At 56.7% G+C, this 452,500-nt stretch carries 425 protein-coding genes, 2 tRNA genes, 1 other RNA gene, 3 pseudogenes and 3 riboswitches (2 of these 434 cut by a window edge); of the genes and pseudogenes, 276 read left to right on the top strand and 155 right to left on the bottom strand.

The genetic code is table 11. The annotated features are described in order from the left end of the window. The 6 genes in view from ACR0CZ_RS01795 to ACR0CZ_RS01820 are tightly spaced (at most 4 nt apart) and all read left to right on the top strand, a layout consistent with a single transcriptional unit that may run on beyond the window. A protein-coding gene (locus ACR0CZ_RS01795) for an FAD-dependent oxidoreductase (protein ID WP_170394127.1) crosses the window boundary here: on the top strand, positions 1 to 459 show its 3' portion. The gene continues 783 nt to the left of window position 1, outside the view; only the last 459 of its 1,242 coding nucleotides appear in the window; its start codon lies off the left edge, out of view; the stop codon is at positions 457 to 459. A gap of 1 nt (position 460) precedes the next feature. Further along, positions 461 to 724: a sarcosine oxidase subunit delta gene (locus ACR0CZ_RS01800; RefSeq protein ID WP_170394125.1), complete on the top strand. Its 264-nt coding sequence runs from the start codon at positions 461 to 463 to the stop codon at positions 722 to 724. Next, a complete protein-coding gene (locus ACR0CZ_RS01805; RefSeq protein ID WP_170394123.1) occupies positions 724 to 3,561 on the top strand; it encodes a 2Fe-2S iron-sulfur cluster-binding protein in 2,838 nt (945 codons plus the stop codon). The genes ACR0CZ_RS01800 and ACR0CZ_RS01805 overlap by 1 nt, the downstream gene beginning before the upstream one ends. Before the next feature lie 2 nt (positions 3,562 to 3,563). Further along, complete coding sequence (locus ACR0CZ_RS01810; protein WP_170394120.1) at positions 3,564 to 4,112, top strand: aminomethyltransferase family protein; 549 nt, start codon at positions 3,564 to 3,566, stop codon at positions 4,110 to 4,112. Next, on the top strand, positions 4,109 to 5,074 hold the full coding sequence (locus ACR0CZ_RS01815) for a D-2-hydroxyacid dehydrogenase (protein ID WP_170394118.1): 966 nt from the start codon (positions 4,109 to 4,111) through the stop codon (positions 5,072 to 5,074). Before ACR0CZ_RS01810 ends, ACR0CZ_RS01815 begins: the two co-directional genes overlap by 4 nt. Positions 5,075 to 5,078: 4 nt before the next feature. After that, positions 5,079 to 6,617 (top strand): trimethylamine methyltransferase family protein, encoded by a 1,539-nt coding sequence (locus ACR0CZ_RS01820; protein ID WP_170465676.1) that lies wholly within the window; start codon positions 5,079 to 5,081, stop codon positions 6,615 to 6,617. A gap of 43 nt (positions 6,618 to 6,660) precedes the next feature. Here ACR0CZ_RS01820 and ACR0CZ_RS01825 read toward each other — a convergent pair whose 3' ends face one another. The 6 genes from ACR0CZ_RS01825 to ACR0CZ_RS01850 all read right to left on the bottom strand — a co-directional run bounded on the left by ACR0CZ_RS01825 (position 6,661) and on the right by ACR0CZ_RS01850 (position 13,662). Continuing rightward, entirely contained in the window at positions 6,661 to 7,401 is a 741-nt protein-coding gene (locus ACR0CZ_RS01825; RefSeq protein WP_170394113.1) for an aspartate racemase/maleate isomerase family protein, read from the bottom strand. Further along, complete coding sequence (locus ACR0CZ_RS01830) at positions 7,398 to 8,465, bottom strand: aminotransferase class I/II-fold pyridoxal phosphate-dependent enzyme (protein ID WP_170394111.1); 1,068 nt, start codon at positions 8,463 to 8,465, stop codon at positions 7,398 to 7,400. The genes ACR0CZ_RS01825 and ACR0CZ_RS01830 overlap by 4 nt, the downstream gene beginning before the upstream one ends. Further along, on the bottom strand, positions 8,462 to 10,114 hold the full coding sequence (locus tag ACR0CZ_RS01835; protein ID WP_480502968.1) for a hydantoinase B/oxoprolinase family protein: 1,653 nt from the start codon (positions 10,112 to 10,114) through the stop codon (positions 8,462 to 8,464). The genes ACR0CZ_RS01830 and ACR0CZ_RS01835 overlap by 4 nt, the downstream gene beginning before the upstream one ends. Beyond that, complete coding sequence (locus ACR0CZ_RS01840; protein WP_480537116.1) at positions 10,114 to 12,210, bottom strand: hydantoinase/oxoprolinase family protein; 2,097 nt, start codon at positions 12,208 to 12,210, stop codon at positions 10,114 to 10,116. The genes ACR0CZ_RS01835 and ACR0CZ_RS01840 overlap by 1 nt, the downstream gene beginning before the upstream one ends. Positions 12,211 to 12,467: 257 nt before the next feature. Next, on the bottom strand, positions 12,468 to 12,920 hold the full coding sequence (locus tag ACR0CZ_RS01845; RefSeq protein ID WP_480537115.1) for a hypothetical protein: 453 nt from the start codon (positions 12,918 to 12,920) through the stop codon (positions 12,468 to 12,470). After that, entirely contained in the window at positions 12,901 to 13,662 is a 762-nt protein-coding gene (locus ACR0CZ_RS01850) for an HpcH/HpaI aldolase family protein (RefSeq protein WP_480537114.1), read from the bottom strand. Before ACR0CZ_RS01850 ends, ACR0CZ_RS01845 begins: the two co-directional genes overlap by 20 nt. Positions 13,663 to 13,862: 200 nt before the next feature. Between ACR0CZ_RS01850 and ACR0CZ_RS01855 the strand changes: the two genes are divergently transcribed. Then, positions 13,863 to 14,753 carry an SMP-30/gluconolactonase/LRE family protein gene (locus ACR0CZ_RS01855; RefSeq protein ID WP_480537113.1) on the top strand — a complete coding sequence of 297 codons (891 nt, stop codon included), beginning with the start codon at positions 13,863 to 13,865 and terminating at the stop codon, positions 14,751 to 14,753. On the opposite strand, the gene ACR0CZ_RS01860 is transcribed toward ACR0CZ_RS01855, so the two are convergent. Next, complete coding sequence (locus ACR0CZ_RS01860) at positions 14,750 to 15,748, bottom strand: ester cyclase (RefSeq protein ID WP_480537155.1); 999 nt, start codon at positions 15,746 to 15,748, stop codon at positions 14,750 to 14,752. The genes ACR0CZ_RS01855 and ACR0CZ_RS01860 overlap by 4 nt on opposite strands. 157 nt (positions 15,749 to 15,905) lie before the next feature. Between ACR0CZ_RS01860 and ACR0CZ_RS01865 the strand changes: the two genes are divergently transcribed. From ACR0CZ_RS01865 to ACR0CZ_RS01935, 15 genes are all read left to right on the top strand, one after another. Further along, positions 15,906 to 16,955, top strand: coding sequence for an ABC transporter ATP-binding protein (locus ACR0CZ_RS01865; RefSeq protein WP_170394099.1), 1,050 nt, complete (start codon positions 15,906 to 15,908; stop codon positions 16,953 to 16,955). An 85-nt stretch (positions 16,956 to 17,040) separates the two neighbouring features. After that, positions 17,041 to 18,267 (top strand): extracellular solute-binding protein, encoded by a 1,227-nt coding sequence (locus ACR0CZ_RS01870; RefSeq protein WP_170394097.1) that lies wholly within the window; start codon positions 17,041 to 17,043, stop codon positions 18,265 to 18,267. 63 nt (positions 18,268 to 18,330) lie between these two features. Further along, positions 18,331 to 19,359: a carbohydrate ABC transporter permease gene (locus ACR0CZ_RS01875; protein ID WP_170394095.1), complete on the top strand. Its 1,029-nt coding sequence runs from the start codon at positions 18,331 to 18,333 to the stop codon at positions 19,357 to 19,359. A 1-nt stretch (position 19,360) separates the two neighbouring features. After that, positions 19,361 to 20,242, top strand: coding sequence for a carbohydrate ABC transporter permease (locus ACR0CZ_RS01880; protein WP_170394093.1), 882 nt, complete (start codon positions 19,361 to 19,363; stop codon positions 20,240 to 20,242). A gap of 178 nt (positions 20,243 to 20,420) precedes the next feature. After that, the gene (locus ACR0CZ_RS01885; RefSeq protein ID WP_170394091.1) at positions 20,421 to 21,410 is read left to right on the top strand and encodes a nuclear transport factor 2 family protein; all 990 of its coding nucleotides are present in this window, start codon (positions 20,421 to 20,423) and stop codon (positions 21,408 to 21,410) included. A 132-nt stretch (positions 21,411 to 21,542) separates the two neighbouring features. Next, entirely contained in the window at positions 21,543 to 22,079 is a 537-nt protein-coding gene (locus ACR0CZ_RS01890) for an ester cyclase (protein WP_170394089.1), read from the top strand. Positions 22,080 to 22,083: 4 nt separating this feature from the next. After that, positions 22,084 to 23,415, top strand: a complete 1,332-nt coding sequence (hisD, locus tag ACR0CZ_RS01895; RefSeq protein ID WP_170394087.1) for a histidinol dehydrogenase — start codon at positions 22,084 to 22,086, stop codon at positions 23,413 to 23,415. After that, entirely contained in the window at positions 23,412 to 24,464 is a 1,053-nt protein-coding gene (locus ACR0CZ_RS01900) for an ester cyclase (protein WP_170394085.1), read from the top strand. Before hisD ends, ACR0CZ_RS01900 begins: the two co-directional genes overlap by 4 nt. Position 24,465: 1 nt before the next feature. Next, a complete protein-coding gene (locus ACR0CZ_RS01905; RefSeq protein WP_170394083.1) occupies positions 24,466 to 25,233 on the top strand; it encodes an SDR family oxidoreductase in 768 nt (255 codons plus the stop codon). After that, positions 25,233 to 26,252, top strand: coding sequence for a LacI family DNA-binding transcriptional regulator (locus ACR0CZ_RS01910; RefSeq protein ID WP_170465610.1), 1,020 nt, complete (start codon positions 25,233 to 25,235; stop codon positions 26,250 to 26,252). The genes ACR0CZ_RS01905 and ACR0CZ_RS01910 overlap by 1 nt, the downstream gene beginning before the upstream one ends. Continuing rightward, the gene (locus ACR0CZ_RS01915; protein WP_170394079.1) at positions 26,249 to 27,238 is read left to right on the top strand and encodes a nuclear transport factor 2 family protein; all 990 of its coding nucleotides are present in this window, start codon (positions 26,249 to 26,251) and stop codon (positions 27,236 to 27,238) included. The genes ACR0CZ_RS01910 and ACR0CZ_RS01915 overlap by 4 nt, the downstream gene beginning before the upstream one ends. A 152-nt stretch (positions 27,239 to 27,390) precedes the next feature. After that, the gene (locus ACR0CZ_RS01920) at positions 27,391 to 28,353 is read left to right on the top strand and encodes a cupin domain-containing protein (protein WP_170394077.1); all 963 of its coding nucleotides are present in this window, start codon (positions 27,391 to 27,393) and stop codon (positions 28,351 to 28,353) included. 102 nt (positions 28,354 to 28,455) lie between these two features. Next, positions 28,456 to 29,580, top strand: coding sequence for a cobalamin-independent methionine synthase II family protein (locus ACR0CZ_RS01925; protein WP_170394075.1), 1,125 nt, complete (start codon positions 28,456 to 28,458; stop codon positions 29,578 to 29,580). Continuing rightward, entirely contained in the window at positions 29,577 to 30,281 is a 705-nt protein-coding gene (locus tag ACR0CZ_RS01930; RefSeq protein ID WP_480537112.1) for an alpha/beta fold hydrolase, read from the top strand. Before ACR0CZ_RS01925 ends, ACR0CZ_RS01930 begins: the two co-directional genes overlap by 4 nt. Positions 30,282 to 30,744: 463 nt before the next feature. Beyond that, the gene (locus ACR0CZ_RS01935; protein WP_170394071.1) at positions 30,745 to 31,467 is read left to right on the top strand and encodes a response regulator; all 723 of its coding nucleotides are present in this window, start codon (positions 30,745 to 30,747) and stop codon (positions 31,465 to 31,467) included. Here ACR0CZ_RS01935 and ACR0CZ_RS01940 read toward each other — a convergent pair. After that, positions 31,446 to 32,858, bottom strand: coding sequence for a sensor histidine kinase (locus ACR0CZ_RS01940; RefSeq protein WP_480502955.1), 1,413 nt, complete (start codon positions 32,856 to 32,858; stop codon positions 31,446 to 31,448). The two genes, ACR0CZ_RS01935 and ACR0CZ_RS01940, sit on opposite strands and share 22 nt — an antisense overlap. Positions 32,859 to 33,122: 264 nt before the next feature. On the opposite strand from ACR0CZ_RS01940, the gene ACR0CZ_RS01945 reads away from it, so the two are divergent. The 6 genes from ACR0CZ_RS01945 (at position 33,123) to ACR0CZ_RS01970 (ending at position 45,754) form a co-directional block, all read left to right on the top strand. Further along, a complete protein-coding gene (locus ACR0CZ_RS01945) occupies positions 33,123 to 34,898 on the top strand; it encodes a type I secretion system permease/ATPase (protein ID WP_170394067.1) in 1,776 nt (591 codons plus the stop codon). Positions 34,899 to 34,937: 39 nt separating this feature from the next. Beyond that, entirely contained in the window at positions 34,938 to 36,269 is a 1,332-nt protein-coding gene (locus tag ACR0CZ_RS01950) for an HlyD family type I secretion periplasmic adaptor subunit (protein WP_170394065.1), read from the top strand. A 323-nt stretch (positions 36,270 to 36,592) separates the two neighbouring features. Beyond that, on the top strand, positions 36,593 to 37,255 hold the full coding sequence (locus tag ACR0CZ_RS01955) for a hypothetical protein (RefSeq protein WP_170394063.1): 663 nt from the start codon (positions 36,593 to 36,595) through the stop codon (positions 37,253 to 37,255). 308 nt (positions 37,256 to 37,563) lie between these two features. Beyond that, positions 37,564 to 40,458, top strand: coding sequence for a hypothetical protein (locus tag ACR0CZ_RS01960; RefSeq protein ID WP_170394061.1), 2,895 nt, complete (start codon positions 37,564 to 37,566; stop codon positions 40,456 to 40,458). A gap of 355 nt (positions 40,459 to 40,813) precedes the next feature. Continuing rightward, complete coding sequence (locus ACR0CZ_RS01965) at positions 40,814 to 43,408, top strand: hypothetical protein (protein ID WP_170394059.1); 2,595 nt, start codon at positions 40,814 to 40,816, stop codon at positions 43,406 to 43,408. A 432-nt stretch (positions 43,409 to 43,840) separates the two neighbouring features. Beyond that, complete coding sequence (locus tag ACR0CZ_RS01970; RefSeq protein WP_480537111.1) at positions 43,841 to 45,754, top strand: heparinase II/III domain-containing protein; 1,914 nt, start codon at positions 43,841 to 43,843, stop codon at positions 45,752 to 45,754. A 204-nt stretch (positions 45,755 to 45,958) separates the two neighbouring features. On the opposite strand, the gene ACR0CZ_RS01975 is transcribed toward ACR0CZ_RS01970, so the two are convergent. From ACR0CZ_RS01975 to ACR0CZ_RS02000, 6 genes are all read right to left on the bottom strand, one after another. After that, positions 45,959 to 46,876, bottom strand: a complete 918-nt coding sequence (locus tag ACR0CZ_RS01975) for a lysylphosphatidylglycerol synthase domain-containing protein (RefSeq protein WP_170394055.1) — start codon at positions 46,874 to 46,876, stop codon at positions 45,959 to 45,961. A 4-nt stretch (positions 46,877 to 46,880) separates the two neighbouring features. Continuing rightward, entirely contained in the window at positions 46,881 to 47,714 is an 834-nt protein-coding gene (locus tag ACR0CZ_RS01980; protein ID WP_170394053.1) for a class I SAM-dependent methyltransferase, read from the bottom strand. A gap of 13 nt (positions 47,715 to 47,727) precedes the next feature. Further along, the gene (locus ACR0CZ_RS01985) at positions 47,728 to 48,900 is read right to left on the bottom strand and encodes a glycosyltransferase (RefSeq protein WP_480562735.1); all 1,173 of its coding nucleotides are present in this window, start codon (positions 48,898 to 48,900) and stop codon (positions 47,728 to 47,730) included. 8 nt (positions 48,901 to 48,908) lie between these two features. Beyond that, complete coding sequence (locus tag ACR0CZ_RS01990) at positions 48,909 to 50,585, bottom strand: glycosyltransferase family protein (protein WP_170394049.1); 1,677 nt, start codon at positions 50,583 to 50,585, stop codon at positions 48,909 to 48,911. After that, complete coding sequence (locus ACR0CZ_RS01995) at positions 50,578 to 51,564, bottom strand: glycosyltransferase family 2 protein (protein WP_480444193.1); 987 nt, start codon at positions 51,562 to 51,564, stop codon at positions 50,578 to 50,580. The genes ACR0CZ_RS01990 and ACR0CZ_RS01995 overlap by 8 nt, the downstream gene beginning before the upstream one ends. Before the next feature lie 277 nt (positions 51,565 to 51,841). Next, on the bottom strand, positions 51,842 to 52,783 hold the full coding sequence (locus ACR0CZ_RS02000) for a LysR family transcriptional regulator (RefSeq protein ID WP_480502950.1): 942 nt from the start codon (positions 52,781 to 52,783) through the stop codon (positions 51,842 to 51,844). A 148-nt stretch (positions 52,784 to 52,931) separates the two neighbouring features. Here ACR0CZ_RS02000 and ACR0CZ_RS02005 point away from each other — a divergent pair, with 148 nt between their 5' ends. The 7 genes from ACR0CZ_RS02005 to ACR0CZ_RS02035 all read left to right on the top strand — a co-directional run bounded on the left by ACR0CZ_RS02005 (position 52,932) and on the right by ACR0CZ_RS02035 (position 60,573). Then, the gene (locus ACR0CZ_RS02005) at positions 52,932 to 53,939 is read left to right on the top strand and encodes a TAXI family TRAP transporter solute-binding subunit (RefSeq protein WP_170394045.1); all 1,008 of its coding nucleotides are present in this window, start codon (positions 52,932 to 52,934) and stop codon (positions 53,937 to 53,939) included. A gap of 80 nt (positions 53,940 to 54,019) precedes the next feature. Then, positions 54,020 to 56,233, top strand: a complete 2,214-nt coding sequence (locus ACR0CZ_RS02010; protein WP_480537110.1) for a TRAP transporter permease — start codon at positions 54,020 to 54,022, stop codon at positions 56,231 to 56,233. Between the two features lie 4 nt (positions 56,234 to 56,237). After that, on the top strand, positions 56,238 to 57,476 hold the full coding sequence (locus ACR0CZ_RS02015) for an FAD-dependent oxidoreductase (protein WP_170394041.1): 1,239 nt from the start codon (positions 56,238 to 56,240) through the stop codon (positions 57,474 to 57,476). A gap of 24 nt (positions 57,477 to 57,500) precedes the next feature. Then, positions 57,501 to 58,250: an aspartate/glutamate racemase family protein gene (locus ACR0CZ_RS02020; protein WP_480438944.1), complete on the top strand. Its 750-nt coding sequence runs from the start codon at positions 57,501 to 57,503 to the stop codon at positions 58,248 to 58,250. A 76-nt stretch (positions 58,251 to 58,326) separates the two neighbouring features. After that, the gene (locus ACR0CZ_RS02025; protein ID WP_170465604.1) at positions 58,327 to 59,079 is read left to right on the top strand and encodes a TSUP family transporter; all 753 of its coding nucleotides are present in this window, start codon (positions 58,327 to 58,329) and stop codon (positions 59,077 to 59,079) included. A gap of 16 nt (positions 59,080 to 59,095) precedes the next feature. Continuing rightward, a complete protein-coding gene (locus ACR0CZ_RS02030) occupies positions 59,096 to 60,112 on the top strand; it encodes a D-cysteine desulfhydrase family protein (protein ID WP_170394037.1) in 1,017 nt (338 codons plus the stop codon). Positions 60,113 to 60,228: 116 nt separating this feature from the next. Next, entirely contained in the window at positions 60,229 to 60,573 is a 345-nt protein-coding gene (locus tag ACR0CZ_RS02035) for a RidA family protein (protein WP_170394035.1), read from the top strand. 444 nt (positions 60,574 to 61,017) lie between these two features. Here the strand turns inward: ACR0CZ_RS02035 and ACR0CZ_RS02040 are convergent, their stop codons facing one another. From ACR0CZ_RS02040 to ACR0CZ_RS02090, 11 genes are all read right to left on the bottom strand, one after another. Beyond that, positions 61,018 to 62,106, bottom strand: a complete 1,089-nt coding sequence (locus ACR0CZ_RS02040) for a ferritin-like domain-containing protein (RefSeq protein ID WP_170394033.1) — start codon at positions 62,104 to 62,106, stop codon at positions 61,018 to 61,020. Continuing rightward, a complete protein-coding gene (locus tag ACR0CZ_RS02045) occupies positions 62,103 to 64,007 on the bottom strand; it encodes a GMC family oxidoreductase (protein WP_170394031.1) in 1,905 nt (634 codons plus the stop codon). Before ACR0CZ_RS02045 ends, ACR0CZ_RS02040 begins: the two co-directional genes overlap by 4 nt. Beyond that, positions 64,004 to 64,480, bottom strand: a complete 477-nt coding sequence (locus ACR0CZ_RS02050; protein ID WP_170394029.1) for a hypothetical protein — start codon at positions 64,478 to 64,480, stop codon at positions 64,004 to 64,006. Before ACR0CZ_RS02050 ends, ACR0CZ_RS02045 begins: the two co-directional genes overlap by 4 nt. Then, the gene (locus ACR0CZ_RS02055) at positions 64,467 to 65,408 is read right to left on the bottom strand and encodes a hypothetical protein (protein WP_170394027.1); all 942 of its coding nucleotides are present in this window, start codon (positions 65,406 to 65,408) and stop codon (positions 64,467 to 64,469) included. The genes ACR0CZ_RS02050 and ACR0CZ_RS02055 overlap by 14 nt, the downstream gene beginning before the upstream one ends. 43 nt (positions 65,409 to 65,451) lie before the next feature. Beyond that, a complete protein-coding gene (locus ACR0CZ_RS02060; protein ID WP_170394025.1) occupies positions 65,452 to 68,811 on the bottom strand; it encodes an adenylate/guanylate cyclase domain-containing protein in 3,360 nt (1,119 codons plus the stop codon). A gap of 208 nt (positions 68,812 to 69,019) precedes the next feature. Beyond that, the gene (locus tag ACR0CZ_RS02065; RefSeq protein WP_170394022.1) at positions 69,020 to 69,388 is read right to left on the bottom strand and encodes an antibiotic biosynthesis monooxygenase; all 369 of its coding nucleotides are present in this window, start codon (positions 69,386 to 69,388) and stop codon (positions 69,020 to 69,022) included. A gap of 331 nt (positions 69,389 to 69,719) precedes the next feature. Continuing rightward, positions 69,720 to 70,952 carry a Tm-1-like ATP-binding domain-containing protein gene (locus ACR0CZ_RS02070; RefSeq protein ID WP_170394020.1) on the bottom strand — a complete coding sequence of 411 codons (1,233 nt, stop codon included), beginning with the start codon at positions 70,950 to 70,952 and terminating at the stop codon, positions 69,720 to 69,722. 73 nt (positions 70,953 to 71,025) lie between these two features. Then, positions 71,026 to 72,510 (bottom strand): aldehyde dehydrogenase, encoded by a 1,485-nt coding sequence (locus ACR0CZ_RS02075; protein WP_170394018.1) that lies wholly within the window; start codon positions 72,508 to 72,510, stop codon positions 71,026 to 71,028. 5 nt (positions 72,511 to 72,515) lie between these two features. Further along, positions 72,516 to 74,048 (bottom strand): tripartite tricarboxylate transporter permease, encoded by a 1,533-nt coding sequence (locus ACR0CZ_RS02080; protein ID WP_170394016.1) that lies wholly within the window; start codon positions 74,046 to 74,048, stop codon positions 72,516 to 72,518. A 10-nt stretch (positions 74,049 to 74,058) separates the two neighbouring features. Further along, on the bottom strand, positions 74,059 to 74,595 hold the full coding sequence (locus ACR0CZ_RS02085; RefSeq protein WP_170394014.1) for a tripartite tricarboxylate transporter TctB family protein: 537 nt from the start codon (positions 74,593 to 74,595) through the stop codon (positions 74,059 to 74,061). Between the two features lie 62 nt (positions 74,596 to 74,657). Further along, on the bottom strand, positions 74,658 to 75,587 hold the full coding sequence (locus ACR0CZ_RS02090; protein WP_170394012.1) for a tripartite tricarboxylate transporter substrate binding protein: 930 nt from the start codon (positions 75,585 to 75,587) through the stop codon (positions 74,658 to 74,660). A gap of 109 nt (positions 75,588 to 75,696) precedes the next feature. Here ACR0CZ_RS02090 and ACR0CZ_RS02095 point away from each other — a divergent pair, with 109 nt between their 5' ends. Together ACR0CZ_RS02095 and ACR0CZ_RS02100 are read left to right on the top strand one after the other, a co-directional pair. Then, a complete protein-coding gene (locus tag ACR0CZ_RS02095) occupies positions 75,697 to 76,476 on the top strand; it encodes an IclR family transcriptional regulator (RefSeq protein ID WP_170394010.1) in 780 nt (259 codons plus the stop codon). Between the two features lie 31 nt (positions 76,477 to 76,507). After that, a complete protein-coding gene (locus tag ACR0CZ_RS02100) occupies positions 76,508 to 77,860 on the top strand; it encodes an aminotransferase class III-fold pyridoxal phosphate-dependent enzyme (RefSeq protein WP_170394008.1) in 1,353 nt (450 codons plus the stop codon). A 34-nt stretch (positions 77,861 to 77,894) separates the two neighbouring features. Here the strand turns inward: ACR0CZ_RS02100 and hpaR are convergent, their stop codons facing one another. Continuing rightward, positions 77,895 to 78,335 carry a homoprotocatechuate degradation operon regulator HpaR gene (hpaR, locus tag ACR0CZ_RS02105; RefSeq protein WP_170394006.1) on the bottom strand — a complete coding sequence of 147 codons (441 nt, stop codon included), beginning with the start codon at positions 78,333 to 78,335 and terminating at the stop codon, positions 77,895 to 77,897. A 105-nt stretch (positions 78,336 to 78,440) separates the two neighbouring features. On the opposite strand from hpaR, the gene ACR0CZ_RS02110 reads away from it, so the two are divergent. From ACR0CZ_RS02110 to ACR0CZ_RS02140, 7 genes are all read left to right on the top strand, one after another. Further along, positions 78,441 to 78,824 (top strand): 5-carboxymethyl-2-hydroxymuconate Delta-isomerase, encoded by a 384-nt coding sequence (locus ACR0CZ_RS02110; protein WP_170394004.1) that lies wholly within the window; start codon positions 78,441 to 78,443, stop codon positions 78,822 to 78,824. A gap of 2 nt (positions 78,825 to 78,826) precedes the next feature. After that, the gene (gene hpaE, locus ACR0CZ_RS02115; RefSeq protein ID WP_170394002.1) at positions 78,827 to 80,338 is read left to right on the top strand and encodes a 5-carboxymethyl-2-hydroxymuconate semialdehyde dehydrogenase; all 1,512 of its coding nucleotides are present in this window, start codon (positions 78,827 to 78,829) and stop codon (positions 80,336 to 80,338) included. Positions 80,339 to 80,389: 51 nt separating this feature from the next. After that, a complete protein-coding gene (gene hpaD, locus ACR0CZ_RS02120) occupies positions 80,390 to 81,241 on the top strand; it encodes a 3,4-dihydroxyphenylacetate 2,3-dioxygenase (protein ID WP_170394000.1) in 852 nt (283 codons plus the stop codon). 12 nt (positions 81,242 to 81,253) lie between these two features. After that, positions 81,254 to 82,237: a 3,4-dihydroxyphenylacetate 2,3-dioxygenase gene (hpaD, locus tag ACR0CZ_RS02125; RefSeq protein WP_170393998.1), complete on the top strand. Its 984-nt coding sequence runs from the start codon at positions 81,254 to 81,256 to the stop codon at positions 82,235 to 82,237. Between the two features lie 63 nt (positions 82,238 to 82,300). Further along, positions 82,301 to 83,155 (top strand): fumarylacetoacetate hydrolase family protein, encoded by an 855-nt coding sequence (locus tag ACR0CZ_RS02130; RefSeq protein ID WP_170393996.1) that lies wholly within the window; start codon positions 82,301 to 82,303, stop codon positions 83,153 to 83,155. Beyond that, positions 83,152 to 83,952, top strand: a complete 801-nt coding sequence (gene hpaH / locus ACR0CZ_RS02135; protein ID WP_170393994.1) for a 2-oxo-hept-4-ene-1,7-dioate hydratase — start codon at positions 83,152 to 83,154, stop codon at positions 83,950 to 83,952. Before ACR0CZ_RS02130 ends, hpaH begins: the two co-directional genes overlap by 4 nt. 12 nt (positions 83,953 to 83,964) lie before the next feature. Further along, positions 83,965 to 85,023: an aldolase/citrate lyase family protein gene (locus ACR0CZ_RS02140; protein ID WP_170393991.1), complete on the top strand. Its 1,059-nt coding sequence runs from the start codon at positions 83,965 to 83,967 to the stop codon at positions 85,021 to 85,023. Between the two features lie 60 nt (positions 85,024 to 85,083). On the opposite strand, the gene ACR0CZ_RS02145 is transcribed toward ACR0CZ_RS02140, so the two are convergent. Further along, positions 85,084 to 85,160, bottom strand: a tRNA-Pro gene (locus ACR0CZ_RS02145). A gap of 126 nt (positions 85,161 to 85,286) precedes the next feature. Continuing rightward, entirely contained in the window at positions 85,287 to 86,402 is a 1,116-nt protein-coding gene (locus tag ACR0CZ_RS02150; protein ID WP_170393989.1) for a THUMP domain-containing protein, read from the bottom strand. A gap of 299 nt (positions 86,403 to 86,701) precedes the next feature. On the opposite strand from ACR0CZ_RS02150, the gene ACR0CZ_RS02155 reads away from it, so the two are divergent. The 7 genes from ACR0CZ_RS02155 (at position 86,702) to ACR0CZ_RS02185 (ending at position 93,476) form a co-directional block, all read left to right on the top strand. Continuing rightward, complete coding sequence (locus tag ACR0CZ_RS02155; protein ID WP_170393987.1) at positions 86,702 to 88,045, top strand: Na(+)-translocating NADH-quinone reductase subunit A; 1,344 nt, start codon at positions 86,702 to 86,704, stop codon at positions 88,043 to 88,045. A 5-nt stretch (positions 88,046 to 88,050) separates the two neighbouring features. Continuing rightward, positions 88,051 to 89,259, top strand: coding sequence for an NADH:ubiquinone reductase (Na(+)-transporting) subunit B (locus tag ACR0CZ_RS02160; protein ID WP_170393985.1), 1,209 nt, complete (start codon positions 88,051 to 88,053; stop codon positions 89,257 to 89,259). Continuing rightward, positions 89,252 to 90,067, top strand: a complete 816-nt coding sequence (locus ACR0CZ_RS02165) for a Na(+)-translocating NADH-quinone reductase subunit C (RefSeq protein ID WP_170393983.1) — start codon at positions 89,252 to 89,254, stop codon at positions 90,065 to 90,067. Before ACR0CZ_RS02160 ends, ACR0CZ_RS02165 begins: the two co-directional genes overlap by 8 nt. Continuing rightward, positions 90,067 to 90,720 carry an NADH:ubiquinone reductase (Na(+)-transporting) subunit D gene (locus ACR0CZ_RS02170; protein ID WP_152460184.1) on the top strand — a complete coding sequence of 218 codons (654 nt, stop codon included), beginning with the start codon at positions 90,067 to 90,069 and terminating at the stop codon, positions 90,718 to 90,720. The genes ACR0CZ_RS02165 and ACR0CZ_RS02170 overlap by 1 nt, the downstream gene beginning before the upstream one ends. Next, positions 90,720 to 91,328, top strand: coding sequence for an NADH:ubiquinone reductase (Na(+)-transporting) subunit E (gene nqrE / locus ACR0CZ_RS02175; protein ID WP_050603817.1), 609 nt, complete (start codon positions 90,720 to 90,722; stop codon positions 91,326 to 91,328). The genes ACR0CZ_RS02170 and nqrE overlap by 1 nt, the downstream gene beginning before the upstream one ends. A 10-nt stretch (positions 91,329 to 91,338) precedes the next feature. After that, on the top strand, positions 91,339 to 92,562 hold the full coding sequence (gene nqrF / locus ACR0CZ_RS02180) for an NADH:ubiquinone reductase (Na(+)-transporting) subunit F (protein ID WP_170393981.1): 1,224 nt from the start codon (positions 91,339 to 91,341) through the stop codon (positions 92,560 to 92,562). A 134-nt stretch (positions 92,563 to 92,696) separates the two neighbouring features. Continuing rightward, entirely contained in the window at positions 92,697 to 93,476 is a 780-nt protein-coding gene (locus ACR0CZ_RS02185) for a metallophosphoesterase (protein WP_170393977.1), read from the top strand. A gap of 4 nt (positions 93,477 to 93,480) precedes the next feature. Here the strand turns inward: ACR0CZ_RS02185 and ACR0CZ_RS02190 are convergent, their stop codons facing one another. Continuing rightward, complete coding sequence (locus ACR0CZ_RS02190) at positions 93,481 to 94,005, bottom strand: CBS domain-containing protein (RefSeq protein WP_170393976.1); 525 nt, start codon at positions 94,003 to 94,005, stop codon at positions 93,481 to 93,483. A gap of 120 nt (positions 94,006 to 94,125) precedes the next feature. Here ACR0CZ_RS02190 and ACR0CZ_RS02195 point away from each other — a divergent pair, with 120 nt between their 5' ends. From ACR0CZ_RS02195 to ACR0CZ_RS02225, 7 genes are all read left to right on the top strand, one after another. Next, complete coding sequence (locus ACR0CZ_RS02195) at positions 94,126 to 94,311, top strand: hypothetical protein (protein ID WP_170393974.1); 186 nt, start codon at positions 94,126 to 94,128, stop codon at positions 94,309 to 94,311. A gap of 67 nt (positions 94,312 to 94,378) precedes the next feature. After that, positions 94,379 to 95,404, top strand: a complete 1,026-nt coding sequence (locus ACR0CZ_RS02200; RefSeq protein WP_170393972.1) for an FAD:protein FMN transferase — start codon at positions 94,379 to 94,381, stop codon at positions 95,402 to 95,404. 15 nt (positions 95,405 to 95,419) lie between these two features. Beyond that, complete coding sequence (gene nqrM / locus ACR0CZ_RS02205; protein WP_170393970.1) at positions 95,420 to 95,650, top strand: (Na+)-NQR maturation NqrM; 231 nt, start codon at positions 95,420 to 95,422, stop codon at positions 95,648 to 95,650. A gap of 15 nt (positions 95,651 to 95,665) precedes the next feature. After that, positions 95,666 to 97,336 carry a sulfatase-like hydrolase/transferase gene (locus ACR0CZ_RS02210; protein ID WP_170393968.1) on the top strand — a complete coding sequence of 557 codons (1,671 nt, stop codon included), beginning with the start codon at positions 95,666 to 95,668 and terminating at the stop codon, positions 97,334 to 97,336. 86 nt (positions 97,337 to 97,422) lie between these two features. Beyond that, positions 97,423 to 98,940: a 2,3-bisphosphoglycerate-independent phosphoglycerate mutase gene (gene gpmI / locus ACR0CZ_RS02215; RefSeq protein ID WP_170393966.1), complete on the top strand. Its 1,518-nt coding sequence runs from the start codon at positions 97,423 to 97,425 to the stop codon at positions 98,938 to 98,940. Next, positions 98,937 to 100,070 (top strand): peptidase M23, encoded by a 1,134-nt coding sequence (locus ACR0CZ_RS02220; protein WP_170465596.1) that lies wholly within the window; start codon positions 98,937 to 98,939, stop codon positions 100,068 to 100,070. Before gpmI ends, ACR0CZ_RS02220 begins: the two co-directional genes overlap by 4 nt. A 6-nt stretch (positions 100,071 to 100,076) precedes the next feature. Then, positions 100,077 to 101,420, top strand: a complete 1,344-nt coding sequence (locus ACR0CZ_RS02225) for a S41 family peptidase (protein ID WP_480537107.1) — start codon at positions 100,077 to 100,079, stop codon at positions 101,418 to 101,420. Positions 101,421 to 101,468: 48 nt separating this feature from the next. Here the strand turns inward: ACR0CZ_RS02225 and ACR0CZ_RS02230 are convergent, their stop codons facing one another. The 3 genes from ACR0CZ_RS02230 to ACR0CZ_RS02240 all read right to left on the bottom strand — a co-directional run bounded on the left by ACR0CZ_RS02230 (position 101,469) and on the right by ACR0CZ_RS02240 (position 104,196). Next, complete coding sequence (locus ACR0CZ_RS02230) at positions 101,469 to 102,995, bottom strand: MFS transporter (protein WP_170393961.1); 1,527 nt, start codon at positions 102,993 to 102,995, stop codon at positions 101,469 to 101,471. A gap of 63 nt (positions 102,996 to 103,058) precedes the next feature. Continuing rightward, positions 103,059 to 103,424 carry a hypothetical protein gene (locus tag ACR0CZ_RS02235; RefSeq protein ID WP_480537106.1) on the bottom strand — a complete coding sequence of 122 codons (366 nt, stop codon included), beginning with the start codon at positions 103,422 to 103,424 and terminating at the stop codon, positions 103,059 to 103,061. 10 nt (positions 103,425 to 103,434) lie between these two features. Further along, the gene (locus ACR0CZ_RS02240; RefSeq protein ID WP_480537105.1) at positions 103,435 to 104,196 is read right to left on the bottom strand and encodes a DUF6478 family protein; all 762 of its coding nucleotides are present in this window, start codon (positions 104,194 to 104,196) and stop codon (positions 103,435 to 103,437) included. Positions 104,197 to 104,429: 233 nt separating this feature from the next. Between ACR0CZ_RS02240 and ACR0CZ_RS02245 the strand changes: the two genes are divergently transcribed. From ACR0CZ_RS02245 to ACR0CZ_RS02260, 4 genes are read left to right on the top strand one after another with little or no spacing between them, the layout of a single operon-like run. Continuing rightward, positions 104,430 to 107,525, top strand: coding sequence for an ABC transporter transmembrane domain-containing protein (locus tag ACR0CZ_RS02245; protein WP_480537104.1), 3,096 nt, complete (start codon positions 104,430 to 104,432; stop codon positions 107,523 to 107,525). After that, positions 107,515 to 108,414, top strand: coding sequence for a type II CAAX endopeptidase family protein (locus tag ACR0CZ_RS02250; RefSeq protein ID WP_170393953.1), 900 nt, complete (start codon positions 107,515 to 107,517; stop codon positions 108,412 to 108,414). The genes ACR0CZ_RS02245 and ACR0CZ_RS02250 overlap by 11 nt, the downstream gene beginning before the upstream one ends. A 59-nt stretch (positions 108,415 to 108,473) precedes the next feature. After that, complete coding sequence (gene accD, locus ACR0CZ_RS02255; protein WP_170393952.1) at positions 108,474 to 109,406, top strand: acetyl-CoA carboxylase, carboxyltransferase subunit beta; 933 nt, start codon at positions 108,474 to 108,476, stop codon at positions 109,404 to 109,406. Further along, positions 109,403 to 110,677 carry a bifunctional folylpolyglutamate synthase/dihydrofolate synthase gene (locus ACR0CZ_RS02260; protein ID WP_170393950.1) on the top strand — a complete coding sequence of 425 codons (1,275 nt, stop codon included), beginning with the start codon at positions 109,403 to 109,405 and terminating at the stop codon, positions 110,675 to 110,677. The genes accD and ACR0CZ_RS02260 overlap by 4 nt, the downstream gene beginning before the upstream one ends. 43 nt (positions 110,678 to 110,720) lie before the next feature. Here the strand turns inward: ACR0CZ_RS02260 and zapE are convergent, their stop codons facing one another. Continuing rightward, complete coding sequence (gene zapE / locus ACR0CZ_RS02265; protein ID WP_170465594.1) at positions 110,721 to 111,779, bottom strand: cell division protein ZapE; 1,059 nt, start codon at positions 111,777 to 111,779, stop codon at positions 110,721 to 110,723. Between the two features lie 148 nt (positions 111,780 to 111,927). Here zapE and ACR0CZ_RS02270 point away from each other — a divergent pair, with 148 nt between their 5' ends. Next, complete coding sequence (locus ACR0CZ_RS02270) at positions 111,928 to 113,169, top strand: MFS transporter (protein ID WP_170393946.1); 1,242 nt, start codon at positions 111,928 to 111,930, stop codon at positions 113,167 to 113,169. A gap of 1 nt (position 113,170) precedes the next feature. Here ACR0CZ_RS02270 and ACR0CZ_RS02275 read toward each other — a convergent pair whose 3' ends face one another. The 5 genes from ACR0CZ_RS02275 to ACR0CZ_RS02295 form a co-directional block, all read right to left on the bottom strand. Continuing rightward, positions 113,171 to 113,791, bottom strand: coding sequence for an HAD family hydrolase (locus tag ACR0CZ_RS02275; protein ID WP_170393944.1), 621 nt, complete (start codon positions 113,789 to 113,791; stop codon positions 113,171 to 113,173). 141 nt (positions 113,792 to 113,932) lie between these two features. Next, positions 113,933 to 114,388: a YaiI/YqxD family protein gene (locus ACR0CZ_RS02280; RefSeq protein WP_170393941.1), complete on the bottom strand. Its 456-nt coding sequence runs from the start codon at positions 114,386 to 114,388 to the stop codon at positions 113,933 to 113,935. Then, positions 114,385 to 115,845: a Si-specific NAD(P)(+) transhydrogenase gene (sthA, locus tag ACR0CZ_RS02285; protein ID WP_170393939.1), complete on the bottom strand. Its 1,461-nt coding sequence runs from the start codon at positions 115,843 to 115,845 to the stop codon at positions 114,385 to 114,387. Before sthA ends, ACR0CZ_RS02280 begins: the two co-directional genes overlap by 4 nt. Before the next feature lie 3 nt (positions 115,846 to 115,848). Further along, complete coding sequence (fghA, locus tag ACR0CZ_RS02290) at positions 115,849 to 116,682, bottom strand: S-formylglutathione hydrolase (RefSeq protein WP_170393937.1); 834 nt, start codon at positions 116,680 to 116,682, stop codon at positions 115,849 to 115,851. A 102-nt stretch (positions 116,683 to 116,784) separates the two neighbouring features. After that, positions 116,785 to 117,714, bottom strand: a complete 930-nt coding sequence (locus ACR0CZ_RS02295; RefSeq protein WP_170393935.1) for an AEC family transporter — start codon at positions 117,712 to 117,714, stop codon at positions 116,785 to 116,787. Between the two features lie 161 nt (positions 117,715 to 117,875). On the opposite strand from ACR0CZ_RS02295, the gene ACR0CZ_RS02300 reads away from it, so the two are divergent. Next, on the top strand, positions 117,876 to 118,493 hold the full coding sequence (locus tag ACR0CZ_RS02300) for a TetR/AcrR family transcriptional regulator (RefSeq protein ID WP_170393933.1): 618 nt from the start codon (positions 117,876 to 117,878) through the stop codon (positions 118,491 to 118,493). Positions 118,494 to 118,543: 50 nt separating this feature from the next. Here the strand turns inward: ACR0CZ_RS02300 and ACR0CZ_RS02305 are convergent. Continuing rightward, positions 118,544 to 118,628, bottom strand: a tRNA-Leu gene (locus ACR0CZ_RS02305). A 768-nt stretch (positions 118,629 to 119,396) separates the two neighbouring features. Between ACR0CZ_RS02305 and ACR0CZ_RS02310 the strand changes: the two genes are divergently transcribed. The 12 genes from ACR0CZ_RS02310 (at position 119,397) to ACR0CZ_RS02365 (ending at position 135,108) form a co-directional block, all read left to right on the top strand. After that, on the top strand, positions 119,397 to 119,810 hold the full coding sequence (locus tag ACR0CZ_RS02310) for a hypothetical protein (RefSeq protein ID WP_170393931.1): 414 nt from the start codon (positions 119,397 to 119,399) through the stop codon (positions 119,808 to 119,810). Positions 119,811 to 119,812: 2 nt separating this feature from the next. Next, complete coding sequence (locus ACR0CZ_RS02315) at positions 119,813 to 121,813, top strand: dynamin family protein (RefSeq protein WP_170393929.1); 2,001 nt, start codon at positions 119,813 to 119,815, stop codon at positions 121,811 to 121,813. Between the two features lie 8 nt (positions 121,814 to 121,821). After that, complete coding sequence (locus ACR0CZ_RS02320) at positions 121,822 to 123,471, top strand: dynamin family protein (RefSeq protein ID WP_170393927.1); 1,650 nt, start codon at positions 121,822 to 121,824, stop codon at positions 123,469 to 123,471. 25 nt (positions 123,472 to 123,496) lie between these two features. Beyond that, entirely contained in the window at positions 123,497 to 123,898 is a 402-nt protein-coding gene (locus ACR0CZ_RS02325; protein WP_170393925.1) for a hypothetical protein, read from the top strand. 22 nt (positions 123,899 to 123,920) lie between these two features. Continuing rightward, entirely contained in the window at positions 123,921 to 124,784 is an 864-nt protein-coding gene (locus tag ACR0CZ_RS02330; RefSeq protein WP_170393923.1) for a hypothetical protein, read from the top strand. 68 nt (positions 124,785 to 124,852) lie between these two features. Continuing rightward, the gene (locus tag ACR0CZ_RS02335) at positions 124,853 to 126,895 is read left to right on the top strand and encodes a dynamin family protein (RefSeq protein ID WP_480537103.1); all 2,043 of its coding nucleotides are present in this window, start codon (positions 124,853 to 124,855) and stop codon (positions 126,893 to 126,895) included. Beyond that, a complete protein-coding gene (locus ACR0CZ_RS02340; RefSeq protein WP_170393919.1) occupies positions 126,892 to 128,181 on the top strand; it encodes a dynamin family protein in 1,290 nt (429 codons plus the stop codon). The genes ACR0CZ_RS02335 and ACR0CZ_RS02340 overlap by 4 nt, the downstream gene beginning before the upstream one ends. A 340-nt stretch (positions 128,182 to 128,521) precedes the next feature. Then, positions 128,522 to 130,705, top strand: a complete 2,184-nt coding sequence (locus ACR0CZ_RS02345; RefSeq protein ID WP_170393917.1) for a serine/threonine protein kinase — start codon at positions 128,522 to 128,524, stop codon at positions 130,703 to 130,705. 199 nt (positions 130,706 to 130,904) lie between these two features. Next, positions 130,905 to 131,894, top strand: coding sequence for an FHA domain-containing protein (locus ACR0CZ_RS02350; protein ID WP_480537102.1), 990 nt, complete (start codon positions 130,905 to 130,907; stop codon positions 131,892 to 131,894). Continuing rightward, complete coding sequence (locus ACR0CZ_RS02355) at positions 131,894 to 132,673, top strand: PP2C family protein-serine/threonine phosphatase (RefSeq protein ID WP_170393913.1); 780 nt, start codon at positions 131,894 to 131,896, stop codon at positions 132,671 to 132,673. Before ACR0CZ_RS02350 ends, ACR0CZ_RS02355 begins: the two co-directional genes overlap by 1 nt. Before the next feature lie 22 nt (positions 132,674 to 132,695). Then, positions 132,696 to 133,958: a transporter substrate-binding domain-containing protein gene (locus ACR0CZ_RS02360; RefSeq protein WP_170465587.1), complete on the top strand. Its 1,263-nt coding sequence runs from the start codon at positions 132,696 to 132,698 to the stop codon at positions 133,956 to 133,958. A gap of 43 nt (positions 133,959 to 134,001) precedes the next feature. Further along, a complete protein-coding gene (locus tag ACR0CZ_RS02365; protein WP_170393909.1) occupies positions 134,002 to 135,108 on the top strand; it encodes a transporter substrate-binding domain-containing protein in 1,107 nt (368 codons plus the stop codon). Between the two features lie 385 nt (positions 135,109 to 135,493). Here ACR0CZ_RS02365 and ACR0CZ_RS02370 read toward each other — a convergent pair whose 3' ends face one another. From ACR0CZ_RS02370 to ACR0CZ_RS02390, 5 genes are all read right to left on the bottom strand, one after another. Further along, positions 135,494 to 137,707 (bottom strand): NADP-dependent isocitrate dehydrogenase, encoded by a 2,214-nt coding sequence (locus tag ACR0CZ_RS02370; RefSeq protein WP_170393907.1) that lies wholly within the window; start codon positions 137,705 to 137,707, stop codon positions 135,494 to 135,496. Between the two features lie 210 nt (positions 137,708 to 137,917). Continuing rightward, positions 137,918 to 138,883, bottom strand: a complete 966-nt coding sequence (locus ACR0CZ_RS02375; RefSeq protein ID WP_170393905.1) for a sensor histidine kinase — start codon at positions 138,881 to 138,883, stop codon at positions 137,918 to 137,920. Then, entirely contained in the window at positions 138,871 to 139,065 is a 195-nt protein-coding gene (locus ACR0CZ_RS02380) for a winged helix-turn-helix domain-containing protein (protein WP_480537101.1), read from the bottom strand. The genes ACR0CZ_RS02375 and ACR0CZ_RS02380 overlap by 13 nt, the downstream gene beginning before the upstream one ends. 9 nt (positions 139,066 to 139,074) lie before the next feature. Then, positions 139,075 to 139,548 carry a response regulator transcription factor gene (locus ACR0CZ_RS02385; RefSeq protein ID WP_480537100.1) on the bottom strand — a complete coding sequence of 158 codons (474 nt, stop codon included), beginning with the start codon at positions 139,546 to 139,548 and terminating at the stop codon, positions 139,075 to 139,077. Beyond that, complete coding sequence (locus tag ACR0CZ_RS02390; protein ID WP_170393901.1) at positions 139,526 to 140,992, bottom strand: DUF4153 domain-containing protein; 1,467 nt, start codon at positions 140,990 to 140,992, stop codon at positions 139,526 to 139,528. The genes ACR0CZ_RS02385 and ACR0CZ_RS02390 overlap by 23 nt, the downstream gene beginning before the upstream one ends. A gap of 166 nt (positions 140,993 to 141,158) precedes the next feature. Between ACR0CZ_RS02390 and ACR0CZ_RS02395 the strand changes: the two genes are divergently transcribed. From ACR0CZ_RS02395 to ACR0CZ_RS02420, 6 genes are all read left to right on the top strand, one after another. Further along, positions 141,159 to 143,465 (top strand): Tex family protein, encoded by a 2,307-nt coding sequence (locus tag ACR0CZ_RS02395; RefSeq protein ID WP_480537099.1) that lies wholly within the window; start codon positions 141,159 to 141,161, stop codon positions 143,463 to 143,465. A 209-nt stretch (positions 143,466 to 143,674) separates the two neighbouring features. Then, a complete protein-coding gene (locus tag ACR0CZ_RS02400) occupies positions 143,675 to 145,255 on the top strand; it encodes an ABC transporter substrate-binding protein (RefSeq protein WP_170393897.1) in 1,581 nt (526 codons plus the stop codon). 149 nt (positions 145,256 to 145,404) lie between these two features. After that, positions 145,405 to 146,970, top strand: coding sequence for an ABC transporter substrate-binding protein (locus ACR0CZ_RS02405; RefSeq protein ID WP_170393895.1), 1,566 nt, complete (start codon positions 145,405 to 145,407; stop codon positions 146,968 to 146,970). An 88-nt stretch (positions 146,971 to 147,058) separates the two neighbouring features. Then, positions 147,059 to 148,036 (top strand): ABC transporter permease, encoded by a 978-nt coding sequence (locus tag ACR0CZ_RS02410; protein ID WP_170393893.1) that lies wholly within the window; start codon positions 147,059 to 147,061, stop codon positions 148,034 to 148,036. Continuing rightward, the gene (locus tag ACR0CZ_RS02415) at positions 148,033 to 148,983 is read left to right on the top strand and encodes an ABC transporter permease (RefSeq protein WP_170393891.1); all 951 of its coding nucleotides are present in this window, start codon (positions 148,033 to 148,035) and stop codon (positions 148,981 to 148,983) included. Before ACR0CZ_RS02410 ends, ACR0CZ_RS02415 begins: the two co-directional genes overlap by 4 nt. A 4-nt stretch (positions 148,984 to 148,987) precedes the next feature. Beyond that, the gene (locus tag ACR0CZ_RS02420; protein ID WP_170393890.1) at positions 148,988 to 150,700 is read left to right on the top strand and encodes an ABC transporter ATP-binding protein; all 1,713 of its coding nucleotides are present in this window, start codon (positions 148,988 to 148,990) and stop codon (positions 150,698 to 150,700) included. Positions 150,701 to 150,731: 31 nt separating this feature from the next. Here the strand turns inward: ACR0CZ_RS02420 and ACR0CZ_RS02425 are convergent, their stop codons facing one another. Both ACR0CZ_RS02425 and ACR0CZ_RS02430 read right to left on the bottom strand, forming a co-directional pair. Beyond that, positions 150,732 to 151,454, bottom strand: coding sequence for a creatininase family protein (locus ACR0CZ_RS02425; RefSeq protein WP_480852046.1), 723 nt, complete (start codon positions 151,452 to 151,454; stop codon positions 150,732 to 150,734). 60 nt (positions 151,455 to 151,514) lie between these two features. Beyond that, positions 151,515 to 152,285: a transporter substrate-binding domain-containing protein gene (locus ACR0CZ_RS02430; protein WP_170393886.1), complete on the bottom strand. Its 771-nt coding sequence runs from the start codon at positions 152,283 to 152,285 to the stop codon at positions 151,515 to 151,517. 121 nt (positions 152,286 to 152,406) lie between these two features. Here ACR0CZ_RS02430 and ACR0CZ_RS02435 point away from each other — a divergent pair, with 121 nt between their 5' ends. The 5 genes from ACR0CZ_RS02435 to ACR0CZ_RS02455 all read left to right on the top strand — a co-directional run bounded on the left by ACR0CZ_RS02435 (position 152,407) and on the right by ACR0CZ_RS02455 (position 156,910). Further along, positions 152,407 to 153,147: an amino acid ABC transporter ATP-binding protein gene (locus tag ACR0CZ_RS02435; protein ID WP_170407352.1), complete on the top strand. Its 741-nt coding sequence runs from the start codon at positions 152,407 to 152,409 to the stop codon at positions 153,145 to 153,147. A gap of 10 nt (positions 153,148 to 153,157) precedes the next feature. After that, positions 153,158 to 153,919 (top strand): amino acid ABC transporter permease, encoded by a 762-nt coding sequence (locus ACR0CZ_RS02440; RefSeq protein WP_170407354.1) that lies wholly within the window; start codon positions 153,158 to 153,160, stop codon positions 153,917 to 153,919. Between the two features lie 11 nt (positions 153,920 to 153,930). After that, positions 153,931 to 154,266 (top strand): carboxymuconolactone decarboxylase family protein, encoded by a 336-nt coding sequence (locus ACR0CZ_RS02445; RefSeq protein WP_170422754.1) that lies wholly within the window; start codon positions 153,931 to 153,933, stop codon positions 154,264 to 154,266. A 41-nt stretch (positions 154,267 to 154,307) separates the two neighbouring features. Beyond that, positions 154,308 to 155,756: a phosphonoacetaldehyde dehydrogenase gene (gene phnY, locus ACR0CZ_RS02450; protein WP_170393878.1), complete on the top strand. Its 1,449-nt coding sequence runs from the start codon at positions 154,308 to 154,310 to the stop codon at positions 155,754 to 155,756. 140 nt (positions 155,757 to 155,896) lie between these two features. After that, on the top strand, positions 155,897 to 156,910 hold the full coding sequence (locus tag ACR0CZ_RS02455; protein ID WP_170393875.1) for an NAD-dependent epimerase/dehydratase family protein: 1,014 nt from the start codon (positions 155,897 to 155,899) through the stop codon (positions 156,908 to 156,910). Between the two features lie 63 nt (positions 156,911 to 156,973). Here ACR0CZ_RS02455 and ACR0CZ_RS02460 read toward each other — a convergent pair whose 3' ends face one another. Next, on the bottom strand, positions 156,974 to 158,056 hold the full coding sequence (locus ACR0CZ_RS02460; RefSeq protein WP_170393873.1) for a DegT/DnrJ/EryC1/StrS family aminotransferase: 1,083 nt from the start codon (positions 158,054 to 158,056) through the stop codon (positions 156,974 to 156,976). Between the two features lie 232 nt (positions 158,057 to 158,288). Continuing rightward, positions 158,289 to 159,242: a Gfo/Idh/MocA family protein gene (locus ACR0CZ_RS02465; RefSeq protein ID WP_170393871.1), complete on the bottom strand. Its 954-nt coding sequence runs from the start codon at positions 159,240 to 159,242 to the stop codon at positions 158,289 to 158,291. A gap of 163 nt (positions 159,243 to 159,405) precedes the next feature. Between ACR0CZ_RS02465 and ACR0CZ_RS02470 the strand changes: the two genes are divergently transcribed. Next, on the top strand, positions 159,406 to 160,908 hold the full coding sequence (locus ACR0CZ_RS02470; RefSeq protein WP_170393869.1) for a glycosyltransferase: 1,503 nt from the start codon (positions 159,406 to 159,408) through the stop codon (positions 160,906 to 160,908). A gap of 8 nt (positions 160,909 to 160,916) precedes the next feature. Here the strand turns inward: ACR0CZ_RS02470 and ACR0CZ_RS02475 are convergent. Continuing rightward, a pseudogene (locus ACR0CZ_RS02475) lies at positions 160,917 to 161,474 on the bottom strand (UDP-N-acetylglucosamine 2-epimerase). Between ACR0CZ_RS02475 and ACR0CZ_RS02480 the strand changes: the two are divergent. Next, positions 161,450 to 161,759: pseudogene (locus ACR0CZ_RS02480) on the top strand (transposase); the annotation flags it as partial. The pseudogenes ACR0CZ_RS02475 and ACR0CZ_RS02480 overlap by 25 nt on opposite strands. A gap of 74 nt (positions 161,760 to 161,833) precedes the next feature. Here the strand turns inward: ACR0CZ_RS02480 and ACR0CZ_RS02485 are convergent. The 5 genes from ACR0CZ_RS02485 to ACR0CZ_RS02505 all read right to left on the bottom strand — a co-directional run bounded on the left by ACR0CZ_RS02485 (position 161,834) and on the right by ACR0CZ_RS02505 (position 169,787). Next, positions 161,834 to 164,626 carry a bifunctional aconitate hydratase 2/2-methylisocitrate dehydratase gene (locus tag ACR0CZ_RS02485; RefSeq protein WP_480537097.1) on the bottom strand — a complete coding sequence of 931 codons (2,793 nt, stop codon included), beginning with the start codon at positions 164,624 to 164,626 and terminating at the stop codon, positions 161,834 to 161,836. Between the two features lie 291 nt (positions 164,627 to 164,917). Beyond that, complete coding sequence (locus tag ACR0CZ_RS02490) at positions 164,918 to 165,406, bottom strand: aminomethyltransferase family protein (protein WP_170393861.1); 489 nt, start codon at positions 165,404 to 165,406, stop codon at positions 164,918 to 164,920. Position 165,407: 1 nt separating this feature from the next. Further along, positions 165,408 to 168,278, bottom strand: coding sequence for a 2Fe-2S iron-sulfur cluster-binding protein (locus tag ACR0CZ_RS02495; RefSeq protein ID WP_480537096.1), 2,871 nt, complete (start codon positions 168,276 to 168,278; stop codon positions 165,408 to 165,410). Then, the gene (locus ACR0CZ_RS02500) at positions 168,265 to 168,522 is read right to left on the bottom strand and encodes a sarcosine oxidase subunit delta (protein WP_170393857.1); all 258 of its coding nucleotides are present in this window, start codon (positions 168,520 to 168,522) and stop codon (positions 168,265 to 168,267) included. Before ACR0CZ_RS02500 ends, ACR0CZ_RS02495 begins: the two co-directional genes overlap by 14 nt. A gap of 14 nt (positions 168,523 to 168,536) precedes the next feature. Beyond that, positions 168,537 to 169,787, bottom strand: coding sequence for an FAD-dependent oxidoreductase (locus ACR0CZ_RS02505; RefSeq protein WP_170465573.1), 1,251 nt, complete (start codon positions 169,785 to 169,787; stop codon positions 168,537 to 168,539). A gap of 273 nt (positions 169,788 to 170,060) precedes the next feature. Here ACR0CZ_RS02505 and ACR0CZ_RS02510 point away from each other — a divergent pair, with 273 nt between their 5' ends. Then, the gene (locus ACR0CZ_RS02510) at positions 170,061 to 170,864 is read left to right on the top strand and encodes a phytanoyl-CoA dioxygenase family protein (RefSeq protein WP_255612253.1); all 804 of its coding nucleotides are present in this window, start codon (positions 170,061 to 170,063) and stop codon (positions 170,862 to 170,864) included. Between the two features lie 34 nt (positions 170,865 to 170,898). Here the strand turns inward: ACR0CZ_RS02510 and ACR0CZ_RS02515 are convergent, their stop codons facing one another. Together ACR0CZ_RS02515 and ACR0CZ_RS02520 are read right to left on the bottom strand one after the other, a co-directional pair. Continuing rightward, positions 170,899 to 171,948 (bottom strand): aromatic ring-hydroxylating oxygenase subunit alpha, encoded by a 1,050-nt coding sequence (locus ACR0CZ_RS02515; protein WP_170393853.1) that lies wholly within the window; start codon positions 171,946 to 171,948, stop codon positions 170,899 to 170,901. A 96-nt stretch (positions 171,949 to 172,044) separates the two neighbouring features. After that, entirely contained in the window at positions 172,045 to 172,974 is a 930-nt protein-coding gene (locus ACR0CZ_RS02520; protein WP_170407021.1) for a LysR substrate-binding domain-containing protein, read from the bottom strand. Between the two features lie 95 nt (positions 172,975 to 173,069). Between ACR0CZ_RS02520 and ACR0CZ_RS02525 the strand changes: the two genes are divergently transcribed. The 3 genes from ACR0CZ_RS02525 to ACR0CZ_RS02535 all read left to right on the top strand — a co-directional run bounded on the left by ACR0CZ_RS02525 (position 173,070) and on the right by ACR0CZ_RS02535 (position 175,575). Next, positions 173,070 to 174,155 carry a hypothetical protein gene (locus tag ACR0CZ_RS02525; RefSeq protein WP_480544570.1) on the top strand — a complete coding sequence of 362 codons (1,086 nt, stop codon included), beginning with the start codon at positions 173,070 to 173,072 and terminating at the stop codon, positions 174,153 to 174,155. Between the two features lie 154 nt (positions 174,156 to 174,309). Next, complete coding sequence (locus tag ACR0CZ_RS02530) at positions 174,310 to 175,254, top strand: fatty acid desaturase family protein (RefSeq protein WP_170465571.1); 945 nt, start codon at positions 174,310 to 174,312, stop codon at positions 175,252 to 175,254. Between the two features lie 3 nt (positions 175,255 to 175,257). Further along, on the top strand, positions 175,258 to 175,575 hold the full coding sequence (locus ACR0CZ_RS02535; RefSeq protein ID WP_170393847.1) for a non-heme iron oxygenase ferredoxin subunit: 318 nt from the start codon (positions 175,258 to 175,260) through the stop codon (positions 175,573 to 175,575). Positions 175,576 to 175,582: 7 nt separating this feature from the next. Here ACR0CZ_RS02535 and ACR0CZ_RS02540 read toward each other — a convergent pair whose 3' ends face one another. The 4 genes from ACR0CZ_RS02540 to ACR0CZ_RS02555 are packed head-to-tail and all read right to left on the bottom strand — an operon-like array spanning position 175,583 to position 178,978. Next, positions 175,583 to 176,464 (bottom strand): amino acid ABC transporter permease, encoded by an 882-nt coding sequence (locus ACR0CZ_RS02540; RefSeq protein WP_170393845.1) that lies wholly within the window; start codon positions 176,462 to 176,464, stop codon positions 175,583 to 175,585. Between the two features lie 53 nt (positions 176,465 to 176,517). After that, positions 176,518 to 177,351, bottom strand: coding sequence for a transporter substrate-binding domain-containing protein (locus ACR0CZ_RS02545; protein ID WP_170393843.1), 834 nt, complete (start codon positions 177,349 to 177,351; stop codon positions 176,518 to 176,520). Between the two features lie 36 nt (positions 177,352 to 177,387). Further along, positions 177,388 to 178,230: an amino acid ABC transporter permease gene (locus tag ACR0CZ_RS02550; RefSeq protein WP_170393841.1), complete on the bottom strand. Its 843-nt coding sequence runs from the start codon at positions 178,228 to 178,230 to the stop codon at positions 177,388 to 177,390. A 1-nt stretch (position 178,231) separates the two neighbouring features. Beyond that, positions 178,232 to 178,978, bottom strand: a complete 747-nt coding sequence (locus ACR0CZ_RS02555) for an amino acid ABC transporter ATP-binding protein (RefSeq protein WP_480459463.1) — start codon at positions 178,976 to 178,978, stop codon at positions 178,232 to 178,234. A 269-nt stretch (positions 178,979 to 179,247) separates the two neighbouring features. On the opposite strand from ACR0CZ_RS02555, the gene ACR0CZ_RS02560 reads away from it, so the two are divergent. The 3 genes from ACR0CZ_RS02560 to ACR0CZ_RS02570 are packed head-to-tail and all read left to right on the top strand — an operon-like array spanning position 179,248 to position 181,826. After that, the gene (locus tag ACR0CZ_RS02560) at positions 179,248 to 179,826 is read left to right on the top strand and encodes a carboxymuconolactone decarboxylase family protein (protein ID WP_170393839.1); all 579 of its coding nucleotides are present in this window, start codon (positions 179,248 to 179,250) and stop codon (positions 179,824 to 179,826) included. A gap of 11 nt (positions 179,827 to 179,837) precedes the next feature. Further along, positions 179,838 to 180,425 carry a helix-turn-helix transcriptional regulator gene (locus tag ACR0CZ_RS02565; RefSeq protein ID WP_170393837.1) on the top strand — a complete coding sequence of 196 codons (588 nt, stop codon included), beginning with the start codon at positions 179,838 to 179,840 and terminating at the stop codon, positions 180,423 to 180,425. Positions 180,426 to 180,437: 12 nt separating this feature from the next. Further along, complete coding sequence (locus ACR0CZ_RS02570; protein ID WP_170393835.1) at positions 180,438 to 181,826, top strand: MATE family efflux transporter; 1,389 nt, start codon at positions 180,438 to 180,440, stop codon at positions 181,824 to 181,826. On the opposite strand, the gene ACR0CZ_RS02575 is transcribed toward ACR0CZ_RS02570, so the two are convergent. Genes ACR0CZ_RS02575 through ACR0CZ_RS02590 form a run of 4 tightly spaced genes read right to left on the bottom strand, consistent with a single transcriptional unit; the run spans position 181,801 to position 188,120 of the window. Beyond that, positions 181,801 to 183,045: an NAD(P)/FAD-dependent oxidoreductase gene (locus tag ACR0CZ_RS02575; protein ID WP_480537094.1), complete on the bottom strand. Its 1,245-nt coding sequence runs from the start codon at positions 183,043 to 183,045 to the stop codon at positions 181,801 to 181,803. The genes ACR0CZ_RS02570 and ACR0CZ_RS02575 overlap by 26 nt on opposite strands. Positions 183,046 to 183,056: 11 nt before the next feature. Next, positions 183,057 to 184,070, bottom strand: coding sequence for an Ldh family oxidoreductase (locus tag ACR0CZ_RS02580; RefSeq protein WP_170393829.1), 1,014 nt, complete (start codon positions 184,068 to 184,070; stop codon positions 183,057 to 183,059). A 60-nt stretch (positions 184,071 to 184,130) separates the two neighbouring features. Next, positions 184,131 to 185,651 (bottom strand): trimethylamine methyltransferase family protein, encoded by a 1,521-nt coding sequence (locus ACR0CZ_RS02585; protein WP_170393827.1) that lies wholly within the window; start codon positions 185,649 to 185,651, stop codon positions 184,131 to 184,133. Between the two features lie 15 nt (positions 185,652 to 185,666). Continuing rightward, positions 185,667 to 188,120 carry a GcvT family protein gene (locus ACR0CZ_RS02590; RefSeq protein WP_170393825.1) on the bottom strand — a complete coding sequence of 818 codons (2,454 nt, stop codon included), beginning with the start codon at positions 188,118 to 188,120 and terminating at the stop codon, positions 185,667 to 185,669. 255 nt (positions 188,121 to 188,375) lie between these two features. Here ACR0CZ_RS02590 and ACR0CZ_RS02595 point away from each other — a divergent pair, with 255 nt between their 5' ends. Continuing rightward, the gene (locus ACR0CZ_RS02595; protein ID WP_170393823.1) at positions 188,376 to 189,269 is read left to right on the top strand and encodes a LysR substrate-binding domain-containing protein; all 894 of its coding nucleotides are present in this window, start codon (positions 188,376 to 188,378) and stop codon (positions 189,267 to 189,269) included. A 54-nt stretch (positions 189,270 to 189,323) separates the two neighbouring features. Here ACR0CZ_RS02595 and ACR0CZ_RS02600 read toward each other — a convergent pair whose 3' ends face one another. Genes ACR0CZ_RS02600 through ACR0CZ_RS02615 form a run of 4 tightly spaced genes read right to left on the bottom strand, consistent with a single transcriptional unit; the run spans position 189,324 to position 192,443 of the window. Next, the gene (locus tag ACR0CZ_RS02600) at positions 189,324 to 190,337 is read right to left on the bottom strand and encodes an iron ABC transporter permease (protein WP_170393822.1); all 1,014 of its coding nucleotides are present in this window, start codon (positions 190,335 to 190,337) and stop codon (positions 189,324 to 189,326) included. A 1-nt stretch (position 190,338) separates the two neighbouring features. Beyond that, the gene (locus tag ACR0CZ_RS02605) at positions 190,339 to 191,286 is read right to left on the bottom strand and encodes an ABC transporter substrate-binding protein (RefSeq protein WP_170393820.1); all 948 of its coding nucleotides are present in this window, start codon (positions 191,284 to 191,286) and stop codon (positions 190,339 to 190,341) included. Positions 191,287 to 191,304: 18 nt separating this feature from the next. Then, positions 191,305 to 192,090 (bottom strand): ABC transporter ATP-binding protein, encoded by a 786-nt coding sequence (locus ACR0CZ_RS02610; RefSeq protein WP_170393818.1) that lies wholly within the window; start codon positions 192,088 to 192,090, stop codon positions 191,305 to 191,307. Beyond that, positions 192,087 to 192,443: a DUF1636 family protein gene (locus ACR0CZ_RS02615; protein ID WP_170393816.1), complete on the bottom strand. Its 357-nt coding sequence runs from the start codon at positions 192,441 to 192,443 to the stop codon at positions 192,087 to 192,089. The genes ACR0CZ_RS02610 and ACR0CZ_RS02615 overlap by 4 nt, the downstream gene beginning before the upstream one ends. A gap of 102 nt (positions 192,444 to 192,545) precedes the next feature. Further along, a riboswitch (cobalamin riboswitch) is annotated at positions 192,546 to 192,753 on the bottom strand. Between the two features lie 258 nt (positions 192,754 to 193,011). On the opposite strand from ACR0CZ_RS02615, the gene ACR0CZ_RS02620 reads away from it, so the two are divergent. Further along, positions 193,012 to 194,079, top strand: a complete 1,068-nt coding sequence (locus ACR0CZ_RS02620; RefSeq protein WP_170393814.1) for a catalase family protein — start codon at positions 193,012 to 193,014, stop codon at positions 194,077 to 194,079. A gap of 18 nt (positions 194,080 to 194,097) precedes the next feature. After that, on the top strand, positions 194,098 to 195,759 hold the full coding sequence (locus ACR0CZ_RS02625) for a peroxidase family protein (protein ID WP_170393812.1): 1,662 nt from the start codon (positions 194,098 to 194,100) through the stop codon (positions 195,757 to 195,759). On the opposite strand, the gene ACR0CZ_RS02630 is transcribed toward ACR0CZ_RS02625, so the two are convergent. Continuing rightward, positions 195,756 to 198,758 carry an adenylate/guanylate cyclase domain-containing protein gene (locus tag ACR0CZ_RS02630; RefSeq protein WP_170393810.1) on the bottom strand — a complete coding sequence of 1,001 codons (3,003 nt, stop codon included), beginning with the start codon at positions 198,756 to 198,758 and terminating at the stop codon, positions 195,756 to 195,758. The two genes, ACR0CZ_RS02625 and ACR0CZ_RS02630, sit on opposite strands and share 4 nt — an antisense overlap. 581 nt (positions 198,759 to 199,339) lie before the next feature. On the opposite strand from ACR0CZ_RS02630, the gene ACR0CZ_RS02635 reads away from it, so the two are divergent. Next, on the top strand, positions 199,340 to 200,656 hold the full coding sequence (locus ACR0CZ_RS02635) for a UDP-glucose dehydrogenase family protein (RefSeq protein WP_170393807.1): 1,317 nt from the start codon (positions 199,340 to 199,342) through the stop codon (positions 200,654 to 200,656). Positions 200,657 to 200,686: 30 nt separating this feature from the next. Here ACR0CZ_RS02635 and ACR0CZ_RS02640 read toward each other — a convergent pair whose 3' ends face one another. The 6 genes from ACR0CZ_RS02640 to ACR0CZ_RS02665 all read right to left on the bottom strand — a co-directional run bounded on the left by ACR0CZ_RS02640 (position 200,687) and on the right by ACR0CZ_RS02665 (position 206,955). After that, positions 200,687 to 201,499, bottom strand: coding sequence for a hypothetical protein (locus ACR0CZ_RS02640; protein WP_480537093.1), 813 nt, complete (start codon positions 201,497 to 201,499; stop codon positions 200,687 to 200,689). Positions 201,500 to 201,625: 126 nt separating this feature from the next. After that, positions 201,626 to 202,939 carry a TRAP transporter large permease subunit gene (locus ACR0CZ_RS02645; protein WP_170393803.1) on the bottom strand — a complete coding sequence of 438 codons (1,314 nt, stop codon included), beginning with the start codon at positions 202,937 to 202,939 and terminating at the stop codon, positions 201,626 to 201,628. A 4-nt stretch (positions 202,940 to 202,943) separates the two neighbouring features. Continuing rightward, complete coding sequence (locus ACR0CZ_RS02650) at positions 202,944 to 203,477, bottom strand: TRAP transporter small permease subunit (protein ID WP_170393801.1); 534 nt, start codon at positions 203,475 to 203,477, stop codon at positions 202,944 to 202,946. A 70-nt stretch (positions 203,478 to 203,547) separates the two neighbouring features. Beyond that, complete coding sequence (locus ACR0CZ_RS02655; RefSeq protein ID WP_170393799.1) at positions 203,548 to 204,522, bottom strand: TRAP transporter substrate-binding protein; 975 nt, start codon at positions 204,520 to 204,522, stop codon at positions 203,548 to 203,550. Positions 204,523 to 204,574: 52 nt separating this feature from the next. After that, a complete protein-coding gene (locus tag ACR0CZ_RS02660; protein WP_170393797.1) occupies positions 204,575 to 205,825 on the bottom strand; it encodes an NAD(P)/FAD-dependent oxidoreductase in 1,251 nt (416 codons plus the stop codon). After that, positions 205,822 to 206,955 carry an enolase C-terminal domain-like protein gene (locus ACR0CZ_RS02665; RefSeq protein WP_170393795.1) on the bottom strand — a complete coding sequence of 378 codons (1,134 nt, stop codon included), beginning with the start codon at positions 206,953 to 206,955 and terminating at the stop codon, positions 205,822 to 205,824. Before ACR0CZ_RS02665 ends, ACR0CZ_RS02660 begins: the two co-directional genes overlap by 4 nt. Positions 206,956 to 207,051: 96 nt before the next feature. On the opposite strand from ACR0CZ_RS02665, the gene ACR0CZ_RS02670 reads away from it, so the two are divergent. Next, positions 207,052 to 207,972, top strand: coding sequence for a LysR family transcriptional regulator (locus ACR0CZ_RS02670; protein ID WP_170393793.1), 921 nt, complete (start codon positions 207,052 to 207,054; stop codon positions 207,970 to 207,972). On the opposite strand, the gene ACR0CZ_RS02675 is transcribed toward ACR0CZ_RS02670, so the two are convergent. Next, a complete protein-coding gene (locus tag ACR0CZ_RS02675; protein ID WP_480537092.1) occupies positions 207,933 to 209,627 on the bottom strand; it encodes a thiamine pyrophosphate-binding protein in 1,695 nt (564 codons plus the stop codon). The genes ACR0CZ_RS02670 and ACR0CZ_RS02675 overlap by 40 nt on opposite strands. Before the next feature lie 111 nt (positions 209,628 to 209,738). Here ACR0CZ_RS02675 and ACR0CZ_RS02680 point away from each other — a divergent pair, with 111 nt between their 5' ends. The 7 genes from ACR0CZ_RS02680 (at position 209,739) to ACR0CZ_RS02710 (ending at position 216,563) form a co-directional block, all read left to right on the top strand. Beyond that, the gene (locus tag ACR0CZ_RS02680) at positions 209,739 to 210,443 is read left to right on the top strand and encodes a GntR family transcriptional regulator (RefSeq protein ID WP_170393789.1); all 705 of its coding nucleotides are present in this window, start codon (positions 209,739 to 209,741) and stop codon (positions 210,441 to 210,443) included. Continuing rightward, a complete protein-coding gene (locus tag ACR0CZ_RS02685; protein ID WP_170393787.1) occupies positions 210,440 to 211,150 on the top strand; it encodes an aspartate/glutamate racemase family protein in 711 nt (236 codons plus the stop codon). Before ACR0CZ_RS02680 ends, ACR0CZ_RS02685 begins: the two co-directional genes overlap by 4 nt. A gap of 194 nt (positions 211,151 to 211,344) precedes the next feature. Beyond that, positions 211,345 to 212,352, top strand: coding sequence for a phosphate acetyltransferase (pta, locus tag ACR0CZ_RS02690; RefSeq protein ID WP_170393785.1), 1,008 nt, complete (start codon positions 211,345 to 211,347; stop codon positions 212,350 to 212,352). A 69-nt stretch (positions 212,353 to 212,421) separates the two neighbouring features. Further along, on the top strand, positions 212,422 to 213,453 hold the full coding sequence (locus tag ACR0CZ_RS02695; protein ID WP_170393782.1) for a putative sulfate exporter family transporter: 1,032 nt from the start codon (positions 212,422 to 212,424) through the stop codon (positions 213,451 to 213,453). Between the two features lie 170 nt (positions 213,454 to 213,623). Then, a complete protein-coding gene (locus ACR0CZ_RS02700; RefSeq protein WP_170393780.1) occupies positions 213,624 to 214,853 on the top strand; it encodes an AGE family epimerase/isomerase in 1,230 nt (409 codons plus the stop codon). 146 nt (positions 214,854 to 214,999) lie between these two features. After that, complete coding sequence (locus ACR0CZ_RS02705) at positions 215,000 to 215,242, top strand: hypothetical protein (RefSeq protein ID WP_170393778.1); 243 nt, start codon at positions 215,000 to 215,002, stop codon at positions 215,240 to 215,242. A gap of 46 nt (positions 215,243 to 215,288) precedes the next feature. After that, the gene (locus ACR0CZ_RS02710) at positions 215,289 to 216,563 is read left to right on the top strand and encodes a hypothetical protein (RefSeq protein ID WP_170393776.1); all 1,275 of its coding nucleotides are present in this window, start codon (positions 215,289 to 215,291) and stop codon (positions 216,561 to 216,563) included. 310 nt (positions 216,564 to 216,873) lie between these two features. Here the strand turns inward: ACR0CZ_RS02710 and ACR0CZ_RS02715 are convergent, their stop codons facing one another. Further along, the gene (locus ACR0CZ_RS02715) at positions 216,874 to 218,355 is read right to left on the bottom strand and encodes an aminotransferase-like domain-containing protein (RefSeq protein WP_170393774.1); all 1,482 of its coding nucleotides are present in this window, start codon (positions 218,353 to 218,355) and stop codon (positions 216,874 to 216,876) included. Between the two features lie 616 nt (positions 218,356 to 218,971). Between ACR0CZ_RS02715 and ACR0CZ_RS02720 the strand changes: the two genes are divergently transcribed. The 4 genes from ACR0CZ_RS02720 to ACR0CZ_RS02735 all read left to right on the top strand — a co-directional run bounded on the left by ACR0CZ_RS02720 (position 218,972) and on the right by ACR0CZ_RS02735 (position 222,482). Further along, a complete protein-coding gene (locus tag ACR0CZ_RS02720) occupies positions 218,972 to 219,472 on the top strand; it encodes a TRAP transporter small permease subunit (protein WP_170393772.1) in 501 nt (166 codons plus the stop codon). A 119-nt stretch (positions 219,473 to 219,591) separates the two neighbouring features. Then, positions 219,592 to 220,590, top strand: a complete 999-nt coding sequence (locus tag ACR0CZ_RS02725) for a TRAP transporter substrate-binding protein DctP (RefSeq protein ID WP_170625728.1) — start codon at positions 219,592 to 219,594, stop codon at positions 220,588 to 220,590. Positions 220,591 to 220,750: 160 nt separating this feature from the next. After that, positions 220,751 to 222,058 carry a TRAP transporter large permease gene (locus ACR0CZ_RS02730; protein WP_170393768.1) on the top strand — a complete coding sequence of 436 codons (1,308 nt, stop codon included), beginning with the start codon at positions 220,751 to 220,753 and terminating at the stop codon, positions 222,056 to 222,058. A gap of 13 nt (positions 222,059 to 222,071) precedes the next feature. Further along, positions 222,072 to 222,482 carry a universal stress protein gene (locus ACR0CZ_RS02735; protein ID WP_170393765.1) on the top strand — a complete coding sequence of 137 codons (411 nt, stop codon included), beginning with the start codon at positions 222,072 to 222,074 and terminating at the stop codon, positions 222,480 to 222,482. Positions 222,483 to 222,552: 70 nt separating this feature from the next. On the opposite strand, the gene ACR0CZ_RS02740 is transcribed toward ACR0CZ_RS02735, so the two are convergent. Beyond that, the gene (locus ACR0CZ_RS02740; protein WP_170393763.1) at positions 222,553 to 222,852 is read right to left on the bottom strand and encodes a CcdB family protein; all 300 of its coding nucleotides are present in this window, start codon (positions 222,850 to 222,852) and stop codon (positions 222,553 to 222,555) included. After that, complete coding sequence (locus ACR0CZ_RS02745) at positions 222,852 to 223,082, bottom strand: type II toxin-antitoxin system CcdA family antitoxin (RefSeq protein ID WP_170393761.1); 231 nt, start codon at positions 223,080 to 223,082, stop codon at positions 222,852 to 222,854. The genes ACR0CZ_RS02740 and ACR0CZ_RS02745 overlap by 1 nt, the downstream gene beginning before the upstream one ends. Before the next feature lie 179 nt (positions 223,083 to 223,261). Then, positions 223,262 to 223,367, top strand: a riboswitch (TPP riboswitch). Between the two features lie 32 nt (positions 223,368 to 223,399). On the opposite strand from ACR0CZ_RS02745, the gene thiB reads away from it, so the two are divergent. Genes thiB through ACR0CZ_RS02760 form a run of 3 tightly spaced genes read left to right on the top strand, consistent with a single transcriptional unit; the run spans position 223,400 to position 226,582 of the window. Further along, positions 223,400 to 224,380, top strand: coding sequence for a thiamine ABC transporter substrate binding subunit (gene thiB / locus ACR0CZ_RS02750; protein WP_170393759.1), 981 nt, complete (start codon positions 223,400 to 223,402; stop codon positions 224,378 to 224,380). Then, positions 224,356 to 225,903 (top strand): thiamine/thiamine pyrophosphate ABC transporter permease ThiP, encoded by a 1,548-nt coding sequence (locus ACR0CZ_RS02755; protein WP_170393757.1) that lies wholly within the window; start codon positions 224,356 to 224,358, stop codon positions 225,901 to 225,903. The genes thiB and ACR0CZ_RS02755 overlap by 25 nt, the downstream gene beginning before the upstream one ends. Continuing rightward, complete coding sequence (locus ACR0CZ_RS02760) at positions 225,890 to 226,582, top strand: thiamine ABC transporter ATP-binding protein (protein ID WP_170393755.1); 693 nt, start codon at positions 225,890 to 225,892, stop codon at positions 226,580 to 226,582. The genes ACR0CZ_RS02755 and ACR0CZ_RS02760 overlap by 14 nt, the downstream gene beginning before the upstream one ends. Here ACR0CZ_RS02760 and ACR0CZ_RS02765 read toward each other — a convergent pair. The 4 genes from ACR0CZ_RS02765 to ACR0CZ_RS02780 all read right to left on the bottom strand — a co-directional run bounded on the left by ACR0CZ_RS02765 (position 226,570) and on the right by ACR0CZ_RS02780 (position 229,632). Further along, a complete protein-coding gene (locus ACR0CZ_RS02765) occupies positions 226,570 to 227,088 on the bottom strand; it encodes a putative molybdenum carrier protein (RefSeq protein ID WP_170393753.1) in 519 nt (172 codons plus the stop codon). The genes ACR0CZ_RS02760 and ACR0CZ_RS02765 overlap by 13 nt on opposite strands. Next, positions 227,085 to 228,017, bottom strand: coding sequence for a 4-hydroxyproline epimerase (locus ACR0CZ_RS02770; RefSeq protein ID WP_170393751.1), 933 nt, complete (start codon positions 228,015 to 228,017; stop codon positions 227,085 to 227,087). The genes ACR0CZ_RS02765 and ACR0CZ_RS02770 overlap by 4 nt, the downstream gene beginning before the upstream one ends. Next, complete coding sequence (locus tag ACR0CZ_RS02775; RefSeq protein ID WP_170393749.1) at positions 228,008 to 228,967, bottom strand: dihydrodipicolinate synthase family protein; 960 nt, start codon at positions 228,965 to 228,967, stop codon at positions 228,008 to 228,010. Before ACR0CZ_RS02775 ends, ACR0CZ_RS02770 begins: the two co-directional genes overlap by 10 nt. Positions 228,968 to 229,029: 62 nt before the next feature. Further along, complete coding sequence (locus ACR0CZ_RS02780; protein WP_170393747.1) at positions 229,030 to 229,632, bottom strand: helix-turn-helix domain-containing protein; 603 nt, start codon at positions 229,630 to 229,632, stop codon at positions 229,030 to 229,032. 147 nt (positions 229,633 to 229,779) lie between these two features. On the opposite strand from ACR0CZ_RS02780, the gene glyA reads away from it, so the two are divergent. From glyA to ACR0CZ_RS02835, 11 genes are all read left to right on the top strand, one after another. Beyond that, positions 229,780 to 231,033, top strand: a complete 1,254-nt coding sequence (gene glyA / locus ACR0CZ_RS02785) for a serine hydroxymethyltransferase (RefSeq protein ID WP_170465569.1) — start codon at positions 229,780 to 229,782, stop codon at positions 231,031 to 231,033. An 11-nt stretch (positions 231,034 to 231,044) separates the two neighbouring features. After that, entirely contained in the window at positions 231,045 to 232,424 is a 1,380-nt protein-coding gene (gene lpdA, locus ACR0CZ_RS02790) for a dihydrolipoyl dehydrogenase (RefSeq protein WP_170465567.1), read from the top strand. A gap of 14 nt (positions 232,425 to 232,438) precedes the next feature. Beyond that, positions 232,439 to 233,383: a lipoyl synthase gene (lipA, locus tag ACR0CZ_RS02795; protein WP_170465565.1), complete on the top strand. Its 945-nt coding sequence runs from the start codon at positions 232,439 to 232,441 to the stop codon at positions 233,381 to 233,383. A 25-nt stretch (positions 233,384 to 233,408) separates the two neighbouring features. Then, positions 233,409 to 234,782 carry an alanine/glycine:cation symporter family protein gene (locus ACR0CZ_RS02800; RefSeq protein ID WP_170393738.1) on the top strand — a complete coding sequence of 458 codons (1,374 nt, stop codon included), beginning with the start codon at positions 233,409 to 233,411 and terminating at the stop codon, positions 234,780 to 234,782. Between the two features lie 75 nt (positions 234,783 to 234,857). Continuing rightward, positions 234,858 to 235,280, top strand: a complete 423-nt coding sequence (locus ACR0CZ_RS02805; RefSeq protein WP_170393736.1) for a universal stress protein — start codon at positions 234,858 to 234,860, stop codon at positions 235,278 to 235,280. 16 nt (positions 235,281 to 235,296) lie between these two features. Beyond that, a complete protein-coding gene (gcvT, locus tag ACR0CZ_RS02810; protein WP_170393734.1) occupies positions 235,297 to 236,391 on the top strand; it encodes a glycine cleavage system aminomethyltransferase GcvT in 1,095 nt (364 codons plus the stop codon). A 17-nt stretch (positions 236,392 to 236,408) separates the two neighbouring features. Then, entirely contained in the window at positions 236,409 to 236,774 is a 366-nt protein-coding gene (gene gcvH, locus ACR0CZ_RS02815; protein WP_170393732.1) for a glycine cleavage system protein GcvH, read from the top strand. A gap of 111 nt (positions 236,775 to 236,885) precedes the next feature. Then, a complete protein-coding gene (gene gcvP, locus ACR0CZ_RS02820) occupies positions 236,886 to 239,741 on the top strand; it encodes an aminomethyl-transferring glycine dehydrogenase (RefSeq protein WP_170393730.1) in 2,856 nt (951 codons plus the stop codon). Between the two features lie 198 nt (positions 239,742 to 239,939). Continuing rightward, entirely contained in the window at positions 239,940 to 241,094 is a 1,155-nt protein-coding gene (locus tag ACR0CZ_RS02825; RefSeq protein WP_170406887.1) for a phosphoserine transaminase, read from the top strand. Between the two features lie 58 nt (positions 241,095 to 241,152). Next, a complete protein-coding gene (gene serA, locus ACR0CZ_RS02830; protein ID WP_170399107.1) occupies positions 241,153 to 242,748 on the top strand; it encodes a phosphoglycerate dehydrogenase in 1,596 nt (531 codons plus the stop codon). A 124-nt stretch (positions 242,749 to 242,872) separates the two neighbouring features. Further along, entirely contained in the window at positions 242,873 to 243,601 is a 729-nt protein-coding gene (locus tag ACR0CZ_RS02835) for a metallophosphoesterase family protein (RefSeq protein WP_170465563.1), read from the top strand. Positions 243,602 to 243,604: 3 nt separating this feature from the next. Here ACR0CZ_RS02835 and ACR0CZ_RS02840 read toward each other — a convergent pair whose 3' ends face one another. The 3 genes from ACR0CZ_RS02840 to ACR0CZ_RS02850 form a co-directional block, all read right to left on the bottom strand. After that, complete coding sequence (locus tag ACR0CZ_RS02840; protein WP_170465560.1) at positions 243,605 to 245,122, bottom strand: malonate--CoA ligase; 1,518 nt, start codon at positions 245,120 to 245,122, stop codon at positions 243,605 to 243,607. Positions 245,123 to 245,200: 78 nt separating this feature from the next. After that, positions 245,201 to 245,905: a GntR family transcriptional regulator gene (locus ACR0CZ_RS02845; protein ID WP_170399103.1), complete on the bottom strand. Its 705-nt coding sequence runs from the start codon at positions 245,903 to 245,905 to the stop codon at positions 245,201 to 245,203. A 6-nt stretch (positions 245,906 to 245,911) separates the two neighbouring features. Then, entirely contained in the window at positions 245,912 to 247,267 is a 1,356-nt protein-coding gene (locus tag ACR0CZ_RS02850; protein ID WP_170465558.1) for a formimidoylglutamate deiminase, read from the bottom strand. A gap of 81 nt (positions 247,268 to 247,348) precedes the next feature. Between ACR0CZ_RS02850 and hutI the strand changes: the two genes are divergently transcribed. The 8 genes from hutI to ACR0CZ_RS02890 all read left to right on the top strand — a co-directional run bounded on the left by hutI (position 247,349) and on the right by ACR0CZ_RS02890 (position 254,636). Continuing rightward, complete coding sequence (gene hutI / locus ACR0CZ_RS02855) at positions 247,349 to 248,554, top strand: imidazolonepropionase (protein WP_170399099.1); 1,206 nt, start codon at positions 247,349 to 247,351, stop codon at positions 248,552 to 248,554. Beyond that, entirely contained in the window at positions 248,551 to 250,086 is a 1,536-nt protein-coding gene (gene hutH, locus ACR0CZ_RS02860) for a histidine ammonia-lyase (RefSeq protein WP_170399097.1), read from the top strand. Before hutI ends, hutH begins: the two co-directional genes overlap by 4 nt. Beyond that, positions 250,086 to 250,877 carry an N-formylglutamate deformylase gene (hutG, locus tag ACR0CZ_RS02865; protein WP_170399094.1) on the top strand — a complete coding sequence of 264 codons (792 nt, stop codon included), beginning with the start codon at positions 250,086 to 250,088 and terminating at the stop codon, positions 250,875 to 250,877. The genes hutH and hutG overlap by 1 nt, the downstream gene beginning before the upstream one ends. A 1-nt stretch (position 250,878) precedes the next feature. Beyond that, a complete protein-coding gene (hutU, locus tag ACR0CZ_RS02870; protein ID WP_170399092.1) occupies positions 250,879 to 252,561 on the top strand; it encodes a urocanate hydratase in 1,683 nt (560 codons plus the stop codon). 68 nt (positions 252,562 to 252,629) lie between these two features. Continuing rightward, positions 252,630 to 253,508: a phosphoserine phosphatase SerB gene (gene serB, locus ACR0CZ_RS02875; RefSeq protein WP_170399090.1), complete on the top strand. Its 879-nt coding sequence runs from the start codon at positions 252,630 to 252,632 to the stop codon at positions 253,506 to 253,508. Between the two features lie 39 nt (positions 253,509 to 253,547). Beyond that, complete coding sequence (locus ACR0CZ_RS02880; RefSeq protein ID WP_170399088.1) at positions 253,548 to 253,877, top strand: metalloregulator ArsR/SmtB family transcription factor; 330 nt, start codon at positions 253,548 to 253,550, stop codon at positions 253,875 to 253,877. After that, a complete protein-coding gene (locus tag ACR0CZ_RS02885) occupies positions 253,865 to 254,293 on the top strand; it encodes an SRPBCC family protein (protein WP_170399086.1) in 429 nt (142 codons plus the stop codon). Before ACR0CZ_RS02880 ends, ACR0CZ_RS02885 begins: the two co-directional genes overlap by 13 nt. Positions 254,294 to 254,315: 22 nt before the next feature. Next, a complete protein-coding gene (locus tag ACR0CZ_RS02890) occupies positions 254,316 to 254,636 on the top strand; it encodes a YciI family protein (protein ID WP_170399083.1) in 321 nt (106 codons plus the stop codon). Between the two features lie 3 nt (positions 254,637 to 254,639). Here ACR0CZ_RS02890 and ACR0CZ_RS02895 read toward each other — a convergent pair whose 3' ends face one another. Continuing rightward, on the bottom strand, positions 254,640 to 255,638 hold the full coding sequence (locus ACR0CZ_RS02895; protein ID WP_170399080.1) for an asparaginase: 999 nt from the start codon (positions 255,636 to 255,638) through the stop codon (positions 254,640 to 254,642). Between the two features lie 179 nt (positions 255,639 to 255,817). Here ACR0CZ_RS02895 and ACR0CZ_RS02900 point away from each other — a divergent pair, with 179 nt between their 5' ends. The 5 genes from ACR0CZ_RS02900 (at position 255,818) to ACR0CZ_RS02920 (ending at position 259,290) form a co-directional block, all read left to right on the top strand. Then, entirely contained in the window at positions 255,818 to 256,351 is a 534-nt protein-coding gene (locus ACR0CZ_RS02900; RefSeq protein ID WP_170399079.1) for an invasion associated locus B family protein, read from the top strand. A 176-nt stretch (positions 256,352 to 256,527) separates the two neighbouring features. Further along, a complete protein-coding gene (locus ACR0CZ_RS02905; RefSeq protein ID WP_170399076.1) occupies positions 256,528 to 256,698 on the top strand; it encodes a hypothetical protein in 171 nt (56 codons plus the stop codon). Positions 256,699 to 256,855: 157 nt separating this feature from the next. Then, positions 256,856 to 257,176 (top strand): lysozyme inhibitor LprI family protein, encoded by a 321-nt coding sequence (locus tag ACR0CZ_RS02910; protein ID WP_480438911.1) that lies wholly within the window; start codon positions 256,856 to 256,858, stop codon positions 257,174 to 257,176. A gap of 77 nt (positions 257,177 to 257,253) precedes the next feature. Then, the gene (gene rlmN / locus ACR0CZ_RS02915) at positions 257,254 to 258,441 is read left to right on the top strand and encodes a dual-specificity RNA methyltransferase RlmN (RefSeq protein WP_170399071.1); all 1,188 of its coding nucleotides are present in this window, start codon (positions 257,254 to 257,256) and stop codon (positions 258,439 to 258,441) included. A gap of 225 nt (positions 258,442 to 258,666) precedes the next feature. Next, positions 258,667 to 259,290, top strand: coding sequence for a cytochrome P460 family protein (locus ACR0CZ_RS02920; RefSeq protein ID WP_170399068.1), 624 nt, complete (start codon positions 258,667 to 258,669; stop codon positions 259,288 to 259,290). A 3-nt stretch (positions 259,291 to 259,293) separates the two neighbouring features. Here the strand turns inward: ACR0CZ_RS02920 and ACR0CZ_RS02925 are convergent, their stop codons facing one another. From ACR0CZ_RS02925 to ACR0CZ_RS02935, 3 genes are all read right to left on the bottom strand, one after another. Continuing rightward, entirely contained in the window at positions 259,294 to 260,952 is a 1,659-nt protein-coding gene (locus ACR0CZ_RS02925; protein WP_170399065.1) for a U32 family peptidase, read from the bottom strand. Positions 260,953 to 261,015: 63 nt separating this feature from the next. Next, a complete protein-coding gene (locus ACR0CZ_RS02930; protein WP_170399062.1) occupies positions 261,016 to 261,360 on the bottom strand; it encodes a hypothetical protein in 345 nt (114 codons plus the stop codon). Next, positions 261,357 to 262,274, bottom strand: coding sequence for a DnaJ C-terminal domain-containing protein (locus tag ACR0CZ_RS02935; RefSeq protein WP_170399059.1), 918 nt, complete (start codon positions 262,272 to 262,274; stop codon positions 261,357 to 261,359). Before ACR0CZ_RS02935 ends, ACR0CZ_RS02930 begins: the two co-directional genes overlap by 4 nt. Before the next feature lie 157 nt (positions 262,275 to 262,431). Here ACR0CZ_RS02935 and ACR0CZ_RS02940 point away from each other — a divergent pair, with 157 nt between their 5' ends. Next, positions 262,432 to 262,815, top strand: coding sequence for a hypothetical protein (locus ACR0CZ_RS02940; protein WP_170399056.1), 384 nt, complete (start codon positions 262,432 to 262,434; stop codon positions 262,813 to 262,815). Here the strand turns inward: ACR0CZ_RS02940 and ACR0CZ_RS02945 are convergent, their stop codons facing one another. Together ACR0CZ_RS02945 and ACR0CZ_RS02950 are read right to left on the bottom strand one after the other, a co-directional pair. Next, complete coding sequence (locus tag ACR0CZ_RS02945; protein WP_170399053.1) at positions 262,816 to 263,913, bottom strand: cystathionine gamma-lyase; 1,098 nt, start codon at positions 263,911 to 263,913, stop codon at positions 262,816 to 262,818. A 3-nt stretch (positions 263,914 to 263,916) separates the two neighbouring features. Continuing rightward, entirely contained in the window at positions 263,917 to 264,759 is an 843-nt protein-coding gene (locus ACR0CZ_RS02950) for an LOG family protein (RefSeq protein WP_170399048.1), read from the bottom strand. A 78-nt stretch (positions 264,760 to 264,837) separates the two neighbouring features. Between ACR0CZ_RS02950 and ACR0CZ_RS02955 the strand changes: the two genes are divergently transcribed. From ACR0CZ_RS02955 to dapD, 5 genes are all read left to right on the top strand, one after another. Next, positions 264,838 to 265,749 (top strand): threonine/serine dehydratase, encoded by a 912-nt coding sequence (locus ACR0CZ_RS02955; protein ID WP_170399045.1) that lies wholly within the window; start codon positions 264,838 to 264,840, stop codon positions 265,747 to 265,749. Positions 265,750 to 265,793: 44 nt separating this feature from the next. Then, positions 265,794 to 266,393, top strand: a complete 600-nt coding sequence (locus ACR0CZ_RS02960) for a GntR family transcriptional regulator (protein WP_170399042.1) — start codon at positions 265,794 to 265,796, stop codon at positions 266,391 to 266,393. Positions 266,394 to 266,514: 121 nt separating this feature from the next. Continuing rightward, positions 266,515 to 267,102 carry a biotin transporter BioY gene (locus ACR0CZ_RS02965; protein WP_170399039.1) on the top strand — a complete coding sequence of 196 codons (588 nt, stop codon included), beginning with the start codon at positions 266,515 to 266,517 and terminating at the stop codon, positions 267,100 to 267,102. After that, complete coding sequence (gene bioB / locus ACR0CZ_RS02970) at positions 267,095 to 268,060, top strand: biotin synthase BioB (RefSeq protein WP_170399036.1); 966 nt, start codon at positions 267,095 to 267,097, stop codon at positions 268,058 to 268,060. The genes ACR0CZ_RS02965 and bioB overlap by 8 nt, the downstream gene beginning before the upstream one ends. A 92-nt stretch (positions 268,061 to 268,152) precedes the next feature. After that, entirely contained in the window at positions 268,153 to 268,980 is an 828-nt protein-coding gene (gene dapD, locus ACR0CZ_RS02975) for a 2,3,4,5-tetrahydropyridine-2,6-dicarboxylate N-succinyltransferase (RefSeq protein WP_170399035.1), read from the top strand. Positions 268,981 to 269,032: 52 nt separating this feature from the next. Here dapD and ACR0CZ_RS02980 read toward each other — a convergent pair whose 3' ends face one another. Beyond that, positions 269,033 to 270,214 carry an aromatic ring-hydroxylating oxygenase subunit alpha gene (locus ACR0CZ_RS02980; protein WP_480537091.1) on the bottom strand — a complete coding sequence of 394 codons (1,182 nt, stop codon included), beginning with the start codon at positions 270,212 to 270,214 and terminating at the stop codon, positions 269,033 to 269,035. A gap of 142 nt (positions 270,215 to 270,356) precedes the next feature. Between ACR0CZ_RS02980 and ACR0CZ_RS02985 the strand changes: the two genes are divergently transcribed. From ACR0CZ_RS02985 to ACR0CZ_RS02995, 3 genes are read left to right on the top strand one after another with little or no spacing between them, the layout of a single operon-like run. Continuing rightward, positions 270,357 to 270,599, top strand: coding sequence for a hypothetical protein (locus ACR0CZ_RS02985; RefSeq protein WP_255611946.1), 243 nt, complete (start codon positions 270,357 to 270,359; stop codon positions 270,597 to 270,599). A gap of 14 nt (positions 270,600 to 270,613) precedes the next feature. Then, a complete protein-coding gene (locus tag ACR0CZ_RS02990; RefSeq protein ID WP_480554100.1) occupies positions 270,614 to 271,192 on the top strand; it encodes a TetR/AcrR family transcriptional regulator in 579 nt (192 codons plus the stop codon). 37 nt (positions 271,193 to 271,229) lie between these two features. Then, the gene (locus ACR0CZ_RS02995; RefSeq protein ID WP_170399025.1) at positions 271,230 to 271,574 is read left to right on the top strand and encodes a hypothetical protein; all 345 of its coding nucleotides are present in this window, start codon (positions 271,230 to 271,232) and stop codon (positions 271,572 to 271,574) included. On the opposite strand, the gene ACR0CZ_RS03000 is transcribed toward ACR0CZ_RS02995, so the two are convergent. After that, positions 271,571 to 272,629 carry a transporter substrate-binding domain-containing protein gene (locus ACR0CZ_RS03000; RefSeq protein ID WP_170399022.1) on the bottom strand — a complete coding sequence of 353 codons (1,059 nt, stop codon included), beginning with the start codon at positions 272,627 to 272,629 and terminating at the stop codon, positions 271,571 to 271,573. The two genes, ACR0CZ_RS02995 and ACR0CZ_RS03000, sit on opposite strands and share 4 nt — an antisense overlap. A 207-nt stretch (positions 272,630 to 272,836) precedes the next feature. Between ACR0CZ_RS03000 and dapE the strand changes: the two genes are divergently transcribed. The 3 genes from dapE to rnr are packed head-to-tail and all read left to right on the top strand — an operon-like array spanning position 272,837 to position 276,871. Next, positions 272,837 to 273,976 (top strand): succinyl-diaminopimelate desuccinylase, encoded by a 1,140-nt coding sequence (gene dapE / locus ACR0CZ_RS03005; RefSeq protein WP_170465556.1) that lies wholly within the window; start codon positions 272,837 to 272,839, stop codon positions 273,974 to 273,976. A 3-nt stretch (positions 273,977 to 273,979) separates the two neighbouring features. After that, positions 273,980 to 274,555 carry a TIGR04282 family arsenosugar biosynthesis glycosyltransferase gene (locus ACR0CZ_RS03010; RefSeq protein WP_480537090.1) on the top strand — a complete coding sequence of 192 codons (576 nt, stop codon included), beginning with the start codon at positions 273,980 to 273,982 and terminating at the stop codon, positions 274,553 to 274,555. Positions 274,556 to 274,612: 57 nt separating this feature from the next. Further along, positions 274,613 to 276,871: a ribonuclease R gene (gene rnr, locus ACR0CZ_RS03015; RefSeq protein ID WP_170465552.1), complete on the top strand. Its 2,259-nt coding sequence runs from the start codon at positions 274,613 to 274,615 to the stop codon at positions 276,869 to 276,871. On the opposite strand, the gene ACR0CZ_RS03020 is transcribed toward rnr, so the two are convergent. Both ACR0CZ_RS03020 and ACR0CZ_RS03025 read right to left on the bottom strand, forming a co-directional pair. Continuing rightward, complete coding sequence (locus ACR0CZ_RS03020; protein WP_170406797.1) at positions 276,862 to 277,248, bottom strand: DUF1801 domain-containing protein; 387 nt, start codon at positions 277,246 to 277,248, stop codon at positions 276,862 to 276,864. The two genes, rnr and ACR0CZ_RS03020, sit on opposite strands and share 10 nt — an antisense overlap. Beyond that, the gene (locus tag ACR0CZ_RS03025; RefSeq protein ID WP_480502903.1) at positions 277,245 to 277,943 is read right to left on the bottom strand and encodes a glutathione S-transferase family protein; all 699 of its coding nucleotides are present in this window, start codon (positions 277,941 to 277,943) and stop codon (positions 277,245 to 277,247) included. Before ACR0CZ_RS03025 ends, ACR0CZ_RS03020 begins: the two co-directional genes overlap by 4 nt. A gap of 82 nt (positions 277,944 to 278,025) precedes the next feature. Between ACR0CZ_RS03025 and ACR0CZ_RS03030 the strand changes: the two genes are divergently transcribed. Together ACR0CZ_RS03030 and ACR0CZ_RS03035 are read left to right on the top strand one after the other, a co-directional pair. Further along, positions 278,026 to 278,733 (top strand): helix-turn-helix transcriptional regulator, encoded by a 708-nt coding sequence (locus tag ACR0CZ_RS03030; protein WP_170399003.1) that lies wholly within the window; start codon positions 278,026 to 278,028, stop codon positions 278,731 to 278,733. A gap of 70 nt (positions 278,734 to 278,803) precedes the next feature. After that, entirely contained in the window at positions 278,804 to 280,120 is a 1,317-nt protein-coding gene (locus tag ACR0CZ_RS03035; protein ID WP_170399000.1) for a lytic murein transglycosylase, read from the top strand. 40 nt (positions 280,121 to 280,160) lie between these two features. On the opposite strand, the gene ACR0CZ_RS03040 is transcribed toward ACR0CZ_RS03035, so the two are convergent. Both ACR0CZ_RS03040 and ACR0CZ_RS03045 read right to left on the bottom strand, forming a co-directional pair. Then, complete coding sequence (locus tag ACR0CZ_RS03040) at positions 280,161 to 281,558, bottom strand: aspartate aminotransferase family protein (RefSeq protein WP_170425910.1); 1,398 nt, start codon at positions 281,556 to 281,558, stop codon at positions 280,161 to 280,163. 75 nt (positions 281,559 to 281,633) lie between these two features. Then, complete coding sequence (locus ACR0CZ_RS03045) at positions 281,634 to 282,317, bottom strand: GntR family transcriptional regulator (protein WP_170398994.1); 684 nt, start codon at positions 282,315 to 282,317, stop codon at positions 281,634 to 281,636. Between the two features lie 140 nt (positions 282,318 to 282,457). Here ACR0CZ_RS03045 and ACR0CZ_RS03050 point away from each other — a divergent pair, with 140 nt between their 5' ends. The 5 genes from ACR0CZ_RS03050 (at position 282,458) to ACR0CZ_RS03070 (ending at position 287,744) form a co-directional block, all read left to right on the top strand. Continuing rightward, positions 282,458 to 283,543: a polyamine ABC transporter substrate-binding protein gene (locus ACR0CZ_RS03050; protein WP_170398992.1), complete on the top strand. Its 1,086-nt coding sequence runs from the start codon at positions 282,458 to 282,460 to the stop codon at positions 283,541 to 283,543. 70 nt (positions 283,544 to 283,613) lie between these two features. Beyond that, a complete protein-coding gene (locus ACR0CZ_RS03055) occupies positions 283,614 to 284,741 on the top strand; it encodes an ABC transporter ATP-binding protein (protein ID WP_170398990.1) in 1,128 nt (375 codons plus the stop codon). After that, on the top strand, positions 284,741 to 285,631 hold the full coding sequence (locus ACR0CZ_RS03060) for an ABC transporter permease subunit (protein ID WP_170398987.1): 891 nt from the start codon (positions 284,741 to 284,743) through the stop codon (positions 285,629 to 285,631). The genes ACR0CZ_RS03055 and ACR0CZ_RS03060 overlap by 1 nt, the downstream gene beginning before the upstream one ends. Beyond that, on the top strand, positions 285,628 to 286,446 hold the full coding sequence (locus ACR0CZ_RS03065; protein WP_170398984.1) for an ABC transporter permease: 819 nt from the start codon (positions 285,628 to 285,630) through the stop codon (positions 286,444 to 286,446). Before ACR0CZ_RS03060 ends, ACR0CZ_RS03065 begins: the two co-directional genes overlap by 4 nt. After that, positions 286,443 to 287,744 (top strand): NAD(P)/FAD-dependent oxidoreductase, encoded by a 1,302-nt coding sequence (locus tag ACR0CZ_RS03070; RefSeq protein ID WP_170465550.1) that lies wholly within the window; start codon positions 286,443 to 286,445, stop codon positions 287,742 to 287,744. Before ACR0CZ_RS03065 ends, ACR0CZ_RS03070 begins: the two co-directional genes overlap by 4 nt. Here the strand turns inward: ACR0CZ_RS03070 and ACR0CZ_RS03075 are convergent. Genes ACR0CZ_RS03075 through ACR0CZ_RS03085 form a run of 3 tightly spaced genes read right to left on the bottom strand, consistent with a single transcriptional unit; the run spans position 287,739 to position 290,559 of the window. Further along, positions 287,739 to 288,710, bottom strand: a complete 972-nt coding sequence (locus ACR0CZ_RS03075; RefSeq protein ID WP_480502901.1) for a phosphotransferase family protein — start codon at positions 288,708 to 288,710, stop codon at positions 287,739 to 287,741. The two genes, ACR0CZ_RS03070 and ACR0CZ_RS03075, sit on opposite strands and share 6 nt — an antisense overlap. Then, positions 288,661 to 289,326, bottom strand: a complete 666-nt coding sequence (locus tag ACR0CZ_RS03080) for a flagellar hook capping FlgD N-terminal domain-containing protein (RefSeq protein ID WP_170398978.1) — start codon at positions 289,324 to 289,326, stop codon at positions 288,661 to 288,663. Before ACR0CZ_RS03080 ends, ACR0CZ_RS03075 begins: the two co-directional genes overlap by 50 nt. Before the next feature lie 3 nt (positions 289,327 to 289,329). Then, positions 289,330 to 290,559: a flagellar hook-length control protein FliK gene (locus ACR0CZ_RS03085; RefSeq protein ID WP_170465548.1), complete on the bottom strand. Its 1,230-nt coding sequence runs from the start codon at positions 290,557 to 290,559 to the stop codon at positions 289,330 to 289,332. A gap of 115 nt (positions 290,560 to 290,674) precedes the next feature. Between ACR0CZ_RS03085 and ACR0CZ_RS03090 the strand changes: the two genes are divergently transcribed. From ACR0CZ_RS03090 to ACR0CZ_RS03115, 6 genes are all read left to right on the top strand, one after another. Continuing rightward, positions 290,675 to 290,947: a rod-binding protein gene (locus ACR0CZ_RS03090; protein ID WP_170398972.1), complete on the top strand. Its 273-nt coding sequence runs from the start codon at positions 290,675 to 290,677 to the stop codon at positions 290,945 to 290,947. Further along, complete coding sequence (locus ACR0CZ_RS03095; RefSeq protein WP_170398969.1) at positions 290,940 to 291,287, top strand: flagellar export chaperone FlgN; 348 nt, start codon at positions 290,940 to 290,942, stop codon at positions 291,285 to 291,287. The genes ACR0CZ_RS03090 and ACR0CZ_RS03095 overlap by 8 nt, the downstream gene beginning before the upstream one ends. A 210-nt stretch (positions 291,288 to 291,497) precedes the next feature. Next, complete coding sequence (locus tag ACR0CZ_RS03100) at positions 291,498 to 292,715, top strand: flagellin N-terminal helical domain-containing protein (RefSeq protein WP_170406757.1); 1,218 nt, start codon at positions 291,498 to 291,500, stop codon at positions 292,713 to 292,715. Positions 292,716 to 292,792: 77 nt separating this feature from the next. Beyond that, positions 292,793 to 293,167 carry a flagellar biosynthesis regulator FlaF gene (flaF, locus tag ACR0CZ_RS03105; RefSeq protein WP_170398962.1) on the top strand — a complete coding sequence of 125 codons (375 nt, stop codon included), beginning with the start codon at positions 292,793 to 292,795 and terminating at the stop codon, positions 293,165 to 293,167. After that, the gene (gene flbT, locus ACR0CZ_RS03110) at positions 293,167 to 293,568 is read left to right on the top strand and encodes a flagellar biosynthesis repressor FlbT (protein ID WP_170398959.1); all 402 of its coding nucleotides are present in this window, start codon (positions 293,167 to 293,169) and stop codon (positions 293,566 to 293,568) included. The genes flaF and flbT overlap by 1 nt, the downstream gene beginning before the upstream one ends. Next, positions 293,565 to 294,362, top strand: coding sequence for a DUF1217 domain-containing protein (locus tag ACR0CZ_RS03115; protein WP_170398956.1), 798 nt, complete (start codon positions 293,565 to 293,567; stop codon positions 294,360 to 294,362). The genes flbT and ACR0CZ_RS03115 overlap by 4 nt, the downstream gene beginning before the upstream one ends. A 119-nt stretch (positions 294,363 to 294,481) precedes the next feature. Here ACR0CZ_RS03115 and ACR0CZ_RS03120 read toward each other — a convergent pair whose 3' ends face one another. The 3 genes from ACR0CZ_RS03120 to ACR0CZ_RS03130 all read right to left on the bottom strand — a co-directional run bounded on the left by ACR0CZ_RS03120 (position 294,482) and on the right by ACR0CZ_RS03130 (position 297,092). After that, positions 294,482 to 296,041: a DUF427 domain-containing protein gene (locus tag ACR0CZ_RS03120; RefSeq protein ID WP_170398954.1), complete on the bottom strand. Its 1,560-nt coding sequence runs from the start codon at positions 296,039 to 296,041 to the stop codon at positions 294,482 to 294,484. Positions 296,042 to 296,131: 90 nt separating this feature from the next. Then, positions 296,132 to 296,833 (bottom strand): winged helix-turn-helix domain-containing protein, encoded by a 702-nt coding sequence (locus ACR0CZ_RS03125; protein ID WP_170398951.1) that lies wholly within the window; start codon positions 296,831 to 296,833, stop codon positions 296,132 to 296,134. Next, positions 296,805 to 297,092, bottom strand: a complete 288-nt coding sequence (locus ACR0CZ_RS03130; protein WP_170398948.1) for a hypothetical protein — start codon at positions 297,090 to 297,092, stop codon at positions 296,805 to 296,807. Before ACR0CZ_RS03130 ends, ACR0CZ_RS03125 begins: the two co-directional genes overlap by 29 nt. Positions 297,093 to 297,267: 175 nt before the next feature. On the opposite strand from ACR0CZ_RS03130, the gene ACR0CZ_RS03135 reads away from it, so the two are divergent. The 4 genes from ACR0CZ_RS03135 to ACR0CZ_RS03150 all read left to right on the top strand — a co-directional run bounded on the left by ACR0CZ_RS03135 (position 297,268) and on the right by ACR0CZ_RS03150 (position 301,198). Then, the gene (locus tag ACR0CZ_RS03135) at positions 297,268 to 297,747 is read left to right on the top strand and encodes a hypothetical protein (RefSeq protein WP_170398945.1); all 480 of its coding nucleotides are present in this window, start codon (positions 297,268 to 297,270) and stop codon (positions 297,745 to 297,747) included. Positions 297,748 to 297,856: 109 nt separating this feature from the next. Further along, positions 297,857 to 298,474 carry a ribonuclease HII gene (locus tag ACR0CZ_RS03140; RefSeq protein ID WP_170465546.1) on the top strand — a complete coding sequence of 206 codons (618 nt, stop codon included), beginning with the start codon at positions 297,857 to 297,859 and terminating at the stop codon, positions 298,472 to 298,474. Between the two features lie 105 nt (positions 298,475 to 298,579). Then, the gene (locus ACR0CZ_RS03145) at positions 298,580 to 299,683 is read left to right on the top strand and encodes a site-specific DNA-methyltransferase (protein ID WP_170398940.1); all 1,104 of its coding nucleotides are present in this window, start codon (positions 298,580 to 298,582) and stop codon (positions 299,681 to 299,683) included. 132 nt (positions 299,684 to 299,815) lie between these two features. After that, positions 299,816 to 301,198 carry an adenylate/guanylate cyclase domain-containing protein gene (locus ACR0CZ_RS03150; protein WP_170398937.1) on the top strand — a complete coding sequence of 461 codons (1,383 nt, stop codon included), beginning with the start codon at positions 299,816 to 299,818 and terminating at the stop codon, positions 301,196 to 301,198. Positions 301,199 to 301,282: 84 nt separating this feature from the next. On the opposite strand, the gene ACR0CZ_RS03155 is transcribed toward ACR0CZ_RS03150, so the two are convergent. Together ACR0CZ_RS03155 and mutY are read right to left on the bottom strand one after the other, a co-directional pair. Then, positions 301,283 to 302,419, bottom strand: a complete 1,137-nt coding sequence (locus ACR0CZ_RS03155) for an alkane 1-monooxygenase (RefSeq protein ID WP_170398934.1) — start codon at positions 302,417 to 302,419, stop codon at positions 301,283 to 301,285. A gap of 59 nt (positions 302,420 to 302,478) precedes the next feature. After that, entirely contained in the window at positions 302,479 to 303,534 is a 1,056-nt protein-coding gene (gene mutY / locus ACR0CZ_RS03160; RefSeq protein ID WP_480502899.1) for an A/G-specific adenine glycosylase, read from the bottom strand. Positions 303,535 to 303,615: 81 nt separating this feature from the next. Here mutY and ACR0CZ_RS03165 point away from each other — a divergent pair, with 81 nt between their 5' ends. Together ACR0CZ_RS03165 and ACR0CZ_RS03170 are read left to right on the top strand one after the other, a co-directional pair. Then, a complete protein-coding gene (locus ACR0CZ_RS03165) occupies positions 303,616 to 304,122 on the top strand; it encodes a DUF721 domain-containing protein (RefSeq protein ID WP_170398930.1) in 507 nt (168 codons plus the stop codon). 14 nt (positions 304,123 to 304,136) lie between these two features. Continuing rightward, positions 304,137 to 304,802: a DsbA family protein gene (locus tag ACR0CZ_RS03170; protein WP_170398926.1), complete on the top strand. Its 666-nt coding sequence runs from the start codon at positions 304,137 to 304,139 to the stop codon at positions 304,800 to 304,802. Positions 304,803 to 304,840: 38 nt separating this feature from the next. Here the strand turns inward: ACR0CZ_RS03170 and lpxK are convergent, their stop codons facing one another. The 5 genes from lpxK to ACR0CZ_RS03195 all read right to left on the bottom strand — a co-directional run bounded on the left by lpxK (position 304,841) and on the right by ACR0CZ_RS03195 (position 310,840). Then, a complete protein-coding gene (lpxK, locus tag ACR0CZ_RS03175) occupies positions 304,841 to 305,839 on the bottom strand; it encodes a tetraacyldisaccharide 4'-kinase (protein ID WP_170398923.1) in 999 nt (332 codons plus the stop codon). After that, positions 305,826 to 307,061, bottom strand: a complete 1,236-nt coding sequence (locus ACR0CZ_RS03180) for a 3-deoxy-D-manno-octulosonic acid transferase (protein WP_480537088.1) — start codon at positions 307,059 to 307,061, stop codon at positions 305,826 to 305,828. The genes lpxK and ACR0CZ_RS03180 overlap by 14 nt, the downstream gene beginning before the upstream one ends. Then, positions 307,058 to 307,858 carry a 3'(2'),5'-bisphosphate nucleotidase CysQ gene (locus ACR0CZ_RS03185; RefSeq protein WP_170398916.1) on the bottom strand — a complete coding sequence of 267 codons (801 nt, stop codon included), beginning with the start codon at positions 307,856 to 307,858 and terminating at the stop codon, positions 307,058 to 307,060. Before ACR0CZ_RS03185 ends, ACR0CZ_RS03180 begins: the two co-directional genes overlap by 4 nt. Further along, positions 307,845 to 309,191, bottom strand: coding sequence for a TldD/PmbA family protein (locus tag ACR0CZ_RS03190; protein WP_170398913.1), 1,347 nt, complete (start codon positions 309,189 to 309,191; stop codon positions 307,845 to 307,847). Before ACR0CZ_RS03190 ends, ACR0CZ_RS03185 begins: the two co-directional genes overlap by 14 nt. A 125-nt stretch (positions 309,192 to 309,316) precedes the next feature. Further along, entirely contained in the window at positions 309,317 to 310,840 is a 1,524-nt protein-coding gene (locus ACR0CZ_RS03195) for a DUF2125 domain-containing protein (protein ID WP_170465544.1), read from the bottom strand. A 132-nt stretch (positions 310,841 to 310,972) separates the two neighbouring features. Here ACR0CZ_RS03195 and ACR0CZ_RS03200 point away from each other — a divergent pair, with 132 nt between their 5' ends. The 3 genes from ACR0CZ_RS03200 to ACR0CZ_RS03210 are packed head-to-tail and all read left to right on the top strand — an operon-like array spanning position 310,973 to position 313,061. Then, positions 310,973 to 311,722 (top strand): SDR family oxidoreductase, encoded by a 750-nt coding sequence (locus tag ACR0CZ_RS03200; RefSeq protein WP_170398908.1) that lies wholly within the window; start codon positions 310,973 to 310,975, stop codon positions 311,720 to 311,722. After that, on the top strand, positions 311,719 to 312,327 hold the full coding sequence (locus ACR0CZ_RS03205) for an enoyl-CoA hydratase/isomerase family protein (protein ID WP_170398905.1): 609 nt from the start codon (positions 311,719 to 311,721) through the stop codon (positions 312,325 to 312,327). The genes ACR0CZ_RS03200 and ACR0CZ_RS03205 overlap by 4 nt, the downstream gene beginning before the upstream one ends. Then, positions 312,324 to 313,061 (top strand): VOC family protein, encoded by a 738-nt coding sequence (locus ACR0CZ_RS03210; protein ID WP_170398902.1) that lies wholly within the window; start codon positions 312,324 to 312,326, stop codon positions 313,059 to 313,061. The genes ACR0CZ_RS03205 and ACR0CZ_RS03210 overlap by 4 nt, the downstream gene beginning before the upstream one ends. Here ACR0CZ_RS03210 and ACR0CZ_RS03215 read toward each other — a convergent pair whose 3' ends face one another. Next, positions 313,062 to 313,358, bottom strand: a complete 297-nt coding sequence (locus ACR0CZ_RS03215) for an HNH endonuclease (protein ID WP_170398899.1) — start codon at positions 313,356 to 313,358, stop codon at positions 313,062 to 313,064. A gap of 44 nt (positions 313,359 to 313,402) precedes the next feature. On the opposite strand from ACR0CZ_RS03215, the gene ACR0CZ_RS03220 reads away from it, so the two are divergent. Continuing rightward, on the top strand, positions 313,403 to 314,581 hold the full coding sequence (locus tag ACR0CZ_RS03220) for a TIGR03862 family flavoprotein (protein WP_170398896.1): 1,179 nt from the start codon (positions 313,403 to 313,405) through the stop codon (positions 314,579 to 314,581). 3 nt (positions 314,582 to 314,584) lie between these two features. Here ACR0CZ_RS03220 and holA read toward each other — a convergent pair whose 3' ends face one another. From holA to ACR0CZ_RS03240, 4 genes are all read right to left on the bottom strand, one after another. Beyond that, positions 314,585 to 315,613, bottom strand: a complete 1,029-nt coding sequence (holA, locus tag ACR0CZ_RS03225) for a DNA polymerase III subunit delta (protein WP_170398893.1) — start codon at positions 315,611 to 315,613, stop codon at positions 314,585 to 314,587. Then, positions 315,610 to 316,101 (bottom strand): LPS assembly lipoprotein LptE, encoded by a 492-nt coding sequence (gene lptE / locus ACR0CZ_RS03230; RefSeq protein ID WP_480537087.1) that lies wholly within the window; start codon positions 316,099 to 316,101, stop codon positions 315,610 to 315,612. Before lptE ends, holA begins: the two co-directional genes overlap by 4 nt. Continuing rightward, positions 316,088 to 318,640 carry a leucine--tRNA ligase gene (leuS, locus tag ACR0CZ_RS03235; RefSeq protein ID WP_480537086.1) on the bottom strand — a complete coding sequence of 851 codons (2,553 nt, stop codon included), beginning with the start codon at positions 318,638 to 318,640 and terminating at the stop codon, positions 316,088 to 316,090. The genes lptE and leuS overlap by 14 nt, the downstream gene beginning before the upstream one ends. 72 nt (positions 318,641 to 318,712) lie before the next feature. Continuing rightward, positions 318,713 to 319,195 (bottom strand): DUF3576 domain-containing protein, encoded by a 483-nt coding sequence (locus ACR0CZ_RS03240; protein ID WP_170398884.1) that lies wholly within the window; start codon positions 319,193 to 319,195, stop codon positions 318,713 to 318,715. Between the two features lie 278 nt (positions 319,196 to 319,473). On the opposite strand from ACR0CZ_RS03240, the gene ACR0CZ_RS03245 reads away from it, so the two are divergent. Continuing rightward, complete coding sequence (locus ACR0CZ_RS03245; RefSeq protein WP_170398881.1) at positions 319,474 to 320,481, top strand: porin; 1,008 nt, start codon at positions 319,474 to 319,476, stop codon at positions 320,479 to 320,481. A gap of 101 nt (positions 320,482 to 320,582) precedes the next feature. Next, positions 320,583 to 321,242 (top strand): YggS family pyridoxal phosphate-dependent enzyme, encoded by a 660-nt coding sequence (locus ACR0CZ_RS03250; RefSeq protein WP_170398878.1) that lies wholly within the window; start codon positions 320,583 to 320,585, stop codon positions 321,240 to 321,242. Here ACR0CZ_RS03250 and ACR0CZ_RS03255 read toward each other — a convergent pair. Further along, the gene (locus ACR0CZ_RS03255) at positions 321,226 to 321,726 is read right to left on the bottom strand and encodes a L,D-transpeptidase family protein (protein ID WP_170398875.1); all 501 of its coding nucleotides are present in this window, start codon (positions 321,724 to 321,726) and stop codon (positions 321,226 to 321,228) included. The two genes, ACR0CZ_RS03250 and ACR0CZ_RS03255, sit on opposite strands and share 17 nt — an antisense overlap. Then, positions 321,723 to 322,817 carry a GTP cyclohydrolase II gene (gene ribA, locus ACR0CZ_RS03260; RefSeq protein ID WP_170398872.1) on the bottom strand — a complete coding sequence of 365 codons (1,095 nt, stop codon included), beginning with the start codon at positions 322,815 to 322,817 and terminating at the stop codon, positions 321,723 to 321,725. Before ribA ends, ACR0CZ_RS03255 begins: the two co-directional genes overlap by 4 nt. Positions 322,818 to 322,978: 161 nt before the next feature. Here ribA and ACR0CZ_RS03265 point away from each other — a divergent pair, with 161 nt between their 5' ends. From ACR0CZ_RS03265 to ACR0CZ_RS03285, 5 genes are all read left to right on the top strand, one after another. Next, positions 322,979 to 323,665 carry a response regulator transcription factor gene (locus ACR0CZ_RS03265; protein ID WP_170398869.1) on the top strand — a complete coding sequence of 229 codons (687 nt, stop codon included), beginning with the start codon at positions 322,979 to 322,981 and terminating at the stop codon, positions 323,663 to 323,665. Between the two features lie 318 nt (positions 323,666 to 323,983). Continuing rightward, positions 323,984 to 324,772, top strand: a complete 789-nt coding sequence (locus ACR0CZ_RS03270; protein WP_170398866.1) for an exodeoxyribonuclease III — start codon at positions 323,984 to 323,986, stop codon at positions 324,770 to 324,772. A gap of 87 nt (positions 324,773 to 324,859) precedes the next feature. Continuing rightward, entirely contained in the window at positions 324,860 to 325,777 is a 918-nt protein-coding gene (locus ACR0CZ_RS03275) for a thioredoxin family protein (protein WP_170398864.1), read from the top strand. A gap of 27 nt (positions 325,778 to 325,804) precedes the next feature. Continuing rightward, positions 325,805 to 326,446 carry an LON peptidase substrate-binding domain-containing protein gene (locus ACR0CZ_RS03280; protein ID WP_170398861.1) on the top strand — a complete coding sequence of 214 codons (642 nt, stop codon included), beginning with the start codon at positions 325,805 to 325,807 and terminating at the stop codon, positions 326,444 to 326,446. Then, on the top strand, positions 326,443 to 326,628 hold the full coding sequence (locus tag ACR0CZ_RS03285; protein WP_170398842.1) for a Trm112 family protein: 186 nt from the start codon (positions 326,443 to 326,445) through the stop codon (positions 326,626 to 326,628). Before ACR0CZ_RS03280 ends, ACR0CZ_RS03285 begins: the two co-directional genes overlap by 4 nt. Here ACR0CZ_RS03285 and ACR0CZ_RS03290 read toward each other — a convergent pair. After that, complete coding sequence (locus ACR0CZ_RS03290; protein ID WP_170398839.1) at positions 326,625 to 327,851, bottom strand: FAD-dependent monooxygenase; 1,227 nt, start codon at positions 327,849 to 327,851, stop codon at positions 326,625 to 326,627. The two genes, ACR0CZ_RS03285 and ACR0CZ_RS03290, sit on opposite strands and share 4 nt — an antisense overlap. A gap of 88 nt (positions 327,852 to 327,939) precedes the next feature. Between ACR0CZ_RS03290 and ACR0CZ_RS03295 the strand changes: the two genes are divergently transcribed. From ACR0CZ_RS03295 to ACR0CZ_RS03310, 4 genes are all read left to right on the top strand, one after another. Next, on the top strand, positions 327,940 to 329,268 hold the full coding sequence (locus tag ACR0CZ_RS03295; RefSeq protein ID WP_170398837.1) for an amidase family protein: 1,329 nt from the start codon (positions 327,940 to 327,942) through the stop codon (positions 329,266 to 329,268). A gap of 108 nt (positions 329,269 to 329,376) precedes the next feature. Further along, complete coding sequence (locus ACR0CZ_RS03300; RefSeq protein ID WP_170398833.1) at positions 329,377 to 330,558, top strand: aminotransferase class I/II-fold pyridoxal phosphate-dependent enzyme; 1,182 nt, start codon at positions 329,377 to 329,379, stop codon at positions 330,556 to 330,558. 14 nt (positions 330,559 to 330,572) lie between these two features. After that, complete coding sequence (locus tag ACR0CZ_RS03305) at positions 330,573 to 333,491, top strand: DNA translocase FtsK (protein ID WP_170398831.1); 2,919 nt, start codon at positions 330,573 to 330,575, stop codon at positions 333,489 to 333,491. A gap of 39 nt (positions 333,492 to 333,530) precedes the next feature. After that, a complete protein-coding gene (locus tag ACR0CZ_RS03310; RefSeq protein ID WP_170398828.1) occupies positions 333,531 to 334,127 on the top strand; it encodes a LolA family protein in 597 nt (198 codons plus the stop codon). Between the two features lie 15 nt (positions 334,128 to 334,142). On the opposite strand, the gene ACR0CZ_RS03315 is transcribed toward ACR0CZ_RS03310, so the two are convergent. Then, complete coding sequence (locus ACR0CZ_RS03315) at positions 334,143 to 334,724, bottom strand: transglycosylase SLT domain-containing protein (protein WP_170398825.1); 582 nt, start codon at positions 334,722 to 334,724, stop codon at positions 334,143 to 334,145. A 59-nt stretch (positions 334,725 to 334,783) separates the two neighbouring features. Then, positions 334,784 to 335,665 (bottom strand): AEC family transporter, encoded by an 882-nt coding sequence (locus tag ACR0CZ_RS03320; RefSeq protein ID WP_170398822.1) that lies wholly within the window; start codon positions 335,663 to 335,665, stop codon positions 334,784 to 334,786. A gap of 80 nt (positions 335,666 to 335,745) precedes the next feature. Between ACR0CZ_RS03320 and hspQ the strand changes: the two genes are divergently transcribed. Further along, positions 335,746 to 336,072 (top strand): heat shock protein HspQ, encoded by a 327-nt coding sequence (gene hspQ / locus ACR0CZ_RS03325; RefSeq protein WP_170398818.1) that lies wholly within the window; start codon positions 335,746 to 335,748, stop codon positions 336,070 to 336,072. Between the two features lie 24 nt (positions 336,073 to 336,096). Here hspQ and ggt read toward each other — a convergent pair whose 3' ends face one another. The 3 genes from ggt to ACR0CZ_RS03340 all read right to left on the bottom strand — a co-directional run bounded on the left by ggt (position 336,097) and on the right by ACR0CZ_RS03340 (position 338,697). Continuing rightward, positions 336,097 to 337,674 carry a gamma-glutamyltransferase gene (gene ggt, locus ACR0CZ_RS03330; protein ID WP_170398815.1) on the bottom strand — a complete coding sequence of 526 codons (1,578 nt, stop codon included), beginning with the start codon at positions 337,672 to 337,674 and terminating at the stop codon, positions 336,097 to 336,099. Positions 337,675 to 337,886: 212 nt separating this feature from the next. After that, positions 337,887 to 338,303 (bottom strand): ATP-binding protein, encoded by a 417-nt coding sequence (locus tag ACR0CZ_RS03335; protein WP_370644320.1) that lies wholly within the window; start codon positions 338,301 to 338,303, stop codon positions 337,887 to 337,889. A gap of 55 nt (positions 338,304 to 338,358) precedes the next feature. Beyond that, entirely contained in the window at positions 338,359 to 338,697 is a 339-nt protein-coding gene (locus tag ACR0CZ_RS03340; RefSeq protein ID WP_170398809.1) for an STAS domain-containing protein, read from the bottom strand. 101 nt (positions 338,698 to 338,798) lie between these two features. Here ACR0CZ_RS03340 and ACR0CZ_RS03345 point away from each other — a divergent pair, with 101 nt between their 5' ends. Together ACR0CZ_RS03345 and ACR0CZ_RS03350 are read left to right on the top strand one after the other, a co-directional pair. Next, complete coding sequence (locus tag ACR0CZ_RS03345; protein WP_480537085.1) at positions 338,799 to 339,971, top strand: thiolase family protein; 1,173 nt, start codon at positions 338,799 to 338,801, stop codon at positions 339,969 to 339,971. Between the two features lie 74 nt (positions 339,972 to 340,045). Then, positions 340,046 to 340,498, top strand: coding sequence for a GAF domain-containing protein (locus ACR0CZ_RS03350; RefSeq protein WP_170398803.1), 453 nt, complete (start codon positions 340,046 to 340,048; stop codon positions 340,496 to 340,498). Positions 340,499 to 340,509: 11 nt separating this feature from the next. On the opposite strand, the gene ACR0CZ_RS03355 is transcribed toward ACR0CZ_RS03350, so the two are convergent. After that, positions 340,510 to 340,794, bottom strand: coding sequence for a DUF1294 domain-containing protein (locus ACR0CZ_RS03355; protein ID WP_170398800.1), 285 nt, complete (start codon positions 340,792 to 340,794; stop codon positions 340,510 to 340,512). Positions 340,795 to 340,911: 117 nt separating this feature from the next. Here ACR0CZ_RS03355 and ACR0CZ_RS03360 point away from each other — a divergent pair, with 117 nt between their 5' ends. The 9 genes from ACR0CZ_RS03360 (at position 340,912) to rarD (ending at position 351,628) form a co-directional block, all read left to right on the top strand. Further along, complete coding sequence (locus ACR0CZ_RS03360) at positions 340,912 to 341,481, top strand: XRE family transcriptional regulator (RefSeq protein WP_170398796.1); 570 nt, start codon at positions 340,912 to 340,914, stop codon at positions 341,479 to 341,481. Further along, positions 341,481 to 342,104, top strand: coding sequence for a LysE family transporter (locus ACR0CZ_RS03365; protein ID WP_170398791.1), 624 nt, complete (start codon positions 341,481 to 341,483; stop codon positions 342,102 to 342,104). The genes ACR0CZ_RS03360 and ACR0CZ_RS03365 overlap by 1 nt, the downstream gene beginning before the upstream one ends. 4 nt (positions 342,105 to 342,108) lie before the next feature. Then, positions 342,109 to 342,489: a GFA family protein gene (locus ACR0CZ_RS03370; RefSeq protein WP_170398788.1), complete on the top strand. Its 381-nt coding sequence runs from the start codon at positions 342,109 to 342,111 to the stop codon at positions 342,487 to 342,489. 15 nt (positions 342,490 to 342,504) lie between these two features. Then, positions 342,505 to 344,955: a GcvT family protein gene (locus ACR0CZ_RS03375; RefSeq protein WP_170398785.1), complete on the top strand. Its 2,451-nt coding sequence runs from the start codon at positions 342,505 to 342,507 to the stop codon at positions 344,953 to 344,955. Positions 344,956 to 344,979: 24 nt separating this feature from the next. Beyond that, a complete protein-coding gene (locus ACR0CZ_RS03380; RefSeq protein ID WP_480537084.1) occupies positions 344,980 to 346,026 on the top strand; it encodes an alcohol dehydrogenase family protein in 1,047 nt (348 codons plus the stop codon). Positions 346,027 to 346,037: 11 nt separating this feature from the next. Next, on the top strand, positions 346,038 to 346,931 hold the full coding sequence (locus ACR0CZ_RS03385; protein WP_170514791.1) for a homocysteine S-methyltransferase family protein: 894 nt from the start codon (positions 346,038 to 346,040) through the stop codon (positions 346,929 to 346,931). Positions 346,932 to 346,940: 9 nt separating this feature from the next. Beyond that, positions 346,941 to 347,921, top strand: coding sequence for a GlxA family transcriptional regulator (locus ACR0CZ_RS03390; protein ID WP_170406633.1), 981 nt, complete (start codon positions 346,941 to 346,943; stop codon positions 347,919 to 347,921). 89 nt (positions 347,922 to 348,010) lie between these two features. Then, a complete protein-coding gene (locus ACR0CZ_RS03395; RefSeq protein ID WP_170398773.1) occupies positions 348,011 to 350,464 on the top strand; it encodes a GcvT family protein in 2,454 nt (817 codons plus the stop codon). Positions 350,465 to 350,722: 258 nt separating this feature from the next. Continuing rightward, positions 350,723 to 351,628 (top strand): EamA family transporter RarD, encoded by a 906-nt coding sequence (gene rarD / locus ACR0CZ_RS03400; protein ID WP_170398771.1) that lies wholly within the window; start codon positions 350,723 to 350,725, stop codon positions 351,626 to 351,628. Here the strand turns inward: rarD and ACR0CZ_RS03405 are convergent. Together ACR0CZ_RS03405 and ACR0CZ_RS03410 are read right to left on the bottom strand one after the other, a co-directional pair. After that, positions 351,625 to 352,284, bottom strand: coding sequence for an SGNH/GDSL hydrolase family protein (locus ACR0CZ_RS03405; protein ID WP_170398769.1), 660 nt, complete (start codon positions 352,282 to 352,284; stop codon positions 351,625 to 351,627). The genes rarD and ACR0CZ_RS03405 overlap by 4 nt on opposite strands. Before the next feature lie 47 nt (positions 352,285 to 352,331). Beyond that, a complete protein-coding gene (locus tag ACR0CZ_RS03410) occupies positions 352,332 to 352,742 on the bottom strand; it encodes a nuclear transport factor 2 family protein (RefSeq protein ID WP_170398766.1) in 411 nt (136 codons plus the stop codon). 97 nt (positions 352,743 to 352,839) lie between these two features. Between ACR0CZ_RS03410 and ACR0CZ_RS03415 the strand changes: the two genes are divergently transcribed. After that, positions 352,840 to 353,487 (top strand): RluA family pseudouridine synthase, encoded by a 648-nt coding sequence (locus ACR0CZ_RS03415; protein ID WP_170398764.1) that lies wholly within the window; start codon positions 352,840 to 352,842, stop codon positions 353,485 to 353,487. 2 nt (positions 353,488 to 353,489) lie between these two features. Here the strand turns inward: ACR0CZ_RS03415 and ACR0CZ_RS03420 are convergent, their stop codons facing one another. Beyond that, on the bottom strand, positions 353,490 to 353,681 hold the full coding sequence (locus ACR0CZ_RS03420) for a hypothetical protein (RefSeq protein WP_170398761.1): 192 nt from the start codon (positions 353,679 to 353,681) through the stop codon (positions 353,490 to 353,492). Between the two features lie 104 nt (positions 353,682 to 353,785). On the opposite strand from ACR0CZ_RS03420, the gene ACR0CZ_RS03425 reads away from it, so the two are divergent. The 4 genes from ACR0CZ_RS03425 (at position 353,786) to ACR0CZ_RS03440 (ending at position 356,765) form a co-directional block, all read left to right on the top strand. Beyond that, entirely contained in the window at positions 353,786 to 354,478 is a 693-nt protein-coding gene (locus ACR0CZ_RS03425) for a helix-turn-helix transcriptional regulator (RefSeq protein ID WP_170398758.1), read from the top strand. A 118-nt stretch (positions 354,479 to 354,596) separates the two neighbouring features. Next, the gene (locus tag ACR0CZ_RS03430) at positions 354,597 to 355,268 is read left to right on the top strand and encodes a YiaD family glycine zipper/OmpA-like lipoprotein (RefSeq protein WP_170398755.1); all 672 of its coding nucleotides are present in this window, start codon (positions 354,597 to 354,599) and stop codon (positions 355,266 to 355,268) included. Between the two features lie 96 nt (positions 355,269 to 355,364). After that, positions 355,365 to 355,907 (top strand): NAD(P)H-dependent oxidoreductase, encoded by a 543-nt coding sequence (locus ACR0CZ_RS03435; RefSeq protein ID WP_170398752.1) that lies wholly within the window; start codon positions 355,365 to 355,367, stop codon positions 355,905 to 355,907. A gap of 45 nt (positions 355,908 to 355,952) precedes the next feature. Continuing rightward, positions 355,953 to 356,765, top strand: a complete 813-nt coding sequence (locus tag ACR0CZ_RS03440; protein WP_170398749.1) for an HTD2 family dehydratase — start codon at positions 355,953 to 355,955, stop codon at positions 356,763 to 356,765. On the opposite strand, the gene ACR0CZ_RS03445 is transcribed toward ACR0CZ_RS03440, so the two are convergent. Next, on the bottom strand, positions 356,757 to 357,791 hold the full coding sequence (locus tag ACR0CZ_RS03445) for an NAD(P)/FAD-dependent oxidoreductase (protein ID WP_480537083.1): 1,035 nt from the start codon (positions 357,789 to 357,791) through the stop codon (positions 356,757 to 356,759). The genes ACR0CZ_RS03440 and ACR0CZ_RS03445 overlap by 9 nt on opposite strands. Positions 357,792 to 357,846: 55 nt before the next feature. Between ACR0CZ_RS03445 and mnmC2 the strand changes: the two genes are divergently transcribed. Together mnmC2 and ACR0CZ_RS03455 are read left to right on the top strand one after the other, a co-directional pair. Next, a complete protein-coding gene (mnmC2, locus tag ACR0CZ_RS03450) occupies positions 357,847 to 358,512 on the top strand; it encodes a tRNA (5-methylaminomethyl-2-thiouridine)(34)-methyltransferase MnmC2 (RefSeq protein ID WP_170398743.1) in 666 nt (221 codons plus the stop codon). Continuing rightward, positions 358,509 to 359,378, top strand: a complete 870-nt coding sequence (locus tag ACR0CZ_RS03455) for a DMT family transporter (protein ID WP_170398740.1) — start codon at positions 358,509 to 358,511, stop codon at positions 359,376 to 359,378. The genes mnmC2 and ACR0CZ_RS03455 overlap by 4 nt, the downstream gene beginning before the upstream one ends. Here the strand turns inward: ACR0CZ_RS03455 and ACR0CZ_RS03460 are convergent. Beyond that, positions 359,352 to 361,325 (bottom strand): lytic transglycosylase domain-containing protein, encoded by a 1,974-nt coding sequence (locus tag ACR0CZ_RS03460; RefSeq protein ID WP_170398737.1) that lies wholly within the window; start codon positions 361,323 to 361,325, stop codon positions 359,352 to 359,354. The genes ACR0CZ_RS03455 and ACR0CZ_RS03460 overlap by 27 nt on opposite strands. A gap of 123 nt (positions 361,326 to 361,448) precedes the next feature. Here ACR0CZ_RS03460 and dapA point away from each other — a divergent pair, with 123 nt between their 5' ends. Beyond that, complete coding sequence (dapA, locus tag ACR0CZ_RS03465) at positions 361,449 to 362,321, top strand: 4-hydroxy-tetrahydrodipicolinate synthase (protein WP_170398734.1); 873 nt, start codon at positions 361,449 to 361,451, stop codon at positions 362,319 to 362,321. Positions 362,322 to 362,454: 133 nt separating this feature from the next. On the opposite strand, the gene ACR0CZ_RS03470 is transcribed toward dapA, so the two are convergent. The 5 genes from ACR0CZ_RS03470 to pdxR all read right to left on the bottom strand — a co-directional run bounded on the left by ACR0CZ_RS03470 (position 362,455) and on the right by pdxR (position 370,530). Then, the gene (locus ACR0CZ_RS03470; RefSeq protein WP_170398731.1) at positions 362,455 to 363,342 is read right to left on the bottom strand and encodes a DmsC/YnfH family molybdoenzyme membrane anchor subunit; all 888 of its coding nucleotides are present in this window, start codon (positions 363,340 to 363,342) and stop codon (positions 362,455 to 362,457) included. Beyond that, positions 363,342 to 364,091 carry a 4Fe-4S dicluster domain-containing protein gene (locus ACR0CZ_RS03475; protein WP_170398728.1) on the bottom strand — a complete coding sequence of 250 codons (750 nt, stop codon included), beginning with the start codon at positions 364,089 to 364,091 and terminating at the stop codon, positions 363,342 to 363,344. The genes ACR0CZ_RS03470 and ACR0CZ_RS03475 overlap by 1 nt, the downstream gene beginning before the upstream one ends. Before the next feature lie 91 nt (positions 364,092 to 364,182). Then, the gene (locus ACR0CZ_RS03480; protein WP_170398725.1) at positions 364,183 to 366,999 is read right to left on the bottom strand and encodes a molybdopterin oxidoreductase family protein; all 2,817 of its coding nucleotides are present in this window, start codon (positions 366,997 to 366,999) and stop codon (positions 364,183 to 364,185) included. A gap of 170 nt (positions 367,000 to 367,169) precedes the next feature. Continuing rightward, positions 367,170 to 368,945 carry a sulfoacetaldehyde acetyltransferase gene (gene xsc, locus ACR0CZ_RS03485; RefSeq protein ID WP_170398722.1) on the bottom strand — a complete coding sequence of 592 codons (1,776 nt, stop codon included), beginning with the start codon at positions 368,943 to 368,945 and terminating at the stop codon, positions 367,170 to 367,172. A gap of 124 nt (positions 368,946 to 369,069) precedes the next feature. Next, entirely contained in the window at positions 369,070 to 370,530 is a 1,461-nt protein-coding gene (pdxR, locus tag ACR0CZ_RS03490) for a MocR-like pyridoxine biosynthesis transcription factor PdxR (RefSeq protein WP_170398719.1), read from the bottom strand. A 146-nt stretch (positions 370,531 to 370,676) separates the two neighbouring features. On the opposite strand from pdxR, the gene ACR0CZ_RS03495 reads away from it, so the two are divergent. Together ACR0CZ_RS03495 and ACR0CZ_RS03500 are read left to right on the top strand one after the other, a co-directional pair. After that, a complete protein-coding gene (locus tag ACR0CZ_RS03495; RefSeq protein ID WP_170398716.1) occupies positions 370,677 to 370,985 on the top strand; it encodes an ArsR/SmtB family transcription factor in 309 nt (102 codons plus the stop codon). Further along, positions 370,978 to 372,009 (top strand): permease, encoded by a 1,032-nt coding sequence (locus ACR0CZ_RS03500; RefSeq protein WP_170398713.1) that lies wholly within the window; start codon positions 370,978 to 370,980, stop codon positions 372,007 to 372,009. The genes ACR0CZ_RS03495 and ACR0CZ_RS03500 overlap by 8 nt, the downstream gene beginning before the upstream one ends. A 42-nt stretch (positions 372,010 to 372,051) precedes the next feature. On the opposite strand, the gene ACR0CZ_RS03505 is transcribed toward ACR0CZ_RS03500, so the two are convergent. Next, on the bottom strand, positions 372,052 to 372,441 hold the full coding sequence (locus ACR0CZ_RS03505) for a hypothetical protein (protein ID WP_170398710.1): 390 nt from the start codon (positions 372,439 to 372,441) through the stop codon (positions 372,052 to 372,054). Positions 372,442 to 372,495: 54 nt separating this feature from the next. Continuing rightward, positions 372,496 to 373,257, bottom strand: coding sequence for a DUF1013 domain-containing protein (locus ACR0CZ_RS03510; RefSeq protein ID WP_170398707.1), 762 nt, complete (start codon positions 373,255 to 373,257; stop codon positions 372,496 to 372,498). 130 nt (positions 373,258 to 373,387) lie between these two features. Between ACR0CZ_RS03510 and ACR0CZ_RS03515 the strand changes: the two genes are divergently transcribed. Continuing rightward, the gene (locus ACR0CZ_RS03515; protein ID WP_170398704.1) at positions 373,388 to 374,017 is read left to right on the top strand and encodes a ribonuclease T2; all 630 of its coding nucleotides are present in this window, start codon (positions 373,388 to 373,390) and stop codon (positions 374,015 to 374,017) included. Here ACR0CZ_RS03515 and ACR0CZ_RS03520 read toward each other — a convergent pair. The 5 genes from ACR0CZ_RS03520 to ACR0CZ_RS03540 all read right to left on the bottom strand — a co-directional run bounded on the left by ACR0CZ_RS03520 (position 374,014) and on the right by ACR0CZ_RS03540 (position 378,256). After that, positions 374,014 to 374,502 carry a hypothetical protein gene (locus ACR0CZ_RS03520; protein ID WP_170465536.1) on the bottom strand — a complete coding sequence of 163 codons (489 nt, stop codon included), beginning with the start codon at positions 374,500 to 374,502 and terminating at the stop codon, positions 374,014 to 374,016. The genes ACR0CZ_RS03515 and ACR0CZ_RS03520 overlap by 4 nt on opposite strands. Before the next feature lie 104 nt (positions 374,503 to 374,606). Continuing rightward, positions 374,607 to 375,188, bottom strand: coding sequence for a histidine phosphatase family protein (locus tag ACR0CZ_RS03525; RefSeq protein WP_170398699.1), 582 nt, complete (start codon positions 375,186 to 375,188; stop codon positions 374,607 to 374,609). A gap of 69 nt (positions 375,189 to 375,257) precedes the next feature. Next, on the bottom strand, positions 375,258 to 375,851 hold the full coding sequence (gene recR / locus ACR0CZ_RS03530) for a recombination mediator RecR (RefSeq protein WP_170398696.1): 594 nt from the start codon (positions 375,849 to 375,851) through the stop codon (positions 375,258 to 375,260). A gap of 64 nt (positions 375,852 to 375,915) precedes the next feature. Then, a complete protein-coding gene (locus tag ACR0CZ_RS03535; RefSeq protein WP_170398693.1) occupies positions 375,916 to 376,260 on the bottom strand; it encodes a YbaB/EbfC family nucleoid-associated protein in 345 nt (114 codons plus the stop codon). 235 nt (positions 376,261 to 376,495) lie between these two features. Continuing rightward, positions 376,496 to 378,256 (bottom strand): DNA polymerase III subunit gamma/tau, encoded by a 1,761-nt coding sequence (locus tag ACR0CZ_RS03540; protein ID WP_170406564.1) that lies wholly within the window; start codon positions 378,254 to 378,256, stop codon positions 376,496 to 376,498. Positions 378,257 to 378,428: 172 nt separating this feature from the next. Here ACR0CZ_RS03540 and ACR0CZ_RS03545 point away from each other — a divergent pair, with 172 nt between their 5' ends. Continuing rightward, the gene (locus ACR0CZ_RS03545; protein WP_170398687.1) at positions 378,429 to 378,929 is read left to right on the top strand and encodes a phosphatase domain-containing protein; all 501 of its coding nucleotides are present in this window, start codon (positions 378,429 to 378,431) and stop codon (positions 378,927 to 378,929) included. Between the two features lie 4 nt (positions 378,930 to 378,933). On the opposite strand, the gene ACR0CZ_RS03550 is transcribed toward ACR0CZ_RS03545, so the two are convergent. Next, positions 378,934 to 379,341: a hypothetical protein gene (locus tag ACR0CZ_RS03550; protein WP_170398684.1), complete on the bottom strand. Its 408-nt coding sequence runs from the start codon at positions 379,339 to 379,341 to the stop codon at positions 378,934 to 378,936. Between the two features lie 91 nt (positions 379,342 to 379,432). After that, positions 379,433 to 379,653, bottom strand: a riboswitch (cobalamin riboswitch). 121 nt (positions 379,654 to 379,774) lie between these two features. Between ACR0CZ_RS03550 and ACR0CZ_RS03555 the strand changes: the two genes are divergently transcribed. Then, on the top strand, positions 379,775 to 380,632 hold the full coding sequence (locus ACR0CZ_RS03555) for a serine aminopeptidase domain-containing protein (RefSeq protein WP_170398681.1): 858 nt from the start codon (positions 379,775 to 379,777) through the stop codon (positions 380,630 to 380,632). A gap of 36 nt (positions 380,633 to 380,668) precedes the next feature. Here the strand turns inward: ACR0CZ_RS03555 and rsgA are convergent, their stop codons facing one another. From rsgA to ACR0CZ_RS03570, 3 genes are all read right to left on the bottom strand, one after another. Beyond that, positions 380,669 to 381,697, bottom strand: a complete 1,029-nt coding sequence (gene rsgA, locus ACR0CZ_RS03560; protein ID WP_170398678.1) for a ribosome small subunit-dependent GTPase A — start codon at positions 381,695 to 381,697, stop codon at positions 380,669 to 380,671. Between the two features lie 159 nt (positions 381,698 to 381,856). Next, an RNA gene (ffs, locus tag ACR0CZ_RS03565) (signal recognition particle sRNA small type) lies at positions 381,857 to 381,955 on the bottom strand. A gap of 38 nt (positions 381,956 to 381,993) precedes the next feature. Further along, positions 381,994 to 383,856, bottom strand: coding sequence for a bifunctional 2',3'-cyclic-nucleotide 2'-phosphodiesterase/3'-nucleotidase (locus ACR0CZ_RS03570; protein ID WP_170465534.1), 1,863 nt, complete (start codon positions 383,854 to 383,856; stop codon positions 381,994 to 381,996). Between the two features lie 196 nt (positions 383,857 to 384,052). Here ACR0CZ_RS03570 and nudC point away from each other — a divergent pair, with 196 nt between their 5' ends. From nudC to ACR0CZ_RS03585, 3 genes are read left to right on the top strand one after another with little or no spacing between them, the layout of a single operon-like run. Further along, a complete protein-coding gene (nudC, locus tag ACR0CZ_RS03575; protein WP_170398672.1) occupies positions 384,053 to 385,036 on the top strand; it encodes an NAD(+) diphosphatase in 984 nt (327 codons plus the stop codon). Positions 385,037 to 385,075: 39 nt separating this feature from the next. Beyond that, positions 385,076 to 385,543 carry an SRPBCC family protein gene (locus ACR0CZ_RS03580; protein WP_170398669.1) on the top strand — a complete coding sequence of 156 codons (468 nt, stop codon included), beginning with the start codon at positions 385,076 to 385,078 and terminating at the stop codon, positions 385,541 to 385,543. Positions 385,544 to 385,557: 14 nt separating this feature from the next. Beyond that, positions 385,558 to 386,055, top strand: coding sequence for a GNAT family N-acetyltransferase (locus ACR0CZ_RS03585; protein ID WP_170398666.1), 498 nt, complete (start codon positions 385,558 to 385,560; stop codon positions 386,053 to 386,055). A 116-nt stretch (positions 386,056 to 386,171) separates the two neighbouring features. Here the strand turns inward: ACR0CZ_RS03585 and ACR0CZ_RS03590 are convergent, their stop codons facing one another. Next, positions 386,172 to 387,005, bottom strand: a complete 834-nt coding sequence (locus ACR0CZ_RS03590; protein ID WP_480537076.1) for a prephenate dehydratase — start codon at positions 387,003 to 387,005, stop codon at positions 386,172 to 386,174. Positions 387,006 to 387,126: 121 nt separating this feature from the next. Between ACR0CZ_RS03590 and ACR0CZ_RS03595 the strand changes: the two genes are divergently transcribed. The 5 genes from ACR0CZ_RS03595 (at position 387,127) to ACR0CZ_RS03615 (ending at position 393,498) form a co-directional block, all read left to right on the top strand. Then, positions 387,127 to 387,636 carry a c-type cytochrome gene (locus tag ACR0CZ_RS03595; protein WP_170398660.1) on the top strand — a complete coding sequence of 170 codons (510 nt, stop codon included), beginning with the start codon at positions 387,127 to 387,129 and terminating at the stop codon, positions 387,634 to 387,636. A 174-nt stretch (positions 387,637 to 387,810) separates the two neighbouring features. After that, entirely contained in the window at positions 387,811 to 389,721 is a 1,911-nt protein-coding gene (locus tag ACR0CZ_RS03600) for an extracellular solute-binding protein (RefSeq protein ID WP_170398657.1), read from the top strand. Position 389,722: 1 nt separating this feature from the next. Continuing rightward, complete coding sequence (locus tag ACR0CZ_RS03605; protein ID WP_170398655.1) at positions 389,723 to 390,817, top strand: microcin C ABC transporter permease YejB; 1,095 nt, start codon at positions 389,723 to 389,725, stop codon at positions 390,815 to 390,817. After that, positions 390,818 to 391,924: an ABC transporter permease gene (locus tag ACR0CZ_RS03610; RefSeq protein WP_170398652.1), complete on the top strand. Its 1,107-nt coding sequence runs from the start codon at positions 390,818 to 390,820 to the stop codon at positions 391,922 to 391,924. Next, the gene (locus ACR0CZ_RS03615; RefSeq protein WP_170398649.1) at positions 391,921 to 393,498 is read left to right on the top strand and encodes an ABC transporter ATP-binding protein; all 1,578 of its coding nucleotides are present in this window, start codon (positions 391,921 to 391,923) and stop codon (positions 393,496 to 393,498) included. Before ACR0CZ_RS03610 ends, ACR0CZ_RS03615 begins: the two co-directional genes overlap by 4 nt. A 22-nt stretch (positions 393,499 to 393,520) precedes the next feature. Here the strand turns inward: ACR0CZ_RS03615 and ACR0CZ_RS03620 are convergent, their stop codons facing one another. After that, positions 393,521 to 395,446, bottom strand: coding sequence for an elongation factor G (locus tag ACR0CZ_RS03620; RefSeq protein ID WP_170398646.1), 1,926 nt, complete (start codon positions 395,444 to 395,446; stop codon positions 393,521 to 393,523). Positions 395,447 to 395,659: 213 nt separating this feature from the next. After that, a complete protein-coding gene (hemN, locus tag ACR0CZ_RS03625) occupies positions 395,660 to 397,015 on the bottom strand; it encodes an oxygen-independent coproporphyrinogen III oxidase (protein WP_170398643.1) in 1,356 nt (451 codons plus the stop codon). A gap of 61 nt (positions 397,016 to 397,076) precedes the next feature. Here hemN and fnrL point away from each other — a divergent pair, with 61 nt between their 5' ends. Together fnrL and ACR0CZ_RS03635 are read left to right on the top strand one after the other, a co-directional pair. After that, a complete protein-coding gene (fnrL, locus tag ACR0CZ_RS03630) occupies positions 397,077 to 397,820 on the top strand; it encodes a transcriptional regulator FnrL (protein WP_170398639.1) in 744 nt (247 codons plus the stop codon). A gap of 39 nt (positions 397,821 to 397,859) precedes the next feature. Further along, complete coding sequence (locus tag ACR0CZ_RS03635; RefSeq protein ID WP_170398637.1) at positions 397,860 to 398,114, top strand: GlsB/YeaQ/YmgE family stress response membrane protein; 255 nt, start codon at positions 397,860 to 397,862, stop codon at positions 398,112 to 398,114. A gap of 42 nt (positions 398,115 to 398,156) precedes the next feature. Here the strand turns inward: ACR0CZ_RS03635 and ACR0CZ_RS03640 are convergent, their stop codons facing one another. Further along, positions 398,157 to 398,996, bottom strand: coding sequence for a universal stress protein (locus ACR0CZ_RS03640; RefSeq protein ID WP_170398633.1), 840 nt, complete (start codon positions 398,994 to 398,996; stop codon positions 398,157 to 398,159). Positions 398,997 to 399,188: 192 nt separating this feature from the next. Here ACR0CZ_RS03640 and ccoN point away from each other — a divergent pair, with 192 nt between their 5' ends. The 4 genes from ccoN to ccoP are packed head-to-tail and all read left to right on the top strand — an operon-like array spanning position 399,189 to position 402,623. Then, positions 399,189 to 400,796, top strand: coding sequence for a cytochrome-c oxidase, cbb3-type subunit I (gene ccoN / locus ACR0CZ_RS03645; protein WP_170398630.1), 1,608 nt, complete (start codon positions 399,189 to 399,191; stop codon positions 400,794 to 400,796). A gap of 14 nt (positions 400,797 to 400,810) precedes the next feature. Continuing rightward, positions 400,811 to 401,539, top strand: coding sequence for a cytochrome-c oxidase, cbb3-type subunit II (gene ccoO / locus ACR0CZ_RS03650; RefSeq protein WP_170398627.1), 729 nt, complete (start codon positions 400,811 to 400,813; stop codon positions 401,537 to 401,539). An 11-nt stretch (positions 401,540 to 401,550) separates the two neighbouring features. Continuing rightward, the gene (locus ACR0CZ_RS03655; protein ID WP_170398624.1) at positions 401,551 to 401,763 is read left to right on the top strand and encodes a cbb3-type cytochrome c oxidase subunit 3; all 213 of its coding nucleotides are present in this window, start codon (positions 401,551 to 401,553) and stop codon (positions 401,761 to 401,763) included. Continuing rightward, positions 401,760 to 402,623, top strand: a complete 864-nt coding sequence (ccoP, locus tag ACR0CZ_RS03660) for a cytochrome-c oxidase, cbb3-type subunit III (RefSeq protein ID WP_170398621.1) — start codon at positions 401,760 to 401,762, stop codon at positions 402,621 to 402,623. The genes ACR0CZ_RS03655 and ccoP overlap by 4 nt, the downstream gene beginning before the upstream one ends. A 151-nt stretch (positions 402,624 to 402,774) precedes the next feature. On the opposite strand, the gene ACR0CZ_RS03665 is transcribed toward ccoP, so the two are convergent. Next, on the bottom strand, positions 402,775 to 402,933 hold the full coding sequence (locus ACR0CZ_RS03665; protein WP_170398617.1) for a hypothetical protein: 159 nt from the start codon (positions 402,931 to 402,933) through the stop codon (positions 402,775 to 402,777). A gap of 101 nt (positions 402,934 to 403,034) precedes the next feature. Between ACR0CZ_RS03665 and ACR0CZ_RS03670 the strand changes: the two genes are divergently transcribed. The 7 genes from ACR0CZ_RS03670 (at position 403,035) to nusG (ending at position 409,261) form a co-directional block, all read left to right on the top strand. Beyond that, on the top strand, positions 403,035 to 403,913 hold the full coding sequence (locus ACR0CZ_RS03670) for a LysR family transcriptional regulator (RefSeq protein ID WP_170398614.1): 879 nt from the start codon (positions 403,035 to 403,037) through the stop codon (positions 403,911 to 403,913). Between the two features lie 111 nt (positions 403,914 to 404,024). After that, positions 404,025 to 405,452 (top strand): cytochrome c oxidase accessory protein CcoG, encoded by a 1,428-nt coding sequence (gene ccoG, locus ACR0CZ_RS03675; RefSeq protein ID WP_170398610.1) that lies wholly within the window; start codon positions 404,025 to 404,027, stop codon positions 405,450 to 405,452. Positions 405,453 to 405,454: 2 nt separating this feature from the next. Beyond that, entirely contained in the window at positions 405,455 to 405,913 is a 459-nt protein-coding gene (locus ACR0CZ_RS03680; RefSeq protein ID WP_170398607.1) for a FixH family protein, read from the top strand. A gap of 2 nt (positions 405,914 to 405,915) precedes the next feature. After that, positions 405,916 to 408,093 (top strand): heavy metal translocating P-type ATPase, encoded by a 2,178-nt coding sequence (locus tag ACR0CZ_RS03685; protein WP_170398603.1) that lies wholly within the window; start codon positions 405,916 to 405,918, stop codon positions 408,091 to 408,093. A 5-nt stretch (positions 408,094 to 408,098) separates the two neighbouring features. Continuing rightward, a complete protein-coding gene (gene ccoS / locus ACR0CZ_RS03690; protein WP_074737762.1) occupies positions 408,099 to 408,257 on the top strand; it encodes a cbb3-type cytochrome oxidase assembly protein CcoS in 159 nt (52 codons plus the stop codon). An 80-nt stretch (positions 408,258 to 408,337) separates the two neighbouring features. Next, complete coding sequence (gene secE, locus ACR0CZ_RS03695) at positions 408,338 to 408,535, top strand: preprotein translocase subunit SecE (RefSeq protein ID WP_170398600.1); 198 nt, start codon at positions 408,338 to 408,340, stop codon at positions 408,533 to 408,535. Between the two features lie 192 nt (positions 408,536 to 408,727). After that, on the top strand, positions 408,728 to 409,261 hold the full coding sequence (gene nusG / locus ACR0CZ_RS03700; RefSeq protein ID WP_152459924.1) for a transcription termination/antitermination protein NusG: 534 nt from the start codon (positions 408,728 to 408,730) through the stop codon (positions 409,259 to 409,261). 47 nt (positions 409,262 to 409,308) lie between these two features. Here nusG and ACR0CZ_RS03705 read toward each other — a convergent pair whose 3' ends face one another. Then, complete coding sequence (locus tag ACR0CZ_RS03705) at positions 409,309 to 410,496, bottom strand: adenylate/guanylate cyclase domain-containing protein (protein ID WP_170398596.1); 1,188 nt, start codon at positions 410,494 to 410,496, stop codon at positions 409,309 to 409,311. A 95-nt stretch (positions 410,497 to 410,591) separates the two neighbouring features. Beyond that, positions 410,592 to 411,833: a peptidoglycan-binding domain-containing protein gene (locus ACR0CZ_RS03710; RefSeq protein WP_170398593.1), complete on the bottom strand. Its 1,242-nt coding sequence runs from the start codon at positions 411,831 to 411,833 to the stop codon at positions 410,592 to 410,594. 381 nt (positions 411,834 to 412,214) lie between these two features. On the opposite strand from ACR0CZ_RS03710, the gene rplK reads away from it, so the two are divergent. The 10 genes from rplK (at position 412,215) to ACR0CZ_RS03760 (ending at position 427,621) form a co-directional block, all read left to right on the top strand. Next, entirely contained in the window at positions 412,215 to 412,664 is a 450-nt protein-coding gene (gene rplK, locus ACR0CZ_RS03715) for a 50S ribosomal protein L11 (protein ID WP_010440985.1), read from the top strand. Between the two features lies 1 nt (position 412,665). Next, entirely contained in the window at positions 412,666 to 413,364 is a 699-nt protein-coding gene (gene rplA, locus ACR0CZ_RS03720; RefSeq protein ID WP_010440987.1) for a 50S ribosomal protein L1, read from the top strand. Between the two features lie 337 nt (positions 413,365 to 413,701). Next, positions 413,702 to 414,370 carry a class I SAM-dependent methyltransferase gene (locus ACR0CZ_RS03725; RefSeq protein WP_170398577.1) on the top strand — a complete coding sequence of 223 codons (669 nt, stop codon included), beginning with the start codon at positions 413,702 to 413,704 and terminating at the stop codon, positions 414,368 to 414,370. Beyond that, positions 414,367 to 415,287: a LicD family protein gene (locus tag ACR0CZ_RS03730; protein ID WP_170398574.1), complete on the top strand. Its 921-nt coding sequence runs from the start codon at positions 414,367 to 414,369 to the stop codon at positions 415,285 to 415,287. Before ACR0CZ_RS03725 ends, ACR0CZ_RS03730 begins: the two co-directional genes overlap by 4 nt. A 436-nt stretch (positions 415,288 to 415,723) precedes the next feature. Further along, complete coding sequence (gene rplJ / locus ACR0CZ_RS03735) at positions 415,724 to 416,242, top strand: 50S ribosomal protein L10 (protein ID WP_010441181.1); 519 nt, start codon at positions 415,724 to 415,726, stop codon at positions 416,240 to 416,242. A gap of 80 nt (positions 416,243 to 416,322) precedes the next feature. Then, positions 416,323 to 416,697, top strand: coding sequence for a 50S ribosomal protein L7/L12 (rplL, locus tag ACR0CZ_RS03740; protein WP_010441182.1), 375 nt, complete (start codon positions 416,323 to 416,325; stop codon positions 416,695 to 416,697). 250 nt (positions 416,698 to 416,947) lie between these two features. Then, complete coding sequence (gene rpoB / locus ACR0CZ_RS03745; protein WP_170398571.1) at positions 416,948 to 421,084, top strand: DNA-directed RNA polymerase subunit beta; 4,137 nt, start codon at positions 416,948 to 416,950, stop codon at positions 421,082 to 421,084. An 81-nt stretch (positions 421,085 to 421,165) separates the two neighbouring features. Continuing rightward, positions 421,166 to 425,407 carry a DNA-directed RNA polymerase subunit beta' gene (gene rpoC / locus ACR0CZ_RS03750; protein WP_170398568.1) on the top strand — a complete coding sequence of 1,414 codons (4,242 nt, stop codon included), beginning with the start codon at positions 421,166 to 421,168 and terminating at the stop codon, positions 425,405 to 425,407. Positions 425,408 to 425,548: 141 nt separating this feature from the next. Further along, positions 425,549 to 426,622: a pyridoxal-phosphate dependent enzyme gene (locus tag ACR0CZ_RS03755; protein ID WP_170398565.1), complete on the top strand. Its 1,074-nt coding sequence runs from the start codon at positions 425,549 to 425,551 to the stop codon at positions 426,620 to 426,622. Between the two features lie 129 nt (positions 426,623 to 426,751). Continuing rightward, on the top strand, positions 426,752 to 427,621 hold the full coding sequence (locus ACR0CZ_RS03760) for a DMT family transporter (protein WP_170398562.1): 870 nt from the start codon (positions 426,752 to 426,754) through the stop codon (positions 427,619 to 427,621). Here the strand turns inward: ACR0CZ_RS03760 and ACR0CZ_RS03765 are convergent. Continuing rightward, positions 427,606 to 428,421, bottom strand: coding sequence for a glycosyltransferase (locus ACR0CZ_RS03765; RefSeq protein ID WP_170398559.1), 816 nt, complete (start codon positions 428,419 to 428,421; stop codon positions 427,606 to 427,608). The genes ACR0CZ_RS03760 and ACR0CZ_RS03765 overlap by 16 nt on opposite strands. A gap of 398 nt (positions 428,422 to 428,819) precedes the next feature. Between ACR0CZ_RS03765 and rpsL the strand changes: the two genes are divergently transcribed. The 32 genes and pseudogenes from rpsL (at position 428,820) to rpmD (ending at position 449,849) form a co-directional block, all read left to right on the top strand. Continuing rightward, on the top strand, positions 428,820 to 429,191 hold the full coding sequence (gene rpsL / locus ACR0CZ_RS03770; protein ID WP_005621086.1) for a 30S ribosomal protein S12: 372 nt from the start codon (positions 428,820 to 428,822) through the stop codon (positions 429,189 to 429,191). Between the two features lie 15 nt (positions 429,192 to 429,206). Then, positions 429,207 to 429,677 carry a 30S ribosomal protein S7 gene (rpsG, locus tag ACR0CZ_RS03775; protein ID WP_010441203.1) on the top strand — a complete coding sequence of 157 codons (471 nt, stop codon included), beginning with the start codon at positions 429,207 to 429,209 and terminating at the stop codon, positions 429,675 to 429,677. A gap of 18 nt (positions 429,678 to 429,695) precedes the next feature. Then, complete coding sequence (gene fusA, locus ACR0CZ_RS03780; RefSeq protein ID WP_170328783.1) at positions 429,696 to 431,813, top strand: elongation factor G; 2,118 nt, start codon at positions 429,696 to 429,698, stop codon at positions 431,811 to 431,813. A gap of 60 nt (positions 431,814 to 431,873) precedes the next feature. After that, complete coding sequence (gene tuf, locus ACR0CZ_RS03785; protein WP_010441214.1) at positions 431,874 to 433,049, top strand: elongation factor Tu; 1,176 nt, start codon at positions 431,874 to 431,876, stop codon at positions 433,047 to 433,049. A gap of 238 nt (positions 433,050 to 433,287) precedes the next feature. Then, a complete protein-coding gene (locus tag ACR0CZ_RS03790; protein WP_480503737.1) occupies positions 433,288 to 435,000 on the top strand; it encodes an amidohydrolase in 1,713 nt (570 codons plus the stop codon). Positions 435,001 to 435,027: 27 nt separating this feature from the next. After that, a pseudogene (locus tag ACR0CZ_RS03795) lies at positions 435,028 to 435,171 on the top strand (EF-Tu C-terminal domain-related protein); the annotation flags it as partial. Positions 435,172 to 435,337: 166 nt separating this feature from the next. Continuing rightward, the gene (locus tag ACR0CZ_RS03800) at positions 435,338 to 435,994 is read left to right on the top strand and encodes a hypothetical protein (RefSeq protein WP_170392904.1); all 657 of its coding nucleotides are present in this window, start codon (positions 435,338 to 435,340) and stop codon (positions 435,992 to 435,994) included. A gap of 256 nt (positions 435,995 to 436,250) precedes the next feature. Continuing rightward, positions 436,251 to 436,565: a 30S ribosomal protein S10 gene (gene rpsJ, locus ACR0CZ_RS03805; RefSeq protein ID WP_008756422.1), complete on the top strand. Its 315-nt coding sequence runs from the start codon at positions 436,251 to 436,253 to the stop codon at positions 436,563 to 436,565. 18 nt (positions 436,566 to 436,583) lie between these two features. Beyond that, positions 436,584 to 437,309 (top strand): 50S ribosomal protein L3, encoded by a 726-nt coding sequence (gene rplC / locus ACR0CZ_RS03810; protein WP_008758167.1) that lies wholly within the window; start codon positions 436,584 to 436,586, stop codon positions 437,307 to 437,309. Beyond that, a complete protein-coding gene (gene rplD, locus ACR0CZ_RS03815; RefSeq protein WP_010437039.1) occupies positions 437,306 to 437,923 on the top strand; it encodes a 50S ribosomal protein L4 in 618 nt (205 codons plus the stop codon). Before rplC ends, rplD begins: the two co-directional genes overlap by 4 nt. Beyond that, positions 437,920 to 438,216: a 50S ribosomal protein L23 gene (locus ACR0CZ_RS03820; RefSeq protein ID WP_008757532.1), complete on the top strand. Its 297-nt coding sequence runs from the start codon at positions 437,920 to 437,922 to the stop codon at positions 438,214 to 438,216. The genes rplD and ACR0CZ_RS03820 overlap by 4 nt, the downstream gene beginning before the upstream one ends. After that, positions 438,213 to 438,845 carry a hypothetical protein gene (locus ACR0CZ_RS03825; RefSeq protein ID WP_170392903.1) on the top strand — a complete coding sequence of 211 codons (633 nt, stop codon included), beginning with the start codon at positions 438,213 to 438,215 and terminating at the stop codon, positions 438,843 to 438,845. The genes ACR0CZ_RS03820 and ACR0CZ_RS03825 overlap by 4 nt, the downstream gene beginning before the upstream one ends. A 251-nt stretch (positions 438,846 to 439,096) precedes the next feature. Next, a complete protein-coding gene (locus tag ACR0CZ_RS03830; RefSeq protein WP_170392902.1) occupies positions 439,097 to 440,131 on the top strand; it encodes a fatty acid desaturase in 1,035 nt (344 codons plus the stop codon). Positions 440,132 to 440,438: 307 nt separating this feature from the next. Further along, positions 440,439 to 441,281, top strand: a complete 843-nt coding sequence (rplB, locus tag ACR0CZ_RS03835; protein WP_008757664.1) for a 50S ribosomal protein L2 — start codon at positions 440,439 to 440,441, stop codon at positions 441,279 to 441,281. A 3-nt stretch (positions 441,282 to 441,284) separates the two neighbouring features. Further along, positions 441,285 to 441,563 carry a 30S ribosomal protein S19 gene (gene rpsS / locus ACR0CZ_RS03840; RefSeq protein WP_010437056.1) on the top strand — a complete coding sequence of 93 codons (279 nt, stop codon included), beginning with the start codon at positions 441,285 to 441,287 and terminating at the stop codon, positions 441,561 to 441,563. A 3-nt stretch (positions 441,564 to 441,566) separates the two neighbouring features. Next, positions 441,567 to 441,947 (top strand): 50S ribosomal protein L22, encoded by a 381-nt coding sequence (rplV, locus tag ACR0CZ_RS03845; protein ID WP_039538267.1) that lies wholly within the window; start codon positions 441,567 to 441,569, stop codon positions 441,945 to 441,947. Then, entirely contained in the window at positions 441,947 to 442,657 is a 711-nt protein-coding gene (rpsC, locus tag ACR0CZ_RS03850) for a 30S ribosomal protein S3 (RefSeq protein WP_170392901.1), read from the top strand. Before rplV ends, rpsC begins: the two co-directional genes overlap by 1 nt. Positions 442,658 to 442,669: 12 nt before the next feature. Further along, entirely contained in the window at positions 442,670 to 443,083 is a 414-nt protein-coding gene (gene rplP / locus ACR0CZ_RS03855; protein WP_039538270.1) for a 50S ribosomal protein L16, read from the top strand. A gap of 161 nt (positions 443,084 to 443,244) precedes the next feature. Next, positions 443,245 to 443,793, top strand: a complete 549-nt coding sequence (locus ACR0CZ_RS03860; protein ID WP_170465257.1) for an amino acid synthesis family protein — start codon at positions 443,245 to 443,247, stop codon at positions 443,791 to 443,793. 40 nt (positions 443,794 to 443,833) lie between these two features. Next, positions 443,834 to 444,454, top strand: coding sequence for a 2OG-Fe(II) oxygenase family protein (locus tag ACR0CZ_RS03865; RefSeq protein ID WP_170392899.1), 621 nt, complete (start codon positions 443,834 to 443,836; stop codon positions 444,452 to 444,454). Between the two features lie 54 nt (positions 444,455 to 444,508). After that, a complete protein-coding gene (locus tag ACR0CZ_RS03870; RefSeq protein WP_170392898.1) occupies positions 444,509 to 445,291 on the top strand; it encodes an SDR family NAD(P)-dependent oxidoreductase in 783 nt (260 codons plus the stop codon). A gap of 271 nt (positions 445,292 to 445,562) precedes the next feature. Then, on the top strand, positions 445,563 to 445,769 hold the full coding sequence (gene rpmC, locus ACR0CZ_RS03875) for a 50S ribosomal protein L29 (protein ID WP_010437082.1): 207 nt from the start codon (positions 445,563 to 445,565) through the stop codon (positions 445,767 to 445,769). Between the two features lie 4 nt (positions 445,770 to 445,773). Continuing rightward, a complete protein-coding gene (gene rpsQ / locus ACR0CZ_RS03880; protein WP_068340771.1) occupies positions 445,774 to 446,004 on the top strand; it encodes a 30S ribosomal protein S17 in 231 nt (76 codons plus the stop codon). Between the two features lie 75 nt (positions 446,005 to 446,079). Then, complete coding sequence (rplN, locus tag ACR0CZ_RS03885) at positions 446,080 to 446,448, top strand: 50S ribosomal protein L14 (RefSeq protein ID WP_008757934.1); 369 nt, start codon at positions 446,080 to 446,082, stop codon at positions 446,446 to 446,448. Between the two features lie 2 nt (positions 446,449 to 446,450). After that, complete coding sequence (rplX, locus tag ACR0CZ_RS03890; protein WP_010437096.1) at positions 446,451 to 446,762, top strand: 50S ribosomal protein L24; 312 nt, start codon at positions 446,451 to 446,453, stop codon at positions 446,760 to 446,762. Beyond that, the gene (rplE, locus tag ACR0CZ_RS03895; protein WP_170392897.1) at positions 446,755 to 447,315 is read left to right on the top strand and encodes a 50S ribosomal protein L5; all 561 of its coding nucleotides are present in this window, start codon (positions 446,755 to 446,757) and stop codon (positions 447,313 to 447,315) included. Before rplX ends, rplE begins: the two co-directional genes overlap by 8 nt. Before the next feature lie 19 nt (positions 447,316 to 447,334). Continuing rightward, positions 447,335 to 447,640, top strand: a complete 306-nt coding sequence (gene rpsN / locus ACR0CZ_RS03900) for a 30S ribosomal protein S14 (RefSeq protein ID WP_010437098.1) — start codon at positions 447,335 to 447,337, stop codon at positions 447,638 to 447,640. Between the two features lie 13 nt (positions 447,641 to 447,653). Beyond that, the gene (gene rpsH / locus ACR0CZ_RS03905; protein WP_010437099.1) at positions 447,654 to 448,046 is read left to right on the top strand and encodes a 30S ribosomal protein S8; all 393 of its coding nucleotides are present in this window, start codon (positions 447,654 to 447,656) and stop codon (positions 448,044 to 448,046) included. A gap of 11 nt (positions 448,047 to 448,057) precedes the next feature. After that, positions 448,058 to 448,591 (top strand): 50S ribosomal protein L6, encoded by a 534-nt coding sequence (gene rplF / locus ACR0CZ_RS03910; RefSeq protein ID WP_170392896.1) that lies wholly within the window; start codon positions 448,058 to 448,060, stop codon positions 448,589 to 448,591. 11 nt (positions 448,592 to 448,602) lie between these two features. Continuing rightward, a complete protein-coding gene (rplR, locus tag ACR0CZ_RS03915) occupies positions 448,603 to 448,962 on the top strand; it encodes a 50S ribosomal protein L18 (RefSeq protein WP_170392895.1) in 360 nt (119 codons plus the stop codon). Between the two features lie 116 nt (positions 448,963 to 449,078). After that, a complete protein-coding gene (rpsE, locus tag ACR0CZ_RS03920) occupies positions 449,079 to 449,648 on the top strand; it encodes a 30S ribosomal protein S5 (protein ID WP_155148691.1) in 570 nt (189 codons plus the stop codon). A 12-nt stretch (positions 449,649 to 449,660) separates the two neighbouring features. Continuing rightward, on the top strand, positions 449,661 to 449,849 hold the full coding sequence (rpmD, locus tag ACR0CZ_RS03925) for a 50S ribosomal protein L30 (protein ID WP_170392894.1): 189 nt from the start codon (positions 449,661 to 449,663) through the stop codon (positions 449,847 to 449,849). Positions 449,850 to 449,905: 56 nt separating this feature from the next. Here rpmD and petA read toward each other — a convergent pair whose 3' ends face one another. Next, positions 449,906 to 450,505: a ubiquinol-cytochrome c reductase iron-sulfur subunit gene (gene petA, locus ACR0CZ_RS03930; RefSeq protein WP_170392893.1), complete on the bottom strand. Its 600-nt coding sequence runs from the start codon at positions 450,503 to 450,505 to the stop codon at positions 449,906 to 449,908. A gap of 213 nt (positions 450,506 to 450,718) precedes the next feature. Between petA and ACR0CZ_RS03935 the strand changes: the two genes are divergently transcribed. From ACR0CZ_RS03935 to secY, 3 genes are all read left to right on the top strand, one after another. Then, positions 450,719 to 450,934, top strand: a complete 216-nt coding sequence (locus ACR0CZ_RS03935) for a DUF1127 domain-containing protein (protein ID WP_170392892.1) — start codon at positions 450,719 to 450,721, stop codon at positions 450,932 to 450,934. Between the two features lie 200 nt (positions 450,935 to 451,134). Next, the gene (gene rplO / locus ACR0CZ_RS03940; RefSeq protein ID WP_170392891.1) at positions 451,135 to 451,608 is read left to right on the top strand and encodes a 50S ribosomal protein L15; all 474 of its coding nucleotides are present in this window, start codon (positions 451,135 to 451,137) and stop codon (positions 451,606 to 451,608) included. Positions 451,609 to 451,717: 109 nt separating this feature from the next. Next, positions 451,718 to 452,500, top strand: the 5' portion of a protein-coding gene (secY, locus tag ACR0CZ_RS03945; protein ID WP_170392890.1) for a preprotein translocase subunit SecY. The gene runs 582 nt beyond the window's last position; only the first 783 of its 1,365 coding nucleotides appear in the window; its start codon is at positions 451,718 to 451,720; its stop codon lies off the right edge, out of view.

Raw genomic sequence — 452,500 nt, forward strand, 5'->3', positions numbered from 1 at the left:
CAGCCGCTGAAACCGTGGCTGCACACGCTGGTCAGCTCGGTCAGCCTGCACACCTATCTGGTGCAGTCTTCGCGAGGCGAGATCGTGATCGGCGGTGGCTCGGACCCTTATCAGCTGTATTCCACCCGCTCGACACTGGACATGAAAGAACATCTGGCCGAAGGCGCGGTACATTTGTTCCCGTTCCTGCACGGGGTGCGTCTGCTGCGACAATGGGCCGGGATTACCGACATGACGCCCGATTACTCACCCATCATGGGTGCCAGCCCATTGTCCAACCTATGGCTAGATTGCGGTTGGGGCACTTGGGGGTTCAAAGCCACTCCGGTGGCGGGCAAGTACATGGCGCAGTCCATCGCCAACCAGAAGGTCGCGCCGATACTCGAACCCTTCACAATGGAGCGTTTCGCCACCTTTGATCTGCTCAATGAAATGGGCGCAACTGCCGCGAGCCACTGACATGAAGATCCTGATCTGCCCGATGAACGGGCCCCGCAATATTAGTGAATTCCAGAGCTTCGGCCCTCTGCGCGCCAACCCCGACCCGGATGCAACCAGCGATCAGGACTGGGCACGTCACCTGTTCCGCGCCGACAATTCACGCGGAACGCTGGTGGAATGGTGGCGGCACGTGCCCTCGAACTATTTCTTTCTGGCCGAGCGCAACGCCACCATGAACGAGGTGATCCGCACTTTTGACCCCTCAGAGCTGGAGCAAAGGTGATGGCCCGACTTCCCGCACCCTGGGGCAACAGGATCAACCGAGATGCGCCGGTATCGTTCAGCTTTGAAGGGCAGGCGTTTCAGGGATACGAAGGTGATGTGATCGCCTCGGCTTTGGCCGGGCAGGGAAAGTGGATACTGTCGCGCTCGTTCAAATACCACCGACCGCGCGGTGCGATGTCGATGGCGGGCACCGAGGCCGATACGCTGGTGCAACTGCCCTCGGACCCGAACGTGCAGGCCGACCGGCATCCGATTTCGGCAGGGCTGCAAGTTACGGCGCAGAACGTCAACGGATCACTGGCGCGAGACCGCGACGCATTCATGGACAAGCTGGGGCGATTTATGCCGGTGGGGTTCTATTATCGCACCTTCATGGGTCCGACGCGCAATAGCTGGCTGAAACTGTGGGAGCCGCTGATCCGCAAGAAGGCTGGGCTGGGCGTTCTGGATATCAACGCCCCGCATGAAGACTACGAAAAGGCCAACCTGTTTTGTGACCTGCTGGTCGTCGGCGCGGGGCTGGCCGGGTTGACCGCCGCCATCGAAGCCGCCGAAGCCGGGGCTGACGTCATCCTGGCCGAGCAGGAGCCGGTATTGGGCGGCGCGCTGACCTATGGCCGCGATGTCGACAGGCTGTCCGACCTACTGGCGAAAGTGCAAAGTCTGCCGAACCTTCGCATCATGACCGATACAGTGGTGAACGGCTGGTTCGAGGACAACTGGCTGCCGCTGATCCGGGGCAACAAGCTGTTCAAGACGCGCGCGCGCGAGGTTCTGCTGGCCACCGGCTGCATCGAACAGCCCGCGATCTTCCGAAACAATGACCTGCCGGGCATCTTGCTGGGCACTGGCGCGCAACGGCTTATGCGGCACTATGGTGTGAAACCGGGCAAGCGCGCGGTGGTACTGGCCGCCAATCTCGACGGTTATCGGGTGGCGCTGGATCTGTTGGACGCAGGCGTAGAACTGGCGGCTGTGGTTGATCCGCGCCCCGGCGGCAGCGGCAGTGAGCTTGGCCAGAAACTGGCAACAAGGGGAACGCGTGTCATTCACGGCGCCGTGGGCGAGGCGCGTGGCAAGACCCATGTTACCGGCGTAAAGGTCGGAGGCGACTGGCTAGATTGCGATCTGTTGGTAATTTCGGTCGGCTATGCGCCAATGTGGCAACTGCCCTGTCATGCTGGCGCGAACCTTGGGTACAATGAAACGGCGGCGCGGTTTTCCCTGTCTCTGCCAGACGCTCCGCTGGGCATTGCCGGGGGTGTTGCCGGGGTCTTTGCGCCTGATGCGGTGGTGGCCGATGCGCAACGCGCGGCACAGACGGCGTTGACTCGTCTGGGGCTGCCAACCCGCGACATCGCGCAGGTCGAAGATGTCGAAGCTGCGTTGACGAATTTCGAACCGGCAATCGCCGGGCATCCCAAGGGCAAGGATTTTGTCGACCGGGACGAGGATATTCAAATCAAGGACCTGCAAAACGCGGTTAAGGAAGGCTATCGCGAGTTGGAGCTGATCAAGCGCTTTACCACAGTTGGTATGGGGCCGTCACAAGGGCGGCACTCGGCGCTGGCCACCGCCCGGGTGGTGGCCAAGGCGACCGACCGCACCATCGGGCAGATCGGCGTGACTACGGCCCGTCCGCCCTTTGGCCCCGAAACGCTGGGCGTGCTGTCCGGTCATCATCACCCGGCAGACAGGCGCACAGCGCTGCATCACGAACATATCCGGTTGGGGGCGGACATGCGCCCGGTCGGAGCGTGGTGGCGGCCTTATTTCTACGGCCCGAAACAAGACGCCAAGCGCCTCATCGAAGAAGAGGTGCATGCGGTGCGCAATGGGGTCGGCGTGCTGGATGTTTCAACTCTGGGCGGGCTCGAGGTGCGTGGCCCGGATGCGGGCGAATTCCTCAACCGCATTTACACCATGGCCTACAAAAAGCAGCCTGTGGGCCGCTGCCGGTACTGCCTGATGACAAACGAAATGGGCACGGTGATCGACGATGGCGTGGCGTATCGGCTGGCCGAGGATCTGTTCTATGTCACCGCCACCACCGGGGCCGTGGCGCGGGTTTATTCGGATATGTTGTTCTGGAATGCGCAGTGGCGGTTGGATGTGGATGTGCTGAACGTCACCTCGGCCTTCTCGGCCTTCAACATTACCGGTCCCAAGGCGCGCTCCGTGGTCGAAGCGCTGGACAGCGACATCGATTTCTCGCGCGATGGATTTGCCTATCTCGACGGGCGTAGCGGCATGGTGGCCGGGGTGCCGGTGCGCGCCATGCGGATTGGGTTCACCGGCGAGTTGAGCTACGAGCTGCACTGCCCCACCAGCTATGCCCACACCCTGTGGGATGCGGTGATGGCGGCGGGTCACGCGCACGAGTTGCGCCCTTACGGGCTGGAAGCCAGCCGGATTCTGCGGTTGGAGAAAGGCCATATCCTGATTGGTCAGGACACCGACGCGCTGACCTCGCCGGAAGAGCTGGGGTTCGAATGGGCGATCTCGAAGACCAAGCCGTTTTTCGTGGGCAAGCGCTCAACCGAGATGCGCCGAAACAAAGGCCTGCCGCGCAAGCTGGTCGGGCTGACATTCGACGGGCCAGATGTACCGGGGGAAAGCTGTCTGGTACTGAGGAATGATGTACCGGTGGGGCATGTGACCTCGGTCCTGTGGTCGCCGACGCTGAACACCCATATCGCGCTGGCATATGTGCATGGCGATGACGCTACGCAAGGATCGCAGGTCACGGTGAAGTGCCGCAATGGCAAGCGCGTCGTAACAACTGTGCGCGGCCACACCTTTTTTGATCCTGAAAACAAACGGCAGGAGGTGTGATGATGCGAACCTATCCGCTTGATCCAAAGGGCGCTGCTGAGGGCACACTATTGGTTTCCGGGCAGATTATCGTGCAGGACCTGACCCATACGCCGCGTTTTGGCCTCAAGGGCCGAGGCACCGTGGCGTTTTTGCAATCGCAGGGCCTGAAGGTGCCAGACGTCAACGAAACCGCCGATGGCCTTCTGCGTCTGGGTCAGGAAGAGGTGGTGGTACTGGATGCGCCTGCCGACCTGTATGCCCGGTGGCAGGTCGCCGCCACGCCAAAGGGCTATTATTCCTGGCGCGAGGAAACCTGGGCCATGATGCACCTGACCGGCCCGCGCCTGTTCGATCTGCTGGCCAAGATTTGCCCGGTCGACCTGTCGTCCGGTGCCTTTCCAGTGGGAAAGATCGCCCAGACCCGCGTGGGCTATGTCGAGGCAATCACATGGCGCAACGACCGCAAAGGTGCGGGGTTCGATGTCCTTTTCGACATCGCCGCCACTGCTTTTTTCGCCAACGCGGTAGCCATTGCAAGCGCCGAGTTCCAACCGGAGGTACCCGCATGAAATCCCCCACCGTGATCTTGCACACCGATAACCCCGACGCTGCCCGTGAGGTTCTTGCTGAAGGTCATCCCGATCTGCCGATCCACACCTGCGACAGCTACGAGGCGCTCACGGGTTTGATCGAGGATACAGGGGCCGAAGTTGTCTATTCCGTTCGCTTTGCGGGCACCCCCGGCTTTCCACGCGCAGCACTGGTCGAGAACCCGCAAATCAAATGGGCTTCGGTCGGCGGCTCGGGCACCGATCACCTGAACCCTTGGAACCCTGATGAGGTGACGGTGACAAATGCCGCCGGGGTCGCCGCCGATATGATGGCACAATATGCGCTGGGGGCGATGCTGCATTTCACGCTGGATTTCCCGGGCTTTCGTGCCGCGCAGGCGCGGCGGGACTGGATCGGCGGCAAAGTCGAGCCTATCGACAGCAAGACGGTGCTGATCATCGGCCTTGGCAAAACCGGAGAGGCTGTTGCGGCACGGTCCAAAGCTATGGGGCTGAACACAATCGGTGTACGGGCCCGCCCGAAACCGACCCCCAACGTGGACGAGGTACACGGGATGGAGGCTTTGCCTGATCTCTGGCCACGCGCTGACTTTATCGTCGTTTGCGTACCACTGCTGGACAGCACGCGCGGTCTGGTCGGGGCGGAGGCCTTCGCCGCCATGAAACCGACGACGGTGATAATCGACGTCTCACGAGGTGGGGTAATTGACGAAGCACCTCTACTGGCCGCGCTGGAACAGAACCGGATCAGAGGCGCGGCGCTGGACGTGTTCGTTACCGAACCGCTGCCTCAGGGGCACAGGTTCTGGGAACTGGACAACGTGATCGTCACACCGCACTGCAGCTCGGTCTATGACGGCTGGGATCTGAAATCGGTCCGCATGTTTTCCGAGAACCTGATGCGCTATCGCAAGGGCGAGGTGCTGAACAACATCGTAAATCCACAACGGGGATACTAGGTCAATGGCACGAGACAGACGCAGCGGCGGGCGACGCGGCAAATCCGGGCGCGCGGCGGTGAGGATCGAACAGCTGCCCTGGCAACAGGTGCGCAACAGCTATCCGCCATTCGAGCTGTTAAACCCTGAACAGATGGATCAGCTGCATACAACCTCAATGCGCATTCTGTCCGAGGCCGGTATCCGGGTGATGGGCGACAATGTTATGGACATTTTCGAATGCGCGGGGGCCATCGTAGACCGCGACACCAAGACCATCCGTATGGACGAAACCATTGTCGCCGAAGCGTTGAAAACGGTGCCCTCGGAATTCACGCTGACCTCTCGCAACCGCGCGAAACAGATTACGCTGGGCGGCGATCATGTGAATTTTGGTTTGGTTGCCGGGCCGCCGAACGTACATGACTGTATAAATGGCCGCCGTCAGGGTAATTACGATGACTATTGCAACTTCATCCGGTTGGCGCATCACTTCAACGCTATCCATCTGATCGGCAATCAGGTGATGGCCCCGATCGAAATGCCCGCCAACAACCGCCATCTGGACACCTACAACGCCAACCTGAGCTATAGCGACCTGAGCTTTCACTGCACCGCTATCGGGCGCGGGCGGGCGATGGATGGCATCAACATGATGGCGATTTCGCGCGGTCAGAAACCTGAGGACATGCGCGGCGATCCGGGGGTGATCACAATCATTTCGGTGAACTCTCCACGCCTGTTCGACGATGCCATGGGTGACGGCCTGATCGCGATGGCCGAGTATGGTCAACCTGTGACGGTCACGCCATTCACTCTGATGGGGGCAATGACACCGGTCACGCTTCCTGCCGCGCTGGCGCAACAGAACGCCGAGGCGCTGTTCGGTGTGGTGCTGACGCAGTTGGTCAGCCCGGGAGCGCCTGTCATGTATGGCTCGTTCACCTCGAATGTGGACATGAAATCCGGGGCTCCGGCCTTTGGCACACCGGAAAATGCCAAGGCGAATATTCTCGGCGGGCAGCTGGCGCGGCGCTATGGCATTCCGTACCGGACATCGAACGCAAATGCATCCAACGTGGTGGATTTGCAGGCGGCATACGAAACGATGATGGCCACATGGGGCGCGGTTCTGGGAGGGGCCAATATCGTCTATCATGCCGCCGGCTGGCTTGAGGGCGGCCTGACCGCATCTTATGAGAAATTCGTCATGGATATCGAGATCATCCAGAACATGATGGAATTCCTCAAGCCGATGAAATTTGACACGGATGAACTGGGCCTGGACACCATCAAATCGGTGCCTACTGGCGGCCATTTCTTTGGCGTCGATCACACGATGGAACGCTATGAGACCGCGTTCTACAAACCGATGCTGTCCGACTGGCAGAACTATGAGAACTGGGAGGCGGCCGGAGCCAAGGACGCCCTGCAACGCGCCACCGAGGTTTGGCAGCAGGCGCTACGCGAGTATCAGATGCCCGAGATGGACCCCTCTGTGCGTGAGGAGCTGGATGCCTATATCGCCAAACGCAAGGAAGAGATCGGCAGCGGCGAACCCTGATGGAAAATCGGGGCAGGGGGGGGCGACCGTTGCCCCGGTTCGGTTACAGCAGATCGAACAACCGGCCCGGTAGCGCCTCGTGGCGTGGCAGGTCCAGCGCCCGCATCAGGCAGAACATCATCGCCTGATTTGAGGTCACGACCGGCTTGTCCAGCGTGTCCTCGATCCGCGCGACCGCCTCGACCGCGCGCATGTCAGTACAGCTGAGCACGATGGCCTGCGCGTCCGGATGGTCGGCCTGACAGGCGAGGTCATAAACTTCGTCCGGGGTCAGCTCTCCCTGCCCGTAATTGCCCAGTTCGCGGCCCACATCAGCGCAACGCACGGTTTCGATACCGTTTGCGGCCATGAAATCCATCGCCTGCGTGTTGATCTCGCCCAGATAGGGCGAGGAAAAGCCCACTTTCGTTGCCCCAAGCGCCTGAATGGCGACGATCAGCGATCCGGCGGCGGTCAGCGATTGCGCCCCCGATCCGGCCTTGATCTGTTGCGCCAGATCGGCGTCGAAAGACGGCCCATGGGTCAGTGTGGCCGAGGTGCAACCATACAGCACCACATCCGGCCGCACGCCCGAGATCATCCGCAGATCGTGACTGATGTCCGAGGCCCCAAGCCCCGCCATCTGGTCAGAACCGGGGATTTCATCCACGTCATAACCACCCATGCGCTGGAAATGCACGGTGGTGTCCGGGCAGCGCATCAAGGCCATGTCGGCCTCAAGGTTGGTGTTGGTGAAGGGCACCAGCACGCCGATCTTGGCCCGGGTACGCGTTTCGTGGCTCATGACGTTACCTTTCTCAGAACGGCCAGACAGCGATCCATCACCGGCGTGTCGCAGATCGTGGCGCGCAGGCAGTCGGACAGACCATAGCCGCCCATACCGCGCATCAGCAGTTTCTCGGCCCGTAGCGCGGCGTCGGCCTGTTGCGCCTGCTCGGTCGAGGCAAAGTGGATCAGCACGAAATTGGTGTGGCTATCCGGCACGATCAGCCCCAGATCGCGGCAGTCCTGCGCGAACCGATCGCGAATGGTTGCCGTTTTCGCGACCACGTCCCGCATATGCGCCTGATCGCGCATCGCTGCCGCTGCCGCAGCCTGCGAGGCAATCGAGATGTTGTTGGGGTTCAACAGCTTGCGCAGCTCTCTGGCGATGTCGGTGGGGAAATAGCCCCACCCGGCGCGTGCCCCGGCCAGCCCGTAAGCCTTGGAGAAGGTGCGCGTGATAACGGTATCTCCCCGGTCCGCCAGCCCGAAAACCTCAGTCGGATCGTTGGCGGCATCGGCGAACTCGGCATAGGCCTGATCGACCACCAGCAGCACGTCGCCGGGTAGCGCGTTGCGCAGGCGCAGGATCTCGGAATTCGGGATCAGGGTGCCGGTGGGATTGCCCGGATTACAGACGAACACGATACGGGTCGCCGGGGTGACGGCGGCCAGAACCGCATCGACCGAGACGGTCAGATCGACCTCGGGCGCGGCCACGTATTCGGCCTGCGCCTGTGCCGTGGCCGAGGCCACGAAGGCATAACCATATTGCGTGCCCAGCACGTGATCGCCGGGCCCGGCAAAGGCGCGGATCAGGCAGCCGATCAGCTCCATCGAGCCCGCGCCACACAGCACCCGCGCCGGGTCGACCCCGTGTACCCCGGCAATGGCCGCGCGCATATCGGGCCATTCGGGATCGGGGTAGAGCGTCAGATCAGCCAGCGCTGCCTGCCCGGCCGCCACGGCGGACGGACTGGCCGGAAAGGCGCTTTCGTTCTGCGCCAGCGAGATGGTGCCTTCACCACCCAGATCGGCCAGCGCATAGGCGCCCATGGCGCCGACATGAGAAACCGGACGGATCATGCGTCACCTCCGTAGGCTTTGGCGCCCTCGGCGCTGACCAGACCGCATTTGAGGTCCAGTGCCAGCGCGTCGGGGTCGCGGTCTGCCGGGTCGCCGAAACCGCCGCCGCCCGGGGTGTCGAAGATCAGGTAATCGCCACCTTCGACCCGCAGCTCTCCCTTGCCGGGAATGTCGCTGTCGCCATCACGGAACCGGATGCGCCCCGGCGCGCCGGGCTGACCGCCCATGCGGCCCAGGGCGGGGAATTTCAGCCGCTCGACCGACAGGAACACGATGAAGGGCGCGCCGTTGGCCGATGTCATCTCGATCCGCTGCCCAAGCCCGCCGCGATACTTGCCCGCGCCACCGGAATCCGCGCGCAGCTCGCGTCGCCAGATGGTCACCGGCGCGACGCTTTCGGTGATCTCCACCTGCGAACCGAACACGCCCGAGGGGTAGGCGGTGGCTGACAGACCATCCGCATGCGGCCGTGCACCGGTGCCGCCATTATGTACCGGTTCCACTGCGAATTCGCGCCCACCGTCGCGGGCCACCTCGGGGGCGTGGCGCATGGGCAGGTCGAACATGCAGCTTGCGCCCTCGGCGGGCACTGCATCAGGCAGTGCCTGATGCAGACAGCCCAGCACCAGATCGGGTGTCACCTGACCCAGCGTGTGCCGCATCGCGACCGGCACTGGGCGCTGTGCGTTAAGGATGCAGCCCTTGGGGCCGTCGACGGTGAACGGCTCCAGCGATCCGGCATTGTTGGGGATGTCCGAGCCGACGATGCAGCGCAGCGCGAACACCGTATAGGCGGTGGCATAGTTCAGCGGCACGTTGATGCCCTTGCGCGAACAGCCCGAGGTGCCGGTGAAATCCACATGCATCCCCGATTTACTGACGGTCAGCGCGGCGTGCAGTTCCAGCTCATTCTCATAGCCGTCCATTTTCAGGACGTTTTTGTAGATACCTTCGGGCACCTCGGCGATGGCCTCAAGCGTGCCACGGCGCGAAGTGTCGATGATATAGGACCCCAGCGCATCCAGATCGGTCAGGCCGAACTCTTCCATCATCGAAACCAGCCGGTTCACCCCGGCCTCGCAACAGGCGATCAGGGCATAGATGTCACCCTCGTTGGCGATGGGCTCGCGGCTGTTGGCGCGGATGATGTCCAGCAGCAGCGCGTTTGGGGTGCCTTCCTCGACCAGTTTGCAGGGCGGAATCAGCAGCCCCTCGTCATAGATGTCGGAGCCTTCGGGGCCCATGCCCAGACCACCCAGATCAACTAGATGCGAGGTGCACGAGGTAAAGCCCACCACCTTGCCATCCTTGAACGCGGGCATCATCAACAGGAAGTCGTTCAGATGCCCCGAGGCCAGCCACGGATCGTTGGTCATGTAGATATCGCCCGGTTTCATGGTCTGAACCGGGAAGGCGGCGCGCAGATGCTGCACCGCTTCGGCCATGGTGTTAATATGGCCCGGCGTGCCGGTTACCGCCTGTGCCAGCATCCGACCATTGACGTCGAAAATCCCGGCTGAGATATCGCCGCACTCACGCACGATGGGGGAGAAGGCGGCGCGTATCAGGGTCTGGCCTTGTTCTTCGACCACCGCCAGCAGACGGTTCCACATCACTTGCAGGCGGGCGGGGGAAAGATCGGTCGTCATCATGCGCCTCCTTTCTGGTCCTGAACCAGGACGAGGTTTCCTATGGCATCCACATGGGCCGAGAAATCGGCCGAGACCAACGTTGTGGTCTGCGGTTCGTGGATCAGAGCGGGGCCGTGTACGTGATCGCCGGGGTTCAGGTCAGCCCGCGCCACGAATGCGGCCTGTTTCAGCGCCCCGTCCACATCGCAGGTGATCGGGCAAGTGTCGGGTGCGGTGATGGTCGTCAATGCAGGTGTTGCGGGCACTGGTGGCACGGCGCTGTCAAGGGTCGCGGCGCGCACCGCCCAGTTGAGAATCTCAATCTGCATCCCCGGCACCGGGCGTGAGAACTGCTTGCGATATTCTTCCTCAAAGGCGGTGGTCAGCGGTGCAATATCGTCTGCCGTCAGATGCCGGTCGGGCAGGGTGATCTCGATCTCGTGACCCTGACCGTTGTAGCGCATGAAGGCGGTGCGCTGGGTTTCGGTCGGGGCATCGCCCGCGCCCTGGGCAACCACGCCTTTGGCTTCGAAAATCATTGCGTCGAACAGAGCGTTGATCTCATCCATGTCCATGCTGTCCAACAGCGAATAGCGCGAGCGGACGATTTCGAACGACACGGGTGCGAACAGGAAGCCCACGGCAGACCCCACGCCCGGATTGGGCGGGATTACAATGCGGCTGACCCCGGCGGATCGTGCCACCCGGCTGGCATGTAACGGCCCGTTGCCGCCAAAGGCAATCATCGTGCGCGGTCCAAGATCCTTGCCCGATTCCACCGCGTGCATCCGGCCCGCGCTGGCCATGCTTTCGTCGACGATGCGGCTGACGCCGTCGGCTGAGCCAACGGCATCGAGATCTAGTTTCGACCCGATCACCCGGCTCAGCGACTGTTTGGAGCCTTCGGGGTCCAGCTCGATATGCCCCTCGGCAAATGTGTCGGGCACGATGTAGCCCAGCGTAATGTCGCTGTCTGTCACCGTGGGCTCGGTGCCGCCGCGCATGAAGGCCACGGGTCCGGGTTCAGACCCCGCCGATTTCGGACCCACGGTCAGGCGTCCCAACCGATCCACCCCGGCGATGGAGCCACCGCCCGCGCCGATCTCGATCATCTCGATCACCGGGATGCGCACTGGCATGCCCGAGCCCTTTATGAACCGCGCGGCGCGGGCGATCTCGAACTGGCGCGAGGTCTGCGGGCGGGCCTTGTCGATCAGGCACAGCTTAGCGGTGGTGCCGCCAACGTCAAAGGACAGCACCTGATCCAGCCCGGTGCGGGCGGCGATGCGGGCGGCCAGAATGGCCCCTCCGGCGGGGCCGGATTCCACCAGCCGGATCGGAAAACGCGCGGCGGTGCGCACGGTGCACATGCCGCCGCCCGCCGTCATCATCAGGATCGGACAGGTCACGCCCTCGGCCTCGAACCGGTCGACGAAACGGGCCAGATAGGTCTGCATCAGCGGCTGGATATAAGCATTGGCGACAGTGGTGCACAGCCGGTCGAACTCGCGCGCCTCGGGGCTGACCTCGGACGAGATCGAGACGGTCAGATCGGGCCGCTTCTCAGCCAGCACATCGCGTAGGCGGCGTTCATGGGCGGGGTTGGCATAAGCGTGCATCAGGCAGATCGCTATGGCCTCTGCGCCGCTCGCGTCGATATCGGCCAGCAGTGCGTCGATGGCCGAGTCTTCGAGCTCGATCAATACCTGACCACCCGCCGACATGCGTTCGCGCACGGTCAGAGCACGCTCGCGCGGCACCAGCAGGTCAGGCTTCTCGAGGTTGATATCGTATTGCGAATAACGCCGCTCATACGCGATTTCCAGGATGTCGCGAAAGCCTTCGGTGGTCACCGTCGCCACCACCGCGCCGCGACGTTCGATCAGCGCATTGGTCGCCAGGGTGGTGCCGTGGATAAAGCCGGTCACCTGATCCAGCGTCCGGCCCGATTGCTGCATTACTCGCGCGGCCCCTTCCATGGCGCCGTCGGCAGGGTTCTGATGGGTGGTCAGGGTCTTGGTGGAGGCCAGGATTGTCTCTTCGCCAGAGACAAGGACCGTATCGGTGAAGGTGCCGCCAATATCGATGGCCAGGCGCAGCGTTTGAGTTGTCATGAGGTCTTCCGAAATTTCTGTAATCGCAGCGTAAAGCAAAAGGCCCGAGGCCCTGCTTTATGCAAGGATCACAAGATCACAGCCGGTTGCGCGGCGGTCCGTAGGATTCGGAATGTCAGTCTGTGTCATGGGCGAAATGTGCAGTTTCTAGATAGCGGCAGCAAGCTGGATTACGACAGAAAGGCCTGCAAGCGACATCTATCGTCTCTGCAGGCCAGAAATCTGCCGACACGGGCCACCAGACGGAGAGCGCGCGATCAGGCAAGCCACCAGCGTTCAGGGGCTTTGGCACCATCCATTTCCCAATTCGCGGCGATCTCGCCCTGGGCGACGGTTTTGGCAACACCCATGATATGATTGGCGAACATCGGAACGATAGCACCGCCATCATCATGAACCAAAGTCTGCGCCTCGGCATACAGCGTGCGGCGTTTGGCGTCGTCCAGCTCTGTACGGGCCTCGACCACGATGGCGTTGAAGCGATCGGCGGCTTCGCCTGTGCGCCAGGCGGTCTCGTTCAATTTGGTGTCGTTGGTATAGGCCGAAGCAAACATCCAGTCCTCAGTCGGGCGGCCCGACCAGTACGAGAATGACCAGGGTTTCTTGTTCCAGACATTCGACCAGTAGCCATCCGAGGGTTCGCGAACCACTTCGATCCCAAGACCCTTTCCACTAAAAACCCTGTGCGTTTCACGTCCTCGCGGCGCCATGGAAGTTCTCCGCTTCCGTGTTTGCAGCGCGAAGCATGAAGGCGTGTTCTGAAGCCACGAAGATCATGGTCACCCCATAGTCGCGCAGCTTGAGTCCGGCTTCTGCGCTGGCTGCAAAGGTCATCAGCGTCTTGCCATGTGCTTTGGCTGCATCGCCCGAGCGTCGCATTGCATCAAGAACCTGTGGGTCGGACTGATCAGTCACGCCGTAGCACACCGCAAGATCCGCAGGCCCTACAAAAATCCCGTCGATGCCCTCGGTCGCGGCGATATCATCGACTTCTGCGACGCCTTCTGGTTCTTCGATTTGGGCAATGATAATTGTCTCTTCTTCGCTTTGCTTGAGGACATCAGCCATAGATCGCGTCGCAAACCCTGCCCACCGGGTTGATCCGGCATAGCCGCGGCCACCATGGCCAAAACGACCCTCGCGCGCAATGCGACGGGCCTTTTCGGCGCTGTCGACATGCGGCACAACAATACCTGTCGCGCCACTGTCGAGCGCCTTGAGAATCTCGTCCGCCGACCCAGTCGGCACCCTCACCAACGTCGGCAACCCCAGTGCGCGCGCGACGGCGAGGCAGATATCCAACCGACCCCGGTCAAAGGGTGCGTGTTCCGCATCCAGGCACAGGAAGTCCAGTTTCGACTTGGCAATTATCTCGACCAGTTCATGGGCTGGTGTCTTGAGAAACGTTCCGACGAGAGGTTCGCCAGAAAGCATGCGTTGTTTGAAATTCATGGGAAAGTCCTGACGGTTTTGTTTGGGCGGCACATGGCAATTGGCAGCCAAGCGGTTTGGAAACATCGGCCATAGCGTAGAGCATTGACGTTGGCAGGGCCAGACTATCGAACAGTCGTTATTGCGTTTTCACCCGAAACGCTGTTCTTGTCGAGGCTTGCCGGTAGTGTTGGCAGGCGCAACTCTGAAAAGGTGTTCACATGGTATTCGATATCCGTTCCAAATGCTTCACAGATCTGGTGCACTCTGACGCTCAACTGGAAGAAATCGCTAGCGGTCTGGGGTTTACCGAAGGGCCAATATGGCACCCCGAAGAGCATTGGCTGGTATTTTCGGACATTCAGGAGAGCCATCAATACAAGTGGAGCGAGGGTGAGGGAGTTCGCGTTTTTCGCACCCCATCCAACCAAGCAAACGGAAATTGCTTCGACAAAAGCGGGGCAGTGATCTCTTGCGAGCACGCCAGTTCGCATTTGGTACGCCATGATCACGGCGGCAAGCGGGTTACTTCGATCGCCACGCATTTTGATGGCAAAGAACTAAACAGCCCCAACGATGTTATCTGCGACTCGCACGGTCGGATTTGGTTCACTGATCCCAGTTTTGGTCGTATCCGAGAGGATCTTGGCATTCTGAGAGAGCAGGAACTGCCGGTGCAAGGCGTGTTCCGGCTGGATCCCGACGGCACGTTACACCTTGTCGCGGATGATTTTCAGCAACCCAACGGGTTGTGTTTATCAGCTGACGAAACAAGGCTGTTTGTCAATGACAGTTGGGGTGGCCATATCCGCGTCTTTGATGTCGCCGCTGATGGCTCGCTGACCGGTGGGGTGGTCTGGGCCGATGTTGTTGGCGATGGGGAAGGGGTACCGGACGGTATGAAGTGCACCCGCGACGGCCAGATTTTGTGCAATGGTCCCGGCGGTGTACATCTGTTTGATGCCCAAGCGCACTGCCTTGGTGTCATTCTGACGCCGCAGAAATCTACCAACTTCTGCTTTGGTGGAGCCGAGTTCAGCATGCTGTACATCACTGCCAGCACGTCCGTTTACCGTATTCCGACCAAAATGATCGGCCTGCCTATGATCTAAGAACCACCGTGGGTCATGCGGTCCAGAATATCGACACCCTGTTGCTTCCAGAAATGAAGCAGATCGATGAAAATCCAGTTCTCGGCCAGTTTATCACCTTTGCGACGATAAATGTCTATCACCCGGAACTCACCGGCTTTGTCAGTGGCAGGCATCCCCATGAACCCGCCGGTTGGTCGGGCGGTAAAGTTCGGCCAGCCAAAAAAGCCGCCATAGTGACCCTCAGCCATGCGGCAGATATGGTTGGTTTTTGACCGGTCGGCAAACCCAGCACGGAACGGGCCAGCGTGTTGTTTGGCGTAACGTTCGATTGTGTAGGTCGCACCGATACCGGATGGCCCCCACCAGATCATGTCTTCGCACCATGTGCGGCGCAACTCATCTTCAAGGCTGAGCCCGCTGTCCCACCGCCCAAGATCGGAGATCATCGCGTTGATAGCGGCCAATGTCTTTTGGCCGTCTTCGGCGGGTTGAGGCGTGAACATCAGGCCGTCATGGGTCATGGGCCCGGGCTGGACAAGTTGTGCGGCGGTCTGCGGCGGGAAGGGCTGCAACCCGGCCTGAATCATGAAATGCGGGATGTCGAAATACATCGCGGTTTCGACAATCTTACCGTGCTCAATCCTGTTGAACTCGCAATAGCGCAGCAAGGCCATTTTTCCGGTTGGCGCAATGCCCAGCCAGTCCTTGTCGAACAGCCCCATGAGATGGCCCATCGAAACAACCCAGACTGAATTGAACCCGTCGATTTCATTTTGACCAGCCATGAACACGTCCATCCGACGCTGCAAGTTAGTTAGGCTGTGATTCAGCGGCTGCCAGAATTTTTGCGCCACGTTGCTAGCGCCACGCAGCTCGTTGAACGGGTGAAAGCCGCGCCACAGGAGGTCCTCGGCGCAATACTCAGCGATCACATCAGAGTGGGCTGATTCCTCTGCATCGCTCAGAGCTTTGTAGAAGTTCAGGACAATTTCTTTCTCAGCTTCGTAAGACATATCTTTTACTTTCAATGCTTTGCCCGGAGGGAAGCGTCAGTCTTTAGCAAGATTGCGGGCGCTTTTGCATTCGCTTGCAAAAAATACTTGCCAGATGTTCCTTTGGATGTCTATGCTTTTGCAAACGTATGCACTCAGGTGCAACTGGGAGGACAGTATGGCCGAGATTCAACTGCGCAATGTTGGAAAACGTTGGGGTTCGTTTGTTGGAGTGGACAATTTCGACCTGACAATATCCGACAAGGAATTTCTGGTGCTTCTCGGCCCGTCGGGTTGTGGCAAGACCACGACGATGCGCATGATCGCAGGTTTGGAAGACGCAAGCGAGGGTGATATTCTGATCGACGGTACCCGCGTCAACGATATGGAGCCAAAAGACCGCGACGTCGCGATGGTGTTCCAGTCTTACGCATTGTATCCGAACATGAACGTCTACGAGAACATTCGTTTCCCGCTGAGGGTACGTGGCATCGACGCTTCCACCCATGACGAAAAAGTGCGCCGTGCGTCGGCGATGGTAGAGTTGGACGACTTTCTGCATCGTAAGCCGGCAGAGCTGTCAGGTGGGCAACGTCAACGGGTGGCTCTGGCGCGTGCGATTGTACGCGAGCCCAACGTGTTCCTGATGGATGAGCCGTTGTCCAACCTTGACGCAAAACTGCGTGTTTCGACACGCGCGCAGATCAAGAACCTCAGCCATGAACTAGCCGTGACTACGATTTATGTGACACATGACCAGATCGAGGCGATGACACTGGCCGATCGCGTGGTGATCATGAAGCAGGGTGTTGTCCAACAGGTTGGCTCTCCGACGGCGATCTACGACGAGCCTGCGAACACGTTTGTCGCCAGCTTTATCGGCAACCCGGCGATGAACCTGGTTGATGGCGATGTTCAGGGCGGTGTGTTCCGCGCGCAGAATACCGAAGTGCATGGTCTGAATGCTCCGGATGGCCCAATAACTTTGGGTTTCCGCGCCGAGGACGCCAATGTCGTAGAAAGCGGGGGCGAGATTAACGCGCCCATCTATACGCAGGAATTGCTGGGCGACAGCACCATGGTCTCGGTTCGGATCGGCGGAGCGCTGGTCTCGGTCAAGGCCGACAAAACCTATCGTGCAGAAATCGACGATCAGGTGTCGATTCATATCCATACCGATCACTGCCACCTATTCGATGCGCAAACCGGCGCGCGCCTTGAGATCTGAGAGACGAAAACCAATCCCGCAATGACGGGACAATCTCGGGTGCAGGCTTCGAAGATGCACCCAATCACCTAGGGAGGAATCAAAAATGTTTCTAAAGAAAATCGCATTGGCCGGGTCACTGACCGCCTTTGCTGCGAGCGCGGGTTATGCCTGCGAGATCACGGATCGGGTCAACATCGTCGGCAACGAATTTGCCGCCATTCAGGCTGTGGCCGCTGCCGCAAAGGAATGCACGGGCGCATCTGTTGAATCCAACCTGACATCCGAACACCAAACCATCAACGTGGCCGGTCTGTCGGGCAATCCGTCGGAATACACCTCAGCCATCATCGCCAACAGCTCGATTGTGGCGTTGATGAATGAAGACGTTATCCGACCGCTCAATGACCTGGTCGAAAAACATGGTCAGAACCTGCAGCCGGGACAGTTAATCAAGATCGGCGATGACATCATGGCCATCGCCTTCATGGCCAACGCTCAGCACCTGATGTACCGCAAGGACGTTCTGGAACAGGCAGGCGTCGAAGTGCCGACCACGTATGAAGAACTGCTCGAAGCGGCCGAAGCCATTCGCGCGCAGGGCATAATGCAAAACCCGGTTGGCGGTGCTTATGCTGCGGGATGGAATCTGGCGCAGGAATTCAACAACATGTTCCTTGGCTATGGAGGTACTCATTTCAAGCCCGGCAGCGCAGAGCCCAACGTCAATACCGAGGCCGGTGTCAAAGCGCTGAACATGATGAAGGCTTTGTCCGAGTATATGAACCCCGACTTTCTGACCCATGATTCCAATGCCACCAACGCGGAATACCGCGCGGGCAATGTGGCGATCATGAATATGTGGGGGTCACGGGCGTCACAGCAGACCACAACCGAAGGTGTCTTGCAGGAAGTAATCGATGGCCATGCCATTGCAGCGCCGCTGACCGTGGGTGGCGGCACGACTCCGGCCTCGACCCTTTGGTGGGATGGATGGACCGTCGGCAAGAACATCTCAGATGAAGAGGCTGAGGCGACTTTTGTCGCGATGACGCATGGCGTCCGCCCCGAAATGTTGAACGATGAAACCACGCCGCTGGCAGTCTGGTTGATCGAAGGGTACGAACCTGCAGACGACGCGCAGGGTGTATTTGACGCTGCCAAAATGGGCACGACTCCTTATCCGATGCTGCCCTACATGGGTTTGATGCACAGTGCACTCGGCAATGAACTTGCCGATTTCATGCAGGGCAAGGAAAGCGCTGAACAGGCGCTGGCCGATGTCGAGGCCGCCTATCGCGCCGCGGCAATCGAACAGGGCTTCCTACAGTAAAACGCCCCTCGCGGGTGCCCAATTTGGGCACCCGCCCAATCAAGCCGACACGGGAATTGCGACATGCGCCATAAGACATTCCTTTGGTTTTTCCTGCCCACAGGACTTGCAATGCTGCTGTTCATTGCAATGCCCATCGTCTCGGTGGTGATCCAATCCATTTATGCCCCACACCCGGCGGTTCTGGTGGAAGTCGAAAACTGTACTCCGCTTGTCGGGTGCACAACCGAGACCACCATCGATCAGGAAGCCACCGCAGCGCTTCGTGCCGAACAACCATTGGGCAGATTTGTCGGGCTGGATATCTACTTTGATCGCGGCCACCTGGCGATACAGGAGGTTGGCGAAATCTGGGCGGCGAGTGACACGTGGGGTGACCTTTTCTCAGAGGTCGGAAACTTGCCCTTCTATCGGGCCATGGCCTTTACGCTGACCTTCACATTCATTGTGACACCCCTCACGATCATTCTGGGGCTGGTGATTGCGCTGGCGGTCAACTCACTGCACCGGCACCTCAAGGGTTTGATGATCTTCTTCTCGCTCTTGCCCATGATTGTGACACCGCTGATCGGCTCGCTCATTCTGTTTTGGATGATTGACAGTCGTGGCGTCATCGGCAACGCCCTTGTAAACTTGGCCGGAGATCCGGATTTCAGTCTAAAGGCTTCGACCGGGCTGATGTGGGTGGCGCTGATGGTTTATGGCGTCTGGAGTTCGGCCCCCTTTGCCTTCGTGGTATTCTATGCCGGTTTGCAAACTTTGCCCAAAGATCAGATCGAGGCGGCCCAGATCGATGGGGCAACCCGCTGGCAACAGGTCAAATTCGTGGTTGTTCCCCATCTCATGCCACTGGTTACGTTTGTTGCGCTGATCCAGTTGATGGATAATTTCAAGGTGTTCGAACCGATTATCGGCTTCAGCGCCGGTGCCCATGCGCAATCGCTCAGCACTTTCATCTTCAACGACCTCGGCGGTGAAACGCGACAGCTGTCCTCTGCGGCCGCTACGTCTGTGATCACGATTATCGGGGTCGCCATTCTGTTGTCGCCCGTGCTTGTCCGCACCTGGCGTGACTTCAAAGGAGCAAGATAACATGGCCAGCCGTGCGCAAAGAATGCCCAAAAGCCTTCGGATTGCTTCGTCGCTTTTTGTGATCCTTTGGTTCATCCTGGCCGCTTTCCCGTTCCTCTGGACGGTTTGGGGGTCGTTCAAGGTAGAGCTGGATTTCTTCTCGATCGCCGATTGGACCAACGCCTTAACCGGCGCGCGGACCGAGGCAGTTTATGGCTCACCCTTTACCACCACCGGTTACGAAGGGGCTTGGATTCAGGAAGAATTTTGGCGGAATGTTCTGAACACGGGGATCGTTTGCGTCTTTGTGGTCGCCATCTCGCTGACCATCGGAACGCTGGGGGGCTATGCGCTTTCGCGGTCGAGCTATAACTACACATTCTGGCTTTTGATCACGGCGCTGATCTTCCGCGCGATGCCGCCGATCACGTTGGTTTCGGGTTATCTGTTGCCCTTCTTTGAATGGAATATCTGGGGGATACTGCCGACGACAATTATCGTACTTGTCGCGATCAACCAGCCGTTCACCCTGTGGATGCTACACGCCTTCTTCAAGAACATCCCCAGCGAGCTTGACGAAAGCGCAAAGGTCGACGGCTGCAACCAGTTTCAGGCCTTCCGCCGCGTGATCATTCCGGTGATGTGGCCGGGTGTGATCACCACGGGGCTGTTCTCGTTTCTTCTGGCCTATAACGACTTTGCCGTTGGGGCGATGCTGTTGTCAGAAAGCAACCGCACGATGGTTCCAGCCATCGCTGCGTTCCTTGGTACAACGCAAACCGAGGGCAACGTAATGTTTGCCGTTGCGGCCGTGGTTTCTGCGACGGTTCCGCTGTTCATCTTGGTGATGTTCTTCCAGCGTCAGATTGTGGGCGGTTTGACCGCCGGGGCTGTGAAAGGCTGACGCTGATGGGACGCACGCATCCTCAGTCCGTATTTGCCCATGCGCACGCAGCCAGCCTGAATATGGCTGCGTGCCGGGCAAGGCGGCCAGGGCGAGTTCCTTTTGCTTTGATGCGCGCAGGGCCATGCGGGGCGTTTCTCCGCAGACGCCTTGAACAGATCCTACAGAGACAAAGTTAATGGAACGCCTCGACCGTAAACCCTTTCTGAATTTCACCGCCGCGCAACGCCATCCAGGCAATTTCCGGCCAGCCTATGAGGGGTTCTTCGCCCCCGGTGCACATGTCAACGTGGTGCATCCTTTCAACGAGGTCGCGGGTGGCCTCGGGCTGCACGATCACGTCATCGCCCCGCTCGCAGCCTCCTTCGATGGGCTTTTTCGGCGCGATGATATCGTCATGGCCGGTGTATTTGAAGGACAGGGCTGGATCAGCGCCACCGGCTATTTCGTCGGTCGGTTCTCGCGCGACTGGCTTGGTATCCGCGCCACAGGTGAGCTTGCCTATCTGCGCTTCGGCGAGTTCCACCGTATGCAGGATGGCAAGGCGGTGGAGAGCTATGTCTTCTTCGATATCCCAGAACTGATGCTGGCTGCAGGGCAATGGCCGATCACCGATAGCCCGGGCAAGACCCGTGGCTTCACCGGGATGATTCAGGGTCCAGCAAGCCATGATGGCATCTTGACCACGCCGCAAGACCCAGTCGAGGGGGCCAAGAGCTATCGTATGGTCACAGAAATGCTGGCCAAGCTTGCCACCAAGAACGAGGCCTGGCGCCCGTTCTGGCATGACAACATGGTCTGGTACGGCCCCGGCGCCTTCGGTTCTTTCGTCGGGCTCGAGAGTTTTGCAAGCTTCCAGGTGCCTTTCGAGGCCACCTTCGAAGGTTGGTCCGGAGGTAGTGCGGGAAATGGCATGACTGCGCATTTCACCCGCTTCGGCGAAGGCAATTACGTATGCTCGGGCGGCTGGCCTTCCTTGACCGGTGTCCAGGTGAAACCCTTCCTCGACCAGCCCGCAAGCGGAAAACGCGTCTTCATGCGGGTCTGCGACTGGTGGCGTCGAGAGGACGATCTGTTGGTCGAAAACTGGGTTTTCGTCGACATCCCGCATGTGTTGTTGCAGCTGGGATATGACCTTTTTGCCGACATCGCCGAGCAAGCCGCATGAGCAGCTCTGCAAGACATAACGCCGTTGGCCGCCACCCGGCGCTCAACCGGATGCCGAGGGATTTTCTGTCAGCTGATTGAGCTACCCGATGAAGACAGAATTTCTATTGGCACCAATACAAGGATGAGAAAGATGAAGGGTTCCCGCCCGGAACAGGCCGTGCTGACACGTGATACGGACCTCGACAAAACAGAAGACACCCGCCGTGTGATTGAAACCATGGTGGATGGTCTGAACGATCACCGCATAGATGACATCGGCGAATTCTTCTCGGAAGGCTTCCGCTGGATGGGCAATGAGGGCTGTGGCACAAAAACTGGCCTGAAAGAGTTTCAGGACAATTGGCAACGCCCGTTTCAGGCGGCTTTTTCGGACAAGACCTGCATCGACGAAGCGCGCCTTTACATGGGCGAATGGGCGGCTGCGTTTGGTCGACAGGAAGCAACCCATTCGGGTGAGTTCCTGGGGATCGCCCCCACCGGAAAGCGGGTCGAGATCCGATATATGGATTTCTGGAAAGTGGTCGACGGCAAGATCGTCGACAATTGGGTGAATGTCGATTTCGCGCATGTAGCGGCACAGCTGGGTGTCGATCTGTTTAACGGCGAAGGCTGGGAAGCATTTGACCGGGGTGAGAAGTCTCCGCCCCGGCCTGAAACTAAGGATTAGGACAATGACAATCGAGTATCTGAAACGTGGTAAGTCCGATGCTGACCGAGCCGAGGATGACGCCAAAACACGCGCTGTCGTCGAAGCGACACTGAAAGACATCGAAACACGTGGCGATGCTGCGGTACGCGAGCTAAGCGAGAAGTTCGATAACTATTCGCCAGCATCGTTTCGGTTGTCTCAAGACCAGATCGACGACCTGATCAATCAGCTGACGGATCGAGAGCTGGCGGACATCAAATTCGCGCAGGAACAAGTGCGCAACTTTGCACAAGCTCAGCGCGACTCGATGCTGGATATCGAAGTTGAGACTTTGCCGGGCGTCATTTTGGGCCACAAGAACATCCCCGTACAATCGGTGGGCTGTTATGTGCCCGGTGGCAAATTCCCGATGGTGGCCTCGGCGCATATGTCGGTGGCGACCGCCTCGGTGGCGGGCGTACCACGCATCATCGCCTGCACCCCTCCGTTTCAGGGCAAACCCAATGCAGCGGTGATCGCCGCCATGTATTTGGGTGGGGCGCATGAGATTTACGTGATGGGCGGCATTCAGGCTATCGGCGCCATGGCGTTGGGAACCGAGACGATTGATCCAGTCCACATGCTTGTCGGTCCGGGTAACGCCTTTGTCGCAGAAGCTAAACGTCAGCTATTTGGCCGCGTCGGTATCGACCTATTCGCCGGCCCGACCGAGACCATGGTGATTGCTGATGAGACCGCCGCAGACGCAGAGCTTTGCGCGACCGATCTTCTGGGTCAGGCCGAACATGGGTATAACAGCCCCTGCGTATTGCTGACCAATTCTCGCAAACTGGCCGAGGACACGATGGCCGAAGTGGACCGGCTGCTGGGCATTCTACCGACAGCGGGCACCGCAAAAGTATCGTGGGAGGAATATGGCGAAGTGATCGTCTGCGACACCTATGATGAGATGCTGCAGGTTGCTGATGACATTGCATCTGAACATGTGCAGGTCATGACCGATCGCGACGACTGGTTCCTTGAGAACATGACTTGTTATGGCGCACTGTTCCTTGGCCCGCGTACCAATGTCTCGAACGGTGATAAGGTAATTGGCACCAATCACACGCTACCTACCAAAAAAGCTGGCCGCTATACTGGTGGTCTATGGGTGGGTAAATATCTGAAAACACATAGCTATCAAAAGGTTCTGACTGATGAGGCAGCAACCTTGATCGGCGAATATGGCTCGCGCCTATGTATGCTCGAAGGTTTTGTGGGGCACGCCGAGCAATGTAACGTCCGCGTACGGCGTTACGGCGGCATCAATGTCCCCTACGGTGCGCCTGCACCTTATAGGGACGCCGCAGAATGAGTGACAGGCATACTGAGCACAAGACCCTGATCGCACAGGTCAGGGCTGCGATGTATGACTTTACCGAAGCCGGTGTCCGGCAGGCGTTGGATCAGATTTGTTCTCCCGACGCTGTGTTCCATCTGAGCTATCCGTTTGGCGACACCAATGGGAGTAATGCTTACTACGATTGTTGCTATCGCGATCTTCTGACCGCATGGCCCGATCTTGAGCGTCGCGATTATATCGTCATGGCTGGCCCTGATGAATTCGGGGCTGATTGGGTTGGATGCGGCGGGTACTATACCGGCACTTTCGCGGGGCCATGGCTGGAGATTCCGCCGACAGGCCATCAGGTCACCATGCGGTTTCACGAGTTTTTCCGGATCGAAAATGGCAAAATCGCCGAGGTGCAGGCGCTTTGGGATATCCCCGAAGTGATGATGCAAGCGCAGGCCTGGCCCATGGCACCCGGTTTGGGGCGGGAATGGCATGTTCCGGGACCCGCGACGCAGGACGGGCTGGTGCCCGGCCCGTATGACAAGGCCAAGGGCAAAGAGACCTGCCAGCACATTGTCGACATGCTGGATCATCTGACCAAACATCCCGTAGAAGGTGGTCCGGAGGTGATGGAGATGGAGCGGTTCTGGCATCCTCGGATGAACTGGTACGGCCCCTCGGGGATCGGCACAGGGCGGGGTATTGCGGGGTTCCGTAATTGGCATCAGATTCCATTCCTCAACGCAATGCCGGATCGCGGGCAGGATGTAGATGACATCACCTGTCATTTCTTTGGCGACGGTGACTATGCGGCTGTTACGGGTTGGCCCAACATGATCCAGACTGTCACCAATGATGGCTGGATGGGGATCGCACCGTCGGGCAAGAAGATCACGCTGCGCAGCCTCGATTTCTGGCGGCTTGAAAATGGCAAGATTCGCGAGAACTGGGTTCTGGTTGATCTGCTGGATACCTATCGCCAGCTGGGTGTTGACGTCTTTGCCCGTTTGCGAGAGTTCAACAAGGCGCGCGTTCCGGGCCGCATTCCGTTTCCGGTTGGCGAGGTCTGATATGTCCCAATTTCCCAGCACCCCAAGTTTCAATCTTAACGGCAAACGCGCATTGGTCGCGGGTGCGTCGTCCGGTATCGGCATGGCCTGTGCCGTAGCACTGGCAGAGCATGGCGCCGAAGTGACACTGGCGGCGCGGCGCAAGGATGCGTTGCAGGATCTGGCAACAGAGATGAACGCTCGGGGATGGTTGGCGAATATACTTGAACTGGATGTTTCTGACGTTGCAGGCACTGCTGATGCGGTGGCGCAAAACGGGCCATTTGATGTCCTGCTGAACTCAGCCGGTCTGGCCCGACACAGCAGGGCCGTGGACACACGGCCCGAGGATTTTGATGCGGTAATGGATGTCAATGTCCGGGGGGCCTATTTTCTGACCCAAGCGGTGGCAAAAGGATTGTTAGAAGCTGGGCGCCCCGGATCGCTGATGAACATCTCCAGCCAGATGGGCCATGTAGGCGGGCGGGAAAGGGCAGTCTATTGCGCGTCAAAATTCGCAGTCGAAGGCTTTTCCAAGGCGATGGCGCTGGAGTTCGGTCCTGCAAAAATTCGGGTCAACACGATCTGCCCAACTTTTATTCTGACCGATTTGACCAAGTCGACTTTTGATGACCCGGACAAGCGCGCATGGATATTGGACAAGATCAAGTTGGGCCGCCCGGGCGAGATCGAAGACATCATGGGGGCAGTGGTTTATCTTGCAGCGGATGCATCGGCTTTGGTGACGGGCACCGCGTTGATGATAGACGGAGGTTGGACAGCAGACTGATGGCGGCGCAAAAAGTTACATCCATGGAGGTCGCCCGCCTCGCCGGGGTCAGCCAGTCTGCCGTTAGCCGTGTGTTCACTCCGGGGGCGTCAGCCTCGAAGAAGACGATTGAAAAGGTGCGTCAGGCCGCCAAGCAACTGGGCTATCGGCCGAACGTCCTTGCGCGTGCCGTAGTGTCCGGCAAAAGCCGGATCATTGGGCTTGTTGTGGCGTATCTGAATAATCAGTTTTATCCTGAAGCACTGGAAAGGTTGACGAATACGCTGCAGGAGCGCGGCTACCATGTGATGATATTCATGGCGTCGAACCAGGCCGAAAACGTCGATAGCGTGGTTGAGGAATTGCTCGACTTTCAAGTCGACGGCATAATCGCGGCATCGGTGGCCCTGTCGTCGACCTTGTATGAACGTTGTCGGACCGTGGGTGTACCGATGGTGTTGTTCAATCGGGCACAGGATGATCTCACTATGTCATCGGTTACATCCGACAATGTCGCCGGTGGCCGAAAGGCAGCCGAGTTTCTGCTGGCTGGCGGTCATGAGAAGATCGGATATATCGCCGGGTGGGAGGGCGCTTCGACCCAGCGCGATCGTGAAGCGGGATTCGTAGCGGCCCTGCAAGAGGCGGGTGTCAAACTGCACGCCCGTGGAGCCGGAAACTTCATCGCAGAACAGGCGCGTGAGGCAACGCTACGCATGTTCGCGTCCGATCCACCGGACGCTGTGTTCGTGGCCAATGATCACATGGCGATCTCTGTGATGGACACGCTGCGGTTCGAGTTGGGCCTGCAAATTCCGGCCGATGTCTCGGTTCTGGGATATGACGATGTCGCCGTTGCCTCTTGGCCAGCCTACAATCTGACAACTATTCGTCAGCCTGCCAATCGGATGGTTGCCGAAACCGTCGATATTCTACTTAGCAAGATCGAAAATCCCGCTGCCGCGCCGCGCCGCACCGAGATTGACGGACCTTTGATCGTTCGCGGCTCCGCCCGCATACCTGAAGGATGGAAGACATGAAGGGATTTGATCCCAAATTCAAAGATTTCCCGGATTATATCATCGGCATCACCAAAGAGATTTGGGAAGACCGTGGCATTGCGACTCTGCATCAATATTACAGCCCAGACATCGTCGTCCGCTCGCCCGGTTCGGTTGTGTTGGGTAACCAGAATGTCATTGGTGCAACAATGGCCACGTTGGCCGAGTTCCCCGACCGTCAGCTGCTGGGCGAGGATGTGATCTGGTCGGGCACCCCGGAAGAAGGCATGCTGAGCTCGCATCGTATCCTGTCGACCGCCACGCATCGGGGCAATGGTGTCTATGGCAAAGCCACCGGAACACGCTTGCGATACCGAATTCTGGCCGACTGCCACGCCATCGACAACATGATCGATGACGAATGGCTTATCCGAGATCAGGGTGCGATTGTCCGGCAAATGGGCTGGGATCCCAAGGAATATGCCGCCGATCTGATAACGCGTGAAGGTGGGGCCGAGGCCAGTGTGAAGCCTCTGTCACCTAAGAACGACATCGAAGGTCCCTACAAGGGGCACGGCAATGACAATGAATGGGGACGCCGCCACGCGGATCTGCTGACACGGATAATGAATGCAGATATGGGCGCGATTGAACGAGAGTATGACCGAGGCGTGCAGACCGAATATCCCGGCGGTGTCACGGGCTATGGCTGGGATTCGGCTGATCGGTTCTGGATGTCTTTGCGTGCAGCCATGCCAAGCGCAACGTTCACCATCCATCATCAAATCGGGCGCGATGATCCGAATATGCCGCCCCGCTCGGCCCTGCGCTGGAGCTTGCATGGCAAGCATGACGGTTGGGGCGTGTTCGGCAAGCCAACAGGTGCTGAGTTGTATGTGCTGGGGATCAGCCATGCCGAATGGGGCGAGTTGGTTGGAGGCGACATCAGGCTGCGACGCGAATGGACCTTGTTCGATGAAACCGCGGTCTGGAAACAGCTTCTGTTGGAAACCGGGGATCTCTGATGCCTCAAACGCGCGTCGCATTGGATGCCAGTGAAGGAACCCGGCGGTACCACGGCCACCGGGCGTCCTTGCGGGCGCGGCGGCTGAATAATCGCCCTCCGGGTGCATGAGGATCGAGACCTCTTGTACCAATTCAATGAACGGAGACCATTATGAGTACGATCCAACAACGCATTGTCCGCTACGGCGAACTGCAGCCCTGTAAAACTGCATTTATTGACGCGCACACGCCCGGTTCGGACCAGAAGGAAAACTTTACAATCGTCGGCGGTGGCGTATCCGAAAGCCCCGATCAGCATGTCCACATCACCGACAAAATCGGTTTCAATATTGGCGCGGCGGGGCAACCTCCGAAATGCCGGAATTCGCTGCACAGCCACACCACGGCCGAGGTGTTCTTTGTCGCCAAAGGACGTTGGCGGTTCTTCTGGGGTCGCTATGGCACTGCGGGTGAGTTTATTGCCGAGGAAGGTGACATATTTAACATTCCAACTGGCATCTTTCGCGGTTTCGAAAATGTCGGGCAGGATTATGGGATGATCATGTCGATCCTGGGCGGCGATGATGCGGGTGGCGGTGTCACCTGGGCACCACAGGTGATCGAAGACGCGCAGGCGCATGGGCTGATGCTGGGCGACAATGGCGTGCTGTATGACAGCAAGAAGGGTCAGGAACTGCCCCACAACGTGCGCCCCATGCCGCTGCTGACCGAAGAAGAGCTTAAGAGCTATCCGGAAGTTCCGGTCGAAGATGTTATCGGCAAATATGTGGCACGCTATTGGGATCTGATGGCGCTTTCCGCTAACAAGCCAGCCAAAGTTATTGGCGAAGATGCCCTGATCAAGGATAAGCCGGGGTTTGAGGTCGATTTCCTCGGGCGCGGCTCTTGTTTGAACGAACCCGTCGCGGCGCATATGCCCGTCGTCCTCATGCCTGCGAGTGGTCATTGGCGGATTACAGTCGATGGCTATGAAACAACTTTGTCCGCAGGCGACACAGCGCTGATTCTGTCAGGTGAAAGCTACAGTATCGTGCCCTCAATGACCGGAGAGGCCGGTCTGTATCGTATCACGGCAACGGACGATCCTGCCGGTGCTACCTGGACCGGTGCTTAAAGGCAAAGTTGCGCGCTCCGATCTCCTTCGGGGCGCGCAGTATGTGACCCGTTCTTCGCTTTGGACTCGGCACAGGGAAGTAATTGAATTGGAGATGACATGATGACCCGAATTTCAACCACCCACGTGGGGAGTCTGCCGCGTAGTCAGGAAGTCGTCGATTTCATCTTCGCGCGTGAGCGGGAGGAACCGTTCGATCAGACAGATTTTGATGCCTGCATGACGAACGCGGTGTCCGAGACCGTAGGCAAACAGGCTGCAGCGGGGATCGATATTGTATCAGATGGCGAGACTTCGAAAATCTCTTACGCGACCTACGTCAAGGACCGCTACACCGGGTTTGCAGGCGACAGCCCGCGCAACGCTCCGGCTGATCTGAAGATGTTTCCGGGCTTTCTTCAACGTTTGGCGAATGATGGCGGAACTCCGCAATACGCGCGGCCCATGTGCGTAGGCGACGTGCGCTCGAAAGGGCAGGGCGAGTTGCAGAAGGATATCGACAACCTCAAAAGAGCCATGGCTGAGCACGGGATTGAGCGCGGATTTATGAATGCTGCCAGCCCGGGTGTGATCTCTCTTTTTCTGCAGAACGACTATTACCCGACGCGCGAGGCGTATTTGGCCGCGCTGGCCGATGCGATGAAATCCGAATATGAAACCATCGTCGCGGCGGGCCTGGATCTTCAATTGGATTGTCCCGATCTTGCCCTGTCGCGCCATATGCTGTTCACCGATCTTTCTGACGAGGAATTTGTCAGTATTGCCGAAATGCATGTCGAAGCGCTGAACCATGCATTGCAGGATGTGCCCGCCGACAAGGTTCGGGTTCACATCTGCTGGGGCAATTACGAAGGTCCGCATTGCTGCGATATCGGAATGGACAAGGTGTTCTCGACTTTGATGTCAACCAAGTCGCGCTATGTGCTGTTTGAAACCTCGAACCCGCGCCATGCACATGAATGGACGGTGTTCCGCGACCGCAAGTCCGAGATACCCGATGACAAGGTACTTGTGCCGGGCGTGGTCGATACCACCACGAACTTTGTCGAACACCCTGAATTGGTCCTGCAACGTCTTGAGCGGTTCGTGAACATCGTGGGAGCGGAGCGGGTGATTGGCGGATCGGATTGCGGTTTTGGCACTTTTGCGGGGTTTGGCGCTGTCGATCCTGATATCGCCTATGCCAAACTGAGTGCGCTGGCCGAAGGGGCTGCTCTGGTCAAATGACACCACTTGTCCTTTTGCCGGGCATGATGTGCGATGCTCGGCTATTCTCGCCGCAAATTGGTGCATTGTCTGGCAGATATCCGATACTTGTCGCCCCCATTGGTGCGCATGATACGATGCAGGCTCTGGCCGCCGAGGTTTTAAAACACGCGCCCGACCGGTTCGCATTGGCCGGTCTTTCCATGGGAGGCATTGTTGCGATGGAAATGCTGCGGCAAGCACCGGGGCGTGTAGCGGGGATGGCGTTGATGGACACCAACCCGCTGGCAGAGGTGGATCAGGTCAAGGCGAGGCGTGAGCCCCAGATAGAGGCGGTTAAAAACGGTCGGCTAAGCGATGTGATGGCCGAGGAAATGAAGCCCAACTATCTGACCGATGGCCCTGATCGACAGGCAATTCTGGACCTATGCATGGATATGGCTATGGCCTTGGGGCCGGAGATTTTTGTTAACCAATCCAAGGCCCTACGAGATCGCCCGGATCAAAGTCACACATTGCGCGCTTTCAAGGGATCTGCGCTGGTCCTTTGCGGCCGTCATGATGCGTTATGCCCAGTCGAACGCCACGAATTGATGCATGACCTGTTGCCGCAAAGCCGGTTGGAAGTCGTCGAACACGCGGGCCATTTGCCAACTCTGGAACAACCGCAGCAAACCACGGTGGCGCTGCTGCGCTGGCTGGAGACAATCGAAGCAATCTAAGCCGGATTTCCGCAAGGCCGTAGATAGCTCTGGCGGAAACTGACTACGATATTACTCTGTCGGACTTGGAGCCCCTATCGTAGCGTGGATGCAGCAGTAACGTTTAAGGGTTTCAGAAGCACCCAAATCTGGTTCAGAGCCTGCTGTCGCGATCAAAACTGCACTTAAGTCGGGGCACACGCGATACACCAAATAAAAAGCCTGCTACCAAGTCTCTGACGAAGATTGCTTTGTTGCACGCAGCCACCTGCGGAAGGTGGCGGAAGTTGGAGGAATTTGCTGTTTGGAGTGACAAATTATTCAATCGTCCGGAATGCCCCGGTGGATGATTGTCTGGTTTAGCCATGAGTGGCGATTGCGGTCGCCGCGTACCAGACAGTTTGATCGTTCTCTGCAACATTGACAGCTTCGAATAGCAAATGTTGTTATCGTAACGACAGGCATCGTCCCGAGGAGAAGAGCTATGCAAGACGTCGCGGATCAATCCGCTGGCTATGATGAGCACATTCTGATTTGTGACGATGACATCGAGTTTGCTCAGGGTGTTTGTGCATTTCTGACTGACAAAGGGTACAAAATCGAACACGCGCAAGATGTACCCGCTGCGCGGTTGATGATGGCTGATGAAACCTACAGCTTGTTTCTGCTGGACCTCGTGATGCCAGGAACTAGTGGTAAGGTGTTATGTCACGAGATCGCTTCGCGCATAGATGCCGGGATCATCATGATCAGTTCGATTGATGACGACGCCGAGCGGATTTCCCTGCTGGAACTGGGCGCGGATGATTACATCATTAAACCATTCAACGAGTTGGAACTCCTCGCGCGCGTGCGTGCTGTGCTGCGCAGGCGTGCTGGTGGAACGCAGGGAAAATCCCGGGTTACCCGGTTCGGAGAATGGGAGCTTGTTGAAAACGAGCGACATCTCAAAAGTGAAGATGGTCGTCTCATCACACTCACCTCAAGCGAAGTGCGGGTTATGCGCTTCTTTGCTGAAAACCCGGACGTGTTGTGTACCCGAGAAGACCTTCTTGCCGTTGCCCGGACCCGACAGCATGGCGGTGCAGGAGACAGAAGCGTTGATGCTCTGATCAAACGGTTGCGATCGAAGATTGAGAGCGACCCTTCAAATCCGGAATATATTCGAACGGTCTGGGGGCAGGGTTACATCTTTCGTCCCGGCTGAACTCCGGTATCAAGCGGCAACAGCACATTTGCCCTAAGGCCTCCGCTCAGGCGGTTCTCAAGCGTTACAGTGCCCCCCTGATCGACAACAATCGCCCGGACAATAGCAAGGCCGAGGCCTGTGCCGGGCTCGGTGGCGCCTAGTCTCTGGAAAGGCTCAAACGCTGTTTCAAGTTGTTCGGCTGGGATACCTGGTCCTTCATCGTCTATGTGAATTGCGGCCATATCGTTCGACGCAGTCAAAGAGACATTTGTTCGACCCCCGTATTTGACCGCATTCTCCAACAAGTTTCTAAGAACCCGGGTAAGCGCGTTGTGTCTTCCTTTGACCACCGCAGATTGTTCGATTGTGCAGGTCACATCGCGACCCGCCTCAACCTGTTCATCTACAAGCGCCTCAACCAGTGAGCGCAAATCCAGGCGTGCAAGCTCTCCATCGTGATGCGTTTCGCGGTTGAGGTTGGTGACGGAGTTTACAATATCGCTGATGGTTTCCAACCGCTTGAGCAGTTGCTCTTTGGGTGCTGTTGGTTCCAATTTCTGGATCGCATCGTGCATCCGTGCAATCGGTCCCTTCAGGTCATGCCCGAGGCTACGAAGCAAGGTTGTCTTGTACTCAAGCGCCAGAACAATCCGGGCTTCCATGCGATTGAACGCAATAATTGTGTGGCGGATATCAATGGCACCCGCCTCGACGAGTGGGCCGACTTCTTCACCCCGGCCGATCAACTCGGCATTGACGGCCATCGCGCTCAGCGGTCGCATCACTTTCTGAATAAGAAACGCAAGTGCGCAAAGCAGGGTAAGCGCGACCAGACTGTCGATTGAGCCAACGATGACCAAAGGTACAATGTTCTTGTTTTTCATGAGCAAATAGCAGTTCAGCCATTCGTCATCATCCTTGAGCCGGACCGAAAAAACGCTCACCAGAAACGCGTCAACGCTTTCTGCATCGATAGGTTCGCCCGAGTGGCTCTTGAACAGTTGCAACAGCGCGCTTTGGTCGTGTTTGGCGTCAACGACCGTGTCTGCCACGGACAGTTCCGCGACGGCGATCCCACGGTGTTCCAGCCGCGCCGTCAGCCAGTTAGCCAGATTCGGGCGGTCGCGGCCATTGGCCAAAGTGGTTGCTGCATCCTGCGTGCCGACCCTGACACTCCATTCTGCAGGAAAGAAACCAAGCGCTGCTTCGGAGCGGCTGTCAGGGGGCACGCGGGCCAGGGTTGAAACCACCTGCGCAAGAAAGGCATCGCCCCTGTTTCGGATCTCTTCAGCGCGAGAGTTTCGGATCTGGACAACGTCGGTGACTACCGAGAACACGCCGACAATCGTCCAGCTGATAAGCACGATGCTCATAACTTGTGTTCGAAGTGTCAGATCATTCCAGCGCATTGCGCGTAAGCTCCCTGTCCCATCCCCCTCACTTGGGACGCTAGTTCAAATACCGCCGCATTCCCAAGCGGAAATTGCATCCACCATGCCGCTGATGACGCAAAGGGGTTTCACCCACCGGCACCGCATTTCGGGGCACTCGGTTTCGCCAGCTCGGCAAACAACCGGCCAAATTCGTCAATTGAATCAAAGTGTGACAAGCCCTTGGGGCATCGGCGGCTGGTCTCCAAGTATCACCCACAGAGTTTTTATTGGGAGCCAGCTATGTCAAAGCATTCATCCGTTCATCCACAACTTGCCAGCGCCCGGCGCGCGCTGAGGGGCAATCTGATTGCCACCGGCGTTTTCAGCGGTGTTGTGAACCTATTGATGCTGACAGGGCCGATTTTCATGCTTCAGATCTATGATCGCGTGATGTCTAGCCAAAGCGTGAATACGCTTGTCGCGCTCAGCACACTTGTCGCCGGTCTGTACTTGTTCATGGCCTTGATTGACGGCGCGCGGACCCGTGTGCTGGTTGCCATGGGGCATCGCTTTGAACAAAGGCTCGCCCGCACAGCGTTTGATTGCACTTTGTCCGAGCCGTCGCGCAACCGTCCGGGTGGCAACCCTGCGGCGGCAATTCAAGATGTCGAAAAAATTCGCGGTTTCCTGTCGGGTCAGGGTGCCGGAGCTTTGTTCGATCTGCCGTGGATCCCGGTCTATCTGGGATTGGTTTTTGCCATGCACATGTGGCTGGGTATGGTCGGTGTAATTGGCGCGCTGGCATTGGTTGCCATTGCCATCGTTACGGATATCAAGGTCCGCGCTGCCGCGTGCGTTCAGTCTGAGCATTCAGCCAAGCGCAATCGTCTGGCAGAAGCCGGCCGCCGGAATGCCGAAATGGTTCGCGCGATGGGGATGCAGTCCAATCTTGGCAAGATCTGGCAGGATGTGAACGATCTCCACCTTGGTGCGAGTGCTAAGGCGGCCACTACTGTCGGAGTGTCTGGTAGCTTTACCAAAGTGTTCCGCCTGGCACTTCAGTCCGCCGTTCTTGCGGTCGCCGCTTATCTTGCCATCCATGGACATATATCGGCTGGCTCAATCGTTGCGGCATCGGTCATCATGTCCCGTGGCTTGCAGCCTATCGAGACTCTGGTCGGTAGTTGGCGCAATCTGGTTGCTTCCCGGCAAGCATGGGCTCAGCTGAAGCAAACTCTTTCTGGTGACGAAGCTGACCATCGTATTTCTATGCCCAAGGCACAGAAGTCGCTGACCGTTGACGGCCTGATCGCTGCCCCTCCGATGGCCACTGCCGCTGTTCTCAAAGGTGTTGGTTTCGATATGAAAGCAGGCGAGGCACTGGCTGTGATTGGGACGACCGGCAGCGGAAAATCAACCTTGGCGCGCACACTTGTTGGTGCATGGTCGGCGGCCAAAGGCAGCATCAGCCTCGACGGTGTGCCGATCGACCAGTACCTGCCTGAGGAGCTTGGCCCCCAGATCGGTTTTCTGCCGCAGGATGTTGAGCTCTTTGACGGAACGATCGCCCAGAACATCGCGCGTTTTGATCCCGAGGCGACGGACGAGATGGTGATTGCCGCCGCCAAGGCAGCGGGTGTTCACGAACTGATCGCTAGCTTCAAAGACGGCTATGCCACCTCGGTTGGCGAGCGTGGCGCGGCCTTGTCCGGTGGTCAGCGACAGCGTGTTGCCCTTGCACGAGCGCTTTATGGTGATCCATTTCTGGTGGTTCTGGACGAGCCCAACTCGAATCTGGATGCCGTGGGTGAGGCCGCACTGAACCATGCCATTCTCGCCGCCAAGGCACGCGGGGCGATTGTGATCGTCATCGCGCACCGGGCGAGCGTGCTGGGTTCAGTCGACAAGATTCTGATCATGGAAGACGGTCGCGCCGGAGATTTTGGTCCTCGAACAGAAGTGATGGAGCGGTTGCGTCAACGCAATCAGGCCGCCGCCGTAGCTGCACAGCCTGCCGCTGAACAGAAGACCGTCGAACAACCCCAACAAACAGAAATCGTTGCCGCCACGGGCTGACCCAGTCCCGCGCTGTAAACAGAATGAATGGAGGAAGTCATGAATACCAACAAGAATTCCAGCACGAACACCAAAGGGTTTAGGGATTGTTCTGCCCAATCCATCGGCTTTGGTCTGGTCGCAATTGCTGTGCTCGCCATAGGTTTCGGTGGTTGGGCGATGAAAGCCCCGATGTCCGGGGCGGTCGTGACGGCTGGTAGTGTGGTGGTCTCGTCCGACCTCAGAGCTGTGCAACATCCCGACGGAGGTATTGTCGGCGCCATTCACGTCAAAAACGGAGATAGGGTTGAGGCTGGCGATGTTGTTCTGACACTTGATGATCAGCTGTTGTCAGGCAGCCAAGCCTTGGTCGATGACAGGCTCGTGGCGCTTGAAGCGCAGTTAGTTCGTCTGACGGCCGAGCGCGATGGTCTGGACGATCTCGTACTGTCCGAGGAGCTTGCGGCCCGAAAAGACGAAGACAAAGTTGACCGCGCACTCGCAACGCAGCGCGCGGTGATGGAAGCACGTCGTCTGTCGCAGGATGGTGAGGTCGCGGCCTTGGAAGAGAAAATTGAACAGGCAGAGCAGGAAATTGTGGGCCTGGAGGCGCAGCGCGAAGCTTCCGAAGAAGAGATCAAACTGATCGACAGCGAATTGGAGGGTCTGACGCAGCTCTTTGAAAAGGGTTTAGTACCTGGTACCCGGGTGACGACTTTGCAGCGTCAAAGAAGCAGTCTTGTCGGTAATAGTGGCGGCCTGACCTCTCGGATCGCAGTCGCCCGTGGTCGTATCAGCGAGACGCGTATCCATATCCTGCAACTGGAAAAGACCTTCCGCGAGCAGGTGATGAACGAGATCTCCTCGCTGGAGGTCGAACTGGATGGCTTGAAAGAACGTCGGAGCGCGGCCGCGTTGCAGTTGGCGCGGGTTGACCTTCGGGCTCCGGCGGATGGCATCGTGCATGAATTGGGTGTACATACAATCGGCGGCGTGGTGTCTCCGGGCGAAACGCTGATGCAGATCGTGCCCGAGGATGACGGGTTGGTGGTGACAGCTAGTGTCATGCCACAGGACATCAACAATGTCGCCTTGGGCCAGGCTGCGAGCGTGATGATCGGGGCGTTCGATCAACATGTTGCCCCTCGGTTGGATGGGCACGTTGAGTTTGTCTCGGCTGATTTGAAAACAGATCAGATGACTGGCTTACCCTACTACGAGGCGCGGGTTGCTCTAAGCGAGGAGGCTGTCGGACTTTTGTCTGACCGCCAGTTGAGCCTGCTGCCGGGTATGCCGGCTGACGTCTTCATCGAAACCGGCGAACGGACCCTGTTACAGTACCTTCTTGATCCTCTCAGTAAGCAAATCCGGACCACGTTCCGGGAGGTCTGATCGACCGCATGATGTGAGCTGCCCAATAGGAAGAAACAGCTAAAACCAGCGCCAGAAATGGCGCTGGTTTTTTCGATCCTGAAGGCGAGGAGGGGCGCAGGTGGTACCTGAGCGGGTGCTGGTCCACATCTTGGAAGCGCGTCCTGTCTGAAAAGAGATGATGCCCGGCTTAAGAGCCTATTTTTGTCATACTTTGTAACAATTTAGCCCCCTTTTTCGCGTTGTAATGAAGGGGCCGGATAACCACCTTTTTGTTATACCCGAGGAGGAAGTTTCTAAGATTTTTTGGGTGCTAAACAAAGTGTGTAACAAGGAGAAATACAATGAAACATGTAACCACTACGAGCTTCGAGAAAGCCAACGACGATGTCATCGCCGTGCCCCCGATTCAGCCTTTTCTAAAGTGCGGAACCGAGGTGCCAAATGATGGTGAAGACCTGGTGGCTGTAAATCCGTTGCCGATTGATCCGCTGGTTGCCGATCCCATCGAAGATCTGGTTGCCGTGAACCCGCTGCCTTTTGGTGCGGTTCCTGCCGGTGAAGGTGACGACGTCACCGCAGTTTCCCCGATCATGCCTGACCCCCGGTGTGGTACCGAGGTTCCGCAGGATGGTGAAGACCTGATCGCAGTAGCCCCGCTGCCTTATGGAGCGGTTCCTGCTGGTGAAGGTGACGATGTGACCGCAGTTTCGCCGATCATGCCTGATCCCCGTTGCGGCACCGAAGTGCCTCAGGACGGTGAAGATCTGATTGCAGTGAACCCGCTGCCCTTTGATCCGATCGTTCTGGATCAGGGTGATGACGTCATCGCTGTACCCCCGATCCTGCCGCTGCCCAAATGCGGCACCGAAGTACCGGAGGATGAGTATGACCTGACGGAAATGGCGCCTCCGCCGCTGTGCGAAATCGTACCGACTGCAGGCGGCGAAGACATCTGCGGAACCCCCGTTCCGACCGACAGCTTCTTTGTCGATATGGTCGCCTAAGTGGGGCGAAAACTCAGCGATCATCTATCGCTGCACAACCAAAATCCGGGCGTCTTAGTTCCTGTTGAAACGGACGCCCGGGCAAACAAAGGGAAAACCAAACTCACCGGCTGGGGCCTGAAACAGGCGCCAGCCGGATCGCTGGTTTTCTCAGGCCGTGAATTCCATTTTTGTCATACTTTATAACAACTTAACTGACTTTCGCCTGTTGAGATCAACAGCCTGAAAAACCACATCTTTCCTATGATCTGTGATGCGTATGGGCCCGAACCTCGGGTGTCGACCATCCAGGAAACAGGAGGAAAGACATGAAACATGTTAGCAAATCAAAATTCCAGCCCAACTCGGCGAGCACGCTCAACATATCGGTTGGTCTTGGTGAAACGGATGACGATCCTATCGTGATCCCGCCGGTTAGTCTGCTGTCGGAAGAAAGCAGCGAATTGCAGGACTACGTCTGGGAAGATTCAGCCTCGGACGACGAGACTGTGGCCAGCAACAAACCTGATATTCCCGTCTGGACCGGTGGTAAATCACCTGGCGATGGCCACAGCGGTTGGTGGGATAAATATGGGACCCATCTGCATGACACCAGCGGCACCTATGTCGGCCGCGATGTCAAAGCCCGTGGTGAATACAAAATGGCAGACGGTGAGGTGAGCTTTGAAAACCTGATGCACCGTCTCTCAAGTGGGCAAAGCAAGGGGACATATCTTTACACCCGTATCGAAGGGAATGACGGGGATAACGTCATCCACGGTTGGAACCCCGAAAACTGGGATAACTATGATGGCGGCACCTCGATCAAGAATTACTATTCCAACTATCATCATCGGGACAATATCTCGGGCGGTGACGGAGATGACATCATCATCGCCTACCTTGGGAACGACCAGTTGTTCGGTGATGGCGGTAATGATGTCATCTATGGTGGCGGTGGCCACGACTACATCGATGGAGGTGAAGGTGATGATCAGCTGTTCGGCGAATCCGGCAACGACAAGATCATTGGCGGCGGAGGCAAGAACATCCTTGTTGGCGGCGAAGGCGATGACATCCTGATTGCCGGGAATGAAGGCGACAAACTGTACGGTGGTACTGGTAACGACCTTCTTGTTGGCGGTGACGGTGATGATGTCCTGTTTACCGGGCATATCGACGAAACCTCTGCCGACACGCTTTACGGTGGAAAAGGGGCCGACACCTTCGTTATTGGCTCTGTGCCTGAACCAACAACTCATGATCCCAACCATAACCAATCGAATGGTCTGGGCGAAGAGTGGCTGGAAGAGGCAGGTAATCTGGCACTCGCCAAGATGCTGCCAGGCGCGAAGCTGTTCATCAACCTTGCCAGAGGCCTGATCGACGGGATCAAGAACATGTTCAAGACAGAGGAGCAGGTTGTCGAAACCGTCAACCCGCCGAAGGTGTCTCTGGTCGAGATCCTCGACTTCAACCCGCTTGAAGACAAGATCATTGTACCAGTCAACGTGGAGGGGCCAGTAACGCTGGACCTGCAGGCATCGATCGTTGATGGCGCGGCATTCGATCTGGTTGCGCTTGATCCGGCCGACAACAAGTTCAAGGTGATTACAACCTTCTATTGGGATGAGGCGTCGAACATCTTTCCGGGCGCAACAAGTATCTCGCAGCAGAACACAGATGCCTTCATTCAACGGTTGAAAGAAACTGCTCTGATCACGGGGCCGGATGGTGCGCATTATGGCTTGGGCCAAAAGATCGACCTTGGCCTGAGTAGTGAAGACCTTGCAGGTCTTGGAACCAGCAAGTTCGTCACATTCGGGGCGTTCGGCGGTGTTTCGATGGTCGGCTTTCACGACGAGGATCGTCAGTTGGGAACAAACCACAACGACGTTCTGCAAGCCTATACGTCCGAGCGCGATACCCACGGCGGAAACGAGGCCGAAATCCGTAATGACGGCAATGATGTTCTCTACGGCTTTGGCGGTGACGATATCATGGCTGGCGGTGGCGGCTTTAATAAGCTGTATGGTGGAGAAGGCAATGACACGGCCTGGTATGGTGACAGCCTGAGCGGCATCTATGTCGACATGAACAACAAGGCGGAAGATGCCAGCGGTGAGTATTACTGGGCCTGGCATGGCAACAGCGCCAATCCGTTCGATCTCAATGACGAGATTCGCGACAAGGAAGGCTATGATCTGCTCTGGAGCGTCGAGAACATCTATGGCAGCGACCATGATGATGTGATCATCGGCGACGACGGCGATAACGTCTTCACCTCGGGTGATGGTAAAGACGTGCTGACCGGTAACGGAGGAGCTGACACCTTCATTCTGAACGGCGGCGGGAACACGATCACCGATTTCGATGCCAATGAAGGCGACCGTATCGAGATTGACCTCGACGCCTACGGGATGACCGGCTGGTTCGATCTGGATCACCGCATTGAAAACGGCCAGATCGTGCTGTTCAACAAGCTGACAGACGAGATCATCGTGCGCTATGACGATGACGGGAACGGATTTGACCCGTCATACATCGACCTGCGCAGCTTGGTTGGCAACGATGAAGAAGGCTATCAGGTTGTCTACGAACCGCCCTTTGGTGCAAACACGCTGGAGTGGTTCGAGAAGTATGGCAACCGGATTGATGCCGAGGTCGGCGAAGAGCTCGTTACCGTAGATGGCACCGATAGTTGGGACTACATGATCGGTGACACCGGCAGTGGTGGATTGACCCTGAATGGTGGTGCTGGTGATGACTACATTGTTGGCGGTGCGCTCAATCAGTTCGCTACTCTGAACGGCGGCGACGGCAATGACACCATCTTGATCCGCAAAGGCGCGATGATCACCAATGCAAATGGTGGAGACGGCGACGACGTCATCATCCTTGATGCAGACCAGTCTTCAGAAGCCGGGTTTGCCAATATGTTCGGTGGCGAAGGCAGCGATACTTTTGTCATCACCGGCCCGGGCAGCCAGTATGGTGGTCAGGTGATCCGGGATTTTGAGGCTGACGACTCGATTGTTATCGATCTGGAAGGGTTCGGGATCTCGTCTCTGGATCAACTTCAGATCGAATGGCGTTCCAGCACTCACTGGGTCACGGCAAATGGCCAAAAGGTGATCAGCGTACAGGGTGTTGATGAGCATTTCGATGTCATGCAGCACATCAGCGAGCTGACGGCTCAGCAATCACAGGATTGGGGTCTCTGATCATCGCCTGATAACAAAAAAAACGCCTCAGCCGGTCTGGATCGGCTGAGGCTTTCTTAACAGTTCGATCTGGCAATGATGCAAAGTTAATTATTGCGACATTCCAAATTTGGCGAAGACTCGCGCAACTGCACCTATCTTTTGCTCAAACCCCGCTATAACCCACTGACGTACAGCGTTTTTTAGCGCATCAAAAGGTTGGCCTAGGCCCGCATCCGCTCAGATTAATTCGTTAATGAACTCTTAACGTGTCCTGAACTTCTGACTTGTTACGCAAGTTGGGCCTGAATTCATCGGGCTAATAAAGCCGAAACACTTGGGCTGAAACAACGACAAGATGGGAGTCTGTTTCAAGATGAGTAATGGAACATATGAAGAATTTCGCGACGCTTTGCGTGCATTTGAATCTGGTTGGGATCGAGATCGATACGACGCAGGAATCATTCAGGATTGGCAGCTGAACCAATGGGCCGGTGGGGCCGTTGCTGACTTCTATCCAAGCTATTCCAGCTGGTCTGATCTAAGCAGTGATGAATGGGACGCGATGTCCTATCGCTCGATGAACTCGCTTGGTTTTGTTGGATATCAGTTCGGCGAGGCGCTGTTAATTGACCTCGGGTATTACACCGATGATGTCTATTATGGGAATGGCGCGGCTTCGAACACCTGGGATGGCACATGGACCGGTAAGAACGGGGTGAATTCGCTGGCAGAGTTCACAACCGCCGAAGCGCAGGAGCGCGCGATTCAAGAAGCGTTTGGCTACAATCTTCAAGTCATCGAAACCGGGCTGGGCTATCAGGGAGAGAGCCTGTCCGACTATCTCGGCACGACACGCACTTATCTGGAAAATGGCCAGGCCGTCTCTGTCACGCTCAGTCTTACTGGCATAATGGCCGCCGCGCACCTGCGGGGGGCATGGGGTACGTTGGCTCTGCTTCAGGGTGGAAGTGTATCCACCGATGAATACGGTACTTCGATCCTGCGGTATGTCTCGCAATTCGGCGGTTATGACGCGCCGAGTATCGAAGACGCTATCAAGGTATACACCGACGGTGTCTTGCCCACGGATACAAATGGCGGCACCGATAACGGGAATACGTCGCCGCCCGTTGTCCCACCGGTTATACATCCGGAACCCACGGAACCGACCGGCAACGGGACTGCTGACACCACAGAAGATACTGCGGATGTGGTGATTAACTGGGCTTGGGGCACGAATGCAACGATCCCGGATTTCGACCCTACGACAGATACGATCTTCATCGCATGGGTCGGTGCCGACGCGTTGGAGGTTGCCGAGGTTGATGGCGCGGTTGTGTTCTCGATCCCGTCCAATAACCAGGCCACGACCCTCAGCGGTGTGACACTTGCTGAGCTGAGCCCGGCAAACTTCGCTATTCTGGACAATACCGCCGCAGCTGAAGTGCTTGGGCTGATAGGCACTGATGGTTCAATGCCGACCAGCGGTGGCGATGGTGGCGGAGATGGTGGTGGCGGTGGCCATAGCCACCAACATATGCACGTCATGTTGGGCCTTGCCAGCGAGGCACAGACGGTCGAAGGCTTCCTGCCCGCGATGGGAGATGTCATTGAAATCGGACCGGACATTGGGACTGATAACTTCTCGATTTTCGAAGAGAGTGGGGACGCTCTGGGGCAGACCGTTAGAATTGAGCTGACCTCGGGCAATGTAACCAAGCAGATCGTATTCACTGGCTTTGGCCTGTCCGATCTTTCGCTCAGCAATTTCTCTATCACGGATCAGACGGTGTTGAACGAAGTGTCCACAGCTTTGGGGCAAGTTATCGTCTCGCCGGGAGACGGAGAGGGCTATGACCTCAGTTATGATGCAGACGGGTCAAACCCGCCCGCGATCACCGGCAATACAGACACGGGCGGGGTGAAATACCGGGCCGATAGCAACGCTGACGACATAACCGGATTCCGCCCCGGTGTGGACGAGTTGGACTTTGGCGGTACGTCGGTTCACGGCATGATCGTCACCAAATCCAAGGCCGGCGAGATTGTTATCGACAGCCCATGGTCGGACGCGGCGCAAATCGTGCAAGGTTTCACCTTCCAGGACGTGACCATCGACAGCTTTGGTGTGGTCGGCAACGAACACCTCCGTCAGGATATGGGCGGCGTTCTTAGTTGGGAGCAGGGCGTAGGACCTCGCGATGCTGACACAGTCTATGTTCGCAGCCACGAATATGGCGTGCACGAAGTTATTGACGGCTTTGATCCTTCAACGATGAAGATCAGCTTCCTGTATTTCGGAACCCGCGAGCGGCTTAGCGTCGAGGACAGTAGCGATGGTCTGGTGATCTCATCCTTGCCGACCGGACAAAGCATCACGCTGACCGGCGTGACCAAGGCTGACCTGATCCCGGGTCTGGTCGAATTCCATTTTGATCAGGTGATGGAAGACAATCTCGAGGTACCATTTGGCTTTGACCAGAACGATGTGACGTTGGTTGATCGCACCATACTGCTGACCCCACAGGCTCCTGTCGGGGCGACGACAGACGGTTATCAGACACGGGTCGGAGATCTGATAGGGGGATCGACCCAACCAGATATCGGTAGTGGAACCAACGAACCCGGAAACAGCCAAACACCAGGAGTTGTGACCTTCGGCGCTGAAGCGGATGTGGCAGAGCTTTCCTGGAACTGGGGGGTAAAGACCCAGATTATCGGTTTTAATGCCGATGAAGATATCATCGATTTCAACGCTTTGAGCGAAAGCGATGTGTCGGTCACCGAAATTGATGGCGATCTTATCTTTGAAGTTGTCGGAAATGGCGGCCATACCGTTACACTTCAGGATGTTCAGGCCGAGGATCTGGATCTTGGCAACCTGACGGCTGATGACTGGAACAGGGTCGCCGAAGCAGAAAGCGTCCTGACAGACCAACTTGAAGCGCTCGGAATGTCCATCGCCTGAAGCACTCCAACTAGTGGTTCCCGGTCTGCGCTAGGCCGGGAACGAAAACAAACACATAAAAATCGATGGGCACTGGCCTCGTTTCCGGTTCGGTTCCGTGATCAAGCCATGCGACCATAATATTAATGCTCGGATCGCTTGCGCTAGGTTCTCGTGGCTGGCTTTTTTATCGTTTGTCCTTTCGGCTCTACTTAAACATTACTCCAATAGGCTGCCGGGCGGGGCGTTTAGCATATCAATTTGCTAAGCTAAACTAATCGGATGTCTTTGACAGAATTTGGCCACCGCTGCAGAGTCGGGTTGCAGGCGTTTCCAGTGCGGAAGAAACCCATGATCGCAACCGTTAGAAGTGTGAATCCGATTAAAGCCTTCTTTTTGTTCGTTTTGTCCTTCGCTTGTTTTTGCGCTACAAGCGCTTTGTCCCAAAACTCAGTGCCGCAAGTCGTTTTAACGGATGAGATCGTGCAGCGGATAGAAACACAGCGCGCAGCCGATCAGGTATTCGCGGCTGACTATCAGGCATTGATTGACAGTGCAGAAGCGCATTTGCAGTCGCCTACTATTGTTGAGGCAGTTCGGAATGGAGATGGTCAGCTTCACGAAGCTTTTCGTGGATTTGGACAACGTCCGGTCGAACGCCTCACCACACTGGCTTTGGCTTGGCGATTGACCGGTGACAGTCGCTATGCCGATCGCGCCAGAACCGAACTCTTGCAATTTTCGGAACTGGAAACATGGCAGCCCGCACACTTTCTGGGATTAAGCCGTGTCACATTGGCGGTGTCGCTCGGATACAGTTGGATTAGTGACAATCTGGACGAAGAGGATCATCAGACTATTCGATCGGCACTTGTTGAGAAGGGGCTGAAAGAAGCCGCAAAAATCTACGATCTGGATACGCTCTATTATGATAAGGGTTGGATCGCCCCCCAACGCTGGGTGAACCCAGTGTCTGTTCCCGCGTCGCTTCCTGATGGGACGGCTACCGCAGATATCGCCTGGCCCGTTGCTTCCTTCAACTGGAACATCGTTTGCAATGCAGGAATGATCGTCGCTGCTCTGGTTGTGTCAGAAACAGAACCGGAACTGGCTGATCATATTATTGAGCAGGCTCAGGTTTCACTTAGAAATGGGTTGGCAATGTTTGCTCCGGATGGTGCATGGCCAGAAGGACCGATGTACGGGGCTTTGTCCGCCCGGGACGCGGCAGTATCGTTTGATGCGCTTGTTTCCGTCCTCGGGCACGATTTTGATCTTTCGCGAATGGTAGGTTTGGAGGAATTCGGGGAGTTTCTGATCCATGCGTCTGGACCAACTGGCATGCTGTTTAACTTTGGAGACAGCGATACAAGCACTGACCTTGTTGTGTTGACCTGGTTGGCGTCGCGGTTCAATCGCCCGGGCTACGACATTAAAATGAATAGCAAAATGCGGTCTTCCCATCCAGCATTCGAGCTGATCTGGCAGCAGCGACGCAATAGTGAACCAATCACTGCCCGATCAACATCCTATTGGTCTGGAGGGCTTGGGATCGTAACCATGCGGTCTGGTTGGAATGACCCTAAGGCCAGCTATATCGGCCTCAAGGCTGGGCCGCTTAGCAGCCATCACAATGACCTTGATGCGGGCACCTTTGTGCTTGAAGCTGACGGTGTACGTTGGGGGGTGGATCTTGGGTTCGGAAATTACCAATTGCCCGGCTACTTTACTGACAAACGTTTTGACTATTATCGAACCGCCACGATCGGGCAGAATACGCTGACCTTTGACATGGCAAATCAAATCGAAACGGGGCGGGCCTATGTTGAGGAGTTGGCGCAGTTTCCGGGTTTCGATTTTGCAATCGCCGATCTTTCAGACGCCTATGGAAAGCCAAAGGGAACGGTCAGACGAGGCATAGCTCTTGTCGATGGAACGACAGTGTTGGTTCAGGATGAAATTAGCCCTGATCAACGGGGGCGGGTGGCGTGGGCAATGCATACCGAAGCGCAGGTAACAGTTGATGGCTCCAAGGCCACATTGCGTCAGGATGGGAAAGAACTAACCGCGCGCATACTGTCGCCGCCAAACGCCACCTTCTCTCAACTTTCAGCCAATCCTTGCGAAACGGCATTCAATTCTGAATGTGCGATGCAGAATCCGAATTCAAACGTTACACGGCTCATGATCCAACTTGATCTTGATGAAAGCGACAAGCGTGAAATCATTGCCGTTACTTTTGAACCTGACGCACAGGCCGCAAACAAGCCGGTCATCCCGTTAGGTGAGTGGCGATTGAACGCGACCCTCTCGAACGATGTTGAAAAAAAGCACATTGATCGGTTGCCTGCTGAAAACTCACGATAGGTTTGGGTCAAACTTGAACGACCTCAACCCTGGCTTTGGGCGATGCTGGGTGCGCTCAAGGAATGTAGTACGCACCAGAAGTCGCACTATGTTTGGAAACGAATAGAAGACGGCACCCTAGCGCCTGAAGCAGCGCATGGCGACCTTCAGATACGATAGACTCCGTTTCAAGTTGTCTGGCTGACCCGATCCAAATTATTAAGCCTATACAGCTTCGTGCTCACCACTGCTTAGATATCGGCGCAGGGTTACGCCAAGCCCAAACACAGCTACATCCCCCAGAACCGAGAGCGCGCGATGCGCGATCGCAGCGCTTAGACCGACTCCCTGATCAGTGAAAAGGCCAAGTCCGAGAGCAATAATTCCGTCTCGAATACCGATACCACCGGGTGCGCCCGGCATCAGAAAACCGATGACCCAGGCTGTCGAAAAGATTGCGATGCATTGCAATATACCGGCACCACCCTGAGGGTAGATCGCCCGTGCGACACACCAAAGTGACAAACCCAGCATCAAAAAGTTGAAGCTATGCAGAAACAACAGGATCAGGCATTTTGAAATTGTGAGCTTCGGTTTTCCCGCTTTGCGCCAGATTACAATCTGGCCAATCATGATGCAGGCCAGAATTCCGAAGAAGATGATTGTCATCTGTCCATCGAGCCAGGATCCTGGAAGGTCTGCAATTACTGCGGCGACAAGATCGGGCATGGTCAGGAGCACAATTCCGACGACCAGAGCACCGCTGGCGAGCAGAAAACCGATCTCGAGCAAAAGAGATGACGCAATAATTGCGGATGGCACTCCATCATTCCGTGCGAGGGCGAAACGTCCCAAAAGGTGGGCAACATTGCCGGGGATGTATTTCCCGATCTGCGATACCATTAACTGACTTTCAGCGCGTGTGCGCGGTAGGGCAACGTCATAGATGTTTAGCGTCACCCCCCAAGCCACAGCACCTACGAGCTGCGACAGCACATAAAGGGTAAACCCACCTAGCAGTGCATAACGGGCGCGGCCTGACCCGAGGTCGAGCACTGCAATGTCTCCTGCGTGTCGAACCAGAATGATTCCGATGAAGATCAGGGCAGCAGCGGTGCCGATATAGCGCAGGGCGGTAGCCATGTGTTTACGTTTTGCGCGCCACTACAAGAAAACCATTTCCAAATTCGGTGTTAAGGAACGGGCGTTGTAGCTGGAAAAAAAGCCGCATGACCGTGACTGCGGGTATGGAAGAAAACACAGGCCAGAAGCGCCGCTCAATGGAACGATCGCTACCGCTCTCGTTGGTAAGGTCGTTCGCTGTTTTACCAGATTTGGCGTTGGTTTCCAATATCTGCCCATAGGCCCGAGCACGCCAATACTCCATAATATTGGCCAAAGGAAAACCGTAGCACTCAATAGTTTCGACGGTGAAGCCGGCGTCCTGAACCGAGTGTATTATAAGTTCTCTACTGTAGCGCCGAACATGCCCGGCCCAAACGTCGGCCGCATTCCAGCGGGATGGGTGCGCAGGCGTCGACAAGATCATTGTTCCACCTGGTTTCAGATAAGTTTGCCATTCTCTCATGGCCTCAATATCTTGCTCCAAGTGCTCAATCACTTCAAATGACATGATCAGGTCGAAGGAGTTTTTCCAATCCGGGTCAAGCTCGGCCAAGAGTGTCATAGGGCTGGCTTGAGTGTTGAGTTTATCTGCCAGTTCAAGGGCTTGCTGCGAACGATCTACGCCATAAGCTTCAAAACCCTGTTCTGCCAGTTCTGACAATAGCGCAGCCGGTCCGCACCCGATGTCAAGCACTCTGCAAGGCATCAGATTTTTGAGATGCCGCATAACCCGATCACGCCTTAGAAGATACCGCGGCGCGGGCACCCAATTGGATTGCGGCAGGGCCGGGCCAAAGTGCCTGTGATAGATGGCAGAAGCACTATGCTCTGCGGAATTAATGGCGGTATCAGTCATGTCGACCACAGTTTTATCCGGCTTGAGGTGCACAATGAAACAAGTATCCGCAAAGAGTCCGCGCGATCTCATGCGGCTGGGCCATTTTCAGTTTGTCTTCAGGCATTACCGGATAGCCCTCGTGCCTCAATTCAGCGATGGCATCCAGCAGCGCTTCGGGATTTGAATGAGGGATAAGCTTCACTCCGAGAGCTTCGGTGCCGAAAGTTTCGATCATGGCAGGTGAGCTTCGGGTGATCACTGAACGCCCTGACAACAGCGCCTGATAAACCTTGTTCGGCACCACTGACGCAGCCTTGCCAGAGGCGCCAAAAATGCCGAGGCAAATGTCGGCATTTGAAATTGCCTCGTTCAGTTCCTCATAGGGAACCCATTTCTGCCAGGAGATATGATTATGCCCCGCATCCACCAGAGCTGTCTCGAGCAATAGGCGCTCTTGCCCGGTGCCAATCAGGTGCCAATTGATATCGCGACCTCGATCCGAGGTAGCTGCCGTCAATATCGTTTTAAGCCCATGCAGCGGGATGAGCTGTCCGTAAAACAACACTCTAGTGGGACCGTCGTGGCGCGCAGGAGGAGGCAGACGCTGGAAGGATCCCGGCTCAGCTCCCACCGGCACTGCTCCAATCCTGGATTCAGGCAAATTGAAGATCCGTGCAATATGCTCGGCATGCGCCTTCGTATCGAGCAAGACATGATGCGCTGCCCGGCAAGCCAGCCATTCAGTGACCCAAAGCATCCGGCCCGGCAGTGACTTGGCCCCAACCATACTTCGATCGTTAACGACAGTGTCGTAAAGCGAAAGGAACATGTCCCAGGTGATCTGCCGCCGACGTAGCAGGGCAAAGGGCCACAACACCAATGTATCGAGCGCGCCAAGATAGGGAACCATCACTGCATCATGACGAGGCGCACGCAAATAATGCAGGATCAGAAGCGGATAGGCCAAGAGCGCGCTGAACAACACACGGATCATCACAGCCATGTTCAATTGGCTTTTATCCGCGTGTTTGGGCCAAATCTCTGCGTGGATTTCAATTACTTCTACGCCGAGCTCTTGCAATCCAGTTCGGAGAATTCGAGTACGCGGCTTGCTGAGATCATATGTTCCCCAAAAAATCACCCGCTTGTTGCCGGGCTCAGATGGTATCGGAGTGGTGCTGACCACCGGAGGGGAAAGAGGCATATCGGCATTCATGGCGAAAGCATCCGGAAGCCGGTATAAACCTCTCGATCCAAGCTTTCTGGCGCAACCGGAGCCACACCAGTATCCCAGATCAGCCTGACAGCAACACGTTTCGGTCCGTTGATTGTTACTGCCTCGGCCCCAATGCTGAGAATGTCTCCAGATGCGACGGCACTTGTATCAATCTGTACTGGCTGGCTGGTTTCGACCCGATACCGCCCGGGGAACGGAAGTGCCAATTCAACCGGTTCGCCGGTCAGCGTCACTGATCCTCCGGCAAGCCAGATCGATCCCGAATAGTGCACATATGACTCGCGTAATATCTTGTGGTCCTCAGGCAGCAGCACAGGCTCGGCTCCATTGGCCGAACTTGGGTCCATCGTCAGCGTCAGAGCAGTTTTGTTGGCGATAAGTAGAGGTGGCTGCTGTTCTGCGATGATTCTGGCAAATACGGGCTGGCCCGCCGCCTGATAGCGTGCAACGCCCCAGCCTGACATGAAGAAACCAGGATTCGGGAAACTTGCGATCATGTGGCTGTCATCAATATAGGCGACCTGATCTGGGAACAGGCGATGAATTTCCGCAATAGTGGCGCGTTGGTTTCCTGCACGATCTTGCAGTGCTAGGGCTGCCTGGACAAAAAGCCCCGCAAGCATCACTATCACCAGTTGTGCCGAGCGTCGTGATGATCCAAGCCTCTGTGCTCCGATCGCGACGGCTACCATCAGGAGTGGGGTAGCGAAGGGGTAAAAATAGACAAAGGCATTGCGATAGATCACCACCGAGAGGAGCGGTGCAGCAAAGAGCGCAATCAACAGAACCCGCCGAGCATTCCGACCGGCACACAGTCCGATCCCCACAAGAATGATCTGTGGGAGACTGAGCATAGCCCAACTCATGAATTCAGTTGATCGTGGGAATATGCCGCTTTTCAACAGCGTCGTATTCAGCGCGTCCTTTGCATTGTTTGCCGTCTCGTTGCCTTCGGCGACGCGGAGGCCAGACGCATGCCAGAGGTAGAATGACACGCAAATGCCAGCCGCCAATATACCCGTGATAATGATGCGCCGTACCGCTATTCGATCTTCGATCCTCCATATCAGCACGGCCAGAAATGCGGGCAGATAGAGTGCCGATTTGATCGTAACCAGTACGGCTAGAGCGCTCAGAAGCGCTGCCGCCAGTGTTTGCCAGACAGACAGGCGCGTGGTCAGCAAGATTGCAATCGAAGAAGTCAGTAATGCCGCAGCAATGGGATCGGCACGGAAACTGGCGCCATAGGCCAAAACGTAGCCCGAAGTCAGGAAACCCAGAGCAGCGATATCGGCAAATCGCTGTTCGGTAAAATACAGGGCGATACGGTGCACAGAAATTGTGGTCAGCCCGACGCATGCAACCATCACAAGCCGGGCTGCAAATATCTGTTCCATCTCATGACCCGGCAGCGCATCGAGCCATGTGAAACCATGCACGAAGAAGGTCTGCATTGGACGGTCCAATCGACCGTCGAGGAAGGCATGGACATGTGACAGGAAATAGAATTCGTCCCAATTCACATTATGAGTATACGCCAGCACCAGCATAAACACGAAGACAACGACAATGCTCGCACGTACCACTCGATCAAGAGTGATAGCCCCTACCAATCCGGCGTTTCGCTGATCGCCTAGCGCCGGATTATCCATTCTCTACCGCCCTGACCGGGTCGAGGGAAATTACTTCAGTAGGTCTAATCGGCGCGCGCAGCAACTCTCGGGCCCGGATGTCTTCCAGCAGACTACGGTTGGTGGCGATAAGATCGGCCAGGATACCAACGGCGAACAGTATCGTGGCCATTGCCAGCAGCACACCGGACAGAACCAGCGACTGAACATGCCCAGCCCCCCCGTCTGTCGCGTAATAATAGAGAAATCGCCCAACCCCGATTAAGCCAGGCAAGGCGAATACTGCCGAAAGCGTCAGGAAGAACTTCAATGGTGCATAGATCACAAAAACGCGCAGAATAGTTCTTGCGGAGCGGGTGACATACTCTCCGATACCTCTGAACAGACGAGACGGGCGTGTTACCTTGTTGACCCGAACAGGCACCGAGGTCATCGGGATATGTTTGCGTCCGGCCTGAATGATGGTTTCCAGAGTGTAGGTATAAGTGTTGACAACACAGAGTCGGGCAGCGGCATCTCGGGAATAGGCGCGAAATCCGCTGGGCGCATCAGGGATTTCTGACTTGCTAGCCAGTCGCACGACCCAACTGCCCAGCCGTTGAAGGGTTTTCTTCAACGGCGAGAAGCCCTCGATCTCTCTGATCGGGCGAGCGCCGACCACGATTTGTGCCTTACGCTTCAGTATCGGATCAATCAGGGCCGGAATGTCGTCAGCGCAATACTGATTGTCTGCATCGGTGTTGACGATCACATCCGCGCCCAATGAAAGTGCATACTCGATGCCGGCACTGAACGCACGGGCGAGGCCGACATGGCTGCTCATTTCCAGAACGTGATCAGCTTTGGCGTTCCAGGCGACTTCAACGGTCCGATCGGTGGAGCCGTCGTCGATGACCAGTACTTCAACTTTACTGACGCCAGGAATCGATCGGGGAATTGCCGCGATCGCTTCGGCAAGGGTTTCCTCCTCGTTAAGCGCCGGTATTTGGACGACAAGCATCATGATCATGCCACATTGATAACTATTGAGTGCAATTACATTTTATTTTGGGACAAAATTGTGTCCAAAAGGGGTAATTGTTGAGCCATCTGAAACGGTTGAAACGCTACTTTGAAACAATTCGTATGAATACTCGATGGTTGGTGCGTTATCGGTGTCGACCGAAAACTGCGTTACTCTAAATCCGTGAATTGCGACCAGCCGTCTTTCTTCTCAAATCAACTTGACGCTGTAAATCGCTTCGAGCGATCAAGAGATCAACTCATTGGGGCCGGTTTTACTCACGCCCGGCCTGGAAAATCCATTCTGTGTGAGGATTCGCCTTCACGTCTTCCAACATTTTTAAGACCTCGGCTTTCCATCCAGCTTTGATCTTTAAAGCCAGTTGAGACGGCGGCCGGTGGTTGGGTTCAAGGATCGCGTATTCATATCTGAGCGGTTTCTTGAATGGCAAAAAAGCGACCTTTCCGTCGGACAGGTTCAATTCTTGCTCGGTCACGACGGTCAGCGGATCAACGATGCTGCAACATTGCCCGGAGCTGACGAAGGGGATGAGCGGCTGAAAATACTGGCAGGTCACTGTCGGATTGTACTCAGCACCGACCTCCTCGAATTCCTGCCGGATTTTGCGCTGGAATGGGTGTGACGCATGCAAGCCGCCCATGGGCGTATCGTTCAGATCAGACAGTGTCAGGCTCTTACGCGAAGCAAGTGGGTGGGTGCGGTCAATGGCACAGAAGCAATCTGCTTTGATTAGTTCGGCAGAGTACTGCGGTTCTTTGCCCGCTGAATGTTCGAAATCAGCAAATCCGAAGTCGATGTTCTGGGTCCCTGCAAGCTCCATAATCTGAGGTGAACTGCGGGTGGAAAGAGTGATGCGAATATCGGGGTTTTCTCCGACCGACTGGCTGATGAAACGCGGGAACAAAAAGGCGGACGGGCCGGGCATCGTTGCGATGTTCAGGCTGCCTGCATGCCCTTTGATCAACCCTTCCATTGTGCTGGAGATGGTGGCGAGACGGTCCAGAATGCCTGTGGTTTCGGCCAGAAGGTAGTGCGCTTCAGGAACCGGAACCAGGCGTCTTCCCTTGCGTTCAAACAGGGTCAGTCCCAGCGTTTTTTCCAAGTTTTTCAACGCAAGGCTAATCGCCGGCTGAGTGCGATTCAGTTTCTTGGCAGTTTGCGAGATAGAGCCGGTCTCCATCACTTCGCGAAACACTGTGAGCTGTATAAGGTTCATGGTTAATGTATAAATAAAACCTTAGTTTTGTGAAGTATAAAAAATTTGCATTTATGCGAATCGTCTCTACGCTGAGAAGATCGAATTCGGGAAAACCGAATCCAGCGATCCAACAACGGAGATGATTATGAAATTCGTGAAATGTTTGACCGGACTGGCCTTGGCAGGCGCGCTTGCCGCCCCTGCGCTGGCGCAGGATCCAACATTCTTCCGCATCGGGACCGGTGGCGCAGGCGGAACCTACTTCCCCATCGGCGGCACCATCGCCAACGGAATTTCCGCCCCTCCGGGATCGCGTCCATGTGAAGAAGGCGGCCAATGTGGCGTTCCGGGCCTGATCGCGATTGCGCAATCCACAACAGCGTCTGTATTCAACAACGCCGCCGTGCAGAATGGTGAGCTTGAGGCCGGTCTGGCCGCGGCTGATGTGACCCGATCGATGTATCTGGGTGAAGGCAAGTTCGAGGGTAAACCTCATCCCAACCTCCGCATCGTTGCAAATCTGTTCCCCGAGGATCTGCATCTCGTACTGCCCGCCGGTCAGACGATCAACGACCTGGGCGATCTGGAAGGCAAACGCGTCGGTATCGCACAGGCCGGATCGGGTACGCAGGTTGCAGTTTTGCAGATGCTCGACGCCTGGGGCGTGAATCGCGACAATATGGATGAAGCCGAACTGAACAACAGTCAAAGCGCCGAGCGTTTGGCCGACGGTCAGTTAGACGCCTATTTCTACGCTGCGGGCTGGCCAGTTGCCGCGATGGTACAACTGTCGTCGACCAAAGGCATGAACCTGCATTCGTTCAGCGATGAAGATCTGGCTAAGATCAACGAGATCATTCCGGCCTATATCCCTTCGGCCATTCCGGGTGGTGTCTATGAAGGCATAGACGCGGAAACCAAGACCCCTGCGGTCAGTGCTATGCTGGTTGTGTCCTCGGATCTGTCGGAAGATCTGGTCTATCAGCTGACCAAAGCGCTGTGGAACGACAACACCCGCAAGCTATTGGACAATGGCCATGCCAAGGGTAAGCAGATCACGCCCGATACCGCGCTGGATGGTGTAGAGGCGCTGGGTGTTCCACTGCATCCGGGTGCCGAGAAGTTCTACAAAGAAGCCGGACTTCTTCAGTAAACGTAACAGACTGAACTGTATCGTCGGTGCCCCTATGTGGGGCACCGCACACCGGAACTATGCGAAATCGGGAGGCCATCATGTCCGAGACCCAGAAACTTGATGACCACGAACTGACAGCCGAGGAACTAGCGGCCATCGAAGAACAGTTCGATGAAGGGGCCGCGGTCCGGCAGGTGACGCCCACCACAGGAAAAGTTCTCCGTATTGTGGCCCTGATTTTAGCATTTTACGAATTCTTCACGGCCGGATTCGGCCTGCCCGCAGACCACTGGCACATGGGCATCTACCTCGCCCTGCTGTTCATTCTGGTCTATGCCACAATCCCGATTGTCGGGGCCAAAAGCCTTTATGCCCTTAAGGTCAGCCGGTTCCGCATCGGTAACATCCCATTATATGACCTGGTTTTCATGGCGCTTGGCATCGTTGCCGCGCTCTATGTTGGCGTAGCCTGGCGCGGCATTCCGTTCCTTGGGATCGAGGAACAAACGTTCCGGATGGGCAACCCCAACAACTATGATGTATTTCTGGGCGTCGTCATCATCCTTTTGGTGCTGGACATTGCGCGGCGCACGCTGGGCTGGGTGCTGCCCCTTATCATCTGTGTTTTCATCTCATACGCCCTGCTGGGGCCGTACTTCCCCGGACTGCTGCAGCATCCCGGCGTGAATTTCAAAACCTTCGTATCGTCGATGTATTTTCCGCAGGAAGGTATCTACGGCGTCACGCTCTGGGTAGTTTCGACTATCGTCTTTCACTTTGTTTTGTTCGGCGTCATAGCGCAACGCACCGGTCTGGGGCAGCTGTTCATCGACAACGCGACTATACTTGCGGGCCGCTATACTGGCGGTCCGGCAAAGGTATCAGTGGTGTCCTCGGCTTTCTTTGGCACGATCTCGGGCTCATCGGTGGCCAACACCGTATCGACCGGAGCATTGACTATCCCCAATATGAAGCGCCTCGGATACCCTGGCCATTTTGCGGGCGGGGTTGAGGCTGCGTCTTCTGCTGGTGGCCAAATCACTCCGCCGATCATGGGCGCTGCAGCCTTCATCATGGCCGAGTTCCTTGAGGTCCCCTACACCACCATTGTGATCGCGGCGATCTTCCCAGCAATACTGCACTATGTCGGCGTCTTCGCTGTGGTGCACCTGATGGCCCGCAAGCTGAACCTGAAAGGTCTGGCGAAAGAGCAGCTGCCGCAACTCAAAGCCGTTTGGGCGGAAGGCTGGGCCAATATCGTGCCGCTAATCGGTCTGCTGGTGGTGCTGTTTACGGGCTACACGCCGTTCATGTCCGCTTTCTGCGGTATTTCGCTGGCGGTCATCGCGGGCATGTCGCGGATCAAACAGCCACCAACGCTGATCTATGCCGCGGCTTTCCTGGCTTTTGTGTTTTGGAAATACTCAGATGGCGGGTTCGACCTGACGATGACCGCAATCCTCTGTGGCCTGTCGTTTATCGCCACGCTTAATCCACAGAAACGGATTGAAGTGCCCGAGATGCTGCAGGCGGTCGAGCTGGGCGTGAAATACTCGCTGGCCGTTGGTGCGGCAGCGGCTGCGGTCGGCATCGTGGTCGGTGTGATCAACACAACTGGCATCGGCTTTCGCATCGGCTTCATGGTGACACAGGGCGCAGGCAATCTGGCGTCTGACCTCTACAACATGATCTCGTTTGGCAGCTTCCAGCTGTTTGCCATGGAAGACCTGCAGCTGTTCATCTCGCTGGTCTTCATCGCCATCGTCTGCATCCTGATGGGCGCGGGCATTCCGACCACGGCGCTGTACATCATGCTGGTATCGGTCGCACAGCCTGCTTTGGCGCAGCTCGGCGTTCCTCCCATCGCCAGCCACCTGTTCGTGCTCTATTACGGCGTGGTGTCAGAAATCACACCCCCGGTCTGTACGTCGGCCTACGCGGCTGCTGCAATTGCCAACTCGAATCCGTTCCGCACTGGCCTGTCGGCATTCACTCTTGGATTGGGCAAGGTGATTGCGCCGATGGCTTTCGTATATGCGCCAGTTCTGCTGTTCGTATCCTCAACCGGCTTCAATTTCTGGGAGTTCACTTACACCGCCGCCAGCTGTATCGCCGGGGTCATCGCCCTGTCGGCTGCGGTTGTGGGCTACTGGCTGAAACCGATGAATGTTGCGGCGCGGATTCTGATGGCCCTTGCGGGGATTATCTTTGTCGCGCCCAGCCTGACGGCAGACCTGATCGCGCTGGCCGTTGCCTCGCCTGTCATCGTCACCCAATTGATCGCGCGCAACCGCAGTCAATCTCCGGCCTGAACTGATGACAGAACAAGTGACCATCATCGGCGCAGGAATCGTCGGCATCTGTTGCGCTTTGTCGCTGCAGGAACGGGGCATTCAGGTTCGGCTGATCGATCGAGGTGAGCCGGGTCAGGAAACCTCGTTCGGGAATGCTGGTGTGGTTTCGCCTTGGTCGATCATTCCGCAAGCAATGCCCGGTATCTGGAAAATGCTGCCCAAAATGCTGCTTGACCCAAAGAGCGCGCTGTCAGTCAGGCCCAGCTTCTGGCCCAAAATGATTCCTTGGGGGTTGCGATTTCTCGGAAACTCAGGAGAAAAAACTGTTCGCGAAGTCTCGGACGCGATGGAGGTTCTTTGTCGCCCCTCCGTCGATCTGTACCGGCGTCATTTACATGGTACCGGGCACGAGAACCTGATCACCGATAGCTATTACATCCACGCCTTTCGCCGACCAGAACAGGCTGATCTGGACGGGCTTGGATATCTTATCCGCCGAGAAAAAGGTGGCGATCTGGAACGCGTCGACGGTGACGAACTGCGCCGATTGGAGCCCGCTATGTCCGAAGCGTTCAAAGGTGCGATCGTGATCAAAGGGCAAGCGCGTGTAACCGCTCCGGGACGTGTGGGAGCGGTTTTGGCCGAAAAGGCGCAAGTGCAAGGTGCTGAGATTGTGCAAACCGAAGTCACCAAGCTTACCCCCGCAGAAGAGGGTGGTTGGCAGATTGCAACTGCGCAGGATACGCTAACCGCCAGCCATGTTGTTCTTGCGGCAGGCGTATGGTCTGCCGACCTGTTGAAACCATTGAGATTGCCTATGCCTCTCGTGGCCGAAAGGGGCTATCATGTCGAATTCCCAACCCCTGCGGTCGAACTGAACAACTCGGTCATGGATGTGGATGCAAAGGTGGTCGCAAGTTCGATGCTTGGGGGGCTTAGGGTCGCCGGTACAGCCGAATTCGGCAGCGCCGATGCACCCGCTGATCCACGGAAGAAGCAAATCCTGTCCCAACAGGCCAAGGCCATGATGCCCGAGCTTGATACAGGTGAGGCGCGGTTTTGGATGGGTCGACGCCCGTCGTTCCCGGACAGCTTGCCCGCAATCGGGCAAGTAAAAGACCAAGAGGGACTCTATGCAGCGTTCGGGCATTCTCATTACGGGCTGATGATGGCCCCGAAAACCGGCGAGCTAGTTGCGGATATCGTCTCGGATCGCATCCCGAATATCGATCTAGCACCGTATACACCAACCCGGTTTTGAACTTTCAAATCAAAAAAGGACCTGATGACAATGCCAATTTATCAAGGCGGCCAGAATATCTGCGGGGCCTCAATCGGTGTGCTTTGCCTTGAAAGCTATTTCCCAAAGCCACCGGGCCATATCAAGAACCCGTCCAGCCTGCCATTTCCGGTTCTGTATGAAATGATCGACGGGGTGACTGTCCCGACACTTCTGAACAACCCTACGCCGGAATTGCTTGAACCCTTCATCGAAGGTGCCAAACGGCTTGAGGCCGAAGGCGTGCGCGCCATTACCGGCAGCTGTGGCTTTCTTGCGCTGTTTCAAAAAGAACTGGCTGCAGCGGTTTCAGTTCCGGTGTTTGCTTCCAGCCTGATCCAGGTGCCGCTGGCTTATCACATGACCGGCGCGAACGCTCCGGTGGGTGTTTTGACTGCAGACGCGTCTGCTTTGACCGCCCGGCATTTTGAAGGCGTCGGTGCCGCCGGTGTTCCGGTGGCGGTGAAGGGACTGGAGGACACTAGTGAATTTGCAGAAGTGATCTTGCGGAATACCCGCACCCGTATGGACACAGACCTGATCGAGGCTGAGGTCCTGAACGCAGCCCGTAGCCTGATGCTTGAGGCCCCTGATATCCGCTCACTGGTTTTGGAGTGTACAGACCTGCCGCCCTACGCATCGCGCCTTCAGGAAGAACTGCGCCTTCCCGTGTATGATCTGACGACACTTGCGCAAATGGCACATTCCGTAGCGGCCCGCGAGCTATACTCTGGATTGATGCCCTGGCAGCGTTAGTGCGTGCCAATCAATTCGAATGAAGGAATGACATAGACCATGGCCGTAACCTCAGGATATCTGAGGTCTTGCAAAAATGCCAAAGCTGCAGGAGTGCTATGTGACCATTGATCTGTCTATTTTGATGGCCGCCATTTGCCTCGGGGCAATGCTGCAGGTTGGCGTGGGCATCGGTTTCAGTATCATCGCGGGTCCCCCGATGATGATACTGCTCGGCACCTCGACGGCAGTTCCCATATTGCTGTTGCTGAATACCCTTGTGTCAGTAGTCGCGACGGACCGTCATGTACTAAAGAACAACAAGCCACTCATTCTTAATGCGATCATCGCATGTTGTGTCGGTGTAGTTGCCGGTCTTACTGTTTATCCGTTGTTGAACGAGGCGTTTGTTCTGGCCTTGACGGCCTGCTTGTTGTTGATCGGCTTAATCACCACCCTGCTTCCCTTGCGCGGCACAATCGGGCGTTTTGGGTTTTCAGCCATTACAGGACTGTCCGGGCTTGCAACCGTCTGGGCGGCAACACCGGGCCCGCTTATGGTGTTTGGTTTGATCGCAAAGGGCCGTTCAGCCAAAGAGGTGGCCAAGCTGGTGCAGCCCATCGCGCTGGTGGCTTATGGCATTGCATTCCTGTTGCACAGCCTGTCCGAAACGCAGGCGATCACATACGGGCCGCAACTGCTCGGCTTTGTCATAATCACGCTGGTAGGCAGCCTGCTTGGACGGGCAGGAGGCCCTTACTTGCCGCAGTCGGTCGTCATAGCCGCGATCCGCGTGGTTTCTTTCATCGCTTGCTGTGTCCTGTTCCAGCGCGCCTACATGATTGCATAATCCCGGAGGGTACACGATGCAACGAAACGACAATCTGGAGAGATTTCCTCGCGCCCGGCTTATGTCGGGCCCGACACCTCTGGAACGGTTAGACAGGTTGTCGGCGGAATTGGGGATCGATCTCTGGCTCAAGCGCGATGATCTGACGGAGCTTGTGTTTGGCGGCAATAAAACACGGCAGCTCGAATTCTACCTCGGCGATGCTCAGCAACAAGGTGCCGATACCATTCTAATCACCGGTGCTGTTCAGTCCAATTTTGTCCGATCTGCAGCCGCGGCGGCCGCTAAGCTGGGCATGCAATCCGTGCTTCAGTTAGAAGAGCGTGTCCCAGATATGGACGAAGAGTATTACAGGTCCGGGAACGTATTTTTGGCACAGATTCTGGGTGCCGAGCATATCAGCTATCCCGAGGGCGAAGACGAAGCTGGGGCCGACGCGGCATTGCACGCGCGTGCTGACGAATTGAAGGCCCAAGGCCGCACGCCATATGTCATTCATCTGGGCTTGAATCATCCACCTCTGGGGGCGTTGGGCTATGTCGTTGGCGGACAGGAATTGTGCGCCCAGATGCCCAATTTCGATGCGGTGGTTGTGCCGTCAGGCAGTGGTGCTACGCATGGCGGTTTGCTAACCGGTCTAGCACTGGAAGGCAGTACAGCCCCGGTATTTGGAATATGCGTGCGCAGAGATCGCGAGAAGCAACACGCCCGCATGATGATCGTTCTACAGAAACTTGCAAACTTGCTGGATGTTGATGCCGCTCTATTGCAGGCGCGGATCGATGTCTATGACGATGCATTGCCGCCAGGTTACGGCAAAGTGAACGCAAGAACGCGTGCCGCACTGGAAAAAATGGCACGGACCGAAGGGGTTTTCCTCGACCCGGTTTATTCCGCCAAGACATTCGCCGGTTTGATGCATCTGGTTGAAAGCCAGAAGATTAAACCGGGTCAGAAGGTCATTCTGCTGCACACCGGCGGGCTGCCGGCCCTTTTTGGATATCAAAATGAACTGGCGGACAATCTGACTTGAATGAACCTCGGCCTCGTAATGCCGGCTTCTGATCTATGGCTCCCATTGGCATTTCAACGCTTGTGCCGTGGGCAGCTCAAATCACTGCTAAATTCAACAATGAGAAAGTACAAGTTATGACAATCACCCGCATCGAAACCGGTCAGCGCATGAGCCGGATCGTCAAACACAACGGCGTTGCCTACCTGTGCGGTCAGACTTCGGACGCGCCGACCGTGGCAGATCAGACGCAGGACATTCTAGCCAAGGTTGAGGATCTTTTGCAAAAGGCAGGCAGCGACAAGACCCGCATCCTAAAATGCGAAATCTGGTTGGCGGATATGGCAGACTTTGCCGAGATGAATGCCGTTTGGGACGCTTGGGTGCCCGAAGGCCACGCGCCCGCCCGCGCCTGCGGAGAATCCAAGCTCGCCCGTGATGTATTGAAGGTCGAAATGATCGTGACGGCAGCTTACGACTGAGCGGCGGCTGATTGCGGTTAATAGGGTAGGTTTTCTGGACCTTTGCAAGTCCAATCCCTCGGAGATTGAGCTATTCACGGTCCAGAAAACACCCTAGGTCTTCGCGTCTGCGTTCGCGTGCCCACATTTGCGTCTCTGAAAGCGATTGCTGACGGGAGATGACGGCGATGCGTTAGTTTCGCAGTTTCACCACCAACTGGCATGTGATGCGCGCCCAGTGGGTTCATATCGATTGACCGAAGTCATCGTCGTGGATTCAAATCCTCACGCATCCTGGGTGAGTCAAGAAACAACGCACGATAAATCGCGCTATTCGAGTGCTATCTCAGATCATTTTGGCCGATTCAGGACTGCGCTATGCCGCTGCTAATACAGCAAATTATTGCTTTCCGAATTTGACCAAATAGCTGCCGCGTATTAATCGACTTGCAACGAAACGAGCGATCAACTCTTTCTCTTTGCAAGATACGTCCAGGTTGGTCCGGCAGTTTCCCCTGATCCATCCGGCAAAGGAATACGCATCAATTTCTGCGCCAGAGACTTGATGTCATACATTGCTGGGACCAATGACCTTAGCGCAGTCTTGTCCGTGTTGAACGCGATGTGCAGACCATCAAGCAGGCCGGACCAGGCCGCGTTAAATTCAGCAGATATTTCTGCGATCTCTGGCGCGTTTTTGAAGTCCTTTTCGGACGGATCATCCCGCATCGGGGATACCGCGCTCCAATCGACGATGAGGTCGCCACCGGTGGGCGGGCCGTCTATGCTATCATCTGGCTTATAATACCGGCTGTGCAGGATTTCGTTGAATTTGAAATAGTGCGCAACATCCTCGCGGTGGTCAGGGCCAGGGATGATGTCATTGTCGCCAGCTCTGTGACCAAGGTCTGCGCCTTCCCCTTCATCCATGATTTTCTTTATCGCCTTCAGCGCGGCCTTACGGCGCTGCGACGGGGTGCCAATCACCTCGATCACCTCACCTCCAGCACCGAAATAGTCGGCGTCGGTGATTTGTCGTGCCTCATTACCAGTAAAAATCGCGGCATCCCCATAAGTATCACAGGCTTTGCGCAACCTTTCCCGGATGTAGATGTAAAAACCTCCGATCGTATGATAATCACCGCTTTTCGCAGCTCTTTCATCTTTTGGTGCCGTTTCAACCGCACGAAAGCTCTTGATTTGGTCTGGCGTAAACCTGCGCAGATAAACAGTTGGACCGCGCCCGTTTAGCAGTGGCTGGGGGTATTTGGGTAGCAGCTTAGGATTGTTCAGCTCCGGAGTTCCGCCTATCGAATTCATGACATTCGCCGCAAGAACCATGTGCAGCATTTCTTCGACCATAACCTGCCGGATCACTTCGATGGGTTCGGCGTTTACGATTGTTGGCTCAGACCGGTCATACTGGCCTTGTTCGAGGATCGAATAACACGCAGTCGCATAGGGAGGAATGGTAGTGAGTTCAAGAATAAGCGCGTCCTGAAACAGTTTACACAGTGTCGCGCGCTCTTTCTCCAGTTTGTCTTTCGAGGTCATTTTGCACCCCCTTTCCGAACAGCATCCGATATTGCTCTGGAGGCTCGGTAAGCCATTGCCGACATCGTGAGTGTCGGGTTCGATGTTGCGATTGTTGGCATCGATCCGGCGCCTACCATCCACAAATTGTCGTGATCCCAGGTTCGCATTACGTCATTAGTCACCGAATTGCGCGGGTGCGTTCCGATCCGATGGGTTCCGACAAGATGACCTGCGCCAAAGAACGTGTATCCCCGGCCGTCATAGGTGAAATATCCGGCGTCAGATGGGTTGTAGGCCGTGTGGTTTCGAATACCCAGGCGCTGAAAAATCTGGGTGCAAGTGTCATAGGCAGTTGCCAAACCGGCCCGCGAATAGTCATCCAGATCATAGCTGATCACAGGGCGATATTCACCCATCGGAGTGCGATAGGCGGGATCAATCGTGACTCGGTTGGTAGAGCGGGGCAGTTGTTCGACCATCGTACCGATGCGAACCTGTCTTTGAACATCGTGATATAATTTGTCACGAAGCGCTTTGCCAAAGAGGTTCTCCTGTTCAACAAAGCGCGCCACATCCGTGTTTGGGGCCCCGGTGGCAAAGTTCCAGCCCCAGTTTCCGATCTCGAGCCTATGTGCGGCAGTTCTGTCACGAAAGGTCCCGTCCCGGAAATTGGCGTAGCTTGACGTCGATCCCGGCCCACGAAACGGACCAACCGGCTCGGGCGCGGAACCCCAAGTCATCATGTAGGGATGATCCATCAGGTTGCGGCCCAGTTCGCCGCTGGTCCGACAAATCTCGGAAGCCAGCGCAAGAGTTACGTTTTCCACCGCTCCACCGGCAAGGACGTATTGTTTGCCTTTGGCACGGCGCAGTTCGTATTGCGCGACGCCGGGGAAAGGGTACTTCTTGTAAACGATACCCGAAACCCGACCGCTTTCGGCAAGTTCGACCTTGGACGCCACGGCTTGCGTGATTGTCTTCATGTGATGTTTGCGGAGATGCCTGGCATCATCCAGCGTTTTCATCGCATTGTATTTTGCCTGGATTGGGCAGATCGGGATGCAGCTTGAGTTGCCCTCGCAGCGTTGGCCCATATAAGCAAATGGACCGGTCGATCCTCGCGGGCGAAACTGATGCCGCATCTTGCGGCCCACGGGTATGCCATTGGCATTCTTTGGCTTACGCGGGGTTGAGTTGCGGCCTTGTGGCGTGCGTGAGACTTTCAGTTTGACCGTGTCTTTAGGGTCTTCGCCAATTTCAATGGGCATGCCGTCTGCCCGGGCAAAGAACCCGTCGATATAAGACGAGGGTATCGAGTGCATGGGGAAGTCATATCCTTTGGCAAAGTACCCACGGTTATCATGCTTGCCCGAGGTCTTTATTCCCAGCGCTCTGGGTGTCTGTTCCTCGGCGTCTGCTGAGACGCCGATTTCCCACTCGGCTCTTTCATAGTCGGATCGAATATCCTTGTAGCCAAATGGCCAATCGACCCCCTGGCCGAACCTGCTCTGCATTTCGAAATCTGCGGGCATCATCCGAAGGCTGGTGCCCAGCCAATGCAAGGAGGTTCCGCCATAGGCACGCAGATAGTTGCTGCCGAAGGGCAACGGGCCACGTTGAACAAAGTACCCGTTCGTGTCCGGTTCGGTGCCGCGAACCGCCGTAATGTCCAGCACCGAAGGTGACGGCAAAGTCGGCAGATCCGGATAGGGTGAGTTTGGTGTTTTCGCCAACGAGAGGTAGTACTGATCCAGATAGGATCGGTAGGTCTCCCACGTTTTACCGTGATCTGCACCGGCCTCGAGGATCAGAACTGTATGCCCTGCTGACACAAGCTCTTTCGCCAGAATGGCACCAGAAAATCCGGCCCCGACAATGACCACATCATAGGTTCTGTCGTCGTCTGTAATCGCGTTCATTGGCCCGCCTCCCGTTTCCGAGGAGGTTCAAGCGCCCAAGCACCAAAACCCTGCTGCTTTGCCCCCATGGGATGGGCACCGATGGCGTCCCAGACCAACCCTTCCTTGTACGAGCGTGTCGAGATGATCCTGACCACATCAAAGCGAGAAGCGCCGTAGCTTTCGCGCCATTCTTGCGAAAGCGGGACCCACTGACCCGTGTACCAAAGCTGAATCAGCGAACGTGCAATCGGGCCAAGGCACCTGTCCGACAGGTATGTTTGGCGGATAATCTGATCATCGTCCCCTTGCCCGAGGGATTGAGCGTGAGACAGAAACCGGCTCAAAATCTCTTCTGGTAGAACCTGTCGGAATTGATGCCAGTATTCCCCGGTGCACCCGGTCCCTTGCAACTCGGCACTATTGTAACCCGTCAATGCCGCGCTGACCGTCAGGAAGGCCTGATGGGCGGGACTGTTGTCATGCTGTGACATGGCGGTCTCCATCAATGGCATCCACGTAGAACCCGCGCGGCTCGAAGCAGGCGGGGGGGCTTTCAAAAACCTGTACGGCGACAGGGGTGAAGTCGGTGAACAACCGATGCATGTCCCGTGTCATCGGGAAATCGTTGTTGCCGAGTTTCAGTTTGAATGTCTTGGCGATGCGCTTGCCGTCCTTGTTGTCCAGCATTGCAGTTTCGAAGAGGCCCGAGATTGTCCAGCGGGTCCAAACAGTACGGCCAAGGCCGGTCGCGAATTCCGGGATCGGAGTGCAATTTGTTGTCGTCCACTGATTGCCGCTCAGCTTTCCCAAGTCCGCTTTCAAATCGTAGACGATGGTCTGCGGGTCGTCCGGGTTGACCAGCTGAATCCACCAGGATTTCGGAGAGATTGGCGGATGGCCTTTCATCTTGGCGTTCAGCGACGGCACCTTGTAATTGAACTGCCCCAGAAACTTGGGCTCGCCAAAGGCCTGACGCCCAGCCTTGACAGCAACCGCATTGTCTGCGGCTACGTGTATTCGCAGATGCCCGATGGTCTTGGTCTGATCGCGGCCGTGCAGATACTCGGTCAGGGACATCTTCGGAACGCCGGGCACCCGGTTCGAAGGGTAAGCCAGAAGGTTAAATTCAACCTCGTTCACAAAGCCCAAGGAATTGTCATAGTGGGCGGTGTAGCGTTGAAAATTCAATAGAATGACAGCTTTGTTCTTTCCATTTTCATCGGGGAACTCCGCCACGCACAATCCTGTACCCTTGACGAAGGGTTTGGCGGCTTCGACCGAGGTATACCAATACATCCATTGGCATTGCAGAGAGGCATAATAGAAGGGAAACGTATCAAACTGCTTGGGCAGTTTTGGCATGACACCGGTGACATTCGTCTGATGGCAGCGGTCACCTTTTGATTTCTTCTTAGTCATAATGGCTATGTCCTCCCGACTGGCTTTGACTATCTCGTATGTTTCAAATGTCCTGTGATGAGCTCTCCGTTTTTGCAGTTCCAAGTTTTCTCAGAATAGCGCGTGTCTCGGCCAAATCCGGACCATCGAACCCGGCGACTTCTTCAACCGCTTTTTTGATCCGGTTCAGGCAATCGGGGGTTGGATCAAGCTTTGCCAGCTCTTTGATCGTACGCAGCAGCGGACCAAAATGCCCGCGGTCCAGCGCCAAACTGACAGCCTGCTCGAAATGATCGATACACGCTTCTTCATGACCTTGGGCAAGCGACAGACGTCCTCTTAGCCGGGTCAAACCGACAATCCAGAATTGTTCCCCCCCACCCAACGTGATCTGCTCGGCTTCGTCCAAAAGCTCTTTTGCGAGTTCGAGATGTCCGTGCAGGATGGCCGCGTCTGCATAAAGATACAGAAAGAAACTCAACCCCAGCCGGCAGCCGGTATCCCGCCATTCCTGAAGACCAAGTTCGATTTCCTTCAGCGCGCCGTCGCCCAACTCGTTCCGGCGTGCCCATCCGTTCATGATCCGCGCCCATCCACGCCAGAACTGAAACGAGTACTCCTCTGAAAGCGCAATCAGATTGGCCGAGCTTTCCAGTACAAGGTCTTCATCGCCGCGGAACTGCGAGATCCAACCCAGAAATGCATTTGCAAAGGATTGACTGAAGGGATGCGCTGTTTCTTCCGCGTGAAGCACGGCCTTTTCGATCGCTTCCAAAGCGCTCTTCGTGTCGCCTGACAACCAGCAAGACAGCGCACGATATCCCTGAAGCGCGACGGATAGATCAACGACGTCAAAATCCAGCCCCATGAACCGGTGCTCAAGCGACAGATTGACATCAATCCCTGCCTGCAGATGCGTTAGGGCGTCCTGCGGCTGGCCAAGATATGTCTGTAGCGAGCCAAGTGATCTTTCGGCGGAGACAATGGCAAGAGGGCTTTTCAGATCCTGACATAGCGACACCAGACGATCCGCATTCTGTTTCGAGACCGCATATTCGCCCCCCAGCATTGTCGATCGGAACTGGCCGTAGACAACTTTGAACAACCGCTCTGTTTCGCCGTATTCACGGCACAAGGTTTGCGCCCGGGCATAAGCGGAGAGGACCGAACTATGTGCGTATCCGCGTACAAAGGCCAACGGAACCGCGATAGTGATTTGCAGATCAATCTCGCGCCTGTCGCGGTCTTGCGACGCGGGCAGTTCCTGCAGGCAATCCAAGGCGTGCTGTAGATGGGTGATGGCCTCAACATTTGCAGAATGATCCAATGCCTGGCGCGCGGCCCGCATAAGGTTGAGCTCGGCCGCCAAATAATCACCGGCCCGCCAATAGTGATGGCCCAGAATCTCTGGCTCGTGTTTAACAATTTCCTTGTAGTTCTCTTCAAGAACCGCCGCGATTTGACCGTGCCATCTGGACGCTGTCGAACGCAGCATGGATTGATACGCCGCATCCTGTACCAAGGCGTGACGGAACCGGTATGTGTCTTCCACGCCTCTCAGCCCGGCGGGAACAATCAACTCTGTTTCAAGTAGCTGCTCCAGCGCTCTGGTGATTTCCTGGTCGCTCCATTTCAAAACGTGGCTAAGCAGGTTTCTTTCAAAGTTGCGCCCGATTGCAGCAGCGACCTGCACGATCTCGCGGCTGGCGGATAATCGGTCCAGCCGGGCCATCAAGGAATCCTGCAGAGACTCCGGAATCGCCATGGACAACTCGGCTTTACTTTGCCCCCGGCTTGCCAGCAGACCGGACTCCATTGCCATTTTGGTCAGTTCTTCGACAAACAGCGGCACGCCATCGGTTCGGTCTGCCAACTGGGTCAGAACCTCATCCGAAGGCCGGATCCCTGAAATGCTTTCAACCAGTTTGAAGATATCGCGCCGGACCAGACGGTTCAGCTCCAAGGTGGTGACATGTGACTGGTTTCGCCAGGGTGACTGGAATTCACTGCGGGCGGTCATCAAGACCAGGCAGCGTCTACTTGATAGTTGTTCAACCCATCCGTCGACAAACTCAAGCGTGGAAGCATCGAACCAATGTACGTCGTCCAGCAACAACATCAGCGGTGAAGATTGTTCTAATCCTGCGCAAAGCCGCAGCAACGCTTCGATCAACGCACCCTTTTCCCGTTCAGGCGCCATTGGTTCAGCCGGGATTGAAGTGTCTTCCAGCGCCACTAGGCGCAGAATGGGCATAACACAGTCAGGATCATCGAGACCGAGTTCAGACAAAAACCCGATGATCTTAGCCCGGTTCTGTTCTGGGGTCTCATCCGGGGACATTCCAGTCAACGCCGTGAGCGCGTTTTTAACCGGGTAAAAGGCACTGCTTTGATGAAGTGGCGAGCCGAACAGAATAAACCGGGACGCATCTTCTTCGGCCAGATCATCGCTCAATCCAAAGGCGATCTTAGATTTTCCGACACCCGCATCGCCGGTCAGCAACAGCACTTGCCCTTCACCTTCCAGCGCACCCTCCCACCGAGAGCGGACCAAGGCGATTTCCGCGGTCCGACCGATGGTTGGTGTTTTATCGTGTGAAAAGTCTTTGCGCGCGGTTTCGAACCCCAAAACCTTCTGCCGGGCCTCAAACAGCTCTAGTGGAGCGCTAATCCCTGCCAATTGCGGCGCGCCCAAAGACACAAAGTCAAGCCGTTCACCAATCAGGCGTCGCGTCACCTCGGAGATCACGACTTGCCCGACCTCGGCAACGGACTGAATACGGGCCGCCACGTTTGGTGTGTCTCCGAACAGCCACATCTTTTCGTCCAATGACGAGCTGTTGGCGGTGCCAACAACAACGGGTCCAGTGTGCATTCCGATACGAACGTTGGTCGCAACCGGCTGGCTGGAAAATCCAACTTCAATACCCTCTGCCATCTGGGTAATTTCAAGCGCGCACAGCGCGGCCGAGTAGTGACTCGCCTCTTGCGCGACGGGGTAACCAAAGACAGCCACAACACCATCACCCGCATAGTTTGCGATCTCACCGCCGAATTTCGCAACCGTGCTACCGACCAGATCGCGATATTGGGTGATAAGCTCACGATAGTCTTCGGGATCAAATTTTTCGGACAACGCGGTAGAACCAACCAGATCGCAGAACATGACGGTCAGTTGCCGCCGTTCCGCAACATTTTCAGGTGCGGGCGTTAGTGGCGGTGAATTGTCTTGCTCTGACTTTTTGACCGGCGCTGATCCGACCACAGACGCACCGCAGGCCGTGCAGAACTTTGCCTTTTGCAAAGCTGGGGCTCCGCACGCTGTACACGTAAGGGACAGGGCGTTTCCACAGCTTTGGCAATATTTCGATCCGGCAGGATTGGCCGAACCACAATTTGGGCAATTAACGTCAGGACTTACCAAAATGGTCGCCTTCGTAAGTTTAGATAGATCAGGTCAAAATTAGAAACGATAGAACTAAATCACGGCTTCTTATAACATAATATCAACAATGCGTCGCCCAACAATTCCTGATGGATGAACCAGGCTGCAACTTTACCCGGCGCAAAGCCCCGTGGATCAACAAAATTACAGGGTTTCCTTGGGGCGGCCGGGATCGCCCGACCTACCTTTAGCCGTTGCTCGACCCAGCTTCGGGGCGCACGAATCCCTGAATGCGATCCACGTTCATGACCTGAAAGAATGGGCTCTTGCTCCCTGGGGCAGAAAGAAAAAGGTGACCACTTTTTTTCAGGAACTTCGAAAAATCCGATCCTTTGCTCAGGTGTTTTTTGAATGCCTTTTCGTTTTTGTAGATTTCCACGAACACAATCTTATCGTCATCGCATGGCGGGACCGAGTCCGCGCCACCTGAGTGCACAAGGTAACCCCAGGTATCAGGTTCGTTTTTCTTGACGTCCCTAGCAAGCTGCCGGAGTGCAGCAATACCTTCGGTCCGGGTTTCTGGGTTCAGATACCAAATCGCAATCGTGGTTAGCATTTCCTCGCTCCTTTCATGGGTTGGACCGATCGTCTAAATGCGGGTCCAACGGTTTGGTTGCCGCTCAATATTGGCAACGTCACCGGCGGAACGGGTCGCTAATCCTGGGCATTTGTTGAGTTCAATTCTTCACTTACTGCGCAGGTCTTTGGCCACCTTGAACCGGTGACACGGTTCCGCCGAAAAATAGTCTTTAATAAGTATCCAAGCGGTGAAGGTTATGCATCCAGCTGCAAGTCGGCCGCACGTGGAAGAATGCGCCCGACCTCACCGCCACCGAGGCTGTGTTTGACCTGCGTGTATATCATAAAGACGGGCGTAAATCCTGAATTTATGTTGCGACCACGCCTTCTGCGACCCATTCGTCGAACTGGGCCAATACATGATCGCAAAACGCGGCATCGTTGATATGTGCGTCTATTTCGGTCATAGGAACGCGCCCGGGCATGACTTTACGGGCCTCATCCATCATCTCCGCCAGGGCTTCGGGATCATACGCCTCTTCACCCTCCTTGTCCCAGGCTTCGACCCCGTGAACGGGCAGAAAAAAGTGAACCGGGCCAGTTGCGGCCTCCAATCGGTTGGCAAGCTCCCGCACCCAGGCACGGCGTTCATCGCCATTGAAGACCGAGCTTTTTATCAGGCGGTTGTGTTCATGAAATGGACGGTCGGCATACTGGTCAGGGATGTCCTGCCATCCGGCAAAGTCCAAAAGGTCCAGCGCGCCTGGCGCAACCAGCTGTGGTGTGCCCAGACGCCCGGCATTTGTCACGCGATCCTCACCGCTGGAGACCACGGAACCCGCCATCAGGTTCCCGAATTCCTGCATGCAGAAGTCCATGACGCAGGCAAACGCCCCTTCACCCGCCAGTTTTTCGAAAGCCATGCCGCCCATTCCGGTGGAATGAAAAACGGCAACCTCGAACCCGCGCTCTTCCAGCGCTGGTTTGAGCGTTTTCATGTAGCGCAAACACGAGGATCCAAGACTGGTCATCCCAATCAGCGGTTTGCTACGATCCGGTATCGTGGCAGCCTTTGCGGCACCAACTACAGCGCCAGCAGCTTGCGCAAGCGATGATTGGCAGATCGAATTCATACCGTAGAGCCCCCCGGCCCACAGGATCATCTGAATGTCCGGAGCCAGTCGGTGCGGCGGGATCAGCGGAGAAAAACTGACGGTCGACACGATGTATTTAGGCACCCCCATGGGCAAGACCTGTGCACAGTCCAGGGCCAGATCGGTGCCCATAGTGCCCCCGGTCGCCAGCATCCCGTCAAATCGCCCATCCGCATAGGCTTGGGTAACGGCCTTTGAGGCACCGTCTGACATCACGCGAAAGGCTTTGTTCTCGTCCCCTTGTGCGATGACATCTTCGATGGTCATTCCAGCCGCTTGTGCGACTTCGTGCTTGGAGATGTCGGTTGGCTCCAAAGGGTCGCCCAATACCGAGACATCCATCGTCAACACATCCGCGCCCTGCGCCTTGATCGCCTGCTCGATGAACCGCATCTCGGGTTCTTTCGTGTCGTAGGTCCCAATCAGCAGGATTGTCTTTGTGGTCATTGGTTCCTCCTATTCATGCGACCTACGGGCCCCAGACAAAGCGGTGAAGACATGTCGTACAGGCACCCCGCAGTCAGAGCTTTATCCAGGCGGTTTTCAATTCAAAGTACTTCTCAAGCGCGTGCAAAGATTTGTCGTGCCCGTTCCCGGATTGACCCACGCCCCCAAGCGGAACGGTCAGGTCCGAGCCGCCATAGGTGTTCACATGCATGACCCCGGTCCGCACTTCGGCCACCATGCGATGCGCGCGACTGAGGTTCGAGGTCCAGACTGCGCCTGCAAGCCCATAGACTGTGGCATTGGCAAGCCGGATCGCCTCGGCTTCGTCATTGAACGGGGTCACGGCCAAGACTGGGCCGAAGACTTCGTTCTGAAACAGATGATCCGTTTCTTTGACACCTGCCATAACTGTGGGGGACATATAGTAGCCCCCGGTTTCGGTCAGAATGCGGTTTCCGCCCGTACGACGTTCGGCACCTTCAGCTTCGGCCTTGGTAACGAATTCCAAATTGGCCTCTAACTCGGGCAGGCTGTGCACGGCACCAATCTGGCTGTTCAGGTTCAACGGATCACCAACGCGAAAGGCTGCGGCGTAGCGCGTGATCTCGGCGACAAAATCCTCGTAGATGTCCTGCTGCACCAGCAGGCGCGAGCCCGCGATACAGACCTGTCCGGAGTTGCGGAAAATCCCGGCGGCCGAGACCTTGGCGGCCTCGGTCAGATCCGGGGCATCCGCAAAGACGATGTTCGGAGACTTGCCCCCCAATTCCAGATAGCAGCGTTTCAAATTGGACCGCGCCGAGTATTCCAGCAGTCGTCGACCTGTCGCGCCCGATCCCGTGAAGACCATGATGTCCACATCCATCGACAAGGCCAAAGCTTCGCCCACGACCGAACCGCGCCCGGTCACCACGTTGAAGACGCCATCTGGAACTCCGGCTTCGGCAGCCAGTTCAGCGATTTTCAACAGGCTGAGCGATGCGCTTTCTGCCGGTTTCAAGACGATGGAATTGCCCGCCGCAAGGGCAGGGGCGATTTTCCAGCTGCCGATCATCAGCGGGAAGTTCCAGGGCACAATCGCCCCGACAACACCGACAGGCGCATGATGCACGAGGCCCAGAACGTCATGGCTGGTCGGGGCAACCTGACCGTAAACCTTGTCGATGGCTTCGGCATAGTAGCGGAAGGTGGCGGCGGCTGAGAGCGCCTCGGCCTTATAGGCCATATTGATCTCGGTTCCGTTGTCGCGTACGCCCAGCACCGCGATCTCAAGCGTACGGGATTCGATCAGATCCGCCAGTTTCAGCAGAACCTTCTTGCGTCCTGCAGGGGCCATGCGCGACCACCGGCCATCCTCAAACGCGGTCCGCGCGGCGCGCACCGCTGCATTCACATCCGCCGGGCTGCCCTCGGCGATTTGAGCGAGAGGCTGGCCGTCGATGGGCGACAGCACCTCATGCAGGGCGCCAGTTTCACCGGCACGGAAATCGCCATTGATAAAATGTCCGCGTGGGGCAATCTCCTGCACGCGCAAGGCATCGATGGAAGACTGATCCATGAAGGCTATCCTTGTTGGTTCGGGTGGTCGGAATCCACGGCTGGGACATGGGGTTCGGGGCGCAGCTTGTTTTTGAACTCGTAGTACAGCGTGCGGAAATGCAGGATCAGGATCAGCACAATCAGGCCGAACAGAATGGCTGCGATGGGCCGGTCGATGAAGTCCAGCGGCGTCTTGACCCGAGCCATTGCGCTGCGAAGCTTGGTTTCCATGATTCCACCCAATACCATGCCCAGGATGATCGGGACGATCGGCAGATCAAGCCGTTTGAGGATCAGACCAAAGACGCCAAACCCCGCAGCGATCGCGCAATCGGTGATCGAATTGCGCAGGCTGTATACTCCGACAAAAGCAAGGATCAGGATCATCACGCCGAGGAAGCGTGTGGGGATTTGAATGATCTTTAACAGCAGGTTTGTCGAAAACAGCAGAAAGACCAGAACGATCACATTCAGCAGGATCAGCGCCATATATAGGGCCATGACGAAATCCATCTGGTTCTCAAACAGTTGCGGGCCGGGGATCACGTTGTGAACATAGAAGACCGACAGCATCATCGCCGTAAGCGCTTCGCCGGGTATACCGAGGGCGAGTAGGGGGATCATCGCTGCCCCCGGCACGGCGTTGTTCGCGGCTTCGGATGCCACCAACCCTTCGGGCGAGCCATCGCCGAATTTGTCGGGATTTTTCGAGCTTTTCTGAGCATAGGTGTAGGACAGAAACTGCGAAGTGAACTCACCCGTTCCCGGCACCATGCCCATGAATACCCCGATGCTTGAAGAAACGGTAGCGATCCGTTTCAGGCCCAACAGTTCCTTCAAACCTGCAAAGATATTCCCGCTGACATGGGTGTTCTCTGGAGCGTGGTTCTTTTCCAACAGCAAAAGAAAAGCCTGGCTGAGCGCAAACAGGCCCAGCACAACCACGATCAGGTCAACGCCTGACGCCAGCCAACTTTGATCGAATGTATAGCGGCGCGTATATTTGACGGGTTCCAGTCCGACCGTGTTCAAAAAGACGCCAAATGCAGCAAGCATACCTGCTGCAAAGATCTGTCCTCGATGGGCTAAAACGACCAGAACAATACCTAGCAACGCGGCCAAAAAAATCTCGCGGCTGCCAAAATGCGGGGCGATCATGGCCAACACGGGCGAGAGGACCATCAGGCAGATGATGGCAAAGACCCCCCCGAAGAATGAAGCTGAATAAGCCAGCGATAACGCCCTGTGGCCTTGGCCGCGCTTGGTCATTGGATAGCCATCATAGGTCGTCAGCGCATTGACCGCCGTGCCGGGCGTGTTGATCAGGATGGCCGGGATCGCGCCGCCATACATGGATGATCCGTAAATCCCCAACAACAAGGTCAGACCGACGATGGGCTCAAAGGCAAAGGTTGCGGGCAACAGGATGGCGATGGCAACGGCAGCGCCCACACCGGGCAGCGCGCCGATGATGACACCACCGATCGAGCCGATGAACAAGGCCACGATGACCTGCCATTGCAGCAGGATTGAAACACCGGACAGAAGGGTATCCATACGTGCCTCCCTACAAATATGTCAGCGCAAAGGCGCGGATCGAGTCGGGAAGGTATTCATAGACAGCCCCTGCCGGGATTTTGACTTGCAGAAACGCTCGGAACACGATGGTGACGACGAAGCCGAACAGGGCTGCGATGCCGATCGCGCCCGAGCCTCGAAACCCTGAGCGCAGCGTCAGAAACACCGCGAACAACATGGTGGACGGCAGATAGCCAAGCTGTGGCACCAGTAGGACATAAATCAGGAAATAAGCCACATATTCCAGAGACCGGACCCAAAACCCGACCTCGGCCCAACGACCATCGATCCGATCGGATAAGGCAGAGCTGAGCCAATGTAAAAAGCTGAACAAGACCATGCACCACACGGCAACGGTGGGCCACAGACCGGGTTGAGCAAACCATTTGGTCCGCTTGACGACCTGCGTCTGCTCCCCAAGCTGAGACAGCAGAAACACCGAGAAAGCCAGGAACAATACGGCAAAGACAATATCACCCGGACGGCGATACCGTTTGAACATGTCCTGAAGCGTTCTTGCGATCATTTCATCCTCCCAGCCCTATGAAGAAGGCGCGGAAATCACTGCCCGCGCCTCGATCCGGGGTGTTACTCGCCTAGAATCTCTTCTATTTTGGCGAATGACGCTTTATCTTGCTCGATCTGGGCATTCGAAGCATCGGGATCCTGCCAATAGATCAGCGCACCGGTTTCTTCGGCAAGCTTTTTAGCCTTGTCCGATTGCAGTGCTTTTTGGGCTGCGGCGGTGATTTTTTCGCGAGCCTCGGGCGGCGTGTCTTTGTGAACAAACAATCCGTTCCACAGCGCCAATGGCAGGTCTGGGTTAAGCTCAACCACTGTCGGCGTATCCGGTACCAGAGCGATCCGGTCGCCGCCGATGCTGGCCAGCACGTTCACTTCATCCAGACAGGGCAGAATAAGCTGGAGCGTGGTGTTGATGACATCAACGTCACCGGACGCCAAGGTGTTGCAGTCCAGCGCATCGAACGCGGCTTCGCTGGCAAAGTCGAAACCGCTGCTGACAGCGGCGGCAAAAGTAACCTGCGTGGGTGGCAGAACCGAGCCAAAGTGGCCGAGTGCCACGTCGTTTGACTTGCCGTGTTCCACCAACTCATCCCAGCTTTGGAACGGGGCGTCTTTGCTCGACGCGATTACGAACGGGTAGGTCAGGAAGATGCCGATCGGTTCAAACGGGTTCGGGTTCAATTCAGGAATACCAATCTCGGGCCCGATGACCGGAACACCAATCACAAACGACCCGATCGTATAGCCATCCGCCGGTGCTGTGGCGACTTCGACTGCGCCGGGGAAAGGACCACCACCGCCGCCGGGCTTGTTCACAACAGCTGCCGGTACCCCGTACATCGCCTGAAATTCATCTGCGATCATTCTGGTCAGGACGTCTTCAAGATCACCCGGAGGCCAAGGAACCACAAAGGATACGGGCTTTTCGGGGTATTCTGCCAAAGCGGCCGTTGCAGAGGCGGCCATCACGGCTGCCGCAATAAACTTTTTCATTTACACCTCCCAGTGTATGGTTCATTATTTGAACCGTGTTAACAATAATAATCTTGCTTTGTTAAGTTAATTCTGTCAAGGATAACATCAACGGAAGGAGGCAAAACACATGGGTGCCGCACTTAATGCGCTAAAAATGCTGGACTTATTCTCAAACACGATGGCCGAAATCGGCCTGAGTCAGGCCGCGCGCCTGTCAGGATTGAACAAGGCTACAGCCCTGCGTCACCTACGAGCGCTTGAAGAATTCGGGTTGATCGAACAAAACCCGCAGTCAAAGACCTATACCATCGGACCGGCTGCGCTGCGGCTTGCGGCACTGCGCGAGATTGCCAAACCCGGTCTTGAAGGCGCGCGCCAGAAAATGCACTTGGCCATGCAAGAGGTTGGCGAAAGCCTGCACCTAACGCTGCTGGAACAGGGCAGCCTGCAAACCGCCATCGTGGTTGAGACGACCAAGCACAGCGTTCGCGTCAGCCTTGATCCAAGCGAGATCATCCCGGTCAACGCGACTGCGGCGGGTCTATGTATGCTCAGCTTTGGCCCACCTTTCCTGCTGGATCGTCTGGATCAGGAAGCGCAGGTACGTTTCACCGAATCCACCCTGACAGACCCGGATCTGATCAAGGAAAAAGTTGCTCTGATCCAGCGGGCTGGCTGGGCCAACAGCAATGGCAGCTATGAAGAGGGCGTTTTCGGATTTGCGACCCCAATCTTTGGCATCGACCAAGTCGCCCTTGGGACCATTTCGATCGCGGTCCCAGAAATCAGAGCTACCCGTGAACGCCTGCCCGTGATTCTGAAATCCCTTCAATCCCTCTCGCGCGATCTGACCGCAAATTTCGGCGGCCAGATGCCCGAGGCCTTTCCAACCGAGTTCCACCCATGAGCGAAAGTGGACAACCCCGGAGAACCGCAACATGAAAGACTCCAACTTTCTTAAGGAGAACAACGCCCGCCATTTCTGGCATCCGATGGCGCACCCGGCTGACAGCCGGAACAACCCTCCGACCATACTGACCGGCGGGGAAGGAGTTAGCATCATCGATGTGGACGGGCACAAGGCCATCGACGCCGTGGGTGGCCTTTGGAACGTCAATCTGGGCTATTCCTGCGATCCGGTGAAACAGGCGATCACTGATCAACTAAATGCGCTGCCGTATTATTCGACCTTCCGGGGTACGAGCAACGACAAGGCGATCGAGCTGTCTTACGAGTTGGCACAGTTCTTTGCTCCTGATGGGCTGACACGCGCCTTTTTCACCTCGGGCGGATCGGATTCGGTGGAAATCGCACTTAAGCTGGCGCGCCAGTATCACAAAGTTCGGGGTGAGGCCGGTCGCACCAAGTTCATCAGTCTCAAACAGGGATACCACGGCACCCATTTCGCTGCCGCTTCGGTTAATGGCAATCAGAAGTTCCGCGCCGTGTATGAACCCATGATGCCAGGCTGTTTTCATGTGCCTGCGCCTTGGACCTATCGCAACCCGTTTGACGAAACCGACCCTGAACGCCTGGCTCAGCTTTGCGTCAAAGCGCTTGAAGCCGAGATTGCGTTCCAGGGGTCCAACACGGTTGCCGCCTTCATCATGGAGCCGATTTTGGGCGCAGGCGGCGTAATTCCGCCGCACAAAAGCTTTATGCCCATGGTGCGTGAGGTTTGTTCGAAGAACGGTATTCTGCTGATTTCAGACGAAATCATCACGGCGTTTGGTCGAACCGGTAGTGAAAGCGGAGCGAGACATTGGGGCGTCCAGCCTGACATTATGACGACGGCCAAGGCGATCACCAATGGCTATTTCCCGTTTGGCGCCGCGATGATCTCGGGGGCAGTTGCCGAGGTATTTGAAAATGACACAACCGGCTTGGCATCCGTTGATCAGGGATACACCTATTCTGGTCACCCCGTCGGCGCGGCGGCGGCACTGGCAGCTCTTTCGGAAATCAATCGTCTGCGGATTTGGGAAAACGCTGCAGCACGCGGGGATGAGCTGTTCGAGGGCTTGAAGAAACTGGCTGAAAAGCACGAGGTGATCGGTGACGTCCGAGGGGGCGAGGGCCTTATGTGCGCGCTGGAACTGGTCTCGGACCGCGCAACCAAAGCACCGATTGCCAAACAACTGCCAATACAGGTGCAAAAGGCAGCTTATGAGGATGGTGTGATGGTGCGCGTATCTGGCAACAACATCATCATTTCCCCACCTCTGATTGTCACATCCGACGATGTTGCCAAGATCCTGTCAGCGCTGGATACAGGATTGTCGAGTTTGTAGTCGTCGCGCAGACCCCGCTTGCCAACTGGCGGGGTCAAACCTTAACAGCTTGCAGCTCTTCAAGTAGGTCCAGTAGCTCATCAAGCTTCTCTCGCCCCATCTGCGCCTCAATACTATTTGAAATGGCCAATGACGCTTGAAGGTTGTCTTTCAAAATCTGCCGACCCGCATCTGTAATCATCACCATCGTCCGCCTTTTATCCTGGCTGTCCTGACGACGTGTGACCTGCCCATCGGCTTCCATGCTGCGCAATATTCGCGTCAGGCTGGGCAGCAACAGACAAGCTTCTTTGGCGATAGCGCTTTGCTCGACCTCGCCAAGCTCATCCAATACGCGCAGGACGCGCCACTTTTGCTCGGATATCTGTATATCCTGCAGCATGTCCCTGATGGGGGCCATGATCGTTTCGCGGGCGCGCAATAATGCAATGGGAAGCGACCTTGAGGTGCTCTTGGTATGGCTTTGAGTGTTCATGCCGCCTTCTAGTGTGCTGCCCCAGGAAATGCAAAGATTAACAACGCAACTTCTTGACGACATAATCTCATAATGCTAAACATGTTAATTAATAACGGAGGAATCATGCCGCATTTTCACGTCGAATATTCCTGGAATCTGGAAGACAGGATCGACATGGGCGGTCTGTGCGATTGCATCCGTGCAACGGCCGCTGAGATTGACACCTTTCCGCTAGCAGGCATTCGCGTCCGAGCGATCCGTGTTGATCACTATGCCATCGCAGACGGAAATCCAAAGCATGGGTTCATCGATATCTCGATCCGGCTGCGGGCCGGTCGTTCGCAGGCTGACAAGAAGGACGCAACGCAGCGCATCTTCGAGGCGGCCCGAACCTATCTGGAGCCCGCCATGAGCCAGCATTCCATCGCGCTGTCGCTTGAGATGCGCGACATCGATCCCGACCTCTCCCCCAAAACCGGCACGATCCGCGACCATCTGGAGGCCTGACCATGAGTGACCTGCACAAGAATATTGAACGGCTTGATGGTTTCCTTGCCCGTTTCAAGAGGACTGGGATAAAGAACCGGATCGCAGGAGAAGATCAAGATGGGTCAGCAGGGGTGTTTCAGTCGATCTCTCCGGTGGATAAATCGGTGATCTGCGACGTTGCCCATGGCACGGCGGAAGATATCGATACGGCGGCACAGGCCGCGCATAATGCCTTTGCAGACTGGCGCGACATGCCCGCTACGGAGCGCCGCCGGATATTGCTTAAAGTTGCAGATGGCATTGAGGCAAGAGCCGAAGAGATCGCGCTGTGCGAATGCTGGGATACCGGCCAGACCCTGCGCTTCATGTCCAAAGCCGCCCTGCGAGGGGCTGAGAATTTCCGCTATTTCGCCGATCAGGTGGTTCAGGCGCGGGATGGTCAACACCTGAAATCACCGACACTGATGAACATAACCACCCGCGTCCCAATCGGGCCCGTTGGTGTCATCACGCCGTGGAACACCCCGTTCATGCTGTCGACATGGAAGATCGCTCCGGCACTGGCCGCTGGCTGTACGGTCGTCCACAAACCGGCTGAAGATTCACCGCTGTCTGCGCGGCTATTGGTCGAAATCGCGGAAGAAGCCGGTCTGCCCAAGGGTGTGCTGAACACTGTCAACGGTTTTGGTCCAGACGCCGGTAAGCGGCTGACCGAACATCCATTGATCAAAGCCATTGCCTTTGTCGGTGAAAGCCGTACGGGCAGCATCATTACCAAGCAAGGCGCAGACACGCTGAAACGGATGCATCTGGAGTTGGGCGGTAAGAACCCGGTCATCGTCTTTGACGACGCCGACATGGATCGCGCGCTGGATGCGGTGATCTTCATGATCTATTCGATCAACGGCGAACGTTGCACGTCTTCTTCGCGGTTGCTGGTACAAGATACAATCAAGGAAGAGTTCGAAGCCAAGCTGATCGAGCGCGTGAACAATATCAAAGTCGGCCACCCGTTGGACCCTGCAACCGAGATTGGCCCTCTTGTAACGGAAGAGCATTACAACAAGGTCACTTCATACTTCGACATCGCCAAGGAAGACGGCGCGACCGTCGCGGCCGGTGGCGTCAAGGTGGGCGAAGAGGGGTACTTCGTACGGCCCACCCTGTTTACTAACGCTAACAATCAAATGCGCATCGCACGCGAGGAAATCTTTGGCCCTGTCCTGACCGTGATCCCGTTCTCGACTGAGGAGGAGGCGCTGCAGATCGCAAATGACACGCAATATGGTCTGACCGGCTATGTCTGGACCAACGATCTGACCCGCGCGTTACGTTTCACGGACAAGCTTGAGGCCGGAATGATCTGGGTGAACTCGGAAAACGTGCGCCATCTGCCCACACCGTTTGGCGGGGTCAAAGCATCCGGCATCGGGCGCGACGGCGGCGACTGGAGCTTTGAGTTCTACATGGAACAAAAGCATGTCGGCTTTGCCACAGGCCAACACAACATCATGCAGTTGGGTAAGCTATAGCGGCCCCTCAGACGACAATCGCGCGAAAAACCTTAACTCTAGGAGGAGACCATGGGAGAAATCGTTCTTGCCGCCAAAATGACCCATGTGCCGACTCTGCTCATGTCTGAGCAGGAAGGCCCGGTTAAAGGCAAACGCCAGCCTGCCATTGATGGTCACCGCAAAATCGCGCGCCGTGCAAAAGCGCTGGGGGCGACCACGGTGATCATCTGCGACACGCATTGGGTGATCAATGCCGGGTTCCACATCAACGCCAATGAAAAATTCGAAGGTCTGTTCACGTCGAACGAGTTCCCGCAGTTCATCCAGGACCTGCCCTATTCCTATGAGGGCAATCCTGAAATGGGTGATGCCATCGCAAAGATCGCGGCGGACAAAGGCGTCTACACTTTAGCGCATCACTTGGACAGTCTCGAACTGGAATACGGTACGCTGGTCCCGATGCGCTTCATGAGCCGCGAGCATGATATGAAAGTCGTCTCAGTCGCGGCCTGGGCCACGGTGCATAGCCATGACGAAAGCCGGGTCATTGGTGAGGCCATCCGTGAAGCGGTTGAGGCCAGCAATGAAAAGGTGCTGCTGGTCGCGTCAGGCTCGTTGTCGCACAAGATCTGGGCGAACAAGGATTATGCCGCCAATAACGGCACTTTCACCATCAGCTCGGAATTCAACCGTCAGATGGACTTGCATGTGCTCGAGATGTGGAAGAACGGCGACCACGCCACGTTCCTGAAAATGCTGGGCGACTATGCCAATTTCTGCTGCGGCGAAGGCTCGATGCATGACACGTCGATGCTCTACGGAGCGTTGGGTTGGGACGCCTATGACAAAAAATGCGAGGTTGTGACCGAGTATTTCCCAAGCTCCGGCACTGGTCAGACCAACGTCATCTTCCCCGTTTAACAGGAGGTTTCAATGCCCGTTCCAGCCCCCAACCTGTACCCCGACTTCAACACGATCCGGCTGAGCCATGTTTGCCTGAACGTCAGCGATCTTGTTGCTTCGCGCAAATTCTACTCGGAGGTTCTGGGTTTGCAGGTCTCGGACGAAAGCGACACACATGTCTACCTGCGCGCTATGGAGGAACGTGGACATCATTGTGTGATCCTGCAGAAATCCGATCAGCCGGCGACTGTCGAGGTCATGGGCTTCAAAACATTCGACGAGGATGATTTGGATCGGGCCGAGGCGTATTTTATATCCAAAGGCCGACCGACCTCATGGGTTGATCGCCCCTATCAGGGCCGGACTCTGTTAACCTCGGACAATATGGGCATACCGCTGGAGTTCTATCACAAGATGGATCGCCTGGAGCCGATCCATCAGAAATACGCACTCTATCGTGGTGTGAAACCGCTGCGGATCGATCACTTCAACTGCTTCTCGACCAATGTCGATGACAGTGTCGCGTTTTATAGTGATTTCGGGTTCCGCGTGACCGAGTATACGGAAGACGAAGACAGCAAGAAACTGTGGGCCGCGTGGATGCACCGCAAGGGTGGGGTGCATGATATGGCCTTCACCAATGGCAAAGGCCCACGGATGCACCACGTGGCCTTCTGGGTGCCAACACCGCTGAACATCATCGATTTGCTCGATCTAATGGCCACCACCGGCTATGTGGACAACATCGAACGCGGCCCGGGGCGACATGGTATTTCGAATGCTTTCTTCCTGTATATTCTCGATCCCGACGGACACCGGATTGAGATTTATTGCTCGGATTATCAGACCGTTGACCCCGATCTGGAGCCGATCAAATGGGACCTGAAGGACCCGCAGCGTCAGACGCTCTGGGGCGCTCCGGCACCGCGCAGTTGGTTTGAACACGGCACATCCTTTGTCGGTGTGGATGTAAACGAGCCAGACCTGTCTGCGTCTCCCATCATCGCACCGTAAGCAAAGTATGCTTGATCTAAAACATCTTAGTATGGGCGGGTTCTATAACGCCGAGGAGGCCTGATGCGCATTGCAACCTACACTGCCAACGGTGAAACATTTTTTGGTGCGATCACTGATGAAGGCGCGGTCGCACTAAACAGCGAATTTGCCGAGTTCAAAAGCCTCTACGAGGTTGTCGCCGCTGGTGCGTTTGGCCAATTGGCCGAGGCTGCCGAAGGAAAGCCCGTAACCCACACGGATTTCACCTTTGAGATGGTGATGCCGGATGTCCGCCGTATTCTGTGCGTTGGCGTGAACTTTCCAGATCGCAACGCGGAATACAAAGATGGCAGTGCCCAGCCGAAATACATGTCGCTGTTTCCGCGCTTCGCCAGTGGATTTACCGGCCATAATCGCCCTCTGATCCGCCCGCCCGAAAATCACACGCTGGATTACGAGGGTGAAGTGGCCATCGTGATCGGCAAAGCAGGCCGCCGGATTTCGCAGGACGATGCTTATGGCCATATTGCAGCCTTGACCCTGTGCAACGAAGGGACAATCCGCGATTGGGTTCGGCACGCCAAGTTCAACGTCACGCAAGGCAAGAACTGGGACAATTCGGGTGCCATCGGCCCTTGGCTGGTCCCTTTCACTGGCGCTGCCCAGTTGGATGACGCCCGCATTCAGACTCATGTGAATGGTGAATTGCGTCAGGACGATACGTTGAACCGAATGATGTTCCCGATCCGGCGCGAGATCGAATACATCTCGACCTTTATGACGCTTCATCCGGGCGATATCATCGTCACCGGCACCCCAACTGGTGCAGGTGCACGATTTGATCCGCCAAAATACCTGGCTCCCGGCGATGTGGTTGAGGTATCCGTCGATGGGATAGGCACCCTGTGCAACACCATCGAGGACGAGCAGATATGACCCCCGAAGACCATGCGCGCGCTGCCGCCGATCTGCTGAACGCGGAAAGGACGCGACAGCAGATCGGTCTACTGACATTGCGGTATCCCGAAATGGCGATGGATGACGCTTATGAAGTGCAGAATGCCATCTATCGTGCCAAATTGGCGGAAGGGCGCAAGGTCATCGGCTGGAAGATCGGGCTGACCTCGAAAGCGATGCAATATGCGTTGAATATCGACATTCCTGATAGTGGTATCCTGTTTGACAACATGGCCTTTGAAAATGGCGGGACCGTTCCCGCAGGTCGTTTCATCCAACCCCGGATCGAAGCCGAGATCGCCTTTGTCATGAAGGAGGACATTGGTGGCGCGGATGTGAATCGCGATCAGGTTTTGCAAGCGACCGACTATGTTACTCCGTCCATTGAAATCCTCGACACTCGTATAAAGCGGGCAGACCCTGGGACTGGAAAGTCACGCACTGTATTCGACACGATCAGCGACAATGCCGCAAATGCCGGCATTGTACTAGGGGCGGAACGCCACCCAGCGGATGCGTTTGACCTGCGATGGGTAGGGGCCCTAACCTTCCGCAACGGTGAAATCGAGGAAACCGGCCTGGGTGCGGGCGTATTGAATGATCCGGTCGAAAGTGTGGTCTGGTTGGCCCGTCGCATGGCGCAATACGGCCAGAGCATTGAACCCGGCCACGTAATCCTGTCCGGCAGCTTCATTCGCCCGATCGAATGCCCATCGGGTGCGGAAATCCACGCCGATTTCGGATCGTTCGGATCCGTCGACATCAATTTTGCCTAAAGGAGCAGCGACATGCCCGCACCAAAGAACACCTTTAAGGCCGCATTAAAGGCTGGAAAGCCTCAGGTCGGGTGCTGGATCGGAATGGCCGACGCATATGCAGCAGAAATTTCCGCGACCGCAGGGTTCGATTGGTTGTTGGTCGATGGCGAACACGCACCAAACGACCTGCGCTCGACCCTTGAACAGGTGCGAGTGATCGAAAGTTCGGGCAGCGCGCCAGTCGCACGCCTACCGATTGGTGAGACATGGATGATCAAGCAATATCTCGACGCGGGTGTTCAGAGTATTCTGGTGCCGATGGTCGAAAGCGCTGATCAGGCGCGCGAACTGGTGCGAGCGGTGCAATACCCCCCACGCGGCGTCCGAGGTGTGGGATCATCCCTTGCGCGGGCTTCGCAATTTGCCAAAATCCCGGACTACCTCGATACGGCGGATGAGCAGATTTGTCTGCTGGTACAGGTAGAGAACAACGCGGGCATGGCCGCTCTGGACGACATTCTGACGGTTGATGGAGTAGACGGAGTTTTTATCGGACCTGCAGATCTGGCCGCCGACATGGGTCATATCGGCAACGCCGGGCATCCAGATGTTGTGGAGGCCATTGAAGACGCGCTGACCCGCATCGTCGCGGTAGGTAAAGCCGCGGGTATCCTAACACTGGACCCAGCAATGCAGCGTAGGTGTCTTGAGATCGGCGTGACCTTTCTGGCCACTGAAATTGACGTCACCCTTTTCGCAAAAAGCATGCGCGCAAAAGCGCAAAACGGCCTCGCGCTTTTGCCGCGACAAAACGCTATCGGATCGGCGACAACAGAAAATGCTAGCAAGTACTTACAGCAATTGTGCAAACATTGGTCACATAAGGGACAGGTCGAGTTCGATGCAAATACTGGAACCGTTTTTTTTGACAGTGGCAATGCCGTCGAACTAAAGGCGACGCCAGTAGCACTGGAAGTTCGCGCCTCGGCGCAGCCACGCGATGACCTGGACAGTTGGAAGACAGTGATTTCCGATCACCTAAAACGGTTTGCCTTTCGCGAAGAGTTTGAACTGAACTGGGATGACTAGCGACTTTTGCTAAGCTGGATATCGCAGAAAAACAAAGAGGCCCATTAGGAACTTTGTTTTTGGTCGGAGTGAGAGGATTCGAACCTCCGACCCCTGCCTCCCGAAGACAGTGCTCTACCAGGCTGAGCTACACTCCGACCGTGGCGTGTGACCTATACCTCGTCATATCGATGTGCAAGAGGGATTTTGGGCGTACACACATATGTCGTCGCTGGATTCGAGGGGTGGTTTTAACCCTTCGCCTGATCCGCGAATTCGCTGAGTCACTGCAACGGATCGGTTCGATACAGTCGGATTTTTGTTCCGCCGTGATCAACGATTGGGCCGGGGGGAAGCATTGGCAATCGCGTTGCGCGGGCAAGTCCGGGTGTGGTGGTGATGATGCCCACACGCCATCGCTGGAAACGACTGGATAATACCTTGCCTAAACTGCCATAGAGCGACCGCAGGCGCTTTTCATCACCGATGCGTGCCCCATAGGGCGGATTGACGATGACCAGCCCAGCTGGGCCTTCTGGCGGCTTGATATCACTGACCGAACAGTGCTGAAATCGGGTGGCATGATCCACTTGTGCCTGTCGGGCATTAGAGCGTGAAGCCTCGACTGCGCCTGTATTGCGATCTGAGCCAAAGAATCTCAGCTCTGTTTCGGGTTGACCGGTACGAGTGCGCATTTTTTGCCAGACATCTGGATCGAAGCTTGCCAAATCTTCGAATGCGAACTGACGTGAGCGGCCTGGGGGCAGACCAAGTGCAATTTCAGCCGCTTCGATAACGAATGTTCCAGAGCCACACATCGGGTCCAGAACCGGTTCAGACCCGTCAAACCCACACTCACGCAGGAACATCGAAGCCATTGTTTCCCGCATCGGGGCCTTGGCGACTGCAGGCTTATGACCGCGCTTGTGCAAGGGCTCGCCGGATGTGTCGACGGAGATCGTGCATATGTCTTTTTCGATTCTTAGCAACACGCGGACTTTGCCATCGGGTGAGACTGAGGTGCCGAGCCCCTCGGATATGGCTTGTTCGATGCGCTGTCGCGCCGCTCCTGCATGATAGATACGAGATTTGCGGCAGGTTGCTTCGACCTTCACGGGAATGTCTGGACTGAGATAACTCGCCCACGGGAATTTTCGGGCGCGCTTGTCCAATTGCGCCAAATGCACGGCGGGGAAACTGCCCAGTCGTACCAGAACCTTGTTGGCACCACGCAATTCCAGATTAGCGCGCCAGACTTCCGGCCAATCGCCACGGCACACGACACCACCTGGAACGATCCTGGCGCCCGAGAATCCGCGCTCGATGGCCTCGGCACACAAAGGCGTTTCGAGCCCTGGAGTGGCAATCAGAAAAATCTCGAATTTATCATTGTTGTCCATTGTGGTTGCTTACACCGGTTGATCAGCCTGTGCGACACGCAAATTAAATGGGCAAATTGTTCTGAACGACCGTAAGCTCAAAAGAATGTGACATTCCTTTTCGATTTTGGGCGGTAACAGGTTTGCGTTTGCACTCATCCCCGCGTAAAGGAGCCGTGATCGGAAATACGCCTGCGGATTCTGGTCGGATAATGGCGCTTTCGCGACCGGACAGACGGGAAATTTCGTGTTATTTCCTGGCATCATTGTAAGATGGCGCGCAGCAGGCGCAGGACAAAGGCTTGGAAGAACGTAGCAACATGCAAACTTTCAAACTAAAAAAAGGGTTGGATTTGCCGGTTGAAGGCGCGCCCGAACAGAAAATCCAGCCGGGGCCTGAATTCTCGTCGGTTGCCGTTCTGGGCAGTGATTATATCGGATTAAAGCCCAAGATGCTGGTGCAAGAGGGCGACGCGGTCCAGCGAGGAACGCCGTTGTTCTGCCACAAGGATGCGCCCGACGCGATGATGGTCGCGCCGCTGACCGGCAAGGTCGTGGCAATTAATCGCGGGGCGCGACGCGTATTGCAAAGCGTGGTGATAGAGGTCTCGGATGCCAATGACGCCGGCATAGACTTCTCGGGCATCGGCGATGCCGAGACTGCCGAAGGTGTTACGGCCAAGCTATGCGCGGCCGGGCTGTGGACTTCTTTCCGGACACGTCCTTATTCAAAGATGCCCGTACCAGGCTCCAAGCCTACAGCAATCTTCGTGACAGCCATGGACAGCGATCCACTGGCAGGTGATGCGGCATTGGTTATTGCGGATGCGGGCGAGGCATTTGCGGCTGGTCTCGCAGCTGTCTCAAACCTGACCGATGGCAAGACTTATCTGTGCCAGCAAGAGGGGGCATCCATCCCCGGTTCCGATCTGCCAGGTATAGAAGCGGCTGCGTTTTCCGGCCCACACCCCTCGGGCCTTGCTGGAACTCATATTCACTTCCTTGAGCCGCTGGGAGGGGACAAGCAGGTTTGGACCATTGGCTACCAGGACGTGATCGCGATCGGTCGTCTGATGCAGACCGGTCATCTGGATACAAACATCGTGATTGCTCTGTCTGGACCGGGCGCGCGCCAACCGCGCCTGATCCGCACCGTGATAGGCGCGTCGACGGATGACCTGACCCGGGATGAAGTGAACGTCGACGGGATCGCGCGGATCATCTCGGGGTCGATCTTGTCGGGGCAGCATGCCGATGGTCCGACCGCCTATCTGGGCCGTTTTGCGCGCCAGATCAGCATTATTCGCGAAGATCATGATCAGCACACACTGGGCTGGATTCTTCCTATGCCTTCGAAATATGCGGTACAGCCTGTTTTGGGATCGGCTTTTGCCAAGAAGCTCTATTCATTCACGTCTAACCTGAATGGTGGTCGCCGCGCGATGGTGCCGACGGGTGTATTCGAAGAGCTTATGCCCCAGGATTATCTGCCGACGCAATTGCTGCGGGCGCTATTGGTGATGGACACCGACACCGCGCAGGCGCTGGGTGCACTGGAACTGGACGAAGAAGATCTGGGCCTTGTGGGCTTTGCCTGCCCTGCGAAATATGAATATGGGCTGGCGCTGCGCGACTGCCTCACCAAGATTGAAAAGGAGGGCTGATCCACATGGGTTTGCGCAGCTTCTTCGATCGGATCGAGCCGAACTTTACCAAGGGCGGCAAGTACGAAAAATATTTCCCCATCTACGAAATGGTGGAAAGTTTTATCTACACTCCGAAAACCGTCACGACCGTCGCGCCGCATGCGCGCTCTTACGTGGATATGAAGCGGATCATGACCTATGTCGTGATTGCTACGATCCCCGCAATCCTCTGGGGGATGTATAACACTGGCTATCAGGCAAACTCGGCCATCGCCACGCTAGGACCGGATTCGGCAACAGGCTGGCGGATTGCGATCCTGCAGGTGTTCGGCATCTCGCTGAACCCTGACAGCATTTTCGCCAATGTGATGCATGGATTGATGTATTTCCTTCCGATCTACATCACCACACTGGTTGCGGGCGGTATTTTTGAGGTCATCTTCGCCACTGTGCGCGGCCATGAGGTCAACGAGGGTTTTCTAGTAACCTCGATGCTTTACACACTGATTATGCCTGCGACAGCGCCATTGTGGCAGGTCGCGTTAGGCATCATTTTCGGTGTCGTGATCGGTAAGGAAGTATTTGGCGGCACGGGCAAGAACTTCCTCAACCCGGCGCTGGTCGGGCGTGCTTTCCTATATTTCGCCTATCCCGCGCAAATGTCGGGGGATTCAGTCTGGACCCCGGTGGACGGATTTTCCGGTGCGACTGCATTGGGCATCTCCGCTGCTGAAGGCGTTCAGGCACTGGCGGCCGACGGGATCACCTGGGCCAATGCGTTCTTCGGGCAAATTCAGGGTAGCTTTGGAGAGACATCGACGCTGGCTTGCATGATCGGCCTGGCCTTCCTGCTGACGACCAAGATTGCCAATTATCGCCTGATTGTGGGCTGTCTTGCGGGCACCATAGGCTTCACGCTTCTGCTGAATCTGATCGGATCAGACACAAATCCGATGTTCGCGATGCCTTGGTACTGGCATATCGTTCTTGGGGGCTACGCCTTTGGTCTGGCGTTCATGGTAACCGAGCCCGTTTCGGCCAGTCACACCAATATGGGCCGCTACATCTATGGCGCGCTGATTGGTATCATGGTTGTGATGATCCGCGTCATTAACCCCGCTTTCCCAGAAGGTATGATGCTGGCAATCTTGTTCGGAAACGTTTTTGCGCCGCTGATCGACTATTTCGTCGTCCAGGCAAACATCAAACGGAGGGCGCGTCGCCATGTCTGATACGCAATCCAATGAACCCAAGGGAGCGATTGCCAAGTTTCTGGCTGCTTCGCCAGATTCGGTTGGCAAGACTATCTTTGTTGCCGTTGCCGTCTGCCTTGTAGCCTCGATGGTCGTGTCTGCTGCTGCGGTCAGCCTGCGCCCGGTGCAGGAAATCAACCGTTTGAAGGATAAGCAAGTCAACGTTCTGCAAGTTGCCGGCATCTACGAACCAGGCATTGATGTGACCGAGGCATTCGCTGCCTTTGAGCCGCATGTACTGGAATTGTCTACAGGTGAATTCGTTGACGATCAGTTCGACGCGACCACCTTCGATGATATCGCTGCTGCCAGCGATCCAGAACTGAGCGTCGCTTTGGACGATGACCCGGCTGGGATCGGGCGCAAGTCCAAGTACCGCGTGATCTATCTGCTGCGTGATGATGCCGGGGCGCTCGACAAGGTAATCCTGCCGCTTCACGGCTATGGCCTCTGGTCCACGCTCTATGGTTTCATCGCGCTGGAAAACAACGGCAACGATATCTACGGCCTGCAGTTCTATCAGCACGGTGAGACACCGGGCCTTGGCGCCGAGGTGGACAATCCTCGCTGGAAGGCGCTGTGGAATGGCAAAAAGCTGCGCGATGATGCAGGCGATCTGCAAATCACCGTTGCCAAGTCGCAACCCGCAGCAGGCCCTGATTTCTATGTCGATGCGCTGGCAGGCGCGACGCTGACTTCGGTTGGTGTCGACAACCTGGTGAAATTCTGGATGGGTGACGCGGGCTACGCTCCGTTCCTGGCCAAACTGCAGGCAGGAGAGCTTTGATGTCTCAGACCAAGAAAGAGATGCTGGTCGACCCGCTTGTCGACAACAACCCGATCACGCTGCAGGTGCTGGGCATCTGTTCGGCGCTGGCGGTGACCTCGTCACTGCAGGTGTCGATGGTGATGGCGCTGGCGGTGATCTTCGTGACCTCGTTCTCGTCCTTCTTTATCTCGTGCCTGCGAAACCAAATCCCGGGTTCGATCCGGATCATCGTACAGATGGTTATCATTGCCTCACTGGTGATCCTGGTGGACCAGATCCTCAAGGCTTATGCGTTTGAGATTTCAAAAACACTGTCGGTCTTTGTCGGCTTGATCATCACCAACTGTATCGTGATGGGCCGGGCCGAAGCGTTTGCCATGAAGAACCCCCCGGTCGCGTCTTTCATCGACGGTATGGGCAACGGAATGGGCTATGGACTGATCCTGCTGCTGGTAGGTTTCATTCGTGAGCTGTTTGGCGCCGGGTCACTGTTCGGCGTCACTATTCTGGAAACCGTCAACAACGGCGGCTGGTATGTGCCCAACGGCATGCTGCTGCTGCCGCCGTCGGCTTTCTTCATCATCGGTCTGATCATCTGGGCCTTCCGCACATGGAAGCCGAACCAGGTGGAAGAGCGTGAATACAAAATCCAGCAGGTAGAGGCCCACTGATGGAAGGTCTGATTTCACTGGCCGTAAAGGCCATCTTTGTCGAAAACCTTGCGCTCAGCTTCTTTCTGGGGATGTGTACCTTCATCGCTGTTTCGAAGAAGATTTCAACTGCGCTGGGTCTGGGCATCTCGGTCATGGTGGTGCAGGCCATCACCGTGCCGGCGAATAATCTGCTGCTGAACTATCTGCTGAAACCAGGTGCTCTGGCTTGGGCAGGTTTCCCGGATGTGGACCTGACGTTCCTTGGACTGATCTCGTATATCGGCGTGATCGCAGCGATGGTTCAGATCCTAGAGATGGTGCTGGATAAGTATTTCCCCCCACTCTACAACGCGCTGGGGATTTTCCTGCCGCTGATCACAGTGAACTGCGCCATTTTGGGTGGTTCACTGTTCATGGTGGAACGTGACTACAATTTTGCCGAAGCGGCGACTTACGGTCTGTCCTCTGGCTTTGGCTGGGCTCTGGCGATTACCGCGATGGCGGGTGTTCGGGAAAAGCTGAAGTATTCGGACATTCCCGATGGTCTGCAAGGCCTGGGCATCACTTTCATCACCGCTGGACTGATGGCGATGGCCTTCATGTCCTTCTCGGGCGTGAAACTGTAAGGAGGGCGGAATGGAAACCTTTGGCTTAGGTGTAGCCCTTTTCACCGTTATCGTTCTTGGTTTGGTTGCCATCATCATGGCGGCGCGGTCCAAGCTGGTTTCAACCGGTAACGTGAACATCACCATCAATGGTGAGAAAACAATCTCGGTTCCGGCGGGTGGCAAGCTGCTGCAGACGCTTGCGGCAGAGAAGCTATTCGTACCCTCCGCTTGTGGTGGTGGTGGCACCTGCGCGCAATGTCGCGTGCGCGTGCATTCCGGCGGTGGCTCGATCCTGCCGACCGAGGAAAGCCATATCACCAAGCGCGAGGCGTCTTGTGGTGACCGGCTATCCTGTCAGGTTGCAGTCAAGCAGGATATGGACATCGAAGTTCCCGAAGAGGTCTTCGGCGTCAAGAAATGGGAATGCACAGTTCGCTCGAACGAGAATGTGGCGACCTTCATCAAGGCTCTGACATTGGACCTCCCGGAAGGTGAGGACGTGAACTTCCGCGCTGGTGGTTACATCCAAATCGAAGCGCCTGCACACCAGCTCGCCTATACGGATTTCGACGTAGAAGAAGAATACCGCGAGGATTGGGATCGCTTCAATCTATGGCAGTACAAATCCGTCGTCGCCGAACCGATCGAACGCGCCTATTCCATGGCAAACTATCCGGATGAAAAAGGCATGATCATGCTGAACGTCCGCGTGGCTTCGCCCCCTCCTGGGTCCGAAGGTATCCCTCCGGGTCAGATGTCGTCGTATATTTTCAACCTGAAACCGGGCGACAAGGTCACAATCTCAGGTCCCTTTGGCGAGTTTTTTGCTCGCGAGACAGAAAAAGAGATGGTCTTCATCGGTGGTGGTGCTGGTATGGCCCCAATGCGCAGCCATATCTTTGACCAGCTCAAACGCCTTGAAAACCGCAACCGCAAGATCAGCTTCTGGTACGGCGCGCGGTCGAAGAAAGAGATGTTCTTTGTCGAAGACTTCGACACGCTGGCCAAGGAATTCGACAATTTCGAATGGCACGTTGCGTTGTCGGACGCCCAGCCCGAGGATGACTGGAAAGGCTACACTGGCTTTATCCACAACGTTTTGTTCGAGGAATATCTGAAGAACCACCCCGCACCCGAGGATTGCGAATACTACATGTGTGGTCCGCCAATCATGAACCAGTCGGTCATCAACATGCTGCTGGATCTGGGCGTGGACCGCGAAGACATCATGCTCGATGATTTCGGCGGATAAACAGCATCGGTCGGTTCCAACCCTTGGGACCGACCATTTTCATTTTTAGGTCTGATGTTGGGCAGGCTGCCAATATCAACGTCTGCATTTGGCGAATGCTGCTCCATATTTTTCCGCATTAGGCAGCAGGTCTTATGTTAACCGGATGGATCAAAAGGCTTATCGCATCTCAAACACCGTCTGATCAGCCGGTGAATCTGTATTCATTGGCGCCTACAGAAAAATTCTACGCAATCGGAGACATACATGGGAGGTTGGATCTTTTACAACGGCTCCTACCTGCGCTGGATAACGACTGTCCGGTGGTGTTTGTAGGCGACTATGTTGACCGGGGCGGATACAGCGCGCAGGTGTTGCGTCAGCTACACCACCTCGACACGAACCCTGAAACCCGGGCGATCTGCCTGAAAGGCAATCACGAAGATATGCTGCTTGGGTTTTTGTCTGATCCAACACGGATGGAGCGTGTCTGGCTGTATAATGGCGGTGCTCAGACTTTGGCTTCGTTTGGGCTTGCTGATATTGACCAGTCCAACCCGCAAGCCGTTGCCGAACAACTGCAGCAAGCGATGGGACAACCGCTTTTGGACTGGCTGCATGATCGGCCGCTGACCTGGACGAGCGGGAATGTAACGGTTGTTCATGCCGCGCTTGATCCTTCGCAGCCGGTCGATCGGCAACAGGACAGAACTTGCCTTTGGGGGCATCCTCAGTTCCGCAAGAAACGCCGGAAAGACGAGCAATGGGTGGTGCATGGCCATACCATCGTCGACGAAGCTCGGGTCGAGCATGATGTCATTTCGATTGATACAGGTGCGTTCATCACCGATCAGTTGACGGCTGCGGAAATCTCGCCTGGTTCTGTCCGATTTATCTCGACCGCGCACACCGGAATCGCGCGCGTATCAGCGTAAGTCGCTAGCCGACGATCATTTGCTTCATTCTAAGTGCTTCGTATTCCAGTTCTTTCAAGCGGAAATGAACCACATCGCCAATGGTGATCACCCCGCGCAGATTTCCATCACTCAGCACGGGCATATGCCTGAACCGGCCTTCGGTCATGGTTTTCAGCACGTCGTTCAGATAATCTTCGGGGCTGCAGGTTTTTACCTCAGTCGTCATAAGATCAGCCACGGATTGGGGTAGGGTCTGGCCGGGCGTTTCCGCCATGCGGCGCACGATATCACGTTCGGAAAGGATACCCTGCAGGGCACCATTCTGATCTGTCACAACAACAGCCCCGATGCGTTTTTCGCGCAAGATATCCACGACCGAGTGAATCGTGTCGTTGGGCCGCACCGAAAAAACGGCATCCCCTTTACCTTCCATCAGTTTCGCAACCGTTGTCTGGGTATGCGACAGATTGGTCTCAACTGATTGACTGCGGGTTGTCGCCGCGGCCTTGTCGCCGCGTGTCGGAGGCTGGTAAGAGCTTGGGGCCATGGGCGGTCTCCTCTTTCACCGGTATTGTCCTTACAACCTACCTTACCGCAGGGACCGGCCCTGTATAGGGTGCAATTTCGAAAACCGGCGTAACTTGGCCACTTCAAAAGGAAATTGCTTGTGAGCAACCTGTATCTGACGCCACCAGTTGCCGCGCTGATATTCTTTATCGTGGTGGTCTGCGGCCATAATTTTCGCATGGCTTGGAAACAGCAACCGGAAGGTTGGCAAAAGCGCGCTTGGCTGTTTGGCGTCCCGGCAGCAATCGGGCTTTTTACATTGGCGTTTTTGCCGCTCAAGATTTGAGGCCGGTTTGACTCTGAACAGGCTCACTGGCATATGCCGGGCAAGAACACTCCCGGGAGATTGCACCATGCGCCCACTGATCGCACTGGCCTTACTTTTGACTGTTTCGGCCTGCTTGTTTGGCAAAGAGTCTGACGTGGTACGCCTGTCCGGCGAGACGATGGGCACCACGTTCAACATCACCGCAATCGGCGATGATTTGGACGAAGCGGCGCTGAGACAAGCGGTTCAGGAGACCCTGGCGCAGGTCAATGCCAAGATGTCCAACTGGGACCCGAATTCCGAGGTCTCGACCTTCTCGGCCTCAGGCAGCACGGACCCCATGCAAGTGTCAGACGAATTTGCCTTCGTCATTGAGGCCGCAAATGAGGTTCACGAGAAATCCGGTGGTACGTTTGATGTTACCCTTGGTCCGCTGATCGAATTGTGGGGGTTTGGGCCGCGAAAACCTGAAGACCCAATTCCGGCAGATGACGAGATCGCGACAGCGCTAGGGCAAGTGGGGCAAGCGCGGCTGTTAGACTTGGATCGCGGAGCGGGCACTTTGGCCAAGTCAGAGGCCGGAGTCGGGATCAACCTGTCTGCGATCGCCAAAGGCTATGGCATCGATGCGGTTGCCGCACAGCTGCGCGAGGCCGGGATCGAGAACTATATGGTCGAGATCGGTGGTGATCTGGTGACGATGGGCGCGAATGACAAAGGCGAAAGCTGGCGGATCGGGATCGAAAAACCCGAGACTGGCGCGCAATCAATCCAGTTGATCGTGCCGCTCGACAATCTGGGAATGGCGACCTCGGGTGATTACAAGAACTTCTTCGAACAGGACGGGGTGCGCTATTCGCATATCATTGACCCGACGACGGGCCGCCCGATTACTCATCGCACCACTTCGGTTACTGTTATAGCAGACAACGCCATGATGGCGGATGCGTGGGCAACGGCGATGCTGGCATTGGGTCTGGAAAAGGGTCTGGAACTGGCCGAAGAGCATAAACTTGCCGTGTTCTTCATCTCGCGGGATGTGACAAGCGGAGAAGAAGCCTATATCACCGTACAAAGCAGCGCCTTCAAGGATGCGCTGGGGACCAACTGACCGGTAGGAACCGCTATGAGCACCTTTATTCTGGCCTTTTTCCTGTTGCTGATCGTCATGGTTGGCATGGCGCTGGGTGTGATGTTGATGGGCAAAACCATCAAAGGCAGCTGCGGTGGCCTGAACGCGATCTCGGGTGCCGATAAATGTGTGGTCTGCCAAAAGGATATCGATCCCGACAGCCCTCTGCGCGACCAGTTGCAGTGCAAGCGTGCGAAAAAGATGCTGCAACAGATGGAAGGCTAGGATAACCCTCTTGGCATGAACAAAGCCAAGAACGTCCTCTTCATCATGTTCGACCAATTGCGCTGGGACTATCTCAGCTGCTACGGGCATCCACATCTGCATACGCCAAATATTGACCGTCTCGCCTCGATGGGTGTGCGGTTCACGCGGGCCTACATCCAGTCTCCGATCTGCGGCAGTTCCCGTATGTCGACCTATACCGGCCGCTATGTGCATTCGCACGGCGCGTCATGGAACGGAATCCCGCTGAAAGTTGGTGAGGTCACCATGGGCGATCACTTGCGCAAGGCAGGGATGGATTGCTGGTTGGTTGGCAAGACTCATATGCGCGCAGACGCCGAGGGCATGGCTCGTTTGGGGCTTGAGCCCGACAGCCTGATCGGGGCACGCGTCGCTGAATGCGGGTTTGATGTCTTTGAGCGCGATGATGGGATGCGCCCCGAAGGGCCGGATGGGTTTTATGACCCGGATGGCGCCAAAAGGTATAACGAGTATCTGAAAGACAAAGGCTATGAGAGTGACAACCCCTGGCACGACTTCGCCAATTCGGGGCTGGATGAAGAGGGCAATGTACTTTCAGGTTGGTTCCTGAAGAATTCGTCAGAGGCCGCGAATATCGCCGAGGAAGACAGCGAAACGCCTTATCTCACCTCTCGCGGCATGGAGTTCATGGAAAACCATGAGGGGCCGTGGTGCTGCCACCTCAGCTACATCAAACCGCATTGGCCCTATATTGTGCCAGAACCCTACGCCTCGATGTATGGTCCCGAACACATTCTGCCTGTCATTCGGTCCGAAGCTGAACGGCAGAACGCTCATCCGGTGCTGAAAGCGTTCATGGAAACGAAAATCGGCCAGACCTTCTCGCGTCAGGATGTACGCGAGGCCGTGATCCCAGCCTATATGGGCCTGATCAAGCAGGCTGACGACCAAATGGGGCGGCTGTTTGACTGGATGGATCAGACCGGACGAATGCAGGACACGATGATCGTGCTGACCTCGGATCACGGGGATTTTCTGGGCGATCACTGGATGGGAGAGAAGACCTTCTTCCATGACGCCTCGACCAAAATGCCGCTGATCATCTTTGATCCATCGCCCGAGGCTGATGCCACACGCGGCACCACATGCGATGCATTGGTCGAATCCATCGATCTAGCGCCCACGTTTCTGGAGGTTGCAGGCGGTGAACCCGCAGGGCACCTTCTGGAAGGGCATTCATTGCTGCCCATCCTGCACGGTCAGGCCGAAAGCACTCCGCGCGATGTGGTGATTTGTGAGTACGACTACTCCGCATCCCCCATTGCGCAGACACTGAACGCCTCGGTTCGGGATGCGGTCATGTTCATGGTCGCAAACGAGAAATGGAAGCTGATCCATTGTGAAGGGGGCTATCGCCCGCTTTTGTTTGATCTAGAGAATGATCCGAGCGAGCTGACGGACCTGGGCGAAAGCGATGAACATGCAGACATCATCGCCGAGATGTATGATCACCTGTTCACCTGGACGCGGCGCCAGTCGCAGCGCACGACCCGGTCGGAAGAACAACTGCTAAACATGCGTGGATCAAGCCGAGGAACAGGCGTGGTGATCGGTATTTACGACGAAAACGAGATGCCGCTTGAGCTGACCGTTAAATACCGCAACCGCAAAGCGCGACCCTTTGGGGACTACAAGACAGATTAATTCTTCATTCGCGGCCCTAATGACGGTTCAACCTTGAGCGGGCAGGGGGTAGAAGACAGCAACGCCGCCTCAATCGGAGAGCTTTCATGACCGCCCCAAAGCCCGTTGTCCTTTGTATCCTTGATGGTTGGGGCCTATCCGACGACACCAAGGCCAATGCGCCTTATCTGGCAAATACGCCAACCTTTGATGCTCTCATGGCTGAAGGTCCTCATGCGCAACTGATAACGCACGGGCCGGATGTGGGTCTACCTAGTGGTCAGATGGGTAATTCCGAGGTTGGTCACACCAATATCGGGGCTGGGCGCGTGGTTGCGATGGATCTGGGGCAGATTGACCTAGCCATAGAAGACGGTTCTTTCTTTCACAATGAGGCGCTGCAGAGCTTCATCGCTAAGGTGAAAGCTGCAGGCGGGACAGCGCATCTGATGGGGCTGGTATCGGATGGGGGCGTGCACGGGCACCTGGATCACATCGTAGCTGCCGCCAAAGCGGCTACCGATGCGGGTGTGCCTGTGGCGCTACATGCGATCACCGACGGGCGCGATGTGGCCCCGAAATCGGCCTTTACCTACATCGCCGAACTCGAAGACCGGTTGCCCGATGGCGCAAAGGTCGTCACCGTCTGTGGGCGCTACTTTGCCATGGACCGCGATAATCGCTGGGAACGCGTCTCCGAGGCCTATGACGCAATAGTCAAAGGTCAGGGGCGCACTGTGGCCTCGGCCCATGAGGCCGTCGACCATGCCTACGCCCAATCCGAAACCGACGAGTTTATCGCGCCCACGGTTCTTGCTGGTTATTCCGGTATTAAGGACGGTGACGGGTTCTTTTGCCTGAACTTCCGCGCCGACCGTGCCCGAGAAATCCTGCGGGCAATTGGGGAGCCCGGTTTTGCCGAGTTCGACTCCGGTCCGCGCCCGCAGTTGTCGGCGTTACTGGGCATGGTTGAGTATTCCGATGGCCATAACGATTATATGACGACCGTATTTCCCAAGCGGGATATCGTGAACACGCTGGGCGAATGGGTTGCTAAGCAAGGCCTGCGCCAGTTCCGGCTGGCCGAGACCGAGAAGTACCCTCATGTCACTTTCTTCCTGAACGGTGGCAAAGAGCAGCCTGAGGGTGGCGAGGATCGCTTCATGCCCAAATCGCCCAAAGTGGCGACATATGATTTGCAGCCCGAGATGTCCTCGGCCGAAGTGACAGAAAAGTTCGTCGAGGCGATCCACGGCGGATATGATCTGATCGTCACCAACTACGCCAATCCCGATATGGTTGGCCATACCGGTGATCTGAAAGCTGCGATCAAGGCCTGTGAGGCTGTTGATCAAGGTCTGGGGCAGGTGGTTGCAGCGCTGAAGCAGGTCGGGGGTGCGATGATCGTGACCGCAGATCATGGTAACTGCGAAATGATGGTCGATCCGGAGACGGGCGGTCCACATACGGCCCATACGCTGAACCCCGTGCCTGTTGTTCTGGTCGGCGGCCCCGAAGGTTCAAGCCTGCGCGATGGGCGCTTGGCCGATCTTGCTCCAACTTTGTTGCAGCTTATGGAATTGCCGAAACCCGTTGAAATGACAGGGGAAAGCTTGCTGACATGAGATTGAGCCCGATCGTTGCTGCAGCGCTGATTTGGGCCACCCCTGTCGTCGCCCAAACCAGCCCGTCAAAGGCGGCACTAGAAGCGGCCGAGATGCTGGAGCAAGCCTCGATCGCGTTGACTGAGGCTGAATCTGCCCGCGACCGGGTCAAAGCTCTGACCGAAACCATAAAAGCCTACGAGGCTGGTCTGAGCGCCATGCGCGACGGCCTGCGCCGCGCGGCCTTGCGCGAGGCGCAATTGACTGCAGAATTGCAGGTTCAAGAGCAGGAGGTGGCGCAGCTGTTAGGTGTTCTGCAGACGATCGAAACCACCGCGCCTCCAGTACTTATGCTGCACCCGTCCGGCCCACTTGGGGCCGCGCGCACTGGTATGATGTTGTCCGAAGTCACGCCTGGGTTGAACGCGCAGGCTCAGGCGCTTGCAAACGAATTGCAAGAGGTACAGACACTGCGACAGCTTCAACAAAACGCTGCCAATACGCTGACCGAAGGGTTGGAGGGTGTTCAGGATGCCCGCACGCAGCTTAGTGAGGCGATAGCGGACCGGACCGATCTGCCGCGCCGTTTCGTAGAAGATCCTGTGCGTACAGCGATCCTGATATCCTCGACCGAAACGCTGGATGGGTTTGCCAGTGGGTTATCCGAGATCACCGATGGTGAGATTGAAGATACAAATGCAGATGTCTCGGGCCGGAAAGGTCAAATCGCCTTGCCCGCACAAGGGGTCATGCTGCACCGGGCGGGCGAAACGGACGCAGCGGGGGTAACGCGCCCCGGGCTGGTGCTGGGCACGCGACCCCGCGCATTGGTCACCGCGCCAACGGCTGCCACGATCCGTTACCGCGGGCCCTTGCTGGATCTCGGGAATCTTGTGATCCTTGAACCCCAGCCCGGATTGCTATTCGTGTTCTCAGGTCTGCAAGAGGTATATGGTCTGACAGGGGAAGTGATACCCGAGGGTACTCCGGTAGGTTTGATGCCGGGTGAAACTCCGGAAATCGGCGCTATTATGTCAACAAGCGGTGATGGCACTGGAACTGACTGGTCAGAAACGCTCTATATAGAAGTAAGACAGGATAACAGCCCAGTGGACCCGGAATCATGGTTCCGGACGGACAAGGATGGATAAACGAGTATGAAGAAATTTGTGATGGCCGGACTGGCCGGCACCGTGGCAGGGATAGTCGCAACAACACAGATCGCAGGCCCTTTGCTTGCGCAAGAGGCCGAGAACAAGGCAAGCGTTTACGAACAACTTGATCTGTTCGGTGACATTTTCGAACGTATTCGCGCCCAGTATGTCGAAGAGGTAGAAACCGACGAGCTGATCGAGGCTGCGATTGACGGGATGCTGACCTCGCTAGACCCACATTCCAGCTACCTGTCGCCTGATGATGCCGAGCAGATGCGCGTGCAGACACGTGGCGAGTTTGGCGGGCTCGGTATCGAAGTTACGCAGGAAGAAGGCTTTGTCAAAGTTGTATCGCCCATCGATGACACCCCAGCGGATGCTGCTGGTATCGAAGCGGGCGATTTCATCACTCATGTGGATGGCGAGAGCATTTTGGGGCTGACGCTGGATAAAGCCGTGGACCTGATGCGCGGCCCGGTGGGATCGGAAATCGTGATCACAGTCGTGCGTGAAGGCGAGCAGGAGCCATTCGACGTAACGATCGTTCGCGACACGATCAAGCTGACCGCAGTTCGTGCACGTACCGAAGGTACAAGTGTCGTGTTGCGTGTCACGACCTTCAATGACCAAACCTATCCGAACCTTAAGGAAGGACTGGAAGAACAGATTGAAGAGGCCGGGGGCATCGAAAACGTCAATGGGATCGTTCTGGATCTGCGTAACAATCCGGGCGGGCTATTGACACAGGCCATCAAGGTCTCTGACGCGTTCCTGGATGAGGGCGAAATCGTCTCGACCCGGGGTCGCAATCTCGAAGATGGTGAGCGATTCAACGCAACACCCGGCGATCTGACCGGGGGCAAGCCCATCGTTGTGCTGATCAACGGTGGTTCGGCCTCGGCGTCGGAAATTGTCGCGGGCGCCTTGCAGGATCACAATCGCGCCATCGTGGTTGGCACTAAGAGCTTCGGCAAGGGATCGGTGCAGACGGTCATGCCGCTTCGGGGTGACGGGGCTATGCGTCTGACAACCTCTCGCTACTACACGCCCTCGGGTCGTTCGATTCAGGCGCTTGGCGTCAGCCCGGACATCATCGTTGAACAACCACGCAACAACCCGGTTGACGAGGAAGAGGAAGATACAAACACCCGCACCCGGTCCGAGGCCGATCTGCGTGGCAGCCTGAACAATGACAGCCTCAGCGAGGACGAGATTCGCCAGATCGAAGAAGATCGCGCCAAGGCCGAAGCCACCGCGGAGCTGCGGGAAGAGGATTATCAACTGGCCTATGCCATCGATATTCTCAAGGGCCTGTCCGCATTCGATCCGACTGGACCGTCACAATAAAGGGGAGGGGGGCCGCCACCAGCGGCCCCATACTTACACCTGTACGGGTTACCCTTCGACCTTGTGCAGCTTTTTCTCATCCAGCATCAGCGCTAGGACGATTCCAGCAGCGACTGAGATCGTGGCGAATACAAAAGCCATATTCATTCCGGTATCAAAGGCCGCCGCAATGGCGGCCTGAACCTTTTCAGTTTCACCTGAATTCAACTTTTCAAGCACTGCTTTTGCCGAGTCTGTGTTCAGCGTTCCACCATTGATCGCTTTCTGATCAGCCTCGGACATGTTGATGCCTGACGCAGTCAATCGGGTTTTCAGGCTGGACAGGCTTGTCACATACATGACCGCCGTCGCACAGGCGACCGCGATTGCCCCATAGACCAGATGGGTCATGAAACTCAGGCCGCCAACCAGTCCGGCGCGTTCCGGCTTGACCGCGCATACAGCGGCTGTTCCCGAAGGCCCGACCGTCAGCGTTGCGCCCAAACCAATCAGCGCCATTCCGGGAAGAATCTGAAAATATCCGGTCCCGGAGGGCATGATGACAACGCTTGCCGCCCCGACTGTGGCGCAAATATATCCCCAAAACAGCAGTCGCTTGGGCCCAAAATCGTTATACAGCGTACCCGAGACGATCGATCCGACCGCTAGCAACACCGTCAGCGGTGCCAAACCCAGCGCCGATTGGAACACAGACCATCCCAAGACTTTTTGCATATACTGCGGAAAATAAAGCAGCCCGACAAAAGCTGCCGAGACGTTGAACATATTCAGACCTAAGGTAATCAAAAACTCTCGGTTCTGCATCAACTGAGGCATTAGCAAGGGTTCCTTGACCCTCTTTTCGACTTTCGGAAACAGGAAGAACAAAACGGCGCTGACAAAAAACAGCAGCAAAAGCGGCAGCGAAGTCCAGCCCCAATCGGCACCAACGTCCAAACCGTAAAGCAAGAGCAAAACTGCAAAAGACAGGATACCCATCCCGGCAAAGTCGATGTGTTCACCTTTCTTATGCTCGGCCTCACGCTCCATCAGCAGGATCGCAGTCGTCATCGAAATGCTGGAAAACACCACATTGGCGAGGAAAAACAACCGCCAATCACCCAGATTGACCACCGCGCCGCTAATCATCGGTCCAAAGACATTACCCGTGGTGACACCCGCCAGTATCAGCCCCATGACCAATGCGCGGTGTTCTTCTTTCGACACTTTGGTGGCTCCAAATGCAAGCGTGCAGGGCCACACGCATCCCGCCCCGATCCCCTGCAAGGCGCGTGCGCCGATCAGGTAGTCCAAACCGGGTGAGACAAAGCATAAAACCGACGCAAACAGAAAGATCGAAAGACCGATGATCATCATCTTGCGATGACCATACATGTCACCCAGGCGACCTCCGGCCACCATCGTCATTGCAAAGAACAGAGCGTAAATATTCAGAACCCACTGGGTGCTGGTGATGTCGGCGTCAAAGCTGTTTTCGATTGCCGGGACCAGCATCAGGGCACCGGTAAAATCGATCCCGATCCCGAAACCCGTCACCATCAGCGCGATGACCTTTATGATGCTGTTGCGATCCATAGGCCAATCCAATGATGCACGTATGGACCTGAAAAGATAGGGACAATCCTATCGGTACTGTGGTCAGGTTTCGCTTTGAGATGCCTGAGAGCGGCGGAACGCGCGCTTTAACATGTCCAACTCGGCGCGCAACAAAGCGACTTCGGCCCTCAGATCATCTGCGGCGGGTGAACCGGCGATGATGGTGAAATCCCCCAGCTTATGGCCTGTTGTTCCATCGTGAATCACGACAGTATGGACACCTTCCGACAGGGCGGCGGGCGGCACTGGGATGCGCAAGGCCCAGCCATCTTTTGCTGGTTCCAACTCCACATCAGTCAAAGGCTCACCAAGAAACAGCACCTTGATCTGAGGGGGGCTTTCGCTGGTCAAATGGCCTTCCCACAGGCCGTTTTCGAAGCGGATTGGTGTCAGGGTGGTATGAGACATTGAGTACCCTTTACAGATCGGCCCGGTGGTAACGGCAGAATGTCAGGTCACGAAACACCACACGGTTCATCGCGGGTTGATCAATGATCAGATCCAGCCAGAGTTTTTCAATTCGACGCTCATTCACGTTCAGATGGGCCAGATCAAAATCTACAGTCGCCGCAGGTATTGAAAGATCAAGTTCGCGCAGAACCTGCTCAGTATTAGGGCCATGCTGAATGTTCAGGCGGGCGAAGACAACAGTAGAACGCTCGCACTCAACCAGAGTGTCGACCCGCATCAGATGCTGGCGGGACAGATTTATGGCGGCATCCGTGGGCAGATCAATGGAAAGCGACAGGAAAGATCCCTGAAAATCAAATACCTCAACGGCCAGACTGAAAGGCGCCAAATCCTTGTCTCGCCGATTTCGGATTTGCTGCAGCCCGATCTCGACCTGGCTGCAATCGTGAAACAGGATGACCTGCCCATCCATCCGCGCCTTGCGCGGGGCCGAGGCTATACCTTTGCGGATCAGTGGCGTCCGCCACAGGTCCGGTCGCCACGACCAATCCGTTCCCAGGGGTTTTGGAAACTGCGTCGCCCCAATCAAGGGTTGGATCAGGCGAGCATCAGCTTTTTGAATTGCTTGTTCAAGTTTGCCGCGCAACCGCCGGGCGTCATCACGTTGCCGGCGAAGCTCAGGCAATGCGAGGTGGTCAGACTGCTGCGCGGCACGCTGCCATCGCCCCAGAGCCTTTAGTTGAATATATCGATCCAGTAATCTGCCCATCGCCCCATCTTTCAAGACAGCCCCTCTTTAGTCAAAGTCGGGGCAGGGGACAAACCAGTCTTACTTGATTAGCGGATAAATCTTCCCGATTCATAAATGTGATCTCCTATCCAGCTGGTTTCTGCGTCGCAAAGAGCCGCCATTCTTGCAATAGCTCGGGCCGAGGCTTACCGTCGGCGCTCGGGCAATCGGCATTTGTCCCGGATCATACAGGCTCATCATGAGGCAGGGGAATGGAACCCACCCTATTTTCATTCATATGGAAGCATTCGAAAAAGCAGCAATTGGTCCTGCTGTTGCTGACCGTTCTGTCATTTCCGTTCCTTTACGCTTCGTTGGAGCTTCCTAAGCAGATCATCAACGACGCGATTGGTGCGCCCGCAGACACCGTGACAGTACTCGGTATCACCGTGACACAGGTGCAGTACCTGCTGATTCTGTGCTTTGCCTTTTTGGCAACTGTCATCGCCAGTGGCGTGATGAAAATGCGCATCAATACCATGAAAGGCATTCTCGCCGAGCGGATGTTGCGTCGCCTGCGCTTTACATTGATCAGCCGCTCGATGCGCTTTCCCAAATCCTATTTCGCCACCACCAGCCAAGGTGAACTGGTATCGATGATCACGTCCGAGGCCGAACCCATGGGCGGGTTGATGGGAGATGCCATCGCGCAGCCCGTTTTTCAGTTCGGCCAGATGATGACGATCGTCACGTTTCTTTTCATGCAAAGCGTGTGGTTTGGTCTGGCCAGTATTGCATTGATCCCTTTGCAGGCTTGGCTGATTCCCAAATTGCAGCGTCAGATCAACCTTCTGAACAAGGATCGCATTCAGGAGGTCCGGCGGCTGAGCTCTGAGATTGGCGAAAGTGCTGCTGGTATCAGCGATCTGCGCACCAATGGCGGCTGGCGCTATCGTCTGGCGCAATTCAGCCATCGGCTAGGAACCTTGTTCGAGATCCGCTTTAAGATCTACAACAAGAAGTTCTTCATGAAGTTCCTCAACAATCTGATCACTCAGATGACACCCTTCCTATTCTATTCAGTAGGCGGCTATCTGGCGATCACGGGCGAGGTGACAGTGGGCGCATTGGTCGCCGCGTTGGGTGCATATAAAGACCTCAGCGGCCCTTGGAAGGATCTTCTGACCTACTACAACCAAGTACAGGACATGTCACTGCGCTGGGAAATTGTGACCGAACGGTTTGCCCCATCGAATATGATACCCGAACAGTTGTTTGAGGGCGTCCCCGAGGCAATCCCGCACCTGACCGGCGATATCGAGCTGCGCAACGTGACCGTTCGTGATGATGACGGCAAGACCATCCTTGAGGATGTTGATCTTACCATTCCCCAAGGCGCCCGGGTTGCGATTCAGTCGAAACACGCTTCGGAACGCAGTGCGCTTGCGCAGTTGCTGACGCGCGAAGTGCTCCCGGTTCAAGGCGAGGTTCTGATGGCTGGCCACAACCTCAACAGCCTGCATCAGGCGGTGATTGCGGCGCGGATCGGCTATGCCTATTCACGCCCTTACCTGTTCGACGGAACATTGGGTGATAACCTGCTAATGCCGCTGCGCACGCATCCTCAACACGAAAGTGGTGCATTGCAGGCCCCCTCACGCCGCCAGATCGAAGCCGTGCGCGCCGGGAACCCACCCGATTCACTGTCCGATGAATGGATCGATCCAAGCCTCGCGGGTCTTGATGACATCGAGGATATTCGCGATTGGTGGTTCCAGCTTGTCGAAGCGATGGGCATTGATGAATTTATGTTCAGGCGCACTTTGCGCTCTCAGTTCGACCCGGAAGTACACCCGGTGCTGGCGAAAGAAATAGTCGATCTGCGAGATACCGTTGCCACACGCCTGCAAGAGCGCGGGTTGGACAAGTATGTCTATCGGTTCGATCCTGACCAGTTCAATCCCGCCGTGCCCTTGGGCGGGAACCTGCTGTTCGCTTCACCGACGCATGATATCGCACCGGACATTCTGGCGGGGGACCACCGGTTTCTGTCGTTGCTTACGGGCAATGGCCTTGATGATGACGCGCTCAGCATCGCTCAGGCCGTTCTGGAAACCCTAAACCAGACTTTCGGGCGAGATGGGGCCGATCACCCGTTGTTCTTGCGGCTTGGCATGTCAAAAGACATGTACCACCGTCTGCTCGATATCGAAGAGCGCCGCAAAACCAAGGGCGAGGAAGCCATCGGCGATCAGGAACGTGCGCTGCTGTTGACCGTCCCATTTATGCTGACCGCTGAACAAATCGGCCCAAGTTTCCCTGAGGAGTACAAGGACAAAATCCTTTCCATTCGTCACAGTCAGGCCGAACGGCTGCGGGGCGCTATGGGTGCGATGTTCGTGCCGGTGTCACCGGATGTCTACGTTCCCCGCCTGACAGCAATGGAAAACGCTCTGTATGGTCGGGTATCCATCATGGCTGGTGCTCATGCAGAGGAGATCGAAGATCTGGTCGCGGAGGTTCTGAACGAGGCCGGGCTGCGCCGAAGGGCCGCCGCGATCATCTACGACCTGCCGTCCGGGTTAGGTGGGAACAACCTTCCGACAGTATTTCAGGAGCGTGCTGCCTTTTCTCGTGCCGGGATCAAACGCCCCGATATCCTGATACTCGACAAGGCACTGGCCAGCCACGACTCTGAAAGCCGCCTGCGGACCCGTCTGAAGCTGCGCGAGTTATTACCCGACTCGATTATGATCTTTATGGAGGATCATTTTGCCCATCCGGAAGCCTATGATTTGTTTGTTGAAATAAAGGACGGTCGCATCGATGGTGTCTCACGCGTGTCCACCGATGCCGAAGACACCGGGGCGGACGACCTGAGCCGGAAACTCAAGATCATTTCTTCGACCGAGTTGTTTTCACGAGTCGATGGGCGCAACCAGCGTCTTCTGGCGTTTTCGGCCCAATGGTACGAGGTCGCGGCAGGTCAAACCATTTTCGCACGTGGCCAGGCTCCCGATGCGGCGTATTTGTGTATTTCGGGTTCGGCGAGCCTGAATTGGCTGAATGAACACGGTGAAATGCGTTCGCTCTCGATAGTAGAACCCGGGCGCCTTATCGGCGATCTTGCGATTATCACCAATGAGCCGCGACAATTGGATTTGGTAGCCCTCACGGATTGCTCGTTCCTGCGGATCGGCGCGGAGGAATTGCGTGCTGTGATAGAAAGTGACGCGGGCGTTGCGATGAGGTTGCTTGAAACCGTGGCCGGATATTTGTCCACGGTGTCCGAGCGGTTGCGTGACCCCAACACTCCAATTGGGGATGACCTGCCTTCTGTAAGTGCTGAGCAATCCGATGAGCACTAACGAAAGGCGGGGTACCTATTCAAGTCATCAGCAATTGCTAGGTGCCGCCCGCAGATATCCCGAGATATGGCGCTTGTTGGCTGGTCTTGCGCTGGTCTCAGTGGTTGTGGTCACGCTCAATGCAATCTTGTTCGCAATCGTTGCCAGTCTTGGCTCATCAGGGTCGGCGGTCACATTCTTGAATGGATCGTCGCCAACAGCGCTCCTTATTGTGCTCTCCAGCTTTATTTTTGTCACTATTGGCGTGGCGTTGGGGGCACGATTATTTCAGCACCGGTCACTTGCCTCGGTCCTGGGCGAACAATCCATCGCAATCTGGCAGTTTTGGCGCGTTGTTCGCGCATTGCTTCTGCTGGGTGCAGTCATATTCATACTCCCCCCCTATGACCTTGGTGCACCATTGGTGGCGAATCTCGCGTTAACCAAATGGCTTTTGCTGCTTCCCTTATCCGCTGTTGCGGTGCTGATTCAGACTAGCGCCGAGGAAATCCTGTTCCGAGGCTATATGCAACAGGGCCTCGCCGCGCGGTTTCGGTCTCCGCTGATCTGGATGGGTCTGCCATCAATCTTGTTCGCAGCTGGCCACTACAGCCCCGCGACGGTCGGAGACAATGCGGTCTTGATTGCCATCTGGGCGCTGACATTTGGGCTTTTGACCGCCGATCTGACCGCGCGAGCGGGTACGCTGGGCCCCGCCATTGCGCTGCATTTTTTCAATAACATCGCGGCTCTGCTTGTCATTTCGCTTCCCGACAACCTTGGTGGCCTGGCCTTGTTCCATCTTCCTTATGAGGCATCGGACGCCGAAGCGTTGCGACCTTGGTTGCTAGTCGACTTTGCGCTGATGATCGTGGGGTGGCTCACCGCAAGATTGGTCCTCAGGCGCTGATTGCATTTCCCGGCATTGCGTCTTATTTGACGTCAACGCCGCATTATCAAGGTTCCGACATGAACTGGATCACAAACTACGTCCGCCCCCGGATCAATTCGATCTTCTCGCGCCGCGAAGTGCCCGAAAACCTTTGGCACAAGTGTGATGAGTGTGGAACCATGCTGTTCCACCGCGAATTGGCGGAAAACCAGAATGTCTGCACCCAGTGCGACCATCACATGGCAATCACGCCGCGCGATCGGTTCCAACATCTGTTTGATGGCGGTATTTTTTCCGAGGTTGATGTCCCGGCACCGAAAGACGATCCCCTGCAGTTTCGGGATCAGAAAAAATACCCTGACCGCATGAAGGCGGCCCAGAAAAAGACCGGCGAGAAAGAAGCGATGCTGGTCGCCGTTGGCGAAATCGGCCGTACCCCGATCGTGGCTGCCGCGCAGGATTTTTCGTTCATGGGCGGATCGATGGGCATGTATGTAGGCAATGCCATCATTGCTGCAGCACAGGAGGCTGTTAGGCTACAGCGGCCCCTGATCCTGTTTTCGGCAGCCGGCGGCGCGCGGATGCAGGAAGGCATTCTGAGCCTGATGCAAATGCCGCGTACGACGGTCGCAGTGGAGATGCTCAAAGAAGCAAACCTGCCCTATATTGTTGTCCTGACCCACCCGACAACAGGCGGCGTTACAGCCTCGTACGCGATGCTGGGTGACGTTCATATTTCGGAACCCAATGCCCTGATCTGTTTCGCCGGACCCCGTGTGATCGAACAGACCATTCGTGAGAAACTGCCCGAAGGATTCCAGCGCGCTGAATATCTGCTGGATCACGGGATGCTCGACCGAGTGACCAAACGCACCGAGATGCGGGATGAGCTGATCACCATCACCCGAATGCTGATGAAGCAGCCCCCTGCGGTCAAAGGCGACCTTCCTGCGCCCGAGCCGGAAGAAGCCCCAACCGAGGCACCCACCGAGGACGCGGTCGAAAAATGACCTCCCCATCTTCGGATGCCATCCTAGACCGGATGATGGCGCTGCACCCCAAGATCATCGACCTGACCTTGGACAGGGTATGGCGTTTGCTGGCGGCACTAGACAATCCTCAGGTTAAGCTGCCTCCGGTCATTCATATCGCTGGAACCAATGGCAAGGGCTCGACCCAGGCCATGATCCGGGCGGGGCTTGAAGGGGCAGGGCATGCGGTCCATGCCTATACCTCACCTCATCTGGCCCGGTTTCACGAGCGAATCCGACTGGCAGGTGAGCTGATTTCCGAGCCCGACCTGACCGCCGTGCTGGATGAGTGTTACGCCGCAAATGGCGGTGAGAACATCACCTATTTTGAAATCACCACCTGCGCCGCGCTGCTGGCATTTTCCCGCACCAAAGCTGACTATACGCTGCTCGAAGTCGGGCTGGGCGGGCGGCTGGACGCCACCAACGTGATCGAACGGCCCGAGTTGACGGTCATCACCCCCGTCTCGATCGACCATGAGCAGTTCCTGGGCGACACTTTGGGCAAGATCGCCGCTGAAAAAGCCGGAATCATCAAGCCGGGCGTTCCCTGCATCGTCGGCCCGCAGCAAGATGAGGCGCTGGAAGTCATCGAATATACTGCAGCCCGTCTGGGCGCTCCGCTAATGGTCCACGGGCAGCACTGGCATGTTCATACTGAGAACGGTCGCCTTATTTATCAGGACGAAACCGGTTTGCGCGATCTGCCTATGCCAAACCTACTGGGTGCTCATCAGATCGAAAATGCAGGCGCGGCTCTGGCTGCGTTGCGCCACCTGCAAATGGGTGATGATGCCTACGAGGCCGCTGTGGCCAAGGCCGAATGGCCCGCGCGCATGCAGCGGCTAAAAATCGGTCCTCTGGTTGAGCAGGCCCCTCAAGCTGAGTTGTGGTTGGATGGCGGTCACAACGCGGCTGCAGGCACTGCTTTGGCCGAGGTTTTAGCGTCACTACCAGAACGTCCCACGCATATGATTTGTGGTATGCTGAATACCAAAGATGTCACCGGTTATCTCGCGCCATTGGCCCAAAGGGCAGACAGCTTGACGGCCGTATCGATCCCGGGTGAGCAGAATACACTGAGCTCGGACGAAACCGCCGCCGCTGCTGCTAAGGTGAATCTGACCGCCACAACAGCAGACAGCGTCACAGACGCGCTCGCCGCAATCACCGCTCAAACCCCTGATGCACGCATTCTGATCTGCGGGTCGCTTTATCTTGCGGGAAACATCCTTAGAGAAAACGCCTGATCCTCCGCCTGATGAAAAAGATCCTGCGCCAGGGCAGCACCCCCTATCTGCCCCAATCCTTGTCTTGCATCTCCCGCAGGCGCGAGGCCGTACGCTCAAACTCAAAGGTTCCTTCTCCTTCGACATAGAGCATCTCGGGCTCGGCAGCGGCGGAACAAATCAGCCGAACTTTCGCCTCATAAAGCGCATCGATCAGGGTGACGAAGCGCTTTGCCTCATTGAAGTTATTGCGTGACAAACGCGGGATGTCTTCAAGAACCAATACCTTCAGCGCTTCTGCGATAGCCAGGTAATCTCCTGGACCCAACATTCGTCCGCAGAGGTCATAAAACGAGGCCCGTGCAACGCCGTTGCGAAAGGCGGGCAGGACAACTTCGCGACCCTTCACCTGAAGGGCCAGCTCTTCTGCCGGTCCACCCGACAGATCATTCCACACCTCACGAATCTTTTCCCGCGCTTCGGGCCCGATGGGGGTGAAGTAAACCGGCGAGCCTTCAAGTCGGTTCTGCCGGTAATCCGTGGGTGAAACCAACTCCCACACTTCCAGTTGCTCTTTGATATGCTGAATGAAAGGCAGAAAAAGTTGCCGGTTCAACCCATCCTTATATAGATCATCCGGATGTCTGTTCGAAGTCGTAACGATAACGACACCACCCTTGTAGAGCAGATCAAACAACCGCCCCACGATCATCGCGTCGGTGATATCGACGATCTGCATCTCATCAAAGGCCAGCACCCGCGCCGATTTGATGACTGCATCGGCCACAGGGACCAGAGCGTCCTCAACGCCGTCTTCACGCGCCTTGTGCAGACCGGAATGGATTTCCTGCATGAACGCATGAAAATGCACCCGTCGAACTGGGATTTCACCCAATGTCTCGACAAACATGTCCATCAACATCGACTTGCCGCGCCCAACACCTCCCCAAAGATACAAACCCTTGGGTGGCGGCGGCGCTTTGCGGAAAAATCCACGCTTAACCGGTTCGGCCAAGGCTGCCCGAATGCGCTCAAACCGGGGCAGCACAGCCTCTTGCGCGTCGTCCCGGGTCAGTGTCCCATCAGCAATAAGATCTTCATAGTGTGAAATTAGATCCGTCATGAGTTGAGCCATACCGATCGCTTCGTGTGTTGAAAAGAAACCTTTTTTCCAGACACATCAATTTTGCTGAACTGGCGTCACAAAACTCCTGAATTGACGCGCCGAGTTGTACCGCTAACGTCTGCTGGAACCAATCTTCGGAGCCCTAATGTCGCAATCCACCCGTTTGCTGAACCCGATCCTGATCGTCGGCTGCATCGTAATTACAGTCAGTTTTGCCGTACGCGCCTCTTTTGGTGTGTTCCAGATACCGATTGCGGATGAGTTCGGCTGGCTACGCAGCGATTTTTCGATGGCGATCGCCATACAAAACCTGGCTTGGGGGATCGGCCAGCCGATCTTTGGCGCCATTGCGGAAAAGATTGGGGATCGGCGCGCCATCATTCTGGGCGCTCTGACCTATACGGCGGGAATGGTCCTGACGGCATGGTCCGTTACCCCGTTTGAACATCAGATGTATGCCTGGCTCGTGGGTTTCGGGATCGCTGGGACGGGGTTTGGCGTGGTCCTTGCGGTCGTAGGTCGTGCCTCATCGGATGCGAACCGCTCGATGTCATTGGCGATTGTCACCGCAGCGGGCAGTTTCGGGCAAGTCATTGGCGCACCCACAGCGGAGTGGTTGCTGACTTTCTTACCCTGGCAGCAAGTGTTTCTGATCTTTGCGGTGGCTATCCTTGCATTGATCCTGACATTGCCATTCATGCGCGCGCCTCAGCCCATCAGCAGGACGGAGCTAGAGGAGAGTATGGGGCAGATCCTATCCAAGGCATTCCGCGACCCGTCTTATTCGCTGATTGCGATCGGCTTTTTCAGTTGCGGCTATCAACTGGGCTTTGTCACAGCCCATTTCCCTGCCTTCGTCACCGAGATGTGCGGCCCGATCCAACCCGGAGGCCTCTTACATTCGATGGGGATCACCACAACTTCAGCCTTGGGGGCGATTGCGATTTCGTTGATTGGGTTGGCCAATATCGGCGGAACCCTTTTGGCCGGATGGGCTGGAAATCACTTTCCGAAGAAGTACCTGCTCGCGGCGGTTTACACCGGCCGAACGCTTGCCGCAGGTGCCTTCATCGTGTTCCCAATCACGCCCTTGTCCGTGATCGCATTCTCGCTTGTGATGGGGTCGCTCTGGTTGGCGACCGTACCGCTAACATCTGGCCTTGTCGCACATCTCTATGGCCTGCGGTACATGGGCACGCTCTACGGGATCGTATTCCTGAGCCATCAGATCGGCAGTTTTCTGGGCATCTGGTTAGGCGGGCGCATGTACGACCAATTCGGTGATTACACCATGGTTTGGTGGATCGGCGTCGCTATCGGAGCGTTCAGCGCCATCATTCACCTGCCCATCCGCGAAAATCGCTCACCAACCGGCGTGACAGCCTGAGCTATGCGGCCTCTTCAGCGGTCAGCAGCCCCTCAGAAACCAATCGATCCGCCCAACCCTGCGGATCGATGAAGTGATGCGTTTGCCATCCGCGCGCCCTTGCTGTTTCGATATTCTCGATCCTGTCATCTGCAAACAAAAGCGCCGAGGGAGGGATGCCGCAATCGGCCTCAACCATTTCGTAAATTGGCATATGAGGTTTGACCGTCTTCATCCGACCCGAGACGTATTGACGATCAAACTCATTCAGAAACGGATAAACAGTAGTGGCATAGTCAAAATTCTGAACCCCAAAATTCGTCAGGGCAAAAACCGGGATCTTCTTGGTCCGCAACGCGCGCAGCAGTCGCGCTGAATGTGGGATCTCGGGCGCGGCCAGTTCGATCCAGTTGTCATGCCACATTCGGATTTCATCGTGCCATTCCGGGTACTTGTCCGCCCAATTGTAAATTGTATCCGTGAAATGATGGCCCTGATCTACCAGATCATTCATCCCATGCAGATCGACCTCGTCAAACATGGCGCGACGACGATCCTCGCCGATTACCCGATCATAATAGCGCTCGGGCTGCCACTCGATCAGCACATTTCCGATGTCAAAGATGACGGCTTCAATGGCCATGACTTAATCCCATACCAGTTCAATCACAACGACTGAACCAAGCGCAGGTCAGAGATGCAAGCGCCAACCGCAGCGCCGCACGCGCTGCCCAACCCAACGGAAGGATATGCATCTTTGATGCGTCTCTGACCGGCGGGAGCACTACCTGCGAAGGGCAGCGCGTATCTCGCGCTCAAGCGCATCTAGAAAACGCGACCGGTCGGCTTTGCCAAATGGTTTTCCTCCGCCACCTGTCCCCAGCGGGTTTGCCGCGCGAAGGTCCGCCATCAGATCGCGCATTGCCAATTGCTGACCGATATTGGCCGCGGTGAAAGCCTCGCCACTGGGCCGAAGCACACGTGCTTCGGCTTCAATACACTTGGCGGCCAGCGGTATATCAGAGGTAACGACAATATCGCCGGTGCCGCAGCGTTCGGCAATCCACTTATCCGCCTCATCTGCTCCCGAGGCGACGATCACTACCTGCACCAACGGGTTGGCAGAGGGGCGTAGCCCTCCGTTTGAGACCAGAACCATCGGCACCTTGTGCCGGGTTGCCACCCGTTCAGCCTCGGCCTTGACCGGGCAGGCATCCCCGTCGATGTAAAGCGTCGTCACGCCTCTTTGACCTTTGGCGCTGACTTTGCCTTTGGCGTCGATTTGCGCACCTTGAATTCGTCCGGAATGGGCATCCGGTTAAAGGCATCCAGCCCCGCGATTTTGTAAGCTTCGGCAAGGGTCGGATAGTTGAACGTGTTCTGCACGAAGTAATCCACCGTGCCTTTCAGGTTCAGCACCGCCTGCGCGATATGGATCAGCTCGGTTGCGCCTTCGCCGACAATCTGAACCCCTAAGACCCGGCGGGTCTTGAGCGAGAACAGCATCTTCAGCATGCCATGCTCCAACCCCATGATGTGCCCGCGCGAGGTTTCGCGGAACCGGGCCACACCCACTTCGTAGGGAATACCACGCTCCTGCAGTTCTTCCTCGGACATCCCGCAGGTTGAGATTTCGGGGACCGAGTAGATCCCATACGGATACCAGGGGCTTTCCGGCAGGGTTGGAGTCTCCAGCGCATGACAGGCCGCGACCCGTCCCTGTTGCAACGAAGTTGAGGCCAACGACGGATGCCCGATGACGTCTCCGGTGGCATAGATATGCGGCACCGAGGTCTGATAGGTCTTGCGGTCCACACTGATACGATTGCGATGATCCGTTTCAATGCCAACCGCGTCCAAGTTCAGCGCCGAGGTCGCCCCCATCCGCCCGGCTGCAAACAGAAGCATCTCGGCCCGGACGTGTCGCCCATTGTCCAGCGTGATCTCAACATGGCTACCGGCGTCTTCAATTTTCTCGACGGCTGCCCCCAACCGCAGATCGACGCCATTTTCACGGATCTGATGCGTGAAATCGTGGATCAGTGTCTTGTCGATGAAATCCAGAAACGTCTCGCGCGGTTCGATCAATGTCACCCGGACATCAAGCGCCGAGAACATGGTTGCATATTCAACGCCGATCACACCCGCACCGATCACGCAGAGCGAACGCGGGATTTCCTCCATCTCAAGGAAGTCATCCCCATCGACAACAGTCTTGCCGTTGAAAGGCACGTAATCTGGCCGGTAGGTCTTGGTGCCGGTGGCGATCAGGAATTTGGCTGCTGTCAGACGCGTGGATTCGCCTGCATCCGTAGCCACCTCGATCTCGTGTGGCCCCGTGAACGTCGCCAACCCGTTCAGCGTTTCAACATGGTTGCGGTTGAACTGATGCTCCAGCACATCGACCTCGTGATCGAGTGTCATGTGCAGCCGTGCTTTCAGATCCTCTGCGCTGATCTGATCCTTGACCCGGTAAGAACGCCCGTAAAAACTGCGCTCGCGCCAGCCTGACAGGTTCAGCACCGTCTCTCGCAAGGTTTTCGATGGGATCGTGCCGGTATGTACCGAAACGCCACCAAAACGGTCTTTGCGGTCAATCACCAGCACCCGGCGTTGCAATTTGCCTGCCTGAATCGCCGCTGCCCGGCCTGAAGGGCCCGAGCCGATGATGATCAGGTCATAGTCATATTTGCTCATGCCTCAGTCCCCATACAGCGCTTCGGCGTGGAAGGTGATGTGATCCTCCATAAAGGTGGACACGAAATAGTAGGAATGGTCATAGCCGGGCTGCAGTCGGTAAGTGGCCTGCTGGCGACGCTCGGCAATTGCCTGCGCCAGTGCCTCCGGGCGCAACAGATCCATAAACTGATCGTTTGCACCGGTGTCGATCAGGACCGGTCCGTCAAAGCCTGTGCTTTTCATCATCGCCGACGCGTCATGCTTGGCCCATGCGGTCTCATCATCGCCCAGATACGCGCTGAGTTGCTTGCGGCCCCAATCCGCCCCCATGGGATTCGAGATCGGCGAGAAGGCCGAAACAGAGCGGTAACGCCCGGGCAGGTTCATCGCCAGCGTCAATGCGCCATGCCCACCCATCGAATGTCCTGTGATGGCCTGACGATCAGGATCAATCGCAAAGTTCTCGGCCAGAAGGGCCGGCAACTCTTCGGCAACATAATCCCACATGTTGAAGTGAGGCGTCCAAGGGCCTTGCGTGGCATTGACATAGAATCCTGCGCCTTGGCCAAGGTCATAGTCTTCGTGATCTGCCACGCCTTCGCCGCGTGGTGAAGTGTCGGGGAACACAAGCGCAATGCCCTGTTCGGCCGCCCAGCCCTGTGCACCCGACTTCGTCATGGCATTTTCATGGGTGCAAGTCAGGCCCGACAGATACCACAGAACAGGAACGGGGCCGTCCTTGGCTTCGGCTGGAAGAAACAGGCCAAATGTCATGTCACATTTGCAGGCCGAAGAGGCATGACGATAAACGCCCTGCACACCACCAAAACAGGCATTTTCCGAAAGGGTTTCCATCAAGCTGATCCTTACGTTGTGTCCGGGTCATGGCTACCGCTCTGCAGCGTCGGCGTAAAGTGCAGCCACCTCTGGAAAGCTCATTTTTCGAAAAGGTGAAGATCAGAATCCGCTGACCCATCCTATCGCCAGCGGGACGGTCAGAATGCTGGCGATGGTAGATAACAGGATGGCAGCAGATGCCCGTTGCGGGGCCACACCGTAGTGCGCGGCAAGCATGTAAACATTGCCTGCAACTGGTAATGACGCCGCCGCAATTGCGACCATCGCAGGGAATGAGGCAACCGGGATCAGCCAAATCACCATAAGTGCCACGAAAAACGGATGCAGCACCAGTTTGCAGAAACTCAACCAGCCCGCGATCTGGATGCGCTCGGCCGATTTGTCTGCCAGTGACGCCCCGATGGCAAACAACGCCCCCGGCGTAGCCGCACCGCCCAGAATTGTCAGAAAATCATTAAGCGGGGCTGGTACAGGCACCTCTAACGCAGACCAGATCAATCCGGCGGAGATTGACAAGATCATGGGGTTTCTCAGCAGGCCAATCCCGATCAGGCGCATCGTCCCCAGGCTGAGTCGACCATCGCGGCCACCGTTGATCAGGATCACGATCAATGAGGAAAACACAACCAGATCAACCGTCAGCACCAACATCACTGGACCTATGGCAGCTTCGGAGAATAAAAGCGCAAGCATGGGCAGGCCCAGAAACCCAACATTGCCAATAGCAGCACATTGCGCCTCGACCGCGGCGGTGGGGATGTCCAGCCCTCGGAGATAAGCGATAGCCGTCGCCAGCGCATAGACGCCAGCAGTGCCGATCAGATACCCGATAACCAGCCGACCGTTGAAAATTTCGGCAAAGGGCAGGGTGGCGGCAAACCGGAATAGCATAGCCGACAAAGCAAAGAAAAACACGAACTTGGTTAGATATGCTGTCGCCTCGGGAGGGAAAAACCGGCTGCGTCCGGCCCAGAACCCCAGGCCGATGATTGCGAAAAAGGGGAGAGTGCGCAGAAATATCTCGACCATGGCAACGTGTTAACATGGCTGGTCAGGCTCGCAAGGTTGACGCACGGTCGGCGGTACGATTGAAGCCGTAACGTTGTGCCAAAACCGCTATCGGAGTGAAAAGCGTTGAAACTGAACCGAACGGTTTATAGTGTTGCAGGATATCGCAATCCGGAGACACCATGACCCAAGCCGCCACCATCCTGCGTACAGGCCGTAAATTCGACCAGGTGTTACGTGGGGCCCGAGAGGTTTTCATGGCGGATGGGTTTGAAGGCGCAAGCGTCGATGACATCGCGCGTGCGGCGGGTGTTTCGAAGGCAACGCTATACAGCTATTTCCCCGACAAGCGACTGTTGTTCACCGAGGTTGCCCAGACCGAATGTCGCCTGATGTCTGAACGCATCCTTTCGATGATCGATGAGACCAAGCCAGCCCGCGAGGTGCTGACGATAGCAGCCACTCAGCTTACGGCTTTTCTCGTCTCGGACTTCGCGCAGCAAGTCTTTCGCATATGTGTGGCCGAGCGCGACCGATTCCCCGAGCTTGGTAAAGCGTTTTATGAAGCAGGACCGAAGAACGGCCAACGCCAGATGGCCGAATATCTGACCAAGGCGGTTGGTAAAGGTGAGTTGGCGGTTGAAGACGTCAACATCGCGGCCGAGCAGTTTTCTGAACTGTGCAAAGTCCGACTATGGGGCCGCGCGGCGTTCGGTATCCAGAATCGATTTGACCAGAACGAGATAGACGAGGTTGCATTGCAGGCCGTCGACATGTTTATGGCCCGCTACGGCGTATGAACTGCGTAAGTTCGCCGGCGATCAATCACATTGATGGTAAGAAGTCGTGTTGGTGCGGGTGGAGGGACTTGAACCCCCACGCCTTGCGGCGCCAGAACCTAAATCTGGTGCGTCTACCAATTTCGCCACACCCGCAACCCGATGCCGAAGCACCGCGACGACGCGCTGAATAGCAAAGCTTTTGAATGAGTGCGAGAGGTAAAATCAAGCGAGAGGGCAGTTTATTATCGTCTCGCTGGAAACAATCTTTTGCCCAAGTAAGTTTAACCAGAACTCGCATGTGCCAAATGTTAAAGAACGTGCCTTGGACAGTGAGAATGCGGTTTGGCCAGTCTTTCCAGCACGAACAGTGCTCGGGTGCTGGTTTTGGTCGTAATTTCACCTGTGTGAAGGCCCGTTTTCTGGTCCTTCTTTTTGTTTCCATTTAGAGAACATTTATCGCAATATTTCTCTTTATCTTAAACTCGCATACGTTGAGTCGCTGAAAGATTGCTTTGTGTGGGGCACATTTCAAAAAAGTGTAACTTGAGGTGAGTGGTTTCGTATCGAATTTCAATCAGAGGTTCCTTCGATCACAGAAATAGAAATTATTTTTATATATTTCAAAAACGTAAGAAGCAGCATGTAAATCCTTGACGCCACGGAATCTCGGACTTTTTAACAAGCAATCAAAGCCATAAAATCTTGGGCAACTCGTCAACGTCGTGGCTTACACTCTCATAGGTTGAGGTATTTCTATGAGACGCCATCATAATTGTGCCACATTTCAAACGCCAAAATATCCTATTCGCGTCAAAATAACACCGCGGTAATCGTAATTGATTGGGCGCAGGAGTTAATGAGTCTTTTTGCCTTCTGGCACCGTGCGAGTTTCTGCTCAACTCCAGAACAAGGGTCTCTGTCGTGACCAACCAGATCAAATCCGTTGCTTCCGAGCAAGACGCTGTCAGCCTTGCGCGTGAAAGCTTTATTGGCGAACTGAAAACCCTGAACCGTCAGCACCCTGGCACAGGATTCGGCGTCGCTCTCCGTACGCATTCGGGCAATCGCTACTTGCTGGCTAATGCCCGCATGCCGCTGCCTGCCAACAAAACAGATGATTTTCCGACCGGACGCCGTGTGGCTTGTTTGGAAAATGGTGAAGGCTTCAGTTCAATCGAAGTTCTGGCTGATTCTTTCGCATATGAATCGATTTCACCGCGAACCGAGGCCGCAATCCTCGGCAACGCGCTGGACCTGATCGCACGAATCGACACGCTTGCAAGCCTGCCTGACGGGGCAGGGAACCACATCGCTGCAACTGGTACCGGAGGCTGACCATGGCGCGTAACGACCACCTTCTGTCTGTCGGAAACGAGTCCCTGTCTGAGATGACAGAGGCAATGACCTCGTTGACGACACAGATCGACCAACTGACAGAGGTGGCGGATGCACGGTCTTCCGCACGGCTGGCTGCGCTCAAGACCAAAATGGAGAATTTTACCGCCAGTGTCACGATGGTGGGGCAGGTGAAGGCCGGCAAATCCTCGATCGTGAACATTTTGGCCGGGCGGCCAAATCTTTTGCCTTCGGATGTGAACCCGTGGACCTCGGTGGTTACAACGCTGAACATCAACACCCGCACAGAAGGCGACACCCGTTCCAAATTCACATTCTTCGAGCAGGAAGAATGGGATAATCTGATGGTTGGCGGCGGTCGTCTGGGCGAGTTGGCCAATCGAGCCGGTGCCGATGATGAGATGGACGATATTCGCCGTCAAATCGGCGAGATGAAGGCCAAATCAGAAGAGCGGCTTGGGAAGCACTTTGACCTGATTCTTGGTCAGAGCCACCAGTATGATTACTTCGATGATGAACTGATACAGCGGTATGTGTGCCTCGGGGATGAGGATGACCCGGATATCGACCCCAAGACGGGTCGTTTCGCCGATGTGACCAAATCGGCCGAGCTGTTCATGGATATCCCGCAATATCCGATCTCGCTCAAGCTCTGTGATACCCCAGGTGTGAATGATACCTTTATGGTGCGCGAACAAATCACCCTACGCAGCCTGCGTGGATCAGAGGTGTGTGTTGTTGTTTTGGCTGCCAGCCAGGCGCTGACCACGATGGACATGGCGCTGATGCGGATCATCGCGCAGTTCGAGAACCGCCAGATCATCCTGTTCGTGAATCGCATCGATGAACTGTCTGACCCGGTCAATCAGGTGCCTGAGATACGTGATCGTATTCAGGACACACTGAAACAGAACAACATAGACGCCAACACCAGTGTTGTTTTTGGCAGCGCTCTGTGGGCCGAGGCTGCGCTAACCGGAAACCCGGACATTCTAACTGAGGAATCGCGCGAGGCGTTGAACACCTTCTATCTGGCGGCTGGATTTGGCGATCAGGCTGCATCGCTGGATAAGATCTGGGCGCTATCAGGATTGCCTGATCTGCTGCTCGCCATGAATGAGCGTATCGCTGAGGGTGCAGGAACGCGCCTTTTGGATCGCGTTCGCCATCGGGCGCGCAACATTGCCAGCCAGATCCGGGCTACTGCAGTGGCCAAGACGCTGTCAAACTCTGACGGTATCGTTCGGGACCTGGATGGTGCGTCGCCCGAAGAAGCGATCGCAAAGGTTTCGGCTGAATACGAAAAGAAAGCCTCGGAACTGACAACCAAGCTTCGCGACAAGGTATTAGAGCGACTTGCGTCCGCAGAAGCAAATTTTGTCAAACGTGCGACGGATTCTCTGATCTCACATCTGGAACAGAATGGTGAGCAGGGTACATGGCAATATGATCCGGCAGGTCTGCGCACCTTGCAGAAGGCGGCATATTTCAGCTTTGCCCGATCCATGCGTAAGGATGCCGGTGCTCTGTATTCGGCTGCTGCAGCGGACGTGGAGGCACTGTATCAGAAGCTGCTGGGCAACCACTTGGGTGAATTCAACATTGAAGCTCCGATCGTGCCGCGTGTACCCCCGCCATTGGGGATTGGCCGCACAATCGCACTGGACCTGCAGAGCACATGGTGGCGACGTTGGTGGCAACGCCGCAAAGGGTTCGAAGCCTATGCCGCAGATTATACGCGACTGATCGCGTCCGAGGCGAACTCGATCACCAAAGACATCGAGGAAAACCAGATCGCCGCCGTACTAGAGAACGTGCGGGCCACGTTGACCGACTTTATTGCCGAACAGAAGGACACGCTGCTCAGTATCTCGCAATCGCCTGAAAGGGCTGCGGCCCAGATGGCCGAGCAGAAGCCGCAGAAATCACGTGACGATATTCTGGGCGATATCCTGAAAGACCTTAGTAACGAAGCAGCATAAGAAGAGTTATGGTAAAAGAATCACAAACCCGCTTCGTCTCTCCCAAGGCTTGGAACCGCATCGAGCAGTGGTCCCGCCGCAAACCTGTGTTTGCGCTCATGGGGGAATTCAGTGCAGGCAAATCGACGTTGATGAATTTCCTGCTGCGCAAACAGGCACTGCCGACGCAGGTCACAGCCACGCAACTGCCGCCGATCTGGTTCAGTTGGGGCAATCGACCCGCCTATATCAAACGCCATGATGGTAGTACGCAGAATATCGAATTGGATCAGCTTGAACAGGTTGGTGTCAACGACGCGCAGTTCATTCGCATCTTCCTTGAAGCCGACATTCTTGAGGCGGTCGACCTGATCGACACACCCGGCATTTCGGACCCGAAGATTTCGACGGACGTCTGGCAACGCGCAGTTGGCCAGGCCAATGGTGTGTTGTGGTGCACGCACTCGACCCAAGCTTGGCGCGAGACTGAACGTGCCACTTGGGTTTCGCTGCCAGAACGTCTGCAGCACAAGTCGCTGCTATTGGTGACGCGCGCAGATGCCTTGAATCAGAAAGACCGTCAAAAGGTCTTACGCCGTGTAAATCGGGAAGCGGGTCATTTGTTCAATCGCACGATCCTGTTCTCGGCCCGTGATGCCATCATGGCCCGTGACAAAACCGGCGACGCCGAGCTTTGGTCACGCAGCGGCGGCGGCAAGATGGTCGACAGTTTCCTTGAGATCACTGAGCAGATCATGGACAGCCGTGCGGATATGCTGTCGCGCTATCAAATTGACAAATCCCTGTCAGACGCACCCAAAGTTCAGCCATCGCGGCCCGAGAAAACCTCTGGCGATGCACCGCTGAAACTTGTCACGCCGATGGAAGATGACTCTGCCGAGAATGATGTGGTTACAAGTTTCCCAGTACGCCCTGCCCGCGTGGAGCGTCGCACCGAGGAGTCCGGACAGGCGCGGATTGATGCAGAAGAAGCCGAGCGGATGCGCGCGGAAATGGCGACCGAAGCGGAGCCTGCTGATGAAGACTTACGTGCCTTGTTCTCTGACAAGACGGAAGATCCGCTGGATTTGAACCTCTTGGCAAACCCCATCACCGACGTGGATGAGTTTGATTTCATGGATGACGATGATGAGGAAGAGCAGGAAGATGCCGAACTGATCGTCTTGGGCGAAGAAGAGGACGAAGCGGAAGCAGTCGAAGCTGCGGACACCGAACAAGAGCCGTCGGAAGACGCCGAAGAATCATCAGATATCGAAGTATCGGTTTCGTCGATTACGGCCCTGTTGGCGGAACAGTCGGAAAACTCGGCAGACGAATATGAACCGGAGCCCGAATCGAATGCGCTGGCTCCAAACCGCGTCGTATCAATGGTGGGTGAAGCTGCTGCCGAAGAGATTGAAGATGCAGCCGATGACAAGGCAGATGATTTGGGCGATCGCCTCATAGAAACGCCACTCAGTGCTGCAGCAATGTGGGGTGAAATCGTGGCGCGTGAGAACCTGCCTGACGATGCAAATGGCCTGAAAAGCGCCTTTGCAGCATTCTTGTCCGAGTTTGACCAGATTGCGTTGGAACATGACGCTAAGCGGAATCAAGACATACCGCGCGCCGTTTCTGAGGCTCGCAAAAACGGCGGGGCGGAGTGGCATGCGATTTAGATTAAACCCGAAGGTGGGCATCTGAATGTCGATTGAATCTGCTCTGGCTTCGGCCATCGAAACCATACCCGACTGCATCGCAGCCGGGTATGTCGACATGGAGACCGGCATGTTATTGGGCGTCGACGCGTCGGACCAAGACAGCGCTGATGCGCTCGAAAATCTCGCACTTGCAGTAGCTAATCTGTTTCAGGGACGCGGTATGAAGGGATTCGAAGAACTTCTGCGTGCGGCAAAAATCGACGATACTGAACACCCCGGATTTGGGGAAATCGCGGTGTTCTCAAACGACCGGCTGCACATCTTTCTCAGGACAACAGAATATCCTGATCACGTGGTATGCTATATCTGCCGCGACAGCGCGAATGTCGGGCTGGCGCTTACGAAATCACATCTCAGCCTCGGGCCGGTGGCGGCCGCGGTGTAGACGGGACCAGAGGGGGTCACGCATGATGGATAGTGAAATACTGGATATGCTCGAAGGGATCGGGCGGACTTCGGTCGCGCGCTTATCGCCTGCAATCTACCTATCGGGTAGCAGCGCACTGTTACGCCGGAATGAGGTGCTGGGGGCCATCCGGGGCACGATCTTGCCTCGGCGTTTGGAATTTACGGCGGCTGACGGGGCAACTTTGGCTATCGAAGTCAACAGCTCTCGGGTCACCGACGTATTCCGCTGTGCTTCGGGCCCTGTCCCGGATTTTGAAACCGAAGCACGCGAAAAACTGATCGAACGACTGGCGCAAGTGGTGTCGGAAATTGCAACGGCACCCGGCCCGCTTGAGTTGGTTTCTCTGCGCCCGGATACGGCGCTTGAGGCTGATGACGTAGGGGTTACCTTTTCGGAGGTCGAAGCGGCCTGCGCGCGGATTGAACTAATCGAAGAGCCGCGCATGGCCATCGTTTCCGACCAGACCTTAGAACCGGAAGCCCAGCCAGAAACTGCGTCACAAGGCGCCACCAGTATTGCCGGTAAATTCTTTGAGGGCGCGGATCGGTTCGCATTAGGTCGAATACTGATTGGGTCGACTGAAGACGAGATGCAATTTGACGGGTTGTGTGCGCAGGGCCAAGACGCACATCCGGACACGGATATATTGGCCCGATTCACCCGGGATCTGGCGGGATGGCAGGCCGATGGTTCCGATGCTTTAACTGATCCACAGCTGATCGTCATTCGCCCGACAGGTGGACAAGGCGCGGGTCTCGCCATCTTGTGCGACGGTCAGGAAACCGCCGCCGCCGTTCATGACGCCCGCAAGCTGGGCGCTGTCGTCAACCTATGGAAAACATTGAATAGCGCCGTTGAATAACCGCGTTCCTGCCAAATAGTGTCCACTTTGCAAAGTTAAAAAAAATACGAGTTACCAGGGTAAATCTTATGAGTGAGTTAAACCGCCGCGAGCTTATTCGCATCGCAGAAGACATGAACGGGACGAGCAATGACGAAACGCGTCACTTCATCTCGCGCATCGTTGACGACTTGTCGAACCTCAAGCCTTCGATAGCATTCGTAGGTCAAATCAAGGCCGGAAAATCGCGCTTGATCAACGGTTTCACCGGGCATGCAGAATATCTACCCTCGGACGTGAACCCATGGACGACAGTGATCACCGACATGCATTTCGGTCATCCGTCCGGTCGGACGTCGGGCGCCGAGTTTCATTTCTTCGACAATCGCCAATGGCAGGCCCTGATCGCCGAAGGTGAAGAGTTGCGCAACATGTTCCCTGATGAAGAGGACAGCTACAAGCGCGAGATGATCGAAGAGCAGGTCGAGGCAATGAAAACCCGCGCCAAGCTACGCTTGGGGGAAAGCTACAAACACCTTCTTGGCGAGCATCACGATCTGGATGAATTGACCTCGGATGACCTGGCGCGCTATGTCTGTGCCGGGGATGACCCGACAGATGAAGACCAGTATGACCCCGGTTCAGATCGGGGCCTTTACAGCGACATCACCCGTAAGGCCGAGGTCTATTTTGACATTGGCCATTTTCCGTATCCGGTGACAGTCACAGACACACCCGGTGTCAATGACCCGCTGCTGATCCGTGAAGAGATCTCGCGCCAGTATCTCAAGGAATCCGACTTTTTCGTCGTCGTGCTGTCTGCGCATCAGGCGTTGTCGCGGGCCGATCTGAAGCTATTCCGCCTGATGCAAGCGCTAGAGCTTGGTCAGATCGTGGTCTTCATCAACCGCGTGGACGAGTTGGGCGGTGGCGCCGAAGATGCCGGCAAGGTGCGCACTGACGTATTGGATGGGCTCGAACAGGCGCTTGGCAACTCGGAGATTGACGTTCTGATGGGCAGCGCCCAATGGGCCCATTATGCGCTGACCGGGGATGAAACCGGAATCGACCATGATCAGATATTGGCGTGGCTGAGGGCGCATCCCGAACAGATGAAGCAATATCTTGACGGCGTCGAAGAGATCAAACAAGGTCCCGGCCCCATCAGCCGCGAAGGTGTATTGCGATTTGCCGCGATGATCGCGTCGGGCCTGCCCGATCTGCGCCGTCATGTGACCAAAGCCCTGACCGAAGGACCGCGCCAAGAACAGCTTAATATTGCGTGGCAGCACCTCAACAGTTTTGCCCAAGGTGAGCTTGAGCGCAGCACGGCGCGGCTTCGTGCGATTGAGGAAAAGGATGGTCCTGACACAGCGGATGTCGAAGAAAACAACAAAACGCTTTCTGAGTTGCGTGCGCTAGTTGAAGATAAATCCAAGGCCATCACCAATGATATGGACGATGTATTGGCCAATTTGCGGGGTGTTATGGATGACACCGTCGCCGAGGCTGTCTCGATCGTTGTGCGCGGACCTGATGGGCAATCGCCTTTGCTGGCCAAAGACGGAGATACCGAGCTGAACTTTACGCCTCTGCGTGAGCGGATGCGCGAGCTTGTCCAGGGCGCGACCCAGGTGGTGCGGCAGCGTATGCTTAGTGAGCTTTACGCAATCGATATGCAGACCAATGCTGCTTTGCGCGCCTTGCCCGGATGGCAGGAGCCCGTGGACAATCGCATGAATACCAGCGCGGTGCGTTGGTTCCGTCCGAATACAAGCGCGCTGACGCGTGGCATTACGGTTGAGTTGCGTGTGACATGGCTGTCGCGACTGATATCGCGTCGCAGTGTGTTGAACCGCGCCGAACGGATGATCGTTCAAGAGTTTGAGATGATCCGAGACGATCTTGTAGATACCGCCAGAAGCGACCTGATCGAACGGATGAAAACCGTTCTTGACCATTATATGGCGCTGCTGGCGGGGCATCTGGAACATCGCGCAGGCCCCGATGGGTCGAACGCGCGCGCCGAAGCGCAACGTGCGGTTGACCAAGCGCGGCGCATCAGCGATGAACTAGGGGCGGTGCACGGAACTGCACCCGTGGACACTCGACAGGCAGAGGCCGCAGAATGATTGAATTCCCCGGAACCGAGAAGGAAGTGCGCCAGCTAGAGCGTTTCCTGACCGCCACCGAAAATGCACCCTCATCGGCAGAGCTGGATGATATGCGCGCCCGCGCGCTGGCCCATGCCGAGCGGCTTTCGAACGCGGTTTCCATTGGTTTTGCCGGGGAGTTTGGAGCCGGAAAGTCCAGCCTTGCCAACATGCTGGCGGGGGCAGACATTCTGCCCACCGGGCCGCAGCATCTGAAATTGCCCCTGGTGATCGTGGCCTATGCCGATACTCCTGAGACAACCGTTGGTTGGTGGGACAAGGAACCCAAAGTCTATTCCGGTATAGCGCTGGAAAAGGCAGCGGCGGACGAACCCGATTTCATCTCGGTCGGGTTGAACACCCCTGCCTTGCAGGAGATTTCGCTGTTTGATCTGCCCGGTGCCGGTGCACTGGATGATACCTACAAACAGACTCTAAATTTGCTCGACTATGTGGATTGTGCGATTTGGTGCACCAATGGCACCAACGCCTGGCGTGAAACCGAACGCCATTTGTGGTCGCAGGTCCCTCAAAAGCTGCGCGATAACAGCTTGTTGGCTGTAACACATGCCGATTTGCCTCCGGTGCGGGATGCTCTGGATCGGGTAGTCGCACGCCTGAACAAGGAGAAGGGCGATTTGTTTCGCGCGGTTGTGACCATCGGCACCCCGGTAGCGGTACGGGCCATGGAACAAGAGCCTGAACCCGACTTTGCTTTGTGGGAAACCTGTGGCGGACAGAACTTGGCAGAACAGGTTTTGCACATAGCCTCTGATCACCGTCGCCATGATCTTGAGGCCGCCCAAAAAGATCTGGCTGAAGAGTTTATGCCTTATCTGGAGAACCTTACTGGTGCGGCTTCGACAGATGGCGCTGAGGCCGAAGGCAATACAGTGCAGGCAAGCCTAGAGGCCGCCCTGCCCCCCCTGGACAATCCGATCCTTGAAGACTGGCTTGCGGCCATCGCCAGCATTTACAACGATCTGCGTGAAAGCTCGGATATTGAACCGGCGGCCTTCCTGCAAAGCTGTCAGGAAATCGTCGAGGATTTTGCCGAAAGGTTAGAATCTGGTACCGAAATCGATCCCAAAGCAGGCTGGATTCCGGCCGAGTTTGAAAAGGCCACTGACCTGTTGCTGTTGCTGCAGTTTGAAACCGGGGACGCACCGCTGAAGGATGCAATAAGCATTCTCGCACAACTCAGCGACAATCTGGCTTGGGCGGGCAGCTCTGTTGCGTCGGCGCCCCCAAAAACCGGCACATAAGTTTTTCCCGCTTGAATTGAGCCGCATCGCAGCGATTCGAAGCGTTCGGAATCAGCGCGATATTGTTTCGAATTCGTGGACCAAGCGTCTATTTCGGCGGTATAGAATCCATTTCTTCCATCAGGCAAACACAACATATTGTGGGATGAGAGTCTGGTCTCACTATATAGGCGATTTCGATTTTTGTGATCCATAGTGAAGCCATCAGGCGGCCCCAATAAAGTCAAATTTGAAACGTCTAACCGTCTTAAGTGTCCTGCGGTTGTGTTTGGTTGTGAGTTCGCGGGCTGAAGCCCTGGTTATCTATGCCGCAATAAACGAGTAGAATGGGCGGGAAGAAATGAGCCACAACCAGGCGGTCGGCGCAACGCACGACGAACCTCAGATCGAAGGATTGCAGCCAGGCGCAAAGCTGCTGCGCGGACAGTATGAAATCCTCCGGTTCCTAAGCAACGGCGGGTTTGGGATCACCTATCTCGCGCGCGATAGTCTGGATCGCGATGTGGTCATCAAAGAATGCTATCCGGGGGCGCTCTGCCAGCGGAATGGTGATCTGGTCGAACCTGCCAACCCCGACCACAAAGAAGACCTGCGCGCCATTATCGACCTGTTCATTCAGGAAGCACGCAACCATGCGCGGCTGGTTCATCCCAACATCGTCGACGTGCATCAGGTGTTTGAGGACAACGACACCGCTTATATCGCGATGGACCTGATCCGCGGATGCGATCTTCTGGATTATGTCGAAAAACCCGAAAACAAGAGCGGACCGGACTTTATCGTTCAGGTCACCGAAAAAATGCTGTCTGCGGTGTCGTTCATTCACCAAAGCGGCATGCTACATCGCGATATTTCACCCGACAATATCCTGATCGATGAGAATGGCGAACCCATCCTGATCGACTTTGGCGCAGCACGCGAGCAGGCGGCACACAAGTCAGCGGCGCTATTGACGCTGCGCGTGATTAAGGACGGGTATTCGCCGCACGAATTTTATGTGCGTGGCGCGGATCAGGGCCCCAGCAGTGACCTCTATGTACTGGCTGCAACGCTGTATCATGCGATCTGCGGCGAGCGACCGATTGATGGCCAGACACGTTTGAATGCGTTCAACAACGGCCAAGACGATCCTTATGAACCGCTGACAGGGCGATTCAAAGGTTATCCTGACGGGTTCCTTGAGGCGATCGACAAAGCAATGGAAGTGCACGCCACTGACCGTGTGCAAACCGCATTGGACTGGCTGCGTATGTTCCGTGGTCCCGGTGTGATGTTCGACAGTTTCGCGTATCGCCCGGTTTCGGTCATTGTTGGCATGGATCGCAAAGACGAAGAGGCCGAAAAAGAACGGATCAAAGCCGAAAGCGAGAATGCAGAGGCCGTCGTGACCGCCCTGCTGGCCGGGAATTCTGATCTGGCCCTCGGGAACGAGGAAAAAACGGAAGACACTCTTGCTAAATTTGCACCTCAGGACGAGGCCGTTGCTGCAGTCGACACCGTTGTAAAAAGCGGCTCGGGCGGCAGTGGCAAGATGATCGCGGGTATCGCGATTGTATTGGCGGCACTGGCCGGAGGTGGATACTTCGTAATGACGGGCGATCAGCAATCGCCCGAGGCAACTCCGGTGACTGCAGAGGCTCCGACTACTCCGGTGCCCGCAGAAGCAGCTCCGGAACCCGTCGAGCAGACCGCCGAAGCCACAACAGAGCCGCAACAGGCCGAAGTCGCTTTGGCATCAGAACCAGAAGCGGCGCAGGAACAACCTGTCGAGCAGGCTAATGAGGTGCCGGAAGCCGCCATTGTGTCAGAGCAGCAACCCGAAGAAATCGCCTTGGTGGAACCTGAAGTAGTGGAACCTGAAGTGGCGGAACCTGCGGTTGAAGATATCACACCCATCGCACCTGCGACGCCGGTAAATCTAGCCGAAAACCAGGTCGCATTTGGGCACTGGGATATTGAGATTCCATTCACGATGTCCAAGCGTCGCAGCTCGACCGGGAGTGTCATTGCCATCAACGCATTGAACGCCGGGCAAGATAGGTCGGTGATCGGGGATTGGGTCGAACGGGGCGCTACGATTTTTACTCTGAATGGTGAACCTATTCGTCCGGACACAACGCTTGCATCGTATGTTCTAGATAACTTCTCGGTCGATCCAGACGGGTATATCCGTGTAGCAGCGCGCTATCGCAGTCTGGGCGAAACACGCGCGCAGAATGGATTGCTGGCCCTGCCCGCCTTCCGCAGTTTTGGCCTTCTGAACGGTTATTCGTTTGATGTGGCTCATGCGGGCGAGGCAGGTTGGCAAACCGTCGTCGCATCTGTTCCGGAAGAAGTTGCTGGCAGTTTGCAGCGGGGGGATGTGCTGCTGCGCGAAACACAGACTGGTGTCTCGATCAATGAGCCCGAGAGTCTGGACGGCATCCTTGCTCAACTTGTTTCCGACAACCAACCCGAGGCGCGCCTGAGCATACTGCGCAACGGAGCTGAAAGTACTGCGGTCATGCAACTAACGCAGGAGTGATCGCCCAGTTGATGTGACTATCGCCAGGTCAGTGTGCTGGGGGTGCCGCCCATCGCGTCACCCCGTCGGGGACCAACCCGTCGCGACGTAAATGTTTCTCTGTTTCCTCTTCATCAGTGCCCTGCGCCTACGGCGAAGCGGTTTGTAGCAGTCCCGCGGGTAAAACCTCGCATCAGAAATCAAAGAAGGTGACGACACCATGTTCAAATACAAAAGCCCTCTGAGCCGGCTTCTAGAAGGTGCCGGAAAACCGAAAGAAGAAGATGCGGTGGAAACCGAAACCGAAACCGTTGCGGAAGCGGTCGAAACAGAAAGCCCTGCTCCGATTGCGGATTTCAACGCCCTGCGCGCGGCCCTTGCGGGTGGAAACGTTAGCTCGGACAGCTACGAGGAAGCAGACGAACTGATCCCCGAAGAACCGATGCCCGAGTTTTCGGAAGACCAGATCGAAGATCAGGCGACCGAAGAAGAAGTGGCCGAGGTTCAAGAGGTCGAAGAAGATGAACAGATTGTCACGCTTCATCTGACTGCGGAAGACGAGGTTCAGGACGATGAACCCGAAGTCACCGTAGAAGAACCAGACGCCATCGAACCTGAAGTCGTATCCGAAGTTGCGGGCGAGGTGGAAATCGTCGAAGAACCCACACCGGAACCGGAGTCTGTTGATGTAACCCCGGAACCCGCCATGGTCGCACCTGCACCTGCACCTGCACCTGCACCGGCTGAAGATCGGCGTTCTCGTGTGAAGACGACGTTTTTGGGTTTCGAGCGTGCAGACACGCATGTTCAGGAGCTGATGGAAACAGCTGAGCCTGTTGAAAAGACAGAAGCGGCCGAACAGACATTCCCGGTTGGCTGGCTGGTTGTGACCGCCGGACCGGGCCGGGGTGCCGCGATTACCTTGACCGAGGGATTGATGCAGATCGGTCGGAATGACGATCAGGCTATTCAGCTGGATTTCGGCGACACCGGGATCTCTCGCAGCAATCACGCCGTCATCGCATATGACCCAGAGGACCGGAAATGCTATCTGGGCCATGGCGGCAAGGCCAACTTGGTGCGCCTGAATGGCAAGCCTGTGCTCAGCACCATAGCCTTGTCCAGCGGCGATCTGATCCGGATCAGCGAAACCTCGATCCGCTTCACCGCTTTCTGTGATGACGGCTTTGACTGGCGGGATGCCGATTAATGCTGGCGACCCCTGCATATGATATTGCCCTGATCCTGGACCAGGGTCAGCGCGACTCGCAGGAAGACGCGATTGCTGCGCGGGTCTCTGACGCGGCAGACGCGGGTTATGTTGTGATTGCCGACGGTATGGGTGGTCATGAAGCGGGTGAAGTCGCTTCGCAGTTGGTCATTTCAGCCTGGCGCGATGCGATGGATGCCCAGTTGGATGGGCCCGACCTTGCTGAGAGCGCACTGCTCGACGCTCTGCCGTTGGCGGCAATGCAGGCCAACGCCGCTATGGCGAGCCATAGTGAGGAAAACGAGGTCAATCTGGGCTCCACCCTTCTGGGCATGTTGATGCTGGATCAACGAGTATTCTGGATCTCGATCGGTGACAGTCCACTTTACCTGTTCCGCAATGATGCCCTGTCACAGGTCAACGAAGATCACTCGATGGCCCCGGTGATCGACGAACAGCTCGCACAAGGATTACTGAGCGCGGAAGAGGCGCAGGGCCATCCGGATCGTAACCAACTGACTTCGGTGATCATGGGGGCTGCGATTCCAAAAGTGGATTGTCCGGAACAACCATTAGCGCTGATTGCGGCAGATGTACTGATCCTTGGCAGTGATGGTCTGCAATATCTCGGCAATTCCGAGATCGAAACGCTGGTGCGCACGCATATTCATTCCCCGGCTCGCGATATTGCTGATGCGCTGCTTCAAGCACTGCATGCAAAGGCAGACCCGGATCAGGACAACATTTCAATCGCCGTGGTCAAACCGGCACAGACTTAGACAGGCAGTGAAACAGGACAAAATGCGAAACCATCTTATCATATCCACCCTCGCTCTTGCTGCTGCAACAGGTGCAGCATCGGCGCAAGAGGCGTGTTCGACTTATGAAATCCAGCCCGGTGACAGCTTGCGGGAACTGGCAATTGCCGTCTACGCGACGGAAGATTACCGGATCATCTATGATGCGAACCGGGATACGATCGGGTCGAACCCCAATATCATTCGCGTCGGTGATGTCCTGACTTTCCCTTGTCTTGAAGATATCGGGCGCGCGGCGCAACTGCCGGATACCGAAGCTGGCCGCATGGCTGCCGAAATGGCCTCGGAACTGGTCAAAGCTGCCGAGGAACGGGCTGAAAAAGCCATTGCCGAGGCCGAAGCCCGCGTGGCCGCTGCAGAGGCCGAAGCTAAAAAGACCAGCGAAGAAGCCGTAATCGCGGCCAAGGCTGCGGCCAAGAAAGAGATCGAAGCAGCCCGTGCGGAAGGTGCCGCATTGATCCGCAACGCGGATGGTGGCGAAAGCCCTGAAATTCGTGACCGTCAGATTTTGTTGATCACGGGTGGTAACTACGCCCCGTTTACGGATGAAGCGCTGCCAAATCGTGGGCTTTATACCAACCTGGTTGAAACCGCGATGCTGAGGGCCGCGCCCGAGCAGTCCTACAAGATTCAGTTCGTTAATGACTGGTCGTCGCATCTGGACCTATTGATGCCGACACTCGCCTTTGACGCCACATTCCCTTGGTCGCGGCCGAACTGTGAACAAGCCGCTACGTTGTCGGAAAATGATCGTTCACGGTGCGAAACCTATAATTTCTCAAACCCATTCTACGAGGTCGTTGATACGTTCTTCGCAAAAAGCGGTTCGGGTTACGAAGAGACTCTGACTTATGCAGATTTCGCGGGCACAACGATTTGTAGGCCGGAAGGTTGGTCATTGTCGCATATGGATGCAGTTGGTCTTTACGAGCCTGCAATCACTTTGATGCGCCCCGTTTCACCCGATGATTGTTTTCGCGCAGTCATGGATGGCACAGCCGATATTGTCGCGATCGAAGCGCATCTGGCGGTCGAAGCAATCGGGCGTCTGGGCTACGAACATCAGATCATCGAAAACCCCAACCTAGCGGCAATCAAGTCGCTTAACGTCATGACCCACAAAGATAATCCGGATGGGGAAGCGATCCTTGAGACGCTCAACCAGGGTCTGGCGATCATGCAGCAATCAGGCGAGTGGCGCGACATCGTATCTACCGCACTGCGCTATCAAATGGAAAATGGCTAAGGCCTTGATTGGCCCAACGAAACAAAGTCTGGAGGAAGTGGACATGTTTAACAAGAAATTGAAGAAAGCAGTACTGTCGGCATCAGCCTTCACCGCCCTGAGCGCAGGTGCAGCCGCCGCTCAAGAGGCCTGCTCCAACTATACGGTTCAGGATGGCGACACATTGGCGACCATCGCCATTGCCGCCTACGGCACCTCAAACTATCAGCCGATCTTTAACGCTAACCGCAATGCAATCACCAATCCCGGTTCGCTAACCCCCGGTCTGGTACTGGCGCTGCCCTGTGAGGATGGCAGCCTGCCCAACGGTCAGAGCGCGCAAGAACTGATCGCGGCAGAAGAACAACGTGCTGCAAGCGTCAAGCGCTCGAATGTCTACGCGCCTCCGATCAAGATGGTCGCTGGCAACGGTTGGGAACCGTTCACTACTGAAGATCTGAGCGGCGGTGGCATCATGACCCGTCTGGCGACGACAAGCCTTCAGCGTGCTGGTAACAGCCGTGATTTCTCGGTCAGCTTTGTAGATGACTGGAGTTCGCATCTGGACACACTGTTGCCACTGGGTGCGTTTGATATTTCGATCGCGTGGACTGTACCGGATTGTACCAACCGCTCCTATGAGTGGTCTGCAGAGACCGAAGCCCGGTGTACCCAATTTGTCGCTTCTGTTCCGGTATATGACATTGTCGGAGGTTTCTTCACTTTGCCTGAAAGCGAATACGCAAAGGCGACAGATTTCTCCGACCTTGAGGGCTCGACCGTTTGCCGCATGGCAGGCTGGAGCATGGTGGTGCTGGAAGAACAAGGGCTGAACCGCGAGAACACAACCGTGGTCCAACCCAATTCGGCTCGCGAATGTCTCGATGCCGTATTGACCGGTACGGCAGACGTGGCTGCATTCGAAGTTGATCTGTTTGCCTCGACAATGAAAGACATGGGTTTGACCTCGGCGGATATTGTTGAGAACCCGTATGTCTCGACACTGTCTTCGATGAGCTTCCTTGCACACCGCACCAATCCATTCGCGCGCGAGTACATCGCGATGATGAACAAGGGTTTGATCGAGATGCGCGAATCCGGCGAATGGTACGCGATTATTTCCGACACGCTGCGCGAACAAAATGAAAAGCTGAACGCAGCATCAAACTAATCCCTCGGTCGTTATGACCTTTCTTAGGGGCCGGTCTTCGGACTGGCCCTTTTTTTGTCGGTGGGTCAGAATCTTCAATGATAACGGCAAAGCCAACTGACTAGGCCTCAGACGTGGCGCAGTCAGCATTTGGTCTTATTTGCACATACATAATGACTATTTTTATCCTTAATCGCTCATAAAAGGCGGCCGTCTACGGGAATCCCCGAATATTCAGCGTGAACGATAAGCGTAGGATGAACTCAACTGCACCGGTGAGGCGTAAGCCCCGCCACTCACTCAGAAAGAGGCTGGCTATGGGGGCTGGCCTTTTTCTTTTTCAGGGCATGAAAAAACCGGCCCTCTTCGGACCGGTTTCTTTTTAGGCGTTTATGCAACCCTTGGCTTATCCGATGATCGCATTCAGGGTCGCACTTGGACGCATCACCGCAGCCGCTTTGGCCGGATCAGTGTGGTAGTATCCACCCAGATCGGCGGGTGCGCCCTGCGCTGCCGCCAACTCGGACAAAATCTGTTCTTCTTTGTCCGCCAACTCTTTCGCGAGCGGTGCAAACTCGGCGGCAAGCCCAGCATCATCGGATTGCCCCGCCAAAGCTTCGGCCCAGTAACGAGCGAACCAGTAGTGGCTATCGCGGTTATCCGGCTGGCCGACTTTGCGGCTGGGTGACTTGTTGTTATCCAAAATTCCCTGCGTGGCAGCCTCGGCAGCGGCACCCAGGACGCCCGCTTTGGCGTTGCCCTTGCTGTCAGCAAGGAAGTTCAGGGATTCTCCGAGCGCACAGAATTCACCCATGGAGTCCCAGCGCAAGTGGTTTTCTTCAACCAGTTGCTGAACATGTTTCGGCGCCGAACCACCTGCACCGGTTTCGAACAGACCGCCGCCATTCATCAGTTTGACGATTGATAGCATCTTGGCCGACGTCCCCAGTTCGAGGATCGGGAACAAGTCGGTCAGATAATCCCGCAATACGTTACCGGTGATGGCGATGCTGTCCTTGCCCGCCGTGATAGTTTCCAGCGACTGGCGGGTTGCTTCACGCGGGGCCATAGTCAAGAACTTGTCGGCCACGCCTGCAGCTTCAAGCGCTGGTTTGACATACTTGATCAGCTCGGCGTCATGTGCGCGGTTGACATCCAGCCAAAAGATCGCCTCGGACCCGGTCAGGCGCTGACGGTCCATCGCCAGCTGGATCCAGTTCTCGATCGGGGCCTTCTTGACGGTGCAGGCGCGCCAGATGTCGCCCTTTTCGACGTCATGGGAATGCAGCGTTTCGCCATTGGCCAGAACGATACGGATTGCACCATCTGCGAGCGCTTCAAACGTCGTCGGGTGCGAGCCGTACTCCTCGGCCTTCTGCGCCATCAATCCAACGTTGGCGACGGCTCCTGCGGTGGCTGGGTTCAGTGCACCATTGGCTTTGAAGAATTTGATGGCCTCATCATACACCGGTGCATAGCAACGGTCAGGGATCACACAGTTGGTATCGCCCTTGGCGCCGGTTTCGTCCCAACCCTTGCCACCAGCACGGATCACTGCGGGCATCGAGGCGTCAATGATAACATCAGACGGGACATGCAGGTTGGTGATGCCACGGTCCGAGTCCACCATATACATCGACGGACGATCCCCTTTGATCGCATTGATTGCGGCGACGATGTCTGCGTTGCCCTGAACCCGCTCAAGCAGGTCCCCCAAACCCGAGTTCGGGTTTACACCCAGTGCGTCCAGCTCTGCACCGAATTTTTCGAACACGGGGGCAAGCCACGCCTTGACTGCATAGCCGAAGATAATCGGGTCACTGACCTTCATCATCGTCGCCTTCATGTGCAGCGAGAACATGGTGCCGTCTTTCTTGGTGTCCTCAATGGCTTCGGTCAGGAACGACGACAGCGCCTTGACCGACATGAATGTTGCGTCGGCCACAGTTCCTTCGGCCAGTGGCCAAGCGTCTTTCAGAACCGTAACGCTGCCATCTTTGCCCACAAACTCAATCTTGGCATCGCCGGCTTGCGCCGCAGTGATCGTTGCCGATTTCTCATTGGCGTAAAAATCATTGATCGGCATCGAAGACACTTTGGTCTTGCTGTCCGCGCTCCACTCTCCCATCGAATGAGGGTTCTTCTGGGCATAGTTCTTCACAGCGCGCGCTGCGCGGCGATCGCTATTGCCTTCGCGCAGGACCGGGTTCACGGCCGAACCCTTGATGGCGTCATAACGCGCACGGATCGCCTTTTCGTCGTCCGTCGAAGGCTCTTCGGGGTAGTTCGGAATGTCATAACCCTGTGATTGCAGCTCTTCGATGGCAGCCACCAGCTGGGGCACCGACGCCGAGATGTTGGGCAGTTTAATGACATTTGCGTCCGGTGTTTTCACCAGCTCACCTAAAGCAGCCAGATCATCAGTAATACGCTGTTCGTCTGTCAGCTTTTCGGGGAATGTCGCGATAATACGCCCGGCCAGCGAAATGTCTTTGGTTCCGACGCTGACACCGGCTGCTGACGCAAACTTGCGGATAATGGGCAGGAACGAGGCGCTCGCCAGCTCGGGCGCTTCGTCTACAATGGTATACAATACGTCGAAGTTCGATTTTTCTGCCATATTCCCTTACCTTTTTTAAGCCTTTCAGGGGCGTGCGATCCAAGAGCATGTGCCGCCGTGACATAGGCACCAATCCCAAAGGGGACATGACGGCCCCACGGGTGACTCTGATTTGACAGGGCCTCCCTTAAATGAGGATTGGCTTGGGATCAATCGTATTGAGCGGCGCAAATTGACACGGGTCGAATTAGTTTGGGCTATTGAGTGATATCACACACCCGGAAACACCAACTCAAATCGCGCACCGGTCTTGGAAGGCACCAGCAAAATCCGCCCGCCATGTGCCCCCAACAGGTTTGTAACGATGGTCAGGCCCATCCCGGTCCCTCCCTTCTCGCGGGCGGTTGTAAAGAATGGGTTGAAGATGCGGTCCCGATTACCGTCGGATATGCCGGAACCATCGTCTTGGACAACCAATCGACCGAGTTCTGCGTGCAGGACCACCTGCCTTGCCCCGTGACGGCATGCATTGTCCAGAAGATGTTGCAGGGCAATTTTCAGGCCAGAGGCTGCAAGGTTCAATGCCTGATCGCCGCCTTCTATGCTGATGTCCAGTTCGGGAAACGAAGCGCGCAACTGATCGGCAAGATCGTTCAGGCTTGCCTCCCCATGATGTTCCGGCACTCGTGCCTGTGCAACCGTGTTAAGAGCGCTGAGCTGCGTTTGCATCTGATCGCTTGCGCCCAATATCTGTTGCAGCAATGCGTGATCCTGGTCCGAGAGCGTTTCGGCCTCGGCCAACAACTCTCCTGCCGCACGGATCGCGGTGACAGGGGTTTTCAACTCATGCGTGACATGATCTGCAAAGACGCGGATCGAAGCTTCGCGCCGTTGCAGTGTATCCGCCATGCTCAGAACCGAACCGGCGAGGCGCGACAGTTCTTGTGTGCCGTAGTGATCGGGCGGCTCGGCGCGTTGCCCTTGTTCAATGGCCCCTGAATAGGTCGCCAGCGACGTTATGGGGCGGAGCAGAAGCCGAACCATAAGGTATCCGACCACTCCGGTCGCACATCCGATCACGATCGCCAGCAAGCCCGCAGCGTTTCGAAACCCGATCTCAGGTCCAAGATACCGCAGCGCGATCAGACCCAGCAGAGACAGGGCGAGCGTACCCGCGAGACCTCCGCCAAGAACAAAACCCAGCGAAGGGCGCCATTTGCGTCTCAGCCCGGCCATGCACCCATCCGCAACCCGATCCCATGCACGGTTTCGATGGCACCGGCCCAGCCCTGATCCCCCAACTTGCGTCGTAAGTTCCGCAAATGACTATCCAGTGTCCTATCCGAGACCGGACTGCCTGCGCCATAAATCGCATCAACCAATTGTGGTCGCGAGACGATGGCGGCGGGCGTTTGCATCAGGCGACGCTAAATCGACAGCTCGGTTGCGGTTAAGGCAAGCGCATTGCCGTCGACCCGAACCAAATGCGCCGACACATCCATTTCAACCGGGCCATGCCGCAGTAGAAGCTCTGCAGCACCCGGTTTGCTGCGTTTCAGGATGGCTTTGATCCGTGCAACCAACTCACGGGGGCTGAAAGGTTTGGTCACGTAATCATCCGCTCCCAACTCGAGGCCCAAAATGCGATCAATCTCGTCATCACGCGCGGTCAGGAACAAGATTGGTACGTCCGAGCGTGCCCGCAAGCGACGACAAACCTCAAGCCCATCGATCTCAGGCAGGCCGACATCCAGCACGACAAGATCAGGCGCTTCCCGCATCGCGTGGGTTAGAGCCATTTGGCCATCGCGGGCGGTAACCGTTTGGTAGCCCGCGCGCTCAAGCGTGATCGAGACCAGCTCTCGCAGGCGTGGATCATCATCCACGACGAGGATTTTCATCTACCTTCTCCGGCATGGGTTCGACGGCCAGATTACGGATCACCCGATCTGCGCGAAAGCCCCAATTCCTCCAATTGTCGACGACCGGAGGGGTTACGCAATTGCGTACCCGTTTGTCCTTCAGCAACTCTGCCGCCGCCATCTCATTGAGCTGACATGCGTAGTAGGCATCAAACCGTATCGGATTTTCCAGATTCCAACGGGCGATTAAGGCTGAAAAATTCACGAAGCAGCATGCATAGAGCACGCCAATCCCCAGGATCGCAGATCGCAGCAATAACCAACGGTTCGATTTACCCTGCAAAATTTGCCAACCGGTCAGACACAAGCCCACAGCAACCAGCGCCATCCATATTGCCGCATGAACACGCAAATAGGTCAGCCCGTAGAAATCAACGTAAAGCGACAGGCGCATCAGCGATGAGATCACCAGCAGTACATTCTGCGCCAGCCACAGCATCATCCATCTTGTCAGCCCCTGCCGCTCGTTCAGATAGGGTCGCGCGGCCAAGGCAAATGCGCCCGCCAGCAAAGCTGTGACCAAGAGTGGGTATGCCCCGCGATGAGCATATTCAGCATAGGTAATCCCCTCGGGCAACTTGGCGCTGCCCCAGAGATAAACCATGTCCATCCCCGTTTGCACCGCCAGCAGCAAGTTGAACACCATTAGCGCATTAGCAACGGATTGGGCATTCAGGCCAAAGGCAGGCAATGGGCGCTTGCGTCCGGGGCCAAATCGGGGGGTAAGCAAGTCAGGCCGCAAGGTGACCGCAAGAAAGGGCCAGATCGTGATTGCCGCCCCGATCCAGAATAGCAGTCGGTCGAACCGCATATCAAATCGCCAAATCCGATCGATCCAATCAGACAAGACCGGATTGGCCGCAACCATCAGCGAAGCAAGGATCAGTGCGCCTCCGATCGGGAAACTCCAGTTGCGCAGTGCACGAAGGGTAACCCCGTCAACGCGGGAAACCGAATGACCTTTCTGAACCGCCTCTATCCCGTGTCTGAGCGCCAATATTGGAAACAGAGACAGAAACCGGCGAACCGAAGCGACCTCATGATTGCCCAGCACGGCCCAACACAGCGCAATGGTCGATCCACCCAGCAAGAAAGCTACGGACAGGGCTTGAACATATTCCACCACCGGAAGAATGCTAAGCAGCAAAAGAAGGGCTGGCCCGACAAGTCCACCACGGCGGCGCAGCAAGGCAAACACTACAGCGGAAACCGCCAACGTAAAGAGTGCGATTGAAAGGCCAGGAGAATGGTCGAAAAACAGAAAATCGGCGAGCGCAACCAGAAACACCAAACCCAAAAAAGCGTGGCGATTGCCTGGTTCCGCTAAGCCATCGGCACGGTTTGGGCCTCGATCAGGGGTGTCCAGCCACCAACTATCTTGTAAAACTGATGCCGGTACGCCGCGCACGATGAACTGTCCCATTTAACTGCTCCTTGTTTGTGTTGGTTCTGTCTGGCCTAGGCAGCTGCAGATCACCGCGTAAGGGTCGTGCATTTTTTGTGCAGAGGTGCTTTTCGCAGCGCAGCCTCTTCCCCTTGTGCGTGCCGGTGGCTAAGACAATCTTCCAACCGCAAGTCAGGAGGCCCCTTTGGACCGTATCGCCCGCACCATCGCCACCGAGATTAACGCCCGCGCGGAACAGGTTGGGGCCGCGGTCAGGTTGTTGGATGAAGGTGCGACCGTCCCCTTTGTCGCCCGTTATCGGAAGGAAGTGACCGGCGGGCTGGATGATACCCAATTGCGCACCCTTTCCGAGCGATTGAATTATCTGCGTGAGCTTGAGGCCCGGCGCGAGGCGATTCTGTCCTCGATCAAGGATCAGGGGAAACTGACGGACGATCTGGTGAAATCGATCGCCCAAGCCGAAACCAAGGCGCAGTTGGAAGACATTTATCTGCCGTACAAGCCCAAACGCCGGACCAAGGCGATGATTGCCCGCGAGAATGGTCTGGAGCCGCTGGCCGATGCGATTCTGTCGGACCGGTTGGCTGAACCAGAAGGGCTGGCTGAAGGGTATCTGATTGAGGCTGTCCCCACGACCAAAGACGCGCTGAATGGTGCACGGGACATCATCACAGAGCGGCTTACCGAAAACGCTGCTTTGCTGGGAGAGCTCCGAAACTTCATGCAACGTGAGGCGTTGCTGAGCGCAAAGGTCGTCGAGGGCAAGGAACAGGAAGGTGCCAAGTTCAGCGATTACTTTGATCATTCCGAGCTTTGGTCGAAAACCCCGTCACATCGAGCGCTGGCAATGTTGCGCGCCTCAAAGGAAGGTATCGTAACGCTCGACATTGCTCCCGTACCCGAAGCGGGCGCCGCGCGGGCCGAGGCCATGGTTGCGGCTCATCTGAACACGCGCGGTGATACTCCTGGTGACAAGTGGCTACGCAAGGTCGCGGGCTGGACATGGCGGGTCAAGCTATCGCTGTCGATGATGGTCGAGCTGATGGCCGACCTGCGCAGCCGCGCACAAGACGAGGCAATTCAAGTGTTTTCGCGCAACCTAAAGGATCTGCTATTCGCTGCTCCGGCGGGGGCACGTCCGACGCTTGGGTTGGATCCCGGCATTCGCACCGGGGTCAAAGCCGCCGTGGTGGATGCAACCGGTAAGGTGGTTGCAACGGATACGCTATATCCGTTTCAGCCCAAGAATGATCTGCGTGGTGCACAAGCGGCAATCCTGAACCTTATCGCTACACATAAAATCGAGCTTATTGCCATCGGCAACGGCACAGCCAGCCGCGAGACTGAGCGTTTGGTGGCCGATACGCTGTCGCTTCTGCCCAAGACCGTCAAAGCGCCCACCAAGGTCGTCGTTTCCGAGGCTGGAGCCTCGGTCTACTCGGCATCCGAGCTTGCCGCGCGCGAATTTCCCGACCTCGACGTCTCGCTACGTGGAGCGGTCTCGATTGCCCGCCGGCTACAAGATCCCTTGGCTGAACTGGTCAAGATTGAACCCAAGAGCATCGGTGTCGGTCAGTATCAGCACGATGTGGATCAGCACCGCTTGTCACAGTCACTGGAGTCGGTGATCGAAGATGTGGTGAACGCTGTGGGCGTGGATCTGAATACAGCTTCAGCCCCCTTGCTTTCGCACGTCTCGGGTCTGGGACTGGGATTGGCCGAGGCGATCGTCACGCACCGAGATATTCATGGTGCCTTTGCGTCTCGCAAGGATTTGCTGAAGGTGGCCCGTCTTGGTCCACGCGCCTTCGAGCAGTGTGCAGGTTTCCTGCGAATTCGCGACGGTTCAGAGCCTCTGGACGCCTCCTCGGTTCACCCCGAGGCTTACGATGTCGCCCGTCGGGTAGTGGCAGCATGTGGGCGCGACATTCGCCAAATCATGGGGCATGAAGGCGCGCTGAAAGACCTGCGCGCCGAGCAGTTTGTGAGTGACACCTTCGGCTTGCCAACGGTTCGCGACATTTTCACCGAATTGGAGAAGCCCGGCCGAGACCCGCGACCCAGTTTCAAAACGGCGTCGTTTACGGACGGGGTTGAGGAAATCACGGACCTGAAGCCCGGCATGGTGCTGGAGGGTACCGTCACCAACGTCGCCGCCTTCGGCGCGTTTGTCGACATTGGCGTGCATCAGGACGGGTTGGTTCATGTCAGCCAACTGGCCGATCGGTTCGTGAAGGACCCGCATGAGGTGGTCAAAACCGGGCAAGTTGTCAAAGTGACGGTGGTCGAAGTCGACGTTCCACGTAAGCGCATTGGGCTGTCCATGCGCAAGGACGGTGGTGCTTCGGCACGCGAGGGCAATGCACTTCGTGGCAAGGGCAAACCGGCACGAACACCCAAGCCAGAGGAACAGCGGCGCAGCCATGGGGGTCAGAGCACCCAGAACGGGGCCTTTGGTGACGCTCTTAGAGACGCCTTCAATAAACGTTAGGCGGCAACCCTGTCATAGGGCTAAATACGAGGCGTGTTTCTGCAAGACCTACATTCACCTAAGCCCCGGCAGACAGAAAGAAAAGCAGGGCGCTAACATTCGGGTGTTGCAACTCGGACCATGATCTGGATGATGCTGGCCCATGATGGCCGATAAATTCGGTCAACCGTATGAAAATGCGGCCACAACAAAAACTGGGGAGACGACTTATGTCATTCAAAACTCTGATGCTTGCCGCCAGTGCAACGGCGATGATCGCGGCGGGCGCTTCGGCGGAGACGCTGCGATGGGCCCGTGCAGGTGATGCGCTGACGCTGGACCCGCATGCGCAAAACGAAGGCCCGACCTCGGCCATGGCGCACCAGATCATGGAAACGCTGGTGATGCGTGATCACTCAGGCGCACTGGTTCCATCGCTGGCGACCGAATGGGCACCATCGGAAGAAAATCCGAATGTCTGGGTGTTCAAACTGCGCGAGGGCGTTACCTTCCACGACGGTGCCGAGTTCGACAGCGAGGATGTCGTGTTTTCGCTGAACCGCGCGATGACGCCGGATTCGGATTACAAGGAACTGTTGGCCTCTGTGAAAGAGGTGCGTGCGCCCGACAAGTTCACGATCGAGATCGAAACTGACGGCCCAAACCCGATCATGCCCAACAACCTGACCAACATGTTCATGATGGACAAAGGTTGGGCCGAGGCAAACAACGCCGTCAAGGTTCAGGACTATGAGGGCGGCGAAGACACGTTTGCGGCCAAGAACGCCAATGGCACCGGTCCCTATAAGCTGGTCAGCCGCGAGCCCGACGTGAAAACCGTCCTGGCCGCCTATGACGGCTATTGGGGCAAGGATGAGTTCCCGCTGCAGGTAACCGAGATCATCTATACCCCGATCCAGAACGCCGCGACCCGTGTTGCCGCGCTGCTTTCGGGTGAGGTTGATTTCATTCAGGACGTGCCCGTACAGGACCTCGAGCGTGTAGCCGGAACCGATGGTCTGGACGTACGCACCGCGCCGCAGAACCGGGTAATTTTCTTTGGCATGAACATGGGCGACGCTGATCTGACCTCGGACAATGTGGATGGTAAGAACCCGCTGGCTGATGTCCGCGTTCGACAGGCGATGTCAAAAGCGATCAATCGTGATGCGATCAAACAGGTCGTGATGCGTGGTCAGTCTGCTCCTGCTGGCATGATCTCACCTCCGTTTGTGAATGGTTGGGATGCAGATATGGATGCGTCCTCGTCAACCGATATCGAAGGGGCCAAGGCGTTGATGGCCGAAGCAGGCTATCCTGATGGATTCTCGCTGACCCTGAACTGCCCGAATGACCGCTACATCAATGATGAGGCGATCTGTCAGGCAGCGGTTGGAATGCTGGCCCAGATCGGCGTCACAGTTAACCTGGACGCCAAACCGAAAGCCCAGCACTTCCCGTTGATCAACAACCTAGAAACAGATTTCTACATGCTGGGCTGGGGTGTTCCGACTTATGACTCGGAGTACATCTTCAACTTCCTCGTCCATTCGAAGGGCGAAAAGTACGGCTCGTGGAATGGCACACGCTACTCCAACCCGGATCTGGATGCCAAAATCGTGGCCCTTGCCTCTGAAACTGATCTGCCCGCACGTGATCAGCAGATCGGTGATATCTGGCAGGTTGTTCAGGACGAACAGCTTTATATCCCGATCCACCATCAGGTGCTGAACTGGGGCATGAAATCGGGCGTGGGCACCATCGTCGAGCCGGAAGATTCACCGAAGATCAAATACTTTGAGATGAACTAAACTATCCTCTGTGATGGTATGCAGGGCGCGGAAACGCGCCCTGTTCTTGTTTGCGCCGTCGGTAACGGACCTGTGATCTCGGCGCAGGAACGGCTTTACGTGGCAGCGAAAAAGCTGGATTGTTTCAGCGCTAACAGGGAGATTTCGCCATGATCCTCAGAAACAGTGCAATCGGCCTGACCATGTTGCTTGCAAGCGCCGCGCAGGCGGCCGAATTCAAGTGGGCCTCGACCACCGATCCGCAGACGATGGACCCTCACGCGGTCAACTCGGCCCCAGTTCTCGGGTTCCTGAACAACGTCTACGAAGGGCTGGTCCGCCGCGGAAAGGATATGAGCGTTGAGCCCGCGTTGGCTGTCAGTTGGGAGCCGATCGGCGACGGCGAAGGATGGCGGTTCAATCTGCGTCAGGGCGTGACCTTTCACGACGGAAGCAGCTTTGACGCGCAAGATGTGCTGTTCAGCTACCAACGCGCCTCGGGTGAGGCGGCGGACACGCGTAGCTGGTTCGCTCCTGTCAGTGACGTCATTGTAGTTGATGACTACACCGTTGATATCATGACCACAGCACCTAACCCGCTGTTTCCGTCATCGATTGCCAACTGGATGATCATGGATCAAGACTGGACTGAGGCCAACGACGCCGTGGTCCCCGACAAAGAAACCGGAAACTACGCCACCATCAACGCCAACGGCACCGGCGCGTTCAAGGTGACCGAGCGCGAGCCGGGTCTTAAGACCGTGTTGGAACCTTATGAAGGCTGGTGGGGGGATGTTGAACACAACATCACCCGTGCAGAATTTAATCCGATCCAAAATCCTGCCACGGCCGTAGCGGCGCTTCTATCGGGCGATGTGGACATGATCAACCCGGTCCCCATTCAGGACGTCGCACGGCTGCAGCAGAACGCAGAAGTCGATGTCATCCAGGGCATTGAAGCGCGTGTGATCATGCTGGGCTTCGACCACGAGGCTGACACGCTGAAATACACAGACGATGCGGGCAAACCCAACCCGTTCCGTGACGCGCGCGTGCGGCAGGCAGTTGCGCAAGCGGTGAATGTCGACGCCATTCTGGCCACGATCATGCGCGGAAATGCCGAGCCCGCATCGCAGCTTGTCAGCCCAGCCATGAGCGGGTTCTCCGAAGCCAACGCCGGACGCCCCGCGTTTGATGTGGAATCGGCAAAGGCGCTGCTGGCCGAGGCCGGATATGCAGATGGTTTCTCATTTGGCCTGAAATGCCCCAATGACCGCTACCTTAATGACGAGGCCGTCTGTCAGGCCGTCGTTGGTATGCTGGCTCAGATCGGGATCACCGCCGAGCTGGACGCGATGCCAGTGCGGAACTATTGGCCGGAACTGCGCGAAGATAATTACGACATGTACCTGCTGGGCTGGAGCCCCGGTACGTTCGACGCCGAGCACCCGGTCCGGTTCCTTGTCGCAACCCCGAACGAAGAGAAAAAGCTGGGTAGCTGGAACTTCGGCGGCTTCTCGAATGCACGTGTCGATGAGCTGTTGCCGATGATCCAGTCAGAACTGGATGAGGCCAAGCGTCAGGCGATGCTGGACGAGGTTACTCAAATCTATCAGGACGAACACGTTTATGTGCCGATGTATGTCCAGCCGCTGGTTTGGGGCACGCGCAGCAATGTAGAGGTCACGCAGCGTCCGGACAACTTCTTCCTGCTGCGTTGGGTGAATGTGAATTGATCGGCGGCAACGTCACGTTGAGTTGACAGCACTCTCTTGACCATCTGGTCAAGGTCGGCCTAGAGAGACCGATCTACGAGGGAAACATATGTTCGCATATATCGTCAGACGGATGTTCCAGTCCGTCATAGTGCTGTTGGTCGTGGGGTTGGTCGCCTTTTCGATGTTCCGATTTGTCGGCGACCCGATCGACAACATGCTGGGGCAAGAGCGCACGCAGGCCGACATTGACCGCCTACGGACCGAGCTTGGGTTGGACCAACCCTTTGTGGTGCAATACGCCAAGTTCCTGCAAGGCGCCGTTCAGGGCAATTTCGGTGTGTCTTATCGCCAGGGGCGACCGGTCTCGACCATCCTGGTGGAACGCGCTCCGGCGACGTTGGAATTGGCCTTTGTATCCGGCTTTCTTGCGATCACGATGGGCATTGCCCTCGGTGTCTTTACTGCAATCCGACGACAAGGGATCGCTGCCAATGTGATCATGACTGTTTCCTTGATCGGGGTTTCGCTGCCGACGTTCCTCATAGGTATCCTGCTGATCTATGTTTTCTCGGTTGAACTTGACCTACTGCCCAGTTTCGGGAGGGGCGAGACCGTTATGATTGGCAGTTGGTCCACCGGGTTTCTGACGACCTCGGGGCTCAAGGCGTTGATATTGCCTGCAATCACGCTGGGCCTCTATCAAATGACACTGATCATGCGGCTTGTCCGGTCCGAGATGCTGGAGGTTCTGCGCGCTGACTATGTCCGCTTTGCCCGCGCCCGAGGGCTGTCGGACCGGGTGATCAATTTCCGCCACGCGCTGAAGAACACTCTTGTGCCGGTGATCACCATCACGGGCCTGCAGCTGGGGTCGATCATCGCTTTTGCCATCATCACCGAAACGGTGTTTCAATGGCCGGGCGTGGGACTGCTGTTCATCAACGCGATCCAGTTCGTGGATATCCCCGTTATGGCTGCCTATCTGATGCTGATCTCGGTGATGTTCGTGACAATCAACCTGATTGTCGACCTTCTGTACTATGCCATTGACCCGCGCCTGCGTGTCGACGCGAGGGCCACATGACCGAAACGATGGAAACCCCGAAAGTCGCGCCTAAATCGCGCACGGCCAAGTTCTGGGATAGCGATTTCGCTTGGTCGTTCCGGCACTCTCCCGTAGCCATGATCGCATCTTTGGTCGTGGTCATTCTGGTGCTGGCGGCGATCTTTGCCCCGCTGATCGCGCCATATAACCCGTTCGATCCAGCAACACTGAACCTGATGAACGGGTTCACACCGCCAGGTACGCCCAATGCGTTCACGCAAGAGACCTTTTTGCTAGGCACGGATGACCAAGGGCGCGATGTGTTCTCGACCATCCTCTACGGGTTGCGCATTTCATTGTTCGTAGGTGCCTCTGCTGTGCTTCTTGCCTTGATCATCGGCGTGATCCTCGGTCTGATCGCTGCGTATTTCGGAGGTTGGATCGAGACGCTGATCATGCGTATCGCAGACGTGCAGCTGACGTTCCCGGCCATTCTGGTCGCAATGCTGATCTTTGGGATCGCCAAAGGGATCACTCCGCCGGAATACCGCGATGAGATGGCAATCTATGTTCTCATCATCGCGATTGCGTTGTCGGACTGGGTGCAGTTCGCACGCGTCGTCCGTGGTGCTGCTCTGGTTGAGAAAAACAAGGAATATGTACAAGCCGCGCGCCTGATCGGGCGTGGATCGTTCCCGATCATGTTCCGTCACATCCTACCCAATGTCCTCAGCCCTGTTCTTGTTATTGCGACCATCTCGCTGGCGCTGGCGATCATTGCTGAGGCCACATTGAGTTTTCTGGGTGTGGGCGCCCCCCCGACCCAGCCGTCGCTGGGAACACTAATCCGGATCGGGCAAGGTTTCTTGTTCTCGGGCGAATGGTGGATTTTGTTCTTCCCGGCCTGCACGCTTCTGGCCCTCGCCCTGTCGGTCAACTTGTTAGGCGACTGGCTGCGCGACGCGCTGAACCCAAAACTGCGGTGATTTCATGAGCCTTCTGACCATCCAAGACCTCACCGTCGAATTCCCGACCCGCCGCCAGCTGTTTACTGCAGTGGACCACGCCAGCCTTTCTGTCGAACCCGGTGAAATCCACGGACTTGTGGGCGAATCCGGGGCAGGTAAATCCACCATCGGCGCTGCGGTGATGGGCCTTCTGGAACGCCCAGGTCGCATCGCCAGCGGCCAGATTAGGCTGGGCGGCGATAAGATCAGCGGCATCGATGCCGAGGCGATGCGCGGGCTGCGCGGCAAGAAGATCTCGATGATCTTTCAAGACCCGCTTACGTCGCTGAACCCGCTATTTACAGTGCGCGAACAACTGGTCGAGACGATCCAGGCCCATCTGGGTGGATCCGAGGCCGAAGCAAGCAAGCGCGCCCGTGATTTGATCGACCGCGTTGGCATCCCAGACCCGGATACTCGGCTGGATCAGTACCCGCACCAGTTCTCGGGCGGCATGCGGCAACGCGTGGTGATTGCTCTGGCACTTTGCACCGAACCGGATGTGATCATCGCCGATGAACCCACGACAGCTTTGGATGTTTCGGTTCAGGCCCAGATTCTGGACCTGATCAAGGAACTGGCACAAGAGCGTCAGGTGGGTGTCATCCTGATCACCCATGATATGGGCGTGATCGCCGATACAACTGACCGCGTGACCGTGATGTATGCGGGCAAGGTGGTTGAAAGCGGCACCACGGCACAGGTGATGGGCCAGCCGCAACACGAATACACCAAGTCCCTGATCGCCGCCGTACCACGCCCGACGCTGAAACTGCATCGCTTCCCTCAGATCAGCTATGGCGGGCGTGAAACGCGTTTCGCGATCGAGGATATGGCACGCCACTGGCCCAAGGTGAATAACGACGCCAGCAAACCGATCTTTGAAATCCGCGACCTGACCAAGAAATTCCTGCAAAAGCGTGGATTACTGCCTTGGGATCGTACCTACTTCACCGCTGTCGACAACGTCAGCTTTGACATTCGCGCGGGCGAAGTCTTTGGGGTTGTCGGTGAGTCCGGATCGGGCAAGTCCACCGTCGCGCGTATGATCGCAGGGCTTTATCCCGTGGACGGTGGCACCATCACCTTTGACGGGCAACTGGTTAGCGATCTAAGCAATCGTGCGGTGCAAGACGAATACCGCAAGAACATCCAAATGATCTTTCAGGACCCCTACTCGTCTCTCAATCCGCGTATGCGGGTGGATGAAATAGTGGCGGAGCCGATCCGCCATCACCGCCTGATGGAAGGTGCCGACGTCAAGCGCCGCGTGGACGAATTGCTGGATCAAGTGGGTTTGGGGTCAGAGGCCGGGCTGAAATATCCGCATGAGTTCTCGGGCGGTCAGCGCCAGCGTATTTCGATTGCCCGCGCATTGGCGACACAACCCCGGTTCCTGATCTGCGATGAGCCCACAAGCGCGCTCGACGTTTCAATCCAGGCGCAGATTTTGAACATCCTGAAAGACCTGCAAGAGCATCTGGGCCTGACCATGCTGTTCATCAGCCACGACCTACCTGTGGTGCGCCAGATGTGTGACCGAGTTGCGGTCATGAAACAGGGACAAATCGTCGAGGTTCAGGACACCAGCGATCTGTTTGCCAGTCCGAAAACCGAATACGCGCAAGAACTGTTACGGTTGATGCCGAAACTCGATGACCTGTCGACTGACGGGCTTGGGGTCGAAGCAGGATAGGGCCGCGACACCCGTTGCAGGCGCTCCGTGACTAGAGGCCTTGTTCGAATGCCCGGAACTCGGCAGCGATAGCCGCAGCTGCTATCGCCAGCAGACGCTCGCCATCCTGAGGATTGGCCAAAGCTGAATGCGATCCAACGCGGCCATCCGGGAAGTCCGCGCGATGCTCGTCAGGTGGACCATGGCGATCCCCTGCGTGATCCCGGATGTATTCGGCGCTGAGTTTCTGGGGCGGCTCAGCGGCCTGATTGGCAGGCAATGGTCCAAGCAAAGACTGGGTTATGGCAATCTCCGAGGGGGTGGCGTGCATCCCTTCCCAATCTCCATAGAGCTGCTGTCGCAGAACATTCACTGCGTTCGGCTCCCACCAGCTACGGATCAGCAATTGACCACCGGCAATTTCGCTTTCGATCTGCCGAAGAGGCGCCAGATTGGCCCCGTGCCCATTCACTATGAACACTCCAACGAAACCTTGCTCCAAGAGCCCCCGGATCACCTCATCTGCGATGGTGCGAAAGGTTTCGGCTGAAATAGACACCGTTCCGGGAAATCCCGCGTTGAAAGGCGCTGGCGTGTAGGCCAGCGCCGGAGCGACGATACCCTCGCATTGCATGGCGGCAGCGAGTGCGACAGCCTCGGCGCAAATCGTGTCGGTGCCAATGCGACCCATCGGGCCGTGCTGCTCGGTCGATCCAACCGGCAGCAACACGGCCGCACCGGCATTGATACGAGTGTCAACCTCGTACCATGTCATGTGCTCAAGTTTCATGACTTTGAAAACTCTCGCAGGCGCTCCAGTTACTAGGGCCTCTGATCAGAGACCCCAGCGTTCCCGGTTTTCGTCAAAGAAGCCTTGGGCTTTTTTCACTTCAATCCAGTTGTTCACATAGTTGATCCAGACCTGATCACTTTGCGGCAACAGCATCGCGATAGGAGAAGGAGAACGCGGCCCGGCATTCTTGACGCGGACGACCGGGAACTTTGCTTCAAGGGTCGATCCCTCGATATTCGAGGTTATGAACACATCTGCACGACCGGCCAAGACCTCCTGAAAACCACGCGCAGGAGCTTCGACCACTTTGATATCCGCATCGGGGAACCATTCGCGCACGCGCTTTTCAAAGGTGGTGCCCAGGGTAGTAGCAACCTTCACGTCTGGCTTGTTGATCGAGTCGTAGCCATCAAATTTGTCGGCCTTTTCCTTGGTTGTGTAAGGAAACAACTCAACCGCGATGTAACTGTCGGAAAACCCTGCAACTTTCATGCGCGGAGGTGAGATAGAAGCCGAACCGGTGATGTGGTACTTCCCCGCTACCACACCATTGACCAATGTTTTCCAGTCGGTGGGCACATATTCGACCTCAACACCCAGATCAGCGGCCAGCGCGTTCATGATGTCGATATCATAGCCTTTATAGCTGTTAGTCGCCGGGTCGCGCAGTGACATCGGGTTCCAGTCACCGGTTGTCCCCACTTTCAGCACGCCGTCATCCAAAATTTCATTCAGAGCCGACTGTGCTTGCGCAGCGCCGCTGATCACAAGACCGAGCGCAGCCGCAGCCGCGACTTTAACAAAACGTTTCATGTGGTTCTCCCGTTGGTGGCGTTAGTCTTTTTATCACGACATTGCTTCTTGATTTAAGCGTAAAGAAAAAGATAACCTCAAGCAACTAATTAACTCATAGTAATCACAAGTGGGCCAGCAGATGCCAAACGCAGCGATCGAGCTTGTCGACGTAGACAAGTGGTTTGGCACATTTCACGTGCTCAAGAACATCAACCTGACAGTCAACAGTGGTGAAAAGGTTGTGATCTGCGGCCCATCCGGATCGGGTAAATCAACGGTCGTAAGATGCATCAATCAGCTTGAGAAACATCAAAAGGGCACCATCCGCATCGATGGGGTCGAACTGAACGATGATGCCAAATCTGCAGCCACCATCCGGTCAGAAGTTGGCATGGTGTTCCAGCAATTCAATCTGTTCCCGCATCTAACAGTGCTGGAAAACCTGACCCTTGGCCCCATCAAGGCCCGCGGGTTGAGCCGAAAAGAAGCCGAAGACAAAGCGCGCCACTACCTTGAGCGTGTTCATATACCCGATCAGGCCGACAAGCGCCCGATACAGCTTTCGGGTGGACAGCAGCAGCGGGTGGCAATTGCCCGTTCGCTTTGCATGGAGCCCAGGGTCCTTTTGTTCGACGAACCCACCTCGGCGCTCGACCCTGAGATGATCTCCGAGGTGCTCGACGTGATGGTCGAACTTGCCGAGGAAGGCATGACCATGGTTGTGGTGACCCATGAGATGGGATTTGCCCGAAAAGTGGCCGACAACATGGTGTTCATGGATGCAGGCGAGATTGTCGAACAAGGTAAGCCCGAGCATTTCTTCACCAATCCAAAGTCTGAGCGGTGTCAGAAATTCCTGAGCCAAATTCTACAGCATTGAGTTGGGTCCGATGAAAAAATCACTTCTCTTCCTTCCCCTTTTCTTGCTGATCACGGGCTGTTCGTCCTCACAGACCTGGGGTTGGTACGTCATTGACCCAACCACGGCTTCAGGCTGGACCAATGTAAAATTCCTGATTTCGGGCATGGGTGCGACCATTCAGATTTCGCTGATTGCGGCGATTTTGTCGATTGTCATTGGATTGCTGGTCGCCCTGCCGGGTCTGTCGGAAAAGCGCGGCTGGCGGCTGGTAAACCGGGTATATGTCGAATTTGTCCGCTCGATCCCTCTGTTGCCTATGCTGTTTTGGGTGTTCTACGGGTTGCCGATTGTCTTTCAGTCGATGGGTATGGACATCCCAATCGATCCCTTCTGGGGCGCAATTATCACCCTTGCGATATCGGACAGCGCCTTTACCGCCGAGATCTACCGTGCTGGTATACAATCTATCGCAAAAGGGCAAAGCGAGGCGGCGCAAACGATTGGCCTGAACTATTTTCAGACCATGCGCTATGTGATCCTGCCGCAAGCGATCCGGCGTATACTGCCACCGCTCGCCAACCAATTTATCTACATTGTGAAGATGAGCGCATTCGCCAGCGTCATCGGCATGCAAGAACTGACACGCCGTGCGAATGAGCTGGTAGTGACGGAATACCGCCCGCTTGAGATCTATACCTTGTTGATCTTCGAGTATCTGGTGCTGGTACTGATCATCAGCGCCGGTGTGCGTTGGCTCGAGCGCCGGATGGGTGCAGATGAGCGCGGATAAGGAGCAGAGAAATGGACTGGAAAGACTTCATGGCCGAGACCGAGGCCAATATTGGTGCATTCTCGAAAGAAGTGCCCGAAACCGTCCGTGGTTTTGGCATCATGGGTAAGGCCGCCAAAACAGATGGTGCGCTGAGTGAAAAGACAAAGGAATTCATGGCGTTGGGGATTGCCATCGCGACGCGCTGCGACAGCTGCATCGGTTTTCATGTCCGCTCATTGGTGCGGCTGGGTGCGACCCGCGAAGAGCTGTGCGAAGCGCTGGCTATGGCCACCTATATGGGCGGCGGCCCGTCTTACGCCTACAGCGCCAAGGCGTTGAAGGCGTTTGATGTGTTTTCAGAGTAATAGACCGGTAAGCGGTCCGATTTCATTGGATGGTTCTTGCCATGGCAGTCACCGAAATCCGTAATGAAGGGATGCGAATTGGTGGCGAGATCATCATTACCGCTGAGACCATCCCGGTTCACTACCCCTATACCAATGAGGTCGTGGGCCATGTGCCCGCAGGGCAGGCTGAACACGCGCGCCGCGCCTTCGAAATTGCGGCCAACTACAAGCCCGAACTGACCCGCTATGAACGCAGCCAAATCCTGCAAAGGGCTGGAGAGCTGATTGGTGAACGTCGCGATTACCTCACCAAATGGCTGGTGCTTGAGCTTGGCATCTGCCATCAACACGCGATCTACGAGACCAAGCGCGCGCAGGATGTCTTTCAATTTGCGGCGGCCGAGGCACTGAAGGATGATGGCGAAATCTTTGCGTGCGATCTGACCCAAAATGGCAAAGCCCGCAAGATTTTCACGATGCGCGAGCCTGTGACCGCAATCAGCGCGATCACTCCATTCAACCATCCACTCAACATGGTCAGCCACAAGGTTGCTCCGTCGATCGCCACCAATAACTGCATGGTCTGCAAACCGACCGAGTTGACGCCTCTGACCTGCCTGACGCTGGCCGATATCCTTTATGAGGCAGGCCTGCCGCCTGAGATGTTTCAGGTGGTCACTGGCTGGCCACAGGACATTGGGGATGAGATGATCGTCAATGAGAACATCGACATCATAACCTTCACCGGTAGTGTTACCGTGGGCAAGATGATCGCAGAGAAGGCGGTTTACAAACGTCAGGCGCTGGAGTTGGGCGGTAATGATCCACTGATTGTTCTGAATGACCTCAACGATGCCGATCTAGACAGGGCCGCAACGATCGCCGTAGCCGGGGCCACCGGCAATTCGGGACAACGCTGCACTGCGATCAAGCGAATACTGGTGCAAGAGAGTGTCGCGGACACCTTTGTGCCTTTGGTGCTGGAGAAGGCCAAAAAGATCAGGTTCGGAGATCCGCAGGATCCTGAGACCGAGCTGGGTTGCGTGATCCACGAGGAAGCGGCCAAGCTTTTCGAAGATCGTGTTCACTTGGCCCAGAAAGCGGGAGCAGAAGTCCTTTACCACCCCGGACGTCAGGGCGCGCTGCTGCCGCCGATCGTGGTCGACGACGTTCCCCACGACTCTGCGTTAGTGATGGAGGAAACTTTCGGCCCCATTATTCCCATCATTCGCGTGCCCGACGACGATGACGAGGTCATGCGCATCTCGAACTCTACTGTGTACGGCCTGTCGTCGGGGGTATGTACCAATGACCTGAACCGCGCAATTGCCTATATCAATGGGCTGAGCGTGGGCACCTGCAATATCTGGGAACAACCCGGATACCGTATCGAAATGTCCCCCTTTGGCGGCATCAAGGATTCGGGCAATGGTGTCAAAGAAGGAGTCATCGAGGCAATGAGGTTCTTTACGAATGTCAAAACCTACTCGCTTCCTTGGCCCGGTTGAAGACTTGTTGAAGATTGCAATGCACACCACTAGAGATTCATGCTCACTCAGCCATGAAATGACCGCTTGAGCCCTTCGGCTCTTGGCGTCATATGTGCCTTCGAACGCACGCGCGATGCCCCGAAACAAGGAAATACCTCATGCAAAAGGTTCTGATCACAGGTACTGCCGGATTTATCGGGTTCCATCTTGCCAAACTTTTGCTTGAGAACGGTTGCCGGGTTCATGGCTTTGACGGGATGACTGATTATTACGATGTCCGCCTCAAACAGAGCCGACATGCGCTGTTGCTAGAGAACCCAAATTTTTCGTGCGATGAAGGGATGCTGGAAGATACCGCCAAGTTCGACCAGATCGCTGATGCTTTTGAACCGGACGTGATCATCCACCTCGCGGCGCAAGCTGGCGTCCGATATAGCCTGGAGAACCCGCGCGCCTATGTCGAAAGCAATGTTGTCGGGACGTTCAACGTTATGGAAGCTGCGCGGCGGCACAAAGTGCGGCATCTGCTGATGGCTTCGACTTCGTCGATCTACGGGGCAAATCCTGACATGCCCTTCGATGAGTGCGAAAAAGCAGATCATCAACTCACTATGTACGCAGCCACCAAAAAGGCAAATGAAGCGATGGGACACTCCTATGCCCATCTTTGGAATATTCCGACAACAATGTTCCGCTTCTTCACAGTCTACGGTCCTTGGGGGCGCCCGGACCTTGCGTTCTTCAAATTCACGGACGCGATCCTCAACGACCGCCCGATAGACATCTACAACCACGGCGACATGTATCGTGATTTCACCTATGTGGATGACCTGGTGCGCGCAATCTCTCTGCTGATCGACGTTGTGCCTGTTCGCCCCAAAGCCCCCGAAGACATCGCCGAAGGTGACAGCCTGAGCCCGGTCGCTCCCTATCGCATAGTGAACATTGGAAATTCAGACAAAGTGCGTTTGTTGGATTTCATCGACGCCATCGAAGAAAGCCTCGGCAAACCCGCGATCCGAAACTATATGGAGATGCAGTTGGGCGATGTGCCTGCAACTTGGGCCAATGCCGATCTGCTGCATCGCCTGACCGGTTATCGCCCAAAAACCGAAATCAGGGACGGCATACAGGCCTTCGTGGACTGGTATCGCGCATATTACGGTAAATAGAACCTGCGAACCTGCCTAAACCTGAATTCGCCGGCCCCAGCACCGATTAAACCGTCAGCGCGATCAGATCGCTTTTTTCAGTGCCTCGATTATCTGCTCTTGCGAATTCTCCTGCAGATACGGGTGCATCGGCAGGCTAATCACTGTTGCGGCGGCCTGATCGCCAACAGGCAAATCGGCATTTGGGTCAGAAACAGCTGGTTGCTTGTTCAACGGCAGTGGATAATGCACAGCGGTCGGAACCCCGGCGTCTTTGAGCTTAGCTTGCACATCCTCACGATTGTCCACGCGTATCGTGTACTGCGCCCAGGCGCTGGTCGCCCCCTCCATCAGCGTCGGAGCGGCGATATTGGTTTCCTTCAGTAGCACTTTGTAACGGTCCGCGACGGTGTCTCGCAGGACCAGTTCATCCTCGAAAATATCCAGCTTGCACAGCAGGATCGCAGCCTGCAACGTGTCCAGGCGGCTGTTAACGCCAACCCTGATATGGTGATAACGCCGGTCCTGCCCGTGCCGGGCAATCTGGCGAAGAATGATGCTCAGATCATCGTCCGAGGTGAAGATAGCACCACCATCGCCGTAGCAGCCAAGGGGTTTCGATGGGAAAAAGCTGGTGCAGGAAATCGTTGACAGGTTTCCTGACCGTTTGCCACGCAAAGATCCGCCAAAGCTCTGAGCAGCATCCTCGATGACAGGTAAGCCGTTTGCCACAGCTACCTCGTTAATTCGTTCGAAATCAGCAGGTTGGCCATACAGCGACACCGGTATAATTGCCTTTGTCCGGGGTGTGATCGCAGCGTCAAGCTTGTTGGGATCAATGTTATAACTAGTCTGGTCAATATCGACATAAACCGGCTTTGCGCCCAGCAATCTGACGGCTTCAGCCGTGGCGATATATGAAAATCCGGGCGTGATGACCTCATCCCCCGGCCCGACCTCAAGCGCCATCAAGGCAATTTGCAATGCATCCGTTCCATTGGCGCAAGTGATGCAATGTTTGGCACCCGTAAAGGCAGTCAGCCGTGCCTCTAGTTCAGCCACTTCTGGGCCAAGAATGTACTTCCCATGCGCCAACACATTGGCAATGCCGGCATCAAGCTGATCCTTGATACGTTTCTGTTGTTCCGCCAGGTCAATAAATTGCATCGCTAAAACGCCCTATTGGTTCTTGAGGAATTTCTGCAAGCTGTACCTCTGCAGTTTCCCATACATAATCCGGCACCGCTCGACCATGTTTATTCGTCGGCAAAGACTTAATACAACGGGTCTGTTTGGCACGAATTACCGCAGTACTAATAACTGGGCGGACCGTTTCCCTGTATTGCCCAGTGCCCAAAACGTCATGGGTGGTGGGATAACATGCAGACGATCCGTTTGATCAGAGTACCTTGCTGCTCATCAGCTTCGGATGCTGCTCACCTTTGCTTGCTTCGATCGAGGCATTGCGGATATGGCTGACCATCGCAATTGCAGGCCGGTTTTCATTCAATCCAAACCCGTTCCCGTTCAGAATCTCTTCGTAGCTTCGCGTATGCAAGTCGGCAAATCCGCCCGAGAATTCGATCTCTTCCCCATCAATAGTGATGGAGCGATAAGTTCTGGCTCCGGTTTCTCGCGCCTCTGCCGGAACGTCATTTACGTCCAGCGACAAGAACCAACGGCACCGGGCGTGTTCAAACTCAAGATAGCCCGCGGCCTTGGTCGGGGCATTGAGATGCACATGGTTCGCCTGAAGATCTCCGAAGAGGAAGTGCAGCATGTCAAAGAAATGCACGCCGATGTTGGTGGCAATACCGCCAGATTTGCGGACATCCCCCTTCCAGCTCTCCAGATACCAACGTCCACGGGACGTGATGTAAGTCAGATCGACCTCGTACTTGGTATCCTTGGGGCTGTTTCGAATCTTGTCCCTCAGAGCAATGATCGAGGGATGTACGCGCAACTGCAGGATCGTGTTTACGGTCTGTCCAGTCGCTTGCTCAATCGCTTCCAGGCCATCGATATCCTCTGGGTTCAACACCAGCGGCTTCTCACAGATCGCATCGGCGCCAGAACGCAATGCAAACCGCATGTGGCTGTCGTGGAGGTAATTCGGCGAGCAGATCGAGACATAATCAATTTTGCCCGCTTCGCTGCGACGTAACATGTCAACATAGCGATCAAAACGCTCAAACTCTGTGAAAAAATGTGCATCGGGGAAGTGGCTATCGATAATCCCAACGGAGTCGCTTGTGTCCAGAGCAGCCAACAACGTGTTTCCGGTATCCGTTATCGCCTTCATGTGGCGCGGCGCGATGTATCCTGCGGTTCCTATTAGTGCGAAGTTGCTCATTCGGTGCGTCCCAAGTGCTCAAATTGTGCTACAGCGCTTCCAAGAATTTCTTTGGGAAGTCAATAGACGCAGGCATTTCAAGCATCGCCAATCACGCTGGAAACCCCCATCAACCTCTGTTAGAGCGGTTCGGAATTGTCAGAGCTAGATTGATCTTCGACCGATGTCAGACACCCGCCCCAAATCTCAAAAAACCGTTTTCTGTCTTACCTACCACGAGATAACGGCGGATGCGCGCGTTCTTAAAGAAGCGCGCGCGCTTCAAGCAGCGGGCCATAACGTACATATCTTCTGCGACTGGCCAGGGGGCTTGCCGCAAGAAGACAGCATCGATGGCATTCGGATCACTCGATTCAACTGGCAGTCTTGTGAGAACATCACTGAAAAATTGCTTGAACGTTTCTCGTTTATGGAGCGCACGTCCGCTCAAGTCGAGCAACGTGTCGTACCGTATGTCGAATCCGCTATTCAGCTGAATTCTTTGAAAACCTGGTTGAAGACTTTTCTGACGGACGAAGACGTCCAAAAGCTTGACCCTATGTACTACAAAAACTTCGGCGGTGATGAAAGGCGGGCTAGAAAACTCGTACACAAGCGGCTGCTTTGGAAAACACGGCTTGGACTTGGATTTGGAAAAGGCCCGAAAAACCTCAAGTCATTTATGTTGATGGCCCGAAAAGTCAGAGAAAATTTCTTTAAACTCTATCAGTTGGAATCATTGATTTACGCAGAAAACCTTTGCCACCTTAAATTTGATGAGGTCCCTGATGTCATCCACGCTCATGATATATATTGTCTCCCTGCAGGCGTCGTACTTGCCAGGCAGTTCAACGCAAAACTTGTTTATGACGCCCATGAGTATGAGCCCGCGCGCGCTACAAAGAACCCGTCGAATGGATCGAACTTCGCCGAAAGCCTAGAAGACGATTGCCTCCCCTTCGTCGACTATATGATCACCGTATCGTCGTCCATCGCAGATTTGTATGCCAAACGCTTCAAAGATAGTCCGACACTTATCCTCAATGCTCCAGAGATAGATGTCGATTACATGGAGAGTCGTAATAAACAGGAGTTGGATCAGCTTTCAATCCGTGCTCAGGCAAACGTTGCTGACGGGTCGCCCTTGATTATTTTTACTGGCGGCATTCAAACGTCGCATCGTGGGCTAGATAAAGTCCTTGAGGCTCTGGTTCAACTTCCTGAGGTCAAGTTAGCTACGATGGGGCCACGAAACCATAGAAACGACAAGTGGTTCATGAGTGTCGCTCATGACTTAGGAGTGGATGATCGCGTTACCTTGCTTCCACCAGTGGCTGCTCCAGATGTACCCATAGCGATTAGTACCGCAGATGTTGCCGTCATTCCGATTCAAGATGCGTCATTAAGCTATCGGTTTGCAATGCCCAATAAGCTGTTCGAAGCCGCGTTTGCAGGATTGCCGATCTGCGTCTCCGATCTTCCCGACATGCGCCGTTTTACAGAATCGCTCGGTTTGGGGCGAGCAATGGATGAAACCGACCCCCAGAGCATTGCTGAAGCTATTCGGGATGTCCTTGATCATCCTGAACGCTTTACGTTGAGCGCCGACAACAGAATGAAGCTTTGGGAGTCCTACAGCTGGCCCGCGCAAGCCAAGAAGTTGGCGGCGCTCTATGACGGTATTTAAGACGGTATTTAAGCTCGCGCGGCCAATATCTGTGCGATTTGTTGTGATGCGGTTCCATCACCATAGATTTCCACCTGATTTCCGGTAGTCCCTATCGTACTGACGGTTCCACCTTCGATATTCCCTTCCATGGGCGAATCGACACGATTCCAGCCGCTTTCATCAAGCACAATCGACCCTGTTTCCGTTCTAATAGTGACGCATGGGACGCCGTAGAGATACGCTTCTTTCTGCATTCCGCCAGAGCCCGTAGAAACCAGCACCGCATTGCTTTCTAGAGCGACCATATCCAAGTACCCGACTGTGTTTATCGTTTAGACATATTCGAATTTACGACCGATTCCATTTATCCTTGCGGCAGTACGTTGATGAAATGGCAAGACAACCGGATTTTGTTTCGCAACCGCCTCCAGACCATCCACAATGCTTGTCAACGTTTCTAGCGAACCCGTATTTTTAGCTCTATGGATCGTCGCGAGTATGAATCCCTTTGCGTCAACCCCAATGTCAGTCAAGATCGTTGATTTCTGCTTGGACTCACCTCGCAGATCGCGGCTCTGATGCAAACCAGTTCAGGGAGTCTTCACAAGACAAGGGGATACGCGCTGGCATTCCAGGCCGAAAGCAACAAAGTACAACTTCAAATACGACAAACGCAGATGCAAGCGGCAAAACCGCGTTGAAATCATGTTCAGCAGGCTCAAGGGCTGTAGACGCGGCGCAACGCGCTATGAAGGCTGCCCAAAGGTCTTTCTCGCAGACATCGCTCTCGCGGAAACCGTCTCTATTGGTTGGGGATCATGACCCTACTGAAATGGCTAAATCTCATTCCGCAATACAAGCATTGCTAGACTTATCGATTCAGAATGGATTCTATTAGACAGCATAAGGCCGGTGCGCCTGAGCGGCGACCGGCCTTTTCCAATCAGAAATGTGCCGAATTGGAATTTGCGGGCTTGGCGACCGGAGGTGCAAAGCGGGTCAGGTCGATCCCTTCGACAGCGGCCTTGTATTCCTCGATTTTCGGAGTTCGCCCGAGGATGGCAGACAGTACAACTACCGGTGTGGAAGCCAGAAGGGATTCACCTTTCTTATCTTCCGAGTCCTCGACAACACGCCCTTGGAACAAGCGGGTAGATGTCGCCAGAACAGTATCACCTTTCTCAGCCTTTTCCTGATTACCCATGCAAAGGTTGCAGCCCGGACGCTCAAGATACAGCGTATTTTCGTATTCGGTTCGCGCTGATGTCTTGGGGAAAAGATCGTCGAATTCGAAACCGGAATATTCCTGAAGAATGCTCCACTCACCTTCTTCCTTCAACTCATCAACTATGTTGTAGGTTGGCGCCGCGACGACCAGAGGGGCCTTGAATTCAATCTTGCCCTCCTTCTTCTCAAGGTTCTTAAGCATCTGCGATACGATGATCAGATCACCCTTGTGGACCATGCAAGATCCGACAAATCCCAGATCCACTTTCTTTTCCCCTTTGTAGTAGGAAACAGGCCGGATCGTATCGTGCGTATAACGCTTGGAGACATCCGCGTTGTTCACATCAGGGTCGGCGATCATGGGCTCGTTGATCTCGTCCAGATCAACGACCAGCTCGGCAAAATACTCGGCATTTTCATCCGGCCTCAGGGCTGGAACTGCGCCGGATCTGATCTCGGCTATACGTGCGTCGGCTTTGTCGATCAGGCCTTGCAGGGTCCGCGCCTCATTCTCCATGCCCTTGTCGATCATGATCTGAATCCGACCTTTGGCGATTTCCAGTGACTCGATCAGGGTCTCGTCTTCGGAAATACAGATCGAAGCCTTCGCCTTCATCTCGGCCGTCCAGTCGGTGAAGGTAAAAGCCTGATCCGCCAGCAGGGTTCCGATATGAACTTCGATAATACGCCCTTGGAACACGTTATCGCCGAAAGCCTTCAGCATCTGCGCCTGTGTCGCGTGGACCACGTCGCGGAAATCCATGTGATCGGCCATTTTGCCTTTGAACGTCACCTTCACAGATTCCGGAATGGGCATGGTTGCTTCGCCCGTGGCCAGTGCCAAGGCAACGGTGCCCGAATCCGCTCCGAAAGCCACACCTTTGGACATGCGCGTGTGCGAGTCGCCCCCAATGATGATGGCGCGATCATCCACGGTGATATCGTTCAGAACCTTGTGGATCACGTCGGTCATCGAGTGATATTCACCCTTGGGATCGCGCCCTGTGATCAGGCCGAAATTGTTCATAAACGCCATCAGTTTGGGGATGTTGGCTTGCGCCTTCTTGTCCCAGACCGAGGCGGTGTGGCAACCGGACTGATACGCACCATCGACGGTTGGAGAAATCACGGTCGCCGCCATCGCCTCAAGCTCTTGCGAGGTCATCAGGCCAGTGGTGTCCTGCGATCCTACGATGTTGACCTTGACCCGTACGTCCGACCCGGCGTGCAAGACCGTGCCTTCCACTACTCCCAAAGCGTTGCGGTTAAAGATCTTTTCGACCGCGGTCAGGCCCTGTCCATCTCGGCTGATCTCTTTCGAAGGCGCAAATGCCGACTTCAGCTCGACTCCCAGTGTCTGTGCTGCAAATGTTTGCAACTTCTTGCCGAACACGATGGCGTAGGATCCGCCGGCCTTCATGAACTCCTGCTTTTGCGGAGTGAAGGACGAGGCAATATCAACAAGCTCTTTGGCGCCATCGGCGTCATAAAGCTTTTTGTCTTTCGTATTGATCGTGAGCACTGTCCCGGTTTCGACCGAGTACTTTTGCTCCAGGATAGGGCTGTCGTCATTGTTGAGGATCGGATTCCCCTCGGAATCGACTTTTTTGACCCAGTTTTTCAGGTCGATACCAATCCCGCCCGTCACACCAACGGTGGTCAGAAAGATCGGAGAGATACCGTTCGTGCCGGCCACGATCGGGGCAATGTTTACGAATGGCACATATGGGCTGGCCTGCTTGCCGGTCCAAAGCGCCACGTTGTTGACACCCGACATCCGGGACGAGCCAACGCCCATTGTCCCTTTCTCAGCAATCAGCATCACGCGTTTATCTGGGTGCTGGCGCCGTAATTCTTGAATCTCGTCTTGCGCTTGCTGCGAGATTAAGCACTTGCCATGCAGCTCCCGATCCGAGCGCGAGTGTGCCTGGTTGCCCGGCGACAGCAAGTCAGTCGAAATATCGCCCTCGGCAGCGATATACGTGACAACTTTGATCTCTTCCTCGATATCGGGCAGCTTGGTGAAGAACTCGGCCCGCGCATAGCTTTCAAGAATGTCGCGTGCGACCGGATTTCCGGCAGAAAACGCCTCCTTCAAACGATCCGTATCAGCCTCATATAGGAAGACCTGTGTTTTCAGCACTTCAGCCGCCTGCCCTGCGATCTCGGGATCACCACCCAAAGCCAGATCAAGAAGAACCTCAACCGAAGGACCGCCTTTCATGTGCAACAACAGTTCAAAGGCAAAGGGTACTGAAATTTCGTCAACCAGCGCTTCGCCCAGAATGATCTCTTTCAAAAAACGTGCCTTCTCGCCAGCGGCGCTGGTCGTGCCGGGCAGCGTATTATAGATGAAATAGTTTAGAGAATCCGCACGATGCGCATGATCGACGTCCTTGATCTGTGTAACAAGCTCTTTGACAAGCGCGCCGTCATCAATCGGTTTCGGATGCAGACCCTGCGCTTTGCGGGCTTCAATTTCGTCGAGGTAGTTGGTGTAAAGGCTCATGGCTCGTTCCGGTATATGTGGCTCGATTAGCAGGGGCTCAAAGACGTTATGAACGCCCGAGGATCCTAATTGTATGCGGCGGTATACTAAATGACCGGAACTTGCAAGCCTTGCACCTGTGGCGCGATGTCCCGTCTAAAAGCAACACTTCACAAAGGATTTTGTGCCAGCCAATGACTTTCGATAAGTCCGCTATGTCCTTATCTGAACCCTGTTCCCGGACGATATGCATATAGACCGCCGTGATAATGAATAGCCATAAGGCGTAAACCGCCCCTGCTTCGAATTGCGTCAGGCAGTTGCTCGGGTCAGATAATCCTGAACCATGTCGCCAAAACTCTGTTCAACCGCAAACTCAAAACCAGCCTCGCAGCGCATCACAAGTGCTTTTAGGCCAAACAACTCGGAATAGGTTACTGCGTCTTCATCAAAAGCAGTGACATGCAGATCAAGCGGGCAGGCAATAGCCATCACTTCAGCGGCTTGGGGTCCGGCGACACTAAAGAAGGTAAGGGTGTCCGATATCCGCACTATACTGATGTCCGCAGGGCAATCCGTTGGTTTGAGCTGTGCTTCCAGTGCCTCTTCCAGTTCCAGCGAAGCACGTACAATCCAGTGATTGCGTCCAATGTGATATACCTCAAACGCTTCCTGCATCGCCCTTGTGTTCGGGCGGTTTGGCAGAGAAAATTCGGCCCAATTTTGAACGACCTCGGGATCCCCTTTGAGGTCAAACAGCGCATTCAGGGTTTGGCGTTCGATCTTGACGTCGTAGCTCATCTCAGGACCTCAGGCGCTGACCCTCTGGGTCATGGAATACAGGCTTTGTGATGGTCACCGGGATCACCTCGTCTTTCAGCCGAACATGCGCGGTTTGCCCGTGTCGCTCCTGCCCGTTCTTCAGCAACGCCAGGCCAACCCAGCGATTGTTGACGACGCTCCAGACGCAGGCGGTAACCAATCCTTCGGTCGCTTCTTTGCGACCTTCAGGGGTCAGTGGCGCGCCTTCGGGCACTTGCTTGTCAGGGTCTTCGGGCAAGATGCCGACCAATTCCCGGCGTTCCCCTACCGCTTCACGGCGCAAGTGGACCGAGCGCTTGCCTAGGTAGTCGGGCTTTTTCTTCGACATTGCCCAGCCCATGCCCAGGTCATAGGCGTCCACGGTACTGTCGACCTCGTGCCCCAGCGAAAGAAAGCCTTTTTCCACACGCAAGACATGGCTGGATTCCGATCCTACAGGCAGGATACCAAAGGCTGCACCAGCCTCCATCACCTTGTCCCACAAGGCGGCCATGTGGCGTGGGGCAACGTTGACCTCAAAGGATAGCTCACCGGTGAAACTGACGCGCACAACCCGCGCAGGGAACCCCGCAACCGTACCGTCCCGGAACGACATGAAGGGGAATGCCTCGGGCGACAGATCGATATCCGTACACAGCGCGAGCATGACATCGCGCGCGCGGGGTCCACAAATGGCGGCGTTGTTCCACTGGCTTGTCACAGTTGTGATCATGACTTGCCAGTCAGGAAACTCGGTCTGAAGCAGCTTTTCCATGTGCTGGTTGACGGCGTCTGCATGGCCCGTTGAGGTCGAGATCATCCAGCGGTGCTGATCCAGCCGAAAGGCCACCCCGTCATCTATGATCAGACCGTCATCCGACAACATAAGACCATAGCGACCATCGCCGGGCTTCAGGCTGGACATGATGTTCGAATACAGAAAATCCAGAAAGCGCGGAGCATCGCGCCCTTTAAGCTCGAACGTGCCGAGCGGCGAACCGTCGTATACGCCAACGCCGTCACGCACCGCGCGGCATTCCCGGTTCACCGCCTCTTGCAGGCCCTCACCGGGTTTGGGAAAAAACCCCGGACGGCGCCATCGGGCACCAGCCTCATACATCACTGCGCCATAATCCTTGTTCCATTGGGTCACCGGCGTGTGCCGGTAGGGGAACAACACCGAGTCCTCACGCAGCCCCCCAATCGCACCGAATGAGACCGGCGTGTAGGGAGAGCGGAATGTCGTCGTGCCAACATCTTGCAATAGAACGCCCTTTTGCAGAGCAACGGTGCCAATAATGTTGATATTGCCCGTCTTGCCCTGATCTATGCCCATCCCGCCAGTGGTGTAGCGTTTGACATGTTCCACGTTGTCATATCCTTCACGCAGCGCCAGATGCACATCGCTGACCGCAACATCGTTCTGAATATCCAGGAATGCCTTTCCACGTTGCCCTGGCACATTTACGCGCCATAGCGGTTCAATCGAACAAGGCAGCTCTGAACCGTCATCGATGATCCGATCCAGTGTGAGATCCCCCGCCGCCGCGCCGACGGCCCGACAGGATTGAATCGGTTGATCGGGCAAAAACGCAGCGAGTTCTTCATCAAACCGAAGTGTGCTGCGGGACTGAGACCACAGGTGCACCGTCGGATTCCAACCGCCGGAATGAGCCAGCAAGTCGCAGTCGATCCAGGTGCCTGCGCCCCCGGACTTGGGAACGGCCTTGACAGCACGGATGCTTTTGTACCCTCGGATATCGGCGGCTACTGTTCCGGCATGGACAGTTATCCCCAACACCAGATCAAGAGCTTCCCTTGGAACCGTGTCGCGGCTATCGAGGATCGCGTTAACCGTTACCTCAGCTGCGACCAGATCGGCGGCCACTGCGTAAGCGCTGTTGTTGTTGGTGAACAGAACCACACTCTGACCGGGTGTCACGCCCCAACGATTAACATAGGCCTGCACGGATGAGGCCAACATGACGCCCGGCCTGTCATTATTGGCAAACACCATCGACCGTTCCGTGGCCCCGGTGGCAATCACCACCTCAGCAACACGGACCCGCCAGTTGCGTTCTAGAATGCTGGCCTGATCGGGCTCGCGTTCATTGACGATCACTAGGTTGTGTTCGCGATAGGCCCATACGGTCGCGTTCTGAAGATGGGTGACGTTTGCCATTTGGCTTAGTTCTTCAACCGCTTCGTCTACCCAATCCATCGCCGAACGCCCGCCAATGGTCAGGGTGCGGTTCAGGAGGCTGCCGCCCGCTTCGGTTCCCTCGTCTGCGAGGAAGACTCGCTTGCCTGCCAGACCAGCCTCAAGTGCAGCTTGCAGGCCGGCGGGACCTGCACCTGCAATCAAGACATCTGCATGAGCGTAGCGCGCTTCGAAATGCCCCGATGAAGGCGGTTGCGCAGGCGCTGCTGCCAGCCCCGCCGCCTTGCGGATGTATGGTTCAAACAGATGCCAGTTAGGCCATTTGAAAGTTTTGTAGTAGAAGCCCGCAGGAATAAAACGGCCAATCAATTGATTGATCCCGCCCAGATCAAACTCGGGCGATGGCCAGCAATTGACCGAGCGTGCATTCAGCCCTTCGCGCAATGGAACCGTGGTCGCTGGACGGTTGCCCGAGCCGTCCTCGCCTTCCAGCTCCACAAGGGTTCCCGGCTCTTCAGGCCCGTGTCCGATAATGCCGCGTGGGCGGTGGTACTTGAAACTACGGGCTGTTACTCGCACCCCGTTCGCCAGCAGGGCCGAGGCCAGAGTGTCCCCTTCGAACCCTTCGTAAGTTTTCCCATTGAACTGGAACGTCAGAGGGCGGCTTCGATCAACACGACCACCCACCGCGCGGCGATTAATCTGAGCCATCGGGCACCTCCACAATGTCATGTGTCACGGTATCCCGCCAGATTGTCAGCCACTCGCCGCAGCCCCGTGCGTGCCACCACCGCTCTTGCACAGGCCCCATCGGGTTGGGCGTTATGGTCAGGTATTCGACCCAATCAGCATCGCTGACGGCGTTGGTATCGGGTCGAGCAGCTCCGACCGGGCCGCCATAGACGAACTCGCTTTCATTGCGCTTGCCACAGAATGGGCAGGGGATGAGCATCATGATCCTGTCCCTTCCTATCTCGCCGTTGTGGTGCCGGCTTCCATCACAAACTCTAGATGGCGGAAGCGGTCCAAAGTGAACGAGGCCATCAGCGGATGCGGCTCGCCTTTGGCGACCAGTTGCGCAAGCGTCAGTCCGCCCGCAGGAATGGCTTTGTATCCGCCCCACCAGCCAGCGGTCACGAACAGCCCCGGTACCTCAGTCTGATCCATGATGGGCGAGGCATCATGGGCAATATCAAGATGCCCACCCCATTGGCGCATTAGTTTGAGTTTCTTGAAGCTCGGGAAAAGCGACAGCATCGCGGTCACAGTGTCTTCGAACACATGTTGCTTGATGTCGCGACGAAAGCTTTGCCCCATATCAGGAGCGCCGCCGATCACCATCTCGCCCTTGTCAGACTGGCTGAAATAGAACCCACTGTCCGGGCAATTTACAATGACATCCACCAAGGGCTTCACTGGTTCGGACACAAAGGCCGTCAGGTTCATCGTGCGCAATGGCAGCTTGAGCCCCGCTGTCTCGGTCAACGTCGTGGTATGGCCCGATACGGCCACCACAACCTTTTTCGCCCGCACGGTGCCGCGATTGGTCTCGACACCTTCGATGCGCCCATCAGCGCCACGGATCAATGCTTGCACGGCGGTCTGTTGGTGCATCTCCACCCCCATCGCATCCGCCGCGCGGGCATAGCCCCAGGCCACCGCATCATGACGGTTTACACCTGCGTCCGTGTGGACCATTCCGCAGATGATCGGCAGGCGCGCATCTGGCCCACCGCCTGTCAGCGCAGGTATGCGTTTGCGCAATTCTTCTGCGGTGATTTGTTCATATGTCGAGCCATAGATGTCCATGACCAATTGCCGTCGCCGCAACTCTCGCAGTTTGGGCCAGGTCTGCACCACATCCACCATGGTGCGCTTGGAATGCATCATGTTGAAGTTCAACTCATGCGTCAGCCCTTCGTACATCTCGACGGATTTGACGTAGAACGGGATCGACTCGTCACGCATGTAATTTGACCGAATCGTAACCGTATTGCGCGCTATGTTTCCGCCACCCAACCAGCCCCGTTCCAGCACGGCGACGTCGGTTATGCCAAACTCTTTGGCCAGATAGTAAGCCGTGGCCAGCCCGTGACCCCCTGCCCCGATCACCACCACCTCGTACCGGTCTTTGAGCGGCGGGCTCCGCCAGGCTCGGGACCAGTTCTTATGACCAGAAATCGCGTTACGGGCGAGTGAAAATGCCGAATATTTTTGCATAGCAAGCACAATATTTATCAGAAAAAATATATCGTCAATAAATATATTTACCATTACGCAAAAACTGCTTGGGCAATCAAAGGTGGTGGGCTACCATGGCGCATGACCTTCAAAATTGAACAGTTTCATCGGAATCTTGCTGGCAAATGGTCGGCCCGATCCCGCTGGCCCTGCTTCATCATAAACTGCCGCAGTTCACCCTCTCTCTGACTCCATGCAGACCGTGGCGCTTTGCGCCTGAATTCAAACCCGACGGGAAATGAGGCGGATGCTATGGATGGAAGAACTATGATAAACACACCGGATACAGATACTGTTCAGCAAGCGTATGCGCGCGACGGCGTCGTTTTATTGAGAAACATCCTCACAGACGATTGGTTAAACAAGTTGCGTGATGCCGTGGACGAAGAGGTCAAAAAGGGTGACCGGTATTTTGCCTATAAAAATATGCGTGAAAAACCGGGTATCTTTCAGGACTATTGTCTGAACTCAGATATTGGAAAGCGCGTGGCCGAGGTGGCGGGCAGCCCCTGGACTTCGTTGATCTATGACCAAATTTTCGTGAAAGAACCTGGCACACGCACCCAGACCGGCTGGCATACAGATCAGCCCTATTGGCCTGTGGCCGGTCCCATCATGACAATGTGGATCGCACTTGATCCTGTCGACCCAGACAATGGAGCGCTGGAATTTGTCCGTGGCTCGCACGCTTGGGGCGCAAAATACCGGCCTTTCAAAACTGACCAGCTTGGCAAGTTTCTTCACTATCTGGAAGAGGATAACCCGGACTATATCGACATGCCCGATTTCGAGGCGGATCGCACTAAATATGACATATTCCACTATGAACAGATGGAACCTGGCGATGCCCTGGCCTTCGATGGAATGACTGTGCATTCGGCGATGGGCAACCGAACCTCGACCCGTCGCAGGCGTGGATATGCGGTACGTTTTGCCGTTGAAGGTGCCACCTATGAACCGCGCGATAGCGTTACTGAATGGCTGCATGATGACGACCTGAAACCGGGTGCTCCCTTTGCCGGTGGGCGCTTCCCTGTCATCTATAGCAACACCTAAGATAAGGGGCCGGGAACTGGCCCATGTTCAGGTTTCAGGCTTGCCGAATTGCACCCTCTGGCACAGCGGCCTCGGCCTCGATCGCTCGGTCGAGCACGCGTCGGTATGTTTTTGCCCCGGCATCCAAACCCAGATCAATATGCGGTGTCTGAGCGTTTTTCATGCCCTTGTGCACTTTTTCCAGCACATCTTTGTCTTCAAGAAACGCCATCCGCGCACCATCATTCATGAATTTCGAAACTTCGGCATTTTCCGGATCAGAGTTGCGATGCTGGAACCAGAAATACCTGGTCTGATCCTCGTTGATTGGCGTCATGAAGTTGTAAGAGATGTTGATGAATGTCTCATCGACAGGATCTTTGTCATATCCACCCGTGCCAACCGGGGTATAGATGGACTTATTCAGCCCGATTGCGGGCATGCACATTTCGTAATGCTGCAAGCGGTCGCAATCGCCGTCGAACGAGACCAGTTTGGCATAGTAAGGCGATGGTGGTTTGTTTTCGATCCAGCGCGAGACAATCACGCCGCGATCTGTCTTTTTGACGTCCAGAGGCTCTTCATCCGTTCCCGCGCCGGCGAATGACGAGACATGTACCCAGGCCACGTGGCTGGGATCAAGCAGGTTGTCGCAAACCCAAAGATAATGGCAATCGATATCCATCACCCCGCCATCGGTCAGGCCCCAGCTCGTGTCATCAAAGTTTTCGATTGGGAAAATCAGGTCCGGATCAGCCAGTTCAGGATCGCCCATCCAGATCCAGAGCAGGCGATAGCGGTCGACAACTGGATAAGACTTCACCACCGCGCGCCGAGGCGTCATCCCCCGCTGCGTTGGGCTGTCCGTACATTTGCCCGAACAATCGAATGTCAGCCCGTGGTAGCCGCATTCGACCAGATCCCCTTTCAGATTGCCATCGGATAGCGGGAGCTTGCGATGCGGGCAGGCATTCTCAAGCGCAACGGGCGTCCCATCCTGCTGACGATAGAGCACAATGTTCTCACCCAGATATGTCTCAGCCTTCAGTTCACGCCCGATATCCTTGCTCCAGGCGGCAACATACCAGCAATTTCTGAGGTACATGGTTTGCTCTCCAATTTGATCAGTTGGCTTAGCGCCATTATGGCAGCGTCAGTGCAATACACCATTCTGGATTTGTAATGATACATATAAGGCAAGCTAATTCGGCAGCATTACCGACGGGGGCAGATCGGGCTGCGAAGCAACTTCGGCCTTGATCCAGTTCAGGAACTCGCTGACTTTTTGGCTGTCTTTGCTATCAGGGCGCCGGACGAGCCAATAGGAAAGTGGCGATTGGGTCAGTTGCTGAAACGGTCGCACCAGACGGCCATCGCACAACGCATCAATAACCAGCGGTTCGCGCCCAAGCGCCACCCCCAGCCCCTCAATCGCTGCCTGTATGACCATGTTTGATTGGCCCAATCGGCGCGTGCGCACTCCAGACGGCAATGTCAGATTGGTTTGCCGCGCCCAGAACTCCCATGTTGGGCTGGACGTACCATGGTGCAGATTTTCATCTACCAGCAGTGTGTGCTGTGACAAATCTTCAATGCGCTTCAGTTCAGGCAACAGCGCGGGCGCGCAAACGGGAAACAGCCTTTCCCGCATAAGCAAATCCACTTCAAACCCGGGATATTCACCAAGACCATATCGAATGCCGATATCGGAATCTGCGCCGGAAAACGGATAGTATCCCGTATCCGTCGCGATCGAAATAGACAGGTCCGGGTGGGCCAAATCAAAGTGCAGAAGTCTTGGAAACAGCCAGTTGAATGCAAACCCCGGCAAACATGAAATCACGATGGTCCGGTCCGCACGCGTTCGATCGCGAAGTTGCGCACACACATCTGAAATGCGCCCTAACCCATCCGAGATTGCCTGCGCCAATTGCTCACCTTCGCGGGTAGGTCGCGATTGCCGCGCACCGCGCACCAGCAAATCCCGCCCAAGCCATTCTTCGAGCGATCTGACGTGCTGGCTGACGGCACTTTGGCTGACCCCCAGTTCCTCGGCGGCGGGTGAAAAGCCGGAATGGCGTACAACTGCCTCAAAGGCTCGCAGCGCGGAGTATGGCAGATTCAAGATCATATTAGTCATCCTAATGTCAGCCATTATCACTTTCAAATGGATTGCCGGCGGCCCTAGGCCGTAAGTTGATAATGTCAAGTAATCAGGAGATGTCGATGTCCGACATGACGCCAGAGCGGGGCGCTTACAATCTGCTGGTCAATTGCGCCCGCGCGGCGGCGGGTGAAAGGCTGCTGATTGCCTATGAACCTGCAGAGTTTGGATATTTCGACGCCGACAGCGTGAATGTTGTCAGTCAGGCGGCCCGTCAACTTGGGCTGGGGGTCGACACGATTGATGTGGGCTTCAATCCGGACAATCCGCAATTATCGCCCGATCTGCTTGCCCGGTTCGAAGCGGCAGACATCATTCTATTTCTGGCCCGTCTTGGGGATCAGTTGCGGTTCTCGGACATGCCGCAGGGTAAGAAAGTCATCGTTAGCTTCGCTTTAACCAAAGAAATGCTGGGATCTGGTTTCTCCAACGGCCACCACGATGCGTTCATGGAGCTTAAGGCCGATATCAACGCGGTCTTGGACGCGGCCAGCGAGGTGCGGATCACTTGCCCTTTGGGCACTGATGTAAGCGGTCGGCCAGTGATGAACCTGCAAGCCTCGGGCGACACCTCGATCCTGCGCTTTCCGATGTCAGTCTTTACTCCGGTTCCTGCCCACAGTTTCTCGGGCCGTGTGGCGATCAGTTTTCTGACGGGAACGGGGTCGAAGTATTACGATGACTACACCATCGAATTCGACCGCCCCGTCTTTGCGATGATGGAGAATGGGCGGCTGCAGCGTTTTGACGGCGATCCCGCCAACGCCGCACGGGCCGAGGCGCATTATGACCGGGTAGCCAATCAGTTGGGAATTGATCGCAATTTCGTGCACTCTTGGCACGCAGGTATTCATCCGGGCTGTGGCTACCCCTGGGATATGCGCGAAAACTATGAACGCTGGGGCGGCTCCGCTTTCGGAAATCCACGCATCCTGCATTTCCACACCTGCGGGGCGTACGCGCCCGGAGAAATCAGCTGGAACGTTATTGATCCTTCCATCGAAATCGATGGCGTAACTTATTGGGACCGGGGTACATTCCATGCTGAACGGCTGCCTTGCGGTCAATCAATCCTGGATCGGCACCCCTGCGCGGCCGCCCTGTTCGCCCATCCCGATCCGGATATCGGTCTGCGTGCAGTTGGCTGATCAATAGCGGCTTGATCGAATCACAAGCTGTGGAAATACTCTTTGATAATAGGGTCTGTTCGAGTTGGCCCTATGGTGCGGAGCACTCCCGTCTCCGGTGCCGGAATATGCGCAGAGGGCAAGACCCCCGCTCCGGCAAAATCATGGAAATCACATGTCAAAAGCTATTGTTACGCCGCTGACTCAGGCTCTGGCCGAAGGAAAACTGACGCGCGAAGAACTCAAGGGATTCATGCAACGCTCGAACGCGCACGGGTTACGTCATCTTGCAATGTGGATTTTAGTGCTGGCCTGCACGACAACATTGATCACCCTAGCCTGGAACAGTTGGCTGATTTGGCCCGCGATGTTTCTGCAAGGGGTCGTCTTGGTGCATCATTTCTCGCTTCAGCATGAGTGTGTGCACTATACCGTGTTTCGCACCCGGTGGTTGAATGATCTGGTTGGTCAGATTTGCGGGCTGATCATCATTCTGCCCCATCGGTTCTTCCGATACGAACATTGTGATCATCACACATATACGCAATTGAACGGAGAGGATCCCGAACTGATCCCGCTGCCCAAATCCCTTGGCGAGTACTTTTTGTACCTGTCAGCCCTGCCTTATTGGCGCGGTAAGTTCACTGAGCTGTTCCGACATGCCTTTGGGAAGCTCAGCAAGGCCGAGTTGAGTTTCATTCCCAAAGAGGAGCATCAGTCGGTCTATTGGGACGCGCGCCGCATGCTGGCCATTTACGCTTTGATCTTTCTGGCTATGGCCTCCACCGGATGGTGGGGATTGATCTGGTATTGGATCATACCCCTGTTTCTGGGTGAGCCGGTGATGCGATTCATACGAATGACCGAGCATGTCGGACGTCCCACCGTGGCGCAGATGTCAGAAAACACGCGCACCAATCTGGTGTCAAAGCCGATGTCATTTTTATGCTGGAATATGAACTATCATGCTGAACATCACTATGTCGCCTCAGTTCCCTTTCACGCTCTGCCCCGTCTGCATGAGAAGTTAAAGGATCATATCTTCGTCGAGAAAGGTGGATATCTGGCTGCGCATCGCGACATTCTGCGGCAGATCGTGCAACGCAAAGCCGAGGCCTGAGCGATGGCAGCAGACAAACCTTGGCGCGATGTGATCGAGGCATCGAAGCTGGAAGAAAACTGGGTCACGCGGGTTCAGATCGGGCCGAGATTGATTGCAGTTTATGATACACCCAGCGGTGTCTATGCCTCGCTGGCATTGTGCAACCATGGTGGGGCTGATCTGTGTGACGGCTATTTTGATGGGCATGTTATCGAATGCCCATTGCACCAGGGCGCGTTCGATGTGCGTGATGGCAAGCCCGTTTCAGCGCCTGCGACCCGAGCAATGCGGGTCTTTGAGACACGGATTCAGGATGGAATGGTTCAGGTCCGAATGTGACCTGAACCTAGCGCTTGTCAGATCGTTTCTCTAGCCGCGCAAAGATGCGGCTGAGGCCGAAGCAGACGACAAAATAGAATGCAGCCGTTGTGATCCATGCCTCAAAAATCATCCGGGACGAAGCGACCAACTCGACGGTCTTGTAGGTCAGTTCCTGAACCGAGATCAGCGACAAGATCGAGCTGTCCTTGATTAGTGAGATGAACTGGTTGGCCAGCGGCGGGACGACCTTTTTCATCGCCTGCGGCAGCACGATATAGCGCAATTCCTGTATGCGGCTCATACCGATCGAGCGTGCAGCTTCGCGCTGACCTTTCGGGATCGACTGGATACCTGCTCGGACAATTTCGCCGACAAATGCGCTTTCAAACAGCGCCAGAACGATGACACCTGAGACAAGCGACGGAAAGCGCCGCATCTCACCAAAGAAAAATGTCCAGATCTGGTTGTCTTCCTGCCGCGCAATTCCACGCGCCCAGCGTTCAAGGTTTAGTGCGTCGATCAGTTGCTGCGAAAGGAAGAAAAAGAAAATAAAGACAACAACAACCGGTGGCACATTACGCAGAAATTCAAGATAAGTGCGTGCCAGCATGCGTATGGTCAGGTTGGCAGAACAGCGCGCGATCCCCAGAATTGTACCCAGAATGAGCGCCAATATGCCGGAATAGATGCTGATACGAACCGTCGCCACCAAGCCTTGCAGCAATAGATTGGCAAAATACTCTTCTCGCCCAGTATGCCAGCCGACGATGTAGCTGGGGATCAATTCCCACCGCCACTTATAGTTCAGCGTACCTTCGATCGACAGCCAGATATATCCGAAGAAGGCGATCAATACCGCCACGATCAGATAATCTGGCCATCTGAGTTTTCTAAGAAATTCAGGCACCTGGGCGCTCCGCTTCAGGCCCGAGGGCGGCTGATCCGCCCCCGGCTAATTGGTTACTGGGCAACCTGGTCTGCCCACTCTTCAGTTGCGAACCAATAGTTGTGACGCTCTTCCAACCAACCCGACCGCCAGTTCTGAGCGATCCAATTGTTGAAAAAATTCATGGCGTCCGGATCGCCCTTGCGTACTCCGAACGCTTCGCCACGCGGATCATAGAGGTTATCGAACGGAACGGTCAGAGTTTCCGGATGACGACCGGCCTCGCGGTTCGGTGTGGGTTGGGCCGCCATTGAGGCATGCGCGTTTCCGTTCAGCACTTCTTGCGTTGATGCACCGTCTTCATCAAACAACAGCAGCGTCGCGTTGGGGAAGTTTTCCGCGATCACCGTAGCTGGTGTCGCACCGCGACGAGCGGCAAAGGTGACCTCAGGTTTATTGAAATCTTCCAAAGACATACCATCGGTCAACTGTTTGTTAGCCATAATAGCCAGGCCCGAATACGCATAAGGATCGGTGAAGTTGATCGTCAAGTTTCGCTGCGCAGTCACCGACATGCCCGAGATGATCACGTCGAAATTGCCGGATACGAGCGCCGGGATGATGCCATCCCAGGCGGTCGGTACAAACTCGACCTCTACACCCATGTCCTCGGCCAGCTTGCGACCGACATCCAGTTCGAACCCGATCAGATCACCATTCTTGTCGCGCATCGACCACGGCACGAACAGCGACAGACCAATCCGGATCACTCCATCCTGTTTGATCGTTTCAATCACACTTTCGCGGGACAGTTCCTGAGTCGCACTTTGCGCCCAGCCTGAGGTCGCCATGCCTGTTGCCACGACCGCGCCCAGGGCCGCCCCGAGCATTCTGCGAGATAGCTTCATCTTGGTTCTCCTTGTTGTCCGGTTAAGTTCTTGTGGTTATTGGTCGACGGCATATTTCTTCTCCAGATAGCTAACGCCAATCGACAGGATCAGGGTCACCACCAGATAGACCAGCGCGATAGTGAACCAGATTTCAAAACTCATATACGTGTCGGATATAATGTTGCGCCCGAAGGTGGTGAGTTCGGCCACGGCAATGACGCTGACAATAGCCGAGGATTTGATCAGGTGGACGACCTCGCCCGTCATGGGCGGTAGCATAAAGCGAACAGATTGCGGCAGAATTATATATCTGTAGGTCTGATAGGGGGTCATACCGATAGACTTGGCCGCCTCCCACTGACCAGATGGGATGGCGTTGATCCCCGCCCGTAGGATTTCTGAAATCAAGGCTGAATGAAACACCGCCAAAGTCAGGATGCTGGCGGTATATCGATCAAATCCAAAGATAGGACCCAGGACATAATAGAACAGGTAAAGCAGAACCAGCAGCGGGATATTGCGGATCAGTTCAAGGTAGGCAACCGCGACAGCAGTGCCAACTACCAAGCCGGACAAGCGCAGTAACGCCACTAGCAACCCGATAGCTGTGGCCAGCAGAAACGAGGTAACTGACAGCTTGATCGTGGCAACCAGTCCGATGGGGATTTCGCCCCACTCGAACCCAATCTCGGTGTTGCGGTACAGGAATTGGGGCACGCGATACCACTGCCAGTTATAGCCCATACCCTGCGCGCCAACATATGACCCGTAGGCGATCAACCCGACAATAACCGCATAGATCACGACGGACACTAACACCGAACCAAAGAACCGCTTGTATAGTGGTGGCTTCGGCAGCGCTTGCCCGCGTCCCTGTGATATGCCCAGATCGGTCACGTTAGTGTTCCAATATCTGGTTCAGGAATAGACGGCAGCGCTCGCTTGACGGGTTGGTGAAGAACTGATCGGGCGGCGAGATTTCAACGATCTGCCCCGACTCCATAAAGACCATCGTGTCGGCGACCTTGCGCGCAAACCCCATCTCATGCGTGACAACCACCATGGTCATGCCCGTATCGGCCAGTTCAACCATCACATCCAGCACCTCATTGATCATTTCGGGATCAAGCGCGGATGTCGGTTCATCAAACAGCATGATCCGTGTTTCCATGCATAAGGACCGCGCGATCGCGACGCGCTGTTGCTGCCCCCCCGACAATTGCGCCGGGTACTTGTCGGCCTGCTCGGGGATGTGAACGCGATCAAGATAGTTGCGCGCAGTTTCCTCGGCCTGCGCCTTGGATAGCTTGCGCACCTTCATCGGTCCGATCATCAGGTTTTCAAGCACAGTCAGGTGCGGAAACAGGTTGAACTGCTGGAAGACCATGCCGACTTCCTGTCGCAGTTCACGGATTTCCTTGGCACCCTCATAGACTTCGATCCCATCGATCACGAGACGCCCGGAATTATGCCACTCTAACCCGTTGAAACAGCGGATCAGCGTGGATTTTCCCGATCCGGACGGGCCGCAGATTACCACCTTCTCGCCCTGATGAACGGTCAGATCGATGTTCTTGAGCGCATGGAAAGTCCCATAGAACTTATCCAGATTGGTCACTTCGATCATGGGGGAGAGCTGTGTCATGCCGAACCTGTCAAGATGCGGATCAGCTGGCGTCGCTGATCTATGACGCTGTGGTGGTGCGATCGCAACATGAGGTCATGCACGCATGGGCACGAGGTCATTCGAGGGGATTCAGGCAGTGTGGAGAGATCTGGCAAAGCTTCAGAATCCTCAAATTCGTTGCGCGCTGTTCAATATGGTTGCTTAATGTGCAATATTCGTCAATAAAAAACTCAGCCGAACGGCACACGCCGCGAAAATAGAAACAGAAAACACGAGAGGAAACGTGAATGTCCGCCTGGATTCGGATGATATCTGACGAAGATGCCGACGAGCACCTGAGAGCGACTCTGGATCTGGCGCGCACACCACACGGGACAGTGGACAACGTGATGCGCGTGCATTCACTGCGTCCCAACACCATGAAAGGTCACGTCATTCTGTATCGCGCGTGCCTGCATGATGAAGCCAATTCCATACCCATGTGGTTTCAGGAAGTCATCAGCTCTTACGTATCGACGTTGAACACCTGCCCCTATTCTTATGCCAACCATTGGGCAAACGCCCGACATCTGATCGGTGACGACGCACGCGCCGACGCAATCGAGGCCGCGTTAAAGGCCCATCGTCCGCAGGACGCATTTGAAGGTGCGCAGTTGGCCGCGCTGATCTATGCGCAAAAGCTGACCCTGTCGCCGGGTGCAATGGAGGAATCCGAAGTTCGCGCATTGAAAGATGCCGGCTGGGAAGACGGAGAGATTCTCGAGATCAACCAGATCGTCGGATATTTCAATTATGCCAACCGATTGCTGAATGGTCTGGGTGTCACAACGGAAGGGGACGTGGTGGGCTACTACGCCGAGGATTGACGGATTGAATCATGCACGATGACACGCCGGGAAGACAGATTGATCGCGCTATTGGTGCCTCGCTCAGGGAGCTGCGCCAAAGCCGCAAGCAATCCGCCCGTCGGTTGGCAGAACAGTCTGGTATCTCGGCTGCAATGGTCAGCCGTATCGAAAACGGGTTGGTCTCTCCGTCAATCGATACGCTGGCTGCACTTGCCGAGGCGTTGGAAGTACCAATCGTATCGCTGTTTCGCGAAGCGCGGACAGATCACACCGACTATACGCTGGTTCGCCATGGCGAAGGGCTAAAGTCTACGCGACTGGCGGGCGGCCATTCGCACGAATACGTCAACCTTGCGCTGCATTCCCGGAAGGACCTGCGCTTTCAGGCCCGTCGTGTCACGTTGTTGCGCGACGAGGGGCAGCCGCCCACTTATGTCGGCCATGGCGTCGTGTTTGTGCAGGTTCTCGAAGGGCAGGCCATCTATCGCTACGGCGAGGCCCGATTTACTCTTTCAGCAGGAGACAGCATCAGCGTCGATGCAGAGCTGAATCACGGCTTCGAAGAGGTACTGACCCCCGAGTTCGTCTTCCTGACCGTTCAGGCCGAACGTCCGTAGTGGCCAGTTGATATGGCCATCCCAACTGAAATTGATCTGACGCGCGGGCCAATCTCGACCCATTTCCGAACCCTGGCGATCCCGGGCGCAATCGGGATGTTGTTCAACACTCTCTACAACGTTGTCGACATGTTCTTCGCCGGCCTTCTCTCGACCAGCGCGCAGGCTGGATTGGCATTAGGGTTTCAGGCTTTTTTCATTGCCATTTCGGTCGGGGTCGGGTTGGGTGCCGCGATGAGCGCGCTGGTCGGCAACGCGTTAGGCGCTGGAGACACTCGCGCAGCGCGGCGTTTTGCAGCACAGGGAATGATCTATGGTTTCATTGCAGCCTGTGTCCTGGCGGCGGCGGGTCTCTGGTACGGCCCTGCGCTGATAAATCTGGTTTCGGAACCGGGACCTTATCGCGATGCAGGTTTACGTTATTTCCACTGGCTCCTATTGGCCTTGCCCGGATTTCTACTGGCCTTCGGTTGCAATGGCATTCTTCAGGCACATGGTGACGCGGTATCGATGCAACGCGCCCTCATGGTGGCGTTTTTTGCCAATATCGGTCTGAACCCCCTATTGATCTACGGCATTCCGGGCATGATCCAGGGCATCGGATTTGATGGCCTCGCTGTATCGACGGTGATCAGCCAGACCGGTGTGATGGTGTTTCTGATCCGTCAGGTCCTCAGACGCCGCAGGATGAGGCGCATGCGCCCCCGAAACTTCATTCCGCGCCTACAGAAGTTCAAGGAGATCTCGGTTCAGGTACTTCCCACAGCGACATCTTTCTTCGTGATGCTGCTGTCAGGTTTCGTCATGCAGTTCGCCCTGAAAATCTTTGGAGAGCACGCAATCGCTGGCTTTGGCATTGCCATTCGGCTTGAGCAGATTTTGCTTTTGCCGGTGCTGGGGGTCACGGGGGCACTGCTACCCATCGCGTCCCAGAATTTCGGTGCCCGCGACTATGAAAGGGTACGCGAGGCACTGTTTTATTGCTGGAAAGTCGGGTTCATCATGACCGCCATCGCAGCCCCCATATTGTGGATTTTTGGCCGCCTTATGATGGGCTTTTTCACCGACGATCCCGAAGTGATCCGCGTCGGACTTAGCTATCTACGTGTCGATAGTCTGATCCTCCCGGTCTACATGATGCTTTTTTCCATCAACTCGCTATTGCAAGCCTTGAAGCGACCGATCTGGACCGTGTGGATCAGCCTATATCGTCAAGGATTTGGCGTCGCCTTTTTTGTCTGGATTTTCGTCGGCCTGCTCGGTTTTAACGAAATTGGTGTCTGGTTCGGCACCGCAGGTGCCGTGGTGACTGGCTGGATGATCGCATTGCTGATGACGTCCCATGTGGCTCAAAAAGAGCTGGGCGGGCTTTGGCTCAGGACGAGAACCGATCTGGGCTGAAGGCTTCTATATCGATGTCCGGTGATCTGCCAGCAATTACATCTGCGATTATCCGCGCCGTCGTCGCGCCTAGTGTCAGGCCAAGCTGTCCGTGACCCGTCGCAAAGGCGACGTTAGCCAGTCGCCTGCTGCGGCCAATGATCGGACGTGTGTCAGGTGTAAACGGGCGGCGACCCATCCGGCGTTCCGCACTATCGGTCTTCAAACCCGGTAATACGCGGCATGCACGCCTGACCAGCACATCGGCTCGGTTCCAATTCGGCTGCGCGTTCAGGTCGGCAAATTCTGCGGTACCAGCCACTGCCAGCGCCTGCTGATACGGTGTAATGCCAAACCCACCTTTGGCATAAAACACCGTGTGGCGGAGCTCGACCCCGCTATCTTTCAACGCAGTCGAATATCCGATCACCCCTTCCATCCTCAATTGAACACCCAGCGTCTTGGCCAAGATTCTAGACGGCGTTCCCGCAGCGATGACGAAATCATCTGCGCTGATCGATCGCCCATCGCTCAGCTTCACGCTTTTCACATGTTGTCCGTCCTGCGTAAAACCGATTGCTCTTCCTGCCACGACTGCCCCACCGCAGCTGCTAAAACTCTGCGTCAGCGTTTCAACCAATACCTTAGGGTCCGTTACAAAACTCCAGTCTCTAAGCAAAGCTGCATGTTTGAAATCAGATGCTATTGCAGGATCGATTTCATGCGCTTCCTGACCTGTAACTTGATCAATTGTGCAACCCAGCTCACGCGCTAGTTCAAAAGCTGCGCGCATGGTCGCAAGGTCATTGTCGTCGTCAAACAACTTGATTACCGGCTGTTCGACCAAAAGCTCAGGATGGCCTACATCTAAAAGCTGAGCCTTGAAATCCGCTGTTGCAGCAAACGTAAGTCTTGCCAGATCGGAGGCGATTGCACGCATTTTCGAGCGACGCGCATTGGCGGTAAACCGTGCAAACCACGGCAGCAGCTTCACTGCTGAAGCCGGGCGCAGTGTCAACGGGGCCTCGGCATCCAGCAACCAGCCCGGCACTTTCATCAGCATCCCCGGCTGCGACAACGGCACGATCTCACCCACTGCGATACACCCGCAGGAAGCCCAACTCGCGCCCTCACCAACCGGACCCGGTTCTACGACGGTGACCTCGTGGCCCTGCGACTGCAATGTCAGCGCACAGGATATTCCGACGATGCCGCCGCCAATTACAACCACCCGTGCCATTACTGGGACCCCTACAGAAGTTCGCGAAGTTGCTTCATCAAGTCCGCCGTGACGCGAACACCATCCGCTTCGGCGGCAGCACGGTTCTTCAAGCGGCCATCTCCGGGAACGCGGGCATCCCCGTTACCTTCAATCTCAGCGCAGATGCGTTGGACATAGCCTTCAAATGCGGCATTCCCGAAACGCGCCGGATCAATCGCGATCAACGTTGAACCGCCCTTGATATTCAAGGCACCGTGCGCTTCGCGGTTGGCATTGTCCACGGACAATGTTCCACCGGCCAGTGCCGCGCCAAGAACTTCGATCAGGAAGGCGATCGCCGCGCCTTTGTGCTCGCCAAACGGCAACAGACTGCGGGTCTCCAAAATCGCGTTGGGATCGCTGGTTGGCTGACCGTTCGGGTCAAGCCCCGCAGGGCGTGGCAATTCGTGCCCTTCGGCCGCGGCCATCCGGATGTCCATCAGCGCAACCATTGACGAGGCCTGATCCCATACAACCGGCGCACGACCCGGTCGCGGGCAAGCAAAGGACATCGGATTGGTGCCAAAAACAGGGCGGATGCCGCCTTGCGGCACCACCATCGAGAGCGAGTTCACAACACCTAGCGCTACCAGCCCAGCGTCCGCCAGCGGACCTGTATCGAAACGTAGTGCCCCCAGATGGTGGCAATTGGCACAAGTAAACGCGGCAATACCATTCGCGCGCGCCATTTCAATAAGCTCGTTTCGAGCTTTGGCGGCCACGATCTGGTAATAGCCATTGTCACCATCTCCGCGCAGAACCCCCGGTGCGATCCGTTCGACACTCGGGTCGGCCTCGGGGTTGGCATATCCCGAAGAAAAGCTCTGCGCATAAACAGGTAACATCCTTAACCCATGGCTACGCGGGCCGTCGCGCTCGCTCATCCGCACAAGCCCGGCCAGAACCGTGCTGCCATGTTCATCCATGCCTGCTGCCACAAGGACAGATTTTGCCAATTCCTCTACTTCGTCGAGTGAGAGAGCGATCGTCGAGTTATCGGCCATGTGCCTAATCCTGTCGTTGGTTGAGGAAACGGGTACATAAGTGCCCGCTTGCAGATCTGTTTAGGCGCTGTATTCCACCCGCTTCTTAGCGACGAATTCATCCAACGCCCCGCGCTGATCGTCCGGCATTGGTGGCTGGACGTAGGTGTTCAGCATACGCTGCGCCTCTTCCGTGCCAACTGTTTCTGCGGTTTTCGCACCTTCTGCCTCCCACTGTTCAAAACTGTCATTGTTTTGCAAGTGGTTCATATGCATTGGGTTTTCGCGCGTGTGGTCAGTACCAAGGAAGTGCCCACCCGGTCCGATCTTGTCAATGTCGCCCAGCAACGTGTCCAGATTTTCTTCTTGCAGGCCGCTGAAGAAACGGTGGAAGTTCTCCAACTGCAACGCATCCTGCACCCATTTTGAGTAGCTGACCCCAAGCGCGCCTTCAAGGAAGCCTGCTGAGTGTACGATGTAGTTTGCGCCACCCAGCAGCACCGGCCACATGGTGTTTGCGGTGTCGAACGCAGCCTGCATATCCGGGGATTTCGATCCGGTCCACATGGTACAGGTCCGCCATGGCACACCATAAAACCGAGCCATCTGACCCACCAGAAGGTTCATCAGCCCTGGTTCGGGCGAACCCATCATCGGTGCACCTGTCTTCATCGAAACGCCCATGATTGCTACCCCCAGCACCATCGGGGCTCCGCGCCGGATGATCTGGCTGTAGGCCATACCGGCAAGCGATTCTGCAATCAGCAGCGCGACACCACCCTGCGGGCTTGCAGGTGTGCTCGCCCCGGCAAGAACAAAGGGCGACAGCAGGCAGGGCTGGTTGGCGGCGGCATAGACGCGCAGGCTCTGCAACATGGTCTCATCCCAGACCAACGGTGTGTTGCAGTTCAGCAGGGCTGCCATCACCACATTGTTGTCAACAAACTCCTCACCAAACACGATGCGAGTCATCTCTACCGAGTCCAACGCTGCCTGCTCGGATAGAACTGAACCCTTGATCGGTTTGTCGGTCAGCGTCAGTGCGGCATGGACCAGCTCCAGGTGGCGTTGCGGGACGGGTACGTCCTGCGGCTCGACCGGCAAAATACCCGGTACCATCATCGACTGACTCATCTGACTGAGTTTGAAGAAGTTATGCGCATCCTCCAGCATCGAAGGGCGGCGCACACCATCCAGGCCATAGACAAATGGCGCGCCATACGCATTGGCAAAGACCGAATGCCGATTGCCCACCCGCAGCGAGCGTTCCGGGTTGCGCGCGGCATAGCCCCATTCCGAGGGAACGGCCGAGATCAGGTCCATCAGCATCTCGCGCCCGATGCGCACTCGCTCACCCTGCACATCCGCACCGTACTTCTTCCAATCAGCTAAGGCCACCGGATCGCGGAACTCAATCCCTGTGGTTTCAAGTATAGTCATGGCCGCGTTGTGGATTTTCTCAACGCCTTCGGGACCAAGCAGATCAATCGGACCAACTTTGCGGTTCAGCGTCGACAAGTAGACAGGGGGCGGGTTGGTGCGAGCCTTGACCCGCGCGGCACGTCCACCGCCACGGCCCGAGCGTGCTTTGACTTCTGCCATCTCAAATCCTCCTGATCAGGCGCGCGCGCGGGCGCTGGTGGGATCAACGGCGCAGGTATCGATCACTTCTGCCTCGCGCATTTCATTGTGGATGAGCACCTGCATTTTGGTGCCGGGTGCCGTCATCTCGTATGGAACCAGCGCCATCGCAAGGTCGTGGTTGCAGTAATACGAGAACCCGCCCGAAGTGACGCGTCCGATCAGCTTGCCATCGGCATAGACGCCTTCGTCAAACATCACCGAGGTGTCGCAGAACGGCAGCTTCAGTGTGACCAGTGTGTTGTATCCACCCTGCTCCTGCTGCTTTTGCAGCGCGGCTTTGCCGACGAAATCACGTTCAGCCACCTGCCCGCCGATCTTCTCGGTCATTGCAACGAAACGGCCCAAATCGGCCTCATATGGGGTCAGGTCCTTGCAGATTTCGCGGTTGATTGCGCGATAGGATTTCTCAAGCCGCATCGACTCCAACGCTTCAAGCCCGAAAGGTTTCACACCCGATTTCAGCAGCAAATCAACGAGGTGGCGATTGTACCCGACCGGGTGGTGCAGTTCCCATCCCAACTCACCGGTGTAGGAGACGCGCAACAAGTGCACACCTTTGGCATAGCCCACCTCGCCCATCTGTGCCGACAGCCATGGGAATGCTTCGTTCGACAAATCATTATCGGTCAATGGTTGCAGGATGTCCCGTGCCTTGGGCCCAGCCAGTGCGATCACGCCCAGCTGTTCTGAGATATCCTCGATCACCACCGAGCCATCACCTGGCAGCACGCGCTGTAACTGATCCCAATTGTAGGCTCGCCAGTTCGGCGTCGATATCAGGTAGAAATCGTCGTCGGCATAGCGCACGATTGTGTACTCCGCATCCATGCCGCCCTTATCGTTCAACATCAGCGACAAGGTCATGCGGCCCACCTTGGGCAGCTTGTTGGCCATCAGGCTATCCAGCCATTTGGCTGCACCCGGTCCACGCACTGTGAACTTGGTCATCGGCGACATTTCGATGAAGCCAGCCTCTTCACGGGTGGTGCGCACCTCTTCCTGGACACGCTCCATATGGTTGGTGCGGCGGAAACTGTGTTCGGGGATCGCCTCTTCGGGCGATTTGGCAAACCAGCGAGGAAATTCGTAGCCGTTAAAGCTGGTCCAAACCGCGCCCTGAGCAGTCAAAAGATCATATGACCCCATGGTCTTCATCGGGCGCGCATCCGGGAAGTCCTCACCCGGAACATGCGCATCCATATGGGTGCCCCATGTCTCGCGCACCTTATCCATGGTCCAACGTTTTGAGGCGTAATCCGAGAATCGACGCGGGTCGAGCTCCGACATATCCATGCCCGGATCGCCATCGACGATCCATTTGGCCAAACGGTTACCAACGGTGCCGCCCCAGAGGATGCCACCTGGCATGCCTTCGGCCAGCCAAAGGTTCTCATGCCCCGGTGCGGGTCCGGCCAGAGGCAGCTCGTCCGGGGTCATCTGGAACGGGCCACGGGTGTTGGCCTTGATCCCAACCTCACCCAAGGTTGGCACCCGTTCGATGGCGCGTTCCCATTGGGTTTCCACGGCATCAAAATCCTCGGGCAACAGATCGGCTCCGAACTCGGGCGGGACACGATCCTCGGCGAATAGTTTGAGGTCTTTGGTGAATTCATACGGCCCGAACTGGATCCCGCCCACATCTTCGCGCAGATAAGCGCCGTAGTCCTCATCCCGCAGGATTGGGAATTCGGGCAAGCCTTGCGCCCGGCGCTCTTTCAACAGCGGCACCGTCTCGGTCGTCCAATACTGGTGAACGATCGGGATACATGGCAGGTCCAGCCCCACGCGGCGCGCATTTTCGCGGGCGTAGTTGCCGGTGGCAAAGATCAGATGCTCGCAGGTGATCTCACCCTGATTGGTGGTCACTTTCCAGTGGCCATTGTCCAGCTTCTCATAAGCCTGCGCTTCGGTGTTCTGGTATACCTTGGCGCCGGCATCCCGCGCGAGCCTGGCCAATGCCATGGTAATGTCGGCGGGATTCACATAGCCGTCTTCCGTGTGCAGAATACCACCCCGAATATCTGAACTTTGATTCAGCAAGGGATGAATCTCGGCAATCTCCTCTGGCGTCAGCAGCTTACAAGGCACGCCGGCGGCTTCGGCGATCGAGATATAGGACTGGAACTCATCCCAGCGCTTTTCGGTATTAGCCACCCGCAGCTGTCCTACCTTACGCAGTCCGACCGAACTGCCCATCTTCTCTTCCACCTCGGTGTAGATGCGGATGGTTTCCATCGTCATCTTCGACACGTTGTGCGACCGCACAAAGGTCACTAGCAAACCAGCCGCATGCCACGTCGAACCCGAGGTCAGTGTGGTGCGCTCCAGCATAACGGCATCGGAACACCCATGTTCGGTTAACCCGTACAGAATTGACGCACCGACGCACCCACCTCCGACAACCACGACTTTTGCATGTGACTGCATACTGCAACTCCTTCAACTTGTGCACGACCAACCGGGGGTCGCATTGCATGAGGAAAGATCGATATGAACGCCAAGGGTCTTGAGGACCTTTGATACATCCATTGATCATGTCTCAAACGGTTGTGGCGAATTTTCACCGTGAACCGCTGGTGGGCAATTGCAAAAAGATTCACTTTGAATAAGATCAGCTAAGCCTGATCTTCGGATAGTGCTTATATAATATTGGATGTACAAACCATCACAGGTCAAATCACCTTGCTCAACAGGCCCTACGATCTTCCACCTGTAAGTTCGCTTATCAGCTTTGAGGCTGCTGCGCGGCATGTAAGCTTCAAGACCGCTGCAGAAGAGCTGAACGTCACGCCGGCCGCAATCAGCCATCAGGTCAAAGCGCTGGAAAACGAGCTGCAATGCGCGCTGTTTCTGCGCCATCATCGCGGCGTGGAACTTACTGAAAGCGGTGCTTATCTTCTTGTTGCCCTTCAACGTGGTCTGGAAGGCATCAGCGAAGCACTTGGGCAGTTGCGGCGTCAATATGACAGAAAAGGTGTGACGATCCGCTCAACCACGGCTGTCAGTTCACTTTGGCTCACCCCGCGCCTTGCGCAATTCTGGAAGCAATACGGACATGTTTCCGTGACGCAGGTCGTGACCGACCTCGGCATCGACACGTCAAAATGCGACCTAAGTATCCATTACGGCGATTCCAGTCGCGAAACGGGCATCTTCAAGACACTATTTCACGACAAGATCATGGCGCTTTGCAGCCCAAGGTTTGCGCAACAGAATCCCATCAAACGTGTTGAAGATATTGCCAGGGTCCCCCTAATTCATCTCGACGCTCCGGATACCGGCTGGACCGACTGGCGTGCCTGGACCCAGAAACTCGGCTATGAAGGCCCGCTGAATTCCGCGCATCGGGTCAACAATTACACGATTGCGCTTCAGGCCGCTCAGGACGATATGGGCGCAGTGCTGGGATGGGAGGGACTGACCTCGGAGCTGACCGCATCCGGAAAACTGGTCAGACTGTTGCCGCAAACCATCTCATCGCAACTGGATTTCTACGTGAAACTACACAACACCTCATCCGACCGAGCCAAGCTTGTGTTCAAGTGGCTCGGCCAAGCGGCTGACGGAAAGGTTTAAACTCGGCTCAGATCTGATCAGAACGAAATATCTTGGGAGCGAAGATCGAGGGTCTTACCGTTGATTTCTCGCTGTCCTGAATAAAAGCAAGAACACAAACACCGATCCGATTGAAGTTGTGACGATCCCCACCGGCAATTCTTGCGGAGCCAGCAGAAGCCTGCTGAGAATGTCAGAGCCGGTCAACAAGGCAGCACCAACCATAGCGGCGGCAGGTAGAAGGTTTTTGTGCAGGGGACCTGCGATCCCGCGTGCAATATGCGGCACCATCAGACCGACAAAACCAATCACTCCGGCTACGGAAACAAACACGGCCGTTGCCAAAGCTGCGGTGAAAAACATGCTGAACCGCAGACCCCGAACCGGCACACCCAGAGTAGCGGCAGTCAAATCCCCGGTCAGCAGCGCATCCAACCAGCGGCTGCGATAAAGCGAATAGCACAGGATCAGCAGCAGACCGATGCACACCAGCGGGAACGTCTCCCAACGGGCCAGGCCCAGCCCCCCCAGCATCCAGAAGATGACAGAATGGGCGGCGCGGCTATCACCGGCGAAGATCAGATAGTTGGTGATGGCCGAAAACAAAAACGACACAGCCAGACCCGCAAGGATCAGCTTCTCCGGTGCGCTGGTGCGAAGCCCATGAACCAGCGCCAGCACGATGCCCGACGCCACAAGACCGCCGCAAAAGGCAGCCAGAGGCAGAGTCCAGAAACCCAGAATATCTCCGGTCACGGTAATTACAAACACCGCCCCCGCTGCCGCGCCCGAGGACAGGCCGAACAGAAATGGATCGGCAAGGTCATTACGTGTGGTCGTTTGCAGCACCACGCCAACGATGCCCAGCCCGGCACCGATCACGGCTGCAAACAACGCGCGGGGCAGTCGCAGGTCGAATACGATCCTATGCAGCGGCGACATCTCTCCGTCCTGCAACCCGGTACCGCGCAATATCGCGGTGAAGGTGTCGGACAAAGGAATCGAGGTTGTGCCGTAGATCGTGGAAATCAGCAAAAGGGCGGTCAGAACGACCGCCCCCAGCAACAATGTCAGGCCCAATCGGCCCATATCAGCTCTGACCCGGATGCATCGCGCGCGCCATCTTCGAGATCGCTTCGATATTTGCCGGTCCCGGCGTCAGCTCTTCGTAGCGCAATCCGATCCAGCGTTCGTTCTTGACGGCGTCAGTCTGGGACATGACGGGATGTTCCTGCAGGAACTTGAAGGTGTCCTCGGCGCCATTGCCGGTCTGATAATCCAACAAAACCAGGAATTCCGGGTTCGATGCGGCAACGGCCTCCCACGAAGTGCGGCCCCAGCTCGTGTCCATGTCATGAGTGACGTTTTCACCACCGGCGGCTGTGATCATCGCATCGGGAATCGCGAATTTACCGGCGGTAAACGGAGCATCTGCAGGACCATCCAGAAGAAAGACGCGGGGCCTGGGCAGTTCAGCAGTCTTGGCTTCGATCGCTGCCAGCTGCTCTTTCCAGCCCGAGACCAAAGCCTCGGCCTTGTCTTCGACTTGCATCACCTTGCCCAAGCGCAACACATCGCCAAATAGAAGATCCATGCTGGCTTCGGGGCGATCCTTGTCCAGATGGACGCAGCTTTCGGTTAGAACCATGGTCTTGATTCCGAACGGTTCCAATGTATCTGGGGTCACATCACCACCCGGCTTCATGCCATAGTACCAACCGGCAAAGAACAGGTCGGGTTCAACCGCCACCAAATTTTCGACGGTCGGATATTTTGGCGCAAGCTCGGGGATGTCGCCACGCAGGGCATCAAAATCAGGGCTGGTCTTGTACCAGCCGGTGATGCCGGTCAGGCCGACGATCTTGTCCTGCAGACCCAATGCAAAGGCCATATCGGTCATGTTCATGTCATGCACAACCAGGCGCTCGGGCGCGGTATTAAAAACCAGCGGTTCGCCGCAGTTGTCTACGGTGACTTCTTGCGCAGCAGCACCGCTTGCCATGGCGGTGGCCAACGCCACGGGCCAGATGTATTTCATCTCAGTGTGTTCCTTCGACTAAGTTGAGACTGTAGTTCTTCGAATATCAAGCGCCGGGATCACGCGGCCTTCGTGGAGAAAGCAGAGGAAATCAACGCCAAAAGTTTCGCGGACTCTTTCGGGTGTCAGCACCTTGTCCACCGACCCAAACTCGATCATGCGGGTCGATTTCATCAGCGCCACGTGTGTGGCGAATTCGGGGATCATGACAAGATCGTGTACGATCATGACCACGGTGATCCCAAGCTCGGCGACCAAAGACAGCATCCGCCCTTTTGCATCAGGATCCAGATGGTTGGTCGGTTCGTCCAGAAACAGCAACGAAGGGTTCTGCGCCAAAGCACGCGCGATATGGGCACGCTGACGTTCGCCTCCGGACAGTTGGGCCATGCGCTTGTCCGCGAGATTGGCGAGACCGGTCAGGTCTAAAATCCGGTCCAGCTCTTGCGCGTGGCCTTCGGCAGAGCGGTCCGCACGGATGGGTATTTGCCCCAGCGCAACATAATCGCGTAACGCCAAGCGTCCATCGGGCAGTTCCTGCTGACCTACCACTGCAATCATGCGCGCACGCTCTTTGGCCGTGAGCTGTTTCAGACTGCGTCCTTTGATCCGAACATCGCCAAGTGCCAGCGGCTCAGCGCCGCACAACAGATTGAGAAGCGTCGTTTTCCCCGCCCCGTTCGGGCCGGCGATGGCTAGAATGGAACCCTCGTCCAACTCGAACGAGACGCCCTGCAACAGGACATCTCCGTTAAGGGCATAATACTCAAGGTTTTCGGCAATCAGAAAGGGTGGCAACGTCATTGCGATGCCCCCTGTTCGATCCGCGGCATGCGCGAGAGGGTTTTATTGGACAACGCCTGCGGGCGATCAGTGGCATTTGTCCAGCCATCCGGGCTTTCACGATACTGCGCTGCAAACTCAGCCAGCGCCTGCACCTCATCCGCGGTCTGAATGCCACCAAAAAGGTATTGCGCCTTTCCTACGGCCTGGAACCCAACCGTTCTGGGACTATCGCAGCCTGCCATGCAAGACGACGCGCGGATCGCAAAACTGCGAGGTAATTTCCCAGTCAACGCATCGCAAATTTCATCAAGGGGCAGCCCTTCAGTGCAGCTTTCGCAGACTAGAATGAAATGATCAGGCGTATCTGGCATGGTCCACTCCACTTGTTTCCAAGCGCATGCGGAAGCTGCCGACAATGTAAACACGCGATTGACGCGCCATCAAAGCCTCCTTCCAGGACGCCCCGCCCCGGGTTGGTTAAACATCTGATGGCAGGTCTCCTGACTTGCGGGTCCGCGCTCGGCCAACCTTCCCGACCCTGTGGACCAGTGGCTGTTTGACCTTGCTCACCGCTTACAGTTGCGGGGGCAGTTACGGAATTGGCACCTTTTGGCAAACCTCACCGTATTCCCTTTTCATCCCGCGGCAACACCACCGGGAACCATCAATCGATTGAGTGCCCGAGAACACCGGACACGTCAATGATAAAGTCGAAGGCGCCCAACTCTGGTCGAGGATCGAGCGCCGGCAACCACGTGTCCGAAGCACCAACCGAATGGGTAGGGCTGCGCGCCGAATTTGTCTGGCCACGGCTGTCCATAGTTGGTGTGTTTGGAAATTAGACAATCTGAGGTAAGCTGAACAAATTTAGAGGTTTAGCTTTGTCAGCGCCTTGCCCCTGTTTGATCATTGCCTGGGTTTATCCAAGGAGACGGTTCTTTGACACATGTTTCGCAAAACGCATTGCCGCCGGATATTGTTGATGATGTCATTGACCACAATCTCGAGGCCGTTGCACGGTGGAAAGGCCATCGCTTAAGGGCTCAGCATGGGCGCAGTCACGGGTGCGTGGCTGCAACATTCACCGTCAGAAACGATCTACCAGAACAGTTCCGTCACGGCCTGTTTGAACAGCCCGCTGCCTATTCAGCCGCACTTCGCTTTTCCAACGGCGCGCATCTGGATGACCGGAAATCGGATGCCCACGGGATGGCGATCAAGCTTTTTGACGTGCCTGGCCCCAAGCTGATCGACGCCGAAGCACTTGCGCATCTGGGGACCACACAACTCAGCGACGAGTTCGATTTTGTATTGGTCGATCAGGATGTGTTTCCCAGCTACGTCCCCGATGAATATGAGCGATTGGGCAGACTTGTCGCCACATTACAAGCGGTCCAGCACGCGATCAAAGGGCGACGAAAATGGAGCCTTAGGTTGATCACCAAAGGGCTGCGCGCAGGATTTCGCGCCTTCCTCACTCGTGAAGGCAAGCGTCAGTTTCGCGTCGCGAGTGATTTCGCCTCGAACTATATGCACTCGCCTTTTGAGGTCCATTTCTGGTCGACAACACCGTATCGGCTGGGCCCCGATCTAACAGTCCGATACCTGGCCCGCAGCGCTAAACCAAAAGTTCCGGCACATCCGTTAGACGACCCAGATGGGATCGGTCAGTGTTTGCGGCAAGACGTGGCCGATGGAGATAATCACTTCGAGCTGTGTGTGATTGAGCCCCCGCGCCCGGCCGACGAGTTCGATGTGCTAGACAATCGCATCCGGTGGGCATGCGATCCGCAACCAGATGCACCTCTTGATCCGTACCATCATACCGTCACGCCCGTGGCGGATATCACGATTCCCAAAGGTGCAGAATTTGATCCGCAGAATGGCGACGCGATGAGCTTCTCGCCCTGGCGTGTCACGGCAGATCACGAACCTTTAGGACCGATTAATGCGATCCGGCTCAGAACCTATCTTAGCCTGGCCCGCGCCCGGTTCCCGAACCGATGACCAAACGGAGATGTATTGATGCTGGACGTTGATGATCTGATCAAACTCGGATTCAAGATCTCCCCACCCGTTACGAGTTATTTGGCCGCGATCAGGCTTGCAAACGCCGCGAAGATCCACCGACCGCGGCCCTATACAATGGGCACAGACTACACGACATGGCCCGGCGTGTTTTCCCATCGCTGGATCGGTCGGCATACGACGCCAGAAGACCTCTCACCCGTCCTGCCGTCGGAAAGCGAAGTTGCTGATCTCTTTCGCCGACGGACACAAATGGATGGCAGCCCGCTTACCTTGATGTGCCCGCAAGGATCGACACTATTGTTTATCTCGGCCGCACAATGGTTTACCGACAGTTTCCTTCGCACCTTTGGGGCGAAAGGACCGGTTGATCAGACGGATTCGAACCACGAAGTCGATCTGTGCCAAATCTACGGGCTGAACGATTTTCAGACCGACATGCTGCGCGAACGCGATCCCGATACCAATGAACTAACCCACCGGCTGGCCTTTCGTCTGGATACACAGGGCGAGATGTGGGCTCCGAAGCTGTTTCAAAAAAACCAATCCGGTGGTGTTAAGCTAGCACCCCCTTTTGATGGCAGTCTCGCCACTGGCGAGAATTGCGGAAAGCCGTTGCACGATCCCTGCAAGCTGTGGAATGCGGTGAAACGGGCGCATCCGGGTCTCAGCGATCACGCAATCGACCAGCTACTGCTCGATTTTCATGCAACCGGGCTCGATAATGGCAATGGTACGATAGGCTATATCACGATCAATACACTGATGTTGCGCGCCCATAACACCTTTGCCGATCTGTTGTGGCGCGAAAAGCGCGGCATATCAGGCTGGGATAAAGAGCGTGTGTTCCAGACTACACGCTGCACCTTGATCGCATTGCTGATCAAGCTTGTGCTTGAGGACTACATCGCCCACATCGCCAATATGCCTTTCAAACTACCCGTTGGCGTCAATCGCTGGCAACCGTGGCATCATTCCAACCAGATCGCGATTGAGTTCAATTTGCTCTACCGCTGGCATTCGATGATCCCCGAGCGATTTATAATCGACGGCGCACAGGTTGGCCCGGAGGGGTTCAGATTCAATCCACGACTGGTCGAACAAACAGGCTTGGCGGAAATGATCCGATCATTGTCGCGCCAACCTGCGGCCCGCATGTCGCTGCGCAACACGCCCGATTTCCTGTTCCAAAGGCCTGCGCCCGGTGCTCCTGCCCCTGTCGAAGCTACGATTGCCCTGACGCGTAAGGCGCGTCTTCCGTCGCTGAACACTTATCGTCATCATTTCTGCCGCAAACCGCATTCAAGCTTTACTGAGATGATTGGTGATCAGCCGTTTGCGGAAGAATTGATTGCCGACCTGAGCCGGCTCTATTGCGACGTCAATAGGGTCGAGTTGTTCCCTGGTCTCTTTGCGGAACAGCACAAGGGCGATGTGATCATGGGCGATCTGATGACATCGATGGTGGCGTATGACGCGATCACGCAGCTTATGAACAACCCGATGGTATCCAAAAATTTGTACTCGGCTGAGACTTTTTCAGAGAAAGGTTTTCAGTTGCTGAAGAAAACTTCGTCATTCTCGCAGGTGGCGCGTTTTGTTGGCTTGGACCTGCAACCCGAAGACTGCACTTTAGGTCGACGTCCCGGCGGGACCTAAGACGCGACCGCGCGCTCTTCCAGCTCAGTAATCCGCGCGGCAACTTCCGTATCGGCTGGCCGGATGCAGGCAAGATCACTCAGCGCGCGCAATTCATACAGCGCCGCGCCCTGATCATTCGCCACGGCTATAGCTTCACGCAAAGCCGCCTCAGCCGCGTCGAACGGAGCACCTTGTTCCAGTAGAAGGGCTGCCTTGATCCGGTGGATTTCAGCCTCATAGTTCCGCTCGTCAGTGTTTTCTGCACATGTCAGGCCAGCCTCCACCGCATCCAACCCTTTCTGAATCTCACCCAGAGCAAGATAGCCCCGTGCGAGCTCGGTGTTGACGAGCACGCCAGCCGCCTCGGCACCCGTTGCGTGCATCCTTCCCCAAGCGGCCTGCAGCATGGCCACGCCCTCTGTGGCCTCGCCGGTTCTGATGGCAGCCCCGGCAAGATGGGCCGTCGCAACAGCTTGGTAATAAGGGCCGCCCTTGTCCTGAACAGCCGCGCTCAGCGCCTCGGCCATGCGCGCATAATCCGGGTGATCCATTTGCATGTGGATTTCGGTCAACCAGTGCATTGCATTTGCGATGATCAAGGGCTGGCCCGACGCCATCGCGGCGTCAACTGCCCGCTTGGCTTTGGCGAGTGCCACCTCAGTTTTGCCCTGAAAGCTGTCGACCAGCGCGCTCATACTCTCGATTTGTATCACGGCTGCAATATCGGGGCTGTTTCCAGCTTCGGCGCAATGCGCATCCGCATGAGACGCCGCTTGTTCCAGAGCTGCTGCCGCATCCTGAAACCGACCGCGCGGGGATAGCGCGGCCCCACAGATGTAGTTTCCGACCATTCGGGTGTGGTGATCGTCATACGCATCGATGATCGCTTGCCCCCATTGCTCGGCGTTCTGGTAATCACCTTTGACCATTGCAGCGGTAAACAGACCCCTGCCCGCGCGCACAAGAGTACGCCTGTCGCCCAGCTTTTCAGCCAGTTCAAAACTGCGCCCAAAGGCATCAATTGCGGGCTTGGCACCATAACCGACATGCACGCGTTCGGCAGCGGCCAGAAGGAATTGCAAGTTCAATTCAGCTTTATCGCGTTGGTCTACGGGCAACTCGTCCAACAGCCGCAATCCGTTTCGGGCATGCTGAGCCCCTTCGCGATTTGCGTGGCGCCTCAGGTTCAGCCGCGCGGCCTCCGACCAGGCGGCCACCGCCTTCGTTGTTTCACCGGCCAGTTCCCAGTGCCGCGCTATTTGTTCAGGCTGTCGGGCGGCTTCCGGTTGGGCGGCAAGGGCTTCCGCCGTGCGTCGATGCAAATGAATGCGACGGTCCCGCACAAGGCTTTGATATGCCGCCTCACGCACCAATTCATGGCGGAACCGCCAGATCATTTCGGCGTCGTCATTCGCGCCGGGCAGATGTTGCAATATACCCGTGGCGGCGAGCCCAAAGATAGCGTCTTCGGACTCGTCTTCAGTCAGTTCACTGATCTGAGCCAGCAAAGGTGCCCCAAAGGCACCACCAATAACAGCGGCTTCGATCGCGGCGCGTCGGAGTTCTCCGACCTCGTCAACCTGTTGCGCCAGGAGGTCATGCAAGGTGGCGGGAATGTTGTCCACGATACGTTCAGGCGACGCAGCGATGGCGGCAGAGCATTCCTTGATGAAAAGGGGCACACCATTGCCCCGCGCCAAAATCTGCGCCGTGGTGCGGTCATCAAGTCGCGCACCCGAGGCCGCCTTGGCCAGTTCTGACGATGTCGCATCATCGAGCGGTGGAAGCGACAATTGCTCAAGAGACGGTATGCTCTCTTTGATCGCTGATGGCGCCGGCATCCGCGAAACCATCAACATCAGTACGGGAAGTGATGTCAGATGCTCGGCCACGTCGCGCAGCACTGAAAGGGTCGATGGGTCGACCCATTGCATATCCTCAACCACGACAAGCACCGGTCCCTCTCGGCTGAGTTTTTGGTAGACGCGGATGAATATGTCACTCAGTTGCGCGCGCAGTTCGTCCTCACTGGTCGTCCCGCTGTCGCCGGGGCCCGGGGCAAGAATGAAATACAGCGTGCGAAGTTGCGCGTCGTCCAGAATATCGCTCAGATGTTCTGACAACCGGTCGCGACGCGCGGCAATATCGTCGTGATTGTGGATGCCGCACCACCGTTCGACCTGTGATACGAAGGGAAAGAACGGTGTGCTGACATGGAACGGGCTGCAGTGATAGGTCACCCATGCCTGCGGCCCGACCGACGAACGCAGATCACGGATCAGGTGCGATTTGCCAATCCCTGCCTCACCCAATATGTGAATCACCCGCCCTCTTCCGGCTTCCACGTCTTTCCACGCGCGGCGGAGTTGTCCGCGTTCGGCTTTGCGGCCAAGCAACGGGGTGCGGTTATGGCGGCGGGCCTGATCCTTGCCTTCACCGGTCAATCGATAAACTGGAACAGGCCGGTCGAACCCCGCGAGGTTCTGAACGCCTTGCGGCTCGAACTCCATTTGCTCGGCCCCAAGCGCTCGTGTTGCCGCAGAAACCATTGTTCCACCGGGGGTCGCCAACGACTGAAGACGTGCCGCAAGATTTAGCGTCGATCCAAAAATCGCGTCGGGCTGAATATTGGTCCCAAGCGCGATGTCCCCGACAAGAACTACGCCGGATGCGATCCCAATCCGGCACCTGAGATCGAGCGGACCCGCCATTGCGGGCAGATCAGTGTGGATGCGCAGCGCCGCGCGTAGAGCGCGCTCGGCATTATTTTCAGACGCAGCAGGCCAACCAAAGGCGACGAGGATACCGTCGCCCACGATCTGCAGCACCCTGCCCCCGAACTCATCGGCAATTTGTTCGACCAGTTTATGATAACGTAATGTCGTAGACAGCAAGTCTTCGGGCTCAAGCATTTGAGCCAATACCGTGGACTCGACAAGATCCACCATCATGACAGTCAGATGGCGGTGCTCCATCGCGCCAAGATCAGTTTCCGGGCCGGTGGGGTGCAGCACCATCAGCGCGCTCCGCGACCGGCGCTCATGCGGCGTGGAGATGCAGGGCCAACGCCTTTCCCGGAACCCAAAAACGAGAACATGCCCCCCATCGCGAAGCCTTAAAATAATTAACAGATTGCACGCGCCGCCGCTCGACACCACGAAAACTGATTGTGAGACTATATGAAGCTTCGCATTCTGGCTATGCCCAACGCCTGCTGAAGCGAAGAAGTGCCTGATATTACATGTAGGATTGAGAATGCGCGCCAGCGGTCGAACGAATGCCATCGTAGGAAATCCGATCTGGCAACGAATCTTGATCGTAACACGCCGTTCTTCGCCGAGACCAGATAGCCAGTTCAACGCAAGCCACGAACAGCACTTGAACAATTCACCACAACAAGCATATTCGGTCGCCAAGAAACAGTCTGATGATTTTGCCCTATCGCCCGCAACACCTCAGAAGTGCCGAGTTGTTGTCCAAAGCAAGCCGGCAATGCCTAGGCGGTTGTAATTATCGAGACCCAAGAGCTCTTAGTTCAGCGGTTGAAAGAGACCAGGAAATGCGCCATTGGCGAAACCCAAAAGAAGGAATTCGATAAATGCGCATTGCGATGATTGGCACCGGATATGTCGGTTTGGTGTCCGGGGTTTGCTTTTCGGACTTTGGCCATGATGTGATTTGCGTCGATAAATCCGATCGCAAGATCAAGATGCTTCAGAATGGAGAGGTGCCGATTTACGAGCCGGGCCTTGATGTGCTCATGGCCAAGAACGTGGCTGCTGGCCGCCTGACCTTTACCACCGACCTGGCCGCTGCGGTCGACGGCGCGGACGCGGTGTTCATCGCGGTGGGCACACCTACGAGACGCGGGGACGGGCACGCTGATCTGACTTATGTGATGGCCGCCGCCGAAGAAATCGCTCATGCCATCACCGGCTATACGGTTGTCGTAACCAAATCGACTGTCCCGGTCGGCACCAACCGCAAGGTTCATGAAGTTGTCTCGGGTGCAAATCCGAAGGCGGAATTCGACGTCGCATCGAACCCCGAATTCCTGCGCGAGGGCGCTGCAATTGATGATTTTATGCGCCCGGATCGTGTTGTCGTAGGGGTCGAAAGCGAACGAGCGGCGGATGTCATGGCCGAGATTTACCGCCCGCTTTATCTGCGTGACTTTCCGATCCTGACCACTGATCTAGAAAGCGCCGAGATGATCAAATACGCGGCGAACGCATTCCTGGCGACCAAAATCACGTTCATCAATGAAATCGCCGGTCTTTGCGAGCGGGCAGGCGGCGATGTCAAAGAGGTGGCGCGCGGTATTGGTCTGGATGGGCGGATCGGCAACAAGTTTCTGCACGCAGGCCCTGGCTATGGCGGCTCGTGTTTTCCGAAAGACACCGCTGCACTTGCCCGGATCGGACAGGATTTTGCCCACCCGATGCAGATCACCGAAACCGTCATTCGTGTAAACGATGAGGTCAAGAAGCGGATGATCGAGAAGATCCGGGATGCCTGCGATGACAGCTTCAATGGCAAGACCGTGGCGGTTCTGGGTGTGACTTTCAAGCCCAACACCGATGACATGCGCGACGCACCTTCCCTGACCATCGTTCCCGCCCTGATCGGCGGCGGTGCCCAGGTCCGCGTTGTCGATCCGCAAGGCCGTGCCGAGGGGGAAGCGCTGCTTCCTGGCGTCGAGTGGATGGATGATCCCTACGCCGCGGCCAAAGATGCGGACGTTGTTGTCTTGCTGACAGAATGGAACGAGTTCCGCGCCCTGAACCTGAGCGAGCTGGCAGAGACTATGAGATCCCCCCGAATGGTCGACTTGCGTAATATCTACTCGTCCACGATGGTTCTGGGATCGGGATTTGAAACCTATGTCGGCGTCGGGGTTGGGGATCAGCGTTAGGGCTGGCACCGCCAATGCCTCTGGCCCAAATCAGCTGTTTGTGGCAGCCGTCTGATACAGTCGGCGCATGATCAGCGGCGTCAGATACATCGGTATCTGATAGGCCCCGATGAACACCATGATCGGCGCGGTCACTTCAGGTGGCAGTGCCACGAAGAATATCGCGATGTTCCGGTTTCCGGCGATCAGAGACACCGCCGTAGCCTCGGCACCGGGCATTCGAGTTCGTGTGAATTGGAATGAGACAACCTGAGCCCCAAAGTTGATCAGACAGGCAAACGCGATCCAGAACAGCGCGAAACGTGGGTCCACAAGTGCGGTTGCGCTCAATGATGGCATCAGGCCAACAACGAAAACGGACAGAGTAATCGTTGCCGCACCTTCCACGTTCAAAAGCGTAGACTTTGAAGGTTGGCGCAGCACCGTGCGGCGCAATATGACAGCCGCGAGAATTGCTATTGTGATGGTAAGAAAAAGCCGAAGCGCGGTCATCAGGACCGCCCTGAGATCACCCAATTCCGGCATCAGCCAAAAGATCGGTAACGCGGTCAGTGGCAAAACAGCCGTTCCAACCACGACTAGTCGCATCGCCGGTTCCGCAGAATAGCCCATCATCAGGCACATATTGGGGCTGCCGGATATTGATGGGGCTGCAGCCATGACAAGCAATGCCAAAAAAACTGGCGAACCGGTCCATCCGCAGGCAATTCCAATCCCAACGACAGACAACGGCAAAACCAATTGAAAGGCGGCAATCGTTCCCGCAACTTTTCGCAGGTCAACCAGCGAACCCACAATGGCCCCCGGCTGCATTCGCAGCAGCGTCAAAAACAGCAGGAGCATGACCAAGGGCGGCAATAGAGGCCGCATCGGTGCGGCCAGCCCCGGCAGCAGAAGGCCTGCGGCAAGGCCCGATACTAACACATATGGGCCGTGACGCGCCGCGAGGTGAAGCGGGTTCAACGGCGTCTACCCACCGGGGCTTTGACGCAGGTTTTCGGGCAGCCACGTCGCCAACTCGGGGAACCAGATCAGAACGAACACCATCAGCACCATGATCAGGAACATCGGGATCGCAGCGCGGGCGATATAGCTCATTTCATGATTGGTCATGCCCTGCATCACGAACAGGTTGAAACCGATGGGCGGCGTGATCTGCGCCATCTCGACAACGACCACGATGAAGATCCCGAACCAGATCAGATCGATCCCGGCGTCCCGGATCATAGGCTCGACAACGGCCATAGTCAGCACAACCGAAGAAATCCCATCAAGGAAGCATCCCAGTATGACGTAAAAGACCAATAGAACCATCAGCAGTTCGAACCGGGTCAGTTCCCAGCCCGCGATCAAATCCGCAAGCCCGCGCGGCAGGCCGGTAAAGCCCATCGACAATGACAGGAACGCAGCACCCGCTAGGATCAGCGCAATCATCGCACTGGTGCGGGTCGCGCCCATCAAACTTTCAGTGAAGGTCTTCCAGTTCAACGATCCCTGCCCTGCTGCCAGTAGCAGTCCGCCAATCACACCGAAAGCCGCCGCCTCGGTCGCCGTAGCATAACCCAGATACATCGATCCGATTACCACCATGATCAGCAGGATCACTGGCAACAGAAAGCGAGAGTTCTTAACCTTTTCGGAAAAAGTCAGCTTGCTCTCATCGTTGGGGTTCCAGTCTTTGCCAACTTTCGAATAGATGGCGACATAGCCCATGAACATTGCGGCAAGCACAAGACCGGGCAGGATGCCTGCAAAGAACAGCTTGGTGATGGACTCGTTGATCGTAACGCCGTAGACGATCAACGTCAGTGACGGTGGGATCATTAGCCCAAGTGTTGCCGCGCCGGTCAGCGTGCCGATGACCATGCGTTCGGGATAGTTGCGCTTTCGCAGTTCCGGGATCGACATCTTGCCAACCGTGGTCAACGTCGCGGCAGATGACCCCGATACCGCGGCAAACACCGTACAGCCTACGATATTCGTGTGAACCAGCCCTCCGGGCAAAGGTGCCATCCACGGCGACAGGCCTTTGAACATGTCTTCGGACAATCGCGTTCGGTAGAGGATCTCGCCCATCCAAATGAACATAGGCAAGGCGGTCAGGGTCCAGGAAGAGGACGCCGACCAGATCGTGGTGATCATGACATCGCCTACGGGGCGCGTCGTGAACAGCTCCATCCCGACCCAGGCGACGCCCATCAGGGCCAGCCCGACCCAGACACCGGTGCCCAGCAAGGTGAAAAGGACAAAGAGGAAGAGGATAATAACGGATATATTTTCCATGCTCTTACTCTCCGTGGCTCTGATCGGCCAGATCACGGGTGATGCGGTGATCACCCTTGAACAGGACATGGAACAGGTGATCGGTCAGCGCGATGGCCAGAATGACCGCTCCGATCAGCATGGTAGATTGCGGTATCCAAAGGGCGGTTTTATCTTGCCCCTGGCTGATATCGTTGAACTTCCAGCTCCAGTACACAAAGCGATAGGCATACCAGCAGAAATACCACATGACCGCCGAACCAATCGCAAAGCACCAGATTTCCAGAATTCTGCGAAAGCCATCGGGAACCGCGTTCAGGAGAATGGAGACTCTAATATGGCTGCCTCGGTTCAAGGCGTTGGCGAAGGCCAGAAAAGACGCAGCGGCCATCGCATATCCAGCATAGTCTGGCGCGCCGGGAAACACCTCACCGGTCCAACGGGCCAGCATTTGCACAACAATCAACACCAGAATGGCAATCAGGCTGAGCGCCGCCATAACCCCTGCTGCCAGATAAATGAAATCCAGTACGGACCTGAGCCCTCGCATTGCCGCCATGCTGTCCCCGCTGTGCTTTTTGTGGATTGGGAGCAGGCGGCAGGATGAACTGCCGCCCGCATTCGAATGGTTACTGAGAGTTGAACGCGTCGACGATAGCTTTGCCTTCGTCTCCGGCGGCCTCAAGCCATTCGTTGGTCATGGTGACGCCGATTTCTTTCAGCTCATTCGTCATCTGTTCGGATGCAGGACCAACTGTCATGCCGCCATCGCGCAGACCCTGAAGCGTAAAGCCGGTATATTCCTTGGCGCGCCAGTTACCTGCATACTCGGCCAGTTCCGCACAGCCTTTGATGACGTTCTTGTTCGCATCCGAGACACCGGCCCAGACATCCGAGTTCACCATCACGTAGTTGCGCGGCAACCAGGCATCCACTTCATAGAAGTAGTTCAGGCTTTCCCAGACCTTCCGGTCATAGCCGGTCGACCCGGATGATACCATGGAATCCGCTACTCCGGTGGCAAAGGCCTGGCTAATCTCAGCCGCCTCGATGGTGACGGGCAGCATCCCCGTCAGTTCGGCCAGGCGTGAGGTGGCGTTGTTGTAGGAGCGGAACTTGATCCCCTCCATATCCGCAACCGAGTTCACTTCGTTCTTGAAATAAAGCCCTTGAGGCGGCCAAGGCACGGCGTAAAGCAGCGTCAGGTTCTGTTCAGCCAGCAGCTTTTCGATGGACGGCTTTGCCGCATCCCACAGCTTGGCGCTGTCGTCGAACGACGTTGCCAGGAATGGGATCGAGTCAAAGCCGAACAGCGCGTTTTCGTTCTGGTGCCCAGACAGCAGACGCTCACCAATCGGGGCTTGCCCGGTCTGGATCGCACGCTTGATGTCGGCACCTTTGAACAGCGAGCCGGACGGGTGTGTGACGATTTCAATCTCACCACCGGTTCCTGTGGTGACACATTTGGCGAACTCCGCGCCGGTGGCCGAATGGAAATTCGATGCCGAATAGGCCATCGGCATATCCCATTTCTCTGCCATTACTGGCGCTGCTGCGGCAGCCGTCAGAGCGGTTGCTGCCAGAAGGCTTGTCAGTTTTTTCATCATGTTTCTCCCTGTTGAGTTTTGAGACGCCGGCGTTCTTCGCCAGTCATTTCTATGTTGCGAAACGCGAGGGCGCGTAGACGCTCATGTCAGTGTTCGGTGTTCTGCCCGCAATTATCTGGGCCAGAAGTCGCCCCGTTTTCGGCCCGCCTGTCAGGCCAATGTGATGGTGCCCAAAGCCCATATACGCACCGCTGATCCCCGGAGCCTCACCGATAATCGGGATCGAGTCAGTTGGTGCTGGGCGGTGCCCCATCCATTCCACTTCCTCCTTCCATGTCAAACCCGGGAAGGCCATCCGGGCATTCTTGCGCATCAATTCAAACGGCGCGCGTGAGGGTGGCGCATCAAGACCGCCAAATTCCACGATGCCAGCCAAACGAATGCGGCCATCCATCGGTGTGGCGACAAATTTGCCGGAAACCACCATGACCGGACTGCGCGGCATGGCAGAAGGCTCCACCAATTCAAGATGATAGCCGCGTTCGGTTTCAAGGGGAACAGAAATGCCTAAACGCTTGGCCAAAGGCCCCGACCAAACGCCCGCAGTTACAATTGCCGTATCACACGCGATGGTTTCGCCTGCCGCCCGTATACCGGTTACGCGACCATTTTCCTGAACAACGTCATCGACCGCTGCACGTAGGATTGTGCCCCCATGTGCCTCGACATACGCCGCCAGATCTTTGACGTACCGACCTGGATCCGTGATATGGCCATGATCCGAAAGCTTCGCCGCAAATCCAATGTCTTCACTATAGACCGGATCATAGGCGTGAAAGGCAGGGCCTTCCAATTCGTCCCATGTGAATCCGTTCCTGCGCCGAATGTCCCAGCCAAACGCATCATCTTTGAAATGCGCGCGGTCGTTGTACAGGAACAGATAGTCAGAGGGCACGATCCATTTTTCAGCGCCTGTGCCCTCGGCCAACGCTTTGTGGTCGTTCAGGCTATCGCCAACAATTGGCGTCAAAGCTGAAGCTATGCGTTCCACATCTGATGCATTCGCATGACTCAAATAGCGGGTTAGCCAAGGGATCAGCTTTGGAAGATACCCCCATCTCAGAAACAACGGCTGAGACGGGCTGAGCAGCATTTTGGGCGCCTTCCGGAGCAGCCCTGGAACAGTCACCGGAACAATCGAGCATGACGCCAGCACGCCCCCATTGCCATGTGAGGTGCCCTCTCCCGGTCCGACCTTGTCGATCAGGATTACCTCGTGACCATCCCGCTGCAGCCATACCGCAGCAGACACGCCAACGATCCCGGCGCCGATGATTGCTATGGTCTTCTTCTCGCTCATGCCCCCACCGCCTTGGCCACTGCATAATGCTCAAGCTTGGTTACATCAGGTCTGTTGCCGAGCCCGGGTGCGTCAGGAACTACAACTTCGCCGCTGCTTACTTGGAAGGGGCTTTCAAGAATGTCTTCTTTCAGGAAGTAGGAGGCTTGATAGAACTCGCAGCCCAACGTTATCTCAGGTGTAGCAGCAATCATATGTGTGCCTGCCAGATGCGCCAATCCGGCCTCGAACATATCACCGCCATAGGCTGTCAAACCATGTGCAGCAGCGATACGGGCCACAGTCTGGCCTCGCGTCGGGCCACCTGATTTCATGATTTTCACTGAAACCCCGTCACAGATACCGTCACGCGCTGCCCGTTCCATGTCTTCGGGGCCAAAGACGCTCTCATCAGCCAGAAGTGGGACGTCAATCATCTGTCGCAACTTGCCCATCATGCTGAATTGATGAGCGCGGACAGGTTGCTCAATGAAATCCGGAGCGAATTGCGCAACATCGCGAACCTGTGCCGGTGCATCCTCGATACTGAGTCCCTGATTGTAATCAACACGAACCCTGAAATCCGGATGGTTCTGCGCGAGATACTCCAACCGCATGATATCGAAGGCGTGATCTTTGAACCCGGTCTTGAGCTTTACAATCCGAACGCCATCGGCCTGCAATTGTGACAGCAGCTCAACATCCTGAGCAAAATCCGGGTTCGCAATTGAGCAACTGAGTGGAATGGTTGCCCGGCACTTCCCGCCCAGCAGAGACCAAACAGGAACCTTGCTGATTCTGCCCGCAAGATCCAGCAAAGCGGTTTCCAATGCAGCCTTTGCCTCGGTGCAATGAGCCACGGCATAAGCTGCCTGTGCCATGATCGCTGAACGGTCGCCCACTCTGGCCCCAACCACAAGTGGGCGCAAATAGCGATCAAGGGCTGCATAAGTGGCCTCTGGGGTGCCCGTGAAGACAGACCAGGGAGAGGCCTCACCAAATCCTTCACTGCCGTCCTCGGATCTCAGCCGCAGGACGACGACTTCGCATGTTCCTTCGACGGACCCGATGCCATGATCACGGCGAGACGTCACGGGCAACTCAAGGTGCCAGAGATCATAGCCGATGATTTTCTGTGTCAGATCGCCCATTGCACCCCCTGCCAATGGCCGAAGCCTGCCTTGACGAGGATATCATTTCAAATACTATATTATCTAGAGGTCATCAGGAAAAATGATACTATAGCGATGTCCCTGCGATTTCGTCAGCTACAGGCTTTTCACGCCATCATGGAAACCGGCACTGTCACGGGTGCGGCCTCGGTGCTTGGGATTTCACAGCCCGGGATCAGCAATCTGTTGGCACAGCTAGAGCGCGAAGCGCGTTTGCCGCTGTTTGAACGCAACAAAGGCCGGTTGCTGCCTACGCCAGAAGCTGAACTTCTATACCGCGAGGTTGATACGGTTGTTCGGGGGCTGGATCACGTAGCGCAGGCGGTCACGGATCTGCAGAACAAGCATCCGGGTCAATTGCAGATCGCCGCGCCACATCTGCTATCCTTCGGCTTCATGCCGCGTGAGATCGCTCGCTTCGCAGAAAGCCGCCCGAACCTGTCGGTGAGTTTTCAGTCGCAGTATTCCTCGAAGATTCAAGAATGGGTAATCTCTGGCCTGTTTGAGATCGGCATTGTCGAGATGCCCATTCTGCATGACACCCTGAACTATCAGGTCTTTGAGTTCGAAACGCTGGCGACCTTTCCGGAAACCAGCCCTTTGGCAGATTATGATGTGCTCACACCTGAAATTCTTGAAAACGAACCATTCATCGTGATGGGGCCAGAGCATCAAACCCACCGACGAACTCGGGACATCTTCCAATCAGCGGGGCGCAACTGGCGGACCCAGATTCACACCCATCTGTCAGAAAACCTGCTAAGTTTCGTCAAGCAGGGCATGGGGGTCGCGATGATCGATCCCTTCACTGTCACCTTTGACGACGAGAGCGGGTATCAAACCCGCCCCTTCCGACCGGCTGTGATGCTTGATCTGGCCATTATCACCTCGAAAGGGCGACCCCTATCAACGATTGCACAGGATTTTCTGGCTCAGCTAACCCCTTCGATCGTCTCTTATGCCACCCATTCCGAAACCGGTGCAGCGGCCTCGTGAAGCGGTTGTGAGTAAATGTCGACCAATGTCGGGCCATCATGCTCGATAGCCTGTTTCAGAACTTTGGACAGGTCTTCGGGATCTTTGACAGTCCATGATTTCACACCAAAGGCGCTTGCAACAGCGGCGTGGTCGGTGCGGTTGAAATCAACATTGTAGTATCTCTGCCCAAACCCTGCGTCCTGTCCGGCCTTGATCCAGCCAAAGACCGAGTTCGAGAATACAATTGAGGTGATCGGCATGTTGTGCCGCACCATGGTTTCGAACTCACCACAGGCAAAGCCGAATGAGCCGTCACCCATCACCGACAAGGTCTTGACCGAAGGCCGTCCAACATGCGCACCCATCGCGGCACCCAAGGAATACCCCAACGCCCCATGCGCCCGGTTAGTGATGAAATGCCGCCCCGGTGTCCGCCAGCGGTAATGCGCGCTGAAATATGGGCATGGCGTGCCGGGATCAGCGACAACAATCGCATCATCATCCAGGATATCCATTAGCGAAGCCATGACAGCCTCGGGCCGGATCGGCGTTTCTCGGCTGGCTGCAAGCGGGGCGAACGCAGCCAATTTGGCCGCCCATGCCGCGTTTGATTTGGCCGCCCCGCCCAGCCTGGGCAGGTCTTGGCGTGCCGCCAATGCGTCCGCCAATGCTTCCAGCGCGAGACGCGCGTCGGCACAAATAGCGACTTCGGTCGGATAGTTGGCTCCGATCACCATCGGGTCACTGTCGATATGAATGATGGTGGCATCGCGCGCAGGGCTTCTCCAGCGCTCGGTCGTGACGGATCCTGCGCGACATCCGATGAACAGAACGACATCCGCCGCATCTACCACAGCGCGGGTGGCAGGCACCCCGCCATTCGATCCGACAACACCAAGCGCGAGCGGGTCTGTCTCGGCAATCGAGCCCTGCCCCGACACAGTCGTGGCGACGGGCATGTCCAACAGACCCGCGACCCGGCGCAGTGCGTCGCTTGCCCCTGACAGAACAGGTCCACCGCCACAAACGGCAACCGCAGACTTTGATTTTGCCAGTATCTCTGCCGCCGCCTCTATTGCACCCAGATCGGGACCTGCGCGTTCCGCCGGATAGCTGCGGTGCCGCGCATCCGCCCAGATCTCAGCCTCATCCACCTGCGCCTTCTGAGTGTCGAAGGGTAAGGCAAGATGTGTGGCCCCAGGTGTTCCGGTGGTCATAGCCCGGAATGCCGCACGTACCATGGCCGGCAATCGTGTGGCGTCATCCAGCGACGCATTCCACTTGGCCAGCGGCTTGAACAGCGCGGGTTGGTCCAATTCGGTCAGCGGGTACTTTCCCCGGCTGGTTGTCGCCACATCCGAGGTGATCGCAAGAATAGGAACCGAGCTTTCGTTGGCTTCGACCACGCCAGGTAGAATATAGGTCGCCCCGCCCCCAGACGGGCCTTCGCAGACACCCGGCTTACCTGTCACCCTTGCATAACCATCCGCCATGTAGGCCGCATGACGTTCATCCCGCGTCAGAATGTGCTGAATACCGTGATCCATCCGAGATAGCGCATCATAGAATGGCAAGGTTGTATCACCACATAGGCCGAACATGTGCTTCACGCCATGCGCCTCAAGCATACGGACCATTGCCTCGGCTCCGGTCAGGTAATTCGTTCCTGTCATGGTGGGCGACTCCCTCAATCTAATCTGCACACAGACCTGTATACAGTTTTGTATATTGATTTCAAGACTGACCTGTGGCACCTGTGGGGCAACGACCAAAAGGCAGTACCAATGGCAGGTCCACGCGTTGATGATATCTACGATCAGATGAAGGCCATGGCGGTTTCATTCCGCCTGCGTCCCGGCGATCGTTTGAACGAGGTCGCCCTGTCGAAAGAGCTGGGCGTCAGCCGCACCCCTTTGCGCGAAGCACTGAACCGGCTGGTCGCCGAACGTTTGTTCGACTTCCGCCCGGGACAGGGTTTCTTTTGCCGCCCATTGGATGCCCAAAGCATTTTTGAGCTGTTCGAGCTGCGCCAAATCATCGAAACCGCCGCCGTCCGCGCAGCGTGCACCAAGGCCACCACAGAACAACTGCAGGCGCTTCACGACGAACTTTATGCGATGGGTATCGATATCACCGGGCTTACCGTTGAAGAGGCCGTCACGCGAGATGAAGCGTTTCATCTGGGCATCGCCCGGCTGTCTGGCAACATGGAATTGCTGCAAACCCTGATGCGGATTAATGAGCGCATTCGCTATATCCGATGGATTTCCATGAGTCTGGACCGGGTCCAACGCTCAAAAGACGAACATAAGCGCGTCATGCAGGCCTTGATGAACCGCGACGCTGATGAGGCCGCGCAGGCTTTGGGCACCCATATCAACAAACGGATGGATCAGGTGCAGGACGCGGTGCGCCATGGGATATCAAGCATCTATATGGAAGGGTCGGACGATATCTCGACCCGCATCATTCAGGAGGCGCAGTCATGATCGCGCAGGGCGGAAAATCCATATACGGCGCATCTGTCGGCATCCTGATGTTGGACGCACAGTTTCCACGTATTCCCGGTGATATGGGCAACGCTCGGACATGGCCGTTTCCCGTGCTCTATCGCATCGTGCGCAACGCCTCGCCTGATCTTGTGGTCCGACAAGGTGCTGAAGGAATGCTTGGAGCGTTCATCGATGCCGCACGGGAACTTGTCAAAGACGGGGTAGACGGGATCACCACCAATTGCGGCTTTCTTTCGCTGTTTCAGGATGAACTGGCCGAGGCGGTTCCTGTTCCGGTCGCGACGTCGTCGATGATGCAGGTCGATATGGTGAACCGTATCCTTCCTGCAGGAAAGCGCGCCGGCATTCTAACCATCTCCGCCTCAACACTTACGGATGAGCACCTGCGAAAGGCACAGGTCCCCGACGGAACTCCAATTGGCACCACCGAAGGCGGCAGCGAATTCACAACCGCTATTCTCGAAAACGCATTGACGCTGGATGTGGACAAAGCCCGCGACGACAATGTCGAAGCAGCGCTTGCGCTGCAAGCGGGCAATCCCGACCTTGGTGCAATTGTACTGGAATGTACAAACATGTGCCCTTACGCGGCGGACATACAGCAAGCGACCGGTTTGCCCGTGTTTTCTATCGTCACTTTCATCAACTGGTTTCAGGCCGGGCTGACACCGCCAAGGTTCTGATCGAGTGACTCCGTAAGTCCAGAGTAGCCGCCTCCTATAGCCAGATGGCGATTCTGGACCTATCGGCAACAGCTTGACGGTGAACCAGAACCAAGCAATCAAGAAACGAAATCGGAACAGCGCCAAAACGACCATCGTTAACCTCAAGGCACCTGTTCTGACGCCGATTAACAACAGTTCAGGAACCGAGAAGCATGACGAAAACACCGATCGAGTTGTTGGCGGCCAGTGCCTCGGAAACCCGCCCAGTTGTAGCGCTGAGCGAAGGCACCGATCCCCGCATTGTTGCCGGAGGATTGGCCGCCCATAAGGCTGGTCTGGCCAATATTATTCTCGTTGGACCTGAGGCTGACGTTAAAGCGGCGCTCGCGGCAGAAGGTGGCTCTGCCGGGGATGGTATTGCCATCCATGATCCTGCGCATTCGGAACTGACTGACGCTTTTGCGGCCGAGTATCATTCTCTGCGCAAACACAAAGGTGTCGATGAAGCCAAGGCACGCAAGGCCGCAGAAACTCCGCTGGTCTATGCAGCGATGCTGGTACGGCTGGGCCACGCAACCGGGACCGTGGGCGGCGCAGTCCATACCACGGGCGATGTCGTCAGAACTGCCATCCAAGTCATCGGGATGAAGCCCGATGCTGGAATGGTATCCTCGTTCTTCCTGATGTACCCACCCGAGGCCGCCGCTGAGGGCGCTCGCGCCATGCTCTATTCAGATTGCGGCTTGGTGATCGATCCGACATCCGAAGAACTGGCAAACATTGCGGCCGCTTCAGCGGTTTCCGCGCGGGCATTGCTGCAGGAAGAGCCAAAGATCGCGATGTTGAGTTTCTCAACAAAAGGCAGCGCCCAACACCCAGCGGTGGACAAAGTCGTCAACGCGACAGAAATTCTGCGGGCGAAACACCCAGAGTTGAATGTGGATGGAGAGCTGCAATTTGATGCCGCCTTCGTGCCGTCGATTGGTGAGCGAAAATCCCCCGGGTCCTCGGTCGCGGGTCAGTCGAACGTCAAGATTTTCCCAAATCTGGATGCCGGAAATATCGGGTACAAGATGACTCAACGGCTGGGCGGTTATCTGGCGATCGGTCCGGTTTTGCAGGGGCTCGCCAAACCGGCCAATGATCTATCGCGCGGATGCAGCGCGGAAGATGTGACGCAGATCATCGCGGTGACCATCCTGCAGGCGCGCGAACCCTAAACTCGGCAGCCCGCCTGCTTTATCGCGCAGGCCCGCGACCCATTCATTACAAACAAAGGACCATCCGTTATGGCGTCCGCTGATCCCTCAGACCTATCCCTCACCGAGCGGAGCAAGGAGCGTGTTCGCACGCTCTTTCCTGGTATCATGATTGCGGTGACCGTGGCCGTCGCCGCCAAGTTTCTGTCCGAACATTATGCGACCCCGGCCATGCTGCTGGCCCTTCTTCTAGGGATTGCGGTCAGCTTTCTGGGCGAAGAAGGAAAAACCGTTGAGGGGATCGGATTCGCCGCACGCACACTTCTGCGCCTTGGCGTGGCCTTGCTGGGTGTGCGCGTGTCGATGACCCTGATGCTGGGTCTGGGCTGGGACCTGATTGCCCTTGTGATCGTCGGAGTGCTGTTGACCATAGGTTTTGGCCTGTCCGTAGCTCGTTTTTTTGGCCACAAATGGCGCTTTGCGTTTCTGACCGCCGGTTCGGTCGCAATCTGCGGTGCATCGGCGGCAATGGCGATCAGTGCAATCCTGCCCAAGGACGAACGCTCGGAAGAGCGTCTTATTTTCACGGTCATGGGCGTGACCGTTTTGTCCACCATCGCCATGATCGCCTATCCGATCCTCGTACGCACATTGGGGATGAACGAGATTGCGGGCGGTGTGTTTCTGGGTGGCACCATCCATGATGTGGCTCAGGTTGTCGGCGCGGGATTTTCGATCTCGGAGCAAACCGGAGATACAGCGACGCTGGTCAAATTGTTCCGCGTGGCGATGCTGGCACCGGTGGTTTTGGTCGCTTCACTGATTATTCGTGGCTTTGCCGAAATGGACGCAGACGGGAAACGCCCACCGCTGTTGCCGGGATTCGTGTTAGGATTTCTGGTTCTCGCTGCGGCATCCTCATTCGGATTGATCCCGCCAGCGATTTCAGAATTTCTAAGCCAATGCTCTCGATGGTTGTTGCTTGTTGCGATCGCAGCTGTTGGGATGAAGACAAACCTTAAACAGATCCTGTCGGTCGGTGCAGCCGCAATCGCCCTCATCATAGTGGAGACGTTGTTCATCGCCGTGGTAATTCTGGCCGGGATTAACCTATTAACCTGAAGCAGTTACCAAGAGTTTTCCGCCAACTGCGACGGCTGAACGGCAACCCCTGACAGTCCGGTGCGGGTTTGTCGATTGCCTTCGTTCGCGGTGTTTGGTTCATTGGCGACTGGCGCTTTGCAGCGCTTTTTCGTTCGATTCCGAATGATTCCTCAAGCGAGATGAAGAATATGGACAACACCTTGCCTCTGCCACCTGGCCCGCATTCCGAACCGGGTTTTTGGCTTGATACATCTGAACACCGCACGTGGTTGAAAGATCAGGCTATGCGACAGTTGGCGTTTTTCAGCGCAAGTTGTCGGACCGAGCCAGGATTTTTCACCCTCGACCATGATGGCAGCCCGCTGCCAAACACATTGCAGGAACTGCACACGACTACACGCCTGGTGCATTCTTACGCTCTAGGGCATCTGATTGGATTTCAAGGCGCTGAGCGGATCATCGATCACGGTATGGCCTACCTCAACAGCCACCACAAAGACCGGGATCACGCCGGTTACCTTTGGGCTTTGGATGGCGACAGCATCAAAGATGATCGCAAGCTTGCCTACGGGCATGTCTTTGTTCTGCTCGCTGCCTCAAGCGCAAAACAGATAGAGCACCCGGAAGCTGACAAACTGCTGACCGAAGTCCGAGATGTTTTGGACACACATTTCTGGGATGATGAGGCCGGGTTGTTCCGCGACGAATGGAACCGCGATTGGACGCCGTTTTCCACATATCGCGGAATGAACGCGAATATGCACGGAGTTGAGGCACTGCTTGCAGCTTTTGAGGCGACAGGCGACGAAATCTTTCTTACCCGCGCCGGTCGTATTCTGGATTTTTTTATCGGCCGGATCGCACCTGCTGAAAACTGGCGCTTGCCCGAGCATTTCACTTCAGATTGGCAGATTGACCGGGGCTATGCCGGTGACCCGATGTTCCGTCCCGCAGGCACGACCCCAGGCCATTCGTTCGAGCTTGGGCGACTTCAGCTGCAGCATTGGGATTTATCGGGCCGACCAAACTCGGGCGCGCCCGAGTCATCGCGACGATTGATTGAGCAGGCCCTCAAGGATGCATGGCTGGCCGGCGGCGGCATGGCATATACGCTGGATTTCGGGGGTCGGGTCGCAAATGCGTCGCGGTTCTGGTGGCCAGTAGCTGAAGCCATTGGTGCGGTTGGAACCCTGATCGCACTGGATAAAAGGCAAGAGGATGAAATTTGGTACAGAAATCTCTGGACCTTTGCGAATGAAACGTTCGTGGATCACCAACATGGCGGCTGGTTCCCTGCGGTGGATGAATCCGGTGACATCGTGACATCCATCTTTGACGGCAAACCGGATATCTATCATTCATTGCAGGCTTGCCTGTTCCCGCTATCGGGGCGCTTATCGCGGATGGTGCCGCTTTAACGCGCGCGAATTCAAGCAGAGCGAGACCCGCATCGAGCCGGCTCAATTGAAGAGTCGGGGCAAATCTGCTATGTATAGTGCATTCAACACCATCCGACGACCTGCGAATTCGGATGCGTTTCTTGACGAACGGATAGGAGAGTTGAATGGCAAATCAAGCACGTGGAAAGCGAACGACCCGAAAGGGCACACTTGAGGTGAGACCACAACCATCGGCCCATTCCGCCCTGAGCGAACGGGCCGGGGCGTCAGGCCTCATGACCCCGCAAATGCTGAGCGAACGCGATGAGCGCGTCTCAAAAACTCGCAAAAAGGGCGGGCCTGCTTTGGAAGAAGATAATTCGGATCAATCCGGCAATGACGCTGATCCGACGGAACTGGATTACTAATCAATTAAGCACATTTTTTTGACATGAATAGATTACGGAGGCTGCTATGCCCTCGACCCATCAGCCAAGGATTTTCAACACAATAAACCTTACGGATTTCGATACTAACGGCCAAACCTCTACTGTGGGCGAGCCGACAGTTTCCAGCAATGGAGGCCAGATTCTGGCCACTGGCAACTGGTATGCAAGTCGGTCACTGGACGGCGGCCAAAGCTGGTCTCACATGAGTCCTTTCACGTTGTTCCCACCTGTTGACGGGGGGTTTTGCTGTGACCAGACCACGATTTACGACCCAAGCCGGGATCTGCTTATCTGGCTGCTTCAATATATCGAACAGGGGGGCACCAACACACTGCGGGTTGCGGTCAAACAAGGGCGCACCTTGGGGAACGACACATGGAACATTTGGGATTTCACCCCCGCCGGGCTTGATCCCGCGTGGAACAATGAGTGGTTCGACTATAATCACGTTTCGTTGTCCGAAAACTATATGTATGCGGGCACCAATGTGTTCTCGGCCGGGGCTAACCAGTTTACCCGCTCGGTCATTCTGCGGATTTCACTGGACGAACTGGCGACCGCGGCAACGCTATCATTCGACATATTCGAAACAGAAGACAACTTCTCTCTGCGCTGCGTACAAGGCGCACGCGGCGCGATGTACTTTGCCAGCCACAACACGAACTCGCAGATCCGCGTATTCAGATGGGCCGAGAACGCCTCGGACGTAGATGAATTCGACATCGATGTCACGCCTTGGTCCGCAGGCAATTATTCCGCGCAGACCACCGGTGGCGACTGGATGTCGCGCACTGATCCACGCATTATGGCTGGTTGGCTGGGACGCGGCGTTCTGGGCTTTATGTGGACAGCTAATCGTCAGACCAACAGGCCACTCCCTTACGTCAGGACCGTCCGCATTGACGAAGCAACCATGTCATTGATTGACGAACCGGATATCTGGAACAGTCAGATCGCGTTCGCCTACCCCTCAACAGCTGTAAACCGGGTTGGTGATGTAGGGCTTTCGGTCTTTGCGGGTGGTGGGAATTTGCATCCGAGCCATGTTGTTGGCTCATACGACGATATCGATCTGACTTGGCGGCTGGCCCTCGCTCGACGGGGCACAGACACTCCGGGTCTGGGAAAATGGGGCGACTACACCAACTGTGCCGAGGTTGCCGATGATGGCTTCACCTGGCTGGCAGCCGGGTACACGCTACAGGGCGGGAACACCCAAACTGACATCGAACCAACCATGACCTGGTTCGCACAGCAGCGCTATGACGCACCACGTCGCCATCCGCCCGTTATCGTCTAAAACATTATAACCATTTATAATTCAGGGATCTACATCATGCACAGAGCGATTAAATCACAAGGCGTAAAGTCATTCTTGCGGCAGGAAGCCCCCTGGCTACTTATCGCCTTTGTTATTGCTGACCTATTCTACAAATGGGGGTCATTCGCCCTGGAATGCGTCGGCTTTCTGTTGACTTGGTACGTCCTGAGCCTTCTAGCCAGCCTGGTGTCACGTATGCTGTGGGGGGAAAACTCAGCTGTCGGAGATTGAACCATCGATCAATCTTTTTAAGCTTGCGGACTATTGGTTTGCCTCCCGCCCTGGTACATTACGAGTTTGTTGCGCGTAGGTCTGAAATCACTTCGGACAACAGCTCAATCCCTTTTCGGATAGAACCGGGTTGGATTGACGAGACGCCAAGACGAAAGTGGTATCTCCCTGCGGTTTTATTTGAAAAACAGGGCCCGATCGGCTCCACAATAACACCGCGTTTTAGGGCGGCTTGACATATCGTCATAGCATCCAACCGGGCCTCGGGATCAGAAAGCACAAAAACCGTTCCGCCAAATTCGCCCGTTTTCAGGAAATGGGGTAGCTTTTCACGGATCGTCGTATCAGCCAGATGCCAGCGCAGCTCATAATTCTGGCGAACCCTGCGCAACAAGCCATCATAGTACCCCAAGTTAATAAACGCGGCAGCAGTGTGCTGAAGAATCATCGGCGGATGGCGCATCATCATTCCCCGGCAATCGCGCGCGGCGTCAATAAATTCTGGCGCAGCCGCCAGATACCCCAGGCGCAAACCTGGTGAAAGACCTTTGGAAAGGCTGCCCAAATAGATCAGTCGATCCGTGTCATCCAGACTGCGCAGCGGCAGCAAAGTAGAATGCCGGTAATCCACATCGCATTCGTAATCGTCTTCGACTATGTAAAAATCATACTCTTCAGCGGCCTGCAGCAAGGCCTTGCGGCGGCGCTCGGACATCGTAACGGTGGTTGGGTGCTGGCGATTGGGGGTTACGAATACCAGGTCAGCCTCGCGCAGACGTTCATCGACGATCAAACCCTCGCTATCAATGGGTTGAAACCTTACATTCCCAAAATTTGCCTGAAGGATCTTGCGTGCATCCGGATATCCCGGATCCTCCATAACCGCAGTTTTATCGCGCCCGCCGAACAACAGGCTGGTGATAAACAATCCGTTTTGCGAACCCAATGTGATCAGGATTGAATCGCTGGGTTCAAAAATACCGCGACGGGGCAGGATGCGCTGCCGGACCTGCTCGATAAGTTCAAAGCAATCCTCGTACAGCCCGTCTGCAGACCAGATTTTCAGATGCTTTCGATTCATGGCCAACCGAGTGCATTCGCGCCAATCCGCAACCGGGAATGCGCCATCATCGATTTGGTTGCACACAAACGGATAGTCGTACTTGTACCAGTCATTTGGGCGCTGGATGGTTTCGATCTCTTCGGTGCGGCGCAATTTGTTCAGTTTCTGGCCAATCGATGTGCGCTGTCTGGTGCTGGTTCGCCCAATCGCATCACCGTCCGTGCGAATCCCTACGTCAGAGCAGACATAATAACCCGAGCGGGGCCGGGCCTCGATCAGTTGCTCTTCTTCAAGCTTTCGATAAGCCGCGACGACCGTATTGATCGAAACATCGAGATCCCGCGCCAACCCCCGACATGAGGCAAGCTTTAGTCCAGACGGCATCAAACCTTCAAAAATGAGTCGTGAAATCTGCGAGACGATCTGATCTCGCAAACCGCTGGACTGAGTTTTGTCGATGCTCAACCGTTGTGTCATGTCCTGTCAGGCTCTAGTCGCAAATTCTGCGACGCGATTTGCAAACTGTATCCATGTTTTCAAGTGCTCCATGCAAAGTGGAAACGACGCCAAATTCCCCAATTCTGTGCTGGCAATGCTGAAAGCAATAGCGCTCTTACTAAAAGCGGGTTGATGATAACTCAAAAAAGAGACTTCAGCCAACGCTATGTTTTTAAAGTACTTATACAGACCAGAGATGTGCTTAAGCAACCTGCGCTGCCATTGTTGAACTTGTAACATCTTAACGCGCGGGACTGAATCGCGGCATCGAACAGTCACTTGGCGCGATGAAATCTGTACCCATTATTACAAACAACTGTATCTTTCTCAGTCGAACTCCTTCGCGTTTGCTGTAGCGATCCGGGAAGTTCCATGTCGAAATTAGGGATCACCCGGGCCGTTCGATGCGACTAGGGAGGGAGACCGTTCGCATGGTTTTGCAGGAGTGGGATAAGCGTCGACTCTGTGAACAGCGATTCAGCAGACGTTTCTCTGATGTCCGTCCGAACCCCGACGCGAAGGGTCCGGTACATCAATTCAGCGCACAGATTTTTTGAGGGAGAACCAGATCCATGAAAAACACAACGAGGTTGGCATGCTGATGCGCGGTCTGGAAAAGCTGACAAGCGCAATCTCAGAAGTCATGGGCCGCATCGGCTGGTTTCTCATCTTATATTGCATGGCGTTTGGCGTGTCGGACGTATTCATGCGCTATGTACTGAACGCGCCCTCCCAGTGGATCGGCACCACATTGCAAGCTGCGATGGTGTTGTTGGCCTGCACCGGCGGCGTCTATGCATTGCAGCATGACAGTTTCGTCAAACTCGACCTGTTTTATGCAAACGCCAGCAAGCGGTCAAAGGCGATTTTGGATGTCCTGACGGCACCGATTGCAATCCTGTTTCTGGTCGCATTGATCTGGAAGGGTTACGAAGCCGCATCGCTGTCTCTGATGCTTAATCAGAAGACCCCGACATCCATTCCGATCCCGATTTATCCGATCAAATTTGCGATCCCACTCAGCGGTGCAATGGTTCTCTTGGTGGTCCTGAAACACTTGCTCCGCGATCTGCAAACGATCTTCGGGCGCAGTTAGACACGCTGTTCTGGGCGCCTGCAAATACAAGCGAAAATAGACTGATCCACTAACGAGGAGGAATTAACATGAAACCAAACAGGTTTGTGCACACAACCATGTGGGCAGGCGCCATAGCCGTGACCGCAAGCATTGCCGTCGCACAAGATGGGCCGCCGGATGAAGTAACCGAGTGGACCTTCCAGCCCGCATTTGACCAGACCGATGCCGGCTGGGACAATGGCCTGATCCCTTGGGTTGAAGCAGTTGAAAAAGCGACTGAAGGCACGGTCAAAATCCGTGTTGAGCCCGCAGGGGCGCTGGTCAGTGGTGCAGAGGCCTTTGGCGCAGCGGCTGCTGGTCTGACCGATGGCTACGCGGGCTGGGGTTCAGTCTATGGTGGCGACATGCCCGAAGGCATGCTGGCGTTTGGCATGGCCATGGGCGCCGACAACACCGAAGAAGCGTGGGAAGTGATGTGGGGCAACCCCGACTACCGCGTTGGTGACATCGTGCAAGAGGCCGCCAACGCGCGGAACCTGCAGTGGGCAGGCTGGACCAACCAGGGACCGAACGCAATGTTCACCAAGTTCCGTGTCGAAAAACTGGAAGATCTGGAAGGCCGCAAGATGCGCGCCGGTGGACCCCAGGCGATCTTCCACTCGACCATGGGCGGCGCGCCGGTCTCGATGAACGGTGGTGAGATTTACACCGCAATCAAACTGGGCACCATCGAAGGCACCTACTGGGATACAGGCGGCATCGATGACATGTCGTTCCAGGAAGTTATCGACTATGCGATCATGCCCGGCTGGAACCCTGCTCAGCACCAGGAGATCTTCATCAACCTGCAGAGCTGGAACGCCCTGACCGACTGGCAGCGCGAAAAGATCAACGGTGTTTTCGAAGAAACCTATTTCGAAACCAGCCGCATGCATGCGGAAGGCGTCGAAGAAGCGCTTCAAATCCTGCGCGATGCCGGTGGTGAAGTAATCGAGCTGAGCGATGAAGAAGTTGCTCGTATGCGCGAGAAATCCATTGCCGAAGTTTGGCCGCAGGTTGCAGCCGCATCCGAGGGCAACGCCAAAGGCGTGGAAATCTTCAAGAGGTTCCTGGAAGACAAGGCGAACGCGCAATAATCCCGCGCTATGTCATCTTTCCAATATAGCTAAAACTCTTTCGCTGGCCCGATCGTCGGGCCAGCGGACCAGACGGGCGCATGTCAGTGTTAAAAGCACTGCTGACACGCAACCCGGCAAAGACCGCGCGAACGGCCACTAGGTAGGGAAACTAAAGATCATGAGCCTCGAACTAATTACAGCGCTGTATTTCTTAATACTGTTTGGGATCCTTTTCATGGGGCTGCCGGTTGCGTTCGGCTTGGGCGGAACAGCGGTTCTATTTGCCCTGGTTTTCGAACCTCGCGCGCTGTTGTCCGTGCCCAGTGCATTCTATTCAACGCCTTGGAATTCGGTACTGGTCACAGTGCCTTTGTTCCTGTTCATGGGCTCACTCATAAGATTTTCGGGGATAGCCGAAACGGCCTATGATGCCGTTTACAAGCTGATCGGCCACATTCATGGTGGTCTCGCGATGGGTACAGTTCAGGTCTGTACTGTTTTTGCCGCAATCACCGGCATCACACCGCCGGCGACCACCACGATGGGTCAGATCGCCTATCCTTCGATGATGCGCTACAAATATGATCGCCGTATCGCGATCGGTTGTATCGCGGCAGGCGGTGCATTGGGTGCGCTGATCCCACCAAGCGTTCCGTTCATCTTCTATGGATTGCTGGCCAAGGTTTCGATCGGTGACCTGTTCATGGCGGGGTTGCTGCCCGGCCTGATGCTGGCCACGTTCTACACGATCTACATCGGCGTACGTTGTAAAATCCAGCCCGAGTTGGGCCCCGCCCTGCCCGCTGATCAGAAATTCACCCGCACCGAAAAACTGACCGCCGTTCTCAGCATCTGGCCGTTTGCCTTACTCATCATCATCGTTCTGGGCGTCATCTGGGGCGGTATCGCAACACCGGCGGAAGCTGCCGCATTTGGTGCCGCAGGCGCCTTTGTCATCAACCTGATCTACGGCAAACTGACCTGGGAGGTGCTGAGGGAATCGTTGGTGTCCACCTTGAAGCTCAGCGGTATGGGGCTTTGGATTCTGATTGGTGCCACCGTCTATCTTAATGTGTTCAACACGCTTGGCAGCCAGGACCTGCTGACCAATCTGGTTCTTTCCATGCCCGGCGGTGCAACCGGCATCCTGCTGATGATGATGCTGATCATCCTCGTCCTGGGTATGGTGATGGATGATTGGGCCATCATCATGCTGTGCACACCACTGTTCATCCCGATTATCGACGAATTGGGGATCGACAAGCTGTGGTTTGGCGCGCTGTTCATCGTGAACATCCAAATCGCTTACCTGACACCTCCGTTCGGTTTTGTGCTGTTCTGGATCAAAGGGGTTCTGCCCAAAGATGTCAGCATGGGGGATGTCTACAATTCGGTTGGCCCGTTTGTGGCACTCCAGTTCGTTGGCCTGACCCTGATCTTCATCTTCCCGCAGATCGCCACCTGGTTGCCCAACATCCTGAAATAATCCGGAGGTACAGATGTATAACCATATCCTCGTTCCAGTCGCCCCTGATCACATCAACGACTGTGCCAAATCTCTGGATGCAGCAAGCCGCTTGCTGTCGGATGGCGGGACAGTATCGGTGCTGTCCGTTCTCGAAGAACTACCTTCGTATATCGGGTCGTACTTTCCACCCGAGCAGGTTCAGAAAAGCGTTTCTGATTTTGAGGACAAACTGAACGCATCGATGGAGTCTCCGAAGATCGGCACTCATGTTGTTACAGGTCATCCAACAAATTCCATTCTGGATTGGGCCGAAGAACACAAAGTGGACTGCATAGTGGTGGCGTCACACCAACCGGGCCTTTCGGACTATCTGATCGGTTCAACGGCTGCACGTGTGGTCCGTCATGCACATTGCAGTGTCGTGGTACTGCGCGACAAGTAGAGCAGAAGCATAACACCTTACAGGTGTTATGCGCGCAAAGTGGCTGGCCAATGAGGCCAGCTATTGTCGTTCAGAACCCTTGCATCAGCATGTCTACAGCCACGGTGATCTGCTCGAAATCATCTTTCAGATGACCCACTGGTGATTTGAGGAGTCCCACAGGAACAGCAGCCATGAACTGGGTCACCATTACAACCAGCTCACCATCTATCAGGAACTCAGGGTTGAGGCGGGTCGCTGGTTTCGGCGCATGTGCTTTTGGCAAAAGCGGCACCACTATGCGGGTATTCAGATCGCTCAGAAGATCGGTTTGCACATCCAGAAGATAGCCATCGCCGGAGGGGTTGGGGAATACATCGTATTTCGGCATCAGAACTGACGAAAGCGGTCCAAGGGCAACCCGTGCCGTTCAACATACGAGTTTGAGCTTTGCAGTGCCTCCGCGTTTTCGGCCCTCCACTGTGCTGCCTTCGCAGCGGTAACGGCGGCACGCACTCCTTCTTCGGCGGCACGCGACAGGTTCACGTTCAGCGCTCTGGCCTCGGTGAGCAAAGCGCTATCAAGTGATAGATTGGTCGGTTTGCGTGGTTGAGCGTTCATTCTGTCTTGGCCTCCATGTGCCTGAGAATATCAATATACTATATGCGCGTCAAATATGCGCATATCACCTAAAGGACTTCTCTGGCATCGTGGCTCGTTCTTATGGTATTTCATTCAATGCTCATTGAACGAGAACCTAACGATTTCGGTTGAAATCGTCCTCTCATCCCCCTAATCACGACCCTACCTCGGGGTGCGCTAAAGACCGCGCTGAGATGCCAATTGGCAAACCCGTTGAACCTGAACCGGCTAGAACCGGCGGAGGGAAAGGTACAGGTTTCATCCATCCTTACCCTCTCGCCGCATTGGAGGATGATATGAAACATCTGGCAATTGCTGCGGGAATACTGACTGCGACTTCGGCTGTGGCAGCCGATAAGCCCACGTTGACCGTATATACTTACGACAGCTTCGTTTCGGACTGGGGCCCCGGCCCGAAGGTCGAAGAGGCGTTTGAAGCGCAATGCGAATGCGACCTGAACCTTGTCGGCGTCGAAGATGGCGCGGCACTGCTGTCACGCATCCGGCTGGAAGGCGAAAACAGCGACGCCGATATTGTATTGGGTTTGGATACCAACTTGATATCGGCAGCTAAAGAAACCGGCCTGTTTGCACCTCATTCAGTCACTGCCGAGTATGCACTGCCCATCGAGTGGACCGACACAGTTTTTGCCCCCTACGACTGGGGTTACTTTGCATTTGTTCACAATGCAGATTTTGCCGCTCCTAACAGCTTCCGCGAGTTGGCAGATAGTGACATCAAGATCATCATTCAGGATCCGCGTTCATCGACGCCGGGGCTGGGTCTTCTGCTGTGGGTCAAGGCCGCGTATGGCGATGAAGCCCAAGAAATCTGGGCTGACCTTGCCGACAATATCGTGACGGTGACCAAGGGCTGGTCCGAGTCATATGGCTTGTTCCTTGAAGGTGAGGCCGACATGGTTCTAAGCTATACGACCTCGCCAGCCTATCACCTGATTGCCGAGGAAGATGCCAGCAAAGCAGCGGCAGCCTTTGACGAAGGCCATTATATGCAAGTCGAGGTTGCGGCCAAGCTAGCCAATTCCAATCAGCCCGAGCTGGCAGATCAGTTTCTGAACTTCATGGTATCTGACGCGTTTCAGACGATCATTCCAACGACCAACTGGATGTACCCGGCCGTAACCCCATCTTCCGGTCTGCCCGAAGGTTTTGAAACTCTAACGATCCCTCAGAAGTCCTTGCTGTTTGATCAGGACCAAGCCGCCATCGCGCGGGAACAGGCGCTTTCGGAATGGTTGGGCGCACTCAGCCAGTAAACCCGCTTCCTGGTGTCAGTGCTGCAGCGATCGTTGCCGCGCTGATATTGGGCACACTGTTCATGGTGGCGGTGCGCGCTGACGCAGGCGGTGGGTTTGGTCCAGCCGACTGGGCAGCCTTACGCTTCACCCTGTTGCAAGCAACACTCTCTGCAGTGTTCAGCGCTGGTCTGGCTATTCCGGTCGCCCGCGCGCTGGCCCGCCGCCGGTTCACCGGTAGGCGCGTCCTGATCACGCTGTTGGGTGCACCTTTCATCCTGCCGGTCATCGTCGCCATCTTGGGATTGCTTCAGGTCTTTGGCCGGGCAGGATGGATCTCGGACGCGTTAGGCTATTTCGGCCTGCCGCCCATTCGAATCTATGGGCTGCATGGTGTCGTTCTGGCCCACGTATTTTTTAATCTACCTCTAGCAACACGCCTGATCTTGCAGGGTTGGCAGGAGATCCCTGCCGAGCGTTTCCGGCTAGCGGCCCAACTTGGGTGCGAAGGAATGGCAATGTTCCGTTTGATCGAATTGCCAATGCTTCGCCGCATTCTGCCCGGAGTGCTGGCCGTGATCTTCGCCATTTGCCTGACCAGTTTTGCGGTTGCCCTGACGCTGGGTGGAGGGCCGCGCGCCACCACGATTGAACTCGCGATCTATCAGGCCTTTACATATGATTTTGACTTAGGGCGCGCCGCCTTATTATCCGCTTTGCAACTTGTCCTGACTGCAGCGGCTGCGTTGGCAGCCTTAAAGTTCTCGCGCGGCGACGGGTTCGGTACCGGCCTGAATCGTGAGATCCGGCGCTGGGATGGCCGAGGACCGCTGTTGGATGCGTTTTGGATTATCACCGCCGCCGCGTTCCTGCTGCTACCTCTGGCATCCGTCACGATTTCGGGTATCGCTGGGCTGTTTGAGATGCCGGTTTTGGTGTTCCGTGCCGCTATAATTTCAATCTGTGTTGCCGCCGCCAGTACCATCATCCTATTACTGCTGGCCCTGCCCATGGCGACAGCCGTCGCGACAGGCCGGTTCGGCATCGTCGAACTTGGCGGACTTCTTGGTCTCGCCGCCTCGCCCTTGGTCATTGGTACGGGTCTCTTTATTCTGATCCGCCCGCTGGCCAATCCTACAACTCTCGCGTTCCCGGTAACCGCGCTTGTGAACGCGGTTATGGCCCTCCCCTTCGCCCTTCGAATTTTGGTTCCCGCAGCGCGCGATGTGTTGGAACGGCACGGGCGGTTGGCGTTGGCCCTGAACATGAACAACTGGTCCTTCTTCCTGCGTGTCATGCTTCCGCGCCTGCGGCCCCAGATCGGTTTTGCCGCGGGCCTGACGGCGGCACTGTCCATGGGTGATCTGGGTGTGATCGCCCTGTTTGCAGATGCGCAGATCGCGACGCTGCCCCTGCAAATCTACCGCCTGATGGGCGCCTACCAGATGCAGGCCGCAGCAGGAGGCGCGCTGCTGCTGCTTATACTATCGATGGGTGTTTTCTGGGTTCTGGATCGAGGGGGTCGCTGGCATGCTGAAGCTTGACAATTGCATCATTGCAAATGGCGACTTCCAATTAAGCGCTGACTTTGAAGTCAAGGCCGGATCCAGCGTTGCGATCATCGGTCCGTCGGGGGCAGGAAAATCAACACTTCTTGAAACTATCGCGGGTTTTCGAGACCTGAGAAGTGGGCACATCCACTGGAAGGATCATGACCTATCGACATTACCACCAGGCAGTCGACCGATGGCAATGCTGTTTCAGGACGGAAACCTGTTTCCTCACCTGAGCGCAGAACAGAATGTTGCCCTGGGCCTAAGGCCCAATGGAGGTTTGACCGCAGACGACCAACACCACATTCAATCGGCCCTCGGCCGCGTTGGCCTGCAGGGAATGGCGGCCAGAAAGCCCGCCGAATTGTCAGGTGGTCAGCAAAGCCGCGTGGCGCTGGCGAGGATCCTTGTGCAAAAGCGTCAGGTGTTATTGCTCGACGAACCTTTTGCAGCGCTGGGACCCGCCTTGAAAACTGAGATGCTGGATCTGGTCGCAGAACTGGTTGCCGAGACCAAAACCACCCTGCTTATGGTCAGCCACGACCCACGGGATGCGCTTCGGATAACCGACCAAACCGTATTGGTTGCGGATCAAATCGCACATCCACCTGCTGAGACCGAGACACTCTTCAACAATCCTCCGCCAGCGCTGCGCGATTACTTGGGCTGAATGAACTGATCCAGACAAGCGTCCAGCACCTCGTTCACACGCGGACCAATCTCGGGGGCCTCCGAAGCGCGCGGACCTGCAATGTTCAGAACTGTTACAGGGTTGGCGCTCAGCCAAGCACGTATCTGTTGCGCGCAACCGGCCTTTCCTTTTCTGATATCCACCACCAGATGCGGTTTTTCAGCATCAACTGCAAACTCAACCGTTTTCCGCGTGCCGGGACTGTCTGACCCGTCGATAAAAACAAGCGTGGCGTCACTGGCAAAGACGTTGAGCCTTGTCCGTTCAGCCACATCTTCTGATTTCGTTTCAACAAGCCCGCTGAGATGCGCCGGAATCAACCCATCCTCATTCGTTCGACCCTTCGGCACCCAGCCGCCATAGGGGATGCCATTTGCACGGGCAAACTCCAATGCGGCAGTGTCTACGCCGGTTTGTCCACCTGATACGATTTTCTGAACACGACGCCCGAATGGGATTCCGTCTTGCTCGTCTCCCTGCGTCAACGCGCAATACCAAATTGAAACGGATCATTCTGCGCAAAGAAGAGCTTACCCTCTGCCATCACATGCGCCTGGCCAGTTAGCTGAGGGACAATGCCCCCGCCATGCCCCGGCTGATAGGACAGCCTGTACGAACTTCCGATGATGCTTTCCTGAACGATTTCTTCTCCAGCGGACAAGCGCCGACTAGCCGCGAGGCAGGCCAGCCGGGCCGAGCTGCCGGTGCCGCAAGGCGAACGGTCATAGTCATCGTCGGGGCACAGAACAAAGTTTCTGCTATGAATACCTGCATTCGGTGAGGTGCCCTGAAAGATCACATGATCAACCGGCTCGCCATTTTCGCCACCAACTTCTTGCGCAATGCAGGCTTCGCGAATTGCGATAGCCATATCGGTCAGCGGGCGAATGTTCTCAGGCGTAACCGGGATCGGGCCTGGCTCGACAATGAAGAACCAATTGCCGCCATAAGCGACATCGCCGGTGACGGGGCCATACCCTGCAGTCTCGACCGTCACGGACTGATGTACGCGGCGGCTTTCAATGTTGGTGACCTGCACGGTGTTGGCGTCCAGCAGATCAATCTTAACCTCACCTACCGGAGTTTCGATTCGGTGCGCGCCAACCTCGATCTGTCCAAGATGCGCCAATGTTACGCCCAACCCGATCGTCCCATGGCCGCACATGCCCAGTACCGCATCCGCGTCAAAGTAGATCACGCCCGCTTTGCAATCATCACTGACCGGTTCGACAAGGAGCGCCCCGACCATGCCGGGCTGGCCGCGTGGCTCCAGTAGAACAGACTTGTAGAACCGCTCATGTTCCGTTGCCAGTCGCTTGGCGCGTTCAGCCAGTGATCCTGAACCCAGATCAGGCCCCCCGTCCAGAATGACCCGTGTGGGCATTCCACCGGTATGGCTGTCAATCACATGCATTCCGCAATGACCCCACCCTGACGAACCCAATCGGCAAACCACGACTTAAACAAATTGTACTGTTGCTCGCAGTAATTTCGCTGGGCGTCAGATAACACGTCGGTTTCATTGAAATGCAGGCGGTATTCTTCTTCGCCGTTCAGCACCAGCAGATGCTTGTAGTAAAGAACAAGATCCGTGCCTTCGTCAAAACTTGCCAGAACGCCAAATGCCTCGTCCAGTTCGCGCGCACGCAACCGTGCTTCGGCATGTCCCTCTGCTGCCTTTTTCGAAAGCGCCGCAAGCAACAATGCCTCTTTGGGCAGTGCCGTTCCTATCCCGGTGATCGATCCGGTGGCGCCGCAATTCACAAACCCATGGTAGACTTCAGTATCGACGCCTACCATCAAGGTGACCTGACCGTCTTGCGATGTGATATGTTCTGCGGCATAGCGCAGGTCGCTCTTGCCCCCGAACTCCTTAAAGCCAACCAAATTCGGATGCTCGGCCCGCAGTGCAAAAAACAAATCCGCACGGGTGGCAAACCCATAGACAGGGCTGTTGTAGATGATCGCAGGCACGTCCGGTGCCGCAGAAAGAATAGCCTTGAAGTGGTTCTTTTGCGCAGCAACCGATGAGCCTCGTGACAGAACCCGAGGGATAACCATCAACCCTGCCGCGCCGACCTTCTGTGCATGTGCTGCGTGCGCCACAGCGGAATTCGAGTTGATGGCACCCGTCCCCACGACAACCGGCAAGCCAGCGTTGACCAGTCGTTCCACGCCCTCCATCCGTTGGGCATCCGTCAGAAGCGGCCAATCCCCCATCGAGCCACAATAGACGACAGCGGACATGCCTGCCGCGATCATCTCTTTGCCCTTTTTGACCAGCGCGTCAAAGTCAGGTGTCCTGTCGGCCTTACACGGCGTCATAAGGGCAGGCATAGTTCCAGTGAAAATAGTCCGGTCCATGAGATATCCGTTTGCTCAGGTTGGTATTGGTATTCTGCGCGAAAGCGCCGTGGCCTAACGTGTCATTCCAGCGAAACCCACAAGACCCTGGCGTCTTCCTTACTCGTAGAAATACAGCCATGCCCCATACCGCTATCGTAGTACAGAGAATCTCCGGGTTTCATCGGTAAGGGGCGGTAATGCTCGGATACGAATATCAACTCGCCACTGATAACGTACATGAATTCTTCGCCTGTGTGCCTGATCCAGTTCTCATATTCTGATATGTCACGCGCTTTTATCGTCGCGATATAAGGAAGCATTCGCTTACTGGTCAGGTCCGAGCACAGCAATTCGTGCATGTAGGTCGGCGTATTTCTTATCTCGCCTTGCCCTTTCGGCGTAAAATCACGTCGCCCCGAAATTCCCGATTGAGCGGACTGCAAGAACAGCTGTGGCGTGTTCATGTCCAAGGCCTGTGTCAGCCGCCGTACGATCTCGAAACTTGGACGTGTCTGGTTGTTTTCGATCTTTGAAAGTGTTGATCGACCGATTCCCGCTTCGCGCCCGGCCTCCTCCAATGTCCAGCCTTTTGCGCGGCGTGCATCCCGGATCGACCGACCCAAAGCCGCCCCCTCGTCCTGTTCTTCCGGTCCGGCACCATCTTTCAGGTTGTCCTCAGACATGGGAATCTCCTTGTTTTATCAAAGCTTACTCATTTCCCCCGAGCCAAACAACTTTACTGTGATGAAATTTTTGTTGCCTTGCGTACACTAATTCCACTATAGGAAACAAAATTTCGTACACTGGAAACGAGATTACAGGAGGAGATCATGTTCACAAAACCGCTCACCGAGGCTGATCCCGTCATCGCAGCATCGATCGCACGCGAGGGCATACGCCAGGCTGAACAGATCGAACTGATCGCTTCCGAGAACATCGTCTCTCAGGCAGTGATCGATGCGCAGGGTTCCGTACTTACAAACAAATACGCCGAGGGCTATCCGGGTCGCCGCTATTATGGTGGGTGTGAATATGTGGATGAGGTTGAGGCCGAAGCCATTGATCGATTGAAGAAGCTGTTTGGCTGTGAATATGCAAACGTCCAGCCGCACTCAGGCGCGCAAGCCAACGGAGCGGTTAAGCTGGCACTACTCAGCCCAGGTGACACGATTCTTGGTATGTCGCTGGATGCTGGGGGTCACCTGACCCATGGCGCAAAACCTGCCCAGTCCGGCAAGTGGTTCCGTCCGGTTCAATATGGCCTGACCCAGGCCGGGCTGATTGACTATGATCAGGTTGAAGAATTGGCGAAAGCCGAAAAGCCCAAACTGATCATTGCAGGCGCATCGGCCTATTCGCAAAAGATCGATTTCGCACGCTTCCGCGCCATTGCCGACGAAGTTGGCGCATGGCTTCTGGCAGACATGGCCCACATCGCCGGCTTGGTTGCGACTGGCCTGCATCCCTCGCCCATCGGGCACGCACACATTGTTACGTCGACTACGCACAAGACGCTGCGCGGTCCGCGCGGTGGGATTATTCTTACAAACGATGAAGCGTTGGCAAAAAAGATCAACTCGGCTGTTTTCCCGGGTCTGCAGGGCGGCCCCCTGATGCATGTGATCGCAGGCAAGGCAGTCGCCTTTGGTGAAGCGCTGCAGCCTGAATTCAAAGAATATATGCAGCGCGTTGTCGACAGTGCCTCGGCCCTGGCCAACGTGATGATGGCGCGCGGGTGTGACATCGTTTCGGGTGGCACTGAAAACCACCTTATGCTGGTTGATCTGCGCCCAGTCGGCGTAACCGGCAAAGACGCCGAAGCGGCGCTAGAGCGTGCAGGATTCACCTGCAACAAAAACAGCGTTCCGGGTGATCCCGAAAAGCCCACTGTCACCAGCGGCATCCGTCTTGGTACGGCCGCAGGCTGCAGCCGTGGGTTTGGACCAGAAGAGTTCAAACAGATTGGCCACATGATCGGTGATGTGCTCGACGCGCTGGCACAATCGTCTGACGGTGACGAGACCGTCGAAAAGGAAACCCGTGAAAAGGTCCGCGCGCTCTGCGCAAGCCACCCGATCTACTGAAAGAAGACCAAATGACTTACGATCTTATTGTCATCGGGGGCGGTCCGGGCGGCTATGTCGCCGCGATCCGCGCGGCACAGCTGGGCCTGAAAGTCGCTTGCGTTGAAGGCCGCAGTGCGCTTGGCGGGACCTGTTTGAATGTGGGGTGCATACCCTCCAAAGCGTTGCTGACCTCCTCGGCCAAATATGCCGAACTTGCACATCTCTCCTCCCACGGTATTGCGGTCGAGGGGGCCAGCATCGATGTACCCGCAATGATGGGACGCAAGGACAAGATCGTAGGCGACCTGACCAAGGGCATTGCGTTTTTGTTCAAGAAAAACGGCGTTGATCTGATCGAAGGGTGGGCCAGTATTCCGGCCGCTGGTCAGGTCAAGGTGGGTGACGAAGTCCATGAGGCCAAGAACATCCTCATTGCCTCTGGTTCTGAACCTACCCCGTTGCCAGGGATTGAGATTGACGAGCAAGATATCCTCAGTTCGACGGGCGCGATTGCGCTGGAGAGTGTGCCCGAGCATCTGGTGGTAATCGGTGCTGGTGTCATCGGACTGGAACTTGGGCAAGTTTGGGCGCGTCTCGGAGCCAAAGTTACGGTCGTCGAATATCTGGACCGCGTACTGCCCGGCATGGATGGTGAAATTGCCAAACTGGCGCAACGCGCGCTGTCAAAACGTGGCTTGAAATTCCAGCTGGGCCGGGCACTGAAATCCGTCGACAAAACGGATACTGGTCTGACACTAACTGTGGACCGCGTCGGCAAGGACAAAGAAGAAGTGATCGAGGCCGACAAGGTGTTGATCGCCGTGGGTCGCCGCCCAGTCACACGTGGCCTTGGCTTGGAAGAGCTGGGCGTGGCCGTGAACCAACGCGGTTTCATTGAAGTTGACGGCGCATTTCAGACATCTGTCCCGGGCATCTACGCCATCGGTGATTGCGTTCCCGGACCTATGCTGGCGCACAAGGCCGAAGAAGATGGTGTCGCCTGTGTAGAAATGCTGGCAGGCGAAGCTGGCCACGTCGATTACAACACCGTTCCCGGCGTGGTGTACACCGACCCCGAGGTCGCCTCGGTTGGTTTGACCGAAGAAGCACTGAAAGAATCCGGTGCCGAGTATTCGGTCGGCAAATTCGCCTTCATGGCGAACTCACGCGCGCGTTCGACCGGTGAAACAGACGGTGCAGTGAAGGTTCTGGCAGACCCGAACGGCCAGATCCTGGGTGCGCATATTTGCGGAGCCCATGGCGGCGATCTGATCGCTGAACTGGTTCTGGCGATGACAAAGGGCGCAACGGTGTCCGAAGTCGCTGCAACCTGCCATGCGCACCCGGCCATGGGCGAGGCCGTCAAAGAAGCCTGCCTCGACGCCCTGGGCCGCGCGATCCACGCATAAGGGAGACCAGCCAGATGACCATCCAGCTTCGTCCTCGCCACCCGGAAAAAGCCAAAAAGGCCGACAGTGTCATCCCGCGCAAGCCCAAGTGGATTCGCAAGAAAAAGGGCGACAGCGCTGAATACTATGAAACACGACGCCTCATGCGCGAGCATGATCTGGCGACGGTCTGCGAAGAAGCCGCCTGCCCCAATATCGGCGAATGCTGGTCCAAGCGCCACGCCACCATGATGATCATGGGTGAGGTTTGCACGCGGGGTTGTTCGTTCTGCAATGTCTCAACGGGTCGCCCGGATGCTCTGGATGTGTTTGAACCTGGCCGTGTTGCGGCAGCGGTCAAGAAGCTAGGCCTGCGTCATGTAGTGATCACCTCGGTCGATCGCGATGATCTGGCAGATGGTGGGGCCGAGCATATCGCTCAGACCATCCGTGCCGTGCGCCATCAGAACCCCGGTACCACTGTCGAGGTTCTGACACCCGATTTTCTTGGAAAAGGCACTGCGTCAGAGATCGTATTTGAAGCGGCGCCGGACGTTTTCAACCACAATCTGGAAACTGTGCCGCACCTTTATCCAACTGTGCGACCTGGTGCACGCTATTACACCTCGCTGCGTCTGCTGGATGATGCCAAACGCGCGAACCCGGAGCTTTTTACCAAATCTGGCCTGATGGTCGGGCTTGGCGAAAGTCTGGACGATGTCCGTCAGGTCATGGACGACCTGCGCGCGGCCAATGTCGATTTCCTGACCGTCGGCCAATATCTGCAACCGACCCCTAAACACCATCCGATTGACCGGTTCTGGACACCGGAAGAATTTGCCCAACTGGAACAGATCGCGCGTTCCAAGGGCTTTTTGCACGTGTCGGCAACGCCGCTGACCCGATCATCGTTCCACGCGGACGAAGACTTTGCCGCCCTCAAGCAGGCCCGCCAGCGGGCTTTGGCGAACAGGGCATAAACCTAACGCAAATGGGAGGGAAACCATGGAAGCGTTAAATTCAATCGTAGGGGCCATCAATGGCGTCGTGTGGGGGCCGCTGATGCTGGTTCTCATTCTCGGCGTTGGCTTCTTCCTGCAGGTCGGCCTGAAGTTCATGCCGATCCTGCGCATTGGCACGGGCTTCAGCCTGCTGTTCAAAGGCCGCGAAGGTCAGGGCGAGGGCCAGATCAGCCCGTTCAACGCGCTGATGACCTCGCTATCTGCGACTATCGGTACGGGCAACATCGCTGGTGTGGCCACTGCTGTCTTCCTGGGCGGTCCGGGCGCCTTGTTCTGGATGTGGATGACCGCCCTGGTGGGCATGGCCACCAAATATGCCGAAGCTGTCTGCGCGGTGAAATACCGCGAAAAAGACGAGCTTGGTAACTATGTCGGCGGCCCGATGTACTACATCAAAAATGGCCTCGGCGCGAAATGGGCCTGGCTGGGTGTTGCATTTGCTCTGTTCGGCGCAATCGCGGCGTTCGGCATCGGCAACGGCGTACAGGCCAATGGTGTTGCACAGGTTCTGGAGTCGAACTTCGGCCTGAACACTTCGGTTACCGGCGTTGTCCTGATGGTTCTGACCGCGGCCGTGATCCTGGGCGGCATCACCCGCATCGGTGCGGTTGCAGGTAAACTGGTTCCGTTCATGGCGATTGCCTACATCGTCGCAGGCCTGCTGGTTCTACTGATCAACATCGGTAACATCGGCTCCGCTCTGTCGCTTGTTTTCACCTACGCCTTCACCCCGTCGGCCGCCGAAGGTGGTTTCGCGGGTGCCGCCGTTTGGGCCGCGATCCGCTTTGGTGTGGCACGTGGTGTCTTCTCGAACGAAGCCGGTCTGGGTTCCGCTCCGATCGCACACGCCGCAGCCGAGACCAAAGGTCCAGTTAATCAGGGCCTGATCGCGATGTTGGGTACGTTCATCGACACAATCATCGTCTGCACCATCACCGGTCTTGCTATCATCTCATCGGGTGCCTGGACATCGGGTGAATCCGGTGCAGCACTAACCAGTCACGCGTTCGAACTGTCGCTGCCGGGTATCGGTGGGTATCTGATCGCCATCGCTCTGTCGATCTTTGCCTTTACCACCATTCTGGGCTGGTCCTTCTATGGCGAGAAATGTGTTGAGTTCCTGCTAGGCGTGAAATCCCTGATGCCCTACCGCGTCCTGTGGATCGTCATGATCTATTTTGGCGCAACAGCGGATCTGGGCTTCATCTGGCTGCTGGCCGATACGCTGAACGCGATGATGGCCATTCCGAACCTGATCGCCCTGGCACTGCTGAGCCCGATCGTCTTCAAACTGACGAAAGAGTTCTTCGCCTCAGGTGGCAAGTCCGAAGAGCCAGGCGGCACACCCGCCGAATAATCTCGGATGAAAATACGGGGGGCCATCCCGGCCCCCCGGCTTCAAACAGAATTCCATTTCTCGAGGAGAGACGTGATGGCCACGAAAATCCTGCTGCCGATTGATCACACCGACGACCGATCGTGGAAGAACGCCCTGCCGCTCGCACAGGAACAAGCAAAGTTCTACGGCGCCGAATTGCACGCGATTGCCGTCATTCCTGAGATCATCCAGTTGCCGAACCTGCCCGCCAATTATGGCGCAGGCGCAAAAGACCACGTGCGCAATGCGGTGCAGGCCATACTGGATCACAACGGTGCATCTGATGTGGCGATCCATATCGAAGAAGGCAGCGTCTATCGTGAGATTCTGAAGCTCGCCTACAAAGAGGGCTTTGATCTGATCGTCATGGCTTCGACCAAAGGCGATTTCCCGAACTATGAGATTGGCCCGAACCTGGCCCGTGTCGTGCGCAACGCGCATTGCACTGTCACGGTTGTTCGCGACCAGTCCCGCTGATTGAAAGGTTAAGTTGATGACCGAATTAAAACGCACGCCTCTTCACGCTTTGCATGTTGAGTTGGGGGGTAAGTTGGTTGATTTTGCGGGATGGGAGATGCCTGTTCAGTATCCTTTGGGGATTATGGGGGAGCATAAGCAGTGTCGTGAGAAGGCGGCGGTGTTTGATGTGTCTCATATGGGTCAGGTGATTTTGCGGGGCGAGAATGTGGGTGAGAAGCTGGAAGCGCTTTGCCCGCAGGCTTATGCGACGCTGAAGGACGGCAAGGCGCGGTACGGGTTCTTTACGAACGCAGAAGGCGGGATCATGGATGACCTGATCGTGTCGAACGCGGGGGATCATTACTTTGTGGTGGTGAATGCGGCGCTGCGGCATCAGGACATTCCGCATATGCGTGAGCACCTCGAAGGCGTCGAAGTGATCGAGATTTTCGACCGTGCGCTGGTGGCCGTTCAGGGCCCTGCGGCGGAAAACGTTGTGGGCGAACTGTGCCCCGCCGCGCGGGATCTGAAGTTCATGGAAACCACCGTGGCGGATATCAACGGCGTCGAATGCCGTATCTCGCGGCTGGGCTATACCGGCGAGGATGGCTACGAGATTTCGATCCCCGAGGACAAGGCGATTGAGATCACCAAAGCCTTCCTGGCGCATGAGGATTGCGAAGCGGCCGGTCTGGGCGCGCGCGACAGCCTGCGGCTGGAGGCAGGTCTGTGCCTTTATGGCAATGACATCGACCAGAGCACCTCGCCGATCGAGGCCTCGCTGGCTTGGGCGATCCAGAAACGCCGCAAGGAAGAGGGCGGCTTTCCGGGGGCGGACCGCGTGCAAAAGGAACTGGCCGAAGGTCCCGCCAAAAAGCTGGTGGGCATCAAGCCCGAAGGCCGTGCGCCAGCGCGTCAGGGCGTGGAAGTGCAGTGCCTTGAGGGCAACAGCATCGGTCAGATCACCTCGGGCGTGTTTGGCCCCACGGTGGGTGGACCGGTGGCGATGGGCTATGTGAGCAAAGGCCATGGCGAGCCGGGCGAGAAGGTGAACCTGATCATCCGGGGCAAGCCGCAACCGGCTGAGATCGTGGCGCTGCCCTTCGTCAAACAGAATTACAAGCGTTGAAGTCAGGAGAGAGAGACATGGCAACCTATTATTCCGAAGAGCATGAATGGCTGAGCGTTGACGGCGACACCGCCACGCTGGGCATCACCAAACACGCCGCCGAGCAGTTGGGTGACGTGGTGTTCGTGGAACAGCAGGAAGCAGGCGACGAGTTCGAAAAAGGCGGCGAGATCGGCGTGATTGAATCCGTCAAGGCGGCGTCCGAGCTTTACGCACCGGTCGACGGCGAGATCACCGAGGTGAACGAGGCACTGGCCGACAATCCCGGCGCGCTGAACGAAGACCCCGAAGGCGAGGCCTGGATCTACAAGATCAAGATCGCGGACGCCTCGCAGCTCGAAGACCTGATGGACGAGGCCGGCTACAAGGCCTTCATCGGTTAACTCAGGCGGCGGGTCCGTGCGCGGCCCCGCCCCTTCATCTGTTTCCAAATACTTCCGCCGGAGGCTCCTGCCGTCTCCGCCGGGCCTGACCTATCCTTGAGGAGCGCACACATGGCCTTCAAACTGACCGATTACGAAGCCTATGACTTCGCCAACCGCCGCCATATCGGGCCCAGCCCGACCGAGATGCGCGACATGCTCAAGGTGATCGGCTTCAAGACGCTGGACGAGCTGATCGACGCCACCGTCCCGCCCGCGATCCGGCAGAAAGAGCCGCTGGACTGGGGTCCGGCGATGACCGAGCGCGATGCGCTCTTTCACATGAAAGAGGTGGCGAGCAAGAACAAGGTTCTGACCTCGCTGATCGGTCAGGGCTATTATGGCACCACCACGCCGGCGCCGATCCTGCGCAACATTCTGGAGAACCCGGCCTGGTACACGGCCTACACGCCTTATCAGCCCGAGATCAGCCAGGGCCGACTTGAGGCGCTGTTGAACTTCCAGACCATGGTCAGCGACCTGACCGGGCTGGACGTGGCCAACGCGTCCTTGCTGGACGAAGCGACTGCTGCGGCGGAAGCCATGGCGATGGCCAAGCGCGGCGGCCGGTCCAAGGCCAACAATGCAGCCTTCTTTGTCGACAAGAACTGCCACCCGCAGACCATCGCGGTGATTAAAACGCGCGCCGAGCCTCTGGGCATCGAGGTGCAGGTGGCTGATCCGGACACGCTGGATGCGGGCGCGGTCTTTGGCGCCATCTTCCAGTACCCCGGCACCCATGGCCATGTGCGCGACTTCACCGCCGAGATTGCGGCCCTGCATGAACACAAGGCGATTGCCATCGTCGCCGCCGATATCCTGTCGCTGGCGCTGCTGAAGTCGCCCGGTGAGATGGGCGCGGATATCGCCATCGGCTCGACCCAGCGCTTTGGTGTGCCGATGGGCTATGGTGGCCCGCACGCCGCGTATATGGCGACCACCGACAAGCTGAAGCGCTCGATGCCGGGCCGGATCATCGGTGTCAGCATCGACAGCCGGGGCAACAAGGCTTACCGCCTGGCGCTGCAGACCCGCGAACAGCACATCCGGCGTGAGAAAGCCAACTCGAACGTTTGCACCGCGCAGGCGCTGCTGGCGGTGATTGCCTCGATGTATGCCGTGTATCACGGCCCCGACGGCATCAAGGCCATCGCGCAATCGGTGCACCGCAAGACCTCGCGTTTGGCCGCCGGTCTGGAAGAGGCAGGCTTTGCTGTGGAGCCGGAAGTGTTCTTCGACACGATCACGGTTGAGGTTGGCCATCTGCAGAAAACGGTCATGGAGGCCGCTGTGGCCCGGGGCGTCAACCTGCGTAAGGTCGGCGACACGAAAGTGGGCATCAGCCTGGACGAACAGACCCGGCCCGAGACCATCGAGGCGGTCTGGGGGGCCTTCGGCATCGACCGCAAGGATGACAGCTCGAACGTGGCCTATCGCCTGCCGGATTACGCGCTGCGCGAAAGCGAGTACCTGACCCACCCGATCTTCCACAAGAACCGGGCCGAGGCCGAGATCACGCGCTACATGCGCCGTCTGGCCGACCGCGACCTGGCGCTGGACCGGGCGATGATCCCGCTGGGCTCGTGCACCATGAAGCTGAACGCCACGATCGAGATGATCCCGGTCACCTGGCCCGAGTTCGGCAACCTGCACCCGTTCTGCCCCGAAGATCAGGCGCAGGGCTATCATGAGATGATCGATGATCTGAACGACAAGTTGTGCCAGATCACCGGCTATGACGCGATCAGCCAGCAGCCCAACTCGGGCGCGCAGGGTGAGTACGCAGGCCTCTTGACCATCCGCAACTATCACTTCGCCCGGGGCGAAGGGCAGCGCAATGTCTGCCTGATCCCGACCTCGGCGCATGGGACCAACCCGGCCTCGGCCCAGATGGTGGGCTGGCAGGTTGTGCCTGTGCAGGCGGATGAGAAGGGCAACATTGATCTGAATGATTTCCGCGCCAAGGCCGAAAAGCACTCGGACCATCTGGCCGCCTGCATGATCACCTACCCCTCGACCCATGGCGTGTTTGAGACCACCGTGCAGGAGGTCTGCCAGATCACCCATGATCATGGCGGTCAGGTTTATATCGACGGCGCCAACATGAACGCCATGGTGGGTCTGTCGCGTCCCGGAGACATCGGCGGTGACGTCAGCCACCTGAACCTGCACAAGACCTTCTGCATCCCCCATGGCGGCGGCGGCCCCGGCATGGGTCCGATCGGCGTCAAAGCGCATCTGACCGAGCATCTGCCCGGCCACCCGGAATACGGCACTGCCGTGGGTCCGGTCTCGGCGGCGCCCTTTGGGTCGCCCTCGATCTTGCCGGTTAGCTGGGCCTATGTGCTGCTGATGGGCGGCGCGGGTCTGACGCAGGCCACGAAAGTGGCGATCCTGAACGCCAACTACATCGCGGCGCGGCTCAAGGATGCCTACCCGATCCTCTACACCTCGGAAACGGGTCGCGTGGCGCATGAATGCATCCTCGACACCCGCCCGCTGGACGAAGCGGCCCATGTCAGCGTCGATGACATCGCTAAGCGTCTGGTGGACAGCGGCTTCCACGCGCCCACCATGTCCTGGCCGGTGGCCGGCACCCTGATGGTCGAGCCTACGGAATCGGAACCCATGGACGAGCTGGACCGCTTCTGCGACGCCATGCTGTCCATCCGCTCCGAGGCACAGGACATCATCGACGGCAAGATCGACGCGGAAAACAACCCGCTGAAAAACGCTCCCCACACGGTGCGCGATCTGGTCGGCGACTGGGACCGTCCCTACACCCGTGAACAGGCCTGCTTCCCCCCAGGCTCCATGGGCGTCGACAAATACTGGTCCCCCGTCAACCGCGTCGACAACGCATACGGCGACCGAAACCTAATCTGCACATGCCCGCCAATGACCGAATACATGGACGCAGCTGAATAAACCTCAATCAATAAACCCCCGCCAACTGGCGGGGGTTTTCGCCCATCGGAAACCTGTGTTCCGATCTGAGCCCATTTCCAGTGTCGTTTTCCGCTGATGAAGCGTCTTTTATGCTTGCTGCAGGTGCAAACGACCCATACCTCTGTGCGTGGGACACCCCTCCCCAACGAGGGGCGTGTATCTGGAAGGGTAATACACATGACTATCGAACAACCGGCGACGCGGCCGGCCAACCCGCGTTTTTCCTCGGGCCCCTGTGCCAAACCCCCCACATTTGATCTGACCAAACTGGCGGATGCCGCCTTGGGCCGCTCGCATCGGGCTGCTGTCGGCAAGGACAAGCTGAAGGCGGCCATTGAAGGCACGCGAGAGATTCTAGGCATACCGGCGGATTATCGCATCGGCATTGTACCAGCCTCGGACACCGGTGCAGTTGAGATGGCGCTTTGGTCTTTGCTGGGTGAGCGCAAAGTTGAAATGCTGGCCTGGGAAAGCTTTGGCGCGGGTTGGGTGACTGATGTGGTCAAGCAACTGAAAATCGACGCTGAAGTGAAAACCGCCGAGTACGGGCAGATCGTTGATCTCGCGTCGGTCGATTTCGCCAACGATGTGGTGTTCACATGGAACGGAACGACTTCGGGTGTGCGGGTCCCAGATGGCGACTGGATTGCTGATGATCGTCAGGGTCTGACGATCTGTGACGCGACATCCGCTGCGTTCGCGATGGACTTGCCATGGGACAAGTTGGATGTGACAACGTTCAGCTGGCAGAAGGTACTAGGCGGAGAGGCGGCTCATGGGATGCTGATCCTGTCTCCGCGCGCAGTCGAGCGCTTGGAGAGTTACACCCCGTCATGGCCATTGCCGAAGATCTTCCGCCTGACCAAAGGTGGCAAGCTGATTGATGGGATATTCACCGGCGCGACGATCAACACACCCTCAATGCTCGCGGTTGAGGATTACCTTTTCGCGTTGGACTGGGCGCGTTCAGTCGGAGGCTTGCAGGGGCTGATTGCTCGTGCGAATGCCAATGCTGGCGCGGTTCATGCGTTCTGCGACCAAAATGATTGGATCGCCAATCTGGCCGAAGACTCGACAACTCAATCAAATACGTCGGTCTGTCTGAAGTTCACCGATACGCGCATTCAAGATGGTGCCGTTTTTGCCAAAGCCGTCGCCAAACGGCTTGAGGCCGAAAACATTGCGCTTGATATCGGTGCCTATCGCGACGCCCCTGCGGGTCTGCGCATCTGGTGCGGCGGCACGGTTGAGACATCAGATATCGAGGCGATGCTGCCCTGGCTTGCATGGGCTTTTGAAGCCGAGATTGCAGCGCAAACCGAAGCTGCCTGACCTTTTCTACCGGGCCGCATCCGGCCCGGACCTTCCACAATGTTCAAGGACCAAAAATATGGCTCCCAAAGTACTCGTCTCTGACAAGCTGAGCGAAACCGCCGTTCAAATCTTCCGCGACCGTGGCATCGATGTGGATTTCATGCCCGATCTGGGAAAGGACAAAGACAAGCTGGCCGAGGTGATCGGTCAGTATGACGGCCTCGCCATCCGTTCTGCCACCAAAGTCACGCCAACCATTCTGGAGAAGGCAGACAAGTTAAAAGTCATTGGTCGTGCCGGGATCGGCACCGACAATATCGACAAGGATGCGGCCTCGAAAAAAGGCGTGATCGTGATGAACACACCGTTCGGTAACATGATCACCACCGCCGAGCATGCCATCGCGATGATGTTTGCCGTGGCGCGGCAGATCCCCGAAGCCAGCACCTCGACCCACGCGGGTAAGTGGGAAAAGTCCAAGTTCATGGGGATTGAGCTGACCAACAAGACCCTGGGCGTGATCGGCGCGGGCAACATTGGTGGCATCGTCTGCGAGCGTGCTTTGGGTCTGAAGATGAAGGTCGTCGCCTATGATCCCTACCTTGGCGAAGAGAAAGCCGCGCAGATGGGTGTGGAAAAGGTCGAATTGGATGAGCTTCTGGCCCGCGCTGACTTTATCACTCTGCACGTGCCGCTGACCGATCAGACGCGCAATATCCTGAGCCGTGAGAACCTGGCCAAGACCAAGAAAGGCGTGCGCATTGTCAACTGCGCCCGTGGCGGTCTGGTCGACGAGGACGCGCTGGCCGAGGCGTTGCAATCGGGTCATGTCGCCGGTGCGGCCTTTGACGTGTTCAGTGAGGAACCGGCCAAGGAGAACGCCCTGTTCAACCTACCCAATGTGGTTTGCACACCGCACTTGGGTGCGGCCACGACTGAGGCGCAGGAGAACGTGGCGCTGCAAGTGGCCGAGCAGATCTCGAATTACCTGCTGACCGGAGCGGTCGAGAACGCACTGAACATGCCCAGTGTGACGGCAGAGGAGGCCAAGGTCATGGGGCCGTGGATCAAGCTGGCCGGGCATCTGGGCAGCTTCATTGGTCAGATGACGGATGAGCCGATCAAGGCAATCAACATCCTCTATGACGGTGTCGCTGCGAACATGAATCTGGCTGCGTTGAATTGTTCGGTCGTTGCCGGAATCATGAAGAAATTCAATCCCGAGGTGAACATGGTCTCGGCCCCGGTTGTCGCGAGAGAGCGTGGCATCCAGATCTCGACGACCAATCAGGACAAATCCGGTGCGTTCGAAGGCTATATCAAGGTCACTGTGGTGACTGAAAAGCGTGAACGCTCAATCGGTGGCACGGTGTTCAGTGACGGCAAGCCGCGGTTTATTCAGATCAAGGGCATCAATATCGATGCCGAGATCGGGGCGCATATGCTCTATACGACTAACGAAGACGTGCCGGGCATCATTGGTGCTTTAGGACAGACCATGGGCGAGAACGATGTGAACATCGCGAACTTTACTCTTGGACGATCCGAAGCCGGCGGTGAGGCGATTGCGTTGCTTTATGTTGATGAACCGGTACCAGCTGAGGCGCGCGCCAAACTCGCCGAGACAGGTCTGTTTACTCAGATCAAACCGTTGGAGTTTGACGTGGCCTGACGGTCGCTGTTGAACTTCTGTGACAGATTGATGCCCGCGCTTGTCCAAAGCGTGGGCATCGCCTTTTCAAAGTGCTGATTTTGCGCCAGAAGTGCGGCAATCACCATTGCCCGAGGGGAAGCTGATGACCAATCCGATCTACGCAATTGGAGATTTGCACGGCCGCGTGGATGAGTTCGAGCGCTCCTTGGCGCTGATCGAACGCGATGGCGGCGCCGATGCCGAGATCGTGTATCTGGGCGATTACGTTGATCGGGGCCCCGACAGCCGGGGCGTTCTGGATAGGCTGATCGCTGGTCGCGATGCGGGCAAGCGGTGGATCACTCTGCTGGGCAACCATGACCGGATGTTTTCATGGTTCCTCGAAGATGTCCCACGTCACGACCCGCATATGTTAGTCGGGTATCATTGGCTGCACGAGCGGTTGGGTGGTGTCGAAACACTACAAAGCTATGGCGTGTTCTTCGATCAGCAGACACGGCTCGAGGATCTGCATGCAACAGCGCGGGGTGCGGTTCCCGATGCGCATCGGATATTTCTGCAAGGGCTCATCGCCATGCATCAAACGCGCGAGATTGCTTTTGTCCATGCGGGCATTCGGCCCGGTATTCCGCTGAGCGAACAACGGGAAAATGATCTGGTCTGGATCAGACAAACCTTTCACAACCACCGAGGTCCGCATCCGAAACTGATCGTCCATGGGCATACGCCGGTGGATCAATCAACGCATTACGGCAATCGCATCAACCTGGATAGCGGCGCAGGGTATGGCCGCCCGGTTGGCGTTGCGGTGTTCGAAGGACAGGATTGCTGGTTGTTGACGGACAAGGGTCGCGTTGCGCTTTTGCCTTGAATATCAGGTCTTGGTGAAAAGGTCTTTGCAGCGGTCACGCAGGATGTTCTTTTGCACCTTGCCCATTGTGTTGCGGGGGAGCTCGTCCAGCAAGATCAACTGGCGGGGATGTTTGAACCTGGCGAGCGCGTCCCGAACCGCACCCATGATGGCCTCGATATCTGGCGTGTGACAGGGGGCAGGAACCAGAATGCCAACCGGGGTTTCTCCGAAATCCGGATGCGGGACGCCAATTACCGCGCTTTCCAGCACGCCGGGTTGCTCGTCTAGCAGCAGCTCGATCTCTTTGGGGTAGATATTATACCCGCCCGAGATGATCAGGTCTTTCTCGCGCCCGACGATATGGACATAGCCGTCCTCGTCGATCCGACCCAGATCGCCAGTGATGAAGAACCCGTCTTCACGCAGTTCTGCGGCGGTTTTGTCGGGCATTTGCCAGTAGCCCTGAAACACATTGGGACCGCGCACCTCGATGATGCCGATCTCACCATCTGCTAGGGTTTGACCTGTTTTGGGGTCTGTGACCTTCAGTTCAACATCCGGCAGGGGAAACCCGACCGTTCCCGCCCGGCGTTCGCCGTCATAGGGGTTAGAAGTGTTCATGTTCGTCTCGGTCATGCCATAGCGTTCCAGAATGCGATGACCTGTACGGTCTTCAAATTCAACGTGGGTATCTGCCAGCAAAGGCGCTGAACCTGAGATGAACAGCCGCATATCCTGAGTCAGATCTTGGGCGAAGCGGTCGTCGCTTAGCAGGCGGGTGTAAAACGTCGGCACCCCCATCATCGCCGTTGCCTGTGGCATCAGGCGTAACATATCTTCCAGGTCGAACTTCGGCAGAAATATCATCGACCCGCCCGATGCGAGTACGACATTTGTCGCAACAAACAGTCCATGCGTGTGAAAGATCGGCAGCGCGTGCAACAGCACGTCATCATCTGTGAATCGCCATTCCTGCACAAGGGTCTCCGCGTTCGACAGCAGGTTCGCCTGCGTCAGCATTGCCCCTTTCGAACGCCCCGTCGTGCCTGAAGTATATAGAAACGCAGCCAGATCATCTTCTGATCGGTGGGCCGGCTGAAAGGCCGGAAGCATGCCTAGGGCGCGTCGCATCAGGCTGCCTGAACCGTCGGCGTTCAGCGTTTCAAGCCGGGCATTGTTCTTTTGCACGATCTCGGCAAGCCCTGCCTCGTTTGCCTCATCGCACACCACCAGTGAGGCTCCGCTGTTTTCGATGAAATAGCTTAGCTCTTGCGTCGTATAGCCCGTATTGAGAGGTAGAAAGATCAGCCCCGCTTGGACACAGGCGGCATAAAGCGCCAGTGCCTCAACGGATTTCTCCACCTGCACCGCCACGCGGTCGCCCGGTTCCATTTCCAGTCCTGTCATGGTGTTGGCCAGACGGGCCGCCGTGTCCAGAAACGTGGCATGGGTCAAAGTCTGACCATCCGGAAGGTGCAAAAATGGCGTATCCTTGCCTGCATGGATGCCCAGCAAACGATCATAAAGCGGGTTGCCCATCCCGATATCCTTTCCAGCAGACGCGCACATTCTGCAGCAAATCTGTCGTGGAATTGGGGAAGCGTAAAGCCCGGACAATCAGAACTCGGTTGTCATCCGATATCCGGCCGCAAAATACATCTTGGCGAACGTTACCGGCTGACCCTGCAGCCATGTGATACGCTCGGCAGTAAAAACGGGTTCACCCTCGGGAACATCCAGAAAACCGGCCAAAGTGGTATCGGCGCGGCTGGCCAGAAAGGTCAACTCGACATTGGTGAACGGGACAGTTTGCACCAGCCAGTCATTGGGTCCGACGCTAGAGAAATCTGCCTGCGTGACCTGAGGTACGCTGTCTATCACGATCCAGCGGTCTTCGAACTGAAATGGCGAATTGCCGGAGAAATGCATGCATCGCACGTGCATCACACTTTGATCAGCACGTAGGGCCAACCGGGCCGCCAGCCAGTCTGGGGCGATCTGCGTTTCACATGATACAAGAGCGTAGCGATAAGTTCCGCCCGCCGCTTCGATTTCATCTCGGACCAGTGGAATTGTGAAACGCGCCTGTCGCTGCGGTGCGCTAAGGACCCGGGTGCCTGCCTTTCGGCGCCGTTCAAGAAACCCTTCATCCGCCAGTTCCCGCAGTGCTCTGTTGACTGTTGTGCGGGTGCACGAAAACTCGACCGCTAATTCTTGCTCATTGGGAAGCAGAGCGTCGGGCTGCAATTCGCCCGAGCGGATGCGGCGCAGGACGGTTTGCTTAATGTCTTTGTAGCTGGTTGTGTCGCTGGTTTGGGTCATATCAGTTCAGATGTCTTCCAAAAGGTCATTTATCGCGGCACGATAATTGTTCAGGATCGCATCGCGGGCGATATGCCGCCCGCCGCGCACCTGATGTCGCCCGGCAGACCAAAGGTCGGTCACTGTTCCGTCAGGCGCGGCAAAGCTCAGGCCGTCAATCAATTGATCGTCGCGCAAAGTACACAGGGTGGGGTGACTTCGATCGATCGCAACCAGATCGGCCAGATGACCTACTGCGATCTCTCCGGCGTCGCGCCCCAGCGCCTGTGCGCCACCGCGGGCGGCTCCGGTATACAGCGTTTGACCGACCGAGCCTTCGCCACGTACCAGCACAGTGCGGGCCTTGTCGCGCAGACGTTGAGAATACTCCAGCGTACGCAATTCCTCGGGCAGTGAAATGCGCACATTCGAGTCTGAACCGACACCAAAGGCACCGCCCTGCTCGATGTAGACGGCACCATTGAAAATACCATCCCCCAGATTGGCCTCTGTGATTGGGCACAGACCGGCCACAGCCCCGGATCGGGCAAAAGCGCGGGTTTCATCGTCTGTCATATGAGTGGCATGGATCAGGCACCATCGTTCGTTCACATCCAAGTTGCTCAGCAGCCAATCTACCGGTCGCTGACCCAGAGCGGCTTCTACATCCGTGACCTCCTTCTCTTGTTCAGAGATGTGGATGTGCACCGGGCCTCGCGGGGTAGCGTTCAGCACTTGCCGTAGATCATCAGGCGAGGTCGCACGCAGAGAGTGCGGCGCGATGCCGATCTGGCTGTCTGCATAAGGCATCAGCGACTTACAGTCCTCGACAAGCTGCAGGAACCTTTCCACATCATTGCCGAACCGCAATTGACCACCGGTCAGAGGCTCTTGCGCGACGCCGCCATAGGTGTAGAGCACCGGTAGATGTGTCAATCCAATCCCGGTTTGGCTGGCTGCCGAGAAGATGCGCTGACTCAGCTCAGACAACTTCGCATAAGGCGTGCCGCCGGGTTGGTGGTGGACGTAGTGGAATTCCCCGACCGCAGCAAACCCGGCTTCCTGCATTTCCATATAGACCAATGCGGCAATGGACTCGATCTGTGCAGGAGTGAGGCGGTCCAGAAATCGGTACATCAAAGTACGCCAGGTCCAGAAGCTTTCGCGCCCTGCTACGCGCGTTTCGGTCATGCCCGCCATGGCGCGTTGAAAGGCATGGCTGTGCAGGTTCGCCAAAGCGGGCAGCAACACGTCGACCCGAGTGTCTTCGGGTTTTGGCTCGGTCCCTGATTTCAGCGCAGCGATCCGACCGTCCTCGATTTCGACTCGTAGGTTGTGCACCCACTCAGAGCCTAACAGGGCCGTTTTAGCATGAACCGTCATCGTAATTCCATTTTGTGTAGACTTTATATTTTTAGCCGTATACGAAAAAATCAAGCGCAGGGGGAGCCCAAAAGAATCGCCATGACGAAAAAAACTGTTCTTCGTAGCAAACATGTAGCCACCATGGGGGGCGACCAACCCTATGGGATGATCGAGGATGGTGCGATTGCCATCGATGGGTCGGAAATCGTTTGGGTTGGCGCTCGGTCGGCAATGCCGCCGTCATATGCCGAGTGGCCGCTAAACGACTATGGTGACCGCTTGATCACGCCTGCTCTGATTGATGCTCATACTCATGTTGTGTTTGGCGGCAACCGCGCGGTTGAGTTCGAAATGCGCCTGAAGGGCGCGACCTACGAAGAAATTGCCCGCGCGGGTGGAGGCATCCTGTCGACCGTAAACGGCACGCGGGCAGCAACAGAAGAAGAGCTGCTTGCAGGCGCGCTTTCGCGCGTGGACGCATTGCTGGCCGAAGGTGTGTCCTGCATCGAGGTGAAGTCGGGTTATGGGCTCGATACCGAAACCGAACTGCGTATGTTGCGCGCGGCGCGCCGAATTGCGCGGGAGCGCCCTATTCGGGTCAACACCAGTTTTCTTGGCGCACATGCCGTTCCGCCAGAATATGCGGGTCGGGATGACGCCTATATTGACGAGGTCTGCATTCCGACACTGCGCGCGGCCCATGCCGAAGGGCTGGTGGACGCGGTGGATGGGTTCTGCGAAGGCATTGCATTTGATCCCACACAGATCGAACGGGTTTTTGTTGTCGCGCAAGAGCTTGGCCTACCGGTGAAGCTGCATGCTGAACAACTTTCAAATCTAGGTGGGGCTAAGCTGGCAGCAGCTTACGGAGCGCTATCCGCTGATCATATCGAATATCTGGACGCCGACGGCGTTACCGCCATGGCTGGGGCCGGAACGGTCGCGGTCCTGCTGCCCGGCGCGTTTTATACGCTGCATGAAACGCAAGCTCCGCCGATTGAATTGTTGCGCCAGAAGAATGTTCCCATAGCACTGGCGACCGATTGCAATCCGGGATCCTCACCCCTGACTTCTCTGCTGCTAACAATGAACATGGGGTGCACGTTGTTTCGCATGACGCCTGAGGAAGCATTGGCAGGTGTTACCCGCGTCGCGGCCCGTGCTTTGGGTCTGGATGATACCGGCGTGATCGCGCCCGGATTGCGCGCTGATCTGGCCGTCTGGGATGCCACTCACCCTGCAGAACTGTCCTATCGCATCGGTTTCAACCCTCTGCATAAACGTATTTTTGGAGGTCTGGAATGACACCTCTGTTGCTTGTCCCTGGTCAGGTTTCGCTGGATCAGCTTGCTCAGATCTACTGGACCGAAGCCGCCATTTTGCTGGACGCCGCCTGCCGACCCAAGGTTGAGGTCGCTGCTGCACGCATTGCGCAGGCTGCCGAAGGGACCGAGCCCGTCTATGGCGTCAACACCGGCTTTGGCAAACTGGCGAGTCACAAGATTGCGGCCAAAGATACCTCAACCCTGCAGCGCAACCTGATCCTCAGCCATTGTTGCGGGGTGGGTCCGGCAGTGCCGCGTCGTCTGGCGCGGCTGATGATGTCACTGAAGTTGCTGTCATTCGGCCGAGGTGCTTCGGGTGTCCGCTGGGAACTTGTCGAATTGCTGCAACAGATGCTGGCGTGTGGTGTGACACCTGTGATCCCGGCACAGGGTTCGGTCGGCGCGTCTGGCGATCTTGCGCCACTGGCCCATATGACCGCTGTGGTGATCGGTGAGGGCGAGGCAGAGGTGAACGGTGTTGTTATGCCGGGTGCAGAGGCTCTGAAAACAGCTGGGCTAGAGCCGATTCAACTTGGTCCAAAGGAGGGCCTTGCGTTCATCAACGGGACGCAGTATTCGACTGCCTTTGCTCTGGCCGGATTGTTCGAAGGTTGGCGTTCAGCACAAAATGCGCTGGTGATTTCGGCGGCTTCAACTGATGCGATCATGGGATCCACCGCCCCTCTGCAACCCGAGATTCACGCGTTGCGCGGGCATCGTGGGCAGATCGAAGCGGCGGCGGCGATGCGGGCCACTCTGGAGGGCTCTGAGATCCGCGAAAGTCACCGTGATGGGGATACGCGAGTGCAGGATCCATATTGCATCCGATGCCAACCACAGGTGACCGGCGCAGCGATGGATGTGATCCGGCAGGCGTCCGCAACTCTTGTAACTGAGGCCAACGCGGCCACTGATAATCCGCTGGTTCTGACCGATCCGGATGCAATCGTTTCGGGCGGGAATTTCCACGCCGAGCCGGTAGGCTTTGCCGCCGATATGATTGCTTTGGCCCTGTCAGAGATCGGGGCGATCGCACAGCGTCGGATCGCATTAATGGTCGACCCGGCGCTTAGCTTTGATCTGCCGCCCTTTCTGACGCCCGAGCCGGGGCTTAACTCGGGTCTGATGATCGCCGAGGTCACGACGGCTGCGTTGATGAGCGAGAACAAACATCTGGCCAACCCATGTGTGACCGACAGCACACCTACATCGGCCAATCAAGAAGACCACGTCTCGATGGCTGCCCACGGGGCGCGGCGTTTAGGCCGGATGGTTGATAATTTGAACTATATTCTGGGGATCGAACTGCTCTGCGCCGCGCAAGGCATCGAGTTCCGCGCACCTCTTGCGACCAGCAAAGCGCTAACCAGCGTGGTTGGGCGTTTGCGCGACGATATCCCGTCGCTTGGCGATGATCGCTATCTGGCGCCTGAATTGGAAACCGCGAAGTCCCTAGTCGAAAGCGGAACTATTTTGCAGGCAGCTGCAATGCCCATGCCGGAGCTGTCGTGATGCAGGTTTTCAGTGTTCAGCGTGGCGATGGGCCCATCGTGCTGGGACAGCCGCATGGCGGCACGTATGTGCCCGACGACATTGCTGCGCGACTGAATGCGAATGGGCAGGCGCTGGCGGATACGGATTGGCATATCAATCAGCTCTACGATGGGCTCGTTGCCAACGCGACGGTCGTGCAATCCCATATCCACCGCTATGTCATTGACGCTAATCGAGACCCTGCGGGCGTATCATTGTATCCTGGGCAGAACACAACAACTCTGGTGCCGTTGACCGATTTTGACGGTCAGCCGATCTGGACCGAGGGGCAGGAGCCCTCAGTCGATGAGATCGAGGTACGTCGAACCGCCTACCACGCGCCCTATCACAACGCGCTTGAGCAAGAGCTTGAAAGGGTGCGGGCAATACACGGTGTTGCGATCCTGTTTGACTGCCACTCGATCCGAAGCAAGATTCCGTTCCTCTTTGAAGGCACCCTGCCAGATATGAACATCGGCACCGATGGTGGCGCGACCTGTGCCCCCGGCATTGAGGCCGCGGCCTATGAATTTTCGCATTCCTCCCCTTACAGCACCGTCCTGAACGGGCGATTCAGAGGGGGTTGGACGACCCGCCACTATGGCCGTCCTGATGAAGGCCAACACGCGATCCAGATGGAGTTGGCGCAATCTACCTATCTGTCCGCCGAAACCCCTCCGTGGGCGTTTGACGAGGCGAAAGCCAAGCGCCTGCGTCGCTGGTTGGTGGATATTCTCGACGCCATCCAAGACACTGCATTGGAGCTTTGACATGACCGATCCTCGCAAGAATACCCGCGATATCTATCCGCCCACCGGCCCCGAACTGAACGCAAAAAGCTGGGTGACCGAAGCGCCGTTGCGGATGATGATGAATAACCTGCATCCGGATGTGGCCGAAAACCCGCACGAGCTGGTGGTTTATGGCGGCATCGGTCGCGCGGCGCGGACATGGAACGATTTCGACCGGATCGTCGCAGGGCTGAAAGATCTGGAAGAGGATGAAACCCTGATCGTCCAGTCGGGCAAACCGGTGGCGATCATCCGCACCCATAAGGATGCGCCTCGGGTTCTGATCGCCAACTCAAACATCGTGCCTCATTGGGCCAATTGGGATCACTTCAACGAGCTCGATAAGAAGGGGCTGATGATGTACGGCCAGATGACGGCCGGTTCGTGGATCTATATCGGTACGCAGGGCATCGTACAGGGCACCTACGAAACCTTTGCCGAGGCTGGCCGTCAGCACTATGGCGGCGACTTGACTGGCAAGTGGATTCTGACCGGCGGTCTGGGCGGCATGGGTGGCGCACAGCCTCTGGCGGCAGTGTTCGCCGGGGCCAGTTGTTTGGCGGTCGAGTGCAATCCGGATTCTATCGATTTCCGCCTGCGCACCAAGTATCTGGACGAAAAAGCCGAGACTCTCGACGAAGCGCTTGAGATGATCGACCGCTGGACCAAGGCGGGCGAGGCGAAATCTGTGGGTCTGCTAGGCAATGCGGCTGAGGTGTTCCCCGAAATTTATGCGCGGATGCAGGCCGGTGGCATGCGCCCCGATATCGTCACTGACCAAACCAGCGCCCATGACCCGATCAATGGGTATCTGCCGATTGGCTGGAGCATGGCGCAGTGGAAGGACAAGCGCGAAACTGATCCTAAAGCGGTTGAAAAGGCCGCCCGTGCCTCGATGAAACAGCATGTCGCTGCAATGGTCGATTTCTGGAACGCGGGCGTTCCGACGCTGGATTACGGCAACAACATCCGTCAGGTGGCGCAGGATGAAGGCTTGGAGAATGCCTTTGCCTTCCCCGGCTTTGTGCCCGCCTATATCCGGCCGCTGTTCTGCAAGGGCATCGGCCCGTTCCGCTGGTGTGCATTGTCGGGTGACCCCGAGGATATCTACAAGACCGACGCCAAGATGAAGGAGCTGTTCCCCGAGAACGAGCATCTGCATCGTTGGCTGGATATGGCGCAGGAACGCATTGCGTTTCAGGGTCTGCCCGCACGCATATGCTGGATCGGCCTTGGAGATCGCCACCGCGCGGGGTTGGCCTTCAACGAAATGGTTGCCAATGGCGAGTTGAAAGCGCCTGTTGTCATTGGCCGAGACCATCTGGACTCGGGCTCGGTCGCCAGCCCGAACCGCGAGACCGAGGCGATGCTGGACGGCTCGGATGCAGTGTCGGATTGGCCGCTGTTGAACGCTCTGATCAATACGGCCAGCGGTGCGACCTGGGTCTCGCTGCATCATGGCGGCGGCGTGGGCATGGGCTTTAGTCAGCACGCGGGTGTTGTGATCTGCGCCGATGGGACCGATGATGCCGCGCGGCGATTGGAGCGCGTTCTGTGGAACGACCCTGCCTCAGGCGTCTGGCGTCACGCAGATGCGGGGTATGAGATCGCGAAAGACTGCGCTCGCGAACATGGGCTGCGCCTGCCTGGTATTCTTGGTTAGATCAATCTGCCTCTGGTGAAAATGCTGCACCTGCGATATCCCGCAGGTGCGCTAATCGGAGGCCTGACATGTATGTAGCTACTCTGCTGACCAACCCTGCGGCCCCTTCTTTAGAGGCGACGCTGGTTGAGTCGTTGCGGAATGCATGGGGCGGGGGTGATGCGAACTGGCTGAGCCTCGATGAGGCGGCCGAGTTTTCCCTGCCAGAAATTCCCGACAATCGCTGGGACGTTTGGGGCGAGTTGCAAGAGATGGGCGTGGACCTGGTCGTGCAAAAAGCTGACGGTCGCCGGAAAAAGATGCTGCTGGCCGATATGGACAGCACCATGATCCAACAGGAATGCATCGATGAACTGGCTGATGAGGCTGGTGTCGGTGATCGGGTCAAGGATATCACCGCGCGTGCAATGAACGGCGAGCTGGATTTCGAAGGTGCACTGACTGAGCGTGTGGGTTTGTTGAAAGGGCTGGATGAAAGCGTGATCGGCAAGGTTCTGAATGAACGGATCACGCTGATGCCCGGCGGCAAGGCGTTACTTGCCACGATGCGCGCGAATGGGGTCTATGCAGCGCTGGTCTCGGGTGGGTTCACGGCTTTTACGGCTAAGGTCGCCGAAGAGCTTGGGTTTGATGAGAACCGGGCGAATACATTGCTGGCTGAGGATGGCAAGCTTACCGGCGACGTGAAGCGGCCCATTCTTGGGCGACAGGCCAAAATAGAGGCATTGGAGCAGATCACAACACGCCTAGGTATCTCCGAGGTTGACGTGATTGCCGTTGGCGATGGAGCGAATGATCTGGGAATGTTGGGTCGGGCGGGGACGGGTGTCGCGTTGCACGCCAAGCCTTCGGTCGCTGCCGAATGTGATGTCCGCATAAATCACGGCGATCTGACAGCGTTGTTGTATCTGCAGGGCTATGGCAGGTCAGAATTTCAAGGCCTCTAAGGGGCTTCCTTTAATTTAACTATTGTGTTAAATAAAGCCATGAATACGCTTCTGGTAACATTCTCCGCTTTGTCTGATGCCACTCGGTTCTCGATTGTCGAGCAACTGATGGACGAAGGCGAACTGCCCGTCGGTAATTTGATAGAAGGCAAGGGCATGTCAGGGGCCGCGATCTCGCGCCATTTGAAGGTTTTGCGCGAGGCCGGGTTGGTGCAGCAGCGGGTACACGGCACGCAACGGATGTATTCGGTGCAGCCCGAGGGGCTGCGCGCGATAGCCGAATGGACGATTTCGAAACGACATTTCTGGGAAAGCAGCCTCGACCGTTTGGAAGAGCTTATTGAAAGGGAAAATTCATGGCCGACCTGAAACTGGAACGAGATTTTCCCGTTAGTCCCGAGGTCCTGTTCGCATGGGTCAGCGATGGTGCGAAACTTCTGCAGTGGTGGGGGCCCGAAGGGTTGCATGTACCGGAACATGATCTCGACTTTTCGCGCATTGGTCCCTGGTATTCGGTTATGCAGAATGGCGAGGGTCAGCAGTTCAAAGTCTCGGGTCATGTTACCCATATCGATCGACCAAAATCTGTTGGATTTACGTGGGCTTGGCATGACGATCAGGACCAGCGCGGTGCGGAAAGCCATGTGACCTTTTCGGTTACCGCGACCAACAGCGGATCACGGCTGGTGGTTGATCACCGTGAACTTGTCGATGCCGAGTCGGCCACGAACCACAACGAAGGCTGGACATCGTCGCTGCGCAAACTCGAAGCACTTTGCAAATAGGTTTTCATCAGGGAGGAGCGATATGCCCCAATATTTGTTTGTTTATCACGGGGGTCACACCCCAACCGATCCCGCCGAGATCGAGGCGACCATGGCCGCTTGGGGCGCTTGGTTTCAGGAAATCGGCGGCTCATTAGAGATTCCGGGAAATCCTGTAGGCCAGTCCTACACGGTCAGCAGTGGTGGGATCGAAGACAATGGTGGTGCAAACCCGGCCTCGGGTTTCACGGTGGTCAAGGCTGATAGCATTGACGCCGCAACCGAGATGGCCAAGGGTTGCCCGATGGTTGTGAACGGCTCGGGTTCGGTCGAGGTGGCCGAGGTCCACGAGATCGAGATGTAATCCTCAGCCGGGGAAGCCCGGTGCAGGTTTGATAGCGCCGCATTCCAGCCCACGACGGCTGTATTGCGTGGCGTTCATGAATTTGCGAGTGGCCGGGTGATCGGCCTCTAGCACATCTAAATGCACTAGAATCGCGGCGATGGCGCATTCGCTGGCGCGGGTAGTGCCGTCAGTGATTTTTAGCGCAACGCCCATGCGCTTTTCCGGGATGATGGCAACAAAGACGGCCTCGGCCCCTGTCTTGATTGCAACGCGCCCGTTCATCGCTCGCATCAACTCGGTACAAGCGCGAGTTTCACCTGCGACAAGTTCGGGATGTTTCACCATTGCTTCTGTGAGCTGTACCGCTGCTTCGCTGGAGCGGTCCGAACGGTCTGCCGCAGAGGCAAACCAGGCCATTGATCGCGCAAGTCCCGCCAGAGACGTCGCAAAATTCGGCGCCGAGCACCCGTCGATTCCGTAGGTGGGACTGGTTTCGCTTGTGGTTTCTTCGATGGCAGACAGGCAGGCCTGCTGAACAGGATGATCTATTTCCAAGTATTCCGGCCCGGCCCCCATATGCTGCGTCAAAGTCAGGAAACCGCAATGCTTGCCTGAGCAATTGTTGTGAATCTGGCAAGGCGTGTCATCTGCCAGTATCAGCCCGTCACGGGCCGCCATGTCGGCAGGTTCCTGCGGGCCGCAGCGCAGATCGGGCTCGGACAGGCCGAGGTGATCGAGCCATGCGGACACGCGGTCAGTATGGATATGCGCCCCGTTATGTGAAGCACAGGCCAAGGCCAGATGTTCGCTGTTCAAACCGTATTTTGCAGCTGCTCCCGAGGTGATCAGCGGCAGGGCCTGGATCATTTTGGCCGAGGAACGGGGATAGATCACCGCGTTTGGATCACCCCAGCTGCGCACGATCTGACCACTATCGTCACAGATCACTGCATGGCCCATATGCAGGCTTTCCAACAGTGACCCGCGCCAGAGTTCTGTCATTGGTACGGCTTGTGTCATGTCCACCCCATCAATCATGCGCAAAAATCTGCCAATCGCCCTTTCGCCTGTGGCGAAACCTGCGTTAGTGTGTGTATGTCGACAATCATCGGAATACGCAACTGAACAGACGAACCGGCAGAGTTCGCACGTATTTCCGATGGGTATGAGGTAATAGGTCGGGCTAGGAGGCTGAACCGATGGGATTAAAGCTCGTCCGCGTAATCGCGGGCCTGTGCATGGCAGGAATGGCGACAACGGCAATTGCGCAGCAGGCGACCAGTACCAATCGCGTCGCTGCAAAAACGGACTGGAGCGTGTTTGTCGAGGACGACCCAACCGAATGCTGGAGCGTTTCTGCCCCGAAAGAGACCGTGAACACACGCGGTGGCCGGGTCGTTTCCGTTCGGCGCAGCGATATCCTGCTGTTTGTGTTCTATCGCCCGAATGCCGAGGTTAAAGGGCAGGTGACCTTTACCGGCGGCTATCCGTTTGCGTCTGGTTCTACTGTCAATTTGGTTGTCGATGGCAGCGAGTTCGAGCTGTTCACCGATGGTGAGTGGGCATGGCCTGCGACCGCCTCGGATGATGCCAAGATCGTCACAGCGATGAAGCGTGGAAGTGAGGCGGTGCTGACCGCCCGTTCGGAACGTGGTACGCAGACCAAGGACACTTTCTCGTTGCTGGGCTTTACGGCCGCGATTGAAGACGCGGAAACGCGCTGCACGAACTAAGCCACAAGCAGATCAAATTCCGAAACCCCGCTTTCCGGCGGGGTTTTATTTGTTTGGTCCGATCCTGTGTGTTTTCAGAAATTTACGCTACGTAGAGCGGTGTTTCTTGATCCGTGTCAAAGCCTGCGTCCCCGTTTTCTGAACTAATTAGTTCAGAATTTGTTGAGGAGTCGGCAATGAACTTAAGCAAAAACCTGGCAGTGCTCTTGATGGCGTCTGCGGTGATCCTTGCAGGTTGTGAGAAAGGATCGGAAACCTATCCGATAACGGGTGAGCAATGTGGTCCGGAAGATCCCGTAAAGACCCTGGATGCAGAAGATTGCTACATCCCGCCCGCAGTAAACTAACAACAGTGGGCCGCTTAAGTTTCTGCTTTAGTGGCCCATCTTGATTGGGCGCGCATCTTGATCTGTGATAGACAGATATCTCTGTCTGGAGGATTGATGGATGCGATGGGCATTTGTTTTTTTGATGTTTCCGATATCCGCAATTGCGGATCCAACTATGGAGTGTATTGACGCCGGTTCGCAGGTGGAAATTGGATCTTGTGTTTCGGATATGGAGTTGCGGGTAAACGCTGCGATAGACTCCAGCTATTCGCTGGCGCTTGGCTCCGCACAAGAACTGGACGAGGTCACTGGACGGGTCGTCGCTGTGCCTGCGCTGGAGGCCTCGCAAAACGCGTGGGTGGCCTATCGCGATGCGCAGTGCGAAGCGGTAGGTGCTTCGTTCGGCGGAGGATCGGGTACGGGGATCGCCATCACAGCCTGTCGGGTTGACCTTGGCCGGGCGCGGGTTGACGAATTGTTGCGTTACGCAAATTGAAGCACGAATTCTTTTGATCTTTACGTGTGTTCCTATATAGAGGCGCATCCCAAGCCAGAATCCACCGAGATACGCCAATGTCGCCCAAAGCGCCGATCACTCAAGACGTCATGACCATCCCCCGCAAACTGCCCGAGGGGAAGATGAACCTTGTCGGTTTGACCCGCGATCAATTGCGTGAGGCGCTAATTGAACACGGCACGCCCGAAAAGCAGGCGAAGATGCGCACGGGGCAGATTTGGCAATGGATCTACCAATGGGGTGTGCGTGATTTTGGTGAGATGACCAATCTGGCCAAGGCCTATCGCGCGCAACTGGCCGAGCAGTTCGTAATCGAAATCCCCGAAGTCGTGACCCGTCAGGTTTCAGAGGACGGAACCCGCAAATATCTGTGCCGTATCGCGGGCGGGCACGAGGTTGAGGTTGTCTATATCCCTGAAGATGATCGCGGAACTCTATGCATCTCATCTCAGGTGGGCTGTACGCTAACTTGTTCCTTCTGCCACACGGGCACGCAGAAATTGGTGCGCAACCTGACAGCGGCCGAAATTGTCGGGCAGGTCATGATGGCGCGTGACGATCTTGAGGAATGGCCAACACCGGGTGCGCCCAAAGATGAAACACGCCTGCTGTCAAATATCGTGCTGATGGGTATGGGCGAGCCGCTTTACAACTTTGAAAACGTCCGTGACGCAATGAAGATCGCGATGGACCCCGAGGGGATTTCTCTGTCCCGTCGCCGCATCACGCTTTCGACCTCGGGTGTGGTACCCGAGATCGCGCGCACGGCTGAAGAAATTGGATGCCTATTGGCGATCTCGTTCCACGCTACCACTGATGAAACTCGCGACGTACTTGTTCCGATCAACAAGCGCTGGAATATCGAGGAACTGCTGCAGGCGTTGGCCAGCTATCCCAACGCCTCGAATTCTGAACGGATCACGTTCGAATACGTGATGCTAGATGGCGTGAACGACAGCGACGAAGACGCGCATCGCCTGATCGCTCATATCAAGCGCCATAACATCCCGGCCAAGATCAACCTGATCCCGTTCAACGAATGGCCGGGCGCGCCCTACAAGCGCAGCTCGAACAATCGTATCCGCGCCTTTGCGAACATCATCTATCAGGCGGGCTATGCCTCACCCATCCGCAAAACGCGGGGTGAGGATATCATGGCGGCCTGTGGCCAGTTAAAATCGGCCACCGAACGGGCCCGGAAATCGCGAAAGCAGATCGAGGCTGAAGCCGGGCTAAACCGCTAAGGGCATGCGCCGTGGCTTCACGCGAAAAACTTAATGAATTGAGTGCTGTTTCCTTGTTCAAAATTTGGTATCTTCGGCGCAGACCCGCTCTGGATGGGGAACTCACCGACAGACACAAGGTGGTGAGATTGCCGGGGCGGTGCTGGTAACACCAATTAAGGCCGCTACCATTTTTCTGAAGCAAAGCGGCATTTAGGCGAACTGATCAGTCAGGGAGGCCACAATATGATTGTAAGTCACCGGCAAGTCTTGGGTATCGCGGCTGTTCTGGCGATCTCGGGATTTGTTCTCCACGCGGCATCTGCTCAGACCAAAGATCAGGATGCGCATTTGGCGATTGAAAACCCAGCCGATCTGACCAAGGAGCAAGCGCAGAAACACTATCAGTCATTGATACGACGCATGTCGCGGGGTTATGCGGCGGCACAGATGGACTTGATCCGAAACTATCAGAACTGGCCTTTGTTCAACGATGCGCCCTACATCTCGGCCACGCATGGGCAGCGCTATGTCAACAGCTATGCGAACCGCATGGCCCACAACTACGGCACATTGCAAGAAGGCGAAGAGCTGCCTGCGGGCTCGGTCCTGGCCAAAGACAGCATGACTGTCACAGATGAGGGCAATATCCATCCCGGTGCCCTGTTCGTGATGGAGAAACTGCCAGAAGGCACCAACCCGGAAACAGCCGACTGGCGTTATATCATGGTGATGCCGGACGGTTCGCTGTTCGGTGATACGATGGGCTTTCGCGCGTCAGAGGTCGATTACTGCCATGTCTGCCACGAGGCCGTCGCGGACCGGGACTATACGTTTTACGTACCCGAAGAGTATCTTGTCGCAGAGTGATCTTCAGGCCGCCGGGTCAGGCAGCTTCAGCTCGGTCGCTTCCTGACGGCTCAGCTGCTCACCCTGTTTGCGTTTGGATAGGACCTCGCGGGCGAGCGCGTATTTCTCATCCTGCCAGAAGATCAAACAGCCGTTGCAGCCTTTGCCGCAACATCCCTCGGTTCCGATACGATTGGTTTTGAAGCGGCGCTCATTGCCGTCTTCGCCGATTTTCTCGACCAGCTCGTCACGACGGCGGGTATAGGCCTTAGGGTTGTCGCGACCTGAGGTTTCCAGCCCCTGCACCAGCTTGTCAAAGCGGATGCGGCTCCAATGTTCGTCGGTCAGGGCACGTTCTTTGCGCAGGACGGAGTAGACCGGGAAGCGGGCGCGCAGATCGTCGATATCCTCGTGATCGAACAGGGTGAAGGGAAGGCGGATGATGGTTTTGGTACTGCCGTGCACCACGTCCAGCCGCGCCCCATCATGAGCGCGTTCAAAGTCATAGACCCGCAGCAGAACCGTCTCGCGCGAAATCGGAGAGACGAAATCCAATACATCCCCCGGTTCCAGCTTGTTTTTCACCTCGACCAGAAAGGCATCCTCAGTTACCTCGGTGACGATCCCGGCATATTCCCACTGCGCAATCGAGGCTGTGTGTTCGTAATCATGTGCATAATTGGTCAGGCGGCCTTCGTGGAAAGCCAGCGTGTAGCCGCGGTTCCCGACTGTTTCGAGTTCACGCATATAGGGCTTCGGGTCCCAGTTCTCAGGATCGGCGTGATAGTCGTCGATGGCCATACGATAGGCGCGCGCGACGATGGCGGCATAATACTCCGATTTACCGCGCCCTTCGACTTTCAGACTGTCGACACCGATCTTCAAGTATTCATCCAGCTTGGGCATGATGCACAGGTCGCGGGAATTGAGGATGTAGGATCCCCGATCATCCTCTTCGATGGGCATCAAATCACCGGGGCGACAGCCTTCTTCCAGCAGGAATTCGAATAGGTCGGCGTTTTCATCGGTAATGCGCAGCTCCTGATGCGTTCCATCTTTCAGACGCAGTTTCAGACCATAGTTCCAGCGGCAGGAATTGGCGCAGTTGCCCTGATTGGCCCCGCGTTCGGCCATGAAGTTCGACAGTAGGCAGCGGCCCGAATAGGTCATGCACATGGCCCCGTGCACAAACGCCTCAAGCTTGATATCGGGGCATTCCTCGCGAATCTCGACCAATTCGGGGTATGAGACTTCGCGGGCCAGAACCACAAGCTCGGCCCCCTGATCCTGCCAGAACTTCACCGACAACCACGAACAGATATTGGCTTGCGTCGAGATATGCAGCGGCAGTTCCGGCGCGCGTTCGCGGACGTATTGGAACACTCCGGGGTCGGCGATGATCAGCCCGTCAGGTTTCACCTTGCGGACAGTGTCGATGTATTCGTCCAGCTTCGGAATGTCCTTATTGTGCGAGAACAGGTTCAGTGTCAGGTACGCGCGCCGGCCATGGTTGTGGCAGAACTCGACTCCCTCTATCACCTCTTCCAGCGAGAACTCGGACTTTGTCCGCAGCGACATATCCGGTGTGCCCAGATAGACCGCATCCGCGCCATAGAGGATGGCGAGTTTCAACTTACGCAGATTGCCCGCAGGCATCAGCAATTCGGATCTGGACTGGGTCATGGGGATACCGGGCTAAGGATCAAGGGCGCCTTCTACGCCAAAATCCCGGCTCCCAAAACCCCGTTAACTGCGACGGAATCGCGCTGTTCCGATCACTTCGATCAGTTGTTGGCGAACCGGTTCCGGTTGCGCCTCGACTGCGTTCAAAACCTCGCGCAGTTCGGCGCGCAGCCCATGCATCTGGTCGATCAGAGAGATCATCATCGACAGTGCATCGGCCTCCATGTCGTACTGGTCATGCAGTTCGCATGCCAGTTCCAGACGTGCAACGTCGATACGCTGATATCGCAGACCTTGCTCCGATTGCTCGGGGATCACGATCTCAGCGGCCAGATATTCGGTCAGGCGATCCGAAGTCAGGCGGGTGATGGCGTCGATCAGTTCGGCTTCGGTCAATGTGCGGTTCATGACGGCATTCCTTTGCGCGGATCATAGCCGTGGGTTTCGCGCCATGTCTCCATGAAGTGCTTCAATTCATCGTCTACCTTATCTGGCATTGCGACGGTCAGTTCTATGAACTGATCGCCCCGCTCGGACGAGCCGCGTTTCTTGACTCCTTTGCCACGCAGGCGCAGGGTTTTGCCGCTGCTGGTCCCCGCTGGGACACTGACATTGACGCCACCGTCGATGGTGGGGGCGGGAACCTTGCCACCCAGAACGGCCTCATCAATGGTGATGGGCAGCGTGATGTGGATGTCATCGCCCTGACGGTCGAACACCGGGTGATCCGCAACCGAGATCGTCACAAGCGCATCGCCGGGAGGCCCATCGCCGTACCCCGGGGCCCCTTTGCCACGCAGGCGGATGGTTTGCCCGGTCGTGATACCCGCAGGTATCTTCACTTCAATCCGGTTCCCATCTGGCAGGGTCAATTTCTGACTGGCTCCAAAAACGGCGTCAAGAAAGCTGATCTGCAGCGAGTAGTTCAGGTTGTGGCCCGGTGCATGGAACTCCTGCGTGCGCTGTCCATATCCACCCCGCCCGCGCATGAATTCGGCAAAGATGTCGGACATATCGTCCTGTTCAGCCGCGTGACCGCGATAAGGGTTGCCAGCAGCCTCGGCATATTCGCGATAATACTGCTGCTGCGGACGTTCCTGACCCGACGCATCAATTTCGCCATTGTCGTAGCGTTTGCGCGTCTCGGGGTCTTTCAGCAGGTCATAAGCAGCAGCAGCGGCTTTGAACTTGGCCTCTGCCTCGGCATCGCCCGGCTTGAGGTCCGGGTGGCATTCTTTGGCGATCTTCCGATAGGCTTTCTTGATCTCGGCATCGCTGGCGTCTTTGGCGACGCCAAGTACGGAATAGGGATCGTCGCTCATCTTGCCTCTCGTCGATGTGGGGTTTGGCCTTGATGAAGGTATTTTATCAATTGATTTCAACAGGTCAAAAAGAAGAGGCGGCTAAATTGTCTCGTAAATCTGTCAAGCTCTGCTAATATTAAGATGTTTCAGATTGATCATTGACGGAGATCACCCCATGACGCGCAGGCTCAAATCGGTGCTGGCATTGCTGGCTGGGAACGCCATCGGGCTGTTGTTGGCCAGTTTGCTGCTGTCAGAGTTTGCGATCCGACCGATTTCCTTCATCGTGGTGGTAGTCGTGTTCACCCTGGTCCAGGTGATAGCCGAACCGCTGATCCTGAAGCTGGGGGAAAAGAAGGCACCGGCGCTGAAGGGCGGAATTGCCTTGATCGTGACCTTTGTTGGCCTTCTGGTCACCGATCTGATCACATCCGGTCTGACCATTGGCGGAATCTCAAATCTGTTGGCCGCAACCTTGCTGGTATGGTTGGGCGCTCTGATCGGCAGTATTGTGCTGCCGATCTACGTGTTTCCCGAACTGCGCGACCCTAAGAAATAGTCATATCGCGTCTAAACTGGCCTCGATGGCCTGCCACAACTCGTCCACCGGTTCGCACCCCACGGACAGGCGGATGAAAGCAGGATCGACAGCATCCCCCCAACGGGCGCGCCGCTCGGCCGAACTGTGGACGCCGCCGAAGGATGTAGCCGGACGCAGCAGTGGGCAGCTGTTGATGAACTGTTCGGCTTTGTTCTCGGTCTCAAGCGTGATGCTTAGCAGAAACCCGAAGCGCGTGGTTTGAGCCGTCGCCAATGTGTGCGCCGGATCATCGGTCAGTCCGGGATAGCGGATCTGTTTCACGGCCGGGTGCGCCGCCAGCCGTTCAGCCAGTATTTGTGCTGAGCTACACATCCGATCAAACCGCACATCCAGAGTCTCCAAACCCCGATGTAGCAACCACGCTTCATGTGGCCCCGGGATCGCACCGGAGACGCGGCGCCATTCCTCAACTCGCTCCATGATTTGCGGATTGCGGCTGGCTAAATGACCCATCAACAGGTCCGAATGCCCACCCATCGCTTTGGTATCTGAACTCACAACCACATCAACGCCAAGGTCCAGTGGGCGCTGGCCCAATGGGGTCATCGTTGTGTTGTCGGCGATGGTGATGCCGCCGGCCTCGCGCACGGCCTCGGCGATTACTGGCAGATCAAGCATGTCCAGACCGGGGTTCGAGGGGCTTTCTAGAAACACCACATCGAATTCATCAAAGCCACCTTCGGCAAAGTCGGTGGTTGGGCGTTCGATAACCGAGACGCCCAGATTTGACAGGAACCGATCAGCCAAAAGGCGCGTCACATAATACCCGTCGGACGGGATCAGCAGCCGCGACCCGGCTTGGACCGTCGCAAACAAGGCCGCCGAAATCGCACCCATACCCGAAGGAAAGCTGAGGCAGGGTGCATCTTCGAGATGCGACAGAACGTGTTCCAGATGCACCCAGGTCGGGTTATCGACCCGGCCATAGCTGGCATGCCCATCCGGCGCGCCGGGCAGATGGTACATGCTGCTTTGGGTCAACGGCAGGGCCACAGGCTCGCCCTTGTTCAGCGCATTCCCACGCAGGTGCAACATTTCTCCGGTCTTCGGGCTCATGGCTCAGCGCCCCGGTATTTCATCGCGTGGGGGCGCGGGTTCCCAGTTCTCGATGATCTCGACTGCCTCTTGCGCAGTGTCGACAAAGCGGAATAGGTCAAGATCCTCGTCCGAGATCGTGCCCGCATCGGCCAGCGCTTCCCAGTTGATAACCTTTTCCCAGAACTCACGCCCGAACAGCAGGAAAGGGACGCGGTCCATGCGGCCGGTCTGGATCAAAGTCAGGGATTCGAAGAGCTCATCCATGGTGCCGAAGCCGCCGGGGAAGATGGTGATGGCGCGAGCGCGCATAAGGAAGTGCATCTTGCGGATGGCGAAGTAGTGGAAATTGAAGCTGAGATCAGGCGTCACGTATAGGTTCGGAGCCTGCTCGTGCGGAAGCACGATGTTCAGGCCGATTGAACACCCGCCCGCATCCTGTGCACCACGGTTACCCGCCTCCATCACGCCGGGGCCGCCACCGGTGACGATCACATTTTCGCGGCAGCCTGTCTGATTTGACTTCTCGGTCATCAGCCGCGCAAACTCACGCGCTTCATCATAGTATTTCGACAGCCCGGCCAAGGTCTCGGTCCGTGCCGTGTGTTTCTGAGCGGGTTCCGGAATGCGCGCGCCACCGAACATGACGATGGTCGAGGTGATCTCACGCTCGGTCATGATCATCTCGGGCTTCAGCAGCTCCAGTTGCAGCCGCACGGGGCGCAGCTCATCCCGGCACAGGAAGTCATCATCAGCGAAGGCAAGGCGATAGGCCGAAGACCGCGTCTGCGGGGTATCCGGTACCTCGCTTGCGGTCGAGCGGTCGGTCTGTGCGTCGCGAAAGGGGCTGAGGCGATCTTCTCTCATATGCGGGGTTCCCTGCTTGCGTGTTTCCAAAACAGCTATAGGGTTCGCGGGCAGAGTGCCAGTCACGGAAAGACAAGAATGGATTGGAAAAGTGAAATATTGGCAGCGCGGGACCGCATTGCCGGACACGCGCAGGTCACACCGGTGATGGAAAGCCACATTCCGGGCTATCCGATTGAAATGAAGCTTGAACATATGCAGCACACGGGCAGCTTCAAAGCGCGCGGGGCGTTCAATACCCTGCTCAGCATGGATGTGCCTGCGGCAGGCGTCGTGGCGGCTTCCGGTGGCAACCACGGTGCGGCAGCGGCTTATGCCGCGCATTCACTGGGCTACCCAGCGAAGATTTTTGTGCCCGAACTTGCAGGTCCCTCCAAGATTGCGCTGATCAAGCGGATCGGGGCTGATCTGAGTGTTGTTTCGGGTGAATACGCCAATGCACTGACCATGGCGCAGGCGCATGAGGAAAGCACCGGCGCCATGCAAATCCACGCCTATGATGCGCCAGCGACGGTGGCAGGGCAGGGGACATGTTTTGCTGAATGGGACGCGCAGGGCTTGCAGGCGGACACAGTATTGGTGGCCGTGGGCGGCGGTGGGCTGATTGCCGGAGCTTTGGCATGGTTTCAGGGTGCGCGCAAAGTCGTGGCGGTCGAACCGGAAACCTCTTGCGCGCTGAATGCTGCGTTGGCTGCGGGCGAACCGGTTGATGTTTCCGTTTCGGGCATTGCAGCGAACGCACTGGGCGCACGGAGAATTGGTGAGATTTGCTTTGGGCTGGCCCAAGGTATGAGTTCGGTTCTGGTTTCTGATGATGCGATAGCGCAAGCCCAGAATACTCTGTGGCAGACGCATCGAATACTGGTTGAACCAGCAGGGGCTGCTGCGCTTGCCGCACTGATTTCGGGCGCTTACCAGCCGGAGCCGGGTGAGCGTGTCGCAGTGCTGATTTGCGGCGGGAACATCGCGCCAGATCCGCTAACAGGTTGAGAATACGGCTTGTAGATGTTGTTCATGGATTTTATCTATAATTCATGACCGCGACTATTGCCGACACAATCTATAGTGCCCTGAGCCAGAAAATCATCACCGGCGATCTTCCTGCCGGTGAAAAGCTGCGTCAGGACCATATCGCGCGCGACTTTGAGACCAGCCATGTTCCGGTGCGCGAAGCACTGCTGCGGCTTGAGGCGCATGGATTGGCCAAAAGCGAGCCGCGAAAGGGCATGCGCGTCACCGCGTTGGACCCTGCCGAAGTGCGTGAGGTGATCGAAATGCGTGTCGCGCTGGAAACGCTGGCGATGCAGCATTCCGTGCAAAACATGACCCCAGCTGCTCTGAAGGCTGCTGATGATGCACGAAAGGCGTGTGATGAGGCAGAGAGCATGCCTCAGTGGGAGGCGCGGAACAGGGTGTTTCATCGTGCCATCCTGACACCTTGCGGGTTGCCCCGTCTTTTGCATGCTGTCGATGATCTGCACATTGCCAGTGCCAGGCACCTGTTTGCACATTGGCGGCCCAAATGGGTGCAGCGCGTCGATACGGATCACGCTGCGATCATTCAGGCACTGAAGAGCAAAGACGTTTCCGCCGCAACCTCGATACTTCTGCGCCATATCCGTCGTGCAAGCTGATACTTTCTGCCTTTGAAACTACAATCTGTGCCTCCTCAGAGGATTTGACTTGATTTTTAATAGATAAAAATGATGATTAATTCCGAATCTATGCAATATTATCTATAAAAAGAGAATGACGATGAAAGCCACTCTGCAATCCACCCTCCCGGCCGCCGGAGTAATAACCCCTGCGGGTCAGATCCTTCGTGTCGCGTTGGGTATTCTTCTTTTGACCGCCAGTGCAAAAGTCCAGGTGCCATTTTGGCCTGTGCCCATGACCCTTCAAGTCGCCGCTGTCATGGCTATCGCCGCGGCATTTGGGCTGCGTCTCGGTTCTGCAACCGTGATCGGCTACATGGTCGCCGGGGCAGTGGGTTTGCCCGTGTTTGCCGGAACGCCCGAAAAAGGCATCGGGCTGGCCTATATGATGGGTGCAACCGGAGGTTATTTACTGGGTTTCGTGGTCGCCTCGGTCATGGTTGGATGGGCCGCGGACAATCTGCGTAAACTGTTTCTGGTTCCGGCGATGCTGGCTGGACTTGCGGTGATCTATGCGCTGGGTCTGGGTTGGTTGGCTCAGTTCGTGCCTGCAGACAAGGTTCTGGTTTACGGTTTCAGCCCTTTCATTCTGGGTGATCTCGTGAAGATTGCATTGGCAGCCGTTCTCGTGATTGGCCTGCCGACGGGTCTGATGCAGAAAATCCGTGGGCCGCAGCCAGATGCTTGATACCGGGCAAGATATCCGCAGCGATTGGACCGTGGATGAAGTGGAGGCGCTGATGCGCCTCCCACTGTTGGATCTGGTAGGTCGCGCAAATGTAATTCACCGGACGTATCACGATCCAAACGACATCCAAAAAGCCAGCCTGCTGTCGATAAAAACCGGAAGCTGTCCCGAGGATTGCGCCTATTGCCCGCAATCCGCCCATCATCGCGAGGTCGAGCTGACCAAGGAAAAGCTCATGAACCCTGCGCATGTCATCTCGCTTGCCAAACGGGCGCGCGATGCGGGGGCTGAACGGTTTTGCATGGGTGCTGCATGGCGTCAGGTGCGCGACGGCGAAGAATTCGACAATGTGCTGGTCATGGTGCGGGGCGTGCGCGATCTGGGCATGGAGGCTTGCGTGACCCTGGGCATGCTCAAGCCACATCAGGCCAAACGATTGGCGGAGGCGGGACTTACGGCGTACAATCATAACCTGGATACTTCGCCGGAATTCTATGGCGAGATTATTGGAACTCGTACCTATCAGGATCGTCTTGAGACCCTCAGCTATTGCCGGGACGAAGGTATTGATCTGTGCTGCGGCGGCATTATTGGTATGGGTGAAAGCCTGCGGGATCGTGCCTCGCTGTTGCAGGTCCTTGCGAATTTTGACCCGCATCCCGAAAGCGTACCGATAAACGCGCTGATCCCGATCAAAGGCACGCCGCTGGCGCATCTAGAAAAAGTAGGCATTTTTGATCTGGTGCGCATGGTTGCGACCGCGCGGATCGCCATGCCGCAAACACGGGTGCGCTTGTCGGCAGGACGGTCGGACTTTTCAACTGCCGAGCAGGCTTTGTGCTTTCTGGCTGGCGCAAATTCGGTTTTCTACGGCGATGTGTTGCTGACTGCACCCAATGCCGGAACCCAAAATGACCGGGATATGTTTGCCGCACTCAGCGCACTTACCGAAGATTGACGCAAACCGAGGTATCCGCGTCGCATTGCGCCATGGGTCTCGCTTGCGTATAGGCCACATCAACGTGAACAGATTCTCTAGGGAGACGCCCCATGTCCAATGCGCAACTGGAAGCCGCCATCGAAGCCGCCTGGGAAGTACGTGACACAATCACCCCTGCGACCACCGGCGAGCAACGAGAAGCAATCGAAGACACGCTGAGCGCGCTGGACAGCGGTTCGCTGCGGGTGGCTGAAAAGCTCGACAGTGGTGATTGGCACGTGAACCAGTGGGCGAAAAAAGCAGTTCTGCTGGGGTTTCGCATCAAGGACATGGAAATCCAGACCGGAGGCCCGCAAGACGGCGGCTGGTGGGATAAGGTCGACAGCAAGTTCGCCGGCTGGGGAGAGAACCAGTGGCGCGCGGCAGGGTTCCGCGCCGTGCCAAACTGTGTGGTCCGCAAGTCGGCCTATGTCGCACCTGGTGTGGTGCTGATGCCCTCGTTCGTGAACCTTGGCGCTTATGTCGATGAAGGCACGATGGTTGATACCTGGGCCACCGTTGGTTCCTGCGCGCAGATCGGCAAGAACGTGCACTTGTCGGGCGGCGTCGGCATTGGAGGCGTACTGGAGCCGATGCAGGCCGGTCCGACCATTATCGAGGACAACTGCTTTATCGGTGCGCGTTCGGAAGTGGTCGAAGGCTGCATCGTCCGCGAGGGTTCGGTTCTGGGCATGGGCGTATTCATCGGTAAATCCACCAAGATCGTGGACCGCGAAACCGGTGAAGTCATGTATGGCGAGGTTCCGCCCTATTCGGTGGTTGTTGCGGGCTCGATGCCGTCCAAGAACAATGTAAGCCTGTATTGCGCGGTCATCGTGAAACGCGTCGATGAAAAGACCCGTTCGAAAACTGGGATCAATGAGCTACTGCGCGACTGATCCCCTCGTTTCAGTTTGAATAGGCCGCAGAGTGCATGCTCTGCGGCCTTTCTTATTTTGGCATGAACTCCAGCACTGTTTGCTGAAAGAAATCAATCGCCGCCTCACCTCCGGCCCCTTTGGCCAGAGGGCCGACTTGATATCGGGGCGATTGAAGGGCGCGCTGCATCTTTTCGCACACCCAGACATCCTCGGTCTGAAAATCCCCCGTCTCCAGTGGGTGCAGGGTCCAGTGAGAGGATTTGATCCGACCGGATTCCGGGTCGTATCCGGGTATGTCCGCCGCGCGATGCGTATAGGTGAACCAGCCTTTAGGCGACCAGTTTCTGACCCGCAGCAGAGTTGTGTTGGCGTCGACCGGTTCCATGGTCGATATCGAAAACCCCCAGGGGTTTGGCGTCAGGATCGTGGTCGGAAACAGCATGTAGACCCCACCATAGCCCGGCGTTTCGGCATTCCGTACCGTTTTCAGGCCGGACCCTTTGGCCGAGTTTTCAACAAACTGAGGGATACGATGTTTGACGCCTTCGCGCTCGGTCGACCACCAGACCATGTTGTGGCCAAAAACCTCCCAAAGATTCTTGTCATGGGTTGGCCCGCCCAACGTGTCTTTGTGCAGATAGGCCAGATGATAGCCGTCGATTGCATTTTCAAAGAAGACCTTCCAATTGCAGTTGATCTCATAGACCACGTCGTCGGGGTTCTCTTGTAGCTCGCTTGATGCCAGATCATGAGGCCAAGGTATTTGAGCCAGATCGCCAAGCCACGCGTCAAAGCTTTGATCCGGTTCTGGGTGAACAAAAACAAGGTTGCGGAAGACACCGACTGAGGCACCGAACAACGCGGTTGCCTTCTTGTCCAGATCCGGAAAGCACTCGCGCTGGGCTGGTACTCCGCGCAATGCGCCATCCAGATTGTAGACCCAGTTGTGATAAGGGCAGACAATGGTCTTGCCTGCGTTGCCGCAACCTTCCAACAACTCGGTTCCGCGATGGCGGCATTGGTTGTGGAAGGCGCGCAAGTCGCCATTTGCGTCCCGTATGACGATCAGAGCGTAGGCCCCGGCCTGAATCGTCCTGAAATCGCCGGGTTCGGTGAAATCCATAGTCACGCCGGCAAAACTCCAGCACTTGCTGAACAGGGTTTTCTGTTCGGCCTCATACCAACTGTCCGAGACATATGCCTCACGCGGCAGTTGTTGCTTGGGTTGATCCGGAAGTGCGTCAGACGGCATTGTTGAGTCCGTTTATTGTCAAAAATGATAATCATCAATATTGACAATAAACCTTCGAATGTCCAGATTTCACCTTAAGATTTTTCTGAACCCGCTTGGAGGCAGGATGACTTTTATTCAAACCCTGAGGAATCAAAGGTGGATGACACTGCTAATTCTAGCGGCGCTTCTTGTCTCGACCTTCGCCGGGTATTACGGCCTTTGGGGTCTGTTGTTCATATTTTGGGGGCTCTTGGCGGTGCGCTCGGGGCAGGCCTTCTTGATCGAACCGATAAACCGCGCGACAGATCCGGCACTGTTCTGGTCGCTGACGGGTTTGTGGATCGGTTTGGGCGTTCTCTACGTTCTGGCGGATGTTTTTCCACCAGTTGCGAACGGATTCTGATGCCCCGTCCCAGTATGAAAGACGCCAGATCCGAGCAAATCCTGAACGCATTTATGCGTTGTGTCGCGCGGTACGGGCTGGATGGCTCGACCTTGGCGCGCATATCAGAAGAGGCGGGCGTCGGGCGGCCATTGCTGCGCCACTATCTGGGCAACCGGGATGAGATGGTTAGCAAGCTGCTAGATCACGTCCTGAAAGTCTTCGCGGATCAGGTTGAGGCGCTCTTCGACACTCTGCCGTGCACTGATCGGGTTGCAGCGATGCTGGACGCTTTGTTCGGACGCGGCACCTATTCTTCGGAAAGTGCTGCGGTTTTTGCCGCTTTGGTCGCAGCCTCAGAAAGACACGCGGATTTGCGAGAACCCTTGCTTGGGTTTGTCTATGACTTCGAGGCAAGGATCGCTGCTGAAATCATGAACGAACTGCCTGCTGCCAATGTGCAAGGGGTCCAAGCCGTGGCAGCGGGTATGTCCGCAATTTATTTCAATACGGATGCTGTGATGCCATTGCGACCCCGGGCGGAATGGCGCGACACGCAGCGCGTGGCAGCGCAGATGCTGTTGGACCACCTATACGCCAGCACCTGCGACTGAGTTGACCGTGCCATCGGGCCAGCGTATTGCGGGCACTATGGAAAAGCAGAAAAAACCTTCGCGCCAGCAAGTCTATACGTTGTTGGTTCAGATCGGTCGCAAAGATGGCGACGGCCTGCCCGAAGGCGCGACCGGGGCGGCGTTGATGTGTTTTGCCAGCGGCGTGGACGAGGCCGAAGCCGTGCGCGAGACAGTAGCGATCCTGAAGCAGGCCGATACTGCACCGCTGGATGTCACCGGCTATGGCACCCTGGCCGAGCGTGAGGCGCAAGGACATGATATCGATCCGGATGAGCGGGCATTGATGCAACGGGCGCTGGATGAAAACGCGGTTATCGTGGCACAGATGACGCCATTCTTCGGCGACGAGGAAACTGCTTAGTTTCTTACCCCGAACCACTTGCGATAGATTTCGTCATAGGTGCCGTCTTCGCGCAGGGACAGCAGCGCCTGATTGACGTCTTCGACCAATGGCGATCCGGTTGGAAATGCGATCCCATAGTTTTCACGCAGGAAGATGCCCCCGGTCATTGTCGCCATTCTGCGCCCTTCGTGGCTTGCATAATAGGACAGAATCGGAGCGTCGAAAACGACCGCATCCAAATCCTTATTCTCAAACGCGTTCAGCATGTCCTGCAGATCGCCATAGCCGGTATAGTCGATCTCGCGCCGGTTCAGAAAACTGGCGGCGGTTGAATCGGAAATCGTCCCGACCTGTTTGCCGTAAAGGTCGTTGACCGAATTGACGCTGCCGGTGATTGCGTCCACCGTCATCACCGAGGTGATCCGGGCCGTGAAAACGGAGACGATGAATAGGGATGAAACCACCAGTACTACACCCAACAGGCGGCCAAACGGGGTGCGCGGCATCCGCTCTTCAAAGCCACCGTTCACCACCAGGTTGAGGGCCCACCAGAACGAGGGGAACCACGCCTCATTCAATTTGCGATCAAAGTAGGGCTGCGCGCGTTTCTCAAAACTCCACATCAGCATGCCGCCACCAAGCAGGATCGCAAAGGCCAGCCCGATGGCGATGAACAATTCCCGAGACAGCAAAGCGTGCAACAGCGATGGCTGGCGAGCGGCCTCTGACGGGACCATGATCTGTAATCCGGCCTCAAATATCGGTTGCGTGAAATCCATTCGGGTTTCGCGCAAGGCGGTGATCGATATATTAGCGATCGCCAGATCGGCAGAACCATCCTGAACCGCGCCCAACATTTCTCCAAATGTCTCGACGCGGTTGACCGAGTATTCCCAGCCGAGTGATTCAGACAGTGCCGCCAGAAGATCCATCGAGAAACCGGTCTGGGCACCGTCCTCAACAAATGAGAACGGAGGACGGGTTACCGTTGTAACCGTAAGAGACTGGGCCTGGCTTTGCTGCGCAATAGTCGCGAAAGTCAGGCAGATCAATGCGAAGAAGACACGCTTCATGTGGAATCACCTGTTTCGCGGCCCTCTAACGCACTTAAGGGCAGCGCGGCAAGGCAGCCGCTGGGTCAACGCTCATGTTTTGTTGGGGTGCAAAATCAAGCCGCTTGGGCATTCGGTCTCGGAATTCGACTATTCGGGGTTGGCAATCCGGGCAATTCGTTGAATCTGTGCACGAACACAGGCACCCCTAAGGACAAGAGGCCCAATATGACCGATCCAGTTGAGCTGACAGCAAATCTGATCCGTTGCCCATCAGTCACACCTGATGAAGGCGGGGCATTGGTCTTGCTGCAGCAGGTGCTGGAGGAGGCGGGATTCTATTGCACTCGCGTAGATCGAGGTGGAACCTGCAACCTCTTCGCCCGGTGGGGGCAGAAGGGTCACGCGCGCAGCTTTGGCTTTAATGGTCATACGGATGTGGTTCCGGTAGGGGATGAAGCAGCCTGGACCATGCCCCCCTTTGGCGCCGAGGTCCGGGACGGGGTGATGTACGGCCGGGGCGCAACGGATATGAAATCGGGCGTGGCAGCATTTGCGGCAGCGGCTATCGATTTTGTGCGTGACACGCCCCCGGATGGGGCGGTGATCCTGACGATCACAGGTGATGAAGAAGGCGACGCACTGGATGGCACTGTTGCTTTACTGGATCACATGGCCGCAACGGATGAGCGGATGTCGGTTTGTCTGGTGGGCGAACCCACCTGTCCGAACACGATGGGCGAAATGATGAAGATCGGTCGACGCGGTTCGATGACTGCGTGGTTCACTGTGACCGGAGTGCAGGGGCATTCGGCCTATCCGCATCGGGCGAAGAACCCGGTGCCAGCGATGGCACGGCTGATGGATCGGCTGGCCAGCCGCGAACTGGATCAGGGTACCGACCACTTTGACGCCTCGACCTTGGCGGTTGTCACGATCGACACCGGTAATCCGGCGACAAATGTGATCCCGGCGCAATGTTCTGGGACAGTGAACATCCGGTTCAATGACCTGCATTCCGGGGCCAGTTTGAGCGATTGGTTGCAATCCGAGGCAGCCGCCGTTGCCGAGGCGTTCGGCGTCGATGTCGAGACCCGGATCAAGATTTCGGGTGAAAGCTTTCTGACCCCTCCGGGGGCATTGTCTGATCTGGTAGCTCATGCTGTTAAGGCAGAAACCAATATCCGCCCCGCGCTTTCGACCACCGGCGGGACCTCGGATGCCCGCTTCATCAAAGATCATTGCCCGGTGGTCGAGTTTGGTCTGGTCGGGCGCACCATGCATCAGGTTGATGAATGTGTCGAAGTGGCGCAAATTCATCAACTCAAGGCGATCTACACCCGTATTCTGACGGATTACTTCGCCTGATCCATGCAGAAAACGCTGGTCATAATGGTGAAAGAGCCACGTCCAGGGCGGGTCAAGACCCGTTTGGGGCGCGATATCGGCATGGTTGGGGCTGCTTGGTGGTTTCGGCATCAAACGCGATCTCTGATCCGGCGTCTGCGTGATCCGCGCTGGCAGATTGTACTGGCGGTCTCTCCAAATAGGGAGGGAATGGACAGTCGGGTCTGGCCTGTTGATTTACCCCGGAAGCCTCAGGGGCGCGGAGATCTGGGCGACCGCATGGGGCGGATGTTGCGCGGTGCTCCCGATGGTCCGGTGTGCCTGATCGGTGCGGATATTCCGGGCATTACACGGGGTCACATTGCGCGGGCTTTTCGCGCGTTGGGCCGGGCTGAGATGGTGTTCGGGCCCGCCCCGGATGGTGGCTATTGGCTGGTCGGTGCGCAGCGCTATGGGGCGCTGCCTTCGGGGCTGTTCCAAGACGTGCGTTGGTCGACGAGACATGCGTTGGCCGACACGTTGGCTTCGATTCCCGGGCGTCGGGTGGCGTTGCTGGATCATCTGCGCGATGTGGATACCGTGGCCGATCTGCACGGCTGACATGAGGCACCGCTTTTTGACCATGACGCGGTTGCATGCTCGTGCTAGGCCAAACTCATGACACGCATTCCGACCAAGCAAGAGGTCCTCGACTGGATCTCGGCGAACCCTACCCTGACCTCGAAACGTGATATTGCCAAGGCTTTTGGCATCAAGGGCGCGGATCGGATCGATCTGAAGCGTATCCTGAAAGAACTTGAGGCCGACGGCCATCTGGAAAAACGCAACCGCAGCTATCGCGATCCGGATCGTCTGCCGCCGGTCAGCGTGTTGCAGGTGAAGGCCCCGAACGTAGATGGCGACCTGTTTGCGCGCCCGTTGGAGTGGCACGGTGAGGGGGTCGAGCCCATCGTTCTGCTCGTAACGCGTGCCAGCGATCCGGCGCTGGGTGAGGGTGACCGCATTCTGGCCCGCCTGACCGTGGTGCATGAGGAAGATCACAATTACGAAGCCCGCTTGATCCGCCGCATTGGCACCAACCCACGCAAGATCGTCGGTATCTTCCGCAAAGGGGCCGAGGGTGGCCGGATCGTACCTATCGACAAGGCTGGTCAGACAGAATGGCTGGTCGCGGACGGGGCCGTTCTGGGGGCCAAGGACGGTGAGCTGGTCGAGGCCGAGCAGGCCGGACCCAAGAACCGCATGGGCCTGCCACGTGCGCGCATTGTTGAAAGGCTCGGCGATCCGACCGCGCCCAAGGCTGTCTCGTTGATCGCCATCCACCAACACGGTATTCCCGACGACTTCCCGGACAAGGTGATCGAAGAAGCCGACAAGGCCAAACCCGTTGGACTGAAAGGGCGTGAAGACCTGCGGGATATGCCGTTGCTGACCATCGATCCTGCGGATGCACGGGACCACGACGACGCCTGCTATGCCCATGCCGATGACGATCCCAAGAACCCGGGTGGCCATGTGATCTGGGTCGCCATCGCTGACGTCGCCGCCTATGTGAAACCCGGTACGGCTCTGGATCGCGAGGCACGCAAGCGGGGCAACTCCAGTTACTTCCCGGACCGCGTAGTGCCGATGCTGCCGGATCGCCTGTCCGGCGATCTATGCTCCCTGCACGAAGGCGTCCCGCGCGCTTGTATCGCGGTTCGGATGCAGATTGATGCCGAAGGCAACAAGATCGGCCACCGGTTCGTGCGCGGCCTGATGCGCTCTGCCGCCTCGCTGAATTATACCGAGGTGCAGGAGGCCATCGACGGCAACCCGAACGACCGCACCGGGCCGCTGTTGGATACGGTGCTGAATCCGCTTTACGCCGCCTATGCTGCGCTGAAAAAGGCACGTTCCGTGCGGCAGCCGCTGGAACTGGACCTGCCTGAGCGCAAAATCGTACTCAGCGATGCGGGAGAGGTGACCAGCGTCGCGTTCCGTGACCGGCTGGATGCGCACAAGCTGATCGAGGAATTCATGATCCTCGCCAATGTCGCCGCTGCCGAGACCCTGATCGCCAAACGCCGCCCGCTACTGTTCCGCGTCCACGAAGAGCCCGCGCCTGAAAAGCTGGAAAGCCTGAGAGAGACGGCGCAGGCGGCGGGACTAAATCTCGCCAAAGGACAGGTATTGCAGACCCGACATTTGAACGCGCTGCTAAACGCTGCTGCTGGTACCGAGGATGCGGAACTGATCAACCTGACGACCCTGCGGTCGATGGCGCAGGCCTATTACAACCCCGAAAATTTCGGCCATTTTGGGCTGGCTCTGCGGAACTATGCGCATTTCACTTCTCCCATCCGGCGCTATGCCGATCTGATCGTGCATCGCGCGCTGATCTCAGCCCATGGCTGGGGCAAGGACGGATTGACCGAGGATGAGATTGCACGGTTGGAAGAAACGGCGACCCATATCTCGGATACCGAGCGCCGCTCGATGATGGCCGAGCGCGATACGACTGATCGCTATCTGGCGGCCTATCTCAGCGAGCGGGTCGGCAATGAGTTTTCTGGCCGGATCAGCGGTATTGCCCGGTTCGGTGCCTTCGTGAAGATGGACGAGACCGGAGCGGACGGTCTGGTTCCAGTGCGTTCGCTGGGGCGAGAGTTTTTCCATTTCGACCGAGAGGCCGGGACGCTGATGGGCTCGGACACCGGGCTGATCATCGCCATTGGCCAGCGTGTCACGGTGCGGTTGACCGAGGCGACGCCTGTGACGGGCGGATTGGAATTGGAGTTGTTGTCCATCGATGATCAGGCGCTGCCGCGCGGCCGTGGCCCCGCCAAGCGCGGAACGCGGCGCAAGGCCGCCAGCACCAAGCGCAAGAAGGACAAGATCAAGCGCAAGGTCGAACGCAAACGCCGTCAGAGATGATAAGTAAGCGCGCGCGCAATCAGCCAGCCATGGCGCGTAGGATCAATCTGATCGGGCCGGTCGAACAGAATCGCGCGATTGCCGTCGATCCGATCCTCTCCAGGAAAGGCGGAAGTAAAATCCCCCATCAGTCGGCTTTGGCAGTGTACGAACAACGCAAAGCAAGCCGCCTTGTGTCCGCCCAAACGAATCGTCGAGCCTTTGGGCGCCAGATAGGCGGGCTGGCCCCACCGCAACGCTTCTTCCAGAGGCTGAGCGCGTGGCAGCGAGGCCGCAGTTTCGAAGATCAACTCGCGCAGCGCTAGTGCCCCATTGCGCGTCTCTTCCGGTAGCGCCTCATAGGCTGCAGCGACTTTTTTGTCCTCAAAGGCTGTCATGATAGCGGGATCGCCTGCTCCATTCGGTCGATATAGCTGTTGAGCAGCTTATCTTGTTTAATCCGTCGGGTCAGGGGGGTGTCTGACGGTGTCGCGCGCATCGCCGCCAGCATTGGACCGACGCTCATGTCCGCCGAGGTAGGTTTCTCTCCCATCAGGTAGGGCGATTGCCAAAGATAGGCCGAGATCGCCTCAAAGTCGCGCTCCAGCCGGTCTTGTCGTTCGACGGGCGAAAAGCGGGATACACCTTGAAACGCGAGCCCCTTGAGAACGGATTTCCGGATCGAATTCGAAACCGGCTTGCGGATCAGTGCGGGAATGACGGTAAAGAATGTATCGCGCAGGATTGGCCAAACCTCATCATTGGCCCAACGGTCCTGCACGACATGAAAGTAAAGGTGTTCCTCGGCCATGCGGACCAGTGCGCGGGACTGGGCTTTTTGCAGGTCAGTCAGGCCAGCATCGAAATCGGCCCCCTGAGCCTCAATCCAGTCGCGGATCAGGTCGCTGTCCGGAATCAGACGTTCAGGCGTGCGCAGAACCGGCAGCTTCTGGTGTGGCATCTTGCGTGGGTCCAACAGATCGGACCGTTGCCAGCGCAGGCCCGCGCTTTGAAGCATCAGGGCCGTTTTCACACAGAATGGGCTGGCGCTGAACAGGCCAAAGGCAGAGGGGAAGGTGAGAAGGGTCAGCATCATCAGCTCCATAGTTGGGACGCCTGATGGATACGCCGGACTGATGACAGATTCTGACATTAGATTTAGAGTAGAATATACTATGTCCCGCACCGCCCGTCTTTTTCAGTTGATGCAGGCCCTACGATCTGGCCCCTCGCCCAGGACGTCGGTTCAATTGGCGCAGGATTTAGGCGTTTCGCCGCGCACAGTGCACCGGGATATCGATGCATTGCGTGGCCTCGGAGCGATAATCGACGGAGAGGCCGGGTTCGGGTTCACCCTAATCGAGGATGCGACCCTACCGCCGTTGGGTTTCACCAATGACGAGCTCGAAGCACTGGTGTTGGGCTTGCGCGAGGTACAATTGATCGGAGACCCGGCGCTGTCGGATGCCGCAAGCGCAGCCTTACGCAAGCTGCAGGGCCGATTGCCGCAGCGCCAGTCGAACCGATTGAGCCATGCGGTTTTGACCGCCACGCGATTTGACAGGCCGGCCGTGCCAACCATCGATGTCGCCGAACTGCGCCAAGCAGCGTGGGACGAACGCGTGATCGAGTTCGCCTATACCGATGCCAAAGGCGCAGACACCCGTCGTCGGGTCAATCCGCTGAGCATCGTCTATATGGACCGTGCCAGCGTATTGCTGAGTTGGTGCCACCTGCGACAGGATTTCCGAGTGTTTCGGCTGGATCGTATGCAGGGCATGGATGTGACCGAGGATAGCTTCCGACCCAATCGCGTATCGCTATTGCGTGATGCCATTGCCCGTATTCGCGCGGAACGTGAGGAACAGGATCAGGAAACCTGACGTTCTGCGTTTTGAGAAATCCCGATTGTGCGCTATCATCGGCTCTGAGCAGTAATCAGGATAAAACGGAATGCGTAAGTGTGTAGGTGGCGTTATGACCGCCGCATTATGGGCATCCATCGTGCAGGCGGATACAACAGAAAATTCGATACGGCCTCTGGCCCGACCTATGGTCGACAATGTGCAACTGGCCTCGGCGGACGTGACGGTCTCGGTACGGCCCGTGCTGCGGCCTAAGGTCGAGGTGCAACGTGTATCGGCAGACGGGAATGCCCGATTTCAGGCTTGGCTGGGGGCATTTCGCAAGCGGGCGCAAGAGCAGGGCATCTCGGTCAATACGCTGGATCGGGCGTTGGCTGGGGTGACCTATGACAGTGACATCATCAAACGCGATCGCAATCAGGCGGAGTTTTCCAAACCGATCTGGGAATATCTGGACGGAGCGGTTTCAAAAACGCGGATATCCAACGGTCGCGCTGGGCTAGACAAGCACCGAGAGACTTTGACCCGGATCGAAGCCCAGTACGGCGTCGAAAAAGAGGTCGTGACCGCGATCTGGGGTCTTGAGACTTCGTTCGGCACCTACCGAGGAAGCAAGCAAACCATTCGGTCGCTGGCGACTTTGGCCTTTGATGCTCGACGAGCAAACTTTTTTGAGGGACAGCTGATCGCCGCGTTGCAGATACTGCAGGCAGGGGATGTCGACCCTGAGAATATGGTAGGCAGTTGGGCTGGGGCGATGGGGCATACACAGTTCATGCCGACCTCGTTTCTTGATTTCGCGGTTGATTTCGATGGAGATGGGCGTCGCGAGATCTGGTCGGATAATCCAACTGATGCCTTAGCATCAGCCGCTTCTTATTTGGCAAAACATGGATGGACCAAAGGCCAACCTTGGGGGGTCGAGGTGCAACTACCATCCGACTTTGACTACGCCAACGCGCGGCGAGATTTCACTCTGATGCCGTCGGAATGGGCGGCCCGTGGGGTTCTTGCTTACTCGGGCAAGGCAGTGCCCGATCACGGTCAAGCGGCAATTCTGTTACCGGCGGGTGGTCGGGGTGTCGCCCTGATGATCTTCAATAATTTCAAAGTGATCGAGGCCTACAACGGCGCCGATGCCTATGTGATCGGCATCGGGCATCTGTCCGACCGGCTTGCAGGAGGCTCTCCGTTTGAGGCCGATTGGCCGCGTGGCGATCGCGTATTGAGCTTTACTGAAAAGAAAGAACTACAGCGTCGGCTGACTCAGGCGGGCTTCGATACACAAGGGATCGATGGGCGCACCGGGCCAAATACGATTAACGCGGTGCGCGCGTTTCAGGTTGCTCAGGGGTTGATCCCGGATGGATACCCGTCGCTCGGCCTGCTGGAAAGGATGCGCTGATAATTAGGGCGGCCCAATTGGGTCGCCCATGATCTAATGATCAGGACGCAGGCTTCATCAGACCTTTTTCGTTGATTTCAACCAACGCATCATCCAACGATTTTTGAATGCGCACGAACATCTCGTCGATTTCGGCCGGTGTAATGACCAACGGCGGAGAGATGACCAAGCGGTCGTCCACATGACGCATGATCAGATTGTTTTTGAAGCAATGTTCGCGGCAGATATATCCGATCGTGCCGGGATCTGATGCGAACTTGGCTCGGCTTGCCTTTTCAGGCGTCAATGCGATGGACCCCATCAATCCTGCGATCTTTGCCTCTCCGACCAGCGGATGCTCGACCAATGCGTCCCATTTCTTTTTCATATAGGGCGCGGCCACGTTGCGCACATGATCGACGACGTTTTCTTCTTCGAGGATGCGCAGATTTTCGAGCGCAACTGCTGCGGCAACCGGGTGGCCGGAATAGGTGTAGCCATGGTTGAACTCGGTGGCGCTGATGACACGGGCGACTTCGTCGCAGACGATCGATCCGCCAATAGGTGCATAGCCTGAGCTAAGGCCCTTGGCGATTGTCATGATATGCGGTTTGATCCCGACGGTTTGCGAGCCAAACCAGTTGCCGGTTCGGCCAAACCCGCAGATCACCTCATCCGCGATCAGCAGTATATCGTACTTGTCGCAGATGCGCTTAATTTCAGGCCAATATGTGTCGGGTGCGATGATCACGCCGCCTGCGCCCTGCACAGGTTCGGCGATGAAGGCAGCGACGCGATCTTCGCCCAGTTCCTGAATGGCTTCTTCCAGCTCGCGCGCGCGGGCAAGGCCGAATTCCTCGGGGCTCATATCGCCGCCTTCCGCCCACCAGTTCGGCTGGTTGATATGGTGGACATTCGGGATTGGAATGCCGCCCTGCGCATGCATTCCTGCCATGCCACCCAACGACGCCGATCCAACAGAAGAACCGTGATAGGCATTCTTGCGGCTGATGATGATGTTCTTGTCCGGCTGACCTTTTTCGGCCCAATAGGTGCGCACTAGACGGATGTTGGTGTCGTTGGCCTCGGACCCGCTTCCGGCAAAGAAGACATGGTTCAGATCACCTGGCGCAAGCTCAGCCAGTTTTGCAGCCAGCGCAATGGCGGGCGTATGGGTCGTCTTGAAGAAAGTATTATAGTACGGCAGCTCGCGCATTTGACGTGCGGCTGCATCGGCCAGCTCGTCGCGGCCATATCCGATATTCACGCACCACAATCCGGCCATACCATCCAGAATTTCATGACCTTCGCTATCGGTCAGATAGACGCCCTTGGCACGGGTGATGACCCTGACACCTTCGTCTGCCAGCGACTCATTGGTTGAAAAAGGATGCAGATGGTGTGCTGCGTCCAGCGCCTGCAATTCGGCAGTGGGCATGTGATTGGTGATGGTGGACATCTCGGATTCTCCAGCAAGCGTCGTTGCCAGATAGAATATGATCAAATTTTATGCTGTCAATCGAATCGCTGGTTTCTAGGTGCTTGGCAAAGCATCGCCCATCATTCCCATACCCTGCTCAATGTCCTGCGCTGTTGCTAACGCGGCCTTTTCTGCATCTCGCTCACGTAGCGCGGCAATAATGTCTTTGTGTCTGTCGGGCAGGCTTTGAGTGCCGAAGCGACCGCAAACGATGCGCAGCGAAGGGCCGAATCGCAGCCATAGCCGTTCGGCTAGATCAACAAGTATCGGAGCGTCCGCATGGGAATACAAAGATTGGTGAAAGGCGTGGTTCAAACGCAGGTAACCCCCTACGTCCCCATCCGCGATCATATTGTCCAATCGTTGATCCAGCTGCTCAAGATAGTCGATCTCGGTTATAGATATGTTCTTTGTGGATCGCCTGGAAAGCTCTGTTTCTATTGAAATTCTTGCGAAAATCATCTGCTCGATGTCGTTGGTTGAAAGCAGCGGGACGCTCACGCGACGATTGCCCTGAAAAATGAGCGCGCCGTCGGAAATCAGACGGCGTATTGCCTCGCGCACCGGAGTCATGCCGACACCAAGCGAATCAGTCAGGCCCTGGATCGTGACCGGCTGCCCGGGCACGAGATCGCCAAACAGAATCTGGGATTTCAGTGTCCGATAGACCTGTTCGTGCGCTGGGCGTTTTTCTTCATCTACCGGAGGTGTATCTGCTTTATTTTTGATCAAATCCAAAAGGTTTGCCTCAATCCATGTGTTTCTGTCTTGCCAGAATCTTCACCTATTCCGACCATAGGTGAAACCGTCGTGAAACGCAAAACTTGATCAAATCCAAAAAAAGGTCAAAATGGCCGCACAGTTGCAGGGAGAAAAATATGAAACTGAAAACGCTGGGGATGACAGCGATCGTCGCATTGGGGACTTCGGCCGCGTTTGCTGAAGAAGTGCGCGTCTATAACTGGTCCGACTACATCGACGAAGATCTGCTGAGCAAATTCGAAGAAGAAACAGGGCTAACCCTGATCTACGATGTGTTCGACAGCAACGAGGTTCTGGAAACAAAAATGCTGGCCGGTGGGTCAGGCTATGATGTGGTTGTGCCTTCAGGCACTTTCCTACAACGCCAGATCCAGGCCGGCGCATTCCAGGAACTGGATGCCGCCAAGCTGTCGAATGCAGGCAACCTATGGGATGTGATCCAGGAACGAACCGCAGGGTATGACCCCAACAACGCCTACTCGATCAACTATATGTGGGGCACGACAGGTATCGGGTTGAATGTCGGCAAGGTCAAAGAAGTGCTGGGCGACGATGTTGCGCTTAACAGCATGGATCTGGTGCTCAAGCCCGAGAACATGGAAAAGCTGGCCTCGTGTGGGGTGCATTTCCTCGACGCACCGTCTGAGATCATTCCGATGGTGCTGCAGTATATCGGCGAAGACCCTGACAGCCACGACACAGACGTAATTGGGAAAACCGAAGAGATTCTGACCAGTGTGCGCCCGTATGTTCAGAAATTCCATAGTTCGGAATACATCAATGCGCTCGCCAATGGTGATATCTGCGTTGCTGTCGGCTGGTCGGGCGACATCTTGCAGGCACGCGACCGTGCGGCGGAAGCGGATAACGGCGTGGAAATTGAATACCATCCCTTTGCGGAAGGCTCGCTGATGTGGTTTGACCAGATGGCTATTCCGGTCGACGCACCAAACCCCGAAGGCGCGCACCAGTTCCTGAACTTTATCCTGGATGCCAACAACATGGCTGCGGCGTCGAACTATGTGTACTACGCCAACGGCAACAAGGCCTCGCAGGAGTTTCTTGAAGAGGACGTGATCGGTGATCCGGCGATCTATCCGGATGATGCGACCATGCAGAACCTCTACATCACCACACCTTATCCGGCAAAGACCCAGCGGGTGGTGACACGTCTCTGGACCAAAGTGAAATCAGGCACCTGATCTGATCAAAGCGCAAGGCGGGCCCACTGCCTTGCGCCATTTTTATCCTGACCGATAAACGGGGGCCGCCTTGAATTCTGAAGTCTTTGCGCCGTGGGATGACCCGCAGGCGAAACCCTTGATCCAGTTCCAGAACGTCACCAAGCGTTTTGGCGCATTCACCGCAATCGACAATCTTTCATTGGATATCTACGAGCGTGAGTTCTTTGCGCTGCTCGGCCCGTCGGGCTGCGGCAAGACCACGATGATGCGGATGCTGGCCGGATTCGAAACCCCCACCGATGGTCACATCCTTCTGGGCGGACAAGATATCGACCCGATCCCGCCCAACAAACGGGCGGTAAACATGATGTTTCAGTCGTATGCGCTGTTTCCTCATCTCAGCATCTGGGACAACATCGCCTTTGGCCTGCGCCGGGACAACATGCCCAAGCGCGATCTGGAAGAGCGGGTCGATGAGATGCTGCGCCTAACCCGGCTGGAACAGTTCGCACGGCGCAAGCCGCACCAGATCTCGGGTGGTCAACGCCAACGCGTTGCGCTGGCCCGGTCATTGGCCAAAGCACCAAAACTGCTATTGCTCGACGAACCTTTGGGCGCTTTGGATAAGAAACTCCGTCAGGATACTCAGTTCGAGTTGATGGACATTCAGGAAAAAACCGGCACGACCTTTGTCATCGTGACGCACGATCAAGAAGAGGCGATGACCGTTGCCAGCCGAGTGGCCGTGATGGATCAGGGCAAACTGATGCAAGTGGCCACTCCAGATCGCATCTATGAGACGCCAAACTCGGTTTATGTTGCTGATTTCATTGGGGATGTGAATATCATTGAGGGACGCGCTACCGCAGCAGGCGACGAAAGCTATCAGATTGAGTGGGCAGAAGGGCAGCCCCCGTTAGCGGCATCTTCTGCGACCCAACTGTCCAATGGTCAGGGCTGTCATCTGGCGATCCGGCCTGAAAAGGTCGCGATCTCTGCCGAGCGCCCGGTCGATGCGATCAACGCCATTCAGGGCAAGGTGCATGACATCGCCTATCTGGGCAACTTGTCGACCTATCATGTCGAACTGCCAAACGGCACGATTATCAAAGCGCAAACAGCGAATACCCGCCGCATCTCGCGCCGCTCGTTCACCTGGGAAGACCCGGTTTGGCTGTCCTGGACAGCGACTGCCGCAGTTCTGCTGGAAAACTGATGCGCCGCGCTGTTCTTATTGCTGTCCCGTATGTCTGGTTGCTGGCACTGTTCTTGGTGCCGTTCTTTATCGTCCTAAAGATATCGCTTTCAGACACCGCACTTGCCATTCCGCCCTACACTCCGACGCTGGACCTGTCCGCAGGTTGGGCGGGTATCAGGGAATTCTTCAGCCAGCTTGATCTGGAAAACTTTGTCTGGCTCACTGAAGATGATCTTTATTGGAAGGCCTATCTGTCCAGCGTAAAGATCGCGCTGATCTCAACGGTGTTGACGCTGATTGTCGGGTATCCGATCGCATATGCGATGGCGCGCGCACCTGAAGAGTGGCGACCTACATTCATGATGCTGGTCATCCTTCCGTTCTGGACTTCGTTCCTGATCCGGGTCTACGCATGGATGGGTATCCTCAGCAACGAAGGCTATCTGAACCAATTGTTGCTGTGGACGGGCATCATCTCGACCCCGTTGACCATTCTGAACACGAATACCGCAGTTTATATCGGTATCGTTTATACCTACCTACCTTTTATGATCCTGCCGATTTATTCGTCGCTTGAACGGATGGACGGGTCGCTGATCGAAGCCGCCGAAGACCTTGGGTGTTCGCGTCTGCAGGCATTCTGGTTGATCACAATCCCCTTGTCGCGCCCCGGTATTATCGCGGGCTGCTTCCTCGTGATGATTCCGGTGATTGGGGAATTCGTAATCCCCTCGCTACTGGGCGGATCGGGGACCTTGATGATCGGTAAGGTGCTGTGGGAAGAGTTCTTCTCGAACCGCGATTGGCCCGTCGCCAGCGCGGTGGCCGTGGTTCTGTTGCTCATCCTCGTGATCCCGATTGTGCTGTTCCAGCGCAACCAGCAAAAGCAGACGGAGGCAGAACAATGAACAGGCTGAGCTGGTTCAACACTGTCTCACTGACGCTGGGATTTGCCTTTCTGTATATCCCGATGATCATCCTGATCATCTTCAGCTTCAACGAAAGCAAGCTAGTCACTGTTTGGGCCGGTTTTTCGACCAAATGGTACGGCGAGTTGATGCAGAACGAAGCCTTTCTTGATGCAGCCTGGGTCACGCTGCGCGTTGCCGTATTTTCATCAACGCTGGCCACGATTCTGGGCACCGCAGCGGCCTATGTTCTGGTACGCGGTGGGCGGTTCTTTGGGCGAACGCTGTTTTCCGGGATGATCTATGCCCCTCTGGTGATGCCCGAAGTGATCACGGGTCTGTCGCTGCTGCTGCTGTTCATTGGAATTGGCTTGGATCGGGGTATCCTGACCATCGTACTGGCGCATACGACGTTTTCGATGTGTTTTGTCTCGGTCGTAGTGTCCTCGCGCCTTGTGACCTTTGATCGATCGCTGGAAGAGGCCGCACTGGATCTGGGCTGTTCTCCTGCGCAGGCGTTTCGCTTGGTCACCCTGCCGATCATCGCTCCGGCGGTGATTTCAGGATGGCTACTGGCTTTCACCCTGTCGCTGGATGACCTGGTGATTGCCTCGTTCACATCTGGGCCTTCTGCCACCACCTTGCCGATCAAGATTTTCTCGGCTGTGCGTTTGGGCGTCAGTCCCGAGATCAATGCGCTGTCGACGTTAATGATCGCGGTTGTCACGGTGGGCGTTATTACCGCGTCCCTGGTGACCAAGCGGGCGATGGTTCGGCAGAAACAGGATGAGTTGGCCGCGGCAAGCGCTGAATGAGGCGTATATTTCCTGATTACGCCTACGGACCTGCGCCACGCGCGGGTTGTTGGTGGGACGAGACGATCGCGACCCCTGCTTGGCCAAAGCTCGAAGACGATATCAGCGTTGATGTCGCCGTCATCGGGGGCGGATTTACCGGCTTGTCCGCCGCATTGCATCTGTCCGAGGCAGGGGTTTCGGTCGCTGTGTTCGAGGCGGAAACACCGGGCTGGGGGGCGTCCGGTCGAAACGGGGGCTTTTGTTGTCTGGGCGGGTCAAAGCTCAGCAAGGCTGGCCTGACCCGTCGCTATGGTCAGGTGGCAACGCAGGCCTATTACCAAGCGGAAGAAGACGCCGTTTCACTGGTTGCTGACCTTCTGCGTGATAACCAAATCGACGCCGAAACGCATTCCAAGGGTGAAACTCAACTGGCCCATTCACGGCGTGCGATGGAACGATTGCGCCGGTCGGCCGATCCGGCCGGACAATTGCACGAAATCGGCGAACTGAGGAGCCTTGGGTTAGGCGGTGCGTTTTTCGGCGGCTATACAACGCCAATTGGCTTTGCCCTGAACCCCCGAAAGTATCTGTTCGGTTTGGCTGGCGCCGCCCAGGCAAAGGGCGCAACTCTGTTCCAGAACAGCCCGATCACGCAGATCAAACAGACCGCCTCGGGATTCGTGCTGACCTCGCCTGCGGGTCACGTTCGTGCTTCGAACGTTCTGGTGTGCACAAATGGCTACTCAAGCGAGGATCTGCCGCCCTGGTTGGCCGCGCGTTATATGCCTGCACAGTCAACGGTTCTTGTGACGCGGCCTCTGACTGATGTCGAGCTGCAGGCGCAAGGCTGGACGTCGGATCAGATGGCCTATGACACGCGTAATTTGCTGCACTATTTCCGATTGATGCCCAATCGACGATTTCTGTTTGGGACACGAGGGGGGCTGCTTTCATCCCCTGGGGCTGAGGCGCGCATTCGGCAAAAGGCCTTCGGGGATTTCAGGCGGATGTTCCCCGCCTGGGACACGGTCGATGTCACAAATAAGTGGTCCGGCATGGTTTGCCTTGCCCGGAACCTTGTGCCCTTTGTGGGCCCGGTTGCTGAGCATCCGGGGATGTTTGCAGGATTTGCTTACCACGGCAATGGCGTGGCGATGGGAACATATTGCGGTCGTGCTTTGGCGCGACTGGTGCTGGGGCAACCTGCTGACATTCCGCCGCCCATTGCGGGTACGCCGGGGCGGTTTCCCTTTGGCCGTTGGCGTCGCGCTGTCATGCCGCCAGCCTATGCGTATCTGGGTCTGGCGGACCTATAAGGCCTCAACTTCCAGCTCATACCCAATGGCATAATCAGCCGCACCGTTTTCGGCCCGCCAAAGACAATAAGCTGCCATGCGCCAGGCAAACCAAGGCCTCAATGACAGATAGCGTTCGGTGATATCGGGTATGTCGTAGGCCTTAAGAAACAGCGTCTCTTCGGCCTCGGACAAGGGCGCGCCCCGATAGAGTTGCTGCATCGCAGGTGAGAGGAATATCGCCAAGTCTTCACATGGGTCACCGAAGGCCGGGCATTGCCAATCGATCAGCGTCAGCCCATTTTTCGATTGCAAGATGTTTCCCGCGACCGGATCGCCATGGATCAAGCACCGCGCGGATAACGGCGGTACGTGGGCCTGAGGTTTTTTTGCAAGCAACGATCGCCGCTCTTCCGCGTGGCAATCAGCCAGAATTTGACACGCATGCTGTTCCAGATCTTCGCTGCCATTGCAGCCGTTAGGGAGGTCCAGATTGACCGGAATTTGGTGCAACCTTCCAAGCAGATGGGCCACGCCCGAAACATCGTCCTGCCAAGGGACGCCCGGTGCGTGGTCATAGTAGACCCAGCTGTCGTCTCCAAAGGAACCCGTGGCACGTAAATTGGGCACGAAGCCAAAGCTGTTGAGCGTGCGTAGACATTCTGACTCAAGCCGGGCATCGTTGCGAAACAAGGGGTTCTGAAACCCGGTACTGTATAGCTTAAGCACGGCATCACTAGTGCCGGACAAAACCTTCCAGACATGATTGGTCCGCCCACCGTACAACACCTCGAAGGTCACGTCGTGGCGGATCAAACCTTGGGTGCTGAGCTGGGCAACAAGACCCGGGGGAGGTTGGTGATGATCAGACAGGACAGATACCGGGTTAGGGGGCGAGTCGCGATGCGCCAAGCTTTGGCCCGCCTTGCCTTCCAGATCAAGCGCCCGTGCGGATTTGCGTGACCATTTCGGCGGACACCTCTGCACCGCTCTCCAGTTTCAGGATGATGCCACCTTCGCTGACCTGTGCCTCTACCACCCGACCGAAGGCAGATGCGGGCGTGCTGGTTAGTAACTCACCTCTTTTGAAGCTCTCCAATGTAGCTGAGTAACTGCCAGCGGGAAAGGGATCACCTGCACTGCTGACCCCGGCCCACTCGAATTCGGCCTTATCGGTAGGCACAGGGATGCGATCGACAATGGTGCCCTGGTCGTTGCGGATGACCAACTCGGCCCGGTCGGCAGTGGGTTCGGCCCGTGCAAAAATCGGAACAGGCTGATCTACAAAGCGAAACGGTGCATCGGTTTTGACATTCATCCCAACCCACCCGGTGAGCTGATTAAGATCGACTGCCCCCATTGTCAGCGCGAGACCGGAGAGAAGCTCATTGGCTTTGACTTGTTGTTCGACCATCGAGAACTGCGCCAGCTGAGAGGCATATTCGGAGGAATCCAGAGGTTCAAGCGGATCCTGATTGCGCGCCTGCACGGTCAGCATGCGCAGAAAGGTCTCGAAATCTGACGTCAGTGCCGAGCGTTCCGAATTGTTGTTTGCGCCGGGATTTGCACCCGTTGCGGTCACTGAATTGGTCGCTGAAATCATTAGTTAAAGCCTCATATCAAGGCCCCGTTCAGGGCCAGCCGGGAGTGTGGGCGCCTTATGGTCCGCGTCGCGAACCATTTCGACCGTTTCTGAGGAAGGGTCAGGCTCTGATAGGTCACCATGCTGGGACGAGTCCCCGGACATGCTAAGATCAAGCGACAGATCCCCATAACCCAGCCTTTCGAACTCAGCCGATAGGACCGCAATGTGTCGCCGCATCAGGTCCAGTGTTTCGGGCCGTTCGGCCGCGATCGATAGATGAAACCCGTCTTCTCGACCGTTGAGCGTGATTGATACGCGCCCAAGCTCTTCGGGGTTCAGGGCTATTTCAACGCCACCGGTATTTGGTCGGGTCGAAATCGAAGCGGCCAGTTGCCCCGCAATCGTGCGTGCCGTTTCCGCGCGGGCTGCGGCGACGGGCATCGCTTGCGTCGTGTCGCGTATCGTGTGGCCCACCGCGGTATCTTTGACGGCAAAAAGGTCATCAACTTCCGCGCTGATCGCCGTTTCAGCAATAGCATCGCCCGGAGCCCGGTCGAGATTCCAAGCTGTTGTCTGCGGTTTCAAGGCGGCAGAAATGACAGTTTGCTGGGTTATTCGAGCCTCTGTAGGCTCAAATACGCGTGCGACGAGTGGCACCTCTGGTTCGGGACTTGGCGGTTCCAGTTTCGAAAACGTATCCCCCACAAAGCTAGCATTTAGCGCGTGTGAGGCCGGCCTATGGTGTAGATATCCATTTCCGCTAACATCAGGGATCGGAACTTGGGTTGGCGCTCGAAGAACGTTTGCGTCAGGCCTTGGGGCAGCCGCTTCGGGCGAGCCTGCATTTTGTCTTAGCGTTGAGTTTTCAGAGGCCAACTGCGAAATTTGCTGTACCGGGCTGGGTGGAGCGGCAACATGGTTCGTCTCACCGACGGCAAAATCTGCGTGGTGTTTCGGCGCATCTGCGACCTCTTGCGCAGCCACCTGCAGTTGGGCGGGCTCTAGTTTGTCGGTTTTGATTGTCTCAGTTGAATCTGCCGTAGAAACAGATGGAATTTCTGATTGTTCGGATGGCAGGTTTGAATCAGCCACAAACGGATCTACATCCTTCAACTCGATTTGTTCGACATCCTCATTGAGCACTTCCTCAAAGGCAAACCCACCTTTGGTATCACGCTCTTTACCCTGAGATGCCCCCGGTTTGTCACCCGTGGCAGATGCAAGCGACATGATCGTCAGCGGGTTGGTCATTTTTCGCTCCGGGGTTTCTTTGATCTGGCCGGCACTGTGCCCACAGGAAGTTACGTTTATTTTAACCGCTTTCCCCTTTGATCGAGAAAGTTCATAGCAATTTTCGGAGAATCCGATGACGATTACATCTACCAGTGCGACCATGCACTCCGCCCAGATTCCACAGAAGCTGAAAGCCGCCTCTGTTGAGCTGGAAGCCGCTTTTCTGGCTGAAATGCTCAAGTCAGCAGGACTCGGCCAAGCACGAAGTTCATTTGGCGGTGGCGCAGGCGAAGATCAGTTTGCTTCGTTTCTGGTGCAACAGCAGGCACAGCAAATGGCAAAGGCGGGTGGAATCGGCCTTTCGGAAATTTTGTTCAATGCAATGATGGAGAAGTCCGATGGATAAAGATCCGATTCAGGCACTGGAAGACCTTTTGGATCTGGAGCGCACAGCCCTGGTTCAGGGGGATTTGACCGATCTGGATCGATTGGTGCCTGAAAAAGAGAATCTGATCGATGCAATAAATGATCTGCAGGTGTTGGAAAGCGATGATCTGATCCGGATCCAGACGAAGGTCGTGCGCAATCAAGCCCTTTTGAATAGTGCGGCCGAGGGTATTCGGGCTGTGGCGGACCGAATGGCGGAACTGAAACAGGTCCGGCAGGAGTTCAGTACTTATGACGCCTCGGGGCAGCGTAGTGGGTTTGCCTTGCGATCGCGGGCAAAGCTGGAAAAACGGGCATAGCATCAGGTTTGATTCAAATTCGAGATATCGGATTTGCCCGTCTTAGCACTCCGTTAGGAGATCGGGGGCAAATGTGGCGATGCACCTGAAACAACGGGTGGCGCGAAGGCCACAAGGCACGACGCACAGGTCAGAACGACAGAATGCCTGCCGGTTTGGTGGGTCCAACATGGGCGTCAAACGCGCCCGAACGCTAAGAGGATGACAAATATGTCCAGCATTCTGACGAACAATGGCGCAATGGTTGCGCTGCAAACTCTCAAATCGGTCAACAAGAACCTCGCACAGACGCAAAACGCGATCTCGACCGGCAAGGATGTGGCTACAGCCAAGGATAACTCGGCTGTCTGGGCCATCTCAAAGGTGATGGAATCAGACGTCAACGGCTTCAATGCGATCAAGGACAGCCTGGCCTTGGGTGAATCCACTGTCGCAGTTGCTCGAAACGCCTCAGAAACTGTGACGGATCTGCTGAACCAGATGAAAGGCAAGATCGTTGCGGCGCAAGAAGACAACGTTGATCGTGCTAAGATCAACACCGATGTGGCCGCGCTCAGGGATCAGATCGAATCGGTTGTCGGCGCTGCCCAGTTCAATGGCCTCAATCTGGTGAACGGTGGGGCTGGCGCAAGCATTCTGTCCTCTTTGGATCGAGACAATGCAGGCAACGTGACAGCGTCTTCCATTAGCGTATCGGCGCAAAACCTGTCGACAGGTGGTTACACTGCTGCCGACGTGTTCACTGGAACTGACGGGGTCACTGCGGATACGGCCGACGCATTCGGATTTTCGTTGGATGGAAACGGCGGAAGCGATGATGATGGAAGCATCGTGATCGCTGATCCGGGCACATTGTCCGCTGGCGATACTTTCACGGTCCGACTGGGCGACGATGTCGCGTCTTATACAGTCCGGGCTGAGGATATCGCCGCAGGCAACGCGCCCGAAGAGATCATCGCTGCGGGGCTAAAAGCTGCCATCGAAGCTTCGGATGCCAATGTTTCGGTCGTCTATGATCCGGGTACGAATGCTGCGCAACTCGATATCACCAACGAAGGGTCGGATTCGCTGCAGATCAGCGGTCAATATGCCAATGCGAACTCTGGCGGTCTAGGCGCTCTGGCCTCGATTGATGTGTCGACTTCTGCCGGCGCATCCGCAGCGCTTGGCGCGATCGAAGGCCTCATCGATACTGCGATTGATGCCTCGGCGGCTTTTGGTTCGGCGCAGGGTCGGATCGAGACCCAGAAAGAGTTCATCTCGAACCTGTCTGACTCGTTCAAATCCGGTATCGGCTCGTTGGTTGACGCTGACATGGAAGAAACCTCGGCGCGACTACAAGCGTTGCAGGTCCAGCAACAGCTGGCAACCCAATCGCTATCGATCGCGAACCAGGCGCCACAGTCCATCCTGTCGCTGTTCCGTTAACTTTGGAACTGATCCGGGGCACGCACGCCGTGCCCCGGACTTGATCGCCCGTTGAAGGACAATTGGAAGGATTTCAAGTGACACCGCAAACGCTTGCTCACCGCGCTTATGCGCAATCTGCTGCACCGACGCGAACACCTCGGGATACAGAGTATGAGGCGATTTCCAGGATTACACATCGGTTGAAGGCTGCTTCCACGCGGAAAGCGGCTGATTTCGGAGGGTTCGTTCAAGCCTTGCACGAAAATCGCCGCCTGTGGACTGTGCTGGCAACCGATGTGGCGGATGCGGATAACGGGCTGCCGAGCAATCTGCGGGCGCGGATTTTCTATTTGGCTGAGTTTACCGAACAACACAGCAGCCAGGTGCTGGCGAACAAGGCGACCGTTGAGCCGCTGCTTGAGATCAACATGGCCGTGTTGCGCGGGCTACGTCAAATGAGGGGCAACTGATGGGTGGTCTGGTCCTGAAACTTGCCCCAAAGGAACGGGTTCTGATCAATGGTGTTGTAATCGAAAACGGGGATCGGCGCAGTCGGTTTTCGATCATGACACCTCAGGCAAATGTCCTGCGCCTGCGCGATGCCATTCACCCGGAAGAGGTCAACACGCCGGTACGCCGTGTCTGCTATGCCGCGCAGTTGGTTCTGTCAGGCGATACCGAACCTGAGCAGGCGCGCCAGCAACTTCTGCGGCGCGTGGAAGAGCTGAGCCAGGTTTTCACGGATGCCGACAGTCGCCGGGTCCTTGCCAACGCAACTGAAGCATTGGTGGCAGAGCAATACTATAAGTGTTTAAAGGCCTTGCGTTCACTGTTGCCGCGCGAAGAACGTCTGATGGCGTATCAGCAGTGACCTTCCAGCCGGTCATACCTTCAGGTGGTCTGGTTGGCTGGCGCTTTTTGCAGCGTACCTATGATGCGCAGCTTCAAAGCTATTCTGCCTCGGGGATCAATGAACGGGACTCAAGGTATTTTCTAGACAATATCGGCAAGGTCCAGACGGCCGAGGATCTGGTTTCGGACCGACGGTTGTTGCGGGTGGCATTGGGTGCGTTTGGCTTGGAAAGTGATCTCGACAATCGGTATTTTGTCCAAAAAATCTTGTCCGATGGAACGCAGGCTGACGATGCGCTTGCGAACAGGCTGGCCGACGGCAGGTACCGTGATTTTGCCAATGCCTTTGGACTTGGTCCCGGCGATGTGCGCAAGACCGGATTGGTGGACGCCATGGAAAAGATCGCTGACGACAACTTGATTGCGCGATTTGAAATCTCGGTTGGTGAAGCAGATGAATCGATGCGTATCGCGTTGTACACCCAGCATGCATTGCGCGATCTGGCTGGCCAGGGTGGCAGTGAGGACAGAAGGTGGTTTGATCTGATGGGGCTGCCTCCCTTGCGCCGCATGATGGAAACGGCATTGGGGCTGCCTTCAGCATTTGCGCAACTGGATATCGACAAGCAGCTTGAGGTGTTCAAAGATCGATTGCAGCGCGTTACGGGTTCATCCGATCTGGCGCAGTTCACTGAAAGTGAGGCAATCGAAAAGTTGACCGACACGTATCTGGCCCGCAATCAGATCAATCAAATCCAACAGACGATCTCACCTGCGCAGACGGCTCTGATCCTGCTGGGCGGTGGTTTTTGAACCATTGATGTCAACCAGACACGGTGTGTACGGTATCTCGCGCAAGGCCATAGGTTGACCGATCCGAGATAGTGGGTGGCACAATTTGAGGTTCAACTCTTGCGAAGTGAACTGCCAAATCAGGCATCGGCTGAAGTTTGCAGGGCAAATGATTTGATCGGTTGCGAGACGTTGTGCAGCTTGATCGCCCCTAAAGGGATCGCCTGTTTGCAAACAGGTTCGATATCTTGCGAGACAACAATTCTATGTCCGACGGTTTTGCCATATTCGCCCAATCTGGCAGCGACATTGGCGGCCTGACCGATCACGGTAAAGTCCAACCGTTCGCGTGAGCCCACATTGCCATAGGTGACGCGGCCATAGGCGACACCAATCGAGCAGTCGAAATCATGATCACTTCCGTCACTGCGCAATTCACCCAGTTTTTCGACGATCTCAGTTGCCGAAAGCTGCGCGCTGGATCGGGCTTTGGCGGCATCGTCACCCGCCGGGAAGACGGCAAGAACAGCGTCGCCGATGAATTTCAGAACTTCTCCGTCATGGTCGTGCACGATCCCTGAAACTGTCTCAAAAAACGCATTCAGTAGCTCGATATAGTCATCACGCCCCAGTTTTTCTTCCAATGCGGTTGAATTTCGAAGATCGCAAAACATGATCGCCGCATCTATGTCATCGCCATCACCGCGGCGAATCTCGCCCCCCAGAACGCGCGCACCGCTGCGCTTGCCTACATAGGTTTCCAGCAGAACCTGCGCGTTTTCGCGCTGCATGAAGACCTCGTAGAACCGCGCGATGACAGTAGAGCATTCAAAAACCAGACCCAGATTCTCAGTCGTGAACCCATCGGGATGATCGCAAGTCAGGGTCAGGACATTCGTCCGCCCATCCGAGAAAGGCAGTGGCATGGCAACGTAATCGGTGGCCCCTTTTGCGCGCAGGTCTTCGATGATCGGAAAGCTGTTATGCGGATTGTCGTTGTTCAGGCGCTGCCGGACACCACCCAACCCGTTTGAAACGTGACGCAGGGGGCTGTTGGTAAAGGCAGGGTGATCATGAATTTCATAGGTCGGAGTGTGGGTCGAAATCTCAGCCGAGTCTTTCTCCCAGATATAGTGTTTGCCTGCGATCAGCGGATGCAGCGACCAGACCAGAATGCTTAGGCGTTGAATAGCGATGCCATGTTCCAGCATTTTCTCGGCCAGCGTTTTTGTAAAGGCATCAGGAGTGTTAATTTCGGACGCACCGCGCATCAGCCAATCGATCAGGGGGCCGCTGATATTGCCATCGTCGGGTTGACGCAGTTGGTTGTCGCCGAGGTCGATCCGCGTCGCGGTATCCGGCATGAATCCAATATGGCCCTGAATGGCCGCGCTTTCAGGGAAGGCGTCTTCATAAGCCCAAATCGAGTTCGTAAGGCGCTCTTCCGGTAGGCTAATGTCGTGATAGGTTGCGGTACCCTTGAAGGGGCAGAACGTCTGCAATTCGGTCTCAGGGCTGAGTTCGACGCACAGGTCTTCGCGCGGAACATAGATCGCGGGAGGTAGCCGCGTTTCGTACATGACTTTGGCGTTGTGGCTTTCGGCCAGGAGTATATCACCACGGTAGATCGCGATCCGTCCCTGCAGCGGCTCAACTGATATCCCATAGCCTTTGACATTCGGTGTGGCATGGACGTTCATCTGCAACCTCCCTTGGCCAAGCCCTTATATCATGGGTCTTGAGGGCGAGAATTCCAAGATGCGCACGTAGATTTTACCGCAATGGCATCCTCAGACCATTTGAATAACGTCTTTCTCAATCGATAGCATATAGCCCTTCTTGGCGATGTTCTTCACCAGCAGCTCACTGACCATCTGATTTCCCAAGGCGTCGCGCAGGCGTTTGATCCGGGTTGCCCCAGCGGCCTCATCGCAATCTGCAGCGTTTCTGCCCGAGATCATCGCTTCGATCTGGGCACCCGACAGGACCTCGTCATCAAGCCGGGATTCAGCCAGAACCGAAAGCGTTTCCATCGCGGCGGGGGTCAACTTAAAATCCATGTTGTTGAGATAAACGGTATTCTCTTCACGGCTGATCAGCAGGGATGTTACCTGGATCCCCGTCCGCTCAATCTGGGCCATGCGGCGGTTCAGCAGAACCAGCATGACCAGAAAAACAAGCGCGGTGATCAGCATGGCGCTGGCAAAGACCAACAGCACGAAGATGACCATTCGATAGCTGGATAGCGTATCGGCAAAGGCGGTGCCCGATTGCGCCAGAATCTCGAGCAGACGGATTTCCGATTGCGAGGTCAGGTCAGCCTCGACAAACAGCCGTTCAACCCGCGCGTTGAAGGCATTTGCGTCCGGTAGCGTCCAGAACAGGAAAACCGCTGCAGTCACCAGGATCGCGACGATTGCCGCAATCCCCAGACCAACCAGCCGAACCCCCGAACGACGCGCCTCAGTAACGGAGATAGTATTTTCCGGCATTGGCCTTCCTTTGATCCAATCCACCCGCCTCGAAAACGGTCATCACGTTCAGCAGGGTCCAGCCGTTTGATTTCAGCCGCTTGGCGACTTCTTTCCGGGCCGAGCCTTTATCGCAGCTTGAGACCTGCATGACGCCATAGTGCAGGCGTAAGGGATTGTCCTGCTTGGCCTTGTAGTCGGCATAGCAATCTGCCGCGATGGCTTGCGACCCAACCGATATCAGGGCCGTCAGAGCCAGAGAAGAGAGGATCTGTTTCATGGGCTGCATCCTGCGCATGGGTTGGGTGGATATTCAATAACCTCAGGGGGTTTGTGGTGCTGATATTGAATAACAGTATGCCGTTATTGCTTGTCTGAACGGGGTGGTCGCAGTGTCAGGTTATCAAATTCGCGGTCGGTAACCGGCCTGCCCATTATCCGAAAGGACACGCATCATGCACCGGAGATTTATCGCTCTGATCATAGCAACCGCCGTCGCCATCACGGGGATCTCAGCGTCACAGTCGCGCGCAGCAGATACCCGAGATATACTCGGCGGATTGGCTGCGATCGCGCTCATAGGTGCTGCGGTCAACCACTATCATCAGGAGAAAAAGCGCGACGAAGAGGCAGAGCGCCGCAAGCGTCACAAGCAGGCTGAAGCCAAGGCGAAGAAGGCCAAGAAAAAAAATGCTGTACGCCCATTGCCAAAGCGGGTGGCGCGGTATGACCTACCGCAGCGTTGCCTGCGCACGTTCAATGCCTATTCGAACAAGCGTCCGCTGCTTGGGCCGAATTGCCTGAAGAAGTACTATAAACATGCCGATAGCCTGCCACACCAATGCAAGGTTGGTTTCTGGAATGGTAAAAAGGTAAAACGGGCATACGAACCCGCCTGCCTGCGCCAGAAAGGATACCGTGTCGTTTACCAGTAACAGGTTTCGAGCAGGAGTGGCGCCATAGAAGCGCCGCGCGGGAGAGGGTGGCGCAAGCTGCCCTCTCTTTTTTCTTGCGAAGCGCTACGAAACGCGATTTGCCAAGGGTATGACGACACCTGATTATGAACTCGAACGGGCTTTGCTGGCACGCGGATATGTCCGAATTGCCGGGGTGGATGAGGTTGGGCGCGGTCCGCTGGCCGGCCCGGTTGTAGCCGCAGCGGTTATTTTGAACCCGGATGACATTCCCGCTGGGTTGAACGATTCAAAAAAACTGACGGCCAAGCGTCGCGGCGGTTTGGATGAGATATTGCGCGACCGGGCAGAGGTCGCGGTGGCCGAAGCCACGGTTGCAGAGATCGATCAGCACAACATCCTGCGCGCCTCGCATCTGGCGATGGTACGCGCGGTAGCTGCGCTGGACCCGGCTCCGGATTTCTTGCTGATTGATGGCAACATGATCCCGCGCGGTATGAAATTGCCTTCGCAGGCGGTGGTGAAGGGCGACGCACGGTCGGTGTCGATTTCGGCAGCGTCGATCATTGCAAAAATCTGGCGTGATCAGCTGATGGTGGATTTGGCGCAACAGCATCCCGGCTATGGGTGGGAGGCGAATGCCGGATATCCGACAAAACAGCACCGCGAGGCGTTGCAAAATCTTGGCGTGACCCCACACCATAGACGTTCGTTCAAACCAGTCCACAATATCTTGTATCAAGAGTAAATCGTAAGTCGCTGATTCAAAAAAGAAATTGACGGCGAATCATCTTTGACTCATCCTTGTCTCAACCAAATGAGCGCAAAAGCGCCGTGGAACTGAGGCAGTGATATGACCACAATCAAGACAAAGGGCGCAGCCGCGCTCCCTTTAAACACGATTCTATCTGGTGACTGCATCGAGGCGATGAACAGTCTGCCCGAGGCGTCGGTTGACCTGATTTTTGCGGACCCCCCGTATAATTTGCAGTTGAAAGGTCAATTGCACCGGCCCGACAATTCTCAGGTCGATGCGGTAGATGATCACTGGGATCAGTTCAGCAGCTTTGGGGCTTATGACCAGTTCACGCGGGAATGGTTGAAGGCTGCGCATCGTCTGCTGAAGCCCAATGGTGCGATCTGGGTGATTGGGTCTTATCACAACATTTTCCGCGTGGGTTCCGCCCTGCAGGATGCGGGCTATTGGATTTTAAACGACGTTGTGTGGCGCAAGTCGAACCCGATGCCGAACTTCCGTGGCAAGCGGTTTACCAATGCGCATGAAACAATGATCTGGGCGTCCAAGCGCGAAGGGGCCAAATACACGTTTAACTACGAAGCACTGAAAGCGCTGAACGAAGGTGTGCAGATGCGCAGCGATTGGGTACTGCCGATCTGCACCGGGCATGAACGGCTCAAGGACGAAAACGGCGACAAAGCGCATCCGACGCAGAAACCGGAATCGCTGCTGCATCGCGTGTTGATTGGTTCGACCAATCCCGGTGACGTGGTGCTGGATCCGTTCTTTGGCACGGGCACCACAGGTGCTGTAGCGAAAATGCTGGGGCGTGAGTTCATTGGGATCGAGCGCGAAGAAAGTTATCGCAAGGTGGCTGAAAAGCGTATCTCAAAGGTCCGTAAGTTTGACCGCGAAGCGTTGGAAGTCAGCGCTAGCAAGCGCGCTGAGCCGCGCGTGCCCTTCGGCCAATTGGTCGAACGCGGCATGCTGCGCCCGGGTGAGGAACTGTATTCGATGAACCAACGCCATAAAGCCAAGGTCCGCGCCGACGGGACTCTGGTAGGGCAGAACGTCAAAGGTTCAATCCATCAGGTTGGCGCGCATCTGGAAAATGCACCGTCTTGTAACGGCTGGACCTATTGGTGCTTCAAACGCGATGGCAAAACCGTGCCCATCGACGTGTTGCGTCAGCAGATCAGGGCCGAATTGCATAACTGAATACCGCCGGTGCCTGTGGCCTGACACAAGGCACTACGCCTTGCCCCGCCGTTACCGGCGGGGTCTTTTGTTTTTGCCTGTGAGATGATTGCATAGGGCAGCCCCTGACAGCCCATTTGGGAGATAAAGGCAATGACCGAGACCACCGCCAGTCAATCCCGCCTTAGCCGGTTCTTTGTTACGCAACCGGACAACTTCGATCTGGACAACAAATATACCGAGGCAGCACTGGAACGACACAAGCGAGAGGGGCTTGAACTGGCTGTTCGTGCACGCTGGATCGCGATGGCGTTGACCGGGCTGTTGCTGATCTATCTGAATCCCCAGTGGGAGGTCCTATGGTACCATTTCATCCTGCTTCTGATCTGCGCCAATGGATGGCTGATCCAACGCGCGGGTCGTGTGGGGCAATCCCGGACCGAGTTGCTTTTGATCTTTGTCGATCTGCTGATCATGACGCTGGGGATGATTGTGCCAAACCCGTTCAGCGACGATGTGCGACCACTGGCGATGCAGTATCGGTTCGACAATTTTCAATACTTCTTCATTATCCTGGCAGCAGGGACGCTTGCCTATTCTTGGCGCACTGTCATTGCGATCGGTTCGTGGACGGCGATGATGTGGACGGCTGGATGGGTGATCGCTTGGTGGGTCGCCACCCCGATCCCCGGGATTAGCGAGCGTGTGGCCGAGGCTTTGTCAGGCTACCCGGATGTGGCCGAGTTCATGGATCCCAACAGTTTCATGCCAACCCTACGTATCCAGCAGGTGATCGTTTTTGTCATGGTCGCAGTGACGCTTGGGGTGTCGATGCGCCGCCTCAATCGCTTGCTGATGTCCAATGCTGGGCTTGAACGTGAACGTGCTAATCTGTCTCGATACTTTTCGCCGAATGTGGTGGATGAGCTGAGCCAGAACGACGAACCTCTGAAGCAGGTCCGCAAAGAGGATATCGCGGTTCTATTTATCGACATCGTTGGCTTCACCAAGTTCTCGGCTGGCCGTGATCCATATGAGGTTATTGAAGTTTTGCGTGGTTTCCACGCCCGAATGGAGACCGAGGTGTTTCGCCATCACGGAACACTCGACAAATACTTGGGCGATGGGCTGATGGCCACGTTTGGAACCCCCGTACCTGGAGAGCTGGATGCAAGCAATGCGCTGGCATGCGCGCGGTCCATGGTCGAGATGATCGACCGTTGGAATTTGGAGCGCAAGCGCGCGGGTGAGCCAGAGATTCGGATCGGGGTCGGGGTTCATTATGGCTCGGTCGTACTGGGGGATATCGGTGCAAACCGGCTGGAATTTGCAGTGATCGGCGATGCGGTGAATGTTGCTGCGAAGCTAGAGGCCCTGACGCGCGATTTTCAAGCGCGCATCATTGTCAGCGATGCATTGCGGTCTCAGGCTCTAAGCGAGACGCCAAATGCGCAAGACATGATGACCGGGTTTGCACAGCACTCGGACCAGCCTGTTCGCGGTGTTACAGCCCCGATGGATGTCTGGGTGCTGTAGCAACCAGGGCTCCCGCCTGTCAGCACCGGATCAAAGATGTGATCCTTCCCGTTGGGCCGGGCAGCGCGCTGGTGCGCGCTGCAGTCAGGTGCGAGGGGCAGGGTTGTGCGCTTTGTTGTAAGGCTTCCAGTTGGTGATTTCGGGATAGTATTGACGCCGCCAAGCGCGGACCCTCGGATTCATGATACGCCGCCACAAGGGCGGGATCATCGCGGCAAGGGTCATGACCGGATATCCATGAGGCAGTTGCGGCGCTGCGTCCTGCGTATGGTGTTGCAGCAATGGAAAGCGCCGGTTTGGCTTGTAGTGGTGGTCCGAGTGGCGTTGCAAGTTTATCAACAACCAATTCGAGGCCTTTTGTGACGCGTTCCAGGAATGGCGCGGGTGCACATGCTCATATTTGCCATCGCCCAGATATTTGCGCGTCAGCCCGTAGTGCTCGACATAGTTAACAAGTTCAAGCTGCCAGATCGCGGTGCCGGCCTGTACCAAAAACAGGCCTAGCCCTGCCCATCCGCCGATCAGAAATGCTAGCAGCAGCATGGCTCCTTGCAGGCTCCAATAGCGCCAGAACGGGTTTGCCGGGTCGGTCCACGGGCGGTCTTTGCGGGCCAGTTTTTCCAGCTCGGCGCGAAAGGCTGAGATGAGGCTTTGGCGCAGAACGCGCGGATAGAACCGGTGGAAACCTTCGTTGTAGCGCGCGGTTACCGGATCGCGCGGAGTTCCGACGTAGCGGTGGTGAACCAGCAGGTGCTCGGACCGGAAATGGGAATAAAGGACCATCGACAACAGGAAATCGCCCAGCCAGCGTTCCAGTTTGCCTTTCTGATGCATCAGCTCGTGGCTGTAGTTGATCCCGATCGTTCCGGAAAGGACGCCCATGCCGAAGAACACGCCGATTTTTTCGACCGAGCTCATATCTACGGCTCGGGTAGTGTACCAGATCAGCCCATAGAGCGTGAGGAATTGCACCGGTGCCCAGGCTTTGGTCAGCCAGATATACCATTGCAGCCCCGCATCTGGCGTATCCGGGTCGGCGTTTTCAAGGTTTAGGCCGGTCAGCCGGTCTAGCACCGCAAAGACCCACCATGTCGAAAGCGGTACCAGCAGGACCCACCATCCGCCTGCCGTAGTGGTCATCCAGATCAGTGGGATCAGGAGGTATGAGACCCAAAAGGGAAGGGCGGATTGCCATCGGGACAGGGTGTCAGATGCGATCATGTTGAGGCTCCGAAACGTTGGCGGCACCGTAGACCGCGCACTGGGCTTTGCCCAGCAGTCTATTGGCCGCGCCAGAGGTCAAAAGCCTTGCGCATAACCGTGGGCAGGTCGCTGGGCCTGAATTGGTGTTTGTCCATGACTGTCAGACCGTTCGGATCGCATCCGTCTGGCAATTCGGTTGTCCAAATACGCAGGATCAGGTGAAAGTGGGTGAAGGTGTGTCTCACTTCACCGGGGATTTCGTGCCATCGCGCCGGGAACGGAGGGCTTTCCAGCGGTGTTTCGGACCAGTCCGAGCCAGGCCAGCCCAACATTCCGCCCAGCAAACCCTTATCGGGGCGGCGTTCCAACAGCAGGGCACCATCTCCGCGTTGGGCGATGTAGATGTGGCCCAGCCGGGTGGGTTTGGGCTTCTTGGGCGTTTTTTGCGGCAGTTCCACCTGCGTCCTCGCCTTCCGCGCCAGACAGGCCGCATGCAGGGGGCAAATGCCGCAAGTCGGAGATTTTGGAGTACAGATCGTTGCACCCAAATCCATGACAGCCTGCGCGTAATCTCCGGGCCGGTGCTGCGGGGTCAATGCCGCGGCTTTTTTCTTTAACAGGGGTTTTGAGGCGGGCAGGGGTTCGTGAATATCATAGAGCCTTGCCATGACCCGTTCGACATTGCCGTCCAGAACAGTTTCTGGTCGATCAAATGCGATGGCTGCTATGGCCGCCGCCGTATAGGGGCCAACGCCCGGCAGTTCCAGTAGTGCATCGTAATTGTCGGGAAACTGCCCGTTATGCGCGGACGCAACCACCCGCGCGCATTTCAGAAGGTTGCGGGCGCGGGCGTAATAGCCCAGGCCAGCCCATTCCCCCATGACCTGATCATCTTGCGCATTGGCAAGGGCTTCGACGGTTGGCCAGCGCGTGGTGAAACGAACAAAATAGTCGCGAACAGCGGCAACGGTCGTTTGTTGCAGCATCACTTCGGATAGCCAGACGCGGTAGGGGTCTGGTGCTACGCCTGCGGCACGCGCTGCCGGGCCAATACGCCAAGGCATTTCACGTGCGTGGCGGTCGTACCAATCCAGCAGCGTATTGCTCAGGTCAGATTCGGTGCAGTCACGCAAGTTTTATGTAACTCTCTGTCGGGTTTCACTGGCGTCCGGGTATCAGCCTATTACAATAGCGGCGCAGGAGTTGGAAACCAGATGCAACGCAGACGTTCCTCGACCCGCGGGTTCAAGCGCACCGCCACTTTGCTGAACGACCGGATCAGGCAGGCCGGGGAAAGCCGGGGATTTGCCGTCTCGCGCCTTTTGACCCATTGGGCCGAGATTGTGGGCCAGGACATCGCGTCGATCGCCCGGCCGGTGAATGTGGGATACGCCAAGGGTGGCTTTGGCGCGACACTGACGGTGCTGACAACCGGGCCGCAGGCGCCAATGCTAGAGATGCAGAAAGAACAGCTGCGCGACAAAGTGAATGCGGTCTATGGTTACAACGCGATCAATCGGGTGCGTATCACCCAGACCGCGCCTACCGGATTTGCTGAGGGGCAGGCGAGTTTCGATCACAAACCGAAACAGACGAAACCGGTTGTTTCACCAGAAATCGCAGCTGAGGCCGACAATGTGTCGCGCGCGGTTGATGATGAAGATTTGCGCGCGGCCCTTGAACGTTTGGGCCGCAACGTTTTATCCAGACAGAAACGCTAAGAAAGGGCTGATGAATGAGCCGGATTGCAACCGTAATATGTGCGGCTGTCGCCGTGGCCGCTGGCGGCTATTGGCTGACAACGTCGAGTAACACGATCCCTTCGAACCCGCTTGTTGGTGCTGCTGAGGCGCAAGAGGCGGATTTGGACACCTCGACCATCGTCGAGATGGTGCAGGGGGCCGAAGACGCGCCAGTCGAGATCATCGAATATGCATCGTACACCTGCCCGCATTGCGCGAATTTCCATCAGGGCGCGTACAAGCAGCTCAAAAAGGACTTCATCGATACCGGCAAGGTAAAGTTCACTTACCGTGAGGTGTATTTCGACCGCTATGGCCTGTGGGCCTCGATGGTCGCGCGCTGTGCAGGACCTGAAAAGTTCTTTGGCATCACCGACCTGCTGTATGAAGGCCAGTCGGAATGGACTCGGGCCGGAGGTCCTGCCGAGATCGTTGATGAACTGCGCAAGATCGGGCGTCTCGCTGGCATAGACAATGATCAGCTTGAGGCTTGCCTGCAGGACGGTACCCGCGCGCAGACACTGGTGGCCTGGTATCAGGAAAATGCCGAACGCGATGGAATTCAGGCGACGCCTACTTTCGTCGTGAATGGGAAGAAGGTTGAAAATCAGCCTTATGACGACTTCAAGACGCTGATCGAAGCCGAGCTTGGCAGCTAAATCCTGAATGGTCAGCCTGTTTTGGGCTGGCCATCTGCCTAAGGTGAAGGCGCGGCCTTCGCCAACAACTCTTTGACTTTGTCATCCTGATTGATTTGCAACCGAACCGGTAGGGTCAGAACTTTGCTGCGGAATGTGGCGGGCAGGCGCACGGCGTCTTTCTCGGTTGTCACCAGTTGCGCGCCCAGTGCTTTGGCCTCGTTCTCAAGCCGCGTCATCAGCGCTGAAGTCAGTGGTTGGTGATCATCCAGTGCCTCGGCCCGCAGCAGTTTAGCGCCTTGCTGTCGCAGAGTTCCAAAGAACTTGTCCGGATAGCCTATGCCCGCAAAGGCCAGAACGGGTGTATTGTTCCAGTCCATTCCGGTTTGGAGCGGACACACCTCGCCGGTGGCGTGTGGGACCGTCAGGGCAGGTTCCCATCTTTCTGAAAATGTTGACTGCGCTGCGGCGTCCCCAAGCGACAACACGAGATCGGCACGTTTCAATCCAACGGCCACAGGCTCTCGCAGTGGACCAGCAGGAAGGCAAAGGCCATTGCCAAATCCGCGCTGCGCATCCACCACGATGATGGAAAAATCCTTGGCAACTGCGGGGTTCTGAAAACCGTCGTCCAGCACGATCGCGGTTGCCCCTGCCGCTGCGGCTGCCTGCGCGCCCGCTGCACGATCTTTGGCGACCCAGACCTCGGCAAACGCGGCGAGCAACAGGGGTTCGTCCCCGACCTGAGCCGCTGTGTGTTTGCGCGGGTCGACCTGCACCGGGCCTTCCAGCGAGCCACCATGGCCTTTGGTCACGACATGAGGTTGATGCCAGGTATCCCTCAAATATTCCAAAACCCAGATCACCGTCGGTGTCTTCCCTGTGCCACCGGCATTCAGGTTGCCAACGCAGATAACCGGTACGCCCGGCGAGATGCCTTGCCCGCTCGCCACGCGACGGGCGGTTGCAGCGGCATAGAGGCGACCAAGTGGCGCCAACAGCCTGGCGCGCAGATCCAACCGATCAGGGGCTGAGTTCCAGAAGTCAGGTGCCCGCATCGTCACGCCCTCGCCGGTCCAGTGTATCCTGTACCATATCGATCAGTTGGTCCGCCTGTGGAGCCCCTTCGGTGACAATCCGCCATCCGGCCAATGCCATGTCTGCTGTGCGGTCAGGTGCCAACAATTCGACAACGCCATCGCCCAACTCTGTTGCGGTTCGTATCTTCAATGCGGCTTTTGCCTGCCCCAATCTGTCATAGAGACAGCGATGCTTGCTGACATGAGGCCCATGGATTACCGCAGATCCCAAGGCGACTGCGGTCAGAGGGTCGTGCCCCCGCGCCCCGCGTTCCAGTGAACTTCCCATGAAGGTAACTGCGGATACACGATGCCAAAGGCCCAGATCCTCGGGCTCGGCTGTTAGAATCACTTGTGTGGTGTCTTCGATTGGATGGCCTTCATCCCAGTTGGCGCATCGAAGGTCCATCGCTTCGAGGCGTTTAAACAGGGGCGATGCCTCGGACATATCCGCCACATGCAGGACCAAAGCCAGACGTGGCAGCATCCGCAAGGCCTGACGATGGGCCGTCAGAACCGAGATGAATTCCTTGTCCTGAACCCATGCGGCCAGCCAAACCGGGCGTCCGGCCATTGTGTGAGTGGTCTCGATCAATTCATCTTCGGGCCAGGGCTCTGGGTTGGGGCTGATATGAAGTGGTGGCGCGACCGAGATTTTTGCCGAGTTCACTCCCAGGCGTCGGATTTGGCGTGCGCTGTCATCATTGGGCGCAAGTATCGCTGTAAAACAATCCAGCGTGTATCGCGTGATATCAGGTAACCAACGTCCACCCCTTGCGGTTTTCACGTCGACCACAGCCTCAAGCAAAATTAGCGGAATGCCCCGCTCCTGTGCGCGTGTAATGACATTGGGCATCAGCCCACCGCCGAACCACAGTCCCATATCAGGGCGCCAGTGATCCAAGAACGTGCGCGCCGCGCCGGTATGCTCGGCGGGCAGCATCGTGATAGGGGTATCGCAATCTTCCCAATCCTTCAGATCAACATCGGGTGGGACTGTCAGTAGCAGCGAAAGTCCTGGTCGCACAGACAGCAGCCGACGGCAAATATTGTCGACGGCTCGCAACCGATCGGGTGTACTGACATGGACCCACAGAAGTTCACCTTCCGGGCGCGCAATCTCGGGGTGGCCCGTGCTTTGCGGGACGCCCCAGGACAGGACCCGATAGGCCGCAAGGCTCAGAGATCGCGGCTTGCTCATGCCGGAATTCCGGCCCCATTCGGGTCAAGCCGGGCCTGAAGGCCCGAATGCACCGCTGAACCTGCCGCCACCACGCCGTTCAGGCGCGGATGGGTATTGTTGAAGCGCAGAGGTTGCCCCAAACGATCGGTACAGAGCCCGCCTGCCTCGCGTAGGATCAGATCTCCGGCGGCGATATCCCATTCCCAACTGGGTCGCAACGTCAGCATCCCGTCAAACCGTCCCTGCGCAACCAGCGCCATCCGATAGGCCAGAGACGGGCGGTATACACGGCGAAAGTCAGGGGCAGCACCGGATTGCCAGTGGCGCGGATCTAGATTGGGTTTTGCCGCCAAAATCTCGGCTTCGGGCAGGTGTGCTTGACCTGATACTTGGATGGCCGCGCCATTCAGCGTTGCACCATGCCCTTTCGCGGCCGCATAAAGCAGATCGCGTAGCGGCAGGTAGATAACGGCTGCCGTGACCTCTCCGTTCTCGGTTATGGCCAGCGAATGGGCCCATGTGCGCGACCCCTCGGCAAAACTGCGGGTGCCGTCGATGGGATCGATGACGAAGACCCGATCACACGTCAGACGGTCGGGGGAATCCTCGGTCTCTTCACTCAGCCAGCCATAATCCGGGCGGGCCGCCTGCAGATCACGTTCGAGCATCGCGTTGACGGCCAGATCGGCCTCGGTCACCGGGCCTGCGCCTTCGGGTTTATCCCAGCGCTGGGCATCAGGACCCGAATAGCGCGTGGCGATCTTTCCGGCCTCAAGCGCAGAGTCGATCAGCAGGGGCAGGTCAGTTGCCGGCAAGTGTCATCCCTTCGATCAACAGCGAGGGTACAACGCGCGATAGGTAAGGCCGCGCATCGTTTGCCGGAATGATTCGCATCAGCATGTCGCGAAGATTGCCAGCGATGGTACACTCGTTGACGGGATGGGTGATCTCGCCGTTCTCAACCCAAAATCCCGAAGCGCCGCGTGAATAGTCGCCGGTATTCGGATTGATGGTCGATCCGATCATCGAAGTGACCAAAAGCCCAGTACCCATGTCGCGCAACAACTCGGCGCGGGTCTTCTCGCCTTGCGTCAGGCTCAGGTTCCAGTTGCTGGGCGACGGCGGCCCGGAAACGCCGCGCGCTGCGTTGCCGGTCGAGGTCATTCCCAATTTGCGGGCGCTGGACAGGTCTAACGTCCAGCCGGTCAGTACGCCATCTTCAACGATCGCCCTGCGCCGTGTTGCCAGCCCTTCGGCATCGAACGGGCGTGAGCCCGAAATGCGCGGGCGATGCGGGTCTTCAATCAAAGACAAATGTGCCGGTAGAACCTGTTGCCCAAGGCTTTCCTTCAGCCATGAGGCCCCGCGGGCTATCGCCGCGCCATTGCTGGCGGCCAGCAGATGGCCGATCAGGGATGATGAAATCCGTTCGTCGAACACCACTGGAAAACTGCCGGTCTGGGGCTTGCGTGCTCCCACGATCTGAACCGCACGTTCACCAGCCGTGCGACCAATCTCGGCGGGGCTGCGCAGGTCAGACTGAAAAGTCCGGCTGTCACCGTCATAGTCACGCTCCATTCCCGTCCCTTCGCCGGAAATGGCGACGCATGAGGTTGAACGGCTGCTGCGCATGTAGCCATCCGAAAAGCCGTTTGTTGCGGCAAGATGGACCCGGTGGGTACCATAGGCGGCCGCAGCGTCGGACACCTGTGAGACTCCCGCAACGTCCAGCGCTGCTGCCTCTGCCGCCAGCGCATCCTGCATCAGAGCTTCAGCGCTGGGTTCAGGGGCTGGGTCAAACAGCTCCAGCGCGTCGAAATTACAGTCGGCGACCAATTGGTCAGGCGCGGCCAAGCCGGTGAACGGATCTTCGGGCGCTTCCCGTGCCATGGCCACGGCGCGCTCGGCCATCGCGGTAAGCGTATCGGGGCGACTATCCGAACTGGATACGATTGCCTGCTGTTTGCCAAGGAAGACCCGCAGCCCTAGATCGGTCGCTTCCGAGCGTTCGGCATGTTCCAATGCACCACTACGTACTTCCACAGAAACGGATGAGCCATCAATTACTATGGCATCCGCTGCCTCGGCACCTGCCTTGCGGGCTGCATTCAGCAGCTCTTCACTGATTGTTTGAGGTGTTCGCGTCATGAGGCCTCCGGTCTTGTTGTTCTGGACCTAGCCTCGGATAGCCTGTCCCGCAAGGCCTGCAGCCCACTGGCTTTATGTGCCTCAGGCGGGAAAGGCCAGCGCCGCGGCCTTTCCCGATTTGTTTGTCACTTGATACGCTGACCGTTGGCCAGAATCTGTCCATCCTCGGTAAACTCGATTTTCGAGTTCAACGTGTCCGGTTCTTCGCCCGGAACAGCCATCAGACCCATCATCATACGCGCGCCCAGCGCGTCGTTTTCCGACACAAAGCCCATGCCGATCAGCTTGTCCAGCAGAGCGTTGGCCCCAACAAGTTTCAAGTTGGCGACACCCGACGGGGCAGGCAGGCCATCAAACTCTTCCGTGTTGGAGTTGTCGAACGCAAAGTCGCCATCACCGCTCAATTGGGCTCCGACCAATGATACGAGAAGCTTGTTGATCTTCAGCGAATGCAGTTCGCCCGGAACGATATCAGATGTCTCAAGCTCTTCGACGGCTTCCGGGTCCATGAAATCGACCAAAACTTTGGCGGTGCCGGTTGCATCCAGCGCGATGGTCGCCGGATCGCGCGGCAGCGCACTAGCAGGGTCGAACATGCTCCACAACACGTCGGACATGGTGAAATCCGTCAGGTTCATGCCAAATCCAAATGGCTGGATTTCTTCCGAGGCCTGCACCGGAAGCTCGAATTTCAGCCCTGCATTTGCCATCGCGATTTCGATTGGAAAAGGCAGATCCGACGTAGTGACGGCTAGTTTGGTGCTGTTCTGCGCAAGATCGTAGACAAGGCGCTGTGCATCGATGCTGCCGGTAAAGCTGCCTCCTTCGGAACTGCTGCTGAGCGAGAATGGCTCACCCTCGGCAGTGCCTGCCATTTCGGTGCTGCCCGAGGCGTATGTGAATGTACCTGAAGCGGCGAACCCGGCCTTGTAGATGTCTTCAATGTTGGCGACATCCATACCGGGTGGAATGATTGTATCGCCATCAAATTTCAAACCATCTAATTTACCGCTGATCCGGCCCGTGTCTTCACTTTCGGGCTCGTTGAAGGCCACATCATAGGACAGGCTGCTGGCCGTGAACTGCTGCGCGATATCGCGCATCTCGCCGATCTGCATCTGCGATGTGCCTGCGATTTCGTTCATCTGAACGTTCAAGGCAAACATGTCGCTGGATACGGTTTCGCCATCAAACTCCATCGAGTCCATCGACAGAGTCAGGCTGTTCGCCGTATAGTCATATGTCATGTTTTCGGGGGTACCCGAAACGACCATTTCCAAGGCGTCGTGAGCGTACATCAGATCAGCCGAAAATGTCTCGCCCTCGGCTTCACCCGAAATTGTCATCGGGAAGCTGGCAGGAAAGCCGATATTGACTGTACCGTCGCCATTTTCGGTCAACGTCATCTCGGGGATGACCATGTCGAAGGTGCCTTCGGTGTCCGGAATGGCCATGGCCATCGTCATGTTCGCGATGGTGGTGACGTTGCCGGAAACGCTCTGATCGCCAGTGACGTCATAGCCCATGCCGCCCAGATAAGCCTGCCAATCGGCCCAGACATCATTGGCGGTAACATCTGCAAACGCGCTGTTGGTTGCAACAGCATAGGCCAAAGCTGCACCGCAGCTACGGCGAAGGAAAACAGTCATAATAGAACCCTTCTTGATCAATTTGCCGGCATGGTCGTGCCTGTAGCGGCCAGCGTCAAGGGGGAAGGGGTGGACCAATTCCCCATTTGCAGGGTACGAGTTAAGACAATTTCAAATGCAGGGATTTAAACGATGCATATGCAAGGGAAAACGGTACTGATCACAGGGGCAAGCCGAGGCATCGGAGCGGAAGCCGGGCGCGTTTTTGCCGCAGCTGGGGCCAATGTGGCCTTGGTCGCACGCAGCCGCGATCAGATTGACGCTCTGGCTGCGGCATTGGGTGAAAATGCCATGGCGCTGGCCTGCGACGTCAGCGATTTTTCCCAGGTCGAACAGACAGTTGCCGATTGCATCGACCGGTTCGGCAAGCTGGATGTGCTAATCGGGAACGCGGGCGTCATTGATCCGATCTTTCATCTTTCGAATGCCGACACCCGGGCCTGGAGCCAAGCAATCGACATCAACCTGAAAGGTGTCTTTTACGGAATGCGTGCCGTCCTGCCCATTATGCGGGCAGCAGGCGGCGGGACCGTTCTGACGGTCTCGTCCGGTGCCGCGTCGAACCCGGTCGAAGCCTGGAGCCACTATTGCGCATCAAAAGCCGGGGCCAAGATGCTGACCGAATGCCTGCATCTGGAAGAGGCGCATCACGGTATTCGCGCAATGGGTCTGTCCCCGGGCACCGTGGCCACCGACATGCAGCGGGTCATCAAGGCCAGCGGCATCAATCCTGTTAGCCAACTGGATTGGGACGATCACATCCCCGCAGACTGGCCCGCGCGGGCGTTGATGTGGATGTGCTCGGCAGATGCGGATGAGTTCTTGGGGACCGAGATATCGCTGCGCAACGAAGACATCCGCAAAAGGGTCGGGCTGACGTGATCGAACTGACACAAGATGATGGGCTGTGGACCGTCACGTTGAACAATCCGGACAAGGCCAATGCGCTGACCTCGGCGATGCTAGGCGAACTGGTTCGCATCGCAGAGGCGGCAACTGAGGCCCGCGCATTGATCCTGACAGGGGCGGGCCGGGTCTTCAGCGCGGGCGCTGATCTTGAAGAAGCGCGGGCAGGTCTTGCGACATCCGATCTTTGGGAGCGGTTGTCCGGCGCCATTGCGGACTTGCCTTGCCTGACGGTGGCTGCGCTCAACGGCACTCTGGCAGGTGGCGCCAACGGAATGGTCCTGGCCTGTGACCTGCGTATCGCAGTGCCCTCGGCCAAGTTCTTTTACCCGGTCATGAAGCTGGGATTCTTGCCGCAGCCCTCGGATCCCAAGCGGATGGCAGAGTTGATCGGTCCGGCCAGAACCCGGCTTATACTGATGGCTGGACAGAAGATTTCTGCAGAAGAAGCCTGTAGCTTTGGGCTGGTTGATCGGGTGGTTGAGCCCGAACATTTGATACCAACTGCACAAGAGCTTGTGGCCGACAGCCTGTCCGCAGATCCGTCGGTTGCTGCGCGCATAGCCGGATTGTGCCCATGAGGTTGGCCGCGCTCCGATTGCGGGTGGCGGACCCGGATGCTTTGGCGGCGTTTTATCGTGATGCGCTTGGCATGTCTGTCAGGGTTGAAGGCGCCAATCGTCGTCTTGGATATTCCGGTCAGGATGCCGATCTGTTGCTGATGCCGGGCGGCGGGGGCTACCGCCATGATCCGGGGCAGCGGTATTGGAAGATCGGGATCACGTTGCCGGATGTTGATCTTGCCGCAGAACACCTGCGCCAGAAGGGTATCCCGGTCAGCGCGCCGCGGCAGTTTCTGGATATCGGCTATATGTGCCATCTGAATGACCCCGAAGGGTTTGCCATTGAACTGCTGCAGCAGGATTTCGAGGGCAACCGGCCCGAAAATGCCGCCAGCGCGAACGCCCCATTTGCCAAGGCCTGTATTGGTCAGATCACTTTGCGAACCGGTGATATCGCTGCCGAAGATGCGTTTTGCCGATCCATGGGACTGTCATTGCTGTCTTTGCAGGATGTCGAACCTCACGGGTTCGATCTGCATTTCTATGCGTTCACCGCAGAGGAGCCTCCCAACCCCGATCTCTGGGCGGTTGAGAATCGCGAATGGCTGTGGAAGCGTACTTATACCACGTTGGAATACCAACACATCCCAAATGCCCGGTTTGCACCGGTGCCGGATTATCTTGGGATCGAAATTGAAGGGCTGGCTGACCCGAAAAAGGATGCATTCGGTGATCCCTGGCTTCCTGCCTGATCATCGCCCGCGTCGTTTGCCAGGCACTTTTGAGCGAAACCCCGGCGGGCGTTTGCGCACCCACATCAGAAACTTCTCAAGCCTCGGATGTTTGCGCAGTGCATCGACAGTGTGGAAGTCACGCGCCAGTTCGGCCTCGGTCAGTGTCGCGTGGATCTCTTTGTGGCATATCTGATGCAATAAAACGGTGGGCCCGCCCTTGCCTCCCTTAAGCTTTGGGATCAGATGGTGCAGGCTTCCACCACCTTCGGGGATCGGACGGTTGCAGAGCGGGCAGATCGGATCGGAATTTGCCATGACCTAACTTCGCGCTGATGCGTGTACAGGGCAAGAGGGACACAATGGCGCAATCCATGGTTATCGGGGCAGGACCAGCGGGGCTAATGGCCGCCGAACAGCTTGCCGCCGCCGGGCACGAGGTTGTAGTGGCCGAAGCCAAGCCGTCTGTCGCGCGTAAATTCCTGATGGCGGGGAAGTCCGGCCTGAACCTGACCAAGGATGAGCCTTTTGACATGCTTATGGGCGCATACGGGGATGCAAAGGATTGGTTGCATCCGATGATACAAGCGTTTGACGCACAGGCGGTGAAGGCTTGGGCCGGTGATCTTGGGCAAGAGATGTTCACGGGCTCTACCGGGCGCGTGTTTCCGAAAGTCATGAAGGCCTCACCCTTGCTGCGGGCTTGGCTGGCCAGATTGGATCAGGCCGGTGTTCAGATCAGGACAAGCTGGCGCTGGCAGGGATGGCAAGGTGGGGCGTTGGTTTTTGAGACGTCAGATGGCATGCAGTTTTGCTCGCCCGACGCGACGGTTTTGGCATTAGGGGGTGCCAGCTGGGCGCGGTTGGGCTCGGATGGGGCTTGGGCCCAATGGCTTGCGGACAGCGGAGTTGATCTAACACCGTTTGCACCGGCTAACGCCGCTCTGTCAGTCGATTGGAGCCCCTATATGCAGCCACATTTTGGCGCGGCGCTCAAGTCGGTGCAGTGGATGGCGGGCGATCTGGATAGCCGTGGTGAGGCCACTATTTCCGCAAAAGGCCTGGAAGGTGGCGGTATGTATGCCCTGACCCCTGCGCTGCGGACGGGGGCGCCGCTGTTTGTTGATCTGGTCCCGGATGTGACGGCTGAAGGGATGCAGGCGCGATTGGACGCGAAGAAATCAAAGGCAACGCTTTCGCATTGGTTGAAGAATGGTCTGCGTCTGTCTCCGCAAAAGATCGCTTTGTTCCACGAAATGACTAAGGGCCGCGCATTGAAGCAAACGCAATGGATCGGTGCGCTGAAAAACCTGCCCATCAGGTATGCTGGGCTACGCCCGATGGATGAGGCGATCTCAACCGCTGGCGGGGTAGCATCGGGTGCCGTGGACAGCGGTTTGATGCTGATTGCATGTCCGGGCGTTTTTTTCGCGGGCGAGATGCTGGATTGGGAAGCCCCGACCGGTGGTTATCTTCTGACCGCCTGTCTGGCGACGGGACGTTGGGCCGGTCAGTCGGCGGCAACGTGGTTGGCGCGCTAGGCCTTAACCCGATCGGGCCAGCATCGCCAGACGGATCATGGCACGCTCTACCAGTGCCATTGCAGGTGCGGTTTGACCTGCCGAGCGCAAGGATAGGTCCGTATCTGTAAGGACGGTTAAAGCGGTCTGCAGCTTGGGCGCCCCCCATCCCTGAGCTTGCCTCAGGATCCGGTCACGTCGTTTGCCATAGACCGGAGGGCGCAGCTTGCCGATTCCCTGCGCCGCGCCTCCAGGGTCGGATGCGCAGGCATAGAGCGTTCGGAAATGCCGCGTCGCCCCAATACACAAGGTGACCCCGTTGGTGCCCTGCGCCTGCAGGCGTCGGATCAGGGGGCCGATTTCCTGTGCCCGGCCCTCGGCAACGACGTTCAATACATCATCCAGCGCCGCCTCGGTCGACCGCGGCGCACAGGCTTCAATGTCTTCAATCGTCAGTTCACCGGCGTCACCGCGTTTGTAAAGCGACAGTTTCTCAACTGATTGAGTGAAATCACCAGGGCTGAGCGCCATTGCAAGTTCGCTTAGCGCCGACATCGAATCGCGCGGAATATTCTTCAATCCGGCTTGCGCCAGAATGCGCTCCACCTCGGCGCGCGAGGGCGGGTCATCGTAGATGCCAACAGCGTATGCGGCAGGGTTCGCTTCGAATGCTTTGCGGATTTTTGAGCTGGGTTTGAGCTGCCCGGCCGTCACGATGATCTGTGCATCACCATGATCCCAGTCTTCAAGGGCTGTGAGAATCGCAGGCGCTGCGACATCGGTGGCGTCTTCAACAAACACCGCGCGGGGACCGGGGAAAAATCCGACAGCCTTGACCGCGTCCAGCAACAGGGTCGGATCGCTGCGTAGATCGCTTCCGGGAATGCGGGTCAGGCGCATTTCCTCTTCAGCGCCGGATCCCAACAAAGCCGCCAGAACTTGCTGACGCTTTAGAGCAACGCGCATCGCGTCCGCCCCGTAGATCAACAGCCCGGCTTTGTCCGCGTCCGGCTTGGCAAAATACCCATCAGCCTCGCGCGGGCTCAGCTTCATGTGGACAGGCCCGGCGTGGCGTAAAGGTGATTTACGATCTGATCGGCCAGAATCACCATCAAGCGCTCGGTCGCGTCGCGTTCATCTGCCAGTGTAGACACGGTCGAGCCTGCAGCAGAATAACCGACAAATTCGGTAACGTTGCCCGAGGCGATGATTTGCCCGGTCGCATTGGATTTCAGCGCGTAAGTCGCATTCCCGTCGATCGTATAGCGATTGGTTTCATTCGCTGTGGTAATCGAGGCCCTGCGGGTGACCGTCGATACCCCGACATCCAGCTTGTATTCGTTGCCCGAGGTCGCGCTTCGACCTAATTTACGTTCCAGGTTTTGGACCAGCAGAAAGCTTTCGACCGTATTTGGTGCGGACACCTCGACCTTGCCATCCAAGGCCGAGCCTGATCCTCCGGGCGCATAAACCGGCTCGAACCCGCAAGCGGCGAGCGCCAGCGGCATCAATAACAGGGTTCTACGATCAAACGACGACATTAACGATCCGGCCCGGAACAACGATCACTTTCTTCGGTGCAGCGCCATCCAGCGCCTTTTGCACAGCTTCGGTGCTGAGGGCGATTTTTTCAACCTCTGCTTTATCCAGATCTTTGGCTACGCTGATCTCGGCCCGACGCTTGCCGTTGATCTGAATCGGCAGGGTTATGGTGTCATCGATCAGCATCGTCTCATCCGCGATGGGCCAAGGCGCGGTTGCAACCAGGCCTTCGCCGCCCAGCATCTGCCAAAGTTCTTCGGACAAGTGTGGCGTCATCGGCGACATCAGCTGCGCTAGTGTCTTGGCTGCCTCGCGCTTGACTGCAGAGCCCGCTTTGGATTTGGCAAGCGTGTTGGTGAATGCATAAAGCTTTGCGATAGATGCGTTAAAGCCAAAGGATTCGACCCCGCCCGATACGTCATGAATGGCTTTGTGCATCTCACGTAGCAGCGTTTCGTCATCTGCTGTGGCCGGTAAGTCCGATTCTGCGATTTCTGCGGCGATGCGGTGCACGCGGCTGAGATGTTTGAACGCGGCTTCGGCGCCCGACGCGGTCCATTCCACGTCGCGCTCAGGTGGGGAGTCGGACAGAACAAACCAGCGCGCAGTATCCGCACCAAAGGCCGAGATGATGCTGACCGGATCGACGACGTTCTTTTTCGACTTGGACATTTTGGCTGAGGGGATGATTTCAACCTCGGTGCCGTTGGTCAGCTTGCCGTCGGTCACGTCTTCGGGCAGGTGATATACCGGGCGACCGTTGGCGTCGCGTGTCTGATAAATTTCATGAGTCACCATGCCTTGAGTGAACAGCGCGTTGAACGGCTCAATCGCTTTCTTCGGCAAATGACCAGTGATGTTCATCGCCCGCGCGAAGAAGCGCGAATAGAGCAGGTGCAGAATCGCATGCTCGATCCCACCGATATATTGGTCGACATTCATCCAATACTCGGCTTCGGCAAGATCGGTGGGTGTTTCAGCGCGCGGGGCGGTGAAACGGGCGAAGTACCACGACGAATCGACAAACGTGTCCATCGTGTCAGTTTCCCGCTTGGCTGGAGCGCCGCAGGAAGGGCAAGGGGTGTCGCGCCAGCTGGGGTGGCGGTCCAGCGGGTTGCCGGGGATCGAAAAATCTATGGGTTTGCTGTTGCCGTCATCATAAGGCAGCTCGATCGGCAGATTATCTTTCTTCTCGGGGACCGTGCCGCATTGATCACAATGCACAACAGGAATCGGGCAGCCCCAATAGCGTTGGCGGCTGAGCCCCCAATCGCGCAGGCGGTATTTGGTAACACCTTCACCCCAACCGGCCTTTTCGGCGAAATCAACGGTGGCATTGATGGCCTCGTCACCCGTCGCCTCGGTGAGACGCGCAAAATGATTCACCCAGCGGACTTTTTCGGTTTTCGGTGGAACAAACGCGATTTTGTCGACTGGAGTGTCATCATCCAGTGCAAAGAATGTATCGACCACAGGCAGGCCGTATTTGCGACAGAAATCGAGGTCGCGTTGATCATGAGCTGGGCAGGCAAAGATGGCGCCGGTGCCATGGTCCATCAGGATAAAGTTGGCGATCCAGACCGGCAGCTCCCAGCTGGGGTCGAGTGGATGTTTTACACGTATGCCGGTGTCATAACCCAGCTTTTCGGCGGTTTCGATCGCCTCTTCGGTGGTGCCGCCCTTGCGGCATTCGGCAACGAATTCAGCGACTTTCGGGTTTTCTGCCTCAAGCTGCTTGGCAATCGGATGATCGGGCGAGATGCCAACAAACGACGCGCCCATCAGCGTATCGGGCCGTGTCGTGTAGACGGTGATCGGCTCACCTCCATCGGTGCGTTCGAACCCGAATTGCAGGCCACGGGACTTGCCGATCCAGTTCTCTTGCATCAGGCGTACCTTGGCGGGCCAGTTATCCAGCGTATCCAGCGCGTCGAGCAGTTCCTCGGAATAATCGGAAATCTTGAAAAACCACTGAGTCAACTCGCGACGCTCAACCAAGGCGCCTGAACGCCAGCCACGGCCGTTTTCTACCTGTTCATTGGCCAAAACAGTCATATCGACTGGGTCCCAGTTCACCACGGCGTTCTTGCGATAGACCAGACCGGCCTCGAGCATATCCAGGAACAAAGCCTGCTGCTGGCCGTAGTATTCCGGATCACAGGTGGCGAATTCACGAGACCAGTCGATCGACAGGCCCAGCGGCTTCATCTGTCCGCGCATGTCGGCGATATTGCCGTAGGTCCAATCTTTGGGGTGGCCACCACTGGCCATTGCGGCGTTTTCCGCAGGCATCCCGAACGCGTCCCAGCCCATCGGGTGCAGCACGTTATGACCGGTTGCGAGCTTGTGGCGGGCGATCACATCACCCATCGTGTAGTTGCGTACATGCCCCATGTGGATACGGCCAGACGGGTAGGGGAACATCTCAAGCACATAGTATTTCGGCTTGTCCGCCTTGTGATTGGCGGTGAAGATTCCGGCCTTGTCCCAGGCCTCCTGCCATTTTGCTTCGATTTCGTTGGCCGAGTAGCGCGACATCATGCGGTCCTTCGTGAATGAAAACGCCGGGTAGGAACCCGGCGTGGTAATAGTGTGATTTTTGTCGGGTTTCTAGAACTTGTTGTCCGCAATGCGTAGCTGACGCGCGCGAGACAGGATCGCATCTTCGACGGCGCGTGACGTTGCAGCGCTGACCGGAGAACCGCCACTGGTCTGAAGAGCTACGGACAAGGAACGCGCTTCCAAAGCAGGATCACTGATGTGAACTGTCGCGCGATAGGAACGCCCGCCGCCGGGCGGTGTGCCATAACCCGTTACGATCACTCCGGTAAACGGATCGACCTCTTGGATCGGTAAGAAATTCAATACATCCAGCGATGCGGCCCACAGATAGCGATTTACCTGAGTGACCTGCTCTGAGGTGTTCGGGCCAAATACATCCCAAATCGTCGAGCGATTCGGGTCATTCAGTTCGCGTTCCTCTGTCGAGCTGCCATCAGCGGTCAACACACTTGCATCGCCAGGCGGTGGCCCTCCGCAGGCTGATAAGGCAGCCGTTACCATGATCAAACCTGGAATCGTAATACGGCGCATCGTTGGAAGGTCCCGTGTCACTTGTTTTGCTCTGTCGAGTGATACTCCTAGACAAGGACCCGTACAGCAACAACCCTATTCTTTTATGATCGACTCGCGCGAACCGCACGATCCGTTGAATTCGACTGTGGCATCCTTGCACCAATTTGGGCCGAATGACGTCTTTGCGTTTATGCCAAGCTTGCGCAACGGGGGCAAAAAAAGCGAAACGGTGTCCGTGCTGAGACGCGTGCTTTGCATGTGTCGAGTAGAAAATCTTTGAAACCGAGGGAAACAAGATGAAAAAAGTTCTCTTCGCAACGACCGCACTGATTGCAACCGCAAGTGTTGCAGCGGCCGAAGTAAAGTTCAGCGGTTACGGCCGCTTTGGTCTGGGATACCTGGAAGACCGTACAGGTACCGTTGACGCAATTGGTGGTGGTGAAGCGACCGGCGTAGAAACCGACGAAACCATCCTGGTCTCGCGCTTCCGTCTGAACATCGACGGAATCGTTGAAACTGACGGTGGCGTTCGCTTCGAAGGCCGTGTTCGTCTGCAGGCAGACGAAGATGCCGGCAACGGCGAAGCAAACTCTGCTGGCCTGAACGGCGCACGCTTCTCGGTCATCTTCGGTGGTCTGCGTGTTGACGCCGGTAACGTAGCCGGTTCGTTCGACAACTTGGCAAACTACTACGGTAACGAGCCTGGCCTGGAAAGCTTCATTGGTCAGTACTCGGGCGTCGACTATGACTTCCTGGCGTACTCGTCGACCGGTTCGGGCGCAAACGCTGTGTTCTTCCAGTACGCAGTTGGCGACTTCGCCTTCGGCGCGTCGTATGACCAGCGCACATTTGCTGACGAAGCTGTTGCGGGTGCGGACACTGATGATGCAGACCGCTGGGACATCAGCGCGACCTACACCTTCGGTAACGTAACTGCCGCTCTGGCCTACGGTCAGACCAGCGGTCTGGGCGACGCCGACAAGCAGAGCCTGACCGTTCTGACCCTGGGTGCAGAATTCGGTGACTTCTCCGGTACTCTGTTCGTCGCAGACGATGACGTTGCAAACGATGACCGCAACGGCACCGCATACGGTCTGTCGGCAGCCTACAACCTGGGCGCGGCAACCACTCTGACCTTCGCTTACGGTGACGGTTCGGCAGACGACGATCTGCAGCAGTACGGCATCGGTGCCATCTACGACCTGGGTGGCGGTGCATCGCTGCGCGGTGGTATCGGCAACCAGAAGCGTGGCGACGGCGACAGCCAGCTGCGTGCCGACTTTGGTGCTCAGTTCAACTTCTAAGTTGATCTGAACCACAAGGTTCAAGGGCAGGTCTTCGGACCTGCCCTTTTCTTTTGCCGCAACATGGTGTTTTGCTGCTGCAAACGCAGAATGAGGAACCCATGTCGCTGCAAGAAATCACCGATCGAATAGCCAAAGCTGAATCTGCGGAAGGACGCGCCGAAGGCTCGGTGCAATTAATTGCGGTTTCCAAGGTGCAACCTAACGACCGGGTCGAAGCCGTGTTGAAGCAGGGCCACCGGTGTTTCGGAGAAAACCGTGTGCAGGAAGCCGCTGGCAAATGGCCTGCATTTCGCGAGAGTTTTCCGGACATCGATCTGCATCTGATCGGTCCATTGCAAACAAACAAGGCACGGCAGGCGATTGATCTTTGCAATGCCATCCATTCAGTTGATCGACCAAAGCTCGCCAAAACATTGGCGCGATTGGCACAAGAAATGGGTAAGTGCCCCGATCTTTTTATACAGATCAACACAGGCGAAGAGGATCAGAAAGCCGGTACCCTTCCACAAGATGCTGATGCGTTCATTGCAGAATGCCGCGGCATGGACCTGCCCGTCCGAGGTTTGATGTGCATTCCACCGGTTGAAGAGGAGCCCGCGCTGCACTTCGCGCTATTAGCAAAAATCGCCGAGCGGAATGGGCTTGAGGGTTTGTCGATGGGAATGAGCAGTGATTTTGAATCGGCAATCGCCTTGGGTGCCACACACGTCCGTATTGGGTCTGCCATATTCGGGGCGCGGGTTAAGCCTCAGGGATGATCAGCCGTGTGCCCGGCGTGATTTTTTGGGCAATCCAACGTAGGTGGTCGCGCCTGAATGCGATGCAGCCTTCGGTCGGAAACCGTGGGCGTCGCCATTGATGCAGGAAGATGGCCGATCCCCGGCTGGGTTCTGAATTGGGATAGTTCCAATCGGTTATCAAGATCAGGTCATATAGCGGATCTGGGCGACGAAGTTTTTCGTGACTGAAATCATGAGGCGCCCGCACCAAATGGTTATACGCATCGTCCTCTACGTCGTCAGACCATAAATCGCGCGGTCCGATCGGTCGTGCCCAATGCGCCGGCCGTGGCATTCGGTCTGCGCGATAGAGCATACCCACAATGTGATGCACACCTGTTGGTGTTGTTCCGTCACCTTCCTGCTTGGTTGGGCTCAAGCCCCCTTTGCCTATAGCGCAGGGGAACAGCTGCCCGAGAAACCGAATGCCACGTGGTGTAAGAACCAGATCGCTTGGTGTCACAGCAGGTGGCCTGACTTTGCCGCTTTGGTCGCCAGATACGCGCGGTTGAAATCTGTTTCACCTACTTTCAACGGAACCCGTTCGGTGACGGCGATACCTGTGCGTTCCATCATCGCGATTTTTGCAGGGTTGTTGGTCAGCAGACGGACCGAATTGAAGCCCAACGATTTCAGGATATCCGAGCCGAGCCTGAAATCCCGTTCATCGTCTTCGAATCCAAGCCGGTGGTTAGCCTCGACTGTGTCAAATCCCTGATCCTGAAGAAAATAGGCGCGCATTTTGTTGGCGAGCCCGATCCCACGTCCTTCCTGATTCAGATAAAGCAGGACACCCGCACCCTCGTCCCCCATCTGGGCCAAGGCCCCGCGCAGTTGCGGGCCACAGTCACATTTCAGGCTGCCCATGAGATCGCCTGTGAAACAGGCCGAATGCAGCCGCGCGAGGACGGGCTTGTCGCGGTCAGGGCGACCGATTTCAACCGCATAGTGTTCCTCTCCACCATCTTCGGGGCGGAATACATGCAGGCGCCCGGCCTCCGACACTTCCATCGGCAGGCGTGCGGCGACGACAGGGTGCAGAGCACTGCGATCTGTCAGATGTGGCGCGGCCCGGGCATGGTCAATGCAGGTCAGACCATGATCTGCCGCAAATTCGGGCCCGTCTTGAATAGGGGCGACGACGGCGGCCGGAAGCAAGTGCGCCGACTTGGCCAACGCAATAGCGATCCGGTGCAGATTTGCGCTGCCTTGCCGTTCGGTCATCAGCGGGCCCTTCATCGGGGCGTTCAGATCATCGGACGGGTCGGCCACCGCCTGCACCCAGCTCAGCCCAGCATCCGCCGGGATCATGACGCGAGCAAGATCGCCGTCATATGCACGCGCTTTAAGTGTTTCAGCGCGCCGAACCGTGATGGCGACAACGGGATCCCCGCCCAAGCCGCGCAAATCGGCCAACCTTTGCGGGCTCAGGGTCTCGGTGGCGAATGCGAGTACTCCAAATCCCAGTTCGTCGGTCAGAACAACGGGAACACCCATACGCAGGTCAGCCCGCGCCCGTGCCAGCAATTCGGTGATGTCGGGAGTGAGACTCATGCAGTTTACCTTGAAACGATCAGACCCTGTCCTACCCCGATCACTGGAAAATGTGAAACATTTCCTCGGCGTCAGACACGAGGGCGTGAGACGACTGCAGTAAATCTTGCTGATTGCATTCTTCATACGCAAGTGATGGAAAAGGCTTAGGAGGACCGTACATGGCTCAGCTCAAGAAAATCCTGCTGGTGGATGACGACGAAGACCTGCGCGAAGCGCTCAGCGAGCAACTTGTCATGACCGAAGACTTTGACGTGTTCGAGGCGTCCGATGGCGCGTCGGCAATGGAACGCGCGCGCGAAGCAATATACGATCTGGTGATTCTGGATGTCGGCCTGCCGGATACCGATGGCCGTGAGCTGTGTCGCCTGATGCGCAAGCAGGGCGTCAAAAGCCCGGTGCTGATGCTGACCGGGCACGACAGCGATGCTGACACGATCCTGGGTCTTGATGCTGGCGCAAATGATTATGTCAGCAAGCCTTTTAAATTTCCGGTTCTTCTGGCCCGGATTCGGGCCCAACTGCGCCAGCATGAACAATCCGAGGATGCGGTCTTTGTTCTGGGGCCCTACACCTTCAAACCGGCCATGAAGATGCTGATGACCGAAGATGATCGCAAGATCCGCCTGACCGAGAAAGAGACTAACATTCTCAAGTTCCTCTATCGATCAACTGACGGCGTCGTTGCACGTGATGTTCTTTTGCATGAGGTCTGGGGTTACAACGCAGGCGTTACAACGCACACGCTTGAAACCCATATCTATCGTCTGCGTCAGAAGATTGAACCCGACCCGTCGAATGCGCGCCTTTTGGTCACAGAATCGGGCGGATATCGCCTTGTTGCTTGACTAATGGTGGATTGACTTGGATCAAAGTGATACTCTGTAGGTATCTTTAGATTACTCCCAACCCGCGCATGTCCGGGTTATGACATGCACCTCCCTGTTGGACTGCCGGGCCTGATGGCCCGGCTTTTTTTGTAAGGTGCAACTGTGTCGTGCAGGGCGATATCGGCACCGGGCATCCGATTTCATTCCATGAAATCGGACCGGAAACTTTGCAAGTTTCCGTCACCGCCGGGTCAGGCAACACTGCTTTGTTTTTCGATGGCACCTCGCTTGGCGCCGCGCTAACCTGCGGCAACTTCGACAAAGGAACCCCCGGATATGCCCTTCACCCTTGCCACATGGAACATCAATTCGGTCCGCCTGCGCGAGCCTATCGTTCTGAAATTGCTGCAGGAAGAGGCACCGGATGTGCTGTGTCTACAGGAATGCAAATCGCCGGTCGACAAAATCCCGACCGAAGGTTTCGCCGAGCTGGGCTATACGCATATGATCGCGCGGGGCCAGAAGGGGTATAACGGCGTCGCCATCCTGTCGCGCCTTCCGCTTGAGGAAGTAGGGGATAAGGATTTCGCGGGTCTGGGTCATGCGCGACACATTGCGGGGCAGTTGGAGAATGGCGTGACCATTCATAATTTCTATGTCCCCGCTGGGGGCGACGTGCCGGATCGCGAAGTGAACGAGAAGTTTGGCCAAAAGCTGGATTACCTCGCTGACATGCGCGATTGGTTCCGTGCGGAAAAGCCGAAAAAGTCCATTCTGGTGGGTGATCTGAATATTGCGCCCCGCGAAGATGATGTCTGGTCGCACAAGCAGTTGCTGAAGGTGGTTTCACATACGCCGATCGAGGTTGAAACGCTGGCCGAGACTCAGGATGCAGGTGGCTGGGTCGATATCACCCGGCAGGATATTCCCGAAGGCCAGCTATACAGCTGGTGGTCTTATCGGGCACGAGATTGGGATGCCGCCGACAAGGGACGCAGGCTGGATCATGTGTGGGCTACGCCCGATATCTCGAACGCGGGTCATTCCAGCCGCATTCTGCGCGACGCGCGCGGATGGGAAAAACCCAGTGATCATGCCCCGGTATTTGCCACGTTTGACGTCTGACCGAAGCAAATTCGCCGAACTCTCCCCTTGGTTTCTGCCGCATTGGACTGCATATAGGGCGCAAGTTCGAACCAGAGAGTATAAGCCATGGACCTTCTGAACGGCGCAGGCAGCCCCCAAGCCACTGATCTGATTAAAGACGGGACCGAGGCCACCTTCATGGCCGATGTGGTCGAAGCCTCACAAGAGACGCCGATCATCGTTGACTTCTGGGCGCCTTGGTGCGGCCCCTGCAAAACGCTGGGCCCGGCGTTGGAAGAGGCCGTGACCGCTGCCAAGGGTGCGGTCAAGATGGTCAAGATCAACGTGGACGAAGCGCAGATGATTGCAGGACAACTGCGCATCCAGTCGATTCCGATGGTCTATGCATTTCACAAAGGCCAACCGATCGACGGGTTTCAGGGCGCTTTGCCAGGGTCCGAGATCAAGGCCTTCATAGATCGTGTGATCGAAGCCGCGGGCGGTGAAAGCCCGGGTGGTCAACTAGATGATGCTGTGCAAGCTGCCGAAGAAATGTTGACCGAGGGGGCCGCTGTAGACGCGGCACAGACTTTTGCCGCCATACTGGGTGAAGACCCCAATCACGCTGCCGCTTATGGCGGGTTGGTGCGCGCGCATATCGCATCGGGGGATCTGGATCAGGCTGAGGCGATCCTCAATGGCGCTCCTGCCGAGATTTCCACTTCACCCGAGGTTGAAGCGGCCCATGCGCAACTGGAATTGGCCAAGCAGGCTGCAGATGCTGGTCCGGTAGGTGAGTTGACTGCAACAGTTGAGGCCGAGCCAGACAACCATCAAGCCCGTTTCGATCTGGCGCAGGCCCTGCATGCCAATGGCGATGTCGAAGAGGCAGTGGCTCAACTGTTGGAATTGTTCCGCCGCGATCGCGAGTGGAATGATGGGGCAGCAAAGGCGCAGCTCTTCACAATTTTCGATGCGCTCAAGCCCAATGACCCGATTGTTCTGAACGGGCGGCGCAAGCTCAGCTCGATGATATTTGCCTAATCCCCGATCAGAACTAAACTCGGGTACATGATGCATCCTGCCGATTTGCCGGAAACGGTATCCGTTTTCCCTTTGCCCGGAGCGCTGCTGCTGCCACGGTCTCGCCTGCCGCTGCATATTTTTGAGCCGCGCTACCTACAGATGCTGGACGACGCGCTGAAAACGCAAGAACGCCTGATCGGGATGGTGCAACCGAATACCTGTCAGGGCGACGAAACCAAGCTGCACCAGATCGGCTGCGCTGGACGGGTCACCCAGTTTTCCGAGACCGAAGATGGCAGGTATCTGATTACGCTGACGGGAATCTCTCGGTTCAGGGTCAAATCAGAGTTGGACAGTTTCACCCCGTATCGCCGGGTTTCGGTGTCCTGGGACGGGTTTGACCGAGATCTCGGCAAGGCCGAGGTGGATGACGGTTTTGATCGGAACAGGTTCCTGCGGCTGTTGGAACGGTTTTTTTCGTCCCGTCAGTTGTCCACCGATTGGGACACAATGAAAGATGCCGATGACGAGCTTTTGGTCAATTCCCTGTCAATGATGCTAGAGTTTGACCCCGAGGAAAAGCAAGCCCTGCTTGAGGCCCCTTGCTTACGCACCCGGCGCGAAACCTTGGTGACATTGATTGAATTCGCCATGCGCGGCGGATCGAATGAGGAAAAACTGCAATGAGCGATACCGAACACGCCTTTGACCGCCATATGCTTGAGGCGTTGATTTGTCCGCAGACCCACACGACGCTGCACTATGATGCCGAACGGCAAGAGCTGGTGTCAAAAGCCGCCGCTCTGGCCTTTCCAATCCGCAACGGTATTCCAGTGATGCTAGTGGATGAGGCCCGAGAGCTGGACTAGATCGGGTGTCCCTGCAGCAGTTTCGGCAGGTCTCCGGTCAGACCTGCAGCCTCGCGCACGAAACCTCGGCGCAGCCCGGGCAGCGATCCGACGATACCCATTCCAATATCCCGACCTATGCGGAGCAGGGGATTATCGTTCGAAAACAGCTTGTTGAACACATCAGTCGCCATCGCAAGCGAGGCTGTGTCGAACCGGCGCCACTCTTGATAGCGCTCCAGCACAAGCGTTGATCCGATATCCTCGCCACGTCGTCCCGCAAGGGTCAGAACCTCGGCCAATGCACCGACATCACGCAGGCCTGCGTTCAGGCCTTGCCCGGCGATGGGGTGCATGCCATGGGCGGCGTCTCCGACCAAAGCCAACCGGTCCGAGATGAAGGAATTGGCGATGGTCAGGTTCAACGGGTATGTGAACCGGTCACCCTGCAGGCGGATATCCCCCAGGAAATCGCCAAAGCGCGGGCGCAGAACTTGTAGGTAATCTGCCTCGGGCAGCGTATTGATCTGCGCGGACGTCTCAGTGCGTTCGCTCCATACGATGGAACTGCGGTTCCCGGTCAGCGGCAGAATCGCCAACGGGCCGGGGGGCATGAAGAACTGATGGGCGATACCGTGATGCGGTAGCTCGTGTTCAATGGCGCAGACCAGAGCGGTCTGGCCATAGTCCCAGCCGGTTCGTTTGATTCCGGCGCGCATAGCGGTGCCGCTGCGGCGGCCATCGCAACCCACCAGTAGGCTGCCGGACAAGGTGGCCCCGTCATCCAGCGTCAGCGTTGCCCCGAGCGCTGAGATGTCCTGAGACACGACCGTTTTGCCGCTGATTTCGGTAATCCCGTCTTGTTCGGTCATGGCCTCCAGAAAAGCCCGCCGCAGGTGGCGATCTTCAACCATAAAGCCCATCGGGCCTTCTTCGATCTCGGCATGATCAAAATGCATGAAGAACGGGGAAGGTCCGGCACCGGCATGACCATCCGTTACCTTGATCTCCAGCATAGGCTGGGCGTGCTTTTCCACCTTTTTCCAAACGCCTATCGCGTCGAGCAGACGTTGCGACGCCAATGCAAGCGCATAGGCGCGCCCGTCGAAGGCCGCATTCTTGCGCACTTTCTCGGCCAGAGCGTCAACAACCGTGACTGAATGCCCGGTCTGGGCCAGCGCCAGCGCAAGGGCAGGGCCGTTCAGGCCACCACCAACGATCAGGATATCGGATCTGTGTTCCATGTGCTGCAATATGCGCGCCCTTTCGGGATTGTCCATGTGCGGTCCTGTCGCTACCGTCCGATCACGGAATTACTCGGGAGGGGACCGGATGCAAGACTGGCTGACCATGACGGCATGTGATTTGGGCCGTGGTATCGGAATGGGGCAGATCGAGCCGGTTGAACTGACAGAAACTTATCTGAGCGCGATTGACGCCCATCCACATCGCGATCGGATCTATGCCCGGGTGACACACGATCGCGCCCGCGCCGAGGCCCTTGCGGCGCAAGAGCGGGCAAAGCTTGGCCTGCGTCGGTCTTTGTTGGATGGCGTCCCGATCAGCTGGAAAGACCTGTTTGACACGGCAGGCGTAGGGACCGAGGCCGGTTCGGCCCTGTTGGAAGGCCGCGTGCCCGAATCCGATGCGCAGGTGGTGCGGAACGCGACCGCGATGGGTACGGTCTGTCTGGGTAAAACGCATATGAGCGAATTGGCGTTCTCGGGTTTGGGCCTCAACCCAGTGACGGCTACGCCTCCATGCGTGAATGACGAAGAGGCCGTACCCGGAGGTTCGTCCTCAGGGGCAGGGGCCTCGGTGGCGTGGGGGCTTGCTGCAGGCGGCGTTGGCTCGGACACGGGTGGATCGGTGCGGATTCCCTCGGCCTGGAACGATCTGGTGGGGCTGAAAACCACGGCGGGGCGCGTTAGCCTTGAGGGCGTCGTGCCGCTGTGTCTGAAATTCGATACCGTTGGGCCGCTGGCGCGATCAGTTGAGGACGCCGCACATATGCTTGCCGCGCTTGAGGGCACCGCCCCGGCTGATCTGCGCGGGGCGTCATTGATCGGTCGCCGCTTTGCTGATTTGCAGAACGTCGCCAAGGACGATCTGCGCGAAGCTCCAGCCAACGCCTATGATGATGCGCTGGCGCGCCTGAAAGAGGCCGGGGCGGAGATCGTTCCGCTTGACGTGCCTGAGCTGAACGAAGCGATGAGCCTGTCGGGCGTGCTTTATACAACCGAAGCCTACGGCTTGTGGCGTGATGTGATCGAAGCGAACCCCGAGGCGATGTATCCCGAAATCCTTGAACGGTTCCGAATGGGCAAGGCCTATTCCGGCCCCGATTACGTGGCCGCTTGGTCGAAACTAACCGCTTGTCGACAGGCTTGGGATGCGGCCACTGCGGGCTTTGATGCCGTGCTTGCGCCGACGGCCCCGATCCTACCGCCCAATCTCGACCGGTTGATGAATGATCATGACTACTATGTTACCGAAAATCTCTTGGCTCTCCGCAACACCCGGATCGGCAATCTGATGGGGCTTGCGGCACTGACTTTGCCCACGGGAACACCCGGTTGCGGGCTGATGATGTTGGGCTATCCGGGGTCGGAAGAGGCCTTGTTACGGCTCGGGTCAGCAGCCGAAAGCGCTTTGACCTGAATGCCACAATCCCCTGATTCGGCACCTCTTTGTCTGGACGAAGCCCGGGTCGATCTGTAATCTGCCATAAAACGGGGCGCAAAATGACCCCGAAATTGAGGCAGTATCATGAATTTCCCCGAGCGGTTTTCGAACCTACCGGAATACGCATTTCCGCGTCTACGCGCCCTGTTGGATCATCATCAGCCGGGTGGTGAAGTCGTTCACATGACCATTGGCGAGCCCAAGCATGATTTCCCATCTTGGGTGACCGACGTGATCATGGAAAACGCCGCCGGGTTTCAGGGCTATCCCCCGAACGAAGGCTCACCTGAATTGCGCGCAGCGATCACGGGTTGGATCAACCGCCGCTATGGTGTGTCGATGGATGCAGATGCCAATGTGATGGCACTGAACGGTACGCGCGAGGGTCTTTATAACGCTGCAATGGCGCTCTGCCCCGAGCAGAAAAATGGGCAGCAACCGATCATTCTGTGCCCGAACCCCTTCTATCAAGTCTACATGGTTGCCTCGATTTCGGTCGGTGCGCAGCCATATTTCGTGCCGGCAACCGCTGCCACTGGTCATTTGCCAGACTATGCAGGCCTGCCCGAAGAGGTTCTGAACCGTACTGCTGTAGCCTATATCTGCTCGCCCGCGAACCCTCAGGGGGCGGTCGCCTCGCGCGATTACTGGGCCGAGCTGATTCAATTGGCTGAAAAGTACGATTTCCGCATCTTTGCCGATGAATGCTATTCCGAAATCTACCGCGACGCCGCGCCGGTTGGCGCGCTGACCGTTGCGCAGGAACTGGGTGCCGACCCCGAACGTGTCACGCTGTTCAACTCTCTGTCCAAGCGGTCTAACTTGGCCGGGCTGCGGTCGGGGCTGATCGCAGGTGGACCTGAAACAATCAGCCGTGTCAAACTGTTGCGCAGCTATGCGGGTGCCCCTTTGCCCGCCCCGCTGCAGGCCGCCGCCGCCAAGGTTTGGGCGGATGAAGCGCATGTGCAGGAAAACCGCGCGCTGTATCAGGATAAATACGCCGTCGCGGATGAGGTTTTCGCAGGCGTACAGGGCTACATGCCGCCCGAGGCGGGCTTCTTCCTTTGGCTGCCGGTCGAAAACGGTGAAGAAATCGCATTGAAGCTTTGGCAGGAAACCGGCGTACGGGTTCTGCCGGGTGCATATCTTTCTCAAGGTGATCCGGGGCAAAACCCGGGCGAGCAATTTATCCGGGTCGCGATGGTGGCCCCAAAAACAGAGATGAAGCGCGGGCTGATTACACTCCGCGACTGCATCTATTCGTGAGGTACGAGGGCAAAATGGCATCATATAACGCGCGAAACCGTGACCCGCTGCTGGACAGCAACACGCAAGCCGCCATTGAACGGCGTAGCAAAGAACTGATCGGGATCGCTTTGATCCTGTTGGGGTTGGCCGCTGCAGCGATGATCTGGTCCTATACGCCCGATGATCCAAACTGGATGGTTTCGACCGATGCGCCTGTGCAAAACTGGATGGGGCGCGTCGGGGCCTCAATCGCCGCACCGTTGTTTATGATCGTAGGCTGGGGCAGCCTGGGCGTTGCACTCGTTCTGATCACATGGGGTGTGCGCTTTGCGGGTCATTTAGGTGAAGACCGTGCCATTGCCCGCCTGATTTTTGCGCCGATCTGGATCGCCGTTCTGGCTGTCTATGCAGCGACTCTGGTACCGGGTGCGGAATGGCGGGCGACGCACAGCTATGGCTTGGGCGGTCTATTCGGCGATACAGTGATGGGCGCGATTTTGACGTTGTTGCCGATCTCATCGCATTTCCTGGTCAAGCTGATGTCGCTGGCGATGGCGGTCGGTATGCTGGCTCTGGGTGTATTTGTGTTGGGTTTCGGCAAAGCGGACGTTCGCAATGGCTTCCGGGCGTTTCTGTTGGGACTGGTCATGGCCTATGATCTGTTGATGAACGCGCTGGGACGCGGGGCATCGGCGACAGCGCGGGCAGCACGGGACCGGAAGGCCCAATGGGCCGAGCGCAAGGCCGAACGTGCAGTTCCGGTTCAGGCGGATTTTGACGACGACCTGGCCTACGCTGATCCGGTCTTTGAAGACCCTGAGATTGAAACGCAGGAACCTGTCGCCAAGACAGGCCTTCTGGCTCGGATGCCTTCCCTGATCCGTCGTCCTGACCCAATGCCCGAGCCTGAGTTGGTCGAAAACGTTGCGGTCGAAGGGTATTACGACATGCCGGGTGAGGATCGCATCCGGTCCAAGATTTCCGCCGCTGTGCGCAATCGTAAAGTGGCCGCTGGTGTGCTAACGCCCGAACCCGATCCCAACTTGCCATTGACCAAAGGGCGGGGCAGGGGACCTGACCCGTTGATTTTGAACTCTGGCGCGGCAGACGAGTTGCCGCCCGAACCCCCGATGACCTCTGCAGGTTTGCCCCCCGAACCACCGCTGACAGCAGGATCTGATGTTGAGACGCTGGCGGCTGACTCCGAGGCTGATAATTGGATGCAGCAGGACTATGTTTCCGAACCGGACTGTGATGATGAGGCCGTGTTTGATGATGCCCCCGAACCCGCGCTCCAACCGAGACAGGCTGTCAAGATTCCTGTCGCTGAGCCGCGTAAACCTGTAGTAGCTCAACCGGTCCGACGCACTCCTCCACCTTCGCGCAGGGCGCAAGCCGAAGCACAGCCGACACTTTCTTTCGAGGAACGGCATTCCGACTTCGAACTGCCACCGCTGGGCCTTCTGTCCAACCCTGCAAGCATCCAACGCCATCACCTAAGCGATGAGGCGCTCGAGGAAAATGCGCGGATGCTGGAAAACGTGCTGGATGACTACGGCGTCAAGGGCGAGATCGTAAGTGTCCGCCCCGGTCCGGTTGTGACCATGTACGAATTGGAGCCTGCACCGGGTTTAAAAGCCAGCCGTGTGATCGGTTTGGCCGACGATATCGCGCGCTCAATGTCTGCTTTGTCCGCGCGGGTTTCAACTCTACCGGGGCGCTCGGTTATTGGCATTGAACTGCCCAATGAAAACCGTGAGATGGTGGTGTTGCGCGAAATCCTCGCCAGTCGCGATTTCGGCGATGGTAATCATGCGCTGCCCTTGGCGTTGGGCAAGGATATCGGCGGTGAGTCCGTGGTGGCGAACTTGGCAAAAATGCCTCACCTCTTGATCGCTGGTACGACCGGTTCCGGTAAGTCGGTGGCAATCAATACGATGATCCTGTCGCTGCTTTATAAGCTAACGCCGGATGAGTGCCGCCTGATCATGATCGACCCCAAGATGCTGGAACTGTCGGTCTATGACGGTATCCCGCACCTGCTCTCGCCTGTTGTGACCGACCCGAAAAAGGCGGTTGTGGCCCTGAAATGGGTCGTGGGCGAGATGGAGGATCGCTATCGCAAAATGTCCAAAATGGGCGTGCGCAATATCGCGGGCTACAATGGCCGCGTGAAGGATGCGCTATCCAAGGGCGAGATGTTCAGCCGCACGGTCCAGACCGGCTTTGACGATGAAACCGGCGAGCCAATGTTCGAGACCGAAGAATTCGCGCCCGAAGCAATGCCTTATATCGTTGTGATCGTCGACGAGATGGCTGACCTGATGATGGTTGCGGGCAAGGAGATCGAGGCCTGCATCCAGCGTCTGGCGCAGATGGCGCGGGCTTCGGGCATTCACCTGATCATGGCGACGCAGCGTCCCTCGGTCGATGTGATCACCGGGACGATCAAGGCGAACTTCCCGACCCGGATTTCGTTCCAAGTGACCTCGAAAGTCGACAGCCGCACGATCCTGGGCGAGATGGGTGCCGAGCAACTGCTTGGTCAGGGCGACATGCTGTATATGGCGGGCGGGGCGAAGATCACCCGTTGCCACGGTCCGTTTGTCTCGGATGAAGAGGTCGAAGAAATCGTCAACCACCTGAAACAGTTCGGTCCGCCGGCCTACATGAGTGGCGTGGTCGATGGCCCGGCTGAGGAAAAGGCTGACAATATCGACGCTGTTCTGGGCCTGAACACGGGTGGCAACACGAACGGAGAAGACGCCCTTTACGACCAGGCAGTGGCGATTGTGATCAAAGATCGCAAATGCTCGACGTCCTACATTCAGCGAAAACTTGCCATTGGCTACAACAAAGCTGCGCGGCTTGTTGAGCAGATGGAGGACGAAGGCGTTGTTTCCGGGGCAAATCACGTTGGAAAACGCGAAATCCTCGTCCCCGAGCAGTAAGATATTTAATAACAAGGGCAGAACGCCTATCTGGGTCCTATGAAACAGATTGCTTTTGCCCTTGCTCTGACACTGGCTGCGCCCGCCGCGTGGGCGGCTGAAAAGCTGCCACTGTCGCAAATCTCTAACTACCTGAACCAGATGAAGACGGTTCAGACCACATTCACGCAGGTGAATGATGACGGATCGCTTAGCACCGGTAAGCTGTGGCTCGAGCGGCCCGGAAAAATGCGGTTCGAATATGATCCGCCCAACAGCGCGGTAGTTTTGGCGCGGTCGGGGACGGTGCAGATCTTTGACCCGAAATCCAATCAGCCGCCCGAACAGTACCCGCTGAAACGCACACCGCTGTCACTGGTGTTGGCGCGGAATGTCAATCTGGGGCAAGCCAATATGGTTGTTGGGCACGATTTTGACGGGACCGCCACGGTTGTGACGGCTCAGGACCCCAAGAACCCGGAAAGCGGGCGGATCGAGTTAATGTTTACATCCAATCCGGTTGAGCTGCGCAAATGGGTGATCCACGATAACGCTGGAAGTCAAACGACCGTACTGCTGGGGCCGTTGACTGAAGGCGGAAACCTCGATTCCAGCGTGTTTTCAAGCAAAACCCGTATCAGGTCAGACGATCGCTGACCTGACAGGGTTTGTTTAGTAACGGCAGTTCGCCAGCTGCGCCTGATACAGTTGCGCTCGGGCGTCTACATCATTCGCAACGTTCAACAGCCAAGATTTGCTGTTGTAGCTGCCGCGCGCGTAGCCGGTTTGCCCTTCGTGATAGGCCAGGTATTGGTTACGCGCGTCGGTGGGATGAATCCCGTTCCGCTCATAGCTTTTGTTCATGTACCAGCCAATGAAATCCGACGCATCACGGATGCGATCCCGCTTGGCGCGGCGTTTGCCGGTTTCGCGTTGATACTGCTCCCACGTGCCATCAAGTGCCTGACCATAGCCGTAAGCACTGCTTTGGCGACCCATCGGGATGACGCCCAGCACGTATTTGTGCGGTGTGCGCGCATCTGCGCGATAACGGCTTTCTTGGTAAATCGTGGCCATCTGAACGTGAACGGGGACACCCCATTTGCGCTCGGTGCTTTTGAAAGCCTTGATATAATCGGGTTTTTCGCGCGCAATGCTGCACGCGTCATTCAGTCTGCTCGGTGGCTGTTTGGACCCGCCACCACAGGATGCCAAAAGCAGCACCCCGAAGAGTACGATAAGAATTCTGCTCATGTGCCTCGTGCCTTTTTCTTTATTCTAGCGCAGATTGAGCTCTGAGGAAATCACAATCGTTACAGAATAATAGCGAGAATTATCGGTAATGCGGCGACCGACAATACTGTCGAGACCATGACCATGCCTGCAACCGCGTCGGAATCCACATCAAACCGCTCTGCCAGCAGGTATGAGGTGACGGCGACCGGCGCACACATTTGCAAAACCAGAACTCCGAAGGCTACAGGACCCAGTCCAAAACTGATGGCAAGAGCCCAGCCCAACCCGAAGCACACCGCGAGTTTCAGCAGGGACAACCATATAGCCTGTTGCAGCTTCTGTGTTGTCAGGCGTGCAATCGCGACCCCAAGGGTGATCAGCATCATAGGCACCGCCATCTGGCCCAACAGTTCCAGCGTGTTGGTTAGAAACAGTGGCGTCTGCCATCCACGCCACAGAAACAATGCCCCCAGCAGCGTGGCCCAGACCATCGGCTCGCGCAGAACCTTGCCAAAGGCGCCGCGCCCCGCGACCAGATAGATACCGTAGGTAAAAGAAAACAGAGCGGTAACGGCCAAAAAGATCACCGCGAAACCCAACCCAGCCTGCCCAAAGGCAAAGATGCACAAAGGCAGGCCCAGATTCCCAGTGTTACCGAAGATAAGAGGTGACAGATAGGTCCGCTGCTCAAGCCCTGAGGCACGTACAAAGACCCAGAAAACCACCGCCAAAGCAACATGTGATGCAATCGCAGCGAGCGTGAAAACGGTCAATTCATCGCCAGGAATGTCGGTTTGCATCAAAGCTACGAAGATCAGGCTGGGCACTGCAAGCGTCACCGCAAACCGCGTGACAAATTGCAGCCGATACTCGAACCCGAGCTTGACCCACGCAAACCCGATCCCGGCCAGAAGGAACACTGGGGCAACGATTTCGAACACTGTTAGGAGTAGGTTCACAGACTGTTTCCCCGAATTTCAGCTCATTGGTTGGCTTTTCTGCCCGAAAAGATGTACTAAATGCTTTGGGGGCCGAAACAATGCTAAAGACACAAGCCAAGTACCGTCTGGGACAGGTGGTTCGACACCGTAGACACCCTTTTCGAGGGGTTATTTTTGATGTCGATCCGGAATTCTCGAACTCGGAGGAATGGTATCAGGCCATACCCGAAGATAGTCGCCCGCTGAAGGACCAGCCGTTCTATCATTTGCTGGCTGAGAATGATCAATCCTTCTATGTCGCTTATGTTTCAGAACAAAATCTGGTTGAGGACCAATCGGGTGAGCCGGTAGACCATCCCGATATCCCCAACATGTTCGGCCCGTTTCAGGATGGATCTTATCCGCTGCACTTTCAGTTGAACTGAATATGTCCGTCATAATGGCGTGTGTCAGTAGCCTAATGCGCAACCATCTTTACGGGGATCGCTAGCACCTTCCAGAACTCCGTTTGAACAGATTCGAATGGCTTGCGCACCACCCAGAGACGTTTCCGGTATTTGGACAGTGTGCCCCATATCGGATAATTGTTGCAGAACGGCATCGGAATAGCCTCGCTCAATTTTCAGAACACCCCCATCTGCAAATGCCCGAGGCGCATCGATGGCTTCCTGCAGCTCTATGTCGAAATCCGTGAGATTTGACACTAACCTCGCGTGTCCGGTTGGTTGATAGGCACCTCCCATGACACCAAAGGGCATCGCGATGCGGCCTTGGGCGCGCAACATTCCCGGTATGATTGTGTGCATTGGTCGCTTTCCACCGGCAAGCTCATTTGGATGACCGGGTTCGAGGTTGAAACCCGCCCCCCGATTCTGCAGCAAAATGCCGAACTTTTCCGAAGCGATGCCCGACCCGAACCCGTGGTAGATCGAATAGATCAGTGAAACCGCCATGCGATCCCGGTCAACCACGGTGATATAGACGGTGTCTTTGTGAACAGACTCGGTCAAGGGAGCGGCGGCAGCCATGGCGCGTTTCGGATTGATTAGCGCGGCAAGTTGGGCGGCTGTCTCAGGTGCAAGAAAATGAGCCATCCGCGTGCTGTGGTCGGGATCGGCGATGAAACGATTGCGTGCGTCGTAGGCCAGTTTGCTGGCCTCGGCTTCGATATGTACGCGTTCAGCCCCCCAAGGGTCCATTGCGGCCAGATCGAAGTGCTTCAAGATATTCAGCAACAGGATTGCCGTCGCGCCCTGACCATTCGGTGGGTGCTCGACCAGTTCGACACCGCCATAATCTCCGCTGACGGGCACAGTTTCATCGCTTTGCACGGCCGCGAAATCCTGCGCAGTCTGTACTCCACCCAGATCGGAAAGGGCCGCAAGCATGTCATCGGCAATCTCACCAGAATAAAATGCCTTTTGACCGTGTTGGGCCACGCGCCGAAGAACTTCTGCCTGACCGGGGGCGCGAAAAACCTGCCCGGTTTGCAAGGGTTTGCCGTCAATCAGATAATGATCACGAGCCGCGCCTTGCAGGGTGGACGCGCTGTTCATCCAATCAAAGGCAACGCGTGGAGCCACCGGAACACCTGACTCGGCATAATGGATTGCGGGTTGCAGGATTGCTTCCAGGCCCAGCCGACCTTCGGTTTTTGCTAGACGGCAGAATGCCTCAACCGCTCCGGGAATTGTCACGGCATCCGGGCTGGTCACGGGAACCGAATTTAAACCGCGATCCCGCAATGCCTGTGCATCCGCTGATGCCGCGGCCCGACCCGAACCGTTTAGTGCGCGAACAGTCTGCTCGCCTGCGCGATTGTACAGAACAAAGCAATCTCCGCCCAAGCCGGTCATTTGCGGCTCGCAAATTCCCAGAAGCACTGCGCCTGCAATGGCTGCGTCCATGGCATTGCCGCCCTGCTGCAGAATATCCAGCGCGATTTTGGCGGCCAACGGATGGGACGTTGCGCACATCCCTTCGGTTGCCAAAACTTCAGAACGGCCTGTCTTGTGAAAATCGCGCATGGGTCTTTCCTTCTGCAAACACGCAGACACTAAGCCGCAGCTGGGAATTGTCCAATGCTATCAGAGGAAGGAGGTCCTCGGCGCCGCTCACTGGGTGGGGGCTGTGACGCTAGGCGCCGAGGGAAGCTATCTGAGCTACCCCTTACTTATGACCTTTGTTTGCGGCGCGACAATGGTTCGATCTAGGCCTTATTGTGGCCATTTGATGCCTGCTAGGGCATCTCGTCAAAGTCGAACCGCAAGCAGAGCAGGTTCCCGCCGCTTTTGCGTTCATATTGTATGTCGCTGGCAAGTTGATGAATCAGGTGCCAGCCAAAGCCGCCCTCGGGCAGGTCCTGCAAAGCAGTGTCGACAGATGGTGGAGTGCCGCTCGGTATCCGCAATTCAGGCATCGGGTCGCCGGTATCGGTGATCTGAATCACCAGCTTCTTTGCACATAATGAGCAATCGATTTGAACGTCAGCGGCGGCCACCCCGGCATAGGCATGTTCGACCACGTTGTTGATCGCTTCCGTCAGCGCGATTCTTACGTCATCTGCTTTGCTCTCAGGCAATCCCTGCGCCGCCAGCCGTGCGCTTAACGCCGCGATCCCTGCGCTGGCCTGCACTTGTGTCGCGGGAAAGCTCACCTCCAGGCAGTTTTGTTTGCAATTCGAGCACACGCTGTTCCACCTCTGCCGATCGTCAGTCTGCACCAGCGCCGATCGCCTCATCCAGCGATTTGAACAGTCTGAACACGGTGTCCATGCGGGTCAGGCGGAACACTTTTTCAACGATCGGGCGCAAGCCGGCCAGATCCAATCTGCGCCCTTTTTCCAATTGTTTCATCGAGGCGACAATGGCGCCCAGACCGCTGGAATCGATGAATTCAACAGAAGACAAATCCAACACCACCCGTTTGGCATGGGTTTGGGTTTCCGCGCGCATATCTTCCTTGAATTGAATCGCCATTGCGGCATCAATTCGATCACAATGAACGGATATTATCTGTGTCTCGCCGGTGATCTCGCTGCTGAGCCCCATGTTCGTCCGCCTTTGGCAATGCAAAATGATGGTAGAAATACGCTAGACGGTAATTCTTACCATTCGGTATCCATAGGCTGGAAAGTTCAAGGAGATTTCGGATGAACGAGGTTGTGATAGCAGGTGCCGCGCGTACACCAATGGGCGGATTTCAGGGCATGTTTGACGGCGTCGCCGCTGCTGATCTCGGCGGTGCTGCTATCCGCGCAGCGCTGGAGGGTGCAGGCATTCGGGCCGTGGATGAGGTGCTGATGGGCTGCGTCCTGCCTGCCGGTCAGGGACAGGCCCCGGCGCGTCAGGCTGGGTTTGCCGCCGGTCTGGGAGAAGATGTACCTGCCACAACGCTCAACAAAATGTGCGGTTCAGGCATGAAGGCCGCAATGATCGCGTTTGATCAGATCGCTTTGGGCCATACTCAGACCATGGTCGCTGGCGGGATGGAGAGCATGACCAACGCGCCCTATCTGCTGCCCAAGATGCGCGGTGGCGCCCGGATCGGACATGGGCAGGTCGTCGATCACATGTTTCTGGACGGGCTCGAAGACGCCTATGACAAAGGTCGGCTTATGGGCACGTTTGCCGAGGACTGTGCCGAATCCTATCAGTTCACGCGCGAGGCGCAGGACGAATACGCCCTGCGATCGCTTTCGAACGCGCTGTCCGCGCAGGAAAATAATGCGTTCGACCAGGAAATTACACAGGTCAAGATTCAGACTCGTAAAGGCGAGGTTGTGCTGGACGCGGATGAGCAACCAAAATCGGCGCGGCCCGAGAAGATACCCACACTGAAACCAGCCTTTCGCAAGGTTGGAACGGTAACGGCGGCCAATTCTTCTTCGATCTCGGATGGCGCAGCCGCCCTTGTGCTTGCCTCGGCAGATGCGGCAGAACAGCAGGGCCTGACCGTGCGCGCACGAATTCTTGGCCACGCCAGTCACGCGCAGGCACCGGGGCTGTTCACAACTGCTCCGGTTCCGGCAGCGCAGAAATTGTTGGACCGTATCGGTTGGAAAAAAGAGGATGTCGATTTGTGGGAGGTTAACGAAGCCTTCGCCGTGGTACCGATGGCATTCATGCACGAAATGGGCTTGTCCCGTGAGATCGTGAATGTGAATGGCGGCGCATGTGCGCTTGGCCACCCGATAGGTGCCTCGGGGGCTCGGATTATGGTCACGCTGCTCAATGCGCTGGAAAAGCGAAATCTCAAGCGCGGTGTCGCTGCAATCTGCATTGGCGGCGGAGAAGGGACGGCCATCGCAATAGAACGCGTTTGACGCTTTGTCTTTTTGCAAATACTCGGGGAATTGGCGGCAGCGCCCGCAGTTCCCCGGATGCAAGGTCTACCAACATGAAAGCCGACTACGACACACTCGCCAAAACCATAGCCGCCTTGACCGACGGTGAAACCGACGAGGTTGCATTGATGGCTACGGTGGCATGCGAAGTGCATCACTCGGACGACCGATTCGACTGGACGGGATTTTACCGCGTAACTGAGCCCGAAGTGCTAAAGATCGGGCCTTATCAGGGGGGGCATGGCTGCCTAGTAATCCCTTTTGAACGCGGTGTGTGTGGTGCGGCTGCCCGTTCAGGGCAAGTGCAATTGGTTTCGGATGTAGATGCTTTCCCCGGCCATATCGCTTGTGCGTCATCCACTCGGTCCGAGTTGGTTCTACCAGTGCGGGATGCGAATGGTAACGTGATCGCTGTCTTTGATATCGACAGCGACCAGCCCGACGCGTTTACCAAAGATGATGCGACCGCACTTGGTGCTATTCTAACGGATGTATTTGAGCGTTAGAGGGTTCCGACCTATCGCAAAAATGCGCCAAGATCTCGAGACATAATCAGATAGCAAAGCCCGGCCTGAAACGCTGTGATCGTGTATAGCCAAGCCGAGAAACCGCGCTTGCGGGTCTTGTGCCCGAAGATCCAGCGCCCCAGTAGCGCGGCCAAGCTGCCACCTAGTGCCGCCAACCATAACAAGCGCCGCTCGGGGATGCGTCGCCTTCTACGGCGCGCGCGCAGCTTATCCCAGCCAAACGCCATCAAAGTCAGGGTATTAATGGCCCAAAGATAGATTACGGCAATCCACATGGACCGTGCATAGCCAACTAAATTTGCAGACCCAAGTGAAAAAATGCTTGGAAATTTCACCGATTCGAGGCACCGTGAAAAAGTAACAGAAAATTTCACGCAGACTCGGAGCGCAACTTGAATTCGCAAGCCCCTCATAGCGCATCCCTCGGTGCCGATCTGCGCGCACTGCGCAAGGCGCGTGGGCTGACTCTGACTGAGCTCGCCAACCGATTGGATCGGTCCGTTGGCTGGCTCAGCCAGGTCGAGCGTGACATGTCCGAGCCGTCGATTTCGGATCTACGCCAGATTGCCGAATGTCTGGGTGTGCCGATGTCGATGCTGTTTGCCCATTCCGCTGCGCCGGCGGATGAGCAAGGGTATATTGTGCGGGCAGGGTCCCGTCGCCCGATGGGCTCTGGTGAAGAAGGGTTGATCGAAGAACTGCTTTCGCCTGACCTGACCGATGATTTCGAGATGGTGCATTCGACCTTTGAGCCGCATTCGCAGATGCAGACCCCGGCAAACCGGCCGACGCAGGAAGTCGGCTATATGGTTTCAGGCCGTCTGGAACTGACGATCGGCTCGCGCAGCTTTCAGGTCGGCCCCGGCGATAGCTTCCGGATCAAGCACGAGCCCTACACTTGGTCCAACCCCTTTGATGAGCCCGCTGTGGCCATCTGGGTTATCGCCCCACCGGTGTACTGATGAGTTTCGAGGCCTGGACCATATTCGCCCTGTTCTGGGTGGTGTTCGTTACCACCCCGGGGCCTAATGCGGTCAATTGCATCTCAAATGGGATGAGCCTGCCGTTCTCCAAGGCTATGTTGGGTGTCTTGGCTATTTTGACTCAGGCGAGTGTGTTCCTGATCCTCTCGGCTGTGGGAATCACAGCGTTGATTGCCGCGTCGCCAACAGGTTTCTTTGTCGCCAAGCTGATCGGGGCCGGGTTTCTGATCTGGATGGGCATTCGCGGTTGGATGAACGCAGCGAAACCCGCTCCGGCATCAGAGCGTCCGGCAAGACATGTTTACTTTCACGCGTTGGCTGTTGCCACGATCAACCCCAAAAGCGTCGCCGGATACCTTGCGGCGTTTTCGCAATTTGTGCAGCCGGATGTACCCATCTGGCAGCAGATGGCGGTGATCATGCCGACGGCACTGGTCATCACGACGCTCAGCTATACCGGGTTCACCTTGCTGGGGGCGCTGATGGGCAAGGCTGCGTTGGGGGCGGTGTTCAATATCTGGGTACGCCGCGTGATGGCGACCTGTTTCATCATTTATGGCGTTTTGCTGGGTGCCAGTTCGACGCCGACAGCGAGGGGGTAAGGATATGCATGCCGGATCATGTCTGTGCGGCGCGGTCGCTTTTGTTGTTGACGGAGACCTCACGCCACCAAATGCCTGCCATTGTGGGCAGTGTCGCAAACAGTCGGGTCACCTGTGGGCCTCGACCGTTACGCATCAGGAAAATCTCAGCTTTACCACCAGCGAAACGCTGGGCTGGTATCGCGCCTCTGACATTGCCAAGCGCGGATTTTGCCGCGCTTGTGGCTCGTTCCTCTTCTGGCAGCACAATGACGAGGACACGATCGCAATTTCCGTGGGCTCATTGGATGAGCCGACCGGGTTGAAACTCGCCCAGCACATCTTCGTTGCGGACAAGGGCGATTACTATGACATCAAAGACGACCTGCCCCAGCGGGCACACTAATAGGGAACCAAACACATGAGTGATTTTCCAACCAAGGCCCGTGTGGTCATCATCGGCGGCGGCGTTGTGGGCTGTTCATCGCTGTATCATCTGGCCAAGAAGGGCTGGACGGATTGTGTTCTGCTGGAAAAGAACGAACTGACCGCAGGCTCGACATGGCACGCGGCGGGTAACGTTCCGACGTTTTCGACTTCGTGGGCGATCATGAACATGCAGCGCTATTCGACCGAACTGTATTCGCGCCTCGCGGACGAGGTCGACTATCCGATGAACTACCACGTTTCCGGGTCAATTCGTCTGGCGCACAGCAAGGAGCGGATGCAGGAATTCGAACGGGCCATGTCTATGGGCCGCTATCAAGGCATCCCGATGGAGATGTGGACTCCGGAAGAGGCCAAGGAACGCTATCCTTTCCTGGAGACCCATGATCTTGAAGGCGTTCTGTATGACCCGACCGATGGTGACATTGACCCGGCGCAGCTGACTCAGGCTCTGGCCAAGGGAGCGCGGGATATGGGGCAAAAGATCATCCGATTCTGCCCGGCAACCGGTGTGACACAGCAGGACGACGGCACATGGACCGTGCATACCGAAAAGGGTGATATTGCCTGCGATTATGTGGTGAACGCCGCCGGTTACTATGCGCAGCGCGTAGGGGAATGGTTCAAACCCTTTGGCGGCCGAACCGTCCCGGCCATGGTCATGAGCCATCAGTATCTGCTGACTGACGAAGTTCCCGAAATCGAAGCGTGGTCGAAAGAAAATGGTGGCAAGAAGCTGCCGCTGCTGCGCGATGTCGATATCTCGTACTACCTGCGGCAGGAGAAGAACGGCTTCAACCTTGGCCCGTATGAGCCCAATTGCAAGGGCCACTGGATGACCGAGGATGACCCGATGCCCGAGGATTTCAGCTTCCAACTGTGGAACGATGATCTGGACCGGATCGAGGATATCGTGACCGATGCGATGGAACGGGTTCCGCTGATGGCAACCTCGGGCGTTGGTCGCGTCATCAATGGCCCGATCCCCTATGCGCCAGATGGTCTGCCGTTGATTGGCCCGATGCCGGGTGTGACAAACGCGTTCGAGGCTCATACTTTCACTTTCGGTATCGCCCAAGGTGGTGGTGCAGGCAAAGTTCTGGCCGAATGGATCGTCGATGGTCACACCGAATGGGATATGTGGGCCGTCGATCCGCGTCGTTACACCGACTACACCGATCAGGATTATTGCAATCAGAAAGGGATGGAAGTTTACGGCAACGAATACGCCATGCATTTCCCACATCACGAATGGCCTGCCGCACGCGACAAGAAGGTCTCGCCTGTGCACGCCAAGGTCAAGGAATTGGGCGGTGTCATGGGCGCGTACAACGGCTGGGAACGCGCAAACTGGTTTGCGCAAACCGGCGATGACACGTCACTGGAAGCCACCCATACCTGGGGACGTTCGGGCCCCTGGGAGCAACGGGTCAAAGAAGAATGCGAAGCCGTGCGCGATCACTGCGGGGTGCTGGATCTGCCGGGCTTCTCGCGGTTCTGGATACAAGGCGAGGGGGCGGATGACTGGCTGCGTGGCTTCTGTACCGGAGGTATCCCTAAAGCAGGGCGCATGAATCTGATCTATGTCTCGGATGAAAGAGGGCGCATTTTGACCGAGCTGTCCTGTATCCGTCTGGCTGAGAACAATTTCGTCCTAATCACTGCTGCCACGGCACAGTGGCACGATGGTGATTTGATCCGCAATTCGGTGCCCGAAGGTGTGACCGTTCGGGAAACCACAACCGAGCGCGACACACTGATCGTGACCGGACCGATGACGCGGAATGTATTGTCCGGCATCACCGATGCAGATTTGCAGCAAGGGTGGCTGACCCACCAATTCGCCAAAGTGGCCGGGCAGGATGCCTTCCTGATCCGTGTATCTTTCGCGGGTGAGTTGGGTTGGGAAATCCATGCTGAAAATGATGCGATGCCCGCCATCTACGAAGCTGTGCTGGCTGCCGGAGCGAAACCCTTTGGCATGTATGCGTTGAATTCGCTGCGGATCGAGAAAGGCTATCGCGCGTGGAAAGGCGACCTAAGCACGGATTACTCTCTGCTGGAAGGTGGTTTGGGGCGCTTTGTCAAGCTCGATAAACCGCAGGATTTTGTTGGCAAAGCAGCCATTCAGAACGAAAAACAGCAAGGCGTTAAAAAGTCCTTTGTCACTCTGATCGTGGACGCAGGTGAGGTCGATGCGCCTTACATGTCCTGCATCTGGAGCGGTGATGAGATCGTGGGTGAAACCACATCGGGTGCGTGGGGGTATCGCATTGGTGCCTCGGTCGCGCTGGGCATGGTGCGCGCAGATTTGGCTGTCCCGGGAACTGAGCTAGAGGTTGAAATCTACGGTCAGAAATGTCGTGCTGTTGTTCAGGAGGATCAGCCGCTCTGGGATCCTGCAAATGAACGGTTGAGGGCCTGACCCCTACGACAGAAAGGCGCTGATATGACCCGGCAGATGGAAGGCGTATATCTGACTGGCCATGGAGGTCCTGAGGTGTTGGAATGGCGGGAAGACGTCCCCGTTCCGACCCCCGGTCCAGGGCAGGTTCTGGTGCGCGTCGCCGCTGCCGGGGTGAACAACACCGACATCAACACGCGGATCGGCTGGTACTCGCCGGATGTTACAGAAGCGACGGATGCGGTAGATCAGCGGGTTGAGGCCGGCGGGTGGGGAGGTGCGCTGCACTTTCCCCGCATCCAAGGCGGTGATCTGTGTGGGATTGTTGAAGAGGTTGGATCGGGAGCGGCGTTCAAGCCCGGCCAACGCGTGACCTGTCCTATCAACTTGCCACGCCCGGGGCCGGGTAGACCGCATGGTTTTATCGCGCTTGGTTCAGAAATCGACGGAGCGTTTGCCCAATACTGTCTGGTCGACGCGGGTGATCTTTATGATGTGACCGCCTCGCCCCTATCAGACGTGGAAATCGCCGCTATTCCCTGCGCGTTTGGGACTGCAGAAAACCTGCTGACTCGCGCTGGTGTGTCGGCGGGCCACACAGTGCTGATTACAGGGGCTTCAGGCGGTGTGGGCCTCGCCGCGGTCCAGCTCGCGGCGCTACGAGGAGCGACGGCCTGGGGGGTGACAAGCGCTGCCAAGGCGGATGTGGTCAAAGCGCAGGGGGCGTCGGCAACCTTTGACCGGGATGCGCAACTGCCGAAGGATATGTTCGATGTCGTCATCGATGTGGTGGGCGGCTCGGCTTGGCCCGATCTCATACTGGCGCTGAAACCCGGCGGGCACTATGCGGTGTCAGGTGCAATCGCTGGCCCCATCGTCAGCACCGATTTGCGAGACATCTATCTGCGCGACATCACAATCCATGGCTGCACCCATCAGCCTCCCGAAGTCTTTGGCCGACTTGTTGTGCTGATGAATGCAGGTCGGATCAGGCCTTTGGTCTCAAAAACCTACCCGTTGCGTGACATTGTTCAGGCGCAAGAGGATTTTATGTCCAAGACCTTGCCCGGGAAACTGGTATTAATACCGTGAAAGGGGGGTAGATGGCTGACATTACGCTTTTAGATGGTTCGATCGGGCAGGAACTGGTGAAACGCAGCGGTGACCAGCCCACGCCTTTGTGGTCAACGCGGGTTATGATCGACAAACCTGACTTGCTGACCGAAGTTCACGCGGCCTATTTCCGCAGTGGCGCGACGATTGCCACCACGAATACCTATGCCATTCACCGCTCGCGGCTGGTGCGTGAGGGGATCGAAGACCAGATGCCACTTCTGATCGAGGCTGCTCTTTCGCGGGCCGAGCAGGCTTGCGCGGGAACTGACGGTCGTATCGCTGGTGCGCTTGGTCCGCTTTTGGCCAGCTACCGGCCCGATCTGAATCCCGACCCAGACGATGCGGCTGAAAAATTTGCCGAGCTGGCTCAACTGATGGCAGACCGGGTTGATCTATTCCTGATCGAAACCGTGTCCTCGGTTCTGGAAGCCGAAGGTGCGCTTCGCGGTACCGAGAATTGCGGCAAACCCGTCTGGCTGGCAATGTCGGTTATGGATGATGACGGCACGCGATTGCGGTCAGGCGAAGCGCTGGAGGACATCGCCCCGCTTGTTGCGCGTTACGCCCCCGAGGCCGTTTTGATCAACTGCGCGCGCCCGGAAGCGATTCCGGCTGCACTGGAGATCATCGCAAAGCTGGGTCGCCCGTTCGGCGCTTATGCCAATGGCTTTACTGGTATCAAAGACGGTTTTTTGAAGGATGCCCCGACGGTTGACTCTCTGGAAAGCCGTCATGACCTAGACCCTGACGCCTATGCGCAGCATGCCATGGGCTGGGTGGCGCAGGGCGCGACGATTGTTGGCGGTTGCTGCGAAGTTGGGCCAGATCATATCGAAACCCTTGCCGACAGTTTACGTGCGGCCGGGCACACAATTGTTTGAGTGTGCCTCATGTCGATCCGCAACAAACCTGAACGGCGAAAAGATCGGGATCAGCAGCATTTCGATATTCTGGTTGCACCCGGTTTCGTGTTGCTTGAATTGGCCTCGTTGGTCGATGTGTTGCGCCTGGCCAACCGGGTTTGCGCGCATCCTCCGTTCACATTCACTTACCGGTCCCGAAAGGGGGGGCCTGTTGAAAGCAGCAGTTGCGCGACGGTGTCGACCGAAACCATACCTGCGCAGCCCGATGCGGATTATCTGTTTGTGATCGGAAACTCGGATCCGGATCAGCCAGAGCTTTCTTTAGGTCGCGTCGTGCCCGACTATACGTACCGGGGAGCCCAGGTCTTTTTGCTGGCCGAAGCGGCAAGCAGGTACATCGATGAAAACGGCGCTGATCATATGGCAACCCATTGGGAAAACGCCTCTTTCTTACGCGAACGTGGCGCGCGTTTTGAGGCCAAGCTTTCAATTGCGACCGAACAGGGTTCGGTGGTCACCTGCGCGGGAATGGAGGCAACGACGGATGTGGCACTGGCGGTGATTGGGCGGCACATTTCGGGTGCCGCCAAGATGACAGTTGCGGATATCATGCTGCACGAGAACATCCGCGATTTCTCATCCATGCAGCCGTTTTCGGGCGCTCGGAATACAGCCACAGGTGACGCAAAGCTGGATCAATGTATCAAGCTGATGCAGGCGAATATCGAAGAACCGTTACCGATCAATCAGATCGTTGACATGTTACACGTGTCGAACAGATCGCTTGAGCGCAAGTTCAAGGCAACTTTCGCAACCACTCCAAACGGATTCTACCGAGAAATGCGCTTGGCCAAAGCCAACAACCTGCTTTTGAACACAACGATGAGCGTGCGGGAAATCGGCTTGGTGTGCGGCTTTCCAAACGGATTCTCATCCGTTTACAAAAGCGTCTTTGGCGTCACTCCGTTTGTTCTGAGACGTCAAAAAAGACGTGCAGAATATAGGTGATTTTCGCGATTGAGATGACGTTTTTGACGCTTTTTTTGTCGATCCTTCATGGCATTTTGCAAAAAACCTGAGACAGCGGAGACATCAGGATGGTTGATCTTCCCACCAAGGCCCGTGTGGTCATCATCGGCGGCGGCGTCATCGGATGCTCGGTCGCGTATCACCTTACCAAGAAAGGGTGGACCGATGTTGTGCTGCTTGAGCGCAAGCAACTGACCAGCGGCACCACATGGCATGCTGCAGGTCTGATTGCGCAGCTGCGCGCGACCGCAAACATGACCAAGCTGGCTAAGTACAGTCAGGAACTATATGGCGCACTTGAGGAAGAAACTGGCGTTGCCACAGGGTTCAAGCGTTGCGGATCGATCACGGTGGCCCTGACTGAAGAGCGCAAGGAAGAGATCTATCGTCAGGCCGCCATGGCCCGCGCCTTCGGGGTTGAGGTCGAAGAGATCGACAATGATCGTGTGCAGGAGCTGTATCCCCATCTGAACCTCGAAGGGGTCAAGGGGGCGGTTTATTTGCCTTTGGACGGGCAGGGTGATCCAGCGAATATCGCTCTGGCTTTGGCTAAAGGTGCGCGTCAGCGCGGTGGCGTCGTCAAAGAACGTGTGAAAGTCACCGACATCGTCAAGCAGGGTCGTAAAGTCACCGGCGTGGACTGGATTGCGGACGATGGCAGTTCCTCGGGCCATATCGAATGCGACATGGTGGTGAACTGTGCGGGCATGTGGGGCCACGAGGTTGGTAAGATGGCAGGTGTGAACGTGCCGCTTCACGCCTGCGAGCATTTCTATATCGTGACCGAAGGGATCGACGGGCTGACCCAACTGCCGGTGCTGCGCGTACCGGATGAATGTGCCTACTACAAAGAGGATGCCGGAAAAATCCTGCTGGGCGCGTTTGAGCCAAATGCAAAACCCTGGGCGATGAACGGCATCCCCGACAGTTTCGAATTCGACCAGTTGCCAGAGGATTTCGATCACTTTGAACCAATACTCGAAGCGGCCTGCAATCGGATGCCGATGTTGGCCGAGGCGGGGATTCACACCTTCTTTAACGGCCCCGAATCCTTTACGCCGGATGATGCCTATCACTTGGGACTCGCCCCCGAGATGGATAACGTTTGGGTCGCTGCGGGGTTCAACTCGATCGGTATTCAGTCGGCGGGTGGTGCTGGTATGGCACTGGCCGAGTGGATGGACTCAGGCGAGAAACCGTTCGATCTGGGCGATGTTGACATCAGTCGCATGCAGCCGTTTCAGGGCAACAAGCAGTACCTCTTTGAGCGTTCGAAAGAGACGCTCGGCCTGCTTTATGCCGACCACTATCCCTATCGCCAAAAGGCCACCGCGCGCGGTGTGCGCCGGACACCGTTTCACCACCACCTGATCGAGCAGGGTGCCGTGATGGGCGAATTGGCTGGGTGGGAGCGCGCCAATTGGTTTGCCAACGAAGGGCAGGAACGGGAGTATCAATACAGCTGGAAACGGCAGAACTGGTTCGAGAATTCGGCTGCCGAACACCGTGCCGTGCGCGAAAATGTAGGCATGTATGACATGTCGTCCTTCGGCAAAATCCGCGTCGAAGGGCCGGATGCCGAGAAATTCATGAACTATATCGGCGGCGGCGATTATTCAGTGCCCAATGGCAAGATCGTCTACACCCAATTCCTAAACCGTAGCGGTGGGATCGAAGCAGATGTCACGGTCACACGGTTGACTGAGACCGCCTACCTGGTCGTCACCCCCGCGGCGACCCGATTGGCGGATCAGACCTGGATGATGCGTCATGCAGGCGGCTTCAATGTGGTTATCACCGATGTCACCGCTGGCGAGGGCGTTTTGGCCGTCATGGGGCCGAATGCGCGTGCATTGCTTGAAAGGGTTTCGCCCGCTGATTTCTCGAACAGGACTAACCCCTTTGGCACGGCACAACAGATTGAGATCGGTATGGGTCTCGCTCGCGCCCACAGGGTGACCTATGTGGGTGAGCTTGGGTGGGAGATCTATGTGTCGTCCGACATGGCAGGTCATGTTTTTGAGGCGCTGCACGAAGCCGGACAAGATATGGGCCTGAAACTCTGCGGCATGCACATGATGGACAGTTGCCGGATCGAGAAGGGTTTTCGCCATTTCGGTCATGACATCACCTGCGAGGATCACGTGGTCGACGCGGGATTGGGATTTGCCGTCAAAGTGGACAAAGGCAGCGATTTCATCGGTCGCGAGGCGGTGATGGCCCGAAAGGAAAGCGGGCCCAAGAACCGGCTTGTCCAGTTTAGACTGACTGATCCCGAACCACTGTTGTTCCACAACGAACCAATCGTGCGCGATGGTGAATATGTAGGTTACCTTAGCTCGGGCAATTACGGTCACACGCTGGGTGGTGCCATTGGTCTGGGCTATGTGCCCTGCGAGGGCGAAAAGCCTGCAGACGTGCTGGCCTCGACCTATGAGATCGATGTCTGTGGTGTGAAAGTCCAGGCAGAGGCGTCGTTGAAACCGATGTATGATGCGAAATCCGAGCGGGTCAAAGTCTAGAAAACATCGACAGTGGTAGGCTCTGCCCCACCGTCCGTACCGGGCGACGCTCGCGAGAGTATTTGTGGCCAGATGAACAAGGGATCACCTGCTCATCTGGCCAACAATATCCATGAGCGTGAGACAGCGCTTCGCATATAGGTTGGCTGCAGAACGCGCGACCTATCAGAAACTTTGATGCCCTGCTTCACAGTTTTGATAGTTCCCAAGCCCATCTGATTTGCCGTAGAGAAACACGGTATCAGTCGGAGACTCGCTGTGGCAGACACCCGCGTACCACCAAACAATACCGATACGCCCAAAGGGCTGGCGTTGGCTGTGATGGCCTATGTGCTTTGGGGCTTCCTGCCACTTTACATGAAAGCAATGGAGCATATCGGCCCGATCGAGGTAGTTGCGCATCGGGTGATCTGGTCGGTGCCGGTGGCCGGGCTGCTGCTGATAGCGCTCGGGCGGACCGGCGATCTGAAAACTGCACTTCGCAATCCCAAAATGTTGGGTATGGCGGCAATTACAGCGGCGCTGATCTCGGTGAACTGGGCGATTTATGTCTGGGCGATTTCATCGGGGCATGCGCTGGACGCGGCTTTGGGCTATTACATCAACCCTTTGTTCAGCATTGCGTTGGGTGCGATATTGCTGCGTGAACCTCTGAACCGAACACAGTTGGTTGCGGTCGGGTTGGCCGCTTTGGGGGTGTTGGTACTGGTGTTTCAGGCGGGAAGCTTACCCTGGGCGGCTTTGGGCTTAATGTTCAGCTGGGGGTTTTATGCGTTCTTCAAGCGCTCACTCCCGATCGGGCCCAACCAAGGGTTTTTGTTGGAAGTCCTGATTCTACTGGTACCCGCCCTGGCCTACGTCACCTGGCTTGGAACAAGTGGTGCCGGGCATTTTGGAGCAGCCGTGTCAGACACTGCGCTGCTTGCAGGCGCGGGGCTGGTGACTGCAATTCCGTTGCTGCTTTATGCCAATGGAGCCAAACTGGTGCGTCTGTCGACGATGGGCATCCTGCAGTACATCGCGCCCACGATGATTTTTATCACCGCGATCACGTTGTTCGGAGAGCGTATTGATCAGGCAAGATTGATCGCGTTCCCCCTGATCTGGGCCGGGTTGATTGTGTATTCGATCCCGATGATCCGGCAAATACGGTCTCAGGCCTAGCGAATGAGCTGGGCAAGCTGTTCCGCCCAGATTGCATAGGCCTTGGGGCTTGGATGATATCCGTCCGGCGCGGCGAGCGCCGGGTCATCGGGCAGGTTCAGCGCCAGATGTGAAACTTGCGGATATGCTGCAGCCACCTTCTGCAAGCCGTGATCCAGCCTTGCAGCCTGCTGCCCCAAAAACCAGGCGAGCGGCTGAGGCAGAGCGGGAAAACGCGCCATCTGAGGAACCGCAGACACGATCACCCGCCTGGCCTTCATCGGCCCGGTCAGAAGATCCAATAGCCGGGTTTGTCGGTCCTCAAAGCTTTGTCTGCTTACCGCTCGGGTCACGTCGTTCACACCCAGCGCCGTTATGGCCACATCAAACTGTTCGGAAAGCCCTTGCAGCTGCTCAATTGTGTTTTGAGTGGTATGCCCGGTGGCCGCCTCAAGCCGCCATTCCACAGTATAACGCTTTGCCAATTGGCCGACCAGTTGCCCGGATAGTGCCTGGCCTTGTGTGCCCGCCCCAACGCCAGCGGCCGAGCTGTCCCCAGTGATCAACAAGCGCAGTCTGGGCCCGCGCCCTGCACGCCCTTGGCGGGGACCAGTCGGTTCTGGCAGAAATTGCGCATTGCGTCTTACCGCGATCCCCTGAATGGCCAGAATAGGCAAAAGCGGAATTCTGAGAATTTGATCGGCGGCAACAGGCAAAGGAACCGTTAGCTCAGCGCATCTTTGAACTTTAGAAAGCGCGCATCTTTCATGACTCGTGCCATCATGGCTTCGCGCAAGGCTCCGACGGTCTTGTAGGGGCGCATGACGACCTCAAATTCCTGAATAAGTCCGTCTGCGTTCAGCGTGATCAAGTCTACACCCACGGCGTCCAAGGCACCGACTTTGCATTGAAACTCCAATGCCCAATCGTCGCCGTCGCCCATGATCCGACGATACTGAAATTCGGAAAACACCTGACCCACATGACCCAGAACCGCTGCAACAGGTTCACGCCCGGTCCAGGTGCTGTAGTAAGTGGGTGGTGAAAACCGAACATCTTCGGCCAGCAACTCTTGGATCAGGCCTTCATCGCCCTTGGCCACCACTTCTTGCATTCGTTTGATCGTCGGGTGCATACCGTCTTCCCTCTTGTTGACCAAAGAGTTGCTGAACCTTTTCACTCACGCAAGGACGACGTTGCGGGAGGGGGCCGCCTGAGATAGGCAAGCGCGCATGAGCGAAACCTATGATCCCCCAAACTCTCCTCTGGATGTGCTGTTTGAAGACACGCAATTGATCGTGGTGAACAAGCCGGCGGGTTTGTTATCGGTGCCGGGGCGGGGCGCGCATCTTGCTGATTGTCTGCTAACCCGCGTGCAAGTTGCGTTTCCACAAGCGTTGCTGGTGCATCGGTTGGATCGGGATACATCCGGTGTAATGGTGTTTGCACAGACGCCGCATGCCCAGCGGCATCTGGGGCTACAGTTCGAAAATCGCCAGACCCGCAAAACTTATGTCGCGCGCGTATGGGGGCGGGTAGAACCAAAAACGGGAACGGTTGACCTGCCGCTGATCGTCGATTGGCCCAATCGCCCCCGTCAGATGGTCTGTCACGACACCGGCAAGCCTGCTGTTACGGATTGGCGCGTGGTTAAATTCGAGGGCGAGACAACGCGTGTTCGCCTGTCTCCCAAGACCGGACGATCGCACCAGTTGCGGGTTCATATGCAGGCGCTGGGGCATCCTATCTTGGGTGATCCGTTTTATGCCGATGGCGCGGCGCGCGACTTCCCGCGGTTGATGCTTCATTCGGAAGAACTGCGCCTCAAAAATCCCCAAGGCGGGGTGTCGATGAAATTTCGCGCGCCAGCCGAGTTCTGATTCTAAGCGTTACTGGTCCAAAGCATCTTCAGGTTTCCCAGCGAAAACCGCCTGGTGCGTTTGACCGGGCGTATAACTTGGCGTTCCCGCGCGGCAGCAATTTCACGTTCGATTTCGAATCCGCGCAAAACGTGATCTTGGGACCAGCGATCCAGTTTCAAGGTCATCATGACGTGATTGTCGAGGTAGGGCATGGTCACTCTCCTGAATTGCAATTGCCCAATCTTCGCCCAACACTCCTGACACCACCTTGTCAGGGGGGTGTGCTAAGTTGTCAGCAGATCTTTAGGAGACCCGGATGCGCCGATCGACACGTCTGTTCGAAATCATTCAGATCTTGCGTGCTGCTGAAGCGCCCGTGACGGCCGATGCGTTGGCCTCCAAGCTCGAGGTTTCGGTGCGCACCGTCTACCGCGATATTGCCGCGTTGCAGGCCCAGCGTACGCCAATCGAAGGCGAAGCGGGTGTTGGCTACTTGATGCGGCGCGGCTATGATCTGCCGCCATTGAATTTCGATGCGGAAGAGGTTGAGGCCCTGTGGGTGGGCCTGTCGATGCTGGCCCGCACTGGTGACAGTACCCTGCAACAGGCCGCTGACCGGGTGTGTCGTAAGATCGAAGCCCTGCGCGCGCCAGCTGACTGGCTTCAGGTTGCGCCTTGGGGCGCGCCGATGGATGATCCGGAAAAGGGCTGTGTGCCGGTCGTAAACTACCGCGAAGCGATCCGGGCTGAACGCAAAATACGCATCACCTACGTGAATTCGGAAGGCGAACGTACCGAACGCACGGTGCGGCCCGTCGCCCTGATCTACCACATAGAATGCACTATGCTGGCCGCGTGGTGCGAGCTGCGAAACGGGTTTCGCCATTTCCGCACAGATCGGATCTGGGCATGCGAACTGACCGAGGATCATTTCTGCGGGCAAGGGGAACTACTGCGTGCAATCTGGCAAGAGCAGAACACCTGGGATAACTCCGCAGGGGTGGCCTGAATGGCGGGTATTCGCCTATTTCACTCAATTGTTGCTTGAGGCCCATTGTTCTCACTGTGTTATACTAAGCGCAACGAAACAAACCCGGTGAACGGGTACGTGAGCAGAAGGTGATTCAATGACGATTTCCAAATGTGTACTGACGGTTGGACTGTGTTCAGCCCTGTTTTTGGGGGCGTGTACCGACCCGGGCACTCTCAGCGTGCAGAACGATCCCAACCAGAATGCCAAGCAAGGCGCGTTGCTGGGTGGTCTGATCGGCGCTGGTGTGGGCGCAATTGCCAATGACTCTGACCCACTGTTGGGGGCGTTGGCCGGTGGGGCCATCGGTGCTGCAGGCGGTGGCGTGATCGGCAACCAGCTTGACCGGCAGGCGGCAGAGCTGCGGCAGCAACTGGCCAATGACGGCATAACGATCGTCAACGCCGGGGATCGCCTGATCGTCACGGTTCCGAATGACATCACTTTTGACACCGACAGTTCCACCGTGCGCCCGGCCTTGCGTGCCGATTTGGTGAAGGTGGGGCAGAATTTGGTTAACTACCCGAATTCGAATGTCCAGATTATCGGTCATACTGACAGTGACGGAGAGGCGTCCTACAACCTCGGACTGTCTGAACGCCGCGCCAATGCGGTGGCTGATATTCTGCAGGCCAATGGTGTCAGCTACGCCCGTATCACTACTGTCGGGCAAGGTGAAAACAACCCGATCGCATCGAACCTGACACCTGAGGGGAAAGCCCAGAACCGGCGGGTCGAGATTGTGGTGGTTCCCAGCGACAACACCTGATCACGCGTCTCGCGCACAATGACTGCGCGTCATCGGGCCTTTGGTTCGATGGTGTCTCGGGATAACTAAGGGGAAACACCAAAGCGGAGTTTCCCCATGTCCCAACCGATCCTTCTTGGCCTTTCCGGCTCGCTACGGCAGGATGCGACCAACCGTAAATTGCTGCGCGAAGCTGCACGCCTGTTCGAACCCGGCACGTTCATTGAGGCTGATCTCAATCTGCCGCTTTATGACGGCGATCTCGAAGTTGGCGAAGGCATACCTGAAGCCGTGCAGGTTTTGGCCGATCAGATTGCCCAGGCCCACGCGGTGATCATATCAACCCCGGAATACAACAAAGGGCCTTCGGGTGTTCTGAAAAACGCGCTGGACTGGGTCAGCCGGACGAAGGGCAAGCCTTGGATGGATAAACCGCTCGCCGTCATGTCTGCGGCTGCGGGCCGGGCCGGGGGGGAGCGGGCGCAAATGATCTTGCGGTCCTTCATGGTCCCCTTTCAGCCACGCATTCTGCAAGGTCCCGAGCTTCACTTAGCGGATAGCTCGAATGAATTTGATGCAGACGGGCAGCTGTCTAACGACCGCTACGAGCATACGCTGCATAACCTGATGCAGAAGCTGCGGGCAGAGGCCGGGTTTTAATCCCCTTTGCTTGCCGGTCTGTACCGCAACTTCTAGGTTATGCGGATGAAGGATCAAGACCAGATCGAGACTCAGGCCGATGTCATAGATCCTGCCCGAGCGGCTGCACTGCAGGTAGCATTGGGGCAGGAACCGACGATTGAGGCAGGCTCAGTACTACCTCCCTTCTTTCATCAGCTCTATTTCTGGTCACCGCATGTGCCGAGCGATCTGGGGCGTGATGGACATCCTCGGGTAGGTCAAGGTCTGATCCCCGATATGGGACTACCAAGGCGCATGTGGGCAGGTGGGCGACTGCAGTTTCATCAGCCCTTTGTGGCAGGGGGCGCAGCCGAGCGTCGGACGGTCAGAGAAAGCGCCTTGGCAAAGACAGGACGTAGCGGACCGTTGGCATTTGTCACCCTACGTCACGAGATTTGGCAAAAGGGTGCGCTGAGCGTGACCGAATGGCAGGATCTGGTTTATCGTGAAGATCCCTCATCAGACGCACCGGCTCCAAAAGTTCCGATGGCTCGAACGGATGAGTTGGATCACCGCATTGTTGAATTTGATACAACCCTGTTGTTCCGCTATTCGGCGCTGACGTTCAACGGTCACCGGATCCATTACGATCTTGACTATGCACGCGACGTGGAAGGCTATGCCGGGCTGGTGGTCCATGGGCCTCTGCTGGCCCAATTCCTCATGTTGTTCGCAACGGATCTGTTGGGACCCTTGGCAGAGTTCAGATTTCGCGCGTCGTCGCCGCTGATGCATTTCGAAACGGCGACCCTGTGTCGGAACGGTCAGGAGTTTTGGGTGCGTGGACCCGGAGGCCGGCAATGCATGTCAGCCAAGGCAATACCGCAATCAGAGTGAAGCTTCGGGCAGAAAATCCTGCGGGATTCTATCGCGCCCTTCCAGCATCAAGTCGGCCATGACCTCGGCCACCTTCGGTGCCATACCAAAACCGATCTTGAATCCCCCATTGGCGATAAACTGCCCTTTGTGCAGGGGATGCGCGCCCAGCATCGGCGCGCGGCTTTTGCTGCGGGGGCGGACACCGGCCCAGCGTTCGATCACTTCCGCCCCGTGCAGGACCGGCACGGCACGCATGGCGCGGTCCAGTACATCGTCCAGAGCGGCATCTGTGCTGGTCGGATCGTCGTATTCGCGTTCTGTTGTCGAGCCAATGGCCAACGTACCATCGGCATGAGGCACGATATGAACAGCATCGGCAAACAACTGTGGTACGTCGCCCGCATCAAATCGCAGCAACGCCGCCTGTCCTTTCACGCCGTTACCGATTGTCTTGCCAAACGCCTTGCTGAGCTCTTGCAGACCCGTAAGTCCAGTGGCGTGTACGACTTGTCCCTTGTCGGGCGCTTCGGCGGTAACTTCTACTCCCATTACGGCAAGCGCGGCCACCAGCGCTGCGCAGGCACGCCTTGGGTGCATGCGCGCGCTTAGCGTATCGTGGACGACATATCCCGTCGGGCTGGGTGGGCACCAGGCACCAATCTGATCTATAAACCGGACGCGCCAATTAGCCTGACCCTGCCAGAGTGTTGCAGCTGTTTGTTCACGCGCTTGGGCCAGCTCCAAACCGCGTGCGTCTGGTATGGGTTGCAGACGCCCAAGACGTGCGTAGCCGGGCGACACACCACCGGTGGCCTCGACCTGTTTCCAGAACGGTTCAGCCATGATTAAACTTTCAAACTGGAACGCCTTTTTGGTGTTCCAGTTTTCGGGCACATGTGGGGCCAGCGCGCCAACAAGCCCTCCACTGGACCCCGCGCCCGGACCAAATGGGTCGACGATCTGAACCTTCGCGCCGCGCCGTGCGCAGGTCCAGGCGATGGAGAGGCCAAATATTCCTGCGCCCCGCACCGTCACATCGACCATTGCCAATCCCCTTTTCGTTGTTCAGTGTCGCGCCGCTTAGCTACAGGATTCCCCGATGGCAGACCAGCGTGCCGAACTTACTTGGACGGAAGACCAGATCCCGGTCTCGGATCGGTTCGATGACCCCTATTACTCGTTGCAGAACGGGTTAGAGGAAACGCGTCATGTGTTTCTGGCAGGCAACGATCTGCCAACGCGCTTTGTACCGGGGTTTCACATCGCTGAACTAGGCTTTGGCACCGGCCTGAATCTGTTGACCGCGTGGTCGGCGTGGGAAGCAGCAGGGCAGACTACACCTTTACGGTTCACCAGCTTCGAGGCCTTTCCGATGGCGCCTGACGATATGGCGCGTGCTTTAGCCGCCTTCCCCGAGATGACACCGTGGGCCGATCGCTTTCTGAAAACATGGAATGGGCAGAAATGCGTGCTGGACACGTTGCATCTTGAGGTCATGGTCGGAGACGCGCGCCAGACCTTGCCCACATGGGCAGGTGAGGCAGATGCGTGGTTTCTGGATGGCTTCTCACCCGCAAAAAACCCCGAGCTGTGGGGGGCTGACCTGATGCAGCAGGTGGCGGAGCGCACGATCCAAGGCGGTACAGCGGCAACCTATACTGCCGCGGGTTTCGTGCGTCGGGGTCTATCCGACGCAGGTTTTGATGTTACCCGCAGACCCGGCTTTGGCCGTAAACGGCACATGACCCGGGCGGTGAAGCAATGAGCCAGAAGAACAACGTCAACGCCGGTATAGCGCTTATGGTCAGCGCGACGATCGTGTTTGCTTTGCAGGATGGGATTTCGCGCCATCTGGCCGGTACTTACAATACGTATATGGTGGTGATGATCCGGTACTGGTTCTTTGCCGCATTCGTGATTGCCCTGGCTGCGAGATCCAGCGGAGGTTTGCGGGCGGCGGCGCAAACCAGCCAGTTGGGACTCCAGATATTCCGGGGTGTGTTACTGGCCGCAGAAATTTGTGTCGCCGTTTTCAGCTTTACCATTCTGGGCTTGATTGAAAGCCAGGCCGTTTTCATCAGCTATCCGCTGTTGATCGCTGCTCTCAGCGGCCCGGTTCTGGGTGAGAAAGTCGGCTGGCGTCGCTGGGCCGCCATCGGGGTCGGCTGCATCGGGGTGTTGATCATCCTGCAGCCCGGTGCCGGTGTGTTCAACCCTTGGGCTGTGATCCCGCTGATCTCGGCGTTTATGTTCGCGATTTATGGCCTGCTGACACGGTATGCGGCTCGGCGGGACAGTACCGCGACCAGTTTTTTCTGGACTGGGGTGGCTGGTGCAGTCGCAATGACTGCTGTCGGTGTCTGGTTTTGGGAACCCATGGCCAGCAGCGATTGGTTTTGGATGGGGTTGCTTTGCATCGCAGGCGCTCTGGGACACTGGCTATTGATTAAGTGCTACGAAATGGCCGAGGCCAGCGCCGTGCAACCCTTTGCCTATTTCCATCTGATGTGGAGCGCAATTCTCGGCATCACGATCTTCCACGAAACCCTGCGCCCCGAGGTTGTTCTGGGCGCAGCTTTGGTGATCGCGGCGGGCCTGTTCACCTTATGGCGCGAACGACGAAAGGGTTGAACCGGTTAGTTCCTTTGAGAATGGCACTGGTAAAGCTGGCTGTCCAAGCCGAGCGCGATAGACCGGCAGGCTTTCGGCGACACGCATGACATAGTTGCGCGTCTCCTTGAAAGGAATGGTCTCAATCCAGTCGATCACGTCCACCTGGCCCCGGCGCGGGTCGCCATAGCGTTCCATCCACGAAATCGGCCGTCTTGGCCCCGCGTTATATCCAGCGGCCATCATCACGACATTGCCGTTGAAATCCTCTGCAAGCGTTGCAAGATAATTCGCCCCCAGCTTTGCGTTATATTGCCAGTCCGAGGTTAGGCGCGCGGTTTTATGGCCACCCAGAATACCCAAATCCTGAGCCACAAGTTTGGCGGTAGCGGGCATGACCTGCATCAAACCGCGCGCGCCTGCGCCACTGATGACTACCGGATCGAACTCACTTTCGCGTCGGGCAATTGCCAGTGTCATTTCCTTCGCCATGGGAAGTCCCATATCTGCGACCGGGTGCACTGGGTAATAAGCGGCAGGCAAAACAACACCGGTTGTTGCCGCGCGCTTGGCGATCATGACGGCCAGATGCGGTTCGTTCAGTTCGATCACCAGGTCACCCAGCTGAGCGGCTTGGGTTTGATCGAGACCTTCCACCAAATGGGTCAGAAACCGTTCTGAAAGGTTTCCCTCTCCTGCGCGCTGCAACAGCAATCCAGCCTCCAACACGCTTGAGTCAGCGAATGCGGCTTGTTTCCAATGCGGCGCGCGGCGTGGGTTGGCCAATTCGCTGTCAAACGGACGGCCGATTTGTTCCGCCGCCAGCAACCCGTAGAACGAGGTCTGATAGTTCGCGCCTTCGGCATAAGCCTCGTGCGCCTTGTCAGCATCCCCCTGCGCCGCATAGGCGCGGCCCAGCCAATATCCACCTCGACCCTTCGAAATCGGCGATTGCACCGCCTCCGAGAAATTCTGGAAATGCCGCACCGCCGTGGCCGGATCATTCAGCTTGCGCAGCGCCAGATATCCCGAGAGCCACTCTAAATCAGCGTAGCCATAGCCCATTTCGGGGGTCATGTGGTGATTGGCGGCAATCGCATAGGCGCGTTCGGCATCTCCCGTGCGCATCTCAAGACGTGCCAGTCTGCGTCGCCCTTCCGCCCATTTGTCGGGTTCACCCAGCGATTTTGGTCCGGTCGAGCGTGCCAACATCAGATCAATGGCGCTGTCGTCCAGTTCTTTGCGATCCCGCCACACGAAACGATCAAATGCCAGGCCAGGGTCTTTGGCCAGTGATTCCGGCACTGCGGCGACTTTGCCGTCCACTCCGTTTTCGCGCTTTTGCAGGGCAATGCGCGCCTCGGCCAGTTTGCGCTGATCAGAGATGACCAGGGGCAGCATCCGCCCGGCGCTGACCAGATGCCCATCCCACAACATCCGATCCAACCTGGCCTCGTGATGTGGTCTCAGAAGTTTCCCGAAGTTCTCAAGATAATCCTTTTGCAGGCCCGACCCCATCGGCATGGTCCGCCAAGCGGTTACGACGTCGGCTTCTGCTTCACCATTGCGGCCTTGGCTTTTCAAAGCCACGGCATAATTCAAAGCACCTTCTGCTGTTTGCGGAGGCATCCCTTCGTAGAATTTCAGAACTCGATTCGGATCGGCCCCGGTGAATGATGGCTCGCTTTTACGGCGCAGCCAGGCCAAACCGGGCCAATCCGGGCGCCGCTCAAGAAACACCAGCACATCGCCCGAGCTACCAAAACCTTCGCGTAGCCAATGCCAGACAATAATGTCACGCGCCACCGATCCACGCTGGCCTGCCACGCGCAGCGCGGCATTCCAATCGCCCTTGCGCATCTCATAGAGCCCCGCACGCAAATCCTGCGTCGCATCCGCACGAGTGGCATGCGGCTGTAGCATCAGCGCCAGAATCATCGCTATTCCAAGCGACAGAATACGTCTCATCCCTTGCATTCCCCAACAAACCAAGGATACAGCCATGCAGGATAAACCTTGCGCCGCCGGGATCAACTCACAAACCCTTAATCGTGACAGACCGGTGCGCAAAAAACACCTAAGGAGCGTTCCATGTTTAAAGGCTCAATGCCAGCCCTGGTCACCCCGTTCAGCAACGGCGCGTTGGACCTGGAAACGCTCAAACACCTGGTGGAATGGCAAATACAGCAAGGTTCGACCGGTCTGGTTCCGGTTGGTACGACCGGCGAAAGCCCGACCCTCAGCCATGAAGAACATGAAACGGTTATCGCCGAAGTGGTGAAGGCTGCAGCAGGTCGCGTGCCTGTCATCGCAGGCGCGGGCTCCAACAATACTGTCGAGGCAATTCGGTTTGTTCAGTTTGCGCAAAAAATCGGTGCGGATGCGGCGCTGGTCGTAACCCCCTATTACAACAAGCCGACCCAGAAGGGGCTGCTGGCGCATTTCCAAACTCTGCATGACAGTGCCGATATCCCGATCATCATCTACAACATCCCGGGTCGTTCGGTCATCGACATGACTCCTGCAACGATGGGTGAGCTGGCGAAACTGCCGCGCATCATCGGGGTCAAGGACGCGACCGGAGATCTGGCGCGCGTCAGCCAGCAGCGTGCAAGCTGTGGTGCGGATTTCTGCCAGCTATCCGGTGAAGACGCCACAGCACTGGGCTTCAACGCTCATGGCGGAGTGGGCTGCATCTCGGTCACCGCAAACGTGGCTCCGAAGCTCTGTGCTGAATTCCAGCAGGCAACGCTGAATGGCGACTACAAAATGGCGCTTGAGTATCAGGACCGCCTGATGCCCCTGCACGAAGCGATTTTCATCGAGCCCGGTCTGGTTGGCGCAAAATACGCGCTCAGCAAACTTGGCCTGTGCAGCACCGAAGTGCGCTCGCCTTTGACAGAGCTGGAAGACAGCACCAAAGCTGCGATCGAAGCAGCAATGGCGCATGCTGGATTAATCTGAAATCAATATACGGACTCGTAAGGGCGGCCTCGAAGATCGAGCGCCGCCCTTTCTTAATTCGGGATCCAAACTTCATCTGGCTAGAAATACCTTGGGGGAGGCGCGGCTTGCCGCGACGGGGGCAGAGCCCCCATCAACGCTTGCCGTAGTACAACCCAACCACATGCTCTGCTTGCGCGAAGAACAACCAGCGTGAAACAGCAACGCCGGTGACATGCGACAACACCGCCACAAGCGCAAAGACATGCTTGATCAGAACGCCGCCAAAAGGGATCAGAAGCAGCAGTAAAGGCAGCACAAAAGCCAGACCAAAAGATATCATCCGTAGTTTCTGCGCATGCTTCCGACCGACCACATGCACAAACTCACGCAGCAGATAGTTTGTACCTGTATGGGGTGGTTCGAATGCGCGGACAGCGCCTCGCTCACCAAGCCCTGTCGCGGTTGCCAGCGTGGTTCCCGATCGGGACAACGCATCGTCGCCCTTGGCCCAATAGGCAAGCTGTACAGCGCCGGCAATAGCCAGCAACCAAGGGGCAAGCGCTTCTGCTCCGGCCAACAACGCCCCGCCTGCAAGGCTGAACGACAAGAACATGGCTGGTGTCAGGTTCATGTTCCAGCGTGGGATGGTCTTGAGCTGCGTGTAGATCATCGATGTGGTGAAGACCGTGGCCAGCGAGAATGCCGCCCCGATCCAGCCCAGCACACCCCAGCGTTGGCCTAGAAAGACCGCACCAATTGCATAGAGCCCCATGACGAGCAGCGCGATGACCGCGCACCAGCCCTCGCGGCTGAGCCAGCTTGAGCGCCACTGTGTGAAGGCTTTCCAGGCGCGCTCTGGGTGGCCGAGGTGGAAGGTCGACGCGAGCAAACCGCCGACGGACAAGCCATAGGCAATTGCGAAAAACACAAACGCGACCCAGCCCGAGACGTCAGGTATGCCGAGCCCCAGGAAGAACAAGAGTCCAAATCCGAGACCGGACAGGGTGGTAAAGATGATAACGGAAGGTGCCGGGTGCATCAGAGCTTCTCCAGGGTCTTGTCGAGCCAGCCGAGGAAACCCTTGGGCTCTTCGGCGACCGGGGCCAGCAGAGGGGCTAGGATGTCAATCTGCTCCTCAATTTTGTCCTTGGGTCGGGGCGGCAGGTACTTGTTGACGGGTTTGGTGCCCTGTTCAGGCATCAGGTCCATGCCGCCACGTTCGACGACCAGCTTGCTGACATCACTGCCAGGGTCGCCGAGATCGCCAAAGTGTCGGGCACCTGCCGGGCAGGTGCGCACACAAGAGGGCACACGATCCACCTCGGGTAGGTTCTCGTTGTAAATCCGATCGACGCAAAGCGTGCATTTCTTCATAACGCCTTCGGCCTGATCCAGTTCGCGTGCGCCATAGGGGCAGGACCACGCGCACAGGCCGCAGCCGATGCAGTCATTTTCGTTGACCAGAACGATTCCGTCCTCGACCCGCTTGTAGCTGGCACCGGTGGGGCAGACGGTCACGCAGGGTGCGTCTTCACAATGCAGGCAGGATTTTGGGAAGTGGATCAATTGGGCATGCCCTTCGGCGGGTTGCACCTCGTAAGAGTGCACCCGGTTCAGGAAGGTGCCTGAAGGGTCAGCACCATAAGCATCCTGATCCGACAGTGGCGCGCCGTAGTTTTCGGTGTTCCAGCCTTTGCATGAAATGACGCAGGCATGGCAGCCAACGCAGGTGTCCAGATCAATGACCAGACCCATCTTGCGTTCGGTTGATTGGGGGAGCTGGGTCATGACTGCCTTGCCTCTGCGATTGTGGTCAGGGCGGGCTGGGGCTCTGCCCCAGACCCCGAGATATTTATAGCCAGATGAAGAACGGATCGGGTCATTTGCCCACCTTCCAGGCCAAATCCTTTGGCCCTTGCCCGACCGGCGATTTGATTGGAGCGAATTCTGGCTGGCTTTCAGCATCGCTTGGAGCGGCGGCCTTTTCGATTTTTACCTTCAGATCGAACCAGGCGGCCTGACCGGTGATCGGATCAGAGTTTGCCCAGCGCAGGCCGTCACCTTTGGGGGGCAGCAGCTCGTGGATCAGGTGGTTGAGCAGGAAACCCTTGGTGGCCTCGGGGGCGTCTTTCTGCAAGGCCCAGGCCCCTTTGCGCTTTCCGATGGCATTCCAAGTCCACACGGTATTGTTGTTCAGCGCAGCCATCTCCATGACGGGTACCGTGATCTCGCCATGTGGAGAGCTGACTTTGGCCCAATCGCCGTCTTGCAGCCCGTGTTCACGCATCAGCTTGGTCGGGACGTATAGCGGGTTGCGCCCATGCAGCTGACGCAACCAGGCGTTTTGTGTGCCCCAACTATGATACATCGCCATTGGCCGCTGGGTCAGAGCGTTGACGGTGAAGCCTTCATTGCCGGTCTGATCGGTTTCGTACCAAATGGGCAGGGGGTCCATTGTATCTTGGATCTGCGCGCGCAGGTGATCTGGGGGCTGGCGTTCCCCGTAGCCTTCGGCGGCCAGTTGGAATTTACGCATCGGCTCGGAATAGAGCTGGAATAGATAGGGCTGTGGGCTGTCATAGATACCCATGCCCACAGCCCAGTCTTGATAGGCAGTGTTCCAAGGTTTGTAGTAATCCGCACCTTCGGGAATATGCGCGACATAGAAGCCACCATTCTCGATGTATTGGTTCAATTGGTCGGGGTTAACCTCGCCACGACCTTCCTTGTCGCCGTTTTCGCCCCGGAAACCGGCAAGCGGTCCAATCCCCGGCTTGCGTTCGTGGTTGACGATATAGTCGGCGTAATCCGTCCACTTGGCGCTGCCATCATCGTTGGTAAAGCCGGGCAGGCCCATGCGGTTGGCCAGATCAATCAGAACCGACTGGAAGCCGCGTACGTCGCGGTCGGGTTCAATCACCGGCCAGCGGATCGCGTCTGCCGCTGCCTCGGCCTCGCAGATCGGGCGGTCCAGTAGCGAGATACAGTCGTGTCGTTCCAGATAAGTTGTGTCGGGCAGGATAAGGTCGGCATAGGCCACCATTTCCGAGGAATAAGCATCGGAATAGATGATATGCGGGATCACGTAGTCGCCGTTCTCATCCTTGTCCGTCAGCATGTCCATGACACCCTTGGTGTTCATCGTCGAATTCCAGGACATGTTTGCCATGTACATGAACAACGTATCGATCTTGTAGGGATCGCCTGCATGGGCATTCGAGATCACCATGTGCATCAGCCCGTGGCTGGACATCGGGTTTTCCCATGTAAACGCTTTGTCGATCCGCGCCGGGCTGCCGTCTTCTTTCAGCGCCAGATGCTCGGGGCCGCGAACAAACCCCAGATGCGGCCCGTCCAGCGGTGTATTCGGCGTCACCTTACAATGCGGAGTCGGATGCGCCTCAACTGGCTTGGGGTAGGGCGGCTTGAAGCGGAAGCCGCCGGGGACTTCGACCGTTCCAAGCAGGATCTGCAACACATGTAGGGCGCGGCAGGTCTGGAAACCATTGGCATGGGCTGAGACACCACGCATCGAGTGCATCGCGACGGGGCGACCAATCATCTTCGAGTGTTTCTCGCCCCGGAAATCGGTCCATTCATGGTCCAGTTCGAACGCTTCATCAAAGGCCACACGGGCGAGCTCGCCAGCAATCGCGCGAATGCGGGTCGCTGGTACGCCGCATTTTTCTGCGATTGCCTCGGGGGCGTATTCATCCGCCAGATACCGTTCTGCCATGTGGTGGAAGACGGGGCGGTGGGTGACACCGTCCTTTTCGTAGGTCGCTGATAGGTCAGGGCGGACGCCGGGGGTGTCGAAAGCAGTCAGCTTGCCGGTATTGCGGTCGATGACCAATGGCTTGCCGTCATCGTCTTTCAGGAACAGACCCTTTTCCGGACCGTCGGATGCGTTGATCAGGACCGGCGCGTTGGTGTAGCGACTTAGGTAATCCAGATCGATTTTGCCTGCCTTCATCAGCACATGGATCATCGACAAGATGAACAGGCCATCGGTACCGGGGGTGATGCCGACCCAATCATCTGCCACGGCGTTATAGCCCGAGCGGATCGGATTTACCCCAATCACCCGGGCACCGCGCGCCTTGATCTTGCCGATGCCCATTTTAATCGGGTTGCTGTCGTGGTCTTCTGCAACGCCGAACAGCATGAACAGCTTGGTGTGATCCCAGTCGGGCTGACCGAATTCCCAGAATGCACCGCCCATCGTGTAGATGCCACCGGCTGCCATGTTGACCGAACAGAACCCGCCATGGGCCGCATAGTTACAGGTGCCGAAATTCTGTGCCCAGAAACTGGTGAAGCTCTGGCTCTGATCACGGCCGGTGAAAAAGGCCAGTTTCTCAGGGTTGTCTTCGCGGATCGGTTTTAGCCAACCGACAGCGATCTCGAGTGCCTCGTCCCAACTGATCTCTTCGAACTCGCCAGACCCACGCGGGCCGACGCGTTTGAGCGGTGCGCGTAGGCGCGACGGGGCGTTCACCTGCATAATCCCCGCGCTGCCTTTGGCGCAGAGAACGCCCTTGTTTACCGGATGATCCCGATTGCCTTCGATATAGGCGACCTTCCCATCCTTCATGTGCACGTTGATACCGCAGCGGCAGGCACACATATAGCACGTGGTCCGGCGGATCTCGTCTGACACGGGTGGGGATAGGTTGAGGTTCGGTTGTTGATTCACGCTGTCTCTCCCTGTGGCGGATCGCCTTGGTACCTGTACGTGTTGAACACACTGGAGCGTAAGCACACCGGGCTCAACCATATAGAGGAAGAGAGTGCAGGCACCCCCTTCCTCTGCTTTTCTTTAAGCGGACCGGTTGAACCCGGTCCGACTTATGTTTTTGACAGCATTCAAACCTGCTGCAGACGCATGTCGCTTGCGTCGATACCTGCAACCTCAACCGGCTTCTTCATCGCGTCGCGACGGAAGGGTTCACCCAGTTCCTGGTTGATCATTGCTTCGATCAGGGTGGTGATGCCGTTCTTCTGGTCCTCGATCGCCTGGCTCAGCGCCGCTGTCAGTTCATCCTGAGTGCGCGCGATGACGCCTTTCAGGCCACAGGCGTTGGCGATGCCGGCATAGGACACTTTTGTGTCCAGCTCGGTGCCGACGAAGTTGTCATCGAACCACAGGGTCGAGTTGCGCTTTTCCGCACCCCACTGGTAGTTGCGGAACACAACCTGAGTGATGGCGGGCCATTCTTCGCGACCGATGGCGGTCAGTTCGGTGACTGCAATGCCGAAGGCACCGTCGCCAGAGAAGCCGACAACCGGTACATCCGGGCAGCCGATCTTCGCGCCAATGACCGAAGGCAGACCATAGCCACAGGGGCCGAACAGGCCGGGGGCCAGATACTTGCGGCCTTCTTCAAACGAAGGATAGGCGTTGCCGATGGCGCAGTTGTTGCCGATGTCGGACGAGATGATCGCCTCTTTCGGCAGCGCGGACTGGATCGCGCGCCATGCTTTGCGCGGGCTCAGCCAGTCCGGCTTGGCAGCGCGAGCGCGCTCGTTCCAGGTGGTGCCCGGATCGTCCTGCTCGTGATCCATCGAGGTCAGTTCTTGCGCCCAACGCGATTTGGTTTCGGCGATTTTCGCCTTGCGCGCGTCGCGGCCTTCGTCACCGGCTGTGTCGGACAGTTGGTTCAGGATGCTGGTGGCAACGGTCGCCGCATCGCCCACGATACCAACCGAGACCTTCTTGGTCAGGCCAATGCGGTCGGGGTTGATGTCGACCTGAATGATCTTTGCATCTGCAGGCCAGTACTCCATGCCGTAACCTGGAAGGGTCGAGAACGGGTTCAGGCGGGTGCCGAGGCACAGAACAACGTCTGCTTCCTTGATCAGCTGCATACCGGCTTTTGAGCCGTTATAGCCCAGCGGGCCAGCGAACAGTGGGTGCGAACCGGGGAAAGCGTCATTGTGCTGGTAGCCAACGCAGACCGGAGCGTCCAGACGCTCGGCCAGTGCTTTCGACGCTTCGATGCCGCCTTTCGACAGAACGGTGCCTGCACCGTTCAGGATAACGGGGTTCTTTGCGTTCGACAGCAGAGCGGCAGCTTCGGATACGGCCGATGCACCACCCGAAGGCAGTTCAAACTCAACAACAGCAGGCAGCTCGATGTCGATCACCTGAGTGAAGAAGTCGCGCGGAACGTTGATCTGCGCAGGTGCCGAAGCGCGCTTGGCGTTCATGATTACGCGGCTCAGAACCTCTGCCATACGGCTGGGGTCACGCACCTCTTCCTGGTAGCAAACGCAGTCTGCGAACATGCGCATCTGCTCCATTTCCTGGAAGCCACCTTGACCCATGGTCTTGTTTGCGGCCTGCGGAGTGACCAGCAGCAGCGGAGTGTGGTTCCAATAGGCAGTTTTGACGGCGGTCACAAAGTTGGTGATGCCGGGGCCGTTCTGGGCGATCATCATCGACATCTTGCCGGTTGCGCGGGTGTAGCCGTCAGCCATCATGCCGCCGGACCCTTCGTGGGCACAATCCCAGAAAGTGATGCCTGCTTTGCCAAAGATGTCAGAGATCGGCATCATGGCCGAGCCGATGATACCGAACGCATGTTCGATGCCATGCATCTGCAGGGTTTTTACAAAGGCTTCTTCAGTGGTCATCTTCATCTGCGTAGTCTCCGATCATAGAAGGATGGAACGGGGGTTTTGCACCCAGTTTTCTGATCGGTTTTGGCGCACGGGTGTCTGTGGCGTTAGGGCCAGAACCGGTAGCGGTTTAAGTCCAGAGTGCTTAAGAACGCCGGATCGCTTCAGCAATCTGTTGGATTCCCGGTTCGATACGATCCGACGAGATTGAAGAGTAGCCCAGCCGATAAAAGTTCTTTGGCCTGTTCTGGCTTGAAAAAAATGCCTCACCCGGTTCGATATGGACGCTTTGGCGCTGCAGGTCTCGGGCCAGTTTGCTGGTGTCTACATGCAGCGGCGCTTGCATCCAGATCGATGATCCGCCCAGCATCCCGCGCCCAGCAACAGTCAGACCATATTGTCCAATTGCCTCCTCAATCGCTTCGCGACGGCGTTGCAGCGTTTTAGACATGCGCCGGATCTGAGCATCATAGTGGCCGAGCGATAGGAAGTAGGCTGCGGTTCGCTGCATGTGGCCAGGAGGGTGACGCAAGACCAGAGATCGCAGGGCGCGCGCTTCACGGATAAAGGGTTCGGACCCGACCATGTAGCCCAATCGAAGACCCGGAAACAGCGACTTGGAAAAGCTGCCCACGTAGATCACCCGCCCATCGCGATCCATTGACCTGAGCGCCGGTGACGGGGCCCCGAGAAATGACATTTCGAATTCATAGTCATCCTCGACGATCATGGCGTCAAGTTCACGTGCACGACGCAGCAGTGCATGTCGGCGGTCCACCGGCATGGTCGCGGTTGTCGGGCTCTGGTGGCTGGGGGTGGTGAATATGACGTCGGTATCATCTGGGATCGTTTCCGGGGGCAACCCGTCCCGGTCGACCTTCAGATAAGACAGCTTGCATTCCGAGTGAATTAGAAGATCGCGCAGGGCGTAATAGCAGGGGTCCTCGATCGCTGCCCTACGGTTCCGGTTCAGCAATATGCGAGACGCCAGCCAAAGGGCGTTCTGAGCGCCCAGGGTGATCAAGATTTCTTCGGGCCGGGCTACAATTCCACGGCGGGGAAGAGTATGCCGGGCGATGAATTCAAGCAGCAGCGGGTCGTCCTGATCGACATAGTCCCCGGTCAGAGAATCAAAGTCCTTATGTCCCAACGCCCGAACCGCGCAGAGACGCCAGTTTGCATGATCGAACAGCTTTCTGTCGACTTGGCCATAAATGAAGGGATAGCGGTAGTCACGCCAGTTGCTGGGTTTTGTCAGCACATCACCGCCCGAGAAACGGCGAGCAAACGCCTGATCCCAGTCAACCACTTCGGTGTCGCGCCGCACTGGCGTGTAGGTCGGCGGCACTGGCGCATTTTCTGAAACATAGTATCCCGACCGGCCTTTGGCGGTCAGGTAATCATTGGCCAGCAGTTCAGTATAGGCAAGCGTGACCGTAATCCGGCTGACACCCAAATGGGCAGCAAGTTTACGGGACGAGGGCAGCTTTTCCCCGACGTGGAAGCGTCCTGACAGAATGCCTTCGGCAATCAGCTGTTGCAGCTGCGCCTGTAAGGTGCCTTGCCCATTGCGTTCCAAAAAGAATGTGTCGACCGAAATACCCATTGCATCGTTATAGGTTGGACCTAAGGCGGTGGCAATCTGGACTTATGGCCCTGCGAACCATGTTGGGAGTTTTACGCACACGTGTGGTTGACGCAGGATACGAATTAAACTAAATAACCAGAAATCTAGTTTAATGGAGATAAAAGATGTGGGAAGAAGCTGCCGCAGGTTTCTCTGCCATGGGCTCGGAAGCCCGATTGAAGGTTCTTAAGACCTTGGTTCGTGCTGGGGAAGCAGGCCTGACCGTTGGAGAAATTCAAACGAGGACAGGAATCGCGCCCTCGACTCTGGCGCATCATCTGCGGTTTCTGGCTGCTGGCGGAGTAGTTGAGCAAGAGAAGATCGGGCGTAGCACGATCAACCGCGCGTGCTTTGACGAATTGAGAAACCTGGCGCAGTTCATCCTTAGTGAATGCTGCGCAGACGAAATCGGAAAGGCCGCAAACGATGGCTGAACTAACACAAAACCCCAAGCCACTTGCCAGAAACCTGATCGACCTGATCAAAACGCCCTGGGCTCTGATCTTGGTCATACTGGCGCTGGTGGCCGTTCTTGATCCGGGCAACTGGACCGAGGTTGTGAGTTTTGCAGCCAAAGCGCTTGCGCATACGGGCCAGTACATCCTGTTTGCTGTTCTGCTGCTATCATACCTGAAGGCAACTGGGGCCGAAGTGATGGTCGCCCGTGCATTTGAGGGTCGCGAGACACGGATGATCTTTCTGGCCGCGTTGTTTGGCGGGCTGGCCCCATTTTGTTCCTGCGAAGTGATCCCATTCATCGCAGGTTTGCTGGCTCTGGGTGCGCCATTGTCGGCCGTGATGGCATTCTGGCTCAGTTCACCGTTGATCGACCCCCCGACGTTGCTGATTACTGCGGGTGCGCTGGGTTGGCCGTTTGCAATTGGTAAAGCGGTTGCCGCTGTCGCGTTGGGTTTGTTCGGCGGGTTTGCCGTGCGCACCCTGATGCGGGGAGGTGCCTTTGCGCAGCCGTTGCGTGAATACAAACCCGCTGGTTGCTGCGGTTGCGGACCAAAGCAAGATGACAAACCCGTCTGGAAGTTCTGGCAAGACCCTGACCGTCGGACGCGCTTTCGGGCCGAATTCGTTCATAACGGTCTGTTCTTGCTCAAATGGCTAGCGTTCGCCTACGTGCTCGAGGCGCTGCTGGTCAGCTATGTTCCGGCAGACCTGATCGCCCGGGTTGTTGGTGGTGAGGGTGTTGTGCCAATTGTCATCGCTGCCTTGGTCGGAATGCCTGCCTATCTGAACTCTTACGTCGCACCACCGCTTCTTGCGGGTCTGATGGAGCAGGGTATGAGTGCGGGTGCTGCGATGTCGTTCATGGTGGCCGGCGCCGTCAGTTCGATACCTGCGATGGCGGCCGTGTGGTCACTGGTGAAACCGCGCGTCTTTGCCACCTATCTGGGGTTGGGCATCAGCGGTGCCATCGTAGCAGGCATCCTGTTTCAAATGATCTAAACAAAAAACCGCCCGGTTGAGCCACCGGGCGGTTTTGCTTTTCTAGCTCGCTTCGCAATATCGTGGCAGTTTGAACCGATACCTTGGCTCTCCACTTTCAACGAAAACCCGTTTCTCGATACAGGCTTGGGTTCCAACTGTCTGAGCAATCGGCCCTTCGGTCGAAGTGATTGATGCAGCTGAGCCATCCGGCAAGCGCACCGAAGCAATGACCCCGTTCTTGAGATCGCCATTGATCGGTGTCGCCGACAAAACCGCGACGGTGAGAAACGCCTCGTGCTCGTGCTTGCCGTCGTCATTCAGCAACAGCAAGCCAGCGACTATCGCGATCATCACTACGGCACCTGTAATGGCCAACCACCAGGATTTCAGGAACACATAGATTGAAACGGCACGATGCGCGTCGAAGAATAAGGATAGAACCTTTAGCATCAAATCACCCAAAAAATCGGGTCCCGGCTATTCGAGGCCGGGACCATGCGCATCTCAGGGGCGCAGATCGTCTTCGTCTTCTTCATCACCACCACCCTTGGGCAGGTTGAAGAAGCTATCCGCATCGACGATGGGCTCTTCGTCTTCCTTCTCGTTGGTGTCCTCGGACAACGAGAATGTCTCGAGACCTTCGATCGCGGTCGGGATCTTGGGCGCTGAATCCATCTCAAGCGACTGTTCGGTCGAGACCAGTTTGCGACGCTCATCATCGCTCATCACGCCACCTTCGGCTGCTTTCTTGGCCGCGGCCTTTTGCACGATGGCATCCAGTTCGGATTGTTTGCACAGTCCCAGGGCAACCGGATCGATCGGCTGCATGTTCGAGATGTTCCAGTGCGTCCGCTCGCGGATCGACTGGATGGTCGGCTTGGTGGTGCCGACCAGCTTGGCAATCTGGCCGTCGCTGAGTTCCGGGTGGAACTTGACCAGCCACAGGATCGAGTTCGGACGGTCCTGACGCTTGGACAGCGGGGTGTAGCGCGGACCACGGCGTTTCTCTTCGCCTGATGCCGCCGGATTGAATTTCAGCTTCAGCTTGTGCAGCGGGTTGTTTTGCGCGGTGTCAATTTCTTCCTGAGTCAGCTGGTTGTTGGCAATCGGGTCAAACCCTTTGACACCTGCAGCCACATCACCATCCGCAATACCCTGTACTTCCAGCTCGTGCATGCCTACGAAATCCGCGATCTGCTTGAAGCTGATCGTGGTGTTGTCCACCAGCCATACGGCGGTTGCCTTGGCCATAAGCGGTTTTGCCATCAGCCCGTCTCCTATAAATACATCTGTCCCGTCGCCGGAATTCGGCGGCCCCGAAGCTATGGGGCAGGTTTCCGTTGTCGGGGAACTTGGGGCCTATATAGTCGCGACAGCTAAAGAAGGGAAGAGGCGAATGCGCTGGGCGATTTTGTGGGTGCTAAGTGCCATGGCTGCGATGGCCGAGGGCGAAAAGGCGGGCGAGTTCGACTACTACGTCCTGTCGCTCAGCTGGTCGCCCAATTGGTGCGCCCGCGAAGGCGATGCGCGCGGATCGGATCAGTGCAACGCACGACACGATCACGGATGGATATTGCATGGTCTCTGGCCGCAATTCCATCAGGGTTGGCCTTCGTATTGTCGCACGTCCGAAGCGCCACCCACACGCCGCATGACGCGGGAAATGGAGGATATTCAGGGCTCATCCGGGTTGGCCTGGCATCAATGGAAAAAGCACGGCACCTGTTCGGGCCTCAGTGCACCCGACTATTTCGCCCTGTCGCGGCAGGCTTATGCAGGAGTTGCGCGCCCCGAGGTGTTCCGCAAGCTGGACGCGACGGTCAAACTGCCCGCTTCGGTGGTGGAAGAGGCCTTTCTCAAGGCCAATCCCACGCTCGAGCCTGACATGATCACCATCACCTGTAAGCAAGGCTATATCGAAGAAGTCCGCCTATGCCTGTCCCGCAATCTTGACCCGGTGCCCTGTGGCCGCGACGTGATCCGTGATTGCACCGCTAAAGACGCGGTGTTTGATCCGATTCGTTAGAGCTTTTTGTTCTGGCAGTCGCGCGCATAATCCAGCGCTTTGGCGGTGCCTTTCAGATCAATCGCCATGACGGTCTGACCTTCTGGATTGTAGACGGTCATGGTCTTGTTCTGCGCAATCGAGGTGACGAAACTCCGGTCCGTAAAGAACACCGTCGCGCCGGGCACGCCATCCTGCTTGAACCCGATGGCGGTGGCATCAAAGCTCTTGCCGTCCAGCTCAAACCGGATTGGGTATTGTTCCCCCGGTTTAATGTCGCCCCAAGCCTTGTTGTAAACTGTGAAATACCCGCGATTATCCAACGCGTCATAGCCTAGCCGCACCACCGAGAGGTCTTGATAAACGGTTTGTATCAGGCACCCATTGCCAAGATTGGGGTCCATCATGATGTTCCAGCCTTCGACAAAACCTTTGTCGATAAGTTCCTGCGACAGGGCGGCAGTGGCGGCGAAGGCGGCTAAGGTGAGTGCGAGAAGGCGGGTCATTATGTGCTCCAAGTCTTTCGCTCAGTGGAATTTAACTCTGTTCGTTTTTCAAGCTAATTTGAGATTTGAATCTAAAGGACACCAAAAACACTTATCCGCCAAGATCATTGCAAACTACCCGTCTTGGTCAAGATCGTCTCGGTGCCGTTTGACAGGCGAAAAACACATCCTTGGGTCCTGGGAAGTTTTAACAGATCGTTGATGCCAAGGCCCAGCCAAATCCCGCGCAATATCAGTGACGTAACCCCGTGCGTCACCACGATTGCGGATTCGTCTTGCTCGTCTAAGAACGATTGTACCCTCTCATAGATCTCGTCAAAGCTTTCGCCATCCGGGCTGCGAAAATACCAATGATAGGACTCGTATGGGCAATCGATTTGAGTCCGAATGAATTCCCGCGTCGCGCCTTCCCATTGGCCAAATGCGATTTCCGTTAACCGGTCATCGTTTGCGAAATCAAACTGGGGTGCAATCGCCAGCCTTGCGGTGTGTTGCGCCCGCTCCTGCGGGCTGACGAACACGCGTTTAGGGTGGTTGGGGATACGGCCAAGTATCTCCCGCTGCTGCCGCGCCTGATAGATACCGGTTTCCGTTAGCGGAGAGTTCTTGCGGCCTTGAAACTTGCCCAAGGTATTCCACTCGGTTTCGCCATGTCTTAGGACAAACAGATCGGGGTACTTGGTCAATGCGGTTTCCTGAATTACCCACAAGCTAATTTCTAGTGTAGATTGACAGTGCATGCCGAACACACTTTGTCAGATTTCCTTCCTCGCCCGCAAAGCCGCCGTAATCGTCCCATCATCCAGATAGTCCAACTCGCCCCCAATCGGCACACCTTGTGCCAGGGATGTCAGACGAACCTGCCCCTCCAACTGATCCGCGATGTAGTGGGCGGTGGTCTGACCATCGACGGTGGCGTTCAGGGCGAGGATGATCTCGGTGATACTCTCGGCCACAACCCGGTCCTTCAACCGGGGGATGCGCAATTCATCCGGGCCGACTCCGTCCAAAGCCGACAACGTGCCGCCCAAAACGTGATAGCGGCCCTTGAAGACCCCGGCGCGCTCCATCGCCCAAAGATCTGCGACGTCTTCGACTACGCACAGTTCTCCGGTTGCGCGGGCCTCATCATTGCAGATGTCGCAGATATCAGTGGTGCCCACATTGCCGCAGTTCAGGCATTCACGGGCAGTTACGGCTACCTGCTGCATGGCGTCAGAAAGCGGCGTCAGCAGCAGGGCGCGTTTGCGGATCAGGTGCAGGACTGCGCGGCGGGCCGAGCGGGGGCCGAGACCGGGCAGCTTGGCCATCAGGTCGATCAGATTGTCGATGTCACTGTTCGAACTCACCGTGAGACCCTCGCAATTGGGCCAGGGAAACACGCCCCGGCCATAGATCCGTCAGGAGGGTGTATCAGAACGGCAGCTTGATGTCTGCGGGCAGGCCCATGCTTTCGGTCAGCTTGGCCATTTCTGCCTGCGAACGTTCCTGCGCCTTGGTTTGGGCGTCCTTGATCGCGGCGAGGATGAGGTCTTCGACTACTTCCTTATCGTCACCGTTAAAGATCGACGGGTCGATATCCAGACCTTTCAACTCGCCCTTGGCGGTCGCGGTGGCCTTGACCAGCCCGGCACCGGATTCGCCGACAACCATGATGGTGTTCAGCTCTTCCTGCATGTCAGTCATCTTGGTCTGCAGATCCTGCGCGGATTTCATCATCTTGGCCATGTCACCCAGGCCGCCTAAACCTTTTAGCATCGGTAATCTCCTGTCACTCGATTTGTGGCCTAGATACGAAGCGTAACCGCGCGGCACAAGAGGTCAGGATACTCCCGCCCGTCGTCAAGGTCTTTGGCAAGACCTTTCCTCCCGTTGGGCCCGGCAGCGCGCAAGGCGGGCTGCCGGGCCCAAAGCCGCTCAGGGGTATCGGCGTCAGCCGATGGCCCGTGGCGGGTGCGGGAGCATTTGGTTGAGGTGCGCTTATGCTCGAAAGTCAGTCCTCTTCAAACGGGTCCCATTCGTCTTCGACCTCGGGCAGGGCTTCGGTTTCGACTTGAGCGGCGCGTTGTTCTGCGGTTTCGATGCTCTTGATCCGCGCTTTCGGGAAATGAGTCAGCACTGCTTGCACCAGAGGATGCTGTTCAGCCTCGGCCTTCAGTGCCAAGTCTGCAGCGTCCCGTACCTCGGCAATGGTCGGTGCGTTGCCCTCAGCGACAATAGAAACGGCCCACCGGTTGCCCGTCCAACGCTGCAGCGACGCGCCCAATCGTTGTGACAGGTCGGTCGGGGCGTTGTCGGTTGGGGCGAACTCGATCCTGCCCGGTTGGTAGGATACCAGACGCACGCCGTTTTCGACCTCGACCAACAACTTCACATCCCGGTTGGCTCGGATCAGTTCGACCACATGTTCAAATGTTGGATAGCGTGCCAGCGCTGCCTGCACATCCTGGGCCAGCGCGGCCGTTGGCCCGCCTGCGTTGCCGCCGATTCCCGATGCGGCATAGGCCGATCGGGCCACAGCCTGTGGCGCGGCAGGAGCATGTCCCGGCGCACCGATTCCCTTGCCGGGGCCACCATTGGGCGGCGGAGGCGTATCTTGCAGACGCTTGATCAGCTCCTCCGGGCTAGGCAAGTCGGCCACATGGGTCAGGCGGATCACGGCCATTTCCGCAGCCATCATTGCGTTGGGTGCGGCGGAAACTTCCTCGAGCGCTTTCAGCAGCATTTGCCACATGCGTGTAAGGACTCGCATGGGCAGAGCCTCGGCCATTTGTTGACCTCGGGCGCGTTCGTCGGGGGAAACGGTGGGATCTTCGGCGGCATCCGGGGTGATCTTGACCACCGAAACCCAATGCGTGATTTCAGCCAGATCGCGTAAGACGGCGAGTGGATCAGCCCCTTCGGCATATTGCCCGCTCAGCTCGGTCAACGCGCCTGCAGCATCGCCGCGCAGGATCATATCCATCAGATCCAGCACCCGGCCCCGATCGGCCAGCCCCAGCATCGCGCGCACCTGATCCGCGCTGGTTTCACCGGCCCCGTGCGAGATCGCCTGATCCAGCAGTGAGGTCGCATCGCGCGCCGATCCCTCGGCGGCCCGGGTGATCAACGATAACGCATCCTCGGCAATCTGTGCCCCTTCGGCACCTGCAATTTTGCGAAGCAGTCCGATCATATCCTCCGGCTCGATCCGGCGCAGATCAAAGCGCTGGCAACGGGACAAGACGGTCACCGGGACCTTGCGAATCTCGGTGGTGGCAAAGATGAACTTCACGTGTTCGGGGGGTTCTTCCAGCGTCTTGAGCAGCGCGTTGAAAGCGCTGGTCGACAGCATGTGAACCTCGTCGATGATATAGATCTTGTAGCGCGCGGATGCAGCGCGATAGCGGACGCTGTCGATGATCTCGCGGATGTCATTGACACCGGTGCGGCTGGCGGCGTCCATCTCCATCACATCGACATGGCGGCCCTCCATGATGGCTACGCAGTGTTCACATTGACCGCAGGGTTCGGTGGTAGGGCCGCCGCTGCCATCGGGACCGATGCAGTTCATACCCTTGGCTATGATCCGAGCGGTCGTCGTCTTGCCGGTACCGCGGATGCCGGTCATGATGAAGGCCTGCGCGATCCGGTCCGCCTCGAAGGCGTTTTTCAGAGTGCGCACCATGGCGTCCTGACCGACTAGATCGGCAAAGGTTTCGGGGCGGTATTTGCGGGCAAGAACCTGGTAGGCGGGGCTGGGCGTCTCGGTCATGTCTGCTCTGTCGGATTCGCGTTACGCCGCAGCGTAGAGGCCCCCGCCGCCCGCGTCCACAGCCGGCCGGGACGATTTTCATTTTGGAATGCGTGGGTATGCGGCTAAAATCCACTCTATTCTATTTACTGGACCAGTATGTTGTTGGGTGAAGTTTGTTTGGGGGGAGATTATGTCGCAACTGGTGGTTTATGCGTTGCAGGTTGGCGGAGGCACCTTGGCCTTGTCCTCGATGCCTGGGCGTGGAGGAACGTATACAGAAGACCTTGATCTTATCGCAGACTGGAAGCCGGGACTTGTGATCTCGATGACCACTGAGGTCGAGATGATTCAGGATGGTGCGCGGAATTTTGGCGCTGATATTCAGGGGCGTGCCAGCAGATGGGTGCATTTGCCGATCGAAGATTTTGGCACGCCACCCAAAGAGATTTTGGACCGCTGGCCCCGCGTTGGCGCGACCGCACGTCAGGCGTTGTCAGGTGGTGGCCGTGTGCTAGTGCATTGCCGTGGTGGCTGTGGCCGATCCGGGATGGTGGTTCTGCGTCTGATGGTTGAATGCGGTGAACGGCCTGAGGCGGCATTGAAGCGATTGCGTACGGTGCGTCCTTGCGCAGTCGAGACAAATGCCCAGATGCTTTGGGCCGTTGAACCGGCCCGTGTTCAAGCCGTTTGACGGCTTAGACACCAACATGTGGCGAGATTTCGCCACCGTTGTGCTGCACCAGAAGCGAAGCCTCAAGCATGGCGCAAGGAGGATTCCTTAGCAGGTGTGCGGGTAGGCTGCGGTACTCGGTTCCGAACATCATGTCTGCGTAGTCATCCAGCCGGCCGGTATCGATTTCAGGATCGGTTCCGCAGAATACACGTATCTGGTCGCATTGGGCGCGAAAGCGGGCGGTGCATCCTTCCGGGCAGTGCGACAGATCTATGGTGCCTTCAATCTCAAACTCAGATTTCGTGACCGGTTTTGTGGCGGACATGGCCTGCGTCAGAGCCCGCGCCATTTGCGCCAGTGCGGGGCAGGTTGCCCCAGTACGTTGGCACACGGTCGCCGCGAATTCGTGCGTTTTAGTCTTCCAGATCATCAATGCGCCCTCCGCGCGCAGGGCGAGGGCGTGGTACAGGTTGGTCCGTGCGGAGCACGATCAAACCCGTCCCGGACACCCCGCCCGAGTTTCGGTTCTACATCCGATGGCAGGTCTCCTGACTTGCGGGTCATCGCTTTGCCGACCTTCCCAGCCTTCGAGGCCAGTGGTATCTCGGCATTGCTCTCCGCTTACAGTTGCGGGGGCAGTCTCGGACTAGGTTCTTTCCGGATTTATCCGGGCAGAACCGCACCGTGTTCCCTTTTCATCCCGGCCCGATTGGGCGCGAGAACCATCGCGACATGGCTAGCGGCTGCGCCGTGCCCGAGTCAAGAAGATTGCGTCAGGCAAGTGACGTATGGTCCAGTCACGTCAACCTTGACTTGAGGCGCTTCGGGTGAACTGATCAGTTCAGTCGGTATTGGAGGGCACCATGTTGGACACGCAGCAGGCGGTTGTGACCGAGGATTTTCAAATCCCGTCCGGCCCGGCAATGTTGTCGGCGCGGCTTTACCGTCCGGTTGCCGACCCCGAAAAGGTGGTCGTCATAAACGGTGCGACTGGGGTGCCGAGGGATTACTATCAGTACTTCGCCCGATGGCTCGCCGAAGAACAGGGCATGGCCTGCCTGACTTACGATTACCGGGATTTTGGTCACTCTTTGGTGGGTTCGCAAAAGCGGTCAAATGTCACCATGGCCGATTGGGCGTTGATCGACATTCCATCCGCCCGGGCCGAGATGCGCCGACGGTTTCCGCAGGCCAAGCTATGGAGCATCGGTCATTCCTTGGGCGGAATGTTTGGCCCGATCCAACCCGATATCGATCAGATTGACAGGATGATCTGTGTCTGTTCGGGTCTGGTAACGCTGGCGGATCACCCTTGGCCTTATCGCGCTTTGGCGGCGTTGTTCTGGTTTGGTCACGCGCCGCTGGTGGTCAAGGCGCTTGGCTACCTGCCCGGACGGTTGGTCGGGTTTGGATCGGACCTGCCTGCCCAAGTCTATTGGCAATGGCGCAAATGGTGCACCGCCCCCAAAAGCTATGTGCCAGAGATCGGCACGACACTGCCCGTCGCCCGCTGGGAAGACTTGGGCAAACGTGTCGATCTGTTTACCTTCGCAGATGATGAAATGGTGCCGCCGGATGCTGTCTGGCGTCTTGCCGATCTCCATGGACCCAAAGCCGGGCGCCATCTGCTTGCACCAAGCGAATTCGGAGTATCCAAGATCGGCCATATCGGTGCATTCGCAAGACGGAATGCGGCAGTCTGGCCTAGGCTGATCGCCTGATAGCGCTGGGCACCGGTAGGCCGTTGCCCAGCTTCGTTATAGCCCTTTACGGGATTTTTTCTCGTGCATCACGCTGCGCACCATCTTGCCGAACGCCTTGTCGCGGGCGCGGGCCTGCGCCACCGAAGCGGAATTGTGTTGGTCTTCGCGCCGCAGCTTGCGCCAGCGGTCCAGCCGCGCGGGATCAAGCGTACCAGCGTCGATTGCCGCCTGCACCGCACATCCGGGCTCGGTCTCGTGCTGACAATCCGAGAAGCGGCAATTCAGGCTGAGGTTTGAGATGTCCGAGAACACCTCATCCAACCCCTCTTGCGCATCTAGCAGACGTAACGCGCGCATGCCGGGCGTATCGATCAGCCAACCGCCGTTGCGCATGCGATGCAAGGCGCGTGCAGTTGTTGTGTGCCTGCCGCGCGCATCATCTTCACGGATACCTGCGGTGGCCTGATCCTGCCCCGTCATCCCGTTGGCGAGCGTCGTTTTCCCAACGCCGGATGATCCAAGCAAGGCGCTGGTTTGTCCTTTCGGACACCACGACAGAACTTGTTCGAGATCGCCGTGATCCAGCGCGTTGACCGCAAGTACCGTCAGAAACGGGGCGAGCGATTGGGCTTGATCTACATAAAGGCTCGGATCATCGCACATGTCCGATTTGGTCAGAACGACCACCGGATAGCAGCCTGCCTGATGCGCCAGCGCAAGATACCGCTCCAATCGTGGCAGATTAAAATCGGCGTTGCAGGAACTGACGATGAACAGCACGTCTACATTTGCAGCGATCAACTGCGCTGCAGCTCCGGTACCTGCCGCTCGGCGTTGAAGCTGGCTTCGCCGGTCAAGCATACGGCGTATTCGTTTGTTTTCATCCACCAGAACCCAATCTCCGACGGCATATGCACCGGTTGATTGATCCGGAGATAACAAAGGCGATTCACCTTCAGGGCTCAGCCCGATCAGTCGATCCCGGTGTACTGCCGAGATGCGATACGGAAGAAGTGACGGATCAGCCGTATGCTGAGCCGCGAAATGAGAGGACCATCCGAGGTCCGATAAGGAAAGTAACATTGGTCTGCCTGTGATCAGAAACAGCAATCCTGTCGAATGGCAATCGCGCATCCGCCGGCGACGTGTTCAGGCAATCAGTTGATCGGAAAGGATCAGAACCGGTCTGCCCGAAGGGTTTTTGCTACAATCATAAACGCCCTCCTGCGGCTGATAGGTTCTAAGTGAGAGGTTGGACATCGACCCAAGCGGGGCTCGTTGTGGCTGCTTCCTTCCGGACCTGACCAGGTTGGCGAGGCGCTCGCCCGCGCCAACCTCTCAGAGCCGATATAGGTGCATCCCCTGAAAATGGCAACCCGTCAGAAGGTCAGATGAATACGCATGAAACCATCCGCATCGTCGGGCAGAATGCGTGGATGATACTCAGCAAGCTCTGCAACATGGTGTAGCGCGCGCGGCCCCGTTGTCAGGATCGCGCCCTGCCTTTGGTTTGGTACAAAAGAAAAGGGGCGCGGTGCATGCGCAAGTGGGTCGGCGGGCAGTGTGCCAGCGACGTATTTGCATAGAATATCCTGTATGCTGATCTGAGGCAGGTCAATCATACGGGCTTGTCGCGCAATTGGAAAATGACCACCGCCATTGGCGCGGTAGTTATTGGTGGCGACAAGGAAACTCTGGTCAGGCGCAATCGGCTGCCCATCGAATTCCAGGTTGCGTATGCGGGAAAATGCCGGATCAATCACTCGACCGAGCGTATCGAACCGCGCCGGTTGCGAAAGATCGATCTGGTAGGTGACGCCATGCAGGACATCGAAGTTGAAGCCCGTGCGCTGAGGATCGGCAAGATCGATCGGGGCGTCTGATCCAAGTTGATGGAACAGCCCGGCTGACATCTCAAGCCAGTCCCGAATCTGAGAACCTGAGGCCAGCACCGCGCGCAATTCATTAGGAAAGACACTGAGATCGGCGATATGTCGAACTGAAATCTCGCCTGAGGGGATATCCGTGTAGTACTTGCTTCCTGCGCGCCCGCCGAACTTTGCCGGGGCGGCTGACGATATGATAGGCAAATCTGCCCAGTCGGTATCGACCAAATGCGGGCGTAGGGCAGCGGCCTGAGCCGCCGCAACCAAGGCCAGACCGCGATCCGGTACGCAATATGTGAAGTAGCTGTGCAGCGTGTGTGGGATTGTGCCCACTGGCCTGGTCACCCTTTTGCGCGTCGCAGCGTGGCCGGTCGCAAACAGCTCTGTGATCCTTTGGCATTCGGGTATTTCGGTGCCCGATTGAGCGATTGCCCGCGCTTCGACATGGCTGCCTGTAATGCGCCAATCGCCGGTGGTATCTTTTTGCAGTGTCAGATCAATGATCCCAAGATGAGACCCGGCCCAACCCTGCATGACAACCGGCGTTCCATGGACAAGCCCCCGCGTACTGTCGACGAATGGATAACCATCATGCGCCTTTCCGGGCAGTGTCAGATGGGTGTGGCCTGCGACGACGGCATCAATCAGCGGCATCTCGGCCAGCGGGATGATCGCGTTTTCCATATCCGGCTCGGCCATTGCCGATCCCAGTCCGGTATGCGCAAGGGCGACAATCAGGTCGCAACCTTGCACGCTGAGATCTTCAGCAGCGCGCCGCGCAGCGGCCAGAATGTCTGTTACCACGACCCGGTCCGTTAGCAGATGTGCTTCCCACTGTGCGGTTTGAGAGGGCAAAACAGAAAGAACCCCGATGCGGATTGCGGTGTCCTGTCCATTTAGTCTGACAACCCGATGCAGAATCGTGTGTGCATCCCAACCTTGTTCGGTCTGAGTGGTTTGCATATTGCTGCAAATCATTGGGCAGGCGGTTTGGCGAGCGATGCGATTGACGAGTTCCAGCCCAAATCCGAAATCGTGATTGCCCAATCCGATCGCGTCATAGTTCAACGTGTTGAACGCGCGTGGCAGGGGATGGGCGTCTGACACGTTTTCAGCTGCCCAGTTGCCAAATGGCGTTCCCTGCAGGCTATCACCATTGTCAAGCAACAGCACAAGGGCGTCATCGCGTTCAGCCTGTCTGCGCGCCTCGTGAATCAGGCTGGCGGTACGGGTCAAACCAATCGCGGGTTCGGGGCGATCCGAATAGTAATCATATGACGTCAGGTGCATGTGTAGATCGGATGTTGCAAGGATTCGAATCCGTGCGCCATCATCTGCATCTCTTCGTTGTCGCATTAAATGCTTTGATTTCAATATCTTCAACTTCTAGCTGTCAGTGTGTCAACGTTTCCACCATGAGGTCGATTTAATGCAATTTCCGGGGCGATGCTGCGGTCATTCCGCGGCAGGGTCAAAAAATGTTTGGTCGATACCCGTTGCACGATCAGGTAAGACGTGGCAGCCCTTTGCGCGGCAGTCAGGAACGGCAGGCATGAAACGCGCAGAACAGGTGACATTTGGCGGCTCGGCACTGGATCGGGCGGGTTTGCTGCGCGGCGACGCGGACAAACTGGCACAGGTTTATAGTGACCCTTTGGCAACATGTGTGTTGCTGTGGCGCGGCAAACTGTTGGTTGAGGGTGAGGCACTGGACCGGCTCGTCCGGCTTCCGATGACGCACAAGATTCTCGAACAGGGCCCGGGCGGTGTGATCGAGCAACCGATTTTCCTTGGAAAATCCGAGGATGGTTCGCCGCTTTTTGCCATGGACATCTCGGGCTGGTCGGCTGAAGGGCTGGATTTATCCGGTGTCGGAGATTTTGTCGACCGCAGCGAACAGCAGCACCCTGATCTGCCCGAGGGGTGTGTCTTTGCCGAGCTGCGCCGCATCATGACACGCCTCAACCCACGAGACGCAGAGATTGCGGCAACCGCCAAGGCGGTGATCGGCTGGCACGAAACGCATCAATTCTGTGCCCGATGTGGTGCCCGCAGCGAGATGTCTCAGGGTGGTTGGCAGCGCAGTTGCCCGGCCTGCGGCGGCCAGCATTTCCCGCGCACCGATCCCGTGGTCATCATGTTGATTACACATGGCAATTCAGTGCTGATGGGGCGCTCTCCGGGCTGGCCTGAAGGCATGTATTCGCTTTTGGCTGGTTTTGTTGAGCCCGGTGAAACGCTGGAAGCCGCTGTGCGGCGCGAAGTGATGGAAGAGGCCGGCGTGCCCGTGGGTGCGGTGAGCTATCTCGCAAGCCAACCCTGGCCCTTTCCCGCATCCCTGATGTTTGGATGCGCAGGCGAGGCGTTATCGCGCGATATCCAGATCGATCCGGTCGAGATCGAGGATGCGATCTGGGTCACACGGACCGAGATGATGCAGGCCTTCGCTGGGGATCACCCTAAGCTGTTGCCTGCCCGAAAAGGTGCGATTGCGCACTTTTTGTTGCAACACTGGCTTGCAGACACGTTGGACTGACGAGAAACTGAACCCAATCTAGGGCAGAGAAAAGCAAACATGCAGTTTTCAGCGCAGGAAGATATCGATGTCCCAATCGAGACGGTCTTCACCATGGTCTCGGATTTTGAACGCTTCGAACGCAAAGCCTTGCGGCGCGGGGTCGATGTGCGTCGGGTCACGGGGTCGGTTGTGCCGCAGGCCGGAATAAGCTGGGAGACCGAATTCAAGATACGTGGCAAGCCACGTCATATCATTATCGAGATGACTGAATGCGACCGCCCGTCCTTGATGCGGTTCCAGTCCAGCAGCAAGGGAATGAACGGCGACACGGTGATCGAGCTTTTGGCGCTTTCCCAACGTCGGACACGTCTGCGCGTTGAAACATCGCTGGGTGCGAAAACGCTGCCCGCCCGCCTATTGCTTCAATCCCTGAAGTTAGGGCAATCCCGATTCAGGCGGCAGTTCCAGACCCGTCTCAGCGAATTCGCGCGCGATATGGAGGAACGACACCTCCATGGTGTCTGACAACCGAGAAGTAGATGAGCACTTTAACGAGACCGATCATACGCGACGCTGTCGAAGCCGATGCGGATGGCTTGTCTGGTGTGCTAACAGCGCTTGTAGCGGCTGGAAAGCGGACCAAGCCCGCCGACAGCGCCTTTGCACTGACGCATTGCATCTGCGACCCTGAGCGGATTCAGTGTGGCCTTGCCGTTGCGCCGGACGGACAAATACTGGGTTTCCAGTCGTTGAAGCTTGCCACCCGAAACAACCCGTATGGCGTTGCGGTCGGGTGGGGCATCATTGGGACGCATATCAAACCGTCCGCTGCGCGATGTGGTATCGGTCGGGCGTTGTTCAAACGTTCTCTTCAAGCCGCTCGGCAGCAGGGATTGCCCGCTATCGATGCTACGATCGGGGCCAATAATTTCGACGGCCTTGGCTATTATGAGGCGATGGGATTCAGAGAGTACCGGCAGATGGATGGCGCGATTTGCAAGGTCTATCGCATGGGGACCGGAGTGACCAACCCGTAGTCCGCCGCACTTTCAGGATGTCGCACCGAAGGACTCTAATCACTGTTCTAAGGTGCAAGCGTAGCTGCCCCGCCTATCCAGGCCGTTCCTTTGAAGGGGCGAGCCAATTACCCGCACTATCCACGGGGTTGCGCCGCCGGATAAACGCCGAGGACTTCTACGTTGGTGGTAAAATGCTCAAGCTCATCCATCGCCAGTTGCACATTTCGATCGTCTGGATGACCCACGATATCGGCATAGAACTGGGTCGCGGTGAAGGACCCGTCGACCATATAGCTTTCCAGCTTAGTCATGTTGATTCCGTTGGTGGCAAATCCGCCCATCGCTTTGTACAGCGCTGCCGGGATGTTACGCACCTGAAAGACAAAACTTGTGATCATGCCGTGATCACCACGGCGCGATTCGTCGGCCTCACGAGACATCACCAGAAAACGGGTCGTGTTGTCGCCCTGATCTTCAATGTGACGGGCCAAAACGTTGAGGCCGTAAATCTCACCTGCCAGCTCACTGGCTAACGCTGCGGAGTGTTTGTCGCCGATCTCGGCGACCTCGCGTGCGGCACGAGCATTATCCGGGCTGACCCTGCCACGAATTCCGTGTTGCTTCAGGAAACCTGCGCATTGTGGTAGCAAGACGAGGTGGGAATGCGCCTCAGTGATATCCTCCAGAGTCGCGCCCGGTACGCCCAACAGGTTGATGTGCACGCGCACAAATGCTTCGTCGATGATGTGCAACCCGCTGTGCGGAAGCAGGCGGTGAATATCGGCCACACGACCATAGGTGGTATTTTCCACCGGTAGCATGGCCAGATCAGCCTCACCTGAGCGCACTGATTCGATCACATCTTCGAAAGTGCGGCAGGGCAGGGCGTCCATATCCGGTCGCGCGTTCCGGCAGGCTTCGTGACTGTATGCGCCGGGTTCTCCCTGAAATGCTATGCGATTGGTCATTTGGTCGTTTCCGTGCAACAAGTTCTTGAATTGGGCGTTTAGTCGCGGTGTCTATACCTTGCGTCTTCTCAGGGGAAGCCTTAGACACCCCGCAGACAGCTGAAATGGACACGCGATCAAAATGTTCGACACGATGACAGTTACCAAAGCCGCAGCCGGCTTGTTTGGCACCTTCCTGGTGTTGCTTCTGGCAAAATGGGGGGCGGATGTCCTCTATAGCTCTGACAGCCATCTTGCCGAAGCTGCTTACATTATCGAAACCGAAAGCTCGGGCGAAAGCGCGGACGGCGAAGAAGTAGTCTTTGAAGATATGTTGGCTGCAGCCGATCCGGAAAAAGGCGCGCGCGTATTCCGCAAGTGCACCGCTTGCCACAAACTGGAAGACGGCGCCAATGGTACAGGTCCTTACCTTTACGGTGTCGTAGATCGCCCGGTTGCCTCAGCTAAAGGCTTTACCGGTTATTCGGCCTCGATGCAGGCGCATGGTGGCAACTGGACACCCGAAGCCCTGGACGCGTTCCTGGAACGCCCAAGCGCCTATATCTCGGGCACTTCGATGAGCTTTGCTGGCCTGAAAAAACCACAAGAACGCGCCGATCTGATTGCGTATCTGCAGACCATCGGCAACTGATCTGTTGATCAGATTTGCAGGATTTAAAGCCGCTGCCTTGCGCAGCGGCTTTATTTTTTGTCTGAGAAGAACTTCACAAAGCGTTCACGCATTCTAAACTTGCAACTGACAGTGCTGGACCTTTAGCTGGCGGGCACGACAATGAAGATGACAGAAATTCAGAGGACGAGCCTGATGAAACCCCTTCTGCCCCAGATGCGCTTTACCGGAATTCACGCTTGGGCTGCGGCTTTGGGGATTTCGGCGACACTGGTTCTGGGCAGCAGCGATCCTGCCCGTGCCAATGAAGAGGGCGTCACGCGCAGCCACGGGTATTCCTATTTCGGAAATCTGGATTATCCGGCCGACTATCCGTACTTGAACTACGTCAACCCAGACGCACCAAAGGGCGGAGAGCTGTCTTTGGCGGGCTCAGGTACGTTTGATTCCCTGAACCCTTATTCGCGCAAGGGGCGGGCAGGGGCTTTGACTACGCTTCAATATGACCCGCTGATCGAAAGTACCGCGGACAGTGTCGGGCAGTATTATGGGGTTGTTGCGGAAAGTATGGAATATGACGAAGGGCGCAATTATGTGATCTTCAATCTGCGCCCCGAAGCTATGTTCTGGGATGGCACCCCTGTGACTGCCGAAGACGTCGTCTATAGTCATCGTTTGTTCATTGAGCAGGGTTTGCCGTCTTATGCGCAAGCCGTCGGGCGCATGGTTACAGGGGCTGAAGCTCTGGATGACCACACTGTAAAATTTACTTTTAGTCCGGATGTCACCCGGCGCGGGTTGATCGAAACCGTCGGGTCGACCCCGGTATTTTCAAAAGCCTGGTTCGAGGCCGATGAAAGCCGTCGTCTGGACGAACCGCGGCTGGAGGTCGCCGTTGGTTCAGGTCCTTACAAACTGGACAGCTATGACATCAACCGCCGTATTGTCTACAAGCGTCGCGACGATTATTGGGGCAAGGATCTGCCGATCAACATAGGCCGCAACAATTACGACACTATCCGGATCGAGTATTTCGCGGATCAAACCGCCGCCTTCGAAGGGTTCAAGGCGGGCGAATACACGATGCGTATCGAAAGTGACCCCAAGCTCTGGGCCTCTAGTTACGATTTCCCGAAACTCAGCGAAGGGTTTGTCGTGCAGGACGAGATCGTGGATGGTAGCCCGCCGACGCCGTCGGGTTTCGTTTTCAATCTGGGCAAGCCTCAATTTGCCGACAAGAATGTGCGTAAAGCGCTGGCGCTGGCGTTCAATTTCGAATGGGCAAATGAATCGCTGATGTTCGGTCTGAACGCACCGCGCAGTTCATTCGTGCAGGGGACACATCTTGAAGCGACAGGCGTGCCGGAGGGTGCCGAACTGGCGTTTCTGGAAACGCTGGGTGACGTGGTTCCGGCCGAGGTGTTCAGCGAGCCTGCGCTTGTCGTCCACGAATCCAATCCAGCTCGGTTGAACGACCGTCGCAATTTGCGGCAAGCCTCGAAACTGCTGGACGAGGCTGGTTGGCCCGTCGGCGACGGCAATCTGCGCCGCAATGCCGATGGGCAGACGCTGAAGGTCAATATTCCGTATGCGTCGAGCATTCCAACCTCGACCGCCACCATGATCGAGACCTATGTGCAGAACCTGCAGTCGATCGGTGTGGATGCTTCGGCCGAGAAGGTAGATCCTTCTCAATTCACCCTGCGGCGGCGTGAGCGTGATTATGATATGGTATATTCGAACCGCTATGGCTCGTTCCTGTCGACCGGCGGGGGTCTCAGTCAGATGTACGGATCGGAAGAAGCCGCGTTTAGCTTGTTCAACCCTGCCGGTCTTGCCAGCCCACTTGTTGACGCTGTGATCGAAGCGTCATTCGACACGACAAATCAGGCGGAACAGGATGCTGCGCTGATGGCGTTGGATCGTGTCTTGCGTTATGAGTTCTTCGTCATTCCCGATGGGTATGTGGCGGATTACTGGACGGCTTATTACGACATGTACGAATACCCTGAAAACCTGCCTCCATTCTCGCTTGGGTATCTCGATCTGTGGTGGATCAACCCCGAGAAAGAGGCTGACCTGAAAGCCAAAGGCGCGCTGCGATAACATGGGCGCCTATATCCTAAGACGCCTGTTGCTGGTCATTCCGACCCTTCTGGGCATCATGATCGTCAACTTCACGCTGGTGCAGTTCGTGCCCGGTGGTCCCATTGAACAGATCATCGCGCAGATCGAAGGGCAGGGCGACGTCTTTGCTGGGTTCGCTGGTGGTGGCGATGCCGGAGCCGGGGCCGAGCCCGCAGGTGGTGCCTTTGATGACAAATACGTCGGTGCGCGTGGCCTTCCGCCCGAATTCATTGCTGAACTGGAAAAAGAGTTTGGCTTCGACAAACCGCCACTGGAACGCTTTCTAGGCATGATGGGCAACTACCTGACGCTGGATTTTGGCGAGAGCTATTTCCGCTCGATCAGTGTGATTGATCTGGTGCTGGAAAAGATGCCGGTGTCTATTTCGCTGGGTCTGTGGTCGACGCTGATCGCCTATCTGGTCTCGATCCCGCTAGGTATCCGCAAGGCGATCAAGGACGGGTCGAGCTTTGATACTTGGACCAGCGGTGCGATCATCGTGGCCTATGCGATCCCCGGTTTCCTGTTTGCCATTCTGCTGCTGGTGTTGTTCGCCGGTGGCTCTTACTGGCAGATTTTCCCGCTACGGGGTTTGACCTCGGACAACTGGGACAGCCTCAGCCTGTTTGGGAAGATTACTGACTATTTCTGGCACATCGCTTTGCCGATAATCGCGCTGACCATCTCGGCCTTTGCAACGCTGACGCTGCTGACCAAGAACTCGTTTCTGGATGAGATCAAGAAGCAGTACGTGATGACCGCTCGCGCCAAGGGTTTGAGTGAAAGTAAGGTGCTGTATGGTCATGTCTTCCGCAACGCGATGCTGATCGTGATTGCAGGTTTCCCTGCTGTATTCATTGGTGTGTTCTTCGGTGGATCGATCATCATTGAAACCATTTTCTCGCTCGATGGTCTTGGGCGTCTGGGCTTTGAGGCCGCAGTGGCGCGCGACTATCCGGTAATTTTTGGTACGCTTTTCATATTTGGCCTGATGGGGCTGGTCGTCGGCATTATCAGCGATCTGATGTATGTGCTCGTTGACCCGCGTATCGATTTCGAAAAGCGGGAGGGGTAAATGGCACTCTCCCCTCTCAATCAGCGCCGTTGGCGCAACTTCCGGCGCAATGGCAGGGCGTTCTGGTCGCTGATCATCTTCTCGGTGTTGTTCGGCCTATCGCTGTTTGCCGAGTTCATCGCCAACGACAAACCGATCCTGGTAAAGTACCGGGGTGAAATCTACACGCCTGTCTTCAACTTTTACGCCGAGACTGAGTTCGGCGGTGATTTCCAGACCGAGGCGATCTATCGCGACCCCGAGGTCATGTGCCTGATCGATAGCGGCGGATTGGATCAGTGCTTCGACGACCCCGAAGGTATTATCGACGAAATCAAGGCGGGCACGTTCGAAGCGGATGGGTTTGAGCGAGGCTGGGCCATCTGGCCTCCAATCCCGTATTCCTTCAACACCAGCGTGGACCGCCCGGGCGCTGCACCGCTGCCGCCCAATGGTCAGAATCTGCTCGGCACTGACGACACCAAGCGAGATGTGCTAGCTCGTGTCATCTATGGCTTCCGCCTGTCGATCCTGTTCACTTTACTCGTCACCGGTGTGGCCAGTTTGATCGGCATTTTTGCTGGGGCCATTCAGGGGTTCTTTGGCGGTTGGCTGGATCTGATCTTCCAACGTATTATCGAGATCTGGTCGGCGACACCCTCGCTTTATGTCATTATCATCATGTTCGCGATTCTTGGGCGAAGTTTCTGGCTCTTGGTGATTCTGATGATCCTGTTCAGTTGGACCGGACTGGTGGGCGTCGTGCGCGCTGAATTCCTGCGGGCACGAAATTTGGAGTATGTCCGTGCCGCGCGGGCGCTGGGCGTGGGTAACATGACGATCATGTTTCGCCACATGCTGCCTAATGCGATGGTCGCCACGCTGACCTTCATGCCGTTCATCGTGACTGGAACCATCGGTGGGCTGGCTTCGCTGGATTTCCTTGGCTTCGGTTTGCCGTCTTCAGCACCGTCGCTTGGAGAGTTGACTTTGCAGGCGAAACAGAACCTTCAGGCACCGTGGTTGGCCTTCACTGCCTTCTTCACCTTTGCCATCATGCTGTCGCTGTTGGTCTTCATTTTTGAAGGCGTCCGCGATGCGTTTGATCCCAGAAAGACCTTCTCATGAGCCTTTTGGATGTGAACAACCTCAAGGTCTCGTTTCGGCAGGACGGGCAGGTGAGTGCGGCAGTCAAAGGCGTGTCCTTTACCGTCGACCGGGGTGAAACGGTGGCTTTGGTGGGCGAATCCGGCTCGGGCAAATCCGTGACGGCGTTGAGCACTGTGTCGCTGCTGGGTGATAGCGCAATTGTCGAAGGCTCGGTCACTTATGAAGGGCAAGAGATGATCGGCGCGTCCGAAGACAGGTTGATGGACGTGCGCGGCAACGACATTAGTTTCATCTTTCAGGAGCCGATGACCTCGCTCAACCCGCTGCACACGATCCAGAAACAGATGGCGGAATCGCTGGCTCTGCATCAGGGCGTTACCGGCGATGAGGCGCGGGAACGGATTGTAGAACTGCTGACCAAGGTCGGCATCCGAGACCCCGAGGAACGGCTCGACAGCTATCCGCACCAGTTGTCCGGCGGGCAGCGTCAACGCGTGATGATCGCGATGGCGTTGGCGAACAAGCCGGACATTTTAATCGCGGATGAGCCGACAACGGCGCTGGACGTCACCATCCAGGCGCAGATTCTGGAGTTGCTGGCCGAACTGCAAAAGTCCGAGAACATGGGGATGTTGTTCATCACCCATGACCTTGGCATCGTCCGCCGCATCGCCGACCGGGTTTGCGTGATGAAGGACGGTGAAATCGTCGAAGCCGGAGTGACAACGGAGATTTTCGACAACCCGCAACACCCCTATACTCGCAAGCTTCTGGAGGCCGAGCCGTCCGGGCACCCCGACCCGGTGGCCCCGGATGCCGAAGAGGTAGCCCGCACCGATCACCTGAAAGTCTGGTTCCCGATCCAGCGCGGTTTCCTGAAACGGACCGTAGGCTATGTGAAGGCCGTCAACGACGCGACCCTCAGCGTCCGTGCCGGGGAAACGCTTGGGATCGTGGGGGAGAGCGGCTCGGGCAAGACGACGCTGGCGCTGGCGATCATGCGTCTGATCGCGTCCGAGGGCGGGATCACTTTCCGCGACCAGAATGTGCGCCGCTGGTCAACGCGCGAGTTGCGGCGATTGCGCAAGGACATGCAGATCGTATTTCAGGATCCGTTCGGCAGCCTCAGCCCGCGGATGACCTGCATGCAGATCATCGCCGAGGGGTTGGCCATCCATAAGGTCGATCCTCATCGCGCCCCGCGCGATCTGGTGGCCGAAGTGATGAACGAGGTCGGATTGGACCCCTCTGCGATGGACCGCTATCCGCATGAGTTTTCCGGCGGGCAACGCCAGCGGATCGCCATCGCCCGCGCCATGGTGTTGCGGCCCAAGCTGCTGGTTCTGGACGAGCCTACAAGTGCGCTGGACATGACCGTGCAGGTGCAGATCGTTGACCTGCTGCGTGACCTGCAAAGGAAATACGGGCTGGCCTACCTGTTTATCAGCCACGACCTGAAGGTCGTGCGCGCGATGTCACATAACGTAATCGTCATGCGAAACGGCGATGTCGTCGAGATGGGCGCTGCCGAAGATTTGTTCGAACACGCCCAGACCGATTACACGCGCGAACTGATCGCGGCAGCGGGCTGATACGCAGCCCGCGCCTTTGATGTCAGGCTATTTCCTTGTTTTTGGCTGACGCGGGAACGGGGCCGCGTAGCTCTTCATAGTGATCGAATTGTAGTTTGACCCAACCGGTCCCGCGGGTAGCACTGGCAAGTGTGCGGTGCAGTTCATCCTCGGCCACGGCGGGGAGTGTCGCATTGAATATTTCCCAGCCTGAGGCGTTGGGGTTGCCTTCAAACCCAAGAACCTGCCCCTGCAGCGAGCTGATCGTCGGGACAAGATCGCCGACGAAGGTTGAGGGCAGATGGATTTCGGCGTTCAGGATAGGTTGCAGGACGACGGGTTTCGCCTCGGGTAGCGCTTCGCGCACGGCATTCTTGCCAGCGGTGCGGAAAGCATAGTCGGAACTATCCACGTTATGGTGTTTGCCGTCGCTGAGCGTCACCTTGACGTCCACCACAGGGAAACCTTCAGGCCCCTCAACCAGTGCGTCCTTGGCCCCATGTTCAACCGAAGGAATGTAGTTCCGGGGCACGGCCCCGCCTTTCACCACTTCCTCGAACTGGAACCCCGAGCCGCGCGGCAGCGGAGCGATGGATATGACCACATCGGCAAACTGCCCCGCACCGCCGGATTGCTTGCGGTGGCGATGGCGATGATCGACCTTTGTGCGAATGGTTTCGCGATAGGCGGTTCCGGCGGCCTCGGCCTCGATCTCGATGCCAAAATCCTCGGCGAGTTTGGCGGTCACGCGCCGCATATGCTGCGGACCTTGTGAGCCCAGAATGGAATGACCGCTCAGCTCGTCTTGCTCCAGATGCAGGCCGGGGTCGATCTCAACCAGCCGGGTCAACGCATTCGACAGGCGCACGTCGTCTCGCTCATGCGCAGGCGATACGACCTGACGATGCGCGGCAGGATGGGATGAGGCCCATTCCGGCAACGGCGTTGCCGCCGCGCTGTCATAGATGAAGCCAGGATTAAGGTGGTCGGATTTGACAGCAAGGCCAATATGTCCGGCTTCAAGCACGCTGATCTGGGTCTTGGCGTCCAAGGTTGTCAGGTTTCCAACAGTTTCGCCGCCAAGGGATTCATGTGCTTTCACGCCGTCGCCCAGACCGCGCAAAACGGTGATCTTGCCGATATGCTTCTTCACATCCGCAAAGCCGGCAATGGCACGGGCGTTTTCTTCGGCCTCATCCCGGTCAGCTGCAATGTTGAATTCCGGTGCTTCATGACGCAGCGCTTTCATCAAACGGGTCAGACCGTTGCCATGGCTCGCGGCACCGAGGCAGGCCGGGATAAGCTGATGGTTCTGCAAGACCTGTGCGGCCAGCTCGTAGACCTCGTCGCTTGGGGGCTGTTTGTCCTCAATCAGTTGCTCCAGCAGATTGTCATCGAAATCCGATAGGGTCTCCAACAACTCGGTGCGTGCTTCCTGTTCGCGGTCTTCCGCTGATTGCGGTAGCTCGATCAGGGCCGAGGGCTGCCCCTCCTGATACTTCCAGGCGCGCTCCGAGATCAGATCGACTGCGCCGATAATGGTGTCTCCGTCCCGGATCGGCACCTGCCGCAGAGCGATGTGGTGGGTGCAATAGGTCTGCAGCGCAGCAACGATGTCGCGGATGCGGCCATTGGGGCTGTCCATGCGGTTGATGAACAAGAAGCAGGGAATGCCCGCCTCTTCGACCAACCTTAGATACGGGGCACACAGAACGGCGGCATCCGGATCGGGTGGGACAACCACAACTGCTGCGTCCGAGATCGCCATGGCCGGGCCGACATAGGCTAGCGCATCGCCGCCTCCGTCCACGTCCACCGCGCACCACGGTTCGTTTAAATAAGAAAAACCGTGCAGATGCACGGTTCCGGCAACATCGAATGTGGTGGGCCGCCCGTCGAGGCGGCTGATCGCTTCGACCAAGGTGGATTTGCCCGATTGGCTGGGGCCGAGGACGGTGAAAACGCGCATGAGTGCTGTCCCTCTTTCAGGTTGCAGTATGGCTGCACGAAAAGGGCTGTCGAACGCATGCGCGTCGGCAAGAACTGTCTGCGTTTGCCTGCCTCAGGCTGTGAAGAGGTGGATCTCTCCACCCCTTGAGTGTGGAGAAAACCGAAGGCATGCGTCAAGCCCCCGTGCCGGTTTGTAAGGGAAGGTCGCGAAAAACGACCTGCCGAAGAGTGTTCAGATCGCGGAACTATGCCCAGCCTTACTCAGATCATACGTGTCAAAGCTGCGCGCGATCATGCGGGTCAGCGCACGTGCTTCGGGCGGTATGAACAATCCGTTTTCATCCACGCGTAGCAACCCGTCGAAGGCCGCGTTTGCTGTTGCGTACATTTGCTGCAGTTCCGCAGTTGAAATGTCATAATCGCGCAGAATCTCGGCCGAGTTGATTTGGAAATCGCACATCAATGCTTCGATCAGACGCGACCGTAGAACATCCTGACCTTTGAACAAATGCCCGCGCGACGTCGAGAACCGCCCTTCGCGAATGGCCTTCGTGTGAGCCGAGGTTGCCGGTGCGTTCTGCGCATATCCTTGCGGGAAGCGTGAGATCGAGCTGGCACCCAAGCCAATCAGGATTGGGGCCTGATCGTCCGTGTAGCCTTGGAAATTCCGTTTCAATCGACCAGCGCGCAGCGCATGGGTCAGCCCATCGTCCTGCGTCGCGAAGTGGTCAATCCCGATCTCGGCATAATTGTCCCATAGGAACAGTCGCCGGGCGGTTTCAAAAAGTTCCAGTCGCTGTTCCGGTGTGGGCAGGGCATCTGATGGAATCAACTGCTGGCGCTTGGCCATCCACGGCACATGCGCGTAGCCATAGAGTGCGACCCGGTCAGGGTTCAGCGACAACAGCTTTTGCACACTTTCGGTCATGCGCGCCTTGGTCTGGTGGGGCAGGCCATAAAGGATGTCCGCATTCAGGCTGGATATACCACGCGCTCGGATCATCTCGGCTGCTTCGCGGGTGGTGTCATAGCTTTGAATGCGACCGATGGTTTTCTGGATTTCGTCGTCAAAATCCTGAACACCGATCGATGCGCGGTTCATCCCGGCTTCGGCCAGTGCATCCAGCCGGGCTTCGTCGATCTCATTCGGATCGATCTCGACGGAAAACTCGGCGTCTGGGCCTAAAGGCACAATCTCAAGGATTCGCGCGGCCAGATCCCGCATCAGGTCTGCATTCAACAGCGTCGGCGTGCCGCCGCCCCAGTGCAGCCGCGACAATGTAACACCCTCTGGCAGGCGTGCCGCCAGCAAATCCAGCTCGGCCTTTAGCACGTCGACATAGGCGATGACCGGGTTATCCGTCTGGGTGCCTTGTGTCCGGCAGGCGCAAAACCAGCACAGCCGACGGCAGAAGGGTACGTGGATGTAAAGCGAGATTGAACTGCCCGGAGCAATCCCGGAAATCCAGTCGCTAAACAGATCAGCCCCGACGTCATTGCTGAAGTGGGGTGCGGTGGGATAGCTTGTGTAACGCGGTACTTTCGCGTCAAAAAGTCCAAGCCGTGCCAGTTGAGGTTTCAGTGTCATAAAGATATGACTATAGCTGGAGGGCCCAGGGTACTTTGACCGAAATCAAATGGAAGCGCGAATGACACTCAAGGCCCAATTCGACCACACCAATTGCGCAGAATGCCCGATCCGGCATCGTGCGGTGTGCGCGCATTGCGAAAAGGACGAGCTGGAAGAGCTTGAGAACATCAAGTACTACCGCAGCTTTGAGGCGGGGCAGACAATCATCTGGTCCGGCGATCCGATGAATTTTGTCGGCTCGGTCGTGTCGGGAATCGCGTCTTTGACACAGACGATGGAGGATGGGCGCAGGCAAATGGTCGGCCTGCTGCTGCCCAGCGATTTCGTGGGTCGCCCTGGACGAGACAACGCGCCATACGACGTGGTGGCGACCACCGATCTGATGATGTGTTGTTTCCGCAAAAAGCCGTTCGAGGACATGATGATCACGACGCCGCACATCTCGCAGCGTCTGCTGGAAATGACGCTGGACGAATTGGATGCGGCCCGTGAGTGGATGCTGGTGCTTGGGCGCAAGACGGCGCGGGAAAAGATTGCCAGCCTGCTTTCGATCATCGCGCGCCGGGACGCATCGATTCATCAAGCCGGAATGGTAGCTCCGATTGTCTTTGACCTGCCACTGACGCGCGAGGCGATGGCCGACTATCTTGGGCTGACCCTGGAAACTGTCAGCCGGCAGATTTCCGCCTTGAAGAAAGATCAGGTCATTACTCTGGCAGGTAAACGCCATGTAACAATCCCCGATATGGGGCGCCTAATGGAAGAGGCGGGCGACGATACCGATGGCGGATTTCTGGTCTGATGCCTCAGCCCGCCGCCCTCGAACAATTGGGAGTCCCTTATGGAATTTAGCGGTTTACTCGCCATGCTGTTCATCGGCGCGATTGCTGGCTGGCTTTCGGGAAAAATCATGGAAGGGCGTGGGTTCGGCCTGATCGGGAATATTATAGTCGGGATTGTCGGTGCGTTTCTGGCAGGCACGATCTTTCCAGCTCTGGGCTTTGCGGTTGGCGGAGGGCTCATCTCTTCGATCTTCTTTGCCACTATCGGCGCGGTGATCCTGCTGTTCCTGATCGGCCTGATCCGCAAGACATAAAGCCGCACCAGAGACGGGCGGCTTTTGCGTTTGTTGGCGTCGTCAGTGAGCCAGAAACACGGGGATTTCTGATTGCTCCAGCATATTGCGGGTCGCACCGCCCAAAATGGCCTCGCGAAAGCGCGAATGGCCATAGGCCCCCATAACGATCATATCGGCCTCGGTATCGGCAGCGTGGCGATTGAGGATGTCCGAGACGCGCGTCATGGTCTTGCTGAGCACGTCGATTTCGCACTTCACCCCATGTCGCGCCAGCATCTGAGATAGCAGACCGCCCGGGTCCGATCGATCCGGCCCATGACGCGGTGGATCAATCACAACAATCCGTGTGAGTTCGGCCTGCTTCAAGAATGGCAACGCGCGACGGATGGCGCGCATCGCTTCGACGCTTTCGTTCCAGCCCACCATGACGGTTTTAGGGGCCGAAATCGGTTTGTTATCATCGGGCACCAATAGCACCGGCGAATGGCCTTCGAACATGGCGGCCTCGACGATGGGTTCCGCTTCTGCGTCGCGGTCTTTTCCATAAGGTCGGGGCAATACCACGAGATCCGAAAAGCGTGCGCGGCGTGCGACATGTCGCCCGAGATCAGCGATCTGAGCTACCCCGTTTTCAGCGGACCAGCGCACGCCCGACTTACCCAGATAATCCTGAGCGTAGGCGAGTATCTCGTCCGCCTCGGCATTGGCGCGGCTCAGGGTCTCCTGCAGGATCAAAGCGTTTGCACCGGCATAATAATAACCGGTCTGACTGCGATCGACGCCAAGACACAACGCTTCGACATGGGCGTCCTGCCCTTCTGCCAATGCCACCATTTGTGCCAGTGCGTTCTGAGAAAGCTTGGTTTCCGTCATGACCGTAAGAAGAGATTTAAATGCCATGTCGACCTCATGTTTCCGGCGCTGTCCGTTGCCAGCGCGTGTCTGTTTCTGCAAAATACCTCTCACAGAAAACAGGGGCTTGTCTTGATGCAGATCAAAGCGTCAAAGGCGACCTCGCTGCATTACAGCATGCAGTCAAAAAGGTTTCGCGTGACACGAAGAATCGCGCGAGGCATGGCAAAGGGACGCAATATGTCAAATTACATCAAGCTGATCGTGCTTGGGCTGGTGGTGCTGTTCGCAGCCATCGGCTCTAACTACGCACGGGATTTGGCGTATCAGGTGCACGCGATTCTGGTGATGTTGATCGCCGGCGGTCTGTTCATCTGGACGCTTAGAAACACGGAAGAGCCAGATATCCTCGTCGACCGCTCTGGTGAGTATATGGATGACGTGATCCGCTACGGCGTGATCGCAACCGCATTCTGGGGGGTAGTCGGGTTCCTGGCAGGGACTTTTATTGCGTTCCAGCTAGCCTTTCCGGCGCTGAACTTCGAATGGGCGCAGGGCTATCTTAATTTCGGGCGTCTGCGGCCTTTGCATACATCGGCGGTTATCTTTGCCTTTGGCGGTAACGCGTTGATCGCAACTTCGTTCTATGTCGTACAGCGCACCAGCGCTGCGCGACTTTGGGGTGGAAACCTGGCATGGTTCGTGTTCTGGGGCTATCAGCTGTTCATCGTGCTTGCGGCAACCGGTTATATACTTGGTGGAACGCAGTCGAAAGAATATGCCGAACCTGAATGGTACGTTGACCTGTGGCTGACCGTTGTCTGGGTTGCCTATCTGGCTGTTTATCTGGGCACGATCATCAAGCGGAAAGAGCCGCACATCTACGTGGCAAACTGGTTCTATCTGGCCTTTATCGTGACTGTCGCCATGCTGCACCTGGTCAACAACATGACCATCCCGGTCAGCATCTGGGGATCGAAATCGGTCATCGTCTGGTCTGGTGTTCAGGATGCCATGATCCAGTGGTGGTATGGCCACAACGCCGTGGGCTTCTTCCTGACTGCCGGTTTCCTGGGTATGATGTACTACTTCATCCCGAAACAGGCTGAGCGTCCAGTATTCAGCTACAAGCTGTCGATCATCCACTTCTGGGCGCTGATCTTCCTGTATATCTGGGCCGGCCCGCACCACCTGCACTATACCGCGCTGCCTGATTGGGCCTCGACCCTTGGCATGGTATTCTCGGTGATCCTATGGATGCCTTCGTGGGGTGGTATGATAAACGGTCTGATGACCCTGTCGGGTGCATGGGACAAACTACGCACTGACCCAGTGATCCGGATGATGGTGATTTCGGTCGGCTTTTACGGCATGTCCACGTTCGAGGGTCCGATGATGTCGATCCGCGCTGTGAACAGCCTCAGCCACTATACCGACTGGACTATTGGTCACGTACATTCGGGCGCGCTGGGCTGGAACGGTATGATCACCTTTGGTGCTCTTTACTTCCTAGTCCCTGTTCTGTGGAAGCGTGAGCGTCTGTACTCGCTGCAGCTGGTCAGCTGGCACTTTTGGCTCGCCACCATTGGCATCGTTCTCTACGCGGCGTCGATGTGGGTCACCGGTATCATGGAAGGCCTGATGTGGCGTGAAGTGGACGCCAATGGCTTCTTGGTGAATTCGTTCGCTGACACCGTTGCCGCGAAGTTCCCGATGTATGTGGTGCGTGCGCTGGGTGGCGTGATGTTCGTCGCTGGCTCGCTGATCATGTGCTACAACCTGTGGATGACTGTACGGAAAGCGCCGGCCAAAGAGGCCAGCCTGACCGTCGCGGTCCCGGCTGAATAAGGAGGGCCGGAGCAATGGCAATTCTCGACAAACACAAGATCCTCGAGACCAACGCGACCCTCCTGCTGATCTTCAGCTTTCTGGTCGTGACCATCGGTGGCATCGTACAGATCGCGCCCCTGTTCTATCTTGAGAACACCATCGAGAAGGTGGAGGGTATGCGCCCTTACACCCCTCTCGAACTGGCGGGGCGTGAGGTTTATCTGCGCGAAGGCTGCTATGTTTGCCACAGCCAGATGATCCGCCCGATGCGGGATGAGGTTGAACGTTATGGCCACTACTCGCTGGCGGCTGAATCCATGTATGATCATCCGTTCCAATGGGGATCCAAACGCACCGGGCCGGATATTGCCCGCGTCGGTGGCCGGTATTCGGATCAATGGCAGGTGGACCACCTGCGCGATCCACAATCGGTGGTGCCGGAATCGGTGATGCCGAAATACGGCTTCCTTGAGGATCGTAAGCTAGACGGCAAGTATATCGGTGACATCATGGCGGCAAATGCCGTGGTCGGCACCCCGTATACCGACGAGATGCTTGAACAGGCGCAGGCCGATTTTCGGGCGCAGGCCGATCCGGACAGCGATTATGATGGATTGTTGGAACGCTATGGCGACAAGGTCAATGTGCGTAACTTTGACGGTCAGCCCGAGCTGACTGAAATGGATGCGTTGGTTGCTTACCTCCAGATGCTGGGCACGCTGGTCGATTTCTCGACTTTCACCCCGGACGCAAGCCGTTAAAGGAGGGTGTGATGGAACTATACACAATTCTAAGGCAGTTCGCGGATAGCTGGATGTTGCTGCTCCTGTTCTCGTTTTTTATTGGCATCATCATCTGGGTTTTCCGCCCTGGTGCCAGCAAGGAATACAAGGACACCGCCAACATCCCGTTCCGGCACGCTGATGCCCCAGCGCCCCGTCGGGGCGACGACAAACCCGCCACATCCAAGGAGGCGCGGCAATGAGTAAGACACCTGAAAAACAGCCGGGCGATCCTAACACCACGGGTCACAGCTGGGACGGAATCGAGGAATTCGATAATCCGATGCCACGCTGGTGGCTTTGGACCTTTTACGCGACCATCATTTGGGGCGTGATCTACACGATCATGTACCCCGCATGGCCCTTGGTTCAATCGGCAACCGCCGGTGTACTGGGTTGGTCCTCGCGCGAGCTGGTGCAGCAGGAAATGGTCGCGTTCGAAGAAGCGAATGCGCCGTGGAATGCCAAGTTGGTGGAAACACCGCTGGAAGAAATCTCGGCCGACGCGGAGCTGCAACAATACGCAGTTAACTCTGGTGGCGCTGTGTTCCGAACCTGGTGCGCGCAGTGCCACGGATCGGGCGCGCAGGGTGCGCCGGGTTTCCCGAACCTGCTGGATGACGCCTGGCTGTGGGGCGGCTCGCTTGAGGATATCGAGTACACCATCGCCTATGGCATCCGGAACGAGGAAAGCGACGACGCGCGCTATTCCGAGATGCCGGCCTTTGGTGAGATCCTCGAAAAGGATGAGATCACTCAAGTGGTTCAATACGTCATGTCCCTGACCAACGCCCAGACCGATGACGCGGCGGCGCAGGCAGGCAAGGTTGTGTTCGAAGACAACTGCGCGGCTTGCCACGGTGATGACGGCAAAGGCGACGTTTCCCAAGGTGCGCCGAATCTGACCGATGCGATCTGGCTTTACGGCGGCAGCCAAGAGGCCCTGACCGAGACGGTCACCTACAGCCGCTTTGGCGTGATGCCCCCATGGGAAAATCGCCTGACCGACGCGCAAATCCGCGCCGTGACGGCGTATGTTCATCAGTTGGGTGGTGGTCAGTAAGGGTTAAAAGAACACCTCCGGGCGGTCTCCCGCCCGAAGGTCTAGGCACCGGCTGTTCCATCTGTTCGCGCGTTTCCAGAACAGCCGGTGCCGATTTTCAAACAATAGGGCTGCAATCTCTGCCGGTCCAGATACGGCATTCAAACCAGTATCAAAGATCGTTCAGATTTACATCGCGCGGGTTTTCTCTCCACCAATGATGTTCGGGCAGCCAGCGCCGCTTGCGACGGCCCGGCTTTGGCGCATCGTAGATGTGAGGCGTATTGATGCGTGTCGCGTTCAAAAAAGATCTGGCGAATACGGTCAGCATGGTTTCCCTCCTGTGCAGAGTTGTTTCTGAGCTTTAAGATTGACCTTTCGCACGCCGAATGCGACTCAATTACCATTCCAATGTGTAAGTAGGGTTTACATATGGACTGGCTATCACTGCCACCGTTGGCCTCTCTCAGGGCTTTTGCAGCCTTCGCTGAGAAGCGAAGTGTTGTCGAGGCCGGTGCTGCGCTCAATGTTAGCCACGCTGCAATCAGCCAGCAGCTTCGCGCGCTCGAGAAACATCTGGGCGCGGCTCTGCTGGACCGAACGGGCAAAGCGCTGACACTTACCGCGGAAGGTGAACATCTGGCCCGTGCCCTGCAGCTTGGATTTGGTGCGATCGAGGCTGCTGTGGGTGATCTGGCTCGCTCGGCTCGGGACCGCCCGGTTCATGTGTCGCTGACGTCTTCCTTCGCTGCATCTTGGCTGATGCCGCGACTGCCGAGTTTCCGCGCGACGCATCCCGACGTAAACCTGATCCTAGATCCAACCTTTGAGGTGGTCGAGCTGCAACCGGGTGGCGTGGATGTAGCGATCCGTTATGGCGCCGGCGGTTGGCCGGGGGTGGAGTGTGAGATGTTGTTGCAGACGCCGATGGTCATCGTCGCCTCACCCACACTATTGGGTAACAAGACCGATTGGTCCCCGGCAGAACTTGCGCAGTTGCCGTGGCTTGAGGAAATTGGCACGACTGAGGGGACAAAATGGCTGACTGAGCGAGGTGTCGGACCCGAACGCGGCGCGGGGCGTACGCAGCTTCCCGGTAACCTGCTGCTGGATGGTTTGCGGTCTGGACAAGGGGTCACCGTCACTGTGCGACAATTCGTCGAAGCGGACATCAAAGCGGGCCGCATCGTCGAACTGTTCGCAGAGCCGGATATGCGCGGGTATTATATAGTTACGCAAAAACAAGCTCTTAGGCGATCCGTAAAAATCTTCATCAACTGGCTGAGGCGCGAAGCGCGAAGCCAGCAGTAATTCACGCGTCTAAAGGTGTCTGCGCGATGCGCGTTTTGACCCATGTCAAAGTCCCTTGCCTCGTGATCTGGAAGAACACACACTCAGAATAGCCAGTTGCGGAGCCAGCCTGTGAGCGATTCCAATCCCACCCCCAGTCTCTACGCCGCCAGAGAGCCGATTTTCCCGAGACGTGTGTCCGGCCCGTTTCGCAATTTGAAATGGATCATCATGGCGGTGACGCTGGGCATTTACTATGTGACGCCTTGGATCAGGTGGGATCGCGGTCCAAGCCTTCCGGATCAGGCCGTTCTTCTGGATCTGGCGAACCGCCGCTTCTATTTCTTCTGGATCGAGATTTGGCCGCACGAGTTCTATTTTGTCGCTGGGCTGCTGATCATGGCAGGATTGGGTCTGTTCCTGTTCACCTCGGCGCTTGGGCGGGTCTGGTGCGGGTATGCCTGCCCGCAGACGGTTTGGACGGACCTGTATATCCTTGTCGAGCGCTGGATCGAGGGCGACCGTAATGCGCGCCTGCGTCTGCACAGGCAGAAAAAGCTGGATTTCCGCAAGGCGCGGCTGCGCCTGACCAAGTGGGTCGCTTGGTTCTTCATCGGGCTCGCAACTGGTGGCGCCTGGGTTTTCTATTTTGCGGATGCACCAACTCTGGCGCGTGATCTGGTCACCGGAAACGCGCATCCAGTGGCCTATACGACGATGCTGATTCTGACCGGCACCACATTTTTCTTCGGTGGCTTTGCACGCGAACAAATCTGCATCTATGCCTGCCCATGGCCGCGCATTCAGGCCGCGATGATGGACGAGGATACCCTGGTCGTCGGATATCGCGAATGGCGGGGTGAACCACGCGGCAAAGGCAAACGTACGGCTGACAGCGAGCTGGGCGATTGCATCGATTGTATGGCTTGCGTCAATGTCTGTCCGGTAGGGATCGACATTCGAGACGGTCAGCAACTGGAATGCATTACCTGTGCGCTTTGCATCGACGCCTGCGATGACATGATGGCCAAGATAGGCAAGCCCCGTGGTCTGATCGATTATATGGCGCTGAGTGATGAGGCCCGCGAACGCGAAGGTCAGCCACCCAAAAACGTTTGGAAACACATCCTGCGTCCGCGCACGATCCTGTACACGGCGCTATGGTCACTGGTCGGATTTGCATTGCTCTTTGCGCTGTTCATTCGTTCGGATATCGATTTGACGGTTGCGCCGGTGCGGAACCCGACTTTCGTTACCCTTTCAGATGGCACGATCCGTAACACCTATGATGTACGCCTGCGCAACAAACATGGCGAGGATCGGCCATTCAAACTGACGATTGCGGGCGATCCATCGCTGCAGATTGAAATCGAAGGTGTTGAAGGCGAGACTGTTAATGTCACTGCAGATACGGCACAATTGACCCGCGTCTATATCACCGCTCCGCAGGGTACTGCCCCTGCGGCGGCTGACAGCACATCGGTTCGCATCTGGGTCGAAGATCTGGAAAGTGGTGAGCGGGCCTACAAGGATACCAGTTTCAACGGACGAGGAAGCTGAGAATGGCAGAACGTCAATTCACAGGCAAACACGCATTGGCGGTATTTGTCGCGGCCTTTGGCGTGATCATCACGGTGAACCTCGTCTTGGCTTATAGTGCAATCAAGACCTTTCCGGGGCTTGAGGTGAAGAACTCTTATGTAGCCAGCCAGGAGTTCAATGAACGTTTGAAGGAACAGCAGGCCCTGGGTTGGAACATCAAGGCCGAGCTGACCGGAGGGCTGCTGGTGCTATACATAACCGATCAGACCGGTTCCCCTGTTGAAGTGGCAGATCTGCAGGCCGTGGTGGGGCGCGCCACCCATGTGAAGGAAGACTTCTCGCCGGACTTTACTTTTGATGGCATCGCCTATGCCGCTCCGGCTGCCCTGGGCAAAGGGAACTGGAACATTCGCCTTGTGGCCAAAGCAAAAGATGGTGCCGAGTTCGCGCAACGTGTGCCCCTGTATGTGAAAGGTTAGAGATGGTTGCGCAAGCCACCCCATCTCGGGCAGCCTGTCCTGGCTGCATCGCAGCCCCGGCAGAAGCGGCGCGGCCAATCCCAGAGGATGTGCAGATCGCGCTGTCGCTGCCGGGCATCCACTGCTCGGCCTGCATCTCTACGGTCGAGCGTGAGTTGAATGCCCATCCCGGCGTTGAAGACGCGCGGGTCAATCTCACGCTGAAACGCGCGATGATCAAGGCGGCACCGGATACGCGCGCCGCCGATCTGATCCCGGTGCTGGAGCGCGCTGGCTTTGAAGCCCACGAACTGGATCCGGGTGCGCTTTCGGCTACGCAAACCGATAAGGCCGGGCGCGATCTGCTGATGCGGCTGGCAGTGGCGGGTTTTGCTTCGATGAACGTGATGCTGTTATCGGTGTCGGTCTGGTCCGGCGCCACCGATGCGACGCGCGACATGTTCCACTGGATATCTGCGGCGATTGCGCTGCCTGCAATTGCGTTCTCGGCCCAGCCTTTCTTTTCCAACGCCTGGAGCGCGCTGCGCGTACGCCGGTTGAATATGGATGTGCCGATTGTTTTGGCGATACTGCTAGCTCTGGTCACGTCGCTTTGGGAAACTGCACTCAGCGGTGAACATGCTTATTTCGACGCGGCTTTGACCCTGACATTCTTCCTGCTAGCGGGCAGGTATTTGGACTATCGCACCCGTGCCGCGGCACGTTCGGCTGCCGAAGAACTAACCGCGCTGGAGGTCCCGCGCGCCATCCGGCTAGTGGATGGGACCGAAGCGGAAGTGGCTGTGGCGAGCCTTAACGTGGGTGATCTGATTCTGGTTCGCCCCGGAGGGCGTATGCCAGTGGATGGCGAAATCATCTCGGGCCAGTCCGAGTTGGACCGGTCGCTGCTGACCGGGGAAACCCTCCCGGTCTTTGCCGAGGCCGGGCTGAACGTCAGTGCAGGTGAGGTTAACCTGACCGGCCCTCTGACCATCCGTGCGACGGCAGTCGGGGAAGATACCTCGCTGCACCGTATGGCGGATCTGGTAGCCATCGCTGAATCGGGCCGGTCACGGTATACCTCTCTGGCGGACAAAGCCGCCAAGCTTTATGCACCGGGGGTGCATATACTCTCCGCGCTCAGCTTCTTAGGATGGTATATTTATTCGGGCGATATCCGGACGGCGCTGAATATCGCTGCGGCGGTTTTGATCATCACATGTCCCTGCGCGCTGGGCTTGGCAGTGCCGGCGGTAACCACTGCAGCATCAGGCCGATTGTTCCGCAGTGGCATGCTGATCAAACACGCGACCGCGTTAGAACGGTTGGCCGAAGTGGATACGGTGGTGTTCGACAAGACCGGAACCCTCACATCCGGTGCGCCTGAGTTGACCAACCTTGGTGATCATTCGCGTACCGATTTGCAAGTGGCTCTGGCATTGGCCGAAGCGTCTTCGCACCCCTTGTCTCTTGCCCTTGCAAAGGCTGCGCGTGAGGCCGGGATCAAGCCTGCCAAGTTGCACGATGTTGTTGAGGTGCCGGGATATGGCACTGAGGGCGTTTACCGTGATCAGCAGGTCCGGCTGGGTCGAGCGGCCTGGGTCGGCGGCGAAGATGGTGAGCAGACCGCAGCCTGGCTCGCAATTGGATCGCAGACGCCATCGCGCTTTACTTTTACCGACAGTCTGCGCGCAGGCGCTGCCGAGGCGATTGCGGCTTTCCGCGCTGCTGGCAAAGACGTCATCCTGATTTCCGGCGATACGCAAGGCGCGGTTCAGGCCTTGGCGGGCAAGCTTGGCATTGAGAACTGGATCGCCCAGGCCTTGCCTCAAGACAAAGCCGCCAAGGTGCAGCAGCTGAGTGATCAGGGTCGGCACGTTCTGATGGTCGGCGATGGGCTGAACGATACGGCGGCATTGGCGGCGGCGCATGTGTCGATTTCTCCGGCCAGCGCCTTGGATGCCGCGCGGGTAGCGTCGGATATCGTGCTACTGGGCAATGATCTGTCCCCAATCGCTGAGGCTTGCGATACAGCCGTCAGGGCGACCCGTCGGATTCGCGAGAATTTCCGGATCGCCACTGTCTATAACATCATCGCGGTCCCGCTGGCCGTTGCCGGGTTGGCGACACCCCTTATTGCGGCATTGGCGATGTCGACCTCGTCGATTACCGTGTCGTTGAACGCCTTGCGGCTGAGGTAACTCTGATGGAAGTGCTTGCCTATCTGATCCCGATTTCCCTGCTTTTGGGCGGGGTTGGCTTGGTTGCGTTTATCTACACGGTCCGCTCGAACCAGTATGAGGATCCGGAAGGCGATGCGCGCCGTATCCTCAGCGACGAATGGGATGACAAGCCCAAGCCCTGACAGAGGCGTCAACAGCCCTTGAAATTGCCGCAATGCCCGGCTATGTCCGGCCCATCCGCTAGAAGAGAGATTGTAGCCTCATGGCAACCTTAAACCCGATCCAGTTCATTCAGCAGGTCCGCGCCGAAGTCGCAAAGGTCGTCTGGCCGACCCGTCGTGAGGTTCTGTTGACCACGGTCATGGTGTTCATCATGGCTGCGCTGACGGCTGTGTTCTTTGCGCTGGTTGATCTGGGCATTCGCGGCGGTCTGCAACTGGTACTCGGCGCGTTCAGCTAAGCCGGTTTGGGCAAGCCGAAACGCGACTGCCCCCTTGCACAGCTTGCGATGTCAGAGTAGGTGACATGACTATTCGGAATGGGCGTGCGGCGAATCGGGCTGCGCGCCGCTTTTTATTCCGGGTGACGCAATAGGATTTCAACGAAGGGCGCGATGCGTCGCAGCCCAAAGGCAAACAAGGACGACAGGTTCATGGCGAAACGGTGGTATTCGGTCAGCGTTCTTTCGAATTTCGAAAAGAAGATCGCAGAGCAGATCCGCACGTCGGTGGCTGAGCAGGGCCTTGAAGACGATATCGACGAGGTACTGGTGCCCACCGAAGAGGTGATCGAAGTGCGCCGGGGCAAGAAGGTCACCACCGAACGTCGCTTTATGCCGGGTTACGTGCTGGTACACATGGAAATGTCGGATCAGGGCTATCACCTGATCAACTCGATCAATCGCGTTACCGGCTTCCTGGGCCCCCAGGGCCGCCCGATGCCGATGCGCGATGCCGAGGTGAACCAGATCCTCAACCGCGTTCAGGAAGGTGAAGAAGCGCCCAAGCTGATGATCAGCTTCGAGGTCGGCGAGAAGGTCAAGGTCAACGACGGCCCGTTCGAGGATTTCGACGGCATGGTCGAAGGTGTGGACGACGAGAACCAGAAACTGAAAGTTTCGGTTTCGATCTTTGGCCGCGAAACACCGGTCGAGCTGGACTTTACGCAGGTCACCAAGCAGAGCTGATTGGTTTCCATCGAACCATCGTTTGGGGTGCCTTATGGGCACCCTTTTTACGTTTGGGGCGTGCTCATCTGCCAGACAGTTTGATCCTCACCAAAACCTTTAAGTGATACAGTTCCGACCGGTTCGCAGAGTTCCGGCAGAAACGCTGCGGCTGTATCCGAAAGGACATGGTCGCAATCCAAGTCTGTGGCCGCCGCTACAAGTCTAGCCGCCAAATTGACGTCGGGACCGATGGCCGTGAAATCCAGCCGATCCCCACCACCTACATTTCCATAGTGGAAGCGACCATGATGGATCGCAGTCCGTACGCCTAGCTTGTGCTGGAAATCGGCCTCGGCCAGCGACGCCACACCCTCGCGCACCGCTGCGATGGCGGCCTGAATCTGCACCTTTGGCGGAAGATCCGTGCTGGTTGGGAAGATGGCAAAAAAGCCGTCGCCCATGAACTTCAGAATCTCTCCGCCGTGGTCCATGACCGACGGGACAAGGCAATCAAACGTGTCATTCAGCAGCCGGACCAGCGTATCGCCGGAAACCGAATTCGAAAGGCGGGTAAATCCCTTGAGATCCGCAAACAGGATAACGGCCTCGATTTTGCTGCCATCACCGCGATGTACTTTACCGTCCAGAATGTGGGCGCCACTGTTGCGGCCGACATAGGTCGACAGCAGGTAGGTCGCGTCGAGCCGCAGCATATAGGTCTCGGTCAGGCGGGCGAGCGGACCGCGAACCCGGCTCAGGATCGCTAGATCACTCTCTGAAAACCCACCGGGCGTGGCACTTGACCAAGTGCAGACATGGGTATCGCCGTTGAGATAGATCAGCGGTTGCGCCAGATAATCGGTGAAGCCCTGCTCGCGCAATTCGCCGACAATGATGTAATCCTCGGGGCAGCTGGGGTCTTCCAGATGGCGGCGGATGGGTTGCTGACGCTCGATCACATGCGGCAGGGGGTTATCGGTGTAGATCGCCTCGTTGAACAATTGAGACGGCGCGTCGACCCGATCAACGCCAGCGTCCGCTTTCCACAGGAAACGTCGACCCATCAGATTGGGATGCAGCGTCCAGATGAACAAACCGAACCGGTCGATGGCGACACCGGCATCCAGCAGACGGGTACAGATACCTTCGATGATATCGACCGCATTTCCAGCTGGGCGGGCACCGTCAACCATCCACTCGATCAAAGCGTCGATCTTGTCCTGTTTTGGGATCGGTTCCGGTGGGGTCGGCATAGTGGCACCCTCAAGATAGAACGCCGCGATGCAAACAGACACCGCGGCGTTATTTGTATCAGCCTCGCAGTGGCTGAAACGACTGAGTGCGCGACTTACTGCGCTTGAACCATAGCCGCACGCAACAGTTGCGGGCGGTCGGTCTGGGACGGCAGGAAGACGGCTTGCGAACCGGCATCCAGTGCCGAAAGGCTCGCATCGTACCACTGCATCGCAAGATCGCGACGCTGTTGCACACCAAAGCCTTCGCGCAGGTGGTGGCCGATCAACTCTCCATAGGCAGGCTCACCCATCGCGACTAGCATCAATGCGGAACCGACTGCCGTGTCCATGTTGTCCTGACGGTAGCCCATCGACAGACAGACCTTGCTTGTCGCTGCAAGATCAGCGGGGCTGAGGCCCGAGTCCAGCGCAAGCTTGCGTACCTGGGTTTCAGCTTCTGCCTTCGAGCTGATCGAAAGCGCATCAACTTGCGGTGCCAACATTTCGCCGTACGAGTCGCATTGTGCGCTCACCTGATCCGGCGTCAGCCCCTGGATATCCGCCATCAGATCTTCGCCACGCGCCATTGCATAGCTGCGAGCAAGGCAGAACTGTTCGCTGAGGGCAAAATCGGCATCCGTCATATTTGACAGCGTCGTGTAGCCCCCGTTTGTCGAGGTCTGCAGCATCACCCCGCTACACCGATTGGCCAGCGATGGGCCGCCGGTCCCGCCGGAAAACAGGCTTGGCAGGCTGGCAGAGGCGGTTTCAGTTGTATTGGCCTCGGGCTCTGGTTCCTGAGCTTGAGGAACCACAACCGGAATCGTGGTTGCTGGGGCTTGTGCTGGTGCCTGAGGGGCAGCAGCCAAGGCAGAGCCGGTTTGTATCTGCCGACGGTATTCCATCAAAAGCGGTTGGCCTGCGAGTTGGGTTGTCGTCTGACCGCCGCTTGTCGCCCAGTAATAGGCCTGCATCAGGAAGTCGCGCTGATAGGGCTGGAAGTCATAGCCATTCACGGGGTAGCCCATCGAGACCTGATAGCGTTCGATCGCAGACCGCGTGCCACGACCGACCTGACCATCAACGCGACCGGCGTTGTAGCCGAAATAGTTGAGCGCGGTCTGGGTTTGCGCCCCTTGTGTGGTCGACGGAATTCCGGGGCGATAGGTGCGTGTTGTTGTTGACCTCGTCCGGGCCTGCTGTTTTCTCTGCTGATCCCGGCCGATAGCGTAGCCGATGACGCCACCAACCACAGCACCGCCCAGTATCTCGCCAGCATCGGCCCGCGCGGTCTGAGGAGAAGACGCCGCAAATGACAGCGCGATGCCAACTGTTATTAATAAACGAATGATCATAATTAACCTCCACCAAAAATACTAATTTCGTCGAGTATAGCACAGCTGCGAGTATTGAGGTGAGGGGGGTGGCGGAAACCCGACCATCCCGCAACCACCGCGCAGATTCTGCATTGATATTAATTTCTTAAGAGTTGTCAGTCGCACCTTGTTAGTAACGATCTGTACGCCGTGAGCGTATAAGATCCACTTGGCGGCTTGATTCGATGTGTGAGAGCAGGGCAGGCCACTTGCCAACCCCGCCGTTCCGCTGTAAGTGCCGCCCCTATCGTCTTCGGGCGAGATTCTCTCGTGGGAGGTTGCTGGGATCGCGATCCCGGATCGGACCACGCAACATAGTCTGGGTGAAACGCGTTTCACCTAAGTTGAAAGGAAAACCAAATGGCCAAGAAGCTTGCTGGTACAATGAAGCTGCAGGTTCCTGCAGGTCAGGCGAACCCGTCGCCGCCAGTTGGTCCGGCGCTGGGTCAGCGCGGCATCAACATCATGGAATTCTGCAAGGCGTTCAACGCCAAGACCGCAGACATGGAGCCCGGCGCTCCGTGCCCGACCGTGATCACCTACTATCAGGACAAGTCCTTCACCATGGACATCAAGACGCCGCCCGCGTCTTACTACCTGAAAAAAGCAGCTGGTCTGAAGCCGGTTGGCAAGCGTAACCGCCCTCGTGGTGCGGAAAACCCAGGTCGTGAGACCGTGGCAACCGTGACCTCGAAGCAGGTTCGTGAAATCGCCGAAGCCAAAATGAAAGATCTGAACGCCAACGACGTCGAAGGCGCAATGCAGATCATCCTGGGCTCGGCCCGCTCAATGGGCATCGAGGTGAAGTAAGATGGCAAAACTCGGTAAACGTACCCGCGCTGCGCGCGAAGCTGTCGCTGGCAAGGAAAACCTGTCGGTCGAAGAAGCCGTTTCCCTGGTCAAAGGCAATGCGACCTCGAAATTCGACGAGACCATCGAGATCGCTCTGAACCTTGGCGTTGACACTCGTCACGCAGACCAGATGGTTCGCGGCGTTGTTGGCCTGCCGAACGGTACCGGCAAAGCGATGCGCGTTGCTGTATTTGCTCGTGGCCCCAAGGCAGACGAAGCGAAAGAAGCGGGCGCAGATATCGTTGGCGCGGAAGACCTGATGGAAACCATTCAGGGCGGCACCATCGAATTTGATCGCTGCATTGCAACCCCGGACATGATGCCGATCGTCGGTCGTCTGGGTAAAGTGCTCGGCCCCCGCAACCTGATGCCGAACCCCAAAGTTGGCACCGTGACCATGGACGTGAAAGCGGCTGTGGAAGCAGCAAAAGGTGGTGAAGTTCAGTTCAAGGCGGAAAAAGGCGGCGTTGTGCACGCCGGCGTTGGCAAAGCGTCCTTCGACGAAGCCAAGCTGGTCGAAAACGTCCGTGCCTTCATCTCGGCTGTTGCGAAGGCCAAACCGTCGGGTGCCAAAGGCACCTATATGAAGAAAATCGCGCTGAGCTCGACCATGGGCCCGGGTGTGACTCTGGACGTGGCGGCTGCTGCGGGCGAATAAGCCTTAGCGTTTAGCTGTGAGAACTTGATCCCGGGTGGTGCGAACTGCCCGGGATTTTCTTTGCGTATTACATAAAAAACGTACTGTAGTTTTGTGATTGATATCGCAAGCTACATAAGTGGCGCGTGACAGCGTGGTTTCGAGCACACAAATTGAAATCTTGGGGTGTTGTTAATTTCCAACCCGGTGACAGCTGCGCTGACTCAAAAGCAGTGATGGGGCAAAATCCCAGATTCACCGCCTCAGTGCTGGTGGCTAAAGAAGCGATTGAACTGGAAGTTGAGGTCTGACACAGTTCCGCCAGTGTTGTGTAATAACTGTTCGAGAATGCTAATCAATGAACCAAGACTTTCGTCAGAAATCACTTCCAGAGGATCGGCAAACCTTTTGGGACCAGTTTTATGCCAAATCGGCAGGATCATGGGAGCTGACCTTGCCGTCGCAATTCGCAGCATTTGTGGCAAGTGAGATTGATCGGCAGTCACATGTCATTGATGTAGGGTGCGGAAATGCCCGCGACAGTTTTTTCTTTTCGCGCCACGGATTCAAAGTGACTGGGCTGGATGCGTCAGACGCAGCGATTTCATCGGCGCAAAAGCATGCGCAAAAACAGGGCGGTGATGATCTCGAGTTTGTTCGGACCAATCTCAAAGATGGATTGGTTGAGCAGGTGTTAACCGAACGGCGATCTGAAACCGTTTGCGTATACGCTCGGTTTTTTTTGCACGCGATCACAGATGATGAAGAAAATGCTCTGATTAGGGCGCTTCAGAATGGATGCAGACCGGGCGATGTCGTGGCGTTCGAGTATCGAACGTTGGCGGATCGAGCCACGACAAAAGTAGCGGCACCGCATTTCCGGCGTTACGTAAGTGCAACGGATCTGGATGCCAAAATGGAAGCCTCCGAATTCCGAAAATGCTATGGTGTAGAAGGCGGTGGTTTCGCAAAATATAAAACAGAAGATGCGATCGTCGCCCGCGCGATTTATGAAATGGCCCAATGACCGAAGCAGAAATAATCAAGGAGCTCGCCTCACTTCGCGAGCATGTTTTTACACATGCTGCGGCCCAAACGGCACTCCCGCGACCTCGCAAAACGCGCCTCGCGGTTGAGGCGCTTAAGGATCCCATAATGCGCTTGGAGAACCAAGCAATCTATGATGATTGGGAAGAGACTTTTATTCTTCTGTATTGCCACAGGAGACTAAAGCCTGCCCGGACGCACGGTAGGCTATCGCGTATGGAAACTCGCTATGCGAAACAGGGTAATGAAGCGCGCTTTGCCTCATTTTTTGATCGCGTGAAGCAGACCCTATACCCTGATTTCATTACATCGGCTGGCTATAATAGAACATTCGGGGAAAAGGCAGGCGATGACATCTTTGCAAAACTTGACGCCGAGCTTGAACCCGTAGTTCGTCTGGGAAAGCCGATCATTCTGTACGCCGGCACATTGTTGGGCCACGTTCGAGAGGGTGGATTGATCGATCACGACGACGATGTCGATTTCGCAGTATATCTGGGCGAGTCCACGCTTGAAGGCGTCGCTGAAAAATGGATTGAATATCAGCGAGAGTTGCTGGCCAATGATTGCCTGGATACCAAATTGTTGAAGCGAAATATACCAGTCTTCAAAGTCAAAAATAACTTGGGTATTGCTATTGATCTGTTTCCGGCGTGGACGGAAAACGGGCGCTTTAGCGTTTATCCTTACTCAATGAATGCCTTGCCGGAAAGTGCGATTTTTCCGCTTAAATCGCTTGATGGTGGGGAAATCATGCTCCCGAAGGATGCGCCAGCATTGCTGGCTCAAAGTTACGGTGACAATTGGCGGATACCGGACCCGCTTTTTCATTTCAATTGGGGGGCTGCGCGCCGCAAGTTTGCACCGATGCTTCAACACGATTTCACCGGCGGTTGATAGCGCCGAACGATGAGGTCCCCAAGGGGGAGCCGAGTTCGCGTGGCCGCGGCAATTTCAGGCGAACTCGGTGTCGTTTTGACGTCTGGAAATCAAGGTGCCTCAGGGCGTTTTCAGCTAGGCAGTATAGCCGCTGTGAAGGAGAGGTGCGTTCTTCCAATTTACCTCTTGGAAACCCGGCCTATCTGTCCTAAGTAGACCTGCGGAATAAAGCGTGCGATTCGTCGTGCGCTTTATTTTGTTTCGTCCAAGACGGTGGGTGGGTTCATCTGGCCCCTTAATTCCCTGCCTGAGACGGGTAAGACCAAAGAATTCTGAGGGTCACGATCCTCGGGCGCATTTTGGCCAATCCCGTAACAACGGACCTGAACGCCGGAGCGAAAGCTGCGGCAAATATGAGCCGGGGTGAGATATCGCCCCTAACTTGGAGAGAACTGTGGATAGAGCCCAGAAAGAGAAAGTGGTCGAGGAACTCGGCCAAATCTTCGAAAGCTCTGGCGTCGTAGTGGTTTCGCACTACGCCGGTCTGACAGTTGCCGAGATGCAGGACCTTCGCGCACGTGCTCGTGACGCGGGTGGTGCCGTGCGTGTTGCCAAGAACAGGCTCGCCAAAATCGCCCTTGAGGGTAAGCCGTGTGAAAGCATGGCCGACCTGCTGACAGGGATGACCGTTCTGACCTATTCCGAGGACCCCGTGGCAGCTGCCAAGGTGGCCGAGGACTTCGCCAAGGATAACAAGAATTTTGAGATCCTCGGCGGTGCAATGGGCGAGAACGCTCTGGACCGCAAAGGCGTCGAAACAGTTTCGAAAATGCCGTCTCGTGAAGAGCTTATTGCTTCGATCGTTGGCTGCATTGGCGCACCTGCTTCGAACATCGCCGGCGCGATTGGCGCACCTGCAAGCAACATCGCAAGCATCCTTTCCACCATCGAAGAGAAGGCGGAAGCTGCGTAAGCGGTTGGCACTGAATGATCTGCGTAGGGGAACCACCCTGACGTTGGAACACACACTGTAAAACGGAAAGAGCTAATACAATGGCTGATCTGAAAGCACTCGCAGAAAGCATCGTGGGTCTGACCCTGCTGGAAGCACAAGAACTGAAAACCATCCTCAAAGACGAATACGGCATCGAGCCCGCAGCTGGCGGCGCCGTAATGGTTGCAGCTGGTGGCGACGCCGGTGGCGCAGCTGAGGAAGAAAAAACCGAATTCGACGTCGTTCTGAAGAACGCCGGCGCTTCGAAAATCAACGTGATCAAAGAAGTTCGCGGCATCACCGGTCTGGGCCTGAAAGAAGCCAAAGAGCTGGTCGAAGCTGGCGGCAAGATCAAAGAAGGCGTGTCGAAAGACGAAGCCGAGGAAGTCAAAGGCAAGCTGGAAGCAGCTGGCGCCGAAGTCGAGCTGGCCTAAGCCAACCGACAGGTGCATCGCTGATGCGCCGCAAAATTTGGCTGGGTCCGGAGAAATCCGGGTCCAGCCGAACCTGTCTTAGAAAGGGCCTCATTGTCTGGGGCGTTTTCTAAGACACGGTTTTCGGATCGGGAGGCCACCTTCGGGACGGTGGTCACGAATTGATCCGGACGTGTCGTCTCGATTGTGCAAGATGCCGGGGCCCGACGGTGTCTTTGCCCGCTGAGAACATCGAAAGGTGACATCTGACATGGCTCAAACGTTCCTTGGCCAGAAACGTCTTCGTAAATATTACGGCAAAATCCGCGAAGTGCTGGAGATGCCGAACCTCATTGAGGTGCAGAAATCTTCTTATGATCTTTTCCTGCGCTCCGGCGATGCAGAACAGCCCACAGACGGCGAAGGCATCAAAGGTGTGTTCCAGTCGGTTTTCCCGATCAAGGATTTCAACGAAACCTCCGTTCTGGAGTTCGTGAAATACGATCTGGAAAAACCCAAATACGACGTCGAAGAGTGCATGCAGCGCGACATGACCTACAGCGCGCCGCTGAAGGTCACACTGCGCCTGATCGTGTTTGATGTCGATGAGGACACCGGCGCCAAATCGGTCAAGGACATCAAAGAACAGGACGTGTTCATGGGCGACATGCCCCTGATGACACCGAACGGCACGTTCATCGTGAACGGCACCGAGCGCGTGATCGTCAGCCAGATGCACCGCTCGCCCGGTGTGTTCTTTGATCACGACAAGGGCAAGACCCATTCCTCGGGCAAGCTGCTGTTTGCCTGCCGCATCATCCCGTATCGCGGCAGCTGGCTGGACTTTGAGTTCGACGCCAAGGACATCGTGTTCGCCCGTATCGACCGTCGTCGCAAACTGCCTGTGACAACCCTGCTTTATGCGCTGGGTCTGGATCAGGAAGCGATCATGGACGCGTATTACAACACCGTGTCCTACAAGCTGGACAAGAAGAAAGGCTGGGTTACGCCCTTCTTCCCCGAGCGTGTGCGCGGCACCCGTCCGACATATGATCTGATCGACGCGAAATCGGGCGAAGTGATTGCCGAAGCGGGCAAGAAAGTCACCCCGCGCGCGGTCAAGAAGCTGATCGACGAAGGTGCTGTTACCGACCTGCTGGTGCCCTTCGACAACATCGTCGGCAAGTATGTCGCCAAGGACATCATCAACGAAGAAAACGGCGCGATCTATGTCGAAGCCGGTGATGAGCTGACCCTGGAATATGACAAAGACGGCGACCTGATCGGCGGCACCGTCAAGGACCTGATGGATGCGGGCATCACCGACATCCCGGTTCTGGACATCGACAACGTCAACGTTGGCCCCTACATGCGCAACACCATGGCTCAGGATAAGAACCTGAACCGTGAAAGCGCGCTGATGGACATCTACCGCGTCATGCGTCCGGGCGAGCCTCCCACCGTCGAGGCTGCGTCGGCTCTGTTCGACACCCTGTTCTTCGACAGCGAGCGCTATGACCTGTCCGCCGTTGGTCGTGTGAAGATGAACATGCGTCTGGCTCTGGACGCGCCGGACACCCTGCGCACGCTGCGCCGCGAAGACATCGTGGCCTGCATCAAGGCGCTGGTTGAGCTGCGTGATGGCAAAGGCGACGTGGACGATATTGACCACCTCGGCAACCGTCGTGTGCGTTCGGTCGGCGAACTGATGGAAAATCAGTACCGCGTTGGCCTGCTGCGCATGGAGCGCGCGATCAAAGAGCGTATGTCGTCGGTTGAAATCGACACCGTCATGCCGCAGGACTTGATCAACGCGAAACCGGCTGCGGCTGCTGTTCGTGAATTCTTCGGCTCGTCGCAGCTGTCGCAGTTCATGGACCAGACCAACCCGCTGTCCGAAGTCACCCACAAACGCCGTCTCTCGGCGCTTGGCCCGGGTGGTCTGACGCGTGAGCGTGCGGGCTTTGAGGTGCGCGACGTACACCCGACCCACTATGGCCGGATGTGCCCGATTGAAACGCCAGAAGGTCCGAACATCGGTCTGATCAACTCGCTGGCCACCTTTGCCCGCGTGAACAAGTATGGCTTCATCGAAACACCCTACCGCGTCGTCAAAGACGCCGAGGTGACCGATGAGGTACACTACATGTCCGCGACCGAGGAAATGCGTCACACCGTGGCGCAGGCGAACGCGACCTTGGATGCCGATGGCAAGTTCATCAACGACCTGGTTTCGACCCGTCAGGCCGGTGACTACACCCTCGCCCCGCGCGAGAATGTGGACCTGATCGACGTGTCGCCGAAACAGCTGGTCTCGGTTGCTGCATCGCTGATCCCGTTCCTTGAAAATGACGACGCTAACCGCGCTCTGATGGGCTCGAACATGCAACGTCAGGCGGTTCCGCTGCTGCGGGCCGAGGCGCCGCTGGTCGGTACCGGCATCGAGGAAAAGGTTGCGATCGACTCGGGTGCTGCGATTCAAGCGAAACGCGCCGGTATCATCGACCAGGTTGATGCCCAGCGTATCGTTATCCGCGCCACCGAGGATCTGGAACTGGGCGACGCTGGCGTTGACATCTATCGTCTGCGCAAATTCCAGCGGTCGAACCAGAACACCTGCATCAACCAGCGTCCGCTGATCAAGGTGGGTGACACCGTCCAGAAGGGCGAGGTCATTGCCGACGGTCCGTCGACCGATATGGGCGAACTGGCGCTTGGTAAGAACGTGGTCGTCGCGTTCATGCCGTGGAACGGTTACAACTACGAAGACTCGATCCTGATCTCAGAACGTATCGCGCGTGATGACGTCTTTACCTCGGTCCATATCGAGGAGTTTGAAGTCGCCGCCCGTGACACCAAGCTGGGTCCGGAAGAAATCACCCGCGACATCCCCAACGTTGGTGAAGAAGCGCTGCGCAACCTCGATGAGGCTGGCATCGTTTACATCGGTGCGGATGTTGAGCCGGGCGATATTCTGGTCGGCAAGATCACTCCGAAGGGCGAAAGCCCGATGACCCCGGAAGAAAAGCTGCTGCGCGCCATCTTTGGTGAGAAAGCATCTGACGTGCGCGACACCTCGCTGCGCGTGAAGCCGGGCGATTACGGTACGGTTGTTGAGGTCCGCGTCTTCAACCGTCACGGCGTCGAGAAAGACGAGCGTGCGCTGCAGATCGAGCGTGAGGAAGTCGAACGTCTGGCCCGTGACCGGGACGACGAGCTGGCGATCCTCGACCGCAACATCTATGCGCGTCTGCAGGGCCTGATCCTGGGTAAAACCGCTGTCAAAGGCCCGAAAGGCGTCAAGGCAGGGTCGGTGATCACCGAGGATCTGCTGGAAACCCTGACCCGCGGTCAGTGGTGGCAGTTGGCGCTGGAAGGCGAGCAGGATGCACAGATCGTTGAAGCTCTGAACGAGCAATACGAAGTGCAAAAGCGTGCTCTGGACGCCCGTTTCGAGGACAAGGTCGAGAAAGTCCGTCGTGGCGACGACCTGCCGCCGGGTGTGATGAAGATGGTCAAAGTTTTCATCGCCGTGAAGCGTAAGCTGCAGCCGGGCGACAAGATGGCCGGTCGTCACGGGAACAAAGGTGTTATCTCCAAGGTTGTTCCGATGGAAGACATGCCGTTCCTGGCCGATGGTACTCCGGTTGACTTCTGTCTGAACCCGCTGGGTGTGCCTTCGCGTATGAACGTCGGTCAGATCCTTGAAACCCACATGGGTTGGGCCGCACGCGGTCTGGGTCTGAACATCGATGAGGCTCTGGGTGAGTACCGCCGTTCCGGCGATCTGACCCCGGTGCGCGAAGCGATGAAGCTGGCTTATGGCGAGGATGTCTACGAAGAAGGCATCACCGGTCTGGACGAGGATGGCCTGATCGAGGCTGCGGGCAACGTGACCCGTGGTGTTCCGATCGCTACTCCGGTCTTCGACGGTGCCAAAGAAGCAGACGTCAACGACGCGCTGGTGCGTGCGGGCTTCTCGGAAAGCGGTCAGTCGGTTCTGTTCGACGGTCGCACCGGTGAGCAATTCGCGCGCCCGGTCACCGTGGGCATCAAGTACCTGCTGAAACTGCATCACCTGGTGGATGATAAAATCCACGCGCGTTCGACCGGGCCGTACAGCCTGGTCACCCAGCAGCCGCTGGGTGGTAAGGCGCAGTTCGGTGGTCAGCGCTTTGGTGAGATGGAGGTCTGGGCTCTGGAAGCTTACGGCGCCGCCTACACCCTGCAGGAGATGCTCACCGTTAAATCGGATGACGTCGCCGGCCGGACCAAGGTCTATGAGTCGATCGTCAAGGGCGAGGATAACTTTGAAGCGGGCGTACCGGAATCGTTCAACGTTCTGGTTAAAGAAGTCCGTGGCCTCGGCCTGAATATGGAACTCCTGGATGCGGAGGTTGAGGAATAAGAATTTTGAAAAAATTCTTGGGCGGAAACTTTTTAAGTTTCCGCTCACCTCTCCCCCCTTCCGCAAGATTTGAGGTAACAAATGAACCAGGAAATCACCAACAACCCGTTCAACCCGCTGACGCCCCCGAAGGTTTTCGACGAGATCAAGGTCTCGCTGGCGAGCCCTGAGCGGATTCTGTCTTGGTCCTATGGCGAGATCAAGAAACCCGAAACCATCAACTACCGGACGTTCAAGCCTGAGCGTGACGGTCTGTTCTGCGCGCGTATCTTTGGCCCGATCAAAGATTACGAATGTCTATGCGGTAAATATAAGCGGATGAAATATCGCGGCGTTGTCTGCGAGAAATGCGGTGTGGAAGTCACCCTGCAGAAAGTCCGCCGTGAGCGTATGGGCCATATCGAACTGGCCGCGCCCGTCGCACACATCTGGTTCCTGAAGTCGCTGCCGTCCCGCATCGGTCTGATGCTGGACATGACGCTGCGTGATCTGGAACGCGTTCTGTACTTTGAAAACTACGTCGTCATCGAGCCCGGTCTGACCGACCTGACCTATGGCCAGATGCTGACCGAAGAAGAGTACATGGACGCGCAGGATGCCTATGGCATGGACGCGTTCACCGCCAATATCGGCGCTGAAGCCATCCGTGAGATGCTGGCCCAGATCGATCTGGAAGCCGAAGCCGAGCAGCTGCGCGCTGATCTGGCCGAAGCAACCGGCGAGTTGAAGCCCAAAAAGATCATCAAGCGTCTGAAGGTTGTTGAATCCTTCCTCGAGTCGGGCAACCGGCCTGAATGGATGGTGATGACCGTGATCCCGGTCATTCCACCGGAACTGCGTCCGCTGGTCCCGCTGGATGGTGGCCGTTTCGCGACCTCGGATCTGAACGATCTGTATCGCCGCGTCATCAACCGGAACAACCGTCTGAAGCGTCTGATCGAACTGCGTGCACCTGACATCATTGTCCGCAACGAAAAGCGGATGCTGCAGGAATCCGTTGACGCTCTGTTCGACAACGGCCGTCGTGGTCGCGTGATCACCGGCGCCAACAAGCGTCCGCTGAAATCGCTGTCGGACATGCTGAAAGGCAAGCAGGGTCGCTTCCGTCAGAACCTTCTGGGTAAGCGCGTCGACTTCTCGGGTCGTTCGGTCATTGTGACCGGTCCGGAACTCAAGCTGCACCAGTGTGGTCTGCCCAAGAAGATGGCGCTAGAGCTGTTCAAGCCGTTCATCTACTCGCGCCTTGAAGCCAAGGGTCTTTCTTCGACCGTGAAACAGGCGAAGAAACTGGTCGAGAAAGAGCGTCCCGAAGTGTGGGATATTCTCGACGAGGTGATCCGCGAACACCCTGTCATGCTGAACCGTGCGCCAACGCTGCACCGTCTTGGTATTCAGGCGTTCGAGCCGGTCCTGATCGAAGGTAAAGCCATCCAGCTGCACCCGCTGGTCTGTTCGGCCTTTAACGCCGACTTCGACGGGGACCAGATGGCTGTTCACGTCCCGCTGAGCCTTGAGGCGCAGCTGGAAGCGCGCGTTCTGATGATGTCGACGAACAACGTTCTGTCGCCTGCAAACGGCGCGCCGATCATCGTTCCGTCGCAGGATATGATCCTGGGTCTGTACTATGTGACCCTCGAACGCGAAGGCATGCCGGGCGAAGGCAAGGTCTTCGGTTCGATCGAAGAAGTTCAGCACGCGTTGGACGCGGGTGAGGTGCATCTGCACTCGAAAATCACCGCGCGGATCACGCAGATCGACGACGAAGGCAACGAAGTTCAGAAGCGCTATGAAACCACTCCGGGCCGTCTGCGTCTGGGTGCATTGCTGCCGATGAACAACAAAGCCCCGTTCGAGCTGGTCAACCGCCTGCTGCGGAAGAAAGAAGTGCAGCAGGTGATCGACACCGTCTACCGTTACTGCGGTCAGAAAGAGTCGGTTATCTTCTGTGACCAGATCATGTCGATGGGCTTCAAAGAAGCGTTCAAGGCGGGCATCTCGTTCGGTAAGGACGACATGGTCATCCCGGATGACAAGTGGGGCATCGTTGATGACACCCGCGGTCAGGTGAAGGACTTTGAACAGCAGTACATGGACGGCCTGATCACTCAGGGCGAAAAGTACAACAAAGTTGTCGATGCCTGGTCGAAGTGTAACGACCGCGTCACCGAAGCGATGATGAGCACCATCTCTGACGTTGCCAAGGCCGAAGACGGGTCGGATCAGGAGCCGAACTCGGTCTACATGATGGCCCACTCGGGTGCGCGTGGCTCGGTCACTCAGATGAAACAGCTGGGCGGTATGCGCGGCCTGATGGCCAAGCCGAACGGTGACATCATCGAGACGCCGATTATCTCGAACTTTAAAGAAGGTCTGACCGTTCTCGAGTACTTCAACTCGACCCACGGTGCCCGTAAGGGTCTGTCGGATACCGCTCTGAAGACGGCGAACTCGGGTTACCTGACCCGTCGTCTGGTAGACGTCGCACAGGACTGCATCGTTCGCGAGATCGACTGTGGTACTGAGCGTGCGATCACAGCCGAAGCCGCCGTGAATGACGGTGAGGTTGTTGCCTCGCTGGCCGAACGTGTGCTGGGTCGTGTGGCGGCTGACGATGTTCTGCGTCCGGGCACGGATGAGGTGATCGTGGCCGCTGGTCAGTTGATCGACGAACGCATGGCGGACACCATTGACGAAGCTGGTGTTGCGTCGATGCGCATCCGCTCGCCTCTGACCTGTGAGTCCGAGGAAGGCGTCTGCGCCACCTGCTACGGTCGTGACCTTGCACGCGGCACCATGGTGAACACAGGTGAGGCTGTCGGCATCATCGCCGCGCAGTCCATTGGTGAACCCGGTACGCAGCTGACGATGCGTACTTTCCACATCGGTGGTGTTGCGCAAGGTGGTCAGCAGTCGTTCCAGGAAGCCAGCCAGGAAGGCGTCGTTTCCTTCGAGAACCCGCAGATTCTGGTCAATGCCGCAGGCGAAAGCCTCGTTATGGGCCGGAACATGAAGCTGGTGATCAGCGACGAACACGGCGAAGAGCGTGCCAGCCACAAGCTGGGCTATGGCTCCAAGCTGTTCGTCAAGGACGGCACCAAGGTTGCTCGTGGCGACAAGCTGTTCGAATGGGATCCCTACACCCTGCCGATCATCGCCGAGAAAGCCGGTACCGCGAAATATGTCGACCTTGTTTCGGGCCTTGCGGTCCGGGATGAGACCGACGATGCAACCGGCATGACCCAGAAGATCGTGATCGACTGGCGCGCCGCCCCCAAAGGCAGCGACCTCAAGCCCGAGATCATTCTGGTTGGTGAAGATGGCGAGCCGGTCCGCAATGACGCGGGCAACCCGGTTCACTATCCGATGTCGGTGGATGCGATCCTGTCGGTCGAAGATGGCCAGCAAATCGAAGCCGGTGACGTTGTCGCGCGTATCCCGCGTGAAGGCGCCAAGACCAAGGACATCACCGGTGGTCTGCCACGTGTGGCCGAACTGTTCGAAGCCCGTCGTCCGAAAGATCACGCGATCATCGCAGAAGCCGATGGTTACGTGCGCTTTGGCCGCGACTACAAGAACAAGCGCCGCATCAGCATCGAACCGGCTGACGAATCCATGGAGACCATCGAATACATGGTACCCAAGGGCAAGCACATCCCGGTCGCCGAAGGGGACTTCATCCAGAAGGGTGAATACCTGATGGACGGTAACCCGGCTCCGCATGACATCCTGTCGATTATGGGTGTCGAAGCGCTGGCGGATTACATGATCGATGAGGTGCAGGACGTCTACCGCTTGCAGGGCGTGAAGATCAATGACAAGCACATCGAAGTCATCGTGCGCCAGATGCTGCAGAAGTGGGAGATCCTGGATTCAGGCGACACCACCCTGTTGAAAGGCGAACATGTCGACAAGCAGGAGTTCGACGCAGCCAACGAGAAGACTATCTCGCGTGGCGGTCGTCCGGCTCAGGGTGAGCCGATCCTTCTGGGGATCACCAAAGCTTCGCTGCAGACGCGTTCGTTCATCTCGGCGGCGTCGTTCCAGGAAACCACCCGCGTGCTGACCGAAGCCTCGGTTCAGGGCAAGAAAGACAAGCTGGTTGGCCTGAAAGAGAACGTAATCGTTGGTCGTCTGATCCCCGCCGGGACCGGTGGGGCCACTCAGGCCGTCCGCCACATCGCGCAGTCGCGTGACAACGTGGTTATCGAAGCGCGCAGGGAAGAGGCCGAAGCAGCCGCTGCTCTGGCCGCTCCGACCTTCGACGACGACATGGTCGGTGATGAGCTGGACGTTCTGGTGGAAACACCGGAAAGCCGCGAATAGGCACCCCCAATAACTAAGAAAGGCCCCGCGATTTCGCGGGGCCTTTCTTGTTGTGAGCGCTCCGAGGCGAACTCTCACAAAGATAGTTACTAATGTGATCCGGTTTGTGGCATGCTTTCGTCAACAGAGGAGGGGGCCGCAATGACAACTCGTCAAACGCATGGGCGAAAGCGACTGTATGACAGTATTTTGGACACCGTCGGAGACACGCCAAGTATACGAATAAACAGGATCGCGCCCTCAAACGTGACGGTTTACGTAAAATTCGAAGCGTTTAACCCGGCCAGTTCTGTCAAAGATCGCCTTGCCCTCAACATCATCGAAGCGGCAGAACGCGACGGTAGCTTAAAACCCGGTCAGACAGTGGTTGAGGCGACCTCGGGGAATACCGGTATCGGGCTGGCGATGGTCTGCGCGGCCAAAGGCTATCCCTTAGTTGTGACGATGGCCGACAGTTTCTCGGTCGAGCGGCGCAAGCTGATGAGGTTTTTGGGGGCAAAAGTTGTCCTGACACCGCGCGCGCAAAAGGGGTTCGGCATGTATACAAAAGCTAAAGAACTGGCCGAGCAGAACGGTTGGTTCCTGGCCGGCCAGTTTGAAACCGCAGCCAACGCCGATATTCACGAAAATACCACCGCGCAGGAAATCTTGGGTGACTTTGATGGGCAGAATCTCGACTATTGGGTTACGGGCTATGGCACTGGCGGGACCGTCTCGGGCGTGGCCCGGGCTCTTAGAAAAGCTCGCCCTGAGACCAAGATCATCCTGACAGAGCCTGCCAACGCAGCCATTGTGTCGTCAGGATATGTGAACACGCGCAATGAAATACACCAGCCGACCGAGAGCCATCCGAACTTCGAGCCGCATCCGATCCAAGGCTGGACGCCTGATTTTATTCCGTGGGTTCTGCAGGAGGCCATTGATAACTCCTACTACGATGAGTTGATTCCCGTTCCCGGTAGCGACGGTATTGCATGGTCGCGCCGCTTGGCCGCGGAAGAGGGGATTTTTACCGGCATTTCTGGTGGCTCGACCTTTGCGGTCGCGATGAAACTGGCGGAGACTGCTCCGGAAGGTTCCGTCATGTTGGTAATGTTGCCAGATACGGGCGAGCGTTACCTTTCGACGCCATTGTTTGATGGCGTAGAAGAGGAGATGACGGATGATGAGATCGAGATCTCGAAATCTACGCCTTCCGCCCAGATGACAGATTGAAACGACTGAAAAGTCGACAGTTTGTGTAGCTCGTCGGAACTATTACTGTAGGATTGTCAGGCGCAAATTGAATTCGTGATCGATTGAACAGTTAGTACGACGATATATTGAAGGCCGGGTGTTGATTAAATGAGTCCTAACGTTAAAGGCGCGCTGCTGATGATGGGCAGCATGGCGGCCTTTACCGTCAATGATGCGTTGGTGAAAGTGGTGGGGCAAGATCTGCCTCTGTTCCAACTTGTGACCATGCGCGGAGTTTTGGCGACAGTTCTTGTGTTGATAATGGCCCGTTATCTTGGGGCGCTTCACCTGAATTTTCCCCTCCATGACAAATGGCTTATCGCATTACGTTGCCTGGCAGAGTTGGCGGCGACCATCTTCTTTTTAACGGCTCTGATGCACATGCCGCTTGCCAACGTTACGGCAGTTCTACAGGCGTTGCCGCTGACCGTGACTTTGGGTGCTGCCTTATTCTTCGGTGAAGTAATTGGATGGAGACGTATTGCTGCAATCGCGCTTGGGTTTGTCGGTATGTTGTTGATCGTTCGGCCCGGTCCTGAAGGGTTCAGCATCTATGCGATTTACGCATTGATTGCGGTTGCTTCCGTTACAGTTCGCGATTTGATCACCCGCCGAATGTCAGCCGAAGTACCTTCTATGGTGGTAACACTGGCGACATCCCTCACTATCACATTGGCAGCGATCATCGTCTCCACGTTTGAAGGATGGGTGCCGGTCTCGACCGCATCTGGAGCGATGATCGCCAGCGCTGCGGTCTTTGTTCTGATAGGCTATCTTTTCAGTGTCATGGTGATGCGCGTGGGCGAGGTCGGTTTTGTTGCGCCATTTCGCTATTCCAGCCTGCTTTGGGCACTGGGACTGGGGTGGGCTGTGTTTGGTGACTGGCCGGACGCGATCACAATGCTGGGTGGTGCATTGGTAGTTGGGGCAGGGATGTTCACTCTGTTTCGCGAACGGTCGCGTCAGGCGGAGAAGTGAGGCAAACGTACGAAACCGGGGTTTAGCGCGAAACGCGTGGCAAAATCGGTCTCGATTTCGGGCGTGATCGGCGCAAGCTGCGCCTTCTGCTTTTCAGCGCGCGGCGAGTCGTTGGAGTTGTTCAATGTCCTGATCCACATCGGGCGATCAGGATAACTGACCACTGGCATGAAACGCCCGATCCGGTTGTGGGTAAAACTTATGATCGTGTGGTCGCACCCGCCCGCGATAAGCATGCCCAAGCCCACCCCAAGCAGAGATTTGTAGACTTGTGCCGCCCGAACCCCATTCGGCCCAAAGCTGGCCTGGTATCCGTTGTTGAAATCGAGGCCTATGGCCTGATTTTTTCCAATCAGCCCGGCAACATCATCGGCGGACTCGCGCAGTCTTTCGATGAAATCAATCGAAATGCTGTCGTCGTCATCATGGCGAAATTGAAGACAGGGCCGGTCCGGGTTTGAACGCGCTTCCTGAAGGATTCGTTTCATGACCTGCCGGTGTTTATGGCTTGGTTCGACGGGTCTTTGGACAATTCGTACCTGCTTGATGTCAGCGGTGAGGTCCTTAAGCCGGTCGAGCGCCTTTCGCGGCAGACAGTCCCCAACAACGACCAGAAGCTGATAGTCCCCATCTGTCTGCGCGCGAAAGCTGGGCAACGTCACAGATTCGAACAGGCGGAACCGCTCTTCCAGACGAGCAGGGTTGTAGAGATGGGCGCGCCGATCTGCGACCGTGTCATGTTCGATCTGGAAATCGCCCAGAGCAGGGAATGAAAATCGGCACAGGCCAAAGACTTGCATGGGGCATCCAATGGTTTGCAGGGCATGCTCACTATGCATCCGGTGCCGAAGTGCTGCAATGCGTCGGCGCAGTGGGAATCTCCATTAGTTCCTGATAGACGGCCGGAGCTCTTATGTACAACACGCCTTTCCCGCTGGGCTGTTGACACTCGGGCCGACTCCCCTTAATACGCGCGACATCTCGGTACCGGGGGCCGCCCCATAACCGATTTCAGTAATGAACTGGTCAAGGCCCGAACACTTTTATCGTTCGCGCCCTCTGATAACAAACCGCGACGTTCACCTCGGAATGGGAACGCTCGCGGGTTTTGCGCTTGTGGACGCATGAGTGCAGCGAATTTAACCGCACGCAACGCGCGTGCATGTCATGTGTGTTGCAAAACGGGGAAGAAACCGGAATGCCAACTATTCAACAGCTGATCCGCAAACCGCGGCAGCCCAAAGTAAAACGCTCGAAGTCCATGCACTTGGAACAGTGCCCGCAGAAACGCGGCGTCTGCACCCGCGTGTACACCACCACACCTAAGAAGCCGAACTCGGCTATGCGTAAGGTTGCCAAGGTGCGCTTGACCAACGGGTTCGAGGTCATCTCGTACATCCCGGGTGAAAGCCACAACCTGCAGGAACACTCGGTTGTTCTGATCCGTGGCGGTCGTGTAAAAGACCTTCCCGGTGTGCGTTACCACATCCTGCGCGGTGTTCTGGATACTCAGGGCGTCAAAGATCGTAAGCAACGTCGTTCGAAATACGGCGCGAAGCGTCCCAAGTAAGAAGGAGAGGCTGATATGTCACGTCGTCACGCCGCCGAAAAACGCGAAGTCCTGCCTGACGCCAAATTTGGCGACAAGGTACTGACCAAATTCATGAACAACCTGATGATCGACGGCAAGAAGTCGGTCGCAGAGCGCATCGTTTACAACGCGTTTGACCGCGTTGAGAACAAGGTAAAGCGCGCTCCTGTCGAAGTGTTCCACGAAGCGCTCGACAACATCAAACCGTCGGTCGAGGTTCGCTCGCGCCGCGTTGGTGGTGCAACCTATCAGGTTCCGGTCGAAGTGCGCCCTGAGCGCCGCGAAGCACTGGCCATCCGCTGGCTGATCACTGCTGCGCGCGGCCGCAACGAAAACACCATGGAAGAGCGCCTTGCAGGCGAGCTGCTGGACGCCGTTCAGTCCCGCGGTACTGCCGTCAAGAAACGCGAAGACACCCACAAGATGGCCGAGGCGAACAAAGCCTTCAGCCATTATCGTTGGTAATCCGAGAGGCTTAGACCAATGGCACGCGAATATCCGCTCGAACTGTACCGTAACTTCGGTATCATGGCGCACATCGACGCAGGTAAGACCACCTGCTCGGAGCGTATCCTGTATTACACTGGTAAATCCCACAACATCGGTGAGGTGCACGATGGTGCAGCCACCATGGACTGGATGGAGCAGGAGCAGGAACGCGGCATCACCATCACTTCGGCTGCGACCACCACTTTCTGGGAACGCACCGAGGACGGTCAGACCGCAGAAACTCCTAAGCACCGCCTGAACATCATCGACACCCCCGGCCACGTTGACTTCACCATCGAAGTTGAGCGTTCGCTGGCGGTTCTCGACGGTGCTGTCTGCGTTCTGGACGCAAACGCCGGTGTTGAGCCCCAGACCGAAACCGTGTGGCGTCAGGCTGACCGCTACAAGGTTCCGCGTATGGTTTTCGTCAACAAAATGGACAAGATCGGCGCTGACTTCTTCAACTGCGTCAACATGATCGAAGACCGCACCGGCGCACGCGCTGTTCCGGTTGGTATTCCGATCGGTGCCGAGTCCGAGCTGGAAGGCCTGATCGACCTGGTCACCATGGAAGAGTGGCTGTGGCAGGGCGAAGATCTGGGCGCAAGCTGGATCAAAGCTCCTATCCGCGACAGCCTGAAAGACATGGCTGACGAATGGCGCGGCAAGATGATCGAAGCGGCCGTCGAAATGGACGACGACGCGATGATGGAATACCTGGAAGGCAATGAGCCCGACGTTCCGACCCTGCGCGCCCTGCTGCGCAAAGGTACTCTGGAAATCGCGTTCGTTCCGGTTCTGGGTGGTTCGGCGTTCAAGAACAAAGGCGTTCAGCCGCTCCTCAACGCTGTGATCGACTATCTGCCCAGCCCGCTGGACGTTGTTGATTACATGGGCTTCAAACCCGGCGACGAGGAAGAAGTTCGTGACATCGCCCGTCGTGCAGACGACGACATGGCCTTCTCGGGTCTGGCGTTCAAAATCATGAACGACCCCTTCGTTGGCTCGCTGACCTTCACCCGGATTTACTCGGGCACCATGAACAAGGGCGACTCGATCCTGAACTCGACCAAAGGTAAGAAAGAGCGCATCGGTCGTATGATGATGATGCACTCGAACAACCGGGAAGAGATCGAAGAAGCGTTTGCAGGCGACATCATCGCGCTGGCGGGTCTGAAAGACACCACCACCGGTGACACCCTGTGTGACGCGAAGGATCCGGTGGTTCTGGAAACCATGACCTTCCCCGATCCGGTTATCGAGATCGCGGTTGAGCCCAAAACCAAGGGCGACCAAGAGAAGATGTCTCAGGGTCTGGCCCGTCTGGCCGCCGAAGACCCGTCCTTCCGTGTGGAAACTGATCTGGAATCCGGTCAGACCATCATGAAGGGCATGGGCGAACTTCACCTGGACATCCTGGTTGACCGTCTGAAGCGCGAGTTCAAGGTTGAAGCGAACATCGGTGCACCTCAGGTGGCCTATCGTGAAACCATCTCGATGCCGGTTGAGCACACCTACACCCACAAGAAACAGTCGGGTGGTTCGGGTCAGTTCGCGGAAGTCAAGCTGGAGATCCAACCGACCGAGGCAGGCGAAGGCTATTCGTTCGAAAGCCGCATCGTTGGTGGTGCCGTTCCGAAGGAATACATCCCCGGTGTTGAAAAAGGCATCAACTCGGTCATGGACAGCGGCCCGCTGGCTGGCTTCCCCGTGATCGACTTCAAGGTTGCCCTGCTGGACGGTAAGTTCCACGACGTTGACTCGAGCGTTCTGGCGTTCGAAATCGCATCGCGGATGTGTATGCGCGAAGGCATGCGCAAAGCTGGCGCGAAACTGCTGGAACCGATCATGAAGGTCGAAGTGATCACCCCGGAAGAATATACCGGCGGTATCATCGGCGACCTGACCTCGCGTCGTGGCCAGGTCTCTGGTCAGGAGCCGCGCGGCAACGCAATTGCGATTGATGCGTTCGTTCCGCTGGCCAACATGTTCGGCTACATCAACACACTGCGTTCGATGTCGTCGGGCCGTGCCCAGTTCACCATGCAGTTCGATCACTACGATCCGGTTCCGCAGAACATCTCGGACGAGATTCAGGCGAAATACGCATAAGCGAAGATTTGAGGGAGCGCGGCTAACGCGCTCCCTTCATTACCGAAAAAGGAGGCCATCATGGCAAAGGAAAAGTTTGAGCGCAATAAGCCGCACGTCAACATCGGCACGATTGGCCACGTTGACCACGGCAAGACCACGCTGACCGCAGCAATCACCAAGTATTTCGGTGACTTCAAAGCGTATGACCAGATTGACGGCGCGCCTGAAGAAAAAGCACGTGGCATCACCATCTCGACCGCCCACGTGGAGTACGAGACCGACAACCGCCACTACGCGCATGTCGACTGCCCCGGCCACGCCGACTACGTCAAGAACATGATCACCGGTGCCGCTCAGATGGACGGCGCGATCCTGGTTGTGAACGCAGCTGACGGCCCGATGCCGCAGACCCGCGAGCACATCCTGCTGGGCCGCCAGGTTGGCATCCCGAAGATGGTCGTGTTCATGAACAAAGTTGACCAGGTTGACGACGAAGAGCTGCTGGAACTGGTTGAGATGGAAGTTCGCGAACTGCTGTCCAGCTATGAATACCCCGGCGACGATATTCCGATCATCGCAGGTTCGGCTCTGGCGGCGATGGAAGGCAACAACCCGGAAATCGGCGAAGAGAAGATCAAGGAACTGATGGCGGCTGTTGATGACTACATCGACACCCCTGAGCGTGAAGTCGACAAGCCGTTCCTGATGCCGGTCGAAGACGTGTTCTCGATCTCGGGCCGTGGTACCGTTGTGACCGGCCGTGTCGAGCGTGGCGTGATCAATGTTGGCGACGAGATCGAAATCGTCGGCATCCGTGACACTCAGAAAACCACCTGTACCGGTGTTGAAATGTTCCGCAAGCTGCTGGATCGCGGTGAAGCGGGCGACAACATCGGCGCACTGCTGCGCGGTATCGACCGTGACGGTGTTGAGCGTGGCCAGGTTCTGTGTAAGCCGGGTTCGGTTACACCGCACACCAAGTTCGAAGCCGAAGCCTACATCCTGACCAAGGAAGAAGGCGGTCGTCACACCCCGTTCTTTGCGAACTACCGTCCGCAGTTCTACTTCCGTACAACTGACGTGACCGGCACCGTGACTCTGGCGGCTGGCACCGAGATGGTTATGCCCGGCGACAACGTCGGCTTCACCGTCGAGCTGATCGCTCCGATCGCGATGGAAGACGGCCTGCGCTTTGCCATCCGCGAAGGCGGCCGCACCGTCGGCGCCGGCGTCGTCTCGAAAATCATCGAGTAATTCGCGTAAGCGAATATACAAAGAAAGGGCGTCCCTCGGGGCGCCCTTTTTCGTTTTTGCCTAAGCCAACAGTAATGCTAACTTCTTTCGTATTGAGACATTGCAATTAGAAAGAGGTCATAAGATGCACTTTTGGGCGCGTTCAGTTTGTCTTGTCGCAGCGGTTGCTTTCTCATCTACCTCTGCGTCCTCACAACAGATTGCGGATCGGATCTATTTGGGCGGGCCAATTGTAACGATGAACGATACGGCTCCGTCCGCCGAAGCTGTCGCAGTCAAAGACGGGCGCATTCTTGCGGTCGGGTCGCTATCTGACTTGTCGGTGCATCAGGGTGAGGAAACCGAAACCTATGATCTGGAAGGGCGCGCGATGCTTCCGGGTTTCGTTGATAGCCACGGACATGTCGTCATGGGCGGCCTGCAAGCCCTGTCCGCTAACCTTCTTGCGCCACCGGACGGGGATGTCATTGATATCGCCAGTCTGCAATCCACGCTGACTGACTGGGCCGAGGAGAATGCGCAAGCCGTTGAGCAGGTCAAAATGATCATCGGTTTTGGTTACGATAATGCTCAATTAAAGGAACTCCGTCACCCAACACGACAAGAGCTGGACATTGTGTCTGAGGACTTGCCGGTCGTCATTATTCATCAGTCTGGGCATATAGGTGTCGCAAACTCGAAAGCTTTGGAATTAGCTGGTATAACGGCGGCTTCCGAAGCACCTCCGGGCGGGGTGATCCAACGCGATGAGGCCGGAGAGCCAAACGGTGTTCTGGAGGAGTACGCGTTCTTTTCTGTTCTCGTTCCCTTGCTGGGAAATCTGGGTGAAGAGGGTCTGGCAGCATTTGCCCGAGCTGGAACCGACCTTTGGGCAAAGTTTGGATATACGACCGGGCAGGAAGGCCGATCATCAGGTCAGATTGTCGAGGTTCTCAGGAAAGTTGCTGCGGAAGAAGCTCTTCCAATCGATGTAGTAGCCTTCCCGGATGTTCTTGAGTCGAAAGAGTTTATTGGTGCGAACACTTCGAAAAGCTACGAAAACAGGGTTCGGGTCGGGGGCTGTAAACTTACAATTGATGGCTCGCCGCAAGGTTTCACCGCTTTAAGGGATCGACCCTATTATGATCCGGTTGGGAACTATGCTGCCGGCTACGCAGGATACGCAGCCATCACGATGGAGCAACTCCAGGACGCGGTGAATTGGTGTTACGACAACGATTTCCAAATCCTCGTGCATTCCAACGGTGAAGGGGCATCTGACATGCTGATTGCTGCACTCGAAGAGGCACAGATCAAGTATGGCGATCCTGGCAACCGCCCAGTTCTGATTCACGGTCAGTTTCTTCGCGAGGATCAAGTCGCAAGCCTTAAGCGCCTTGGTGTGTTTCCGTCGCTCTTTCCGATGCATACGTTCTATTGGGGCGATTGGCACCGGGATCATACGGTCGGGCCGATAAACGCAGAAAATATTTCGCCTACAGGATGGCTGCACGAGCGTGGCATGAAGTTCGGCACGCATCACGATGCGCCGGTCGCCTTTCCGAACAGCATGCGTGTTCTCGCCGCGACGGTAACCCGCCGCACACGGTCTGGTGACATTTTGGGTCCCCATCAAAGAGTCGACGTTATGACCGCCTTGAAAGCCATGACAATCTGGCCCGCCTGGCAGCATTTTGAAGAAGACGAGAAGGGGTCTATCGAAGTTGGAAAAGTCGCGGACTTTGTGATTTTGTCGGACGATCCTACTGCCGTCGATCCGGAAACACTGGCGGAGCTTGAAGTGCGTGTAACGATTAAAGGCGACGAGGTGGTCTATGAAGCGGAAGGCGATGTCAGAGAGGGAAATCTGCAATTCTCGCCATTTTCAAATGACCCTGTGATTGCACACCTTTTCATGCACGCGGTCTATCAAGGCATGAAGGTTGAAGCCCCGTGGCTTGTTAGGAACTAGCCTGTGGGTTTTGGGAACTGAGACGTCACCGAATTGGTTTTATCCGGCGACAGCTTTGGCTTCACCGTTGAGCTGATCGCGCCGATCGCGATGGAAGACGGTCTGCGCTTCGCGATCCGCGAAGGCGGTCGCACTGTCGGCGCCGGTGTTGTGTCGAAAGTCATCGAGTAATCACGGTAGGTCGGGGTTCAGCCCGGCACATCGGTGAGCCTAAGTAGGCCGCTCCAAAAGGGGCGGCCTTTATTACTTTTAGAGATTGAACACAGTCACTATTGAAACCACAATCTGGCAGTCTCTTTTTTAACCGACCAATCCTTTGAGAGAAGATGATTTGGACATGTCCAAAAAGCCGCGCTTTGCGATGTCAATTTTTTCAAGTTTAGTATTTTGGATTGGAACTTTAGCCCCGAACGTTTTGGTGTCCGCGCCATCCAGTGATGCGCAGGTATATAGCGCCTTAAAAAGCATGGGTTACTCAAACATTCTCATTGAAGGATGTAGTGTTTCGTTTTCGAGAATGATTGTGCCAACCAAAAGCAACGACTACCTAATCAAGTATGATCGATACGTTAACCTTCGCACACTTGATTTCAGTGATGCGTATGAAATTAGCGTTAGGGAAACTGACAACGGATATCTGCACATCGCCGTGGTGCCTCTTAACAAAAACTATTATCAGCACGAAACTCAAATACTTAACTTCAGAAGTTGGGTAATACGCAATTATCCAAACTCGAATTGGCCATACACTGACACAGGAATTGAAATTCAATCAGCTGCAAAAATTGAAGCCAAATTATGGAACATACTGCCTCAGGTTAAGCTCTTGAATCGATGGACTAAGCATAGTGCGAAGGGTTCATTGACATTACTTCCGCCTGAATTTCGGATGACTTATTTTGAACGCAACAACGTAGTTGAGTTCATGGATGCAATTGTTGAACAAGCAAAATACTATCATTGCTCTAACCTTGATGACGAGGGCGACGCATAGGCAGAGCATATGTGGGTGAGTCTCTTTCGCTCAGCTAGCAAATCGAGACTTCGTTGATCCGTCTCGTTGAACTCTATTCTGTCAGACTGACGATATCTGATTTCCCCCTTGCCAAACCCCAACAACCCCACTAATACGCGCGAGTTCTCATCAAGAACATCAAGGCGGGGTGATTCCCGCCTTTTGGGTTCGATGAGGGTTGGCGATGCGCGTCTGTCCTCCTCTCAACCTCAACGCCTGATAAAAGGCTGTATCTATGCAAAGCCAAAACATCCGTATTCGGCTGAAGGCATTTGACTATCGCGTTCTGGATGCCAGCACGCAAGAGATCGTCAACACTGCCAAGCGGACCGGCGCGAACGTGCGCGGCCCGATCCCGCTGCCGAACAAGATCGAGAAGTTCACGGTTCTCCGTGGCCCTCACGTTGACAAGAAATCCCGCGACCAGTTCGAGATCCGCACGCACAAGCGTCTCTTGGACATCGTTGATCCGACCCCCCAGACCGTTGACGCGCTGATGAAGCTCGACCTCGCTGCTGGTGTGGACGTCGAGATCAAGCTGCAGTCGTAAGATCGGAGGGTATAGATTATGCGCTCTGGTATTATCGCAAAAAAAGTTGGCATGACCCGCCTGTTCATGGAAGACGGCAAGCAGATCCCTGTGACCGTTCTCCACCTGGACAACCTGCAGGTCGTTGCACAGCGCACCGCTGACAAAGACGGCTACACTGCCGTTCAGCTGGGCGCTGGTGCTGCCAAAGCAAAACGCACCTCGAAGGCCATGCGCGGTCACTATGCCGCTGCCAAGGTCGAGCCCAAGCGTAAGCTGGCCGAGTTCCGCGTCTCCGAAGATGGCCTGATCGATGTGGGCGCCGAGATTTCGGCGGAACACTTCCTGGAAGGTCAGAAGGTTGACGTTTCGGGCACCTCGATCGGTAAAGGCTTCGCCGGTGCGATGAAGCGTTGGAACTTTGGTGGTCTGCGCGCCTCGCACGGTGTTTCGATCAGCCACCGTTCGCACGGTTCGACCGGTCAGTGTCAGGACCCGGGCAAGGTGTTCAAAGGCAAGAAGATGGCCGGTCACATGGGCGCTGCCCGTGTAACCACCCAGAACCTGGAAGTCGTCAAAACCGACGCCGACCGGAATCTGGTCTTCATCAAAGGCGCCGTTCCCGGACCGAAATCGGGATGGGTCACTGTCAAGGACGCCGTCAAGAAGAAAGCACCGGAAGGCCTGCCTTTCCCGGCTGCTGTGAAATCGGCTGCAACCGAAGCACCTGCGGAAGAAGCTCCCGCGGAAGGTGGTGAAGCATGAAACTTGATGTAATCAAACTGGACGGCGGCAAAGCCGGCAACATCGAGCTGGATGCGGACCTGTTCGGCCTCGAGCCGCGCGCGGACATCCTGCACCGTGTGGTCCGTTGGCAGCGCAACAACGCGCAGGCCGGCACCCACAAGGTCAAGACCCGCTCGGAAACCAGCTACTCGACCAAGAAGATCTATCGCCAGAAGGGCACCGGTGGCGCACGCCATGGTGACCGTAACGCACCGATCTTCCGTGGTGGTGGTATCTACAAAGGACCCGTCGTGCGTTCGCACGGCCACGACCTGCCGAAGAAGTTCCGCAAGCTTGGCCTGCGCCACGCTCTGTCGGCAAAAGCCAAGGCAGGTGAACTGGTCGTAATCGAGAACGCCGAAGCCGAAGGCAAGACCGCCGCTCTGGCCAAACAGGTTGCAAACCTGGGCTGGAAACGCGCTCTGGTCATCGATGGCGCGACCGTGAACGAAGGGTTCCTGAAAGCGTCCAAGAACATCGAAGGTCTGGATATCCTGCCGTCGATGGGCGCAAACGTCTATGACATCCTCAAGCGTGACACTCTGGTGCTCACCAAAGCGGCTGTCGAAGCACTGGAGGCTCGTCTGAAATGAGCGCGAAGGCAGAACACTACGACGTGATCCGCAAGCCGATCATCACTGAAAAGTCGACCATGGCGTCCGAAAACGGCGCGGTTGTCTTTGAAGTGGCGATCGATAGCAACAAGCCGCAGATCAAAGAGGCCGTTGAGGCGCTGTTTGGTGTAAAGGTCAAAGCGGTGAACACCACTGTGACCAAAGGCAAGGTCAAGCGGTTCCGCGGCCAGCTGGGCCGTCGGAAAGACGTCAAAAAAGCATATGTGACCCTGGAAGAGGGTAACACAATCGACGTGAGCACCGGTCTTTGATCCGACGCTTACTGCGACTATTCACGGCCCCGGCGGTTCAACCCGCCGGGGCCGATTTCGTTTCAGACCCTGAAATTGCGCGTGCGCAGGTGTTGGAGAAGATGCGGGCTTTCAGCGCCGAGCCCTATTTTCAGATCGCCGATGAAAAGCTGGGGCTTTTGTCGGTTTTCGACGATCTGAAATACGACCGGGCGGATGTGGACATGATCTCTCCGGCGATGCGCAATCATGTGGTCGATAAGCTTGGTCCGCTGGGGTTTCGCCAGACCTCGGGTACGGTGTTGGAACACGTCGAGGCCGAGATGCGTGTGCACATCCCCAAGTTCCACGCCCTCGGTGCGTCGCCCTTCGACATCACGCGCTATACTGAGAAACGCCCGCAGGATTACTGTCTCCTTACGCCCACACAGGTGGCCTGCCAGTACGTGGATCACTACGTGCTGGACGAAGCGGTGCAGCGGATCGAGACGTTAATTACGAAGCACCCGATCAACCTGCTCAAACTGGCGGATTATCTGGAAGGCAAACCCAAGCACCGCGCATTTCGCGAGGTTTTGGGTCATATCAAACTCAAGCAGCGTATCGCGGTAGAGTCTGAGCCGCTCTGCAGAAGGCGGTCGTTGGGGTAAGAGTTGCGTTGACCCATCAGAAACGCGTCAGAAGCAGGTGCAACCCTGGAAGAGAGACCTCATATCGATATATCCTGCGGTCCGTGATTGGACGCGTCTTTGGGGAGAGGTAAGGGGTGTGCTTATGGGGGTTGTTCTTACGCGGCGACACAAAAATTTGAGCACTAAACTCTCATATTTTGCACAATTCGCTTGCTATGTCGCGCGGGTAGTCTATCCGGCTTCCAACAAGCAAAAGACATGGCAGGCGCATGACCGAAACCTCTCTCTCGACCCGGGAAAACCCGGATAGAACTGCCGCGCGGGATTGGGTTTCGACGCTTGCCAAATACCGCGAACCTAATCAATGGCGCAGTTCCTTTGAGCTGGGTATCAGCATTATCCCATTCTTTGTGCTTTGGGCGCTGTCCTGGATGGCATTATCCATCAGCTACTGGCTGGCATTTGCCATTGCGGTCTTGAATGCGGCCTTCCTGCTGCGCCTGTTTGCGATCCAACACGATTGCGGGCACGGGGCGTTCTTCAAGAACCGGACAGTCAGCGACTGGGTTGGACGGGTGATCGGGGTGCTGACCCTAACACCCTATGATGTCTGGCGCCGCACTCATTCTTACCATCACAACAGTTCGGGTAACTTGGACAAGCGGGGAATGGGGGATATCCACACGTTGACAGTGGCTGAGTACCAATCCAAGTCTCCCATGAACCGGTTCTGGTATCGCGTTTACCGCAATCCGGTCACACTGTTCGTACTTGGTCCCGGCTATTTGTTCCTGCTCCAAAACCGTCTGCCCTTGGGTTTAACTGGTAGCGCTCGGTTCTGGGTCAGCGCGATGGGCACCAATATAGCTATTCTGACCGCACTTTTTGCTGTCTACTACTATGGCGGCTTGATGCCGGTCCTACTGATTTTTCTGCCCTCAACCCTGATTGCGGCAACTGCAGGAGTATGGCTGTTTTATGTTCAGCACCAATTCGAAGAAACGCATTGGGAATCGGACAAGGATTGGCAGTTGCACGAGGCGGCCCTGCACGGAAGCTCGCATTATGTTCTGCCGCCGGTGCTACAGTGGTTCAGTGCCAATATCGGCATCCACCACGTGCACCATCTGTACAGCCGCATTCCGTTCTACCGCCTGACCGAAGTGCTGCGCGATCACGACGAGTTGGCAAAAAGCAACAGGATGACCATTCGTGAGAGCATTGCCAACGCGCGGTTGCACCTGTGGGACGAAAAACACCGCCGCCTGTTGTCCTTCGCCGAGGTTCGCGCATTGTATCAGTGAGTGGCAAGTTACCTGAGTTCTTCCGGCCGGATAAGTAATACCCACTGATCGCGCGACTTGCGAAATTGGAACCTGGGGCAAATGTTGCGGTGCCTTTTTCTTTGGTCTCCATAAGAATCTTGGGCCGCACCCTATAGACACCCATCCTCAACACTGCTACACGCTCCCAATCTTGCGGCCTCGGATTCGTTCCGGGGCCTCTGATATTTGTAACCGGGGACCTTCGGGGCCCTATACCCTTGGCACCTACGGGGGCCTATCACATAGCGGGAAAATCCCCGCACTTGCTAAACGGAAGACAGAAAGCATGGCACTCAAGTCGTACAAGCCGACGACGCCGGGCCAGCGCGGGCTGGTGCTGATCGACCGTTCGGAGCTTTGGAAAGGACGTCCGGTCAAGTCTCTCACTGAGGGTTTGACCAAATCGGGCGGCCGGAACAACACCGGACGGATCACTTCACGCCGCCGCGGCGGTGGCGCAAAGCGTCTCTACCGGATCGTTGACTTCAAACGGAATAAATTTGATGTCGCGGCAACCGTCGAGCGGATCGAATATGACCCGAACCGGACCGCATTCATCGCACTGGTAAAATACGAAGACGGCGAGCAGGCATATATCCTGGCTCCGCAGCGTCTGGCTGTTGGTGACAAAGTCGTGGCATCCGCCAAGGCCGACATCAAGCCGGGCAACGCAATGCCCTTCTCGGGCATGCCCATTGGTACCATCGTCCACAACATCGAGATGAAGCCTGGTAAAGGCGGTCAGATCGCACGTGCGGCCGGTACTTACGCTCAGTTCGTTGGTCGCGATGGCGGCTACGCTCAGATCCGTCTGAGCTCGGGCGAGCTGCGCATGGTCCGTCAGGAATGCATGGCCACCGTTGGTGCCGTTTCCAACCCCGACAACAGCAACCAAAACCTCGGTAAAGCCGGTCGTATGCGCCACAAGGGCGTTCGTCCGTCCGTTCGTGGTGTTGCAATGAACCCGATCGATCACCCGCACGGTGGTGGTGAAGGTCGTACCTCGGGTGGCCGTACGCCGGTTACTCCGTGGGGTAAGGACACCAAGGGTAAGCGTACCCGCAACAAGAACAAAGCGTCCCAGAAGCTGATCATCCGCTCGCGGCACGCCAAGAAGAAGGGACGTTAATCTATGTCTCGCTCTGTTTGGAAGGGTCCTTTCGTCGATGCTTACGTGCTGAAAAAAGCCGAAGCAGCGCGCGAGTCGGGCCGCAACGAAGTCATCAAGATTTGGTCGCGTCGTTCCACCATTCTGCCCCAGTTCGTGGGTCTGACCTTTGGTGTGTACAACGGCCATAAGCATATCCCCGTCAACGTCTCGGAAGACATGATCGGTCAGAAGTTCGGTGAATACTCGCCGACTCGTACCTATTACGGTCACGCCGCTGACAAAAAAGCGAAGCGGAAGTAAGTCATGGGCAAGGAAAAGAACCCCCGCCGCGTGGCTGAAAACGAGGCAATGGCGAAAACGCGCATGCTCCGTACTAGCCCGCAGAAACTGAACCTGGTTGCGCAGATGATCCGCGGCAAGAAAGTTGAGAAGGCTCTGACCGACCTGACTTTCTCGAACAAGCGTGTCGCGCAGGACGTCAAGAAGTGCCTGCAGTCTGCAATCGCCAACGCCGAGAACAACCACAACCTGGATGTCGACGAACTGATCGTCGCCGAAGCCTGGGTTGGCAAGAACCTGGTCATGAAGCGCGGTCGTCCGCGTGCCCGTGGCCGTTTCGGCAAGATCATGAAGCCGTTCTCGGAGATCACCATCAAGGTGCGTCAAGTTGAGGAGCAAGCCTAATGGGACATAAAGTCAATCCGATCGGCATGCGCCTTCAGGTCAACCGCACCTGGGACAGCCGCTGGTACGCCGACACCAAAGACTACGGTGATCTTCTGCTGGAAGACCTCAAAATCCGTGAGTTCATCAACAAAGAGTGCAAGCAGGCCGGTGTTGCCCGTGTGATCATCGAACGTCCGCACAAGAAGTGCCGCGTTACGATCCACACTGCACGTCCCGGTGTCATCATCGGCAAGAAAGGTGCAGACATTGAAGTTCTGCGCAAAAAGCTTGCTCTTATGACCGACAGCGAACTGCACCTGAACATCGTCGAAGTGCGCAAGCCCGAGCTTGACGCGCAGCTGGTTGCCGAGTCCATCGCTCAGCAGCTGGAACGTCGTGTTTCGTTCCGTCGCGCCATGAAGCGCTCGGTTCAGAACGCCATGCGCATGGGCGCCCTGGGTATCCGGGTGAACGTCGCTGGTCGTCTGGGCGGCGCCGAAATCGCACGGACCGAGTGGTACCGCGAAGGCCGCGTGCCTCTGCACACCCTGCGTGCCGACATCGATTACGCACATGCCGAAGCGATGACTCCTTACGGGATCATCGGGATCAAGGTCTGGATCTTCAAAGGTGAGATCATGGAGCACGATCCGCAGGCACGTGACCGTAAAGCACAGGAACTCCAGGACGGCCCTGCACCTCGTGGTGCTGGTGGCGGTCGTCGCTAAGGAGGGAAAGATATGCTTCAACCAAAGCGTACTAAATTCCGCAAGATGCACAAGGGCCGGATCAAGGGGCTCGCCAAAGGCGGTTCCGATCTGAACTTTGGCACCTACGGTCTGAAAGCACTGCAGCCCGAGCGCGTCACCGCGCGTCAGATCGAAGCTGCACGTCGTGCCATGACCCGTCACATGAAACGTCAAGGCCGCGTCTGGATCCGGATCTTCCCGGATACCCCCGTGACCTCGAAGCCGACCGAAGTCCGTATGGGTAAAGGTAAGGGCTCCGTTGACTTCTGGGCAGCGAAAGTAAAGCCCGGTCGTGTGATGTTCGAAATTGACGGCGTCAATGACGACATCGCCCGCGAGGCCCTGCGCCTGGCTGCGATGAAGCTGCCGATCAAGACGCGCGTTGTGGTCCGCGAAGACTGGTAAGCGATTGGGGCTTTGACCCCACTCGTTACAAGAATGACCCTCGTCGGGAAACCGGCGGGGGTTTTCTTTTAGCTCGGCAGCCCGTGATTTCGTGGGTCCTGAAAAACGTCGACCTCCAGCCACCCCGCCTCTAGGCTAACTTGCAGGAATGGGAGGGCCCTATGGTTCAGCTGCGCAAAAAGATGCTCATTAAGGAAGTCATAACCACCGACCAGTTGGGCCAGCCTTGTGATCCGATCAGTCGGGTTGCAGCGCTGGCGGTGATGCAGAACCCTCTTGCCGGGCACTTCTCGGACGATCTTTCAGAGTTGTTCGAGATCGGCGCCATTCTGGGTTTGGAACTCGCCGCTGAGGCAGTTTCTCAGCTTGATGGGCCGCCGGTTTCGTACGGCAAAGCCGCGATTGTCGGCATGAACGGCGATCTTGAGCAGGGCGGGGCGGTGATCCACCCCAAACTCGGTGCGCCCATGCGCGCTGCGGTGGGCGGAGGTGAGGCGGTGATACCGTCCAACGCCAAGCTGGGCGCGCCGGGTTGCGCGATTGATCTTCCGCTGGGGCACAAGGACAATCCGTGGTCGTTCGATCATTTCGACACGATGACGCTGAACATCCCAGATGCGCCGAAACCGGATGAGATCGTGCTGTGCCTCGCCTATGCCGACGGAAGTCGCCCGATACCACGCTGTGGCAAAGGGCCCATCAAGACCTAAGCGGCTGGTCTTGCCGAGAGGGCTGGGGTATGCCCAGCCCATGGCACAGATTGAATCACTCTTCGTCACCCGTCTCTATCGCGCAAACTTGTCCGAATTCGATCCCAGGATCGACGCGGAGGAATTGGAAAGTTCATGCCTTGTTATTGCTGAAGATGATGAGGCCGGGCAGGACTGGTGTGAAGCGAACGCGTATCCCGGCTACACCAGTTATGCTTCGCTGACCGATTTGCCTTGGCGATTTCCGATATTTGCCGATCTTGTCAAAGTGCTGGATCAGCACGTCGCGGCTTTCGCCAAGGATTTGGAGTTTGATCTGGACGACCGCGCGTTGAAGCTTGAGGATCTGTGGATCAATATCCTCCCTGAAGGCGGGATGCATGCCAGCCACCTGCATCCGCACAGCGTCATCTCAGGCACGACTTATGTGTCCATGCCCGAAGGGGCCAGTGCGTTGAAACTGGAAGACCCGCGGTCGGGCCGCATGATGGCCGCACCGACGCGGCTGAAGGGCGGGCGCCGGGAATTGCAGCCTTTCATCTATATGAAGCCGCAGGTAGGTGACGTCCTGCTGTGGGAAAGCTGGCTGCGCCACGAAGTGCCGATGAACATGGCCGAGGACGAGCGGATTTCTGTTAGCTTCAACTATAAATGGGAGTGAAGCGTCTTAAAGCGTCAAGGTGAAAGCGCTCCAGTTACTTCGTCGGAGGATACTATGACCAAAACAGCTCTCGTCACAGGCGCATCATCCGGAATTGGTCGGGAATTGGCACGTTATCATGCGTCACAAGGCGGCAATCTGATCATCAGTGCGCGGCGCGGAGATGCGTTGGATGCCCTCAGATCAGAGCTTGAGGCCGCCCACGATGTTACTGTCACTGCGATTCCGCTTGATCTGGGTGCTGTTGGAGGCGCGGAAAAACTTTATGAGGCCGTCAAGTGCAGAGACCTGACGGTCGACTACCTGATCAACAATGCTGGATTCGGAGGGCATGGGGCTTTTTTGGATCGCCGCCTTTCGGACGATCTGGATATGATCCGGCTGAACGTCGAAGCCCTTGTATCTTTGTGCCATCTGTTCGGCACGGATATGATCAGTGGCGGTGGCGGAAAGATACTGAATGTCAGTTCGACTGCGGCGCATATGCCGGGTCCATTGCAGGCGACCTATTTTGCCACCAAGGCCTATGTTTCGAGTTTCAGTCAGGCGCTCGCGGAGGAGCTGAAAGGCAAAGGCGTCACTGTGACGGCGCTGGAGCCGGGCTATGTCGTGACCGAATTTGCTGCTGCTGCAAATCTTGAGGGCACGAAGCTTGTTGCCCAAAAAGGGGCGACTGCTGAGGCCGTGGCCAAAGTCGGCTATGACGCCATGATCGATGGGAAGCTCACGGTGATCAACGATAAGTCGCTCGCGTTTGTGCTGGGTTGGGTCATGCCGTTGCTGCCGCGACGCGCGCGCCTGAAAATGGTTCGGAAAATGCAGGAGAAGGGTGACTGAGCACTTGGCCGCGTTTGTCGGGATCCAGAAAGGTCGCAGTAGTGATCTGCTGCCCGGTTTCAGAGGGCGGCGGTAATTTGGAAACAGGTAGTTTCATCTGCCCGAACACGGTTTGAAACTTTCCCTTGCCACCCACCCCCCAAACCCTTATACGGCGGCATCCTGCGATCTCCCGGCGTTGTCGGGCGATTCGTATGTCTATCATTCATCCACCAGGTCAAAGGTGACCCTGTAAGGGGGCCTTCTGGTGTTTTGAGCAAAGGAAAAGGCGATGAACGCCCAAGAACTGCGTGACAAGACCCCGGACCAGCTCCGCGAGGAACTGGCCAACCTGAAGAAAGAAAGCTTTAACCTGCGCTTTCAACAGGCAACCGGTCAGCTGGAAAACACAGCCGGCATCAAAGCGGCCCGCCGCAATGCTGCCCGTGTCAAAACCATTCTGAACGAAAAGGCCGCTGCTGCGGCATCCGAGGAGTAATCAGATGCCCAAGCGTATCCTGCAAGGCACCGTGACCAGCGACGCCAACGAACAGACCGTAACCGTATCCGTCGAGCGCCGCTTTACGCATCCGGTTCTGAAGAAAACCATCCGTAAGTCCAAGAAATACCGGGCTCACGATGAAAAGAACGCCTTCAAGGTCGGCGACACCGTACGCATCATCGAATGCGCGCCGAAATCGAAGACGAAACGTTGGGAGGTTCTGGAGGCGTAAGCCCCCAGGACTTTTCATTTGTCGAAACCCTGGGGGATTTAACGAGACCAGCCCCCACAGGTCGGGAGAAACCACATGATCCAGATGCAGACCAATCTGGATGTCGCTGACAACTCCGGCGCACGCCGAGTTCAGTGCATCAAGGTCCTGGGTGGTTCCAAGCGTAAATACGCCTCCGTAGGCGACATCATTGTCGTCTCGGTGAAGGAAGCCATCCCGCGCGGCCGCGTGAAGAAAGGGGACGTCCGCAAGGCCGTCGTCGTACGCACCGCCAAGGAAGTCCGTCGTGAAGACGGCACCGCGATCCGTTTCGATCGCAACGCCGCCGTCATCCTGAACAACAACAACGAGCCCGTAGGTACCCGTATCTTTGGCCCCGTTGTTCGTGAACTGCGCGGCAAGAACTTCATGAAAATCATCTCGCTGGCTCCGGAGGTGCTGTAATCATGGCTGCTAAACTCCGCAAAGGCGACAAGGTCGTCGTGCTGGCCGGCAAGGACAAGGGCAAAGAGGGAACTATCACCTCGGTTGACCCGAAAGCCGGTAAAGCCGTTGTCGATGGCATCAACATCGCCATCCGCCACACCCGTCAGTCGCAAACCTCGCAAGGTGGTCGCCTGCCTCAGGCAAACCCGATCGAGCTGTCGAATCTGGCACTGCTGGACAAAAACGGCAAAGCAACCCGCGTTGGCTTCCGCATGGAAGGCGACAAGAAGGTGCGCTTCGCCAAGACCACAGGGGACGTGATCGATGCTTGATAACGCAACCTACACCCCGCGTCTGAAAGCTCAGTACGCCGAAACCATCCGTGCCGCTCTGAAAGAAGAGTTCGGCTACAAGAACGACATGCAGCTGCCCAAGCTGGAAAAAATCGTTCTGAACATCGGTTGTGGTGCTGAGGCTGTCAAAGACTCGAAGAAAGCGAAAGCTGCTGTCGAGGATCTGACTGCGATTGCTGGCCAGAAGGCCGTTGCAACCAAGGCGAAGAAGTCGATCGCGGGTTTCCGCGTCCGTGAAGACATGCCGCTGGGTGCGAAAGTGACCCTGCGCGGTGACCGGATGTACGAATTTCTGGATCGTCTGATCACTATCGCGATGCCTCGCGTTCGTGACTTCCGCGGTGTGAAGCCGTCTTTCGATGGTCGTGGCAACTTTGCCATGGGCATGAAAGAGCACATCGTGTTCCCGGAAATCGACTTCGACAAGGTCGACGAGGTCTGGGGCCTGGATATCGTAATTGCCACCACAGCGAAAACCGACGCTGAAGCAAAGGCATTGTTGAAAGCATTCAACATGCCGTTCAACGCGTAAGCGCCGGGAGGATTGAGACATGGCTAAAAAAGCAATGATCGAACGCGAGAAGAAGCGCGAACGCCTGGTGGCCAAATATGCCGCAAAGCGTGCCGAGCTGAAAGAAATCGCGAATGACGAGAGCAAGCCGATGGAAGAGCGTTTCAAAGCGCGTCTGAAACTGGCGAAACTGCCGCGCAACAGCTCGGCTACCCGTCTGCACAACCGTTGTCAGCTGACAGGTCGTCCCCACGCTTACTACCGTAAGCTGAAGGTCAGCCGTATCGCGCTGCGCGAGCTGGGTTCTGCTGGTCAGATCCCCGGCATGGTGAAATCGAGCTGGTAAGGGAGACATAGATATGAATGATCCTATCGGCGATATGCTCACCCGTATCCGCAACGCGCAAATGCGCGGCAAGTCCACCGTTTCCACCCCGGCTTCTAAGCTGCGCGGCTGGGTTCTGGACGTGCTGGCGGACGAAGGTTACATCCGTGGCTACGAAGCGACGACCGGTGAAAACGGTCATCCGGCCATCGAAATCAGCCTGAAATACTACGAAGGCACCCCTGTTATTCGCGAACTCAAGCGGGTTTCCAAGCCTGGCCGTCGCGTCTACATGGGCGTCAATGACATCCCGCAGGTCCGTCAGGGTCTGGGCGTGTCGATTGTCAGCACTCCGAAAGGTGTGATGTCGGACGCAAACGCTCGCTCCAACAATGTTGGCGGCGAAGTGCTCTGCACCGTCTTCTAAGGAGGTCTGCAATGTCTCGTATTGGTAAAAAACCGGTCGAGCTGCCCAGCGGCGTTACCGCCTCTGTGTCGGGTCAGACCATCGAAGTGAAAGGTCCGAAAGGCACTCGTAGCTTCACCGCCACCGACGACGTTACGTTGTCGGTTGAAGACAACGTGGTCAAGATCGATCCCCGTGGCATGTCCAAGCGTGCGCGACAGCAGTGGGGCATGAGCCGCACCATGGTCGCTAATCTTGTTGAAGGCGTAACAAACGGCTTCAAAAAAGAGCTGGAGATCCAGGGTGTTGGTTACCGGGCTCAGATGCAGGGTAATACCCTGAAGCTGAACCTGGGCTACAGCCATGATGTTGATTTCACTGCTCCGGAAGGTGTCACCATCACCGCGCCGAAGCAGACCGAGATCGTTGTGGAAGGTATCGACCAGCAGCAGGTGGGCGAAGTCGCGGCCAAAATCCGCGAATGGCGCCGTCCCGAGCCGTACAAAGGCAAGGGCATCCGCTATAAAGGCGAGTTCATCTTCCGCAAGGAAGGTAAGAAGAAGTAAGGACGCAGACAATGGCAAACAGCAAAAGAACCCTGTTTCTGAAGCGCCGCCTGCGCGTTCGGAACAAACTTCGCAAGGTCAACGCGGGTCGTCCGCGTCTGTCCGTACACCGTTCGAACAAGAACATCTCTGTTCAGCTGATCGACGACGTACGTGGCGTGACCCTGGCCGCAGCCTCGACCCTGGAAAAGGATCTGGGCGTTGTGGGCAAGAACAACGTCGAAGCGGCCACCAAAGTGGGCGCGGCCATCGCCGAGCGCGCCAAAAAGGCAGGCGTCGAAGAGGCCTATTTCGATCGTGGCGGCTTCCTGTTCCACGGCAAGGTGAAGGCTCTGGCCGACGCCGCGCGTGAAGGTGGTCTGAAGATCTAAGACTTGCGGGCAGCTTTGCGGCTGCCCCGATGATCCGGGGGCCTCGGCGACAGTCGGGGCTCACTTGGATTGAACTAAACGGCGCCGCATGCGCCACATGAGAAAAGGGATGCCAAATGGCAGAACGTGAAAACCGTCGGGGCCGTGGCCGCGATCGTGAAGAAGCGCCGGAATTTGCAGATCGTCTGGTCGCAATCAACCGCGTGTCGAAAACCGTAAAAGGTGGTAAGCGCTTTGGCTTCGCCGCTCTGGTGGTTGTCGGCGATCAGAAAGGCCGCGTCGGCTTTGGCAAGGGTAAAGCAAAAGAAGTACCTGAGGCCATTCGTAAGGCAACCGAACAAGCCAAGCGTCAGATGATCCGCGTGCAACTGCGCGAAGGTCGTACGCTGCACCACGACATCGAGGGCCGTCACGGCGCCGGTAAAGTGGTTATGCGCACCGCACCTGAAGGTACCGGTATCATCGCCGGTGGTCCGATGCGTGCCGTGTTCGAAATGCTGGGCGTGAAGGACGTTGTGTCCAAATCGCTGGGCTCGCAGAACCCGTACAACATGATCCGCGCCACCATCAACGGCCTGCAGAAAGAGCAGAGCCCGCGTTCGGTTGCTGCACGTCGTGGCAAAAAGGTTGCTGACATCCTGCCCAAGCGGGACGAAGCACCGGCTGCTGCTGAAGCAGAAGCATAAGGAGAGCGACCCATGGCAAAAACCATCGTCGTCAAGCAGATCGGCTCCCCGATCCGCCGCCCCGCCGAACAGCGCGCAACCCTGATCGGCCTGGGCCTGAACAAGATGAACCGCACCCGCGAACTGGAAGACACACCTTCGATCCGCGGCATGGTCAACAAGATCCCGCATCTGGTTGAGATCATCGAAGAGCGCGGCTAAGCGCGAGTTCTTTGAAGTAATTGAAGCGCCCTCGACGATGTCGGGGGCGTTTTTTTCTACCAATCAGACGGATGTGAGTCGCGCACGGCCTTTTCGTTACTAAAGCTGTCGCGAGAGCGGATTTCCAAAACTCCATTAGAAAGAAAACGCACAGGTGGGATTGGCAGGTTCTCAGGTGCTGGGCCGGCTCTGACGCGCCCTGCCGAGTCGTATCTGCCTCCATGTGATGGGCAGTTAATCCAATAAGGTTCGCCTCCAAAGGGCTGAGTTGCCGGGAAGGTTATGAAATTCAAATGCGTGCAAATGGGACGATATACCAACCAGCGCCCATCTTCTCCGAATGATCGATTTTCATCTGTCGCTGGGGCATCTGCACGAAGATTTGCATTTCGTGCAAATTTGTCAGGCAACTCACTCAGTGGTGTTGAGCGTGCAGCGTCGACTTCTTTTTGGGTCCGATATCTGACAGTAACCGGACCGTCCCGAAACTTGATGAGCATTTGCTGACCCGGAGTTAGCCCATTTAGATCAACTTTGGTAATCTCAATGGGTTGAGAACGTCCATACCGTTCACTCCAAGTTTGGGAAGATACGGTTTGGCCTCTTAAAGCCAGGCAGGTTGCGCCGCCAAAAACCAGAGAATCTCTGCGTATCATAAGGCGATCCCCCCAATATCAAACATCAATATCATCATTCGAAAGCGTTTGAAAATGCGCTGCTAAGGTTTCACCGCCATTCACCAAACGCATACCGGCTAGACCAAAACACGCGTTGTTAGCGGTATCTAATGCTCCTATCTGAGCCTGGTCCACAAAGGAACAAATGGAAACGCCCAGGGAATACGCCCTGGAACAGAAAGGAAATTAGATATGGCACATACAGCTACACTGACTCATGGCGGCTTCAACCTGAGCGCTCGTATCGAGAGCTTTGTTGAGCGCGTAAAAGAGAACCGCGCCCGCGCTGCGGAATACAGCCGCACTTATCGCGAATTGCAAAGCCTGAGCAACCGCGAGCTGGACGATATCGGCGTTCGCCGTTGTGATATCGCAGATATTGCACGCGACCACGCATATTGCGCGTAACACCCCAACACTCACCGTTGAAGGGGCGCCATTTCGGCGCCTCTTTTGGTTTTGGCAATTGTGATGGATCAAACCTTGCAACCAAAGCCGCAACGCTGTAGAGCGCTCCGGTGGATTTCCATCCACGAGAATCAAAACCAAGAAACGCCGTGGTTGGCCCATCACGCTTCGGGGGTCACATCCGGCTTAGGAGAAGCGATATGAAACTGCATGAATTGCGCGACAATCCTGGCGCTAGCCCGAAACGCACCCGCGTTGGCCGTGGTCCCGGTTCCGGCAAAGGTAAAATGGGTGGCCGTGGTATCAAAGGCCAGAAATCCCGTTCGGGTGTGGCCATCAATGGCTATGAAGGCGGCCAGATGCCGCTGTACCAACGTCTGCCTAAGCGTGGCTTTAACAAGCCGAACCGCAAGGAATTCGCGGTTATCAATCTGGGCCTGATCCAGAAGTTCGTCGACGCCGGCAAGCTGGACGCCAAGGCTGCGATCACCGAGGATGCGCTGGTTGCATCCGGTCTGGTCCGCCGCAAGCTGGACGGTGTCCGCGTTCTGGCCAAAGGTGAAATCACCGCCAAGCTGAACCTGGAAGTCACCGGCGCTTCGAAAGCTGCGGTTGAAGCAGTTGAAAAAGCGGGCGGTTCACTTCAGGTCACAAAAGCTGCTGCGGCAGAGTAAGCGCTTGTGAGCGGGCAAAGACCCGCTTACATAGAGCACTAAGTTTTCCCAGACGCCGCCCGAGCCGGAAAACGGTTCCGGGCGGCGTTTACATAAGAGAGACCGATTTATGGTATCAGCAGCAGAACAAATGGCAGCCAACACAAGCTGGGCTGCTCTTGGCAAAGCCACCGATCTGCGCAACCGCATCCTGTTCACATTGGGTTTGCTGATCGTCTATCGTCTGGGCACCTTTATCCCGGTGCCGGGGATCGACGGGCAAGCGCTGCGTGAGTTCATGGAGCAAGCGGGGCAGGGCATCGGCGGCATGGTTTCGATGTTCACCGGCGGGGCGCTGGGGCGGATGGGTATTTTTGCCCTCGGCATCATGCCCTATATCTCGGCCTCGATCATCGTGCAGCTGCTGACCTCGATGGTTCCCGCGCTTGAGCAACTCAAGAAAGAGGGCGAGCAAGGGCGCAAGAAGATCAACCAATACACCCGTTTCGGTACCGTGGCTCTGGCCACCGTTCAGGCTTATGGTCTGGCGGTTTCGTTGGAATCGGGCGATCTTGCGACCGATCCGGGCATGTTCTTCCGTATGTCGACCATGATCACTTTGGTCGGCGGCACCATGTTCCTGATGTGGCTGGGCGAGCAGATCACCGCACGCGGCATCGGTAACGGTATCTCTCTAATCATCTTCGTTGGCATTATTGCCGAGGTTCCCGCCGCTCTGGCGCAGTTCTTCGCTTCGGGCCGCAGCGGTGCAATCAGCCCCGCCGTGATCGTGGGTGTGATCATCATGGTCATCGCCGTGATCACCTTTGTGGTGTTCATGGAGCGGGCCCTGCGCAAGATCCATATCCAATACCCGCGCCGTCAGGCTGGTATGAAAGTCTACGAAGGCGGC

The organism is Ruegeria sp. H9, assembly GCF_056532915.1.

Excerpts from the sequence above, each read along its gene's own strand:
- ACR0CZ_RS01800 (WP_170394125.1), top strand. The coding sequence starts at position 461 with ATGAAGATCCTGATCTGCCCGATGAACGGGCCCCGCAATATTAGTGAA.
- ACR0CZ_RS01805 (WP_170394123.1), top strand. The coding sequence starts at position 724 with ATGGCCCGACTTCCCGCACCCTGGGGCAACAGGATCAACCGAGATGCG.
- ACR0CZ_RS01810 (WP_170394120.1), top strand. The coding sequence starts at position 3,564 with ATGCGAACCTATCCGCTTGATCCAAAGGGCGCTGCTGAGGGCACACTA.
- ACR0CZ_RS01815 (WP_170394118.1), top strand. The coding sequence starts at position 4,109 with ATGAAATCCCCCACCGTGATCTTGCACACCGATAACCCCGACGCTGCC.
- ACR0CZ_RS01820 (WP_170465676.1), top strand. The coding sequence starts at position 5,079 with ATGGCACGAGACAGACGCAGCGGCGGGCGACGCGGCAAATCCGGGCGC.
- ACR0CZ_RS01825 (WP_170394113.1), bottom strand. The coding sequence starts at position 7,401 with ATGAGCCACGAAACGCGTACCCGGGCCAAGATCGGCGTGCTGGTGCCC.
- ACR0CZ_RS01830 (WP_170394111.1), bottom strand. The coding sequence starts at position 8,465 with ATGATCCGTCCGGTTTCTCATGTCGGCGCCATGGGCGCCTATGCGCTG.
- ACR0CZ_RS01835 (WP_480502968.1), bottom strand. The coding sequence starts at position 10,114 with ATGACGACCGATCTTTCCCCCGCCCGCCTGCAAGTGATGTGGAACCGT.
- ACR0CZ_RS01840 (WP_480537116.1), bottom strand. The coding sequence starts at position 12,210 with ATGACAACTCAAACGCTGCGCCTGGCCATCGATATTGGCGGCACCTTC.
- ACR0CZ_RS01845 (WP_480537115.1), bottom strand. The coding sequence starts at position 12,920 with ATGGCGCCGCGAGGACGTGAAACGCACAGGGTTTTTAGTGGAAAGGGT.
- ACR0CZ_RS01850 (WP_480537114.1), bottom strand. The coding sequence starts at position 13,662 with ATGAATTTCAAACAACGCATGCTTTCTGGCGAACCTCTCGTCGGAACG.
- ACR0CZ_RS01855 (WP_480537113.1), top strand. The coding sequence starts at position 13,863 with ATGGTATTCGATATCCGTTCCAAATGCTTCACAGATCTGGTGCACTCT.
- ACR0CZ_RS01860 (WP_480537155.1), bottom strand. The coding sequence starts at position 15,748 with ATGTCTTACGAAGCTGAGAAAGAAATTGTCCTGAACTTCTACAAAGCT.
- ACR0CZ_RS01865 (WP_170394099.1), top strand. The coding sequence starts at position 15,906 with ATGGCCGAGATTCAACTGCGCAATGTTGGAAAACGTTGGGGTTCGTTT.
- ACR0CZ_RS01870 (WP_170394097.1), top strand. The coding sequence starts at position 17,041 with ATGTTTCTAAAGAAAATCGCATTGGCCGGGTCACTGACCGCCTTTGCT.
- ACR0CZ_RS01875 (WP_170394095.1), top strand. The coding sequence starts at position 18,331 with ATGCGCCATAAGACATTCCTTTGGTTTTTCCTGCCCACAGGACTTGCA.
- ACR0CZ_RS01880 (WP_170394093.1), top strand. The coding sequence starts at position 19,361 with ATGGCCAGCCGTGCGCAAAGAATGCCCAAAAGCCTTCGGATTGCTTCG.
- ACR0CZ_RS01885 (WP_170394091.1), top strand. The coding sequence starts at position 20,421 with ATGGAACGCCTCGACCGTAAACCCTTTCTGAATTTCACCGCCGCGCAA.
- ACR0CZ_RS01890 (WP_170394089.1), top strand. The coding sequence starts at position 21,543 with ATGAAGGGTTCCCGCCCGGAACAGGCCGTGCTGACACGTGATACGGAC.
- hisD (WP_170394087.1), top strand. The coding sequence starts at position 22,084 with ATGACAATCGAGTATCTGAAACGTGGTAAGTCCGATGCTGACCGAGCC.
- ACR0CZ_RS01900 (WP_170394085.1), top strand. The coding sequence starts at position 23,412 with ATGAGTGACAGGCATACTGAGCACAAGACCCTGATCGCACAGGTCAGG.
- ACR0CZ_RS01905 (WP_170394083.1), top strand. The coding sequence starts at position 24,466 with ATGTCCCAATTTCCCAGCACCCCAAGTTTCAATCTTAACGGCAAACGC.
- ACR0CZ_RS01910 (WP_170465610.1), top strand. The coding sequence starts at position 25,233 with ATGGCGGCGCAAAAAGTTACATCCATGGAGGTCGCCCGCCTCGCCGGG.
- ACR0CZ_RS01915 (WP_170394079.1), top strand. The coding sequence starts at position 26,249 with ATGAAGGGATTTGATCCCAAATTCAAAGATTTCCCGGATTATATCATC.
- ACR0CZ_RS01920 (WP_170394077.1), top strand. The coding sequence starts at position 27,391 with ATGAGTACGATCCAACAACGCATTGTCCGCTACGGCGAACTGCAGCCC.
- ACR0CZ_RS01925 (WP_170394075.1), top strand. The coding sequence starts at position 28,456 with ATGACCCGAATTTCAACCACCCACGTGGGGAGTCTGCCGCGTAGTCAG.
- ACR0CZ_RS01930 (WP_480537112.1), top strand. The coding sequence starts at position 29,577 with ATGACACCACTTGTCCTTTTGCCGGGCATGATGTGCGATGCTCGGCTA.
- ACR0CZ_RS01935 (WP_170394071.1), top strand. The coding sequence starts at position 30,745 with ATGCAAGACGTCGCGGATCAATCCGCTGGCTATGATGAGCACATTCTG.
- ACR0CZ_RS01940 (WP_480502955.1), bottom strand. The coding sequence starts at position 32,858 with ATGCGCTGGAATGATCTGACACTTCGAACACAAGTTATGAGCATCGTG.
- ACR0CZ_RS01945 (WP_170394067.1), top strand. The coding sequence starts at position 33,123 with ATGTCAAAGCATTCATCCGTTCATCCACAACTTGCCAGCGCCCGGCGC.
- ACR0CZ_RS01950 (WP_170394065.1), top strand. The coding sequence starts at position 34,938 with ATGAATACCAACAAGAATTCCAGCACGAACACCAAAGGGTTTAGGGAT.
- ACR0CZ_RS01955 (WP_170394063.1), top strand. The coding sequence starts at position 36,593 with ATGAAACATGTAACCACTACGAGCTTCGAGAAAGCCAACGACGATGTC.
- ACR0CZ_RS01960 (WP_170394061.1), top strand. The coding sequence starts at position 37,564 with ATGAAACATGTTAGCAAATCAAAATTCCAGCCCAACTCGGCGAGCACG.
- ACR0CZ_RS01965 (WP_170394059.1), top strand. The coding sequence starts at position 40,814 with ATGAGTAATGGAACATATGAAGAATTTCGCGACGCTTTGCGTGCATTT.
- ACR0CZ_RS01975 (WP_170394055.1), bottom strand. The coding sequence starts at position 46,876 with ATGGCTACCGCCCTGCGCTATATCGGCACCGCTGCTGCCCTGATCTTC.
- ACR0CZ_RS01980 (WP_170394053.1), bottom strand. The coding sequence starts at position 47,714 with ATGACTGATACCGCCATTAATTCCGCAGAGCATAGTGCTTCTGCCATC.
- ACR0CZ_RS01985 (WP_480562735.1), bottom strand. The coding sequence starts at position 48,900 with ATGCCTCTTTCCCCTCCGGTGGTCAGCACCACTCCGATACCATCTGAG.
- ACR0CZ_RS01990 (WP_170394049.1), bottom strand. The coding sequence starts at position 50,585 with ATGGATAATCCGGCGCTAGGCGATCAGCGAAACGCCGGATTGGTAGGG.
- ACR0CZ_RS01995 (WP_480444193.1), bottom strand. The coding sequence starts at position 51,564 with ATGCTTGTCGTCCAAATACCGGCGCTTAACGAGGAGGAAACCCTTGCC.
- ACR0CZ_RS02005 (WP_170394045.1), top strand. The coding sequence starts at position 52,932 with ATGAAATTCGTGAAATGTTTGACCGGACTGGCCTTGGCAGGCGCGCTT.
- ACR0CZ_RS02010 (WP_480537110.1), top strand. The coding sequence starts at position 54,020 with ATGTCCGAGACCCAGAAACTTGATGACCACGAACTGACAGCCGAGGAA.
- ACR0CZ_RS02015 (WP_170394041.1), top strand. The coding sequence starts at position 56,238 with ATGACAGAACAAGTGACCATCATCGGCGCAGGAATCGTCGGCATCTGT.
- ACR0CZ_RS02020 (WP_480438944.1), top strand. The coding sequence starts at position 57,501 with ATGACAATGCCAATTTATCAAGGCGGCCAGAATATCTGCGGGGCCTCA.
- ACR0CZ_RS02025 (WP_170465604.1), top strand. The coding sequence starts at position 58,327 with ATGCCAAAGCTGCAGGAGTGCTATGTGACCATTGATCTGTCTATTTTG.
- ACR0CZ_RS02030 (WP_170394037.1), top strand. The coding sequence starts at position 59,096 with ATGCAACGAAACGACAATCTGGAGAGATTTCCTCGCGCCCGGCTTATG.
- ACR0CZ_RS02035 (WP_170394035.1), top strand. The coding sequence starts at position 60,229 with ATGACAATCACCCGCATCGAAACCGGTCAGCGCATGAGCCGGATCGTC.
- ACR0CZ_RS02040 (WP_170394033.1), bottom strand. The coding sequence starts at position 62,106 with ATGACCTCGAAAGACAAACTGGAGAAAGAGCGCGCGACACTGTGTAAA.
- ACR0CZ_RS02045 (WP_170394031.1), bottom strand. The coding sequence starts at position 64,007 with ATGAACGCGATTACAGACGACGACAGAACCTATGATGTGGTCATTGTC.
- ACR0CZ_RS02050 (WP_170394029.1), bottom strand. The coding sequence starts at position 64,480 with ATGTCACAGCATGACAACAGTCCCGCCCATCAGGCCTTCCTGACGGTC.
- ACR0CZ_RS02055 (WP_170394027.1), bottom strand. The coding sequence starts at position 65,408 with ATGACTAAGAAGAAATCAAAAGGTGACCGCTGCCATCAGACGAATGTC.
- ACR0CZ_RS02065 (WP_170394022.1), bottom strand. The coding sequence starts at position 69,388 with ATGCTAACCACGATTGCGATTTGGTATCTGAACCCAGAAACCCGGACC.
- ACR0CZ_RS02070 (WP_170394020.1), bottom strand. The coding sequence starts at position 70,952 with ATGACCACAAAGACAATCCTGCTGATTGGGACCTACGACACGAAAGAA.
- ACR0CZ_RS02075 (WP_170394018.1), bottom strand. The coding sequence starts at position 72,510 with ATGGATCAGTCTTCCATCGATGCCTTGCGCGTGCAGGAGATTGCCCCA.
- ACR0CZ_RS02080 (WP_170394016.1), bottom strand. The coding sequence starts at position 74,048 with ATGGATACCCTTCTGTCCGGTGTTTCAATCCTGCTGCAATGGCAGGTC.
- ACR0CZ_RS02085 (WP_170394014.1), bottom strand. The coding sequence starts at position 74,595 with ATGATCGCAAGAACGCTTCAGGACATGTTCAAACGGTATCGCCGTCCG.
- ACR0CZ_RS02090 (WP_170394012.1), bottom strand. The coding sequence starts at position 75,587 with ATGAAAAAGTTTATTGCGGCAGCCGTGATGGCCGCCTCTGCAACGGCC.
- ACR0CZ_RS02095 (WP_170394010.1), top strand. The coding sequence starts at position 75,697 with ATGGGTGCCGCACTTAATGCGCTAAAAATGCTGGACTTATTCTCAAAC.
- ACR0CZ_RS02100 (WP_170394008.1), top strand. The coding sequence starts at position 76,508 with ATGAAAGACTCCAACTTTCTTAAGGAGAACAACGCCCGCCATTTCTGG.
- hpaR (WP_170394006.1), bottom strand. The coding sequence starts at position 78,335 with ATGAACACTCAAAGCCATACCAAGAGCACCTCAAGGTCGCTTCCCATT.
- ACR0CZ_RS02110 (WP_170394004.1), top strand. The coding sequence starts at position 78,441 with ATGCCGCATTTTCACGTCGAATATTCCTGGAATCTGGAAGACAGGATC.
- hpaE (WP_170394002.1), top strand. The coding sequence starts at position 78,827 with ATGAGTGACCTGCACAAGAATATTGAACGGCTTGATGGTTTCCTTGCC.
- hpaD (WP_170394000.1), top strand. The coding sequence starts at position 80,390 with ATGGGAGAAATCGTTCTTGCCGCCAAAATGACCCATGTGCCGACTCTG.
- hpaD (WP_170393998.1), top strand. The coding sequence starts at position 81,254 with ATGCCCGTTCCAGCCCCCAACCTGTACCCCGACTTCAACACGATCCGG.
- ACR0CZ_RS02130 (WP_170393996.1), top strand. The coding sequence starts at position 82,301 with ATGCGCATTGCAACCTACACTGCCAACGGTGAAACATTTTTTGGTGCG.
- hpaH (WP_170393994.1), top strand. The coding sequence starts at position 83,152 with ATGACCCCCGAAGACCATGCGCGCGCTGCCGCCGATCTGCTGAACGCG.
- ACR0CZ_RS02140 (WP_170393991.1), top strand. The coding sequence starts at position 83,965 with ATGCCCGCACCAAAGAACACCTTTAAGGCCGCATTAAAGGCTGGAAAG.
- ACR0CZ_RS02150 (WP_170393989.1), bottom strand. The coding sequence starts at position 86,402 with ATGGACAACAATGATAAATTCGAGATTTTTCTGATTGCCACTCCAGGG.
- ACR0CZ_RS02155 (WP_170393987.1), top strand. The coding sequence starts at position 86,702 with ATGCAAACTTTCAAACTAAAAAAAGGGTTGGATTTGCCGGTTGAAGGC.
- ACR0CZ_RS02160 (WP_170393985.1), top strand. The coding sequence starts at position 88,051 with ATGGGTTTGCGCAGCTTCTTCGATCGGATCGAGCCGAACTTTACCAAG.
- ACR0CZ_RS02165 (WP_170393983.1), top strand. The coding sequence starts at position 89,252 with ATGTCTGATACGCAATCCAATGAACCCAAGGGAGCGATTGCCAAGTTT.
- ACR0CZ_RS02170 (WP_152460184.1), top strand. The coding sequence starts at position 90,067 with ATGTCTCAGACCAAGAAAGAGATGCTGGTCGACCCGCTTGTCGACAAC.
- nqrE (WP_050603817.1), top strand. The coding sequence starts at position 90,720 with ATGGAAGGTCTGATTTCACTGGCCGTAAAGGCCATCTTTGTCGAAAAC.
- nqrF (WP_170393981.1), top strand. The coding sequence starts at position 91,339 with ATGGAAACCTTTGGCTTAGGTGTAGCCCTTTTCACCGTTATCGTTCTT.
- ACR0CZ_RS02185 (WP_170393977.1), top strand. The coding sequence starts at position 92,697 with ATGTTAACCGGATGGATCAAAAGGCTTATCGCATCTCAAACACCGTCT.
- ACR0CZ_RS02190 (WP_170393976.1), bottom strand. The coding sequence starts at position 94,005 with ATGGCCCCAAGCTCTTACCAGCCTCCGACACGCGGCGACAAGGCCGCG.
- ACR0CZ_RS02200 (WP_170393972.1), top strand. The coding sequence starts at position 94,379 with ATGCGCCCACTGATCGCACTGGCCTTACTTTTGACTGTTTCGGCCTGC.
- nqrM (WP_170393970.1), top strand. The coding sequence starts at position 95,420 with ATGAGCACCTTTATTCTGGCCTTTTTCCTGTTGCTGATCGTCATGGTT.
- ACR0CZ_RS02210 (WP_170393968.1), top strand. The coding sequence starts at position 95,666 with ATGAACAAAGCCAAGAACGTCCTCTTCATCATGTTCGACCAATTGCGC.
- gpmI (WP_170393966.1), top strand. The coding sequence starts at position 97,423 with ATGACCGCCCCAAAGCCCGTTGTCCTTTGTATCCTTGATGGTTGGGGC.
- ACR0CZ_RS02220 (WP_170465596.1), top strand. The coding sequence starts at position 98,937 with ATGAGATTGAGCCCGATCGTTGCTGCAGCGCTGATTTGGGCCACCCCT.
- ACR0CZ_RS02225 (WP_480537107.1), top strand. The coding sequence starts at position 100,077 with ATGAAGAAATTTGTGATGGCCGGACTGGCCGGCACCGTGGCAGGGATA.
- ACR0CZ_RS02230 (WP_170393961.1), bottom strand. The coding sequence starts at position 102,995 with ATGGATCGCAACAGCATCATAAAGGTCATCGCGCTGATGGTGACGGGT.
- ACR0CZ_RS02235 (WP_480537106.1), bottom strand. The coding sequence starts at position 103,424 with ATGTCTCATACCACCCTGACACCAATCCGCTTCGAAAACGGCCTGTGG.
- ACR0CZ_RS02240 (WP_480537105.1), bottom strand. The coding sequence starts at position 104,196 with ATGGGCAGATTACTGGATCGATATATTCAACTAAAGGCTCTGGGGCGA.
- ACR0CZ_RS02245 (WP_480537104.1), top strand. The coding sequence starts at position 104,430 with ATGGAACCCACCCTATTTTCATTCATATGGAAGCATTCGAAAAAGCAG.
- ACR0CZ_RS02250 (WP_170393953.1), top strand. The coding sequence starts at position 107,515 with ATGAGCACTAACGAAAGGCGGGGTACCTATTCAAGTCATCAGCAATTG.
- accD (WP_170393952.1), top strand. The coding sequence starts at position 108,474 with ATGAACTGGATCACAAACTACGTCCGCCCCCGGATCAATTCGATCTTC.
- ACR0CZ_RS02260 (WP_170393950.1), top strand. The coding sequence starts at position 109,403 with ATGACCTCCCCATCTTCGGATGCCATCCTAGACCGGATGATGGCGCTG.
- zapE (WP_170465594.1), bottom strand. The coding sequence starts at position 111,779 with ATGACGGATCTAATTTCACACTATGAAGATCTTATTGCTGATGGGACA.
- ACR0CZ_RS02270 (WP_170393946.1), top strand. The coding sequence starts at position 111,928 with ATGTCGCAATCCACCCGTTTGCTGAACCCGATCCTGATCGTCGGCTGC.
- ACR0CZ_RS02275 (WP_170393944.1), bottom strand. The coding sequence starts at position 113,791 with ATGGCCATTGAAGCCGTCATCTTTGACATCGGAAATGTGCTGATCGAG.
- sthA (WP_170393939.1), bottom strand. The coding sequence starts at position 115,845 with ATGAGCAAATATGACTATGACCTGATCATCATCGGCTCGGGCCCTTCA.
- fghA (WP_170393937.1), bottom strand. The coding sequence starts at position 116,682 with ATGGAAACCCTTTCGGAAAATGCCTGTTTTGGTGGTGTGCAGGGCGTT.
- ACR0CZ_RS02295 (WP_170393935.1), bottom strand. The coding sequence starts at position 117,714 with ATGGTCGAGATATTTCTGCGCACTCTCCCCTTTTTCGCAATCATCGGC.
- ACR0CZ_RS02300 (WP_170393933.1), top strand. The coding sequence starts at position 117,876 with ATGACCCAAGCCGCCACCATCCTGCGTACAGGCCGTAAATTCGACCAG.
- ACR0CZ_RS02315 (WP_170393929.1), top strand. The coding sequence starts at position 119,813 with ATGGCGCGTAACGACCACCTTCTGTCTGTCGGAAACGAGTCCCTGTCT.
- ACR0CZ_RS02320 (WP_170393927.1), top strand. The coding sequence starts at position 121,822 with ATGGTAAAAGAATCACAAACCCGCTTCGTCTCTCCCAAGGCTTGGAAC.
- ACR0CZ_RS02325 (WP_170393925.1), top strand. The coding sequence starts at position 123,497 with ATGTCGATTGAATCTGCTCTGGCTTCGGCCATCGAAACCATACCCGAC.
- ACR0CZ_RS02330 (WP_170393923.1), top strand. The coding sequence starts at position 123,921 with ATGATGGATAGTGAAATACTGGATATGCTCGAAGGGATCGGGCGGACT.
- ACR0CZ_RS02335 (WP_480537103.1), top strand. The coding sequence starts at position 124,853 with ATGAGTGAGTTAAACCGCCGCGAGCTTATTCGCATCGCAGAAGACATG.
- ACR0CZ_RS02340 (WP_170393919.1), top strand. The coding sequence starts at position 126,892 with ATGATTGAATTCCCCGGAACCGAGAAGGAAGTGCGCCAGCTAGAGCGT.
- ACR0CZ_RS02345 (WP_170393917.1), top strand. The coding sequence starts at position 128,522 with ATGAGCCACAACCAGGCGGTCGGCGCAACGCACGACGAACCTCAGATC.
- ACR0CZ_RS02350 (WP_480537102.1), top strand. The coding sequence starts at position 130,905 with ATGTTCAAATACAAAAGCCCTCTGAGCCGGCTTCTAGAAGGTGCCGGA.
- ACR0CZ_RS02355 (WP_170393913.1), top strand. The coding sequence starts at position 131,894 with ATGCTGGCGACCCCTGCATATGATATTGCCCTGATCCTGGACCAGGGT.
- ACR0CZ_RS02360 (WP_170465587.1), top strand. The coding sequence starts at position 132,696 with ATGCGAAACCATCTTATCATATCCACCCTCGCTCTTGCTGCTGCAACA.
- ACR0CZ_RS02365 (WP_170393909.1), top strand. The coding sequence starts at position 134,002 with ATGTTTAACAAGAAATTGAAGAAAGCAGTACTGTCGGCATCAGCCTTC.
- ACR0CZ_RS02370 (WP_170393907.1), bottom strand. The coding sequence starts at position 137,707 with ATGGCAGAAAAATCGAACTTCGACGTATTGTATACCATTGTAGACGAA.
- ACR0CZ_RS02375 (WP_170393905.1), bottom strand. The coding sequence starts at position 138,883 with ATGGCCGGGCTGAGACGCAAATGGCGCCCTTCGCTGGGTTTTGTTCTT.
- ACR0CZ_RS02380 (WP_480537101.1), bottom strand. The coding sequence starts at position 139,065 with ATGCAAACGCCCGCCGCCATCGTCTCGCGACCACAATTGGTTGATGCG.
- ACR0CZ_RS02385 (WP_480537100.1), bottom strand. The coding sequence starts at position 139,548 with ATGAAAATCCTCGTCGTGGATGATGATCCACGCCTGCGAGAGCTGGTC.
- ACR0CZ_RS02390 (WP_170393901.1), bottom strand. The coding sequence starts at position 140,992 with ATGGGACAGTTCATCGTGCGCGGCGTACCGGCATCAGTTTTACAAGAT.
- ACR0CZ_RS02400 (WP_170393897.1), top strand. The coding sequence starts at position 143,675 with ATGTCATTCAAAACTCTGATGCTTGCCGCCAGTGCAACGGCGATGATC.
- ACR0CZ_RS02405 (WP_170393895.1), top strand. The coding sequence starts at position 145,405 with ATGATCCTCAGAAACAGTGCAATCGGCCTGACCATGTTGCTTGCAAGC.
- ACR0CZ_RS02410 (WP_170393893.1), top strand. The coding sequence starts at position 147,059 with ATGTTCGCATATATCGTCAGACGGATGTTCCAGTCCGTCATAGTGCTG.
- ACR0CZ_RS02415 (WP_170393891.1), top strand. The coding sequence starts at position 148,033 with ATGACCGAAACGATGGAAACCCCGAAAGTCGCGCCTAAATCGCGCACG.
- ACR0CZ_RS02420 (WP_170393890.1), top strand. The coding sequence starts at position 148,988 with ATGAGCCTTCTGACCATCCAAGACCTCACCGTCGAATTCCCGACCCGC.
- ACR0CZ_RS02425 (WP_480852046.1), bottom strand. The coding sequence starts at position 151,454 with ATGACATGGTACGAGGTTGACACTCGTATCAATGCCGGTGCGGCCGTG.
- ACR0CZ_RS02430 (WP_170393886.1), bottom strand. The coding sequence starts at position 152,285 with ATGAAACGTTTTGTTAAAGTCGCGGCTGCGGCTGCGCTCGGTCTTGTG.
- ACR0CZ_RS02435 (WP_170407352.1), top strand. The coding sequence starts at position 152,407 with ATGCCAAACGCAGCGATCGAGCTTGTCGACGTAGACAAGTGGTTTGGC.
- ACR0CZ_RS02440 (WP_170407354.1), top strand. The coding sequence starts at position 153,158 with ATGAAAAAATCACTTCTCTTCCTTCCCCTTTTCTTGCTGATCACGGGC.
- ACR0CZ_RS02445 (WP_170422754.1), top strand. The coding sequence starts at position 153,931 with ATGGACTGGAAAGACTTCATGGCCGAGACCGAGGCCAATATTGGTGCA.
- phnY (WP_170393878.1), top strand. The coding sequence starts at position 154,308 with ATGGCAGTCACCGAAATCCGTAATGAAGGGATGCGAATTGGTGGCGAG.
- ACR0CZ_RS02455 (WP_170393875.1), top strand. The coding sequence starts at position 155,897 with ATGCAAAAGGTTCTGATCACAGGTACTGCCGGATTTATCGGGTTCCAT.
- ACR0CZ_RS02460 (WP_170393873.1), bottom strand. The coding sequence starts at position 158,056 with ATGCAATTTATTGACCTGGCGGAACAACAGAAACGTATCAAGGATCAG.
- ACR0CZ_RS02465 (WP_170393871.1), bottom strand. The coding sequence starts at position 159,242 with ATGAGCAACTTCGCACTAATAGGAACCGCAGGATACATCGCGCCGCGC.
- ACR0CZ_RS02470 (WP_170393869.1), top strand. The coding sequence starts at position 159,406 with ATGTCAGACACCCGCCCCAAATCTCAAAAAACCGTTTTCTGTCTTACC.
- ACR0CZ_RS02485 (WP_480537097.1), bottom strand. The coding sequence starts at position 164,626 with ATGAGCCTTTACACCAACTACCTCGACGAAATTGAAGCCCGCAAAGCG.
- ACR0CZ_RS02490 (WP_170393861.1), bottom strand. The coding sequence starts at position 165,406 with ATGAGCTACGACGTCAAGATCGAACGCCAAACCCTGAATGCGCTGTTT.
- ACR0CZ_RS02495 (WP_480537096.1), bottom strand. The coding sequence starts at position 168,278 with ATGGCTCAGATTAATCGCCGCGCGGTGGGTGGTCGTGTTGATCGAAGC.
- ACR0CZ_RS02500 (WP_170393857.1), bottom strand. The coding sequence starts at position 168,522 with ATGATGCTCATCCCCTGCCCATTCTGTGGCAAGCGCAATGAAAGCGAG.
- ACR0CZ_RS02505 (WP_170465573.1), bottom strand. The coding sequence starts at position 169,787 with ATGCAAAAATATTCGGCATTTTCACTCGCCCGTAACGCGATTTCTGGT.
- ACR0CZ_RS02510 (WP_255612253.1), top strand. The coding sequence starts at position 170,061 with ATGGATGGAAGAACTATGATAAACACACCGGATACAGATACTGTTCAG.
- ACR0CZ_RS02515 (WP_170393853.1), bottom strand. The coding sequence starts at position 171,948 with ATGTACCTCAGAAATTGCTGGTATGTTGCCGCCTGGAGCAAGGATATC.
- ACR0CZ_RS02520 (WP_170407021.1), bottom strand. The coding sequence starts at position 172,974 with ATGATCTTGAATCTGCCATACTCCGCGCTGCGAGCCTTTGAGGCAGTT.
- ACR0CZ_RS02525 (WP_480544570.1), top strand. The coding sequence starts at position 173,070 with ATGTCCGACATGACGCCAGAGCGGGGCGCTTACAATCTGCTGGTCAAT.
- ACR0CZ_RS02530 (WP_170465571.1), top strand. The coding sequence starts at position 174,310 with ATGTCAAAAGCTATTGTTACGCCGCTGACTCAGGCTCTGGCCGAAGGA.
- ACR0CZ_RS02535 (WP_170393847.1), top strand. The coding sequence starts at position 175,258 with ATGGCAGCAGACAAACCTTGGCGCGATGTGATCGAGGCATCGAAGCTG.
- ACR0CZ_RS02545 (WP_170393843.1), bottom strand. The coding sequence starts at position 177,351 with ATGAAGCTATCTCGCAGAATGCTCGGGGCGGCCCTGGGCGCGGTCGTG.
- ACR0CZ_RS02555 (WP_480459463.1), bottom strand. The coding sequence starts at position 178,978 with ATGACACAGCTCTCCCCCATGATCGAAGTGACCAATCTGGATAAGTTC.
- ACR0CZ_RS02560 (WP_170393839.1), top strand. The coding sequence starts at position 179,248 with ATGTCCGCCTGGATTCGGATGATATCTGACGAAGATGCCGACGAGCAC.
- ACR0CZ_RS02565 (WP_170393837.1), top strand. The coding sequence starts at position 179,838 with ATGCACGATGACACGCCGGGAAGACAGATTGATCGCGCTATTGGTGCC.
- ACR0CZ_RS02570 (WP_170393835.1), top strand. The coding sequence starts at position 180,438 with ATGGCCATCCCAACTGAAATTGATCTGACGCGCGGGCCAATCTCGACC.
- ACR0CZ_RS02575 (WP_480537094.1), bottom strand. The coding sequence starts at position 183,045 with ATGGCACGGGTGGTTGTAATTGGCGGCGGCATCGTCGGAATATCCTGT.
- ACR0CZ_RS02580 (WP_170393829.1), bottom strand. The coding sequence starts at position 184,070 with ATGGCCGATAACTCGACGATCGCTCTCTCACTCGACGAAGTAGAGGAA.
- ACR0CZ_RS02585 (WP_170393827.1), bottom strand. The coding sequence starts at position 185,651 with ATGGCAGAAGTCAAAGCACGCTCGGGCCGTGGCGGTGGACGTGCCGCG.
- ACR0CZ_RS02590 (WP_170393825.1), bottom strand. The coding sequence starts at position 188,120 with ATGCAGTCACATGCAAAAGTCGTGGTTGTCGGAGGTGGGTGCGTCGGT.
- ACR0CZ_RS02600 (WP_170393822.1), bottom strand. The coding sequence starts at position 190,337 with ATGGGCCGATTGGGCCTGACATTGTTGCTGGGGGCGGTCGTTCTGACC.
- ACR0CZ_RS02605 (WP_170393820.1), bottom strand. The coding sequence starts at position 191,286 with ATGAAATACATCTGGCCCGTGGCGTTGGCCACCGCCATGGCAAGCGGT.
- ACR0CZ_RS02610 (WP_170393818.1), bottom strand. The coding sequence starts at position 192,090 with ATGACGTTGCCACCCTTTCTGATTGCCGAAAACCTTGAGTATTATGCC.
- ACR0CZ_RS02615 (WP_170393816.1), bottom strand. The coding sequence starts at position 192,443 with ATGCCAGATACGCCTGATCATTTCATTCTAGTCTGCGAAAGCTGCACT.
- ACR0CZ_RS02625 (WP_170393812.1), top strand. The coding sequence starts at position 194,098 with ATGCTGGACGTTGATGATCTGATCAAACTCGGATTCAAGATCTCCCCA.
- ACR0CZ_RS02630 (WP_170393810.1), bottom strand. The coding sequence starts at position 198,758 with ATGGTGCTGCACCCCACCGGCCCGGAAACTGATCTTGGCGCGATGGAG.
- ACR0CZ_RS02635 (WP_170393807.1), top strand. The coding sequence starts at position 199,340 with ATGCGCATTGCGATGATTGGCACCGGATATGTCGGTTTGGTGTCCGGG.
- ACR0CZ_RS02640 (WP_480537093.1), bottom strand. The coding sequence starts at position 201,499 with ATGCTCCTGCTGTTTTTGACGCTGCTGCGAATGCAGCCGGGGGCCATT.
- ACR0CZ_RS02645 (WP_170393803.1), bottom strand. The coding sequence starts at position 202,939 with ATGGAAAATATATCCGTTATTATCCTCTTCCTCTTTGTCCTTTTCACC.
- ACR0CZ_RS02650 (WP_170393801.1), bottom strand. The coding sequence starts at position 203,477 with ATGGCGGCAATGCGAGGGCTCAGGTCCGTACTGGATTTCATTTATCTG.
- ACR0CZ_RS02655 (WP_170393799.1), bottom strand. The coding sequence starts at position 204,522 with ATGAAAAAACTGACAAGCCTTCTGGCAGCAACCGCTCTGACGGCTGCC.
- ACR0CZ_RS02660 (WP_170393797.1), bottom strand. The coding sequence starts at position 205,825 with ATGAGCGAGAAGAAGACCATAGCAATCATCGGCGCCGGGATCGTTGGC.
- ACR0CZ_RS02665 (WP_170393795.1), bottom strand. The coding sequence starts at position 206,955 with ATGGGCGATCTGACACAGAAAATCATCGGCTATGATCTCTGGCACCTT.
- ACR0CZ_RS02670 (WP_170393793.1), top strand. The coding sequence starts at position 207,052 with ATGTCCCTGCGATTTCGTCAGCTACAGGCTTTTCACGCCATCATGGAA.
- ACR0CZ_RS02675 (WP_480537092.1), bottom strand. The coding sequence starts at position 209,627 with ATGACAGGAACGAATTACCTGACCGGAGCCGAGGCAATGGTCCGTATG.
- ACR0CZ_RS02680 (WP_170393789.1), top strand. The coding sequence starts at position 209,739 with ATGGCAGGTCCACGCGTTGATGATATCTACGATCAGATGAAGGCCATG.
- ACR0CZ_RS02685 (WP_170393787.1), top strand. The coding sequence starts at position 210,440 with ATGATCGCGCAGGGCGGAAAATCCATATACGGCGCATCTGTCGGCATC.
- pta (WP_170393785.1), top strand. The coding sequence starts at position 211,345 with ATGACGAAAACACCGATCGAGTTGTTGGCGGCCAGTGCCTCGGAAACC.
- ACR0CZ_RS02695 (WP_170393782.1), top strand. The coding sequence starts at position 212,422 with ATGGCGTCCGCTGATCCCTCAGACCTATCCCTCACCGAGCGGAGCAAG.
- ACR0CZ_RS02700 (WP_170393780.1), top strand. The coding sequence starts at position 213,624 with ATGGACAACACCTTGCCTCTGCCACCTGGCCCGCATTCCGAACCGGGT.
- ACR0CZ_RS02705 (WP_170393778.1), top strand. The coding sequence starts at position 215,000 with ATGGCAAATCAAGCACGTGGAAAGCGAACGACCCGAAAGGGCACACTT.
- ACR0CZ_RS02710 (WP_170393776.1), top strand. The coding sequence starts at position 215,289 with ATGCCCTCGACCCATCAGCCAAGGATTTTCAACACAATAAACCTTACG.
- ACR0CZ_RS02715 (WP_170393774.1), bottom strand. The coding sequence starts at position 218,355 with ATGACACAACGGTTGAGCATCGACAAAACTCAGTCCAGCGGTTTGCGA.
- ACR0CZ_RS02720 (WP_170393772.1), top strand. The coding sequence starts at position 218,972 with ATGCTGATGCGCGGTCTGGAAAAGCTGACAAGCGCAATCTCAGAAGTC.
- ACR0CZ_RS02730 (WP_170393768.1), top strand. The coding sequence starts at position 220,751 with ATGAGCCTCGAACTAATTACAGCGCTGTATTTCTTAATACTGTTTGGG.
- ACR0CZ_RS02735 (WP_170393765.1), top strand. The coding sequence starts at position 222,072 with ATGTATAACCATATCCTCGTTCCAGTCGCCCCTGATCACATCAACGAC.
- ACR0CZ_RS02740 (WP_170393763.1), bottom strand. The coding sequence starts at position 222,852 with ATGCCGAAATACGATGTATTCCCCAACCCCTCCGGCGATGGCTATCTT.
- ACR0CZ_RS02745 (WP_170393761.1), bottom strand. The coding sequence starts at position 223,082 with ATGAACGCTCAACCACGCAAACCGACCAATCTATCACTTGATAGCGCT.
- thiB (WP_170393759.1), top strand. The coding sequence starts at position 223,400 with ATGAAACATCTGGCAATTGCTGCGGGAATACTGACTGCGACTTCGGCT.
- ACR0CZ_RS02755 (WP_170393757.1), top strand. The coding sequence starts at position 224,356 with ATGGTTGGGCGCACTCAGCCAGTAAACCCGCTTCCTGGTGTCAGTGCT.
- ACR0CZ_RS02760 (WP_170393755.1), top strand. The coding sequence starts at position 225,890 with ATGCTGAAGCTTGACAATTGCATCATTGCAAATGGCGACTTCCAATTA.
- ACR0CZ_RS02770 (WP_170393751.1), bottom strand. The coding sequence starts at position 228,017 with ATGCATGTGATTGACAGCCATACCGGTGGAATGCCCACACGGGTCATT.
- ACR0CZ_RS02775 (WP_170393749.1), bottom strand. The coding sequence starts at position 228,967 with ATGGACCGGACTATTTTCACTGGAACTATGCCTGCCCTTATGACGCCG.
- ACR0CZ_RS02780 (WP_170393747.1), bottom strand. The coding sequence starts at position 229,632 with ATGTCTGAGGACAACCTGAAAGATGGTGCCGGACCGGAAGAACAGGAC.
- glyA (WP_170465569.1), top strand. The coding sequence starts at position 229,780 with ATGTTCACAAAACCGCTCACCGAGGCTGATCCCGTCATCGCAGCATCG.
- lpdA (WP_170465567.1), top strand. The coding sequence starts at position 231,045 with ATGACTTACGATCTTATTGTCATCGGGGGCGGTCCGGGCGGCTATGTC.
- lipA (WP_170465565.1), top strand. The coding sequence starts at position 232,439 with ATGACCATCCAGCTTCGTCCTCGCCACCCGGAAAAAGCCAAAAAGGCC.
- ACR0CZ_RS02800 (WP_170393738.1), top strand. The coding sequence starts at position 233,409 with ATGGAAGCGTTAAATTCAATCGTAGGGGCCATCAATGGCGTCGTGTGG.
- ACR0CZ_RS02805 (WP_170393736.1), top strand. The coding sequence starts at position 234,858 with ATGGCCACGAAAATCCTGCTGCCGATTGATCACACCGACGACCGATCG.
- gcvT (WP_170393734.1), top strand. The coding sequence starts at position 235,297 with ATGACCGAATTAAAACGCACGCCTCTTCACGCTTTGCATGTTGAGTTG.
- gcvH (WP_170393732.1), top strand. The coding sequence starts at position 236,409 with ATGGCAACCTATTATTCCGAAGAGCATGAATGGCTGAGCGTTGACGGC.
- gcvP (WP_170393730.1), top strand. The coding sequence starts at position 236,886 with ATGGCCTTCAAACTGACCGATTACGAAGCCTATGACTTCGCCAACCGC.
- ACR0CZ_RS02825 (WP_170406887.1), top strand. The coding sequence starts at position 239,940 with ATGACTATCGAACAACCGGCGACGCGGCCGGCCAACCCGCGTTTTTCC.
- serA (WP_170399107.1), top strand. The coding sequence starts at position 241,153 with ATGGCTCCCAAAGTACTCGTCTCTGACAAGCTGAGCGAAACCGCCGTT.
- ACR0CZ_RS02835 (WP_170465563.1), top strand. The coding sequence starts at position 242,873 with ATGACCAATCCGATCTACGCAATTGGAGATTTGCACGGCCGCGTGGAT.
- ACR0CZ_RS02840 (WP_170465560.1), bottom strand. The coding sequence starts at position 245,122 with ATGGGCAACCCGCTTTATGATCGTTTGCTGGGCATCCATGCAGGCAAG.
- ACR0CZ_RS02845 (WP_170399103.1), bottom strand. The coding sequence starts at position 245,905 with ATGACCCAAACCAGCGACACAACCAGCTACAAAGACATTAAGCAAACC.
- ACR0CZ_RS02850 (WP_170465558.1), bottom strand. The coding sequence starts at position 247,267 with ATGACGGTTCATGCTAAAACGGCCCTGTTAGGCTCTGAGTGGGTGCAC.
- hutI (WP_170399099.1), top strand. The coding sequence starts at position 247,349 with ATGACGAAAAAAACTGTTCTTCGTAGCAAACATGTAGCCACCATGGGG.
- hutH (WP_170399097.1), top strand. The coding sequence starts at position 248,551 with ATGACACCTCTGTTGCTTGTCCCTGGTCAGGTTTCGCTGGATCAGCTT.
- hutG (WP_170399094.1), top strand. The coding sequence starts at position 250,086 with ATGCAGGTTTTCAGTGTTCAGCGTGGCGATGGGCCCATCGTGCTGGGA.
- hutU (WP_170399092.1), top strand. The coding sequence starts at position 250,879 with ATGACCGATCCTCGCAAGAATACCCGCGATATCTATCCGCCCACCGGC.
- serB (WP_170399090.1), top strand. The coding sequence starts at position 252,630 with ATGTATGTAGCTACTCTGCTGACCAACCCTGCGGCCCCTTCTTTAGAG.
- ACR0CZ_RS02880 (WP_170399088.1), top strand. The coding sequence starts at position 253,548 with ATGAATACGCTTCTGGTAACATTCTCCGCTTTGTCTGATGCCACTCGG.
- ACR0CZ_RS02885 (WP_170399086.1), top strand. The coding sequence starts at position 253,865 with ATGGCCGACCTGAAACTGGAACGAGATTTTCCCGTTAGTCCCGAGGTC.
- ACR0CZ_RS02890 (WP_170399083.1), top strand. The coding sequence starts at position 254,316 with ATGCCCCAATATTTGTTTGTTTATCACGGGGGTCACACCCCAACCGAT.
- ACR0CZ_RS02895 (WP_170399080.1), bottom strand. The coding sequence starts at position 255,638 with ATGACACAAGCCGTACCAATGACAGAACTCTGGCGCGGGTCACTGTTG.
- ACR0CZ_RS02900 (WP_170399079.1), top strand. The coding sequence starts at position 255,818 with ATGGGATTAAAGCTCGTCCGCGTAATCGCGGGCCTGTGCATGGCAGGA.
- ACR0CZ_RS02905 (WP_170399076.1), top strand. The coding sequence starts at position 256,528 with ATGAACTTAAGCAAAAACCTGGCAGTGCTCTTGATGGCGTCTGCGGTG.
- ACR0CZ_RS02910 (WP_480438911.1), top strand. The coding sequence starts at position 256,856 with ATGGAGTGTATTGACGCCGGTTCGCAGGTGGAAATTGGATCTTGTGTT.
- rlmN (WP_170399071.1), top strand. The coding sequence starts at position 257,254 with ATGTCGCCCAAAGCGCCGATCACTCAAGACGTCATGACCATCCCCCGC.
- ACR0CZ_RS02920 (WP_170399068.1), top strand. The coding sequence starts at position 258,667 with ATGATTGTAAGTCACCGGCAAGTCTTGGGTATCGCGGCTGTTCTGGCG.
- ACR0CZ_RS02925 (WP_170399065.1), bottom strand. The coding sequence starts at position 260,952 with ATGACCCAGTCCAGATCCGAATTGCTGATGCCTGCGGGCAATCTGCGT.
- ACR0CZ_RS02930 (WP_170399062.1), bottom strand. The coding sequence starts at position 261,360 with ATGAACCGCACATTGACCGAAGCCGAACTGATCGACGCCATCACCCGC.
- ACR0CZ_RS02935 (WP_170399059.1), bottom strand. The coding sequence starts at position 262,274 with ATGAGCGACGATCCCTATTCCGTACTTGGCGTCGCCAAAGACGCCAGC.
- ACR0CZ_RS02940 (WP_170399056.1), top strand. The coding sequence starts at position 262,432 with ATGACGCGCAGGCTCAAATCGGTGCTGGCATTGCTGGCTGGGAACGCC.
- ACR0CZ_RS02945 (WP_170399053.1), bottom strand. The coding sequence starts at position 263,913 with ATGAGCCCGAAGACCGGAGAAATGTTGCACCTGCGTGGGAATGCGCTG.
- ACR0CZ_RS02950 (WP_170399048.1), bottom strand. The coding sequence starts at position 264,759 with ATGAGAGAAGATCGCCTCAGCCCCTTTCGCGACGCACAGACCGACCGC.
- ACR0CZ_RS02955 (WP_170399045.1), top strand. The coding sequence starts at position 264,838 with ATGGATTGGAAAAGTGAAATATTGGCAGCGCGGGACCGCATTGCCGGA.
- ACR0CZ_RS02960 (WP_170399042.1), top strand. The coding sequence starts at position 265,794 with ATGACCGCGACTATTGCCGACACAATCTATAGTGCCCTGAGCCAGAAA.
- ACR0CZ_RS02965 (WP_170399039.1), top strand. The coding sequence starts at position 266,515 with ATGAAAGCCACTCTGCAATCCACCCTCCCGGCCGCCGGAGTAATAACC.
- bioB (WP_170399036.1), top strand. The coding sequence starts at position 267,095 with ATGCTTGATACCGGGCAAGATATCCGCAGCGATTGGACCGTGGATGAA.
- dapD (WP_170399035.1), top strand. The coding sequence starts at position 268,153 with ATGTCCAATGCGCAACTGGAAGCCGCCATCGAAGCCGCCTGGGAAGTA.
- ACR0CZ_RS02980 (WP_480537091.1), bottom strand. The coding sequence starts at position 270,214 with ATGCCGTCTGACGCACTTCCGGATCAACCCAAGCAACAACTGCCGCGT.
- ACR0CZ_RS02985 (WP_255611946.1), top strand. The coding sequence starts at position 270,357 with ATGACACTGCTAATTCTAGCGGCGCTTCTTGTCTCGACCTTCGCCGGG.
- ACR0CZ_RS02990 (WP_480554100.1), top strand. The coding sequence starts at position 270,614 with ATGAAAGACGCCAGATCCGAGCAAATCCTGAACGCATTTATGCGTTGT.
- ACR0CZ_RS02995 (WP_170399025.1), top strand. The coding sequence starts at position 271,230 with ATGGAAAAGCAGAAAAAACCTTCGCGCCAGCAAGTCTATACGTTGTTG.
- ACR0CZ_RS03000 (WP_170399022.1), bottom strand. The coding sequence starts at position 272,629 with ATGAAGCGTGTCTTCTTCGCATTGATCTGCCTGACTTTCGCGACTATT.
- dapE (WP_170465556.1), top strand. The coding sequence starts at position 272,837 with ATGACCGATCCAGTTGAGCTGACAGCAAATCTGATCCGTTGCCCATCA.
- ACR0CZ_RS03010 (WP_480537090.1), top strand. The coding sequence starts at position 273,980 with ATGCAGAAAACGCTGGTCATAATGGTGAAAGAGCCACGTCCAGGGCGG.
- rnr (WP_170465552.1), top strand. The coding sequence starts at position 274,613 with ATGACACGCATTCCGACCAAGCAAGAGGTCCTCGACTGGATCTCGGCG.
- ACR0CZ_RS03020 (WP_170406797.1), bottom strand. The coding sequence starts at position 277,248 with ATGACAGCCTTTGAGGACAAAAAAGTCGCTGCAGCCTATGAGGCGCTA.
- ACR0CZ_RS03025 (WP_480502903.1), bottom strand. The coding sequence starts at position 277,943 with ATGCTGACCCTTCTCACCTTCCCCTCTGCCTTTGGCCTGTTCAGCGCC.
- ACR0CZ_RS03030 (WP_170399003.1), top strand. The coding sequence starts at position 278,026 with ATGTCCCGCACCGCCCGTCTTTTTCAGTTGATGCAGGCCCTACGATCT.
- ACR0CZ_RS03035 (WP_170399000.1), top strand. The coding sequence starts at position 278,804 with ATGCGTAAGTGTGTAGGTGGCGTTATGACCGCCGCATTATGGGCATCC.
- ACR0CZ_RS03040 (WP_170425910.1), bottom strand. The coding sequence starts at position 281,558 with ATGTCCACCATCACCAATCACATGCCCACTGCCGAATTGCAGGCGCTG.
- ACR0CZ_RS03050 (WP_170398992.1), top strand. The coding sequence starts at position 282,458 with ATGAAACTGAAAACGCTGGGGATGACAGCGATCGTCGCATTGGGGACT.
- ACR0CZ_RS03060 (WP_170398987.1), top strand. The coding sequence starts at position 284,741 with ATGCGCCGCGCTGTTCTTATTGCTGTCCCGTATGTCTGGTTGCTGGCA.
- ACR0CZ_RS03065 (WP_170398984.1), top strand. The coding sequence starts at position 285,628 with ATGAACAGGCTGAGCTGGTTCAACACTGTCTCACTGACGCTGGGATTT.
- ACR0CZ_RS03070 (WP_170465550.1), top strand. The coding sequence starts at position 286,443 with ATGAGGCGTATATTTCCTGATTACGCCTACGGACCTGCGCCACGCGCG.
- ACR0CZ_RS03080 (WP_170398978.1), bottom strand. The coding sequence starts at position 289,326 with ATGATTTCAGCGACCAATTCAGTGACCGCAACGGGTGCAAATCCCGGC.
- ACR0CZ_RS03085 (WP_170465548.1), bottom strand. The coding sequence starts at position 290,559 with ATGACCAACCCGCTGACGATCATGTCGCTTGCATCTGCCACGGGTGAC.
- ACR0CZ_RS03090 (WP_170398972.1), top strand. The coding sequence starts at position 290,675 with ATGACGATTACATCTACCAGTGCGACCATGCACTCCGCCCAGATTCCA.
- ACR0CZ_RS03095 (WP_170398969.1), top strand. The coding sequence starts at position 290,940 with ATGGATAAAGATCCGATTCAGGCACTGGAAGACCTTTTGGATCTGGAG.
- ACR0CZ_RS03100 (WP_170406757.1), top strand. The coding sequence starts at position 291,498 with ATGTCCAGCATTCTGACGAACAATGGCGCAATGGTTGCGCTGCAAACT.
- flbT (WP_170398959.1), top strand. The coding sequence starts at position 293,167 with ATGGGTGGTCTGGTCCTGAAACTTGCCCCAAAGGAACGGGTTCTGATC.
- ACR0CZ_RS03120 (WP_170398954.1), bottom strand. The coding sequence starts at position 296,041 with ATGAACGTCCATGCCACACCGAATGTCAAAGGCTATGGGATATCAGTT.
- ACR0CZ_RS03125 (WP_170398951.1), bottom strand. The coding sequence starts at position 296,833 with ATGCCGGAAAATACTATCTCCGTTACTGAGGCGCGTCGTTCGGGGGTT.
- ACR0CZ_RS03130 (WP_170398948.1), bottom strand. The coding sequence starts at position 297,092 with ATGAAACAGATCCTCTCTTCTCTGGCTCTGACGGCCCTGATATCGGTT.
- ACR0CZ_RS03135 (WP_170398945.1), top strand. The coding sequence starts at position 297,268 with ATGCACCGGAGATTTATCGCTCTGATCATAGCAACCGCCGTCGCCATC.
- ACR0CZ_RS03140 (WP_170465546.1), top strand. The coding sequence starts at position 297,857 with ATGACGACACCTGATTATGAACTCGAACGGGCTTTGCTGGCACGCGGA.
- ACR0CZ_RS03145 (WP_170398940.1), top strand. The coding sequence starts at position 298,580 with ATGACCACAATCAAGACAAAGGGCGCAGCCGCGCTCCCTTTAAACACG.
- ACR0CZ_RS03150 (WP_170398937.1), top strand. The coding sequence starts at position 299,816 with ATGACCGAGACCACCGCCAGTCAATCCCGCCTTAGCCGGTTCTTTGTT.
- ACR0CZ_RS03155 (WP_170398934.1), bottom strand. The coding sequence starts at position 302,419 with ATGATCGCATCTGACACCCTGTCCCGATGGCAATCCGCCCTTCCCTTT.
- ACR0CZ_RS03165 (WP_170398930.1), top strand. The coding sequence starts at position 303,616 with ATGCAACGCAGACGTTCCTCGACCCGCGGGTTCAAGCGCACCGCCACT.
- ACR0CZ_RS03170 (WP_170398926.1), top strand. The coding sequence starts at position 304,137 with ATGAGCCGGATTGCAACCGTAATATGTGCGGCTGTCGCCGTGGCCGCT.
- lpxK (WP_170398923.1), bottom strand. The coding sequence starts at position 305,839 with ATGCGGGCACCTGACTTCTGGAACTCAGCCCCTGATCGGTTGGATCTG.
- ACR0CZ_RS03180 (WP_480537088.1), bottom strand. The coding sequence starts at position 307,061 with ATGAGCAAGCCGCGATCTCTGAGCCTTGCGGCCTATCGGGTCCTGTCC.
- ACR0CZ_RS03190 (WP_170398913.1), bottom strand. The coding sequence starts at position 309,191 with ATGACGCGAACACCTCAAACAATCAGTGAAGAGCTGCTGAATGCAGCC.
- ACR0CZ_RS03195 (WP_170465544.1), bottom strand. The coding sequence starts at position 310,840 with ATGACTGTTTTCCTTCGCCGTAGCTGCGGTGCAGCTTTGGCCTATGCT.
- ACR0CZ_RS03200 (WP_170398908.1), top strand. The coding sequence starts at position 310,973 with ATGCATATGCAAGGGAAAACGGTACTGATCACAGGGGCAAGCCGAGGC.
- ACR0CZ_RS03210 (WP_170398902.1), top strand. The coding sequence starts at position 312,324 with ATGAGGTTGGCCGCGCTCCGATTGCGGGTGGCGGACCCGGATGCTTTG.
- ACR0CZ_RS03215 (WP_170398899.1), bottom strand. The coding sequence starts at position 313,358 with ATGGCAAATTCCGATCCGATCTGCCCGCTCTGCAACCGTCCGATCCCC.
- ACR0CZ_RS03220 (WP_170398896.1), top strand. The coding sequence starts at position 313,403 with ATGGCGCAATCCATGGTTATCGGGGCAGGACCAGCGGGGCTAATGGCC.
- holA (WP_170398893.1), bottom strand. The coding sequence starts at position 315,613 with ATGAAGCTGAGCCCGCGCGAGGCTGATGGGTATTTTGCCAAGCCGGAC.
- lptE (WP_480537087.1), bottom strand. The coding sequence starts at position 316,101 with ATGTCGTCGTTTGATCGTAGAACCCTGTTATTGATGCCGCTGGCGCTC.
- leuS (WP_480537086.1), bottom strand. The coding sequence starts at position 318,640 with ATGTCGCGCTACTCGGCCAACGAAATCGAAGCAAAATGGCAGGAGGCC.
- ACR0CZ_RS03240 (WP_170398884.1), bottom strand. The coding sequence starts at position 319,195 with ATGCGCCGTATTACGATTCCAGGTTTGATCATGGTAACGGCTGCCTTA.
- ACR0CZ_RS03245 (WP_170398881.1), top strand. The coding sequence starts at position 319,474 with ATGAAAAAAGTTCTCTTCGCAACGACCGCACTGATTGCAACCGCAAGT.
- ACR0CZ_RS03250 (WP_170398878.1), top strand. The coding sequence starts at position 320,583 with ATGTCGCTGCAAGAAATCACCGATCGAATAGCCAAAGCTGAATCTGCG.
- ribA (WP_170398872.1), bottom strand. The coding sequence starts at position 322,817 with ATGAGTCTCACTCCCGACATCACCGAATTGCTGGCACGGGCGCGGGCT.
- ACR0CZ_RS03265 (WP_170398869.1), top strand. The coding sequence starts at position 322,979 with ATGGCTCAGCTCAAGAAAATCCTGCTGGTGGATGACGACGAAGACCTG.
- ACR0CZ_RS03270 (WP_170398866.1), top strand. The coding sequence starts at position 323,984 with ATGCCCTTCACCCTTGCCACATGGAACATCAATTCGGTCCGCCTGCGC.
- ACR0CZ_RS03275 (WP_170398864.1), top strand. The coding sequence starts at position 324,860 with ATGGACCTTCTGAACGGCGCAGGCAGCCCCCAAGCCACTGATCTGATT.
- ACR0CZ_RS03280 (WP_170398861.1), top strand. The coding sequence starts at position 325,805 with ATGATGCATCCTGCCGATTTGCCGGAAACGGTATCCGTTTTCCCTTTG.
- ACR0CZ_RS03285 (WP_170398842.1), top strand. The coding sequence starts at position 326,443 with ATGAGCGATACCGAACACGCCTTTGACCGCCATATGCTTGAGGCGTTG.
- ACR0CZ_RS03290 (WP_170398839.1), bottom strand. The coding sequence starts at position 327,851 with ATGGAACACAGATCCGATATCCTGATCGTTGGTGGTGGCCTGAACGGC.
- ACR0CZ_RS03295 (WP_170398837.1), top strand. The coding sequence starts at position 327,940 with ATGCAAGACTGGCTGACCATGACGGCATGTGATTTGGGCCGTGGTATC.
- ACR0CZ_RS03300 (WP_170398833.1), top strand. The coding sequence starts at position 329,377 with ATGAATTTCCCCGAGCGGTTTTCGAACCTACCGGAATACGCATTTCCG.
- ACR0CZ_RS03305 (WP_170398831.1), top strand. The coding sequence starts at position 330,573 with ATGGCATCATATAACGCGCGAAACCGTGACCCGCTGCTGGACAGCAAC.
- ACR0CZ_RS03310 (WP_170398828.1), top strand. The coding sequence starts at position 333,531 with ATGAAACAGATTGCTTTTGCCCTTGCTCTGACACTGGCTGCGCCCGCC.
- ACR0CZ_RS03315 (WP_170398825.1), bottom strand. The coding sequence starts at position 334,724 with ATGAGCAGAATTCTTATCGTACTCTTCGGGGTGCTGCTTTTGGCATCC.
- hspQ (WP_170398818.1), top strand. The coding sequence starts at position 335,746 with ATGCTAAAGACACAAGCCAAGTACCGTCTGGGACAGGTGGTTCGACAC.
- ggt (WP_170398815.1), bottom strand. The coding sequence starts at position 337,674 with ATGCGCGATTTTCACAAGACAGGCCGTTCTGAAGTTTTGGCAACCGAA.
- ACR0CZ_RS03340 (WP_170398809.1), bottom strand. The coding sequence starts at position 338,697 with ATGGGGCTCAGCAGCGAGATCACCGGCGAGACACAGATAATATCCGTT.
- ACR0CZ_RS03345 (WP_480537085.1), top strand. The coding sequence starts at position 338,799 with ATGAACGAGGTTGTGATAGCAGGTGCCGCGCGTACACCAATGGGCGGA.
- ACR0CZ_RS03350 (WP_170398803.1), top strand. The coding sequence starts at position 340,046 with ATGAAAGCCGACTACGACACACTCGCCAAAACCATAGCCGCCTTGACC.
- ACR0CZ_RS03355 (WP_170398800.1), bottom strand. The coding sequence starts at position 340,794 with ATGTGGATTGCCGTAATCTATCTTTGGGCCATTAATACCCTGACTTTG.
- ACR0CZ_RS03365 (WP_170398791.1), top strand. The coding sequence starts at position 341,481 with ATGAGTTTCGAGGCCTGGACCATATTCGCCCTGTTCTGGGTGGTGTTC.
- ACR0CZ_RS03370 (WP_170398788.1), top strand. The coding sequence starts at position 342,109 with ATGCATGCCGGATCATGTCTGTGCGGCGCGGTCGCTTTTGTTGTTGAC.
- ACR0CZ_RS03375 (WP_170398785.1), top strand. The coding sequence starts at position 342,505 with ATGAGTGATTTTCCAACCAAGGCCCGTGTGGTCATCATCGGCGGCGGC.
- ACR0CZ_RS03380 (WP_480537084.1), top strand. The coding sequence starts at position 344,980 with ATGACCCGGCAGATGGAAGGCGTATATCTGACTGGCCATGGAGGTCCT.
- ACR0CZ_RS03385 (WP_170514791.1), top strand. The coding sequence starts at position 346,038 with ATGGCTGACATTACGCTTTTAGATGGTTCGATCGGGCAGGAACTGGTG.
- ACR0CZ_RS03390 (WP_170406633.1), top strand. The coding sequence starts at position 346,941 with ATGTCGATCCGCAACAAACCTGAACGGCGAAAAGATCGGGATCAGCAG.
- ACR0CZ_RS03395 (WP_170398773.1), top strand. The coding sequence starts at position 348,011 with ATGGTTGATCTTCCCACCAAGGCCCGTGTGGTCATCATCGGCGGCGGC.
- ACR0CZ_RS03410 (WP_170398766.1), bottom strand. The coding sequence starts at position 352,742 with ATGCACCCGACGATCAAACGAATGCAAGAAGTGGTGGCCAAGGGCGAT.
- ACR0CZ_RS03415 (WP_170398764.1), top strand. The coding sequence starts at position 352,840 with ATGAGCGAAACCTATGATCCCCCAAACTCTCCTCTGGATGTGCTGTTT.
- ACR0CZ_RS03420 (WP_170398761.1), bottom strand. The coding sequence starts at position 353,681 with ATGCCCTACCTCGACAATCACGTCATGATGACCTTGAAACTGGATCGC.
- ACR0CZ_RS03425 (WP_170398758.1), top strand. The coding sequence starts at position 353,786 with ATGCGCCGATCGACACGTCTGTTCGAAATCATTCAGATCTTGCGTGCT.
- ACR0CZ_RS03430 (WP_170398755.1), top strand. The coding sequence starts at position 354,597 with ATGACGATTTCCAAATGTGTACTGACGGTTGGACTGTGTTCAGCCCTG.
- ACR0CZ_RS03435 (WP_170398752.1), top strand. The coding sequence starts at position 355,365 with ATGTCCCAACCGATCCTTCTTGGCCTTTCCGGCTCGCTACGGCAGGAT.
- ACR0CZ_RS03440 (WP_170398749.1), top strand. The coding sequence starts at position 355,953 with ATGAAGGATCAAGACCAGATCGAGACTCAGGCCGATGTCATAGATCCT.
- ACR0CZ_RS03445 (WP_480537083.1), bottom strand. The coding sequence starts at position 357,791 with ATGGTCGATGTGACGGTGCGGGGCGCAGGAATATTTGGCCTCTCCATC.
- mnmC2 (WP_170398743.1), top strand. The coding sequence starts at position 357,847 with ATGGCAGACCAGCGTGCCGAACTTACTTGGACGGAAGACCAGATCCCG.
- ACR0CZ_RS03455 (WP_170398740.1), top strand. The coding sequence starts at position 358,509 with ATGAGCCAGAAGAACAACGTCAACGCCGGTATAGCGCTTATGGTCAGC.
- ACR0CZ_RS03460 (WP_170398737.1), bottom strand. The coding sequence starts at position 361,325 with ATGAGACGTATTCTGTCGCTTGGAATAGCGATGATTCTGGCGCTGATG.
- dapA (WP_170398734.1), top strand. The coding sequence starts at position 361,449 with ATGTTTAAAGGCTCAATGCCAGCCCTGGTCACCCCGTTCAGCAACGGC.
- ACR0CZ_RS03470 (WP_170398731.1), bottom strand. The coding sequence starts at position 363,342 with ATGCACCCGGCACCTTCCGTTATCATCTTTACCACCCTGTCCGGTCTC.
- ACR0CZ_RS03475 (WP_170398728.1), bottom strand. The coding sequence starts at position 364,091 with ATGACCCAGCTCCCCCAATCAACCGAACGCAAGATGGGTCTGGTCATT.
- xsc (WP_170398722.1), bottom strand. The coding sequence starts at position 368,945 with ATGAAGATGACCACTGAAGAAGCCTTTGTAAAAACCCTGCAGATGCAT.
- pdxR (WP_170398719.1), bottom strand. The coding sequence starts at position 370,530 with ATGGGTATTTCGGTCGACACATTCTTTTTGGAACGCAATGGGCAAGGC.
- ACR0CZ_RS03495 (WP_170398716.1), top strand. The coding sequence starts at position 370,677 with ATGTGGGAAGAAGCTGCCGCAGGTTTCTCTGCCATGGGCTCGGAAGCC.
- ACR0CZ_RS03500 (WP_170398713.1), top strand. The coding sequence starts at position 370,978 with ATGGCTGAACTAACACAAAACCCCAAGCCACTTGCCAGAAACCTGATC.
- ACR0CZ_RS03505 (WP_170398710.1), bottom strand. The coding sequence starts at position 372,441 with ATGCTAAAGGTTCTATCCTTATTCTTCGACGCGCATCGTGCCGTTTCA.
- ACR0CZ_RS03510 (WP_170398707.1), bottom strand. The coding sequence starts at position 373,257 with ATGGCAAAACCGCTTATGGCCAAGGCAACCGCCGTATGGCTGGTGGAC.
- ACR0CZ_RS03515 (WP_170398704.1), top strand. The coding sequence starts at position 373,388 with ATGCGCTGGGCGATTTTGTGGGTGCTAAGTGCCATGGCTGCGATGGCC.
- ACR0CZ_RS03520 (WP_170465536.1), bottom strand. The coding sequence starts at position 374,502 with ATGACCCGCCTTCTCGCACTCACCTTAGCCGCCTTCGCCGCCACTGCC.
- ACR0CZ_RS03535 (WP_170398693.1), bottom strand. The coding sequence starts at position 376,260 with ATGCTAAAAGGTTTAGGCGGCCTGGGTGACATGGCCAAGATGATGAAA.
- ACR0CZ_RS03540 (WP_170406564.1), bottom strand. The coding sequence starts at position 378,256 with ATGACCGAGACGCCCAGCCCCGCCTACCAGGTTCTTGCCCGCAAATAC.
- ACR0CZ_RS03545 (WP_170398687.1), top strand. The coding sequence starts at position 378,429 with ATGTCGCAACTGGTGGTTTATGCGTTGCAGGTTGGCGGAGGCACCTTG.
- ACR0CZ_RS03550 (WP_170398684.1), bottom strand. The coding sequence starts at position 379,341 with ATGATCTGGAAGACTAAAACGCACGAATTCGCGGCGACCGTGTGCCAA.
- ACR0CZ_RS03555 (WP_170398681.1), top strand. The coding sequence starts at position 379,775 with ATGTTGGACACGCAGCAGGCGGTTGTGACCGAGGATTTTCAAATCCCG.
- rsgA (WP_170398678.1), bottom strand. The coding sequence starts at position 381,697 with ATGTTACTTTCCTTATCGGACCTCGGATGGTCCTCTCATTTCGCGGCT.
- ACR0CZ_RS03570 (WP_170465534.1), bottom strand. The coding sequence starts at position 383,856 with ATGCGACAACGAAGAGATGCAGATGATGGCGCACGGATTCGAATCCTT.
- nudC (WP_170398672.1), top strand. The coding sequence starts at position 384,053 with ATGAAACGCGCAGAACAGGTGACATTTGGCGGCTCGGCACTGGATCGG.
- ACR0CZ_RS03580 (WP_170398669.1), top strand. The coding sequence starts at position 385,076 with ATGCAGTTTTCAGCGCAGGAAGATATCGATGTCCCAATCGAGACGGTC.
- ACR0CZ_RS03585 (WP_170398666.1), top strand. The coding sequence starts at position 385,558 with ATGAGCACTTTAACGAGACCGATCATACGCGACGCTGTCGAAGCCGAT.
- ACR0CZ_RS03590 (WP_480537076.1), bottom strand. The coding sequence starts at position 387,005 with ATGACCAATCGCATAGCATTTCAGGGAGAACCCGGCGCATACAGTCAC.
- ACR0CZ_RS03595 (WP_170398660.1), top strand. The coding sequence starts at position 387,127 with ATGTTCGACACGATGACAGTTACCAAAGCCGCAGCCGGCTTGTTTGGC.
- ACR0CZ_RS03600 (WP_170398657.1), top strand. The coding sequence starts at position 387,811 with ATGAAACCCCTTCTGCCCCAGATGCGCTTTACCGGAATTCACGCTTGG.
- ACR0CZ_RS03605 (WP_170398655.1), top strand. The coding sequence starts at position 389,723 with ATGGGCGCCTATATCCTAAGACGCCTGTTGCTGGTCATTCCGACCCTT.
- ACR0CZ_RS03610 (WP_170398652.1), top strand. The coding sequence starts at position 390,818 with ATGGCACTCTCCCCTCTCAATCAGCGCCGTTGGCGCAACTTCCGGCGC.
- ACR0CZ_RS03615 (WP_170398649.1), top strand. The coding sequence starts at position 391,921 with ATGAGCCTTTTGGATGTGAACAACCTCAAGGTCTCGTTTCGGCAGGAC.
- ACR0CZ_RS03620 (WP_170398646.1), bottom strand. The coding sequence starts at position 395,446 with ATGCGCGTTTTCACCGTCCTCGGCCCCAGCCAATCGGGCAAATCCACC.
- hemN (WP_170398643.1), bottom strand. The coding sequence starts at position 397,015 with ATGACACTGAAACCTCAACTGGCACGGCTTGGACTTTTTGACGCGAAA.
- fnrL (WP_170398639.1), top strand. The coding sequence starts at position 397,077 with ATGACACTCAAGGCCCAATTCGACCACACCAATTGCGCAGAATGCCCG.
- ACR0CZ_RS03635 (WP_170398637.1), top strand. The coding sequence starts at position 397,860 with ATGGAATTTAGCGGTTTACTCGCCATGCTGTTCATCGGCGCGATTGCT.
- ACR0CZ_RS03640 (WP_170398633.1), bottom strand. The coding sequence starts at position 398,996 with ATGGCATTTAAATCTCTTCTTACGGTCATGACGGAAACCAAGCTTTCT.
- ccoN (WP_170398630.1), top strand. The coding sequence starts at position 399,189 with ATGTCAAATTACATCAAGCTGATCGTGCTTGGGCTGGTGGTGCTGTTC.
- ccoO (WP_170398627.1), top strand. The coding sequence starts at position 400,811 with ATGGCAATTCTCGACAAACACAAGATCCTCGAGACCAACGCGACCCTC.
- ACR0CZ_RS03655 (WP_170398624.1), top strand. The coding sequence starts at position 401,551 with ATGGAACTATACACAATTCTAAGGCAGTTCGCGGATAGCTGGATGTTG.
- ccoP (WP_170398621.1), top strand. The coding sequence starts at position 401,760 with ATGAGTAAGACACCTGAAAAACAGCCGGGCGATCCTAACACCACGGGT.
- ACR0CZ_RS03665 (WP_170398617.1), bottom strand. The coding sequence starts at position 402,933 with ATGCTGACCGTATTCGCCAGATCTTTTTTGAACGCGACACGCATCAAT.
- ACR0CZ_RS03670 (WP_170398614.1), top strand. The coding sequence starts at position 403,035 with ATGGACTGGCTATCACTGCCACCGTTGGCCTCTCTCAGGGCTTTTGCA.
- ACR0CZ_RS03680 (WP_170398607.1), top strand. The coding sequence starts at position 405,455 with ATGGCAGAACGTCAATTCACAGGCAAACACGCATTGGCGGTATTTGTC.
- ACR0CZ_RS03685 (WP_170398603.1), top strand. The coding sequence starts at position 405,916 with ATGGTTGCGCAAGCCACCCCATCTCGGGCAGCCTGTCCTGGCTGCATC.
- ccoS (WP_074737762.1), top strand. The coding sequence starts at position 408,099 with ATGGAAGTGCTTGCCTATCTGATCCCGATTTCCCTGCTTTTGGGCGGG.
- secE (WP_170398600.1), top strand. The coding sequence starts at position 408,338 with ATGGCAACCTTAAACCCGATCCAGTTCATTCAGCAGGTCCGCGCCGAA.
- nusG (WP_152459924.1), top strand. The coding sequence starts at position 408,728 with ATGGCGAAACGGTGGTATTCGGTCAGCGTTCTTTCGAATTTCGAAAAG.
- ACR0CZ_RS03705 (WP_170398596.1), bottom strand. The coding sequence starts at position 410,496 with ATGCCGACCCCACCGGAACCGATCCCAAAACAGGACAAGATCGACGCT.
- ACR0CZ_RS03710 (WP_170398593.1), bottom strand. The coding sequence starts at position 411,833 with ATGATCATTCGTTTATTAATAACAGTTGGCATCGCGCTGTCATTTGCG.
- rplK (WP_010440985.1), top strand. The coding sequence starts at position 412,215 with ATGGCCAAGAAGCTTGCTGGTACAATGAAGCTGCAGGTTCCTGCAGGT.
- rplA (WP_010440987.1), top strand. The coding sequence starts at position 412,666 with ATGGCAAAACTCGGTAAACGTACCCGCGCTGCGCGCGAAGCTGTCGCT.
- ACR0CZ_RS03725 (WP_170398577.1), top strand. The coding sequence starts at position 413,702 with ATGAACCAAGACTTTCGTCAGAAATCACTTCCAGAGGATCGGCAAACC.
- ACR0CZ_RS03730 (WP_170398574.1), top strand. The coding sequence starts at position 414,367 with ATGACCGAAGCAGAAATAATCAAGGAGCTCGCCTCACTTCGCGAGCAT.
- rplL (WP_010441182.1), top strand. The coding sequence starts at position 416,323 with ATGGCTGATCTGAAAGCACTCGCAGAAAGCATCGTGGGTCTGACCCTG.
- rpoB (WP_170398571.1), top strand. The coding sequence starts at position 416,948 with ATGGCTCAAACGTTCCTTGGCCAGAAACGTCTTCGTAAATATTACGGC.
- rpoC (WP_170398568.1), top strand. The coding sequence starts at position 421,166 with ATGAACCAGGAAATCACCAACAACCCGTTCAACCCGCTGACGCCCCCG.
- ACR0CZ_RS03755 (WP_170398565.1), top strand. The coding sequence starts at position 425,549 with ATGACAACTCGTCAAACGCATGGGCGAAAGCGACTGTATGACAGTATT.
- ACR0CZ_RS03760 (WP_170398562.1), top strand. The coding sequence starts at position 426,752 with ATGAGTCCTAACGTTAAAGGCGCGCTGCTGATGATGGGCAGCATGGCG.
- ACR0CZ_RS03765 (WP_170398559.1), bottom strand. The coding sequence starts at position 428,421 with ATGCAAGTCTTTGGCCTGTGCCGATTTTCATTCCCTGCTCTGGGCGAT.
- rpsL (WP_005621086.1), top strand. The coding sequence starts at position 428,820 with ATGCCAACTATTCAACAGCTGATCCGCAAACCGCGGCAGCCCAAAGTA.
- rpsG (WP_010441203.1), top strand. The coding sequence starts at position 429,207 with ATGTCACGTCGTCACGCCGCCGAAAAACGCGAAGTCCTGCCTGACGCC.
- fusA (WP_170328783.1), top strand. The coding sequence starts at position 429,696 with ATGGCACGCGAATATCCGCTCGAACTGTACCGTAACTTCGGTATCATG.
- tuf (WP_010441214.1), top strand. The coding sequence starts at position 431,874 with ATGGCAAAGGAAAAGTTTGAGCGCAATAAGCCGCACGTCAACATCGGC.
- ACR0CZ_RS03790 (WP_480503737.1), top strand. The coding sequence starts at position 433,288 with ATGAACGATACGGCTCCGTCCGCCGAAGCTGTCGCAGTCAAAGACGGG.
- ACR0CZ_RS03800 (WP_170392904.1), top strand. The coding sequence starts at position 435,338 with ATGTCCAAAAAGCCGCGCTTTGCGATGTCAATTTTTTCAAGTTTAGTA.
- rpsJ (WP_008756422.1), top strand. The coding sequence starts at position 436,251 with ATGCAAAGCCAAAACATCCGTATTCGGCTGAAGGCATTTGACTATCGC.
- rplC (WP_008758167.1), top strand. The coding sequence starts at position 436,584 with ATGCGCTCTGGTATTATCGCAAAAAAAGTTGGCATGACCCGCCTGTTC.
- rplD (WP_010437039.1), top strand. The coding sequence starts at position 437,306 with ATGAAACTTGATGTAATCAAACTGGACGGCGGCAAAGCCGGCAACATC.
- ACR0CZ_RS03820 (WP_008757532.1), top strand. The coding sequence starts at position 437,920 with ATGAGCGCGAAGGCAGAACACTACGACGTGATCCGCAAGCCGATCATC.
- ACR0CZ_RS03830 (WP_170392902.1), top strand. The coding sequence starts at position 439,097 with ATGACCGAAACCTCTCTCTCGACCCGGGAAAACCCGGATAGAACTGCC.
- rplB (WP_008757664.1), top strand. The coding sequence starts at position 440,439 with ATGGCACTCAAGTCGTACAAGCCGACGACGCCGGGCCAGCGCGGGCTG.
- rpsS (WP_010437056.1), top strand. The coding sequence starts at position 441,285 with ATGTCTCGCTCTGTTTGGAAGGGTCCTTTCGTCGATGCTTACGTGCTG.
- rplV (WP_039538267.1), top strand. The coding sequence starts at position 441,567 with ATGGGCAAGGAAAAGAACCCCCGCCGCGTGGCTGAAAACGAGGCAATG.
- rpsC (WP_170392901.1), top strand. The coding sequence starts at position 441,947 with ATGGGACATAAAGTCAATCCGATCGGCATGCGCCTTCAGGTCAACCGC.
- rplP (WP_039538270.1), top strand. The coding sequence starts at position 442,670 with ATGCTTCAACCAAAGCGTACTAAATTCCGCAAGATGCACAAGGGCCGG.
- ACR0CZ_RS03860 (WP_170465257.1), top strand. The coding sequence starts at position 443,245 with ATGGTTCAGCTGCGCAAAAAGATGCTCATTAAGGAAGTCATAACCACC.
- ACR0CZ_RS03865 (WP_170392899.1), top strand. The coding sequence starts at position 443,834 with ATGGCACAGATTGAATCACTCTTCGTCACCCGTCTCTATCGCGCAAAC.
- ACR0CZ_RS03870 (WP_170392898.1), top strand. The coding sequence starts at position 444,509 with ATGACCAAAACAGCTCTCGTCACAGGCGCATCATCCGGAATTGGTCGG.
- rpmC (WP_010437082.1), top strand. The coding sequence starts at position 445,563 with ATGAACGCCCAAGAACTGCGTGACAAGACCCCGGACCAGCTCCGCGAG.
- rpsQ (WP_068340771.1), top strand. The coding sequence starts at position 445,774 with ATGCCCAAGCGTATCCTGCAAGGCACCGTGACCAGCGACGCCAACGAA.
- rplN (WP_008757934.1), top strand. The coding sequence starts at position 446,080 with ATGATCCAGATGCAGACCAATCTGGATGTCGCTGACAACTCCGGCGCA.
- rplX (WP_010437096.1), top strand. The coding sequence starts at position 446,451 with ATGGCTGCTAAACTCCGCAAAGGCGACAAGGTCGTCGTGCTGGCCGGC.
- rplE (WP_170392897.1), top strand. The coding sequence starts at position 446,755 with ATGCTTGATAACGCAACCTACACCCCGCGTCTGAAAGCTCAGTACGCC.
- rpsN (WP_010437098.1), top strand. The coding sequence starts at position 447,335 with ATGGCTAAAAAAGCAATGATCGAACGCGAGAAGAAGCGCGAACGCCTG.
- rpsH (WP_010437099.1), top strand. The coding sequence starts at position 447,654 with ATGAATGATCCTATCGGCGATATGCTCACCCGTATCCGCAACGCGCAA.
- rplF (WP_170392896.1), top strand. The coding sequence starts at position 448,058 with ATGTCTCGTATTGGTAAAAAACCGGTCGAGCTGCCCAGCGGCGTTACC.
- rplR (WP_170392895.1), top strand. The coding sequence starts at position 448,603 with ATGGCAAACAGCAAAAGAACCCTGTTTCTGAAGCGCCGCCTGCGCGTT.
- rpsE (WP_155148691.1), top strand. The coding sequence starts at position 449,079 with ATGGCAGAACGTGAAAACCGTCGGGGCCGTGGCCGCGATCGTGAAGAA.
- rpmD (WP_170392894.1), top strand. The coding sequence starts at position 449,661 with ATGGCAAAAACCATCGTCGTCAAGCAGATCGGCTCCCCGATCCGCCGC.
- petA (WP_170392893.1), bottom strand. The coding sequence starts at position 450,505 with ATGATACGCAGAGATTCTCTGGTTTTTGGCGGCGCAACCTGCCTGGCT.
- ACR0CZ_RS03935 (WP_170392892.1), top strand. The coding sequence starts at position 450,719 with ATGGCACATACAGCTACACTGACTCATGGCGGCTTCAACCTGAGCGCT.
- rplO (WP_170392891.1), top strand. The coding sequence starts at position 451,135 with ATGAAACTGCATGAATTGCGCGACAATCCTGGCGCTAGCCCGAAACGC.